Source organism: Methyloprofundus sedimenti (genome assembly GCF_002072955.1).
In the GTDB taxonomy this organism is placed as follows: domain Bacteria; phylum Pseudomonadota; class Gammaproteobacteria; order Methylococcales; family Methylomonadaceae; genus Methyloprofundus; species Methyloprofundus sedimenti.
Window position 1 is genome coordinate 1,594,457 of the sequence record NZ_LPUF01000001.1, and the last position, 461,373, is coordinate 2,055,829.

General features: G+C 40.8%; 406 protein-coding genes, 3 tRNA genes, 1 other RNA gene, 6 pseudogenes and 1 CRISPR repeat array (1 of these 417 running past the window's edge). Of the genes and pseudogenes, 270 read left to right on the forward strand and 146 right to left on the reverse strand.

Annotation, left to right across the window (positions count from 1 at the left end):
• The 3 genes from mch to AU255_RS07045 form a co-directional block, all read left to right on the forward strand.
• Positions 1 to 196: the end of a methenyltetrahydromethanopterin cyclohydrolase gene (gene mch, locus AU255_RS07035; RefSeq protein ID WP_080522211.1), read on the forward strand. Its footprint begins 788 nt before the window's first position; only the last 196 of its 984 coding nucleotides appear in the window; its start codon lies off the left edge, out of view; the stop codon is at positions 194 to 196.
• 178 nt (positions 197 to 374) lie between these two features.
• Positions 375 to 2,471 carry an elongation factor G gene (fusA, locus tag AU255_RS07040; RefSeq protein ID WP_080522212.1) on the forward strand — a complete coding sequence of 699 codons (2,097 nt, stop codon included), beginning with the start codon at positions 375 to 377 and terminating at the stop codon, positions 2,469 to 2,471.
• Between the two features lie 482 nt (positions 2,472 to 2,953).
• Complete coding sequence (locus AU255_RS07045) at positions 2,954 to 3,160, forward strand: hypothetical protein (RefSeq protein WP_080522213.1); 207 nt, start codon at positions 2,954 to 2,956, stop codon at positions 3,158 to 3,160.
• 197 nt (positions 3,161 to 3,357) lie between these two features.
• On the opposite strand, the gene AU255_RS07050 is transcribed toward AU255_RS07045, so the two are convergent.
• The gene (locus AU255_RS07050; RefSeq protein WP_080522214.1) at positions 3,358 to 5,250 is read right to left on the reverse strand and encodes an ATP-binding cassette domain-containing protein; all 1,893 of its coding nucleotides are present in this window, start codon (positions 5,248 to 5,250) and stop codon (positions 3,358 to 3,360) included.
• A 7-nt stretch (positions 5,251 to 5,257) separates the two neighbouring features.
• On the opposite strand from AU255_RS07050, the gene AU255_RS20060 reads away from it, so the two are divergent.
• Positions 5,258 to 5,434, forward strand: a complete 177-nt coding sequence (locus tag AU255_RS20060) for a hypothetical protein (protein ID WP_158083075.1) — start codon at positions 5,258 to 5,260, stop codon at positions 5,432 to 5,434.
• Positions 5,435 to 5,546: 112 nt separating this feature from the next.
• On the opposite strand, the gene AU255_RS07055 is transcribed toward AU255_RS20060, so the two are convergent.
• Positions 5,547 to 6,068, reverse strand: coding sequence for a YcxB family protein (locus AU255_RS07055; RefSeq protein ID WP_080522215.1), 522 nt, complete (start codon positions 6,066 to 6,068; stop codon positions 5,547 to 5,549).
• 468 nt (positions 6,069 to 6,536) lie between these two features.
• On the opposite strand from AU255_RS07055, the gene AU255_RS07065 reads away from it, so the two are divergent.
• Genes AU255_RS07065 through AU255_RS07075 form a run of 3 tightly spaced genes read left to right on the forward strand, consistent with a single transcriptional unit; the run spans position 6,537 to position 7,748 of the window.
• On the forward strand, positions 6,537 to 6,722 hold the full coding sequence (locus AU255_RS07065) for a hypothetical protein (RefSeq protein ID WP_143735877.1): 186 nt from the start codon (positions 6,537 to 6,539) through the stop codon (positions 6,720 to 6,722).
• Between the two features lie 52 nt (positions 6,723 to 6,774).
• Positions 6,775 to 6,990: a hypothetical protein gene (locus AU255_RS07070; protein WP_080522218.1), complete on the forward strand. Its 216-nt coding sequence runs from the start codon at positions 6,775 to 6,777 to the stop codon at positions 6,988 to 6,990.
• Positions 6,990 to 7,748: an IS1634 family transposase gene (locus tag AU255_RS07075; protein WP_080522219.1), complete on the forward strand. Its 759-nt coding sequence runs from the start codon at positions 6,990 to 6,992 to the stop codon at positions 7,746 to 7,748. Before AU255_RS07070 ends, AU255_RS07075 begins: the two co-directional genes overlap by 1 nt.
• 654 nt (positions 7,749 to 8,402) lie before the next feature.
• On the opposite strand, the gene AU255_RS21340 is transcribed toward AU255_RS07075, so the two are convergent.
• Positions 8,403 to 8,819: a tyrosine-type recombinase/integrase gene (locus AU255_RS21340; RefSeq protein WP_408606488.1), complete on the reverse strand. Its 417-nt coding sequence runs from the start codon at positions 8,817 to 8,819 to the stop codon at positions 8,403 to 8,405.
• Between the two features lie 170 nt (positions 8,820 to 8,989).
• Between AU255_RS21340 and AU255_RS07090 the strand changes: the two genes are divergently transcribed.
• Positions 8,990 to 11,140 carry a PAS domain S-box protein gene (locus tag AU255_RS07090; protein ID WP_080522221.1) on the forward strand — a complete coding sequence of 717 codons (2,151 nt, stop codon included), beginning with the start codon at positions 8,990 to 8,992 and terminating at the stop codon, positions 11,138 to 11,140.
• A gap of 30 nt (positions 11,141 to 11,170) precedes the next feature.
• Here AU255_RS07090 and AU255_RS20715 read toward each other — a convergent pair.
• From AU255_RS20715 to AU255_RS19730, 17 genes and pseudogenes are all read right to left on the reverse strand, one after another.
• Positions 11,171 to 11,959: pseudogene (locus tag AU255_RS20715) on the reverse strand (IS1595 family transposase); the annotation flags it as partial.
• A 94-nt stretch (positions 11,960 to 12,053) separates the two neighbouring features.
• Entirely contained in the window at positions 12,054 to 13,328 is a 1,275-nt protein-coding gene (locus AU255_RS07105) for an HD-GYP domain-containing protein (protein WP_080522224.1), read from the reverse strand.
• Positions 13,329 to 13,771: 443 nt separating this feature from the next.
• Positions 13,772 to 14,152 carry an SEC-C metal-binding domain-containing protein gene (locus AU255_RS20720; protein ID WP_233144575.1) on the reverse strand — a complete coding sequence of 127 codons (381 nt, stop codon included), beginning with the start codon at positions 14,150 to 14,152 and terminating at the stop codon, positions 13,772 to 13,774.
• Positions 14,153 to 14,306: 154 nt separating this feature from the next.
• Positions 14,307 to 15,278: an IS1595 family transposase gene (locus AU255_RS07115; protein WP_080521899.1), complete on the reverse strand. Its 972-nt coding sequence runs from the start codon at positions 15,276 to 15,278 to the stop codon at positions 14,307 to 14,309.
• 244 nt (positions 15,279 to 15,522) lie between these two features.
• Positions 15,523 to 16,893, reverse strand: coding sequence for a DNA repair protein RadA (gene radA / locus AU255_RS07120; protein ID WP_080522225.1), 1,371 nt, complete (start codon positions 16,891 to 16,893; stop codon positions 15,523 to 15,525).
• A 167-nt stretch (positions 16,894 to 17,060) separates the two neighbouring features.
• Positions 17,061 to 17,432: a PilZ domain-containing protein gene (locus AU255_RS07125; RefSeq protein WP_080522226.1), complete on the reverse strand. Its 372-nt coding sequence runs from the start codon at positions 17,430 to 17,432 to the stop codon at positions 17,061 to 17,063.
• 196 nt (positions 17,433 to 17,628) lie between these two features.
• The gene (locus AU255_RS07130; RefSeq protein WP_080522227.1) at positions 17,629 to 18,060 is read right to left on the reverse strand and encodes an FHA domain-containing protein; all 432 of its coding nucleotides are present in this window, start codon (positions 18,058 to 18,060) and stop codon (positions 17,629 to 17,631) included.
• Between the two features lie 109 nt (positions 18,061 to 18,169).
• Positions 18,170 to 19,441: an HlyC/CorC family transporter gene (locus tag AU255_RS07135; protein WP_080522228.1), complete on the reverse strand. Its 1,272-nt coding sequence runs from the start codon at positions 19,439 to 19,441 to the stop codon at positions 18,170 to 18,172.
• Between the two features lie 692 nt (positions 19,442 to 20,133).
• Complete coding sequence (locus tag AU255_RS07140; RefSeq protein WP_143735878.1) at positions 20,134 to 20,835, reverse strand: GlcG/HbpS family heme-binding protein; 702 nt, start codon at positions 20,833 to 20,835, stop codon at positions 20,134 to 20,136.
• A 219-nt stretch (positions 20,836 to 21,054) separates the two neighbouring features.
• On the reverse strand, positions 21,055 to 24,168 hold the full coding sequence (locus tag AU255_RS07145; RefSeq protein WP_080522229.1) for an efflux RND transporter permease subunit: 3,114 nt from the start codon (positions 24,166 to 24,168) through the stop codon (positions 21,055 to 21,057).
• Position 24,169: 1 nt separating this feature from the next.
• Entirely contained in the window at positions 24,170 to 25,537 is a 1,368-nt protein-coding gene (locus AU255_RS07150; RefSeq protein WP_080522230.1) for an efflux RND transporter periplasmic adaptor subunit, read from the reverse strand.
• Positions 25,538 to 25,885: 348 nt separating this feature from the next.
• Positions 25,886 to 26,530, reverse strand: a complete 645-nt coding sequence (locus AU255_RS07155; protein WP_332889035.1) for an alpha/beta hydrolase — start codon at positions 26,528 to 26,530, stop codon at positions 25,886 to 25,888.
• 36 nt (positions 26,531 to 26,566) lie between these two features.
• Positions 26,567 to 27,385 (reverse strand): DUF1289 domain-containing protein, encoded by an 819-nt coding sequence (locus AU255_RS07160; RefSeq protein WP_080522232.1) that lies wholly within the window; start codon positions 27,383 to 27,385, stop codon positions 26,567 to 26,569.
• A gap of 410 nt (positions 27,386 to 27,795) precedes the next feature.
• Positions 27,796 to 28,104 carry a transposase gene (locus AU255_RS07165; RefSeq protein ID WP_143735879.1) on the reverse strand — a complete coding sequence of 103 codons (309 nt, stop codon included), beginning with the start codon at positions 28,102 to 28,104 and terminating at the stop codon, positions 27,796 to 27,798.
• Between the two features lie 323 nt (positions 28,105 to 28,427).
• Entirely contained in the window at positions 28,428 to 28,586 is a 159-nt protein-coding gene (locus AU255_RS19720) for an IS110 family transposase (RefSeq protein ID WP_143735880.1), read from the reverse strand.
• 488 nt (positions 28,587 to 29,074) lie between these two features.
• Positions 29,075 to 29,671 (reverse strand): tyrosine-type recombinase/integrase, encoded by a 597-nt coding sequence (locus AU255_RS19725; RefSeq protein ID WP_143735881.1) that lies wholly within the window; start codon positions 29,669 to 29,671, stop codon positions 29,075 to 29,077.
• 22 nt (positions 29,672 to 29,693) lie between these two features.
• The gene (locus AU255_RS19730) at positions 29,694 to 30,506 is read right to left on the reverse strand and encodes a site-specific integrase (RefSeq protein ID WP_143735882.1); all 813 of its coding nucleotides are present in this window, start codon (positions 30,504 to 30,506) and stop codon (positions 29,694 to 29,696) included.
• A gap of 110 nt (positions 30,507 to 30,616) precedes the next feature.
• Here AU255_RS19730 and AU255_RS07180 point away from each other — a divergent pair, with 110 nt between their 5' ends.
• From AU255_RS07180 to AU255_RS07190, 3 genes are all read left to right on the forward strand, one after another.
• On the forward strand, positions 30,617 to 31,414 hold the full coding sequence (locus AU255_RS07180; RefSeq protein ID WP_080522235.1) for a hypothetical protein: 798 nt from the start codon (positions 30,617 to 30,619) through the stop codon (positions 31,412 to 31,414).
• A gap of 91 nt (positions 31,415 to 31,505) precedes the next feature.
• A complete protein-coding gene (locus AU255_RS07185; RefSeq protein ID WP_080522236.1) occupies positions 31,506 to 32,369 on the forward strand; it encodes a hypothetical protein in 864 nt (287 codons plus the stop codon).
• A gap of 316 nt (positions 32,370 to 32,685) precedes the next feature.
• Positions 32,686 to 33,312, forward strand: a complete 627-nt coding sequence (locus AU255_RS07190) for a hypothetical protein (protein ID WP_143735883.1) — start codon at positions 32,686 to 32,688, stop codon at positions 33,310 to 33,312.
• A 407-nt stretch (positions 33,313 to 33,719) separates the two neighbouring features.
• On the opposite strand, the gene AU255_RS07195 is transcribed toward AU255_RS07190, so the two are convergent.
• Positions 33,720 to 34,715, reverse strand: coding sequence for an IS30 family transposase (locus AU255_RS07195; protein WP_143735847.1), 996 nt, complete (start codon positions 34,713 to 34,715; stop codon positions 33,720 to 33,722).
• 65 nt (positions 34,716 to 34,780) lie between these two features.
• On the opposite strand from AU255_RS07195, the gene AU255_RS07200 reads away from it, so the two are divergent.
• The 4 genes from AU255_RS07200 (at position 34,781) to AU255_RS07215 (ending at position 36,986) form a co-directional block, all read left to right on the forward strand.
• Positions 34,781 to 35,233, forward strand: a complete 453-nt coding sequence (locus AU255_RS07200) for an inorganic diphosphatase (RefSeq protein WP_198942558.1) — start codon at positions 34,781 to 34,783, stop codon at positions 35,231 to 35,233.
• Between the two features lie 336 nt (positions 35,234 to 35,569).
• Entirely contained in the window at positions 35,570 to 35,887 is a 318-nt protein-coding gene (locus tag AU255_RS19735) for a hypothetical protein (protein WP_143735884.1), read from the forward strand.
• Between the two features lie 194 nt (positions 35,888 to 36,081).
• On the forward strand, positions 36,082 to 36,315 hold the full coding sequence (locus AU255_RS07210) for an REP-associated tyrosine transposase (protein WP_198942559.1): 234 nt from the start codon (positions 36,082 to 36,084) through the stop codon (positions 36,313 to 36,315).
• Between the two features lie 119 nt (positions 36,316 to 36,434).
• Complete coding sequence (locus tag AU255_RS07215) at positions 36,435 to 36,986, forward strand: REP-associated tyrosine transposase (RefSeq protein WP_080522239.1); 552 nt, start codon at positions 36,435 to 36,437, stop codon at positions 36,984 to 36,986.
• A 179-nt stretch (positions 36,987 to 37,165) separates the two neighbouring features.
• Here the strand turns inward: AU255_RS07215 and AU255_RS07220 are convergent, their stop codons facing one another.
• Complete coding sequence (locus tag AU255_RS07220; RefSeq protein ID WP_080522240.1) at positions 37,166 to 38,755, reverse strand: ABC-F family ATPase; 1,590 nt, start codon at positions 38,753 to 38,755, stop codon at positions 37,166 to 37,168.
• A 377-nt stretch (positions 38,756 to 39,132) separates the two neighbouring features.
• Between AU255_RS07220 and AU255_RS07225 the strand changes: the two genes are divergently transcribed.
• From AU255_RS07225 to dapB, 6 genes are all read left to right on the forward strand, one after another.
• The gene (locus AU255_RS07225) at positions 39,133 to 39,522 is read left to right on the forward strand and encodes a lipocalin family protein (protein ID WP_080522241.1); all 390 of its coding nucleotides are present in this window, start codon (positions 39,133 to 39,135) and stop codon (positions 39,520 to 39,522) included.
• A gap of 699 nt (positions 39,523 to 40,221) precedes the next feature.
• The gene (hrcA, locus tag AU255_RS07230; protein WP_080522242.1) at positions 40,222 to 41,262 is read left to right on the forward strand and encodes a heat-inducible transcriptional repressor HrcA; all 1,041 of its coding nucleotides are present in this window, start codon (positions 40,222 to 40,224) and stop codon (positions 41,260 to 41,262) included.
• A 73-nt stretch (positions 41,263 to 41,335) separates the two neighbouring features.
• On the forward strand, positions 41,336 to 41,938 hold the full coding sequence (gene grpE / locus AU255_RS07235; RefSeq protein ID WP_080522243.1) for a nucleotide exchange factor GrpE: 603 nt from the start codon (positions 41,336 to 41,338) through the stop codon (positions 41,936 to 41,938).
• 93 nt (positions 41,939 to 42,031) lie between these two features.
• Positions 42,032 to 43,960 (forward strand): molecular chaperone DnaK, encoded by a 1,929-nt coding sequence (gene dnaK, locus AU255_RS07240; RefSeq protein WP_080522244.1) that lies wholly within the window; start codon positions 42,032 to 42,034, stop codon positions 43,958 to 43,960.
• Positions 43,961 to 44,227: 267 nt separating this feature from the next.
• Positions 44,228 to 45,370, forward strand: coding sequence for a molecular chaperone DnaJ (dnaJ, locus tag AU255_RS07245; protein WP_080522245.1), 1,143 nt, complete (start codon positions 44,228 to 44,230; stop codon positions 45,368 to 45,370).
• Between the two features lie 5 nt (positions 45,371 to 45,375).
• Positions 45,376 to 46,185: a 4-hydroxy-tetrahydrodipicolinate reductase gene (dapB, locus tag AU255_RS07250; RefSeq protein ID WP_080522246.1), complete on the forward strand. Its 810-nt coding sequence runs from the start codon at positions 45,376 to 45,378 to the stop codon at positions 46,183 to 46,185.
• A 275-nt stretch (positions 46,186 to 46,460) separates the two neighbouring features.
• Here the strand turns inward: dapB and cobT are convergent, their stop codons facing one another.
• The 4 genes from cobT to AU255_RS07270 all read right to left on the reverse strand — a co-directional run bounded on the left by cobT (position 46,461) and on the right by AU255_RS07270 (position 49,151).
• Positions 46,461 to 47,525, reverse strand: coding sequence for a nicotinate-nucleotide--dimethylbenzimidazole phosphoribosyltransferase (gene cobT, locus AU255_RS07255; RefSeq protein ID WP_080522247.1), 1,065 nt, complete (start codon positions 47,523 to 47,525; stop codon positions 46,461 to 46,463).
• A gap of 2 nt (positions 47,526 to 47,527) precedes the next feature.
• Positions 47,528 to 48,052: a bifunctional adenosylcobinamide kinase/adenosylcobinamide-phosphate guanylyltransferase gene (cobU, locus tag AU255_RS07260; protein WP_080522248.1), complete on the reverse strand. Its 525-nt coding sequence runs from the start codon at positions 48,050 to 48,052 to the stop codon at positions 47,528 to 47,530.
• Between the two features lie 3 nt (positions 48,053 to 48,055).
• A complete protein-coding gene (locus AU255_RS07265; RefSeq protein WP_080522249.1) occupies positions 48,056 to 48,499 on the reverse strand; it encodes a universal stress protein in 444 nt (147 codons plus the stop codon).
• 124 nt (positions 48,500 to 48,623) lie between these two features.
• Complete coding sequence (locus AU255_RS07270) at positions 48,624 to 49,151, reverse strand: hypothetical protein (protein WP_143735885.1); 528 nt, start codon at positions 49,149 to 49,151, stop codon at positions 48,624 to 48,626.
• Between the two features lie 161 nt (positions 49,152 to 49,312).
• Between AU255_RS07270 and AU255_RS07275 the strand changes: the two genes are divergently transcribed.
• From AU255_RS07275 to AU255_RS07295, 5 genes are all read left to right on the forward strand, one after another.
• Positions 49,313 to 50,254 (forward strand): CsgG/HfaB family protein, encoded by a 942-nt coding sequence (locus AU255_RS07275; RefSeq protein WP_080522251.1) that lies wholly within the window; start codon positions 49,313 to 49,315, stop codon positions 50,252 to 50,254.
• Between the two features lie 107 nt (positions 50,255 to 50,361).
• Positions 50,362 to 51,888 (forward strand): COG3014 family protein, encoded by a 1,527-nt coding sequence (locus tag AU255_RS07280; RefSeq protein WP_080522252.1) that lies wholly within the window; start codon positions 50,362 to 50,364, stop codon positions 51,886 to 51,888.
• A gap of 54 nt (positions 51,889 to 51,942) precedes the next feature.
• Positions 51,943 to 52,404, forward strand: coding sequence for a DUF1425 domain-containing protein (locus AU255_RS07285; RefSeq protein WP_080522253.1), 462 nt, complete (start codon positions 51,943 to 51,945; stop codon positions 52,402 to 52,404).
• Between the two features lie 51 nt (positions 52,405 to 52,455).
• Entirely contained in the window at positions 52,456 to 53,070 is a 615-nt protein-coding gene (lpoB, locus tag AU255_RS07290) for a penicillin-binding protein activator LpoB (RefSeq protein WP_158083077.1), read from the forward strand.
• 156 nt (positions 53,071 to 53,226) lie between these two features.
• Positions 53,227 to 53,949 (forward strand): DUF445 domain-containing protein, encoded by a 723-nt coding sequence (locus AU255_RS07295; RefSeq protein WP_080522255.1) that lies wholly within the window; start codon positions 53,227 to 53,229, stop codon positions 53,947 to 53,949.
• Between the two features lie 49 nt (positions 53,950 to 53,998).
• Here the strand turns inward: AU255_RS07295 and AU255_RS07300 are convergent, their stop codons facing one another.
• Positions 53,999 to 55,459, reverse strand: coding sequence for a M48 family metalloprotease (locus AU255_RS07300; protein ID WP_080522256.1), 1,461 nt, complete (start codon positions 55,457 to 55,459; stop codon positions 53,999 to 54,001).
• A 132-nt stretch (positions 55,460 to 55,591) separates the two neighbouring features.
• On the opposite strand from AU255_RS07300, the gene tusD reads away from it, so the two are divergent.
• The gene (gene tusD, locus AU255_RS07305; RefSeq protein WP_080522257.1) at positions 55,592 to 55,981 is read left to right on the forward strand and encodes a sulfurtransferase complex subunit TusD; all 390 of its coding nucleotides are present in this window, start codon (positions 55,592 to 55,594) and stop codon (positions 55,979 to 55,981) included.
• 84 nt (positions 55,982 to 56,065) lie between these two features.
• Here tusD and purF read toward each other — a convergent pair whose 3' ends face one another.
• From purF to AU255_RS07355, 10 genes are all read right to left on the reverse strand, one after another.
• On the reverse strand, positions 56,066 to 57,574 hold the full coding sequence (gene purF, locus AU255_RS07310; RefSeq protein ID WP_080522258.1) for an amidophosphoribosyltransferase: 1,509 nt from the start codon (positions 57,572 to 57,574) through the stop codon (positions 56,066 to 56,068).
• 23 nt (positions 57,575 to 57,597) lie between these two features.
• A complete protein-coding gene (locus tag AU255_RS07315; RefSeq protein ID WP_198942560.1) occupies positions 57,598 to 58,089 on the reverse strand; it encodes a CvpA family protein in 492 nt (163 codons plus the stop codon).
• Between the two features lie 8 nt (positions 58,090 to 58,097).
• Positions 58,098 to 58,598 carry an SPOR domain-containing protein gene (locus tag AU255_RS07320; protein WP_080522260.1) on the reverse strand — a complete coding sequence of 167 codons (501 nt, stop codon included), beginning with the start codon at positions 58,596 to 58,598 and terminating at the stop codon, positions 58,098 to 58,100.
• 1 nt (position 58,599) lies between these two features.
• On the reverse strand, positions 58,600 to 59,883 hold the full coding sequence (gene folC / locus AU255_RS07325; RefSeq protein ID WP_080522261.1) for a bifunctional tetrahydrofolate synthase/dihydrofolate synthase: 1,284 nt from the start codon (positions 59,881 to 59,883) through the stop codon (positions 58,600 to 58,602).
• Positions 59,884 to 60,010: 127 nt separating this feature from the next.
• Positions 60,011 to 60,877: an acetyl-CoA carboxylase, carboxyltransferase subunit beta gene (gene accD / locus AU255_RS07330; protein ID WP_080522262.1), complete on the reverse strand. Its 867-nt coding sequence runs from the start codon at positions 60,875 to 60,877 to the stop codon at positions 60,011 to 60,013.
• Positions 60,878 to 60,890: 13 nt separating this feature from the next.
• Positions 60,891 to 61,700 carry a tryptophan synthase subunit alpha gene (trpA, locus tag AU255_RS07335; RefSeq protein WP_080522263.1) on the reverse strand — a complete coding sequence of 270 codons (810 nt, stop codon included), beginning with the start codon at positions 61,698 to 61,700 and terminating at the stop codon, positions 60,891 to 60,893.
• On the reverse strand, positions 61,697 to 62,881 hold the full coding sequence (gene trpB, locus AU255_RS07340; RefSeq protein WP_080522264.1) for a tryptophan synthase subunit beta: 1,185 nt from the start codon (positions 62,879 to 62,881) through the stop codon (positions 61,697 to 61,699). The genes trpA and trpB overlap by 4 nt, the downstream gene beginning before the upstream one ends.
• 10 nt (positions 62,882 to 62,891) lie before the next feature.
• Positions 62,892 to 63,524 carry a phosphoribosylanthranilate isomerase gene (locus AU255_RS07345; protein ID WP_080522265.1) on the reverse strand — a complete coding sequence of 211 codons (633 nt, stop codon included), beginning with the start codon at positions 63,522 to 63,524 and terminating at the stop codon, positions 62,892 to 62,894.
• 235 nt (positions 63,525 to 63,759) lie between these two features.
• The gene (locus tag AU255_RS07350) at positions 63,760 to 64,509 is read right to left on the reverse strand and encodes a DUF2231 domain-containing protein (protein WP_080522266.1); all 750 of its coding nucleotides are present in this window, start codon (positions 64,507 to 64,509) and stop codon (positions 63,760 to 63,762) included.
• Between the two features lie 67 nt (positions 64,510 to 64,576).
• On the reverse strand, positions 64,577 to 65,083 hold the full coding sequence (locus AU255_RS07355) for a CinA family protein (protein ID WP_080522267.1): 507 nt from the start codon (positions 65,081 to 65,083) through the stop codon (positions 64,577 to 64,579).
• Between the two features lie 195 nt (positions 65,084 to 65,278).
• Here AU255_RS07355 and AU255_RS07360 point away from each other — a divergent pair, with 195 nt between their 5' ends.
• Complete coding sequence (locus AU255_RS07360; protein ID WP_080522268.1) at positions 65,279 to 66,466, forward strand: O-succinylhomoserine sulfhydrylase; 1,188 nt, start codon at positions 65,279 to 65,281, stop codon at positions 66,464 to 66,466.
• A 155-nt stretch (positions 66,467 to 66,621) separates the two neighbouring features.
• Here AU255_RS07360 and AU255_RS07365 read toward each other — a convergent pair whose 3' ends face one another.
• Positions 66,622 to 68,256, reverse strand: a complete 1,635-nt coding sequence (locus tag AU255_RS07365; protein WP_080522269.1) for an alpha-D-glucose phosphate-specific phosphoglucomutase — start codon at positions 68,254 to 68,256, stop codon at positions 66,622 to 66,624.
• A gap of 54 nt (positions 68,257 to 68,310) precedes the next feature.
• On the opposite strand from AU255_RS07365, the gene AU255_RS07370 reads away from it, so the two are divergent.
• Together AU255_RS07370 and AU255_RS07375 are read left to right on the forward strand one after the other, a co-directional pair.
• Complete coding sequence (locus AU255_RS07370) at positions 68,311 to 68,850, forward strand: L,D-transpeptidase family protein (protein ID WP_080522270.1); 540 nt, start codon at positions 68,311 to 68,313, stop codon at positions 68,848 to 68,850.
• 133 nt (positions 68,851 to 68,983) lie between these two features.
• On the forward strand, positions 68,984 to 69,262 hold the full coding sequence (locus AU255_RS07375; RefSeq protein WP_080522271.1) for an Lpp/OprI family alanine-zipper lipoprotein: 279 nt from the start codon (positions 68,984 to 68,986) through the stop codon (positions 69,260 to 69,262).
• 112 nt (positions 69,263 to 69,374) lie between these two features.
• Here the strand turns inward: AU255_RS07375 and AU255_RS07380 are convergent, their stop codons facing one another.
• A complete protein-coding gene (locus tag AU255_RS07380; RefSeq protein ID WP_080522272.1) occupies positions 69,375 to 70,355 on the reverse strand; it encodes a L,D-transpeptidase family protein in 981 nt (326 codons plus the stop codon).
• Positions 70,355 to 71,263 carry a recombination-associated protein RdgC gene (rdgC, locus tag AU255_RS07385; protein ID WP_080522273.1) on the reverse strand — a complete coding sequence of 303 codons (909 nt, stop codon included), beginning with the start codon at positions 71,261 to 71,263 and terminating at the stop codon, positions 70,355 to 70,357. Before rdgC ends, AU255_RS07380 begins: the two co-directional genes overlap by 1 nt.
• A 199-nt stretch (positions 71,264 to 71,462) precedes the next feature.
• On the opposite strand from rdgC, the gene AU255_RS07390 reads away from it, so the two are divergent.
• From AU255_RS07390 to AU255_RS07400, 3 genes are all read left to right on the forward strand, one after another.
• The gene (locus AU255_RS07390; RefSeq protein ID WP_080522274.1) at positions 71,463 to 71,987 is read left to right on the forward strand and encodes a DNA-deoxyinosine glycosylase; all 525 of its coding nucleotides are present in this window, start codon (positions 71,463 to 71,465) and stop codon (positions 71,985 to 71,987) included.
• Between the two features lie 85 nt (positions 71,988 to 72,072).
• Positions 72,073 to 72,660 carry a formyltransferase family protein gene (locus AU255_RS07395; RefSeq protein WP_080522275.1) on the forward strand — a complete coding sequence of 196 codons (588 nt, stop codon included), beginning with the start codon at positions 72,073 to 72,075 and terminating at the stop codon, positions 72,658 to 72,660.
• Positions 72,661 to 72,665: 5 nt separating this feature from the next.
• The gene (locus tag AU255_RS07400; RefSeq protein ID WP_080522276.1) at positions 72,666 to 73,031 is read left to right on the forward strand and encodes a hypothetical protein; all 366 of its coding nucleotides are present in this window, start codon (positions 72,666 to 72,668) and stop codon (positions 73,029 to 73,031) included.
• 151 nt (positions 73,032 to 73,182) lie between these two features.
• Here the strand turns inward: AU255_RS07400 and AU255_RS07405 are convergent, their stop codons facing one another.
• The 6 genes from AU255_RS07405 to AU255_RS07430 all read right to left on the reverse strand — a co-directional run bounded on the left by AU255_RS07405 (position 73,183) and on the right by AU255_RS07430 (position 78,324).
• Entirely contained in the window at positions 73,183 to 73,374 is a 192-nt protein-coding gene (locus AU255_RS07405) for a hypothetical protein (RefSeq protein ID WP_080522277.1), read from the reverse strand.
• A 465-nt stretch (positions 73,375 to 73,839) separates the two neighbouring features.
• Positions 73,840 to 75,138, reverse strand: coding sequence for a dicarboxylate/amino acid:cation symporter (locus tag AU255_RS07410; RefSeq protein WP_080522278.1), 1,299 nt, complete (start codon positions 75,136 to 75,138; stop codon positions 73,840 to 73,842).
• Between the two features lie 30 nt (positions 75,139 to 75,168).
• Positions 75,169 to 75,897 carry a (5-formylfuran-3-yl)methyl phosphate synthase gene (locus AU255_RS07415; protein WP_233144576.1) on the reverse strand — a complete coding sequence of 243 codons (729 nt, stop codon included), beginning with the start codon at positions 75,895 to 75,897 and terminating at the stop codon, positions 75,169 to 75,171.
• Positions 75,849 to 76,406, reverse strand: coding sequence for a DUF447 domain-containing protein (locus tag AU255_RS07420; protein ID WP_080522280.1), 558 nt, complete (start codon positions 76,404 to 76,406; stop codon positions 75,849 to 75,851). Before AU255_RS07420 ends, AU255_RS07415 begins: the two co-directional genes overlap by 49 nt.
• Entirely contained in the window at positions 76,403 to 77,791 is a 1,389-nt protein-coding gene (locus AU255_RS07425; RefSeq protein ID WP_080522281.1) for a DUF6513 domain-containing protein, read from the reverse strand. Before AU255_RS07425 ends, AU255_RS07420 begins: the two co-directional genes overlap by 4 nt.
• On the reverse strand, positions 77,788 to 78,324 hold the full coding sequence (locus AU255_RS07430) for a flavoprotein (protein WP_080522282.1): 537 nt from the start codon (positions 78,322 to 78,324) through the stop codon (positions 77,788 to 77,790). The genes AU255_RS07425 and AU255_RS07430 overlap by 4 nt, the downstream gene beginning before the upstream one ends.
• Before the next feature lie 185 nt (positions 78,325 to 78,509).
• On the opposite strand from AU255_RS07430, the gene folP reads away from it, so the two are divergent.
• From folP to lpxK, 13 genes are all read left to right on the forward strand, one after another.
• Positions 78,510 to 79,331 (forward strand): dihydropteroate synthase, encoded by an 822-nt coding sequence (gene folP, locus AU255_RS07435; RefSeq protein ID WP_080522283.1) that lies wholly within the window; start codon positions 78,510 to 78,512, stop codon positions 79,329 to 79,331.
• 75 nt (positions 79,332 to 79,406) lie between these two features.
• Complete coding sequence (sdhC, locus tag AU255_RS07440) at positions 79,407 to 79,793, forward strand: succinate dehydrogenase, cytochrome b556 subunit (protein WP_080522284.1); 387 nt, start codon at positions 79,407 to 79,409, stop codon at positions 79,791 to 79,793.
• A 2-nt stretch (positions 79,794 to 79,795) separates the two neighbouring features.
• Entirely contained in the window at positions 79,796 to 80,179 is a 384-nt protein-coding gene (gene sdhD / locus AU255_RS07445) for a succinate dehydrogenase, hydrophobic membrane anchor protein (RefSeq protein ID WP_080522285.1), read from the forward strand.
• A gap of 6 nt (positions 80,180 to 80,185) precedes the next feature.
• Positions 80,186 to 81,970, forward strand: a complete 1,785-nt coding sequence (gene sdhA, locus AU255_RS07450) for a succinate dehydrogenase flavoprotein subunit (protein WP_080522286.1) — start codon at positions 80,186 to 80,188, stop codon at positions 81,968 to 81,970.
• Positions 81,970 to 82,755, forward strand: coding sequence for a succinate dehydrogenase iron-sulfur subunit (locus AU255_RS07455; protein ID WP_080522287.1), 786 nt, complete (start codon positions 81,970 to 81,972; stop codon positions 82,753 to 82,755). The genes sdhA and AU255_RS07455 overlap by 1 nt, the downstream gene beginning before the upstream one ends.
• 7 nt (positions 82,756 to 82,762) lie before the next feature.
• A complete protein-coding gene (locus AU255_RS07460) occupies positions 82,763 to 83,005 on the forward strand; it encodes an FAD assembly factor SdhE (RefSeq protein WP_080522288.1) in 243 nt (80 codons plus the stop codon).
• Positions 82,971 to 83,396, forward strand: a complete 426-nt coding sequence (locus AU255_RS07465) for a protein YgfX (protein ID WP_143735886.1) — start codon at positions 82,971 to 82,973, stop codon at positions 83,394 to 83,396. The genes AU255_RS07460 and AU255_RS07465 overlap by 35 nt, the downstream gene beginning before the upstream one ends.
• A gap of 224 nt (positions 83,397 to 83,620) precedes the next feature.
• Positions 83,621 to 84,553: a 50S ribosomal protein L3 N(5)-glutamine methyltransferase gene (gene prmB, locus AU255_RS07470; protein ID WP_080522290.1), complete on the forward strand. Its 933-nt coding sequence runs from the start codon at positions 83,621 to 83,623 to the stop codon at positions 84,551 to 84,553.
• A 2-nt stretch (positions 84,554 to 84,555) separates the two neighbouring features.
• Entirely contained in the window at positions 84,556 to 85,644 is a 1,089-nt protein-coding gene (gene aroC, locus AU255_RS07475) for a chorismate synthase (protein WP_080522291.1), read from the forward strand.
• A 66-nt stretch (positions 85,645 to 85,710) separates the two neighbouring features.
• The gene (locus tag AU255_RS07480; RefSeq protein WP_080522292.1) at positions 85,711 to 86,871 is read left to right on the forward strand and encodes an MFS transporter; all 1,161 of its coding nucleotides are present in this window, start codon (positions 85,711 to 85,713) and stop codon (positions 86,869 to 86,871) included.
• A 24-nt stretch (positions 86,872 to 86,895) separates the two neighbouring features.
• Positions 86,896 to 87,513: a MotA/TolQ/ExbB proton channel family protein gene (locus AU255_RS07485; protein ID WP_198942561.1), complete on the forward strand. Its 618-nt coding sequence runs from the start codon at positions 86,896 to 86,898 to the stop codon at positions 87,511 to 87,513.
• Positions 87,510 to 87,920, forward strand: coding sequence for an ExbD/TolR family protein (locus AU255_RS07490; protein ID WP_080522293.1), 411 nt, complete (start codon positions 87,510 to 87,512; stop codon positions 87,918 to 87,920). The genes AU255_RS07485 and AU255_RS07490 overlap by 4 nt, the downstream gene beginning before the upstream one ends.
• A gap of 1 nt (position 87,921) precedes the next feature.
• Positions 87,922 to 88,911 (forward strand): tetraacyldisaccharide 4'-kinase, encoded by a 990-nt coding sequence (lpxK, locus tag AU255_RS07495; protein ID WP_080522294.1) that lies wholly within the window; start codon positions 87,922 to 87,924, stop codon positions 88,909 to 88,911.
• A 39-nt stretch (positions 88,912 to 88,950) separates the two neighbouring features.
• On the opposite strand, the gene AU255_RS07500 is transcribed toward lpxK, so the two are convergent.
• Positions 88,951 to 89,244 (reverse strand): DsrH/TusB family sulfur metabolism protein, encoded by a 294-nt coding sequence (locus AU255_RS07500; RefSeq protein WP_080522295.1) that lies wholly within the window; start codon positions 89,242 to 89,244, stop codon positions 88,951 to 88,953.
• Between the two features lie 187 nt (positions 89,245 to 89,431).
• On the opposite strand from AU255_RS07500, the gene ubiA reads away from it, so the two are divergent.
• Positions 89,432 to 90,304 (forward strand): 4-hydroxybenzoate octaprenyltransferase, encoded by an 873-nt coding sequence (ubiA, locus tag AU255_RS07505; protein ID WP_080522296.1) that lies wholly within the window; start codon positions 89,432 to 89,434, stop codon positions 90,302 to 90,304.
• 171 nt (positions 90,305 to 90,475) lie between these two features.
• On the opposite strand, the gene AU255_RS07510 is transcribed toward ubiA, so the two are convergent.
• The 7 genes from AU255_RS07510 to AU255_RS07545 form a co-directional block, all read right to left on the reverse strand.
• A complete protein-coding gene (locus AU255_RS07510) occupies positions 90,476 to 91,300 on the reverse strand; it encodes a hypothetical protein (protein ID WP_080522297.1) in 825 nt (274 codons plus the stop codon).
• Positions 91,301 to 91,580: 280 nt separating this feature from the next.
• Entirely contained in the window at positions 91,581 to 93,263 is a 1,683-nt protein-coding gene (locus AU255_RS07520; RefSeq protein WP_080522299.1) for a metallophosphoesterase family protein, read from the reverse strand.
• 309 nt (positions 93,264 to 93,572) lie between these two features.
• Positions 93,573 to 95,306 carry a GMC oxidoreductase gene (locus tag AU255_RS07525; RefSeq protein ID WP_080522300.1) on the reverse strand — a complete coding sequence of 578 codons (1,734 nt, stop codon included), beginning with the start codon at positions 95,304 to 95,306 and terminating at the stop codon, positions 93,573 to 93,575.
• A gap of 236 nt (positions 95,307 to 95,542) precedes the next feature.
• Entirely contained in the window at positions 95,543 to 97,093 is a 1,551-nt protein-coding gene (locus tag AU255_RS07530; protein WP_080522301.1) for a patatin-like phospholipase family protein, read from the reverse strand.
• A gap of 40 nt (positions 97,094 to 97,133) precedes the next feature.
• Positions 97,134 to 98,006 carry an acetoacetate decarboxylase family protein gene (locus AU255_RS07535; protein WP_080522302.1) on the reverse strand — a complete coding sequence of 291 codons (873 nt, stop codon included), beginning with the start codon at positions 98,004 to 98,006 and terminating at the stop codon, positions 97,134 to 97,136.
• 25 nt (positions 98,007 to 98,031) lie between these two features.
• On the reverse strand, positions 98,032 to 99,090 hold the full coding sequence (locus tag AU255_RS07540; protein WP_080522303.1) for an alpha/beta hydrolase family protein: 1,059 nt from the start codon (positions 99,088 to 99,090) through the stop codon (positions 98,032 to 98,034).
• 406 nt (positions 99,091 to 99,496) lie between these two features.
• Positions 99,497 to 101,164, reverse strand: a complete 1,668-nt coding sequence (locus tag AU255_RS07545; protein ID WP_080522304.1) for an alkaline phosphatase D family protein — start codon at positions 101,162 to 101,164, stop codon at positions 99,497 to 99,499.
• A gap of 359 nt (positions 101,165 to 101,523) precedes the next feature.
• Between AU255_RS07545 and AU255_RS07550 the strand changes: the two genes are divergently transcribed.
• A complete protein-coding gene (locus AU255_RS07550; protein WP_080522305.1) occupies positions 101,524 to 102,594 on the forward strand; it encodes a helix-turn-helix transcriptional regulator in 1,071 nt (356 codons plus the stop codon).
• Between the two features lie 180 nt (positions 102,595 to 102,774).
• Here AU255_RS07550 and AU255_RS07555 read toward each other — a convergent pair whose 3' ends face one another.
• Entirely contained in the window at positions 102,775 to 103,248 is a 474-nt protein-coding gene (locus AU255_RS07555) for a hydrogenase maturation protease (protein WP_080522306.1), read from the reverse strand.
• 182 nt (positions 103,249 to 103,430) lie between these two features.
• Between AU255_RS07555 and ssrA the strand changes: the two genes are divergently transcribed.
• Positions 103,431 to 103,808, forward strand: a transfer-messenger RNA (tmRNA) gene (gene ssrA / locus AU255_RS07560).
• Positions 103,809 to 104,373: 565 nt separating this feature from the next.
• Here ssrA and AU255_RS07565 read toward each other — a convergent pair.
• The 4 genes and pseudogenes from AU255_RS07565 to AU255_RS19740 all read right to left on the reverse strand — a co-directional run bounded on the left by AU255_RS07565 (position 104,374) and on the right by AU255_RS19740 (position 112,161).
• Entirely contained in the window at positions 104,374 to 107,160 is a 2,787-nt protein-coding gene (locus tag AU255_RS07565; protein WP_080522307.1) for a hypothetical protein, read from the reverse strand.
• Between the two features lie 7 nt (positions 107,161 to 107,167).
• A pseudogene (locus AU255_RS07570) lies at positions 107,168 to 108,162 on the reverse strand (IS30 family transposase).
• Positions 108,163 to 108,278: 116 nt separating this feature from the next.
• Positions 108,279 to 111,872 carry a hypothetical protein gene (locus AU255_RS07575; RefSeq protein WP_080522309.1) on the reverse strand — a complete coding sequence of 1,198 codons (3,594 nt, stop codon included), beginning with the start codon at positions 111,870 to 111,872 and terminating at the stop codon, positions 108,279 to 108,281.
• A 121-nt stretch (positions 111,873 to 111,993) separates the two neighbouring features.
• Entirely contained in the window at positions 111,994 to 112,161 is a 168-nt protein-coding gene (locus AU255_RS19740) for an ester cyclase (RefSeq protein WP_143735887.1), read from the reverse strand.
• A gap of 34 nt (positions 112,162 to 112,195) precedes the next feature.
• On the opposite strand from AU255_RS19740, the gene AU255_RS20070 reads away from it, so the two are divergent.
• Both AU255_RS20070 and AU255_RS07580 read left to right on the forward strand, forming a co-directional pair.
• On the forward strand, positions 112,196 to 112,348 hold the full coding sequence (locus AU255_RS20070; protein ID WP_233144577.1) for a hypothetical protein: 153 nt from the start codon (positions 112,196 to 112,198) through the stop codon (positions 112,346 to 112,348).
• 18 nt (positions 112,349 to 112,366) lie between these two features.
• On the forward strand, positions 112,367 to 112,546 hold the full coding sequence (locus tag AU255_RS07580; RefSeq protein ID WP_080522310.1) for a hypothetical protein: 180 nt from the start codon (positions 112,367 to 112,369) through the stop codon (positions 112,544 to 112,546).
• Between the two features lie 136 nt (positions 112,547 to 112,682).
• Here AU255_RS07580 and AU255_RS07585 read toward each other — a convergent pair whose 3' ends face one another.
• Positions 112,683 to 112,913: a hypothetical protein gene (locus tag AU255_RS07585; protein WP_080522311.1), complete on the reverse strand. Its 231-nt coding sequence runs from the start codon at positions 112,911 to 112,913 to the stop codon at positions 112,683 to 112,685.
• Between the two features lie 436 nt (positions 112,914 to 113,349).
• Between AU255_RS07585 and AU255_RS07590 the strand changes: the two genes are divergently transcribed.
• From AU255_RS07590 to AU255_RS20315, 11 genes are all read left to right on the forward strand, one after another.
• Positions 113,350 to 113,595: a hypothetical protein gene (locus AU255_RS07590; RefSeq protein WP_080522312.1), complete on the forward strand. Its 246-nt coding sequence runs from the start codon at positions 113,350 to 113,352 to the stop codon at positions 113,593 to 113,595.
• A 58-nt stretch (positions 113,596 to 113,653) separates the two neighbouring features.
• A complete protein-coding gene (locus tag AU255_RS07595; RefSeq protein WP_080522313.1) occupies positions 113,654 to 114,034 on the forward strand; it encodes a hypothetical protein in 381 nt (126 codons plus the stop codon).
• Positions 114,035 to 114,153: 119 nt separating this feature from the next.
• On the forward strand, positions 114,154 to 114,705 hold the full coding sequence (locus tag AU255_RS07600; RefSeq protein ID WP_080522314.1) for a TrmH family RNA methyltransferase: 552 nt from the start codon (positions 114,154 to 114,156) through the stop codon (positions 114,703 to 114,705).
• 673 nt (positions 114,706 to 115,378) lie between these two features.
• Positions 115,379 to 115,660: a carbonic anhydrase gene (locus AU255_RS07605; protein ID WP_198942562.1), complete on the forward strand. Its 282-nt coding sequence runs from the start codon at positions 115,379 to 115,381 to the stop codon at positions 115,658 to 115,660.
• Between the two features lie 77 nt (positions 115,661 to 115,737).
• Complete coding sequence (gene tnpA, locus AU255_RS07610) at positions 115,738 to 116,070, forward strand: IS66 family insertion sequence element accessory protein TnpA (RefSeq protein WP_080522315.1); 333 nt, start codon at positions 115,738 to 115,740, stop codon at positions 116,068 to 116,070.
• Positions 116,067 to 116,423, forward strand: coding sequence for an IS66 family insertion sequence element accessory protein TnpB (gene tnpB / locus AU255_RS07615; RefSeq protein WP_080521668.1), 357 nt, complete (start codon positions 116,067 to 116,069; stop codon positions 116,421 to 116,423). The genes tnpA (AU255_RS07610) and tnpB overlap by 4 nt, the downstream gene beginning before the upstream one ends.
• Positions 116,424 to 116,510: 87 nt before the next feature.
• The gene (gene tnpC, locus AU255_RS07620; protein WP_080522316.1) at positions 116,511 to 118,064 is read left to right on the forward strand and encodes an IS66 family transposase; all 1,554 of its coding nucleotides are present in this window, start codon (positions 116,511 to 116,513) and stop codon (positions 118,062 to 118,064) included.
• Positions 118,065 to 118,118: 54 nt separating this feature from the next.
• On the forward strand, positions 118,119 to 118,487 hold the full coding sequence (locus AU255_RS07625) for a carbonic anhydrase (RefSeq protein ID WP_198942563.1): 369 nt from the start codon (positions 118,119 to 118,121) through the stop codon (positions 118,485 to 118,487).
• A 64-nt stretch (positions 118,488 to 118,551) separates the two neighbouring features.
• Positions 118,552 to 118,800 carry an FmdB family zinc ribbon protein gene (locus tag AU255_RS07630; protein WP_080522317.1) on the forward strand — a complete coding sequence of 83 codons (249 nt, stop codon included), beginning with the start codon at positions 118,552 to 118,554 and terminating at the stop codon, positions 118,798 to 118,800.
• 58 nt (positions 118,801 to 118,858) lie between these two features.
• Positions 118,859 to 120,238 carry a sigma 54-interacting transcriptional regulator gene (locus AU255_RS07635; RefSeq protein WP_198942564.1) on the forward strand — a complete coding sequence of 460 codons (1,380 nt, stop codon included), beginning with the start codon at positions 118,859 to 118,861 and terminating at the stop codon, positions 120,236 to 120,238.
• Between the two features lie 32 nt (positions 120,239 to 120,270).
• Entirely contained in the window at positions 120,271 to 120,444 is a 174-nt protein-coding gene (locus AU255_RS20315; RefSeq protein ID WP_198942565.1) for a helix-turn-helix domain-containing protein, read from the forward strand.
• A gap of 642 nt (positions 120,445 to 121,086) precedes the next feature.
• Here AU255_RS20315 and AU255_RS20075 read toward each other — a convergent pair.
• On the reverse strand, positions 121,087 to 121,227 hold the full coding sequence (locus AU255_RS20075) for a hypothetical protein (protein WP_158083079.1): 141 nt from the start codon (positions 121,225 to 121,227) through the stop codon (positions 121,087 to 121,089).
• Positions 121,228 to 121,378: 151 nt separating this feature from the next.
• Here AU255_RS20075 and AU255_RS07645 point away from each other — a divergent pair, with 151 nt between their 5' ends.
• Positions 121,379 to 126,214: a multicopper oxidase family protein gene (locus AU255_RS07645; RefSeq protein WP_080522318.1), complete on the forward strand. Its 4,836-nt coding sequence runs from the start codon at positions 121,379 to 121,381 to the stop codon at positions 126,212 to 126,214.
• A 359-nt stretch (positions 126,215 to 126,573) separates the two neighbouring features.
• On the opposite strand, the gene AU255_RS07650 is transcribed toward AU255_RS07645, so the two are convergent.
• Positions 126,574 to 127,320: a Mut7-C RNAse domain-containing protein gene (locus AU255_RS07650; protein WP_080522319.1), complete on the reverse strand. Its 747-nt coding sequence runs from the start codon at positions 127,318 to 127,320 to the stop codon at positions 126,574 to 126,576.
• Between the two features lie 300 nt (positions 127,321 to 127,620).
• Between AU255_RS07650 and AU255_RS07655 the strand changes: the two genes are divergently transcribed.
• Positions 127,621 to 128,427: a TIGR01458 family HAD-type hydrolase gene (locus AU255_RS07655; protein ID WP_080522320.1), complete on the forward strand. Its 807-nt coding sequence runs from the start codon at positions 127,621 to 127,623 to the stop codon at positions 128,425 to 128,427.
• A 323-nt stretch (positions 128,428 to 128,750) separates the two neighbouring features.
• On the opposite strand, the gene AU255_RS07660 is transcribed toward AU255_RS07655, so the two are convergent.
• Both AU255_RS07660 and AU255_RS07665 read right to left on the reverse strand, forming a co-directional pair.
• The gene (locus tag AU255_RS07660; protein ID WP_080522321.1) at positions 128,751 to 129,347 is read right to left on the reverse strand and encodes a flavodoxin family protein; all 597 of its coding nucleotides are present in this window, start codon (positions 129,345 to 129,347) and stop codon (positions 128,751 to 128,753) included.
• Positions 129,344 to 129,541, reverse strand: a complete 198-nt coding sequence (locus tag AU255_RS07665) for a hypothetical protein (RefSeq protein WP_080522322.1) — start codon at positions 129,539 to 129,541, stop codon at positions 129,344 to 129,346. The genes AU255_RS07660 and AU255_RS07665 overlap by 4 nt, the downstream gene beginning before the upstream one ends.
• Positions 129,542 to 130,388: 847 nt before the next feature.
• Between AU255_RS07665 and AU255_RS07675 the strand changes: the two genes are divergently transcribed.
• Positions 130,389 to 130,922 (forward strand): hypothetical protein, encoded by a 534-nt coding sequence (locus tag AU255_RS07675; RefSeq protein WP_143735888.1) that lies wholly within the window; start codon positions 130,389 to 130,391, stop codon positions 130,920 to 130,922.
• Positions 130,923 to 131,416: 494 nt separating this feature from the next.
• On the opposite strand, the gene AU255_RS07680 is transcribed toward AU255_RS07675, so the two are convergent.
• Entirely contained in the window at positions 131,417 to 131,836 is a 420-nt protein-coding gene (locus tag AU255_RS07680; protein WP_080522325.1) for a hypothetical protein, read from the reverse strand.
• A gap of 135 nt (positions 131,837 to 131,971) precedes the next feature.
• On the opposite strand from AU255_RS07680, the gene AU255_RS07685 reads away from it, so the two are divergent.
• From AU255_RS07685 to AU255_RS07695, 3 genes are all read left to right on the forward strand, one after another.
• Positions 131,972 to 133,711 (forward strand): GTPase, encoded by a 1,740-nt coding sequence (locus AU255_RS07685; RefSeq protein ID WP_080522326.1) that lies wholly within the window; start codon positions 131,972 to 131,974, stop codon positions 133,709 to 133,711.
• The gene (locus AU255_RS07690; RefSeq protein WP_080522327.1) at positions 133,692 to 135,305 is read left to right on the forward strand and encodes a GTPase; all 1,614 of its coding nucleotides are present in this window, start codon (positions 133,692 to 133,694) and stop codon (positions 135,303 to 135,305) included. Before AU255_RS07685 ends, AU255_RS07690 begins: the two co-directional genes overlap by 20 nt.
• A gap of 61 nt (positions 135,306 to 135,366) precedes the next feature.
• The gene (locus tag AU255_RS07695; protein ID WP_080522328.1) at positions 135,367 to 136,788 is read left to right on the forward strand and encodes a multicopper oxidase family protein; all 1,422 of its coding nucleotides are present in this window, start codon (positions 135,367 to 135,369) and stop codon (positions 136,786 to 136,788) included.
• Between the two features lie 201 nt (positions 136,789 to 136,989).
• Here AU255_RS07695 and AU255_RS07700 read toward each other — a convergent pair whose 3' ends face one another.
• Positions 136,990 to 138,000 (reverse strand): tryptophan--tRNA ligase, encoded by a 1,011-nt coding sequence (locus AU255_RS07700; protein ID WP_080522329.1) that lies wholly within the window; start codon positions 137,998 to 138,000, stop codon positions 136,990 to 136,992.
• 232 nt (positions 138,001 to 138,232) lie between these two features.
• Between AU255_RS07700 and AU255_RS07705 the strand changes: the two genes are divergently transcribed.
• Positions 138,233 to 138,532: a PilZ domain-containing protein gene (locus AU255_RS07705; RefSeq protein ID WP_080522330.1), complete on the forward strand. Its 300-nt coding sequence runs from the start codon at positions 138,233 to 138,235 to the stop codon at positions 138,530 to 138,532.
• A 7-nt stretch (positions 138,533 to 138,539) separates the two neighbouring features.
• Complete coding sequence (locus AU255_RS07710; protein ID WP_080522331.1) at positions 138,540 to 138,983, forward strand: DUF1249 domain-containing protein; 444 nt, start codon at positions 138,540 to 138,542, stop codon at positions 138,981 to 138,983.
• A gap of 32 nt (positions 138,984 to 139,015) precedes the next feature.
• Here the strand turns inward: AU255_RS07710 and AU255_RS07715 are convergent, their stop codons facing one another.
• The 4 genes from AU255_RS07715 to AU255_RS07730 all read right to left on the reverse strand — a co-directional run bounded on the left by AU255_RS07715 (position 139,016) and on the right by AU255_RS07730 (position 142,752).
• Positions 139,016 to 139,297, reverse strand: a complete 282-nt coding sequence (locus AU255_RS07715) for an acylphosphatase (protein WP_080522332.1) — start codon at positions 139,295 to 139,297, stop codon at positions 139,016 to 139,018.
• Positions 139,288 to 141,483: a bifunctional 23S rRNA (guanine(2069)-N(7))-methyltransferase RlmK/23S rRNA (guanine(2445)-N(2))-methyltransferase RlmL gene (rlmKL, locus tag AU255_RS07720; protein WP_080523301.1), complete on the reverse strand. Its 2,196-nt coding sequence runs from the start codon at positions 141,481 to 141,483 to the stop codon at positions 139,288 to 139,290. Before rlmKL ends, AU255_RS07715 begins: the two co-directional genes overlap by 10 nt.
• A gap of 167 nt (positions 141,484 to 141,650) precedes the next feature.
• A complete protein-coding gene (locus AU255_RS07725; RefSeq protein ID WP_080522333.1) occupies positions 141,651 to 142,130 on the reverse strand; it encodes an FKBP-type peptidyl-prolyl cis-trans isomerase in 480 nt (159 codons plus the stop codon).
• A gap of 34 nt (positions 142,131 to 142,164) precedes the next feature.
• Positions 142,165 to 142,752 (reverse strand): transglycosylase SLT domain-containing protein, encoded by a 588-nt coding sequence (locus tag AU255_RS07730; protein WP_233144578.1) that lies wholly within the window; start codon positions 142,750 to 142,752, stop codon positions 142,165 to 142,167.
• Positions 142,753 to 142,958: 206 nt separating this feature from the next.
• Between AU255_RS07730 and AU255_RS07735 the strand changes: the two genes are divergently transcribed.
• A complete protein-coding gene (locus AU255_RS07735) occupies positions 142,959 to 143,585 on the forward strand; it encodes a PilZ domain-containing protein (RefSeq protein ID WP_080522335.1) in 627 nt (208 codons plus the stop codon).
• Positions 143,586 to 143,601: 16 nt separating this feature from the next.
• Here AU255_RS07735 and AU255_RS07740 read toward each other — a convergent pair whose 3' ends face one another.
• The 12 genes from AU255_RS07740 to AU255_RS07795 form a co-directional block, all read right to left on the reverse strand.
• Positions 143,602 to 144,597, reverse strand: coding sequence for a glycosyl transferase family protein (locus AU255_RS07740; RefSeq protein WP_080522336.1), 996 nt, complete (start codon positions 144,595 to 144,597; stop codon positions 143,602 to 143,604).
• Positions 144,598 to 144,602: 5 nt separating this feature from the next.
• Positions 144,603 to 145,145, reverse strand: coding sequence for a response regulator transcription factor (locus AU255_RS07745; protein WP_080522337.1), 543 nt, complete (start codon positions 145,143 to 145,145; stop codon positions 144,603 to 144,605).
• 14 nt (positions 145,146 to 145,159) lie between these two features.
• A complete protein-coding gene (locus AU255_RS07750) occupies positions 145,160 to 146,428 on the reverse strand; it encodes an ATP-binding protein (protein WP_233144579.1) in 1,269 nt (422 codons plus the stop codon).
• An 83-nt stretch (positions 146,429 to 146,511) separates the two neighbouring features.
• Entirely contained in the window at positions 146,512 to 148,062 is a 1,551-nt protein-coding gene (ubiB, locus tag AU255_RS07755; RefSeq protein ID WP_080522339.1) for a ubiquinone biosynthesis regulatory protein kinase UbiB, read from the reverse strand.
• Positions 148,063 to 148,071: 9 nt separating this feature from the next.
• Entirely contained in the window at positions 148,072 to 148,692 is a 621-nt protein-coding gene (locus AU255_RS07760) for a ubiquinone biosynthesis accessory factor UbiJ (protein WP_080522340.1), read from the reverse strand.
• A 113-nt stretch (positions 148,693 to 148,805) separates the two neighbouring features.
• Positions 148,806 to 149,555, reverse strand: coding sequence for a bifunctional demethylmenaquinone methyltransferase/2-methoxy-6-polyprenyl-1,4-benzoquinol methylase UbiE (gene ubiE, locus AU255_RS07765; protein ID WP_080522341.1), 750 nt, complete (start codon positions 149,553 to 149,555; stop codon positions 148,806 to 148,808).
• 111 nt (positions 149,556 to 149,666) lie between these two features.
• Positions 149,667 to 150,056 (reverse strand): gamma-butyrobetaine hydroxylase-like domain-containing protein, encoded by a 390-nt coding sequence (locus AU255_RS07770; RefSeq protein WP_080522342.1) that lies wholly within the window; start codon positions 150,054 to 150,056, stop codon positions 149,667 to 149,669.
• A 2-nt stretch (positions 150,057 to 150,058) separates the two neighbouring features.
• Complete coding sequence (gene hslU / locus AU255_RS07775) at positions 150,059 to 151,381, reverse strand: ATP-dependent protease ATPase subunit HslU (RefSeq protein WP_080522343.1); 1,323 nt, start codon at positions 151,379 to 151,381, stop codon at positions 150,059 to 150,061.
• An 8-nt stretch (positions 151,382 to 151,389) separates the two neighbouring features.
• Complete coding sequence (gene hslV, locus AU255_RS07780) at positions 151,390 to 151,938, reverse strand: ATP-dependent protease subunit HslV (protein ID WP_080522344.1); 549 nt, start codon at positions 151,936 to 151,938, stop codon at positions 151,390 to 151,392.
• A gap of 226 nt (positions 151,939 to 152,164) precedes the next feature.
• Positions 152,165 to 152,962 carry a cytochrome C assembly family protein gene (locus AU255_RS07785; protein WP_080522345.1) on the reverse strand — a complete coding sequence of 266 codons (798 nt, stop codon included), beginning with the start codon at positions 152,960 to 152,962 and terminating at the stop codon, positions 152,165 to 152,167.
• A 35-nt stretch (positions 152,963 to 152,997) separates the two neighbouring features.
• Positions 152,998 to 153,435 (reverse strand): D-aminoacyl-tRNA deacylase, encoded by a 438-nt coding sequence (gene dtd, locus AU255_RS07790; protein ID WP_080522346.1) that lies wholly within the window; start codon positions 153,433 to 153,435, stop codon positions 152,998 to 153,000.
• Positions 153,436 to 153,456: 21 nt separating this feature from the next.
• Positions 153,457 to 154,392 carry a ZIP family metal transporter gene (locus AU255_RS07795; protein WP_080522347.1) on the reverse strand — a complete coding sequence of 312 codons (936 nt, stop codon included), beginning with the start codon at positions 154,390 to 154,392 and terminating at the stop codon, positions 153,457 to 153,459.
• Positions 154,393 to 154,517: 125 nt separating this feature from the next.
• Here AU255_RS07795 and AU255_RS07800 point away from each other — a divergent pair, with 125 nt between their 5' ends.
• From AU255_RS07800 to AU255_RS07815, 4 genes are all read left to right on the forward strand, one after another.
• Complete coding sequence (locus tag AU255_RS07800) at positions 154,518 to 155,351, forward strand: thermonuclease family protein (protein WP_080522348.1); 834 nt, start codon at positions 154,518 to 154,520, stop codon at positions 155,349 to 155,351.
• Positions 155,352 to 155,538: 187 nt separating this feature from the next.
• Positions 155,539 to 155,970, forward strand: coding sequence for a GFA family protein (locus AU255_RS07805; protein WP_080522349.1), 432 nt, complete (start codon positions 155,539 to 155,541; stop codon positions 155,968 to 155,970).
• A gap of 39 nt (positions 155,971 to 156,009) precedes the next feature.
• On the forward strand, positions 156,010 to 157,347 hold the full coding sequence (locus AU255_RS07810) for an alanine/glycine:cation symporter family protein (protein ID WP_080522350.1): 1,338 nt from the start codon (positions 156,010 to 156,012) through the stop codon (positions 157,345 to 157,347).
• A gap of 145 nt (positions 157,348 to 157,492) precedes the next feature.
• Positions 157,493 to 158,548 (forward strand): IS1182 family transposase, encoded by a 1,056-nt coding sequence (locus AU255_RS07815; protein WP_233144580.1) that lies wholly within the window; start codon positions 157,493 to 157,495, stop codon positions 158,546 to 158,548.
• Positions 158,549 to 158,552: 4 nt separating this feature from the next.
• Here AU255_RS07815 and AU255_RS07820 read toward each other — a convergent pair whose 3' ends face one another.
• Positions 158,553 to 159,431 carry an IS982 family transposase gene (locus tag AU255_RS07820; protein WP_080521034.1) on the reverse strand — a complete coding sequence of 293 codons (879 nt, stop codon included), beginning with the start codon at positions 159,429 to 159,431 and terminating at the stop codon, positions 158,553 to 158,555.
• A 157-nt stretch (positions 159,432 to 159,588) separates the two neighbouring features.
• On the opposite strand from AU255_RS07820, the gene AU255_RS07825 reads away from it, so the two are divergent.
• The 6 genes from AU255_RS07825 to dnaE all read left to right on the forward strand — a co-directional run bounded on the left by AU255_RS07825 (position 159,589) and on the right by dnaE (position 166,598).
• Positions 159,589 to 159,972, forward strand: coding sequence for a transposase (locus AU255_RS07825; RefSeq protein ID WP_233144581.1), 384 nt, complete (start codon positions 159,589 to 159,591; stop codon positions 159,970 to 159,972).
• Positions 159,973 to 160,511: 539 nt separating this feature from the next.
• Positions 160,512 to 161,009: an OmpH family outer membrane protein gene (locus AU255_RS07830; RefSeq protein ID WP_080522352.1), complete on the forward strand. Its 498-nt coding sequence runs from the start codon at positions 160,512 to 160,514 to the stop codon at positions 161,007 to 161,009.
• A 206-nt stretch (positions 161,010 to 161,215) separates the two neighbouring features.
• The gene (gene fabZ, locus AU255_RS07835) at positions 161,216 to 161,671 is read left to right on the forward strand and encodes a 3-hydroxyacyl-ACP dehydratase FabZ (RefSeq protein ID WP_080522353.1); all 456 of its coding nucleotides are present in this window, start codon (positions 161,216 to 161,218) and stop codon (positions 161,669 to 161,671) included.
• The gene (gene lpxA / locus AU255_RS07840; protein ID WP_080522354.1) at positions 161,664 to 162,434 is read left to right on the forward strand and encodes an acyl-ACP--UDP-N-acetylglucosamine O-acyltransferase; all 771 of its coding nucleotides are present in this window, start codon (positions 161,664 to 161,666) and stop codon (positions 162,432 to 162,434) included. The genes fabZ and lpxA overlap by 8 nt, the downstream gene beginning before the upstream one ends.
• 12 nt (positions 162,435 to 162,446) lie before the next feature.
• Positions 162,447 to 163,019, forward strand: coding sequence for a ribonuclease HII (gene rnhB / locus AU255_RS07845; RefSeq protein WP_233144582.1), 573 nt, complete (start codon positions 162,447 to 162,449; stop codon positions 163,017 to 163,019).
• 81 nt (positions 163,020 to 163,100) lie between these two features.
• The gene (gene dnaE / locus AU255_RS07850) at positions 163,101 to 166,598 is read left to right on the forward strand and encodes a DNA polymerase III subunit alpha (protein ID WP_080522356.1); all 3,498 of its coding nucleotides are present in this window, start codon (positions 163,101 to 163,103) and stop codon (positions 166,596 to 166,598) included.
• 91 nt (positions 166,599 to 166,689) lie between these two features.
• Here dnaE and AU255_RS07855 read toward each other — a convergent pair whose 3' ends face one another.
• Positions 166,690 to 168,774, reverse strand: a complete 2,085-nt coding sequence (locus AU255_RS07855; protein ID WP_080522357.1) for a cation:proton antiporter — start codon at positions 168,772 to 168,774, stop codon at positions 166,690 to 166,692.
• A gap of 516 nt (positions 168,775 to 169,290) precedes the next feature.
• On the opposite strand from AU255_RS07855, the gene AU255_RS07860 reads away from it, so the two are divergent.
• From AU255_RS07860 to AU255_RS07905, 10 genes are all read left to right on the forward strand, one after another.
• Positions 169,291 to 170,730: a sensor histidine kinase gene (locus AU255_RS07860; protein WP_080522358.1), complete on the forward strand. Its 1,440-nt coding sequence runs from the start codon at positions 169,291 to 169,293 to the stop codon at positions 170,728 to 170,730.
• Complete coding sequence (locus tag AU255_RS07865) at positions 170,727 to 172,103, forward strand: sigma-54-dependent transcriptional regulator (protein WP_080522359.1); 1,377 nt, start codon at positions 170,727 to 170,729, stop codon at positions 172,101 to 172,103. The genes AU255_RS07860 and AU255_RS07865 overlap by 4 nt, the downstream gene beginning before the upstream one ends.
• A 203-nt stretch (positions 172,104 to 172,306) precedes the next feature.
• Entirely contained in the window at positions 172,307 to 172,735 is a 429-nt protein-coding gene (gene tnpA, locus AU255_RS07870; RefSeq protein ID WP_080522360.1) for an IS200/IS605 family transposase, read from the forward strand.
• 104 nt (positions 172,736 to 172,839) lie between these two features.
• On the forward strand, positions 172,840 to 174,192 hold the full coding sequence (locus tag AU255_RS07875) for a magnesium transporter (RefSeq protein WP_080522361.1): 1,353 nt from the start codon (positions 172,840 to 172,842) through the stop codon (positions 174,190 to 174,192).
• A 417-nt stretch (positions 174,193 to 174,609) separates the two neighbouring features.
• Entirely contained in the window at positions 174,610 to 175,971 is a 1,362-nt protein-coding gene (locus AU255_RS07880; protein ID WP_080523302.1) for an NfeD family protein, read from the forward strand.
• Between the two features lie 11 nt (positions 175,972 to 175,982).
• A complete protein-coding gene (locus AU255_RS07885) occupies positions 175,983 to 176,714 on the forward strand; it encodes a slipin family protein (RefSeq protein ID WP_080522362.1) in 732 nt (243 codons plus the stop codon).
• 533 nt (positions 176,715 to 177,247) lie between these two features.
• Positions 177,248 to 178,501 carry a paraquat-inducible protein A gene (locus AU255_RS07890; RefSeq protein WP_080522363.1) on the forward strand — a complete coding sequence of 418 codons (1,254 nt, stop codon included), beginning with the start codon at positions 177,248 to 177,250 and terminating at the stop codon, positions 178,499 to 178,501.
• The gene (locus AU255_RS07895) at positions 178,494 to 180,071 is read left to right on the forward strand and encodes a PqiB family protein (protein ID WP_080522364.1); all 1,578 of its coding nucleotides are present in this window, start codon (positions 178,494 to 178,496) and stop codon (positions 180,069 to 180,071) included. The genes AU255_RS07890 and AU255_RS07895 overlap by 8 nt, the downstream gene beginning before the upstream one ends.
• Complete coding sequence (locus AU255_RS07900) at positions 180,064 to 180,672, forward strand: PqiC family protein (RefSeq protein WP_080522365.1); 609 nt, start codon at positions 180,064 to 180,066, stop codon at positions 180,670 to 180,672. Before AU255_RS07895 ends, AU255_RS07900 begins: the two co-directional genes overlap by 8 nt.
• Before the next feature lie 132 nt (positions 180,673 to 180,804).
• Positions 180,805 to 181,320 (forward strand): hypothetical protein, encoded by a 516-nt coding sequence (locus AU255_RS07905; protein WP_080522366.1) that lies wholly within the window; start codon positions 180,805 to 180,807, stop codon positions 181,318 to 181,320.
• Positions 181,321 to 181,740: 420 nt separating this feature from the next.
• On the opposite strand, the gene AU255_RS07910 is transcribed toward AU255_RS07905, so the two are convergent.
• Positions 181,741 to 182,643, reverse strand: a complete 903-nt coding sequence (locus AU255_RS07910; RefSeq protein ID WP_080522367.1) for an NAD(P)-dependent methylenetetrahydromethanopterin dehydrogenase — start codon at positions 182,641 to 182,643, stop codon at positions 181,741 to 181,743.
• 43 nt (positions 182,644 to 182,686) lie between these two features.
• Entirely contained in the window at positions 182,687 to 183,595 is a 909-nt protein-coding gene (locus AU255_RS07915; protein WP_080522368.1) for an NAD(P)-dependent methylenetetrahydromethanopterin dehydrogenase, read from the reverse strand.
• A 143-nt stretch (positions 183,596 to 183,738) separates the two neighbouring features.
• On the opposite strand from AU255_RS07915, the gene AU255_RS07920 reads away from it, so the two are divergent.
• The 7 genes from AU255_RS07920 to AU255_RS07950 all read left to right on the forward strand — a co-directional run bounded on the left by AU255_RS07920 (position 183,739) and on the right by AU255_RS07950 (position 192,781).
• Positions 183,739 to 184,746, forward strand: coding sequence for an isocitrate/isopropylmalate dehydrogenase family protein (locus AU255_RS07920; protein WP_080522369.1), 1,008 nt, complete (start codon positions 183,739 to 183,741; stop codon positions 184,744 to 184,746).
• 93 nt (positions 184,747 to 184,839) lie between these two features.
• Positions 184,840 to 185,877: a glutathione synthetase gene (locus AU255_RS07925; protein ID WP_080522370.1), complete on the forward strand. Its 1,038-nt coding sequence runs from the start codon at positions 184,840 to 184,842 to the stop codon at positions 185,875 to 185,877.
• On the forward strand, positions 185,870 to 187,867 hold the full coding sequence (locus tag AU255_RS07930) for a flavohemoglobin expression-modulating QEGLA motif protein (RefSeq protein WP_080522371.1): 1,998 nt from the start codon (positions 185,870 to 185,872) through the stop codon (positions 187,865 to 187,867). Before AU255_RS07925 ends, AU255_RS07930 begins: the two co-directional genes overlap by 8 nt.
• Positions 187,868 to 187,885: 18 nt before the next feature.
• Positions 187,886 to 188,491, forward strand: a complete 606-nt coding sequence (locus AU255_RS07935; RefSeq protein ID WP_080522372.1) for a 5-formyltetrahydrofolate cyclo-ligase — start codon at positions 187,886 to 187,888, stop codon at positions 188,489 to 188,491.
• A 587-nt stretch (positions 188,492 to 189,078) separates the two neighbouring features.
• Positions 189,079 to 190,476 carry a glutamate decarboxylase gene (locus AU255_RS07940; protein WP_080522373.1) on the forward strand — a complete coding sequence of 466 codons (1,398 nt, stop codon included), beginning with the start codon at positions 189,079 to 189,081 and terminating at the stop codon, positions 190,474 to 190,476.
• A 6-nt stretch (positions 190,477 to 190,482) separates the two neighbouring features.
• Positions 190,483 to 191,361, forward strand: coding sequence for a hypothetical protein (locus AU255_RS07945; RefSeq protein ID WP_080522374.1), 879 nt, complete (start codon positions 190,483 to 190,485; stop codon positions 191,359 to 191,361).
• A 133-nt stretch (positions 191,362 to 191,494) separates the two neighbouring features.
• Positions 191,495 to 192,781: an alginate export family protein gene (locus AU255_RS07950; protein WP_143735890.1), complete on the forward strand. Its 1,287-nt coding sequence runs from the start codon at positions 191,495 to 191,497 to the stop codon at positions 192,779 to 192,781.
• 670 nt (positions 192,782 to 193,451) lie between these two features.
• On the opposite strand, the gene AU255_RS07955 is transcribed toward AU255_RS07950, so the two are convergent.
• The gene (locus tag AU255_RS07955; protein ID WP_080522376.1) at positions 193,452 to 194,678 is read right to left on the reverse strand and encodes an NAD-binding protein; all 1,227 of its coding nucleotides are present in this window, start codon (positions 194,676 to 194,678) and stop codon (positions 193,452 to 193,454) included.
• Positions 194,679 to 195,271: 593 nt separating this feature from the next.
• Positions 195,272 to 195,661: a hypothetical protein gene (locus tag AU255_RS07960; protein WP_198942568.1), complete on the reverse strand. Its 390-nt coding sequence runs from the start codon at positions 195,659 to 195,661 to the stop codon at positions 195,272 to 195,274.
• Between the two features lie 238 nt (positions 195,662 to 195,899).
• Here AU255_RS07960 and AU255_RS07965 point away from each other — a divergent pair, with 238 nt between their 5' ends.
• The 3 genes from AU255_RS07965 (at position 195,900) to AU255_RS07975 (ending at position 197,951) form a co-directional block, all read left to right on the forward strand.
• Entirely contained in the window at positions 195,900 to 196,106 is a 207-nt protein-coding gene (locus AU255_RS07965) for a MarC family protein (RefSeq protein ID WP_080522377.1), read from the forward strand.
• Between the two features lie 73 nt (positions 196,107 to 196,179).
• Positions 196,180 to 197,430: an ISL3 family transposase gene (locus AU255_RS07970; protein ID WP_080522378.1), complete on the forward strand. Its 1,251-nt coding sequence runs from the start codon at positions 196,180 to 196,182 to the stop codon at positions 197,428 to 197,430.
• Between the two features lie 11 nt (positions 197,431 to 197,441).
• A complete protein-coding gene (locus AU255_RS07975) occupies positions 197,442 to 197,951 on the forward strand; it encodes a MarC family protein (protein ID WP_233144583.1) in 510 nt (169 codons plus the stop codon).
• Between the two features lie 240 nt (positions 197,952 to 198,191).
• On the opposite strand, the gene AU255_RS07980 is transcribed toward AU255_RS07975, so the two are convergent.
• The 4 genes from AU255_RS07980 to AU255_RS07995 form a co-directional block, all read right to left on the reverse strand.
• Positions 198,192 to 201,068, reverse strand: coding sequence for a cation-transporting P-type ATPase (locus AU255_RS07980; RefSeq protein WP_080522380.1), 2,877 nt, complete (start codon positions 201,066 to 201,068; stop codon positions 198,192 to 198,194).
• A 197-nt stretch (positions 201,069 to 201,265) separates the two neighbouring features.
• Complete coding sequence (locus AU255_RS07985) at positions 201,266 to 202,936, reverse strand: cation:proton antiporter (RefSeq protein ID WP_080522381.1); 1,671 nt, start codon at positions 202,934 to 202,936, stop codon at positions 201,266 to 201,268.
• A 333-nt stretch (positions 202,937 to 203,269) separates the two neighbouring features.
• On the reverse strand, positions 203,270 to 203,911 hold the full coding sequence (locus tag AU255_RS20725; RefSeq protein WP_080522382.1) for a carbonic anhydrase family protein: 642 nt from the start codon (positions 203,909 to 203,911) through the stop codon (positions 203,270 to 203,272).
• A gap of 18 nt (positions 203,912 to 203,929) precedes the next feature.
• Positions 203,930 to 205,471: a SulP family inorganic anion transporter gene (locus AU255_RS07995; RefSeq protein ID WP_080522383.1), complete on the reverse strand. Its 1,542-nt coding sequence runs from the start codon at positions 205,469 to 205,471 to the stop codon at positions 203,930 to 203,932.
• A 153-nt stretch (positions 205,472 to 205,624) separates the two neighbouring features.
• On the opposite strand from AU255_RS07995, the gene AU255_RS08000 reads away from it, so the two are divergent.
• From AU255_RS08000 to ltrA (AU255_RS08015), 4 genes are all read left to right on the forward strand, one after another.
• Positions 205,625 to 206,335, forward strand: coding sequence for a TetR/AcrR family transcriptional regulator (locus AU255_RS08000; protein WP_233144584.1), 711 nt, complete (start codon positions 205,625 to 205,627; stop codon positions 206,333 to 206,335).
• Positions 206,336 to 207,104: 769 nt separating this feature from the next.
• Complete coding sequence (locus AU255_RS08005; protein WP_080522385.1) at positions 207,105 to 208,880, forward strand: SIR2 family protein; 1,776 nt, start codon at positions 207,105 to 207,107, stop codon at positions 208,878 to 208,880.
• Entirely contained in the window at positions 208,877 to 210,340 is a 1,464-nt protein-coding gene (locus tag AU255_RS08010; protein ID WP_198942569.1) for an argonaute/piwi family protein, read from the forward strand. The genes AU255_RS08005 and AU255_RS08010 overlap by 4 nt, the downstream gene beginning before the upstream one ends.
• 774 nt (positions 210,341 to 211,114) lie before the next feature.
• Entirely contained in the window at positions 211,115 to 212,428 is a 1,314-nt protein-coding gene (gene ltrA / locus AU255_RS08015; protein ID WP_080522386.1) for a group II intron reverse transcriptase/maturase, read from the forward strand.
• Positions 212,429 to 212,803: 375 nt separating this feature from the next.
• On the opposite strand, the gene AU255_RS08020 is transcribed toward ltrA (AU255_RS08015), so the two are convergent.
• Both AU255_RS08020 and AU255_RS08025 read right to left on the reverse strand, forming a co-directional pair.
• Positions 212,804 to 213,880 (reverse strand): IS91 family transposase, encoded by a 1,077-nt coding sequence (locus AU255_RS08020; RefSeq protein ID WP_080522387.1) that lies wholly within the window; start codon positions 213,878 to 213,880, stop codon positions 212,804 to 212,806.
• A pseudogene (locus AU255_RS08025) lies at positions 213,877 to 214,784 on the reverse strand (tyrosine-type recombinase/integrase). Before AU255_RS08025 ends, AU255_RS08020 begins: the two are co-directional and overlap by 4 nt.
• A 339-nt stretch (positions 214,785 to 215,123) precedes the next feature.
• Here AU255_RS08025 and AU255_RS08030 point away from each other — a divergent pair.
• The 4 genes from AU255_RS08030 to AU255_RS08050 all read left to right on the forward strand — a co-directional run bounded on the left by AU255_RS08030 (position 215,124) and on the right by AU255_RS08050 (position 217,922).
• Complete coding sequence (locus tag AU255_RS08030) at positions 215,124 to 215,783, forward strand: transposase (protein WP_198942626.1); 660 nt, start codon at positions 215,124 to 215,126, stop codon at positions 215,781 to 215,783.
• Between the two features lie 395 nt (positions 215,784 to 216,178).
• The gene (locus AU255_RS08040) at positions 216,179 to 216,451 is read left to right on the forward strand and encodes a BrnT family toxin (protein WP_080522389.1); all 273 of its coding nucleotides are present in this window, start codon (positions 216,179 to 216,181) and stop codon (positions 216,449 to 216,451) included.
• A 2-nt stretch (positions 216,452 to 216,453) separates the two neighbouring features.
• Positions 216,454 to 216,735 carry an antitoxin gene (locus tag AU255_RS08045; protein WP_080522390.1) on the forward strand — a complete coding sequence of 94 codons (282 nt, stop codon included), beginning with the start codon at positions 216,454 to 216,456 and terminating at the stop codon, positions 216,733 to 216,735.
• Positions 216,736 to 216,950: 215 nt separating this feature from the next.
• Complete coding sequence (locus AU255_RS08050) at positions 216,951 to 217,922, forward strand: IS1595 family transposase (RefSeq protein ID WP_080522391.1); 972 nt, start codon at positions 216,951 to 216,953, stop codon at positions 217,920 to 217,922.
• 234 nt (positions 217,923 to 218,156) lie between these two features.
• On the opposite strand, the pseudogene AU255_RS21545 reads toward AU255_RS08050, so the two are convergent.
• Positions 218,157 to 218,300 (reverse strand): annotated as a pseudogene (locus AU255_RS21545) (IS91 family transposase); the annotation flags it as partial.
• Positions 218,301 to 218,374: 74 nt separating this feature from the next.
• On the opposite strand from AU255_RS21545, the gene AU255_RS21345 reads away from it, so the two are divergent.
• The 3 genes from AU255_RS21345 (at position 218,375) to AU255_RS08065 (ending at position 223,338) form a co-directional block, all read left to right on the forward strand.
• Positions 218,375 to 218,713 carry a transposase gene (locus tag AU255_RS21345; protein WP_080522392.1) on the forward strand — a complete coding sequence of 113 codons (339 nt, stop codon included), beginning with the start codon at positions 218,375 to 218,377 and terminating at the stop codon, positions 218,711 to 218,713.
• Positions 218,714 to 219,216: 503 nt separating this feature from the next.
• Complete coding sequence (locus AU255_RS08060) at positions 219,217 to 219,657, forward strand: winged helix-turn-helix domain-containing protein (RefSeq protein ID WP_080522393.1); 441 nt, start codon at positions 219,217 to 219,219, stop codon at positions 219,655 to 219,657.
• Positions 219,658 to 220,047: 390 nt separating this feature from the next.
• Positions 220,048 to 223,338 carry a hypothetical protein gene (locus AU255_RS08065; RefSeq protein ID WP_080522394.1) on the forward strand — a complete coding sequence of 1,097 codons (3,291 nt, stop codon included), beginning with the start codon at positions 220,048 to 220,050 and terminating at the stop codon, positions 223,336 to 223,338.
• Here AU255_RS08065 and ylqF read toward each other — a convergent pair whose 3' ends face one another.
• From ylqF to gshA, 3 genes are all read right to left on the reverse strand, one after another.
• Entirely contained in the window at positions 223,339 to 224,259 is a 921-nt protein-coding gene (gene ylqF, locus AU255_RS08070; RefSeq protein ID WP_080522395.1) for a ribosome biogenesis GTPase YlqF, read from the reverse strand.
• 224 nt (positions 224,260 to 224,483) lie between these two features.
• Positions 224,484 to 225,218 (reverse strand): phosphoadenylyl-sulfate reductase, encoded by a 735-nt coding sequence (locus AU255_RS08075; RefSeq protein ID WP_269844806.1) that lies wholly within the window; start codon positions 225,216 to 225,218, stop codon positions 224,484 to 224,486.
• A gap of 24 nt (positions 225,219 to 225,242) precedes the next feature.
• Positions 225,243 to 226,814: a glutamate--cysteine ligase gene (gshA, locus tag AU255_RS08080; RefSeq protein ID WP_080522397.1), complete on the reverse strand. Its 1,572-nt coding sequence runs from the start codon at positions 226,812 to 226,814 to the stop codon at positions 225,243 to 225,245.
• Between the two features lie 139 nt (positions 226,815 to 226,953).
• On the opposite strand from gshA, the gene recQ reads away from it, so the two are divergent.
• Positions 226,954 to 229,098: a DNA helicase RecQ gene (gene recQ / locus AU255_RS08085; RefSeq protein ID WP_080522398.1), complete on the forward strand. Its 2,145-nt coding sequence runs from the start codon at positions 226,954 to 226,956 to the stop codon at positions 229,096 to 229,098.
• A gap of 126 nt (positions 229,099 to 229,224) precedes the next feature.
• On the opposite strand, the gene AU255_RS08090 is transcribed toward recQ, so the two are convergent.
• Both AU255_RS08090 and AU255_RS08095 read right to left on the reverse strand, forming a co-directional pair.
• A complete protein-coding gene (locus AU255_RS08090) occupies positions 229,225 to 230,256 on the reverse strand; it encodes a Fic family protein (RefSeq protein ID WP_198942570.1) in 1,032 nt (343 codons plus the stop codon).
• A gap of 234 nt (positions 230,257 to 230,490) precedes the next feature.
• The gene (locus AU255_RS08095; protein WP_080522400.1) at positions 230,491 to 230,889 is read right to left on the reverse strand and encodes a DUF6444 domain-containing protein; all 399 of its coding nucleotides are present in this window, start codon (positions 230,887 to 230,889) and stop codon (positions 230,491 to 230,493) included.
• Between the two features lie 291 nt (positions 230,890 to 231,180).
• On the opposite strand from AU255_RS08095, the gene AU255_RS20735 reads away from it, so the two are divergent.
• Positions 231,181 to 231,438, forward strand: coding sequence for a DUF2934 domain-containing protein (locus tag AU255_RS20735; protein ID WP_233144587.1), 258 nt, complete (start codon positions 231,181 to 231,183; stop codon positions 231,436 to 231,438).
• Between the two features lie 265 nt (positions 231,439 to 231,703).
• Here AU255_RS20735 and AU255_RS08105 read toward each other — a convergent pair whose 3' ends face one another.
• From AU255_RS08105 to AU255_RS21070, 6 genes are all read right to left on the reverse strand, one after another.
• Complete coding sequence (locus tag AU255_RS08105) at positions 231,704 to 232,207, reverse strand: DUF1269 domain-containing protein (protein ID WP_080522401.1); 504 nt, start codon at positions 232,205 to 232,207, stop codon at positions 231,704 to 231,706.
• Between the two features lie 108 nt (positions 232,208 to 232,315).
• Positions 232,316 to 233,101 carry a class II glutamine amidotransferase gene (locus tag AU255_RS08110; RefSeq protein WP_080522402.1) on the reverse strand — a complete coding sequence of 262 codons (786 nt, stop codon included), beginning with the start codon at positions 233,099 to 233,101 and terminating at the stop codon, positions 232,316 to 232,318.
• 53 nt (positions 233,102 to 233,154) lie between these two features.
• Positions 233,155 to 233,697, reverse strand: a complete 543-nt coding sequence (locus AU255_RS08115; protein WP_080522403.1) for a Spy/CpxP family protein refolding chaperone — start codon at positions 233,695 to 233,697, stop codon at positions 233,155 to 233,157.
• 192 nt (positions 233,698 to 233,889) lie between these two features.
• Complete coding sequence (locus AU255_RS08120) at positions 233,890 to 234,825, reverse strand: SufB/SufD family protein (protein ID WP_158083080.1); 936 nt, start codon at positions 234,823 to 234,825, stop codon at positions 233,890 to 233,892.
• Positions 234,812 to 235,534, reverse strand: a complete 723-nt coding sequence (locus AU255_RS08125; protein WP_080522405.1) for an ATP-binding cassette domain-containing protein — start codon at positions 235,532 to 235,534, stop codon at positions 234,812 to 234,814. Before AU255_RS08125 ends, AU255_RS08120 begins: the two co-directional genes overlap by 14 nt.
• Before the next feature lie 764 nt (positions 235,535 to 236,298).
• Positions 236,299 to 236,433, reverse strand: coding sequence for a hypothetical protein (locus AU255_RS21070; RefSeq protein ID WP_269844775.1), 135 nt, complete (start codon positions 236,431 to 236,433; stop codon positions 236,299 to 236,301).
• Positions 236,434 to 236,863: 430 nt separating this feature from the next.
• Between AU255_RS21070 and nifJ the strand changes: the two genes are divergently transcribed.
• From nifJ to AU255_RS08160, 6 genes are all read left to right on the forward strand, one after another.
• Positions 236,864 to 240,490 carry a pyruvate:ferredoxin (flavodoxin) oxidoreductase gene (gene nifJ, locus AU255_RS08135; protein WP_080522407.1) on the forward strand — a complete coding sequence of 1,209 codons (3,627 nt, stop codon included), beginning with the start codon at positions 236,864 to 236,866 and terminating at the stop codon, positions 240,488 to 240,490.
• Between the two features lies 1 nt (position 240,491).
• On the forward strand, positions 240,492 to 241,505 hold the full coding sequence (locus AU255_RS08140; RefSeq protein WP_080522408.1) for a dihydroorotate dehydrogenase-like protein: 1,014 nt from the start codon (positions 240,492 to 240,494) through the stop codon (positions 241,503 to 241,505).
• Positions 241,506 to 241,650: 145 nt separating this feature from the next.
• A complete protein-coding gene (locus AU255_RS08145) occupies positions 241,651 to 241,908 on the forward strand; it encodes a YkoF family thiamine/hydroxymethylpyrimidine-binding protein (RefSeq protein WP_080522409.1) in 258 nt (85 codons plus the stop codon).
• Positions 241,909 to 242,020: 112 nt separating this feature from the next.
• Positions 242,021 to 242,476, forward strand: coding sequence for a ferritin family protein (locus tag AU255_RS08150; RefSeq protein WP_080522410.1), 456 nt, complete (start codon positions 242,021 to 242,023; stop codon positions 242,474 to 242,476).
• A gap of 261 nt (positions 242,477 to 242,737) precedes the next feature.
• Positions 242,738 to 243,196 carry a ferritin-like domain-containing protein gene (locus AU255_RS08155; protein ID WP_080522411.1) on the forward strand — a complete coding sequence of 153 codons (459 nt, stop codon included), beginning with the start codon at positions 242,738 to 242,740 and terminating at the stop codon, positions 243,194 to 243,196.
• Positions 243,197 to 243,226: 30 nt separating this feature from the next.
• Positions 243,227 to 244,156 (forward strand): MBL fold metallo-hydrolase, encoded by a 930-nt coding sequence (locus AU255_RS08160; RefSeq protein ID WP_080522412.1) that lies wholly within the window; start codon positions 243,227 to 243,229, stop codon positions 244,154 to 244,156.
• 229 nt (positions 244,157 to 244,385) lie between these two features.
• Here AU255_RS08160 and AU255_RS21350 read toward each other — a convergent pair whose 3' ends face one another.
• From AU255_RS21350 to AU255_RS08185, 5 genes are all read right to left on the reverse strand, one after another.
• The gene (locus tag AU255_RS21350) at positions 244,386 to 244,583 is read right to left on the reverse strand and encodes a FeoA domain-containing protein (protein ID WP_080522413.1); all 198 of its coding nucleotides are present in this window, start codon (positions 244,581 to 244,583) and stop codon (positions 244,386 to 244,388) included.
• Between the two features lie 52 nt (positions 244,584 to 244,635).
• A complete protein-coding gene (locus tag AU255_RS08170; RefSeq protein WP_080522414.1) occupies positions 244,636 to 245,508 on the reverse strand; it encodes a damage-control phosphatase ARMT1 family protein in 873 nt (290 codons plus the stop codon).
• A 168-nt stretch (positions 245,509 to 245,676) separates the two neighbouring features.
• On the reverse strand, positions 245,677 to 246,312 hold the full coding sequence (locus AU255_RS08175) for a class I SAM-dependent methyltransferase (protein ID WP_080522415.1): 636 nt from the start codon (positions 246,310 to 246,312) through the stop codon (positions 245,677 to 245,679).
• 57 nt (positions 246,313 to 246,369) lie between these two features.
• A complete protein-coding gene (locus AU255_RS08180) occupies positions 246,370 to 247,137 on the reverse strand; it encodes a metal ABC transporter permease (RefSeq protein ID WP_080522416.1) in 768 nt (255 codons plus the stop codon).
• Between the two features lie 5 nt (positions 247,138 to 247,142).
• The gene (locus AU255_RS08185) at positions 247,143 to 247,841 is read right to left on the reverse strand and encodes a metal ABC transporter ATP-binding protein (RefSeq protein WP_080522417.1); all 699 of its coding nucleotides are present in this window, start codon (positions 247,839 to 247,841) and stop codon (positions 247,143 to 247,145) included.
• 235 nt (positions 247,842 to 248,076) lie between these two features.
• Here AU255_RS08185 and ahcY point away from each other — a divergent pair, with 235 nt between their 5' ends.
• The 9 genes from ahcY (at position 248,077) to AU255_RS08225 (ending at position 257,376) form a co-directional block, all read left to right on the forward strand.
• Positions 248,077 to 249,342, forward strand: a complete 1,266-nt coding sequence (gene ahcY, locus AU255_RS08190) for an adenosylhomocysteinase (protein ID WP_080522418.1) — start codon at positions 248,077 to 248,079, stop codon at positions 249,340 to 249,342.
• Positions 249,343 to 249,387: 45 nt separating this feature from the next.
• Entirely contained in the window at positions 249,388 to 249,750 is a 363-nt protein-coding gene (locus tag AU255_RS08195; protein ID WP_080522419.1) for a NifB/NifX family molybdenum-iron cluster-binding protein, read from the forward strand.
• Positions 249,751 to 249,803: 53 nt separating this feature from the next.
• Positions 249,804 to 250,751 (forward strand): radical SAM protein, encoded by a 948-nt coding sequence (locus tag AU255_RS08200; RefSeq protein ID WP_080522420.1) that lies wholly within the window; start codon positions 249,804 to 249,806, stop codon positions 250,749 to 250,751.
• A 185-nt stretch (positions 250,752 to 250,936) separates the two neighbouring features.
• Positions 250,937 to 251,314, forward strand: coding sequence for a DsrE family protein (locus AU255_RS08205; RefSeq protein ID WP_080522421.1), 378 nt, complete (start codon positions 250,937 to 250,939; stop codon positions 251,312 to 251,314).
• Between the two features lie 309 nt (positions 251,315 to 251,623).
• Positions 251,624 to 254,155 (forward strand): Fe(2+) transporter permease subunit FeoB, encoded by a 2,532-nt coding sequence (gene feoB / locus AU255_RS08210; protein WP_080522422.1) that lies wholly within the window; start codon positions 251,624 to 251,626, stop codon positions 254,153 to 254,155.
• Between the two features lie 52 nt (positions 254,156 to 254,207).
• Positions 254,208 to 256,178: a heavy metal translocating P-type ATPase gene (locus AU255_RS08215; RefSeq protein ID WP_080522423.1), complete on the forward strand. Its 1,971-nt coding sequence runs from the start codon at positions 254,208 to 254,210 to the stop codon at positions 256,176 to 256,178.
• A gap of 329 nt (positions 256,179 to 256,507) precedes the next feature.
• Entirely contained in the window at positions 256,508 to 256,741 is a 234-nt protein-coding gene (locus AU255_RS21355; protein WP_158083081.1) for a hypothetical protein, read from the forward strand.
• Complete coding sequence (locus AU255_RS21360) at positions 256,707 to 257,039, forward strand: DUF4010 domain-containing protein (protein ID WP_158083082.1); 333 nt, start codon at positions 256,707 to 256,709, stop codon at positions 257,037 to 257,039. The genes AU255_RS21355 and AU255_RS21360 overlap by 35 nt, the downstream gene beginning before the upstream one ends.
• Positions 257,017 to 257,376: a hypothetical protein gene (locus AU255_RS08225; RefSeq protein WP_080522425.1), complete on the forward strand. Its 360-nt coding sequence runs from the start codon at positions 257,017 to 257,019 to the stop codon at positions 257,374 to 257,376. The genes AU255_RS21360 and AU255_RS08225 overlap by 23 nt, the downstream gene beginning before the upstream one ends.
• A gap of 23 nt (positions 257,377 to 257,399) precedes the next feature.
• Here AU255_RS08225 and AU255_RS08230 read toward each other — a convergent pair whose 3' ends face one another.
• Positions 257,400 to 260,486, reverse strand: a complete 3,087-nt coding sequence (locus tag AU255_RS08230; protein ID WP_080522426.1) for an efflux RND transporter permease subunit — start codon at positions 260,484 to 260,486, stop codon at positions 257,400 to 257,402.
• A complete protein-coding gene (locus tag AU255_RS08235) occupies positions 260,483 to 261,583 on the reverse strand; it encodes an efflux RND transporter periplasmic adaptor subunit (RefSeq protein ID WP_080522427.1) in 1,101 nt (366 codons plus the stop codon). Before AU255_RS08235 ends, AU255_RS08230 begins: the two co-directional genes overlap by 4 nt.
• A gap of 150 nt (positions 261,584 to 261,733) precedes the next feature.
• On the opposite strand from AU255_RS08235, the gene AU255_RS08240 reads away from it, so the two are divergent.
• From AU255_RS08240 to AU255_RS08290, 10 genes are all read left to right on the forward strand, one after another.
• Positions 261,734 to 262,516 carry a M90 family metallopeptidase gene (locus AU255_RS08240; protein ID WP_080522428.1) on the forward strand — a complete coding sequence of 261 codons (783 nt, stop codon included), beginning with the start codon at positions 261,734 to 261,736 and terminating at the stop codon, positions 262,514 to 262,516.
• Positions 262,517 to 262,863: 347 nt separating this feature from the next.
• Positions 262,864 to 263,667, forward strand: coding sequence for a hypothetical protein (locus tag AU255_RS08245; protein WP_080522429.1), 804 nt, complete (start codon positions 262,864 to 262,866; stop codon positions 263,665 to 263,667).
• Between the two features lie 676 nt (positions 263,668 to 264,343).
• Positions 264,344 to 264,733 carry a septal ring lytic transglycosylase RlpA family protein gene (locus AU255_RS08250; protein ID WP_080522430.1) on the forward strand — a complete coding sequence of 130 codons (390 nt, stop codon included), beginning with the start codon at positions 264,344 to 264,346 and terminating at the stop codon, positions 264,731 to 264,733.
• A gap of 582 nt (positions 264,734 to 265,315) precedes the next feature.
• Positions 265,316 to 265,885, forward strand: a complete 570-nt coding sequence (locus tag AU255_RS08255; RefSeq protein ID WP_080522431.1) for a bacteriohemerythrin — start codon at positions 265,316 to 265,318, stop codon at positions 265,883 to 265,885.
• A 664-nt stretch (positions 265,886 to 266,549) separates the two neighbouring features.
• The gene (locus AU255_RS08260; RefSeq protein ID WP_080522432.1) at positions 266,550 to 266,945 is read left to right on the forward strand and encodes a septal ring lytic transglycosylase RlpA family protein; all 396 of its coding nucleotides are present in this window, start codon (positions 266,550 to 266,552) and stop codon (positions 266,943 to 266,945) included.
• 431 nt (positions 266,946 to 267,376) lie between these two features.
• Positions 267,377 to 269,338, forward strand: a complete 1,962-nt coding sequence (locus AU255_RS08265) for a glycoside hydrolase family 5 protein (protein WP_080522433.1) — start codon at positions 267,377 to 267,379, stop codon at positions 269,336 to 269,338.
• A 1,636-nt stretch (positions 269,339 to 270,974) separates the two neighbouring features.
• The gene (locus AU255_RS08275) at positions 270,975 to 273,137 is read left to right on the forward strand and encodes an HAD-IIB family hydrolase (RefSeq protein WP_080522435.1); all 2,163 of its coding nucleotides are present in this window, start codon (positions 270,975 to 270,977) and stop codon (positions 273,135 to 273,137) included.
• On the forward strand, positions 273,130 to 273,993 hold the full coding sequence (locus AU255_RS08280; protein ID WP_080522436.1) for an HAD-IIB family hydrolase: 864 nt from the start codon (positions 273,130 to 273,132) through the stop codon (positions 273,991 to 273,993). The genes AU255_RS08275 and AU255_RS08280 overlap by 8 nt, the downstream gene beginning before the upstream one ends.
• Entirely contained in the window at positions 273,983 to 274,861 is an 879-nt protein-coding gene (locus tag AU255_RS08285) for a carbohydrate kinase family protein (protein WP_080522437.1), read from the forward strand. The genes AU255_RS08280 and AU255_RS08285 overlap by 11 nt, the downstream gene beginning before the upstream one ends.
• Positions 274,862 to 275,103: 242 nt before the next feature.
• Positions 275,104 to 277,059, forward strand: a complete 1,956-nt coding sequence (locus tag AU255_RS08290) for an alpha-amylase family glycosyl hydrolase (protein WP_080522438.1) — start codon at positions 275,104 to 275,106, stop codon at positions 277,057 to 277,059.
• Positions 277,060 to 277,523: 464 nt separating this feature from the next.
• On the opposite strand, the gene AU255_RS08295 is transcribed toward AU255_RS08290, so the two are convergent.
• Positions 277,524 to 278,639: a DUF2202 domain-containing protein gene (locus AU255_RS08295; RefSeq protein WP_080522439.1), complete on the reverse strand. Its 1,116-nt coding sequence runs from the start codon at positions 278,637 to 278,639 to the stop codon at positions 277,524 to 277,526.
• 283 nt (positions 278,640 to 278,922) lie between these two features.
• Here AU255_RS08295 and AU255_RS08300 point away from each other — a divergent pair, with 283 nt between their 5' ends.
• Positions 278,923 to 280,101, forward strand: a complete 1,179-nt coding sequence (locus tag AU255_RS08300) for an LBF_2804 family protein (RefSeq protein WP_080522440.1) — start codon at positions 278,923 to 278,925, stop codon at positions 280,099 to 280,101.
• A 248-nt stretch (positions 280,102 to 280,349) separates the two neighbouring features.
• Here AU255_RS08300 and AU255_RS08305 read toward each other — a convergent pair whose 3' ends face one another.
• A complete protein-coding gene (locus tag AU255_RS08305; protein WP_080522441.1) occupies positions 280,350 to 281,288 on the reverse strand; it encodes a LysR family transcriptional regulator in 939 nt (312 codons plus the stop codon).
• Positions 281,289 to 281,395: 107 nt separating this feature from the next.
• Here AU255_RS08305 and AU255_RS08310 point away from each other — a divergent pair, with 107 nt between their 5' ends.
• Both AU255_RS08310 and oadA read left to right on the forward strand, forming a co-directional pair.
• Positions 281,396 to 282,814 (forward strand): acetyl-CoA carboxylase biotin carboxylase subunit, encoded by a 1,419-nt coding sequence (locus AU255_RS08310; protein ID WP_080522442.1) that lies wholly within the window; start codon positions 281,396 to 281,398, stop codon positions 282,812 to 282,814.
• Positions 282,815 to 282,822: 8 nt separating this feature from the next.
• Positions 282,823 to 284,643, forward strand: a complete 1,821-nt coding sequence (gene oadA, locus AU255_RS08315) for a sodium-extruding oxaloacetate decarboxylase subunit alpha (protein ID WP_198942571.1) — start codon at positions 282,823 to 282,825, stop codon at positions 284,641 to 284,643.
• Positions 284,644 to 284,998: 355 nt separating this feature from the next.
• Here oadA and AU255_RS08320 read toward each other — a convergent pair whose 3' ends face one another.
• The 4 genes from AU255_RS08320 to AU255_RS08335 form a co-directional block, all read right to left on the reverse strand.
• Complete coding sequence (locus AU255_RS08320) at positions 284,999 to 286,153, reverse strand: primosomal protein N' (replication factor Y) - superfamily II helicase (protein WP_080522443.1); 1,155 nt, start codon at positions 286,151 to 286,153, stop codon at positions 284,999 to 285,001.
• A gap of 304 nt (positions 286,154 to 286,457) precedes the next feature.
• Positions 286,458 to 287,558 carry an SPFH domain-containing protein gene (locus AU255_RS08325; protein WP_080522444.1) on the reverse strand — a complete coding sequence of 367 codons (1,101 nt, stop codon included), beginning with the start codon at positions 287,556 to 287,558 and terminating at the stop codon, positions 286,458 to 286,460.
• Positions 287,559 to 287,579: 21 nt separating this feature from the next.
• On the reverse strand, positions 287,580 to 288,746 hold the full coding sequence (locus tag AU255_RS08330) for a toxic anion resistance protein (RefSeq protein ID WP_080522445.1): 1,167 nt from the start codon (positions 288,744 to 288,746) through the stop codon (positions 287,580 to 287,582).
• A gap of 38 nt (positions 288,747 to 288,784) precedes the next feature.
• Entirely contained in the window at positions 288,785 to 289,648 is an 864-nt protein-coding gene (locus AU255_RS08335; protein WP_080523306.1) for a 5-bromo-4-chloroindolyl phosphate hydrolysis family protein, read from the reverse strand.
• A gap of 1,013 nt (positions 289,649 to 290,661) precedes the next feature.
• Between AU255_RS08335 and AU255_RS08340 the strand changes: the two genes are divergently transcribed.
• From AU255_RS08340 to AU255_RS08365, 6 genes are all read left to right on the forward strand, one after another.
• The gene (locus tag AU255_RS08340; RefSeq protein WP_080522446.1) at positions 290,662 to 291,141 is read left to right on the forward strand and encodes a formate dehydrogenase subunit gamma; all 480 of its coding nucleotides are present in this window, start codon (positions 290,662 to 290,664) and stop codon (positions 291,139 to 291,141) included.
• Positions 291,138 to 292,688, forward strand: a complete 1,551-nt coding sequence (locus tag AU255_RS08345; protein ID WP_080522447.1) for a formate dehydrogenase beta subunit — start codon at positions 291,138 to 291,140, stop codon at positions 292,686 to 292,688. The genes AU255_RS08340 and AU255_RS08345 overlap by 4 nt, the downstream gene beginning before the upstream one ends.
• Before the next feature lie 23 nt (positions 292,689 to 292,711).
• Positions 292,712 to 295,567 carry a formate dehydrogenase subunit alpha gene (fdhF, locus tag AU255_RS08350; protein WP_080522448.1) on the forward strand — a complete coding sequence of 952 codons (2,856 nt, stop codon included), beginning with the start codon at positions 292,712 to 292,714 and terminating at the stop codon, positions 295,565 to 295,567.
• 6 nt (positions 295,568 to 295,573) lie between these two features.
• Positions 295,574 to 296,413: a formate dehydrogenase accessory sulfurtransferase FdhD gene (fdhD, locus tag AU255_RS08355; RefSeq protein ID WP_080522449.1), complete on the forward strand. Its 840-nt coding sequence runs from the start codon at positions 295,574 to 295,576 to the stop codon at positions 296,411 to 296,413.
• A gap of 2 nt (positions 296,414 to 296,415) precedes the next feature.
• A complete protein-coding gene (locus AU255_RS08360) occupies positions 296,416 to 296,634 on the forward strand; it encodes a formate dehydrogenase subunit delta (RefSeq protein WP_080522450.1) in 219 nt (72 codons plus the stop codon).
• A gap of 144 nt (positions 296,635 to 296,778) precedes the next feature.
• Positions 296,779 to 297,681, forward strand: coding sequence for a helix-turn-helix transcriptional regulator (locus AU255_RS08365; protein ID WP_233144589.1), 903 nt, complete (start codon positions 296,779 to 296,781; stop codon positions 297,679 to 297,681).
• A 237-nt stretch (positions 297,682 to 297,918) separates the two neighbouring features.
• Here the strand turns inward: AU255_RS08365 and ligA are convergent, their stop codons facing one another.
• Positions 297,919 to 299,940 (reverse strand): NAD-dependent DNA ligase LigA, encoded by a 2,022-nt coding sequence (ligA, locus tag AU255_RS08375; protein WP_080522453.1) that lies wholly within the window; start codon positions 299,938 to 299,940, stop codon positions 297,919 to 297,921.
• Positions 299,941 to 300,016: 76 nt separating this feature from the next.
• Between ligA and AU255_RS08380 the strand changes: the two genes are divergently transcribed.
• From AU255_RS08380 to AU255_RS08415, 8 genes are all read left to right on the forward strand, one after another.
• Positions 300,017 to 301,150, forward strand: a complete 1,134-nt coding sequence (locus tag AU255_RS08380; RefSeq protein ID WP_233144590.1) for a sensor domain-containing diguanylate cyclase — start codon at positions 300,017 to 300,019, stop codon at positions 301,148 to 301,150.
• Positions 301,151 to 301,363: 213 nt separating this feature from the next.
• The gene (locus AU255_RS08385) at positions 301,364 to 302,716 is read left to right on the forward strand and encodes a V-type ATP synthase subunit B (protein WP_080522454.1); all 1,353 of its coding nucleotides are present in this window, start codon (positions 301,364 to 301,366) and stop codon (positions 302,714 to 302,716) included.
• Entirely contained in the window at positions 302,709 to 303,311 is a 603-nt protein-coding gene (locus AU255_RS08390; RefSeq protein ID WP_080522455.1) for a V-type ATP synthase subunit D, read from the forward strand. The genes AU255_RS08385 and AU255_RS08390 overlap by 8 nt, the downstream gene beginning before the upstream one ends.
• On the forward strand, positions 303,312 to 305,111 hold the full coding sequence (locus AU255_RS08395; RefSeq protein ID WP_080522456.1) for a V-type ATP synthase subunit I: 1,800 nt from the start codon (positions 303,312 to 303,314) through the stop codon (positions 305,109 to 305,111).
• Positions 305,111 to 305,566, forward strand: a complete 456-nt coding sequence (locus AU255_RS08400) for an ATP synthase subunit C (RefSeq protein ID WP_080522457.1) — start codon at positions 305,111 to 305,113, stop codon at positions 305,564 to 305,566. The genes AU255_RS08395 and AU255_RS08400 overlap by 1 nt, the downstream gene beginning before the upstream one ends.
• 12 nt (positions 305,567 to 305,578) lie before the next feature.
• A complete protein-coding gene (locus tag AU255_RS08405) occupies positions 305,579 to 306,268 on the forward strand; it encodes a hypothetical protein (protein ID WP_080522458.1) in 690 nt (229 codons plus the stop codon).
• Entirely contained in the window at positions 306,265 to 306,948 is a 684-nt protein-coding gene (locus tag AU255_RS08410; RefSeq protein ID WP_080522459.1) for a DUF2764 family protein, read from the forward strand. Before AU255_RS08405 ends, AU255_RS08410 begins: the two co-directional genes overlap by 4 nt.
• A 24-nt stretch (positions 306,949 to 306,972) precedes the next feature.
• Positions 306,973 to 308,793 carry a V-type ATP synthase subunit A gene (locus AU255_RS08415; RefSeq protein ID WP_080522460.1) on the forward strand — a complete coding sequence of 607 codons (1,821 nt, stop codon included), beginning with the start codon at positions 306,973 to 306,975 and terminating at the stop codon, positions 308,791 to 308,793.
• 93 nt (positions 308,794 to 308,886) lie between these two features.
• On the opposite strand, the gene AU255_RS08420 is transcribed toward AU255_RS08415, so the two are convergent.
• Entirely contained in the window at positions 308,887 to 309,867 is a 981-nt protein-coding gene (locus tag AU255_RS08420) for an integron integrase (protein ID WP_080522461.1), read from the reverse strand.
• A gap of 479 nt (positions 309,868 to 310,346) precedes the next feature.
• Here AU255_RS08420 and AU255_RS08425 point away from each other — a divergent pair, with 479 nt between their 5' ends.
• The 13 genes from AU255_RS08425 (at position 310,347) to AU255_RS08480 (ending at position 318,207) form a co-directional block, all read left to right on the forward strand.
• Positions 310,347 to 310,646: a hypothetical protein gene (locus AU255_RS08425; protein WP_080522462.1), complete on the forward strand. Its 300-nt coding sequence runs from the start codon at positions 310,347 to 310,349 to the stop codon at positions 310,644 to 310,646.
• Between the two features lie 176 nt (positions 310,647 to 310,822).
• On the forward strand, positions 310,823 to 311,110 hold the full coding sequence (locus tag AU255_RS08430; RefSeq protein WP_080522463.1) for a hypothetical protein: 288 nt from the start codon (positions 310,823 to 310,825) through the stop codon (positions 311,108 to 311,110).
• Positions 311,111 to 311,515: 405 nt separating this feature from the next.
• On the forward strand, positions 311,516 to 312,496 hold the full coding sequence (gene ltrA, locus AU255_RS08435) for a group II intron reverse transcriptase/maturase (RefSeq protein ID WP_198942572.1): 981 nt from the start codon (positions 311,516 to 311,518) through the stop codon (positions 312,494 to 312,496).
• Complete coding sequence (locus AU255_RS21365) at positions 312,448 to 312,783, forward strand: group II intron maturase-specific domain-containing protein (RefSeq protein ID WP_198942525.1); 336 nt, start codon at positions 312,448 to 312,450, stop codon at positions 312,781 to 312,783. The genes ltrA (AU255_RS08435) and AU255_RS21365 overlap by 49 nt, the downstream gene beginning before the upstream one ends.
• Before the next feature lie 135 nt (positions 312,784 to 312,918).
• The gene (locus tag AU255_RS08440) at positions 312,919 to 313,308 is read left to right on the forward strand and encodes a type II toxin-antitoxin system VapC family toxin (protein WP_080522464.1); all 390 of its coding nucleotides are present in this window, start codon (positions 312,919 to 312,921) and stop codon (positions 313,306 to 313,308) included.
• Positions 313,309 to 313,313: 5 nt separating this feature from the next.
• The gene (locus tag AU255_RS08445) at positions 313,314 to 313,532 is read left to right on the forward strand and encodes a type II toxin-antitoxin system Phd/YefM family antitoxin (RefSeq protein ID WP_080522465.1); all 219 of its coding nucleotides are present in this window, start codon (positions 313,314 to 313,316) and stop codon (positions 313,530 to 313,532) included.
• Between the two features lie 135 nt (positions 313,533 to 313,667).
• On the forward strand, positions 313,668 to 314,402 hold the full coding sequence (locus AU255_RS08450) for a hypothetical protein (RefSeq protein WP_080522466.1): 735 nt from the start codon (positions 313,668 to 313,670) through the stop codon (positions 314,400 to 314,402).
• Between the two features lie 344 nt (positions 314,403 to 314,746).
• The gene (locus AU255_RS08455) at positions 314,747 to 315,100 is read left to right on the forward strand and encodes a 6-pyruvoyl trahydropterin synthase family protein (RefSeq protein WP_080522467.1); all 354 of its coding nucleotides are present in this window, start codon (positions 314,747 to 314,749) and stop codon (positions 315,098 to 315,100) included.
• Between the two features lie 25 nt (positions 315,101 to 315,125).
• Positions 315,126 to 316,220, forward strand: a complete 1,095-nt coding sequence (locus AU255_RS08460) for an AI-2E family transporter (protein ID WP_080522468.1) — start codon at positions 315,126 to 315,128, stop codon at positions 316,218 to 316,220.
• An 11-nt stretch (positions 316,221 to 316,231) separates the two neighbouring features.
• Positions 316,232 to 317,023, forward strand: a complete 792-nt coding sequence (gene mazG / locus AU255_RS08465) for a nucleoside triphosphate pyrophosphohydrolase (protein WP_080523308.1) — start codon at positions 316,232 to 316,234, stop codon at positions 317,021 to 317,023.
• 100 nt (positions 317,024 to 317,123) lie between these two features.
• A complete protein-coding gene (gene ppnP, locus AU255_RS08470) occupies positions 317,124 to 317,438 on the forward strand; it encodes a pyrimidine/purine nucleoside phosphorylase (protein ID WP_080522469.1) in 315 nt (104 codons plus the stop codon).
• Positions 317,439 to 317,442: 4 nt separating this feature from the next.
• Positions 317,443 to 317,661 (forward strand): SlyX family protein, encoded by a 219-nt coding sequence (locus AU255_RS08475; RefSeq protein ID WP_080522470.1) that lies wholly within the window; start codon positions 317,443 to 317,445, stop codon positions 317,659 to 317,661.
• 81 nt (positions 317,662 to 317,742) lie between these two features.
• The gene (locus tag AU255_RS08480) at positions 317,743 to 318,207 is read left to right on the forward strand and encodes a YehS family protein (RefSeq protein WP_080522471.1); all 465 of its coding nucleotides are present in this window, start codon (positions 317,743 to 317,745) and stop codon (positions 318,205 to 318,207) included.
• A 256-nt stretch (positions 318,208 to 318,463) separates the two neighbouring features.
• On the opposite strand, the gene AU255_RS08485 is transcribed toward AU255_RS08480, so the two are convergent.
• Entirely contained in the window at positions 318,464 to 319,372 is a 909-nt protein-coding gene (locus tag AU255_RS08485) for a sulfotransferase domain-containing protein (RefSeq protein WP_080522472.1), read from the reverse strand.
• A gap of 340 nt (positions 319,373 to 319,712) precedes the next feature.
• Between AU255_RS08485 and AU255_RS08490 the strand changes: the two genes are divergently transcribed.
• The 3 genes and pseudogenes from AU255_RS08490 (at position 319,713) to thpR (ending at position 321,394) form a co-directional block, all read left to right on the forward strand.
• Entirely contained in the window at positions 319,713 to 320,255 is a 543-nt protein-coding gene (locus tag AU255_RS08490) for a YaeQ family protein (protein ID WP_080522473.1), read from the forward strand.
• A 184-nt stretch (positions 320,256 to 320,439) separates the two neighbouring features.
• A pseudogene (arfB, locus tag AU255_RS08495) lies at positions 320,440 to 320,772 on the forward strand (alternative ribosome rescue aminoacyl-tRNA hydrolase ArfB); the annotation flags it as partial.
• Between the two features lie 121 nt (positions 320,773 to 320,893).
• Entirely contained in the window at positions 320,894 to 321,394 is a 501-nt protein-coding gene (gene thpR / locus AU255_RS08500; RefSeq protein ID WP_080522474.1) for an RNA 2',3'-cyclic phosphodiesterase, read from the forward strand.
• 6 nt (positions 321,395 to 321,400) lie between these two features.
• Here thpR and AU255_RS08505 read toward each other — a convergent pair whose 3' ends face one another.
• Both AU255_RS08505 and AU255_RS08510 read right to left on the reverse strand, forming a co-directional pair.
• Entirely contained in the window at positions 321,401 to 322,423 is a 1,023-nt protein-coding gene (locus AU255_RS08505; RefSeq protein ID WP_080522475.1) for an NAD(P)/FAD-dependent oxidoreductase, read from the reverse strand.
• Positions 322,424 to 322,441: 18 nt separating this feature from the next.
• Positions 322,442 to 322,612: a rubredoxin gene (locus AU255_RS08510; RefSeq protein WP_080522476.1), complete on the reverse strand. Its 171-nt coding sequence runs from the start codon at positions 322,610 to 322,612 to the stop codon at positions 322,442 to 322,444.
• Between the two features lie 271 nt (positions 322,613 to 322,883).
• Here AU255_RS08510 and AU255_RS08515 point away from each other — a divergent pair, with 271 nt between their 5' ends.
• Entirely contained in the window at positions 322,884 to 323,894 is a 1,011-nt protein-coding gene (locus tag AU255_RS08515) for a zinc-binding alcohol dehydrogenase family protein (protein ID WP_080522477.1), read from the forward strand.
• A 247-nt stretch (positions 323,895 to 324,141) separates the two neighbouring features.
• On the forward strand, positions 324,142 to 324,516 hold the full coding sequence (locus tag AU255_RS08520; protein WP_080522478.1) for a group I truncated hemoglobin: 375 nt from the start codon (positions 324,142 to 324,144) through the stop codon (positions 324,514 to 324,516).
• Between the two features lie 434 nt (positions 324,517 to 324,950).
• Here the strand turns inward: AU255_RS08520 and AU255_RS08525 are convergent, their stop codons facing one another.
• Positions 324,951 to 326,192 (reverse strand): YihY/virulence factor BrkB family protein, encoded by a 1,242-nt coding sequence (locus AU255_RS08525; RefSeq protein WP_080522479.1) that lies wholly within the window; start codon positions 326,190 to 326,192, stop codon positions 324,951 to 324,953.
• Positions 326,193 to 326,793: 601 nt separating this feature from the next.
• A complete protein-coding gene (locus AU255_RS08535) occupies positions 326,794 to 327,018 on the reverse strand; it encodes a YgaP family membrane protein (RefSeq protein WP_080522481.1) in 225 nt (74 codons plus the stop codon).
• Between the two features lie 341 nt (positions 327,019 to 327,359).
• Here AU255_RS08535 and uvrD point away from each other — a divergent pair, with 341 nt between their 5' ends.
• From uvrD to AU255_RS08590, 11 genes are all read left to right on the forward strand, one after another.
• Positions 327,360 to 329,525 carry a DNA helicase II gene (gene uvrD / locus AU255_RS08540; RefSeq protein ID WP_080522482.1) on the forward strand — a complete coding sequence of 722 codons (2,166 nt, stop codon included), beginning with the start codon at positions 327,360 to 327,362 and terminating at the stop codon, positions 329,523 to 329,525.
• A gap of 306 nt (positions 329,526 to 329,831) precedes the next feature.
• Positions 329,832 to 331,184 carry a Na(+)-translocating NADH-quinone reductase subunit A gene (locus AU255_RS08545; protein ID WP_080523309.1) on the forward strand — a complete coding sequence of 451 codons (1,353 nt, stop codon included), beginning with the start codon at positions 329,832 to 329,834 and terminating at the stop codon, positions 331,182 to 331,184.
• Positions 331,184 to 332,386, forward strand: coding sequence for an NADH:ubiquinone reductase (Na(+)-transporting) subunit B (locus AU255_RS08550; RefSeq protein WP_080522483.1), 1,203 nt, complete (start codon positions 331,184 to 331,186; stop codon positions 332,384 to 332,386). Before AU255_RS08545 ends, AU255_RS08550 begins: the two co-directional genes overlap by 1 nt.
• Positions 332,379 to 333,254, forward strand: a complete 876-nt coding sequence (locus tag AU255_RS08555; protein WP_080522484.1) for a Na(+)-translocating NADH-quinone reductase subunit C — start codon at positions 332,379 to 332,381, stop codon at positions 333,252 to 333,254. The genes AU255_RS08550 and AU255_RS08555 overlap by 8 nt, the downstream gene beginning before the upstream one ends.
• Positions 333,255 to 333,263: 9 nt before the next feature.
• Positions 333,264 to 333,944 carry an NADH:ubiquinone reductase (Na(+)-transporting) subunit D gene (locus AU255_RS08560; RefSeq protein ID WP_080522485.1) on the forward strand — a complete coding sequence of 227 codons (681 nt, stop codon included), beginning with the start codon at positions 333,264 to 333,266 and terminating at the stop codon, positions 333,942 to 333,944.
• Positions 333,944 to 334,552 (forward strand): NADH:ubiquinone reductase (Na(+)-transporting) subunit E, encoded by a 609-nt coding sequence (nqrE, locus tag AU255_RS08565; RefSeq protein WP_080522486.1) that lies wholly within the window; start codon positions 333,944 to 333,946, stop codon positions 334,550 to 334,552. The genes AU255_RS08560 and nqrE overlap by 1 nt, the downstream gene beginning before the upstream one ends.
• A gap of 12 nt (positions 334,553 to 334,564) precedes the next feature.
• Positions 334,565 to 335,785 (forward strand): NADH:ubiquinone reductase (Na(+)-transporting) subunit F, encoded by a 1,221-nt coding sequence (nqrF, locus tag AU255_RS08570; protein WP_080522487.1) that lies wholly within the window; start codon positions 334,565 to 334,567, stop codon positions 335,783 to 335,785.
• Between the two features lie 199 nt (positions 335,786 to 335,984).
• A complete protein-coding gene (locus AU255_RS08575; RefSeq protein ID WP_143735892.1) occupies positions 335,985 to 337,031 on the forward strand; it encodes an FAD:protein FMN transferase in 1,047 nt (348 codons plus the stop codon).
• On the forward strand, positions 337,028 to 337,210 hold the full coding sequence (gene nqrM / locus AU255_RS08580) for a (Na+)-NQR maturation NqrM (RefSeq protein WP_080522489.1): 183 nt from the start codon (positions 337,028 to 337,030) through the stop codon (positions 337,208 to 337,210). Before AU255_RS08575 ends, nqrM begins: the two co-directional genes overlap by 4 nt.
• Positions 337,211 to 337,277: 67 nt before the next feature.
• Positions 337,278 to 337,673: a CBS domain-containing protein gene (locus tag AU255_RS08585; RefSeq protein ID WP_080522490.1), complete on the forward strand. Its 396-nt coding sequence runs from the start codon at positions 337,278 to 337,280 to the stop codon at positions 337,671 to 337,673.
• Between the two features lie 141 nt (positions 337,674 to 337,814).
• Complete coding sequence (locus tag AU255_RS08590) at positions 337,815 to 338,288, forward strand: discoidin domain-containing protein (RefSeq protein WP_080522491.1); 474 nt, start codon at positions 337,815 to 337,817, stop codon at positions 338,286 to 338,288.
• A gap of 312 nt (positions 338,289 to 338,600) precedes the next feature.
• On the opposite strand, the gene epmB is transcribed toward AU255_RS08590, so the two are convergent.
• Entirely contained in the window at positions 338,601 to 339,584 is a 984-nt protein-coding gene (epmB, locus tag AU255_RS08595) for an EF-P beta-lysylation protein EpmB (protein WP_080522492.1), read from the reverse strand.
• An 87-nt stretch (positions 339,585 to 339,671) separates the two neighbouring features.
• Here epmB and efp point away from each other — a divergent pair, with 87 nt between their 5' ends.
• The 5 genes from efp to AU255_RS08620 all read left to right on the forward strand — a co-directional run bounded on the left by efp (position 339,672) and on the right by AU255_RS08620 (position 345,468).
• On the forward strand, positions 339,672 to 340,241 hold the full coding sequence (efp, locus tag AU255_RS08600) for an elongation factor P (protein WP_080522493.1): 570 nt from the start codon (positions 339,672 to 339,674) through the stop codon (positions 340,239 to 340,241).
• A 78-nt stretch (positions 340,242 to 340,319) separates the two neighbouring features.
• Positions 340,320 to 341,297, forward strand: a complete 978-nt coding sequence (epmA, locus tag AU255_RS08605) for an EF-P lysine aminoacylase EpmA (protein ID WP_080522494.1) — start codon at positions 340,320 to 340,322, stop codon at positions 341,295 to 341,297.
• Positions 341,298 to 341,347: 50 nt separating this feature from the next.
• The gene (gene bamA / locus AU255_RS08610) at positions 341,348 to 343,714 is read left to right on the forward strand and encodes an outer membrane protein assembly factor BamA (RefSeq protein WP_080523310.1); all 2,367 of its coding nucleotides are present in this window, start codon (positions 341,348 to 341,350) and stop codon (positions 343,712 to 343,714) included.
• 140 nt (positions 343,715 to 343,854) lie between these two features.
• Positions 343,855 to 344,544: an SDR family oxidoreductase gene (locus tag AU255_RS08615; protein WP_080522495.1), complete on the forward strand. Its 690-nt coding sequence runs from the start codon at positions 343,855 to 343,857 to the stop codon at positions 344,542 to 344,544.
• An 18-nt stretch (positions 344,545 to 344,562) separates the two neighbouring features.
• Positions 344,563 to 345,468: a bile acid:sodium symporter family protein gene (locus AU255_RS08620; RefSeq protein WP_080522496.1), complete on the forward strand. Its 906-nt coding sequence runs from the start codon at positions 344,563 to 344,565 to the stop codon at positions 345,466 to 345,468.
• A gap of 23 nt (positions 345,469 to 345,491) precedes the next feature.
• Here the strand turns inward: AU255_RS08620 and AU255_RS08625 are convergent, their stop codons facing one another.
• A complete protein-coding gene (locus AU255_RS08625) occupies positions 345,492 to 345,716 on the reverse strand; it encodes a transposase (protein ID WP_198942573.1) in 225 nt (74 codons plus the stop codon).
• 449 nt (positions 345,717 to 346,165) lie between these two features.
• On the opposite strand from AU255_RS08625, the gene AU255_RS08630 reads away from it, so the two are divergent.
• The 19 genes from AU255_RS08630 to tnpA (AU255_RS08715) all read left to right on the forward strand — a co-directional run bounded on the left by AU255_RS08630 (position 346,166) and on the right by tnpA (AU255_RS08715) (position 368,211).
• Positions 346,166 to 346,603, forward strand: a complete 438-nt coding sequence (locus AU255_RS08630; protein WP_080522497.1) for a low molecular weight protein-tyrosine-phosphatase — start codon at positions 346,166 to 346,168, stop codon at positions 346,601 to 346,603.
• A 260-nt stretch (positions 346,604 to 346,863) separates the two neighbouring features.
• Positions 346,864 to 348,039, forward strand: coding sequence for a polysaccharide biosynthesis/export family protein (locus AU255_RS08635; RefSeq protein WP_080522498.1), 1,176 nt, complete (start codon positions 346,864 to 346,866; stop codon positions 348,037 to 348,039).
• A gap of 358 nt (positions 348,040 to 348,397) precedes the next feature.
• Complete coding sequence (locus tag AU255_RS21075) at positions 348,398 to 350,623, forward strand: polysaccharide biosynthesis tyrosine autokinase (RefSeq protein WP_269844776.1); 2,226 nt, start codon at positions 348,398 to 348,400, stop codon at positions 350,621 to 350,623.
• A gap of 658 nt (positions 350,624 to 351,281) precedes the next feature.
• Positions 351,282 to 351,404 carry a hypothetical protein gene (locus AU255_RS21080; protein WP_269844777.1) on the forward strand — a complete coding sequence of 41 codons (123 nt, stop codon included), beginning with the start codon at positions 351,282 to 351,284 and terminating at the stop codon, positions 351,402 to 351,404.
• A gap of 1,366 nt (positions 351,405 to 352,770) precedes the next feature.
• Positions 352,771 to 354,135 (forward strand): UDP-glucose dehydrogenase family protein, encoded by a 1,365-nt coding sequence (locus AU255_RS08645; RefSeq protein ID WP_080522500.1) that lies wholly within the window; start codon positions 352,771 to 352,773, stop codon positions 354,133 to 354,135.
• Entirely contained in the window at positions 354,132 to 355,190 is a 1,059-nt protein-coding gene (locus tag AU255_RS08650) for an NAD-dependent epimerase (protein WP_080522501.1), read from the forward strand. Before AU255_RS08645 ends, AU255_RS08650 begins: the two co-directional genes overlap by 4 nt.
• A 383-nt stretch (positions 355,191 to 355,573) precedes the next feature.
• On the forward strand, positions 355,574 to 356,926 hold the full coding sequence (locus AU255_RS08655; RefSeq protein ID WP_080522502.1) for an oligosaccharide flippase family protein: 1,353 nt from the start codon (positions 355,574 to 355,576) through the stop codon (positions 356,924 to 356,926).
• Positions 356,889 to 358,106, forward strand: coding sequence for a polysaccharide pyruvyl transferase family protein (locus AU255_RS08660; RefSeq protein ID WP_158083085.1), 1,218 nt, complete (start codon positions 356,889 to 356,891; stop codon positions 358,104 to 358,106). The genes AU255_RS08655 and AU255_RS08660 overlap by 38 nt, the downstream gene beginning before the upstream one ends.
• 419 nt (positions 358,107 to 358,525) lie before the next feature.
• Positions 358,526 to 359,218 carry a transposase gene (locus AU255_RS08665; protein WP_080522504.1) on the forward strand — a complete coding sequence of 231 codons (693 nt, stop codon included), beginning with the start codon at positions 358,526 to 358,528 and terminating at the stop codon, positions 359,216 to 359,218.
• Positions 359,219 to 359,547: 329 nt separating this feature from the next.
• Complete coding sequence (locus AU255_RS08670; protein WP_143735894.1) at positions 359,548 to 359,895, forward strand: hypothetical protein; 348 nt, start codon at positions 359,548 to 359,550, stop codon at positions 359,893 to 359,895.
• A gap of 204 nt (positions 359,896 to 360,099) precedes the next feature.
• Positions 360,100 to 361,380: an O-antigen ligase family protein gene (locus AU255_RS08675; protein ID WP_080522506.1), complete on the forward strand. Its 1,281-nt coding sequence runs from the start codon at positions 360,100 to 360,102 to the stop codon at positions 361,378 to 361,380.
• Positions 361,373 to 362,320, forward strand: coding sequence for a glycosyltransferase family 2 protein (locus tag AU255_RS08680; RefSeq protein ID WP_080522507.1), 948 nt, complete (start codon positions 361,373 to 361,375; stop codon positions 362,318 to 362,320). Before AU255_RS08675 ends, AU255_RS08680 begins: the two co-directional genes overlap by 8 nt.
• Entirely contained in the window at positions 362,317 to 362,880 is a 564-nt protein-coding gene (locus AU255_RS08685) for a serine O-acetyltransferase (RefSeq protein WP_080522508.1), read from the forward strand. Before AU255_RS08680 ends, AU255_RS08685 begins: the two co-directional genes overlap by 4 nt.
• Positions 362,855 to 363,754 (forward strand): sulfotransferase family protein, encoded by a 900-nt coding sequence (locus AU255_RS08690; RefSeq protein ID WP_080522509.1) that lies wholly within the window; start codon positions 362,855 to 362,857, stop codon positions 363,752 to 363,754. Before AU255_RS08685 ends, AU255_RS08690 begins: the two co-directional genes overlap by 26 nt.
• Positions 363,747 to 364,217, forward strand: coding sequence for an acyltransferase (locus AU255_RS08695; protein ID WP_080522510.1), 471 nt, complete (start codon positions 363,747 to 363,749; stop codon positions 364,215 to 364,217). Before AU255_RS08690 ends, AU255_RS08695 begins: the two co-directional genes overlap by 8 nt.
• Positions 364,210 to 365,328 (forward strand): glycosyltransferase family 4 protein, encoded by a 1,119-nt coding sequence (locus AU255_RS08700; RefSeq protein WP_080522511.1) that lies wholly within the window; start codon positions 364,210 to 364,212, stop codon positions 365,326 to 365,328. Before AU255_RS08695 ends, AU255_RS08700 begins: the two co-directional genes overlap by 8 nt.
• The gene (locus AU255_RS08705; RefSeq protein WP_080522512.1) at positions 365,325 to 366,722 is read left to right on the forward strand and encodes a glycoside hydrolase family 20 zincin-like fold domain-containing protein; all 1,398 of its coding nucleotides are present in this window, start codon (positions 365,325 to 365,327) and stop codon (positions 366,720 to 366,722) included. The genes AU255_RS08700 and AU255_RS08705 overlap by 4 nt, the downstream gene beginning before the upstream one ends.
• Positions 366,712 to 367,806 carry a DUF1972 domain-containing protein gene (locus AU255_RS08710; protein WP_080522513.1) on the forward strand — a complete coding sequence of 365 codons (1,095 nt, stop codon included), beginning with the start codon at positions 366,712 to 366,714 and terminating at the stop codon, positions 367,804 to 367,806. Before AU255_RS08705 ends, AU255_RS08710 begins: the two co-directional genes overlap by 11 nt.
• Positions 367,807 to 368,001: 195 nt before the next feature.
• Entirely contained in the window at positions 368,002 to 368,211 is a 210-nt protein-coding gene (gene tnpA / locus AU255_RS08715; protein WP_080522514.1) for an IS66 family insertion sequence element accessory protein TnpA, read from the forward strand.
• A 119-nt stretch (positions 368,212 to 368,330) separates the two neighbouring features.
• Here the strand turns inward: tnpA (AU255_RS08715) and wecA are convergent, their stop codons facing one another.
• Positions 368,331 to 369,368 carry a UDP-N-acetylglucosamine--undecaprenyl-phosphate N-acetylglucosaminephosphotransferase gene (gene wecA, locus AU255_RS08720; protein WP_080522515.1) on the reverse strand — a complete coding sequence of 346 codons (1,038 nt, stop codon included), beginning with the start codon at positions 369,366 to 369,368 and terminating at the stop codon, positions 368,331 to 368,333.
• A gap of 1,823 nt (positions 369,369 to 371,191) precedes the next feature.
• Between wecA and AU255_RS08725 the strand changes: the two genes are divergently transcribed.
• Positions 371,192 to 371,656, forward strand: coding sequence for a hypothetical protein (locus tag AU255_RS08725; RefSeq protein WP_233144593.1), 465 nt, complete (start codon positions 371,192 to 371,194; stop codon positions 371,654 to 371,656).
• Between the two features lie 425 nt (positions 371,657 to 372,081).
• Here AU255_RS08725 and AU255_RS08730 read toward each other — a convergent pair.
• The 3 genes from AU255_RS08730 to AU255_RS08740 form a co-directional block, all read right to left on the reverse strand.
• Positions 372,082 to 372,157, reverse strand: a tRNA-Arg gene (locus AU255_RS08730).
• Positions 372,158 to 372,260: 103 nt separating this feature from the next.
• Positions 372,261 to 373,928 carry an energy-dependent translational throttle protein EttA gene (gene ettA / locus AU255_RS08735; RefSeq protein ID WP_080522517.1) on the reverse strand — a complete coding sequence of 556 codons (1,668 nt, stop codon included), beginning with the start codon at positions 373,926 to 373,928 and terminating at the stop codon, positions 372,261 to 372,263.
• A gap of 45 nt (positions 373,929 to 373,973) precedes the next feature.
• Positions 373,974 to 374,492 (reverse strand): cytochrome P460 family protein, encoded by a 519-nt coding sequence (locus AU255_RS08740; RefSeq protein WP_080522518.1) that lies wholly within the window; start codon positions 374,490 to 374,492, stop codon positions 373,974 to 373,976.
• A gap of 425 nt (positions 374,493 to 374,917) precedes the next feature.
• Between AU255_RS08740 and AU255_RS08745 the strand changes: the two genes are divergently transcribed.
• The 7 genes from AU255_RS08745 to AU255_RS08775 all read left to right on the forward strand — a co-directional run bounded on the left by AU255_RS08745 (position 374,918) and on the right by AU255_RS08775 (position 384,649).
• Positions 374,918 to 375,457, forward strand: a complete 540-nt coding sequence (locus AU255_RS08745; protein WP_233144594.1) for an RNA polymerase sigma factor — start codon at positions 374,918 to 374,920, stop codon at positions 375,455 to 375,457.
• 83 nt (positions 375,458 to 375,540) lie between these two features.
• Positions 375,541 to 376,566 (forward strand): FecR family protein, encoded by a 1,026-nt coding sequence (locus AU255_RS08750; RefSeq protein WP_080522520.1) that lies wholly within the window; start codon positions 375,541 to 375,543, stop codon positions 376,564 to 376,566.
• Between the two features lie 69 nt (positions 376,567 to 376,635).
• On the forward strand, positions 376,636 to 379,104 hold the full coding sequence (locus tag AU255_RS08755) for a TonB-dependent siderophore receptor (protein ID WP_080522521.1): 2,469 nt from the start codon (positions 376,636 to 376,638) through the stop codon (positions 379,102 to 379,104).
• A gap of 35 nt (positions 379,105 to 379,139) precedes the next feature.
• Positions 379,140 to 379,979: a DJ-1/PfpI family protein gene (locus AU255_RS08760; RefSeq protein WP_080522522.1), complete on the forward strand. Its 840-nt coding sequence runs from the start codon at positions 379,140 to 379,142 to the stop codon at positions 379,977 to 379,979.
• Between the two features lie 120 nt (positions 379,980 to 380,099).
• Positions 380,100 to 381,104: a hypothetical protein gene (locus AU255_RS08765; protein ID WP_080522523.1), complete on the forward strand. Its 1,005-nt coding sequence runs from the start codon at positions 380,100 to 380,102 to the stop codon at positions 381,102 to 381,104.
• Positions 381,105 to 381,240: 136 nt separating this feature from the next.
• Positions 381,241 to 382,413, forward strand: coding sequence for a hypothetical protein (locus tag AU255_RS08770; protein ID WP_080522524.1), 1,173 nt, complete (start codon positions 381,241 to 381,243; stop codon positions 382,411 to 382,413).
• 28 nt (positions 382,414 to 382,441) lie between these two features.
• Positions 382,442 to 384,649: a TonB-dependent siderophore receptor gene (locus AU255_RS08775; protein ID WP_158083087.1), complete on the forward strand. Its 2,208-nt coding sequence runs from the start codon at positions 382,442 to 382,444 to the stop codon at positions 384,647 to 384,649.
• Between the two features lie 15 nt (positions 384,650 to 384,664).
• Here AU255_RS08775 and AU255_RS08780 read toward each other — a convergent pair whose 3' ends face one another.
• The gene (locus AU255_RS08780; protein ID WP_143735895.1) at positions 384,665 to 385,306 is read right to left on the reverse strand and encodes a class II aldolase/adducin family protein; all 642 of its coding nucleotides are present in this window, start codon (positions 385,304 to 385,306) and stop codon (positions 384,665 to 384,667) included.
• Positions 385,307 to 385,415: 109 nt separating this feature from the next.
• Here AU255_RS08780 and nrdR point away from each other — a divergent pair, with 109 nt between their 5' ends.
• The 9 genes from nrdR to AU255_RS08825 all read left to right on the forward strand — a co-directional run bounded on the left by nrdR (position 385,416) and on the right by AU255_RS08825 (position 394,749).
• Positions 385,416 to 385,880 carry a transcriptional regulator NrdR gene (nrdR, locus tag AU255_RS08785; protein WP_080522526.1) on the forward strand — a complete coding sequence of 155 codons (465 nt, stop codon included), beginning with the start codon at positions 385,416 to 385,418 and terminating at the stop codon, positions 385,878 to 385,880.
• Positions 385,873 to 386,988: a bifunctional diaminohydroxyphosphoribosylaminopyrimidine deaminase/5-amino-6-(5-phosphoribosylamino)uracil reductase RibD gene (ribD, locus tag AU255_RS08790; RefSeq protein WP_080522527.1), complete on the forward strand. Its 1,116-nt coding sequence runs from the start codon at positions 385,873 to 385,875 to the stop codon at positions 386,986 to 386,988. Before nrdR ends, ribD begins: the two co-directional genes overlap by 8 nt.
• 1 nt (position 386,989) lies before the next feature.
• Positions 386,990 to 387,643: a riboflavin synthase gene (locus AU255_RS08795; protein ID WP_080522528.1), complete on the forward strand. Its 654-nt coding sequence runs from the start codon at positions 386,990 to 386,992 to the stop codon at positions 387,641 to 387,643.
• Between the two features lie 4 nt (positions 387,644 to 387,647).
• Positions 387,648 to 388,760 carry a bifunctional 3,4-dihydroxy-2-butanone-4-phosphate synthase/GTP cyclohydrolase II gene (gene ribBA / locus AU255_RS08800; RefSeq protein WP_080522529.1) on the forward strand — a complete coding sequence of 371 codons (1,113 nt, stop codon included), beginning with the start codon at positions 387,648 to 387,650 and terminating at the stop codon, positions 388,758 to 388,760.
• Between the two features lie 63 nt (positions 388,761 to 388,823).
• Positions 388,824 to 389,300 (forward strand): 6,7-dimethyl-8-ribityllumazine synthase, encoded by a 477-nt coding sequence (ribH, locus tag AU255_RS08805; RefSeq protein WP_080522530.1) that lies wholly within the window; start codon positions 388,824 to 388,826, stop codon positions 389,298 to 389,300.
• A complete protein-coding gene (nusB, locus tag AU255_RS08810) occupies positions 389,300 to 389,743 on the forward strand; it encodes a transcription antitermination factor NusB (protein ID WP_080522531.1) in 444 nt (147 codons plus the stop codon). The genes ribH and nusB overlap by 1 nt, the downstream gene beginning before the upstream one ends.
• A 15-nt stretch (positions 389,744 to 389,758) precedes the next feature.
• A complete protein-coding gene (locus tag AU255_RS08815) occupies positions 389,759 to 391,237 on the forward strand; it encodes a phosphomannomutase (protein ID WP_080522532.1) in 1,479 nt (492 codons plus the stop codon).
• 177 nt (positions 391,238 to 391,414) lie between these two features.
• Positions 391,415 to 394,204 carry a DNA translocase FtsK gene (locus tag AU255_RS21085; RefSeq protein WP_198942574.1) on the forward strand — a complete coding sequence of 930 codons (2,790 nt, stop codon included), beginning with the start codon at positions 391,415 to 391,417 and terminating at the stop codon, positions 394,202 to 394,204.
• 38 nt (positions 394,205 to 394,242) lie between these two features.
• On the forward strand, positions 394,243 to 394,749 hold the full coding sequence (locus tag AU255_RS08825; RefSeq protein WP_080522533.1) for a hypothetical protein: 507 nt from the start codon (positions 394,243 to 394,245) through the stop codon (positions 394,747 to 394,749).
• A gap of 85 nt (positions 394,750 to 394,834) precedes the next feature.
• On the opposite strand, the gene AU255_RS08830 is transcribed toward AU255_RS08825, so the two are convergent.
• Complete coding sequence (locus AU255_RS08830; RefSeq protein ID WP_080522534.1) at positions 394,835 to 396,337, reverse strand: Ni/Fe hydrogenase subunit alpha; 1,503 nt, start codon at positions 396,335 to 396,337, stop codon at positions 394,835 to 394,837.
• Between the two features lie 776 nt (positions 396,338 to 397,113).
• Here AU255_RS08830 and trhO point away from each other — a divergent pair.
• The 4 genes from trhO (at position 397,114) to AU255_RS08850 (ending at position 400,988) form a co-directional block, all read left to right on the forward strand.
• Complete coding sequence (trhO, locus tag AU255_RS08835; RefSeq protein WP_080522535.1) at positions 397,114 to 398,115, forward strand: oxygen-dependent tRNA uridine(34) hydroxylase TrhO; 1,002 nt, start codon at positions 397,114 to 397,116, stop codon at positions 398,113 to 398,115.
• A 217-nt stretch (positions 398,116 to 398,332) separates the two neighbouring features.
• Entirely contained in the window at positions 398,333 to 398,941 is a 609-nt protein-coding gene (locus AU255_RS08840) for a DUF2780 domain-containing protein (RefSeq protein ID WP_080522536.1), read from the forward strand.
• Positions 398,942 to 399,339: 398 nt separating this feature from the next.
• Positions 399,340 to 400,053, forward strand: a complete 714-nt coding sequence (locus AU255_RS08845; protein ID WP_080522537.1) for a TVP38/TMEM64 family protein — start codon at positions 399,340 to 399,342, stop codon at positions 400,051 to 400,053.
• Positions 400,054 to 400,664: 611 nt separating this feature from the next.
• Positions 400,665 to 400,988, forward strand: a complete 324-nt coding sequence (locus tag AU255_RS08850; RefSeq protein WP_080523313.1) for a DMT family transporter — start codon at positions 400,665 to 400,667, stop codon at positions 400,986 to 400,988.
• A 232-nt stretch (positions 400,989 to 401,220) separates the two neighbouring features.
• On the opposite strand, the gene cyoE is transcribed toward AU255_RS08850, so the two are convergent.
• Positions 401,221 to 402,111: a heme o synthase gene (gene cyoE, locus AU255_RS08855; RefSeq protein ID WP_080522538.1), complete on the reverse strand. Its 891-nt coding sequence runs from the start codon at positions 402,109 to 402,111 to the stop codon at positions 401,221 to 401,223.
• 87 nt (positions 402,112 to 402,198) lie between these two features.
• On the opposite strand from cyoE, the gene AU255_RS08860 reads away from it, so the two are divergent.
• From AU255_RS08860 to AU255_RS20325, 8 genes are all read left to right on the forward strand, one after another.
• Positions 402,199 to 403,545, forward strand: a complete 1,347-nt coding sequence (locus AU255_RS08860) for a M16 family metallopeptidase (protein ID WP_080522539.1) — start codon at positions 402,199 to 402,201, stop codon at positions 403,543 to 403,545.
• On the forward strand, positions 403,535 to 404,839 hold the full coding sequence (locus tag AU255_RS08865) for a M16 family metallopeptidase (RefSeq protein ID WP_080522540.1): 1,305 nt from the start codon (positions 403,535 to 403,537) through the stop codon (positions 404,837 to 404,839). The genes AU255_RS08860 and AU255_RS08865 overlap by 11 nt, the downstream gene beginning before the upstream one ends.
• 5 nt (positions 404,840 to 404,844) lie before the next feature.
• On the forward strand, positions 404,845 to 405,402 hold the full coding sequence (gene rsmD / locus AU255_RS08870) for a 16S rRNA (guanine(966)-N(2))-methyltransferase RsmD (RefSeq protein ID WP_080522541.1): 558 nt from the start codon (positions 404,845 to 404,847) through the stop codon (positions 405,400 to 405,402).
• A gap of 220 nt (positions 405,403 to 405,622) precedes the next feature.
• Positions 405,623 to 406,114, forward strand: a complete 492-nt coding sequence (coaD, locus tag AU255_RS08875) for a pantetheine-phosphate adenylyltransferase (RefSeq protein ID WP_080522542.1) — start codon at positions 405,623 to 405,625, stop codon at positions 406,112 to 406,114.
• A gap of 8 nt (positions 406,115 to 406,122) precedes the next feature.
• Positions 406,123 to 406,368, forward strand: a complete 246-nt coding sequence (locus AU255_RS08880) for a YfhL family 4Fe-4S dicluster ferredoxin (protein ID WP_080522543.1) — start codon at positions 406,123 to 406,125, stop codon at positions 406,366 to 406,368.
• A 129-nt stretch (positions 406,369 to 406,497) separates the two neighbouring features.
• Entirely contained in the window at positions 406,498 to 408,393 is a 1,896-nt protein-coding gene (locus AU255_RS08885) for an ATP-binding cassette domain-containing protein (RefSeq protein WP_080522544.1), read from the forward strand.
• A gap of 70 nt (positions 408,394 to 408,463) precedes the next feature.
• A tRNA-Ser gene (locus AU255_RS08890) sits at positions 408,464 to 408,551 on the forward strand.
• Positions 408,552 to 409,006: 455 nt separating this feature from the next.
• The gene (locus tag AU255_RS20325) at positions 409,007 to 409,159 is read left to right on the forward strand and encodes a hypothetical protein (protein ID WP_198942575.1); all 153 of its coding nucleotides are present in this window, start codon (positions 409,007 to 409,009) and stop codon (positions 409,157 to 409,159) included.
• A 134-nt stretch (positions 409,160 to 409,293) separates the two neighbouring features.
• Here the strand turns inward: AU255_RS20325 and AU255_RS08895 are convergent, their stop codons facing one another.
• The 7 genes from AU255_RS08895 to AU255_RS08925 all read right to left on the reverse strand — a co-directional run bounded on the left by AU255_RS08895 (position 409,294) and on the right by AU255_RS08925 (position 416,760).
• Positions 409,294 to 409,734 carry a VOC family protein gene (locus AU255_RS08895; protein WP_080522545.1) on the reverse strand — a complete coding sequence of 147 codons (441 nt, stop codon included), beginning with the start codon at positions 409,732 to 409,734 and terminating at the stop codon, positions 409,294 to 409,296.
• Positions 409,735 to 409,791: 57 nt separating this feature from the next.
• A complete protein-coding gene (locus AU255_RS08900) occupies positions 409,792 to 410,352 on the reverse strand; it encodes a chorismate--pyruvate lyase family protein (RefSeq protein ID WP_080522546.1) in 561 nt (186 codons plus the stop codon).
• A gap of 5 nt (positions 410,353 to 410,357) precedes the next feature.
• Entirely contained in the window at positions 410,358 to 412,448 is a 2,091-nt protein-coding gene (recG, locus tag AU255_RS08905; RefSeq protein WP_080522547.1) for an ATP-dependent DNA helicase RecG, read from the reverse strand.
• 153 nt (positions 412,449 to 412,601) lie between these two features.
• Complete coding sequence (locus tag AU255_RS08910; protein WP_080522548.1) at positions 412,602 to 413,000, reverse strand: RidA family protein; 399 nt, start codon at positions 412,998 to 413,000, stop codon at positions 412,602 to 412,604.
• Between the two features lie 8 nt (positions 413,001 to 413,008).
• Positions 413,009 to 415,153 carry a RelA/SpoT family protein gene (locus tag AU255_RS08915; RefSeq protein ID WP_198942576.1) on the reverse strand — a complete coding sequence of 715 codons (2,145 nt, stop codon included), beginning with the start codon at positions 415,151 to 415,153 and terminating at the stop codon, positions 413,009 to 413,011.
• A gap of 27 nt (positions 415,154 to 415,180) precedes the next feature.
• Positions 415,181 to 415,426, reverse strand: a complete 246-nt coding sequence (gene rpoZ / locus AU255_RS08920) for a DNA-directed RNA polymerase subunit omega (protein WP_080522550.1) — start codon at positions 415,424 to 415,426, stop codon at positions 415,181 to 415,183.
• A gap of 161 nt (positions 415,427 to 415,587) precedes the next feature.
• The gene (locus AU255_RS08925) at positions 415,588 to 416,760 is read right to left on the reverse strand and encodes a phosphoglycerate kinase (protein ID WP_080522551.1); all 1,173 of its coding nucleotides are present in this window, start codon (positions 416,758 to 416,760) and stop codon (positions 415,588 to 415,590) included.
• Between the two features lie 188 nt (positions 416,761 to 416,948).
• Between AU255_RS08925 and AU255_RS08930 the strand changes: the two genes are divergently transcribed.
• The 3 genes from AU255_RS08930 (at position 416,949) to AU255_RS08945 (ending at position 421,059) form a co-directional block, all read left to right on the forward strand.
• Complete coding sequence (locus AU255_RS08930; protein WP_080522552.1) at positions 416,949 to 417,428, forward strand: flavin reductase family protein; 480 nt, start codon at positions 416,949 to 416,951, stop codon at positions 417,426 to 417,428.
• A 695-nt stretch (positions 417,429 to 418,123) separates the two neighbouring features.
• Complete coding sequence (locus tag AU255_RS08940; protein ID WP_080522554.1) at positions 418,124 to 419,746, forward strand: multicopper oxidase family protein; 1,623 nt, start codon at positions 418,124 to 418,126, stop codon at positions 419,744 to 419,746.
• 269 nt (positions 419,747 to 420,015) lie between these two features.
• Positions 420,016 to 421,059 (forward strand): urease accessory protein UreH domain-containing protein, encoded by a 1,044-nt coding sequence (locus tag AU255_RS08945; protein WP_080522555.1) that lies wholly within the window; start codon positions 420,016 to 420,018, stop codon positions 421,057 to 421,059.
• Between the two features lie 63 nt (positions 421,060 to 421,122).
• Here AU255_RS08945 and AU255_RS08950 read toward each other — a convergent pair whose 3' ends face one another.
• The gene (locus AU255_RS08950) at positions 421,123 to 421,512 is read right to left on the reverse strand and encodes a VanZ family protein (protein WP_080522556.1); all 390 of its coding nucleotides are present in this window, start codon (positions 421,510 to 421,512) and stop codon (positions 421,123 to 421,125) included.
• A gap of 31 nt (positions 421,513 to 421,543) precedes the next feature.
• Here AU255_RS08950 and AU255_RS08955 point away from each other — a divergent pair, with 31 nt between their 5' ends.
• The 16 genes from AU255_RS08955 to AU255_RS09035 all read left to right on the forward strand — a co-directional run bounded on the left by AU255_RS08955 (position 421,544) and on the right by AU255_RS09035 (position 439,824).
• Positions 421,544 to 422,341, forward strand: coding sequence for a ferritin-like domain-containing protein (locus AU255_RS08955; RefSeq protein WP_080522557.1), 798 nt, complete (start codon positions 421,544 to 421,546; stop codon positions 422,339 to 422,341).
• 163 nt (positions 422,342 to 422,504) lie between these two features.
• A complete protein-coding gene (locus AU255_RS08960; RefSeq protein WP_080522558.1) occupies positions 422,505 to 423,683 on the forward strand; it encodes an NnrS family protein in 1,179 nt (392 codons plus the stop codon).
• A gap of 128 nt (positions 423,684 to 423,811) precedes the next feature.
• Entirely contained in the window at positions 423,812 to 424,903 is a 1,092-nt protein-coding gene (gene ychF, locus AU255_RS08965; RefSeq protein ID WP_080522559.1) for a redox-regulated ATPase YchF, read from the forward strand.
• Positions 424,904 to 424,985: 82 nt separating this feature from the next.
• Positions 424,986 to 425,062 (forward strand) — tRNA-Met (locus AU255_RS08970).
• A gap of 224 nt (positions 425,063 to 425,286) precedes the next feature.
• Positions 425,287 to 425,574 (forward strand): hypothetical protein, encoded by a 288-nt coding sequence (locus tag AU255_RS08975; protein ID WP_080522560.1) that lies wholly within the window; start codon positions 425,287 to 425,289, stop codon positions 425,572 to 425,574.
• A gap of 657 nt (positions 425,575 to 426,231) precedes the next feature.
• Positions 426,232 to 428,643 carry a type I restriction-modification system subunit M gene (locus AU255_RS08980; RefSeq protein WP_080522561.1) on the forward strand — a complete coding sequence of 804 codons (2,412 nt, stop codon included), beginning with the start codon at positions 426,232 to 426,234 and terminating at the stop codon, positions 428,641 to 428,643.
• Positions 428,640 to 429,530, forward strand: a complete 891-nt coding sequence (locus AU255_RS20765) for a PDDEXK nuclease domain-containing protein (RefSeq protein WP_233144595.1) — start codon at positions 428,640 to 428,642, stop codon at positions 429,528 to 429,530. Before AU255_RS08980 ends, AU255_RS20765 begins: the two co-directional genes overlap by 4 nt.
• Positions 429,527 to 430,930 carry a restriction endonuclease subunit S gene (locus AU255_RS08995; RefSeq protein WP_080522562.1) on the forward strand — a complete coding sequence of 468 codons (1,404 nt, stop codon included), beginning with the start codon at positions 429,527 to 429,529 and terminating at the stop codon, positions 430,928 to 430,930. The genes AU255_RS20765 and AU255_RS08995 overlap by 4 nt, the downstream gene beginning before the upstream one ends.
• Before the next feature lie 141 nt (positions 430,931 to 431,071).
• Positions 431,072 to 431,200 carry a hypothetical protein gene (locus AU255_RS21090; protein ID WP_269844781.1) on the forward strand — a complete coding sequence of 43 codons (129 nt, stop codon included), beginning with the start codon at positions 431,072 to 431,074 and terminating at the stop codon, positions 431,198 to 431,200.
• Positions 431,197 to 432,228, forward strand: a complete 1,032-nt coding sequence (locus AU255_RS09000) for a PDDEXK nuclease domain-containing protein (protein ID WP_080522563.1) — start codon at positions 431,197 to 431,199, stop codon at positions 432,226 to 432,228. The genes AU255_RS21090 and AU255_RS09000 overlap by 4 nt, the downstream gene beginning before the upstream one ends.
• A 113-nt stretch (positions 432,229 to 432,341) precedes the next feature.
• Positions 432,342 to 432,860 (forward strand): REP-associated tyrosine transposase, encoded by a 519-nt coding sequence (locus AU255_RS09005; RefSeq protein ID WP_080522564.1) that lies wholly within the window; start codon positions 432,342 to 432,344, stop codon positions 432,858 to 432,860.
• 107 nt (positions 432,861 to 432,967) lie between these two features.
• The gene (locus AU255_RS09010) at positions 432,968 to 436,210 is read left to right on the forward strand and encodes a type I restriction endonuclease subunit R (RefSeq protein ID WP_080522565.1); all 3,243 of its coding nucleotides are present in this window, start codon (positions 432,968 to 432,970) and stop codon (positions 436,208 to 436,210) included.
• Positions 436,211 to 436,556: 346 nt separating this feature from the next.
• Positions 436,557 to 437,216, forward strand: coding sequence for a beta-class carbonic anhydrase (locus tag AU255_RS09015; RefSeq protein WP_080522566.1), 660 nt, complete (start codon positions 436,557 to 436,559; stop codon positions 437,214 to 437,216).
• A gap of 415 nt (positions 437,217 to 437,631) precedes the next feature.
• Positions 437,632 to 438,606: a CobW family GTP-binding protein gene (locus AU255_RS09025; protein ID WP_233144596.1), complete on the forward strand. Its 975-nt coding sequence runs from the start codon at positions 437,632 to 437,634 to the stop codon at positions 438,604 to 438,606.
• 155 nt (positions 438,607 to 438,761) lie between these two features.
• Positions 438,762 to 439,094 (forward strand): putative signal transducing protein, encoded by a 333-nt coding sequence (locus AU255_RS09030; protein ID WP_080522567.1) that lies wholly within the window; start codon positions 438,762 to 438,764, stop codon positions 439,092 to 439,094.
• Positions 439,095 to 439,218: 124 nt separating this feature from the next.
• The gene (locus tag AU255_RS09035; protein WP_080522568.1) at positions 439,219 to 439,824 is read left to right on the forward strand and encodes a MarC family protein; all 606 of its coding nucleotides are present in this window, start codon (positions 439,219 to 439,221) and stop codon (positions 439,822 to 439,824) included.
• Between the two features lie 840 nt (positions 439,825 to 440,664).
• Here AU255_RS09035 and AU255_RS09040 read toward each other — a convergent pair.
• The 3 genes and pseudogenes from AU255_RS09040 to AU255_RS09050 all read right to left on the reverse strand — a co-directional run bounded on the left by AU255_RS09040 (position 440,665) and on the right by AU255_RS09050 (position 444,745).
• A complete protein-coding gene (locus tag AU255_RS09040) occupies positions 440,665 to 441,924 on the reverse strand; it encodes a DUF4056 domain-containing protein (RefSeq protein WP_158083088.1) in 1,260 nt (419 codons plus the stop codon).
• Positions 441,925 to 442,238: 314 nt separating this feature from the next.
• The gene (locus AU255_RS09045) at positions 442,239 to 442,964 is read right to left on the reverse strand and encodes a peroxiredoxin (protein WP_233144597.1); all 726 of its coding nucleotides are present in this window, start codon (positions 442,962 to 442,964) and stop codon (positions 442,239 to 442,241) included.
• A 639-nt stretch (positions 442,965 to 443,603) separates the two neighbouring features.
• Positions 443,604 to 444,745: pseudogene (locus tag AU255_RS09050) on the reverse strand (IS3 family transposase).
• Positions 444,746 to 445,686: 941 nt separating this feature from the next.
• Between AU255_RS09050 and AU255_RS09060 the strand changes: the two are divergent.
• The 13 genes from AU255_RS09060 to cas6 all read left to right on the forward strand — a co-directional run bounded on the left by AU255_RS09060 (position 445,687) and on the right by cas6 (position 460,369).
• The gene (locus AU255_RS09060; RefSeq protein WP_233144598.1) at positions 445,687 to 446,895 is read left to right on the forward strand and encodes a YcjF family protein; all 1,209 of its coding nucleotides are present in this window, start codon (positions 445,687 to 445,689) and stop codon (positions 446,893 to 446,895) included.
• Positions 446,896 to 446,897: 2 nt separating this feature from the next.
• Positions 446,898 to 448,436: a GTPase family protein gene (locus tag AU255_RS09065; RefSeq protein WP_158083089.1), complete on the forward strand. Its 1,539-nt coding sequence runs from the start codon at positions 446,898 to 446,900 to the stop codon at positions 448,434 to 448,436.
• Between the two features lie 288 nt (positions 448,437 to 448,724).
• Entirely contained in the window at positions 448,725 to 449,384 is a 660-nt protein-coding gene (locus AU255_RS09070) for a DUF4433 domain-containing protein (protein WP_080522572.1), read from the forward strand.
• Positions 449,385 to 449,393: 9 nt separating this feature from the next.
• The gene (locus AU255_RS09075; RefSeq protein ID WP_080522573.1) at positions 449,394 to 450,077 is read left to right on the forward strand and encodes a macro domain-containing protein; all 684 of its coding nucleotides are present in this window, start codon (positions 449,394 to 449,396) and stop codon (positions 450,075 to 450,077) included.
• 14 nt (positions 450,078 to 450,091) lie between these two features.
• Positions 450,092 to 451,216: a CRISPR-associated ring nuclease Csm6 gene (gene csm6 / locus AU255_RS09080; RefSeq protein WP_158083090.1), complete on the forward strand. Its 1,125-nt coding sequence runs from the start codon at positions 450,092 to 450,094 to the stop codon at positions 451,214 to 451,216.
• A 22-nt stretch (positions 451,217 to 451,238) separates the two neighbouring features.
• Positions 451,239 to 452,438 (forward strand): TIGR02221 family CRISPR-associated protein, encoded by a 1,200-nt coding sequence (gene csx2 / locus AU255_RS09085; RefSeq protein ID WP_080522575.1) that lies wholly within the window; start codon positions 451,239 to 451,241, stop codon positions 452,436 to 452,438.
• A gap of 11 nt (positions 452,439 to 452,449) precedes the next feature.
• Positions 452,450 to 453,631: a type III-B CRISPR module RAMP protein Cmr1 gene (cmr1, locus tag AU255_RS09090; RefSeq protein ID WP_080522576.1), complete on the forward strand. Its 1,182-nt coding sequence runs from the start codon at positions 452,450 to 452,452 to the stop codon at positions 453,629 to 453,631.
• Entirely contained in the window at positions 453,628 to 455,583 is a 1,956-nt protein-coding gene (gene cas10 / locus AU255_RS09095) for a type III-B CRISPR-associated protein Cas10/Cmr2 (protein WP_080522577.1), read from the forward strand. The genes cmr1 and cas10 overlap by 4 nt, the downstream gene beginning before the upstream one ends.
• Positions 455,576 to 456,841, forward strand: a complete 1,266-nt coding sequence (locus tag AU255_RS09100; RefSeq protein WP_080522578.1) for a type III-B CRISPR module-associated Cmr3 family protein — start codon at positions 455,576 to 455,578, stop codon at positions 456,839 to 456,841. Before cas10 ends, AU255_RS09100 begins: the two co-directional genes overlap by 8 nt.
• Positions 456,842 to 456,996: 155 nt before the next feature.
• Positions 456,997 to 457,872, forward strand: a complete 876-nt coding sequence (gene cmr4, locus AU255_RS09105; protein WP_080522579.1) for a type III-B CRISPR module RAMP protein Cmr4 — start codon at positions 456,997 to 456,999, stop codon at positions 457,870 to 457,872.
• 2 nt (positions 457,873 to 457,874) lie between these two features.
• Positions 457,875 to 458,261: a type III-B CRISPR module-associated protein Cmr5 gene (cmr5, locus tag AU255_RS09110; protein WP_080522580.1), complete on the forward strand. Its 387-nt coding sequence runs from the start codon at positions 457,875 to 457,877 to the stop codon at positions 458,259 to 458,261.
• Positions 458,258 to 459,439, forward strand: coding sequence for a type III-B CRISPR module RAMP protein Cmr6 (gene cmr6 / locus AU255_RS09115; RefSeq protein WP_080522581.1), 1,182 nt, complete (start codon positions 458,258 to 458,260; stop codon positions 459,437 to 459,439). Before cmr5 ends, cmr6 begins: the two co-directional genes overlap by 4 nt.
• 9 nt (positions 459,440 to 459,448) lie before the next feature.
• Complete coding sequence (cas6, locus tag AU255_RS09120; RefSeq protein WP_080522582.1) at positions 459,449 to 460,369, forward strand: CRISPR system precrRNA processing endoribonuclease RAMP protein Cas6; 921 nt, start codon at positions 459,449 to 459,451, stop codon at positions 460,367 to 460,369.
• Positions 460,370 to 460,465: 96 nt separating this feature from the next.
• A CRISPR array of direct repeats spans positions 460,466 to 460,848; the repeat unit is 36 nt; unit sequence GTTAGAAAGTAGCCCTGTTTACGAAGGGATTAAGAC.
• Positions 460,849 to 461,373: the final 525 nt, after the last annotated feature.

Here is a 461,373-nt window from a genome sequence, read left to right on the forward strand (position 1 = left end):
GCTACCTAGCTCTACTTCTAAAGATTATGGTAAACCTTTTGCTCAGGTATTTAAAGATGCAAAATATGATTTTTTCAAAATTGATGGCATGCTATTTAGCCCTGCAAGCGTGATTGTTACGGCAGTGGAGTCGGGCAATAGCTTTCGTGCGGGAAAATTAGATAATGACTTATTAAATCAATCTTTTGGTGCATAAAATTTAATTAGCGATTGCCCTGTATTTTTACCTGTAATTTAGGGTAAAATAGGCGGCTTTTCAATAGTGGGCTTGGTAGTGTCAGGTATAGCTGATTTATTACTGATTTTTAGCTCCAAATAATTGGTAAAACATCAATTATAGAATGGTTTTATACCTAACCTTTTAGAGTACAACAATGACAGATTTATCTCTTTATAGAAATATCGGTATTTTCGCGCATGTTGATGCGGGAAAAACGACAACTACGGAACGCATCCTAAAGCTTACAGGTAAAATTCATAAGCTTGGCGAAGTACATGACGGTGCAGCAACAACAGATTTCATGGAACAAGAGCAAGAGCGTGGAATAACTATCCAGTCAGCAGCAACATCTTGTTTCTGGAATGGTCATCGCTTTAATATTATTGATACTCCGGGACACGTTGACTTTACAATTGAAGTTTACCGTTCTTTAAAAGTGCTAGACGGTGGTATTGGTGTATTCTGTGGTTCGGGTGGAGTTGAGCCTCAATCAGAAACTAACTGGCGTTATGCGAATGATTCAGAAGTTGCTCGAGTTATTTTTGTTAATAAACTTGACCGTTTAGGTGCTGATTTTTACCGCGTTGTAAAACAAGTTGAAGATGTACTTGGTGCAAACCCATTAGTCATGATTTTACCCATCGGTACTGAAGATAATTTTGTTGGTTGTGTTGATTTATTAACAGAAAAAGCATGGGTGTGGGATAACTCAGGTGATCCAATGAATTACGAAATTCAAGACATTCCTGCTGATATGGTGGATGATGTCGCTGAATGGCGTGAGAAACTAATCGAAACGGCATTAGAGCAAGATGATGAAGCGATGGAGAAATACCTGGATGGCGAAATGCCAAGCCTGGAAACAATTCAAGCATGTATCCGTAAAGGTACCATTAGCCTGGCTTTCTTCCCAACGTATTGTGGTTCTGCTTTTAAAAACAAAGGTGTGCAATTAGTATTGAATGCGGTTGTTGATTACCTGCCTTGCCCAACTGAAGTTCAACCACAACCTGAAGTGGATTTAGAGGGTGTGCCTACTGGTCAATTTGCGCTTGTTGATGTGAATAAACCTTTGCGTGCCTTGGCTTTCAAAATTATGGATGACCGTTTCGGAGCTTTAACGTTTATCCGGATTTATTCGGGTAAACTGAATAAAGGGGATACGCTGTTAAATACCTTTACAGGTAAAACAGAACGTATTGGTCGTATGGTAGAAATGCATGCTAACGATCGTATTGAAATTGATTATGCGCAAGCGGGTGATATCATCGCGGTTGTCGGCATGAAAAACGTACAGACAGGTCATACTCTGTGTGATCCTAAATTCCCGGCAACATTAGAGCCTATGGTATTCCCTGATCCTGTTATCTCGCTTGCTGTTGCACCTAAAGATAAAGCCGGTTCTGAAAAAATGGGTATAGCGATTGGTAAAATGGTCGCTGAAGATCCTTCCTTCCGAGTTGAAACAGATGAAGAAAGTGGTGAAGTAATTCTTAGAGGAATGGGTGAGTTACACTTAGATATTAAAGTTGATATTCTAAAACGTACTTACGGCATTGATGTAGAAGTCGGCAAACCACAGGTGGCTTATCGTGAAACCATTACCCAAACGGTTGAAGATAGCTATACACACAAAAAACAATCAGGTGGTTCTGGTCAATTTGGTAAAATTGATTATAGAATTGAACCAGGTGAACCAGGTTCAGGTTTCGTATTTGAGTCTGCTGTAACCGGTGGTAACGTGCCTAGAGAATTCTGGCCAGCGGTTGAAAAAGGCTTTAAAAGCATGATTGATCAAGGTGTTTTAGCCGGTTTTCCTTGTTTAGACTTTAAAGTAACTTTATTGGATGGTGGCTTTCACGCGGTCGATTCATCAGCAATTGCATTTGAAATTGCTGCGAAATCTGCGTTTCGTCAATCGATTCCTAAAGCGGGTCCTCAGTTAATTGAACCCATTATGAAAGTTGATACCTTTACTCCAGACTCTCATGTTGGTGATGTTATTGGTGATTTAAATCGCCGTCGTGGTATGATCAAATCACAAGATGCCGGTGTTACGGGTGTACGTATTAAATCAGATGTGCCTTTAAGTGAAATGTTTGGTTATATTGGTGATTTACGCACAATGACATCAGGCCGTGGACAATTCTCTATGGAATTTTCACATTACCTGCCATGCCCTAAAAACGTTGCTGAGGAAGTTATTAAAGAAGTTCAAGAACGTAATAAAGCTAAAGCAGCAAAAAAATAAGTAATCATGTCGAGCTTGCTTGTCTAGCTCGATTATATAGCTTTTGAGGAAAGCCGCCTGCTGTTAAGCAGGTGGCTTTTTTTATTTCTGGCACATGGTAAAAGGTTGAAGTGGCCTCTAAACTGGCTCTGAAATGTTTTATACAATGAAAAAAATGACGATTTAGGCATTGTTTCTTTTATTTTTCACTACAAGCTTTTAACCTGAGTATTCAGGAAAGCAAAAGTCTAATAAAATAAGATGAAATAGCTTACGCCTGTTTTATTTATCTAAGAATCAAAATAATAAATAATTCAGAGCATAGGGACGATAAATACCAGAATTAAAATGAATACTCCTTACTGACTGAGGAAAGGCAGATAAGCTTCATTATTAAAGGTATAATATATTAAATAGCTAAATTACTTGGTTATTTTTTATGCAGACATTTTATATGCCCTAGGTCTGCAAAACTGTAATAAAGAGGGCGTGGAGATATTAAAATGAAAAAGCTTATCGCTGGTTTAGCATTAATGTTAATAAGTTCTGTTACATTTGCTGAAACATTTGAATGTACTGGATATTTTAATGGCGCTCCGGTAGGTCCTGCTATCAAGGTAGAAGCTTCAAAGACAGCCGTTGCTGAAACAAAAGCACATGATCGTATGAGAAAAGATGGAATTAAATTAGATTATGTAAAGTGTAAATAATCAAAGCCTGTCACTATAGAGCAATTATTTCTAATATACATTAGAAGCAATTGCTCTTTGAGTCTGTTTTCAAAAGTGCAGAATCAAATCTTGAATTATCATCCAGAAATTGTTCAGGTTTTTTCGAGACAGTAAAAATTTATGTCTAATCGCCACTTTTCTGGTAATGCCAACTAGATGGACTTCGAATTCCAGCTTTAATCCTCACTTGCCTCAAGCTGTTCACTAATCTCTATCCATTCTATCTCGGTTTCTTCCAAAGCTGAGTCGACCAGTGCTTTCTCTTGTAGAACTTGTTTTAAGCGCGATTTATTAGCTTCATCATACAGACTGGTATCGGTTAATTGATTCTCCAGGTCTTTTTGTTGTTGATGATATTTTTCCAATGCTTTATCAGCTTTTTTTAATGCATCATACAGAGGTTTTAATGTTTTACGTCGTTCAGCATCTAATTTACGTTGTTCTTTTTTATTAATGCTGGATGTGTTCGAAGTGTCTCCAGAGTTATTATTGCTCAGGAGTTTTTGTTCGTTTAGCCATAAGCGGTAATCGTCTAGATCACCATCAAAAGCCGAGGCTGTGCCATTTGCAACCAAATATAGCTGATCGGTAACCGAGCGCAGCATATGCCTGTCATGCGAGACGATAATAATTGCACCCTGGTAATCTTGCAGGGCGACGCTCAGTGCGTGACGCATTTCTAGATCTAGGTGGTTAGTCGGTTCATCCAGCAATAATAGATTAGGATTTTGATAGACCAGTAGCGCAAGCACTAAACGCGCCTTTTCTCCGCCTGAAAAGGGAGCGATTGGGTCAAATATTTTATCATCCTTAAAATTAAATCCGCCAAGGAAATTTCTTAATTGCTTTTCTGTTGCTTTAGGGTTAATTTTCTGTAAATGCCAGAGAGGACTTTCTTCCAGATTGAGTTGTTCTAATTGATGCTGGGCGAAATAGCCCAATTTCAAGGTGTCAGCAAACTGAATTTCTCCGGTGTTTATATCGAGTTCATTAGCTAATACTTTAATTAAGGTAGATTTACCTGCACCGTTTGGCCCTAATAAACCAATCCGGTCACCCGGGGAAATAAATAAATTAATATTATTTAATATGTTCGTTTCGCCATAGCCTATACCAATATTTTCCAGCTTAATCATAGGATTGGGTAGTTTTCCTGGTGGTGGAAAGCTGAAATGAAAAGGCGAATCTACATGTGCCTGAGCAATTAACTCCATGCGTTGTAAAGATTTTATACGACTTTGTGCCTGTTTTGCCTTGGTGGCCTGAGCGCGGAATCGAGTTATAAAGCTCTGGATATGAGTAATTTCACGTTGCTGTTTTTCAAAAGAGGATTGTTGTAGGGCTAACTTTTCAGCACGTATTTTTTCAAAGGCTGAGTAGTTTCCTGTGTAAATGACACCTACTTGATTTTCTATATGCACAATATGGTCTGTAATGCTGTCCAGAAATTCACGATCATGGGAAATTAGCAATAATGTACCGGGATATTTACACAACCAGTCCTGTAACCAGATAACAGCATCCAGGTCTAAATGGTTAGTTGGTTCATCGAGTAATAGTACATCTGATCGACACATCAGGGCCTGAGCCAGATTCAAACGCATACGCCAGCCACCGGAAAAGGTGCTGACGCTAAGTTGTTCCTGAGGTTGTTTAAAGCCTAAACCATTCATTAACCGGGCTGCTCTTGCAGTTGCTGTATAGCCACCGATGACGTCCATTTTAGAAAATAATTCAGCTTGCTTTAAGCCGTTATTGTCTTGTTCAGCTTTATTAATGGCTTGTTGTATTCTGCGCAATTCCTGGTCACCATCGATAATATATTCGATTGCGGCTTGTGCTACTGCGGGTGTTTCCTGAGCAACATGAGCAACTTCTAACTGAGGAGGCATGGTAAAATCCCCGGCATCAAGGTGCAATTCATTACGTAGTAGCGCAAACAAGCTGGATTTTCCGACACCATTTGCGCCGGTAATACCGACTTTCTGTCCTTTGTGTAATGTAAACGAGGTATTGGCTAATAACACGCGTGTGCCACGGCGTAAGGATATATTTTTAAAATTGAGCATAAACAGTATGGTAAAGACAAAGAAACAACATAGCCCTGTATTTAAGCCGCAAGACCGTTACTATATTAATCAACAAGGTTGGTGGTTTTTTACGATTGAGATGATCAGTGGTCCATTTAGCAGTAAACCAGACTGTGTTGATGCATGCAGGTATTACATACAAAAGCGTGAGGGTGTGTTGTAAAAGTTTAATAAAAATTAGGTATCTGGAGTTTCCTGATAGGAAAGGTGAGCAATAAGCCAGGAGGCCTTGTTATAAAGTGAGGCCTCCGATTTCCTATATATTAATGCGTGTTTTATCCGTAGAGGTCGATCATTTTTTTCACTTGTTTGGTGAATGCCTTTATATCTCCAGATGAAACCTTTTCTATCGGAATAACCAGTGCTGCGCCGTTTTCCAGTACGATATGAACATAATCACGGATATGTTCGATACGCAGGATAGTTTTCCAGGGCATTTTATTTTTACCACTGGGAGACTTTTCGGCTAAGGCTGTAGGGTCAATTCTTAAAGTATAATGGCCAAACATGGCCTTTTTTTCTTCTTCGGTATAGCTTTTTAGTATTTGTTTACGAAAACTCAAAATAATAATTTGTGGGATAACAATAGCCCAGCAAACAGAAATAGTAACAATATACAAAGCGGTACGAAAATCATCATAATAATTCCAAAGAAACAGACCAAAAAGTGCTAATATCCCCGGGAAAACCAGACGGTTTCTTTTTAACTTTTTTTGTAAATCTTCTGATTGATCAATCTGTAATTCATTGTAATGAACTAAATCTCTATCACCGAATTCATATTCAATTTCAAGCATTGCCTGGCCCTTTATGTCTTATGTGCAAAATCTTGCAGTTTATTATTATTTTCAAGGCGGTATTATAACCTTTAGTTAAAATGCTTATGGAAGTTTTTAACTTAGTTGAATGCTGGAAAAAATATAGCAGATCACGTAACCCATCTTCGCAGCTGCCACCAATATAAGTCATTGATTTATCGTTCGCGCTTTATTTCCACCAAAAAAACACCTTTAAAATCAAAGATTGTTTTTTGAAAGCCTTTTGTAGTGCCATTTTAGTTTCGTCACCCTATTGCATTTCTCTGGTTTTTTCGACGATGCTAACCGTATGTATATTCGACGAACCAAAACAAAAACCTGGAAGACGGTAACGCTTATTATACGTATCGTATTGTTGAGTCAGTCCGCATAGGCCATCAGGTCAAGCAGCGCACCTTACTTAATATCGGTGCGGACTTTACTATTGAGCAAGAACATTGGCCCTTGTTGACTGCCAGAATAGAACAGTTACAACAAGGCTCGGTTTCTCGTCAAGAGGAATTGTTTGATTTGGCTGATGACTTAAATCAACGTCTGGAAGCAACAGCTCAACGTTATAGCACCCTGATCACGGCAAAACTGTCTAAAACCGCTCACTTCGAAAAAAACAACGCGGGACTATCATTGTATTGACATTCATCATGTTGAAGCCATTAATGCTCGCAGCATCGGTGCAGAAACCTTGGTGTTGCACGCTGCACAGCAATTGCAACTTGATGAAAAGCTCTCAGCTCTCGGCTTTAATAAACGGGATATTGCAGCAGCATTGGGGAGCATTATAGGTTGTGCGGTTTTACCCGGCAGTGAATTGTACACACATGACTGGCTGCAAAACAGGACAGGATTGGGCGAGTTGCTGGATCATGATTATGGCAGCACCAGCCTGCCACTTTGGAATTGATGCTGGACGGGCTCCGAGACAAAGATCCATTCAATCAAACAAAACCCGTAGTCATCATGGATGCCGGTATTGCCAGTGCCGACAATATTGCCTGGCTCATCAAGCAAGACTATCATTATCTTGTCGTCAGTCGAGAGCGACACGTCAAAGATCCTAGAGAACAAGGCTCTCCGGTAACGTTCAGAGAGACTCAGGACAATCGTGTCATTGTTTATCGTGAAGTCGATACGGAAACAAAGGAAACCCGACTCTATTGTCACTCGGACCTCAAATCAAAAAAAGAACAAGGCATCCGTAACCGCTTCGATGTTCGCCTGGAAGAGGCGCTGACAAAGCTGCACGAAGGCTTGAACAAAAAAGGCACTATTAAGAAATACGATAAAATACTGGAACGTATTGGCCGGTTACGCGAAAAACATAGTCGCGTTGCCGCAGATTACATCATTGACGTGACCGCTGACGACACAAAAAGCAAAGCCACCCGCATAGACTGGAAACGTAAAGCAGAAAGCGACCAAAAAGATAAGCACTGTGGTGTCTACTGCCTAAGAACAAATATTCCTGACTGGTCGGAAGAGCAGCTCTGGACAACGTATACCCTGCTGACCGAAATTGAAGCCACCTTTAAAAGTCTGAAAACCGAACTGGGTTTGCGACCTGTCTACCATCAAAAAGAAGACCGAGTCACCGGTCACTTATTCATCACCTTATTGGCTTACCATCTTGTGCATACACTGCGCCACCAACTCAGATTGTAGGGAATTCACTTAAGCTGGGACAGCATTCTCACTATTATGTCAACTCAACAGCGTCTAATCATCACCTTGCCTACAGACAGCGGTACCCTCATTCATCTGCGAACCACAAGCAAGGCGGAAGCCAGGCAAAAACAAATATACACTGCTTTGAACATTAACCCCGACCCAATAGGAAAATATAAAACAATCGTTGATATGAAATCTGTAGTGCCAACTGAGACCGATTAAAAAATTTAACTCATTGAAACAATGGGGAATTTACAGTATAGGTGACTAAGATGGGGTAAGAGGGTTATATGCTTTTAATGGCGATGGAAAGAGTAATTTGAGTTGATCTAGTGTAGAAGAGGGACATAAAAAACTGTGCCAGCCTCTCTGAAAATAATGTGATAAAAAACAGGTCGTTTTGGTTTAATTTGAGAATATTGTAATGAGTCTGTGGAGCTAGCCTAATATATACTTCGCGCGGCCATGCGAAGTATAACTAATCGGCTGTCATCGACCCCTATGTGTAGAACTCAACTATGTTAAGTTGCAACCGCAAATTGCGGTCCGCCCCCTATCCCGAAAGGCATTAGGCCTGCTGTGCCTACACATAGTTCACTATATAGTTACAAGGCTTGAAGAAACTGCATTAGTGCATCATCAAGTGGATTATAGAGGACATCTTTGCACCGGGTTCCTGAAGCCTTGGCAATGCCTTCTCTTCATTGCCAAGTCAGCCTCGACGTACCGATACTTAGTGGTCATGCTCTCGTGTCCCAACCACAATGCAATGACACTAAAATCTACTCCTGACTTTAGGAGATGCATTACTGTGGTATGACTAATCATGTGTGGCGATATGCTTCGTTTGGATAGGCCACTGTGCACCTTAGCTGCTCTGACCACCGCAATTTTTAAACGCTGTGTAACGTTAAAAAGTGACCTCATTTGTGAGAAGCAATATTTCTTTATGTTACCAACAAATATTACTTGCAATACGGGGCGGACCATATGTGACCCAATTTGTTCTACGATGGTATGGCGAAGCGGTACGTACGCAGGGCGAACGCGGGCCGCCACAGGCATGGAGATGCCACGCAATTTTTCGCTGCGGAGAGCGGACGGACCCCGTCGCAGCTTTCCCGAAAAATAGTGGCGCGCTGAATCTGTAACTTTGGTTGCATGGAAAATATTGAATAATATCCCATAATTTCACGAACTAAGGGTAAAATTAAGCGAACGATAAGGATTAAATTATGAGATCAGAAGATAATAAAAAAATATTGTTAGTTGAAGATAGTGATGACGACTATTTAGCTATTTGTTTAACTCTTAAGGACTTTCGATATGAAATTATCAGATTTTCGATGGCAGAAGATGCCTTGGGTTACCTTATCAGTGACCAGGTTAGCCTAATCATTGCGGATTTCAACTTACCAGGTATGAGTGGTTTTGAATTCCTGCAACATCCGATACATAAAAAAATATCAGTACCAACTGTTTTAATGGCAAGGAATGGCAATGAATTATTAGCCGTTAAAGCAATTAGGGCGGGTATTGATGAGTATGTGATAAAGGATGTAGCTAACCATTATTTAGAGTCGTTACCATTATTGATAGAGCGGGCAATTAAACATTTTCACTTACAACTAAAAATAAAATCTGAACAACAAAAGAATGCTTTACAAGCTCTAATTATTGAAAATATGAAGGAAGGCATTTGTATTACCAATCAAGATAATGAAATTATTAATATAAACACCGCATTTACAGAAATCACAGGGTATGCTTTGCAGGATATTCAGGGAAAAAACCCTTCTGTACTATCTTCATATATCCATGATAGTTCGTTTTATAAAGAGATGTGGGATGAACTAAAAAACAATGGCTATTGGGCAGGGAAAGTTATTAATCGTAATAAAAGCGGAGCAACCTATACTGAATGGCTGACAATTATATGCATTTATAATGGACAAAAGGTAATTGAATATTATATTGGCATTTTTTCCCTAAGCCACTCTGAGTTAGAACTTCAACGCTTTCAGGTTACATTAGACCAAACCCTTGACTGTATTTTTATGTTTGACTCCGAAAGCCTGAAGTTTTTTTATGTAAATCAAGGCGCCATTGATCAGTTAGGATTTAGTAGAGATGAGCTGCTTGAGTATACTCCCCTGAATATAAAGCCTGATTTTAATAGGGAAAATTTTTTGATGCTAGTCTCTCCTTTGTTGGATGGTACAAAAAAGGCGCTTACTTTTCAAACAGTACACCAGCATAAAGATGGCAGTCTGATTCCGGTGGAAATATTGCTTCAGCTGGTGTCAACTAAAGGTGAGCGTGGACGTTTTGTTGCTATAGTCAGGGATATCACTGAACGCAAGCATACTGAAGATGAATTACTAAAATACCGAGAGCACCTTGAACAGCTAGTGGAACAGCGTACAGCTGAGATAAAACGTATCAATCACAGCCTCGAATTAGAGTTAGACACACGTAAAAAGACTGAAAAGCAACTACGTTTAGCCGCTGAGATTATCAAAAGCGCCAATGAAGGTATCGTGGTTACCGACCCTAAGGGAATAATTGTCTCGGTTAATCCTGCATTTACAAAAATAACGGGGTATTCCTTAGAGGAAGCTATTGGTAATAATCCTAAAGTTTTAAAATCTAATAAGCATGATAAGACGTATTATCGTAATTTTTGGCACAGCCTTGTGGAAAAAGGCCATTGGAAAGGTGTTTTTTGGAACTGTCGTAAAAACGGAGAGCTTTACCCGCAATTAACCTCTATATCTGCCATCAAAGACGCCAAAGATAACCTTGAGCATTATGTAGCAGTAACTCAGGATGTAACAGATTATCAGCGAAACAAAGATGAAATTAAATATAAGGCTTATCATGATCCTTTAACAGACCTTCCAAACCGCTCACTGTTTCTGGATCGTCTGAGTCATGCTATAGAAAGAGCGAGCCGAAAGAAAAACAAGATGGCTATTTTATTTCTTGACCTTGATGATTTTAAACAGGCTAACGATACCTTTGGCCACGAAGCAGGCGATAGTGTGCTGCAGACTGTCGCTACGCGGCTTTTAGGTATGATGCGCAAAGAGGATACCGTAAGCCGTTTAGGGGGAGATGAATTTCTTATTTTGGTAGAAAATATTAATCTCACGTCCGATATAAACGTTGTTGCTGAAAAAATAATTACGTCAATTCAATCACCTCTTCCTTTTAAAGGGAATGATATTTATATTGGTGCAAGTATGGGTATTGCTATCTATCCTCTTGATGCACAAGACTCCGAAGCACTTATTAAAAAAGCGGATTTTGCTATGTATTATGCCAAAAACAAAGGGAAAAATAATTTCAAATTTTATCAAGAAGTTCCGCATGGAGTTGATTAAAAGGAGGTGTACGATTAGCGCCTCCACCTACTATATATTGTGGTGCTGCCAGTCAAATCCATGAGCTATTTCTGCTCCAATAATGGGTTCTGTAACAATTGCTTGCTCAAGCAGTCTCTGGAAAAACAATCCCCGACTACATGATTCCCGACGGTTAAACCGAAATGTAAATTCTTCCAAATAAGACTGCAGATGTTCAGATCGCACTGCCCCTTGGTGTGTACCGAGAATCCACCGCTTGAGCAAACTTGCTATTCGGTGAACACCTGGCATAACTACGTGTGCGGGATCTTCGCCAGCAGAAAGAAACTTCTCTTGGTGTACATAACCATTATGTTACAACTCATTATAGCCGTTCCAGCCATCAGTTTGTACAACAGAACCTGGAGAAATTACATCACAGACAAACGGGACCAACTCATCTCCTGATGCATGCGATATATGACGCATCCGAATTCGGCCAAACCCCATAGGCTCTTTGATTTCAACAGCTATTACAACAATTGCTTTATCAGATCCACGCCCTCTTTTCCCGCCATGATGGATACCACCAGCAAGACTTTCATCGATCTCAACAATACCAGAGAGCTGTTCCCGTTCGATCCTCACCATAGAAATACGAAACCGGTGAAGCATATTCCAAGCGGTAAGATAGCTTGTACCTAATGTTCGTTGCAGTGTTTTAGCTGATAAACCATTTTTTGCTGTTGTCATATGCCAAGCAGCCTCAAACCAAGTTTTAAGGGGTGTTCGTGTTTTATCAAAAATTGCAACTCGAGTGACAGATGTTTGATGACGACATTTCTGACATACCCCCCTATGTCAACATACCTGTCGCCTGTAAAATTTATATTTTAGGAGACAGAAATGGCATCATATAAGTCTGTTTCTTGAATGACTTTGTCTTAATTTATTAGGCAGTAGCTAAGCTGCTGCTTACAATTCCCATTTTATATAATAGGTTAAGGTCAATGTCATAGTCTCCGGGTCTTAGTATGCGTTTTATCGCGTAAGGCTGGCCGTTAGCATCCAAGTCTAATTTGGCTAGATCAACTAAACGTGGCTTAACGCGCTTCTTATTTTCATCTAATAGCATGGTGATCTTAGGTTTTAGTTTTTTAACGGGATTGGTTTCGATGATGACGGCAACTTCTCCATTACTAAGCTCTACAATATTTCCTGGCGGATAAATCCCCAAGCTTTCTATAAACTTAAGGACTAAACTCGAGTCTAGTTGATCGCCACTTGCTTGGTACAATATTTTGATGGATTCTAAGTGAGTTATACCTTTTTTGTATACGCGGTCGCTGCTGAGCGCGTCGTAAATATCAGCAATGGTGACAATACGGGTATATGGTGCGATTTGTTCAGCTGTTAAGCCTCTTGGGTAGCCTTTGCCGTCCATGCGCTCATGGTGGCCGTAGCAAGCATCAATTGCGCTTCCTGGCATGCCGTGACTTGATATAAGTAATTTCCAGCCGCGAGTTGGGTGTGATTGCATTATTGCTAGTTCTTCAGGTTCAAAGCGTCCAGGTTTATTGAGAATTTCTAAAGGGATTTGCATTTTTCCCATATCATGCATCATGCCGCATAAACCTAGTTCCTCGAGCTCAGGTGTCGAAAGGCCAAGTTGCCTTCCAAGGGCAATGGAATAGATGCAGACATTCATGCTGTGCTGCGAAGTGTACTCATCTTTATTTTTTAATTGTGTTAACCACATTAACGCATCAGGTGAGTTGATGATGCTGTTTACACATTCCGAGACAGCTGTTTTGGCAATCGCTACATTAAGTGCTTTACCTAGAGAGGCATTCTCCATAAAGCTTTTTACCAAACTGCTAGTTTTACTATAAACTAATTCTGAATAGGAAAATTCTTGCTCAAAGCTGGTTTTACTGGCGGGAGCTTTGCGATCCTCTAACCAGCCTTTAGAGTAGGGGGTGTTTCTCGCCGCAAGGCGTATAGATTTGTTTTGTTTTGCAAGATCAATAAATACATAGTCGCATTGATTTCGAACTTCTTGTATGTCAGATAGGGTTTTTAATTCAAACCCTTGAAATAAAAAATTAGTTTCTAACCAAGAGCGGTCAAGTCTTGAGACATACATACCAACTTCTAGTTCTTTGACAGAAATTTTAGTTTCTTCTATGGAAGAATTTAAAAAAGCATTGTTGTTATCATTGATCATGAGAAAGTTTTATCCGAGAATATAGCTGTTGAATTATCGCCAAAATGTATTTTTTATAGCAAGTTCGATTTTAAGTAGTTACTTACTCAAGTTTTGGAGTTCAAAATAGCATAATAGTTCATGGCTCACCATGATTTAAAACCTCTTTCTTGAGGGTAAAATGGTCTAATTGCAGTGCTTGCACAAAGAAATATTGGGTTCTTCGACAGCATCCATAATCTGATCAACATATCAACCCAGTTGCTGTTTTATGCCAGCCAGCCCATTGTTGTAATGGTCAAGTAAAACAGGACACATTCTTAAACCTATTTCTGGTGGTGGGTTAAATCTGTGATTCGTGCCAATATTAGGCTAATGAAGTAATTTCATATTTCTACGTTAAAAAGTTGACCCCCTGGAAAAAAGGGCCGTCAACAGCACTTCTTTTTATAAATCCCCAACTACTACTGCAAGCAACATTTCTTATACTTCTTCCCGCTCCCACAGATACAGGGATCATTACGTCCCACTTTCACTAAAGACCTAACCGCTGATTCCAAATAATCCGGCTCTACGGAACCAAGCAGATATTTTAGTCTTTCAGTCATTTCAGGCGCAAACCGATTATAGTTCGGCTTTGGTGTGTCTCGCTTATTTCGCAACCCTAAAGCAATTTCTACATCTTCTAAGTCACCAGGAATACCTATATTCACACGGTCTCGATTAAATGCGTCTCGGATAGGCTCTATCGCTTCTGTTGCTTCCAACTCAATTAATGCACAAATAACCAATCCTGCTACCGAACATAAGGGATGTTCAGATCTTTGATTTATGAGGCTAATCAATGCGGTCGGAATCCAATACCGATTCCAGTAGCAAGCTAACTCATTAATATTACACAACCCTCGGCTGATTAGAGCGTTTACGTTCCCCCACTTCGGTATAAGCTATTTGCTTTTAGTAACTGGGAGAGCCGTTTTTCTAGTGCTTTACTAAAGGCTATGTCACCGTTAAGTATTGAAAATCACCCAGAGCAGAATGTAACAATTGCTCAGGGGTTAGATTGTGGTTCCGATCCATAATTCTGCACCAAGCCAAATAATTAGGTAAATACTTGGTGGCTACACCATGAAAGCGGTCTAGCCATGATTTAAAACGGTGGTGGTATGCATTGACATTTTGTATATGATAGGCCCCTTTAGTCACCCGCTGCCCTTGACTCATGTTAACGATTTCATGAGATACTTTTTCAGCTTTACAAAATGCACCATAAGTTGGATTGCCATCACTCACAAGGAGGGCATCCTGGTCTAGTATTGGCTTTAAATGCGTATCAAGAACAATTTTGCTTATTGGGCCATTACCTGTCACAAAATCTACGGTTTGTTTTGAGCGATCACGAGCAATTAAAATGCAAATTTGCTCATCAGAAATCCCTCGCTTAGTCGCACAGCCCCCTCGTTTCCTTGGTTGACGATTGAGATGGCGTTCTCCTTTATGTGACTCAAGTAAGTAGGTTTCATCAGCTTCTGTAATGCCATGAAGAGCACTGGGACGATCCTGCTGAATCCAGCTTAAAAAACGGTGCCGCCATCGAAAGGTTGTATTTCGATGCACATTAATTTCTTTAGCTGCCTGCCGGACAGTCAATGATTCTGCGATAGCTCCTAAGTAATCAAGCCACTTTGACTTGAGGCGTAGATGAGCAAGAGGCGTTCCTGTCAAAGCATTAAATGTCTTTTTGCAGGCTTTACAGCGGTAGCGCTGAAGGCCATCTTTTATTCCATGCCTGTGGCTTTCGGTATGGGAGCAATGAGGGCATTTACCTTTGCTATCAAATATTGTTTCAATTAAATCAAAAACCTTAGGTTCGTCCTCTAGTTGATCCAGTGCTTTCGTTAGAACAGTGCGTTGATGGTGGTCAAGTTGATTTATTTCGGAAATGAACTCTAAAAACTCTGGGGCTTTCATAACTATCTCCTTAATTTACATGGGCTTTATTTACTTATACGCTCTTGTTATATGAAATTCCATACTTTACGGTGACATAGCCTTACTAAAAGGGTCATTCTCGATTGAAATTGCTTGTTTCAATGGCTGCTATTGGCTGTAAGCAGCCATTCAATAATAAATCTCTCACTGACCATATCTTATTAATACATTACTTAATTAATACAATTCCTGGCGACTTGAGCTCAAAGTATTTTGATTGAAATTAGCTTATATCAGAAAGAGCAGTTAATGCTTCGGATAGACTACTGACAGGAAAGATCTGTAAGCCAGCAATGGCTTTCTTGGGTGCGTTGGCTTTGGGGATAATAGCCTTTTTAAAACCATGTTTTGCTGCATCATTTAGACGAGCATAACCATTGGCTACGGGTCTTATTTCACCATTTAAGCCCAGTTCACCAAAGAAAAAACTATCGTGTGGCACGACGGTATTTTTTAGGCTGGAAACAATGCTGATAAGGATAGCAAGGTCAGAACTGGTTTCGGTGACTTTGATGCCTCCTACCACATTGGCATAGATTTCATCGCTGGCGGTGAATATGCCTCCATGCCGGGTTAATATTGCCAGCAGCATGGCCAGACGATTTTGATCAAAGCCCACGGCCAATCGGCGTGGATTTCCATACTGACATTCGGTTACTAATGCCTGTATTTCAACTAATAAAGGACGTGTACCTTCCCATAAAACAGTAACAACACTTCCGGGTGATGGTTTTTCTGTCCGATTCAGAAACATCGCGGAAGGGTTCTTGACTTCTTTTAGGCCGGCGCTATCCATAGCAAAAAAACCCAGTTCACCGACACTGCCAAAACGATTCTTATCGGCCCTGAGTACTCTAAATCGGGCATCATCCGTTGAGGCAAGAATAAGCTGGGTGTCGACGATATGACTTAATGTCATAGGACCAGCTAATGATTGATCTTTAGTGACATGACCCACCATAAAAACCGAGACACCATTTCTTTTGGCGTATTGAGTTAAATAACTTGCAGATTCTTTAACCTGGGAAACCGAGCCTGGTGTTGATTCAGAGCTTTGCGTGTGCATTACCTGAATGGAATCGATAACAAGAACTCTGGGTTTTATTTCATCAAGCGTATTGCAAATGTTTTGCACTGAAGTTTCAGTCAGCATCTTGATTTTGTTTAATGGCAGATTAAGGCGTATGGCGCGTTCCGCAATTTGCTGTAAAGATTCTTCGCCTGATACATACAAGACACTGACCTCTTGAGCAGCAAGATTGGCGATAACTTGCAATAATAATGTGCTTTTTCCAGCCCCTGGTGTACCGCCTATAAGTACCATGCTGCCGCATACTATGCCACCGCCTAATACTCGGTCAAACTCTGAAATGCCGGTAGCAAGTCGCTCTGTTTGTGCTAAAGTCACTTCAGACAGCAATTGCACTGTACTTTTTGTGCCGCTATAACCCAGGTACTGTGAGCTTGGAGTGTTATTGCCCAAGTGTACTTCCTTAATCGTGTTCCAAGCTTTGCAAGCAGTGCATTGGCCTGACCAGCGAGGCGAATCAGCACCACAATCTGAGCATACAAATGCAGTTGTTTTTTTTGCCATAAGACTTTGTTGTGTTGTTATTGAGAAATCTAATCAGTGTTGGCTGAGTTGGTTGCGCAGTGCTTTAGTTCGCCGGTATTGCACTATCAGCGGCAATAACTATACTCTACAGCCTTTGGAAGATGGCGCTATTGGGAAAACAGGTGGGGGGAGAGAACAATTAAAACTTAGCAACAATGTATAAGCGCTATAAGTTCTCTATCTAGTAATGCGCTGTTAGCCTGGTTAAGTTCAATAAAATGACTTAACGCTGAAATATCATCTAAATCAATATGCTCACATTTAAAGCTGACTTCATTATCTACAGCATGGCTAATAGATAAGTTCATTACAATCGGCGTTGTATCAGGTAATTGCAATGTCAGTGTATAGAGTGACTCCAGGCTATGTTGCTCCCATGTATCTTTAAAGCCTAGTATACAACCATGCAGAGAAATATCGATAAGTTCACATGGATACTCAATATCGCCATAATTGAATAGAGCTAAAGCGCAGTCAAAAAGAGTGTGAAATTGTAGTAGATCCTTATCTGGCTTCATGTCATAACAGTCCGTGAAAATTGCATGAGAATATGGTTAATAAAAATGAGGTCGCCATTTTTTAGTAAAATGGATTTATCCGCTAGTGCTGTATTATTAATTTTGATGTTCTCATTAGGTTCCAGAATTGAGGCGAAGTAGCCTTCTTTTCTATGGACAATGATAATAATTCCTACACCCTTATGGCCTATGTGGGTTATATTTTTTTAAGTTGTACTATACGGCCAATATGTTTACCTGCCATTATTTGAAGACTTGCTTCGGGTTGACCGGGCAGGTTTTGATGTTGCTGGTTTTTGGTGCGCTGCTTAAAAATAGCTTGAGAGGCAGGGGGAGTTGTTTCAGTAGGGTTATAGACAATACGATGTTTGCCTATTGTAATGATGTCATCATTTTTTAAATGATGACTCCTACGCCGTTCGCCATTGATGATCAGAGGAAAGTCTGCATTTAACTGTTTAATAATGCTTTCAGTGGTATGCAGAGTAACAGCAGCATGTGCGGGTGCAAAAGCCAGACTATCAATGTACAAATCATTACTTTCATCACGACCTATACTTACAACGCCTGATTTAAATACTGCGGTATGTACAGGATTATCATTAAAAAAAATGCTAAATATTGCCATTGTATTAGAGAATATCTGTGCTTGTTTAGTTTTTCTAAGTATAGACAAGTTTTGGCAATGTTGTTAAAAACATATTACTAAAGTAAAGCTCTATGCTAACTAAGCAAATTTAATTGCTTGAAACTCCTTGATTTATTTTTTTAGGTAAAAACTTGACTTGAGTAATCGCATGCTTATTGCGCGAAATAATTTCTAATTGCAGATCATGCATCATAAGACTGGTCCCTGCCTGGGGGATTGTTTCAAGAAACTCAATAATTAAGCCATTAATGGTTTTAGGGCCTTCGGTAGGGAGGTTCCAGTGGGTAATACGGTTGAGTTCTCTCACCGTTACGCTGCCATCAACAAGATAACTTCCATTTTCATATTTTTTAATGTCGGCTTCTTCAGTCATGATTTCGCCGACAATTCCCTGTAGTAGATCATCCATGCTGACAAGTCCCTGCACATCACCGTATTCATCCACAACTAAGCCAATGCGCATTCTGTCAACTTTAAAGCTTTGTATCTGTTTGTGTAGTGGGGTTGTTTCCGGGATAAAAATGGGTGTAATCAGGTTATTGGTTATATCCTGTTTATTGAAATTTTCAGTATTAAAAAGCTGCGTGAGAATGGTTCTTAGATGTAAGAATCCGATGACTCGGTCTATACTTTCCTTATAAATCGGTATGCGAGTATGTGGACATTTTTTAAGATGCAGGACTATATCTTCAATCGGATCCTCTATATTAATACCAATAATTTCATTACGTGGTGTCATAATATCTTCGACTGTTGCACTTTCCAGATCAATGATACCAAGTAATATATTTTTATATCTATCCGGCATAATCGAATCAGTCTCTAAAACGATACTTTTAAGCTCATCCTTATTAAGTGTTGGATGAGTATGCTCGCTGGCTCTCACGCCGAAAATACGCAATAAACCATTGGCAATAAGATTGACAAACCAAACGATGGGATAAAACAATTTTAATAACGGGGTATAAATCCAGGATGCAGGAAACGCCAGTATTTCGGGTTTAAGTGCTGCTAGGGTCTTTGGTGCGACTTCAGAAAATATCAATACCACAAGGGTTAGAATACCAGCAGCTAAAGCAATACCTTCATCGCCCATAAGGCGCATACCAATAATCGTAGCCAGAGAAGAAGCCAGAATATTGACGAAGTTATTGCCTAACAGGATTAGGCCAAGAAGACGGTCAGGCCGTTTTAATAAACGCTGAGCTTTTTTTGCACTTCTATGTCCTTGCTTTACCAAGTGCTGCAAACGATAACGATTAAGGGTCATTAACGCTGTTTCAGAGCCTGAGAAAAAGGCGGACATTAAAAGTAATACTGCCAGTACACCAAAAAGTATACTAAGGGGAATGTCGTTCAAAAGATAAGCATTGAGTTAGTTAAGTTAGGTATAGTTTCTATAGATGCAAAAATATTGTCAAGTATCACTTAATAAAAATGGGTGATAGCAACTAAGCGATATTATAGTTTACCTTAGATAATTTATCTAAGTGTATGATATAAATATATTATATTTATATGTGTCTATGTTGGCAATTCAATTTCCCACAAAAAATAAATGCATTAGGGACTTGTTCTCGGGGAGCCGATATTGAATACACAAGTAAGTTAAAAATTAAATTTATAGGACATAAAAATAAAATCTGGTGAAAAGATGCGCTCATTTTGCCAAACAAAAGCCAAGTAGTCCAAGGTACTTTGATGTGTTAAAGCACCTCGGACTATTTAAAACAACTTCCTGATTACGTATAATTTTCAGCCTATCACTAACCACTTTGTAGCCCGTTATGGCGCTAGCGGAATACGGGATATTTATGATACATATTCCCCGCATTCCGTAAACTTCATGCGGGCTACATTGGATGTATACGCATTTTTTAAGGATAGCTGACGCTTGTAGGAAATCAGAAACAGCTTTAGCTTGTTTACCCCGCCTATTATTCTAACGGGTGATAATCCTGCCTAGGCTTCAAGTTCACCGGCAACGTCATATTCAGGGGGTCCTCCTAGCCAGATGATTCACCTCGCATAAAGGGAAGATTATCATCTCCATTACTTTGGAGGTAAGATTAGCAACTCTAATACTTGTCTAACGGGCGGTAATCCTGCCTGGGCTTCAAGTTCACCAGCAACACCACATTCGGGGTGTTCCCAGCCCGGTGACCCACCGCCTATAAAAGTAAGGTTATCATCACCATCCTGACTTGGGCCTGCAGGAACATAGTCAAGCTGAGCCAGATGGCGTACTTTCCATGCAATAACGTGGTCTTCACAGGATGAACTGCCGCTGACCCCTAGGGCACCAATTAATTTACCACTGGAATCATATAAACCTAGTCCTCCGCCAAATTGTATAAGGCCACCATGTACTTTCCCCAGCATGGGATCAGCAGGCGTTCCAAAATCTTCTGCTGGTCCCATATAAGCAACCGCAGTATCGACTGGAGACGCATTTGATACATGCCAAAGACTTCCGCCTGGTTGTGTCGCTTCATATAAGTTTGCAGTAGACAATGCAAATTTGGGTAGAGTTAGGGAATTTGCAGTATAGGCTTTTGCTGCGGCTATGTTTCTACTATCTGGCCATTGATCCCCTCTATGATCACCGGTAAACACGACTGCACAAACCTTGCCGTCACGGTTAACTACATTTCCCCACATGTTAAAGCCAAAGCCGCCATTATCCTCGGCCTGGACTGTACTTAACAAGCTTTTTACCACATTATGTATGATGGTCTTGCTGGCTCGGGACATATATCAATCACTGGTTCTGCTGAAACTGACCTAACTGCGAGGATTAAGCTGCTAGCTAACATTGTTTTTTTTATTTTTAAGTTCATCGCGCACCTTTATTATTGTTTTTATTGGAAATTAATCTTACTTGTTTCAGAGCTTGAATGTCAAGTATATTGAATATTTTCAATAGGTTAGGTTATTATTTGCTAATGTGTAGCGCTGAACCGATACTTTTGGCTAGGGCAGCAACGTAAGAGGCGTATTTTTGTTATCCATCTGTACTATCCCCAAGTCTTCCAGAATCGTATATAAACACGGCACCACAAAAAGCACCAACAGAGTAGAACTGAGAATGCCAAACACAATACTGGTTGCCAGTGGAATTAAAATCTGAGCCTGTGGGCTTTGCTCAAATAATAACGGTGTTAAACCGACTATGGTGGTTAAGGAGGTTAATATTACCGCCCTGAATCGTTCACTACTGGCTTTTGCCGCTGCCTGATGAGGGCTCATACCTTCACCAATATGTTGTTTAACAAACTCAACTAACAGTATAGAGTCATTGACCACAATACCGGCTAAAGAGACAAAACCCAATAAAGAAGGCATGGTGATATCCAGCCCCATCCATAAATGTCCGAAGATAACACCGATAAAAGCCAGCGGAATATTGGCCATCACTAAAATGGGTTCCGAATAAGAACGAAACTGCAGGCTCAATAGGGCAAAAATACCGATCAGTCCCATTATCATGCTGTTACGCATGGAAATTCGAGTGAGCGGACCTTCTTTAATTTCTCCTTCAAAATGCATGCTGATATCAGGATATTGTTGTTTAAATTCAATCAAAAATGTCTTTTGCAAATCCTGAAAAATCGCTTGGGTATTATTCACTGTTGCATCTATATCGCCAAAAATAGTCACTGTGCGTTGTGCATTAATACGCTGGATACGAGAATAATCACGAGTTGACATGATCTCGGCAACATTAACAAGTGGAATGATTTTTCCCGATACAGGGTGAATAACAGGGAAATAATCAAAGTCAGCTAATTCATCCTTGGATGCATTATCCAGCTTCACAATGACCTCATAGGTATCCAGATCAATCGAGGTCTCCAGAACTTCTATACCTTGATAAGCAGCACGTAATTGCGCAGCTATTTCCTGTGCAGTTAGACCCAATGCAAAAGCACCGGGCCTTAACTTTAACGTAAATTCAGGTTTTCCCGGACGCAAATCATCCATCAGGTTGCTAACACCCGGGTAACCGGCTATCCAGTTCTGTAACTGATGGGAGGCTTGTGCAAGCCTGTCTAGATTATCACCCTGTAAACGTATGTAAATAGCCCGTCCTGCGGGACTAATAATGGGTTCTTTAATCGCAATATTTAAGGCTTCAGGTATGGCTCCAAGATTTTTGCGCCATTGTTCGGCAATTTGAATAACTGACAGTTTGCGTTGCTCAGCAGTTAACAAATCTACGCTGACCGTGGCCAAATGCGCGCCGCCTTCAAAGGCATCTTCATTTTTACCATAATGTACGGTCATGCCTTTTATCAAGGGTACGTGATAGTTTTGTTGGTAGTTTTTATTAACTGCTTGAATGCTGCTGGTGATTTTGTTTATGGTGTGTTGCGTTTGTGCCAGTGAACTACCTACGGGCATCAGTACTCGTGCTTGTAATAAATCGCCTTCGATATTGGGAAAGGCAGAAAATTTAACGATCCCCGAGACTAATAAACTGACAGACAAGATAAAAACACCGACGACTGAGCCCATGAATAAATAGCGGTAGATAATCAGTTTTTTTACCCAGCCATAGACCTTTAGATGAAATTTTTCAAAAGACAGGCTAAATCGCTGACGAACTTTTGAGATGGGTTGTGCAGTGCTGTTTTGTAATGAGTGTTGTAAATGATGCGGCAATATCAAGAAAGCTTCAATCAACGAAATTGTAATGACTGAAATTAATACTGCAGGAATGGTGAACAGTAGTTGGCCTATATTGCCATGCAGGAATAATAAACCGGTAAAAATACACAGTGTGGTGACATACGAGGATATAACACCGTTTTTTACTGCCATGGTGCCATCAATAGCAGCTTGTGTCGGTGTTTTACCCAAGGTTATATGTTTGCCTATGCTTTCGCTAATGACAATCGCATCATCCATCAGAATACCCAGGGCAAGGAGCAGAGCGACCATCGACAGCATATTCACGCTAATGCCCCACTGGGCCAGGATAAACGCACTGGCCAGGAAAGACACAGGCAGCCCCATGACGACCCAAAAAGCATAGCGTGAGCCAAAAAACAGCCACATCACGCCGAATACCAGTAGTAAACCCTGCCAGGCATTGGTAACCAGCAAGGAGATTCGGTCAGTTACGATACTGGTAAAATCCTGTGTCAGATTAAACTGGACTTGCTCAGGAAGTCGTTGTTGTTCATCAGCTATAAATTGATTCACTGTTTCCAGTACGCGTAAACTATCATCTTGAGAGTTTTTACGTATTTTTAAAAATGCCGTGGGCATATTGTTATAGGTCGCTTTATCTTCAGCTTTTTCAAAGCTATCAATAATCGTGGCAATATCTCCCAGGCGTACTTCATTGCCATGCTTGCCTTTGATAATAACGAGTTCGTTCAACTCTTCAACTGAGCGACGCTCATCATTGAAGCGAATTTGATAATCACGCTTGGCGGTCTGAATTTCACCTGTGGGTAAGTCCAGGTTTTGCTGTGCGATAATAGCGGCAACGGATTGCAGACTTATCCCATAAAGACGTAATTTATCTTGTGCAAGCTGTATTTGAAATTGACGTTTTGAAAAACCTTCGATACTGATTAATGGAATCCCCGGCACTCTTAACATACGTTCCTTGATATTTTCTGCCAGGTCCTTTAATTCGGTTTTAGGAATATTGGCACTCAGTGCAATAGTCACTACATCTTGAGTGCGGCCTAGTTCTTTTATAATGGGTTCTTCACTGTCATCGGGGAAGTTTTCCACTTCATCGATTGCACTTCTAATATCATTATTAAATTGTACAAAATCGCCACTTTCCTGCATTTTAATGGTGGCTATTCCCATAGATTGACGTGCTTCGCAACGTAGCTCATCAATAAAGCTGGTGCCATCAATAGCCTCTTCTATTGGTTTACATATTTTTTGCTCTATTTCTCGAGGGGTTGCTCCGGGGTAAAGAACTTTAACTTCAATTTCGTAATTTTTTATCTCTGGAAAGGTTTCGCGTTTAAGTGCGGGTAGAGTAAATAAACCAATAATAATAAGCAGACTCATTAATAAATTGGCTGCAGTGGGGTGCAGGATAAAGTAACGAATCATGCTATTGCTCCTTTACCCAGTTTGCAATTGATTGTTGTAAAACGGTGTTTACGCTGGCTTTAACTTGCATACCTGGAATGGCCGGAAATACATCTGAGACAATCAGGCTTTCTCCAGCTTGCAAGCCATTTGCTAATAACACCATTTCACCTTGTATCTGACTGTCTTTTACTGTGCGACGTTGTAATTGGTTTTGCTGGTTGACAATGTAAATTTCATTTTCATGCAATGCGTCGCGAGGAATGACAAAGAAAGTCCTGGCTTTACCTTGTAGCAAGACTTCTGTGAACATGCCTTGCATTAAGGGTGGCTTGAAGCCCGGGATTAGATGTTGATAGGGATCATCTACGCTGACGATAATACCCAGTGTGCGTGTTTCTGGATCAAGTTGACTACTAATACGTTCAATATTGGCTGGCCAATAGGGGGAATCCTTGCTGGCCAGGCGAACTTTTGCGCTGAGACCTAATTGATTGAAGATGTCTGGTGATAATACCGATGTAAAGGCTTCTTTAAGTAAGGGAGCTTGCCCCTGAAAATCGTTGGCCAGCATTCTGACATGTTGCATAGCAAATTGGGCGTTAATCAGCATTTTATCGGTGGTTTGTGCTGTATAGAGTAAGGTGCCTTTATTGATATATTGATTTTCATCCACCGCCAGTTCTGAAATACGTGCATTAAAAGGAAGTTTGATGATGGTGCGGTCAAGATTGCGCTGATGAGTGCTGACTAAGGCTTCAGAGTTAGCCAGGTTTGCTTGTGCACTGGCTAATTGTTCCGGTAAGGTTTTTAGTTGATTATTAAGCTTTTGCACTTCCTGTTGTAATTGTAAAACATTCACTTGCTGATTATCGTAGCTGGATCTGGAAATAGATTGTTTTTTTAATAAAGACTGCATGCGCGATAATTCTACATTAGCCAGTTTTAGCTTTTTCTGCACCAAAGTAAGATCGGCAAGCAGGTTGCTTTTCTGCAGTTCAATCTCTCTAAGCTTTGCCTGATTGCTGGCGATGGTGGCTTGTGTTTGTTGTAAGGCTGATTGGTAATCTTCTGTTTCGATACGCATGATCACCGTGTCTTTCATCAGGATCGAACCATTGCGTAATTGTGGATGTATATAGGTTATTTTTCCTGATACTTCAGCCTTGGATTCGAGCAGGATATCCGGTTCAACAGTACCGAAACCAATGATTGCAGGTCTGACTTGGTAAGGTCTGACCTCTATAATATTAACCGGCGTTATTAACCCAGCGCCAGATTCATGTACCATTTCGGGTTGTAACTTGACAATGGCAACAGCAATAAATATGCAAGTGAATAGTGCGATAGGAAAAAAACGACGTAGGGTAAGATCTTTGAAAAACGACATATAAGCTGTGTCCTTTTTAAGTATATGGCGTGACGCGTCCAGGGGATATGCATCAAATCATATTTAATGTAAGTGCAACGCGTCTGCGTTGGGCAGGCCGGTTGGCGCCTAAGATGAAATATTATTTTACTTTATTACGTACAAGGCTCAGCCATTATGAAAAAAACCGACTGCGTCATTCCGGCAGTCTCTTATCGGGAATCTATTGCTTAGGCCTATAGATTCCTGCTAACAACATACAGGATGACTAGCGTACTTTAATATGACTGAGAGTTATGGGTAATCAGGTTATCTTATGCCAGCTCCTGAGCCGACATTACCACCTGGTGAGTGGATACGAGAGTACACTTAAAAAACACGATTAATAAAATGCGAAATATCGGTAATTTCTTCCAGACATAGCGAATGTTGCATCGAATATTCATGCCAGCTTATTGGATAGTCCATAGACTTCAAACGCTTAAAAGACTCTTTGGCTATTTGGGGGTATACCACTGGATCCATCGTGCCATGTGCCATAAAAATGGGTGTTTCATTATTGCTCGGCGAGCGTTCGGTTATAAGTTGCTCAGTGGTCGGCAGATAGGTTGACAAAGCCATAATACCTGCCAGTTTTTGGGGAAAGCGCAGGCCTGTGTGCAAGGCAATGACACCGCCTTGAGAAAAGCCGGCTAGCAAGATATTTTCAGCTTTAATGCCCTTATCAATTTCGCCTTGAATGACGTCAACCAGCAATGCTGAAGATTGATAAATATCCTCTACAGCCACTTTACGGTCCAGGGACGCTTCGAGAATGTCATACCATGAGCGCATTTTCATGCCGCCGTTAATAGTGACAGCCTGAACAGGGGCGTTCGGAAAAATAAAATTAATGTTTTCTGGTTTATCAATGCGCAGTTCTGGCACAATGCTTTCGAAGTCATGCCCATCAGCACCCAGGCCGTGTAACCAGATGATGGAGTAGAGCGGGGTAGAAGTAGCTGGTATTTTCACACAAGTGAGAGTTGTAGTCATAGTCGTTATCGGTAGTTAAACAGGTTTTTTAGTCAGTAGTATTTTGCGTCTTTGCGCACGATTTAAAATAGCTTGTTTTTCAGGTTCTTTACAGTATGCCCACTGCGTTATTTCATCCATTAAGCGAAAACAGCCTACGCACATATCTTCATTATTTAAGCTGCATTCGCGGATACAGGGAGATTCAATGACAGCTGTATGGTAGCTATTGAGCAAATTGTTGATTTGTTCCAGGGACGGAGTTATGTCTGTGTAGTTAACCGGTATTGTGTAAATTTCAGCATTCAGAACCAAACGTAAAGAAGGGTAAGAACTGACGCCTAATCGTCGCGAAAAGTGTCTGTGTTCAGTGAGTTTTATATCTATATCCAGGCTGAGTAAATCGTGGCTAAACTGACTGATGTTCAACGGTAACTCAGATGCACAAGCGATAAGAATCTCATTTAGTGAAGGGTTTTTGGCATCCTGATAATAAGCGCGTTGAATTACCTGGCGCATGGGGTTAGCAAATTCTGCAGATTGGTTTGTCGCTGCAAGGATCGCTCGACAGGCAGGGTAGGTGGATCGGTAAGGTATGTTTTTTGTCCAGAAATCAAAATTAAATCGTACCTTAGGAACGGTTAATTCTATTTGCCGCCAGGCCTGTTGAATCATCACCTGTGTATCAAGAGGCATGGGTATTTTACTATCAGCTGCCAGACCGCCGAGAATGGCTGTGAAAGTAAGTTCAGCAGGCAATTGTTTTTGTAATGCGCTCAAGGATTGCTCAAAAGCATAGCACCAGCTGCACATGGGATCATATATATAATAGAGTGTATTATCTTCAAGCTGCATTTTGATGAATGTGTCTTTGATGTGCAAGTAGTAGGTTCAGTGGTGCTAAATTGAGATTATAACCCTAAATTAGCTCTATGTAGCCTGTAATAACCAGCGATAAGTGTCAAATTTATTGGCTGATTCTTAAATAAAACCTGAACATCCCTCTGGAATTTGCAAGTTATTTTTCAAAATCAACTCATAAATTTGACGCAATTAACCGCCTCTCTACAAATCAGAAAAAATATAAAACAGAATACTGATATATCTCTAATTATTATTTAGGCAATCATACTTTGCCGTCATTATCATACACGTCAGCATAAGTGAACACTTCTCATTAGCTGTTAAGCCGCCTTTTCATATATACTCGCAAGTTCAATGTAATCTCGGTCATGATGTAACATAGACCAGTCACCACGGTGTTATCAGTGGCTCTGGAGCTTCGCGGAAGAGCCACTGATAACTCGTGATATATGCCGCCCCAATGCTCGAATAGCCTTGTTGTGCGTCTTTCCTTCGGAGCGTTTTTTATCATAGTAAGCGCGAGACTCAGGCACGTAAGCCATGTGACGACAAACAGCGGTCATCATCGCTTTACGAGCCCGGGTATTGACGTGTTTAGGTGATTTAGTTCCTTGGTAGGCCCCTGATTGATTGTCCAGAGGAGCCATGCCGATATAGATTGAAAAGCTACTCTGTTTGTAGGTCGAGCTGTATAAGGTTTTGCAAGGCAACCTTATCGTTGCTCAGCTGACGTCGTTGCCTGGTTAGACGTTTTAGCCTATGGTTGACTGCGTGCACAGGCAAGCACCGCTTGCAGAACACCTTTAGCGAGGGGTAAATGATCCTGAAGCTGAAACAACTCCAGAATTTTATGCGCATCAATCGAATCGGATTTTGCGGGTGCGGGAAAGATTTCTTTAAAGCGAGCAAGTTTGAGGTTATTGACGTTGTCAAGCTGATATCCGTGCCTCTGGACCTGGCTATCCAACGGGCGAGCGCAACCATTGTAGCCTTCAATCGCGACATCTACGGGTAGATGACATAGGTGTTCTTGCTACTCAATACGGCTGAAAAAATGTTTAAATACTGCAGGAGTATGGGTAATTGAGAATTCGTCCAGAATCCCGCCTTCAGAAAGGCCAATAGCCACATAATGCTCGCGACTACCGATATCAACTGCGACTTGTAAGTGTGGTGAATTGTGAATGTTCATGACGGTCTCCATAGGTTAACAATAACAGTGGATAAAAAACCGTCCTGTGTTTCGTCTACTTAGTAGAACCACAAATAACTTCAATAAAAGTCACATGAGATCACTCGGCACCATCCCAATAAAGACATCCTGGACGGGCGCAAGTGGCGGGGCGGCATTTCAAGTTCGAGCCGTTACCCTAAAGTACGGCGGACCCCATGAGCCACATCCCCACCAAATTCAGTTTTACACCCCTGGCAAGATGCCCGCCACTTGCTTTGAAGAGAATTTCAGGTTGCAGAATAATCGAAAAAAATATTCGGTTTGCACTTGTAGATATAAATATATAGATAACTTTTCCTATAAACACTATATCTATTACTTACTAGTCATTTCTCTCCATAATTCTATAGTAGACCCCGTGCGCTTCTACGCATTAGCCGCGAAATCGGGCTGTGGAAAATCGATAAACACGTCATCAGTATTGCGTCAATTATTGACTAATGCTGTTATTTATCGAAATCAAGAGGACTTTTCGCCTGCTTGATTGTCTGGCTTTGTACAGTATGCGTATAAATCATCGTGGTTTTTAAATCGCTATGTCCTAGAAGTTCCTGTATTGTTCGTATATCGTAATTCGCTTGTAGCAGATGACTGGCAAAAGAATGTCTAAAGGTATGCGCGGAAGCTCGTTTGGTTATATGCGCATTAGCAACCGCTTTTTTTATGGCTTTTTGCACGACTGTTTCATGCAAATGATAGCGCATCAGTTGTTTGCTTTCTTGAACCTTGGTTAGTGAAGTGGCCGGGAAAAACCATTGCCATATTAACTCTTTCGCTGCATTTTTAAATTTCCTGCTCAAACTGTTCGGCAAAAAAACACCATCATAATTTGACTGCATATCTTTTTCGTACAAGGCAATAACCGAGTTCAACTGCTGCCGTAATTCATCCACAAGTGTTTCCGGAATAGGCACAGTTCGGTCTTTTTTTCCTTTGCCATCATGAACTGTCAAAATGCCGGCATCGAAATTAAAACATTGTACCCGTAGACTCAAACACTCACTCAATCTTAATCCGCACCCATATAACAGTTTAGCGATCAAGTGTACCGGGTGATCAAGATGATCAAAATGAGATCAATTTCTTCACGCGATAACACCACTGGAATATAGGTTGTTCTTTTTGCCCGGGCAACACCTTTGATTTCACCAAACTCTTTTTTAAAACATTTCGGAAAAGGAACAGCAATGCATTAAATGCCTGATTCTGGCTGGAAGCAGAAACCTTTTTTTCAACCGCAAGATAACTCAGGAAATCAACCACATCTTTTTGCGTCAGTTGCTGATAAGCTTTGCTTTTGGTAAAAGCTTGAAAATGTCTTATCCAGGACTGGTAAGCTTTTAGGGTTTTGGGTGAATAATGCCTCAGTTTGATTTCAGTCTGTAATTGGTTGAAAACAAAAACCCAACTCTGCCCGGTTTGTTGATAAGAAGGAGCATTATTTTTTCTGTTGTCTGTATGGTTATGATGAGGCGGTTCAGCAATAGGGTACGCAGCAGGCGAATGATTCCTGATTGAAGTGGAGGAGTGATTAGAATCACTCCGGGGAAGAGGGTAGGCAGTTTTTGTATCAGTATGATCAGAATTTTGAGGTGTTTCGGTACGGATATTGGCATGATTAACGAGCTTCATCCGATAAAAGAGCTGGATAGCTTGTTGAGCTTGTTGACATTGCTGTTCAGACTGCCGTTTTTCCCTTAATTTTTGCAAAAAAAGTGGTAAGCTGTTTTTATTATCAGGGCTATGCTCATATTTATGACAAAAATCCCAATAATAGCGTAGCCATTTTTTATAGTAACCTTGTTCCGGTTTTGGTACAGCTTCTTGAATTAATAAATCACAGAAATAGTGGTTAATATGTTCTGGAATAGTGAACATGGGAAGATATACTGAAACTGTTTTTTGATAGAAAAAGATGGATATACTGCCTAGAGATAGTAGCTTTCAGTAATGTGCTTGTCAAATAAGTAAAGTCTAGTGTATAAGTTATGCAGAAACTAGATAATAACTTGTTATGCATCAAAGGAGAGATCGTGGGAGTAACTGCACCTTACAGAAGAACTGCTAGAATCTTTACCGATAATACATACTCTGATTCAGGTAAGTGGATGTATGTTCTACATGGAAATTATGCGGACTCCCCCGAAAATTTTGTACGCGCTTTCCTATTAATTCAAAAAGATGTTTTAGAACTTTTCGACTATATCGAGCCGTCAGATGCAAATCTGGCTACCCACTCTCACCGAATTCATGAACTTCTGCTGAGAACATGCGTAGAGGTAGAGGCTAATTGTACTGCCATACTAAGAGAAAACGGATACACAAGAAGCGGCGATTGGAATATGGGTGATTATAAGAAAATCGAACAAAGTCATTATCTATCACAGTACGAAGTTAAAGTACCTAATTGGCTTGGCTCAGCTGGTGTAAGGAATCCATTTTCTTCTTGGGCTTCTTCAGGCTCCCTGGGCTGGTACACAGCTTATAACCACACAAAGCACGACCGACATCTAAATTTCAACCAAGCAAATTTTGAAAACTTAATTGATGCCGTTGCAGGGCTTTCGGCTCTTTTGGCCTCGCAATTTCTTGATAATGACTTTTCACCGGCAGGCATGGGGCTATCTGTAAATCCGGGAGGCCCAAATGATGGTTTCGAACCGAGTATTGGAGGGTTCTTTCGGCTCAAATATCCCACCAATGTCCCTGACTCTGAGAAGTATGATTTTGGCCATTCCGACATTGATTTTAACAATGACATATTCCAGAGCTTCAACTACACGTAGAATGCATAACAAGGCGCTGCTGTCGGACAAATTTTCCGCTGCGCTCCAAATTTGCCGCAGAGCGCGGCGTTAGGCACATTAAGAGTTGAGCATGGAAGATACCCACGAATTGCTAGAAAAAATGGAAAAAGCGCGAAAAGAGAGGCTTGCGGAGCACAAGCAACACCTGTCCTCTGAAGAATACCAGAATGCTTTAAACCTACTGAGTGTCGTTACCTCGGATTTTATAAAGGGTATGAAGGCGTGCTCGATGTATTGTAGTCGCGGCGCTGAATTCAGAGATAACTCACTCTCCTTGAACCACATCGATGACTATTTCATGTCGGCAATCATGATCATGATGATGTTAAAGGAAGGGGGAATTAATCCAGCAAAGCGAGAAATTAGATACTTGATTGATTCTAGTATGCGTTACCTCTATGTGGACCAACAACTTTGGCGTGGCAGAATTGAAGAAAAGTTAATGTACTTTGATAAAAAAGTTGATAAATCAAATATTAAGTACATCAACGATATCGACCTACACATGATAAAGTCACCAGACTTGAAGTCAGAATTCAGCTCTGAATATAAATCAACATATTACAAAGCCTGTGAGTATGTTCACGCATCTACAAAGCAAATAGAAGAGCGCTTTTCTTTGTATGAGCAAGGTATCACTATCGGACTTGACCGAGCTGAACAACTTCAAGAAGTCGCTGAGTTATTGAGTGAAGTATATTCATCTCTTCTGGTGTTTACTTTTCATGCCGCTGGCGTAAGTACAGTAGGGGATTTAATGGTTGATACCCTTTCTCCTCAGGATAGTTGGGTCTACAACGGAAACAAATATCTCGCGGAAATTGATAGGCATTTCGATTACAAGCACGAAAGACAGGAGTTCCTCGCCGAAATAGAGGAAACCCGTGTATATAGAGCATGGCCTAACAAGGCATTGCAGCGGACAAGCCGCTGAATGCGGCGTTGGGCGTAAAAGATATGACCAGAAAAACCAGAGAGAAGCTTCCAAGCACGGTTGCATGCGGAAATAAGGTCTGTACGCGAAGCAACTTGAGCTTCATGTTGTATCAGTGTTCATATCCTGCTGATAACGTTGAAGACGAGCATATTCATTGGTATGCCTATCCAAGAATCGCAGGGCACGCTATTCAATGCACATGCGGGCATTACACTATCTTTTATAATCCGGCGGAACAGTCTCCGCCAAAGCGACGCGTCTAAGCTTTAACGTTGAGCAAAGTCATGAAGCAATCATGATCAAAAATAAAATAATGAACGAAGATATTCAAAATTTAGGGAAATTTATTCAGATTTATAAGAACTTGAAACAAAACGAAGATTTGTATTTGAGTTTGGAAGACTATCAAGTTTCTAATTATTCGTCATACTTTTTTGAGTCGTTTTTGGAATTAAACGAAAATTTAGAAAAAGTCGTAAATTTAACAAATTTAACCGAAAAGAAACTTGAGAAATACAGGCAGCTTAACGGCCAAATATTTCGGCGGTTAAAGCTAGATTATCCGCAACTGTATAGTATTGGTGGTAATATTTCTGAAATATTCCATTTTTCATATGAGGCGGCTGAAAACGCAATAAGCAATTATCTGGCTCAATTCTCTGGAAAACCAAGGCCATTTTTCGCTTGTGGATTCTCCTTTTTTGACATTTATGTTCCTGATCATAGCTTCATTAGTTTCATGCTGGAAGATCAGCTAATTGAACTCGATAATTTTTCATTTGCAAGTAACCGTATTAGCCTAAATACCATTGAACTTAATGAAAAATTTAATCTTACTGGACAAGAGTATGAAATCTATGAAAAAGCATATTCAGCTTGTTTAGATGTTTTGCATAATAGACTCGGCCTTAAAGGTAGTATTAACTGCTATATTGATTGACAAGCCCAACAAGTCGGTCAAAGGGACGCACCGCCCGTTGGCGGTTTTGAAGTTTAGTTTTTCATCAAGGTTCGGTGGCTTCGCTTAAGCCCGCAGAGGCGGCGCGCCCCTTACCGTAACGTTATACATAGATGAGGCTCTTGTGGAATTATCAAAAGTAGTACCTTGGGGAAGGTCATTAAACGAATACAGTGAAATGTTCTTGTTATCGGAAAATGATCTTAACGGAAAGGTCCTTGGCTGTGGCGATGGACCTGCCTGTTTCAACGCTCAAGTATCACGAAACGGAGGGAATGTCATTTCTGCTGATCCCATATACCAATTCAGCACAGGTGAAATCCGTTCAAGAATTGACGAGGTTTATTCCCAAATAATGGAGTAAATGTCAAAAAACAAGGATCGCGAATTCAAGCAATTAATGCAACACCCTGTGATTTATTTATATCAACCCCCGTTATTTGGCAAAATACTTCCCATGGAGTTCTGTAATTTAACCCTTTTCTTGGACGATGATTAAGTGCTGTAATGGCACTATCAACCTCATCTTGAGTTACCTTATCCAAAGGTTCTTTTTTAGGGAAGTATTGCCTTAATAAGCCATTGTGGTTTTCATTTAAACCTCGTTGCCACGAATGATACGGTTTGGCAAAATAAGTGCCGCAGTCAAGTGTTTTTGCAATGGCTTCATGCCCACAAAACTCACGTCCATTATCAAAGGTAATCGTGTGAACCCAACGTTTAAAAGGCTCAAGAGCATTGATAATCGCCTCTTTCGTTAATTCAGATTCTTTACGCTCAATTGAGATGGCGAAGTTGAGCTTTGAGACCCGTTCAGTCAGCGTCACCAATACGCCTTTATGTCCTTTACCGATAACAGTATCTGCTTCCCAATCACCTAAACGCGTTTTATCATCAACCACTTGTGGTCGCTCATCAATATCAACACGGCTGGGTATCGTTCCGCGATAATCATTTTTTCCATATCGCTTACGATAAGGTTTGGCTTGATGCCTCAAATAAGTATACAAATCGCCACCGGCTGCTTTGTTAGCTAAAATATAACGGTAAATAGTCTCATGACTGACGGAGTCCTTACCTTGTTGTTTTAAGCGTCCTGAAATACAGTCAGGGCTCCATTTCTCTTTGATTAAAGGCGTTATTATCTGTTGTAACTCAGCCGTCATCTTGATGTTTTTGGGCTTATCAATATGGCGTTGTTTAGCTATTCTCTCAGCTTGCTTGTAACGATAACCACACTGACCTGTATTACGCGTAATTTCACGTCCAATAGTCGATTTATGACGCCCCAATGTGATGGCTATTTGATTCTTAGAAACGCCTTGTTTTAGTTGCGTATAAATGTAAAATCTTTCCTCTTGGGTTAGATGGTTAAACGTGTTCATTGAGCACCTCTTTTTAGTTTCAGGTTTTAGTCGACGGAAACTATACCATCTAACCCTTTAAAGAGGTGTTGCAGTTATTATATGAATTCGGGGATGATTATGTTTGGAAAAACATCAGAAGTGTTGAAGAGCTTGGAAAGGTTAGATTAGATGCCATGAAGCTATTTTTGGCTGACTATGAAGATGGCAAAAAATCAGGGAAGTACATCAATGCGTCATTGCCGGTCTTGCCATTTCAGGATACTGAATTTGATTTGGCCTTGTGTTCTCATTATTTATTTTTATATAGCGAATATGTAAGCCAAGAGCAGCATATCCTATCTATGAAAGAATTGTGTCGTGTGGCTAAAGAAGTGCGTGTCTATCCGCTGCTCTCTATTAGTACCAATACCAAATCAAAACATCTCGAACCTGTCATTTCAAAATTAACTGAAATGGGGATCTGCATTTCGTTAGTTCCGGTCGATTATGAGTTCCAAAAAGGTGCTACTAAAATGTTGGTGGCAAAATATGTATAACACAGCGCTCAAAGGTACGCTCCTAACGTCGCGCCCCTTAGCTCGGCGTTGGGCATCACGAAACGCATTTTGCACATGACAACACTTCCGAATCTCATCGCTTATCTTACCCCGGTTGCAGAGCACTATCTCACGCTTCTACGGGTTCATCCGTCCAAGCGCTACAACTATGCAACGCGCGGTTACTTCGATCTACCCGTCATTGAAGTGGACCAGCACGGCCCAAAATGCAAGCGAGGGGAGTCGTGGCTTTACTTCGCTGTTCCAGCAAACGCTGGCCTTACAGCATTAGCGCCTCAAGAGCGCTTATATGTCGGAGCTCAGACGCAGGACCGGATGTTCCGAGGTGACGGACTCAGAAATAACTACCACCATGCAGAAATGCGTGCTGGGAACGGGAGTGATAACCCTGCTTCTTTTTTGGCTTCCGGCCAGCAAATTACTATCTTCCGTGCTCCTGCTTATCAGATACAGGCACTGATATCTGAAACTCCGGCACTTGGCCTATTGCGAGTTCTGGCTGAACAACCCAGAACTCCAAAGAAGCACCTTGGGTGGTGGTATGAGCAGTACGTGCTGCACTCAGAACCCAGGCAGTGGCGCTGGAACACAGCAGCGGCCGATAAGTCTTTCGCAAAGCTGTTTAGGTCATGACACCGGCGGCGCCCAACAAGTCATTCCAGCCGACCGCTTTCCGCTACGCTCCAAGCGTCGGCTGAATTCTACGTTAGCCATGTAGGGTGGGCAGGTTTTTTTGCCCACCTTGTTTATCGGCCAATGGTGGGTTAATGGTGAGCAAACGGTAAAGCTGTTTGCCCACCCTACGTTGAATATGGGAGGACGTTGTTATGTCGAATTATCGCCGCGTGGATACACGGGGGGCTTGTTATTTCTTTACTGTGGTGACATTTCGACGACGGAATATTTTAACCGTTGAGGATTCTCGCGTCTGGTTACGCAATGCGCTAGGCAATACACGAAAACGCTATTCATTTACAATTGATGCTTGGGTATTGTTGCCCGATCATCTTCATTGCATTTGGACGTTGCCGGAAAATGATAACGATTTTTCGGTACGCTGAAGCCATGTAGGGTGGGCAGGTTTTTTTGCCCACCTTGTTTATCGGCCAATGGTGGGTTAATGGTGAGCAAACGGTAAAGCTGTTTGCCCACCCTACGTTGAATATGGGAGGACGTTGTTATGTCGAATTATCGCCGCGTGGATACACGGGGGGCTTGTTATTTCTTTACTGTGGTGACATTTCGACGACGGAATATTTTAACCGATGATGATTCTCGCGTCTGGTTACGCAATGCGCTAGGCAATACACGAAAACGCTATCCATTTACAATTGACGCCTGGGTATTGTTGCCCGATCATCTTCATTGTATTTGGACCTTGCCGGAAAATGATAACGATTTTTCGGTACGCTGGAATGGTATCAAAAGACGATTTACAAAGTCTGCAAAGGATAGCTTACATAAACCTGAATGGCTTAATGCCTCAAAGCAAAAACATCGGGAAGGTACCATTTGGCAAAGACGTTTTTGGGAGCATCAAATCCGTGATGATAACGATTACCAGCGACATATGAATTATATTCATTACAATCCGGTTAAGCACGGTCTGGTAAAAGCTGTGAGTGAATGGCCATATTCGACATTTCATCGCTATGTCAATCGAGGAATATACCCGGCTAATTGGGGTGGCAACAATTTAATTCAAGACGATGATATGGATTATGGTGAGTAGGGTGGGCAGGTTTTTTGCCCATCGTGTTTATCGACCAATGGTGGGCAAACGGTAAAGCTGTTTGCCCACCCTACGAATTGTAGCGTATTTGCTGGAGATTAAACTTTAGTGTATTTCAAAAGTGACACGGCGCATGAATACAGACATTGATTCACCCTGCATTCTATTCAGGAGGATTATTATCCAGCATTCTGACTCGCCAGGTAATCTTCATAGCTGCCACGAAAATCAACAATCCCTGCCGGTGTTAATTCCAGTATACGAGTCGCCAGACTGGAGACAAATTCTCGGTCATGACTGACAAAAATCAAGGTGCCCGGGTAATTTTCCAACGCCAGATTGAGTGCTTCAATGGATTCCATATCCAGGTGATTGGTGGGCTCGTCCAGTAACAGAATATTATTGCGGCGCAGCATCAGTTTACCAAAAATCATACGGCCTTTTTCACCGCCTGATAAGACACTCACCTTTTTAGAGATATCATCCTGGGTAAATAATAAGCGCCCCAGGGTGCCTCGTATGACCTGATCATCATCACTCGGTTGTCGCCATTGCTCCATCCAGTCGAATAACTGTTTGTCTTGTGCAAAGTCTGCAGCGTGATCCTGTGCGCAGTAGCCTATATCTGAATTTTCAGACCATTTGACCTTGCCGGCTGTGGGTTCTGTTTCTCCTGCCAGGCATTTTAATAGTGTGCTTTTGCCTATTCCGTTCGGGCCGATAATGGCAATACGTTCTCCAACTTCTACCATTAAATTAAAATGACTAAATAATTCCTGATCATAACTTTTCGTCAGACCTTCTACTTCCAGCGCAAGCCTGTGTAGCTTTTTATCTTGATCAAAGCGAATAAACGGGTTTTTGCGGCTGGAGGGCTTTATTTCGGTCAGGTCAATTTTTTCCAGTTGTTTTGCCCGGGATGTCGCTTGTTTGGATTTTGACGCATTGGCTGAAAATCGACTGACAAAAGCTTTGAGTTCAGTAATTTTTGCCTGTTTTCTGGCATTATCTGCGTGTAACTGGTCTGTGACCATCGTTGATGCAGTCATATAATCATCATAAGAACCTGGATAGAGGCGAATCTCACCATAATCCAGATCAGCCATATGGCTACAGACGCTGTTTAAGAAATGACGATCATGCGAGATAATGATCATTGTGCAATTACGCTCATTTAAGACGCTTTCTAGCCAGCGAATGGCGTTGATATCCAGGTTATTAGTCGGCTCATCGAGCAGCATAATATCGGGTTCAGAGAATAGCACTTGCGCTAATAATACACGTAATTTCCAGCCAGGCGCTACGGCACTCATAAGCCCATAGTGTTGATCTTGCGCAATTCCCACGCCGGCCAATAATTCGCTGGCGCGCGCTTCAGCCGTATAGCCATCCATTTCGGAAAATTCAAATTCCAGCTCAGCTGCACGCATGCCATCCGCTTCTGTCATCTCCGGGTTAGCGTATATGGCATCACGTTCTGACTTTACTTTCCATAGCTCCTCGTGGCCCATAATAACGGTATCCACTACGGCGTATTGCTCATAAGCAAACTGGTCTTGCTTCAATTTACCGATACGTTCATGAGGGTCTTTGGAGAGATTTCCAGATGTGGCTTCCAGGTCACCCCCCAGAATTTTCATAAAGGTTGATTTGCCACAACCATTGGCACCAATTAGTCCATAACGATGTCCGTTACCAAATTTAACAGATACGTTTTCAAAAAGTGGCTTGGCGCCAAATTGCATTGTGATGTTTGCTGTTGTAAGCATGATAATATTCTAGGGAGTAAAGTAACAACGACAAACTCATAAGCCTGAAGGGACAGGTAGGTATGCCGTTTATGTATGTAATATCTTTAAAAAGAGCCGTATTCTACGCGATTTCGATGTCTAAATGTGAGTAAATCAGAAAATTCTGCGACTTGAGTTTGAGCCTCAGATAAAACGGGCTATAGGTTAAATAAGTTAACGTTGCAAGTGTTGTGGGTGCAGCGGTTAGGTGCTTGAGTTTGATATTAAGGGCTTATTTGACAACATCAAGATGACAGAGACGAGTTAAACCGAACCTGCCGTGTTTAAAATTAATGACACTTTGTACTAACGGACGCGTACAATGAAGTACTTGTATTATAAATAAAGAGGAAAAGATGAAAATATTAAATTTTATAGTTATTTTATTAAGCTTATCAACATTTGCAGGCGTTGTTAATGCCGCTATTCCTCTTGAATCAGATAATCAAATTCTAGGAAGCTGGAAACTCGACACGACCAAACAGTCCGCTACCAGCAGTGAACTCATTGAACGTGAAGATACCTGGACATTTAAAAATGGCACTGTGACAATTACTAATATCCCTCGTGATGGCGGCTATTATGATCAATCACCCGTCAAATATGTTATCGAGGATGGTAAATTAAAAGTTTCGGTACTTGGCAGGGCTGGTAAATTTGAAATATTTTCACTGGAAGAAAGAGGCGAAAATAATATGGTATTAAAAGCTAAATATGGAAATATTTATCAGTTCACTAAAAAGTAAGTCGTTCTATTACTTCAATATTGTTAGCGCGCAAGCCAAATCGTAGCCTGAATTAGCTAGTATCGCGGAGCGGTATAACTGGTATAACTGCCATCCAGCTGTTGACAATTCGGTCTTTGCGTTGTGTGAAGAGAGTAAGTGGGCAAAAGCAAAAGTGCAAAAAACTCCCGGTAAGCTACCCAACAGGGAATAGCGGTTACTGGGAGCCAATACGAAATCAGAAGTAAACGCCAGCCAAAACGATCACTTAAACGCAAGTGAAACTTTATAAAGCGGGGGTAACAAAGAGATAATGCATCCGCGACCTCCGAAACTCCTATTCTCATCATAATTTGTTATTGTATTGAAGGCAGGTAGACTGAGAAAAAGGGGATTATCTTAGACAATGAATAGTTGCTGCAGCTGTTGCGAAAAATAGCTATGCGCTTATGGTCTTTAAAATCAAAGCAGTGATCAACAGTTGACAGTAAACAGGCATTGATTCTGACGATGCTGCAAAATTATTGAAATTTCACCAGGATGTCGATGTTCACATTTTAGTCGATATATTTCAGCAAAAAGCAGGTTGTTCACTAATTCTTGATGCCTCTTATTCCGGGTATACGACTTAACAACATTGCTTCTTCGGCAATAAACTGTTATTTTTCTATTCTGTCACTCGCACGACTACAGTGCTAGTAATTACTATTTGAGGCAGATGTGGCATTTACTCCTGAACTAAACGAACGCTCGCAACAATTATTAAAAACTCTGGTAGAGCGCTATATCCATGATGGTCAACCTGTCGGTTCGCGTGCTTTAGCAAAAGATTCTGATTTAAAACTAAGTCCTGCCACCATCCGCAATGTGATGGCTGACCTTGAGGATCTGGGTTTGATTCATTCGCCGCATACTTCGGCTGGACGAGTGCCAACGGTGAGTGGCTATCGTTTTTTTGTGGATACTTTATTATCCGTTAAACCCTTGCAAGACCAAGAGCTTGATTTACTGCATGATGGTTTCAGCAACCAGGAAAATGAAGATGTGGTCGGCATGGCATCTAAATTATTATCCGAAACATCGCATATGGCCGGCGTGGTCACATTACCGCGTAAAGACCTGGTCTGTTTGCGGCATATAGAATTTTTACCTTTATCCAACACGCGCGTGCTTGTTATTTTTGTGACTAACGAGCATGAAGTGCATAACCGGATAATTCATACCTCAAAAAAGTTTTCTGTTACAGAATTGCAGCAAGCTGCAAATTACCTTATTTCTTTATATACGGGGCGCAGTCTTGCCGCAGTTCGTGAAGCTGTAGTTAAAGAGTTACAGCAAGATCAGAAACGCGTCAATCAAAGTATGCTGGATGCCATTAATATGGCGCAGCTGGCTTTCAGCAATGATGAGAAGAAAGAGGATTATATTCTATCCGGAGAAACCAATTTGATGGGTTTTTCTGAGTTGTCAGATATGGATCGCTTAAAAGGATTGTTTGATGCTTTTAGCCAGAAGCGTGGCATTATTCATTTACTAGATAAATGTCTGGAAGCCGATGGTGTACAAATCTATATAGGCGAAGAGTCAGGTTATCAGGCTTTTGATCGCTGTAGTCTGGTTACATCTTCCTATTCAATCAATAATGAAGTCGTTGGCGTGTTAGGTGTCATAGGGCCAACGCGGATGGCTTATGAGAAAATTATTCCTTATGTCGATGTCACGGCAAAATTATTGGGTGCTGCCTTGAAAACCAAGTCTTGAATAGTGAGTAAGTATCCCCATGATAAAAGAATCTTTTTACAATGAGTTAATAATATTTTCTGGAGTACGATAAATGAGTAAAGATCAACCATCCCCGGAGTCTCAAGCAGCTAGCGATTTGATTGAAGGCCTTGCTGAACTTGATAATGAGGAAACTGCAGAGGCAGTTGAAGTACCAGAGTCCGAAGATGCAGAACTTTCTGTAGAAGAGTTAAAAAAACAATTGGCAAAAGCTGAAAAAAAAGCCGCTGATAACTGGGATAAAGTCTTGCGAGTTCAGGCGGAAATGGAGAACCTGAAAAGACGCACACAAAAAGACCTGGATAGCGCACATAAATATGGCCTGGAAAAATTTGCCAAGGAATTGCTCAGTGTGATTGATTCACTGGAATTAGGTATACAAGCTGCGACTAGTGATGTGCCTGAAGTTGTCAAATTAAGAGAAGGCAGTGAATTAACCGTTAAACAGTTTGAAGCAGTATTTGCTAAATTTAATATTGAAGCAATTGACCCTATCGGCCAGCCGTTTAACCCGGAATTCCATCAGGCAATGACTATGGTGCCAACGGCGGATGCAGAGCCAAATACTGTCATTAATGTATTTCAAAAAGGTTACGTTTTGAATGGCCGCTTAATACGCCCTGCAATGGTAGTGGTTGCCCAGGCTATCGCATAAAATAATTCATTTTGAAAAGTAGGCTTGAAATAAAAATTAACAACCACATATCAGATTTAACTTTTAAATATATAAACCTTTTTGGAGCATTCAATGGCTAAAATGATTGGAATTGATTTAGGAACGACTAACTCTTGTGTTGCCGTTCTGGAAAATGGTAAAGCGCGTGTTATCGAAAACAGCGAAGGCGCACGTACTACACCTTCTATTATTGCATTTACTAAAGATGACGAAGTCCTGGTAGGTCAATCGGCTAAACGTCAGGCTGTAACTAACCCTGAAAATACTTTATTTGCGATTAAGCGTCTTATCGGGCGTCGCTTTAAAGATGATGTGGTACAAAAAGACATCAAAATGGTGCCTTATAAAATCATTGAAGCAGAAAATGGTGATGCCTGGGTGGAATGTCATGGTAAAAAAATGGCTGCACCTGAAGTTTCATCTCGTGTATTGATGAAATTAAAAAAAGATGCGGAAGCATTTTTAGGTGAAACAGTTACAGAAGCGGTTATTACAGTTCCTGCCTACTTTAATGATTCACAGCGTCAGGCAACTAAAGATGCCGGTCGTGTTGCTGGACTTGATGTTAAACGTATTATCAATGAGCCAACTGCGGCGGCTTTGGCATTTGGTATGGACCAGGTGCCAGGTGATTCTACAATTGCAGTGTATGACTTAGGTGGAGGTACTTTTGATATTTCCATTATTGAAATTGCAGAAGTGGAAGGTGAGCACCAGTTCGAAGTACTAGCCACTAACGGTGATACTTTCCTCGGTGGTGAAGATTTCGATTTACGTATTATTGATTATCTGGCTGCAGAATTTAAAAAAGATAATGGCATTGATCTACACAATGATCCATTAGCGTTACAGCGCTTAAAAGAGGCAGCAGAAAAAGCGAAAATTGAACTTTCTTCAGCAGAACAAACTGATGTCAATTTACCTTATGTGACTGCTGATGCCACAGGACCTAAGCATTTAAATGTTAAATTAACACGTGCTAAATTAGAATCTTTAGTGAGTGATTTGATCGATCGCACTAAAGGTCCTTGTGAAATGGCATTAAAAGATGCAGGCTTATCAGCTAAACAGATTAATCACGTTATTCTGGTCGGTGGTCAATCACGTATGCCGAAAGTGCAGGCTATGGTACAAAGCATCTTCGGCAAAGAGCCGCGTAAAGATGTTAATCCTGATGAAGCGGTTGCCTTAGGTGCAGCGATTCAGGCAGGTGTATTAGGTGGTGATGTTAAAGACGTTTTATTATTAGATGTTACGCCTCTGTCTCTGGGTATTGAGACTATGGGCGGTGTAATGACTAAGCTTATCGAAAAAAATACGACGATTCCAACTAACGCATCACAGGTATTTTCAACAGCTGATGATAATCAAACAGCGGTTACGGTACATGTATTACAAGGTGAGCGTGAAGTAGCATCGGGCAATAAATCATTGGGACGTTTTGATCTGGCTGATATTCCACCTGCACGTCGTGGCATACCGCAGATTGAAGTAACATTTGATATTGATGCCAATGGTATCTTGAATGTTTCTGCAAAAGATAAAGCAACGGGCAAAGAACAGTCGATTATCATTAAAGCGTCGAGTGGTTTATCGGATGATGAAGTTGAACGCATGATTAAAGATGCCGAAGCTCATGCAGAAGAAGATAAAAAAGTTACTGCATTGGTTTCTGCACGTAACACTGCGGAAAGCATGATTAATGCGACTGAAAAATCGATTGAAGAGCTCGGTGAGCAAGTCACTGCTGAAGAGAAAACTGCGATTGAAGCTGCCATTACGGAACTTAAAGAAGCGATCAAAGGCAACGATAAAGACGCTATCGAAGCGAAAACTACTGCATTAACTGAATTATCAGGAAAATTGGCTGAGCGTGCGTATGCACAGCATGCAGGCTCTGAAGAGTCTGCTGCTGATGCTGGCGAGCAATCTGCAGCAGATGTTGACGATAGTGTTGTTGATGCAGAGTTTGAAGAAGTAAAAGACGACGATAAAAAATAAGTTTTTTACATCGATGTTTTAATAATGAAAACGCCTCGTCACGGGAAGAATCTGTGCCGGGGCGTTGTTGTAAGTATATAAATGCTAGCTTTGTGGTTTGGCTTTATTTTTAAGAGAAAAATATATTATCGACGATAATTATTATTTCTTAATATCTTGAGGCATATTTTCTGCACTTCGCTTGAAAGTCCTGTAAGGCACAAAGCTTATTTAAATAGAATTTTAACAGGGGTTAAGCCCTGGCAATGTTAGGGTGTGGACTGAACAATGGCAAAAGAAGATTTTTATAAACTACTGGGTGTGGGTAAAAACGCAAGTGATGCGGAAATAAAGAAGAGTTATCGCAAGATGGCTATGAAGTATCATCCGGATAGAAATAAAGAAAAGCCAGAAGAATCTGAGAAAAATTTTAAACAGATTAAAGAAGCATATGAAATTTTATCCGACCCACAGAAGCGTTCAGCGTATGACCAGTTCGGTCATGCAGGCGTGGATAATTCTATGGGCGGTGGTCGTGGCGGTTTTAGTGGTGGTGCTGAAGGCTTTGGCGATATATTTGGTGATGTTTTTGGCGATATTTTCGGCGGTGGTGGCGGCCGTCAGCGCAGTAATGTGCAGCGTGGTGCGGATTTACGTTATAACCTGGAACTGACTCTGGAAGAAGCTGTCGCAGGTACTGAAGCTAAAATCAGAGTACCTGTACTGACTACTTGTAGCGAATGCAACGGCTCAGGTGCCAAGAAAGGTTCTAGTCCGGTAACTTGTTCAACCTGTCAGGGCCATGGGCAAGTCAGAATGCAACAAGGCTTCTTCTCAGTACAGCAAGCGTGTCCTACTTGTCATGGCAGTGGCCAGCAAATCAAAGACCCTTGCCATCAATGTCATGGACAGGGGCGAGTACAGGAAAACAAAACCTTATCTGTAAAGGTTCCAGAAGGTGTTGATACCGGAGATCGTATTCGTCTGAGTGGCGAAGGTGAAGCTGGTGCAAATGGTGGCCCATCAGGAGATCTATATGTACAGGTGCAAGTAAAAGATCACCCAATTTTTACTCGTGAGGGAGCGAATTTATATTGCGAAGTTCCAATTAGTTTTCCTGTTGCCTGTTTAGGCGGTGAACTTGAAGTACCTACCTTAAGCGGTAAGGTTAAATTAAAAGTCCCTGCCGAAACACAAACAGGAAAATTATTCAGATTACGAGGTAAAGGTGTTAAGCCAGTACGTGGTGGGTCAGTCGGTGATTTGATGTGTCGTGTGCAAATTGAAACACCGGTACGATTGACCAAAGAGCAGAAGGTTTTGGTCGAGCAATTTCGTGAGACATTATCCACCGGGGGCAAGCACCATAGCCCACAAGAGCATACCTGGATCGATGGTGTAAAAAGCTTTTTTGATAAATTAACAGGATAATACCTATGATCAGAGTCGCAGTTGTCGGCGCTTCGGGGCGTATGGGCTTATGTTTGATTAAAGCTGCAGAGTTAGCCAAAAAAACTACCTTAAGTGTAGCCATAGCGCGTAGTGGAAGCAAATCCTGTGGTAAAGATGCGGGTAACTTGGCTGGTATTGGAAAGCTTGATGTTAGCATTAATGATGATCTGGCCGGTGTGCTGGATCAGTTTGATGTACTCATTGATTTCACACGTCCAGAGCCATCTATGCAATATATAGAGCTGTGTCGCCAGGCCGGGAAAAAGATAGTAATTGGCACAACGGGTTTTACCGATGCGCAAAAAATGCAGATCGCTGCGGCAGCTAAAGATATCGCTATTGTTCTTGCACCCAATATGAGCGTAGGGGTTAATCTTTCACTAAAATTGTTGGAGATGACTGCGAAGGTAATGGGAGACTATACCGATATCGAGGTCATTGAGGCTCATCACCGACATAAGGTTGATGCCCCGTCAGGCACCGCTTTACGTATGGGAGAAGTGGTTGCTGAGGCGTTAGGACGCGATCTAAAGGATTGTGCTGTTTACGGGCGCGAAGGTGATACCGGTGAACGTGATCGTAAAACTATCGGTTTTTCCACTATTCGCGCTGGCGATATCGTTGGTGAACATACTGTTATGTTTGCCGATGAAGGCGAGCGTGTGGAAATTACTCATAAAGCGACTAGCAGAATGACATTTGCCAATGGCGCGGTTCGTGCCGCAGTCTGGCTGGAAGCGCAAAAAAATGGGCTTTATGATATGCAGGATGTTTTAGGCTTGAAGAACCTCTAGTCATACTTTGCGTGAGTTTGAACTGCCACTTTCTGGTATCTGGCTTTTTTGCCGATAGAGGGGCATTGTTGTGAAAACAGCGACATGGCCTGTTTTGCACATGTTTTAGTGCCATGCTCTTGAGCAAAAGCAGCGCTCTATTTGCCCGTACTAGTAAAACTGCGCGTAGTATAAAAAAGTGAGTAATATCTCACTTTGAAAAAATCAAACGGTCAGTTTTTCAAAAACTGGCCGTCAAAGAATAAAAAAAAGGGTATCAATTGATAGGAGCTATGTTAAAGCGATTTAGTTTGCTTGCTATTACTGTCTGAGACCTGTGCCTGAGCAAATGTTGCCATTTGCTTATGTAAAGCACAGGCTGAACGTAATAAGGGAATCGCAACCGCTGCTCCGCTTGCTTCACCCAGGCGCATATTAAGATTTAACAGTGCTTTGGCTTGTAACGCTTGTAGAATTAATTGGTGACCTTGTTCTTGCGATTTGTGTGCAAATATTAGCCAGGGTTTTATATCAGCATTAATGCGTGTGGCGATTAAAGCAGCAACACTGCAGATAAAGCCATCCACCAGAATAGGTGTGCGTTGTTGCGCCGCTGCCAGATAAGCGCCCGTTAAGGCAGCTATTTCAAAGCCGCCGAAATGTTGCAGGACAGAGAGCGGCAAGTCACCTGCACTGGCATGCTTATTTAAGGCTTGCTGTATGATTTTAACCTTGTGTCGTATACCTGAGTGGTCTAATCCTGTACCTGCCCCCGTCAAGTGCTGGGCATTTATATTCAGTAATCTGCAGGCGATTGCTGTAGCACTACTGGTATTGGCAATACCCATATCTCCAGCAATAAACAGATCACTATTATCAGCAAGTGCTCTAGTTACTGCATCTTTTCCAGCCTGTAAAGCCAGCAATAATTGTTTTTCAGTCATTGCGGGCTGAGTCAAGAAGTTAGCTGTGCCTAAGGCTATTTTTTGATGAATAATATTTAACTCAGTCAATGAACTGGCAACCCCGACATCGACTATTTCAAGATGTGCCTGGTGTTGTTTTGCCAGTACACTGATAGCAGCGCCGCCATGGACAAAGTTTTTTACCATTTCAGCGGTAACTGCCTGAGGAAATGCAGAAACACCTGCATTGGCGATACCATGGTCAGCAGCAAAAATACTGATCCATACTTTATCGACACTAGGCATATTAGTTGCCTGTAGCGCCGCAAGCCGTATCGCCAGGTCTTCCAGATCACCCAGGGAGCCAGCGGGCTTAGTCAGTTGCTCCTGTCGCTTTATTGCCGTTAGTTTATAGCGTTGATCTGGCTGTGGAATAGGGTGTTGCAACCAGTCCATTGCTAATGCTTTAACGCAAGGGGTAATCCAGCTGTTACTAAAGTAACATGCGAGCAAATCTTTGCCAGTTGTTGATGCAGTTTGCCTGCTTCATCAACAAAGCGACGTGTCATTGCATCCACTGAAACAACTCCCAAACCGACTTCATTGCTGACAAAAGCAATATCTGTGTGTAAATCGGGTACTATTTCCAGCAGGGCTTGTTTTTGCTGGAGAAAAATGTCTTCCTGATATTCTCCCCGGGTATTAAAGAGAATATTGCTTAACCATAAGGTTAAGCAGTCCACTATCAGGTAATTATTGGTACTCGCATATTGCGCTAATACATCTGCGATAAGAATAGGTTCTTCAATGGTTTCCCAGTATCTAGGTCGCTCAGCCTGATGTTTGCTAATACGCTCTAGCATTTCATCGTCACCTGCTGACCCTGTTGCAATGTATATAACTTGTTTATTACTCGTTTGAGCGAGTTGTTCGGCATAATTACTTTTGCCCGAGCGTGCACCACCTAAAATTAGATGCTTCATGATTTAATCATCCTTTAAACGTACTGCCAGAACATCGCATTTTGCATGATGTAGAACCCCGTTAGCCGTCGAACCTAATAATAAAGCCAAACCATGGCGACCATGCGAGCCGACTACAATCAGGTCTGCATGCTGTTCCTCGGCAGTAGCCACGATTTCCAGTTTGGCACTGCCCATTTCCAGAAACTGTCTGTCTTCAGGAATAGACAGTTGTTTACCCAGTTCTGCCAATCGTTTCGTTGCTGCATTAATCAATTGTTCATTTAAATCAATATCAAAAGGAATAACCGGTCCGTAGGCAGCATCAGTGATGGGCAAGTTATCGACTATATGTATCACACTCAGCTTTGCGTGATATTTTGCCGCTAAATAACGTGCTTTTTGAGCCACGACTTGACCATGTTCAGAAAAATCTGCAGCTAATAAAATATGTTGATAGTTATGCATTCTAGCCTCCCTAAGTAATTCAATAATTCTAATTTAACATCTTTTGCAACAGAGTGTATACGCAGTCTAGAATTTTATGTCTGGTTTTTTTAAGTGTATATTAATATCTAATATTACCAATGACTTAAGATGCAGGGCTAATGGGAAATAAGATCCCCATGATTTGAGAGGCGCTAAATACGTATAAGAAAGCGATACCTAAAGCAAAAGAAAATGATTTGTTTAAGGCATGACGGATGATATGGGCTGTTACTAACCAGTTCCATATCATAAGTGCTAGCATTGTTAAAATAGCAAGCATATTACTAGGATCCTGATTCAGTATTGCAAGTATAGGTATCGCAAAAGTACTTATAATCGCATCAGTACCGAGCAAAGTGCTCGTAGTTTGTACAAAGCGTTGTAGTTTATTTGCAATACTTAGTATCAAAGCTGCAAAACTGAATGTAATGATAAGTTCTGTAGCAACCTGGAACAAAGCACTTAAACTATCGGAAGATAACAGTATAAGTAGATAGCTGATAAGTGCATAGGCGATAGTAGACAGACGCAAAAGTTGTTTTGAATGAGGTATTTCATGTGGCCCTTTTTTGAATAAACAGACATTGAAAAGTAGTTTTAGATATGCGTACATAGTTTTTAGAAAGCCCATTTCAAGGGAAAAAGAGGATAAGCGGAATTATATTAATTTGAAACTATTATACTGCCTTTAGAGTCAAGGGCCTGTTTAAGCGAAAAGTTATTTTGCACATTCAGTAAAGGCTCATTATATGCAGTATAATTTGCCAGAAACACATAAGGAGAAATGAATATATGCAAAAATTTTTTGTGTTACTGCTAGCCTCTTTTTTTATAGAAGTATCCTTCGCCGTTCCAGTAAAACAGCCTACAATGGCGGTACTGCCATTTCAACTTAGTCAGGTGATTGGAACAACTCACATAGGTGAGGTAGCTATAACACGGACACTGGCTGAACGAGAATTTTCTAATCAGCTAATTCAGTTTCTGGCAAAGTCCAGAAAGTTTAATATGTTGAGTCGTACCCAGATCGACAAAGTCATGGCTGAAAACCGCTTGACTGAATCATCCTGGGCAGCGCCTGGGCAAATAGAAATAATGGGTAAACTTCTGGTCGCAGACTATTTAGTCACTGGTGTTATTAACCGGCTGGAAACCAGTGCTGTGAGTCAGAATATCGCTATCACTGGAGAAACATTACCGAGGCTGGTAACAACATTCAAAAGTCAATTTCAGGTTATTCAAAGCAGCACAGGGAAAATTGTATTAGCGGATCAAGTCATTAGTAAAATAAAATTTGATGAAGTGCGCAGGGAAATTCCATCAGCAGAAAGACGCTACTGGACTGAAGCTGATTATAAAGATCTGTTATTTACCCAAGCTGCAACAGAAGTTGGAAATGTAATTCTTGCCGGGATATATCCGATAAAGATTATTGAAGTATCAAGCACTGGTGTTATTTTAAATAGAGGTAAAGGGGTGGGGCTTGAAGTAGGCAAACAATGTAAGGTGGTCCATCAAAGAGAATCCTTAATTGATGTTGATACCGGCGAGTCATTGGGAGGGTATGAAGAGCAGGTTGGTAGCATAGAAGTGACTTCGGTCGAAGAGAAGTTCAGTAAGGCAAAAATAATTTCTGGAACAGGGCGCATCCTGTATGGAGATATTTGTAGGCTATTGAATACCGGGATTAGAGAAACTGTCCCTGACTATCCCAGAGTGACTCCTGGGTGGTAAGGGCAACGTATTGCTAGATTGTATGCTTCGATGGAAGGCAGGGAGTGGCAGTATCTAATGGATTTTTTGATTTTATATCACTCAATAAGCTGTAAACTCTAGCAAATATGGATCCGCGATTTTATAAGCAGCATGTGTGCGTATTGCTCCTGATTTTTATCAGTACTTTGACTGCAGGTTGCTCTTCAATCTTTGATGCCAGAAAACAGAAACAACCCTATATCAATACTTATTATTCAGGGAATGTAGCACTTGCAGCTAAGGACTTTACTAAAAAAAGTGAGGCTAGATCCGGTACCGGTGATGAATTAATGTGGTCGCTTGAAGCAGGAACCGCAAATTACACTGCTGGTGAATACCAGACCAGCATACGCGAGTTCGAACAATGTGAAGCGCTGATTCAGGGTTTTGACCGGCGGGCCGTCATCAATGCCAGAGCAGCCGGTTCAGAAATTGGTTCTGCCCTGACTAATCCAAATGCTCTACCTTTTCAAGGCATGTATCTGGACAGAGTCATGCTGAATGTCTATAAAGCACTGAATTATTTTGTACTGAATAACCCTGCCGATGCACAAGTTGAATTACGTAGAATGCGTGAAGCGCAAAAGCAAGTGGTCAAAAAATTTGCTGATGAAATTCGTAACAGCCAGAAAGAAATAGAGGCACAAGTACAAAAAAACCAGCAACAAAGCCGGTCTTTGGGTAATCAAAATACTCATATAGCTTTTAGTACCTTAGTAAAAAATCCCGCTGTTAATGAGGCCTACACCAGCTCAGCCAACAAAGCTAATAAACTCTATGGGAATCTATCCAATCCCTTTGTAAGTTATTTTTCAGCTTTAGGTTATTTAATTGAAAATAATTATGGCGAAGCGCTAGTAGATGTGCGTAATCTGTATAGAATGAACCCGGACAATCAATTGATTCAAAGAGATTATGTAAGTATTGCAAAACGAATAGGCAGTGAAATACCCATACAGCTGGCAAATATAGAGCCTTATGCATACCCGCTTAATAGTAAAATAGTATATTTTATTTTATTTAATGGCAGCGCTCCTGCGCTAAAACAGGAAAAATTTCAAATAATTCTACCCTATGTAGGTTATACCGGAATAGCATTTCCCAGATACGAGTATTTTCCGGTTTTATTACCGGGACTGGATATTGATTACACTTATAATAAACAACAGCAAACTTTGAGAACAGAACAGGTTGCGGATTTCGATGCCATCATGTCTCAGGAATACCATGATAAACTGCCATCGATGATTACCAGACTGGTTGTTTCAACCCTGACCAAAGAGCTGGCTAGTTATGCAATTGTCCATGCTACAAAGCATTCTGATAGCAATTATGGCAGGAACAACAATGCCGAGATTCTCGCCTATATACTGACAGGGATCTATAAGTTCACGTTTAATACCGCTGATACCAGAGGCTGGGAAACCTTGCCCAAGGAAGTGCAGGTAGCCCATGTGCCTATGCCGGATGATGGTGTATTAAAAATCAGCCCGACAGGCTCGACAGGGCTGGTTAAAGAGATAGCATTAAAACAAGATACTAATATCGCGATCGTCTATATTCGAGCCTTATCTGCAAATAAACTGATTTATAAGTTGATTGAATTACAATAAGTTTTCTAAGCTTATAAAAATGCATTTTATATGCCCTTTAGGATCTGACTAAATATGATAAAAATTTATATTATTACGCTAAGTTGTCTATTGCTTTTTGGTTGCCAGGCGACAGTCAATACAGTCGAAAATGAACAAAAAAGTATGCAGGTTGAAGCAGTAGATACCACCAAAGTGTCAACCGATACATTTCTTAAAAACCGTCTGGAAATCGTTGGTGTTGATAAAAGAGAGCTGGACGGCGGATTATTCAAAGTACAGGTTACTGCGCGGAATGTCAGAACCGGATTTTGGGCGCAGTTGGTATCCTGGTTTATGGGAGATAGCCCCTATCAGATTGCCTATCGTTTCACATGGCTGGATATTAATGGAATGCAGGTTGATACTGCTACCAGCACCTGGATTCCAATCATGGTGATACCTGGTGATACGGTCAGGTTAAATGCAGTTTCTCCAAACCCCAGATGTAGGGATTTTACTTTGAGCATTAGAGAAAATGAAGCAGCAAGAAGTTAGGGTCGGCGCCTTAAATTGAAAAATATGGCTTGTAAGAATATAGGAATAATAATGAATAAAAAAATAATTTCACTGATTGGCGTTATCGGTACAGCGTTTTTTTTGACAGCCTGTGGTACTTCACCAGCTCGCATAGATGCGACCGGTAATGAAGGTTTGGTGACAGTCGATGAAGTTGATTTTAAGGACTGGCAAATTGCTGCTGAAAAAGGCATTAATTCTTTACTGGAATCGGGTGTGCTAAATCGATCAGACGGACGTAAAACTATATTGATGATCAGCACTGTAAAAAATGCCACAACACAGCATATCAATACTCGAATTCTTACTGATAAAATCAGACAGGCATTGTTACGTTCCGGAAAAGTGCTCACCACTACTGCTGTCGGTGGTAATGGTCCTGATGATGCGGCCAGCAAACAGGTACGCAGACTGGAAGAAGATGATATGTTTAATCAGTCGACAGTACAGAAACGTGGTACGGCGATAGCTCCCGATATGAGTCTTTCAGGTGAGATTGTACAGCAGACCAGTTCACTAGGTAGAATGCGCGAATCCTACTTTTTCTTTCATATGGCTCTAACCGACCTGACTACAGGTTTGGCTGTCTGGGAAGATAATGTGGAAATTGCAAAGCAAGGCAAGCGGCCATTGCTGGGCTGGTAACTGAAGGAGCAGACATATCAAATAATTATACACGCCGGCAGGACTCATAAACGCTGGGCAATGACTTTTCACTACAAAACATGAATATTTCTCATAATAGAGATTTCTTCATTTATAGACGAGAATGACGACTTTTTTTATAAATTCAAACAATCAATGAAGAAAATATTTAATAAAAGCTTTATCACTAATTTTCTTGCGGCAGTTATTATTGCTGCAGGGTATTTTTCACCTGTCTATGCTGATCTCATTAAAGCTATTGGTTTTTTTGCCTTGTCGGGTGCCCTGACAAACTGGATAGCGATTCATATGTTATTTGAAAAAGTACCTTTTTTATATGGCTCAGGGATTATTCCCAATCGCTTTGAGGAGTTTAAAGGGTCTATTAAGCATTTGATGATGTGCCAGTTTTTTACTGTGGAAAATATTGAGCATTTTATTGAAACTGAAGAGCAGGAAGGCGAGAAGGTATTGAATCTTGAGCCTTTATTGGCGGCTGTTGATTACGATCGCATTTTTGAGAGTTTAATTACTTCGATTATGGAATCTTCATTTGGAGCGATGTTACAAATGATGGGCGGTGAAGAAGCATTAATTCCATTAAAAGAGCCATTTACGGCTAAAATGCAAGTAACTTTAACAGAGATGGTTGAGTCAGATAAATTTAAGGCCGCTTTAAAACAGGGCCTAAATGCACATCAAATTGGTGAAGATATTATTAGTAAAATTGAAACTGTGATTGATAAACGCCTGGCTGAATTAACTCCGCAGACAGTTAAAGAAATGGTACAGCAAATTATCCACGAACACCTAGGCTGGTTAGTCGTCTGGGGTGGTTTGTTTGGTGGTATTATGGGCGCAGCTTTTTATTTTGTTTAGACTTTTGATGCTTTGTACTGCATTCAGTTGTAAGCAAAAAAATCATAAACTATTCCTGCAGTTGTTTAAGTGCCAGTATTTGTGCGGTAAAGAAACTTAAACGATCTTCTAATATTGATGACAGATAAAAATTGAGCCCTTTATCTTTTTGGGCTAATTTTATTTGCATGATGGCTGCATCTGTTTGACCTATGGCATACAAGTATTCAGCCATATAACGATGCAAATTGACATTTTCGCCCAGGTCGCCATAGGCTCTGGCAAGCAACAGGTAGTAGTTGGGATAATTTTGATAACGGTAATCAATTAATCTTAGGTGTTGCAGCGCAAGCTTGGGTTGCCTGGATCTTAATAAAATTGAAATGTATTCAAACTGATATTCTGCATTGTCCGGGTACTGTTGTTGCAGTTGTAGGTAGCGTTTTTTTGCGCTTTCGAAATCTTGTTGATTAACGGCTACCTGAGCTAAAGCCGTTAAGTATTCTCTTTGTTTGGGGTAACGCTGGTTAAGGCTCGAAAAAATTGCTTCTGCTTCGGCAAACCGTTGTTTTTTTATAAAAGTGAGTCCTAATCCATATTGTATGGCAGCACGCTGTTCTGCAGTGCCTTGATCTAATTTACTTTGAAAATAACGCACTAAATCATCCTGATTTGTATTTTCTGAGTCTATGCGTAGTTTTGCCTTTATCAGGCGATAGTTTTGTGAATCCGGGGTTTGGCGATAAGGGTATTTTTCCGCTCGACCTCGAGTGTCAGATATACGTGATGAGGTAATAGGGTGAGTTCTTAAGAATTCAGGGGCACCCTCACCGTAATAGCGGCTAGCATATTGCAGTTTTTCAAAAAAAGCAGGCATGCTGCGCGGATCAAAACCAGAGCGTTCTAAGGTCTTTATGCCGATTCTATCTGCTTCTTGCTCATTATCACGAGTAAAGTCAATTTGCATTTGTATACTTCCAGCCTGTATGGCTGATAATGCTCCAATACCTACTTCAGGAGCTTGCGTTGCAACAACAATAGCTGCAATCATGGCTGCGGCGGCTGGTAATGACATGCGGCTACTTGCTTCATAAGATCGGTAGATATGGCGTTGGGTGACGTGAGCAATCTCATGAGCCATAACTGAAGCGAGTTCGCTTTCTGAATCGCTATTTAAAATAAGTCCTGAATTGACGCCTATATAACCGCCTGGCCCCGCAAATGCATTGATATCATCGGATAAAACTACAAAAAAATAGAATTCTTGTGTAGGGTTGTCACTATTAGAAACCAGCGTTTGGCCAAGCGTTTGAATATAGTGTTGCACATCTGGATCAAGACTAATATCCAATTGTGAGCGTATATTGCGAAAGAAAGACTCACCTAGTATTTTTTCCTGGGCAGGGGAAATCAGAGTGCCCGTTGAATCTCCCATGTCGGGTAGTTGTAGCTCATCAGCCGTGCTGGCAGTGCTTAAAAATAAATTGAGAGTAAGCAAAGCAAAAAGCAATGGATATTTATTTAGCTTCATCAAGTGATAGACTCATTTTCTCATTTTAGGATAGGATTTTTTGAGATTACTATATTTAAGTGTAATCGTCATTATTGTGTATGATATTGTACTCAATGTTAATTTATCTTTCTTGATTCAAAGCGATTAATAATGAAATACACCATCCAGATCAACTCTAGTCCCTACCAGTCTAATAGCACTGAAACTGCATATCAATTTATTAAAAGTACTTTAGACATGGGGCATGAAGTGTTACGCGTGTTTTTTTATCAGGAGGGGGCGTATCATGCGTTTCGCTTTGCAACTCCGCCCGATGATGAAGTGCAGATAGTTAGTCGCTGGAGTGCATTGGCACGTGACTATGATATAGATCTAGTCGTGTGTATTTCTGCTGCACAACGGCGCGGTTTGTTAGCAAGTAATGAGGCTAAACGTCAAGGAAAAGTAGATAATGATGTTGCTGATGGCTTCCGTATTGCTGGTCTGGGGCTGTGGGTTGAAGCAATACTGGAAGCTGACAGGTTTATTGAATTTGGTTAAAGATCAGGCAGAGTTGAATTTATTTCATTATGGTGGGCTTAAAGTTAAAGTAGCGGACTTCGGTCCGCTCAGAAATGCTATACATTATTTAGAGTTATGCATATCTATACTGGCAGTCTGTATTAGCTGGTCAGCCTGGGCCGCATCATTACGCAGAACTTCTATGTTGTGTAGATAGTCATCATCAATATCACCTGTAATATAATGATGATCAAAGCAGGAGGTATCAAAATGTTTAATGTCAGTATTCCCTTTGCGCACCGAGTCGATTAAGTCTTGCAAATCCTGATAGATCATCTTGTCAGCACCAATGGCGGCACAGACTTCTTCATCAGTACGGTTGTGGGCAATAAGTTCATTGGCTGCAGGCATGTCAATACCATACACATTGGGATAACGTACAGCAGGCGCAGCAGAAGCAAAATAAACTTTTTTAGCACCTGCATCCCTTGCCATCATGATGATTTGTTCTGATGTGGTACCGCGTACAATCGAATCATCAACTAATAAAACATTTTTACCTTCAAATTCCAGGCCGATTGCATTCAGTTTCTGACGCACTGATTTCTTGCGCATTTGTTGCCCAGGCATAATAAAAGTTCGGCCTATGTAGCGATTTTTTATAAATCCCTCACGGTATTTAACGCCGAGTGTATGTGCCATTTCCATGGCTGAAGTACGACTGGTATCAGGAATCGGGATAACTACATCAATGTCATGATCAGGCCATTCTTTGATAATTTTCTTTGCTAATTTGTCGCCCATACGTAAACGCGCTTTGTAGACTGAGACATTATCAATGATTGAATCAGGGCGGGCAAAATAAACGTATTCAAAAATACACGGGCAATGGTCAATAATCTCAGAACATTGTTGCGTATGCAGTTTTCCGGATTGTTCAATAAATACGGCTTCCCCGGGTGCTATATCACGGATAAGTTCAAACCCCAAGGCATCAAGAGCAACACTTTCCGAGGCTATCATATATTCGGAGCCCAGTTCAGTCTTGCGTTCGCCAAAGATGATAGGACGGATGCCGTGTGGATCTCTGAAACCTATAATACCAATACGTGGAATCATTATGACAACAGCATATGCACCTTTACAGCGCCGATGTACACCTTCAACGGCTTTAAAAATATCATTTTTATTGAGTTCTAATTTACCCAGTTGCTGCAATTCGTGAGCAAAGATATTTAATAGCACTTCAGAATCAGAATTGGTATTCAGATGACGTTGATCTTGAATGAATAGCTCTTTTTTTAATTGCTTTGTGTTAGTCAGGTTACCATTGTGAGCCAGAGTAATTCCAAAAGGTGAATTGACATAAAAGGGTTGAGCCTCGGATGAGCTGGAGCAGCCAGCCGTTGGATAACGCACATGAGCTATGCCCATATTGCCTTTTAGCTTGACCATTTGTTCTGCAGTAAAGACATCACGAGTTAAGCCATTATCTTTGCGTAAATGTAAGCGTCCGTTTTCACATGTCACAATTCCTGCCGCATCTTGCCCTCTGTGCTGTAGCACAGTTAATGCATCATAGAGATCTTGATTTACATTTTGATGGGAAACAATCCCCGCAATACCACACATGTTTTTTCCTGGTTTTATATAAGTTATTGAAAATTTAAATAGTCTGCAATACCTTCAGGTATATGTGTTTTTAACCAGACTGCTAATAGTTGAAAATGCGGTAGCAGTTGTGATTTTTGCCACCATGAACTTTCAGGAACAGGAGTTAAGCCAGCTAACATGACCAACAGAATAATGATTATACCCCCTCGAGCTATACCAAAAATCAGACCCGCTAAGCGGTCAGTTCCAGTTAGTCCGGTATTTTTAATTAAGGCACCGAGTAATTTATTGATAATTGCGCCGACAATTAAAGTTAATATAAACAGCAATATAAAAGCTGTCGCAATTCTTGCATTAGCGTGGGTTATAGTGCTTTCAAAAAAAGTGGCAAAGGGGAGACAAAAATTAAAGCCCACCCAGGCGGCTACGCCCCATATAACCAGAGCAAATGCCTCTCTAATCAAGCCTCTGAAAAGACCTATTATTAGTGAAATACTGATTAAGCCAATAATGGCATAGTCTATCCAGATCATTATTATCTCTATTCAGAAATCAGTAGAGTTTTTACTTTATACTGTACTTCGAGTTGCTGCTGGGTTTTTAATGCAACTTTTTCATCTAATTCCGGACCAACACGTAGTCGATATAAGGTACCTTGATCAGTGGTCACTGAATCTACGTAGGCGGTAAACTTACTTTTACGCAATTTATCCCGAAACTCAATAGCATTTTGTTCCTGACTGAAGCTCCCTACTTGAATGATCCAGCTTTTAAGACCGGTATTTTCGGCTGATTGATTAATGCTTTCGGCCTGCAGATTAACTTGGGCAGGTATAGGTTTTGACAAGACTTGATCCGTTGTTTTGGGGATATTGTCCAGTAAAGGCTGAAAATCTTCTTTAGGTTCCTGAGGTAATGCAAGCTCATTCATGTATAAGTCAACATCTGATACCGGGTCATCAAATATCATGGGAACAAAAATGGCCGCGAGGGCAGTGATAACAATCGCTCCTACAATTCTTTGCTTTAATATAACGTTCATACTATTGTCCTCGTGGCTTGCTAAAATGTGTTAAATATTCAGAGACCAGAAAAAAAGAGCCAAAAATTAATATAATACCATGATCAGATTGTGCCTTATCTTTGGCTGCTGAGTAAGCGGCCAGGAAGTCTTTAAATCCAAAGCTTACCTGATCAATATTACATTGTTGGAAAGCATCTTTCAGCTCAGTTTCTTTAATGGTCCTTGGGTTGTTTAACGGTGAAATATACCAGTGTTTGATAAATGGTTGCATAAGACTAATAACTCCCGTTATATCTTTATCATTCATCATGGTGAAAATGGCATGTACCGGGGTTTTCTGAAACTCGCTCTGTAAATGATCGGTTAAAGTCTGAGCTGCTTGAGGATTATGGCTGACATCTAATAAAACCGGGGGATCAGACTTAATGAGTTGAAATCGTCCCGGTAGATTAACGCTGCTGAGCCCTTGTTTGATCGCTTCTTCGCTGACAGATAGTTTAGCCTGCAAATTCTCAATGGCAGTCAAAACAGAGGAAGCATTTCTATATTGATGTTCGCCTTTTAAATGAGGTGCAGGTAAATTGTTTAAATGTTTATTACCGTACTGCCAGTTCCAGCTGGTCCCATTTTTGTGATAAGTAAATTCATGCCCAAGGCGTAATAGCTTCGCATTAATATTCAGAGCATAGTCAATTAAGGAGTTGGGTGGGTCCAGGTCACCTATAATAGCCGCTATATTAGTGCGAAACACACCTGCTTTTTCATAAGCAATCTCTTCGCGAGTCTCGCCTAACCAGGAGGTATGATCTATGGATATGGTAGTGACGATAGCGGCATCGGAATCAATAATATTGACAGCGTCAAGACGGCCACCCAGACCTACTTCTAATAATTGTATATCAAGATTTGAACGGGAAAATATATCTAAAGCAGCCAAAGTTCCAAATTCAAAATAGCTCAGCGAAATATTTTCTCTCACCGCCTCTATGCGCTCAAAAGCAGCACAGATTAGTTCATCACTAACAGCGACAGCATTAATTTTAATACGCTCGTTATAATCAATAATATGAGGAGAGGTGTAGGCACCCACTCTTAAGCCCTGAGCAAGATAAATCGCTTCCAGAAAAGCGATGCTGGAACCTTTGCCGTTAGTGCCCGCGACTGTGATGGTGGCAGGCTTTTTAAGCGCAGAAATATTCAGGGCATTAAAAACCTGGGTTACTCTGTCCAAGCCTAGATCAATACTACGTGGATGCAGGTTTTCTTGCCAGCTTAGCCAACCTTTCAGGGTATCAAAATGCATAATAAAAAATGATTATCAAGCAGAGTAGTTTTATGCCTTCCACACTAAGAGTACATCATAATTAGCATATATCTTTACACCAAGACCAGTGTTGTAAGGTATTAAAATAGAATGTGTGAAAATCGTATTAAGTAGCAGCGTTTGCGGTAAGAATTGTTAAAATAGAGCTGATTTTCTTACGCATTTCACGACGGTCAATAATCATATCAATAGCGCCATGCTCTTGTAAAAACTCACTGCGCTGAAAACCTTCAGGTAATTTTTCACGTACCGTTTGCTCAATGACTCGTGGCCCGGCAAAACCGATGAGCGCCTCGGGTTCAGCAACGTTTATATCACCTAGCATTGCCAAACTGGCTGATACACCACCCATCGTGGGGTCGGTCATAAAAGAGATGTAAGGGATGCCTGCAGTAGACAGTTTTGTCAGTGCTGCACTGGTTTTAGCCATTTGAAATAAGGAGAATAATGACTCTTGCATACGGGCACCGCCACTGGCCGTAAAGACAATAAAGGGCGCCCCCGTCTCCAGGCTTTTATTCACACCGCGCACGAATTTTTCTCCTACAACAGATCCCATTGAGCCACCCATAAAGCCAAAATCAAAAGCAGCCACAACGACAGTTTTACCTTCCAGAGTTCCACTCATGACTACCAGCGCATCATTTTCTTTAGTCTTTTTCTGCGCCTGGGTAATGCGGTCTTTGTACTTTTTACTGTCTTTAAATTTTAAGGGATCCAAAGGCTTCAAGTATGCAGCAATTTCTTCACGATCCTCTGTATCAAGAAATAGATCTAAACGTCGTCTTGCTCCAATGCGCATATGGTGATCACATTTAGGGCAAACATTAAAGTTCTTTTCCAGTTCACTATTATACAAAATTGCATTACAGGAAGGGCATTTGTTCCATAAACCTTCGGGGACTGCAATCTTCTTGCTGTCATTTTCTTTTTTTATAATAGTAGAAGGGACTAATTTTTCAAACCAGCTCATGTGTGCTCCTTTTTTAATCTTGATTATCCATGGCAAGACGCATGGATTTTAATAACTCGATAATTTCTTGTCTAGCGACTTCAGGGGCAGATAAGTTCGCCTCAATTTTACTAATTAATGCACTACCGACAACGACAGCATCACCAAGCCCCGCAATAACTTTAGCAGTCTCGGCATCTTTTATTCCAAAGCCAATGCCTACAGGCAACTGCGTGTTTGCGCGAATATCGATTAATTTTCTTTGTACGTCTGAGGTGTCCAGGTGGCCAGCACCAGTAATCCCTTTTACAGAGACATAATACAGAAAGCCGCTACCGACTAAATTCATTTTTTTAATTCTGTCAGTGCTGCTATTCGGGGCCAGCAGAAAAATCTGGTCAATATTATGTGAATTCAGCAAAGCAGCACATTCGTGTGCTTCTTCAGGGGGTAAATCAACAGTCAAAACGCCATCTACGCCTGCATTTTTAGCTGCTTGCGCAAAAGCCTCATAACCCATTGCTTCGACAGGGTTTGCATAACCCATCAAAACAACTGGAGTGGATTGATTGCTGGTTCTGAATTCGCTAACTATCTCAAGCGTACGGCGTAAACTCATTTCATGTTCTAAAGCACGCTCGCTGGCACGCTGAATAACCGGGCCATCAGCCATAGGGTCAGAAAAAGGTACGCCCAATTCGATAATGTCTGCACCTGCTTCAGCCATGGCATGCATCATGGGGACGGTGAATTCTGGATTAGGATCGCCTGCAGTAATAAAAGGAATCAGCGCTTTGTGTCCCGATTTTTTAAATTCGGCAAATTTAGTCGCTAAACGGCTCATATCTGAACCCCTTCATGATTTGCAATGGTCTGCATATCTTTGTCACCACGACCGGATAAATTCACAATTAAAATTTCATCTGATTGCATCGTCGGTGCTAATTTCATCGTGTAAGCCAAGGCATGACTAGATTCCAATGCAGGAATAATTCCTTCCATGCGTGTCAATGCATAAAAACCTTCTAAAGCTTCTTTGTCAGTGATACTGACATATTGTGCGCGGCCTATATCTTTTAACCAGGAGTGCTCAGGGCCTACTCCCGGATAATCTAAGCCTGCAGAAATAGAATGTGTTTCAATGATTTCGCCGTCATCATCTTCCATTAAATAAGTGCGGTTGCCGTGTAAAATTCCGGGACGACCGGCACATAATGGCGCAGAATGACGACCGGTTTCAATACCATCACCCGCGGCTTCCACACCAATCATTTTGACATCAGCATCATCAATAAAAGGATAAAATAAGCCAATTGCGTTAGAGCCGCCACCGATACAGGCAATCAGTGTGTTAGGTAATTTTCCTGTTTGTGCCAGGCATTGTTGTTTTGCTTCACGGCCGATAATGGACTGGAAGTCTCTCACCATCGCCGGGTAAGGTGCTGGGCCTGCGGCAGTACCAATAATATAAAAGGTATTGTCAACATTGGTAACCCAGTCTCTGATGGCTTCATTAAGTGCATCTTTTAGTGTTTTTGAGCCTGATTCTACCGCGACGACTTTAGCACCCAGCAATTCCATGCGGTAGACATTTTGTATTTGTCTAGCTACGTCGACCGCACCCATGTAGACCACGCATTCTAAACCTAAGCGCGCGCAAACAGTGGCAGTTGCAACACCGTGTTGACCAGCACCAGTTTCAGCAATAATACGCGTTTTACCCATACGCTTAGCCAATAGAATTTGGCCAATGGTATTGTTGATTTTATGTGCACCGGTGTGATTTAAATCTTCACGTTTAAGATATATTTGTGCGCCACCTAATTCACGACTCCAGCGTTCTGCGTGATATAGCGGCGAAGGCCGTCCTACATAATGTTGAAAATCCTTATCCAGTTCAGCCAGGAAATCAGCATCGACCATGTACTTTTTGTAGGCATCATTGAGTTCTTCTACCGCAGGAATTAATGTTTCTGCGATAAATAAACCGCCATAAGGACCAAAATGTCCCCGTTCATCCGGCATATTGTATGAATTAGTTGTTTCTGTCACTTAGGCAAACCTCAGTTAAAAATGCTGCTATTTTATTATTATCTTTTATACCCTTTGCCGTTTCTACTCCACTACTCACATCCAAAGCATAGGGTTTAACGTGTGTGATTGCATCGCGTACATTGTGTGCACTTAATCCACCTGCAAGAATAATAGGTAAATTACAGTGCTCAGGGATTAAATCCCAGTCAAATTGTTCCCCTGTGCCCCCTTTTGCCTTGGTATGATAGGCATCGAGCAATAAGCCTCGGGCATCATGGAACTCAGTTGTTAAAGCGAGTATGTCTACATCAGGGCGCATTCTGAGGGCTTTTATATAAGGCTTGGCGTACCGACGGCACTCTTGAGCTGACTCATCACCATGAAATTGCAATACATCAATCGATACCTGCCCGATGACCTCTCTAATCTGTATTTCAGATGCATCAACAAAAAGTGCGACCACCGTAGTAAAGGCAGGCAATGCAGCAATAATTTCCTGAGCTCTAGCAATACTGACATTCCGGGGACTCGCTGCATAAAATACCAGGCCTATCGCGTCTGCACCTGCATAGGCAGCATAAGCTGCCTGATCAGCAGAAGTAAAACCGCAAATTTTGACCCGTGTTCGTTTCATTCTGTGTATAAAATCATTAAGCAATAAAGCCGACTAGAATACCATATTGAAGGACTCTCTTGAAGAGGAGAAATGGCTAGTTAGATAGATTTAAATATGTTCCTAAAAAACCGCCAATGATCAAAAGATAGACAGTGTTGGGTTAGCAAGTAATTCGTGTTATTACAACTCATTGATAATGACCATCATGCATTAGTATTCATAACGTCTCAATAAAGAACGGTACTTGAAAAATTTAGTGGCTGTGCGGCTGACCACCATCATGACTGTGAGTATGTACTGTGATTTCTTGTGCTGGTTCCTCCGGGGTGTTCATCTCAGAAGTGTGAACATGAGCTGCAGAGTCATGAGTAAGTTCATGCCGTGGATTTTGCTCCCCAACTATATTTTGCTGCAAAACAGGAGCAACTGCTACACCGTGCTTATATACCATTAAGCCACCTAAATCAGCGCCCAGAGCCATGAGTATGACGAGTAGTGCTGATAAAAAAAAGTACCCGTAGGTTTTTGTGTATAGAAAGCTTTCAGCCGCAAAATAACGGCGTAGCGATAACAGCAACGCTAACACGGCTACACTTATGCCAAAGGCTTGATGACGAAGCATAATGGCATGTGTGGCATCATTGTGAGGTGCAGAGTAGGCAGCTTGAAATCCGGCCGCCACAGTAAATATTGCTGATAATGTGCCAATATAGAGTACAGGTGTGGCCAATTTTCGCCATGCAGGTTGCGAAAATAACCCCCCAAGTGTGTCAGTAAAGAAAAAAACTGTAAATAAGGCGATAGGAAAGTGCACCAGCAAAGGATGGATATTATCCATAGCGTTAAAGCCGGGCATAATAGCCGCAAATATTTCTGCTGGGCTTTTAGTTGTAAGGGACTCTATAAAGCTTAAAAAAGCTTCCAGACCTTTTACTAGGTTTAACCCATCATGGCTGCCGCCACCGTGTATTTGTGGCAATACATCAAATATTAAATCTATCATTTTTTCTCGTATTTATTGTGACATGAATTATTGAGAAAGGGGGGTTTAATGTAAGCATTATATACGGTTATGCTGATTTAATTGCACTTAATTCAGCAGGGATTAAATTCAGCGCTGTATAGACAGCCTGCTGGCGAATTTCTTGTCGATTACCGATAAAATACTCTAAAGTGACATGTGCCAGTTGAGTTCTTTTTTGCCAGGCAATATAAACAGTACCCACTGGTTTTTCGGTGGTACCGCCTGTAGGACCTGCAACCCCCGTAATTGCAATAGCATAGTCTGCCAGGCTGTTTTGTAGTGCGCCCTGGGTCATCTGCCTGGCCACTTCCGCACTGACTGCACCAAATCGTTCAATAGTTTCAGCTTGAACCTGAAGCATATCTGTTTTAGCTGCATTGCTATAAGTAATAAATCCACGATCATACCAGGCTGAACTGCCAGATATATCAGTAATGCATTGTCCTAGCCAGCCACCGGTGCAGGATTCGGCAGTTACTAAACGCATATGGGTGGTGTTTAAAAAGTGTCCAAGATTTTTAGCTGCCAGAGTAAGGTTTAGGTGTGAGCTCATAAGTACATTGTTTGCTATTAATATTTAAGCTAAGGTCAATACTTTGTTAAAATCAAATTACAATTATAACGCTACATTGCAAATGCCAGTAATACAGCTCTGAAAACAATTACAGTTTGCGGCCTTAGTCCGCTTCTATCATTGGATAATTACTTATAACTGCTTAGTATTCAAGGTATTTAAAAAAATAAACACATGACAGATTTAGATTGGAACGACTATTCAATAGAAACGCAGGCTATTAGAGCAGGGCAAACGCGTAGCCATGAAGGTGAGCATAGTATGCCCATTTATATGACTTCAAGCTACGTTTTTAACAGCGCAGAAGAGGCCGCGTTACGCTTTACTGGCCAGCAGCCAGGGAATATATATTCCCGCTTTACTAACCCGACAGTGAATACCTTTCAGGTGCGTCTGGCGCTGATGGAGCAAGGTGATCGTTGTCTTGCCTTTGCTTCAGGCATGGCGGCTATTATGGCGATAGGTATGAGTCTACTTAAAGCGGGCGATCATGTCGTTTGTTCACGCAGTGTTTTTGGTAATACAGTACTGACTTTTCAGAACTATTTTGCCAAATTTGGTATTGAGACCAGTTTTGTTGAATTATCTAATCTGGATGCCTGGGAAACGGCCATACGCCCTAATACCCAATTTCTGTTTGTGGAAACACCATCAAACCCTTTAATGGAACTGGTTGATGTTCGTGCCTTGGCAGATATTGCCCATAATAAAGATTGCCTATTAGTGGTTGATAATGTTTTTTGTACACCGATTATGCAAAAACCCTTAACCTTAGGTGCAGATATAGTCGTACATTCAGCTACTAAATATTTAGACGGACAGGGCCGTTGTGTGGGTGGTGCAGTGATTGCCAGTGAGGAAATTATTGAAAAATACATTTATCCTTATTTACGCACTGGCGGAGCTACTATGAGTGCGTTTAATGCCTGGATCTTCCTGTCTGGACTAGAAACTCTAGCTGTTAGAATGAAAGCGCATTGTGATAGTGCACTTGAATTAGCGAAATGGTTAGAACAACAGCCCGCTGTAGATAAAGTGCATTACCCCGGTCTTGAATCTCACGCTCAGCATGAACTGGCCAAACAACAGCAAAGTCATTTTGGCGCAGTCGTCAGTTTTGAGTTAAAAGGTGGAAAAGATCAGGCATGGAAATTGATAGATGCGACACAGATGCTATCGATTACAGCGAATTTAGGCGATGTGAAGTCTACGATCACGCATCCAGCAAGTACCACTCATGGCCGTTTAGCACCAGAAGTGCGATTACAGGCAGGTATCAAAGAGAGTTTAGTGCGAATTTCCGTAGGTCTGGAAAATGTAGAAGATATAAAGCTGGATTTGTCGCGTGGTTTGAATCTGTAGCCTTTATCAATGTGAACGGTCTTTGCAAAAAAAGTAAGCATCAAGTACCAGCACTCTCAAAACATTTTTAGATAAATACTGCCTGCCTGTGTGTGGGAGGGTTTTTAGCTGTATTTAATCATGGCTAAATTCCGCTCCCCAGACAAGTTTTTGTATTAAGTAATGACAGTAGGCTCGGTGCGTCCTGTACGTTTTTTAACTTGGCAAAACTGTTCAGCAAGCTGAATCAATTCAGCAAGTGCATCTTGTGGGTCCTGATCGTGTTTACTGGCATCAGCTTCATATTTTTCCAGATAAATACGTAGAGTCGCACCGACAGTACCTGTACCGGATAAGCGGAAAATAATACGCGATCCGTCTGCAAAGCCGATGCGTATTCCTTGATGCTTACTGATGCTATTGTCTACCGGATCTGTATAACTGAATTCATCGGCATATTGCACGCTGTAGGATCCAAATGATTTTCCTGCCAGGGGTTTTATTTGCTCGCGTAAATGATCCATAATGCCGTTAGCGATATCACTTTCTACTGCTTCATAATCATGACGACAATAGATGTCACGACCAAACTTTTGCCAGTGTTCGGTGACTATCTGACTAACAGGCTGCGCTTTTTTAGCCAGAATATTCAGCCAGAACAAAACAGCCCATAAGCCATCTTTTTCACGTACATGACTGGAACCGGTGCCAAAACTTTCTTCTCCACACAAAGTGATTTTATTGGCATCAAGTAGATTACCAAAAAATTTCCAGCCTGTGGGCGTTTCAAAACAAGGCAGGTTCATTGCTTTAGCTACACGGTCAACTGCCTGACTGGTGGGCATGGAGCGCGCAACACCGCTAATGCCTGATGCATAACCGGGTACCAGATGGGCATTGGCAGCGATAATGGCGAGACTATCACTAGGGGTAACAAAAATATTATTGCCTAAAATCATGTTTCGATCGCCATCTCCATCGGAGGCTGCTGCAAAATCGGGCGCTTCCGGGCTAAACATCAGTTCAGCAAGTTCTTTTGCATGAGCCAGATTTGGATCGGGGTGATGGCCGCCAAAATCTTCTAATGGTGTGGCATTGATCACAGAGCCTGTTGGTGCGCCCAATATGCCTTCTAATATTCGGGTGGCATAAGGACCTGTTATAGCGTGCATCGCATCGAAGCGCAGGCTTAATTTACCTGAGCTGATTACTTGTTTAAGTAAGTCAAAATCAAATAAAGAGGACATTAATTCTGCATAGTCATCGACCGGGTCAAAAATGCGGATCTTGAGTTGGTCTATTGTTTGTTCGCCGACGGTATCAAGGTTAACATCAGGAATGTCAGCAATTTTATAAGTCGTTATACTTTTACTATAGTCATAAAAAGCATCGGTATAATTTTCTGGGGCTGGTCCGCCATTGCTGATATTATATTTGATGCCAAAATCTTCATCAGGTCCGCCTGGATTATGGCTTGCGGAAAGAATTAAACCGCCTAGTGCCTGATATTTTCTAATTAAGTGCGAGGCAGCAGGAGTGGATAGAAGACCACCTTGCCCTATGATAAAATCAGTAAAGCCATTTGCAGCTGCAATTTTAATGATAATTTGAGTCGCTTCACGATTAAAATAGCGCCCGTCGCCACCGATAACGAGCGTTTTATTATCACTTTCTTCTAATGAGGAAAAAATAGACTGGACAAAGTTTGCCAGATAATGCGTTTGCTGGAATACTTTGACTTTTTTTCTTAAACCTGAAGTGCCTGGTTTTTGATCAGAATAAGCATGAGTTTGAGCTGTTTCTATTTGCATAATAAATAAACCTGTACGATGGATTTTAGCCTAAGATTTTAACATTATACTTATATGAGATATTTCATTTTTTTATTCCTGTTTTTCTTTGCCTGCTTTAGTATTGCAGAAGAAACTACCTGGTTACTGATCGATACACAGAAAAAAGTCATTGAGGTTAAACAAGGTTGGCGGACTTTAGCAAGCTTTACCGGAATCTCTATAGGACGGGCAGGAGCAAAACTTAAGCAAAAGATAGGAGATAATATAACTCCTTTGGGGACTTATGAAATTGCTTATATTAAAGATAATAGTCACTTTAGTCGGTTTTTTGGACTCAATTACCCATCAATGGCAGATGCTGAGTCAGCAATTATGGACAAACGAATTTCTGATCTAGAATTTCAAGAAATTAAGCTGGCGCATAGTAATAATATGTTGCCACCCCAAGATACGGCATTGGGAGGATATATCGGGATTCATGGAATAGGTCAGGGAAATAAAAACATTCATGGTGTTTTTGACTGGACTCAGGGTTGTGTCGCATTATCTAATCAACAAATTGATCAGCTGGCAATATGGATTTATCAAGGGATGCGCGTGCAAATTAAATAATTTGGCAATCTTTTTAAGATTGCGATAGAATCAGCTCTATACAAATTAAAGATTTTTATTTTGTCGGCCTAAGCTTAGAGTTTATGTTCAGTAACAGTTAGGTTTTTTTTATTTTTTATAAGGAATAATACAAATGATTAAATTATTAAAAGTTTCTGCAATAGTTTTAGCTGCAAGTTTTGCTGTGGGTTGTGCAAGCACTGGCGATTTGAAAAAATTACAAGCAGATGTAAATGATCTTAAAGCGCAGACAGCTCAAACTTCATCTAAAGCTGATCAAGCAGCAAGAGATGCAAGCGCAGCAGCAGCAAATGCAGCAGCAGCAAATGCAGCTGCTAATCGTGCCGCAGATTCTGCAGCTGAAACAAACCATAAATTAGATCGTATGCTTAACAAAGCAATGATGAAGTAATTGAAAGATTTATAAGGTTATAAATTTATCAGTAAAAAGCCCGCTAACTTTTTAAGTTAGCGGGCTTTTTTTGTGCGATTAAAAGCCCTGAACTGATTAATGCAGGGTTTGTTCAATTCAGATCAATAACTTCTTCACTTGTTGATAAGCTAGTTTGCTCATATATCTTTATTGGTAGGCCTTTTCTGTCTGTCAGAGCGTTTCTTAAAGCAGCACCGTCTAGAACTGGCAACACACCGTTATTGGCACGTTCAATCAAATCCAGAGCAATATCCAATAAATTATCGGATTCATGGTTTTCCAGTGGTGGATGAACTTCTATATATAAATTGTTTCCGCCCCAACCTACTTTAACCGCCTGGTTAACAATAGTGACAGGCTCTCCGACTTTAATAACAGGGAAGAGTGTATTCATGTCTTCAGGATACATACGAATACAGCCATGGCTAACCCGCAGGCCAACACCATAGGGTTTGTTAGTGCTATGGATAAGGTAGCCGGGAATACCGAGGCGCATGGCAAATAAACCTAATGGGTTATTGGGGCCTGCTGGAACAACGTCAGGCAAAGGATCACCTTTAGCCGCATGTTCTTTTTTTATTGACTCTGGCGGGGTCCAGGTGGGATTTTCTTTTTTTTCAACAATCCTGGTCTGCCCTAAAGGCGTTTCCCAGTCTTGTCGTCCTATGCTGACAGGATGAGTAATGACAAAAGCAGGGCCATAATTTTGCGGCTTAGGAAAGTAGTAAAGTCTAAATTCAGGTAAATTTAGCACCAGGCCTGAACGAGGTGCATCAGGCAACAGGCGTTCACTTTGGAGCTGAATTTTCGCGCCTGCTTTGGGCATCCAACGATCAACATCAGGGTTTAATCGGATAATTTCATTCTGACCCAAATCAAAGCGGCGCGCAATATCTAATAAATCCTCATCCTTGCTGGCTAAAGTTTGTTTATTTTTGCCCTCGGCAAACTCTTGAACCAGACTATCTTTTGGATTCTCGGGTAACAAAAAAGAAATGGCTTGCGCACTATGACTAGCTAGGAGAAATGTACCGGCTAGCAAAGCACGGATGGTGTAGTGTAATGAAGTCATTAGTTAATATTTTCGCCCCCAAAAAGCTCTACTAAGCGTGGCAAGAATGAACTCAGTTCTTGCGACATGATCGTAAAATCTACATCAAATTGCTCTTCAGCTGAGTCAGTCTCAGTGTCTGCAACTTGATCCTGAATTAGATCTAAAAATTTCAGACGTTTAATGGATAGATTTTCGTCGACAATAAATGACAAACGGTCAGACCAGCTAATTGCCAGTTTAATCACTTGTTTGCCGGTATCTAAATGATTTTTGACTTCTGGCGCAGCCAGATCCTGGCGTTTACAACGGATGATACCGCCTGCTTCTTCAGGAGCACGTAATTCGCATTCATCTTCAATTAAGACATCGGCAGGTGTTTCATTTTGCAATAACCACTGCGTCATGGTACTCACAGGTTTTTCTTTAGTGCTGACGGGCACCAAAGGCAAAGAGCCCAGGTTTTTACGTAAAAAACTGATCAACTCTTCGGCTTTTTTTGCGGATGCAGCATCAACAATTAACCAGCCGCCTTTAGGGTCAATATAGGCAAAGGTCTTTTTGGAAAATGAAAAAGCGCGAGGCAATAGCTCAAATATAATTTGGTCTTTTAGTTCTGAACGTTCTTTTTTTGATAATTTACGGGCTTCCTGATCTTCTTTTTCAGTAATTCTCTCTGCTGTCATTTCGTTAACAACAGTGGTGGGAAGTACTTTCTCTTCTTTAGTCGCGCATAACATCATAAAGCCATTAGCCTGATGAATAAGTTGTTCTGATCCGCGACCTAAAGGGGATGTCCAACCATAGCTGAATGTTTCACTAGGTGAGCAGGGTTTAAAGCGTAAACTTTGCAGTTTTTCTTCTAGTTCTGTAGGCGTTAAAGTAAAGGCTTCAGTTAAACGGTAAATAGCAAGATTTTTAAACCACATAGTTCAGATATTTTTTAAGATAAATTTAGAGTTAGATTTGAGTGTGTTGTGAATACTACTGCTGGATTTTTTGACTAGATAAGAAAAATCCTTTGTTCGCACAACTTTAGAACAGGTCAAGCATTATCGCAAAAATCAGTAAATATATCGATCATTAATATGCTATCGTCTCATTCTTTAGTGATCAGCTGGTTTTTTAATGAAACAACAAACAGGTTTTAATTTATTGGGAAATAATCAGGCACGTATTTTAATACTTGGTAGTATGCCGAGTGTGGTTTCTTTGCAGAAACAACAGTATTATGCTCATCCTAGAAATGCATTCTGGCGCATTATGGCTGCTTTGTTTAATGAAGATGAGCCAATAGTCTATCACCAGGCCGAACAGCTTTTAGAGGTAGAGGGAATTGCTGTCTGGGATGTGTTAAAATCTTGTACAAGACAAGGCAGCCTGGATTCTGCAATTGATAAAAATTCATTAGAAATAAATGATTTTGCCTCTTTATTTAAGCAATTCACACGTATTAAATATGTATTTTTTAATGGCGGGATGGCTGAATCATTATATAAAAAACATGTCTATCAGGCTTTAGCAATTGAATTCAGGTCATATAGCTATACTAAATTACCCTCAACCAGTCCCGCTTATGCAGCAATGCCTTATAAAGATAAATTAGCAGCATGGGCTGAATTGAAAACTATATCCAGGGTTAAAGCAAGCTGATTTGTACTGATAGCTGATTATAAAATCCTCTTTAAGCAAATGAGCGGAATCTGATAATAATGAAACAAAGACTAATGAGTATCTAATGAAAATAAGCTTTTTAGCTTCACATGGTGGCAGTTCTGCAAGGCAAATAATTGCTGCAATTAAAGCACACAGTTTGGCGGGTTTCGAAATTGGTATTTTAATCACTAACAATAAGACCACGGCTATTTATCCATGGTGTCTGGAAAATGGGTTAAAGGTTATTCATGTTAGTGGTGAGACTCACCCAGGCAATGAAGACTTGGCGATAAAGCAGGCTTTGATTGATGCAGGGACTGATATTGTAGTGTTGTCAGGATATATGAAAAAAATTGGTAGTGAAACCCTGGCTGCGTTTAATAATAAAATTTTAAATATTCATCCTTCATTATTACCTAAGTATGGTGGACATAAAATGTATGGAGACTATGTGCATGCTGCAGTCTTATCAGCTGGAGAAAAGGTGAGTGGAGCATCTGTGCAAGTTATTAACGCAGATTACGATGCTGGCCCTGTATTATTGCAAAAGCAAGTACCGGTTTTGGCTGGTGATACAATCGCTAGCTTAGGCGAGAGAGTGCGTTCTGTAGAAGGTGAGTTATATTTGAATGCACTGAAAAAGTGGCAAGCTAATGATTTTAAAGTTTGAGTCGTATGCAAAAAAAAACAAGAGCGGTTGTGCAGAATACAGAGTCGATTATTAGTCTGGGAAAGAGTAAACGCCTGGCGGCTATACGCAAGTCTCAGGAAATACCTCCTGAAAATTTGTCACATCAGCTCAAGCCTTGTGCTAATAAAAGAGAAGAGCATATAAGCCTGGCCAGGAAGCTTATTACGCAAAAAATAGCAAAAATTAAATCGACTTTACCTTTAGGTAAGCAAAACAAATTATTTGATTTACGTTATGGATCAGAGCAGAAACTTAATCAATTGGGTTTGCAGCAGCTTTATACTCTATTGAGCATTTCCCAGGAATTGGCTAAGGAAATTAGAGAGGTAAAATACCTGGAAATAAACTGAGAAGTGGAGATAGATTGCGCTGTAATAATTAGCGTTGTATTGTGCGATGTTTAGCTGGAGGAAAACTACCTTAACGTGGAAGTTAAGGTAGTTACTTTCATTAAAATGGAGTATATAAATATTCCATTTTTTAAACCAACCTTAAAAAGGTTTATTCAACCAAAATATTTTGTGTAGCTAATCTTTTTGCATTCGCTGACTCAAATGCTTGTTGAGTAGATTCAGTTGAAGGACCTAGTGTTAAATGCTCAGTTTCTCTACCTTTTAGGATGAAAACACCAATGATAGCAATTAAAATGATTCCGCCTATGTATAATGTTGAGTTATCTTTTTGTTCAGCCATTTGACTTTCCTCTATTGTTATTTTTATAAAAAAAACTGCGCTTTGCACAGGTAAGGCAGATCAGTAATATTATTTGCCTTGCGTATGTCGGGAGCAAGTTACTCGAAATCGACGGTGTATTTTTATCATGATTGATTGTGTCGTGTCAAAACAATTAATTAGTTAAGGTAATTATTTAATTAAAATAAAATATATCCTATTGATTGTAAAGAGATATGGTTTTTTTATGTCGGAAATATTTTTTTTATACGCCGCTTGTTCAGAAGTAGCTAATATAGGGGGATTAGAAACAAATAAAGTAGGAAAATCAGACATAATTTTTCGTGTTTAAGTAAGGCATAATGAGCATTGTCACGAAAAACACAAAAAGAGTTCAGGCATAAATTTTAAAATCTATCTCGCAGCGTGCGCAGTATTATTAAGCTTTGTAATAGCGATTACCTGCCCGGTAGCAGAACATTTATTTTATGATGACTTATGCGGTAAATGCAGTTCAGGAATAATACCCGACTCAGGATCATTAAAAACAGCATCATCAATCGTATTTTCACCTCTTGCTACGATGCAGGTGACAGTCGCATCCCCAGTGATATTAATAACAGTTCTTAGCATATCTAATAAGCGATCTACGCCTAATATTAAGCCTATACCTTCAACAGGCAGGCCTACTTGATTAAACACCATGGCAAGCATAATAAGACCAACGCCTGGTACGCCTGCGGTGCCGATTGATGCCAGTATGGACATGCCTATAATAGTGATGTACTGGCTTAAGCCCAGATCTATCTGGTATACATTAGCAATAAATACCGTGGCAACACCTTGCATAATGGCTGTGCCATCCATATTAATGGTCGCACCCAAGGGTACAGTAAAAGCGGCAGTGGTATTATTGACTCCGATACGTTTTTCTAATACGTGAAGAGTCACTGGAATGGTCGCATTAGAACTTGCCGTGCTAAAGGCAAATATTTGGGCAGGGCGCATTTTTTTGTAAAACGCGACTGGATTGAGTTTGGCAAACAAGGTGAGTAATATCGAAAATGTCCCCAATGCATGTAGCAATAAGCATAGAATAACTACGGAAAAATAGCCTATCATAGGCACAATCAAAGCAAATCCTTGTTCGGAAAATGTTTTTGCCATCAAGCAAAAGACCCCGACCGGCGCGACGTCCATTACCAAGGTAACCACTTGCATCATTACTTCGTTTAATTTCTCAGCAGTTTTTGCCAGTTGCTTACCTATATCGCCAGTCATAAGCATGGCGATAGCAAATAGAATGACAAAAAAGATAATTTGTAGCATATTGCCCTGAGCAAATGCTGCAATTGGGTTGCTGGGGATAATATTTATAAAGACATCAGTAATTGGCGGAGAAACGTTGGCAACGAACTCAGTCGCGTGATGTTGCTGAGCAAAATCTTTCCCGGGGGCTAAGGCTATGGCAATGGTTAAAGCGAGAGATACTGCAAGTCCAGTGGTAAATACATAGAGCAGAAAAGACTTTAGGCCTATGCGCCCCAGTGCATTAATATCGCCAATCCCGCAGACGCCACATATGAGTGAGAAGGTAACCAGAGGCACGACCAGCATTTTTAGGGAATTGATAAAAGCTGAGCCAATCACGTGAAATAAACCATTCACAAAATAGGTCTGGATGATCGGCTGCTCGGGAGTAAAAATATTTATTAGACTGCCCAGTATCAGCCCTAAGCCCATAGCGATTAAGATTTTATTAGTCAGTGATATTTTTTTGCTCATGATTTTTAAGTAGCTGGGCTGCCTTCCTGTTTAGACTAAAAGGGCTTTAATTCTCATTAATGCTGCCGAATCAAGTTCTGCAGTGCGTTGCTGTTGTTCGCATAATGCGCCTCTAAAGCCCAGATAATCAGCTTGAAGTGGAAGCAAAGCAGGAATGTCGTCTGCACGTAAGGAGCCAGCCAGGCCGCAGAGTAATTGATGGTGTTGTGCAGTTTGTACAAAATGTTGCAGGGTCGCCAGGGGCATTACCTTACTAAGCGAGCCATTGGTTTTATCCATGGTGTCTAGCATAATGCCCGTAAAACCAGCCTTGGAAAATTGTTCTATGCTGCTCAAATCGGGCTGTTGATCAGCAAATAACACAGCGATTAGCTGTATGGCACCTGATGTTAGTGTTGCTAGTTTTGTAATCACTGCACTCCAGTCCTGATCAGGAAAAAAGCCAATTTTAATATAGTCTACGCCGGTATTGGCCATCTCCTGGACGGCATTAAAAATGACATCTGCCTGCATCGGCAAATCGCCTACTGTAGCACTAACAGGTCTGACGTTAGCTAGATGAGTAACGATAGCCTGTACCTGATGTGCTGGTAATGCCCCCAGAGCTCCTAAAGCAGGTTGTTTCAGGTCGATAATGTCTACATCAAAATGTAGCGCAATAAACGCTTCTTCCAGACTATTGACGCTTGCCAGCATACGATTCATACGCGTTATTTCTCTCTTAGTTTTTGTTCTATCGCTTGTGTGATCCATGACCATGCTTCTCTTTCTCTAGAGCCAGCCGTTTTATTAAAGCCGATATGTAAATACTCCAATTCAGTATGAATTTTTGCCGGGGATAAGCGATTGACGCGGGTTAATAGAATTGCAGCTTCCAGTACAGAAAATTGAGCACGGTTGTAGCCCTTAAAAGCTGCATGATTAACTTGATGTACTGCCTGGCAAAATAATTTTGGGCGTACCGGATCGTCATCGATATGACTTAATTTCACTTCGCAATGGGCTAATGTATTCGCTAAATAATGGCCGTCGATTTTTTTTGCTTTTTTTACAGGCCAATCAATTCGACCAGTAACACAGCCTGCAAAAATTCTGACATCATCAGTATAATTAATGACCGCTGTTTTTGTTGCCAGGATATTATCTAGTGTGACAGAGGGACGAAAGGGGAGAATAATAAATTCATCACCTGCGACATGAATACCCATAGGAGCAATATGCATTTCACCCTTATTATTTAGCGTAGTTACGATAGTTTCTTGAATCATGTTTTTTTAAAAGTTGTTCCTGCGGGCTTAAACGTGTGCAGGTCGACCGTTGGTTCACTGGTTTTTGCTGCACAGCCCCAGTTTAAGGCCTGGTCTTGATTAAAGCGTTTACCCAATTGCCAGGCGGTTTCAGCGCGTGCAAGTTCTACACCGAGATAAAATGCATGTCCTGCATCTCCTTCGACCTGTAATTTTGGATATAAATCAAACGGATCAATGGCGCTATATAAGCCATCGCGATTATAAATATGTACACCTTCCTGGCTAATTTGAATACGATAACTCGGATCTTTTACTTGCTCGGCAAATTCCTTGATTTCCGCAAGCTGATAAGGAAAGGGTGAGGTTTCATGCAAGGCCATTAAATCGGCATTAATATGCTTGGGCAGGGTATTATTTTCTTTGGCTGCATACATAATGCGCCGGGCCATGTCTGCTTCTTTAATTGCCCTGCTTGCATGCTGGCTAACTTCGGTAGCGAGGATATGCCTGATATTGAGTTCAGAACAAATACCCATTAATATCGCATTCATGCCGGCAGTATCCGCATGCGTAAGTTCGGTAATATTTCCCACTCCCAGCATCATTTCTATATCCGGGTGTTTTTGTCGGACAGCATGGTAACGTACCACTGATTCGGTAAAACCAAAATGGATTGGATCAAGAATTGGATCAACGATAAAGGCTTTATTTTTGGCTTGCAATACTGCAATCGCTTTATCCAGCGAAATGATATCAGTATGTCGCTCTGGAATAATAATGGGAATGGCATCTACTTCATCAGCCACCCATAAAGTGCTTTCATGCAAACTGAGCATGTAATCAGCGCCCGCTTTTGCACCGCGCAATAGATCCTCTGTTGCTAAAGAGTCGATACTGACCTGAAATCCCTCTTGCTTTAAGGTCTGGATAATATCCTCCATATGCGCAAAAGGCGTATCCGGCAAGCAGCCTATATCAATAATATTCGCGCCATTGCTTTGGTAATAATAAGCGCGTTGCACCACTTCATCGACAGGAAGATTAGGCGCATCGACTATTTCTGCAAAAATTTTCACAGCATAGTGACTTAAATCAATATGTAATGCCTGTTTGCCAAAATAAAGCGGTAAATCTTTTAATTCGTCAGGGCCACGTTCAACGGGAATCGATAAGGTCTTGGAAAGTGCTTCTATATCCCCCCGACAACGCCCCGGAATGATAATCCGGTCAGCGTTAAAAGTATCTTTTAAACGCCGGGCAATCATGTCAGCGGTCATTAATGCAGCGACTTTAACGCCGATTTGGTGAACATTGTAAGTAAACTCAGGTTGCATCTTTTGTAAAATCTGCTGCAACTGTTTTTCCGCGAGCTTGCCTGTCAAAAATAAAATATGTTCACTCATGATAAAGATGCCAGGCGTTGCTGCATGGCGAGTTGGAGCTCAGCTACACTTTCAACCACGGTGGTGTACTCAAAGCTGCGTAAAGCCTCTGTTGCATCCAGGTCAATTTTCCTGGGATAAACCATCACCTCGCCACCGGGCGCCGTGGTTTTCATTTCGGGGGCAATATCGCAAGGATAAACAATATTGGGTATGCGACATTTACCCGCCTGAGAATATAAATTAGTGACCAGCGAATCGGCAATACCCAGGACGCATTTAGCGACAGTATTCGAAGTTGTCGGAGCAACAATCAGTGTATGATAATAGCCTTTATAAAATAAGCCTACGGGTGGAGAGGAAGCAGCCTTATCACGGTAGATATGCACTTTATCGCGTAAATCATTAATATGGATACCGTACATTTTTAATACTTCTTCACCGGCCTGACTCAGATATAAATCGACATTTTCTAAAGTGAGCATATAGTCTATGCACTCTTCAATATAATGTCCCGAGCCGGTAACAGCCCATGCAATGCGCGGTGAAGTCATATGATTTATCTATTATTTCGCTTTTTAATAAGCAGTAGCAGGGCGAAATTAGTCTGCATATACCGCAAAAATTTGTGGAGTAGCGGCAGAAGGCCATCCTGTGATCGTGGGTTATATTATATACTTTGCGATGCTTTCTTGGCAGATTTCTTGGTAATAGTACATGTTCTGGAGCGAATCCTCTTATGTTCAATAATATAACTCATCCTCTGATTATGGGGATTCTTAATGTCACCCCCGATAGTTTTTCTGATGGAGGAAAATATACCGGTATTGATAGTGCGTTGGCACATGCACAGCGCATGATTTCTGCAGGAGCGGACATTATCGATATAGGTGGTGAGTCAACTCGGCCAGGCGCAGAGCCGGTATTGACAGAGGAGCAAATTTTACGCGTTATTCCGGTTATCAAGGCAATACGCAAAGATTTGTCGGCTACGCTGCCCATCAGTATAGATACCACCTTAAGTAGAGTCGCAGAGGCAGCACTTGATGCCGGCGCGACGATCATTAATGATATTTCAGCAGGCGAACAGGATGCAGAAATTCTATCTTTGGCAGCAAAACGAAAAGTGCCGATTATTCTGATGCATATCAAAGGCCAGCCGGAAAATATGCAAAATGCACCTTTTTATCAGGATGTTGTCCGTGAAGTTTTAAGCGCTTTACAGGAACGTGTCGATGCCGCTTTGGCAGCAGGTGTTGCAAAACAGCAGATTGCCATAGATCCCGGTATAGGTTTTGGCAAACGCAGGCAGGACAATCTGGAATTACTCGCCCATTTAGATAAATTTGTCGCTACAGGCTATCCCGTTTTATTGGGTACCAGTCGAAAACGATTTATGGGCAGCTTGTGTGCAGTCAGAGACCCCGCCGAATTAGTTTGCGCAACGGCAGTAACAACAGCTTTGGGTGTACAACAAGGTGTACAAATGTTTCGCGTACATGATGTAAAAGAAAATAAACAGGCGGCAGATGTGGCATGGGCAATTAAACAGGCACGATAAATATTAATTGTCATTGGAATAATCGTTAACGAGCCTGTATTATTAGGCTTTATTTCTAAGTCGAGTGTTGGTGCTATGGAACAGAGAAAAAGACCACTTTCTCCTCATTTACAAGTGTATAGATTACCCTTAACTGCGGTGGTATCGATTACGCATAGAATGACGGGGGTTTTGTTAGCCGCAGGATTGATGTTATTTGTACTTAGCCTGGCAGTTATTCAGTGCGGTGCCAGTAGTTTTGAGTCTATGCAATCTTTGATACACCAGCCATTGATGGGCATTGCTGTCTGGATGATGATCTATGCCTTGTTTTTTCATTTATGCCATGGTGTTCGCCATTTATTCTGGGATGCCGGTGAAGGCTATGAAAAGCCTTTAATGAATTACTATATTTTATTAGAAATGTTTGCCTCCATTGCGCTGACATTTATTAGTTTCTTATTCGTTCAGTTAGGAAGTTAAATATGGAATATCGCACTCCTTTAGCGAAAGCGCGTGGCCTGGGTTCTGCAAAAACGGGTACTACACACTGGTGGATGCAGAGAATAACAGCCGTTGCTTTAATCCCCTTGGCATTCTGGCTGATTTTATTTATTAATCAACTGTTTAATGCCTCTTATGATGACATAAAGCAGTGGCTTATCAGCCCGGTTAATTTCACTTTATTGCTCGCCTGGGCATTTACCGGATTTTATCATGCGGCATTGGGATTACAGGTTGTTATTGAAGATTACGTCAATCCTGATTGGCTGAAAATTGTCCTGGTCTGGATGATTAAATTGACTTTTGCTGGGATGGCTATTGCATCGCTAGTGTTTGTTATACGCATTGCTATTTCGGCAGGATAATTACACATGAAAGATAAATACAAGATTATTGAGCATGAATATGATGTCGTGGTTGTTGGTGCAGGTGGTGCCGGATTGCGGGCAACTTTTGGAATGGCTGAAAAAGGCTTAAAGACAGCCTGCATTAGTAAAGTGTTTCCAACCCGTAGTCATACCGTTGCAGCACAAGGCGGTATCAGTGCTGCGCTGGGTAATAACGGTGAAGATGACTGGCGCTGGCATATGTATGATACGGTTAAAGGTTCTGACTGGTTAGGTGATCAGGATGCCATTGAATATATGTGCCGTGAAGCAATCCCGGCAGTTTTAGAGCTAGAACATTATGGGGTACCGTTCTCGCGTAACGAAGATGGCAAAATTTATCAACGCGCTTTTGGTGGCATGACCACCCATTTTGGCGAAGGCACAGCGCAACGGACTTGCGCCGCAGCGGATGTCACTGGTCATGCTATTTTGCATACGCTTTATCAGCAGTCATTGAAACATGAAGCCGAGTTTTTTGTCGAATACATTGTTATCGATTTAATCATGGAAGAGGGTGCTTGTCGTGGAGTCCTGGCTTGGTGCCTGGATGACGGTTCCATGCATGTGTTTAAAGCTCATACTGTGGTTATAGCGACTGGCGGATATGGACGTTGTTTCTTTTCCTGTACTTCTGCACATACGGTCACCGGTGATGGTAGCGCAATGGTATTACGTGCAGGACTGCCTTTGCAGGATATGGAATTTATTCAATTTCATCCAACTGGAATTTATGGCGCAGGGTGCTTGATTTCCGAAGGGGTGCGCGGGGAAGGTGGTTATTTAACCAACTCCAAAGGCGAGCGTTTTATGGAAGAGTATGCGCCGCATGCAAAAGATTTAGCCTCACGTGATGTGGTCAGTCGGGCTATCACCATGGAAGTTAATGCGGGGCGTGGTATTGGAGAACATCAGGATCATGCTTATTTACATGTTGAGCATCTGGATCCTGAAGTTATTAATGAACGTTTACCAGGTATTTCTGAATTAGCCCGGATTTTTGCTGGAGTCGATGTTACCAAGGAACCTATCCCTGTTATTCCTACGGTGCATTACAATATGGGCGGTATTCCAACTAATTATAAAGCTGAAGTCGTGACCTTAAAAGATGGCAATCCTGATACGGTTGTCCCGGGCTTGATGGCCATTGGCGAGGCCGCCTGTGTTTCAGTGCATGGTGCTAACCGTTTAGGGTCTAATTCCTTATTGGATCTGGTGGTTTTTGGTCGTGCGGCAGCGATTCGTTGTGCTGAATTGATTAAACCGGGAACTGCGCATAAACCCTTAGCAGAGGGCGCTTATGATAAAGCCCTGGCACGTTTTGACCGCCTGCGTTTTGCTGAAGGGTGCTTAAAAACCGCCGAGATACGTATGAATATGCAAAAAACCATGCAATCGCATGCCGCTGTATTTAGATCTGGAGATACTCTGGCGCAAGGCGAGCAAAAAATTGCTGACATTCGCGCTTCTTTTGCTGATGTCAATACCACCGATCACTCCCTGATCTGGAATACCGATTTAGTCGAAACGCTGGAACTGGAAAATCTTCTGGATTTGTCACTGGTCACTATTGCCGCTGCATCCAATCGCACCGAAAGTCGTGGTGGACATGCACGAGATGATTTTCCGGACAGAGATGATGAAAACTGGTTAAAACATTCGCTGTTATGGATTGAAGATAATAAAGTCAAGATTGATTATCGTCCTGTACATATGTATACCTTAACCGATGAAGTTGAAATGATCCCACCCAAAAAGAGGGTTTACTAATGGTTGAATTTACGCTGCCAAAAAATTCAGTTGTCCAAAAAGGCAAATTTTTTTCTGCACCGGAAGGTGCAACACGCATTAAACGAGTTGAGGTGTATCGCTGGGATCCTGATACCGATGAAAATCCGCGCATAGATTGCTACGATATTGATCTGGATCAATGTGGTGAAATGGTGCTGGATTTAATTCTTAAAATAAAAGATGAAATCGATAGTAGTCTGGCTTTTAGACGTTCCTGTCGTGAGGGCGTGTGTGGTTCATGCTCAATGAATATCAATGGCAAAAATTCCCTGGCATGTATTAAAGCGATTTCTGATTATAAGGGGACAATTAAAATCTTTCCATTACCGCATCTGGACGTGGTTAAGGATCTGGTTGCAGATATGACCCATTTTTATGCGCAATATGCCTCCATTAAACCGTGGATAGAAACACAAACGCCACCTCCGGCCGATAGTGAACGCTTGCAGAGTGTTGAAGAACGCAAACAGTTAGATGGCTTATATGAGTGTGTGTTGTGTGCCTGCTGCTCAACCAGTTGTCCTAGCTATTGGTGGAATAGTGAGAAATACCTTGGCCCTGCTGTTTTGTTACAGGCTTCTCGCTGGTTAAATGATAGTCGTGATGAGAATACCGGTGAGCGTTTAGATGATTTGCAAGATCCATTTAAATTGTATCGCTGTCACACCATTATGAATTGTACTGATACCTGTCCGAAAGGTTTGAATCCGGCAAAAGCGATTGCTGATATCAAAAAAATGCTGCTGGTAAGGCAGGAAGGTTAATGGCTTAATGCAAGATTTGAAACGCCTGCGCTGGCAGTGCCGGCGCGGAGTGAAAGAGCTGGATGCTGTACTCTGCGCTTATTTGGACAGTTATTATGTAGCGTCAAGTCCAAGCGATCAGCATTTATTTAGCGAATTATTAGCATTAGAAGATGATCTGTTAATTGCCTGTTTTTTTGCTAAAAATTTCCCTGAAAAAGAAGAGTTAAAACCGCTTGTTGAGAAAATCCGAAGTACCTTTGTGGGTTGAAGTAAAACAATCCCGTTACTTACTGGCTTTTATTATTGTTGTACATGTTCTGGTGACGCTTAGTTGCTTATTACTGCCTGTAACGATTGCTTCAAAAATGTTATTAAGCTTTTTGCCTGTTTGCAGTCTATACTTTTACTTAAAACGGTATACACAAGGGTTTTATACTTTCACGTTAAGACATACTGAGGAATTTTCCTGGGAACTGGTCGAACACAATGACTACTCCTATCTGCGCATTTTAAAATCCAGCGTACTCACTTCATTTATTATTATTCTGCAGGTTGAGATAGATAAAAAACACCGGAGTTTACTGATTTGTCGCGATGCCGTATCGGCCGAGACATACCGACAGCTTTTCGTGGCATTAAAAATCATGACACTGGAATAACTGAGATATTGTCTGTTGCTGAATATTATTCTGACAAGTTAGTAGCCAAAAAAAATTAACATTTTTCTCACAGAGAACACAATGTTTTTTTATGTAACCTTTGTCTTCTCAGTGCTTGTGTCGAAATTTCTTTATATTTTTTTGTTACAATAATTTTGAACGACTATTTATCACCTGAAATAGTTTAAAATTATCTAAACAATTTTCTTTTTACAATTTTTGTTATGCAACAAACATCGTTAGAAACGATTCAGACCCTGGTGTCAGTAAGGGATTATATCCGCTGGGCTGCCAGCCGTTTTGCGGAAGCAAAGCTATTTCATGGACATGGCACAGCAACAGCTCTGGATGATGCCGCCGCTTTGATTTTTCATAGCTTGCATCTTCCGTATGACTTATCCGAAAGCTATTTTAGTGCTCGCTTGACAGTAGATGAACGACATAAAATTGTTGATCTTGTTAATCGCCGTATCAAGACTCGTATTCCATCGGCTTATTTAATGCATGAAGCTATTTTTGCCGGTTTACCTTTTTATGTAGATGAGCGCGTTTTAGTGCCCAGGTCGCCCATAGCTGAATTAATTCGTGAGCAGTTTGCGCCCTGGGTTGATGCTGATCAGGTGCAGCATGTTCTGGATTTATGTACCGGTAGCGCCTGCATTGCGATTGCCTGTGCCTATGCTTTTCCTGATGCGCATGTTGATGCAGTGGATTTGTCGGAAGATGCTCTGGAAGTGGCGAAAATCAATGTCGCTAAACATCAAGTAGAAGAACAGTTAACACTGTATCATTCAGACTTGTTTGCTGCATTACCCGTACGTAAATATGATTTAATTGTATCCAATCCGCCTTATGTAGCTATAAACGAATGGGAACAGCTCCCTGCCGAGTTTCATGCCGAACCTGAAATGGGTTTTACCGGTGGAGAGACAGGGCTGGATCTGGTCATTAAAATATTAGTGGATGCGGCAGATTTTCTCAGTGCTCAAGGGGTTTTAATTGTAGAAGTAGGCAGTAGTGCAGAGACATTGCAAACAAAATTTCCTGCCGTGCCATTTTTGTGGCTGAATTTTGAGCAGGGCGGTGATGGGGTATTTTTACTGAGTGCAGAGCAAGTGTTTGCATTTAATCAATTATTTAGAGAGGCATTAGGCTAAGTATGTCAGGTAATAGCATAGGAAAATTATTTACAGTCACGACTTTTGGTGAAAGTCATGGTATTGCATTAGGTGCAACCGTTGATGGCTGTCCGCCGGGGCTAGAGATATCAGAAGCAGATTTGCAGGGCGACCTGGATCGGCGTAAACCTGGCACCTCAAGACATACCACACAACGCCGTGAAGCCGACCAGGTAGAAATTCTATCGGGTGTCTTTGAAGGTAAAACAACAGGCACACCGATTGGCTTGCTGATTAAAAATACCGATCAGCGTTCAAAAGATTATGCCAATATCGCTGAAACCTATCGACCAGGCCATGCGGATTATGTTTACGACCATAAGTATGGTTTTAGAGATTATCGTGGTGGCGGTCGTTCTTCAGCTAGAGAAACGGCAATGCGCGTTGCTGCGGGCGGTATTGCCAAAAAATATTTAAAGCAACAGTATGGTATCGAGATTCGCGGTTATTTATCTCAATTAGGCCCGATTAAAGTCGAAACTATTGATTGGGCAGCAATGGATAATAGCGAGTTTTTTTGTCCTGATGCGAGTAAGGAAGCAGAATTAGTGGCTTATATGGATGCCTTGCGTAAACAGGGTAATTCAATTGGTGCAAAGGTCAATGTCATGGCAAGTAATGTACCGCCAGGATTGGGTGAGCCTATTTTTGATAGACTCGATGCCGAATTAGCGCGTGCTTTAATGAGCATTAATGCGGTTAAGGGCGTGGAAATTGGCGATGGTTTTGACTGTGTCAACAGTAAAGGGACTGATTTTAGAGATGAAATGACCCCTGAGGGTTTTTTAAGTAATCATGCCGGAGGTATTTTAGGTGGTATTTCCAGTGGCCAGGATATTGTCGCGAGCATTGCTTTAAAACCGACTTCTAGTCTGCATTTGCCCGGGCGCAGTATCAACCGGCAAGGCGAGGCAATTGAAGTAGTCACTAAAGGTCGTCATGATCCTTGTGTGGGTATTCGTGCCACGCCGATAGCCGAGGCGATGATGGCGATCGTGCTAATGGATCATATGTTGCGTCATAGAGCACAAAATTATGATGTGCAGTCGACTTTGCCGGTGTTGCGATAAAATAATAAAGATTGAAGAGTGTGTGATGACTGACAAGGATCAATAAATCTAACATGGAATCATCTATTGCAATCTAAAACCCCTTATTGGCGCTTATCAGGTTTTTATTTTTTTTATTTTGCAACGCTGGGAGGTTTTTTACCTTTTTGGAGTTTGTATCTTAAAGAGTGCAGTTTTAGTGCGGCTGAAATTGGTGAATTAACCGCATGCATGGTGGGTACCAAAATCATTGCACCTAATCTTTGGGGCTGGATTGCGGATCAAACCGGAAAAAGTTTACGCGTTATTCGCATTGCCTCTTTTTTTGCAATGGTTTTATTTGCCGGTTTTTTATATAAGCAATCTTTTCAGTGGTTTGCCTTCGTTACTGTCAGTTTTAGTTTTTTCTGGAATGCGGCATTACCACAGTTTGAAGCAGCTACACTGCATCACTTAAAAGCAGAACAGCATCGCTATAGCCATATTCGCCTATGGGGGTCGATAGGGTTTATAGTGACGGTTTCGGGGGTAGGTTATTTACTGGATTTATATTCAATTAAATTATTGCCTTATTTAATTGTTTTACTGTTAGCCAGTATCTGGTTAATTTCCTTGCTGACACCCGAGGTGTCAACTGCTAAAGCAAGTCAGGCGGCAGTGAGAATTTGGCAAATTGTTAAACAGCCAGAAATTATTGCTTTTTTGCTGGTATATATGTTGTTACAAGCTGCGCATGGCCCGTATTATGTCTTTTTTTCGATATATTTAAAGCAACTTGGCTATTCATCTAGCATGATTGGTATGCTTTGGTCTCTTGGCGCTGGGGCTGAGATTATTGTGTTTATTTTTATGCGCCAGTTATTAAAGTTTGTTTCTTTACGTCGAATTTTGTTAGTTAGTGCTTTGTTATCGATTTTAAGATGGTTGATGATCGCGTGGTATGCGGATAATCTATACATTTTACTCAGTGCACAGGTCTTGCATGCGGCTACTTTTGGCACAGCACATGTTGCGGCCATTCATCTAGTGCAAAGTTATTTTGGCCAGCATCATCAAGGTAAAGGACAAGCGCTTTATAGCAGCTGCAGTTTTGGTTTGGGCGGTATGTTAGGCGGCTTGTATAGTGGCTATGCCTGGGATATTTATGACGGGCATTTGGTGTACAGTTTTGCAGCAATTTTAAGTGCTTTAGCGTATATTATTGCAGTTATCTGGGTAGGTAAGGGCAAAGCGTTTTGTCATCAATAAAAACAAATAATATAGGTAAAATTAGTGTTTGAGTTAATTCAAAGTGGGGGCTTATTAATGATCCCCATACTTTTTTGTTCAGTTATGGCAATGGGTATTGTGGGTGAACGTCTCTGGACTTTGCGTAAAAAGAAAATTCTACCGCCGGAAATGGTGTCCCAGGTCTGGAATCTGGCGAAAGCCAGAAAGCTGGATGCCAAGACTTTAAAACATTTAAAGGATAGTTCTCCGTTAGGCAGAATTTTGGCGGCCGGACTGATGAGTCGAAGCCTTGGACGCGATGTAATGAAAGAATCTATCGCTGAATCCGGCAGACAAGTCGCACATAAACTGGAGCGATTTTTAAATACCCTCGGTACCATTGCCACGATTACACCATTACTTGGTTTGCTGGGTACAGTGGTTGGAATGATTAAAGTATTTGCCGCGATTGTCAGTCACGGAGTCGGTGATCCGGCAGTCTTGGCGGGAGGTATTTCCGAAGCATTGATTACCACAGCCGCAGGTCTGGTTGTAGCGATTCCCTGTGTTATTTTTCACCGTTATTTTGATGGCCTGGTAGATGCCTATGTTCTTAATATGGAAGAAGAATCTATAAAATTAATTGAAGTAATTCACGGTACACATGAAGAATTAGAATGAACTTTCGCAATAAAAAATCTAAAGCCCCGGATATTTCTATGACACCCATGATTGATGTGGTGTTTTTGTTGCTCATTTTTTTTATGGTCACAACAACTTTTAGCAGGGAATCTATTATAAAAGTCATGTTGCCAGAAGCGGATGGGCAACAAGCCGAAAAGCAGAACCAGGCATTGATGTTGACGATTGACAAATTAGGTCAGTATTTTATTGATGATAAAGCATTGAGTGACAATAGTCTGGATACATTAGCCAGGGAATTAACGGCGAGTAAAAACAATAAAAATATTCCTTTAATTATTAGTGCGGATGCTGGTGCACCCGTGCAGTCAGCAATTTCAGTTCTGGATATTGCATCAACGGCAGGTTTTTCCAGCATCACTTTTGCAACGCAGAAACGAGAATAATATGCAACAATTAATCGCTAAGTTTGTCGATGAAGTCTGGTATAAAGATCATTTTATTGGTACCTGGCTTATGCCTTTGTCATTTATCTTCAGAGATGTAACAAGGTTTAGACGCTGGCTGTATAAAAAAGGTTATAAGTCGGTAGACAAATTGCCTGTACCTGTGATTGTTGTCGGCAATATAACCGTGGGTGGTACCGGAAAAACGCCAGTGGTTATTTATCTGGTTGAACAGTTAATAGCTGCTGGGTATACCCCGGCAGTGATTAGCCGTGGTTATGGCGGGCAATCTGCAACCTGGCCGGCCAGAGTAAATGTAGATAGTGATGCAGCAATAATTGGTGATGAGCCTTTACTGATTGCTCAGCAGACCGGATGTCCTGTTGCAGTTGGACCAGTAAGGGCGGATTCCGCCAGACTGTTACTGGAAAATGCCAGTATAGATGTGATCATTTCAGATGATGGCCTGCAGCATTATGCTTTGTATCGCGATATTGAGATTGTCGTGATTGATGGAGTGCGCCGCTTTGGCAATAATTTTTGCTTGCCTTCAGGGCCTTTACGCGAGCCACAAGAGCGTATACAAGAAGTTGATTTTGTTATTTGTAACGGAGGCGAAGCAGAAGAGAATGAAATTCTGATGCAACTGGAGGGGGGGGATGCGGTTAATATGCAAACCCAGGAACATAAACCTTTAGCAGAATTTAGAGATATGCAGTGTCATGCCTTAGCCGGTATTGGTAATCCACAAAGCTTTTTTGATTTACTGGAAAAACAGGGCGTAGTGTGCCAGGCGCATCCCTTTCCAGACCATTATGCATTTACCGAGAAAGATATTCTATTTAATGCAGCGGAGGCGGTTCTGATGACCGAAAAAGATGCGGTCAAGTGTCGCTCCTTTTCATCCGCACAGCACTGGTATGTTCCTGTAAAAGCGACGGTGGAGGGCAGCTTTATGGAAAAGCTTATTGCTTTATTAAAAACAAAATAAGTCTGTAACTTTCATTCTCATCAAGCGTTGAATGCTGATTTAGTTGCACGATAAAAAAACTATATTTTGTGCGAGATATTCTTGATACTCGTCAGCACTGTCAATAATTGCCACGCCACGAATAAGCTCACCGTTTGAGATATTGCGTATTGCTAAATCAGCTTTACTGACGCAAAGATTAAGATGAGCAAATGTCTTGCTGGTCAGCGCCGCCTTGATATTATCTTGTTTAGCAGCGTAGACAGCATTATCTTTTAAGATAAGCGTGTCGCCTGAGTGCATTTGTTCTAAAAAGGAAAGTTGGATGGGGAATTTATCGATAATATGTAACATAAGTTTACCTGCCTAGTATTTTTATAGAAAATTTACATTAAATAGTTAATGTAAATATATAAAATATAAAGATATTAATAATATTAGTACATTTTTATTGACTTTCCAAATAGATTACTTAAATTTAATGTAATATATTAAGTTGACATTGGTAAGTTGTTGAATTTATTTAAATAGAGTTGTTGTTGTGAATAAAGAAAAAATTTTGGATAGGGCTCAACAGTATTGGATACTAGCGCGATTTAATAAGCCAATTGGAATATTAATCTTATTGTGGCCTGCTTTATGGGCGCTCTGGATAGCGAGTTCAGGGCTACCGAATATTCTGGTATTGGCAGTGATTTGTCTTGGTGTGGTATTAATGCGTGCCGCAGGGTGCGTTATTAATGACTACGCGGACAGAGATTTTGATCCGCATGTGGAACGTACAAAATTAAGGCCTATGGCATCCGGGGACGTTAAACCAAAAGAGGCTTTGGCTTTGTTTGGTATATTATGTGTAAGTGCCTTCGGATTAGTCTTATTGCTCAATCAATACACCATCATGCTATCTTTTGGCGGTGCTTTTCTGGCAGCTAGCTATCCGTTTATGAAACGCTATACGCAGTTACCCCAGGCTTATCTGGGTATTGCATTCGGCTGGGCCGTGCCTATGTCATTTGCCGCACAAAGTAATGAAATTCCTGCTGTCGCCTGGTTGTTGTATCTGGCAACTGCCTTGTGGGCTATGGTCTATGACACGATGTATGCAATGGTTGATAAAGAAGATGATTTAAAAATAGGCGTTAAATCAACAGCGATTTTATTTGGCGATAAAGAACGCGAAATCATGGCCATACTGCAAATAATAATAATGCTTTTGTTGATTCAAATAGGGCGTATGCAGGATTTATCCTGGATTTATTATGTAACCCTGTTATGCGCAAGTGGTTTTTTTATCTATCAGCAAAAACTGATTTTTCATCGTAAAAAAGCTGATTGTTTTAAAGCATTTTTAAATAGTAATTTGTTTGGTTTAACGATTTTTGTCGGCCTGGTATTGGAATTTTCTTTTAATTAATAGTGAGCTTGATGTATTTCATTACTTTTAATTTAAGGTGCGAGTAATTTCTGGTGCAATAGGCATGATGCGAGCCATGCACAGATCCGCACCTACAGTACTTCAGGAAGGCGGGAGCCGAGAAGGGCGCGGCTCCCCGTAAAGATTTGGTCTGTATTGTGCTCCTTCTTACTACCCCCGTTTTGCCGCTTGAATATGCATCCAGTCACGATTCTCGGTACGCCCCAGACTTAGCCAGCCCTCCTGCTCCCATAATGCCCACCATGCATCTAAATCCGGATGAGCCAGACTTGCTTTTTGACTGTCCCAGTGTAATTTATTTCTTGATGGAAACCAGTCGATAGAAATCCCCCAGGCATGAGTTGACCAGGCTGAAACACTGCCGCGTTTTTTACGACAATTCATACTGCCGCCATAACGATCCAGGCCAAATTGTTTAATTCCATTAATGCCATATGTGTCATAGGTATTTTGCAGAATACCAGCGAGACTATCAGCCAGTTTCTTATGTATGGTAATTTTGTTTGTGGTGGTCCTAAGATCCCAATCCAGACGAAGGTTCCAGGGGCAGGGCACTTGAACCAAAGGAATTTCACAAGGTTTACCATAAAATTCGTTAAGGGAATTAATATTTTCTAAAGGAAAGTTATGCGGATTAATTCGTCTAGGATTAATATCACCAAAGCCACGTGGAATCGATCCCGTAGCAAGTAGAGCAGAAAGTTGTTTAACGGCACTTGCAGTTGTAGGCCCATTGAAGCCATCAATCTTCCCGGCGTCTATATTGTTTTCATGACAAAGTAATTGTAAATAAGCAATAGCCTGTCTTTTGTCTGACCAGTTTTGCCAGTCATCAGGAAGACTGGAGCTTCTTTGAGCTAAAGCTTTTTCAATTGCTGTGTTGGTTTGCGTCCCTCGCTTGCCATCTATAGCGCCAGTATAAAGGCGAGTATCAAATAGTTTTTTCTGGATCAGACGGATATCACTGGTTTTCATTTTTTTCTCCCAAACAAAATTTCTATGATATAGAGATCAATACTGCATAAGTATACCGACCCCATTTTTAAGCTCTGTCTCACCTGATTTTCAGCAATGAATACGATCAAAGTTGGCTTCGGATAACAAAAAAGAAAATATAAATTTCTTATCCATTTATCAGCCCCTTGTTTTCCCCCCGGTTCCAGTATGAACATCCATAAAGAGCGAGTAAATCTGATTAGATGAATGGGGTTGTGGGAGGTTATATTGCGATACCTAAACTAATGCAAAAAACAGATTAAATTTTCGGCTCAGCCTTGCCACTTTGGTCCATCTTGTCTTTGAAATCACTCCAGTGAACTATGTCTTCAACAAAATAATCAAACGCGCGTTCTGGCTCAGTTACCTTTTTACTTTTATTTTCTAAATCCAGAATATATAAACTACGCAATACACCCTGGCGTCTATATCCCTGATCTTTTCTGGGCAGTATCTGATCTCGCCAGGTACCGAAATTTATATAAGTACTCGGGTGTTTGCCACCAATATCGGGCTGTTCCTGTAAAGGAATATGGGTATGACCTTCTCCGTGTATCTGGAATCCATAATGCAGGTATTCAGGTAAAAAAGCGGGAAATTTACGCATTTCCCGCAAATTTACACCTTTATTATGATGTCGGTCGATAAGGGCAAGAAATTTCATTAACCAGGCAATAGCGGTAATTTCCAGGCCATAACCAATTTTTTGTAGCAAGACAAGCATTTTCTTGACTATTCTAAAGCCAATACGCCGGATAACAGGGGAGGTCTGATAAGTAAAATCCCAGCTCAGCCATTCGATAATACAACGATAAAGTGTATCTTCAATGATATGTATGGCATTTTTCTGTTTTAGACGTGTTGTTTCAAGCACCTGATTGCTTTGTGCTTGTTTGTTTTCACCGCGCATTCGATCTGCTTCGACAAGAATTCTTGTTAACGCTGTATAGGTAGGACGATATAAATCCAGCTCATCCAGAATACAATTTAATCGTTTATTTTTATAGCCTTCTTTTTCTAACTGATCTTTTACTTTGTAGATAAAAGTTGATAGCACACCTGCTGCTACTGAATCGCCAAAACAGGGCAGAAAAAAAGGCGAGTAGTGTAATTTTTTCCACTTCTCAATGCTCCAGCCATCCGCAACTGACCAGCCCGTTGAATCCTTTTTTGGGTCAACCTCTCGACTATTCGCTTTATCTCGCCATTGACCATGCGTGGTAAAAAAACGGAATCCGGTATCACCATAATAAAAAGGTAAATACGGCGCAACGCTTCTATCATCAAACATTGTTTCATTGCCGTACATACGCCCGATAGCCTGACGTTCTTGCAGCGAGATGTCCTGTATTTTTATGCCTAATCCCTGTTCATAAAAATAGCTTAATGCTTTTTGATCACAGAACAATTCCTTGTCATGATTACCGATAGTAATGACAATTTTTACTTTATCCTTAACGATTCCTGCTACATCTCTTTCCAAGCGGTCTGCTAAGCTTGACAGTGATGCAAAAAAATCCCTATGCTTATTTTCGACGATGTCTTTAATGATTAGATTAACAACGTCAGAGAATTCCTGTTCACGGTCACGCTCCCATGGATAAATGCCTTTCTCTGCCCATCGACCGCTACGGATCATGTCTACGATATCACCATCCAGAACAAACAAAACCTCATTGATATAATAGGTTTTACAGCGCTCTACCAGTGAATCATAAAAGCTATCCCAGATAAATTTGCCCAGATTCTGAAAGCCGACAGTTCCATCCGTTAAATGAATATCACTGACACAAACGCAAAGACGGTTTCCACGTTTATTGTCTTTATGTGTTTCAGCAATTAATTCCATATACTGATTTTCGACCGCTGCATAGCCTGCAAACTGAACCACTTTCAGCCATGCAGATTTCAGACTATGTGAATTGCTTGTGTCAGTATTCATACCTTTTTGCCTCTTTATATAATCCTGTAAAAGCCAGTTACTTTCAGTTTCTAGTGCTAGTTCCTGATTCTACTGTACTTAAAAAATACCCACTGAAGCTTATGAAAAACCAGGATTTTTTTAGACACTTTAAACCTGAGAATATCAGTTAAACACTAGCCATAAAAGCAGATGGTTGCATATAAAATTTATTACTTACTTTCCATTTCCTGATGTCTTTTGCCCGGATTTCCACAAATTCAATGTTTAGCTTATGTTTCCAGGTTCAATCCAGTTTATTACACTATAAATCCCAGCCCTGTTAATTTTCTAGGATAATTTACCTCCCGTATCAGGACTTATACCTGTAATCCCCTCTGCCACACGCTCGGATAATGCAGATATTGTGGCGACTGGATTCGCACCGACAGCAGTGGGTAACAATGCCCCATCAGCAACATATAAGCCTGTATAGCCAAAGACCTGACCGAAGGTTTCAACATTGGCACTGGTTACTCCATTTTCAGGGCTGTCAGCTAACCGACATCCTCCCAGAGAATGTACGGTAATATTGCTTTTCATAGGCCATAGCCAGTTGGGAAGCGGAATAAACACCTTGCCGCCGGTCCATTCCTTAAAGCGTTTACCTACATCCAGAATTGCCTGATACAAGGACATGCTATCTTTATAAGGCCAATCAATATTAATAAAGCCCTTATCACCCAGTTTTATCGTACCGTTACTTTTATCTAAGCCCATACATAACAAGACAACGCTGTTAAACGACGCATCTCCCTTTAATAGTTCATTAAAGGCATAGCCTATAGGCCCTGTAGTGATGCCCTGTAAAAAACGGGCTGTAAAAAGTTTAGCTGTTCTAACAAAAGCATTGAAATGAGATAAACCAGGTTTGATGCCTTCAACATACCATGCAGCAAAATTGGGGTAACTTGCATCTTCCAGTACAAAAGCACGCTCTTTATCGAAATTCTTAAATAAATTGTAATCAGTTTTCTGAGTGATAACCGGGCCATAATTTGGGTCGGCAGGCTTTTCTCCTTCAATAACAAATGATAAGAAATCACCATTTCCCGAGAAATGTTTACCCAGGTTGTCATTAATATCAGGCAATGTTTTGTAGATATCCCGACAACGCATTAATAGCTCATTAGATCCTAGTGTACCTGCTGAAACGACAACTCTCTGTGTAATTGCACTGCATTCAGTCTTGGCATTATTCAGGTCTAACCAGAAAACTTTATAGCCATAATCCCCTGTTGCAGCCGGATCCTCGGCGCCTTGTTCATTTAAGGGCACAATTTTTTCTGCCAGCACCTCTGTTTGTATTTGCGCCTTATGCTCATTTTCAGCAACAAACAAATAATTTAAATCGACTGTATTTTTTGAATGCGTATTGCAGCCAACATCGCATTCAGCACAATAAACACAGGAGGTTTGTATTGCACCATATCTATTTTTTTCCTGAACGCCAATATCTAATGGCTTCTCAAAGTCATTGCCAAAGAACACATTGATATCGACTAATTCAGAATCATGACCATCATGTTTGGCAAAATCATTAAATAACTCAGTGCGAATAATTTGTCGACGCGGATCATCATTTTGTGGAATAGGTCTTGCCCCCAGCACTGATTTAGCTGCCTGGTAATAAGGTTGTAAGACTTCCTTTTTGCAGGTTTCTGGCCAGTTTTCGTCAAATACTGCATCGGGCGGCTGCAAAAACACATTGGCATATATCAGCGAGCCACCACCCAAACCTGCACAAACTAACGCATCAATATGATCAAACAGACGTATATCAAACATACCATGGCTATCAGTACTGCCGATATTTTTAGGTCTATTACGTCCTTCACGCACAATATTCCAGAAATTATTGGCCATATCATGTGGTTTACGCGGAAACGACCCCATGGGATAGCGCTTGCCACGCTCCAGTAACATCACTTTACCGGGCCATTTTTTTGCTAAACGACAGGTATTAATGGAACCGCCAAAACCGCTACCGATAACAATCGCTTCATAATCATATTTTATTGCCATAGAATTTTCCTCAATGGTTTAATTAAATTTTTTATATATTTCCATTTAGAACATGGGAATGTCTTACATATGTCATACAGCGGCATGAAACCTGGTATTTCCCGCTAGCTATACAGGCAAAAGTGCATGGAAACCAGAAAGTATTTTAATGCCAAATTGCACGCGCGGTCCTTTAGCCCCGATTGATAATGTTGCTATCGCGGCTAAAGGCCGCGCGTACAAAAAATTATTGCGTCTTATCCTGCATGCTTAACATAGCTATCCCAAAGTTCACCCATAAAAAACTTTCCAAATGTACCGATAGTTTTTAGCTTATCCGTACTTGAACTGGTGTGTAACACTTCTATCGTTGAGACCAGTTTTAACAAGTCGGTAACGCCCAGAGTTAAAATTCCGGCACCAACAACCGGCCCAGATTTATCGACACCTTTATGTAATTGAGTATACAAAGTAGTTGTACCAGGCCATAAGTCAATAATTGACTCGTCACGTACTTTTTTCTTGCCTGCCAGATAATAAGACTCGCCTTGATGTTCGAAGCCCAGTTCATAAACCATCAATTTAAGTTTAGGGTCTTCTGTTGGATAAAATAGATTAAAAACACCTGTACTCGCTGCTATTCCCATCCCCATGGGTGGAAAATCAACTGTTCCCGTTAACTTTGCAGAATGATCACGCTGCGCTACAAATTTATCAATATCATCAATATCAACTTGAGCATGCATTGCCAATTCAGTCCCTGCCTGTTTCCCGAGATTACTCCCTTTCTCCGGGTCAGTTGCATCTAATGAAAAGCCACCTGCCATTGTTTCCTTAAATTGAATGCCTGGATTTAGTTCTGTCATTTTGGTCACATAGGGTTCAAAAGGAACCCCCTCCGGTTTCATGTTATTAAAGTAAGCTCTCGCGTCAGACCGCCCCATTTCGATCAGAGTTGCATGAGATATTTCACCCAGATACAGTGCTGAATCCAAAGGTAATGGATGTTCTGGCTTGATTAAGTGGAGAGTAATGGGTTGTTGATGTCCGTAAACCTGTTCTCCTTGCATAATTCTGCTGTTAATGTGTTTAATTTGTTCTAACTCTTTTTGTAAGGCGCCATTTGCACTCATTTCCAGCATTTGCACATAGATGTTAAGCGCTCCGCCTCGATATCTTGGGACATTACCCATAATCCAGATCAACCAGAGCTCGTTAGCGCCTCTTTTGACGGCTTCCATTAAATTCGCATCTTGAATAAACCCCGAATCCAGATAAGCGATATCATTGATGATAACGGGTGGTAAGGTACCGGGAAGCGACATGCCTGCAATTAAGAAATCTTCAGTCATATCCTGATGTTCGATCACCTCATTCATTTTAGTACTGAAATTACACACATTGAAGGTTCCCTGAACCCCTTCTGCGGCACGAATCTTTTCAAAATTAATACCCAAATGAGGGTAAACCTGCTCGCGGAACCCTTGTGAACTACTTGCACCTTTAAAATCTTTGACTTTGAGGATATCTTTAAGCGGCATAAAAGAAATAGTATTTAACATATCTAAAGTTCGCCATCGTTCACAGATGTCATCTATAGGCACGCCGGAAAGTAACATCGCCAGATTCAGTGACCCGCCAGACGTACCATCCATATGTTGGAACTTAAGATCGTGTTTAAATATTTCCTGTAGTGCCCCCGCTGCATAAGATAGGCGCAATCCGCCTCCGGGCAGAATTAATGCTCTTTTAGGTAAATTATGATTACCTGCCGCTGCACCTTGCGGTATATGAGTTAGATTAGTCATAAAAGTTAATTCTCTCGCTATTACTATAGACCCTCAGTTTTTATTTTTCTGGAATAGGCGCTGTCGGTGGACTAAGCCACTCCTCACTTAAACCAAGATTGATAACCGATTCCAGGCCTTCAGGTAGGGTATCCGGTAACTGTTCATAATCCAGAAACCAGCTTTCTATATGATCATCCAGTGTGCCATTAATCGAAGGCAGGAACATTGTGGCAATAGCCTCGCCAATTTCCAGTTCTTTCATCGCCTGTAATCTTGGATGATCGCCAATGACGAAACGTGCTTTGGCTTTTTTAAATAAATGCACACCAAATTTAGTATCTAATAAAATATCCGATTTCATTAGCATACCGCGAAAAGAACAATAATTAGAGGCCCTGGTTTTTACAGGTATGCAGGTTTTTTTAGGCTTTTCAATTTCAACATAAGTCACCAACTTGCCATCCAGATCATATTGGCTGCTTACTTTATTGTCCTCTATTTCAAAATTCAAATGACCTTGATGTTTTGGCATACCCCATATTCCCTTGCCACCTTTAACTGATATTTCAGAGGAAACTGGCAAATCCACAACGTATTGACCTGTTTTAAAGAAATTCATAAATATAGCAGGTAATAATCTGGGTGCTGGTTTTGCCCCATGAGTACACGCTATCGCAATACTGTATTCGATATACTTACCGATAGTCGTTTCTTTATAGTCAATCACGGTAATAACCAGTAAAGCTTTTTTCCATAGACGAAATGGATGGATACCTGCGGGAAGAAACTGCTTTGCTTTCTCCGGATTTATTGGAAAAATAGCCATCAATGCAGGTGAATTACTGGTATTGACGGGAAGCTTAAAGGGAATCCCGTCCACTAATGAATAACGACCGGTATATTGCTTTATACGCTGGGGAATGCAAAACATATTATTACCTCTTGAGCAGTGTTTATTAAGTGTTAGTTTTTTCCAGTTCTTGAATAATTAAAGGAAAGGTATCTTGTGCCGCATTTTTACCCATAAACACATCAAGGTGCCCGTAATCAGGCAGGATGTGAAGTGTATGGTAATTTTGACGCAGAGCAGAAAAGTACTCATAAGTGTTTAGCTGACTTTGAGGCAGAAAACATAAATTGTTTGCACCGGTAAAAAAAGCGAATCGTGCGTCTGTTTTAGGCGTTGCCTGGACAAAATCATCTGGTAATTCTTTAAATCCCTGAACAGAAACCAGATTTCCAACGTTGATGCAGCGGGTAATTTGTTCAAAAAAGCATAAAGGAACGGCAGCAAATTCCTCCTTCAACCATTCATGGGTTTCCTCATTCAAATTTTCATGACTCCACAGCGCTGGAAAGCCGCTGCCATAAGTAAAGCTGACTTGCTTACAAACGGCATTATTGCATTCATGATGGGTCAGATTGACTAACAAGGTTATTATTTTTGCAATCAACGTAGGCGCCTGTACACCCCAGTGAGGATTGAGATACTGGCTCATGACTTTAACTAAGGGTAATAAATAGGTGAGTTTAAAGAGTGACCATTTAGACACCACAGGATGTAGTGATACGGCATTACTTACAATGGTTGTGACTTCTGGAATTAATCCGGCCATTGCGGACATGGTAAAACTGGTTGAGCCCTGGCAATGGATAATCGCCTTGATCTCACTGACGCCTGTTTCTGCAATAACCGTTTTTACCGCCTGAGGATGATCATATAAGGCTGCCTGATCCAGCGTCCATAAGTTCGGCGCAAAATCGATGCTTGCCCTCCAGTTTTCCAGCCAGACATCATAGCCCTGTGCTATTAATGCATCGACAATCGTCACCTCTACTGGTGCCCGAAAAATATTGGCACGTACGCCAGCACCATGAACTAAAAGCACAGGACATTTACTGGGCGGCTTTTCTCCTTGAACATTAATCAGGTTTAATGCCATCCCATCCCCTGCAGTAAAAGGAATGACTCTTTCAGTATATTTGTGTTTAAAAGCGGGGACTTCGGCTACCATTTTTGACTCCTTATAGCTTAGGAATATGCATAAAATAAATTTTTCATGTTATGAGCGCAGGGGGCTTGAATACACTTGCAGACCGGCCGTCCGCGCTCTCAAAAAAAACAGCTTACTCAAGTTATTTGCGGCACATCTCCTGATTGGAAAAACTTTCAAAAAAAAAGACTAAGAGCGTTAGCAAATCAGCGACAAAAGGTTTAAGAGGATAAGAATACACCATTTACCCTAAAAACAAATGACCCATATGGGTCAAAATAATGCCCTTTTTACTTATCTATCCAATAACGTTAGGTAACGACGTCTACAAAAAGAGTTAAACAAATGTAACCGTTCACTTTCTGAGACGTTTTCCCCCAGGCTCCACAGGGAAGAGGGGGAAAGTTAAAATAGATTATTCTTTTCCTTACCATTCTGCCAATTTGAGTTTAGTTTCAATTTTTTTAATTTTACCGCTCTGCATCTCTTCCTTAATAAGGTTTCCTTCCTTGTCAAATGCTCGAACAGTGAGCCGCTGTTTATTTCGATCTATATCAAGCCGGCAAAAATTATCTTCTTGTGTGAAATTATCCGCTTTGTAATCCATTTTGACACCATTCGCCAGGTCAAAGGTATCCTGTTGATTTTCCAGAGTTGAGTCATGAACATAGTTGGATGGGTCGCCATCTGCAAAAGGGAATGGCCAGTAAAAGGCTGAAGAAGTGATAGAAAATGCCCTTAGATTATTAGCCTCTTCAGTACCGGAAAAAATGATTTGCGCAACATTCGAGCAATGAATATCGCCAGATAAAAAAATAACATTTTGAATATTATTTTCTACAATATAATCCAGCAGAACTTTTTTTGTCGTAGGGTAGGCAGGCCAGGAATCACTCTCTTCTTTATTGCATTTACTTGACTTTTCTCTGGCATCAATTGGGTTAGGAGCAAACACACTAGAAGTAACCAGAAATTTTGGCGTATTCCCACGCTGGTTTTGTTGATTAAGTAGCCATTCCAGCATGCGTGATAATTGATTTGGCTCACCACCCAGTGCAGGCCTACCCAGCATATGATTTTCACTTAGATCCTTATTTTCAGTATTCAGATATCGTTGTGTCCGGGTATCCAGCACAAAATACGGGTAACCTCCACATTCAAAGGTGTAATATAAACGTGTACCAAACGTTCTTGGTCCGTGGCACCATTGATAGCTCATATAAGCATTCATGGCCAACACGAATAATTGACGTTTTGATCCATTCACAAAGCGATCTTGAGTCCAGTTATCCTCAATCTCATGATCATCCAGAATCATATATTGAGGTACAATACGTAGCAGCTCACGCATATTTAATGAACTAAATGCGCTTTGGTAACGTTCTTGAAATTCCTCAAAGGTATCAGCGCGACCCACAGGAACCGATCGATTTAACTTATCCGCATATATTTGATCACCGACCATCAGCACAAATCTGGGTGCTGGTTCCTTTTTACTTGGTTTAGAGACTTGTCTGGCAATGGGCCCAAAAATGCGATCGGCATGTTTAGTTCGCCAGAGTATGCCAGGAAACCGGCAAGAACCTAGAATAAAACTATATTGATCAATCAGCTTGTTGGCATCAGGAAATGTCTGGAATTCTGCAATGGAACGGACACCCTCCAGTTGCTGATCATCTAACAGAATATCTCGCCAGACTTTTGCATCAGGTAATCGAGAGACAAGTTCCTGATCATTTATCATGAAGTCATCGGGAAATGGATCATCAATTGTTAAAGTAGCGACCCTTACGGTATATTTTGTATCAGCTTGTAAAGGTTGAAAATCAGTAGCTGAGTCTATACCAGACTCTTTACCTAGTAGAAATGTACCGGTACGATCATACTCTCGATGCAGTCTAAAATAATAAATAGGAGAATCCGTAACGGTTTTACCATTAATAGCAATGATGGTAATAATACCAAGAGTTCGCCGCGATGCAGACAGATCAGTCTTTTCATCTTCCGGATCACCAGCCCTGATCCAGATTCGACAACAATCATCGGCGGTATGCCCAACAATAGGACCTAATCCCGGAATACGTAAACTACTCATAATCTACTCCTGATAAATTAAAGTTGCTGGATTATGTTTATAATACTGCTTAAAAAAATTAACCCAATCTACACATTTTTGATGCTTTCCTTGAGACTTACTAACAGGCTACCAGGCCAGAAATTACTTCCTTAGAGGCAAACTATACCTTTTTGAAACGGGACTTTATTCTTTTTCATCCTGATTCTGTTTTTTAGTTGATACAGCAATTATAGCCCGTCTCTGGAAATTTGCTGTGAATTGCAGGTCATCATGTTTAGCCAGGTAGGTTGATTTATCTATCTGACTCTTTGGCTATGTATCAGTGTCGTGATATAAAGATAAAAGCTATTAAAATATAATAATAAAGGCTGAATTAAATGGTTCAACTAGCTGATGCGATAGACCTGAATTCAATATTGGCTAACGCTCCAGGGAATCCACTGATCTGGAACTACTTTCTTACAGAATTGACCCGGCAATTGAATTGTAGCTCCGGTGTTCTACTGGTTACTGATCTCATTAAACGAGAAAATACGCATTTTCTTTTCAGTGTTAATATCCCGCCAGCGTATCAGAAGAAATATGAAAATGACTTAAACAGACTGGATTGCTTTAATTATCTTATTAGCAAAAGCCCAAAAAAGATTTTTTTTAATCAAACACTGAACAACAACCATTACCAGGAAATCAGCGGACACTTCAAACTGCCAGCCAATCAGAAATACCGGTTCGGTGTATCGATCCCCTGCAATCATAATCATGCCCTCAGCCTGATATTAAATCGTAAAAATGCGTTTAGTGATGAAGAACAGCAATATATTAACAGGACTTTGCAATCCACTATCCCTGCTTTAGAAAAAGCATTGCACGGTGAGCAGCGATATAAAATAAACAGTCAAATTCTACCTTACATGGGCGACCATTTTGACGGGTATATTATTATTGACCGATATTTAAATATTCTATTTTCAGACCCTGTTTACACTTCCATTATCGGCAAACTGGCTTGCGTCAACATTTCTGGTGACCGGTTTGGTATGACTCCTCCGGCTATTGAGCAGCAGTTATTAACATTAATTGACAATAATCAGGGCACAGATTCGATTCACAACCAATGCCATGTCTGTCAGATTTCACTGATCCCCATTTCAAGTTTAGAAAACCTGTACAAATGGGAATGTTTTAAAGATAGCTTTATTCTTGTATTTACGCATTCTAAAGATAAAAATCCTGCGCTGAATCGCCTGTCAGAAATTTATCAACTCTCTCGATGTGAAGCCCTTTGTGCTCTGCATTTTATGAAAACGCCCTCTATTCCTGACGTAGCGACGAGTACTCACCGCTCCCAGGAAACGGTAAGAAATCATATTAAACATGCCATGAAAAAAATGGATGTACATAATCAGGCGGAATTGATGAAGAAATTAATTACCCTGTCAGCTTTATAAGCTAAAAGAAGTACGCATCAATTACTTAGGATCGTGCACCAAATAAGGTATGCATCTTAAAATGGGGCGCAGGTCTTTAGTCTGCATTGTAAAAGGCGGACTAAAGATCCGCGCCCCATTGTGTCGAAGTTACTTCATGCGCGTTCCTTAAAGCTGCTTTGGGATCACAGGCGGGCTCGTCTACTTTGTGCAATCCAGCCAATACGCCAGTTCCGGTTTATCCAATAACAGTTGGACAAAGTTTTTTGCTGCAACTAAATTTGCACATGCCTGCTCACTCAAATCAGTACCCAATTCAAAATTCAAGCCCTGAATACTTAATAAAAAGCTGGGGGGAGGCTGTTTATGCACAACCCGCTGATAAACCGATAATACCGAAGAGGGACTCATTGCATGAGTGGTATAGCTTTTGTCCTGTTCGGGAGCAAGTTGCATAAATGAAAAAGCCTGCTCACATGCGACTGAGGCATCAACAAATAACACCAATTGGCGAGCTTCCAGATCAAGGGCATGTTCAATCTGTAATTGAAAATCAGTTATGACCTCAAGCCCCTCAAAGAAGCTATTTTGTTCAATATATTCAATTAGTAACGGTCCTAAAGCATCATCACCACGACTTAGGTTACCATAGCCAAAAACTAACACATTTGTCATTATTCAAATAAATCCCATTATTGGATTAAAAATTAGCGCATAACTACATTTAGCACACTCTGTTCAATAAATATATCACAGCAATACTGGCTATTTTCCTGGTGCTAAGGGGCTAACAACTTCCCGCCTTAAAAATATAATATATATTCAACATTAAAATCTATTATAATATCAATTCCAAAGGGGACGACCAGGTTTCGACGTGGGTAGCAAAACCTTAGGGGCATGTCGAGGACAGTACACCTCGTAAAATCTACTGAACTTAAAGTATTCGCAAATGACGAAAACTACTCAATGGCTTTAGCTGCTTAAACACAGCACCATTCTCCTGACTATCTGTGCTTATGCGGGTAGGTTCTTCGGAACACTCAGGAGTCACTCTACATAAGATCGCGTTAAGAACTTTGTTCGGAGTTCAAACACGCTAAATCCAATCGAAATCGCTAAAAGTATCTTGGTCCGACGGGTAGCTTCTAGCTAAATCAAAAGCGCGGAATAAACATGTAGATCCAAAGGCGGAGTGCTTGCGGACGGGGGTTCGATTCCCCCCGTCTCCACCAAGATTACGTTTTATAAAACTTTAAAAATACCCGAAAAACCCTGTTAATGCTAGGTTATCGGGTTTTTTTATGCCTGTAGCATCCTACAAGGTTGCATAAAATATTACCTGATTACGTACAACTTACAGCCATTTTAAAATAAATTTTAAAATATCAGTATATTAAGCGTCTCGTCATTTTCGCAGTCTACCCAGTCAAGCTTGGGCACAAGCTTTATCGAGAATCTTTGCTTAGCCCACAAGATTCCTGCTGAAAGCATCACTGCCATTAAGTCAAGGAATAAATCTATATTAAACAAAAGGTTACCCTGTGGGTTGGGTTAGCTTATCTAGCGAAGCGTAGATATCGTAACCCAACAATGCCTCGTTTGGAGCCTACCTTTTTATTGCTTTGTGCTGTAAGCAGGTATTTATTTCTACTCCATGCCAGTTAGTTTGTACTTTTGCTTGCTTGGTGCAACGACTTTCTGACTTAGTTAGTCCCTGACAACCATACTCCTTACTTTGTAGGCTCTTTAGCTGTTCTTTAATCTCCTTAACTGTCGACTGCCTCGCTTTCTTTTTTTCTAAAAATCTAAAATTCCCCTACTTAGTTCTAAATCATCGACTACGCCATAGTTTGGTCCCAGCTGAGTAGTCCATGCAACTGTTTTTGCCCCCCCCCAATAGGGAGGAGGTGGTTTGCCCATGTGTGTAATTGGAATCTGAATTTCAATGGTTGGGATCGATCCGGTCAATAAACCAGAAAGTCCTTTGGGCCTGCCGTTAACATTTACAGCTGCCGCTGCTTTGCCAGCGAATCGAGTCTGGGCTGCAATTGCATTATTAGCACTATCCGTTGTCTGTTGGGTAAACATAATAGCATCTGCAGTCAGCTGGCGTGGCCCCCGCATTGTCATTTTTCGTGCGTGTCCAGCGCTTGCGTAAAATGCTTTGGCTTCGATTGCTACGAATTGGCCTGCTTTTAATCCGAGCGCATTGTCTTCAGTGGCCTGGCAAAGCATATCGATGATCCGGAAGACTTTTCTACCTTTTGCAGTCTTAATTGTAAGATCAACATAAATCTGCTCGCCCAGGAACTTTAAACCGGCGGCATTTAGGGTCTGTTCCAAAACGGCTTTCTCTCCATAATTTCCCATTCGTTTCATAAAACGCCAAAACTCACTGGCTTGTAGTTTTCGGATCTCATCGGCATCCAAGATTGCCTGAAATTTGAAGTTATTTTTTTGACCTAATCCGTGTTTCAAAGCATATTCAATATCAGCGGGTAACACCGCTGAAGCAGAAGTTACTGGACCTCCACTAAGTGGAATACCATTAACTAAACTCTGATATTGATTAAGGAACTGAATATTGTTGGCAGTTGGTGGTAAACGGGTAGATATATCGTCAACGATGCTGTTGGTAGATGATGCATGGGAACGAGGTTGTACATCATCAAATAATTCTTCGAAGTCTTTCTTGCGCATAGTTTCGCGCTGACGTTCAATGTCTTCCACAATCATATCCGTCTCTTTATCTCGATACTTAGTGGGCTTTGGTTTACCTTGTAACTCAGGCCTAAGAGCTTCTGATCTTTGAGTTTGTCGTTGCTCGATGGTGGTTTGTCTATTTTTAATTTTTAGCCTTTCGATTTCTTCTTTTGCTGATCGAGCGCTAATACTTGATTCTTCTAACGAGTCAATCTTTGGATGGGGTTTTGAAATGATGCCTTTGTCAGACTCTAGCGTTAGTCTTTTGGTGTTGTCCAGACCTGGTTTGTTAATAGACTTTGCTTTACTAGCTTGCTCCAGCACTTCTCTTGCCATTTTACCTGTACTATCGATATTTTGTTGCACGGGTTTCCAGATTAATTTTGCCAACTTAGAAACCGGTATGATCGATATACACTCAAGTGCCAAAAAAAACGAAGTCAGGTTACGTTTGTCATTGACTTCGACTACCTTTAAAAACGGATCGATCTCCGTGAATCGTGACTGAGATGTTGTTTTTTGGTAATTAATACGTGCTTCAACAGCACGATGTAAAGCAGTGCCAACACCTGCGGTGCTGATCATTCCGAGGAAAATTGGAGACAAAGCAAAACCTAGCGGTAGTGCTAATAGTGTAATGAGCCCAATGATTAGTAGTGCGAATTCAATCCAGTCTATCCAGCCGGTTTTTGATTGAAAGCGAGAAGATATTTCCTTAACGGCCCCAAGTAGTGGATCATTTTCGTTAAGAAAATAGGGCAGGCCAGCAGATTCGAAAACGGGTTTGTATTTAAACCAATCGATGGTGTTTGTCTCGCTTTTAATAAACTCATCTGAAAATCGTTTATTTGATTTTTTTAGATCGGCGTGCAACCGCAATATCACTTTCATTATTCGGAAATGTCGGTTGACGACATTAGTCATGCGGACACTGTTTGCTAAGAAGTAGCCTTTATCTGACCAGGAAAAATAACTGTCATATTCCAAAGGCTCATAGTGTCTTAGTAAGAAGATGATTGGATGCTTAGATATCAGCCGTTGTCGTAACTTTGAAATATTGTCTTTAACGCCTAGAACTTTGGTGAGTCCCTCTCTCCTATCGCGAAATGGTGATAAGCCATAGAAAGTCCATTCCTTTAACCAACCGCCAACGCCTTCCCACTTAGGGCGTTTTGTATTGATCACTTTTCCGACATTGCTTCGTCCACCGATGGTGTCTCCAGAACCTTGAACTATGGTTCGGTCATAAGTATCTGGTAACACATATTGTTCTACCTCTGCTTGAGTATCAGGAGTTGGACCAGTATCAAAGAATAGGGGCTTGCCACTGCTGGTTTTATTTCCGGACATGATGTTGTTAGCCAATAACGACTTAAGCTCGACTGTAAGAGGAAGCGGTATGCCCTGGGCGACCACCAACATTTGCGCGATGTAAGCTGCCAATTCTGTAGTGTCGCTTGGGTTCTGGTAATTCGCACGAATGGAACTAACAATTCCACTGCGGCGCGAGTAGATTGTATTGCCGAGCAATTTGGCATCGACTTTCAATTGTGATTCGAAGAGCGAAAGATCATGCTCGTAGGCTTTTTTGAAGTCGTCGTAACTTACCCAGCCATAAGCCGGCGCACGTTGTTCTGTGATAGCGGTGTATTCCGGGTGAACGCCTGGAGAGTGAATTCGAAGATCTCTATCTTGCAGCTTTTGTCTATGCTCTTTTAGCAGCATCGGATTAGCGTGGATATAGCGGAGCCGTTGAATTACCACATCGAGGCTTAGATCTTGATAGCCAGGGTCGCTCAGCATCAATCCATTATCTTCGACTAACGAAGAGTGCGCAAAATCTAGAATGGGCGAATCCACAATATTGGCTCCTTCACTCATCGCGAATTCAAGCAATTAATGCAACACCCTGTGATTTATTTATATCAACCCCCGTTATTTGGCAAATACTTCCCATGGAGTTCTGTAATTTAACCCTTTTCTTGGACGATGATTAAGTGCTGTAATGGCACTATCAACCTCATCTTGAGTTACCTTATCCAAAGGTTCTTTTTTAGGGAAGTATTGCCTTAATAAGCCATTGTGGTTTTCATTTAAACCTCGTTGCCACGAATGATACGGTTTGGCAAAATAAGTGCCGCAGTCAAGTGTTTTTGCAATGGCTTCATGCCCACAAAACTCACGTCCATTATCAAAGGTAATCGTGTGAACCCAACGTTTAAAAGGCTCAAGAGCATTGATAATCGCCTCTTTCGTTAATTCAGATTCTTTACGCTCAATTGAGATGGCGAAGTTGAGCTTTGAGACCCGTTCAGTCAGCGTCACCAATACGCCTTTATGTCCTTTACCGATAACAGTATCTGCTTCCCAATCACCTAAACGCGTTTTATCATCAACCACTTGTGGTCGCTCATCAATATCAACACGGCTGGGTATCGTTCCGCGATAATCATTTTTTCCATATCGCTTACGATAAGGTTTGGCTTGATGCCTCAAATAAGTATACAAATCGCCACCGGCTGCTTTGTTAGCTAAAATATAACGGTAAATAGTCTCATGACTGACGGAGTCCTTACCTTGTTGTTTTAAGCGTCCTGAAATACAGTCAGGGCTCCATTTCTCTTTGATTAAAGGCGTTATTATCTGTTGTAACTCAGCCGTCATCTTGATGTTTTTGGGCTTATCAATATGGCGTTGTTTAGCTATTCTCTCAGCTTGCTTGTAACGATAACCACACTGACCTGTATTACGCGTAATTTCACGTCCAATAGTCGATTTATGACGCCCCAATGTGATGGCTATTTGATTCTTAGAAACGCCTTGTTTTAGTTGCGTATAAATGTAAAATCTTTCCTCTTGGGTTAGATGGTTAAACGTGTTCATTGAGCACCTCTTTTTAGTTTCAGGTTTTAGTCGACGGAAACTATACCATCTAACCCTTTAAAGAGGTGTTGCAGTTATTATATGAATTCGGGCATGTCAAAATCACATGCATTTGATTATTCGCTGTCTTGCGTATCGACCTCTACCGATACATTGTCTGTTCCGCTAAGTTCGATGCGACGATCAATATCTGGATCCGAATAATCTCCAGACTGTATCTTGGCGACCCGACGTATAACCTCGACTTCTCCGAGATTTCGTTCTGAAATTGCTTTCTCAACATCTACGCTTCGATGTGCCAATTTAAAATCTTCGAGTAGTGGATGAGAGCCCGGTAATGCTTCAATAAACAATTCTCCTGTCGGTACTACAACGTCTTCACCTTGTCGGTGGGCAATTCGTAAGCTTTCAACCATCCAGTGTTGTAGCTCTTTTTTATCGTCGTCATTCAGCTCTTCATTGGTCCAGGCACAATGTGCGATATCTAATATTTCATTAGCGCTCAGGATCTCGCCTTCTGGGTCGGGATCATAAACATTAAACTCTGAATCCAGAAAATCCTGCATCATGTAATCTGTCAACGCATTACTTTCCTTGAGAGCAAAGAGGGCATAGTTACCTTTAAATCCCAAAATCTTATTTAGGTCAGCTACTTCATGTAGTAAACGTTTTTCTCCGAGTTTCGCTCCAGGCATCTTCAAAAAGCCTTTGACATTATTGTATCCAAGTTTGCTAGGCAGGCTTGCCGATACCATCCTATCGGAAAATGCTGAAGTGGAAGACACGAATTTCGCCTTAGCCGCAGGGATTGGCCATTGAATCTCCAGATCATAAAGCCGCATATATCGTTGATCTGGAACCTCGGCATGCCAGATCGCTTGCATATAATAAAGAATATTTTGCTTGATGTGGGCCTTTAACTGATCAATAGCAATTCTTCGATTGTAACTTTCCTTTACACCGGAAACGTAGGCTGAAGTTGCACGCTCAAGAGAAGACTTGGCATTACGCACACTGGCGTCAGCATTCGCTAAATCAGCTTCAAACCATTCTAAAGCTTGTCGCGCGGCATCGTATTCTGGATCGGTTAATGGATCGCTTTCCTTATCCTTTTTTCCAAAAAGCGCATCACGCGCCTGGGTGCCTGGGCTTAAGAAATGCCAAACGTCTCGTAGACGAGTGCCAACTGTATTTCTCTCCTCATCTGCTTCTTCCTCGGAGAGCTCGTTTGATGCTTGCTTTAAAAAGCCGTCAATACGCATACGCCCTAGTTCGCGATTTTGATAATGAATTTCAAAATCCCGCTTGTAGGATTCCAAAATATCAATTTGAGCTAGCCACTGTCGTTTGAAAACTTGGAGACTTATCTCGTTGCCAGTGAATGACACAGACAACATTTCCAATGTCACGAGGTGTTTCTCATCCAGTAAAACATCACGTAGGATCCAGGCATGTCGTAACAACCATGCTTCATTAATTTCGTGAGGAGCAGGTACATCAAAAGCAACCATAACTACCGGTTCTACATTGTGCAATCTTTCTTTAACATGGAAACGTTGCTGTAATTCGTAAAACAAGTAGGTGACTGTGAGTTCGTTATTTGGATTCTTGATTTCAATTTCACTACCATGCTCCATGTCCTCGGTAGTTGCTGCTGTGAGTTTAACGGTTCGCTCATCTTTATATTCTTGAACGGAATGTTTAACAGCTTCTCGTAACTCCGTTTTCTTACGCGATGATTCAGATCCTTGGTCAGTTGAAAAATCTCCTGAGGCCTCAAAATTATTGTAATCAACTTTGGTGCCAAATTTTCCAACCATTTTTGAATCTACTTTCCTGTTTATTTCGCCGGTAATTTTTGACGTATCCTTGCGATCACGAGTATCGGCAAAGCTGGATAGCACTTTATTTAAGGATTTATCCTCAGTTTTAATATTATGCTTAACACTAATTTTACGAATTTCTCCGGGTGACAACGGTATGGTGCTCACCAGTTCCCCTGCTTGGAATCCCTGAGGTTCCCAAAACTGTCTATAAGTAGAAATTATTCCAAAGTTATAGGAGTTAGGTAAAAACACATCAAACTTGTATGGTTCCGCCAAATATCGTTGAAGCTCTGTAATGAGCCTGTGGACTCGTCCTATTCCAGCATTACCTTGCTGACTGATATAAGATTTTGCGGTGGTTTTCGCCCAGTCAATTTTATGTAAATTCGCTAAGGTTTGACTGGGTTCCCATTCTTCCGGCCACCATTTTTCAGCAAAAAACAATTCTGAAAATCGACTGTAATTTGGTTCTCCATTACGTCGTGGATGGTCTTGGTTAACCCTTAAATCGACATACCATAGAAACCTCAAATAATCGACATCTTCTGGTTTTAATCGATCTTGTACTGATTTAATTTCGGGGCACCATGCGGATAAATAATCCGGTATTTCCAGGTCGGCGGACAAATCATTCGCAACATGATGGAGCGTGTCGAACAGTTCTTCAAGTTCATCGATCTCAGTAAGATCAATATATGTTTCAATTTCTGGATCCAATGCCAGAATTTCTAGATACAGTTCCGTCAATTCTTTGACTGCTTCCTTATCGAGCACTGAATCCCATATATTTTTCCAGGCTATCTGCAGCGAGTTGTAATCATAGATAGCAGTAGTATCAGCAGGTCCGTTGGAAAACTCTTTGTCTCTTAAGCTGTTATTGATAGACTCGATATCAGGCCGTTTCCCCAAAGCAATATCGTAGGCTCTGCTGATCAACTCAGATAGTTTATTGTCGATGGTCTGTTCTGCCCCAGGCCCAGCTGGCTGCTCTAAGGCTGAAACCGCTGTTCGGGTTTCCTCATTTGGGGAAAATTCTGATTGTCGTTTCCTAACAAAACAATCAACTAGTAGCGTCTGAATTCTCTGTCTGGATGGTGGTTTATTTGGAAATAGAATATTTCTTGCTTCATCAGGGGACATAGCTTCGCCGGGAAACTTCGGCATTTCCCCCGTAACATCTTGTCGAACAATAATGCCTCTGCGATCTTTTGAGACTTTTGCGAGTTGATCCAGTCCCTGATCAACAACTTTCTCTTGTTTTTCTTCTGGCTTATTGTCGTTTAACCAATGCTCTGAAGAGGAGGCCGGATTTTTCGATACTCTCTTTAGTAATAATTTTTTAATGTTACTTTTGATTTCGACTCGTTTAGAGCGTTTTGCCTCTCTTCGATCCGCGGTAGTTTTGCTGACTTCCGCAAGAGTCGATTCGCGTTCCGAATATCTTCGTTCTACATCGCTGGAGAAACGTCTAAATCGTCGAATATTTAAGGGTGCCTTACTATCAGTTTGAATATCTGACTCTAGGTTATTTTCTTTGCCCTTTATATCGCCTTGGAGAGGGTCTATATCGGCGCCACCAAGTGATGTGATAACCGTAAACACCTCATCGCGTTTGATTTTCGCAACCTGAATAGGGTCGCTTACGTGGATTAGTTCGCCTGTTTTTGGTTCTGCGATGAGCAATACAATTCGACGTACTTTTGTATCTAAATCAACTTCGAACTCAACCATTCCGATGTTTGAAGTCTTCTTCATCCTAATCATCGGTGCGTCACGGAGTTTCGTTTCAGCGCGTATGTCTGTCGCGTTTCCTAGTGAAACAAGAAGTCCTTGATTAGGCTTGCCGTCTTTTCCTTGTACAATTACTTTAAAAAACATAGTCATTTTCTAATTCTCCTGATTTTAGAGTTGCCAACGTAGCATGACTAGTTTTGTTCAGCACATTCATTGAACGGCTTAGGTGAGAAGTATCCAAATTACCTGACTGTATCTTTCCGGATATTAACTAACCGATCGATGCTGATTGGTCATGCGCATACCAACGTTCTGCAATTTTGCCATTACTAATGCGAAATATCCAGACTTCTTGCATTTCGATAGACTGGTTTTGTGCAGCAACTTTACTTTGTATTGTTTCATAGACACCGATTAAATCCTGCCGCCTACAACACATCAGCAACCTTAGGGTCAGGTCTTTGATATATGAAATGAATTGTGTTATGTTATCAGCTAAAGAAAAAAATACACCGGAATGGCCGGATAAGGGTGGGGTGTTATCAAATTTTAGAGAGCACAAAGCCGAAGCTGTTAAAGCCTATAAACACTTTGGTAGTCAGAGGCGTGGACAGGCATCGCCTTGAGAGGCTTTTAGAAATCAGGTGTTTTTAGGTAACCAGCATTTTGTTGAATCTATGCAGTGTTTGTTAAATGCAGAGCAGGGCTTAAGTGAAATTCCAGGGGCTCAACGAAGGGGTATTGTCAAGCCACTGTCTGAATATGCTGAAAAATATATTCGCAATGAGGCTATTGCAAATGCTTATGCCATCGGGGGGGTATAGTATGAAATAAATTGGCGATTATTTTGGTCTGCATTATTCCACGATTAGTGGAATTATTAATAATCATAGTTCAAAGACCTGACCCCTTCTTATATAGCCGGGTTTATATTTTGTTTCGTGCGCTAACCCCTAATACTTACACATGACTTTCAGCCAATGTCTGAACAATTGCACAGCGCGCTTGTTTTTCTATAGGTACATCGGTTTCAAGCCACCCCCCTTGGGATTCTATTTTAGAGGCTAAAAACTCTTCAATATCCGGGTGGCCTGCTTGAATCATTGCGTCAATATAAAATCCTTCCAGGTTAATAAGATAATCTTCACCGCCTACGTGAACTTCAATTTCTATCACTTTATATTTTTGCATTTTGGTTATCCTCTCTGTTTTAATTATCGCTGATCATACTACTCTACTTTTTATTTTTTGAGTATTCTATATACAGACACAATGCCCATCTTCAGCTGATCTACAATAGCCAGCCTGGTTAAGTGCTGCTCTTTTAATTTATGAACTTGTGTCGCCTATTCTTTAGTCGTAGGACTTACGCCCTTTAAATTTACCTTTAGTTTTGGCTTTTCCCGCCGTGCTGCTGGTATCAATCGGCTGTTTAATGGCTTTTAATTCAGGGGGCAAGGGGGCAACCTGCTCACATCTTTTCTGAGTTTATCTTTCGTACTGATTTATGTATTTGACGCATTACTCAAATAAGCTACCCGCAATGAACTCAAGCCATTTATACTAGGCATTAACCCGTTTAGATCAAAATTTGGCGCTAAAGTCAGTCATATAAAGGACACAATACATGTTTGAATTAAAAGTAAAAAAAGCATCAGCTTCGAAAATTTCTAGTGAAGATTTAGATAATCTAATTGCTGATTTTATTGACACCATTGAAACTAGCTTATCTGAGGATTCACGCATTAAGGGTAATAAAAACCGCATTGTGATAGAAACGTCAATGACTGAAAAAGAAATTAATGACTGCGTGAAACCCGTACTACACTATTTTAGTGATGACATTCAACTCCACTCACTTACACAGCGCTAATTTTTTATTAAAATATAGGCGTTAGCGTTTTCCGAATTTTTTTCACATAGGATCTTTGATGCGATACTTTATTATACTGATGTTTGTCTGTTCGACAGTTCAAGCCAAGGCTTACAAGTGCGAGGTGAATGGAAAAACAATCTATCAGCAAATACCTTGCGCCGGTGCGGGGAAAGAGATTGAGCTGAATGATAACTTTAGTCAGGCTGACTATAATGCGGCACAAAAAAGGATTAGCGATCATCAGGCGCAGATATCTGCGCAGCAAAAGATCGATGATGATGCGGCAGAAAAGCTACGCAAAGAGGCAATTGATTATTATACGCTGAGAACAAGGCAGTCGGTGGCGATTTCTGAACAACGACAAGCTGATGAGTTACGCCGTCAATCTGCTGCGATTGCTGAGCAGAACAGGATTTTATTGTTGCGGGCTAAGTGATAGTGGGATGCTGAAGTATCAAAGGGGACAGGTTTTTTTTTGTTTTGATAGAGTAAGCTTAGTCAATCAATCCTATGGTAGCAGTAGCAAACTATGGCAAGACAAAGGGGTCAAGAGATATGACCCCTAAATATGCTAAACATATCCCACATGAAAAAAATAAGGTCAGTATCGGTTTAATCAACCCCAAAAGTCCGGATAATGTTCACGCGGTGATGCGTGCTGCCGGCAATTTTCGCGTCGATAGCGTTTTTTATACCGGTTCGCGTTATCCACGGGCGCTCAGGCTTAATCCTAATGCGCCGGAAATGAGCCGTAAGGTGAGTGAGAATACTCTACTCATTCAGGCCCAGAGCCTGTTGGAAGTCGTGGCTGAAGGCATGAAGATTGTCTGTGTTGAGTTTGCCGAGAACGCGATGTCCTTGCCGGGGTATGAGCACCCGCACGATGTTTTTTATATCTTCGGGCCGGAAGATGGCACTATTGATCAGGAGATTATTGACCGGGCAGAAGCAGTGGTTTATGTGCCGACGGTTGGCTGCATGAATTTATCAGCTTCGGTAAATGTGCTGCTTTATGATCGTTTGGTTAAGTCGGCAGAAAGATATGACAGCAAGGAACTGATTCTCGCCAGCCGCGATACTAATAATACAGTCAAGGTTCGAGGTTAGGTCTTGTATTTATGAAATGAGTTATGTTATCAGCCAAAGAAAAATTAAGTGTGGCAAGATGGCTAGATCACTAAGGATTGAATTTTCTAAAGCGTTATAACTGGTCACTTCTGTAAATGCTTATGCCAGTGGGGAGTATTATGAAACAAATTGAAGATTATTTTGGTCTGCATTATTCCACGATTAGTGAAATTATTAATAATCATATCTGATTACGTATAACTTTCAGTCTATAGCTAAAATTCTCTGTAGCCCGTTATGGAGCTAGCGGAATACAGCATATTCATGACACCTATTCCCCGCATTCCGTGAGGGGTAGGGATAGGAAATCTGAAAAAATATAAAGAAAATTCTCTAACCTCTTTGATTTTAAAAACTTGAACATCAAGCTATAGGATTTTTTAAGGAAATTTTATTTCCTAGTAAGAACCTTTATTTCTCAGTAAAAATATTTCACTTAATTCTATTTATCCAATTGATTTTAAAGCAATAAAATTAATTTTAGTTATGTTTCTCGAAAATATAAGTGTCCGCGTATAAATCAATTATTTTTGTAAGCTATTGAAATATAAATGAATTTACTGGTGGCATGTGAATTGCTGAAGACATAGTGTGGTGGCGACATCATTTTAAGGTTTAAGTTTTTTACTTCACTATTGAGGATAATAAGATTATGACTACATTAAAAGGTAAGTTAGATAAACGGACTGCAGAGTATGATTATTGGGCGCAACGTCGCCGTTATGGCGCTGAAGGACATAATAACGCCGGTTTGTGGGTTCTTGCTTGTATGGATGAGCGTTTACCAGTAGACGAGGCACTGGGCATTCATGTAGATACGCCTGTCGGAGGTGGAGATGCGCATTGTTTTCGTAATGCGGGTGGAATTGTAACGGACGATGCGATACGCTCTGCCATGTTGACATGTAATTTTTTTGGAACTAAAGAAATGTAAGCGTCAATTAAACCACACATTCTAAACCCCTATAAAAAAGGGCACACTAATACCTCCATTTAACTTCAGAGGTATTTATGAGCCCATCTCAAAATAAAGCGGCTATGCAAGAGCATATACCACAATGGCAAGCCAGTCGTTTAACTCAGGCTGAGTATTGCAAGGTCCATGATATCAAGCCGCATATCTTCAGTTATTACAAAAAGAAATTCGGTTCGGCCAGCTCGTCAGTGCAACAAACCAGCCAACTGGTTCCGGTAAAATTTGTTGCCGAAGACAATTTAAGTGGCCCAAGGCTATCGTCGGTTATCAAAGTCACTCATACCAATGGCTTTAGCCTGGAAATACAGGCCAATACGGAACTCAGTATTTTAAAACCGTTATTGGAGTTGGTGAGGTCCATCTCATGATAAACGGTCTTGCTGTTAATCAGGTGTATCTGGCGACAGGTGTTACGGATATGCGTAAGTCCATTAATGGCTTGTCGCTGATCGTTTCAGAGCAGTTGGGCCATGATCCCTTTACCGGGAGTGTTTTTGTCTTTTGTAATCGCTCTCGCGATAAACTAAAACTACTCTATTGGGAATGTAATGGCTTCTGGCTTTATTATCGCCGCCTGGATAAGGGGACGTTCCAGTGGCCAAGCGAATTGAACGAGCAGGCTGTGTCACTAACCTCACGTGAATTACACTGGTTACTGGATGGTTTATCCTATCACCAAGTGCAAGCGCACACGGCTGTTTCTGGTCTAAAAAACAACTGATCAAGCGACTCTATTCTGCATAAAAAGAATCAATAAAACAGCAAGTTAAACCTTATTTATCAGCCTTTTAGTGGTATAATAATCACCATGAACTCACTTCCTGAGACACTGCCAGATGAGACGAATGCACTGCAAAAAATGGTGCTGGACTATCAGTCGACAGTAGATCAATTACAGGAAAAACTGACGTGGTATGAGGAGCAGTTTCGTTTGTTTCAACACCAGCGCTTTGGAGCATCCAGTGAAAAGTGTCCTGACCAAATGGAGTTGTTTAATGAAGCGGAATCGATTCTTGACGCCTTAAAGCAAGAGGAGACTGATCTTGAAGAAACGGTTAGCTATCAACGCAAAAAGCCAGGTCGTAAACCGCTCTCCAGACATCTTCCGCGAGAAGTCGTTCGCTATGAATTACCTGAAGCAGAACGTGTGTGTGACTGTGGTCATGCCTTGCATGAGGCTGGCGAAGACACGTCAGAGCAGTTAGAAATCATTCCTGCTCAAATCAAGCTGATTGAGCATGTGCAGGTAAAGTATGCCTGTCGTGCCTGCGAAAATGGCATTATTAATGCGCCTAAACCGGCACAGCCCATTCCACGCAGTTTTGCTTCGGCCAGCTTACTAGCCTACATTATTGTAGCCAAGTTTATGGATAGCTTGCCACTCTATCGCCAGGAAACGATTTTCAAGCGCTTAAGTATCGACCTTTCGCGTGCAACGTTATCAATCTGGGTATTGAAGTCCGCTGAATTGCTTGCCCCCTTTTATGATCGACTGCATGAATTACTGATCCTGCAGAAAATTCTCCAGGCTGATGAAACAACTTTGAATGTTATTCAGGATGGACGAGAGACGAAATCAAAATCCTATATGTGGCTCTATCAAAGTGGTGGTCATGAAGCTGAATGCCCAATTGTTTTGTATGAGTATCAGGCAACCCGGGCGGGTGCACATGCGGCGAGCTTTTTACAGGGCTTTTCAGGCCACTTGCAAGTGGATGGCTATGCCGGCTATCACGCCCTTGCATCAGATGACTGTCTCCTCGTCGGTTGTATGGCGCATGCGCGTCGTAAATTCGATGAAGCACTGAAAGCACTTCCCAAAGCGAGCCGCAAAAATAAAATGGGCATGGCTCAAACGGCATTACGCAAGTTCACTCGTCTTTATGCGTTTGAGAAACAATTTAAAGATCTGACAATAGAGCAGCGTTATTTGTTACGTCAGGAAAAATGTAAACCTTTGCTGGATGACTTAAAGCAGTGGTGCGATGACCATGTTACCAGGACAGCAAAAGACAGCACGATAGGTAAAGCCATTCGTTACACCCTTAACCAGTGGAGTAGCCTGATTCGCTATATTGATGACGGAAATATACACATTGATAATAATGCAGCTGAACGTCGTATCAAACCGTTTGTGATTGGGCGTAAAAACTGGTTGTTTAATCAAACACCTCGTGGAGCAAATGCCAGTGCACTGCTATACAGCCTGGTGCAAACAGCGGTTGCCAATAATCTGGAGCCTTTTGATTATCTGAAGTATTTACTTACTGAGCTACCCAAGCTTGGTAGGCATTATGAACCAGAGGCGTTAGATCAGTTTCTACCCTGGAACTTGATTGAAAAAGTTAAGCCTTTAAAGTAAGTGGAGTAGCTTGTCTAGGTGGTAAGAATCGACGGTTACAAAGAAATTGTAATTGTGCAGCATACTCAGTGCGGCATGCTGTCAGCGAATGCTCAGGACCTTGAAAAAATGTTTAATGACAAAGGCATAGAAACAGACGATATGGTACTTGATCCAACATTGCCTGAACAAAAACTTGGAAAAGGTTCATTTGCAAAGTGGATCGGAATGATGGACGATGTCGATGTAACTTGTATGAAAACGATTGATGTTTTTAAGAATCATCCACTTATACCTAAGGATATTATTATCAGTGGCTGGGTTTGGGAGGTTGAAACTCGACGATTGAGAGCGCCTACACTTGATCCTGAAAAAAGGTTAAGAACCGATGCGTCTTCTACTGCGTTTGGGGTGAACACTAAACAACCTGCGCGTTGGGGTTAAAGGGCCATACATGACTGGAGAGTGATAAAACATTCTCCAGTTTTATTATAGTTGAGGGTAAAATATGCCAACTTATGATTATAGATGCACTCAATGCAAGGTGCAGTTTGAAGCAAATCATCGAATGAATGATATTCGTCCTACCTGTCCAACTTGCGGCGGGGCATGTGAGAAACTCATTCTATCGCCCCCCGCTGCGCATGGTTATAAAGCGCTCGGTCGTGAACAGGCGATGCACTCGCTACAACCGAAAGCATCGAATAATGGGCATCAACATGGCCCCAGTTGCGGTTGTAAGTCATCGTCATCATGACATTCTGTGCCAAGCAATACATAAAGTTGAATTTTCATAGACAAGGTCTTTGATGCTCATGAAAAATAAATTATTGTCTCGCTTAACTCCAACTTCATTCCTTCAGGCTTTTGTAATTCAAAGTATGAAGTTATGGCGCAAGAAAAATTCAGAGCAAGAGAGCAATGACAAATATATCCAACATCTTGGCTTGTTGGCGAGCAGTTCTTTAGAAAAAATTGTCAGGGAGAAATTAGAGTATGAAAAGACATTAACGCATGACCAATATGCCGATGTTATCATCGAAATTAAGAATCAAATTGGTGGCGGATTTTCCAGGGTCTCCAGCGATGTAGGTACTATCCGCGTTGAAAATACACGTTGTCCGTTTGGTGAGATGGTAAAAGGAACGCCTGAGCTGTGTCAAATGACATCTTCGGTTTTTGGTGGTATTGCCGCGCGAAATTTCGGGTACGCAAAAGTCGAATTAACAAAACGGATTGCTACTGGGGATAGATATTGCGACATCAGTATTCATTTGGATAAGGCGCTGAGTCAGGCGATATCTGGGGATGAATACCACAACCAGGAAAGCTCGATCATTTCTAAATTGAATTCTAGCGAAACTATTGTGCAGGTAACAGAGGGGATAGAGAAAAATTGGTATCAGTGTGGAACGATTGAATCTGATCCTCAGCAAAATTCGCAAAATATCATTATTGGGCAATCGCAAGCGATGCGAGAAGTTTTTAATTCAATACAGATCGTTGCTCCGACCATGGTTAATGTATTGATAGGTGGTGAGACAGGGGTTGGTAAAGAGCTTATTGCTCGAGCGATACACGCCGCAAGCGGACGTAACCCGGAAAGGTTTATTGCTGTAAATTGTGCTGCTATAGCTGAGACTTTGATTGAAAGTGCTTTATTTGGCCATGAAAAAGGTGCGTTCACTGGCGCTTATAATGTGCATAAGGGATTTTTCGAGAGAGCTTGTACTGGTACGCTGTTTTTAGATGAAATAGACAGTTTGAGTTTGTCGGGGCAAGCAAAATTGCTACGTATACTTCAAGAAGGTGAATTTGAAAGAGTGGGTGGCAGACAGGCGATCAAGGCGGATGTCAGGGTTATCGTTGCCGCTAATCAATCAATTAAAGACATGGTGTTAGCCGGTGATTTTCGAAAAGATCTTTTTTATCGGTTAAACGTTGTTCCTATTCAGATCCCACCTTTGCGCGATCGGCGTGAAGACATTGGGACTTTAACTGATTTTTTTCTAAAGCAGTTATCGAATAAATATCAAAAGCCTGGAAAAACTCTTGGTGAAAAGGCATGGCACAAAGTGATGATCTATGATTGGCCCGGGGCAATATCCGGGAATTGGAAAGCGTCTTGGAACATGCATTTCTGTTCGCACAGGGAGCTATTATTGAGAATGTTTCTGTCGATTGTACTGATTTAGATTTAGGTCATATTGACACGGGAAGTCTTAATATGACAAAGAAGAAAGTTGCTTGTGAAGTTGAAGTTCAGATGCTTCATGATGCATTAAAGAGATTTTCTGGAAATGTGAGTGCAACCGCAAAAGAATTTGGAATGACTCCACGAGCGGTGCACCAGAAACTGAAAAAACATCATATCGAAGCGGCCATTTATAGAAACAAATAGAAAACCAGTCCGCTTATAACATCGCGACAGTTGTATCAAAGCAGTCAGAGGCATTGATTTTATTGTTTTTGTTAGAGTAAGCTTATTTTAAGTGGCCTTGACAAGGCAATATCATGGCTTGATTAGTGCGCTTAAACCTTCCGGGAATTCTTCAGCATATTGTTCAACGAGGAAATAGTCGACAAGTCAGCTTATTTTCTGAACAAGATTAACCCCTTTATTTATCCAGGCTTAAAGAATATAGTCAAAAGTATAATGTTGCAGTGCATAGCTATTTCTTAATGATTCATCATGTTTATTCACTGGCAATCCCAAGAGAGAATGATGTGAGAGAAGATGTAAATCAACGCTGGTTGATAGTGACAATTATTTTTAGTGGTCAGTCGATATATTGAGTAGAATCCAGCCCAGCACAGATGGTAAAACACCTCGTTGAGTATCTCTGGTCAAGCTATCAATCCAATGCGTAGGGCAGGTCAGTTGAGTTTCTAACTACTCATACTTGTTACCTATCATTAGGTCTTTCTGATAAAGAAAGACAAGATATGTATAAGAACCTGTCTGCATCAAAACTTTCAGCTAATACGATAAAAGAAATATGCGATGCAACAAATAAAGCCCGGGTGTTAGGGTGTGACAGGTTTAAACAGCAAATAGAAGATCAAACTGGGCGGTGTTCGCCATCTCAGGTACGGGGTGGCGATAAAAAATCTGAAAAATATAAAGAAAATCAATTACACTGACCTTTTTGATGAATTCAGGCAATAACAATGTTAAATTCATTATAATATTTTTTTAGCCAAATTCTTGAAGTCTGAAATCGACAACTTCCCAAGGTATTCATTCATTTAAAAAACAATATGTTGCCATTCATTTATTTTTAGATTAACGAAAATCAGTGGCTGATAAGCCTTACTAAAAGAGGTATAAAGCAATGAACAAAATTTTTGCCCCAACAAAACTTTATTTGCGCATATTTGCATCAGTCACTTTGGCAGGAATGAGCGGTTTAGCAACTGCTGATGTTTCGAAAAAGCCACCCCTTGATAAGCAAGCTAACGTGATTGGTTCGCCTGTTTCAACACTTGTACCAAAATCAGTTGCTGCCGGCTCAGACCCCGCTAATGAAAAGACGAGTAATGAGCAACGAGAACTATTTACTCCGCTATCATTCAGAAGCAAGCACGATAAGGACAGTAAATATCCTGATCGAGAAGCACACAAGACATCAAAAAAATCATTTAATTTTGTTCTAGGTGGGTTGTTTCCCAACGATATAATTCTCTCTAGCAGTTTGAAACTAAAAGGAAACAGAATCACTAGTTCGAATGGCCCAAGAAAGCTGGAGGCGAATCTACGCATCACTACTGACCCTGTGGAAATTCCTGGAATTAATAATTTCATTCAGGATTGGCTGTTCCCACAGTTAAACTCTGTAGATACAGATCCAAAAGGGACTAAGACGTCGTGGGTGCAAATGTATTCCACTGTCAAGAATCAATGGACAGGGACTCCCAGAAACAATTCGATGAGCGATCTTGTTCAGATTGGCTACATGGGGCCAGGCGCTGATCAGTTGGCAACTAACGATACATACTGGAATGCAAATGGAACCTCCTCGGATGATCTATTTGCAGATATCCAGATGGCTGAAAATTACAATATAGAGTCACTATGGGGACTATATGATCCTGAGAATATTCTTCTCCATTCAGACTTCGATGAGCACGCCCTGCGTCAGAATATAGACAACCTGCTAGACCCTAAGGCAACCCCCAACCCGGATTTATGGTACCCCAGCATTCTCTATACTTTCCAGCATGCTAACATCAAAAACCGGGGAAACCTGACTGCTCCTGTACTGATTATCCAACCCGGTGATGATGTTATTTTAAATTTTTCCAATGATATTAAAATCGGAACTCTAAGCCAGAAAGAACTTGAACTCTCCACACTAATCGCCAATAACACATATGGCAACAGTGCCAGTGAAGGCCTGGCAGGAAGCACGTCAACCAACTTTCATTTGCACGGTTCACATACAAACCCGACAGCTTTTGGAGACAATGTGGTGGCGCGATATACCTCTGGCCAGTCATGGACAACAAATATCGAAATCCCAATCGATCATGGTGTTGGTTCCTACTGGTATCACTCCCACTATCACCCTGCAGTCAATCAACAAGTTTATGGTGGCTTGTCAGGGTTTATGCAGATCGGAGATCCTCTGGCAAAAATTTCGGCTCTTGCAAGTACGCCAAGAAACCTTGCCATTCTAAAACTTTCCCAGATTGACAGTAAGAATGGTGGTGAAGACCTTCAGCTAACGGGCTACGATAATATTGGCACTGGGGTTAATAGACTGACAATGGTGACTGTTAACGGGCAATTCCAGCCTGAAGCTGATGCAGGAAAAGGCGGTTGGCAATCACTGACCCTCAGTAATCAAACCAATAATGCACAATATCAGATTATACTGATTCACACAGACAAGTCTGGAAACAGGGAAACGCTAAAACTTTTCCAGTATGGCGAGGATGGTCATCAATTCCCTCAGATTCTTGAAGTAACAGGTGTGCTGGGTCAGAACTCCCAGAATTTTGGTTCTGGTGAGTCTGCTCCACCAACAGCCTATGCACAAACTCAAAATGCACTTGTCCTACCCCCTGGTAAAAGGGTCGATATTCTAGTCTATCTTCCAGAAGGTACTACTGAACTGGCATCAATATACTCATTTAAACACCCAATAACCAATGAGGAGTACTTTGTTCGCAATGCAGGTCGCTACCCCGAATTAAGTAACGCAAATACCACTGCTAGCGGAGGTAATACATCAATGAACCCTGCTGGACTCACTGGTTTTGGAGCACTGGCAACTTTTGTCGTTGACCAGCATGTTGAGATGCTATCTCCAACAGAACAAGCTGAAGACATTCAGGCGTTCAATGCAACAATCAAGATTCAGGATATTCAGCCTACCACAGTTGCCGAGGATTATAATCCCAATGCAGTACCTCGGATTGATCTCTTTGCTACGTCAAACGGACAAGAAACCTGGACTCCGATCCGGTCACGCAGTTTCAGCTTCTCACGTACTCTGGTAGGGCCTGAGAGTGAATGGGACGCACCCACTCAGGCTCAAATCAATGACTATGAAGAGCAGAACCCGGGGAATGATTTCACACGCTATCAAGTGCTACCCATTGCTCTAAATGGTAACCAATTTTCAAACTTTCCAACCTGGCTTGGGTATGCAGGCCCCTGGCTGATCAATGACCATGTCTTTCCTCAGGGAAACCTTACTATTGCTCAACTGGGAACCATCGAAGAATGGGACCTGAAGAACTGGAGCGTAAGCAGAATAAATGCTCTTAATTCGACCATAACACCAAGTCAATATATCGGCCATCCTTTTCATATTCATATTAATGACTTTCAGGTAAAAAATTCAGATACTGAACGTAATGGCACAGGGAGCCTGCAAGACGTTACGATGCTCAACTCATCTGGGTACGATTTCTATAACACAGCCCTGAAGAAAAGAGATACCCTGCCTCCCCTCGAAGGTAACTTCGAGTCGATTCCTGTTGCTATTGATCCTGATACTGTTGCTGGCCTCGGCACCTGGGGAGCTAATACCCAAACGATCCGGATGGTATTTCAGGACTATGTCGGCACCTATGTATTTCATTGCCATATACTTCCCCATGAAGATGCGGGCATGATGCAGGTACTCACTGTCATTGAGAATACGAAGTCCAGCTGGTTAGCGCCTGCCGAAGGCTTCACAGTCAGCAGTAACCACCACAATAATATCCAGCATTTTACAATATTTCAGGCTCAAAGTTTTAAAGCCTATAAAGTAGGAATCAAAACAAAATCCAAAGCCATCCAGCTTAAGAGGCTTGATGTAGGCAATATCAACTCCGATTTTACTCAGGATCTGCTAATCAGCTCGTCTGGTGATGGCATCGTTAGAGTAGTCGATGGTGAATCAATACTAAAATCAAAAAAAGTTAAGAACCATGAACAGCCCTTTAGCAAAGTAATAGCAAAGATTCTTCCCTATAAAGCGAGCTCACTTGCTCCCTATGCCTTCGCAGAAGATTTCACGGGTGACAATCAGAGAGATATCGTCACAGCAGGCTTTGCTAATGGCGGCAAGAACGAAGAAATTGACCTGACAGACTTTACTATTACTGGTTGGCTTGGCAGCAAAGAAGGGAAGCAATGGACCGTTTCTACCTTCAATTCAACGCCATACAACGCAAATAACAACGGCACACTTCCTATCTCTGGTATGGTGAATCATAACGGCTCTCTATCAGTTCAAAACAGTGGTGACGCCTTTACCCATCAGGAAAATCCAGATACTGAACCTCAACCGGTTCACGACCTCGCTCCAGTTGAAGGGCTGAAATCTTCCCAGTTCAGTATTACAATTGGCGACTTCAATCTTGATAATTTCAATGACTACGCCCTTGTTTATGCTACAAATAGTGGCTTGAGAATCACCATCCTTGATGGTGCCGCCGCGTCTCTTTTGTACTCCACAGGTCAATCAGAAGGTGGCTTCTTCCCTAATGAGTCGATTCTTGCCGATGCGCTGGTTATCGACCCAAGCCTGGAAGGGCTCAGTTCGATCAGCCTGAATTCAGGCTTCAACAGTTTTTATCAATCCGCAATTGAGAATCTTATTGCGACTGTTGTCACGAAAACTGGAAAAATTCAGCAACTAACCTTCCAGCTTGATGCCGGGCATTTCATAGCCACATCCGAACCCAATAACCCTGAAGGGTTCAGCTTCTCATCCACGCATCAAAGCCATGGCAGATTAACCACCTTCCTTCACGACGACAAGGTCATCAATCTGATCAATCCAAGTTCCACACCATTACACCTTTCAGATATTGCCCTGATACCGACCAGTACGAAAGCCTCTACACCAGGCTTTTCCTCCGTGTTTGGCAATGGGGTACTCGTGGTGAATAACCGAATGCTTTTAGCTCAGGGTAATGCCGCTAATGGCAACGCCAGCACATCCTTAAACCTCTTCGATACAGCCCAGCAACTCGTCATTGACCTTAATGGGATGAATATAGTCGATGCAGATGATATCACTGGCTACAATCATTCGTCCTTCAACGAAGAAGACATTCAGCAACGCAATAACATGGCTAATCTTACCTATGCCACTTATTTCGGCAGACTTCCCAACCCCGGCGGAGCCGCTGCAGCTGCAGCCTCACTCAGTTCGGTAAACTCAATACAAGACTATGTCGACGATTTTCTATCCAGCTCTGTAGCTGAAGCTCTGGTCATTCAGCATTTTGGAAGCAGCCTGGAATCAGCGGATGTAGCTACAATCGTTGATACCACCTATAGGACGCTCTATGCACGGCGTGCAACCGGGCAGGATATCAAGTTCTGGCAAAACAAGTTAAATGCTCATGACCTTTCCAAAACCTTCTTGCCAATGGCGATCCTGCAAAGCACCGCTGGAAAAGATATCTTTAGGCTAGAATTTATATCTTCGGCCTCTCAGTTCAGCAATGCTCAGTGGGATAGCGATGCTGTCCTACTAGGCTCTTTTGGTCAGGGATTCGTCGAGCAAGGCACACGATTCATGCAGCTCAACAATCAAATATTCGGTACGCGGGCTAAAGGATTTTCCAGCAGAAAAAAGGCCCAGAAGCGCTTTGATAAATTTTCCAGTTTCACTGTGAAACTTCTGGCTGGAACTAATGTATCCGAAACTGGTTTTTTCTAATGCCTATAAAACTTTCTGAGTAGAGCCGGATTCTCACCGGCTCTACTCGAAGTTTCCGAGGTCAATAAAGTCAAAATCAATAAGAGCAGATGTTTTAGGGCGTGAGACGTCTGATTCAACCTAGAAACCTCAGTTGAGTACGGATTTATCCACAAAACCGTGAGGCAGAGTATAGGAGCCTGTTTGCACAATAGATTCTAGCTTATACGATAAATGAAATACGCGACGCAACTAAAAAACCTGAATGTCTGGATGTAATAGGAAATCTGAAAAAGATAAAGACAATCAATGACACCGATCCCTTTGATTGGTGACTTTGATTGTCGGCCAATGGGGAGCTCTGAATCTATTTTTTACAGTCATCCGCTAATTTGCATAAATTCATCTATTAATTGTTTTGCACGCTTATAATGACTGCCTTGCCAATAAATTTGTTTGCAACCAGAACAGACGAGAAAATTGTCGTAGTGCATTTTTGTCAACGGTTTCAGGTGCTCCTTGATTTGTTGTTTCTCGATGTTCTCCAATATACCGTTGCAATGCATGCAGCGAGTGAAAGGTGTTATCAAGCGATATAAATCAAATCGTTTCAAAACCTCTTTGACCTGAAGTTTAGGGGTTACCTCACGGACAAAATATCCGTGAGTTATTATCTTACGTTGTAATAACCTACGATCACGTGTTAAGACGATCCTGTTCTTCTCACTCGATATTGTTGCAACTGTGGCATCATCATAAGCATTGCTGTACAGGCAATCAAACCCTAATAATCTTAGATAGCGAGTTAGTCGCCCAAGATTAGCATCTATGACAAATTTTGGTAAACGTAAGGGTTTTGGACGGAGTCGCAATATCGGTGTTATATCAAAACTTTCAAATTTGGGGTACACACTGATACGGTCACCATCTTTTACGGTATAGGCAAAATTTACCGAAATACCGTTTACCAAAATCAATTCTACTTCGGTGTGCGGAACACCGAAAGATTCGATTATGTCCTTTATCGAAGCCTTCCGAAAAAAGACATGAACGATCTCAACCTTTCGTAATGCGGGTGTAATAAAATCATTCAACTCCTCATAGAAACGTAATCGAATCTGTGTCATAAATTTATTTACCTATTCTTCTTTTTTTCCTACACTGTGTCTCAGCCAGTGTATCAAGTTAATCAATTTAGTCTGAATGAAAAAATGGTGACTACGAGTACTGCCAGATTGCACAAATGAAGTTAAAAAAATTAATAGCCACATATAAAATAAAATGAATTCACATCCATATATTTAATTTTCGGTTTTGGCTGATTAAGGCAAGTTGTAGATGGCGTGTGTCAGGCAATAATTATTTTGGCTATTAACAGAGAAATAGAATTTTCATTCCTTAACCTATTTATTTGGAGCATTACTCATATGAATAACCTAAGCCATATTAAAGGTATATTATTCGATCTTGACGGTGTGCTTTATGTTGGATCAAAAAGAATTGACGGTGCATTAGAAGCAATTAATAGTGTAAGAAACTCTGCCATAAAATGCCGCTTTATTACCAATACCAGCACTCTTTCAAGAGCGTCCATACAACAAAAGCTGGGGAAGCTGGGTTTTAATATCAAGCTTGAAGAGATTATCAGTGCTCCGCAAGCAGCTAAAATCTATTTGCAGAAAGTTACTAACCCGATTTGCTATTTGTTGTTAGCAGATGATGTTAAGCACGATTTTAGTACTTTCAAACAATCTGCCAAGCACGCTGATTTCGTTATTATTGGTGATATTGGTGATACCTGGACCTATAAAATGTTAAATGATATTTTTAATTTATTGGTCAATGGCGCTGAACTGATTGCCATTCATAAAAATCGTTTCTGGCAAACAGAACATGGACTGCAAATGGATATCGGTGCCTTTATTGCTGCTCTGGAATATGCCAGTGGCAAAAGTGCAGTAATAATCGGCAAACCTTCTTTTGATTTTTTTCAAATGGCTCTTAATGACATGTCACTTTCAGCAAATGAAGTTGCTATTATCGGGGATGATATTGATTCAGATATCGGCGGTGGGCAGCTCGCAGGTTTAAAAGGGATACTGGTAAAGACAGGCAAATATAGAAAAGAGTATGCTGCTAACTCCGAAGTAGTACCTGACCTTGTCCTTGATTCTATTGCAGATTTGGTAAACCTGTCTCCTTTTGTTGAAACAGCTTGTGATAGTAATAGCTAAAGTAATTTAGAGTCTTAAATCATACGGCTTTTATCGCTTGCCGAATTGCTTGGTCATGGGAGACTTTTATTGCCAATTAAGCACTTTATGTCATTGATTTAATAAATTTCTATGGCCAGTTGCTGGATGGCAAGAGATCATAAAATCTGATATTTTGGGTATTATAAAATCTAGTCCCAACGGTCAGTCAAAATTATCTTTTATAGAAAAATAACATCGCAATTTCACGAAGTGCCGTGTAGCAAAATGTCCGCGTTTAGTGTGCTTTTTAGACTACCTTATTTGTGTGAGTTCATTGTCATAGCTGATATTTGATGGTTTTATCACACCAGTTTTACAGCCAATATCTTGATTTTTTTCTGCACTGCATCGCTTAACGTTGGGTGAGATTCTTTGGAAATAGAACCTGTAAACAGTGTGCCAACAGTTTCTGCCCCAATAGTTCGCGCAGTCATTTTAAGTTGCTTAAGGGTTCCATACATCAGACGTCCTATAAATCCAGGAGCTGCGCATGAGGAAATAATAACAGCTTTTTTCTGTTGTACATTTGATTTTCTAGATTGAGGATAATTCTTATCCCATGGCCAATAGGCATAAACAGTTAGCCGCTCCATAAAGCGTTTAAAGATGGCAGTGACTGAACCAAAGTTTGTGGGTGAGGCGAGAATAAAGCCATCAGCCAGTTCTATTTTATTAATTAATTCTTCCATCCCGTCATGTTGCACACATTTACCTGGCAAATTACCTGTCTGTTGAGTACACTCTCGGCAATTAAGGCAAAATTCAATTGGATACTCACGAAGCAGGATAACCTCGACTTCTGCACCCGCTGATTTTACACAGCGTACCATGGCCTCAACAGCTTTATCAGTTATACCGTCATCTCGATATGAACCATTAATTGCGAGTATCTTATTCATGATGTTTCTTCATTAAGAAGGCGTTTCCTGGCGACTATAAATTCAGCTTTACCTTTACCTGGATGCCAAAATTGATCAATATCAAAACCAGCATCTACTATACAATCCCTCAATTGGTCTTTAGTAAAAAACTTAATCATTGGTATTAATCCAAGGAATTTTCCGATCGGTGTGATAATTTTTAACCACTTCATCGTATCTCCCAGGCACACCGTGCTACTGATGAATATACCGCCTGGCAAGTGTAAGAAATTCATTGGTTATATTTGGATTCCACAATATTTTTCTGAATAGTATCAAAAGGCTGTGTAGCCGAGCAAGAACTATTATTACAGTGGGTGAAAGTCTTGCTCTGGCAATAGCAAAGAGAGTAGCAATGGGGGCAGGGCAATTTACCTATTCCTATACAAATAATAGTAAATTTTAGTTTATCGGCTATATTTTCATAAAAAGTCAACGCTAATTTTACAATGCAACAATTGATTCAGCGCATCTGGTGGATAATGTCGGCCTGGCTTAGGCAGTTCAGTTAGCCGGTTTTTCAGGTAAATATAAGCCTTAAGTTTTCGTAATTGCTGATTGCACCTGGTTATACAGGACTGCCATCGCTTTTTCTCCAAGTACAAAAAATGCATTTAAGTTCTCTGATTCATAGAAAAATATATCTATCTATAGTTTTTATGGTTCTTATTTATCTTATAAATAGTTGGGGTATATATTTTTTGGTCCACACGAGTTGAGAGATTGCTATTTTAGTTTTACACTAATAACAGGCGTCGTAATTCAGACGTTGGTTGGCAGCTTAAAGCTTTAATTTTAACTAATTCTGCCAAATGTAATAGCTGGATCGACTCATTGCAGACATTGAGTGATTTTAAATTTCAATCGACGCTCTAACACCTTGATAACATTATATGGGTAGCGCCAGTTTTTTATTTCATCACCTTTATTTGCTTTCTTTGATGGCACAATACGCTTCTCTATTGCGCCCTACATACTGTCAAAATACATAATGGAAAATTAATACGAGGCTTTGCTACCGTGAACAAGACCGATCACACCCAGACAGGACCTAACCAGGCGACGCACGTTGCCATAGCGATCATTATGGTTGTGGTTGCTATGACAGCCTCAGCGATCCTTGCCATGTTAGGCTTAATTCCTTTTGAGACGCTCATTTTTGTATCCGGTACCGTAGGAGGGGCAGTTAATAGTTTTCGGCGTATTCAAATCATAAGCACAGCCAAAAGTGAAACCGAGGATGCAATGACAAAGCGACTGGTTACCATCCAAATCTATTTATCTCCTTTCGTAGGAGGGGTTTTTGCTTTTGTTTTATATTTGATTTTTATGGCTGGTTTTGTTCAGGGATCGCTATTTCCGATCTTTGCATCGGGAGAAGAGGGTTTCACAACCTTCAGTGATTTTGCCAAGCTATCCATTCCTGATGAGAATGTAGATGTTGCCAAAGCCATCGTCTGGTCTTTTATCGCCGGTTTTTCTGAGGGATTAGTGCCCAATTTCATAAGTAAAATCGCCAAAGAGGCAGATCAAAATAATCAATCAGATAACTAACTTTAGGTATGTATTGCAGAAAATAATTATGCCAGTGGTGACACAGATCCGGCTGATGATAACAATAATCGATTTGTCACTCTATAGGGTGCACGCCGATTTTGACTATCAAAAGTGAAGCGTCTGCACTAATCCGAACATACAATTTAAAAGGTTTCTTGTATGTCGGCTATCAGGCTAGTTATAAATGCCGCAAAAAAACCAAGAGCGGAGTATATTTCATATGGGGTGAAAAGTTTCCCGGAGAAAGGGTTTAACACGATGCCTAAAATACCAATAACAATTAATATAGTGTCAGCATAAGCCGGAAATTGTAAACAAGAGTATGCCTGCCATCCCCGGTAGAACATGCCTCAGATAATCCGTAAAATAAGTTATGATGCGTGTGCAAAATTTACAGGGGGGTAAAAATCCTGGTTCTTTCTGCTAATGTTAAATGAATTTTGAAAGCAGGATTATACCAGCAGGCTAAAGCCTGCTCCCCAAATCAAGTATTAAAGTTTGTATATGACGCTATTTGCACTATCTCTGGGATCGCGTTTCTGCCTTATATTCTGCTCTTCACGCTCTTTTGTATATTTGGCAATCATTTCGTCCCAGTTTGCATATTGTTGATATTCCTCAAAACCTTCCGCCTTACGTTGTGCAAAAATTTCTTTACCCACTTCAATCATTTCATCAGGCGATTTACCACCGACTATATCCAAGAATTCTTCATTATTTCTGTAAGTCGTGCGTGCCGCCCAAAAAGATAATTCAAAGGCTATTCTTTTTTCCTGGGGTAAACGTCCTTTTATCATTTTGACTGATCTTAAGGCTGTTTTAAAATTACGTCCGTTTATTTCGCTGCCACTGCTACAACCAGTAGATAATAAAATGCTGAAAGAAATAACGATAATATAAAGTATGCGCATAAAAGAATCCTCGGGTAAGTATTTTTTTTTATTATAAATATTTGACTATAATACATAGTTCGTCTGAGTTCACCCTGAAAAGGTAAACGTAAACATAGTAAATTACTATGTAATTATATACATAAGCCAATATCAATGCTGGAATTTATTACAAATTTAAAACAGCGCTACCAGATAATTCAATCGGGGTTAGCCGAGGAAAGCAGGCAATGGTCAAGCTTTCAGACTAGTATTGAGCAATTAATCTTAATTGAATCTTTTTTACATAAGGAGCAGTTAATTGAACACGGGAGATTGCCAATAAATATTGCCATCATTGGCCCAACTCAGTCAGGCAAAAGTACAGTTGTTAATTTATTGCTCAATCAAAATGCTGCAGGAGTTAGTCCACTGGCTGGCTATACAGTACATCCCCAAGGTTTTGCGGTGGATTTGCAAACGGATGATTTAGCATATATTGCGCAATATTTTTCAGGTTTTCAGGAAGTTCAGCAACTGTCTTTGAATGCTGAAAAATATACTTGTTATTCACTTAATCATGTTAGTGCAAGTCATTTAAGTGCCTGTATGCTCTGGGATACACCTGATTTTGATTCGATCGATGCGCAAAGCTATCGGGAAGGTGTATTAAAATCATTAGCGCTTGCGGATGTTCTGGTGTTGGTGGTGAGTAAAGAGAAATATGCTGATCAGTCTGTCTGGGATGCGATGGCTTTAATTGAGCCTCTGAATCAACCCGTGCTGGTAGTGATTAATAAACTGATAGCAGACTCTCAGTCTCTTGTCGTAGATTCCTTTAAAGAGCGATGGCAGCAAATTCGCCAGGATAAAGTACCCGATATCTTGCCTGTTTTATTTAGCAAAGGCCTGGTGCCGCAGGATCGTCAGGCTGAATTAATCAGTCTATTGCGACGCAGCATGCATAAAGTGAAGCGCAAAAAACACGAGACTGCGGCGACAAATTTCATCAAACAACACTGGCAATCCTGGTTGGCACCGGTCAGATCTGAGCAGGAAGCACAAACGACCTGGCAGATATTGATTGACCAGGCTGTTAAGCAAGCTATTGTCGAGTATCAACGGGATTATCTGAATCACCCGCATCATTACGATACTTTCCAGAATGCTATGGCAAAATTGCTTACACTCCTGGAAGTCCCTGGGCTGGCAAATGTAATAGCACAAAGCAGAAAAATATTAGCCTGGCCTTTAAGAAAGATTTTTTCCCTAGGCAAGCATAAATATGACCGGGCTTATCCAAAAACGCAAGAAACAGCTGTTTTACAGCAAATTGCAGAGCGTGTGTTCCTGCAATTAGGTGATAAGGTGTTAGACCAGATTGATCAGACACAAGACCATAATAAATGGTGGAAAGCAATAAACAGCCAGCTAAGGCAAGAAAAAATAGTTATTTTAAAACACTTTGAATACAACACAGAGGCTTACCACCAGGGCTTTAAACAGGAAATCGAAAATACGGCACAAGGTTTATTTCATAAACTGGAAGAACATCCTGCGTTGTTAAACGGTTTACGCGCAACCCGCATATCTGCTGACGCAGCCATGTTAGCGCTGGCCGTGCAGGCGGGTGGAATCGGCTTGCATGATTTATTGATTGCTCCGGCAATGCTATCGGTCACTTCATATTTAGCTGAAAGTGCCATAGGCAGTTATTTGCAACGTGCTGAAACTGAATTAAAGCAGCATCAATTGAATGCTGTACAGCACCAGCTATTTACTTTAATTTTGCACAAGGAATTAGCGAACTTACCAGAAAAAATGATGCATAACACTTATTTTAATATCTCTCCAAATCAGCTTGCTGAAGCAGAGGCACAATTGGAACAAAAACGCCATGGATTACGAATACTCTGATTTAGTCGTTCAGGCTAAGCTCTGGGCACAAGAAGTCGTTGATAGTGCATGGGCTTCAGAGTCAGCACTTAAGGGACTGCTGGGCTATGATGCAAGAACACCTGACAGCTTATTTACCGATGTGACTTCCAGGCCGTTAATTGTTGCTTTTCTGGGGGGGACCGGGGTGGGTAAGAGTACCTTGTTAAACCGTCTGGCTGGTAAGCAAATTGCACTCACTGGAGTCGTCAGACCGACTTCTAAGGAAGTCACATTGTTTCATCATCGTAGTGTGAAAATTTCACATTTACCCAGCCTTTTACCGCTAGACAAAATTAAAATTGCCGAGCACTCAGAAGAAAAAAATAAGCATATTATCTGGGTGGACATGCCGGATTTTGACAGTACAGAGCAAAGCAATCAGCAATTAGTTTTAGAATGGTTGCCGCATATTGATGTATTAATTTATGTGGTGAGTCCTGAACGTTATCGTGATAGCAAAGCCTGGCAGATTTTAAAAGCTGAAGGTGGCAGGCATGCCTGGATTTTTATTTTAAATCAATCCGATCGAGGTCAGGCAGAACAGTATCAAGACTTTATCAAACAATTGGCCAAAGCAGGGTTTAACAATCCTCTGGTTTATCAAACGTGCTGTGCGCTTGATATGGCAGCCGGTCAGTTAGATGAATTTGATACTTTACAGACAAGCTTACAAAACCTGGCAACAGAAAATACCATTAAACAGCTGGAGCTAAGAGGTCAACAGGTACGTAAAGCTGAATTAAGTAAAGTATTGCAGTCCTCTATCGCGCTTTTAGGTCCTGCAACAGTCACTGAGGAATTAATTCTCTTCTGGAAAAAACAAGGACTTGATTTGCAAAGACTTTTAGTTGAAGCAACTGTTTTACCTCAACAGCAAATGGCAACATATTATGCTTTACATAGCGGAGATTTGGCACACAAACAAACAGAGCCTTATTTACATCAGCGTTTATGGGATAAATGGGCACAAACACGCTTTGATGATGCTCTGGATGCCTTGATTTTACAAGCAGATCAATTGGCAATACCGGTTTTACCAATCAAAAAACTGTTGTTACCTATTCGCGCCAATGCTGAGAAAATTGTTGAAGAAAAAACTTTGTTATCAGTGCGCAAAGCTTTGATTAAACCAGGAAATGTATTACAGCGTGCAATCATAAAAATAGCGCAATTTGCAGAAATTATATTACCTATTGCTGCTATGGGTTGGGTAGGCTATCAGGTATTTATTGAATTTTATGAAAGCAGTTTAGAACAAGTGCCTCACTATGTAGGCACAAATTTCGCAATAAACAGCATAATGTTAATTGCTATTTCCTGGTTATTTCCCTATTTTTTACAAAAGAAATTGCAGCCCTCGATAGAAAAAGCCGCGTTAAAAGGCTTGAGTCGTGGCTTTTTAACCGCGCTACAAACTTTGGAATTAGAGGTGCTGGAAGCGATTAATAGCAATGCACAGGTTCAGGAGACGTTACGTCTGAAAGCTGAAGACATTATCAAAGGGTGTCATCGGGGTAGCGGCAGGGCAATTGAAATACCTGAAAATAGTTCTTTGGAAAGGATGTTGTTATGACGAACAGCCGCTATGATTTTCAGGATATGAGTCATTTTACAGCCCAATTCTTAATTAACCCATGAACTATACTTTTTCTTATTACTTGCTACTTACACTTGTTGTTCTAAGTTGTCCTGTGCAGCTTTATTCTGCAGAACTCTCTATAACCGATACTCACAATATTACTGAAATATTAGAAAATGAGTTCAAGGGGGCATATCCTGAAAAAATTCTTCCAACTGGAGAGTTAAGAGAATTCGAATTGGTGGCAAAGCAGGGTACTTGGTCTATCGTGCCACCCTACACTACATCAGTTTGGACTTATAACGGAACCATTCCTGGCCCTGTTATTCGAATTAAGCTAGGTGATACACTAAAGTTGACGTTAAAAAATGAATTATCTCAACCCACAACAATTCACTGGCATGGTGTCCGCGTTCCTAATGCGATGGATGGTGTGCCCGGAGTAACCCAGCCACCGATCCAGCCAGGAGATAGCTTTACCTATCAATTTACTCCGAAAGATGCGGGTACTTTCTGGTTTCATCCGCATATTAATGCGGCAGAGCAAATTGAACGCGGTTTACATGGAGTTTTAATCGTGGAAGACCCAAGTGAACCAGTCTATTCACAAGATCTAGTCTGGGTTCTGGATGACTGGTTGTTTACAAACGGTGGGGAAATTTATTCTAAATTTGTGACCAGGCATGACCTGGCTCACGATGGGCGCTGGGGAAACCTGTTAACGGTCAATGGCAAGTATCAACCCACGGTTAAGGTTAAAGCGGGAGAAAGAATCCGTATCAGAATGATTAATGTTGCTAATGGTCGGGTTTTTAAGCCTGTATTTGAGCAATTATCACCTGCTGTGATTGCAGTAGACGGCATGTTAGCTAAAGCTCCATTTGCATTGCAACAATTTTTTGTTGCACCAGGAAATCGAGTGGATCTTGATATTATTATCCCCCAAACGGCTGCCGGAAAAACCTTTGTTCTGCAAGATGCCTTTACACGAAACAATATCGATTTAGCTTTTATCCAGGTAGCGTCTGCAGAACCCATTGCAACACCTTCCTTTAAATCACCTCAGGCGCAACATTTTCCCCTGTGGTCCGATGCACTAAAAATACCAGTTGAGCATGAGTTTACCCTGGATGCTAGACGTGGCGGCGTATATGGAATATCCTGGATGATAGATGATAAAGTCTGGCTGGAAGGTAAGGCTTATGAACTGCAATCGGGTAAATTTACTCGATTACGAATTAACAATAAATCATCACGCTTACACCCTATGCATCTGCATGGACAATTTTTTAAAGTTATTGCAAAAAATAGGCAAAAAGTAGAGGAAAATTTCTGGCGAGATACTGTCCTGGTTGGTCCTAAAGAATCAGTTGATATTGGTATTGTACCTATGGATAAAGGCTTGTGGGCTAATCATTGCCATATACTAGAGCATGCAGAATCGGGCATGATGAGTACTATTATGGTTAAGGAGTAAGGCTGTAGTTACTGTTGAATAATTTGCAATGCGCGACGTGCTACGATCCGGGAAAGCAGGTTATCAGTCAGCTTAAAAAAAATAGTAAAAATCCTGATTCAGTTTCTAAATATGAAAATACTGGCTTTAAGTCGTTGATTAGTTGATATCAACGGTTTAAAGCCATGTTCTACTGACGGGTTTATTTAATATAAATTTACGTTATACGATTTTTTGAATGCCCACGGCTTTACGTAATTCCAGTAAAAATGGAGCGCTAATCGCACGTGCTTTTACGGCTCCTTCCTGGAGCTGTTGTTCAATATGTGCTGGTTCTTGCATCAGTGCTTCATAGCGTTCTCGCGCAGGTGTTATTTCGCTATTAATTTTTTCAAATAAGATTTTCTTCATTTCTCCCCAGGCGATACCTTCTGCATATTGTTGACGAATATCAGTAACTTCTTGCTCGGAGGCAAATGCCTGGTAGGTACTAAATAGAGTGCAATCTGTAGGATCTTTGGCTACGCCAGGTTCTAGAGAGTTGGTTTTAATTTTATTAATCAGTTTTTTTAGTTTCTTTTCCGGAACAAATAAGGGGATGGTGTTGTTATAACTTTTGCTCATTTTACGCCCATCTAATCCGGATAAAATAGAGGCATTGTCATCAATAATAGCTTCAGGCAGGACAAAATGTTCACCGTAAATGTGATTAAAGCGTGAAGCGATATCGCGTGCCATCTCAATATGTTGAATTTGATCTTTACCAACGGGGACTTTATGGGCATTAAAAATAAGAATATCGGCAGCCATCAGAATAGGGTAGCTGAATAAGCCCATAGTAATACCCTTATCAGGGTCGGTATTCTCTGTTGCTTCATTTTCAGCAACTACCCCTTTGTATGCGTGAGCACGGTTCATTAAGCCTTTTGCTGTCACACAGCTTAGCATCCAGGTGAGCTCCATTATTTCAGGAACATCTGATTGACGGTAAAATGTGGCATTTTTAGTATCCAGGCCTAAAGCCAGCCATGTAGCAGCAATTTCTAAACTGGAGTGGCGTACTTTTTCTGGTTCGGAACATTTAATTAAGGCATGGTAGTCGGCCAAAAAATAAAATGGACTCGCATTAGCATCTTTGCTTGCTTTAATAGCAGGGCGAATCGCACCGACATAATTACCTAAATGAGGAGTACCTGTAGTAGTGATACCGGTGAGTATTGTCGATTTATTCATGCTGATTTATTCTCGTGTTAATTAATTATGTGATTGCAGTGATCTTTCGTAATACAACTTTGATGAAATCAAGGCAAACACTGCTTATTTTTTATTACTCGCTATTTTACGATATTCTTGCCACTAAGAAACCTAGTAATGTATATAATGATAGTTTATTTCGCTGTGTGCTGAACATAAGTATTTCTATTTCGAATATTGGCAATACTTGTAAGAAAATTTCGGAGTTACTATGTTAAATCAAACAGAATCCAGGCAATTTAATCGTTTGGATTTGCCGTGCGTTATAAGTTATAAGTTTCCTGACTCAGAACCGTCTTATGACGGTGAATGTATAAATATTAGCGGAGCCGGAATTTTGTTTATGGGCAAGCATATGCTGAAAAATGGCATGGCATTAGAATTGACGATTGCAACTAAAAATGAATTAACAAAACCCTTAAGGGCTTATGTAGAAGTGATTCGCAGCAAGGAAGTCGGACCAGAGCAATATGAAGTTGCAACGGAAATAAAGGGCATTAGGGAATATTAATTAGATTATGGCTAAAGTTTCTTTGCTTAATAAATCATTTTGTTTGCAAAATATTTGTGAAACTAATTACCGTAAACTGTTTTCTCTGATCCCTAATCTAAAAAGTATTGACGCTTCAGCACAGGGATTTTCTGATGGTAAACCTATGTTACATATGAAAATTCTTGAGCAATCACCTTATACAAAAACTATTCAATTAAGTTATTTTTTTGAAAATGATGCAGAGGCTTTATTAGAACCGGCAGTCAAAATTCGACTCTATTTTGATGTTTGTATTGCCGAAGTATTACGCGACTATAAGCGTGTAGAAGTGAGCAATGCTATCGGTGATATCAGTCTTAGTACCGATATTATGAATTATAAGTGGCGACTGAATTACTTTTTAGAAAAGTGGTTAGACCATTGCCTTAAAGCTGATTATACCTTTGTAAGTGATAATATCGCAGCATAGAACGCTATGACAAAAAAGTAATGTCAGCTTTTCTAGTGCTTAATAATTATAAAGCTTGTGTGGTCTACTGAACCGGTGAATGGCTCAACGATTACTTCAGTGACTTTTGCTGCTAGTGGGCCTTTGTGACACCATTGGATAAATTTTTGCAGCGCTTTTTTTTCCCCCGTGGCAATAATTTCTACATCACCAGCAGGCGTATTTTTTACCGCTCCTTTTACGGCTAACTGGCTAGCTTTTTTCTGGGTGGAGGCTCTGAAGAAAACGCCTTGCACACGACCTTTTACCGTGATTTTGTAGTGTTCTATTGGCATTTTATTTCCCAGCAATAATGAATTTTAGGTGTTCTGGAAAAATCTTCGGGTATAGTTTGTGCGCTAATATTTTGTATTTGTAGGTGTGCTAGTGATTGCGTATCCAGTTTAAAGCGACGAAAATTTGTCGAGAAATAGAGTATTCCGTCAGCGCTTAATAACTTTGCTGTATGGTTTATTAATTCAACATGATCTTCCTGAATACTTAAATTATCTTCCATGCGTTTGGAGTTAGAAAAAGTGGGTGGATCAAGAAAGATTAAATCATAAGTCTGTGCCAGCTGAGACTTATTTGCCTCGGTTTTTAGCCATTCAATACAATCAGCACGAATAAATCGATTTTTACTTTGATTGGTATTTAAAGTCATATTACGTTGTGCCCAATCTAAATAGGTTTTAGACATATCAACTGTAGTTGTTGAGATGGCACCGCCGATAGCGGCATGAACGGATGCGGTACCGGTATATGCAAAAAGATTCAAGAAATGTTTATTTTTTGCCTGTTGCTGGATTTTTAGACGTAGAGGCCGGTGATCAAGAAAAAGCCCGGTATCTAAATAGTCTTCGAAATTGACATAAAAAGTAGCGCCATGTTCTTCAATAGTTTCAAAAGCACCGAGATTAGCCAGTTTCTCATATTGATCTATGCCTTTTTGCTTGCTGCGTGTTTTTAAATAAATGTGTTCTTTAGGTATGGCAAATATTCTGGCGATTTCATTCACAGCAGTACTTAAGCGGAGCATGGCTTTTTCTTGTGAAATTGTTTTAGGTGCCTGGTATTCCTGAACATTGAGCCATGTTTTATCTCCCTGATAAACATCAATGGCGATTGCATATTCAGGTAAGTCAGCATCATAAACGCGATAGCAGTTAATACCTTCGCGATTAATCCATTTGGATATTTTTTTGATGTTTTTTTGCAATCGATTGGCAAACATTTCAGCATTTGGATCGGCTATTGTATCCTCTGCCTTAACTTGTTCTATACGTTCCTGTTGGGATTTTGCCTTAGGTGTGAAAAAGTTTTGTTCCTCAATTGCAAGGCGTAGTAATTTACATTCTAAAGGGCCATTAAACAGAGTAATTGGCTTTTGTGAACGAATCCCCAGGCGAAATCCAAGCTCAGGATCACTAATGATCATGGCCGCCTGCCAGTGGGTAAATTGTTTTTTTATTACTTCGCCAAAGGTGCGATACAGTTGCGCCGTTTCTTCTGTATTACCTAAGCGTTCACCATAAGGGGGATTACATACGACTAATCCTTGTTGCCAGCTTTCGGCAGCGCTTGCTTCACTTATGTCACGTCGCTCTACATGAATCTTGTTTTGTAATCCGGCATTTTCTATATGCAATAAAGCAGCATTAATTGCACGTCGGCTCTGATCAAATCCGACGATTGTCGGTATGTTCTCCAGGCCAGATAGCTTACGCTGTTGCGCTTCATCTACCAGAGATTGCCATAGTACGGCATTATGTTTTTTCCAATGTAAAAATCCAAATTGTTTATGTTGTAGTCCCGGTGCATAATCGCCGGCAATCATCGCCGCTTCAAGTAGTAAAGTCCCCGAACCGCACATAGGGTCGATTAAGCTGCCACCTTGCTGGGCGATATCCAGCCATTTACTACGGTAGAGAATGGCTGCAGCGAGGTTTTCTTTTATGGGGGCAGTAATACTGATATCACGATAGCCACGACGGTGCAGGCTTTCCCCCGAGAGGTCTAAACTAAGTGTTGCCTGTTCATTTTGTAGATATACATTAATACGAATATCAGGCTGTGTGGTATTGATATCCGGGCGTTTATTAAATTTCTTGCGCATCTGATCGACCACAGCATCTTTTACTTTTATAGCACCAAAGTGGGTGTTGTTGATTGCTTTCGAGCCTTTGGCATTAAATGAAACAGCAAAACTGTTATCAGGCGTCATATGTTCAAACCAGTTTATTTTATAGATACCATCATATAAATCTTCCTGGCTAGTGACCGTAAAAGTATCAAGTGTTAACAACACTCGATTAGCAATTCTAGACCATAGACAGACACGATAAGCTGTTTCCAGCGGGCCTTCAAAATAAGCACCTGCTAGAGCAGCTTTAACATTTTCAGCACCCAGTTGTTTTAATTCGGTAACCAGGATGTCTTCCATGGCTTTAGGCGTGGTGGCAAAAAAATTAAAATTGCTCATATTATTTTGGAATGGTGTCATGGGAATTGCGAGATATTTATAGATAACATCTCTTATAGGGATGTTATCTATCTTGATGAGGAGTGCAATAGCTTTTTAGCTATTGCCGTTATTATTAACAGAAAAAGCGAAAGCTTTTTACTCCTTTTGGGTTGTTCATCTACTTATTATTGAATACTTAATAACTCGACATCAAAAATCAGTGTTTCATTGGGACCAATAGCTGCACCAGCACCTTTTGCACCATAGCCTAAATCAGGGTGAATAAAAAAACGGTATTTAGCGCCAATAGGCATTAATTGTACGCCTTCAGTCCAGCCTGCAATAACACGGTTTAAAGGGAAGGTCGCTGGTGCATTACGACTATATGAGCTGTCAAATTCTTTGCCATCCAGTGTAGTGCCTTGATAATGGACCGTTACATTTGAACTGGCTGTTGGTTTATTACCTTCGCCAGCTTTCAGTATCATATATTGCAAGCCACTTGCAGTGGTGATGACTCCTTCTTTGCCGGCATTTTCGGCTAAAAATGCTTCGCCGGTCTGTTTGTTATTGTCTGCAAGTTCAGGGTCTGGTTTGGTAAACATAAAATAACCTATAAATAAAATAATGGATACAACGAGAATAACGAGTTGGGTTTTACCCATGAGTAACTCCTTAAGAAAACTAAACTCTTCTATTTTACCAAAAAAACCAGCCGGAATTTTCTAATTCTGCTTTACAGGCGTTTAATTGTTGATTATAGGTGCGTGCTTGCTTTGCCACTTTTTTAGAAACCTTGAGTAACCAGGGCTTTTTCAAATAGGATTTGCGCTTATAACCGGTATGTCCTTCATGGTATGCCAGGTATTGCTTAGCTGTATCCCATTTTGAAATGCCCAATTGCTTATAGCTAACAGCGCAATACCAACCGACAAAATCACTTGCATCTTCAAACACATCGCGGTCAGCAGACCAGCTTCCTGCATCATCTAAATACCAGTCCCAGGTGCTATCCTGAGCTTGAGGATAACCATAAGCTGAGCTATCTCTAAACCAGGGGATAAAACCAAGAATCCAGGGTCTGGGTGGCTGTGCATCGGCAATAAAACGGGATTCCTGATGAATAATAGCCATTTGTACATGAATAGGCACCCCCCATTTGTCATAGGTACTTTGTGTATAATCAAACCAGTTATCTTTTTCGCGGAAAATTTCACAGACGTTTTGCGTATTTTTGGGTTGCGAGGCGGTACACGCACTTAAAATTAATAAAAGTATTAGTAGCACGGTTGATTTAATATAGTGCCTGAGCGTCTTGTTGAAATTTAGCATGGATTGACGTATGACATATCTACAATAGAATAAGATTTTAGTAACTAGATACATTTTAGTTTAATATAAGCTATCTTTTTAGGATAGATTTCGTTTATTTATACTTGTGCGAATGATAATTAATCATAGATTAATATGATTCTATGCAGTAGCCAACTAATATGATTAATTTGATTAATTCCAGACAATATTTTCGGAAAAATATTTCGCTTTCAGGTTTGCTGTTTATTGGTAATCATGAGCATGAAATGCAGGTACAAAATCTGTCAATTTCCGGGGGGCTTGTAGCTATTAATACTGTCGCTAACCTAGTTGATGAGAAAGATGTTTTTTTGTTAATTAAACAATCCAGCATTGTGGATTTTTACATAGAAAGTTTAAATTTAGTCGGCGAAGCTGAGATAGTCCGTGTCGATATGGAAGGTGAGAGGATCTTAATCGGCCTGGAGTTTAAGGAAATATCTTATGATCCACAAAGTCTACTGTATAAAAGAAAGGCTTACCGCAAGAGCATGGCAGCTCCAGGACAAGTACTAATAGCGGAGAAATTTTACGATTTTATGACCCGAAATGTATCCGTTGATGGAATTTTGATTTATATTGATGAGCATGTGGATCTGCAGGTGGATATGATCGTCGAATTTAAATTTGAAAAATTACATTTATATGGTGAAGGTTGTGTTGTCTGGTTCCAGTACGATGAAAAGGAAGGCACCTTATTAGGTATGGAATATCTGCATATGGAAAAGTCTGAGATAAAAGGCATTCCTCGATTTTATCGTCCATAAAATATAAAAAAATTTCTTAATACCGGTTTTTATCTCTTTTGTGCCAATATTCAGTTGCCAGGTGTTGTGCTATCTCTTGTGAATCTGCTTTGCCCATTAACTTTAAAGCGACAGCCGTTGTGCCGATAATACTTGCTTCAGCAAACTCGTCATTAATTTCACCGCGCCATACCTGAATAAGTTGCTTGGGGTCAAGAGCCTCGGGTTTAACATGGCGTCTGGGAAATAAAGCAGGCCATATCTCTTCGGATAATACGCCGTTATGCACACTTTGAGCTAAACATTGCATGTCGGGGTTACGTTCAGTTTCACCGCCTTCTCCTTTGATTACCGTCATATGTGCCTGTTGTAATAGTAATGCCGCTTCTTGATGCACAGGACGATAGCCAGGATGAAATATACCCTGGATGCTGTAAGAGGCATTAAAAGGGTTTATGAGACGGACTAAGGTGTGGACTGGAGAGCGTAAACCCATTAATGAACGTAAGTGGATCATTCTGTCGAGCGCGGGACAAAGTTGTTCCAGGGATAAATATGCAAAATTTTGAGTTTGTAACTGTTGTTCAGCGACTTCCAATGAGTCTGCTTTAGCTAAAGAAAATTGTGTTAGCATATCCTGTACAAAAAGACGGTTCCCTGAATGTGATGCTGAACCATGTATCAGTACTTTGATATCATTTTCCGCTAATAAGAGGCTTGACAGCATAAACCAGGGTAAATGCCGCCGTTTTCCGGCATAGGCTGACCAATCTAACTCTGCAGTGTTATTGGCAATACCAGGCAAGGTTTCACGCACGGCTAGCACAAACCCAGCGAGTTCTTCAGGTGTCTCTTCTTTGACCCGCATTAGCATTAAGAATGCGCCTAGCTGTATTTCTTCAACTTCGCCTGCCAATATCATGCGCATAGCCTGATAGGCCTCCTCTTGCGTCAAGGGGCGAGAGCCTTTTTTCCCTTTACCTAAGATACGAATAAATTCGGCAAAAGGGTGTTCTGTATTATTACTTGTCATCTGAGTTACTCTTTTACCGGACGTTTATCTAATTTTCTTTGTAAAGTTCGACGATGCATATTCAGTGCTCTAGCAGCTGCAGAAATATTACCATCGTGCTCCATTAATACTTTTTGCAGGTGTTCCCATTCTAGACGTTTTACTGAAAGTGGGTTTTCACTGATTGCCACGGAACTGTCAGCTGCATTATTATGCAATGCATTCATGATTTCATTAGGGTTGGCTGGCTTAGTTAAATAATGTTTTGCACCTAATTTAATTGCTTCAACTGCAGTGGCAATGCTGGCAAATCCAGTCAGCATAACAATTTGCGTATTGTCGTCAAGTGAAATTAATTTTTGTACTAACTCCAGCCCTGATTCATGTCCTATGCGTAAATCAATCACAGCATACTCAGGTTCTATTTGTTCAGCCAGGGCGAGGCCATTTTTAACATCATGAGCTACCGAAACCGAAAATCCTCTTTTTTCTAATGCAGATTTGAGGACTGAACAATAGGTTAAATCATCATCTACTAACAATAATTGCACTTGATTTTGTTTAGTCATAATCCTTAGACGAGTTAATTGAGGGGAACAAGCGGTAAGATAATATCAACACATGCACCTCCTGTAGGTGCGTTGCTGATTTCTATTGTACCGCCCAATCGTTTAATTATTGAAAAGGTAAGAAATAACCCGACCCCTAATCCTTGATTACTCTCATTAATCGGGACCTTGCCTATTTTATCAATAAGTTTATTTGAAATGCCCGGGCCATAGTCGCGTATGCGTATGCCGACAAAATTTTCCACTGTACAAGGATTGATACTAAAGTCGATACCTTTATCAAGCGAACTTACTTCAGCGGCATTGTTCAAGATATTGATCATAGAGTGGGTCAAAGTAAGCTCTGCTAGAATGGCTTGAGTTAAAGGTGCCTTTGGGTTTATCAGTAAATTTAATTTTACCCCGGGTTGCTGACTGCGCCACTGCATTAATACTTCATCCAGATAATCGCTGAGCTTTTTAATATGCCCGGATTCTGCTCTTAGTTCACCCGCAGAAGCAGACATGACTGATAGCGCTTGTTTACATCTATTTATCTGGTCTTGCATGATTTGCATTTTTTCATGCAATTCAGTATGCACCTCTGGACTATATTCGTCTTTTAGTTCATGCGCAATGATGGCCATTGTTCCGAGTGGAGTGCCCATATCATGTGCTGCACTTGCAGCCAGAGTTCCTAACGCTATAATGCGTTCATCTTGCAGTGTTTTTTCACGAGCTTCTGCCAATCTTCGTTCTCCGGCTTTAATGGTATTAGAAAGCTCTACTGAGAAAAAAGCGACTAATCCGGCACTGCATACAAAGCCAAACCACATACCAAAAATGTGAAAATTTAAGAATTCTTCATCCTGCATATTATGCATGCTTGCAGACATATTCGCCATATCCATATCCATAAGCATTAAGTGCGGTTCAACTGCTGTCAGATTTGCGTGGTAGGGAATCAAAAATGTATAAAGGCTTGTTGTTAGTATCACCATATACCAGGTATATGCATGTGGCAAAACGATAGCCGTTAGAATAACGGGTAGTAGGAAAATCCAGGTAAACGGATTTGTTGCACCTCCCGTTAGATAGAGTAGTGAAGCAATAGCCAGTACATCGATAGCTAATTGTGAGAAAATTTCCATTTCTGTCACAGGCGTATCTGTTTTTAAACGCAACCATGTGTATAAATTGACAGTACCAATCGCTAAAATAGTTAGCCATAAAGCTTCTTGATGCAGAGGTATTTTTAATATATCAATAGAAATTAACAACAGCAGCGATTCGCCACCTATCATTAGATTTCTTAGGATAAACAGCCACTGCAAGTTTTCTCTTGCTGAAATTTCCTTTTGTGGGATGAAGTTGACTAACATGTGATTTATTGGAAGAAAATCGCTGCACTTATTATTGTTGCACTGGCTATTAATGCGTAAATCGTACTTTTATGATTATTTTGCATTTGCACACGCATTCTTTCTAATTGTTGATTATGTATTTTAGCGCGTTGACTAGTATGTGCAGCATCATCTAATACTTGAAAAAGCAATGAAGGAATCTCAGGGAATTGTTCTGCTATTTCAGGAAACTTTTGCATGGCTTGTTTGATTTTTGCTTTAGGGCTCAAGCGTTCTTTAAACCATGATTCTAGAAAGGGTTTTGCGGTTTGCCATAAGTCCAGTTCAGGATATAGCTGTCGTCCCAATCCCTCGATATTCAACAATGTTTTTTGCAATAAGACCAATTGCGGTTGAACTTCCATATCAAAGCGGCGTGCTGTTTGAAATAAACGCAGTAATAACAGGCCAAAGGAAATATCTTTCAGTGGCTTATCAAAAATGGGTTCACAGACACTACGAATGGCCGACTCAAATTCTTCAACCCGTGTCTCAGGGGGAACCCAGCCTGAAGCTAAATGCATCTCGGCTACACGACGATAATCATGATTGAAAAATGCGAGAAAATTTTCCGCTAAATAGCGTTGGTCCGATTCAGATAAAGTACCGACGATGCCAAAATCAACAGCAATATATTTACCCGGAGGGTCTACAAATATATTACCTGGATGCATATCGGCATGAAAAAAATTATCTCTAAAGACCTGGGTGAAAAATATTTCTACGCCACGCTCGGCAAGTAATTTAAAGTCAGCATTTACAGCACGTAATTCCTTTATGTTACCCACTGGGATGCCATAAATACGCTCCATGACTAATACTTTTTTGCGGGTAAACTCCCAGTGAATTTCAGGGATATAAATAGCATCGGAGTTTTCAAAATTACGCCGTAATTTTGTGGCATTTCCAGCTTCTCTGACCAAATCTAATTCATCGAGTAGCGTTTTTTCAAATTCAGCGACAATTTCCTTGGCATGGAGACGCTTTGCATCTTCCCAAAATTTTTCAGCAAAATAAGCAAGCTCATATAATAAGCCTATATCAGAATGTATCCACTTTTCTACGTCCGGTCGCAATACTTTGACAACCACCTGTTCACCGCTGTGTAAAACAGCTGCATGGACCTGGGCAACAGAAGCAGACGCTAAGGGACTGGGTGAAAATTCAGCAAAGGCTTGATCGATAGACATGCCAAGCTGCTGCTCTATAACTTCTCGGGCTTGCTGGTCTGAAAAGGGGGGAACTTTATCTTGAAGCATAACGAGTTCATCGGCAATATCATCAGGTAAAATATCCTTACGGGTGGATAGAGCCTGGCCAAATTTAACGTAAATAGGCCCTAAGTCTTCCAGGGTGCGGCGAATGCGAACCCCGCGTTGTTCAAAATTATTTTTCCGCCAGAAATTGGGTGAAAAAATAGCCAGAAAGCGTAAAGGCCTGAATAAATGTGTTTTGAGAATCAGGTCATCGAGTCCGTGAGTAACCAGTACCCAGTTGATGTGTAAAATTCGTAATATGAGTTTGGGGTGCTTCACGTTATCTTCCTAAGACTGCTGAGCTTTTAATTGAGTATCTAAACGCTTAATCCGAGCTTCAAGCCGGTCAAAATCTTCTTTAAGTTGGTCGACTTGCCGGGTGAATAAATTAATTTCAGGTGCAGGGGGAAGGTCTTGTGTTTCGTCCTGTAAAAATTCGCTAATATTAAGTTGAAGAGTTTTGAGGTTTTCCTGATGCCATAGGCTGGCGCTACGCATGAATCGGCCTAGCTTATGAGCAATGACATCACCCGTGTAATGCGAGAGTTGTTCTTCTAAATCAATATCTAGTTGTTCAAAGAGGTGCTGAAATTTGTGGCCAACGTTTAAATCGCCAGTTATCGACACTTCACCTGAAAAAAAGGAACGTGCAGGGGTAGAACTTAGCCCCATTAAACCCAGGGCAGGTAAGGAACCCGTTAGGGTGGTATCTATAGTTCCTTCATAATAATCCATAATCTGGATGTTTTCGCCATTCGGGCAAAGGTATAGTGTTTCATCAAAAGGCTGAATCGTAACAGCAATGATCTTACCTGTGAGTGGCTTTAAAAAAATAGCAATATCTTCATCCAGACTAAGGTATTTATTTAGAGCGGTTTCAAAAGCGCTCGTAAGCAGAGGTTTGATCATCGTTATTATTGTTGATTAGGAAAAGAATGGGGTGAGCAAGCCATTTCTGTCCACCCTATAAGGAGGGGCACCACAAGGCGGATAAAAAAAACACGACTCAACCGTGAAGTGAGTTAAAACTTATAACCTCTATGTACAGCAACAATACCTTGCGACATATTGAAATATTCGCAGCGTTCCAGACCGGCTTCCTGCATCATTTCTTTTAATTTATCCTGCTTGGGGTGCATGCGTATTGATTCAGCTAAATAACGGTAGCTGTTTTCATCTTTGGCAACGAATTTACCAATTTTTGGTAATAATTTAAATGAATAAAAATCATAGACTTTTTCAGTGATTTTATCGGTCGGGTGAGAGAATTCCAGAACTATTACACGGCCGCCTGGCTTTAATACGCGATACATAGAGCGTAATGCCGCATCTTTATCGGTTACGTTGCGTAAACCAAAAGCGATACACACGCAATCAAAGCTATTATCTTCAAAGGGAAGACACTCTGCATTGACCTGAGCATAAGTTATATTTTCAATTAGCCCCCGGTCAATTAGTCGATCACGCCCTGTGCGTAACATTTCAGAATTAATGTCTGCTAAAACAATTTTGCCACTTTTCCCAACGCGTTTGGAAAAAAGTGTCGTTAAGTCACCTGTTCCACCGGCTAAATCCAGTACCTGTTCGCCTTCGCGTACATTGCTTAATTGCACGGCAACACGCTTCCAGATACGGTGTATGCCGAGTGACATTAAGTCATTCATTATGTCGTATTGACTGGCAACAGAGTCAAAAACTCCGCGCACCAGGTTAACTTTATCTTTTGTTTCGACTTGTTTAAAACCAAAATGAGTGGTGTTATCAGTTGTCATGTTGTGTCTTTAGTTAAAGGGCAGACTTGATTGCTGCCAGTGATCTCTGAAAAGGAGAGGCATTTAGCCTTCTCTCCTTAATAGTATATAGTTGAAACTGAGGTAATCGGTTTAATTTTGTTTTGCTTCTGTACGCTGATGTCCTGCAGCCGCTAATTCATTTAAATACCCAGGCCAAAGCTCATCATATTCATTACCGAGTTTATACAGCAACTCCCAGGTATAAATACCGGTACTATGCCCATCACTAAAATCAGGTGAAATTCCATAATTACCAATCGGTCTTATTGCATTAATCGCGACAGATTCTTTACCTGTTTGTAAAATTTCTTGTCCTGGCGCGTGTCCTAATGCTTCAGCAGAAGGGGTAAAAACCCGCAGGTACTCGCAAGGCAGATGAAAAGTTTTGCCATTGGCGAAACTTACTTCAAGAATACGGGATATTTTGTGTAATTTGATTTCCGTTGGATAAGTATCAATTGATTCTGCTTGAATACGCATAATTATAGTATATAACGACTTAAATCTTCATCCTGAACAAACTCAGAAAGATATTGATTTACATAATCCGCATCGATAACAATATTTTTATCGACTAAATCAGGCGCATCAAAGGAAACAGTTTCTAATAAACGTTCTAGTATAGTATGTAAACGTCTGGCACCAATATTTTCAGTTTTCTCATTTACTTCCCAGCCCAGTTCAGCAATGCGTTGAATACCCTCATCAGTAAAGCTAAGATTGACTCCTTCTGTTGCCAGTAAGGCTTGATATTGCTCGGTTAAAGAGGCATCTGGTTCTGTGAGAATACGAATAAAATCATCACTTGTTAGAGCGTCTAATTCAACTCGAATTGGGAATCGTCCTTGTAATTCAGGAATTAAATCAGATGGTTTGGATATATGAAAAGCACCAGAAGCAATAAATAAAATATGATCAGTTTTAATCATGCCGTACTTTGTACTAACAGTGCTGCCTTCAACTAAAGGTAATAAATCCCTTTGTACGCCTTCACGTGAGATATCACCACCGCCACCACTATCCGAACGTTTACATACTTTGTCAATTTCATCCAGAAAGACTATGCCTTGTTGCTCTACTGCAGAAACAGCAGCTAATTTAATTTCGTCTTCATTCACTAATTTAGCAGCATGCTCCTCTGTTAATAACTTAAGGGCATCTTTGACAGGTAGTTTACGGTCTTTGGTTTTATGGCTGCCAAGGTTCTGGAACATACCTTGCAACTGATTGGTCATTTCTTCCATTCCAGGAGGTGCCATGATTTCAACGCCGATACGTGAGGCCTGTACTTCTATTTCAATTTCTTTGGCATCAAAATCACCTTCACGTAATTTCTTACGCATTTTTTGCCGGGTACTCTCTTCAGTCTCAGAGAGCATTCCGCTATCAGCACGGGGTAATAAAATATCCAGAACCTCATCTTCAGCCGCATCCATGGCACGATGTTGTACTGATTTCATTTCTGTTTCGCGTGTCATTTTATAGGCGGTTTCAACTAAATCTCGTATGATAGACTCGACATCGCGACCGACATAACCCACTTCTGTAAATTTTGTTGCTTCAATTTTAATGAAAGGTGCATTTGCAAGACGTGCCAATCTGCGTGCTATTTCTGTTTTACCTACCCCGGTAGGGCCAATCATTAGAATATTCTTAGGCGTGATTTCATCGCGCATCGTGCCTTCGACCTGGGCACGTCGCCAGCGATTGCGTAATGCAATAGCAACTGAACGTTTAGCACTGGCCTGACCGATAATATGTTTATCTAATTCGTGTGCAATTTCTTTGGGAGTCATCTGTGTCATTTGTTTTTTTAATCCTTTGGCTCGGCGTCTAGCTCTTCAATACGTAAATTGTGGTTAGTATAAATACATATATCAGCCGCAATATTGAGCGATTTCTCGACAATTTCTCGTGCGCTTAAATCAGAATTCTCCAGTAACGCTCGCGCAGCGGATTGCGCGAAAGGACCGCCAGAACCAATGGCTATTAAATCATATTCAGGCTCAATAACATCACCATTACCCGAGATGATTAAGGAGGTTTTACTGTCTGCTATTGAGAGTAGGGCTTCTAATTTACGTAAAGCGCGTTCAGTACGCCAGTCTTTAGCCATTTCAACGGCTGCACGAGTAAGATTGCCATGATGCTTTTCCAGTTTTCCTTCAAAATGCTCAAACAGCGTGAAGGCATCGGCGGTTGCACCCGCAAATCCGGCAATTACTTTGTCATGGTATAAACGACGCACTTTACGTGCATTACCTTTCATAACAGTATTACCTAATGTAACCTGGCCATCACCACCGATAACAACTTTATCACCACGGCGCACAGAAAGAATTGTTGTACCTCTAAAATCCACTTTTTATTACCCATAATAGTACCTGAATCTGGATTGAAGTCCTGTATTCAGGTAGAAAATAAATCTTAAGATTTTACATGCTTACACAGTGTCTTGATAGCCTTTAAATTAGAAATCGTTTTAATAGTATGCCTAAAGATGGCTAATCAAAGTTAAAAACAATTGATCATACACTGACAGCAATATGTTTAGACGTCTATTATGTATTCTCTGGTAATGTGGAAATTTAAACTTTATTAAGAATAAGTTCCAACACTAGTTTACTACCAAAGTAGGCTAACAATAGACATGTAAAACCGTATAAAGTCCAGCGTATTGCCGTCTTGCCTCGCCAGCCATAACGTTTTCTACCGAGTAATAAGCAACTAAAAATTATCCAGGCAATTATGGATAAAATAGTCTTATGCGCCAGATGCTGTGCAAATAAGTCTTCTATAAAAATAAACCCACTGAGTAAAGAAAAGCTTAAAAACAACAACCCCGTGCTGATCATTTGAAATAACAAAGACTCCATCGCCTGCAAAGGTGGAAAGGCAAGCATTAATCGTCCAGGGTTATGACTCTTAAGCTGTTTGTTTTGTAGGGCCAGTAATAGTGCCTGGAAGGCCGCTATAGTGAGTAAACTAAAAGCAATAATTGAACTGAGAATATGTACATTCATTGCCAGTGAAAAATCTTGCGTTATTTTTACTGAACTGGGATAAAGCACATCAAGTGCCAGCATAAGTGCTGCGATAGGAAAAAGTGCTATGCCTAGTTTTTCAACAGGTTTAGACAAAGATGCAAACAATAGTAAAAAAGCGATGATTAGTGAAATAATGGCAGCGGTATGAAAAAAGCTAAAATCAATTCCCTGATTATGCCAGGCACTGAGCGAAAGTGATAAAAGATGTGCAATAGAAGCAAGCCAGGCAAACGTTAGAGCCAGTTTTTTATGTTGGTTCTCTTTAATATCGATTATTAGAGTAATGCTACTGGCAAAGTATAAGCAAAATGCTAAACCTTCAAGTAAGAATAAGTTCATATGGGGAGTATCTTTGAATATAAAGGGCTATGATTTTAAACTTTAAGCGTAAAGGTAACAGGGCCATCATTAGTCAGTGACACTTGCATATCTGCACCAAATTTTCCCGTTTGTATATGCGGGTAATTACCTTGTGCATAGCTAACAAGATAATGAAATAATTGCTTACCTTTTTCGGGGGAGGCTGCCGGTGTAAAGCTAGGGCGATTACCTGAATCAGTATCAGCAGCCAGAGTAAACTGAGGCACTAACAATAACTCTCCCTGAATGCTTTGCAAGCTCAGATTCATCCGCTGTTCTGCGTCAGGAAAAATGCGATAGTTCATAATGCGTTCAAACATTCGCTGCGCAGATTTCTCAGAATCCAGTTTTTCTATAGCGACTAATGCCAAAATACCGCGATCAATTTTAGCCACAAGCTGATTTTCAATGCTGACCTGGGCCTGAGTAACACGTTGAATTATAGAAATCATTTTTTAAAAAGTGAATGTATTTCAACCCAGCAGGTTTTCTAAAGCCATCATAATAATAAAACCAATCATCAGAGCAAACGTTGCATAGCGAGAGCGTCCATTTGAGTGAGATTCAGGAATGATCTCTTCCGAGATTACAAATATCATTGCGCCAGCCGCAAAGCCCATGGCAAAGGGTAGTACGGAAGAAAAAGTCGCGACCATCGTGATCCCTAATAGACCACCAACGGGCTCAACCAGACCTGTTAGCGTAGCAATACCGACGGCTTTCCATTTGTTATAGCCTAAAGCAACTAAAGGCAAGGCGACGGCAAGACCTTCGGGGATGTTTTGTAATGCGATAGCGATAGCTAGAACAATACCATTATTCAGATCACCTGTGCCAAAGCTAACACCAACAGACATTCCTTCGGGAAAATTATGAATAGTGATGGCGAATATAAATAGCCAGATTTTTTGTAAAGATTCAGCGTGCTCATTCAGGTCATCCTTAAAATGAATATGCGGTAATTTTTTATCGGCTAAATGCAGAAATAATGCGCCAAATGACATGCCAGCGGCAACGAACCAAAGTCCTTTACCAGGCCATAACTGGTTTCCATATTCAATACCCGGAACTAATAAAGAGAAAGCTGCCGCCGCAAGCATTACACCTGCAGCACCACCGAGTAAGCCATTATAGACGCTCGTTGAAACTTGTTTAAAAAGAGCGGCCGGTAAGGCGCCTACACCAGTAGCCAGACCAGCCAAGACGCTGGCCAAAAAGCCAATCATGGCAACTTTACCAAAAAACAGGTATAAACTACCAAAAACAAGAATTTGAGAGACTAAAAAAAGTGCGGCTAGAGTAAGCCAACGCTCATTTTTAGGCATCGCTTGTAATTTTTGATAATACGAATTTGAGTTCAGTTGTGACTTACATTTATCAAAAATATTAGTTAAATCTAGCGCGCTCATTACTTCCTCTGGGTATCTTAATGTGATTGAATATTAATCCATAAAGTATAACATCAACAATAACTTTCAAATCTATTTAACATGCCTGACCAGGTGCGTTCACTTACTGTTCAAAATATCAGAAAATGAAAAACAAATGCAATTATTGGAATATATATCTTGTGCTATTGTTATTTACCCGGTTTAGTTATGCAACTGATATCTTCAAATGGACTGACCCGCAAGGCCAGATCCATTATTCAGATAAAAAGCATAGCAATGCAATAGAATATAAGCCTGTTCAGGATTTTAGTTTTTATAATGTTCAAAAAGTCTATGATGGCGATACCGTACTACTAAGTGATGGACGCAAAATACGCTTGTTAGGTATTAATACACCGGAAATAGAACATGCAGATCAAGCTGAGCAAGCTGGAGGTGAGGTAGCACGGCAATGGTTAACGCAACAATTATTGAATACCCGGGTCAGACTGGAATTTGATTCTGAAAAACGTGACAAATATAAACGCCATTTAGCACATATTTTTACCGAACAAGGATTACATCTCAATCGTGAACTCGTACGATTAGGCTATGCAAGTACTAGCATCTATCCTCCAAATTTAAAATATGTTGCTGAATTACTTGCTGCGCAACAAGTGGCAGAAACAGGGCGTCTTGGTATCTGGCAGTACTCTGACTATGCCCCAAAATTTACCAGTGAATTAAGTAACAAAAACAAGCAGGGTTGGCAGCGAATAATCGGGCGTGTCTTGAGGATTAAAAGTACGTCGAAAAGCCGCTATTTAAAATTAAACGATAATTTTGATGTACGTATCAAAAAAGAGCATTTACAGTATTTCGACACTTTATCCTTATTAAAGGGAAAAAAAATTGAAGTCAGGGGCTGGGTCAATAAATATAAAAATGGTTTTTCTGTGTTAGTGAGACATCCCAGTGCTCTTAAAATATTATTTTAAGAGCATGGAACAATACACTGCTCTTGCCAAAGGCTACGGCCATTGCCAGCGAGCTGTGCCTTGTCTTTCACGCTCAGATTTTCCACAAAATCCGTGCACAACTGTGGTTTCTAGGTTTAACCCTTTTTGTAATTATGTAATAGTAAGGTGAAAATTCAAGGGTATTACTCATCTGGAGAAACAGTTTATGTCAGAGAAATATTTCGCAACAGGGCAGTGTTTATGTGGAAAAATTAGTTATACTATTTTTGCTCCTCCACGAGTCATGAGTCAGTGCCACTGTGATGACTGTCGAAAAGCGACAGGAACAGGGCATGCATCAAATGCTTTTTTTAAACAACAGGATGTGCAGATCATTGGTGAGCCTCGGAGTTATGACTCAGTCGCTGATAGTGGTTCGATAGTAACCCGCTATTTTTGCCCCGTGTGTGGCAGTCTTCTTTTTGGCGCCTTAGGAGGAATCAAAAATGTGCTGGCAGTAGCTGTTGGTTCATTAGATGATAGCTCATGGTTTAAGCCCAGCGTCATTGTGTATAACAAACGTAAACCACATTGGGATTTTATGGATCCAGATATTCCAACATATGCAGAAATGCCACCGTCTGTTGTCAAGAAGTGAACTACAGACTATTACCCCTAATTCAAGTGAGTAAGTAAAATGCGCCAGCTAGAAAGTGTCTTAAATGAAATCAGCTCTTATATCTGGGGGCCTGTCATGTTGACACTGCTATTAGGTATAGGAATTTTTTTAACTATTGGCTTAAAATTTTTTACTTTTCGCAAAGTGACCGCTGCGATGAGCATGCTCTGGCGTGGTCGAAAGTCTGATAAAGAAGGCGATATTACTCCGTTTCAGGCTCTGATGACCGCATTATCAGCAACCATAGGCACTGGTAATATCGCAGGGGTTGCCACGGCAATAGCATTAGGTGGTCCTGGTGCCGTATTCTGGATGTGGCTCACAGCATTATTTGGCATGGCTACTAAATATGCTGAAGCAGTATTGGCGGTTAAATATCGTGAAATAGATGATCAGGGCCAGCATGTTGGAGGTCCCATGTATTATATTAAAAATGGCCTTAAAGCAAAATGGAAATGGCTTGCAACTGCCTTTGCTTTTTTTGGTGCATTTGCCGCGTTTGGCATTGGAAATATGGTACAGGCTAACTCAGTGGCTGATGCAGTTGAAACCTTGTTTCATATCCCGACTCTATACACTGCTATTGCTTTAACTTTGCTTAGTGCCGTTGTTATTCTTGGCGGTATTCACCGGATTGCAGAGGTTGCCTCTGGTCTGGTTCCCTTTATGGCAATTAGCTATATAATTTGTGCTCTATGGGTGATTTTTACGCATTACCAGGAGATTCCACAAGCCCTAAGTTTAATTGTTCAAAGTGCATTTACTGAAACTGCTGCTGTAGGAGGGTTTACCGGTGCAGCCGTTTGGGCGGCTATTCGTTTTGGGGTTGCACGGGGTATTTTCTCTAATGAGGCAGGCTTGGGGAGTGCGCCAATTGCCCATGCTGCTGCTAAAACAAATGATCCCATACAGCAAGGTATGATAGCCATGTTAGGTACTTTTATAGACACTATTTTAGTCTGTACGATGACTGCATTAGTAATAATTCTCAGTGGAGCCTGGTCTAGCGGTGAAAATGGTGCTGCTTTATCGACCTTGGCATTTGAAACCAGCTTGCCTGGCGTTGGGAGTTATGTCGTCGTTCTGGGGCTAGTCGTATTTGCATTTACGACAATTTTAGGCTGGAGTTATTATGGTGAACGTTGTGCGGAATACTTATTTGGTACAAAAGTTATCTGGCCCTACCGTCTGTTATGGTTAATTGTCATTCCTGTAGGTGCCATGAGCAAGCTTACGCTAGTCTGGCTGTTTGCTGATATCATGAATGGCATGATGGCGATTCCAAACCTGATTGCTCTGGCTTTATTAAGCCCCGTCATATTTAGAATGACGACCAGTTATCAGCACGCCGAATAAACATAATGTAATTCCTCTTAGGAACGAATATTTTTTAACTTCGACATTTGATAAGGAGTGCAATAACTTTAGAGACTGTGAAAGTATTCACTTACTTTAATGCGATATAATATTAGAATCATTAAATAGATCTAAAACTGAAATAATGACTACTCGTCGCTACCAATCCAGCCTCAATCGTCAGCAAGAAATGTTACTGCCTTCGCGTGTTGAGGATTATGTCAGTCAAAATAATACTGTGCGTGCGATTGACGCTTATGTCAATACATTAGATGTTAAGGAACTAGGATTTCAGCACACCGAAACTATTATCACTTCAGGACAACCGCCTTTTAATCCTGCTGCTTTATTAAAACTCTATTTATATGGTTATTTGCAGGGGATTCGCAGCAGTCGCAAATTGGAAAGTGAGACTCGACGTAATTTGGAGGTGATGTGGCTAGTTGAAGGATTGTTACCCACATACAAAACGATTGCCGATTTTCGCAAAAGCAATAGTACGGCATTGAAAGCGGCTAATCGTGACTTTTTGTTGCTATGTAAAGAACTGTCCTTATTTGGTGGAGAGACAGTCGCGGTGGATGGGAGTTTTTTTAAAGGCGACGTCAGTAAGCAAGGTATTTACACCGAGGATAAGCTTAAAAAACAGCTTGAGGCATTGGAAAAGAAAATCACCCAATATCAAGATGAACTAGATAAACAGGATACTGCCGATAATAAATTAGATCAAGACTCGTTAAATGAAGATAACAACTTGGTTGAAAAGCTGGCGATAATCAAACAGAAAAAGGCAGAAAAAGAAGCGTTGCAGCAACAGTTAAAAGACCGTGGTGAAAAGCAAATTTCTACAGTTGATGAAGATGCGCGGCTTTTGACCAAACGCGGAGAAACGGTGGCGGGCTATAACGTTCAAATCGCTGTTGATAACAAACACCGTTTGATTGTTGCCGAGGACGTGGTGCAAGACGGTAATGACATGCAGCAGCTTGCGCCGATGCTGGAAAAGGCTCAGAGCATTTTGCAATCAGAAAATCTTGATGGCCTGGGGGACTCAGGTTATTTCAATGGAAGCCAAATAAAAGCCTGTGAAGATCAAAATATCACGGTTTATGTCCCTGTCCCTGATAAGTCTAGGCGCATGGCTGAAAAAGGACGATTAACCCGTGAACAATTTGAATATGATAACCTGAGTTCGGGATAAGACGTCATAACAAAGGTAATAAATCTTCTCTACGTAAGTTGAGTGCAGGCTTTTTTTCCTGGTAAGAATAAGCAACTAAACAAGCAACAATATTGATCATATAATTCGTAAGCGAACGATGTCTAGAGTGCTCAAGCTGAAAAATATTTTTAAGTTGATCATTGATAGTTTCAATAATGCTACGCTTTCTCAATAAAAGTGCATCAAAAGCAGCTATGACTCGTGGTTTCATATTTTTCTTGAGAGTTGTGATTAACTCAACATCATCGGTTGCTAAAAGTTCAGTGAGTTTTTTAGAAATATATCCTCTATCGCCAAAAAGCTTTCCAATCAGATTTTTAGCCAATTTTGGTACGGGTTTACGGTCATCAACATTCCCTTTCGTGATTGAAAAAGAAAGTATTTCCCCTCGATCATCCACAATAATGTGTAATTTAAACCCATAGAACCAGCCCGTAGAAGACTTGCCTCGTTGGGCCACATCTTTGAAAGTTTTATGGCGCGGAATACGAATATTTTTACAAACGCAAAGGGGTGTTGAATCAACAAATGCAATACCTTCACTTCGGCCACAACGTGTTTGCATAAAAGCCGTTAAAGGACCGATAATATCGGGCAATAATTCAATGAAACGGTTATAACTCGGCACCTTTGGGAAAGCTTTAGATAAGTTTTTGGGCAAGTAGCGTAAATAAAACCATTTAAATGTGTCATACCCTGACTGATGATAGTAAACAATCAAAGTAATTATTTCACTGGGGCTAATGCAACGCTTTTTCCGTCTTTTCTTTTCACCGTTTTCTATTTGGGTTTTCTCCCAGTGGGGTAAAAAGGTTTTACAAAAATCATCTACATCACAAAATAATCGGGTTAAACTTAGCATTGGGCAGTCTTAGAAAAAATAAATTCTTGGTTGTTTCTATTTTTTCAGATTTTCAAAAGACTGCCCACCTTTTCTTATCCCGAACTCAGGTTATGATACTGAGCAAGATTGCTATGTTTGCCCTCAAGATGAAAAACTGACTCGACGAGGCAAGCCTTTGCAAAAAGGTGGCAAAAACTATATTCGTTACAAAAGCGATGCCGCTGTTTGTGCGGAATGTCCTTTGCAAAAAAAATGTCTGAGTGAAAAAGCAAAATCAAAACAAATAGAACGTTGGGAGCATGAAGAAGTCGTTGACCACCACAAGCAACGTATGGCAAAAAATCCCAATAAAATGCGTCAGCGAGCGGCATTAGCTGAACACCCTTTTGGTACATTAAAACACCGAGCAGGCATAAATCACTTTTTGATGCGTGGATTAGAAAAATGCGGTGGTGAATTTGGTTTAATGGTCTTAGGTTATAACTTTGTCCGCGTAATAAACCTGCTCGGCGTCGATTTTCTAAGGGATTATTGCGTCCAACGACAAAAAATAAATTAAAAAACAGCCAATATGCTTAAAAATAGTGGGAAAAAGGACTTTTTTCTAAGAAAAAACGTCATTTTTAGAAATATATACTTTAAAAGCTTGCAAAACAGGCCCTGTTTTAAAAAAATGGGGATTTAGTGATGAATACTTTCATAGCCTCTTTAGCTATTGCAGTGTATGACGAAAAAAGCTAAAGCGTTTTTACGCCTGCTCAAGTTATTAACGTCTTATTCCTTAGGCACTTTAAAGTTCTGTTTGCCTGTTTATCAATATTGCGTAGCCTTTTAGGAGTAATGGCGTTATCAGGTCCAAGATAAAGGCGGTGAAGATGACCACTGAAAAAACGTTCTTATCCAGAGCGCCTATTATTAGCCCGCCCATAATGGCTGGCAAACCAATTTTGCGCATAACTACAGCGGGCAAAAAGAAGGGCGTTACTTAAAAGCTTTAAATTTGATTAAATTAGTCGCTAAAGGCTCTCATTTTTTTATAGATACAGTATAATGAATGACTGAGTTTAGCTTTTTTAAATAGTGATATGGAGAATGTTAATGTTAAAAAGATTAGCTGTTTTAGTGGGATTGCTTATGTTAAGTCAATTGGCTCAGGCAGAAATTAAGATAGGAGTTGTTAATATACCCTTGTTAATGGCAAATGCTCCCCAAGCGGCTGAAGCCAAGGAGCGTCTGGAAAAAGAGTTTTCGCCTAAAGACAAGCAGTTAGTTGCACAGCAAAAAAAGATCAAAAGTCTGGAAGAAAAATTGGCCCGAGATGGCATGACGATGTCGGAAACCAAAAAAAGGGATTTGGAACGTGAAATAATTGCCATCCGTAGAGATGCACAACGTGCTCAGCAAGAATTTAAAGAAGATTTTAGTATTCGCCGCAACGAAGAGTTAGGTAAAATGCAGAATAGAATTATTGAAGCTGTTAAAGCATTAGCCGAAGAAGGCGATTATGATCTACTTTTAACTGAAGGCGTGATTCATGCCAGTGCTAAAGTAGATGTTACAGATAAAGTACAAGATAAACTTTCTAAAATGCCTTAGTGTAGTTGTCAAGTTTCTAAATCAGAATGCAGCCCCACCTTGAGAGTGGGGTGCTTTCTTTAGCTCAAGAGAAAATTAGAAAACATAACTTTAATTTCATGTTTTGCAATTCTATTTATAGAAAATATGAGTAACTTTGTTGTTATCACCATCAATACAAAGATATGTTTAAAGTGTTAATTCGTTAAGTTGAAAAGGTTGTTAAATTGGAAACATTACTTGATATCAAGAAAATTCAAGCATTTTTACCCCATAGGTATCCATTTTTATTGATTGATAAAGTCGTAGAATGTGAACCTGGGGTCAGGTTATTAGGGGTCAAGAACGTTACTTATAATGAACCTATCTTTCAGGGACATTTTCCACATATGGCAATTTTTCCGGGTGTATTAATTCTTGAGGCATTAGCTCAGGCAACTGGGTTATTGGCATCTGAGACTTCTCCAGACGAGTTAGGTCATGGTATGACCTACTTCCTGACAGGGATAGATAAAGCAAAATTCAAACGCCCTGTAGTACCGGGTGATCAAATGATGCTGGAAGCAGTGTTTGAAAGAAGTAAGCGTAATATATGGTCGTTTAACTGTACTGCAACAGTAGATGGTGAATTTGTTGCTAGTGCTAATATTCGTTGTGCAGCAGTTGGTGATAAGTTTGATTGATGCAAAAGCAATAGTTGATATTAAGGCCGAAATTGCAGAAGATGTCCAGATAGGACCTTTTTCTGTTATTGGCGCTGATGTCACTATTGGTTCGGGGACGGTTATTGGCCCACATGTTGTAATGAAAGGCCCGGTGACGATAGGTAAAGATAACCATATTTATCAATTTACCTCGATTGGTGAAGATCCTCAGGATAAAAAATACGCAGATGAAAAAACCAGCCTGGTTATAGGTGATAGAAATGTTATCCGCGAATTTGCTACCTTGCATAGAGGTACCTTGCAAGACCATGCTGAAACTCGTATAGGCGATGATAATCTCTTTATGGCTTATACCCACGTCGCTCATGATTGTGTGATTGGTAATAATGTCATTATGGCAAATGGTGCATCTCTAGCTGGACATGTGCATCTATGTGATAACTCCATATTAGGTGGTTTTACTTTAGTACATCAATTCACTCAAATCGGTACTTTTAGTTTCTCGGCTATGGGCAGTGCCATTACCCAGGATGTTCCGCCTTATGTCATGGTTGGTGGTCGCCCTACGCGACCGCACGGAATTAATTCAGTAGGCATGGAACGTTCAGGTAGCAGTCCTGAAGCAACTCGTTTAATACGTAAAGCTTATAAAATCTTATATAAAAACAACCTTCGTCTGGAAGACGCAATCGAAGAAATGGAAGATTTGGCAGGTGAGTGTGATGAAATTTCCAACATGGTCAGTTTCTTGCGTAATGTCACTCGTGGTATCTTACGCTGAAAGTTGATTTCTTTGTATTCGCAGCAAAAAATCATAGCCGGAGTTGATGAAGTAGGTCGCGGCTGCATTGTTGGTCCCGTCATAGCGGCCGCAGTTATTTTAGACCCAAAACGTCCCATTACTGGATTGACCGATTCAAAAAAAATATCTGCAAAGAAACGAGACGTGTTAGCTGATACCATAAAGCGACAATGTATCGCCTGGTCAATAGGTAGAGCGGAAGCCAGCGAAATAGATCAAGTTAATATCCTGCATGCTTCATTATTAGCAATGCAACGCGCTGTCAAGGGGTTATCAGTGCAACCCGACTGGTTAAAAATTGACGGAAATCAATATCCAGATATTGACTGTCCAGGAGAAACTATTATTCAGGGCGATTTATTAATTGCTGAAATATCTGCAGCGTCAATTATTGCAAAAGTCTATCGAGATAATGAAATGTCAGTCTTAGATGCACTTTACCCGGGCTATGAATTTGTCCGGCATAAAGGTTATCCAACAAAATTCCATAAAGAGAAATTAATTAAGCTGGGAGTAAGCGAGCAACACCGATGCTCTTTTACTCCTGTAAGACAAATGCTATAGTCGAGGTCTTCACTATAGCAGCATAAGCGTTATTCCCCGTGCAGTATAATAATTCACCTCACCTATCTAAATTGCAAGTTTATGCAGCCTGAATTTGTCCATTTACGTGTACATTCCGAGTATTCTCTGGTTGATGGTATTGTCAAAATCAAGCCGCTTATAAATCAGTTAGCAGGCTCTGACATGCCTGCGGTTGCCATTACTGACCATTCTAATCTGTTTGCTCTGGTTAAGTTCTATCGTGCTGCACTTGCTAAAGGTATCAAACCGATAGCAGGCGCAGATGTTAATGTTTTTAACCCAGATGCTGCATCCGAGCCTTTTCGCCTGACGCTATTAGTTAAAAACAACGCAGGCTATGTTACTTTAACTGAACTCATATCTAGAGCGTATCAGGAAGGCCAGCATTTAGGTATTCCTATGCTGCAACGTGAGTGGCTGGAACAAAACCACAATGGCTTAATTGCTTTATCAGGTGCCATGGAGGGTGATATTGGCCAGGCTTTGTTAGCCGATGATCAGCAGCAAGCAAAGAAAATTGCACAATATTGGAATCAACTATTTCCCCAATGTTTTTACATAGAATTACAACGCATAGGCAAGAAACATGAAGAGCGTTATCTTGCCAGTGTGGTTGCTTTAGCCACAGAGCTAGATTTACCCGTCGTAGCAACTAATAATGTACGTTTTTTAAAAACTGAAAATTTTGGTGCGCATGAGGTGCGGGTGTGCATTAATCAGGGACGAGTAATTGATGATAAGCGTCGTCCGAAAGACTATACAGAACAGCAATATTTGCGTAGCACTGCCGAAATGCAGGCGCTATTTGCCGATATTCCCGAAGCATTAGCTAATACTGTAGAAATAGCTAAACGATGTAATATTCAATTAACTTTAGGAAAAAACTTTTTACCTGATTTTCCGGTGCCTGAGGGCATGTCTCTGGATGAGTTTTTTATTGCTGAATCTGAGAAAGGTTTAGATGCCCGATTAGAAAAATATCCTGCTGTTGGCCAGGGCACTGCGGAAGAAAACCGTAAAATTTATGATCAGCGCTTAAAAATGGAACTGGATATCATTGTACAAATGGGTTTTCCAGGCTATTTTATGATTGTTGCTGATTTTATACAGTGGGCAAAAGATAATGCTATTCCTGTTGGACCTGGGCGTGGTTCGGGAGCGGGATCATTAGTTGCCTATGTACTTAATATCACTGATTTAGACCCGATTGAATTTGATTTACTATTCGAGCGTTTTTTAAACCCTGAGCGGGTGTCCATGCCGGATTTCGATGTCGATTTCTGTATGGATAGACGCGACGAAGTGATTGAATATGTTGCCCAACATTATGGACGGGATAAAGTATCGCAAATTATTACCTACGGGTCGATGGCGGCTAAAGCAGCTATTCGTGATGTTGGGCGGGTGTTAGGCCATCCTTATGGTTTTGTCGACAGATTGTCAAAACTGGTGCCCTTTGAAATTGGCATAACGCTATCAAAAGCTTTAAAGGATGTCGCTGAGTTTCAGGAACTATATGTTAACGACGCTGATGTAAAAAGCCTGATGGATATGGCGCTTTCATTAGAAGGTACTGTTAGAAATGCCGGTAAACATGCCGGTGGAGTGGTTATAGCGCCAACTAAATTAACAGATTTTTCAGCTTTATATTGTGAGCAAGGCGGTGGTAATTTAGTCACTCAATTTGATAAAGATGATGTTGAGGCTGTCGGTTTAGTGAAGTTTGATTTTTTAGGCCTAAGAACTTTAACTATTATCGATTGGGCTCTGCAAACGATTAATAAGAGTCAGGCAGAGGCTAATCAACCGCTGGTAGATATTACCCAAATTCCACGGGATGATACTGCATCTTATGAGCTGTTAAAAAACGCGGAAACTACAGCCGTGTTTCAGCTTGAATCTCGCGGCATGAAAGAGCTGATTAAAAAACTTAAACCCGATTGCTTTGACGATATTATTGCCCTGGTTGCCTTATACCGCCCCGGACCATTAGAATCAGGCATGGTTGATGACTATATCAATGTAAAGCATGGAACAAAGGCGGAATATGCGCATCCTAGTCTGATACCCGTTTTAGAGCCAACTAATGGCGTCATTTTGTATCAAGAGCAAGTGATGCAAATTGCCCGTGAAATGGGTGGCTATACCTTAGGCGGTGCTGATTTATTACGCCGAGCCATGGGTAAGAAAAAAGTAGAAGAAATGGCCCAGCAGCGCGCTATTTTTACGGAAGGCGCAATTGCCAATGGTATAGATGAAAAAATAGCGACTTATGTATTCGATTTAATGGAGAAATTTGCCGGCTATGGTTTTAATAAGTCGCACTCAGCCGCGTATGCTCTGGTAGCCTATCAAACTGCCTGGTTAAAAGCCCACTATCCAGCTGCATTTATGGCTGCAGTACTGTCTTCAGATATGGATAATACCGACAAAATTGTTATCCTGATTGCAGAATGCCAGGAAATGAAATTAGCGGTATGTCCACCAAATATCAATGTTTCTAATTATCGCTTTACCGTTAATGCAGCCGGTGAAATCGTCTATGGAATCGGAGCCATTAAAGGCGTTGGTGAAGCGGCAATAGAAGATCTGTTACGTGAAAGAGAGGCCAATGGTCCTTTTACAGGCTTATATAATCTATGTAAACGCGTTGATTTGCGTAAAGTTAACCGGCGTGTTTTTGAAGCTCTGATACGTGGTGGTGCCTTTGATATTTTTAATGATAATCGTGCCAGTCATATGGTGGAATTGCCAACAGCTATAAAAGTTGCCGAACATCATGTCAAAATGGCTGAAGTGGGGCAAAATGATTTATTTGGTCTGGCTGTAAATGCTGAAAGTCGGGATGATGAAATTAAGGATTATGCTAACAATGTAGCTACCTGGCCAGAAAAAGAACGTCTGGCATTTGAAAAATTAGCGCTAGGCTTGTTTTTAACAGGCCACCCGATAGATCAATACTGGCCTGAGTTACAAAATATCGTGCATGGCAGTATCGCCAAAGTCATGGCAAATGTTGAAAATAGCAGAGGTAAAATTGATGTTCGGTTGGCAGGATTATTAATTGGCATCAGAACCCGCTTAGACCGAAAAGGACGCAACATGGGCTTCGCGACCTTAGATGATAAAAGTGCGCGAGTCGATGTAGCCATCTATAGTGAAACTTTTGAGCTATATAAAGATTTATTATCCACAGATGAAGTGCTGGTGGTTGAAGGCTCAGCGCGTATAGATGGATATTCGGGCATGTTAAGTGTTACAGCTGAAAAATTATATAGCATGGATCAGGCCAGAGAAAGCTTTGCCCGGTGTTTAATGCTGGATTGGGACAGTGTTATAACAGCAGGAAAAACGCCGGGGTTTATACAAAGCATGCAGGAAACCCTGCAGCCTTTTTGCGGCGGGCAATGTATGCTTATCATTAACTATCAATCGGCCACGGCCAAAGCAAGTGTGCAATTAGGTGATGACTGGCGCGTACATCCTACTGATGAATTGATGACACGCTTGCAACGCCTACTTCAACAAGATGATACTGTCAGTATCAAATATCGTTAAGGCTAATTTATACGCGTCATTGATGAAGAGCATCAGCTTGTTAGTTTAAATTTCTCACTCAAATGACTGTATGAGTTTCGTCTGCTTGAAGTTAAGTAGGTTCATGATCCATTTCCTTCTTGAGTAATAAGTATAATTTACTGGAAATAATTTCATGTTCATGTAAATCTTTTAAGGTATCCATCTGGCTAATGCCTAACAAGGCTTTAGCTGATTGTTCATTCATGTCATCGACAATATCTTTGTTAGACTGGATTTCATTCGCCATTTGTTGCACGGTTTTATCTTTTAAGTATTGATATATATTCTCGACATTTTGAAAGGCTTTAGGATCATCGAAGATTTCTATTAAGGGCGAGTTTTTTATTAAAGCTAACTCATCGATAACTTTGTTAATCAGCTTATATTGGGTTCGATAATAAAGGTAATGTTCTTGCGTTTCACTTAATTTCGTAGATGACAATGATAACCGCTGGAACATTTGCATACATTTACCCATCCAGGTATTAAAATAGGTATTAAGTGATCCTAAGTGCGGTCGATCCTGTTCAACCCGTTCCGTTTGTGTTTCTAAAATCAATAAGTTTCTTTTGTAGATGCTCTCATTGATTTCATCTCGCCTAAAAATTTCTTTTAATTCGATTTTCTGTAGAGCCAGGGTATAAATTCGTAACATATTTTCAACAACATGGCTTGAATCTTCGGTTTTATCAACGCACTGTTTACAAACTTGCTGGTATAAATTCTGGTATTCAGAGGTAAAGGTTTTGTACTGTAATTCACTAATATTCTGATTTTCGAAAAGCTCTTTGCTTCTGGCATTTAAACTTTGGTATATGAGTGCCTTACTTTTAAAATAACTCATTTGTTCGTGGGGTAAAAGTGTATCTATATTTAGCCAGCGTATTACTTTGCCGATCGTAGTTGCTTTAACCAGCAGGGTGAAATAAATGCTTCCGATGGTGATAGCAGTGATGAATTCTTTGATTGAAAAATCATAATTCCAGTTTGGAAGACTTAGGTCATCAGGTATGAGCATGACCATAATAACAGCGATAGCGCCTCGCAAACTGCCCCAGGAGAGCAAATGCTGCCAGTTTAAAGGAATACTTTCCTCAGACGTTATTTGGTTGATCACGCCAATTGAACAGTAAATTGACACTGCTCTGGCGATAACGACCACTAAAATCATTATTAATATGGGCAGGATGGCAACGTTTATAGAGATGGAAAGACTGGTAAACAATAACCCCATTAGAATGAAAACCAGAGAGTTGGCGAGAAAAGCAAAATAACCCCAGAATTTTTCCATATATTCTTCCACACCTACGGACATTTTATAACGACCGTAATTACCCATGACAATGGAGGAAACCAGCGTGGCTATAATAGAAGAAAATTGAATATGGTGACCGTCTATGACTAATTTTTCAGAAATTAGCTCCGCTAACAAGAAGGTGAAATGTGCAACCAGTAAAGTCAGCGTAATTTCAAGATGTTCATGGCCTTTTACCCATTGAATGAGTTTAGAAAACAAGAAACCCATAAATAAACCAAACAGTCCACCGCCTACGATCATGGTACAAAATGAAAAAAGACCTTCTAAAACAGTTGTTGTGCCATGAAAACCGTGGAGCATAATTTCCAGGAATACCAGAAAAATAGCAAAAGCAGTTCCGTCGTTAAACAGACTTTCACCTTCAAATATCAAGGTTAAACGTCGTGGTGCTCCGTATTCCTTAAATAGTGACAACACGGCAACAGGGTCAGTTGCAGAAATAATGGCACCAAAGAGTAGAGTGACTAACAGCGGAATATCAAAACCCATTAGCTGAAATGCCCAGCGCCCGGCAAATCCGATAAAAAAAGTTGAAATGAGTAAGCCCACAATCGCCAACATACTGATGGCAAATTTATTCTCTTTAATATTGCGACTTTTGATGTTGTAAGCTGATTCAAAAATAAGGATTGGTAGAAAAACAAAAAACAATAGTTCTGGTGTTAGCTGAAAGCTGGTGACAAATGAAAGTGCGTTGATTTCAGAAAGCGGTACCAACAATGAACCACCTATAACTAACAAAACTGTGTAGGGAATACGTGTTTTCAGAGAGAGGATATTAATTCCCAGAGAAAACAACATCAGAGTAAAAACGGATAAATAAACGTCGAGTGTCATATATTTCCTTGTTGTCTTTTTTTCTAGAATCTATTTTAATATTCTGAGCTGGTACAAACAAAAAATTATACCAACAAAGCCGCATATCCTTCTATATAAAGCTTACACCATGATAAGGTATTTTTAAAACGGTCTTTGAAATACATTACTAAGCATTATATTTTAGGTGTGGTTGATATAAACCGCTGAGTTTGGTTGATATCAGCCATTTAATATGGTTAATAGACATTCTGAATAAGTTATACATAGAGCGACTTATTAGGTAACAGTAGCTTTATCCTCTAAAAAAATAAGGATATGAACAACTTGGTATAGAATTAGCTGTAAATTGTAATATTAAGTTGATATGCGGTCATAATACAATACTATTTTCTTACAGGAGCAGGGACTGGAATCCCCATACCTTATTATCAGAATATTGAATTTATGATGCATTAACCTAAAATCTTTCAATGACGGTATCAGCTGTACCTTATCTTTTGCCTGCATTTGATTTTCCACTATTCTCATTAACCCATGCATAAATTAATCTATCGACCTTTTCTTATTATAGGTCTGGTTTTCAGCTTGTTGATTGTTGCTGAACTAGGTGCTTTAAGCGGTATGACCTGGAGAAATCAGCAACGTATTGATACCATAAAAAAAGACATTACACAGGGCAATCAACTGCAGCAATGGATTTTCGAATTACTCAAGCACCAATGGGAAGAGCCGATACCTCCTTCTCCTGCTATAGGGAAAACTTCAAAAAATAAAGCTGATCTACACAAAGAAATTATAGACTTTATTGAAAACCAATATCCTGCGAAAAAAAATACCAGTGAATCACTGAAAATATTACAAAAATTGCTGAAAAGTGTTGAACAAGGTTATCAGCAAGATCAAATTAAGGCATTACAATTATCGCGCGAGGTGTTGTTGCTGCAAATGCAGGAAGAAGAAAAACTATTAGATGAGGTATATCTCGATAGTCAATTAGAGTTGAAACTGGCTATTTTAATTCCTTCCGGTGTTTTTTTAATTCTTTTAGGTTCTGGGTTCTTGTTCTTTAATCGTCATGTTATGGCTCCTATCAATGCACTGGATAAATTATTATCTAATCTGATTAAGGGAGAAAAGCAACCCATCGAAGATATCCCAAACGATTCAGTGATGCGGCCATTGTTTACAAACTATAATCGTTTAATTACTCGTTTATCAGAGTTAGAACAAGAGCATCTGTCATATACATATTCGCTGGAAAAAGAAGTGCGAAATGCAACCCATACTTTACTTGAGCAAAGCCATAGTCTTGCACGTACAGAGCGTCTTGCTGCTGTGGGTGAACTGGCTGCCAGTGCTGCCCATGAATTACGTAATCCGCTGGCAGGCATTCAGGTAGCATTGGAAAATATGCTTCAAGACTGTCATGACGAAGATATGAGTGAGCGCCTACAAATGGTTCATGCAGAAATAAATCGATTAACTGGTCGGCTCAATGACTTATTGGCGTTTTCCAGACAAACACCTGAAAAGGCAAAGAATATCGATTTATATGTATTAATCAATGAACTGATGACCCTGGTGAATTATCAGGTAACAGAAAATATTTCCTTGCATTATCAGGTTGAAGCAAATACCAGAGCTTTTTTACCAGAAAATGAATTGCGTCAGGCACTGCTAAATTTATTACTGAATGCGATACAATCCATAGGAATTCAAGTGGGTAGCGTTAACCTACAAGTAAAACATCAAGCCAATATGCTAATTATTAAAATAAGTGATACCGGTGCCGCTTTTCCAGATGCATTATTGGAACAGGGTATCAGGCCTTTTGCCAGTTATAAAGAAAAAGGCACCGGCTTAGGTTTGCCTATGGTACAGCGATTTGCCAAGTCTTATGGAGGCAAGCTGGAATTAAAAAATGATAAACAGGGTTACGCGTGTGCGTCCCTGATATTGCCGGAAAGCCAATGAGAGATAGCCTATTAATCATCGAAGATGAAACCTTGTTGGGAAATGAATTAGCCCGGTACTTTCGTAAACAAAAATGGGAAACGACTCTGGTTTGCTCTTTAACTGAAGCAAGAAAATGCCTAGTGGAGGAAGGAATAGACCCTCTAGTTGTATTGTCAGATATGAATCTACCTGACGGAAATGCATTGGATTTTCTGGAACAACTCAAAGAGACTACAAACAGTACAGAATGGTTGTTTTTAACAGGCTATGGTTCGGTTACCGATTCAGTCAGAGCGGTACGCCTGGGTGCTTATGATTTCATAGAAAAACCCTGTGAGTTAAAGCGACTGAATATGTTGGTTGAAGGTGCTGCAAGAAGTGCCAGGGCCCAACGTCGGCTAGAAATCCAGGCACAGGAACAAAATGACAAATATTCCATTCGCATGCTGGTTGGTAAAAGCAAGGCTATTTGTTTATTGCGTGAAATGATTATGCAAGTCTCTCAAGTCCCGTTTTCCAGCTTGATTATTACTGGTGAAACAGGGACAGGGAAAGGCTTAATTACTAATATATTGCACTATTCAGGTTCACGTGCCAAAGGGCCTTTAATCGAGATTAATTGTGCTGCATTGCCTCGCGAATTATTGGAATCTGAATTATTCGGTTATGAAGCGGGCGCATTTACTGGCGCAAAAAAACGTCATCGTGGATTGTTTGAACAGGCTCACACGGGTACTTTGTTTCTGGATGAAATCGGCGAAATGGATTTAGAGTTGCAGGGAAAATTACTTAAAGCCGTTGAAGAACTGCGCATTCGTCGCTTGGGTGGGGAACATGAAATTGACGTTGATGTGCAAATTATCGCAGCAACGAACAAGGACTTACATTATGAGGTCAGTATAGGTGCATTTAGGCAGGACCTGTACCATCGTCTGAATGTGATCAGTTTGCATGTACCACCGTTAAGAGAGCGCATGGATGATTTGCGAGAGTTGCTGCTACTTTTTATAGCTGAAAACAATGCGAAGTCCAATAAGAATATCAGAGTGATTCCTGAAAGTGTTGCAAAAAAGTTGGCAAGTTATCACTGGCCAGGCAATATTCGTGAGTTGCGTAACATTATTGAACGTTGTGTATTGCTGGCGACTGGGGATATATTCCCAGAGCAATGGTTACAGTTACCCAATCGCTCAAGCAAACCTACTGCTGCAACAGAAAATGGTATATTTCTCCCTCTTGATGGCACATTAACACTGTTAGATATGGAAAAGTATATTATTCAGAAAGTGCTGGCCCGAAGCGATAATAATGTCACTGCCGCTGCTAGAATGCTAGGGACTTCAAGGGAAACGCTCCGTTATCGTGTGCAAAAATATCACTTGAACGTGTAGTTTAAATCCACTTTTATGTGAATAAGGCAGAGTATTTACAAAATTATTGTCCCCTCTACTCACATGATCATTAAACAAATTAATTTCTAATGAGTAAACCCCCAGCTCTGCTGGGGGACTAGTAAAGTTTGACAATTACGGGAATCATCGTGAGTCTCCCTATCTGTGAACCGCCTAAAGTTCAATAGATAAGGAAACAAACGATGAATACAGCAGATAGTTTAAATCATACAAAATGGGAATGTAAGTATCATATAGTTTGGATACCCAAATATAGAAAGAAGAGTCTCTACAAGGATTTGAGGAAATATATTGGTACTACTCTAAAAGATTTAGCACTCCAAAAAGAATGTAAAATTGAAGAAGGGCATTTAATGCCAGATCATGTTCATATTTTAATCTCGATTCCTCCCAAATATTCAGTGTCACAGGTTGTTGGATTTATTAAAGGGAAAAGTGCTATATCGATTGCTCGAACCTATATGGGGAGAAGAAAGAATTTTACAGGGCAGAGTTTTTGGGCAAGAGGTTACTATGTTTCCACAGTGGGCAGAGATGAGGAAACGGTGAGAAATTATATTAAGCATCAAGAAGATGAGGATAAGCGAATAGACCAACTCGATTTATTTTAAGACACTGCCACCTTTAGGTGGTAAATGAATTAACCCGCTTCGAGCGGTTCACGATTACAAGCCTCCGGCTGTGCCGGAGGTATTTGACTAATAGAAACGATAATATGCTGACTACTGAAGATAACTTAAAAAAACATCAAATTCATGGCATAGAGAAAGGTACAGAGCCACCATCGCAAATTGCCAAACAATTAAATCAGCAATATGAAACAGATATCGGTGTTTTTTTTGCCGAGGTAGCGAAACTGCCTTTAGAGATCTTGTGCAAAGTACTCTTTGAACTACCTAGTCATGTTTTTGAAGAAACCTTGTCACGTATCCCTCATAAAAAAATGGCGACTGCCTTATCATATCTAACCAGTGATGATTTGACCGATTTCTTACAGCGCGTCAAACAGTATGATCAAAATTACGCTAAAAGTACTTATCATTTACTCGCACCCGATGAGCAGGCTGAGGTCGCCCATCTTTCCCAATTTCCTGCGGATCAGGCAGGTGCGTATATGCAAATGGAAATGTTATCAGCAGAATTGACTGATACTCTTGCACATGTGAAACAACAGGTTCGCGCTTTTAGAAGGGAAGAACCCAATAGCCCTATTTATAAATTATTTGTTGTAGATGCAGAGCAGCACTTGGTGGCGACTCTACATTTTACTGATCTGTTACTGTTTGATGAAAGAAATACCATGCAAGAAATTATTGCCCAGGCGGTAATCCATCATCATAAACCATTGAGTGTCCATAACTCGACTCCAATTGAAAAAGTCATCCATTTATTCGAAGAATATGAACTAAGTGTTATTGCTGTCATCAATGATGAAGAGCAACTGCAAGGTCGTATTGTGTTCGAAGATATTTATGATTTAATTCGTATGCAAGAACAAAGTCAGGCTCTGAAAATGGCGGGTGCCGATAAAGATGCTGAAGAAGAAAGTTTAGAATCCGCGCGTAAAGCAAGATTACACTGGTTGTTTATTAATCTGGCGGCACTGCTCTGTGCAGTTTTCGTTGTGAATGTTTATAAAGAAACGATAGAACAGATAGTGGCTCTTGCAGTACTCATGCCAATTGTTGCAGCACTAGGAGGAAATGTGGGAAATCAGGCGGTAACGGTAACAGTTAGAAAGATCGCCTTAGGACAGATTGATTGGCAGAATGCATTCCCGGTTATTAAACGGGAAATTATTATGAGTAGTATTAATGGATTGATCATGGGAGCTATAGTTTCGAGTATAACCTTCATATGGTTTCATCAGGCATTATTAGGTCTGGTTATCGCTATGGCGATTATCATAAATTTAGCAGTAGCAGGTTTAATGGGTTCTATGATACCCCTATTAATTAAAAAATTTGGTGGTGATCCTGCGATTGCATCGCCGTTATTACTCACGACAGCAACAGATGCAATTGGTTTTTTTGTATTTTTAGGTCTGGCTGAATTGATCTTGATTTAAAGGTTATTTTTTGGGTTTTTGAGTTAGATACTGTGCAACTTTAGGATTGATCTACATTGGCTACTGCAGTCTTCACTGGATTGCAACAGGCCGAGGGGCACTGAAATTTTCACTTATTCCTTGTCGTTTTTTGTCTTGTATCTTTCGTTATAATATTTTGGGCCATTAGCGCTGTATGATGAGGCAGTTAAAACCGAGGTAAAAATGCTGGAATTACTTTCCAGAGTCGAATCCACCTTATTTAAAACAATTTTTTAAGAAAGTGCGTAGTGGCCTACGTCCTGTTTTGAGAGCAAATATTTGATTGTACGGTCAACACGCTTATATCAAACGTGCCTGATTTTTATTGATTGCCACCTACTTTGTTCAGGAGTACACTGAAAAACCTACAAAAATAATGGATAAAACATTATGTTTATGGCATGGGGTATTCGAATTATTTTGCTGATTTTGTTAACTGTCATGAGCACTGCTTATGCAGGAAATGAAGATAATCAACCCTTCAAATCATCTTTAGTTATAGAACTGGAAATTAATGATGTTATAGGCCCTGCTACAGCAGATTATATAGTCCGTAATCTACAAAAAGCGGTTGACCGCCAGGCCATGGCAGTCCTTATTCTGATGGACACACCGGGTGGTTTGGATATTTCCATGCGCCAGATTATCAAACACATCATTGCTTCCCCCATTCCTGTTATCAGTTATGTAGCGCCCAGTGGTGCACGCGCTGCCAGTGCCGGGACTTATATACTCTATGCCAGTGATATTGCTGCAATGGCTCCGGCAACCAATGTGGGTGCGGCAACGCCTGTGCAAATCGGTGGTTTTGGCGGTTTTAGCGAAGACAAAAGTTCTCCTGATAAGAGCAAGGACTCCCCCGGGCCACTTAACGACCCAATGACTCATAAAATGGTTAATGATGCTTCAGCATATATTCGCGGTCTGGCAGAGATGCATGGTAGAAACGCAGAATGGGCAGAAAAGGCGGTACGCGAAGCGGCCAGCCTTTCTGCTGTTGAAGCATTAAAGCTGAATGTGATCGATATTATTGCCCCCAGTGTAAGTGATTTATTTCAGCAGTTACAAGGAAGGAAAGTTAATGTTTCCGGTAAAGAACTGATATTAAATACCGGGAATGTTGAAATACAAAGTATCAAGCCTGACTGGCGCAGTCAGTTTTTAGCGGTCATTACTAACCCTAGCATGGCCTATATTTTATTGATGGTTGGTATTTATGGTTTGGTATTGGAGTTCTCTCATCCAGGCAGCCTCGTTCCCGGTACAGTTGGTGGAATTTGCTTGCTGTTAGCTTTATATGCATTGCAGCTATTGCCAGTGAATTATACCGGTATGGGGCTGATTTTGTTTGGCATAGCTCTGATGATAGTGGAAGCTTTTATGCCCAGTTTCGGCATACTCGGGTTGGGAGGAGTAGTCGCCTTTGTGATTGGCTCGGTGATATTAATGGATACTGAGATGCCCGGATTCGGGATAGATGCGGGGCTGATTGCCGGCTTTGCTTTGAGTAGTGCAGCTTTTTTCATTATCGCACTTGGTTTATTATTAAAATCAAGACACAATCCAGTTGTCAGTGGTAAAGAACAGTTGCTGGATAGCACCGGCGTAGTGGTGGATGATTTTACGGGGAAAGGGATGATTCATATTCATGGTGAAACCTGGCAGGCTACATGTGACCAGTCCTTGCATAAAAATGAAAAAGTGAGAGTGACAGCGATTACGGGTCTGCATTTACAGGTTGTGCCCATTAAAAAATAGGAGAATATGTGATGTTTTTAAATTTTGGTTTCATTTCCATCAGTATTTTATTGTTATTGTTGATTAGTGCATTCAGGATTCTCAGAGAATATGAACGTGGTGTTATTTTTATGCTGGGCCGTTTTTATAAAGTAAAAGGCCCGGGGCTCATTATTGTTATCCCTTTGATTCAACAAATGGTGCGGGTTGATTTACGTACTGTGGTGATGGACGTACCGACTCAGGATGTTATTTCACGTGATAATGTTTCAATTAAAGTCAATGCCGTCGTCTATTTTCGCGTTATAGATCCAGAAAAAGCGATTATACAAGTGGAAAACTTTTATGACGCCACCAGTCAATTGGCACAGACTACCTTACGTTCGGTATTGGGGCAACATGAACTGGATGAAATGTTGGCTGAACGTGAGCGCCTGAATATTGATATTCAGACCAGTCTGGATGAGCAAACCGACGCATGGGGGATTAAAGTAGCGAATGTTGAAATTAAACATGTGGACCTGGATGAGCGTATGGTCAAAGCAATTGCTAAACAAGCAGAAGCTGAGCGAACCCGACGCGCTAAAGTCATTCATGCCGAAGGAGAACTGCAGGCTGCTGAAAAGTTGATGCAAGCAGCAAAAGTACTGGCAGAACAACCTGGAGCAATTCAATTAAGATACATGCAAACATTGACTGATATTGCAGGTGACAAATCTTCCACTATCGTATTCCCAGTGGATTTATTAAAAGGATTTAAGTAGTACCTGAATCCTGCAAGTTCAGGGTTGAAATAAAATTAGTTTAGACGATTAAAGAATCAGTCATCCAAATTATTTAGCTTTTTTGTCAATTAAGGCGGCTTCTTGGATTCGGCCCTAAAATAAATAGCGCGCTTGCATAATAAAAGGGGCGTACTTGTATTCAGGTCAATAAAATACGCTGCCAAATAGTATGGTCTTAAATAAGAAATTTTTTTTGAACTGATAAGCCTGGCAATTTTTTAGCCGACCTTAACTCTACTATCCCACTTTTCATAGTCAATTATTTCTGGTTTCCTTTGGTACAAGCTTTGTTGCTATTCAACTGACTCATTTGCGCTCTATAATATAGGTGAGAAAAGTGCAAGGTAATAAAGTCGCATGGACTAAGAATTGATCAGTCCTGAATTTACCTAAGTCCATTTGGCCTTTTGCTTTTTCGATCCCTATTTTACAAATGGCTATTTTCTTTATTGTTATGTTTCTTATCATATATTTCGGTAAAATAAGCTTTCATTAACACTGTGTAATATTTTATGACTCAATTTGTTCCTGTCACTACTTGTCACGATTGTGGTTTATTACAAAAAATAAGTCATATGCCTGAAGATGGGACAGTTACATGTTGCCGTTGTGATGCAACATTACGCAAACGTCAGCGTATTAAACCCGCTAAAAGTATTGAGCATACTCTGGCGTTGGTTATAACAGCGCTGATATTGTTGGTCATCTCCAATGTGTTTCCAATTCTTCAAATACAGGCTGAAGGGCATGAGATGGCAGCGACCTTGTTTGGCTGTGTAAAATACCTGTTTACTCATAAGATGCAGTTTCTTGCCGGGCTGGTCTTTTTAACGACTATCGGTGCGCCGCTGATACAACTGACGGGGTTATTGTATATTCTACTGCCGGTTAATTTTGGCCGAATCTCACCCTATGCACCTCAGGTATACCGTTTAGTACGTATTATTACTTCATGGAGCATGTTAGAAGTGCTGATGCTGGGTATTCTGGTTTCCGTGGTTAAGTTGTCTGCATTGGCTACTGTGGTTCCTAGTATCGCCTTGTGGACTTTCGGTTTGTTGATGTTTTTGATTGCCGCTATTTTGAATGATCTGGATACAGAAATGCTATGGGAACAAATTACTCCCAAGACACAAGCGGTTGAGGAGCAAAAATCTAAGCCAGGGACTCAATTAACCAACTGTCATAATTGTAATTTATTATGTGCAGTCATTGCAGGGCATGAGTCTTTCTGCCCCCGTTGCAAAACTGCGTTGCACTTCAGAAAACCGAACAGTTTAACGCGCTGTACGGCGTTAGCGATTGCTGCCTCAGTTTTATATATTCCTGCTAATTTATTACCGGTGATGGTGGTTCGCAGCATGGGGCAAACTGAGGGTGATACGATCATCAGTGGGGTTATTTATCTGGCAAAAACAGGAGATATGCCACTTGCTATTATTCTGTTTATCGCCAGTATCTGTGTTCCCACTGTTAAATTACTGATTTTATTTCTGTTATTGATAACAGTCTACTTTAAATCACCATGGCGGCTCAGGGAAAGAACCCGTTTGTATCGCTTGACTGAAGGTATTGGTCGCTGGTCTATGGTGGATATTTTTGTCGATACATTAATGGCTGCTTTAATTCAAATTCAGGGTTTAATGGTGATAGAAGTGGGTGTTGGAGCTGTTGCCTTTGGTGCAGTGGTGGTATTAACTATGCTAGCCGCAAAGGCTTTTGATCCTCGATTAATATGGGATAACATGGAGAGAGTAAATGAGTGAGTCGATGCAGGGTGAGGCTATGAATAATTTACCAGAAAGTAATATTCAGCCCCGGTCAACATTTTCTATCGTCTGGCTGGTGCCTATTGTCGCTATTTTGACTGGTGCCTGGATAGGCTATAAAGCCTGGTCTGAGATAGGGCCTGAAATTACCATTTATTTTGATACAGCAGACGGATTGGAAGCAGGTAAAACTAAAATCAAATATAAAAATGTTGAAATTGGTCAAGTACAAAGCATTCATGTAAATCACTTTCATGAGAATGTGATAGTGAAGGCTGAAATGAGTAAAGATATAAAATCCTATCTTACTGATAAAACCCAATTTTGGGTCGTCCGCGCACGTATAAATGCCAGTGGTGCATCAGGTCTGGATACCTTGTTATCAGGAGCATATATCGGTATTGAACCCAGTTCGGAAGGTAAAAGCAGTCGTGTATTTACTGGTTTAGAAGTGCCGCCTGTGATCACAGGGAACAAACCAGGTAAGCACTTTATTTTACATACCAAAAATTTGGGCTCTTTAGAAAGGGATGTACCGGTTTATTATCGAAAATTTAATGTCGGTCGAGTTGAAGATGTAAAGCTTGATGAAGATGGTGAATCTGTCACAGTACGTATATTTGTTAATGCTCCGTTTGACAAATGGGTTAATTCCAGTACTAAGTTCTGGAATGCCAGTGGCGTTGATTTTAATATGACTGCTGATGGAATTAATGTGAATACTGAATCTTTGGTTTCTATTATGATAGGGGGGATTTCCTTTGAGTCTAGCGACTTAAGTAATGATGTCACTCCAGCAAAAGATAGCAGTGAATTTAAGTTATTTGCAAATCGTTCTGATTCTTTACAAAAAAATTACACAATTGGCATAAAATATGTACTTAATTTCTCTGAGTCAGTACGTGGGTTGGCAGTGGGAGCACCAGTTGATTTTAGAGGAATACAGATAGGAGAAGTGACAGATATTCATCTGTCATTTGACACTAAAAAGAATAAAATGACCGTTCCGGTCACTATCTCACTTGATTATCAGAGAATTGTCGTGAATGGAACGATAAGTGATGCAAACGAGTTATATGTATCACATGAAAGTCGTACCAATTATTTTATAAAGCAGGGCCTTAGAGCACAATTGCAAACGGGAAACCTTATTACCGGACAGTTATTTGTTGCACTGGATTTTTTTCCCGATGCTGCGCCCTTTGTGATGGACTGGAATGCTGAAATTCCTGAATTTCCTTCAATACCGGGAACATTAGGTGAGCTAAAAATTCAAATAGCCAGCATTCTGAAAAAAGTTGATGCCATGATGACTCAGGTCAACCAATTCAGTTATAAGCTAAACCATAAATTAGAACCTGAACTTTCAGGTACTTTACAGGAAACTAAAAGCACTCTGGTGACTATTCAAGAGACTCTGGGAAATGATTCACCTGTACAGCAGGATTTACAGAGCGCACTTAGAGAATTTACCAAAGCAGCACGATCTATCAAGGATCTGGCTGATTATCTTGAAAGACATCCAGAATCATTAATTCAAGGCAAAAAAGAGACTAATCATGAATAACCAGACTATTTTATCTGCATCGCTCATTTCATTAACTTTGTTCTTTGCAGGCTGTGGAAGTTCGCCGAATGCCAAATTATATATACTAGATGCAATGCATAGGGATAATTCACTAACGGCAACGACTCTGGAAGGTCGCAGTGTTGCTATTAAGGTAGGACCTGTTTCTATTGCAGACTCGCTGGATCAATCGCAGATTGTTACGCGAACAGGACCGAATATGCTGGTTGCGGATGAATTTAATCGCTGGGGTGGTGATTTTCGGAGTGATATTCAACGAGTTATTGGAGAAAATATTTCTGTATTATTGCCTACGGACCAGGTTTTTTTAAGTCAGGAAATAGTCTTATTACCAGTTGATTTTCAAGTGCTGGTTAATATTCGCGAATTTGATGGCGCACTTGGTGGTGTTGTGACACTGAATGCTGACTGGACAGTTGCTGCTAAGGGCGAAGACAAAACCGTGATAACAAAAAAAACATTTTTTCAGGAAAATACTGATGGTGCAGACTACCAAGCCTATGTCGCTGCACAAAGCCGGTTGCTGAAAAAACTGAGCCAGGAAATTACTGATGAGATTAGGAATCAGTTGCTTAAGTAAGGTAAGATTTTTTAGGTGTGAGTATTTAGATATATTAATCTAAATGCGTGTAAAGAGTCCGATTACGTGCGTTCATGCGAATGAAAGCGTGCTCAGTATTGGTCAATTATTATGATTTTTAAGGAGTAAAAAATGAGTGTTTTATCCAATAAATTGTCGACAATAGACAAGGTTATTTATGTAACATTAGTCCTGCTTGCTTTATTAGGTATGGCAATTACTAATTTTTCCCCTGCTGACGCCCATTTCTATTGGCTGAGCATGACTTTTGTTTTTGCTCTTGGAGCCATTGTGACGGGATGGCAAAGGGCGCGTGATAGGCAAACAAAAACAAAGTTAGTAGCAACGCAACTGCTGCACTGGGGCAGTACTTTTATTGCAGTGATGGTAGTTTATGCCTTTTTACACTCGGGTCAGGTGCAGAATGAAACAGTTGCGCTAATGATTCTGTTGATTCTATCGCTGTCTACTTTTCTGGATGGAATTCATGTCGGTTGGCAATTTTATGCGCTGGGTATTTTACTCGCTATTTCAACAGTCATTATTTCTTATTTAGACGAATATATATGGATCATTGCCATAATAGCTCTGGCTTTTATTACTTTAACCTTTGTCTGGAATAAGTATATAGGACATAGTAAGTCTTAAAGAGGTTATGAGAACAAGAAAGGGTCAAAGCACAAGTCGGCACTCTGTATAGAAATTATAAACAACCACCACTGAGGACACAGAGTTTTTTATTGTTTATACGCAGTATCCTCTGTAATTAAAAAAGGTTAAATTTTATGTTCAGTTGCCTGGCGCATAGGTGAGGGTTGTGGGTAATCAGGAAATTTTCTGTTTTTTGGCACTATATAATGTAATGGTTCTATTAACTGAGTGGTCATCTGGCGATTGGGTTTTAGAACAGGTTGTGTAACTTAGGGGAAAAACTATCCCTCAGCGCGGGCTTTAGGCAGTGATTACCTCGCAGGATATTAAGATGGTGTGAGAGAGGTTGAAGCGAAGCGGACAAAAGCCCGCTCTATAATTGCTGCTACTGCGCGAGAAGCTGGTGGAAGCAGAGTTCTATGAATCTAATATTTCCTTGGCTTTTTTAAAAGCTTCGATAAAATCTAAATAAACTGGCTTATCACCTGTTAGCATTGAGCTAAGGAGGGCATGTTGAACTTTGTATTTAACATTACCGACTGCTAATGGGCCTACTGCGACAGCGCTTTCTGTACTCGCTAACGGGGTACCAAAATCATTGACATTTACGCCTGCTATTCCTGAAGGCGGAACGGCATTAACATCACCGACAACTTTGAGTTGTGTAGCGTGGCCTAATACCTCTGCACTTAGAATCTGGATACCTGCTTTGGCAGTACAAAAAATTAAGTCGGCATCTTCGATTAGTTTTATTTTATCTTCATCAAAGGTTGCAATGGTGCCTGATAAATTACATTTAAAGCGACGGTTATATTCTTCAGCCAGACTTTGTGCTACATCTTTGGAAAAATGGTCAACCAACTTAGTTTCTGCTCCAGCCAATGATGTAATTACACCAGTTGCAATGCCCACCGGGCCGGTACCACCGAAAACCAATGCTTTACAGTCTTTTAACTGTTTATTAAATTTCGTTTTTAGTTCTTTTTCAACACAAGCGACTAAAGCGGCTGCTGTTGTAAATGCACCACTAGGGTCAGCTAAAACAGACACTTCAAATGGCGGAACCATGGATTTTTTAGCGCTAACTAACATGTCAATTGCAACGCCAATATCTCTCCCGCCAATAAAAATAGCGGTTTGTTTAACGCCTTTAGGTCCGCGCGAGAAAATGACATCCTGAGTCATTCGATGCATGCTGTCAGGTTTGACATTGGCATAAGACATCAGTACATCAAAGTCGCAGTCAAGTGCCATATTGACATCAAAAGGGCTGTTATTGGGCATTGGATCAAACATGTGTAATATGCTTCTTTTAGCCATAAGGTTTCCTTAGTAGTTGGTCGGTATTCACGGAATGCACAGATTATTTAGCCGCTATTATATAGTCGCGAGCCATTGTAAAGGCGTGTTCAAAATGTAAGAAAACGGGCTTATCGACTTCAGTCATTTTCTTTAAAAGTCTGCTTTGAACCTGGTATTTTACATTGCCGATTGCTAATGCACCTATACCCACTGCACCGCTGTTAGAACCGGTAATTGTTTTACCGTTATCAAAAGCATCTAATCCTGCAACACCAGATGGTGGGACAGCATTTACGTCTGCGGCAACTTTTAACTGCACTGCTGAGGCAAGGAGTTCAGCGCTTAATAATTCAACACCTGCTGCGCCCGTAGCAAAAATCACATCTGCAGTTTTAATATAGCCTGCTTTATCGGCGTCAGAAGCTGCGGTAATGTTAATTTTACCCGCACCAAATTCCTGGTTACATATATCTGCTATGTGTTGTGTTTTTTCTAGTTCACGACCTATAATTCTTACATTTGCTCCAGCTTGAGCCGCTAAGACGGCAACGACTTGACCAACAGGTCCGGTTCCACCTATGGCCAATACATTCTTACCTGTCAGGTTGGTAGCAAAATTTGTTTTTAATTTATCTTCGACTACTGCAACCATGGCCGCTGCGGTTGTAAATGCACCGCTTGGATCTGCAAAGACTGATACTTCAAAGGGTGAAAACATGGATTTTTTTGCGCTTTTAAGCATGCCCATTGCTTGTTGTGTATCACGGCCTCCAATAAAAATTCCGGTGTTTTTTAGGCCTTTAGGGCTACGAGAAAAAATTGTATCTTGAACTAAACCACATACTTCATTCGGTTCTACATTTGTATAAGGTATGGCTGCCAGCCAGCCAGCATCAACTGCCATATTGACATCAAATGGACTTAGGTTTTTAGCGGTGGTGAACATATGTAAGATAAAGGGTTTATTCATGACACTCTCTTAAAATCGTGTTTCAATATCAAAATTCAACATATAAGTATAAAATAAAAACGAGCTAATCACATTGAAATTTTTAAATTCAAATAAAAGTGTGTATTATTTTCGTTAATTTTAAATTTAAAGGATATATCTGAATGCATAATGTAACCTTAATCAAAGGGGATGGCATAGGTCCATCTATTATGGATGTGGCAGTAAAAATAATTGATGCTAGCGGTGTCAAAATTAATTGGGAAGAAGCAGATGCTGGAATGGCTGCTTATGATAAATATGGAACGGCTATTCCTGATCAGACTTTAATCTCTATTGACAAAAACAGAGTAGCCTTTAAAGGCCCGTTAACCACGCCTGTGGGTAAGGGTTTTAGAAGTATTAATGTCGCTTTACGTCAAAAATATGATTTATACGCTAATATTCGTCCGGCAAGATCATGGAAAGGGGCGCAAAGTAAGTTTGAAGATATTGATATTATTGTTATTAGAGAAAATACCGAAGGTCTTTATATGGGGCTGGAACATTACTTAACCAAAGAGAAAGATGTTGCCGAAAGCCTTGCTGTTATAACACGTAAAGGCTCAGAGCGTATTGTTGATTATGCGTTTAAATATGCGCGTGACAATGGCCGTAAAAAAGTGACCTTATGTCATAAGGCGAATATTCTTAAATATACTTCGGGTTTGTTTTTAGATGTAGGTCGTGAAGTTGCAGCGCGTTATCCTGAAATTGAATTTGATGAAAAAATTATCGATGCTACCTGTATGCATTTAGTCATGGATCCGCACCAATTTGATGTCATAGTGACCACGAATATGTTTGGCGATATATTATCGGATTTAACGGCAGGTCTGGTCGGTGGCTTAGGCCTGATTCCAGGTGCTAATATAGGTGAAGATACAGCATTGTTTGAAGCAGTGCACGGTAGTGCGCCGGATATAGCGGGGAAAAATCTAGCCAATCCAGCAGCTGTTATCATGGCTGGTGTGATGATGCTGCAGTATCTGGGCGAAAGAGACGCAGCTAACCGCATTCAGGCTGCACTGGAAAAAGTAGTTAACGCTGGTGACAATGTAACTCCTGACTTAAACCCCAGTTCTAGAGCCGGTACCATAGAAATGGGTGAGGCGATAATTGCAGAGTTATAATGCACAAAATTAAAACTATATGGTAGCAAACAGAATGGGTTGCATAAGAATATGCAGCCCATTTTTTATTGAAGTATTTTTGAGATTAACTGAATGAATATTCTTTTTTTGATGTACCCGTGGGAGAGAGTTGACCCGGAAACTGATTCCACAATTCGTATGATTCATGAATGTGTCTCACGTGGACATACTGTTGCATTAGCGACAGTACATAATCTGACGATGCGCGAATCCACAGCGATGGCTTTTTGTAATGTTTTTATTAGAGAGAGCGTGGTTCCCTCAAAAATTACTACATTCTATAAAAATACTCGTTTTCGTAAGGTTAAACTGCCATTAGGCGGCTTTGATGCGATTATTATGCGCTCTAATCCGCCACTTAATGTCACGGCATTGAACTTTTTAGATTCTGTACGTGACGATGTGTTTATTATGAATGATATCGATGGTTTAAGGATTGCAAATAATAAATTGTATACCTCTTCATTTGATGATCCTGAAAATAAGTATATTCCGAAAACTTATGTGTCTAAAACACCTGACTATCTTGAGTCAGTATTGCGTGATTCAGCAACCGATAAGATGATCATGAAACCCCTTGATGGTTACGGAGGACATGGTGTTATTATGGTTGAGAAAAAGGCACAGGCAAGTTTTCGTTCACTTCTGGACTTTTATATTAATACCACTAAAGAAGGGAATTACGTTATTCTTCAAGAGTATGTCGAAGGTGCAGAACTGGGTGATGTGCGTATTCTAATGCTCAATGGCCAGGTGCTTGGTGCCATGAAACGCATTCCTGCTGTGGGTGATGTGCGTTCTAATGTCCATGCAGGAGGCAGTGTAGTTAAGCATGTGTTAACAAAAACAGAAAAAGATCTTTGTGATCTGATTGGTCCTAAGTTGGTGCGGGATGGCTTGTACTTTGTTGGTATTGATGTGATCGGTGGGAAATTAATTGAAGTCAATGTCTTAAGTCCCGGCGGAATTATGCGTATTAATAAGCTGAATCGCGTTAAATTACAGACTAAAGTTATTGATTTTGTCGAGCTTGTGGTGAAGACTAAAAACAGTAGACAGTATGTTCAAGCCCGTAAAACTGAATTTTCAACGGCGATTGATAATGTATAAACTAACGGAAGCGGCTTGTCTTAAAGCCATAAAAAAAGGCGAATTGTTTCATGCGCAGGTTGATGATGCGTTTGAAATCAAGATTGAAGATTATGGCTTCTTTGTATGTACTGCAATTCATAATGGTCATAATCTAAGAGATGATCTAGCCGAAAAGTGCAGGCTTGTTTCAGATGAGAGACTGTATGAAGAAGATCCTTATACCGGCGACATGATTGCTTCTATGCCGATTACTTTAATTGGCCTGGATTCCCGTTATGAATATGATCTGAATCGTCCACCTGAAACGTGTGTTTATGATGAAGCCTGGGGTAAACAGATCTGGACTAAGCCACTTACTAAACAGCAACACCAAACGAGCTTGGATAAGCATGCGCTGTTTTATCGCTTGTTAGGTGCGATTATCAAGAAAGTGGAAGCTTTGCATGGTAATTGCCTGGTCTATGATCTGCATTCTTATAACTATGTAAGAATGCAGACAGAACAAACGCCGCCGACCTTTAATATTGGTACAGAACAACTGGATAGTGAACGTTGGGAGCGTGTAATTACGCATTGGAATAAAACTTTAGCAGTGATCGATTTGCCGAATATCCAGACGCGTTCGGCAATAAATGAGGTTTTTTTCGGTAGGGGCTATTTAGCAACTTTCGTTAAGCAAAAATTTAAAAAGACACTGGTTTTACCGACTGAAGTGAAAAAAGTGTTTATGGATGAGTTATCAGGCGAAGTTTATCCATTGGTGCTTGATAGTTTAAAAGAAGCATTAAAAGAGATAATTTTGTCTAATGCTTTGTATTTTTCCAAGCAGCATAAACCCAAAGTACGCAGTAATAAAACCAAATTACTGTCATCCCAAATTGATCCAGCGGTTTTGAAACTGGATAAAAAACTGTACCAACTCGCAACAGGAATTGAAACCTTAAGTTATATTAATCCTAAGAATTTGGTGAGTGAAAAGAAGCAGTTTTTTGCTAAAAATTATAATTACACACCTGCGTTTACTTATCGACAGTTGGAAATTGATCCTTTTGAGTTTAGGGAAAAACTATACCGTTTACCTCAAGATGATATTGCTGATATTTCTATTCAGCAGATGTATCGGGATGTGATTGACTCATATGCGACCAAAATTGATTTATTAACCACCATTGGTACAGATAAATTTATGTATAACTCTTTACGCTACTACGGTGAGCCGAGCGAAGAAGATATACAGATGGCAAATTTCCTGTTATTTGCCAAGCCTTATGAAGAAACCCTAGAGCGTAATATAGATGCTAAAGCGGCAAAGCAGCATTTTTTAGAGGCGTTGAAAGTATACAATATTCAGTGTAAAGTTGAGATAACCGATAAGATTATCGCTTCGGCGATGGTAGATAACGCTAAAAAAATTATTTTCATCAACAAGTCGACGAAAATGAACCATGTAGAGATCGATGCTTTGATTCATCATGAGTTAGGTGTACACATGGTCACGACGTTTAACTCCGATTTGCAGCAGCTTAAAATCTTTAAGGTGGGTTTGCCAGGTAACACTCATACACAGGAAGGTTTGGCTATTTTATCCGAGTATATGACCGGCAATATGAATTTGCCTCGCCTGAAAACTCTCGCTCTACGCGTAATCGCAGTAAATATGATGGTAAAAAAGCATGATTTCAGTCATACCTTTAATACTTTAGTCAATGAATATGGCAGTAATGTGGATGATGCGTTTCGTTTAACGGCTCGTGTTTATCGTGGCGGTGGATTTACCAAAGATTTCTTGTATTTAAGGGGAGTTAAAGATGCGCTTAAAGCTTATGAGCAGGGTTCATTAGAGGGGCTTTATGTGGGTAAAACAGGTTTTGCTTATCTAAAAATAATCAATGAAATGATGGCGCGCGGTATGGTGGACAAGCCAACTTATTTACCCATGTATTTGCAGAAAAATATGCATATTAAAGCGAACCCCATATTAGATTATGTAATGCATTCTGCTGAATAAAAATCGTCAATTCTTCCAATGTGTGAGAGACCTGCTAAAACTGTACAACGTCGCCTGGCTTATGTTGCCCGTAATGCACAACAGGACAAAGAGCGATTAAGTCGGGTAATATCTGATAAAGTACTTGCATTAAACGAGTATCAACAGGCAAAGACTGTCTTATGGTATTTACATTGCCGCTCTGAAGTACATACCTATAATACAGTCCTAACCGAGTTGTTAAACCGGGATAAACAAATTGTTATTCCCTATTGTACAAAAGATACGCAGGGAAATAATCAACTAGGCTTATGGCATTTAGAAGATATATCCGAGTTGAGTGCAGGCACCTGGGGCATATTAGAACCGCCAAAGGAGCGCTGGGGAGAACCCGGAAAAGAAATCGCAATTGAGCAAATAGATGTAGCTATTGTGCCGGGTGTCGCATTTGATGCGCAGGGCGGCCGACTAGGCAATGGGGCAGGGTATTATGATCGTTTGTTTGCATGTCTGGCAGCAAAAAGTAAATTAATTGGTATTTGTTTTGATAGTCAGATTTTCGAGCAAATCCTAATGCAGGAATATGATGTTTATATGCATACTGTGATTACTGAAACTCACATTTATAAGTGTGGAGACCGGTAAATATCAGGCTCGAATTAGCTCTGAATATTCTTCCAGCACATTTTCATTGTCTGTGTTCCCCGATTGGTATGAGGAAAGATGTCACCCATTGATCTTTATCGTACCCGTTTCATCCGTCTGACTATTATTTTCCAGATGTGGTATTTCAGTATGATTACCCTAACCACATTGGGTTAGAGTGATATTGTCCCCGCAACCATATTAGCAAGAGCTTTTGTTGTACTGGAAGCTCATTATGGGGCAATTTTTTATTGCGGTATTGATTGCCAATCTGATAGGCAGGCGTATAGCTCAAGAAAATCCAAACTAAGCTGAAGTTTCCCAATGATTGAAATACTAACTATATGCTAAGTGTTATGCGATTATTCATTGGCGTTGGGTGTAATGGGACATAAAACTGAGATATGATATAGAACATTTGCAGGTCGACCTGGACAAACATTACTCCAACACAAAAGATAGTTCACTTGTTATCGGGGCGCCAAATAACTTAAGCCCCTGGATTTGCTGTGTAAGATGTCATCTGAAAAATCAAGTATGCCTGTGCCGGGCATGCAATAATTTAATTCATATTAGGAATAAAACCCATGCATGAACAAAAAGTTAAAGACCTATCGGCTGAAGAATCGGTATTAACACCAACCTATGCTTCCAGAGAAATGACAGGAAGCATTCCTAAGCATACTATCCCGGAACAAAGTACTGCACCGGAAACAGTTTACAACCTGATTCATGATGAATTGATCATGGACGGTAATTCACGGCAAAATCTGGCGACTTTCGTAACTACCTGGATGGAACCAGAAGCGATGAAACTGATGTCGGAATGCTTCGACAAAAATATGATTGACAAGGATGAATATCCGCAAACGGCTGAAATCGAAAGCCGCTGTATCAATATGTTAGCTAATTTGTGGAATTCGCCGGATTATGAAACGGCAACCGGCACCTCTACAATAGGTTCCAGCGAAGCAGCAATGCTGGGCGGCATGGCGATGAAATGGAATTGGCGGGAGAAAATGAAAAAAGCGGGCAAATCCACTGACAAGCCTAATATAGTCATGGGTGCCAATACGCAAATCTGCTGGCATAAATTCTGTAAATACTGGGATATTGAAGCACGCGAAGTTAAAGCTGAAGGTAATCGCTTTACCCTTAATGCTGAAGAAGCCTTAAAACTGGTCGATGAAAATACTATCGGTGTCGTTGTCATTATGGGTAGCACTATGGATGGCAAGTATGAACCGGTCAAAGAGGTGGCTGAAGCGCTGGATCGTTATCAGCAACAAACCGGGATTGATATTCCGATCCATGTGGATGGTGCGAGCGGGGGATTTATTGCCCCGTTTATTCAGCCTGATCTGGAATGGGACTTTCGTGTGCCACGTGTCGTTTCGATCAATGCGTCCGGACACAAATACGGTCTTGTTTATCCGGGTGTCGGCTGGGCATTATGGCGCGATAAAAAGCACTTGCCTGAAGATTTAGTCTTTCATGTTACTTATCTGGGCGGTGATATGATTGATTTTTCAATCAATTTTTCACGGCCAGGCAATCAGGTAGTTGCTCAATATTATAACTTCCTGCGATTAGGTATGGATGGATATCAGCGTATCCAACAGGCTTGTCAGGATGTCGCACTGTATTTGTCCGGCGAAATTGCCAAGCTGGGTCCATTTGAATTGATTACTAATGGCAGTGATATTCCGGTATTTTGCTGGAAATTAAAAGATGATTTTGCGGATTCCTCCAATTTTACGCTGTTTGATATGGCTGATAAATTACGTGAGCGAGGCTGGTTAGTGCCTGCGTATCCGATGCCACCAAACCGTCAGGATCTTGTCGTGCAACGGGTCGTTGTGAAAGAAGGTTTTAGCCATGATATGGCTGATATGCTGCTGCAAGATATGCGTCGTGCTTTGGCTTGGTTTGAATCTCAACCTGGATTTATCGCTAAAAAAGAAGGTAGTCATTTCCATCATTAAGAGCTTATGACAGATTCTCTTGTAAATCTTAGTTTTTCCGGCCTGGGTTATGTAACAAAAGCCGTTCATTTACTGGAAGGGGGAAGACAAAAAATCGTTACTTCGCGACGCCATCGCAAAGGACGTGGTGCATTACTTGTTACGCCTGAGGGTGTCCATGCGGTATCTCCTGGGTTTAAATATCCCTGGTTGCATATCTGGGCGCCGGCACGCTTAACATGGTGGGTTGCCGTGCTATTTATTATCGGGTCGGCCTTATTTAGTGTGGGAGGCTATGCGATTACCTTCCCGCAAGATATTCCTACATCACTGACAACGGGATTGACTGTAGACTGGGTATTTTTTATCGGTTCACTTTTTTTTACCTCAGCTGCCTTTTGTCAGTTGCTGGAGTCGGTAAATGCTGGGGATAGTGAGGGCTTATATGCAGAGCAAAAGCTTCCGGATAGTTTTCAGTGGGTGGCCTGGCATCCACAACGCATTGGTTATATGGCGAGTCTAGTGCAATTGATTGGTACGGTGATGTTTAATTTTAATACCGGCAATGCCCTTATTAACGATTTGAATTGGATACAGCAGGATATTTTGATCTGGACGCCGAATATGATAGGTTGTATCTGTTTTTTGATTGCGAGTCGTTTGGCTTTTATGGAAATCTGTCATGGTTATTGGGGGTGGCAGCCAGGAAATATTGAATGGTGGATTACCGTGCTAAATTTATTAGGTTCGGTGGGATTTATGATTTCTGCCTTATATAGCTTGGCAGTACCTGCTGGTGATACTTCGTCTACTTTTAGCTGGTTGTCCGCATTTTTTACTTTTCAGGGAGGCGTGTGTTTTTTTATTGGCAGTTATTTATTGCTTCCAGAAATGTTTTCTGAATAGGGTCTTATTTATTAGGGTGTCTGCAGGGCGCGCTTTTAGCACGTCAGGATTTACCGGGTACGCTAAAGGCGTGCCGAAGCTTCGCCCTGCAAACTCAGCGAAACTTTGTTTTAAAATTGGCATATGCTCTCTTTTGGTTGTTAGTTCCTGCGTTTTTGCTGACTATGAGATAGTAAAAGGAAAATATGGCAAACTGGCAGCCATTTTAAATATCAATACAGCGGCATTTGCAGAAGCAAATCCTTGGTTTGGGAAAGCTCAGGACAATATCGGGGATACAGCAAATTTCTGGTGGGAATTTTCTACTGAAGCTGGGCTTAAAGCTTCAGTTAATTTTTTTGGAGATACTGAATTATATGGTGCATATAGTTTTATCTATGCCCAGACTGTAGGGCATGATGCATCAGGGTTAAGTTTTGGATATGATAATCCTGGGTTTGGATATACCGAAAAAGCCTATGCCGGCTGGCGTTCAGGTACGCTTTTCCCTACTCTGGGTAAGAATGCTATCGATATTTCTGGTGGTCGACAGAACTATCAAATTGGTAGCGGTTTCTTAATCTATACTGGTGCAACTAATGGCGGCATAGAAGGTGCCTATTGGATCGGTCCGCGTACAGCATTCAAAGAAACGGTGATAGGCCGTATTAATTCAGGCCCGACTAAAATTGAGGTATTTCATCTTGTATTTGACGCAGCTAAGGAATTTAACGAAGCCGGTAGTACCAATGGCGTTAACCTGGAATTTACGCTGACTAGCAAAAATACTTTCGGCTTTACTTATTTACATATCTATAATACCGATAATAAAATTATTGACGGGCTTGATGTCTTCGATGGCAGAGTCGATATTACACCGCTACCGTTTTGGCCCCAGTTCACATTAAATGCTGAGTATGCCTTTGAACAAAAGGGTAGTGAATTTCAGTCTAATGGTGGATTTGCCAAAATCAGTTACGAATTTAAAAATACGCGCTGGACACCTACTGTGAGTTTTCGTTTTGCAGGCTTACAGGGCGATAATCCAGATACTGTCCGGGATGAAGGGTTTACGCCTTTAACCTACGGCATGAGTGAGTGGGGAACCTGGTTTCAAGGGGAAATTATTGGTGAATATGTGCTGGCAAATAGTAATTTATTCAGTTATTTAGTTAGCTTAAGTGCTAAACCGACTAAAACACTGGGCATGCATTTATTTTATTATCATTTCAATATTGATCAGTCAGAGTCTTTAGCTGACAATGTAACAGCACATAATTTTGCCGATGAAGTGGATTTGATAGCTGACTGGCAAGTACTTGATAGTTTATCGCTCAGTGCTGTACTAGCTATGGCAATACCGGGAGAGGCTGCAAGACAATATACAGGTGGTGGACAGACCTGGTTTCATTCTATGCTGTATGCGTCATGGAGTTTATAGGTAAAACTAAGCAAAGATTATGGCTGTGGACTGTGGCTTTCGTCCACTAAAGTGGCTAAAGCTACTGTTCGTTCAGTTTATAATATCTGAAATATCATTATAATTAAGGAAGAAAACTTGAGTATCTTTTAAAGTCTTGACCAACAAAGTCTGAAAAAATTTAACTGCTGATTCTATCAACCTTACGTTGTTTGATATGGCTGATAAATTACGTGAGCGCGGTCGGTTAGGAACATGCACGAAATAATATGAGCAACTTGTAGGATGGGCAAAGGTCTTTTGCGTGCCCATCTTTATATAGTAGCTTGATGGGCACGCTATTGCTTTGCCCATCCTACAGATTTTCATGTAATGGAAATATAAGTTTTTCCGGCACGGCTTATGGGAGGGCAGCTAGCTCTAATATTGAATGATGGATTAGCGTATTGAATTTACCGGGTTCGGTGAGATTTATAATGTCTACCTTGTACAATGTAGCATTGCCATCAGGAAAAAATTCTACCTATGGCATTGCACCCCAGGCTTTATAAATATTGCACTTCCAAAATATTCATATTAAACCCCGTGTAGCCCGGATTAGCTTTTTGTCCATCGCTAGAGAATTTAACCTGACCTGACCTTGATGCTCATTAAAATTGAGTAAGCGAAACTTTATCCATTAGAGGCTATTTTAGTCTTTGTCAGAAACCAATTTAGCTTGCCCCATTAAACGCTGCATAATCGTAGAACTGTCGACTTTCTCACCGGTTAAAGCCATGGTCAACAGTTCACTTCCGAGCACTTGTGGTGCAATCACAAAAGAAGGATGCACCTTCCGAATTCGGTTCATATTTTTTACATCGTTGACCGCTGCAACGGTTTTTACAGGCTTATCAAGCTCTTTAGCTGCCAGAATAACAAAGGCATTTTCAGAATCATCATTCAATAAAGCTAGAATTGCTTTTGCTTCCTCGCCCCCAGCTATTTTAAGTGTGTTGATATCACTACCGTCTCCAACGACTACATCAATATCAGAAAATTTAGGGTCTTTCGATTCCTCAGATGAAAGCATGATAACGGTAACTTTCTCTCCGCGATCAGTCAGCTCACGATAGGTGTTACTAGCGAGCGCGGAAAAGCCGACGATAATGTAATGATTATTACGTTCCATAATTATATTTCTTTTGCCCGTTACTTTCTCTAAGTGATTTAAAAATGCCGGAATCAAGGTGGCTCCTAAGGAAACAGAGACGACTGTAATTCCCAGAGTAATAACCGAAATCAAAAAAACACGCGCTTCCATTGTAATCGGTGTTATATCACCATAACCAACGGATGTTATGGTCACCACGATAAAGTATAACGCGGTGGTTAAATCCGTGATCGGCGGGACAAATTGATCACCAAGATAATAAGCCCCCAAAACAGCATAGCCATTTAAAACTATTACTGATGCCAAGGCGAACAGAGTACCGAGTCTAACATTGTGCCGGTCAAAACGATGATAGGCTGGTAACAGCAGCATTAAAATAATACCATCAAAGATAATCCGCCACCAGTGTATTGACTTTGCTAAGATAGTTAACTGCAATGCCAAACCAAAAAAGATCACTAGAACACACGTTGCCCATGCAAGCCGTGAACGCAGGAATAAACCTAGCGACATAATCAGTAATAAAGCGCCAATAGCAGATTGAGAGATTCCCAGAATATTTGGATCAACTAAATCCCCAAGTTCATTTGCAAACTGCGTTCCTACAACATCCCATCCCAGCGTAGCTTTCATCACTGGAGCCAAATACATCAAGCCGGCCAAAGCTGAGGCGAGAGCAAGTGGAACCTGAGGAAACCAGCTAAAGGAAACTAGCCATTTTTTTTCCAGCAGAAATAGTGATTGGAGTTTACTTAGCTTGAGCATAAAAAATTTGTCATATTACGCAATAACACGGTTTATAAAATAGATTTAAGGCTGCGCGCTTAAGACTGGAGACCTTGATAGAACTAGTTTGCTTAGCAACTAGTTATAATAACAAATTACAACTATACAACGATAACAAACCGGCATTACACTTAATATTATCCGAACTCAAGGATCGCTACTTGCTTAAATCCGGCTATTATTGCATTTATGCTTTCAATAACGTCAGCGCATAGCAATAATGATGATGACCATCATTAAGAAGTCATCGTGCTTCTTGCAGCTGTTATTTTGGTTCTGAAGAAACAAAAATAGTAATTATTAATTGAGCAGATTTACACTCAGCATAGTTAAAACAGGACAATTTTTTATAATAATTCGGAGTAAATAAACAAGTTGTTTACTCCGAATTATTAATACTTTGACAGCTGCTAAAGCACGCCCTGGCATTTAGCAGACAAATTTATGCTTTAAGATATGCATAAATTAACATGAGCAAGCTGTTTTTTGAGGGAACGTTAACAGGCCGTCTCAACTGTGTAGACAGGCTGTCTGAGATCCCAGGGTGAAAAAATTATTGTAATGCATATTTCTTAGTAATAACCGTAGCCTCTCCATCCCCCCCAGGCATTCCAGTTCATCGCTGCATCCTGGTTCATCTCGGCGGTGCGTTGCTGGATGGTTAATTTTTCATATTCTCCAAAATTTTCTTCCTTGCCCATGTACAGGCATTTGCAGAATTCGGCATCGGCATAAGCATAATAAACAGTACCATTTTTGATATGGGTGATTATCGTTCTCTGTTGCATTGATTTAATGTGCGCTAGCTTTGCGGGTGTATCTGCATATTTAACTATAAATCCAGCCGCTGCCAGCTTGTTTTCAGCACTTGTTGCATCACTTTTTTCAATCATTGTGCAACCGCTTAGAGCGATTCCAACGATCAGAGTCATTCCAGTTGTTTTTACCAAAAAATTTTTCATATTTTAATCTCCTTATTAACGGTTTAGGATATAGAGTTGTAATTAACCCTAGAAAAATATAGCCTAACTTATTCAATATAGCAATAACTTTGAGGCAGTTTAAGTTTGTTTAACAATGATTACAGGCCATTGGCTATAATATTCTGATATTGGAATAATATAGCAGGACGCGTCATAAAGACTGATTTACAATAATATCCTAAGTGAAAAGGAATACACAATATGAGTGTCAGCGATAATGCTTGAATATACAAATTATATACAAATCTTTATCGGTTTATTAGCCGTGCTGGATCCCTTGGCGGCAGTACCTATCGTCGTCGCACTGGCCCCAGAAATTAAACAACAGGAACTCAAGAGATTAGTACATACCGTCATTTTTTCAGTGTTTACTATCCTGATATTTGGGCTTTTCCCGACTTCGCGGGGTAGTCACTATATGTAGTATATTGCTATTTGATTATTTAGGTGCAGGCTGGGTATGATAGCCATCTTTTTAGACGGCAAACTTTAAATAAATGAACCCGATATTGTTACAAATTCCTTTGGATTTACCCGATGTGCAAATAGAGGCATTTGATACTGAGTCTAAAAAAGGAATTATTATTAAAGTCCAAAGTACATGCAAAGGCACAACTTGTCGGCAATGCCATCAGCCTATCGATAAGTTTTATGGCTATGGCAAAGAAATTACGTTACGCCATTTACCGATCTTTGAACAGTCCGTCTGGATTAAGATCAAACCGAAGCGTTACCAATGCCCTTATTGTGATCAAGGCCCGACAACCACTCAGCGCTGTAGTTGGTATGATCAAAAAAGCCCACATACTAAAGCCTATGAACAGTGGATATTGCGCGACCTAATCAATAGCACAATAACCGACATCAGTATCAAACGTGGCATTAATGAAGCGGCTGTTGAAGGCATTATTAATCGTTATATTCGTCAAGAAGTGGATTGGGAGACAATAAAAAGCCTGCCATTACTTGGACTTGATGAGATTGCGTTAAAAAAAGGACATAAAGATTTTGTTGTTATCATTTCAGGGATCAATGAAGGCGGAGAAAAATGCATTTTGGCCGTATTGCCAAATCGCAAAAAGGAAACAGTAAAAATATTTCTACAAAGCATTCCCGTGGAAATTAAAAGAACAATACAACGTGCCTGCGTTGATATGTATGACGGCTACAGTAATGCAGTGTATGAGGAACTTCATGGCGTTGAGGTTGTGGTTGATCGATTCCATGTGACCAAAAGCTATCGAGCCTGTGCAGACAACGCAAGAATAAAAGAGATGAAAACACTGAAAAAGACGCTTTCTAGTGAGGATTATGCCCAACTGAAAGGCGTGATGTGGTTATTCCGAAAATCACTCTGGGACTTGAATGAAGAGCAACAAATTAAATTAATACAGCTCTTTAATTATGCGCCAGAGCTTAAGCAAATTTATATTTATCGGGAAGCATTGACGGGTATTTTTAACCGACCTTTAAGTAAAAGTCAGGCAGAAGCTGAGCTAAATTCATGGGTCGAGCAGGTTAGAAATCTGAAGTTGGACTGTTTCAACTCATTTATAGTGACCTTACAAAACTGGCAGCATGAAATCACTAATTATTTTCTTCGCCGTGAAACCAGTGGTTTTGTAGAGGGACTGAATAACAAAATTAAGGTGATCAAAAGACGTTGCTATGGCATTTATGATATAGGGCGTTTATTTCAGCATATTTGGCTTGATGTCGAAGGCCGACGTTTATTCGGATATGCTTAACACTATATGTTGTGGTCACCCCGCGAAATCGGGAAGAGCCGATATTTGCTTTGTTTATGGGCCAATACATGCTGACTTACTTTAGTATAAGCATTAATTCATTTCGGGTTTCTGGTGGCATTTTACTGATGATGATGGCTATTGATATGCTACACGGAAAAGTCAGTGAAACACTACAAACCGAACAGGAAATGCAAGAAGGTGAGACTAAAGAATCTATCGCAATCGTACCTTTATCAATACCGTTATTAGCTGGTCCGGGAGCCATTAGTTACATCATATTGTATGCTTTTAGAGGAGCTGGTTTGCATCATTATCTGATGATGGTGCTGATAATTGTTCTGGTAGTGATGATTTTATGGGGGGTGTTAGCGTGTATACCCTGGCTTAACAGGCATATCAGCCGTACAGGCATCAATGTATTTACCCGTTTAATGGGCTTGATTATTGCTGCTCTGGCGATTGAATTTATTGCTAATGGTTTAAAGGGTTTATTCCCGGTGTTGGCGGCCGGGATATAGATATACTTCGTACGGTCGCGGATACGGTTGTATAACGAGTTGATTTTAGTCGAGAGCAAGGCGCTGAAACAGGTGCATAGTAACAAGCTACGCAACTGTTTCAGCACAACGCAGCTATCGGCTAAAATCGGCCGCTAGAAAACCGTAAATGTGACCGCACGAAGTATAATCTAAGAAAATAAGCGGTCGGACATTCCATTTATAAAGGGCAAAAAGCACTTCAAATTTGGGGCGCGGGTTTTAATCCGCTTTCCCGAGTTTACGTATCACCCACTTTTCAAGTTCTACCAGCGGTAATACCGAAAAGGCAATCAGGGTAATCAACAACCAATGACCCAAATTTATTGGCACTGTACCAAATAAACGCTGCATTACCTGCAGATAAGTAAAAGCAAACTGAAAGATTAACAGCAACACGATAGCTAACAAAGCATAGCGATTGCCAAATATACCTTCAAAATTAAAAATACCCCCCTCAATATTTCGTGAGTTGAATAAATAAAAAATCTCAAACATCACCAAAGTATTTACTGCCACGGTGCGTGCGTGTTCTATAGTTTCCCCATGAAGCCGCTCCCATAAAAACAAGCCAAAAGTACCTGTTACGATTATCAAAGAAACAAACACAATACGCCAGATTAGCCGCCCCGTTAATAATGGCTCTTTAGCATTACGTGGCGGCCGTAGCATAACATTAGCTTCTGGCGGCTCAAAAGCCAGCGTCAAGGCAAGTGTTACTGCAGTAATCATATTCACCCAAAGAATCTGCACTGGCGTTATCGGTAACATTCTACCCATCATAATAGCCGCCATAATCACTAACGCCTCGCCACCATTAGTGGGCAGAATAAATAAAATCGCTTTTTTCAGATTATCGTAAACAGTGCGCCCTTCCATTACTGCATGAGCCAAGGAAGCAAAATTATCATCGGCTAAGACCATTTCCGCTGCTTCCTTAGCAGCTTCTGTTCCTTTTTGCCCCATTGCCGTTCCGACATCAGCTCGCTTTAAGGCCGGTGCATCATTGACGCCATCACCTGTCATTGCGACAATATCGCCATTCGCCTGCATTGCTTTAACCAGGCGTAATTTATGCTCTGGACTGGAGCGGGCAAAAATATTAATTTTACTGACAGCTTGCTGTAATTCTTTATCCGATAAGGTTTCAATTTCATGCCCTGATAACACATCCTCACCTTGGGTACACAGCCCCAATTGCGTACCAATAGCGGCTGCCGTATCGGCATGATCACCGGTAATCATTTTGACTGCGATACCTGCCGCCTGGCATTGCTGCACGGCCAGAATTGCCTCGCCTCGAGGTGGATCGATCATGCCGACGATGCCCAATAAAGTCAATCCGGTTTCCAGGTCAGCAAAGGTTAAGTTACGCTGTTGATTTGCGTCCGCTTTCATCGCGATAGCTAATAGTCGCTGGCCTTTTTGTGCCATCAACTGCATTTGCTCTAACCAATAATGACGATTCAGTAAGCTATCTTCGCTACCGTTACGCTGTTTAGTACACATTTCAAGTAACCTTTCCGGTGCACCTTTAATATAAGTAAATCCATGTCCGCTATGGTCGTGATGTAAGGTCGCCATAAAACGATGTTCCGATTCAAAGGGAATGACATCTGTGCGCGGCCACTTTTCCTGTTCCAGATGAATCTCCAGGCCCGCTTTCAGCACCATTGCTAATAAAGCGCCTTCGGTAGGATCGCCATGTAACAACCAGTTGCCGTGCTTTTCGTGCAGAGATGCATCGTTACATAGCAACGCAGCACGCGCTAATTCACCCAGAACCGGATACTCATCGGGAGTAATATCCTGTTGTTCAAGCTGAAAATTTCCGTGCGGGTTATAACCGATACCATCAACGCTATACAGACTATCAGCAGTCAACACTGAAGTTACTGTCATTTCGTTACAGGTCAGCGTACCGGTTTTATCAGAACAAATCACTGTTACCGAACCTAAAGTCTCCACTGCTGGCAAACGTCGGATAATGGCATGACGCTTGGCCATACGCTGTACGCCAATCGCCAAGGTAATCGACATTATGGCTGGCAAACCTTCAGGGATTGCTGCTATAGCCAGGCCCACGGCGGCCATAAACATTTCAGTAAAATCGTAGCCGCGGTAATAGTGACCAAAGAAAAATGTTGCTGTTGCCAATATCAATATAGAACTTGTCAGCCAGAGACCAAACTGAGCGACTTGTTTAAGCAGCGGCGTGACTAGTGTTTCTACCTTAGATACCAACGCGCTAATCAGGCCGATTTCAGTATCAATGCCGGTTGCAATAACCAGACCTGTTGCCTGGCCACTGCTGACTAAAGTGCCTGAATACGCCATCGATAAGCGATCACCCAGCTCTGAGTTTTGTGCGACTGGGTCGATCTGCTTTTCCACGGGCAATGATTCACCGGTTAATACCGCTTCCTGCACACGAAAATTTTTACATTTGAATAAACGTAAATCAGCCGGTACTTTATCACCGGATTGTAGGGCTACAATATCTCCAGGCACCAACTGTTCGGCAGCAACAGCAATCTGCTTGCCATCACGCAATACCGAAGTCTGTGGCGACAGCATATTGCGAATCGCTTGCAATGCGTCTTCCGCTTTCCCTTCCTGAATAAAACCAATCAGCGCATTAATAATCACCACGCCAAAAATCACCCCACTATCGACCAGATGACCCAGCACCAAGGTTACTATCGCAGTAAACAGCAATACATAAATAAACAGGTTATGAAACTGACTGAGAAAACGCAAAAAAGCGCTGCGGGGTTTTATTTCCGGTAATTGGTTAAGTCCGTATTGCCGTTGACGCTCATTAACCTCTATCTGCTTAAGACCATGAATAGACGCCTGCAATTTATCCAACACCTGTTCAACACTTAAGCTGTGCCAGGCAGTTTTATCTGCTGATATCTGCGTTTCTGGTTGTGACCCTTGCTGCCTTTGTAAAATATGCCAGGTGATCCATGCAGAAGTAATGCCGAGAAATATCGCTATCAATATAACAAGCCATGGCCAAACGAAGGGTAGAGAAAGCCATTGATAAAACGTGACCGAAAGATTATTTATGTCAGTAAGCCATTGCCCTATCATAAATCAATATCCTGAATTAAAAAAACAAAGAGAAATCAGCTTTCTGGACAGCAAACCTGAATATTTCAATAAAAATCTTTCGATTCATAATTGATTACCTGCACTTTACGGACATACCGATTCTATAATACAGTCGCAATTTAGTACAAGGTTGTTGAAAATAAGAAATTGATCTTTGCACAGGAAGAGGGCAATCGTTAAATATTCGTCACTGATGTTTGTTTATTACTCATTTCCATGATTTGTGCAGCAGCGCCTTTACCTGCATCTTCATAAGGGATTAAAACCAGATCTGCACCGGCCTGTTCTAATTTATCTGCAATTGCATGATTATGTGCCGTAACTGCAATTTTTCCTTGAAAATCCTGGTTGTTCAAACCTTGCAATAAAGATAAACTCACATGAGGGTCATCTGCCGTGCTAATCACCCACTTTACATGAGCTAAAGATAATGTACTGATAAATTCGGGGTCTTCAGCATCGCCATAATAAACCGGATTCCCTGAGCGGTGTCCCTTATGCACTAGATCAGGATTAAAATCTATACAATGCAGCCGATAATGATTGGCGCTTAGAATATCAGCAATACCTGTACCAAACCGTCCTAGTCCAATCAAAATAACATTTGCCCGGTTATCGAATGCATCGATATCTTCCTGCAGTTCTCTGTAGGCAATTTTGCGCTCAAAAATCCCCATCCAGGGTGCTAATTTTTCATATAACTGGTGCGAATAAATAATCATATAAGTGGAGATACTGATCGTGACTACCCCGACCAGAGTAATGACGCTCAGTATTTGCGGGGTAATATGTCCTAACTTAACACCTAATGCGCCAAGAATTAATGAGAACTCACTGATTTGTGCCACAGCTAGTCCTGCCAGAAACCCTGTGCGTTTTCGATAACCTAAATAACCCATGATCACCATCACGATTAAGGGATTACCCAGCAAAACAAACACTGAAAAAATGAGCGCCGGTGTTAATTGTTGCCCGATTATCGATAAATCCATCTGTGCGCCCAGATCGATAAAGAAAAACAATAACAGAAAATCACGCAAGCCCACCATTCTGGCAGCTATCAGATTTTTATAGGGTGAAGAAGCGATCGAAACTCCTGCCAGAAAAGCACCGACCTCTTTGCTAAAACCTAACATAACACCAATGGTTGCCAGCGATACTGCCCAGGCTATCGCAAACAGCAATAACAACTCTTGCGATTTTACCAGCACGCGTAAGACATGGGGTAATACATAGCGCATTAACAGCATAATCGCTAATATCAGCCCAGTGCCATTCACCAGGACTTTTAAGGCTTCATTTTGCAATGACTCGAAATCGCCGCCTTGACCAAAAGCCGTCAGGCCGATCATCACCAGCACCACAACAATATCTTGAACAATCAAAAATCCAAGAGCTATACGCCCATGCAAAGCATTGACTTCGCGTTTATCCGATAAGAGCTTTACAATGATAATGGTGCTGGAAAAGGTTAAAGCCACGGCGACATAAACGGCACCAACTGGGCTTATACCTAAGGCAAGCGCAATCAAATAACCAAATACCGAGGTAAAAAACACCTGCCCTAAGCCAGTTGCCAGTGCTACTGGTCCCATGGTGCGGATAATATGCATATCCAGTTTTAGACCCACAACAAAAAGCAATAAAGCAATTCCCAGTTTCGCTAATAGGTCAACCTGATCATTAGCACTGACTAACTCTAAACCCGATGGACCAACAAAGATACCTAACGCAATGAAGGAGACAATCAATGGTTGTTTTAAGCGCAAACCAATCGCACCGAAAAGCGCGGCTAAAAATAATAAAGCCGCTATTTCGGTAAAAATATCACTAAAAACAAATTTCATATGCCAATCCTATGCCTTAATATTAATATTTTATTTTTGGTCCGTGAGTGAACAAAAAAAGCGCCATAATGCCTAATGGGTGGAGTTAGCCAAGCGTCTAGAAAAAACAAAAGTCACAAAAATAGGAAGTCGCTTTTTTATCAACCTTAAAAATTTTTAAAATACTCTTCAGAAAATGACAGTCATTCCTGCATGTTCATATCAGGAAGCTATAGTGTATGCTTGTAATCCTGAACTAAAATACAGGGAATGTCGATGTTAAAATAAATCCGTATTGATGTTTTTATCAAAATGATAAAAGGACAAAAATAACCTGACAAATGACAATAAAATCTAGTTAATGATTAACACATCATCATAAAAACTGACTTCGCCCGTAGTGATATTATGATTGCCGCCAATAATTCCGCATTCACCGTTTTCAATCATTTCCTTTAAAATTGGACTGCGTTCCATAATGGCATGTACCGTTCGTTTAACATTAATGGTAGATACTTTTTCGACAAATTCTTCGTTGCCTGAATTTCGATTCTCAGTGACCGTTTTTTCATCATAAACAGCGGGCTGTAGCTTACTCAACAAAGCTGTCAGGTTACCCATTTCTACGTGGTCACAAGCGCCTTTTACAGCACCGCATTTTGTATGTCCTAACACCACGATTATTTTAGAGCCGGCAACTTTACAGGCAAACTCCATACTACCTAAAATGTCTTCATTAATAATATTGCCCGCAATGCGCACACTAAATATATCGCCTAAACCCTGATCAAAAATCAGCTCTGCGGAGGTACGGGAATCTATACAACTTAAAATCACTGCAAATGGGTGCTGTCCATCGGAGGTTTCGTTGGCCTGTTGCAATAAGTTGCGATTTATTTTTAGGTTGTTGATAAAGCGCTTATTGCCATCTTTTAATAATTCCAAGGCCATTGTCGGCGTGATGGCGGCTTGCATTTCCTGCGTTAATGTTTTCATATTTATTTCCTAAGGGTCTTATGCCGTAACTGGCTCAATAAAGTCGATTTTTTCAACCGTAATATTTTTGGTCTTAGCATTGCTTTCATAGTTTTTTATGATTTCCAGTACATCAAAATCAATAGACTTATTATTTGAAAAATCAATAATAACTTTTGAATTACCCGGTATTTTATTTAATGCCTGTAATATGCTTGCCTTATTAAAAAACGAAACCTCTTCTGCCAAAACAAAGTGGTGCACCTTTTGTCCCTGTTCTGAGCTAATAATATCTTTCATATAATAGGAATTGTGATAACTATGGTATAGGGTATTAAAAATGCCAAAAAACATACCGATAGAAATACCCATTAATAAGTCAGTGGCCAGAATGCCAATTACCGTTGATATAAATGGCAAAAATTGCTGCCAACCTAATTGGTACATTTGTTTAAAAAGGGCTGGTTTAGCTAACTTATAACCGACAATAAGCAAAATAGCCGCCAGACTTGCGAGCGGAATCATATTCAATAAATCAGCGATAGTCATCGCGCTGATTAATAAAAAAATCCCATGAAGTATGGCAGATAGCTTAGTTTTACCACCAAAGGCAATATTGGCAGAACTGCGCACAATTACCTGAGTAACAGGTAAACCACCCAATAATCCGGAAACAATATTTCCCAGGCCTTGAGCTTTTAGTTCCCTGTTAGTGGGTGTGACTCTCTTATCAGGGTCGAGTTTATCGGTAGCTTCTACACACAATAATGTTTCCAGGCTAGCAATAATCGCCATAACAAATGCAACTTCCCATACTTTTAGCTGGTTGATGGCAGAAAAATCTGGCAAGGTAAACTGGTTTAGAAAACCGCTAAAACTATCAGGAACAGGAAGTTTAACCACCTGATCTGCACCCAGACTAAAATTTATCACGCCGCTTTGAAACAGCATATTCATCATAATGCCTAGCAGAACAACTACAATCGGTCCCTGTATCAATTGAAACAGCTTATGTTTTTTGATTAACACAGTATCCCAAAAAATAAGAATGATCAGTGACAGCACTGAAATCAAAACGGCTCCATCAGTGAACACCTCAAATGCGTTGGTAATAGACGAAAAAGTATTTTCGCCATCCAGCTGAAAAAATTCTAAGTCCCCTTCGGTATCTTTGTCATAGCCCAATGCATGGGGAATTTGTTTTAAAATAATTAACAGCCCGATCCCCGTCAACATGCCTTTAATTACAGAATAAGGAAAGAAATAGGCAATAAAACCGGCTTTTGCAAACCCCAGAATCAATTGTATGACGCCAGCCAGGACAACAGCCAATAAAAAAGCAGACCAGGATCCCAAAGATCCGATAGCGGTCAAAACAATCACAGCAAGCCCTGCGGCGGGGCCACTCACTCCCAGTGTCGATCCACTTGCTATACCGACTACGATACCGCCGACGATACCCGCGATAATGCCTGAAAATAAAGGGGCTCCAGATGCCAAGGCAATACCAAGACACAGAGGAAGTGCCACAAAAAACACAACAATACTGGCAGGCAAATCGTTTTTAATTTCTTTAAACATTTGTACTTCTCCAAATAGTTGGTTTAAACTTAAGATAGTATTACTACTTTGAATGAATAGTAATACTATCATTTAGGCTTGTAAAGCTTTGAATTTATATTTATAACAATAATTTTCAGCACAGCTTTGTTCTTAAGGCATTAAATAAATAAATTGTTTAAAAACACAGCTCAATTAGGTGGCGTGATGGAAGTACAATTACACATTAAAATGAATGATAAATTATTTCTCAGAAACCCGGAGAAATCGGCACTGGGAAGAAAGATTATTCTGCACAGTATTCAATTAATTCATAAAAATGGTTTTGAACACTTTACCTTTAAAAAACTGGCAAACGAGATGGCCTCAACCGAGGCGGGTATTTACCGGTATTTTGAAAATAAACACAAGTTGCTGATATACCTGACCGCCTGGTATTGGAGTTGGCTTGAGTACCAGGTCAGCTTTTATACCCAAAATATTGAAGATCCAGCAGTCAAGCTAAAAATGGTGATTAAGCTACTCGCCAGTAAAGTAGAAGACGATGTAAGAACTGGTCATATTAATGAAAGTAGTTTACATCAAATCATTATTACCGAAGGATCCAAAACCTATCTGACCAGAAACGTATCCGAAGATAACAAGGATCAGTTATTCAAGCCCTATAAAGATCTGTGTGCCGTTATTGGTCATATGATTTTAGAATGTAATGCTAATTACAAATACCCAAAATCATTAGCCTCTACAATCATTGAAATAGCACATTTGCAGAATTTCTTTATGCATAACCTGCCTTCATTGACAGATTTTGGCGCTCATAAAGATGAACTAGAAATTATTTCATTTCTGGAAGATTTAGTGTTTTCCAGTATCCATAAGGCTTAGAGCCGCTATTGAATGTGGAACTTAATGATCTCAACAACACTTAGATGCTTGTGTATTTATTGTTCTGGCAATAATACTCTCTAGTTAAGCAGGATGATAGTTGATTGAGCCAAAAGCGAGATCGGAGGAAGCAATACCAACAAATTTCGGGCTGACCGGCAGGGTTGGCATAAGGCGATGATCCAGACAAGGATGAGGTTTTGCACCGGAATGTTAAAAAGATTTCCTTGCGGAACGGAAATGTCTGTTCAGGTCACGAATTGCGATTCGTGATTCAGAGCCTGTCCCCGGTTTCTCCCAAGCAGGCTTTTCCCGGGAGTTGTAGTTGACATAGGCATTAAAAAGAATTACTTTAGCAGTTAATGTTCATAATTAATTGAATAATATCGATTTTCAGGGGGAATTTCACTGGATAAAAGGGATAGCAGGCAAATGTGCCTGATTTGTCGGTGAATACCGTGGTATATCAGGGCGTATGTGCTCGTTGATAATATAGTTACCCGCGCCACTCTGCTGAAGCTCCGTGGCGCGGGTAACGCCGAGTTGAGGTGAAACCCCTCAAACGATGTTGCCATCGTCACCCTACGCAAGCTCCGGGAGCCGATAACAAATCGTTCGAGGCGACCAGTTTGCCCGATAATACATCCCGCCAGGCTGATTATAGGGCAAACTGGCACCTCAACTCGGCGTTATACGGAGCCGCACGAATGAGCATTTTCAACCCATAGCGGTCATTAAGAACCTATATTGGTAAAGGGAATATCTACATATGGATTATTCTGAATTTCTAAGAATTTTTGAAGTTAGAGCCTCAAATTTAAATTGGTTTTTAGGTGCTGGTTGCTCTATTGCGGCAGGAATTCCGTCTGCCTATGACATCATTTGGGACTGTAAAAGTCGCCTTTATTGTTCGGAAAATGGCGTACCACGTTCTAGTGTGTCAGATATAAGTAACCCAGCCATTCAACAGGTAATACAAGATTATTTAGAGACTAAAGATATATTTCCCAAATCTGAAGCTGATGGTGATGATTATACTTACTATTTTGAGAAAGCTATTTCTTCCCCTTCTGATAGACAGGCTTATATTCAGGAACTAATGAAGAATTCTTCACCATCCTATGGCCATTTAGTTTTAGCTTCATTAGCAAAAATATCGAAAGCTCCGATAGTATGGACAACAAACTTTGACAAATTATACGAAAACTCCATTTTCAAAGTATATGGCACGTCTAATGACCTTGTTGTCGCTGACTTAGGAGAGCCAGAAAAAGCGGCAAAAGCCATAGATGCGCGAACCGCACCTCTTTTAGTAAAGTTGCATGGTGACTTTCATTCAGAGCGCCTTAAAAATACAGAGAAAGAGCTACAAAGCCAGGATGAAAGAATGCGCACTGCATTATCAAAAGCATGTATGACATATGGTTTGTGCATAATTGGTTACAGTGGGCGAGACAATTCTATAATGGATGTACTAATTCATGCAGCTGAAGACAAGAATAATTTTCCTCATGGAATTTTCTGGTTCAATAAGGCAGGAGTTGAGCCACTGGATAATGTAACAAGGTTAATACGAACTGCATTGTCAAATGGCATAGATGCTCACATCATTGAAATAAATAACTTTGACGAAACACTCGATCAAATAAGGCGTTATATAGGGCCATTCCCTGGCGAAGTGGAAAATATACTTAAATCCAAAGAAAGTCGATTAACTGAAAGTCCTATTCGGGGTGAAGCTAGAATAGCTCCTTACCTAAGAATTAATGCGGTAGTAGTAAACACATACCCTACTACCTGCAAACTAGTAGATAGTGATTTGAATGGTGGGTATAAGCTAATACAAGAAGAAATCAAAAACACTGATGCCAACATAGTGGCAAGAAGAATAAAGAAAGGAATGATTGTTTTTGGGCAGGATCAAGAAATTAAGAAAGCATTTAAACAACATAACGTTAAAAGAATTCAGGTTTACGGAATAGACCAAGGAAGGCTGGCTTACCCGAGTGAAGAAAGTAAGTTGGTCTTTGATGCGTTTTGCAAAGCGTTATCTCGACACACTAATTTAATTTTAGAGGAGCGCAGGGATGATAAATACCTAATAGCTGATAAATCTAAGATCAATATTGCAATATTCAACACTTTGGTTTCATCGGCTGTGTCAGATACAGAAGGAGTTGTGCCAAAAACAAACATTAAGTGGGTTGAAGCATGCAAAGTAAAACTTGATTACAAGTTCAATAGATATTGGATTGTCTTGGAACCGCGAACACTTCTTTATATTGATGAAGCCAGCACTGAAGAAGAAATTACAAAAGCAAAAAGCTTTGTTAAAGAAAAAACGGCTCCGAGATGGACTCACGGCTCGAATATTCCTACAGGATACAATCAAGTTATGGGCAGTATTTTAGCGGGTTGGATATCAATAATTAGAGGAGGGACTAATTCAAGTTCTATTTCTCTTCCTGTTTTAGGGATTAATGACAATATTGATCCAGTATTTGAAGTTTCTTTTAATACAGTTATTAGTGGAAAAGTAAGATGAACAATGTAATTCCTACCAAAGTAGAACATCATCATTTTCCAGGGCATATAGTATTCAAAGAGCCTTTGCTTTCATTCAGTTGTAACGATCCACGCGCAGTTAGTGAACACCCTTTAATGGGGTTAAGTCAGTTCGGTCCATTTAGCGCCAGTCAATTAGCTGCTATACCTAATCCGATCAAGGTGGCTCTAGTATCACCTTTTGGCAGAACAAATGAGCTAAAAAAATTCATTAATGAATTAAATACTGCACATTCACCAAAGGAAAGAAAGGACTACCTTATAGACTACTCAGGTTTCTCAAACATATACAAAACAACTTTAGTAAGCGTAGATGAGCACGCGTGCCTTGAGTTACCTCAGGTATTAGATAAGGAGATATACGAAAGTGAAACCCCTCATTTAGTCTTGGCCGATGCGATAACTCGTACACTGCAATCTCTCCGCAATCTCCAACATGAATTCACAATTGTTTTACTATTGATACCGAACAGATGGAAAAGAGCATTTAAAGTTAAAAATGAACTTGAAGATTTTGATCTTCACCATTATTTAAAGGCCATATCGGCTTCTATGAATATGCCCCTTCAGATAACAAATGATGATGATTCAGGTGCACTTAGATATTTTTGCAGATGCAGTGTTATGTGGAGAGCGTCCATTGCCATTTATACCAAAGCTGGTGGAATTCCTTGGGTTTTGGCGAACAGACCTGAAGATACCGCTTATATTGGTCTAAGATACGCCTTGCATAATAATCCCAATGGAAAATCAAAGTTTGCAATATGTTGCAGTCAAGTTTTTGATGCTAGTGGAGCAGGATTAGAATTTATTGCATATGAAGCTGAAGATGTAAGAATATTTGGTGACAACCCATTCTTAAATCGGAGTCAGATGCTAAGTGTGATTTCTCGAAGCATAGAGATTTATCAGAGGAAGCATTTTGGGAAAAAACCAAAGCATGTAATCATCCATAAAAATACTGAGTTTAAGCCTGAGGAAATAGATGGCTGCTTTGACGCGCTTACAGCTGTTGATGAAGTTGATCTTATTCATATCAAACAAGATACGCCCTGGTCTGCAATTCACTTAAATAATTATAGAGGAAAAATATCCCTCGATGGATACCCATGTAAAAGGGGGACATCTTTACAGTTAGGAGGGCACAACTCACTACTTTGGATTCATGGAGCCTCTTCAAGCCTTTCAAATAACAAAAAACAGCTACTCAAAGGTGGAAAAGGGATCCCTAGCCCTGTTGAGCTAGTTAGATATGCGGGCCATGGTTCAATGGATGAAATTGCAAAATCTATCCTTGCATTGAGCAAAATGGATTGGAACAATGACGGCCCATATGTGCAACTTCCAGTTACTCTGAGTTATGCACATATAATGGCCCAGATAGTAGCTAGAATGCCTAAGCTCGAAAGCAGACCTTACCCAATAAGATTTTTTATGTAGCTATGAAGACCATACTTGGGCATCCCAGCTAAAATAGATAGATGTCCGCTTCTGGCCAAATGCAGTTATTAGGATATATGTTCAAGTACCGTATAACGAACAAGGTTAGATTGTGGTGTGACTGGCATGATAGTCAGCTAGCTGGTGGAAATCCGGCCTTTGCCCTGTGAGAAGGGAAAAAGTAGGCGAAAGCAAGGGTGTCCAAAGAAACTCCCGGTAGCTACCCAACAGGGAAACACGGTTATTGGGAGCCAATGCGGAATCTGAAGGAAGCTCTAGCCAAATCGATCACCTAAACGAAAGTGAACCTTCGTAAGGCGGCAACAAGGGGATAAGGTGCCCGCGACCACCGAAGTCCAATATTCTCACCGTAACGTGTTGTTGTATTGAAGGTAGGTAGATCGAGAGATAGTTGACTATCTTACCCAGTGAAGAGCCGTCGGCTTTGGGTCGGAGTAACTGCGACTCCTTAAGCCCTAAGCGCTACAGTAATGTAGACGTTATGAACCGAGGGTTTTCAGATGAAGCCATAGTAATCGTAAAGTTTGGTGCCGATGAATTCATGGTGACATGAAGGAGGGTAAAACATCAAATCAGCAACAGGACGTTGGAGGTGAAGGGCGGAACACGTAAGCGGCCATGGCCGTTGATTATAAACTGATGGACTGAGATCAGCCTAACAGGAACAACCCTCTATTCGCGTCGTAAACAGTGAACGAATCGGTTGTGCGAGATTGAAGAAAGCCCATTGCAAAAGAAAGAAAAAAAAGTGAAATGAACGAACACGACCTATTAATAGAGGAACCCAGACTTTTCGACCAGTTATGCTCAACCTTATACTTGGGCGTCGCTTTTAAACAGGTAAAGAAAAACAAAGGTAAACCCGGCATAGACGGAATAACCATTGCAGACTTTGAAACTCGTTTAGACGAAGAGCTAAGTCAGTTGCAAGAGGAACTCGCAAACTGGACTTATCAACCCTCGCCAGTCCGTCGAGTAGAAATAGCCAAGCCGGGAGGCAAAGGTGTACGACTACTCGGCATACCGACGGTACGGGATCGAGTGGTACAAACAATATTAAAGCTACTGCTGGAACCGGTCTTTGATCCGCATTTTTCACCGCACAGCTATGGATTTCGCCCAGGGCGAAGCCAGCACGAAGCGGTACAAGCGGCACAACAGATAGTGAACAGTGGCAAGCCCTACGTGGTGGATATAGATCTATCCAAGTTTTTTGATAGAATCCATCACGACAGGCTGATAGCCCGAATGGGCGAGAAAATATCCGACAAACGGATACTTCGCCTAGTCGGAAACATGTTGCGTAGCGGCGTCATGATCAATGGCATCGTCAACCCCAGCAAGGAAGGCGCAATGCAAGGGGGCTCACTCAGTCCCTTGCTGAGCAATATCGTTCTGGATGAACTGGATCAGGAATTGGAAAAACGTGGACTGGAATTTTGCAGGTACGCGGACGACTGTAATATCTTCGTAAAATCGCAAAAAGCGGCAGATCGAGTGATGGAAAAAGTCAGCCAATTCATCGAAAAGAAGCTGAAACTGAAAGTGAATCAGGAGAAAAGCCAGGTGGCTAAATCCGATGCGGTAAAGTTTTTAGGTTTTACCGTGGTTAAGGGGACAATTGCCATTGCGCATAAAGCCCTGCAAACAGCCATGAGTAAAATCGAAGCACTGACACCGCGAGGTACACATCAGACTCTGGATACATCACTGGACGAGATCAATCAATGGTATGTGGGCTGGTCAAATTACTACAGTTTGACTTACTACCCCTCACAATTGAATAAAATCGAAGCCCATATCAGGCGACGACTACGATCACGAATAGTCGATCAACAAAAGAGAAAACAGCATCTATATCGAAAACTGGTCAAACGGGGCGTACCACGAAAACAAGCATCAAAAGCCGTCTTTTCAAACAACAAACGGTGGCAACTCTCCAATACGCGAGCAGTGACGAGGGCTTATCCGAACAGTTGGTTTATAAATCTGAAAGGGCAGGAAATACGATCCGACCGAAAGTTAGAGCATTGGTTTGAAGTTTCTCAATGGATACGTCTTGCGTGAGGAGCCGTGTACGGACCCGTACGCACGGTTCTGTGGGCAGACGGGAGCTGCGGCTCCCTCTGACCCGATATCGCGAAGCGAGCCACAATCTGAACCGTTTGTTGGACAAGCCCGATGTCTATACCTGAATGATGTTTAAAAAAGACGCTATGAAAATAGCTTTTTGTGGATCAGCCCGATTGATTAATCTGACCTCTGTTTTTGCCACTTAACTGAACTTTAAAGGTTCCCCCATTACAGTCAATGCTCAAAGTTCAAGGGCCGGTGGCAGTTTTATTCCTTAATCCCGATTTTAACTCAAACGACTCTCTCAGAGCTTGGTCTGCTATCTAGCTGGAGTGTGTGAATTTACATAACCGTTTGTGGTTCCAACATTTAAGTCGGAACAGGCTGAGACATCATTTCCACTCGCGGTATTCGCCTGAGTCCAACGGTCATTATTCCGCCACAGCACTTGCAAGTTAATTGCGGCCGTGGTTTCAACGTGCGCAATATCTTTGCAGGATCAAACTTTAACAAGAGGTGAATGAGTTTAATCAGACGCTTGCTATTGGGGTGTAAAAAACCAAAGCTCCGTGCACGACGAAAGCCTTTAGGTAAAACATGCTGTAATATCCGCCATAAGAAATTAGCCCCTGAAACCGTTTTGGTTTGATAACGTTTGGTTTTGCTGTCCTGATAACGATACGTCACTTTGTCATCTTCGCAGGATAAAATATCCTTTTCACGAATGACACCGCGATACAAATACCGCCCCAGATAAATCAAAGCCTTATCGCCAGCTCCGACAAACTTGCAATCGACGACCCATTTTTCCGGAATAGCCGTGGGGAATGGCAACTTTTCTTCGTTCATACGCGTCAGCATCTTAGCGCGAAATACTTTTGCCAGTGCTTTATGATGAAACAGGTATTTACCCTGTTTAGTGCGCCAGAGCTTATTGGTTTTGTCTATGATGGCCGCGGGCATCACCACATGAATATGTGGGTGGTAATTTAACTCGCGTGAGTGTGTATGCAAGACAGCAATAGCACCTGCATTACCCTGCAATTGTTTATCATTTTTGCTGAAACTCTGTAAGGTCGCCCAGGCACAGTCAAACATCATGCTGTAAAGTAAACGCGGATGCTGTCTAGCCAGCGGTCTTAACTGAGCAGGCAAGGTAAAGGTATTCATAAAATAATCGGCAGGCACCTGTCTTTGTACTTGCCGTTCAATCCATTGCTGACTCTCATGATGCTGACAATGGGGGCAGTTGCGATGTCCGCAGGAGTGTGGCACAAAGGTTTGATACTCACAGTCTGAACAGTTGACCTGCATCACAGGGCTCAACTGTGTACGGCAGCATTTCATAGCGTGTAATGCACTGACCTGATTGGGGCGTAAACGGTGTTGATACTCGCTTAAAAAGTCGGACTGGAATTGGTCAATCACTGAGGCCAGGGTTATCATGAGATATTCCCCCAGCTCATGGCGATACCATTGATTAACTGATTAATGCACTGCTCCGCATTTTCATCTGTTATATCGGTCAAATGCGTATAGCGAGCCGTCGTCACTAAACTGGTATGGCCTAAAATCCGCTGTAGTTCAATTAAATCAACCCCGGCTTCTAGCAGGTGAGTGGCATAACTATGGCGTAGCGAGTGACAGGAAATCTTTTTTTTAGTCCCATGTCCTGTGTCACCAGACTGATCGTCTTCTGAACACCGCCACGATCCAGAGGGGATTCAGCAAGTTGTGCCCCTTTTAGGCCCCGTGTGCGATTGGGGAACATAAGAGTCGGATGTCGATGCAATGCCCAGAATTGGCGTAACACCTGTAAGGTGTTGAAGGGCAAAGGTACAAGACGATCCTTATTGCCTTTTGCATTGCGAATATGTACACGCATTCGAGTGGCATCAATATCACCCACTTCCAGGCTTAAGCCCTCTCCCAGACGCAAACCCATACTGTAAATCGTAAAATAGAACACGCGGTAGCTTAATTTACGTGTCGCCCTAAACAATTGCTGCGCCTCCTCCACTGTGACAATATCAGGGATACGCGTACAGCGTGGCGGTTTAATCATCGGAATATCAACCCACGGTTTATGAAGTACATGGGTATAGAAAAACTTTAATCCATAGAGATCTAATTTTACTGCACTCCAGGATAGGCGGTTTAAAAGTGCATGGAAATAATCTAATAGCTGATCTTGCGATAAATTATCCAGATGTCCCTGAAAATGCTCGCCGATACGCCGGATAGCACGTGAATAGGCATCAATGGTTTTGGGTTGCAAACCCTGAAGTGCTAGATGCTTACAGTGTTGAGAATAATAGTGGTTGAATTTAGCTTCGATAGATGGTGTCATAACAGCGTAACCTCATTGTTAGTTTAATGAGCTTACAAATTACCCTGTTATGAGAATAAGAGGAAATGAGGTGATACTTTGCGTTGGGAGCAGAGCTTGGTTTTTCTCCGCGATAGCGGCTTCGTCCAACAAGGCGCTGCACTCGGATAAATTACTGAGAAAAGGAGTGAGAAAAGGGGTCAGAGCCCTTAAAGATACTTAAAGACAAGTGAAGTTTAGTAAATAACTGGGGTCAGATACAAATTAAATGTTATACTGATCTTTAAATAATTTATAATCGGTATCATATTATGGCGCGTCTCCTAAGAATATCACTCCGCTGGAGTTCCGGTTCACTTAATTCAGCGAGGTAATAATAGGCATACCTGTTTTGCTGCAATGGAAGATTATAGTGCTTACATAAGTTGGCTAAAAGAGTATTCAATAAAGTATGCAGTGGATATTCACGCCTGGGTATTGGTGACAAATCATGTCCATCTGCTTTGTACACCACAACGTGATGGGGCGGTGAGCTCAATGATGCAATCAGTTGGTCGTAGGTATGTGCAGTATTTCAATGATCAGTATCAGCGAAGCGGTACGCTCTGGGAAGGACGCTATAAATCGTGTTTGGTTCAGGCAGAGAAGTATTTGATAGAGGTATATCGGTATATCGAAATGAATCCAGTAAGGGCAAAGATGGTGGAAGATCCAAGTAAATATGTTTGGTCAAGTTACCAGGTTAACGCACTGGGTAAGGAGTCCGATTTATGTACACCTCATCCTGAGTATTTGAGGTTAGGGAGTACAAAGAGTGAGCGCATGGAAAATTACCGTGCTTTGTTTGCTTACCATTTGGAAGGCGATATATTGAATGAAATTAGGTTGGGTCTCAACAAGGGCATGGCTATTGGGCATGATCGTTTCAAGGAGGAGATTGAGAAGTTGACTGGTAGAAGACTGAAGCCCCAAAAAGTAGGGCGACCTATCGGGTGGCGTAAGAAAATGAAGGGTATTTAATTTGTATCTGACCCCAGTTATTCCCAGTTATTCCATTCCAGTTATTCCAGACCCCAGTTATTCAGTTATTCTGACCCCAGTTATTGCCAGTTATTTGAAATCAAAAACAAAGTTACCCCATCATCCTCTGATCACAAAGGCTATCCTGAAAGAAGCAGGCAAAGAAGCAGGGGTCAGGTCTTTAACCAATGGGTCAGACTTCGATTGATATGCGTAGAATTTCGCTAGCTAGGCGCTCCACCTGACCGCAGGAAGCGCAGTTCGTTTTTGAAGGTTAGTTTTTTATCAAAGTTCATCACGCTGCTGGAGTTCATCGTTTATCCTCCCGCGTCAGGTGAGCTTGTCGTTATATTTTAGCGGAGTACAATAGGCAGACATTATGTTATAGTTGCTCTATGAAAAGTTATAATTGGAATCGAGAGAAGAATGAAATTCTGAAAGTAGAGCGAGGAATATCATTCGAAGAAATCGTCTTTCATATTGGAAATGGCGATGAGCTAGATGTATACTCACATCCAAATTATTCACGTTATCCAAATCAAATGATTTCCGTTGTAATGGTCAAAGATTATGTTTATCTGGTTCCCTATGTAGAATCAGAAAATGAAATATTTTTAAAAACAATCATACCTAGCCGTAAGGCAACGAAAAAATATATCGGAGAATAATTATGGTTGAATACAAGTTAGATGAAGAGGAGCAAGAAATTCTAAACGCATTTGAGTCTGGAAAGCTTAAATCTGTTCCAAATGTAAAAGATGAAATAGAAAAGCATAGGCAAATTGCAGCAGCTACATTTAAAAAAGATAAAAGGATTAATATTCGTATTGCTAATCGTGATCTTTCTGAGCTTCAAAAGTTAGCTTTGGCTGAGGGAATTCCTTATCAAACATTTATAACCAGTATTTTGCATAAATTTGCAGATGGTAAATACATAGAGAAACAGCATTAATACGTGTGCTTTTCAGAAAAAATATAACGAACAAGGTTAGATTGTGATCGCGAAGCGAACCACAATCTGAACCGTTTGTTGGACAAGCCCGGCACAGATAGTAAAAAGTCGTTTAAATCCGCTCTATGAAAATGGCTATGTCACCGTAAAGTATGGAATTTCATATAACAAGAGCGTATAAGTAAATAAAGCCCATGTAAATTAAGGAGATAGTTATGAAAGCCCCAGAGTTTTTAGAGTTCATTTCCGAAATAAATCAACTTGACCACCATCAACGCACTGTTCTAACGAAAGCACTGGATCAACTAGAGGACGAACCTAAGGTTTTTGATTTAATTGAAACAATATTTGATAGCAAAGGTAAATGCCCTCATTGCTCCCATACCGAAAGCCACAGGCATGGAATAAAAGATGGCCTTCAGCGCTACCGCTGTAAAGCCTGCAAAAAGACATTTAATGCTTTGACAGGAACGCCTCTTGCTCATCTACGCCTCAAGTCAAAGTGGCTTGATTACTTAGGAGCTATCGCAGAATCATTGACTGTCCGGCAGGCAGCTAAAGAAATTAATGTGCATCGAAATACAACCTTTCGATGGCGGCACCGTTTTTTAAGCTGGATTCAGCAGGATCGTCCCAGTGCTCTTCATGGCATTACAGAAGCTGATGAAACCTACTTACTTGAGTCACATAAAGGAGAACGCCATCTCAATCGTCAACCAAGGAAACGAGGGGGCTGTGCGACTAAGCGAGGGATTTCTGATGAGCAAATGTGCATTTTAATTGCTCGTGATCGCTCAAAACAAACCGTAGATTTTGTGACAGGTAATGGCCCAATAAGCAAAATTGTTCTTGATACGCATTTAAAGCCAATACTAGACCAGGATGCCCTCCTTGTGAGTGATGGCAATCCAACTTATGGTGCATTTTGTAAAGCTGAAAAAGTATCTCATGAAATCGTTAACATGAGTCAAGGGCAGCGGGTGACTAAAGGGGCCTATCATATACAAAATGTCAATGCATACCACCACCGTTTTAAATCATGGCTAGACCGCTTTCATGGTGTAGCCACCAAGTATTTACCTAATTATTTGGCTTGGTGCAGAATTATGGATCGGAACCACAATCTAACCCCTGAGCAATTGTTACATTCTGCTCTGGGTGATTTTCAATACTTAACGGTGACATAGCCATGAAAATAGCTTTTTGTTAATCAGCCCGATGGATTCATCGAACCGATGTTTTTACTTGTTTAACTAAACTTTGAGCGTTGTCCATTACAGCCAACGCTCAACAACAAGTATCGGAGCGATTTTTAGTCTTAATCTCCGATTTTTGACCAAGTAATCCCCTCAGCATCTAATTTGCTGCTAGTCTGGGTGAAGGTGGGTGAATTTACATAATATCAGTCATCGACTCTGTCGTTAAGTCGGCACTGGCTGAAACGTAATTTCCACTCTCGGAATTCGCCTACGACTCACAATCATTGCACCACCACAGCACTTACAAGTGACTTGTGGTCGTGGTTTCATTGTGCGCAATATCTTCGTCGGGTCAAACTTTAGCAGGGTATTATAACTGGGGTCAGATACAAATTAAATGTTATACTGATCTTTAAATAATTTATAATCGGTATCATATAATGGCGCGTCTCCCAAGAATATCACCCGCTGGAGTTCCGGTTCACATAATTCAGCGAGGTAATAATAGGCATACCTGTTTTGCTGCGATGGAAGATTATAGTGCTTACATAAGTTGGCTAAAAGAGTATTCAATAAAGTATGCAGTGGATATTCACGCATGGGTATTGATGACAAATCATGTCCATCTGCTTTGTACACCACAACGAGATGGGGCGGTGAGCTCAGTGATGCAATCAGTTGGTCGTCGGTATGTGCAATATTTCAATTATCAGTATCAGCGAAGCGGTACGCTCTGGGAAGGGCGCTATAAATCGTGTTTGGTTCAAGCAGAGGAATAAAAGGGGTCAGAGCCCTTAAAGATACTTAAAGACAAGTGAAGTTTAGGGTTTGGCTCAAGTTGCTTATTCTAATCCTTAACTAGCACCACCCGCCATTGGCAAAAATATTTTGAGCAGTTATCCAAGACGATTCATTAGAGACCCGTAATAGCAAAGCTTTGGCAATATCTTCGGGTTCAGCAATGAAGTAAAAAAGAATAAAAAAGTAGTAAAAAAGGCTCAGGTCTTTGATCTATGATTACCTATAGTGAATTTAATGTGCATCGACTAATCCTGATAAACGCTTAACTTATTGCAAATTTACATTAACCATTTTGTAGTGGTCAGGTAAAATAAGCTGTACACAAAATAACCTAAAAATAAAATAAGTGTGCTTCAAATAACCGGGAAAATCAGCTGCATGGTAATGAGTCCAGAAATGTGTTGACACATTAAACGAAGGAAGTGCATTTATATCTGAATGGTTTATACTATTTTTTTACCTTTATATTATTTATCTCATTATGAAAAAACCAACTATCATCACCAAAAAACCAGCGTCTAAAGCCGAACAACCCGCTAAAGTCGTTGCAACTAAAACATCACCTGAAAAGCCGATTGAAACCGTAGCGGCTAAAGCATCAACTGAAAAGCTTGCTAAAAGCACAGTAGTAACCAAGACAGCACCTAAAAAAAAGCCAGTCTCGGCTAAAAAGGCTCAAGTCGTGGCTCCCAAGGCCATTGCTGAGATCCCGGTAAAGACCATTCCTGAACGCATCGGGCTGACAGCAGGCAGCATTTGGCATTATCTGGAAAAAAATGGCGCAACCTCTGTTGCAAAATTGCTTAGGGAGCTTGAGGAAGAAGAAAAAATTATTCAGCGCAGTATTGGCTGGTTAGCTCAGGAAGGCAAAATAACTATCGACACGACTAACAGGATTGAGATGATCACATTGAAAGATTAGCGATTATGACATACTTCGCACGGCCACGGTTGCGGTTTTCTGGCGACCGATTTTTGCCGATAGTTGCGTTGCTGAACCGTTGCATAGCTTGCTATGCGCCTATTTCAGTGCCTTGCTCTCGACCAAAATCAACTCGCTATAAAACCCGTCACCGCGCGAAGTATAGTTTAATACTCCGCCATATGCGGAGTATTAAACCGTCTTTTCATCTAAACACAACAAGCTACGGGGAATTACACCCGTAGTGATTTCAGGTGATATTTTACCTGAATCATGTATGCTCAAATGCTATTTTTCCTGCTGATCAGTTACTAATTCTATGAGTAGTTCATACTCATTTTGTTGATCGAAAAACCGTGACTAAGATCGTATATTTGGGAGTACAGTGATTTGGACTTACAAAATAAATCTGATAATGCATCATTTCAATTTCCAGGCATTGCAGTTGCTATTCTCGCATTAGGCTTGATTCTGATACCTGATACGCCTTTCAAGGCATCACGCCCGTCTTCAGCATCCGGTGGACAAAAAGCAAGTTCTGAAGATGTACGTTCGCGTATGTGGCAGGACCCGTTTGCTGCCGTTGCACTACACCGTAATCAATATCAACCAAAGCCACCCACTAATGCTGTTAAGGAAAATGACTCTGATTTTGCGTATTATAACGATGGAATAGCTCAGCGTATTTGTAATACAGTGGGAGGTGGTAATAAGCAAAAACAAGCAGATGCCCATTCTTTTGACGAGTTACGCTGTCAGATACAGAGAGATACTGCTATCAATGCTGCTAATGATATACCGGAGATACAGGTGCTTACCATTATGGTCCCGGGTGGTACTTATGCCGAAGATAGTGAAAGGCGGTTACGCAGTCGCTATGCTGTCATTTCGGGCCTGGCAAATTCTGGCTATATTCCTGAAGATGCAGAGCATATAGGATACCTGGATTTTTCGCGTGAGTGTTATAAAGCTTTCGAAGATAAGAAGACAGATATTAAAATTTGTGACTGGCCCGCCTATATTCCTTACGAATGGTTTACAGTAAATTCCCCAGATGAAAATGAGGAAAACAATAAAAACCTGGCTTCTAAGCAACATACATTAGCCAGCAGAGTTCTGGTTCTTTGGCTAGATAATGACGTCCTCTCACGTAATAAGCCCTTGCACATGCTCAATCGCTTGCATAATTCAATAACGCCAGGGCACTCTGAAAAAAAATTTGGCAAAGCCAGTCCCATCAGGATTACTTTCGATGTTCTTGGTCCGGCCGGATCAGGTACATTGGCACAAATGTATAGCGAAACGATCAATCTAGATTCTAATATAGATGAAGAATACCCTTACCTTGCACATAGTACCATTTTCTCATCACAGGCTACACTGGATACGGACACTACCATAAGCAATGCAAAAAAAGCCTCTCACTCCGGGAAACCAGATACTCAGCAAGAAGACAATATTACAAGGTTAAAAGAAAAAATTGTTAGAACCATAAATACTGATAATCAGCTTGCTGATACATTGGTATGTGAGCTGACTCTTCGAGGTATAATTCCGTTTAAAATAAATGATAAGAATAACAGGAAAAGCATTACCAAGCATTGCGCTGGGGCCGTATTTGGTCTTCTTGATAAACAGCCTCGCCAGCACCATATTGCGCTTATTGGCGAGTGGGACACCTCGTATTCACGTAATTTAAAGCAGTCATTCATGCAAACAATTGCGAACATTGGAAATACGTCAATTAAGGATACACAAGAATGGGTGCACAGTTTTAACTACCTGCGTGGCATAGATGGAGTGCATGCCGGAAACCTTTCCCCTGATGTCAGCAGCAAAAACACAAAATCCAAAGATTCAAGTAAAGATGATTCAGGTGAGCAGTTGCGTCGTCCTGTGGGTCCGAACCAGTTTGATTATCTGCGGCGTCTTGCCGGTCGCATAAGCGATTTAAATATCCGCCTGTCAAAAGCACAGCAAGGGAGTGTCCAGGCTATAGGTATACTTGGAAGTGATGTATATGACAAGTTGCTGATACTCCAGGTATTGCGCAAACAGTTTCCAGGTATTTTATTTTTTACTACGGACCTTGATGCCCGGTTATTACATCCAGCGGAAAAAGACTGGGCACGTAATGTAGTTGTGGCATCATCATTCGGGCTGGAGTTACATGAAGACCTGCAAAAGGGCGCACCGCCCTTTAGAGATAACTACCAGACTGCATTATATTTCACAACAACGCTGGCGATGAAAGATATACATGATATCAGTTCCCTCGGTAACACGTTTTCACCTAGAATGTTTGAAATTGGTCAAAATGGTGCAGTTGATCTTAGTCCGGTTGAGGGCAAAGGAATACACCCTAACCGTAAAGATTTAAAGTTTGAATCAGAATTTGGATGGGAGATCATTACATCGATTGTACTTTTGATGTGTTTTTTACTCTATCAGTGTGGTTCAAGGACAAGAAAAGCCCTTTTAATAATCATATCGTTGGCTGTCTGCTTATTCGCTGTATACTATTTCCGGTTTGCAAGTTTTCTATCAGAAGATAAATTTAATGGAGAACCTTTCTCGTTTACTAGTGGTACCAGTGTTTGGCCAGCTTGCCTGATAAGGTTTTTAGCGATACTAGCTTCCTTGACCTTCATATGGATGTCGATAATAAAGTTAAGAGAAAATTGCGCGGAAATCTCGAAAAAGTTTTGTATCGCCCCTGATGAAAAAGGCAGTAGCGTTTATGAAGAAATTGAGATCAATCCGTATGATTATAGGGTTACTACTACTCACGACTCCAGGTTTATTAGCAACACATTAAATAATGAGGCAAGAGACTTTGTAGATTTATGGGGAAAGGGTCTATGTAAAAATGCTGCAATTAAATTTGAGCAACTCTGGTCAAATTATGTGACATTAAATAGTTTTAGGTGCCGGACTGTCAGAGTAGTTTTTATGCTTGCTCTTTATGCGGGCTGCGCCATTCTTATTTTTCCTTCTTTCGACATGCCCAATATGCCATTCCGAGGGGAGGTTAGTTTTATCACCAATCAACGTGTCCTTATGGCAGCCGTTGTTTCATATTTATGTTTAATCTTCCTGATTGTCGATGTTACACGCCTGAATGATCGTTTTGTCAGCTTATTAGTTAAATGTGACGTGAAATGGTCTGAAAGTGTTATCAAATCATGCAGTCAGCACCATGGAATACCGGGATATATGGCAAAAGAAAAAATCCTTCTGGACTTAATTGTCAAGCGAGCAGAGGTTGTTGACGGATTAATTTTTTACCCCTTTTTCATTCTTTTTTTGATGATCATTTCGCGTAGCCATTATTTTGATAATTGGCAATTTACCCAGCTGCTTATGGTTATTATGGGTGTGACGGCATTAATTGCGATTGCAAGCGCAATAAGATTTAGACGAGCTGCACAGAAAATACGCGGTAGTATTCTGCATAAACTACAGAATTATTATTGCCAGACTTTAGCAAAGGAATCACGTGCCAATAATGGCAAGGCAGCTGGATTATCTGCGCGCATAAAACTGCTGATAGATGAAGTAAATGGCATCCAGGCAGGTCCCTTTGTTCCATTGGCACAACACCCTGTTATTCGTGCTATTGCAATGCCTTTTGGCGGTGTTGGCGGGCTTTACCTTATTGATTATTTGACGACGATGTAACTAGCGTTCGCTTTTCCAGTTCTTCTTGCGTTTCTCTTTTTGCGCTACTTTTTGCGAGCGGATAAGCGTTAATTCGGCCAGCTCTTTGTGCATCATTTCAGGTGTTTCCAGAGTCATTCTGCCTAATGTTCCATCCCTGATTTCAGCGAGCAGAATTTTTGCGACTTTATCCATCTCAATATGTCCGCCTGAGCGTAAACATCCACGTTTTTTACCAATTATCTGTAATAGTTCATAATCGGATTCAGGCAGTGTTTCGAGTTGATAGCGTTGTTTTAATGACTCAGGATAGTGATGTAGCAAAAATTCACCGGCAAAAGATGCAACATCATCGTGTTTTAATGCCGTATCTTTGATAGCTCCGGTTGTTGCAAGGCGATAACCGGTATTTAGGTTTTCCAGATTGGGCCATAGCATTCCAGGCGTATCACAGAGAATAATGCCATTGCGTAAATCAATGCGTTGCTGGCGTTTGGTGACGGCAGGTTCATTACCTGTTTTGGCTATGGTGCGCCCTGCCAGGGCATTGATCAACGTAGATTTGCCGACATTAGGAATGCCCATAATAAGCACGTGAATTACTTTGCTGGCAGCGGCTTTATGGGGTATTAATTTGCGACATAATTCAATCACTGTATCGACTTTATCTGTTTGTACAGCGGTTAGGGAAAGGGTTTTAACGCCGTCTTCCTGTTCCAGAAAATCCTGCCACTGCTGCGTTCTGACCGGGTCAGCTAAATCTGCCTTGTTGAGAATTTTAATACAGGGTTTATCACCACGTAGTGCTGATAGTAATGGGTTTGCACTGCTAAAAGGCAGGCGGGCATCGAGTATTTCGATAATTAAATCAATATCAGGCAGGCTTTCTTTTATTTCCTTGCCTGCTTTGTGCATATGCCCGGGGAACCATTGGATTTTCATCTGGAATTTTTAATATTAGGTGAGTGCGGTGAGAGATGGCATAAGAGCAGGTAGTGTTATTTGTTTAGACCATGAAGAATTTAAAGGTATGACGGGCTTTATAATCATGTGTTTTTTTGCGTAGTGTCATAACACATATTTTTGACACTTTATTTTTTCTTCAGTTTCTTCATGTCCTTCTTGAAAAAAAATCAAGTGCAATAGCTAAAATTATTACACTCCTGTTATTTAGCAATATGCAGACCACATTCTTTTTTTGTTGCTTCTTCCCACCACCAACGTCCAGCGCGCTCGTGCTGGTTTGGTAGTACCGGGCGTGTACAGGGTTCACAACCGATACTGATATAACCTTGTTGATGTAGCGCATTAAACGGTACTTGATAGGCTTCTATATAATCCCATATCTGCGCTGAACTCTGGTTGACCAGGGGGTTATATTTAATCAGTGGGTGACAGTTTGTTGCAAAAGCAGGATCGATTTGAATTTCCGGAATGTTTTGCCTTGTATCTGCGCTCTGGTCTTTGCGTTGTCCGGTAATCCAGGCATCAACTTCTGCCAGTTTGCGTTTTAATGGCTCAACTTTACGTATGCCACAACACTCTTCATGGCCGTCTTCATAAAAACTAAACAGGCCTTTTTGTTTAACCAATGCCTCTAATGAATGATAGTCAGGTGTCAGTACTTCAATATCAATATTGTAATGCTTTCTGACTTGTTCAATAAATTGATAGGTTTCTGGATGTAATCGTCCTGTATCCAGAGAAAATATTTGTATATCCTTGCGAATTTTCAAGGCCATGTCGATAAGCACGACATCTTCAGCACCGCTAAATGAAATGGCAACTTTCGCGTGGTTTTCCAGCGCATGTCTTAGCACTTTACGTGGATTTTTATCCTGTAATTCGGTTTGAATTGATACGATGTTATTCATGATTGTTGAGTTTTTTGTCGCTTTTATGTGCAGGGCAAGGGTGTGGATAATTTAACTTTGACTGAAATATTTCTCTAAGAAATCATCCAAAGACAAGCTGTCTTGCGCTTCAATTTCACTTTGTTTTTTATGTGACTCGGTAGCCATTTGAGTGAATTTCAAGCTATCAGCAGCGTTGAGTGTCTGGGTTCTGAAATTTTGCGCATGTTGCTGAGAGAGATGGTCTGCCAGACGAGCAAAAGGCAGTTGTTCGCTACGCATTTTGGCTAGAATTCGTGCTGAGGGTGTCAGTTCAGGATTGTCAATTAGCTCACGCTGTGTTGCAAGTGCCTGACTATAAACGTTATCCGTTTCATTTGCATCTAAAATCTCGCAAATGGGCTGCATGCCATCGAGTATATCGTATGCCCAATCCTGTAAACGCACAGACTGATGCTTGTGAATAAGTTTTACGTCTGGTCTACGCCCTTCATGAGCAACTTTTAGCTGGTTGGCATTATGGATGCTAAAGTCTTCAGCATTTATGTTTGGACTATCTTGAACCAAACAACTGAGTAATAGTGCTTCAATAAAACGTGCACGGTTTACGTCAACGCCTATGGGGTTAAATAGATCCAGGTCCAGAGAACGGATTTCTACATATTGCACACCACGACGCTTAAGAGCTAGCGTTGGTTTTTCACAGGGTTTTATGATTTGTTTAGGGCGTACGGTACTGTAATACTCGTTTTCAATTTGCAGAATATTGCTGTTTAACTGCTGGTATTCACCATTTACTTTTATACCTATGCCTTCATACTCCGGATAAGGGGTATTAATCGCATGGGATAAACTGTCTACATAGCCATTTAATGAGTTGTAGTCGATATCCAATCCGGCCTGGTTATTACTCTTATAGCCTATATCGCTCATGCGTAAAGAAGTGGCATAAGGATGATACAGTGTGCCATTATCAAATTCTTCAAATTGCGTCATTAACTCTGGACGGCTTTTAAAGAAGCTTTTACATATCGCAGGGGAGGCACCAAATAAGTACAGAATTAACCAGCCTTGACGCTGGAAGTTTCTGATTAAGTCAAAATATGCGGATGATTGAAATTCACCAAGCGTTTGCTTCGAGCCTTCGAGTTTATGCAAAACAGGCCATAAAGCTTCAGGCACAGAGTAGTTGAAATGTATTCCAGCTATAGACTGCATAGTGCGTCCATAGCGGTGCCATAGCCCTTTGCGGTAAATATGCTTCATTTTACCTATATTGGAATGACCGTATTTGGCTATAGGTATGCTTTCATCACCATTTATGCCACAGGGCATACTGGTTGCTAATAAAAATTCATCCTCGAGATTGTCATACACAAACTGATGAATAGTGTGCATAAAGTGTATGGTTTCATCAATATCTGCAAAGGGAGGCGTAATAAATTCTAATAAAGCTTCAGAATAATCGGTGGTAATGTGTGGATGCGTCAGTGCTGCACCTAGTTGGTACGGATGTTCAGTTTGTGCAATAAAGCCTTGTTTGGATAGGCGCAGGCTTTCTTTTTCCAGGCCTTTCAGTCCATGTTTTAACAGGGATTGTTGATTATTTTTTATTAGTAGGTGTAAACGATTCGTGCTACTCATGCTCAATATGCAAAAAATCCTGATAGATGCGGGAACGCTTAATTTATAATATGAGTATTATATAACTGTTTTAACAGAGCGTTCGGAATAAGTTTTCGAAGTTATTGCATACGCTCCGCTAAGTTCCAAGGATAACAACGTGAATCAATCTGATGATAAAGGGAACCAGGCTCAATCTGTTTTACAGACGGTGTTTGGCTATGAGCATTTTCGCGGAGATCAGGCTGAGATTGTTGCACTATTAATTGCCGGGCAAAGCGCTGTTGTGCTAATGCCAACGGGTGGCGGAAAATCCTTGTGTTACCAGATCCCTGCGATAGTCCGGGAAGGTGTGGGTATTGTTATTTCGCCTTTAATCGCCTTAATGCAGGATCAGGTCAATGCTTTACATCAACTAGGTGTTAAAGCCGCATTTTTAAATTCCACCTTAAGCTATCAACAAGCTCAAACGACTGAGCAGCAATTATTGCGTGGAGAGCTGGATCTGCTTTATGTTGCCCCCGAGAGGTTAACGTCAGAAAGGACTCTGCAGTTATTTAAGCGTTTGAATATTGCTTTATTTGCCATTGACGAAGCGCATTGTGTTTCTCAATGGGGGCATGATTTCCGTAGTGATTATCTACAGTTATCTTTATTAGCAGAGCGATTTCCTGATATTCCCCGAATAGCCCTGACGGCAACAGCTGATCAGCGTACTCGTGAAGAAATTATTACTCGATTGGCATTAAGCCAGGCAAAGCTATTTATTGGTGGCTTTGATCGCCCGAATATCCGCTATAGTATTGTGCAAAAGCAAAATGCACGACAACAATTATTAAACTTTATTCAGGCAGACCATCAGGGTGATGCCGGGATTGTGTATTGTTTGTCGCGTAAAAAAGTTGAGGCAACTGCAGAGTGGCTGCAGAGTAAGGGAGTTGATGCTTATCCCTATCATGCCGGACTATCACATGAGCTGCGTAATAAACATCAACATCAATTTTTAATGAACGAAGGGGTGGTCATTGTCGCTACCGTTGCTTTTGGTATGGGTATAGACAAACCCAATGTACGTTTTGTGGCGCATCTGGATTTACCCAAAAGCATCGAAGGTTATTATCAGGAAACCGGACGGGCAGGGCGGGATGGCGAGCCAGCTAATGCATGGATGACTTATGGCTTGCAGGATGTTATTACGCTACGTCAAATGTTACAAGGATCTGATGCCGATGAAATGCATAAACGGGTTGAACTGCATAAACTGGATGCCATGCTGGGTTTATGTGAACAGGTGTCATGTCGACGCGAAGTCCTGTTAAATTATTTTGGTGAAATGGATACTCGACCCTGTGGTAATTGTGATACCTGCCTTGAACCTGTAGAAACCTGGGATGGTACGGTTGCGGCTCAGCAAGCTTTATCCTGTATTTATCGTACCGAACAGCGCTTTGGGGTGAATTATTTACTGGATATTTTATTAGGCAAAGATGTTGAGCGTATCAAGAGTTTTGGACATGATAAACAAAGTACTTTCGGAATAGGCAAAGATCTGGACGAAAGCCAGTGGCGTTCAGTCTTCAGGCAACTGGTGGTTAAAGGTCTGGTAGATGTTGACTTTGAAGCGTATGGTGCATTAAAACTCAATAGCACTTGTCGGCCAATATTGCGTGGCGAAACACAAATCAGGCTGCGTAAGGATTTAGCTAAACCAAAGAGTAAAAAAGCCAAAGTGACTCGGGGGGATTTTGCTCTTCATAGAGATAATGTCCTATGGGATGCTTTACGTGCAAAACGCCGCGAGCTGGCCGATGATCAGGATGTGCCACCGTATATTATTTTTAGTGATGCCAGCCTGACTGATATGGTAGAAAGAGTTCCCTTAAATCATCAACAATTTGCGCAAATTTCGGGTGTAGGAGCGAAAAAACTGGAATTGTATGCGGATGAATTTCTAAGCATCATTAGAGATATTCACCAAACACAAGATCAAAACTCAGAACTATCTGAAACAGTAGATGAGTCTGTTGCTTTATTTAAAGTTGGGTTTTCTGTTGAAAAAATAGCACTACAGCGAGGTTTAACAGACACAACCATATACGGTCATCTTGCTCAGGGTATTGCACAGGGCGTTATAGAATTAACCGATGTGATTGAATTAAGTGACCAGGAAATTAACACTATTCAGGATGAAATCCTGAGTCTGCCAGCGGAACAAAATAATGCCTTAAAACCCGTGTATGAAGCTTTAGATGCAGCGTATAACTATGGCGTTATTCGCTGTGTGCGGGCTGCCATGGAAATTTAATGAGGTAAATTTACTATATAGTAAAGCTTGTTTTAATGCATACAAACGACAAGCCTTTTGATCGTGTGGTGAAGTGCAGATACCTGTTTAAAATGCAAGGTTGATTACCGAAAATATTCTTAATACCTAATAAGTGCATAAGGCTTCAGCTATTAAATTTTTTGTTGCCACATATGATTGCTGACAAAATAGTGTAAAAGGTTTTAAAAGTGCATCATTCGGCCAAACGCCTGTTGTGTTGCTCAGTTGACCTATCTGTACCTGATAATCTGCTAGACACTCAATATATTCACGGCGTTGCGATATTTCTATTACCAGCGGCGGCAAGCTTGCTTTAAGTAAAATAATATTGGCCAATAAACGAGCGATACGGCCATTTCCATCCCAAAATGGATGAATGTGTACAATCGCCATATGTACTTTGGCGTAATAGTAAGCTGCATTATTGATTGTGACAGTAGCAATATCTACCGTGTTAATCATCTCAATGACTTCATTCATTAATGCATCAACATGCAATGGATGGGCATATTCAATAAATACTTGTTTTGCTTGAGATGTAACAGCATACGTACCATTTGGCTCTACTTTCCAGGCACCTATCGGCTTATAGATATCCAGTGCTATTTCTGTTTGTACTGCCTTATGTAATTCATAGATAAGTGTTTTGCATAGTGGTTTTTGTAAGCTCTGATAGAGTATATCAATCGCTTTAGCATGTCCAAATACCTCCAGGTGCTCTTTAAGTGGCTTTCCTGAAATGGTTAATCCCAGGCCAAGTATTGCATGAGTATCACCAAGAGTTAATGTGTTGCCTTCTAATGCCGTGGAACTATGTGTCCATAAATCACGAATCTGTGCTAATACAGCAGAACGTTTATGTTTAGCTACCGAATCTAAAAAAGTGCGCTCAGTATTAGTTGAGTCCGTGGCATATTGCTTGGTAAAGCTTGTATCCGAAAGACAGAGATAACGAGTGCCGCGCTTTTGTCCCGTTCGCTGTAATATGCCTGTGTCTACCCATTGATGCAACCAGCGTCGCAAAGTTCTTTCTGGTATAGAGTGTGCCATTAATACTGAAATTTCAGGCAAACTTAATGCTAGCTGGGATTGTTTTAACTGGCCAAATACGGCCATTTTTTTTGCTTGATTAGACATAAGACATAAATACTGTGATTAATACAGCCATATTTTATTATAAATGGCCGTATTAATAAGACAAGTTAAAAGGGGAGTATGGATGTCTTAAAGAGAATGAATGATATATAAACGTAGGGTATCAGGGCAATCACTTCCAAATTTTCTGAATTCGCAATTCGGGGCCTGAGCTTTTTTTTCTGACCCTTTTTTGTGCTTTTTTTGAACTTTTTCATTAATTAATCGTTGTGCTCGCTACTCTGTCTCGACTCTTGAAATATTAATATCGAATACCTGGCATGTTTCAAAGCAATCTTCCGTGTGTTGCCCTTTTGGTAAGGAACGGCGATCAATAGTAATAATCTCGATTTCGTCAGAATCATCAATTTTTTGTACTGTTGTGCCTACATGCGATTTTTGTCTGCTAGAATGTTTATCTGATTGTTTGCGATTGCTTTTTTTCCTGTTAGGATCACTTGCAGGTGGTTTACTGCTATTTTTGCTATTCAGTGTCACTCGATTGAGTAATACCGTAATTAAAAATAGAATCACTTCCAATACTGATTTTAACGCAGGTGATATATCACGCTCAGTTTCAAGCAACTGCTTGGCATGGCTGATTGCGGAATCAACATCGATGAAATCTATTTTCAAGTGGTAACCTGTTTTGCCTTAGGGCCTGGCTCATTATCTCAAGGGAATCTAAATCCTGAATTTTCTTTGCTGTAAGCGGTTATAAGGGGAATAAGATCATAGGTATTTAAGGGGGGGAATCTTTTGATGCCTATAGCGATAGAAGCATTAAAAAGTAAATTTATCGACTAGTGATCAAGTCACTAAAATTTACAAAATCAGGCTAAAATCCTGTCAAGAAATTTTTTAATTATTTACGCTGAGTAGTAACGAAAATGTAACACTTTTTTGTCTCGTTAGGAGTTCAACACTATGTTAAGTGCACTGGCAAAACCGTTAAACCGGGATCAATGGATCTCTGAAGCAGCCTACTTCCTGGCAAAAGCAAGAGACTTTGAGTCTGGCAAGGCACTTAATGATTGGCTGGAAGCTGAAATTGCCTATTGTGACATGCTGATAAGTGCTTATATAGCAGCTCTGGATGAAGATAATCAACCAATAACCATTTGTAGTTTACAGCCAGTTAGCAACCTTATTAGGTATAGAGAAATCGGACGAGATAACATCTAAAGTTGAACTAGTAAAAGCTATTCAGAATACTACAAAACATCGTCCCTGTTTTCAGAGTGAGGACAATAACCATTGTCAAGAACTGGAATGTCAGTGGACAAGTGAATGTCGAAAATTAACCGCTTCATGGTATTTTGAATAAAGCAATGGATCCCTATTTATTGAATTCATATTTAATTGTTCTTCCTGCTAGTCATTGCGATTTGTTCTTTTGTTCAAATCGCAATGACAGTGAAATAAGTAAATTGAAAATTAAATAATTAATTTAATATGCAGGAGGAAGGAGCGGTTCGATACCCTCAAATTCGGCGCTCGGATGATGCTTGACAATGATTTTACTAATATCATCGATTTGCTCCTTAGAAATATCGACCATAACTAATAACTCTCCATTTTCAATAGCTTCTTCGTATTTCTTGACTTTTGAATTTCCTACCTGAAGGCCTGCCAATCCGCTCATCATGGCGCCGATCGTCCCTCCAAAGACTAAAACTCCCAGCACCGGAGCTCCAGCAATAGCAAATCCTGCAAAACGTAAGCCGACAAGACCTGCCAGCAAGCCGGTTGTCGCTCCTAAGGCTGCCCCCCGTTCTACAGCAGGTATAAAGTCAGTCTTTTGAAATTCGGTCGCTTCCGGCAAATCTTCCAGGGGTGTATCCCTTTTTGCCAAGATATGCAGATGATAATCTTCTATCCCTAATGTATGTAGTTCATCAACAATTTTATGAGTAACTTCGATATTTGGTACTAAAAAGTAAATTCTTCTCATGACATGCTCCTATGTAAAATTTTAACTAAACTAAAAACGTTAATACTGTTAAGTTTACTCTTCTGAAAATTAAATTTGTATAATCTAAAAAGATTATATTGTTTCTTATCATTTTCTTTGATCTATCAATTGTCCCTTTGATATGCAAATTAATTCATTAACTAAAAACGGCTGCCAGGCTTCTTCCGTTAGTGGTACGCTGGCGCATAAAATAAGCTGTTGATCAACAGCGATACCTGGTTGGAGTTGAACTCCCGGTGCAACAATATCAGTTTGAAATTCTTTACAATGCCTGGATAACCTCCATAAGCCTGGCTCCCTTGCATCATTAGAATAGCTGCGACAACCGGCAAAAGCATAGACTCGGCTATCCACAGCATAAAGGAAGTTGCACGGGCCTAATTTCGCAAGCTCACATCCAAATGCATGAATAACATCCATGATAGCCGAGTTGCTTCTTATTGCTGTCATTATACGTTCAAGTAAAACACAGAATGCCCACTCAGCATCGGTACTTCCTATAGGCTGAAAGTGCTCTGTTTTTTTAAACAAATCAAAGATGTCAGGCGTATCACCGTTGAACATAAACAAGTGATTCTGCCCCTGCCATTCACGACTAAAAGGGTGAGTGTTTGCTAAGCTGATGTCACCCACTGTACAGTGCCTGACATGAGAGAGAATTGTATTGCCATTAATGCCTTCCTGAGCCATAAACCGGGCTAAAAATGACTCATGGGCACTTACTGGTTCGCGATAAATATACGCGTCATTGCCATCCATATTTGCTAAGCCCCAGCCATCCTGATTTAGGCCTGTGGCATGCCGCACAAATTGCGCCAAAGATAATTTGAGATGACATGGGTATTTAGCGCTTAAGGCAAATAATTCACACATAACAGACAACAATTATGTCAGGCATTTTAAATCAGCAGGTAATCCCATCATTTTCAATCGTTCATTTTTTCTTCAACGGGTAATTTTATCGCTTGTAGCTTTTTTCTTTGTTCTGCTGTTAATGTAGCATCTATATTTTTACGTACTATTATCTCTGCTTCAACAAGCGCATCAAAATCATCTGTATGTGCTCTTCCTGCTTTACGAATTGAATCGACAGTTGCCCCGGGGTTGCGTAATTCCTTGAGTGCTTTCGTCATACTTTTACGAGGGCTATCTAATAATTCTTTACGAGCTTTTTTGTGATTCATCTGAATGCGCATGATCTTACCCAGCTGCTCATCAGTGAGATTCAAAACTTCGGCCTGTTCAAGTACTATAGCACTATAACTTTTCGCCTTTTCTTTCATACCTTTTTGTTTCATTTCTTTTTTTTCCTTTTTAGCCTCTCTTTTCTGTTGTCTTTTCTCCATTTTCTGCTGCTTTGTCTCTTGCTCTGTATTTGTATAGGGTTTGTATTCAGCACTGGCGATGCTACAGCCAAAGAATAGCAAACTAAAAAGAATACTCGTCATTTGTGATTTTGTTATTTTCATTTTATTTCTCCAATCTAGAGTGGTGATTTAGTGCAGTCTTCCATAAAAAATGTTTCTCAGGAGACCAAAATGAACACTCAGGAATATCACCTTATTCCCGATGTTCTTTACCAATGCATTCATCAGGTTTTATTAAAACCATTTAATCATATATAAAGGGCAACGCCCATATACAAGTTTTTAAATTTCACATTAGCGTAATATCCCTAGAACAATTAAATCAGTCGCCTGCTCAGGGCTAAGACCATGCACTATCAAAGTTTCCAATTGCTTATTTTCGATAGTCCCGATCGCGGCTTCATGAGTGATTTTTGCCAGTGGGTGAGAGACCTTGACGACAGGTATCGATTGTCCTTCCGCTTTATCTTTAATGATTTCCAGACAATCCATATGGCCTCTTGCACCTTCTGCACAGCCTTCGGTAATTCCGGTTATCACTGCTTTTGCTTCACCTTCCAGTGCAACGCGGCTTTTAATCACACTATGCGAAAACCGGCCAATAAGGCTAACCTTCTCACTTATTTTTATTTCATCTTTTGCATGTCCGAAAACACGCGATGTTAGCTCAACAACAGCATGTTCTTCCGCTTCTACTGAATAATCCAGGTAAAGTTTGCCTACATGACCTTTTGTTAAGGAAAAATCAGAGAAATAGGTTCCATGCTTAGCAACCTTTATCTTGGCTGAAGACAAGACTTTAATTCCTCCCGACTGGCTATGAAAATGACTATCCGTAAAAGATAATGATGCGCCTTCGCTAATCTCAATCGTTTTGTCCATGATGTGTTTGGCAGTATCGACTGTCGTAAATAAACCGTGCGAGATAAAACTGACATTGGCATAAGGCTCCAGGATAATATGAACTCTGAAATTTTGCCTACCGATTTGCTGCATCATGCTAAAACACAGATGTACGGGGTTGGTCACCTGCGTGTAACTTGTCACGGTAATTTCGGCAATCGTCAAATCCGGATGCTGTTCAACTTCAATTTTGATACCTGGAATGGTCTGTTTGCTCAACAAAACCTGACCGTCAACAGCAATATGAGCGGTGTTTTGGTCATCCAGTAGTTTGCTATTTTCTCCAGCTGAATTTAACAGCAAGCGAAATTTATCAAATATTGACATGATTACACTCCCGACCATCACAGATAATACAGCTTCTGGATTTGTAGCTGTGAATAACCTTTTCAGGAGTACCCGTTAAAATAACTTTACCGCCACACAGCAGTGAAGCCTTGTCTGCGACTGAGGCAATCTCTTCGCGATGACTGATTAATAGAACAGTAGATCCCTGCAATTGAATTTGCTTTATAACTGAAATAATATTTTTAATCGTCAGCAGATCAATGCCGGAAACTGGTTCATCCAAAATACATAGGCGAGGCCGTAAAGCTAGCATAGAAGCCAGTTCAATGCGTTTTCTTTCCCCACCGCTCATGGTTTTATCCAGCATTCTGTCAAGATAGTCATCGGCACTCAGTCCAACGCTTAGCAAACATTGCGTCAATTCTGCCTGTTTGTTCAGACTTAAATAGTTGCGCACCGAGATACCTTCAAAATAGGCGGGTTCTTGCCAAACCATGGAAATACCAAGATTCGCGCGTTTCTGTAAAGAGTACTGATCAATTTTCTGTTGTGCAAAAAATATCTCACCGTAATTGATATGATAACCTTCACAACCCATAATCAACCGTGCCAAGGTACTTTTACCGGTGCCATTAGTGCCGATGAGAGCATGAATTTCAGCTTCTTGAATATTCAGATCAAGATTATCCAGAACAGTTTTGTTGTCAGCGGTAAAGGTTACGTGGCGTATCTCGAGTAATGGCATCATAGAATCTTTAGCCTTGAATGGGTAAGGGCGAAAATAAAATAGTTACATGCTTTAATTTCACTGGGTTCGCTTGCAGGGATTAATGTCCCCAGGGTTTTTCATAATAATGCACTCCATCATAAGACCACTCACAACTGAAAACAACACAATATTAAATACAAAAATAAAGGTGTAGAGAATACCAAAACAGTGCACCATAAGGGCCGTATGGGAATTTTTATTGCCCGGTTATAAAGTAATGAGACGAGAAGAGATGTTTGCATACCTTTGGCTTATAGCTCTTCTGGAGCAGAGGGTACCAGATAAATATGGAACCCACAGAAATGGTGCCAGCCGCAATGGCAAAAATAAAGCCAAAAGCTGGTAGCTACGTGTATAAAATCATTACAAAATAATCCAGACTTTCAATACTATAAATCGGCACAATTAAGCGTACACCAATATGTAAGTACCCATGCATAATTATTTGAACTAAAATTACGAGAGTCAAAATTCATCATTTTCGATAAAAATTCTATTTTTTTCAAAAAGGTTAAATCAATTTTGCGTGAGTACTTAGTATCAGGTCTGCCAATAGGCCCCCGTAGCCAAGACTACTTTTTAGTTTTTTGGCCAGACTTGACTTCCCCGAAGACATGCAATACTCCTGTCGTGATGAAAGTGATTATCAAGGCAAACAGAAAACTCAGTAGGTTTCTGTAGATGGCAAAATGTCTAACGAGCATGATCGCTTCAACTGGTAGATGTACAATACCAACCGTAACCTATGCCATCACCACTGCAGTTACGCCGACCAGACTTATACCGCTACTGTGTAGTTCTCCACCGAGTAGATAGCATACTACTGGCTGACCAACTGCAATGTTGCCTATGCCTGCTCCTTTAAAGGCATCTATCATTGAGTACCGTCCGAAAGAACCATCCTCGAACAGCCTGGGTATGAAGGGAATGATAAGACTGGTTACAAATAGTGCTCCTAGCATTTCAGGCAATAAGAATAAAGAAACTGGAACTTGCTTGGCAGGCAGATTTTAGCAATCGTTGTTTCCGGGAAAATAAGTTCGTTTGCTTTTTTAATTTCATATCTATCATTATTAATTCTAGACACTACTCACTCACTTCCTAGCTTAACATACATAAAATCTGTTTGATAAAAGCAAAAGAATACAAGCACTTTACATTACGTAGCTTTGATATTCTGGTAGGTAATTTATATTAGAACACCCAAAATGAACAAAAAAAACAAAGACAGCAATTATGAATAAATTCGAGTATAAAGGATCATAGCAGGCTCAAATTTTTTTAAAAAAGCTCTTTGAGGATCCAAATATGTCAAAACAATTAATGTTAACAATAGATGGTAATCAGGCAGCTGCTATCGTCGCCCATAAACTTAACGAAGTTATCGCCATTTATCCGATTACCCCCGCATCCCCAATGGGTGAAGCTGCTGATGAATGGTCATCACGTGGTCAAACAAATCTCTGGGGAACGGTACCGGAAATCATTGAAATGCAATCTGAAGCAGGTGCAGCAGGGGCCATACATGGTGCGTTACAGGCTGGCGCACTGGCTACCACCTTTACTGCTTCACAAGGTTTGCTGTTAATGCTGCCCAACATGTACAAAATTGCTGGCGAATTAACACCAACAGTATTTCATATTGCATCGCGGTCTTTGGCCTGTCAGGCCTTATCGATTTTTGGTGATCACAGTGATATGATGGCCGCAAGAATGACTGGCTTTGCCATGGTTTCTTCCAACTCACCGCAGGAGGTGATGGATCTCGCATTAATTGCTACTGCAGCCAGTCTGGAAGGGCGCTTACCGATATTGCATTTTTTTGATGGTTTCAGAACTTCTCATGAAATTGCAAAAATCAAAACTTTTGATAACGATGTCTATCGGGTTATGATCGATAATGAGTGGGTAAAAGCGCACCATAGTCGTGGTTTATCACCTGAACATCCTGTTTTACGTGGCAGTTCACAAAATCCAGATGTTTATTTTCAGGCGCGTGAATCAGTCAATTCATATTACGCTAACATGCCTGCCTTAATGCAGAACACCATGGATCGTTTTGCCAGACTGACGGGTCGGCACTATCATTTATTTGATTACATTGGTGCTCCTAGCGCCGAACGGGTCATCATTTTGATGGGTTCAGGTGCTGAAACAGTCGAAGAAACGGTCGAATATCTGGTTAGACAAGGTGAATCTATTGGTGCAGTAAAGGTCAGGTTGTACCGACCTTTTTCGACAGAAGCATTGATCGCAGCCCTTCCATCCAGTTGCACCAGCATTGCTGTATTGGATCGCACTAAAGAGCCAGGTGCAGATGGCGAACCTTTATATAAAGATGTAGTGACTGCTATTGCCCAATATTTTTGTTCGTCAGACTGTAAATTTGCCAATATGCCACGGATGATAGGGGGACGTTATGGTCTGTCATCCAAAGAATTTACACCCGCAATGGTCAAAGCAGTTTTTGATCACCTCAACCAAGCTAAGCAGAAAAATCCCTTCACGATTGGTATTTATGATGATATCAGCCATCATAGCCTGGACTGGGATGAAGATTTTCGTACTGATGTACACAATAACACTATTCAAGCGGTATTTTTTGGGTTAGGTAGTGATGGTACAGTTAGCGCCAATAAGAACAGTATCAAGATCATTGGTGAAAACACAGACTTGCATGCACAAGGCTATTTTGTTTATGACTCAAAAAAATCGGGCGCTGTTACCATTTCTCACTTGCGATTTGGCTCTGCACCAATTCATTCCACTTATCTTATTGCTGACAATGATGCCAATTTTGTCGCCTGTCACCAACCCGTATTTCTCGAACGTTATGATATGCTTGATCTGGCTACAGAAGGCGCTGTATTTCTGCTGAATTCCCCTGCTGATTGTGAAACAGTTTGGGACACTTTACCCAAAAAAATGCAGCAACAAATCATTGATAAACAGATCAAGTTTTATTGTATCGATGCCTATGCGGTTGCAGAAAAAACTGGGATGGGCAAACGTATTAATACCATTATGCAAACCTGCTTTTTTGCAATTTCAGGTATATTGTCCAAGGATGAAGCTATTCTAGCCATCAAACAAGCGGTTGAAAAAACCTATGGCAGAAAAAATAAACGTATGGTAAAGCTGAATTTTCAGGCCATTGATGAAACTTTAGCCTGTTTACACAACATTGAAATTCCACTACAGGTATCCAGTGACATTGAACTGCTTTCTCCCGTTCCTGAATCTGCACCAGAATTTGTTCGCAAAGTCACAGCAGAAATCATAGCCGGTCATGGAAATACGCTTCCGGTCAGTTTATTTCCAGCAGATGGTTCTTATCCTTTAGGTACCAGTGCTTACGAAAAACGTAATCTGGCACTTGAAATTCCGGTTTGGGAAACTGATCTATGTACTCAATGTGGCAAATGCGTGATGGTCTGCCCGCATGCCGTTATCCGTAGTAAAATTTTCCCGGCAAACGAAATGGCAGATGCGCCACAAACATTTAAACATACGCCTATGCTGGGCAAGGATTTCCCGGAAGGCATGGAAATAAGTTATCAGGTTGCACCTGAGGACTGTACTGGCTGTGCATTGTGTGTAGATATTTGTCCAATCCGCGATAAATCAAATGCCAGTCGCAAAGCACTCAATATGTTTCAGCAGCCACCACTGAAACAGCAAGAAATGAAAAACTGGGATTATTTCCTGTCACTACCAGAGTATGATCGTCGTCTGCTCAAGTCGACAACCATCAAAGGCTCAATGGTGATGCAACCATTGTTTGAATTTTCAGGGGCTTGTGCTGGTTGTGGTGAAACGCCCTACCTGAAACTGGCTAGCCAGTTATTTGGTGATCGTATGGTGGTGGCGAATGCCACCGGTTGTTCCTCCATTTATGGCGGTAATCTGCCAACGACCCCCTGGACCAAAAATAGTGAAGGTCGAGGGCCAGCCTGGAATAATTCGTTATTTGAAGATAATGCCGAATTTGGTTTGGGCATTCGAGTCGCTATTGATAAACATTCAGAACAGGCATTTGAATTATTACAACAGCTCAAACCATACATAGATAAGGAATTGATTGAAGCAATTATCAATGCTGACCAATCTGGTGAAACCGGTCTTTATGAACAGCGACAACGCGTTGCCAGCTTACGCCAACAATTGCAGACTATTGATACGCCTATTGGCGCTCAGCTGTCACAACTAGCTGAAGATCTTTGCAAAAAAAGCGTGTGGATCGTAGGTGGTGATGGTTGGGCTTATGATATTGGTTATGGTGGCCTGGATCATGTACTGGCCAGTGGCCGCAATGTCAATATTCTGGTACTGGATACTGAAGTCTATTCTAATACCGGGGGCCAGACATCCAAAGCCACCCCACGTGGTGCCGTTGCAAAATTCTCTGCTAGCGGAAAACCAACAGCCAAAAAAGATCTTGCCCTACTCGCCATGGATTATGAAAACGTTTATGTCGCTCACGTTGCCTACGCAGGCAAAGACACCCAGACACTACGCGCTTTTCTGGAAGCTGAAGCACATAGCGGCCCATCATTGATTATTGCCTACTCACCGTGTATCGCTCACGGCATAGATTTATCCAATAATCACCAGCAACAACAACTGGCAGTTAAAAGTGGTCATTGGCCTCTGTTCCGTTATGATCCCAATCGTATTAAACAGGGCAAAAATCCGATGCATCTTGATTCAGCTCCACCCTCCATTCCATACCAGGACTTTATCCGTACAGAAGCACGCTTTGATATGCTCTGGCAGACTCACCCTGAAGATGCTGAAAAATTTCTGGCTCAGGCACAACGTGATGTTAATCATCGTTATCACTATTATCATCAACTAGCTGAACTGGACTGGTCTGACAGTACCAGTGTTGCAGCCGTCAAGGCCTTATACAAACATGCCATTGAGGAGGTTTAACATGATGGACTTAAGCACGCACTATCTTGGTTTAAAACTTATTAATCCACTGGTTCCTTCTGCTTCGCCTTTAAGCAAAGATTTGAACGCAGCCAGACAACTGGAAGATGCCGGCGCTTCCGCCTTGGTCATGCACTCATTATTTGAAGAACGTATTGAGTCTGAAGCCAGGCGAAATGACCGATTTTTTCACCAACAGGCTATTGGTCATGCCGAAGCAGACAGCTTCCACCCGCTTCATTTTGACTATGACAGCTATCAGGATCGTTATCTGGAAAAATTACATCAGCTAAAAGAGCAACTTGGTATTCCAGTTATCGCAAGTCTCAATGGTACTACGCCAGGAGGTTGGATTGAATATGGAAAGTCTATACAGCAGGCTGGTGCAGATGCACTTGAGCTTAACGTCTATAACATTGCTGCTGATATTGAATTGAATGCTCAGGCTATTGAAGACCAGTATCTAAATGTATTAATTGAATTGCGTCGCCATGTTTCCATCCCCATTACCATGAAACTGTCATCCCAGTTCAGCTCTCCACTACATTTTATTCGCAAACTGGAACAAGCAGGCGCTACTGGTGTTGCGTTGTTTAATCGTTTTTACCAACCCGATATAGATCTGGAAACCTTGCTGATCACTCCTAAAATACACTTGTCCACATCATCTGAAACATTATTACGCATTCGCTGGGTTGCCTTGCTTTATGGTCGGGTGAATCTGTCCATTGCTGTTACGGGAGGGTTTCATACCGTTGAAGATATCATTAAAGCCCTGCTTGCCGGTGCCGATGTCACTCATCTATGTAGCGTATTGCTGGAAAAAGGTCCGCAACATCTTAAGCAATTGCTAGAAGAACTAAACACTTGGCTTGAACAGCATGAATATGAATCCATACAGCAGCTAAAAGGTAGCCTCAGCCAGCAACATGCCATTAACCCTGCTGATTATGAACGAGCAAATTACATTGAAGTACTGGATAGTTATACCTCATCCAGCGGTGTATTAAGATAAACGCTTAGTCACTCGGCGCTAACAAAAATAATCCAGCCACAGGCTGGCATGATATTTTTATTGTGATGAATTGCCTTAGCCGCCGAAAAAATTGGAAGCATATTCCATCTTCCATAGAGAAAATTTATTTTAATAGAGGTTTTTTATGATGATCCAGGCAGAAGTTAGTCTTTATCCTCTAAAAGAGTTGGATATTGCCACAGACATTAATGATTTTCTCAATCAGCTAAAGAGCACAGGTCTTGATGTGGAATTTGGACGAATGAGTTCAATCGTATCAGGAGAACTTCCACAGGTGTTTGATGGATTGAAGGAGGCTTTTCAAAAAATTGCTGACAAAAAGCAGTCTGTATTGATCATTAAGGTTTCAAATGCCTGCCCATTGCCTAAACAAAAAAGATAACTCAACATTACCCGTCTCCAGCAAGAGAGGGAACTATCAAGCGAAATTAACGCGTCAAAAAGGTAAAATATGTCAATCAAATTTAACAAATACAACCAAGCTGAGAATAGCCATGAGATTTGAACAGGTTCGCGATATCCTGGGTCATGCCAGAGAATTTCATAAATATTTAGGTGAGTTTTATCAAAATCTTGTCGAACAGGAAGAAGCTGCAAGAATCAAGATGTTGCTCGAGTACTTAGGCAGGCATGAAAAGTTTCTTGAACAGGGAATTGCGAGCTTTGAGGAAAATGCCTCAGAACAAGTCCTTGATACCTGGTTTCAATTTACTCAAGATAAAGCAACACTTAAGCTTCCCAATGGTAATAATATAAAGTCTAATATGTCTGTGGAAGATGTGATTCGTATGGGATTAGAGCTAGATAATTGTTTAATCAAGCTGTATAAAGATGCGGCTGAAGAATCAGAAGTGCCTGAAGTAAAAGAGGTGTTTAATAATCTCTTGAAAATGGAACAAGAGGAAGAGCACCATCTCGTGAGGGCGGCTTTGGATTCAAGGGATATATAGGTAAAATTAGCTTTAACCTATTGCGTTATTGCTGGAGCTGCTTGATGAACGTTAATTGCGCATACACACAGGGGGAACTGGAATCTGAAACAAGTCTATCTAAGCAAACTGCTGGGTTTCAAGAAAGAACAGGTGTTCAAGCTTTGCACTACTTTAACGCTTATTGTTTCAACACAGCACTTCCTTCGGCAACACTCAGATCCTGGACAATCACGCTGCATTTGCTCTATAGCAGAATAAATTTAGGAGAATAAAATAAAAATGACCTTGCAACAAGTATTAACTGAAGCACTGGAAGATGAATATAAAGCCTGCGCCATGTACCGAAAAGTAATTGACAAATTCGGACCGGTTCGCCCTTTTGTTAACATCATGGAAGCCGAGGAACGACATATTGCTGCGCTAATACCTTTGTTTGAACAATATGACATCCCGATTCCTGAAGACATCTGGAGTTCGCGCCTTCAGGCTCCTGATACTTTGCGGGAAGCCTGTCAGGCCGGAGTGGATGCAGAAATCGAGAACATGGCCATGTATCAGCGACTGCTTGCAGCCACTCAGGAAGTGGATGTGTCTCGTGTGCTGTCCAATCTCCAGGCTGCATCAAAAGATAATCATTTACCGGCATTTGAAAGATGCCTGGAACGTGGTGAAGGCTATGGTCAAACAGAGCATCGTGGAAAAAATGCACGGGCAAGAAAAGGTCGGCATGGTAAATAACATAAAGTGGGTTATGCCAGGTGTAAGGTGATGCCTATCGAAATTATTGGGGCAGAATCGCTCGGTGTTCGCGGTCTATGTTGTCTGGTTACGACAAAGACGCATCGAGTCGTCATTGATCCAGGCGTTGCTCTTGGATATTTTCGTCATGGGTTATTACCCCATCCCTGCCAAATCGTAATTGGAGCGCGGGTACGCCGGCGTATTATTGAGGCACTGAGTCAGGCCACGGATGTTATCTTCAGTCACATGCATGGTGACCATGTGCCGCTGATACATGCCAATCCTTATCAGCTTTCGATTCAACATCTGCCGGCTGAATTTCAAAACTTATCCTGCTGGAGCTTATCACCCAAAAACTTGTCGTCACCAAGAATGCAACAGCGCTACTATGATCTTAAAAACCTGTTAGGGGATAATTTACAAACTGCGGAAAACAGTAGCCAGGCGCTCTTATCTTTTTCTCAGCCAGTTCCGCATGGTATAAAAAACAGCCCATTTGGCAGTGTGATGATGAGCCGGATTGATATGGGCAATAAAATATTTGTCCATGCCTCTGACATCCAGCTTCTTGATGAGGAAACCATTCATTATATTATCGAGTGGCAGCCTGGTATAGTATTCGTTGCAGGGCCACCGCTATACTTGTCAGTGCTGACAGAATATCAACGCCATCTCGCGTGGAATAATGCATTGCATCTGTGTAAAAATATTGATGTCGTTATTCTTGATCATCATCTGATGCGCAGTGAAAGTGGCCTGGATTGGTTGGACGCACTATCGAAACAATCAGGAAAGAGGATTTATTGTGCAGCGGATTTTATGAACAGACCCCGCTGGCTACTTGAAGCGCGCAGATCTCAGTTATACCAGAAAATCCCAGTTCCAACAGGCTGGCATGATGAATTCGCTGCACATCGAGCAGATCCTGAAGAATATTTTGATGCTACACTGTTATGATCCGTCAACCCCCGGAATATCTAATTTAATCAGAAAATCCAGGTTAATTTCTATTTTTCTATTTCCTTTAGGATGAAGGGATCGAGTCTTGTCTTTTGTCCCTGGATAGAGGTGAAGCTTTCACGAATGTCCTTTTGGTTCGGCAACCATCCTTTGAGCTGCGAATAGAAGATTGCCTGTGCCGAAAACCCTATTTCCGGAAAATTGCAGTCATTTCAAGACTGATCCATCATCGATGCGTCAACACTTTCCAGAACAAAGGCATCGTCACCATCTCACAATCCAGGACATTGACTTCCTCATTTTGTAGGGCAAAATACTGCCCTTGATCAATAGAGACCTGCAAAGTTTTTCCAAAGAGCGCAAGCCAAATGACTCTGAGCCTGGAGCCTGATAATATACCTATTTGAACAAGTCGCCGGGCTATTTTTTTATCCTAGGTCAGGGTCGTATGATGCTTTTGCTACCAGCTTGCAAGATTAGGAGAATACTCCTGTGTTGGACGAGTTCATTTCTTGCTGTTTCAACACCGTACCTCCCTCGGTAATTCCGAGATCTCGGGCAATCACGTTGCATTTAGCCTGCAGCAGAAAGAATATTGGAGCTGAACTATCGCTTAGACTTTCATAGTTTGCCTGACCTTTGGCGATAATTAGATCAGCCTGTGCAAAGCGTTTGCGGAAAACGTCTGAACATTGATCCAGCAAAGTACCTGGAGCATTTGAACCATTATCGATAATCTCTGCTACCTGATCGATACCGGCGGCAACTGCATCTTCATAGGTTGCATCGTTTATAATCGGGCCGGCCTTGACCACATAGCTTACAGGAAGATCAAGGCTTTCGATCAGTACCCGGTCAAACACCGTTTCACCTGCATTGTCTGCTAAATAGAATACAGATTTGCTTAGAGCTAAAGTACGACGTAATGGGACTAAATCGTTAATAGCAAATGCTTGCGTCAAAACACGCTTCAATGTTGCATCCAGATCATAGCTCTCGCTAACCCCAAGATCTATAATATTGCCTGCAATAGCAATACGAACGGCCATTTCAAGAGGGTCTGATGCTACGCTGACCTTTTTCTTCAGCTCAGGATAGAGTGCTAGTGCCTGTTGGGTGGCTTGGTCCTTATCATCTCTATAGGGATCAATATTGTTAGTTAGCTGCTGAACTTGTTGGTGGATTTTGTAGGCCAATTGCGGGGGAGTGGAGTTGGACGGAAAAGCACTCAGCTCTTCCATCGTCTTAAGCAATATACTGTGTTGCTGATTTTCAGAAGCACCAGCGCGACGGGCGGCACTCAATGCCTGTCTCAGTAAACAAGGGTAACAATCGAGATAGGTTTTCATACTAAATAATTAATTTTGGTTTATAAAAAATATCATTCTGACAATATATTTAACATTTTTACCACAGATGGCACTGAGTTTTATATCGTAAATACTCTGTACTCTCAGTGTTTGCTGTGGTTACTCTTTTTGGAAAGAGTTTACTTTTTGTTAAAATACAATGAATGACTACTTAGATGCCTTATTGATCTTAAACCCTTTTATAACCACAAAAGACCCTGTTCCAAAACCATCCTCAATGCGTTGCGTATCTTTTCCTGGGAAAATGGTTTGCTTAGTCTCAAAATTCCCAAATCCGGACTCTTTTAAACAGGCTAAAACTTCCTGTGTTGAGAAGAATTCGGCAATATTATAAAAATGGCTTTTAACTTTATTAGCTCTATATACTTGTCCTAATTCACTGTCTTTATCAATAAACCCGATAAGAATGAAACCGTCTTTTTTTAACACACGGAATGCTTCCTGAAAAGATTTTTTAAGATCATCAACAAAGCATATCGTGGTCACCATTAACACAAAATCAAAAGTACTGTTCTGGATGGGTAGGTCCTCAGCGATACCCGATAGAACCTGTATTCCCAATTTCCTCGCTTTATCTGCCATTTTAGGTGAAGGTTCAACGCCGATTTTAATTCCCAAAGGATCAGCGAATTTACCTGAACCAACACCGACCTCCAGACCATAAGCGTTAGCAGGGACAAAGCACTTTAACGCGAGTAGTTCTGCTGCATATTTGTCTGTGTGTTTTTCAAACCAGTCATCGTATATTTCACTAAAGTCTTCAAACGGTGTAATTTTTGCCATATGTTTGCTCAGAAAAGTTACGTTAAAAATAATATTTAACACGTTTTGCCTAAGCAATCAGTGTTTCTGTTTAAAAACCGAAATCAGGAATAAAAGTGCACTGGCAATAATAATCAAGGGTCCAGCGGGTATATCTAAAATAGCATAAGCGACAACGCCCAGAATACAGGCAAGACTGCCTGTAATTGTGCTGATAACTGTATATTGAGATAAATTACTACTGATATTTTTTGCAGTGCATGCGGGGATTGCCAATAATGCTGCGGTCATCAATCCGCCAACGATGCGCACTCCTAAGGCCACTGTCACGGCGATACAAAGCAAATATAAAGCATTATAAAGCTTAAGATTAACTCCGCTAGTTTGCGCTAAATCACTGGAGATACTGGCCAATACCATACTGGAGTATATCTTTTTGACGGTGAAAAATAGTATTATTGAAATAATAACAGTGATTAGCACAGTAGCCTGGGTTATCTGTGACACATCACCCAGTAAAGCGATATCAATTTCTTCTTTTGGCAGAAACAGAAAAGCAGTCGCTAGCGAGGCAGAAAAAACCACGGCCGTTAGCGCCTCAAGGTGTAATCGGGTTTTCTGTTCTAGCAGCCATATAATCAATACACCAAAAGCCAGAAACAGAGTTGCCCCGACTGAAACATCAAAATCATACAGTAGTGCCAGAGCAACTCCTGGCAGGGTCAGATGACCAAGCGCACCTCCCATTAAAGCCATCCGTTTAGACAGCATCAGAGAACCTAAATAACCTGCAATGGCTCCAATTGTTCCACTCATAATCAAGGCAAGCAAAATTTTTGTTGTCATATCCTTTACCTGTGCTGGTGCTTGTAAAACTTAATACCGGTACCGTATAGCGTTTTCAATTGTTCGGGTGTCAGTACCTCATCCGGTTTCCCCATACACGTTTGTTGTTTGTTCAAACAGATTACCTGAGTTGCATATTCCCAGACAATATTCAAATCATGCGTGACCAGTAAAATAGTCAAGTTCTGATTTTGCCAGAATTTATGCAACAGGCTGTAAATGGTTTCTTCACCGCCGATGTCTATGCCTGAAGTCGGCTCGTCCAGAATTAAGACCTCCGGGTTATCCAGCAATGCCCAGCCAATCAGCATACGTTGAAACTGCCCGGTTGAAAGCTCGTTGAATTGATGGCTTAAAAGGCTCTCATTTAGCCCGACTTCAGCAATCATCGACTTGATAACATTTGAATCCGACGTTTTAAAGGCATAGAACTCTTCAATACTTAAGGGGGGAAGGTTTTGTCGTTGCAGGAACTCTTGTGGTGGCAGGTAACTGATTTTCTGAGCATTCCATGAGACTGAACCCTGATAGGGCAGTAAGTTCTGTAATGCTCTGAGTAAAGTGGTCTTTCCAGCGCCATTCGGTCCAAGAAATATCAGAATATCCTTTTTCTTAACAGTAAAGGAAAGATCATTGATAATCTGTTCGCCTTCATACGCTACTTGAAGCTTACTAACTGTTAATACGGTATTTTCATTAAGCATTTATCCTCCTAAATCATGTTCAATGATACATTATGCGCAAGCGTTTTTTATTCTCTATCATATTGACAATCGAGTTATTAATGACTCAATAAAAAATGATCATTCTACTAAAGGGATTAACAAATAACTTGCAATTATTTAGAGTTTTATAATATTCTAAAACTTAATCATAACGAATCCCAAGGGAGATTGATATGAAAAATCCAATAGTAGCCCAACAAGCCGTGTTTTTGCAATGAACAGGGTAATCTGTGATATAAAAGATCACTCACTCGCAGATGCGGGACGGAATCGGATAGACTGGGCACTGACAGAAATGCCGGTATTGCGGTCTTTACAAGAACAGTTCACCCGCGAGCAACCCCTGGCTGGTGCACGTATCAGTGGCTGTCTGCATATAACAACAGAAACTGCTAATTTGGTTCGCACCTTAAAAGCAGGGGGTGCCGAACTGCTGCTATGTGCCAGCAATCCGCTTAGTACGCAAGATGATGTTGCCGCCGCTTTGGTTGAACATTATGGAATTTCTGTTTTCGCCGTTCGGGGAGAGGACAACAGACTTTATTATCGGCACATTGCCGCAGCTCTGGATCATCGTCCTCAATTAACAATGGATGATGGTGCTGACCTGGTCAGTGAATTGCATAAAAACCGTCGTGATTTATTGTCTGATGTCATCGGGGGAACTGAAGAAACCACGACCGGAGTGATTCGCTTACGCGCTATGGCGGCTGATAATGCGCTTACATTTCCGGTTGTAGCCGTTAACGATGCAATGACCAAACATTTGTTTGATAACCGTTATGGCACAGGTCAAAGTACTCTGGATGGTATTATTCGGGCCACCAATATTCTCCTGGCTGGAAAAACCTTTACGGTCGTCGGTTACGGTTGGTGCGGGCGGGGAATAGCAATGCGGGCTAAAGGCCACGGCGCCCATGTAATTGTTACCGAAGTAAATCCGCTTAAAGCATTGGAAGCTACAATGGATGGATTTCGAGTGATGCCTTTGTTGGAGGCGGCTGTCTGTTCGGATTTTATCGTATCAGCAACCGGTGATAAGCATGTAATTGACCGTTCCCATTTTCAAGTTATGAAAGACGGCTGTGTTATTGCTAATTCCGGTCATTTTAATGTTGAGATTAATATTCCTGCATTACAGGATTTAGCTGCAAAGACATCCCGACCACGTCGATTTATCGAAGAATATCAGTTAGCAGATGGCCGCAGGATTCGTTTATTGGCAGAAGGCAGGCTGGTTAATCTTGCTGCCGCTGAGGGGCACCCGGCTACAGTCATGGATATGAGTTTCGCCAATCAGGTATTAAGTATTGTGCATTTATGGAACAATGGAAAAAAAATGGAAAACAAGGTTCATCCGGTTCCAGGCAGTATTGATGACAAAGTGGCCATTATGAAACTTGCCGCCATGGGGATTAGCATTGATACCTTGACTCAGGAACAGCAAGCCTATCTGAGTTCATGGCAAGAAGGTACTTAGTCACGTCACACTAAATAGTGTAGATTTATTCAGGAGTTTAATCTAATGAAAATTGCAGTAGCAAGCCAAAATCGCAGAGACATTACAGATCATACGGGACGATGCAGAAAATTCTGGGTCTATGAAATTGAATCCGCAATGATTGTAAGTAAGGAATTATTAGAATTACCTAAAGAACAATCCTTTCATGAAAGCTCACCTCACGATCCATCTGCATTAGACGATGTGCAGGTTTTAATAGCGGGTGGTTTGGGTACAGGTCTGTTACGTCGACTTGAAAACAAAAATATTGAAGCGTTAATTACTACAGAAATTAGCCCCGATAAGGCTGTTGAGGATTACCTGAAGGGAACTCTGGTCACCCTGCCGGCTGAGCCTCATGAACATGGTCATCAGCATGGCAAATAAATAGATGTAATATCAGGTTAAAGTGACTTTACAACTGAACAAGGGGTGAAAATATGATTGTTTTCGGGCCTGTGCCTTCAAGACGTCTCGGTCGTAGTTTAGGCATCAATAACATTCCGCCTAAACACTGTTCTTATTCCTGTATTTATTGTCAGGTGGGGCCGACAAAAGCAACGGAAATAGAGTCTCGTGTCTTTTATCAACCGGAATATATTTTCAATGAAGTCAAGACTAGCGTAATGAATCTTCTGGAACAGAATGAGACGATTGATTATTTGACTTTTGTACCTGATGGAGAGCCGACCCTTGATAATAATCTGGGAAAAACAATCGAACTGTTACGTGATCTGGACATTAAAATCGCCATTATCACCAATAGTTCACTTATCTGGCGCAAGAAGGTTCGGGAAACTTTGCAATTAGCCGATTGGGTTTCGCTCAAAGTAGATAGTGTGAATGAATCATTATGGCGACAAATTAATCAGCCCGATAAAAACTTGAGATTGCAGGAAATAATGTCAGAAATGTTATCTTTTGCTAAGGATTTTGACGGATTTCTGGCAACTGAAACCATGTTGCTCGAAGGAAAAAATACCGGTGATGCACATATTGCCAGCTTAGTGGAATTTTTACAGCAACTGGCACCGGATAAAGCCTATCTGGCTATTCCTACACGTCCGACAGCAGAACAAGGCATTTATGCCCCTGATGCAGATAGACTCAATCATATTTATCAAACAGTAAAACAGGGCATTTCTGAAGTTGAACTACTGACTGGCTATGAAGGCAATGCATTTGCTTCCAGTGGAAACCCAGTAGAAGATATACTGGCTATTACTGCAGTTCATCCGATGCGGAAAGAGGCAGTGCAGACCTTACTGAATAAGACAGAAACACAATGGAATATTGTTCGGGACCTGATTGAGCAAAACGAACTTCGGGAAATAGAATATAACGGAAACACCTTTTACCTTAGGGCGTATGCACGAAAAGGTAAGTAACATATTTGCTAATTATTTTCACTTTCCACTGTTCACTTGGTTAAAAACACGAAAGATAACAAATGGAAGGAAAAAGCAGACTAAAAAGCTTATTTTCAGAAAAGAGGGTATCGAAATTGCTGAATTCATATAGGTTTATGTCGAAAGTTTATAAATATTAATTGGCTATTAGAAGGAGATCAACTATGACAGAAATGGCAAAAGGGCTTTATATTGATGTATCAAGTAGTGATATATTCCAAATTAGACGGGCTTTTGTAGTAGGCACTATGGTGAGGAATAATCATAAACTTCCAGTAACCGTTGACCTAAGTTTGGGAGCGGTACGTTTTGTTAATAAGGCATTACCATTAGCTGCTGAGCACATAAAGATATACGACAAGACTCTTCATGATTACATAACTAGCTTTATGAAGGCAGGTGGATTGATCGTTGTCTGCTCAGTTAGCCTAGAAGGTGAAGGGTTAACGAGTGATGATCTGCTTGAAGGAGTCATGGTAGCTGACCATGATTCAATTATTGCATTGATGCTGGAACAGGAAATCAAGATACTTTCGTTTTAATAATAGGCCAGGATTAAGAAAAAAAGATCCAAAATATGGAATGGAGGAGGCTGGGTATATACCTGTTTCCAGCTTTTTTTAATTAGTCATCAGAACAGTTAATTTATTTTTAAGATTTGATAATTGTCAATTACGAAAATTAATCACTTCCTGATAAAGCTGTCGAGGATTATCTACAAGGAACTCTGCTTACCCAACCAGCTGAGCTTCATGAGCACGGGTATAAACATGCTGAAAAATAATGGCTGATTTTATCGCTGGATCCGGTATGCTTAAATACTAAAAACAGTAAGACAATGGAGATTTTTAATGAGGATTAGTTTAAACGGCATGCATGTCGGCGATACCGGGCGTGTTGTAGGGTTTGACACAAGCTTTCTGCCTTACCGGCAAAAGATACTGGCGATGGGACTAACACCGGGAACAGAGTTTACTGTTATTCGTATTGCTCCTTTAGGAGACCCCATTGAGATTCGGGTGCGTGGAACCGACCTTAGTTTGCGCCAAAATGAAGTCGCTGCAATAAAAATTGAACGTCTGAAGCCCCAGTCTCCAAGCCAGAAAACTGATCTCTTTAAAGAAGCAATGACTGTTGCCGTAATTGGCAACCCCAATTGTGGTAAAACGACGCTTTTTAATGGTCTGACTGGTTCCAGACAACATGTCGGGAACTGGGCAGGCGTCACAGTAGAACAGAAAACCGGACAGTATCGCTATGACAATAAAGTGATTACGGTCGTCGATTTACCTGGTATATACAGTCTTGATGTCAATGAGCACTCAACTTCACTGGATGAAAAAGTTGCGCGAGATTTTATACTTTCGCAACAAGCTGACTTGATTATCAATATTATTGATACCACCCACCTTGAGCATAATCTATACCTCACCATGCAGTTGCTGGAAATGCATATTCCTATGGTGGTTGTACTAAATAATATGGATGATGCAACAGGTCGGGATATCAAGATAGACAGTGACGAGATAGCTCGGCAACTAATGTGCCCTCTAGTCTCTCTGGTAGCAACACAAGCAAAAGATTTAAATTCACTGAAATCGACAATCAATCAATTGGTGAAAACAAAGGAACCGTCATCAACTCCGTTTAAATACCCAGAAGAAATTGTAGCAGCCATTAATCAGCTAACGCCTATAGTTGAAAAGCAATTAAATAATAAATCAATTAACCCGCAATGGATAGCTGTTAAATTGCTGGAAAAGGATAGTTTTGCCATGAGTCTGGTGGATAAAACATTACAAGATATAGCTCATGAATGTTATCAGACTATCGAAGCCAAGACAGGGGAGGAGGCTGATATTTTAATCGTAGATAGTCGCTACAGCTTTATTAATACATTGACCCGGGATTCACTGACACAAAAATCTGAAGCAGGGAAGAAATTATCCGATAGCATTGATAAGGTTATCTTGAATCGTTTTCTGAGTATTCCTATCTTCTTCGGCGTTATGTATTTAATGTTTACCTTTACCATCAAATTGGGCAGGGCTTTTAAACCTTTCTTTAATGAGTTTGCACAGGCTATTTTTATTGATGGAACGGGCTATTTACTCGGCTTGATTAACAGTCCGCAATGGTTGATTACTTTGCTTGCGGGTGGCGTGGGTAATGGTATTCGTGAAGTTCTGGCCTTTGTCCCGATTCTGGGGTTTTTATACTTATTTATTTCAGTTCTGGAGGAATCTGGTTACATGGCTCGCGCTACTTTTGCCATGGATCGTTTTATGCGAGTACTGGGATTACCCGGTAAAGCTTTTGTACCCTTAATACTCGGTTTTGGTTGTAATGTTCCAGCGATGATGGCAACACGTACGTTAGAGCGTCCACGTGATCGTCTATTAACTATTCTGTTAAATTCATTTATGACCTGTGGTGCACGATTGGCAGTATTTACATTATTTGCCGCTGCATTTTTTCCAGAAAACGGTGGGCTGGTGGTTTTTAGTCTTTATATGATTGGTGTAGGCGCTGCATTTTTAACTGCAATGCTGTTAAAACACACTTTTCTCAAAGAAGAGTTTTCGCTAGTGGTTATGGAAATCCCCAGCTACCATATTCCAAAATTGAAAAATGTATGGCTCAATACCTGGACACGCGTGAAATTTTTTATTATCCGGGTAGGAAAAATCATCATTACGATGGTGTTAATTCTTCATATCCTTAGTAGTCTGGGAACGGATGGCTCGTTTAAAGAACACAATATTGAAAACTCTGTATTAAGCGCAGCCGGACGCATGGTTACACCCTTATTAAAACCGATGGGTATTGATCAGGAAAACTGGCCAGCAACCGTGGCTGTTTTTACCGGTGTTCTGCATAAAGTAGTGGTTATCAGCACCTTGAAGACTATTTATGCGGAAGCTGATCACACCGGGCAACAAACAGAAAAAAACTTTGCATTCTGGACAGCGATTAAACATTCTTTTATGACCATTCCCATAGGACTTAACAAGATGCTGGGCATTAATGCCGCAGCAAAAAACGATCAATTCACAAGCCCATTTTTCAGTGCCCTGCAGGATAATTTTCATGGACAAATAGGTGCCTACGCCTATTTATTATTTGTGTTACTTTATTTCCCCTGTATTGCCACCACTTCGACAGCCTATAAAGAATCCAGCTTTGGCTGGACTGTTTTTATGTCAACCTGGGCAACGGGAATAGCCTATCTGACAGCCACGTTATTTTATCAGCTAGCAACCTATAACCAGCACCCAGGTGTAACAATCAGTTGGCTAATCGCTTCCTGCCTTATCCTGATATCAATCATGTTGGGGTTTCGGTATTGGGGTAGGCGCAAGCAAATCAGTGTAGTGCATTGAAAAATCAATCTTACAATCAAAAATAGAGCAGTTAAAAACGAAAGGTAATATTATGCAAAAAAAAGACTATAAAGCTTATTTTGACAAAATCGATGCTGAACTACTGAAAATCAGCCCGCATAAGGACATCATGCTATTGCGCGTTATTGCCTCTATTATTCCGGTAGTCTGTTTTGGCCTGGATGCGCTTTACGATATGCCTGTGCTCTACTGGTTAGGCATGCCATTTTATCTATTTTGTCTGGGGATATATCTGGAAAGCTTTTTAAAAGCAGCGTTGTTAATGCATAAAGTCTCCGCTGAACTATTAATTGTGTTGGTTATGATCGTCACATTGATAGACGGCGAACCATTAAGTGGTGCAATGGTGGCCTGGTTTATCGGGTTGGGCTTATATATTTCATTTTCCATTATCAGAAAAAATCGGGAAAAAATAGAAAATCTGATACAGGAAGGTAAAAAAACAGCCATGGTCATAATGGGCGATGAAATTAAAGAAATACCCATTTGCGAAGTACAAAAAAATGACCTTATTATTGTGCCAAAAGGCTCTATGATAGCGGTCGACGGTAAAATAACCGAGGGCGAGTCATCCATTGATGAGTCTTTTGTTACCGGCGAACCCTTTCCGGTCTTTAAAAGGGCAGGGAGTCTAGTGACATCCGGAACCTTAAATCTAACGGCTCCTCTGCAAGTTAGTGCAGAAAAAAACGGTGATGATTCGTTTATGGCGGTCATTGCACAGGAAATTGAAGCCAGCTTGTCAAAAAAATCAGACATGCAAAAGCGTGCTGATACTACGGTACAGATTCTCTTATTGTCCGTCACAGCCTATGCCTTCCTGTTATTGTTTGTAACGGGGAGTTTGCATTTAATGGCGACAGCTTTAGCCGTCATGTGTCCATGTGCATGGGCATTAGCCACACCGACTGCATTTGCCGCCAATATTGGCCGGCTGGCAGGTTCTAATATTCTCGCGCGAGGCGGTGAACCGCTAGAAAATATGCAGGATATTAAAACATTAATTCTGGATAAGACCGGTACTGTCACTCTGGCAGAACCTGAGGTCAGTGAAGTCATTGAAATTAATATGCAGCAGCAGGAACTACTGGAGCTGGTTGCCTCAGTTGAATCCCGTTTTGATCATCCAATATCTCGCTCGATTATTACATATGCCAAGACTCAAGGTGTAACTCATTTCCGTTCTGTCGAACAGGCAGAAGACCTTCCCGGACGTGGCATCAAAGCAGTCATTGAAAATCAGGATATTTTGATCGGTAGTGCTGAAACTCTGCTAAATCAGGGCGTTGTACTCCCTGAAATTGATTACAATGGCCGCGCAATCTGGGTTGCGGTTGGCGGCGACGTGAAAGGTATTATTGTTATTCGCGATATTATGCTAGCTGAAATGCAAAATCTGGCTGATACCATCCATTCCTTTGGAATTGAAAAAGTCATACTTGCTACGGGTGATAATGAAGAGCAGGAAGCTAAACGTGTCGCTGAATATATCAATGCTGACGCATATTATTTTAATAGCACGCCTGAAGATAAAACTGCGCTGGTTAAAAAATATCAGGCTTATGGAAAAGTTGCTATGGTCGGTGATGGTGTCAATGATGCACCCGCTCTGGCGGCTGCGAATGTAGGTATTGCTATCGGCGGACATAAGAATGTTAATCTTGCAATTACGTCATCAGATATTGTCATACTGGGTAATGATGCAAAAGACTTAATAAAAATACTGCAACTCAGCCAAAAAATGGGCGGGATAATTCAACAAAATTATGCCTGGGCTATGGGGTTTAATATAGTTGGCCTTGCACTGGCTACATTCGGATTTCTTAACCCTGTACTTGCCGCTATTCTTCACCACTTCAGTTCAGTTTTTGTGGTGACTAATGCAGGCCGCTTATACTTCACCCACATAGAGAATTCATTTGCCCAGCCCTTATTCAGAAAAATGGATAATTGGTCCATTCATAAATTAAACCAGTCGGCTACTAAGGAAAAAACATCATAGCAATTAAGTTATCACCGGCATTGCCGGTGGTAACTTAATTCTGTCGGGTGGTATTTTAGCGCAGCTACCCGACAAACAGTTAGCACCATCAATGCCTGTTACTTATTTTAATATCTGGCTGGTAGTCCTTGTGATATCAGGTTTTTCATATATGAGTTTATGCTTCGCGCAAACTTATTTTTTTCAAAACGAAAGGGTTTTTACTGACCGGATTGCCCGGCGGTCTTTATCCCAGTACCCCGTAACCTCAGTGTTTATGCGCCGTGCCTGGCTAATGAAAAATGAACGCAGCAATGTTTCTTCGGCTTTGATTATGATGCATTCTCAGCTTGCTGGTTATTATTTTCATACTGGATAGCTCGGCAGGAAAAATTTTACGAGTACCCTTTTCAGTTGTAATGGTTGTTTCCTGTCTGGTTGTTATGGGGTTACTACGTTTGGATAATAATGGTGTAGTTATTCAATCAACGAATACAAGCGGACCCCCTGTGGAACTTTCGACCGCTATCCTGTTTGCTTTTATGTTTTGTGTTATTTGCTTTTATTACCCAATATGTTATTGAAGTTTTGTTGATAATGGGCTTTAATTTTCAATCCATCATAGTTGGTTTTACAGATATTGCCCCGTTTATACTCTCGCTGCTATCAGGAAAGTTTTCAGTTACTGATCGTGCCATTGTTTCTGCAATTAATATCGCCAGTGGGTGCAATAATTTGTTAAAGGTAAGCCTATGCGGCTATATTTGCACGCAATCGCTCTGTCTTTTACTTTGTATAATGCTCAATATAAACTTTATAACCCAAGCCCATAAAATAATCTCACTGGAGAAGTCATATCATGTCACAACCACGCAACAATAATTTACTCTTAAAAACTTTAGTCATGGGAGGGTTTATAGCCGCCCTGGTATACTTTTTTCATCCGGGCGTTGGTTCCTTTAGCCTGATTATCAATGGCGAACCTGTCGCAGATCCCTTAATCCGCTTTGCTGCCATTCCGACATTACTGATTGCCATGCTTTTTACCGGTATTCTTATGTTTTTAGCATTTTTGGGCGTCGGCATGTTTATGTTTATAGCCGCATTAGCCTTCATTATGCTGGGTGTTTTTATGGTTGCCCCTTATTTCTGGCCAGTGCTAGTGATTATTTTTCTGGTCATTGTATTAATGTCTATAGGCAATACTAAAGACAGTTAATGTTATAGCGGTTATTTTCCATCTTAAGTACCTTCCTTGAATTCCTGAGTGTCGATCTGCACCGCATGTATGGGGTCAAGCTGGCGGTCGCGTGCCAGTAACAGATAAAAAGCCGGTACAATAAATAAAGTAAACAATGTACCCACACCCAGACCAGTGGCAATCACCAGGCCAATATCAAAACGGCTGGCGGCACCTGGTCCTGACGCGATCAATAACGGGACCATTGCAACAATCATTGATACTGTGGTCATGAGAATCGGCCTTAGACGAATCTTGGCAGCTTGCTCAATCGCTTCATGTTTCGATAAACTTTCCCTGATCTGTAGTTGATTGGCGAACTCCACAATTAGAATCCCGTTTTTCGCAACGAGTCCGATGAGGGTAATCAAGCCCACCTGAGTGTATATATTAATTGACGCAACTCCGAGCATGATAAAAGCCAGAGCACTGGCAATGGACAGTGGCACAGATATCAGAATAATCAATGGATCGCGCCAACTTTCAAATTGCGCTGCAAGCATCAGATAAATGATCAACAGGGACATGAAAAACGTGATGATGAGTGTCGTTCCTTGTTGTGCATACTGACGCGAGCTACCGGTATAGTCATAGCTGTAACCGCGCGGAAAGATCTCATCCGCCTGTTGTTCCAGATATGACATGGCATCTCCCAACGTCACACCAGGTGCCATCATACCCGACATTGTCAGGCTGTTAAGCTGTTGAAACTGAGTTCTTTTGCTTGGTTCAACCGAATTTTCGATGTGCACCAGCGATGATAAAGGCACCTGACCCCCGGATGCGGTGTGCAGATAATACGTATCAAACTTGCTGGTGTCGAGACGCGACAGGTCAGCTACTTGGGGAATTACTTTATAACTACGTCCTTGCAGACTGAACCGGTTTACATATTGTCCGCCTAATAAAGTTGCCAGATTGCTGCCTATTTCCTCCATTGTAAGCCCCAGATCTGCGGCCCGGTCGCGGTCTATCACTAAAGTCGCTTTGGGCCGATCAAAATTGACTTCTTTCATTAGAAAACTAAACTGGCCACTTTGCATAGCTTTAGCGAGTAATAGGTCCGCTACCTGATCGAGCTGGGTATAGTTAGCATCGGTTATGATCACAAACTGTAAAGGCAAACCGCCGCCCGATCCGGGTAAACTGGGGCGTGGTATTACTGCGGTCTTAAAACCGGCAACCTTATTTACCTTGGCCTGAAGTTCTGGTTGAATCTCCATTTGCGAACGAGTACGCTGGAAAGTTGAAGGCATTTTAAAACCGCCGAATACGGTACTGTTATCACCACCAAAACCCAGCAACCAAAAACTTTCTTTATACTCGGGAATAGTCTTGAACTGTTCCAGCAATTCCTTGGAGTAGATTTCGTCATACTTCAGTGTCGCTGTTTGCGGTCCACTCGCCATGAAAAAAAGAATGCTTTGATCCTCTACCGGCGCCAGTTCCTTCTGCGAAAGAGTAAACATAAAATAAATACTGATCATGACCAGAATAGCAAAGCCGAGAATCAGCCCCGGAAATTCAAGAACGGTATGCAATAGCCGCCGATATTTCTCAGATAATTCGTTAAAGAGATGTTCAATATACTGTTCAAATTTCCCGCTATTGCCTTTATCTTTCAGTACAAAAGCGCTGAGCATAGGTGCTAAGGTCAGGGCTACGATACTGGAAATAATCACCGCTCCCACTAGTGAAAAAGCAAATTCAGTAAACAAAGTTCCAACCAGGCCGCCCATAAATCCGATAGGAATATATACGGCAACCAGAGCAACAGTCGTTGCAATAACGGGTGTCACTAGTTCACGCGTCCCGATGATAGCTGCTTGAAATCTGGAAGTGCCCAGTTCGATATGCCGATGCACATTTTCAACGACGATAATCGCATCATCAACCACCAGTCCGATACCCAGCACCATTGCCAGCATAGTCAGCAAGTTGATGGAAAATCCCATTAACAACATCAGGAAAGTACCACCGATCAGTGATAAGGGGACAGTCACAGAGGGCACCAGAGCGGCTCTAAAAGAACCTAGTGATAAATAAATAATCAACAATACAATGATGACCGCCTCAATCAAAGTACGAAAGACTTCATCAATCGAATCCTGAATAAACTGACTGGCATCGTAAGGCAATAAAACATGCAGTTCTTCTGGCAAGTCCTTTTCGATTTCGACTAATTCTTTGCGCACTAACTGTGCGACTGTCAACGGATTAGCGCCAGGAGCCTGTTCAATCCCCATAAAAATGGCAATTTTGCCTTGATACCAGTTAAGTGAGTCATAATCTTCACTGCCCAGTTCTACCTCAGCTATATCGTCCAACCGAATCAAAGTACCATTACGTTTGCCGACCACGAGCGACTTGAATTCCTGTACAGTATGTAAGTTAGTTGTTGCACTTAAATCAACCTGTACAAATTTACCTTTGGTTTGACCAGCACCGGAAAGATAGTTATTGTCACCGATGACATCGCTCACGTCTTGAGCTGTTACATTCAGGGCAGCCATGCGCTCAGGGTCCAGCCAGAGGCGCATGGCAAAGGTTTTGTTGCCTAGTAACTGAGCCCTGCCGACACCCGGTACTGCCTGGATTTTAGGTTGCACCACACGCAGCATATAATCACTGATTTGCGACGGTTTCATGCTATCGCTATATAAAGCCAGGTACATAAGTGCGGTACTATCACCGGTCTGTGACGTGATGACTGGATCATCTGCTTCAGCGGGCAAGACATTACGCTGGCTCGCCACCTTGGCCTGAATTTCTGCGACTGCGGCATTGGGATCATAATTGAGGTTCATATGTGCCTCAATAGTCGAACTGCCTTGTCGGCTACTGGAAGATAAATAATCGATACCATCAGCTTCAGAGATAGCCTGTTGCAACGGTGTGGTAATAAAGCCCTTGATTAATTCACTGTCGGCACCGGGATAGTAGGTGGTCACCGTCACTACGGTATTTTCAGTTTGTGGGTATTGACGCAAATCCAGTGCAGTGATAGAGCGCAGACCGACTACCAGAATCAGCAGGCTAATAACGCTGGCGAGTACTGGACGTTGTATAAAAATATCGGTAAATTTCACTGTAGCACTTCCTCTGTTCGCTCACCGGGTGCCTGCTTTGCATCTATGACGACTGGCATGCCGTTGCGCAGTTTAATTTGCCCGGCACTGACCACCCTTTCGCCAGGGCTTAAACCTTTAACAATTTCAACCAGGCCGTTTTGAGTAATGCCGGTCTCCACCTGACGGCTTTGCACAGTTAATCCCTGCTCTCCGGCTTCAATGACAAAGACAAAATCGCCATAGGGATTATAGGCGATGGCGGTATCAGGCAAGGTTAATACCAGCCTGCTTTGGTCTGCTAGCACCTGTACTTCAGCAAACATGCCTGGACGTAAGAGACGCTCAGTATTGGCAAGGGTTGCGCGTATCTGAACCGAGCGGGTACGCACATCGATTAACGGACTTATGGTCGTAATTTGACCTTTAAAATATTGCTTTGAATAAGCCTGCACATTTAACTTAACTTCTTGCCCAAGGCTCAGATCTTTAAGATGGCGAGTGGATATCTCAAAATCGACATAAATGGGTGCCACCTGCTGTAGTGTAACAATTGCCGATCCAGGTGTCAGAAACTCACCTAAATTAACTTTGCGAATGCCCAGTTCACCGGAAAAAGGGGCGCGGATCTGCTTTTTCTCAATAAGGGCCTTTTTTGTCTGGACAGCTGCATTCGCTGAATCGAGTAATGCCTGGTTTTGATCATAATCAGATCTGGATACAAAATTTTTGTCTATCAGTTTTTTGCTCCGGTCAAACTGGAATTCCGCTTGTCTTTGTTCTGCCAGAAACCCTTTCAATTCAGCTAAGTCGGTCTCGGAATCCAGCTCAACCAGTAATTGCCCCTTTTTAACATTCTGACCTGAATTAAAATGAATGGCCTTAACCATGCCGACTATTTCATTACTGACAGTAACACCTGATACAGCGACCAGATCACCCACTGCCTTCAAAGTGGATTGCCATTCAAGCTGCTTCACCTCGCTCACCGCGACGACAGCAGGTTGGGGGGCTTGAAGCCGACTCAGCGACTCCTGTTGCTGATGAAATTTCAAAGCAAAAAGTCCGCCAAAAATCACGATGGATAAGATTAAGATAATAATGAATCGTTTAATCATAGTAGAGATTTAGTAATAGTTGCTCTGAAAACGGGGAAGTTGAAGGCTGAAATAAAAGACTCGAAAGATGTTATTTATAACATCTTTTAAATCCAGTACAGATTAGTTTATTTATACTAGGAACTTAATTAAAGTAATCATAATATTATAATGAATATTTTTAAACGCGCGCGTGTCATTTACATTCTACATCGTTATGCTATTCACCATGAGCTGTGGGAGATAGCCATTAATAAACTAGGGCTATTGCAGGGTTTAAGTGCGGTTAAAAAAGCCCATTTGCGTGAGTTGAGTACACTCTTTTTATATGAAAAAAACATCTATGGTGTGCAGGGTTTTCAACTCACCGACGAAATGCGTGTCATTATTGCTGCTCAGGCATGTCTGCCTATTCTTGGTTTAGGCATACAGTTATTTAGTGCCTGGAGTAATGTCGTTGTTTATCCCGGTGCATTTCAAGTCAGTCGAGACGAACGAGATGAATTTGGTATTGTGCATCATGAGCAGCACCTCTTAAGCGGTGAATCATGGCTAAGAGGTCCGGTAATTTTTTCATGGCAGGACATCGAGATGGATATGCAGCGCTGGCAGCAGGGACATAATGTCGTTGTACATGAGATAGCCCATAAGCTTGATTCATTGAATGGCAGCGCTAACGGCATGCCGCCGCTACATTTTTCTATGCACCCGGAACAGTGGGCGGCTACTTTTAGCGAGGCCTATCAGCTATTTACCCAGCGCCTTGAGCATCATCAGCGAGTTTGCATTAACCCTTATGCTGCGACTAACCCAGCCGAGTTTTTTGCGGTGTTCAGTGAATATTTCTTTTGTGCGCCTGATATTTTAAAAACACACTTTGCTGATGTTTATCATCTGCTCCAGTTGTATTACCGGCAAGACCCGCTGCATCGTATGAGCACATTAAAAAATTAAGTAACGCTCCTTTCCAGACAACATACTTATGAAATATAACTCTTGGCATGTGCCTAACGGTTTAAACCCCTTTGCTGTGTTGTGACCCTCTATTGCCCATACATTTTAATTTTATGCAAAATAATTGTATGAATTAATCTTGAATTATGTTAGCGTGTAATTTGGTTTCTAATTTCCTGCTTTAACGTCCCATCTCCAGAGCTGGATTTAAGTGTGACGCCAGTGGTTTTCTACACTGCGTGTCAACTGAGTATGTACCCCAGAGCCACGTCAACTAGCTCGGATGAAATCTGGGCAAAATGAAGCCGTAGTTGCCTTAACTCGTTTAACTAGCAAGAGGTCTTGAAATGAAAACAATAATACTTATTTTAACAGCCAGTATGCTGGCTGTTATTCCTTTCGTTGGCTTTGCGGCTGTGTCGTCTGACTTGGAAGTTGCTGCCATCGTTGATATTGCGCCTACGGAGCCCGATCCTGAAGAGCTAAAGATAATGGCCCCTCCTGCATCTCAGCAAACAAGCCGTTTATTGGGGTACGTTGAGCTAACGCCAGGCGGCCCATTCCCTCCCGGATACTATGGATTTAACCAATGTATCAGCCAGATAGCATTCGCTGATACTAATAGCGATCAGTACTTCGAAGCGGTATTACAACTATCTTTTAATCCTGGTCAAAACTGTCCTGATAAAATTTGTTTTGTCTTGGATTATGACAAGCTTCCAGCAATGTCGTCAGGATGGACATTCAATGTTGGTGATGATAGCACCAATAATGGTTGGGGCGGTGCCAGTCCTGGTCTTTCAAGTAGCCAAGCAGAATTACAAATCCTCAACCAGGAATTATCAGCTTATAGTATTGCATTCGGCCCTGGACAAGTGGATCTGTTAGCAAATGAAAGCCTGCGTTTATCACAAGGCTCCTTTAAAATTTGTGTGGGTGATAATTCGGCGGAATGGGGTAACCCAGCGGGCAGTCTCACCACCTATCCAAACTCTCAGTCACTCTTCCAGTTACCCGATGATGCGCCTGTATCATCCAGACCGGCAGGAAACGGCAATTACGATATTTTTGCGGGTTTTAACCGCGTCATTTCTGGCCCTGGTGGCAGGTTAGGTGCTGGTTTAGCAAGAGTAATGATTACGGGCTATTAAGTGTAATTTGGCATGGAAGTCAGCAAGCTGTTGAAAGTCAAGCCATTAACTCGTTCCCAAGCTCAGCGTCACAGAACGCTGAGCTTGGGAGATAGGATTGCTGTATTATTTTGCCCCCAATAGAAAAAATTAAAGTGAATAGCGCGAAGATACCTAGGCTGCTCCTCACTAATGTTCAGGTCTTGAGTGTTGGCTCCGACCATTACTATGGACTTTTAGCTCAGCTGCCCTCTGTCATTTATTTACAATCATGCTCGTATCGCACGTTAAACAGATCTCCCCCAGAAATGAGAGCGAACTGTCTCTACATTGACTTGTCATTTACCGTATCTCGCGAACCAATGGGTTTTGTTATATCGTGCTAACCCCCCCCTTAATTCATGGTCTTTGTGACATTCTTGACCATAGTCTCGTAGCTCATTTGCAGGCCATCTGAAGCTGTTCAAAATCATTTTGTGTATTCAGGCTTCCTTTTACAAACCATCGCGAGTTTGCAATTGCCCTGGGCCGGTAGTTATAATCATTCATTAACAAATGAATGGAGTCGGTTCTGCTGCAGAGGACTTTCACTCCATTAGTTCACGCCCATACCGGGCGTACACACGCGCATCAATTTGGCCACCGAAAAGCCGGCGGTAAGATATGCTTATCGTTATGTGACTGAAAAAATATTTTAATGAAGAATTATATTATAAGGCCACTTGTTTTCCTGGCTTCGATTACGATTATTGGCTGTAGTAGTGTTCGTCCTGAAAGTGGCAGTGAGTGGATTGGTTACACTCAGTCAGGGAGAGCTTCGTTCTATGCAGATAAACATCAGTTCAAAAAGACTGCCAACGGTGAACTGTATAATCATGATTTAAAAACGGCAGCGCACAAAAAAATTCCTTTTGGCACCAAAGTAAAAGTGACAAATGTCAATAATGGTAAAAGCGTCGTTGTTAAAATAAATGATCGTGGGCCTTTTGTTAAAGGACGCATTGTGGATCTTTCCAAATCTGCTTTCAATAGTATTGGTAATACATCATCAGGTTTAATCAGTGTTCAAATTGAAGTTGTTAAGTAACACCATATGCGAATAAGCTGACATTGTGGAGCGACGACTGGCCTGGACGTCAGGCCATTGCTCTGTGGGAAGGGTAGATGTCGGCAAGGTCAAGGGTATCCAAAGAAAGTCTTTTAAGAGACATGCATGGGGCAAGTCGCACGCCGTCATCGGCAATTAATCTAGCGGGTTGACGTTCCCCGTTTGGGGAATTACTCATTCATCCCAGTAGTACTGAGGATGAATGATGAGTAATGATGCATTGTAGGTTCCGCGAAGGTAAGTTTCAGGCCGCAGAACAAGTGAATCTGTATGAGCATCGTTAACCAACTGAGAATGTTGACCCTCTGACTTGACGGGGAAACCTGCCAGAATTTGCACCCCATTGAGGCGGTGAGTCTGATAAGATTGAGAATACGCGGATTTCATCAGAGCCAGAGGGATTAGACAACCTCATTCAATGGATATAAGGGCAACAGCATCTAACGCATACATAGCCTTTCTTTCATGTAACAGAAGGTGATATTTATTGTGTCTACTGAGGCTGTATGCTAGCATCTCAATTATTCATTCGTTCGCTTAATTAATTAAAAGGTGCTTAGAATGCTTGTTTGGTCGGATAAATTTGAAACAAAGATTAATATAGTAGATACCCAGCATAAAAACCTGGTCTCTTTACTCAATGAATTATTTGAAAACATAGATTCAGGTGAGATTAGTGAAGCCAAACTGGATAACATCTTGAAGCAGTTACTAGAATATGCAAATAAACACTTTGTCGACGAAGAAATGTTAATGCTGGAGAATAATCTAGACATGAGGCACCGCTCTATTCATCGTATGGAACACCATTCTTTTATATATGACACGCAGCATATGCGATCATATACCAAGCCCGATGAAAGTATTAGCGAAATAGCCGGAAAACTGGCTGAATTTATTACCAACTGGCTAACCTTCCATATACTTGGCATGGATCAGACAATGGCTAGTCAAATAGCCGCGATTCAACACGGCATGACTCCAGAGCAAGCTTATGAAAGTCAGAAGACATCGCATCAAGATGCCGCAACTACTCATCTGTTGTTGGAATCTGTGATCCTGATGTGGCGAAAAACAACCGAGCGATGCTATGAATTGGAAGAAAAATTAGCAGAATGTTCAAAAAGCTGATACCGCCACAACTTGTAATTTTCTATAGAAAACTGGTTGACGAGTTAAGTAATCAAAGGATTAGCCTACGAGTTGTTTAATCACCTATCAGGTTGCCCTCAGATAAGCGTTATGCTCAAATAATTGTCATGATCTGTTGTTTGCTCGAATCTATGCTGATATAGCGGCTAAGTCGCCTGGACATTTACTGTCATTTATTTACAATCATGCTCGTATCGAATGTTAAACAGATCTCCCCAGAAATGAGAGCGAACTGTCACTACACTGATTTGTCATTTACCGTATCTCGCGAACCAATGGGTTTTTGTTATATCTCGCGCTAACCTTCCCCTTAATACAGGGTCTTTGTGACATTCTTATCCAGAAGCTCGCAGCATATGAGCTGCTTCCCTGTAGTTCACCAGCAGGCCATCTGAAGCTGTTTAAGAACATGCATGATAATTTTGTGCGCTCAGGCTTCCTTTTCACAACCTATCGTGAGTTTGCAATTTCCCTGGACAAGTAGTTATAATCATCCAAAATAATGAATGAAGTCGGTTTTGCTGCAGAGGACTTTCACTCCATTGGTTCACGCTCATGCCGGGTGAACACACGCGCATCAATTAGGCCGCCGAAAAGCAGGCGACAATTGATGCTTATCGTTATGTGATTGCAAATATATTTTATGAAGAATAAAATTATAGGTTTTTTTGTTTTCCTGGTTTTGATTACGAATGTTGATTGTCGTAGTAGTAGTGTTAAGCCTAAAAGTGGTGCTAAGCAAGTTGCTTACACTGAGTCAGGAAGAACCTCGTTCTATGCAGATAATCTTCAGTTCAAAAAGACTGCCAGCGGCGACCTGTACAATCATGATTTAAAAACGGCGGCGCACAAAAACATTCCTTTTGGCACCAAAGTAAAAGTGACAAACGTCAAGAATGGTAAAAGCGTCGTAGTTACAATAAATGATCGTGGGCCTTTTGTTAAAGGTCGCATTGTGGATCTTTCCAAATCTGCTTTCAATAGTATCAGTAATACTTCTTCAGGTTTAATTAGCGTTCAAATTGAGGTTGTTAGTTAACACCATATGCGAACAAGCTTAGATTGTGGTGCGCTGGCACAGGGAGCCAGCCAGCTAGTTGTTAAAGTCCAGTCATTGCCCTGTGAGAAGGGAAAATGTAGATGAAGGGAAGGGTGTTCAAAGAAAGTCACGATTGCTACTCAACAGTTAAACACCGTTATTGAGAGATAAAGTGGGATCTGAAGGAAGCCCTGGCCATATTAATCGAGATTGTCAGCAATGGTTATTCCAATGGTACTTTGATAACTAAATCGAAAAAGTTAAAAGGCTAGACACCCTTTTTTTTGTTGGGTTTCAGCGGATAGTGGTTATTTTAGCCATAGCATTTATCCTCGGATTATCAGGAATTGAACTAAGTTAACGATGGGCCTGGCCAGAGTTAATTCACGAGCTGGCCATTATGTCATCCCGAAGCGGGCAAGGAGAAACAAATGCGATTTGTTCATACAGCGGCACTGATTTTATTTTTATGTTCTATGTCGATACATGCGCATCAGGTAAATAACGGCACCATTGTCGATCATAATGGACAGGCTATACAACTGCGCGGCGTCAATTGGTTTGGATTTGAAACACAAGATCATGTGGTGCATGGTTTATGGGCCCGCAACTGGCGTGATATGGTGGCGCAGATCAAAGCACAGGGTTTCAATGCCGTACGAATCCCGGTTTGCCCGGGCACACTGCAGGGGCAAGGTAATCTGAACATCAATTACGGATTGAACCCGGATTTGCAAAACATGGATTCTCGACAAGTTCTAGACACGGTACTCAATCACCTGGATGCTGAAGGTCTATATATTCTGCTGGATCATCACCGCCCGGACTGTAATGCCATTTCAGAATTGTGGTACACCTCGAGCTATAGTGAGCAAGCATGGATAAACGATTTGGTCTGGATGGCTGAACGCTACAAAACACTTCCTTATTTTATCGGAATCGACCTGAAAAACGAACCGCACGGTTCCGCCACATGGGGTACGGGGAATTCCGCCACTGACTGGAACAGCGCCTCGGAACGTGCAGCTGCCGCGATATTGGCGGAAGCACCAGACATATTGATTTTCGTTGAAGGAATTGAAACCAATCCTGATTGTACGGGAATGGTCAATCACTGGTGGGGCGGAAATCTGGAGCCGCTTAATTGCTACCCGCTTAATATTCCAGAAGATAAGCTGGTTCTGAGTCCCCATGTATATGGACCGGATGTATTCAATCAACCTTATTTCAATGCTGCGGAGTTTCCCGATAATATGCCCGCAATCTGGGACCAGCATTTCGGACAGTTTATCGACCAGGGTTATGCGGTTATTATTGGCGAATTTGGCGGTCAATACGGGCATGGCGGTGACACCAGAGATCCTGACTGGCAAAACACCCTGGTTGATTATTTACTGGCTAAAGACGTCAACAGCGGTTTTTACTGGTCGTGGAATCCAAACAGCGGGGATACCGGCGGGATACTGCAAGATGACTGGAACACCGTGTGGCAGGATAAGGTCGATTTGCTCAATCGCTTATGGGGCGGTAAGGCCATATCGCCAGTATGCTCTGACGGCGAGGATAACGACGGCGATGGCCTGGTGGATTTTCCGGAGGATCCCGGTTGTTCATCGAGCACCGATAGCACCGAAACCGATCCTGCATCGGCAGCCTGTGCAGACAGCATTGATAATGATGGGGATGGACTAGTCGATTATCCGGACGATTCCGGTTGTAGTTCAGTCATTGATGATGACGAAGCAGATATGCCGAATTCTGGCGATGATCTGATTGTTTCTTTAGTGCCGGTATCCGAATGGGAAACCGGTTATTGTTCGGATGTCCACATTAGCAACCCCGGCAACTCAGCCGTCAACTGGCGTATCGTGCTTGAAGTTGAAGGCTCAATTTACAACTTATGGAATGCTGTGTATAGCCAAACAGGTCAAACGCTAATAGCTGAGGGACTGGACTGGAACAACCTGGTGCAACCCGGTCAAAAGGTCACTTTCGGTTTTTGTGCGGAATTTTCGCAAACGCCTCCTCCACAGCCCTCTATTTGCAACGATGGTCTGGATAACGACGGCGATGGCCTGGTGGATTTTCCGCATGATCCCGGTTGCCTGTCAGCCGATGACAGCAGCGAACTGGATGAGAATGCCCAATTGACAACCGAGGTGATCATCACCAGCGAGTGGGCAAGCGGTTACTGCGCCGACGTTATTGTCAGCAATAGTTCTTCAGCTGATATTGATTGGGACATTAGTTTCTCCATTGAAGGCGTCATCAATAATCTCTGGAATGCAAATTATTCGCAAAACGGTGCAACTGTTAGCGCTGAGGGACTCTCATGGAATAATTTCCTGCTTGCCAACAGCAATATAAGCTTTGGGTTTTGTGCGAACAAATAAGTTTTCGTATAGTGAAAATCTGTTTGTGCAGGGGAGAATTAGCTGCCGTTATCAATAAGCCGGATAAATCAAGTTGTAGAAGTAAACTGACGTTAGCCAACGTTTTTATAACCAAAAACAACCAGACAAGCTGGTTATTTTGATGCTAGATTTCAAAAAGTTAATATAAGTAATTATCGAATGATAATCGGGTTGCTAATGTTGATTATGCCAACAGCCATTTACCTGGCTACATACCCCTTATCTCACAGGCTTAAGCCACGTTTACGTCAGTTGTATCGAATCGTCGGAGGAATTATTGTGTTTGCTGGTAGCGCATCGTCCTTCTATTTCGCATTTTATACTGGAGATCAAGGCGGTATAGCGGCATTCTATTTTCAAATAGTCGTAATTTTGGCCTATGTATTGTTTTCCGTTGTGTTAGTAACCGCAAACTGGTTAGTGTAGAAACTGTAACTGAGAAGGTATGGAGGCTAACCAACATGTCCAGTTGGACTTTAGTTTCTGTGGTTGAAGCAAAGAGAAGAAAAGGAGAAAATCCTTTTATATCAAGGTTCATTGAATTTGGTTATTTTACCATTAAAGAGGCTTCTGGCCCTGAGATATCCTATCAAACTGATTTAAAATTCGACTAGAAAATAAAAGCTGGACTACTGCCAAACTTTTATAATTTGTCACTCAATACAAACGCAGAATGCAGCTGCTTAATTTTTTGTTAGACTTTTAAAATAATATTGGCATATATCTTTTACATAGCTGGATTTTTAATTCAGTTTATTGTATTTTTATTGGATAAAAATAGCAGTGTAAAAAGATAATTTAATAATGCTTCCTGATTACCCACAAGCTTCAGCTATCCTTAAAAAATACGTATAAATCCAATGTATCCCGTATGAAGTTTACGAAGTGCGGGGGATAGGTGTCATGAATATCCCGTATTCCGCTAGCTCCATAATGGGCTACAAAGAATTTTAGTTATAGGCTGAAAATTATACGTAATCAGATAATGCTTTTCAAAGAAGGAAAAGCCTTTCAACAGAAGTTTTCTATAAAAAATATTTTAAAAACCAAAATATACCTAAACATATTGTTTATGGTGAAAACATATTTTTAGAAAACACCCGACTAAATGCTGGTTTATCTCAATTATCAGCAAAAGATGATTTCTCTAAAAATCTTAGTTTTTTCTGGGAATCTGACTCTTTAGCAGATGTAGAAATTATTATGGCTATAGAAAAATAATTCAATATCAAAATACAAAACTCAGAAGCTGAAAAAACTTATACATTACGTGATATAGTTAATTTAGTTTGGGTAAAACTTGAAAATCAAGCCTGATAATCTCATACAAATACAATGGTTTTCATGAATTTTCCAGAGGTTCAGCCCTCTGTTTTTTTATATTCATAATTTAGCTATCAGCCACTTGTTTGTTGAGTGTTATAGCCAGAGCTGCTTAAAATCTCTCTATCTGGAACATCCGGGTATTCTGCGTTTACCGGAAAAGGTGTATGCAATGTTCATTCGACTACAGTTAGCAAGGAAAAATTTTACAAATTGCATAAGAAACTTTCAAAGGTATTCAAAAAAATTTATATCCAATTTATTTTCAACAAACTAATGAGCGAATACGATTATGAACGAATCAAAAGGTAATTTGTATATTGCATTACTCAGCATTCACGGTTTAATTCGGGGTTCTAACCTTGAACTAGGACGAGATGCTGATACAGGAGGGCAAATCTTGTATGTTGTCGAGCTTGCTAAAGCATTAGCTTCCCAGCCTGAAGTGGGTAAAGTTGATTTAATCACTCGTCGAGTAGTTGACAGCAATGTAGATGAAGATTATGCCCAGGCTATTGAAATTATCTCAGATAAGCTCCGCATTGTGCGTATAGAAGCAGGGCCTGAAGAATATATCTTTAAAGAGCAGTTATGGGATTATATGGATGTTTTTGTAGATAATGTCGCAACGATGTTCAATCAAAGCAACAGACTGCCTGATATTATTCACAGTCATTATGCGGATGCTGGTTATGTTGGGGCGCGTTTAACTAGCTTACTTGGAGTTCCTTTGATACATACAGGTCATTCTTTAGGCAGAGTTAAACGTCATAGTTTATTGGCAAGCGGTCTTTCCAGTGCCGATACCGAGGCGAGTTATAACATAGCGAGAAGAATAGAGGCCGAAGAGCTGGCTTTAGCAACAGCAGAGCGAGTGATTACCAGTACGCATCAGGAAATTGAGGAGCAGTACGAACTTTATGATTACTATCAGCCGAATCAAATGCGGGTTATTCCACCAGGAACTGACTTAACCAAATTTATGCCGCCTAAGGGTAATGAGCTTGAATCCCCTTTATTTGACAAGATGACCTATCATTTAAAAAATGCCAATAAACCTATTATTTTGGCTCTTTCAAGACCAGATAAACGCAAAAACATTGCAGCTTTGATTGATGCGTATGGACAGTCGCCACGTCTGCAAGAAATTGCTAATCTATTAATTGTTGCAGGTAATCGTGATGATATTGATGATTTGGAAGATGGTGCACAAGAAGTTTTTCATGAGTTATTAGTTGCCATTGACCGTTATGATATTTATGGCAAAGTTTCGATGCCAAAACATCACCGTCGCGAACAAGTCGCTCTGTTTTATCGTATTGCCGCCAATTTGGGCGGAGTCTTTGTTAATCCAGCTTTAACCGAACCTTTTGGTTTGACGCTGATTGAGGCGGCAGCCTCTGGACTGCCCATTGTAGCCACTGAAGACGGTGGTCCTAAAGATATTATTGGCAATTGTCAGAATGGTTTTTTAATTAACCCATTAGAGCCTGAAACCATTAGTGACGCACTATTAAGACTTTTGTGCGACAAAAAGCTTTGGCAAAAATTCAGTGAGCAAGGCATCAAAGGAGTGCGTGAGCATTATTCATGGCAGGCACATGCAAAACGCTATCTGGAATTGGTGCAACCGATTGTTGAACGTTCAGAACAACTGGTAAGGGAGCCAGTAAAAAGTCGCACCGCTCTATATAGCGACCGTGCAATTGTCAGTGATTTAGACCAGAACTTATTAGGCGATACCGAGGCGTTACAAGAATTGATCAGTCTCTTGCGCAAGCATCGTAAAAGTACCAAATTTGCGATCGCAACCGGGCGTAGACTTGATTCTGCATTAAAGATAATGAAACAATATAAGATTCCAGAACCTGATATTTTAATCACCAGTGGTGGCGCTGAAATTAATTACGCGCCAAAACTAGCCCCTGATATTGCCTGGGAAAAACATATCGATTATCACTGGGCAGCGCATAAAATCAGAAAAATACTAGATAATTATCCAGGCTTGGAAAAACAGCCTAAAACTGAACAAAGCCGATTTAAACTGAGTTATTACATTAATACCGAGAGCGTAGATATTGAAGAAATTAAAAGCCTGCTGCATCAAGAAGAGCAGAGTGTTCACGTGCAAGTAGCATTTGAACAATATCTGGATGTTTTGCCATTACGTGCATCTAAAGGACAGGCTTTGCGTTATATTGCAGATCGATGGCAAATTCCTTTAGAGCGAATTTTTGTGGCAGGCGGCTCTGGTGCAGATGAAGATATGATGCGTGGCAATACATTAGCGGCTGTTGTAGCTAACCGCCATTATGAGGAATTATCGCAATTACTGGAGTTGGAACGCATTTATTTTGCTCAGAAAAAATTTGCTGCAGGAATTCTGGAAGCACTCGATTATTATGATTTTTTTAATCAATGCAAAGACCCAAAGGAAGTAAATCTCAATGAATGATTTTAAATTACTACTCTGTACTGATATGGACAGAACCATTATTCCTAACGGTCTACAGCCAGAATCATCTGATGCAAGAAAACGCTTTGCTGATTTTTGCCAGCTTCCTGAAGTTACATTAGCCTATGTAACGGGACGACATCTGGCATTAGTTGAAAAGGCAATAAAAAATTATTCCTTACCTAAGCCTGATTTTGTCATTAGCGATGTAGGTACTAAAATTTATCAGCTTAAAAATAAATGCTGGACCGACATGCCTGTTTGGAGTGAGGAAATAGCTAAAGACTGGAATGGCAAAAATCATGCACAACTCAAGCAGCTGTTTAGCCACATAAAAAAATTAAATATCCAGGAAGTCAGCAAACAGAATACTTATAAATTAAGTTATTACCTGCCTTTGCAAGTTGATCAAAATGCAATAATCGCTGAAATGCAACTGCTCCTTGAAAAAGAAAACGTTAAGGCAAGCCTGATATGGAGCATAGACGAACCTAAAGGCGTGGGCTTGCTAGATGTGTTACCCCAAAATGCAACTAAACTTCATGCGATTGATTTTTTATATAAACTATTGGGCTATCGCATTGATGAAGTTATTTTTGCAGGCGATAGCGGCAATGATTTACCTGTGCTTAGCAGCCCCATTCCCTCAATATTAGTCGCTAATGCGACAGACGACATAAAACAAACTGCTATCAAGCTGGTCATACAAAATAATTGTATAGACAGCCTATATATTGCCAATAGCAAAGCATTAAATATGAATGGCAATTATGCGGCTGGCGTATTAGAAGGAGTGTGGCATTTTGCCCCCGAAATTCGTAACAAACTGCAAAAAGGAGTCGATAATGGCGAATGATGACGCAAAGGTTGTTATTTTTGGTGAGGTGTTATTTGACTGTTTTCCTACAGGTGAAAAGGTTTTAGGTGGTGCGCCTTTTAATGTCGCATGGCATTTACAAGCTTTAGGTAACAGCCCGCGTTTTATTTCCTCGATTGGTGAGGATAATTTAGGTCAAAAAATCCTTAGCGCGATGGAGGAATGGGGAATGGATACTGGCCTTGTTCAACGCGACCCTGAACATCCTACAGGACAAGTGCAAATCTCTATTATCGAAGGCGAGCCGCAGTACACCATTAGCCCTGATTGCGCCTATGATTTTATTGACGAAAAAGCCATCAGCAACCTGAATGCAGGCGGTATTTTATATCATGGCAGTTTAGGTTTGCGTAATGCTGTTTCACGCCAGGCCTTTATGCAGCTTATGCTGCAAAATCCACAGTTATCGGTATTTTTAGATGTAAATTTACGCGCACCCTGGTGGCAAAAAGAGGATGTTTATACATGGATGAAACATGCGCGCTGGGTGAAATTAAATCAAGATGAGCTTCGGCTTTTAGGATTTTCTGACCCGGATATCAGACAGGCAATGACAAATTTACAGGCACAATTTCAAATTGAGCAATTAATTGTCACCCGGGGCGAGCAGGGTGCATTGCTTGGTACTAATGATGGCATGTTTCATACAATTAAGCCGGCGGTGGTCAGTGATGTCGTTGATACCGTAGGCGCAGGCGATGCCTTCACTGCCATATTTATTCATGGACTTCTTGCTTCATGGCCGGTTGTCGATATCCTCGACATTGCTCAAAGATTTGCCGGTAAAATCATCATGCAACGTGGAGCAACGCCTGCTGATATTGAGTTTTATCAAGATTTTGTTTAAGCATAAAGAGTCTTAAAGTTGCGAACAAACTGTCCACGCATTTAAAAACTAAATTATTCTCCCTCAGAGATTATGAAATAATTGCTCAAGATACCATTGTCCACGAAAGACACGAAAAAATAACGTCATAAACGATTTAATTTAAAAATTAATTGTTTGTGCTTTGCGTGGACAAATAAAATTGTCACAGCCTCCCAGTAGCCCACTATTTATATCTTTTGCGAAAAAAGACAGGAAGAAATATGTACGAACAAGTTTCACATACCCTTTTAAACACAATTTTAAACCACATAAAACCAGAAATATCCAAGCAGGATTTACGTCATTTTTACACTCGCCTGGGGGCGAATTTTTATGCGATTCATTCGCTGTTGCAAAGGCTTTATGGTGATCGTCCTGATTTTGAACAGCAAGCCTTACGTCTGGTAGAAACCATGGCGCGACAGTATATCAATCGCCCGGAAAGACTTCGCGAGCTGGATCTTGATAGAGAACGTGACTATAACTGGTTTTTGTCTCAAAAATGGGTAGGCATGGCCTTATATAGCAATGGTTTTGCCGGTGATCTTAACGGTATTAAACAGCATTTAAGTTATTTCCAGGAGTTAGGTATTAATCTAGTGCATATTATGCCAGTGATGCGTTGTCCTGAAGGTAATAGTGATGGCGGCTACGCGGTCAGTGATTTTAGAGAAATAGACGAACGCGCGGGCAGTCTTGACGATTTACACGACTTATCTGAGGAAATGGCTAAAAGAGATATTTTGCTCGTTCTTGATGTTGTGGTTAATCACACTTCAAATGAACATGAATGGGCGCAAAAAGCACAAGCGGGCGATAAAAAATATCAGGATTATTTCTATACGTTTAAAAATCGTAATGTTCCCGATATGTTTGAAGAAACTTTGCCCGAGATTTTCCCGGAAAATGCACCTGGAAATTTTACCTGGGATGAAACCATGCAACGCTGGGTAATGACTGTTTTTAACAATTATCAATGGGATTTAAACTACAGTAATCCTGAAGTTTTTATAGAGATGCTGGATATTGTGCTGTACTGGGCAAATCGCGGCGCGGATATTTTACGACTGGATGCGGTGGCGTTTTTATGGAAAAAAATAGGCAGTACCTGCCAGAATGAGCGTGAAGCACATTTGATTTTGCAATTAATGAAAGATTGCTGTCAAGTGACTGCGCCAGGAGTGGTTTTTATTGCTGAAGCGATAGTTGCACCGGTGGAAGTGATTAAATATTTTGGTGAAGATGCGGTCATTGCCAAAGAATGTGAAATTGCCTATAACGCTACCTTCATGGCGTTATTATGGGATGCCGTTGCGACCAAAAACAGTCTGCTTTTGAATTTAGGTATTAAAAATTTACCTGTCAAACTTGAGCGCGCAACATGGCTTAATTATATTCGTTGCCATGATGATATAGGCCTGGGATTTGATGATAGAGATATTGCATCAGCAGGTTATGAGCCCCGTAATCACCGGAAATTTTTAATTGATTATTACACCGGAAATTTTGATCACTCTCATGCTCGAGGCTTACCTTTCGGTCAAAATATTAAAACAGGTGATGCGCGTATTTCCGGCTCACTAGCCTCATTAGTTGGATTACAATATGCGCTGGAAATAGCTGATCCAAAAGCAATAGCCGATGCCGTACAAATTATTTTATTACTACATGGGATGATTCTCTCTTTTGGTGGCATTCCATTACTTTATTATGGTGATGAGATCGGTACCTTAAACGACGATACTTATCACCACGAGCCTTCTAAAGCGGATGACTCGCGATGGATTCACAGGCCTACTATAGACTGGAATAAAGCCGCCCTTAGAAATTCACCAAACACTGTAGAATATGAAATTTTTACGGCATTAAAACGCATGATTGCGGTTCGTAAGGAAATTGAAGTTTTTGCCGACTTTAATAACCGGGAGTTGATCGAAGTTGAAAATCCGCATTTATTTGTTTTTGGACGCTACCATCCAAATAAACCGACTGAACGCGTTTTAATTACCGCTAATTTTAGCAACAAGCCGCAACAACTTAATTTGGAAAATCTTGATAGCTGGACAGTTTCTCAACAAGGGAGATTGAATGATTTATACAGTGGTCAACAGCCTGATATTTTTAACAATACCCTGGTGATTCCGGCATTTAGCTTTTATTGGTTAAGTGAAACCTGATTCCTGTCAAGACTACATGATCATAAACGGGTTTAGTAAAAGTATCAGGGAGCGGGTGTGTTGTGTAAAACCAGGCTTAAACATCAAGTAAGCCAAAGAATTTCAATTTTGTCCACCGGTTGAATGAAGGGGTGATAAGAATTAATCCTCTTGCATGAAGAGGGTTGATACCACGATAAAACATTTTTTATATGTTTGGCCGCAGAGGAAATGATTTTGCCGATTTTACCTATTTCGGGTACTTAAACCTGGAAACCGCCAAAATCTCCTGCACCATATTAATTTTGCTTATAAGGCAGGTTAACGTGAGCTGGAAAGCCAGTTATCCTTAACACTCAGTTGCTCGCTTTATGCTGATCTTTTATTAGACAAAAAAGCCCCAATAATCATTGAGGCTTTTTATTTCATTAAGGTAAATGTTAAGCGAGCCCTACCTATAGATAACCAGGCTCGGAACGGCTGAATTAAGGAATAATTGAAAAAACCAGTGGCGATTGTTTATATACAAGACTATCATCTTCCAGGCGATAGCCGATATAAATAGTGTATGTTCCTGGCATTGCATCTAACGTCCCGTTAAAAACAGGGATAGTTTGCTCACTTTGTAATACATAGCCAGTCTCTGCAGCAGGCAGGTCTGCTACTTGACCATTCCAGTCTTTCCATTGATCTGTATCGCGTACAAACCAGTTAGATGGACCATCAGTTGTGCCATAATTAGCCAGTAGGACCCAATCAACTGTTTGTCCAATATCTATAACATCAGCTTTCACCTGATAGCTAATATTCACTATCTGGCTTGATGGAATTGAACTTCCATTCTGTAAGATTTGCTCGTCAGCTTTTAAATTTGAGATAAAGCAGGCGCTGCTTGCACTTTCCTCTGTTCCATTCACTCTTATGGCATTCCCTATTTGCATTTTAGTATTTGCGGTATTCAATATACTGTCAACGGTCTGTTGATCTAACACCTGCGAGGTGTAAGATCCGTCGAGCATAATAATTTGCCTGGTGAATGCACGTAAGTGATTATATGAGGCATCCCGAAGTTGAGTGTACATATTGATTAGCTCAGGGATATCTGTATCCTCAATCGCTGCATCTAAATCTTTAATATCCACTTCTTCGATTAATGCGCCCACATTATAGGCTGCCAAATCAGACTCAGCCCCTTGTTCCAGTAATTGATCATAGAGCGCCTGTAATGATAAATCAGTAAACTCTCCCTCGTTTGTTTTAGCCGGGTCCTCTATCTCATAAGCATCTAAAAACAATTTCACCTGATCCATATGCTTCTGTTCCGACTGCGAGATATTGTTAAATACAGTCGCCGATGTGTTTTCAAAAAAAACTTGATAAACATCGCGGGCTAATTTTTCTTCCTCACGCATAAACTTCAGGACATCAATTTCAGGTTGCGCTAAAGAGCGTATTTGAATTTGGTTAACATCTAGCTGACAAATGCTATCTCCCATCATCTTATTTGGCATAAGTCCATTAGCATTATTTGTGGCCCAGGCTGAAAAACTGATGGGCATGACAAGAGCTATTGTTACTAATTTTATATTTAACTTGTTCATAATTGATTCCCTTATTTATTAAGTACATTATAACTTTAGACTATTATAATATAATTATCAATATAAACACACACATTTTCTGGTTAAGTATTGAGGTGTACGGAAGCGCAACAAAGATTGGACCAGTGAAGTCATATTTGGCTCCATTGCCAGCCGAATCGATAGGTCACATAACAGCAAACGCGAATATCTATTCTTAACTTTGTGATTGATTGAATAGCTCTTTTATTCAGGCTACACTGAAACTCATGTCAATAATATTCTTTTTTGTGAGAGTGAGATGATGTCTAATAGCAAAGAAAGTAAAAGTACTTATATGCGTGAACAACCAGCAGGTTTTTTAGAAAGGGTGGGGGTAGATTATTATCGCCATCTGGCTAAAGATGCAGGCATTGATAAAATGTCGGCGCTTACCATTGATGAACTGCCGCCTGATGACACTTTGCGTTCAATTGCTGAAAACATGACATTGCTCGCGGCTATTATTGCATTTTCTGTGGGCGCTTTGACCACGGTTGTTTCGGTCTGGATTGAATGGACGTTCGCAGGGCAGTTAGATCAGTATACCTACTATGCCTTATATGGGGGTGTTGTGCTACTTATGCTCGGTGTTGAATTATTGGTATTATTCTGGCTGGGATTAAAAACGGTTCACGGACTTGCCTGTCTGACCGGGCATCACAGGGCCAGTGATGATCCTTTTTTGCCCGGTGATGATGCGGTACCCAATATCCTGGCTCGTGCTGCATTGGAAGTCCCTGATCCTGTTATTCATTATCTGGGCATAGATCCATTAAAATATATTTCCAAATCAAAGCTGTTGTTGGTCGGTTTACTTTATAAAGCCAAAGTGATTTTATCCAGCGCAGCGGTTAAGTTCGTTCTGGTGCGTATGCTGGGTAAGGGGGCTTTACGTATCGGATTTATCTGGGTTTCTGTCCCTATAACCGGAATTTGGGATGCCTTTACCTTATATAAAGTAACACGCGAGGCCAGATTGCGATTATTTGGTAATCGTTTAGCACACTATTTAGCCAAAGAAATCATGACACCTGAACTTATCAATAAACTCAGTCATAAAACCAAAGAAGGTGCCGTCAGGGCGGTAGCGAATATGGTGGTGCTGGCACAAAATTATCATCCTAATATGTTGGTATTATTGGTTAAATTATCCGAGACGCTTGAAATTCGTGAAGACAGTAATTATGACGATTGGGACGAATTTTTGCTTTTATTAGACGAAGTATCCGTTGAAGAGAAGTATTTTTTACTGGATTTGTTAAGTATTGCTGCAGCATTTGACGGTCACTTATCGCGGCTGGAAAAGCACTATTTACCAGAAGCATTTGGTGAATTAACCGGGGTGTATATGCAACGTATAGACACACTTAAGGAACTGTTATTGACAGGTCAGTTACATGCCGCAAAGGCGCTTTGTAAACTGGATTTTCAGCCAGGTTAGTCATATACATAATAGAGTACTCTGCTAAAGCCTAATATACAAAAAAGGGATGCGCAGTCAGTAACGTGAACAATTTTTTTGTGGCAGTGCAGACTCCCCGTCTGCGCGCTTAGGATGATAAAATTATTTTATACATATTGCTCAGCGGAATAGACGATATCAGCCGCGTAGATTGGGGTTTTTGCAAGTCAACACTTACTGAATAAGCTCAGCCAACGCGCTAACAGGATACCTGACGTGCCTGGAGTTTATTGTGCAACAAAATGCGTTTCCAGAAACCGGTTGCACAAGTTGTCCACGGTTTCCTTTTGGTAAAGAATAAAATCAATAAACGCTATCGCTGCAGGTGATAACTGTTTTGTTTCATGGTGAACCACATACCAGCAGCGCATCAGTGGGAAATCTTGCACATCGAGTTCTACCAGACATTTTGTTGCAAGTTCTAAAGCAACGCTGTGTCGAGAAAGTACCGATATTCCCAGGTCAGCTATCACTGCTTGTTTAATAGTTTCACTGCTGCCGAGTATCATGCTGGGTGTTAACTTAATATTCTGGGATAGCAGAAAATTCTCAAAACCTTTACGTGTGCCTGAGCCATTTTCACGCATAATAAATGTATGTTTTGCCAGTTCACTACAGGGTATATTGCGTTGCAATGCCAGGGGGTGAGATGGGTTGGCAATTATAACGATAGGGTTTTCAGTAATTGGGTAACGTTTTAAGCGCATGTTTTCCGGAACCATTCCCATAATCACCAGATCAACCTCATTTTTCTTTAATAACTGAATGGTCTGGCTGCGGTTGGCAACCTCTAAATGCAGACTGACTTTTGGGTGCAGTTTATGAAATGCACCTAAAAGATGTGGTGTAAAATATTTGGCACTGGTCACGGCGGCAAGGAGAAATTCACCTTCTAATTGGCCTTTCATGGCGCTCAGCTTCATATCCATATGATCAATTCGAGAAAATATATCATTGCAGAAATGATTGAGTTCCCGACCGGCGGAGGTAAGAAAAATTTTCTTGCCTATTTTTTCGAATAAAGAGAGCCCCAGATTATTTTCCAGTTGTTTGATTTGAATGCTGACTGCTGGCTGGGTCAGGTTTAGTTTATTAGCTGCCGCAGAGTGATTGAGTAACTCGGCGACTTGTTGAAATATTTTTAATTGGTGAAGAGTCGCACGCATAGCAAGTAACCATAAATAAAACTTATACTATATATTATCTAAATTAATTATCATTAATATCTGATTTAAAATATTATACAATTATGCAAAATAACCGAGGAGAATGTGTGTTAACCAAGATATTGATAGCCAATCGCGGCGAAATTGCTGTACGCATTATCAGAGCCTGTCGAGAACTCGGTATTCGTTCAGTTGCAGCCTATTCAGAAGCAGATCGTTTTGCCTTGCATGTAAAAAAAGCGGATGAAGCTTATTGCATAGGTTCAGACCCGCTTTCGGGTTATCTTAATCCGCAGCAACTGGTAAATCTTGCCAAATCTGTCGGCTGTGATGGCTTGCATCCGGGGTATGGATTTTTATCAGAAAACCCTTTACTGGCGGAGATTTGTGCGCAGCAAGGCATTACATTTGTTGGCCCTAATGGCGCCGTCATTCGTAAAATGGGGGATAAAACCGCTGCCAGAAAAAGCATGATTGACGCTAATATACCTGTTACACCGGGGAGTGATGGTAATTTGTCAGGATTGGATGATGCGGTCAACAAAGCCAGTGAGATTGGCTATCCAGTCATGTTGAAAGCCACATCTGGAGGCGGAGGGCGGGGTATTCGACGCTGTGATAATGAAACAGAATTGCGCCAGAATTATGATCGGGTGATTTCAGAAGCCACTAAGGCTTTTGGTAGCGCAGATGTCTTTATGGAAAAATGTATCGTTAACCCGAAACATATAGAAGTGCAGATATTAGCAGATAGTCTAGGCAATGCCGTTCACCTTTATGAACGTGACTGCTCTATTCAGCGACGTAACCAGAAATTAATAGAAATAGCGCCGTCGCCTCAACTTTCACAAGAACAACGTGAAACTATTGGAGAACTGGCAGTTAGGGCGGCCAAAGCAGTTAATTACCAGAATGCGGGGACAGTTGAATTTCTGCTGGACAGTGATGGCAGCTTCTATTTTATGGAAATGAATACCCGGGTACAGGTTGAGCACACCATCACTGAAGAAATCACCGGTATTGATATTGTGCAGGAACAGTTGCGCATTGCCTCGGGTTTGCCCTTAAGTGTCAAACAGGAAGAGATACAAATTAAAGGTTTTGCACTGCAATTCCGGATTAATGCGGAAGACCCGCAGAACGATTTTCTCCCCAGTTTTGGTCGCATAAGCCGTTATTACGCACCCGGGGGGCCCGGAGTTCGTACCGACACCTCAATCTACACTGGCTACCAGTTACCGCCTTATTATGATTCACTTTGCGCTAAACTCGTGGTGTGGGCGAAGGACTGGCCTGGTGTCATTGCGCGTGGACAAAGAGCTCTGGATGATATGCGCTTGTTCGGCATTAAAACCACGATTCCTTATTATCAGCAAATTTTAAAATCGGAAGATTTTAAAAGTGCGGATTTTGATACTTCTTTTGTAGACATGCATCCAGAGCTTACCCATTATTCACTGAAACGAGATCCAGAAGAGTTGGCCACTGTTATTGCCGCAGCTATCGCAATTCATTCAGGTTTTTAGGAAAACACATGAACACAAAAAATATCCAGAAAAAGAACCCCGTTTTTTTCACCGATGTGGCTTTACGCGATGGCCATCAATCATTATTAGCCACTCGATTGCGTACCGAAGATATGCTGCCTATCTGCGACAAACTGGATCGTGCGGGTTATTGGTCACTGGAAGTCTGGGGCGGAGCTACCTTTGATTCCTGTGTGCGCTTTTTAAAGGAAGACCCATGGCAGCGTTTACGTCAGTTACGTCAGGCTTTGCCCAATACGCGTTTGCAAATGTTGCTCCGCGGTCAGAATCTATTGGGTTATCGTCATTACGCGGATGATGTTGTTGAAGCGTTTATTGCCAAAAGTGCTGAAAATGGTATAGATGTATTTCGACTTTTTGATGCCCTGAACGATGAACGCAATCTGATCACTGCCGTTAAGGCTGTCAAAAGCAACCAGAAGCATGCTCAGGGTACGCTGTGTTATACAGTGAGTCCGGTACATGCGCTGGACAGTTTTATAGATCTGGCATTAAAGCTGGAAGATATGGGCTGTGATAGTATTGCGATCAAAGATATGGCGGGCTTACTGACGCCTGCGGCGACAGAACATTTGGTCAGCAAATTAAAATCACGCACTGACTTACCTTTGTTTCTGCATAGCCACGCAACATCAGGCATGGCTGAGATGTGCCAGTTAAAGGCTGTTGAAGCGGGATGCGAACATATTGATACTGCCATATCCAGTTTTGCCGGTGGTACCAGTCATCCGCCCACAGAAACGATGGCTGTTGCTTTGCGCGATGCCGGTTATCAGGTAGATCTTGATTTACCCTTGTTAAAAGAGATCGCTGATTATTTTAAAGAAATACGCAAAAAATATCACCAGTATGAAAGTGCTTATTCGGGAGTTGATACGGGTGTGCTGCTTAATCAGGTTCCTGGAGGCATGATGTCCAATCTGGCGAATCAGTTAAAAGAGCAGGGCGCATTGGATCGCATCAGCGAAGTATTTGAGGAAATTCCTCGCGTGCGTAAGGATCTCGGATATCCGCCATTAGTCACGCCAACCTCTCAAATTGTTGGTTCTCAGGCGGTGCTTAACGTACTGACAGGGGCACGCTATAAAACCATTTCAAATGAAGTCAAACGCTATCTGCAAGGCGGATATGGCCGTGCGCCAGGTAAAGTAGATGCAAGTCTTCGAGCACAGGCGATAGGCAATGAAATGGTTCTTGATGGCCGACCGGCAGATTTATTAAGAAATGAAATGCCCAAGTTGCGAGCAGATGCAGAAGCCTTTGCTAAAACAGAGGAAGATGTGTTGATTTATGCCATGTTCCCGGATATTGGTCAATTATTTTTAGAGCAGCGCGAGCAGGGCACATTAAAGCCTGAGGTCTTAATTGCACCTGAGCAGTTAGCCGCAAAACCGGGTGCTGCATTAGCCACAGAGTTTAATATAAGTTTGCATGGAGAAACCTATAATATTCAATTAACGGGCGCCGGACCCCATGAACAGCATCAACGTCATTTATATTTAACCGTGGATGGTATTCCGGAAGAAGTGCTACTGGAACCGTTGAATGAATATACTGCACAAAATGAGTCGGGACGACCTGTCAGCAGAGGTCCGGGAGATATCAGTACATCAATGCCGGGTAATGTGGTCGAGGTGTTGGTAAAAGTAGGCGATAAAGTCGCTATTGGCAATCCGGTATTTGTGATTGAAGCCATGAAAATGGAGACAGAAATCAAAGCCCAAGTCGCTGGTAGCGTCTCTGCTGTGCATATTCAAAAAGGTGACCGGGTAACGCCGGGAGAGGCTCTGATACAAATTAAAATTTGATAACATCAAGCGGGGGCAGACAGTTTTTGAAATATGTGAAATATAACTCGTTACATCGTTCTCACGCTCTGCGTGGGGAATATAGGGTGCGCGGACACTCAGCGTCACGGAACGCAGAGCATTCGGGTATGAATTCCAACGCAGAGCGTGGGAACTAGGGGAAATTTAAAATTAAAGAGGTCAGGCAGCTTGAAAAATGTGAAATTCAACTCGTTAACTCGTTCCCATGCTCTGGTTCACTGCCATTAAGTTAAGAATGTGATAATAGGATGTGCTGACGACAGGAAGCGCATCAGGCCTCGAAAGATGCGCTTCGTGCCTCAGTACATCCTACATCTTGTGATCCACAGAAACTTCAATAAGCATAATAATCAGTATACTCAAGCTGATCCAGTGCACCAGACTGTTGCAGAAAAGTTATACCGCCGGCTATAAGTATCAGTCCGGCAATCACCGCAAATGCAATCTTCCAGTAACTATAGGGGCGCTCGCCTTGCACTTCTCCAGTCCGGCCATTCACGACAAAGCGATAAGTTTGATCACGATATAAAAAAGCCGCAGACCAGATAGGTAGCAGGCAATGTTTATAGGTCATATGTCGGTGCTGAGTATTAAGCTGATAGATACGCTGGTGATCACCGCCGATATCGTAAGCGATATCCCGGTGAATAATGTCATCCATGACTTGCCTGGCATAATCAAAACCTTCATCCAGTTCAACTTGATATACCTCGCTTTGAAAGCCACTGATATATTTTTCTTCGTAGGGAACCAGGTTTTCAAGGTCCCAGGGTTGCAAATGGTCTAGAATTTGTCGTGGTAATGACTGGCTCGCACCGATCAGAACATCATCAAAGAATCGCGAAACCCGTCCACTAACATTTGTCCAACGTATCCTGGGTACGCGTTTTACCGTTGAAACCTGACGTCCGTTTTGTACATAGCTTACCCTCTGGTTAACATAATAGGTATCACCTCTGGCACCCGTATAAGTGCTTTCTGTATCACTATCATAAGTCCAGTAAGGTAAATATATGCCTGTGAGTTTGCTGTCGCTCCGGGCATATTGTTTGACTTTGTTGGGGGCAAACCATAGTCCCTGTATCCAGTGCCGGAATTTATCCCGGGCATCGACTTCACTAATGACAAAGGGGAGTAAGGATTTAGGTGTTATCAGTTTGTTTTTTTGCGGGCTGTTAACGATATCACTGCCACAAAAAGGGCATTGCCCGGCATGGAGATTGGCTGCAAACTTGAAACTTGCACCACAGGAGTCACAATGCGCCTGTTTCGATGTAGTAGTGGGTTGCGTATTGGCAAGTGCTTGTAGAGCGCTGTGTAAATCGTATTCTTTGATGCTCTCCTGTTTATCGACAATAGTATTTTCTTGTCCACAGTATTCACATGTCTGGTGTTGAGTGCCCGGCTGATATTTAAGCATCGCGCCACATTGGGAGCAGGGGAACTGATTGTGTAAATGTGGTGATTGTATTTTTTTATTAGTTTTCACGTTATTTGCAAGCGAGCTGTGATTTAGGTCTGTGAAAAGTAGAAGGAGAGAAGCCTGTATGTGTTTGTGTACATTGTGGAGTGGACTACGGTCCGCAATTTGACAATAGTCATCCCTTAGGAACATGAACGAAATAATATGAGACAACTTGTAGGATGGGCAAAGGCCTTTTTCGTGCCCATCTTTATATAGTACAGTAGCTTGATGGGCACGCTATTGCTTTGCCCATCCTACAGATTTTTAACTTGTTAAGTTATTTCATGTACGTTCCTTAGAGGCCTGTAGCTGTCTGTGCATTTATTTCTCACTCAGCATTTCCAGTGGGCAGGGGTGGTGGCATTATTGGAAAATACGGTGACAACTCCGCAATTTTTCCTGCTTTGGTCCATTCCACCAGGCTTTTATTCCAGATCAACGTGTCTCGTGTTAGTGTCGATGCTTTGATTTTAGCCGTTACATCTGCAAGATTGAAAGGCCCCGATTGCTGGCCGTTTAGCGCAATAAAATATTGAGTATGTTGTGGAATGGGAGGCGGTGTGGCTGAGCCTCGTTCAGTAAAGGATTGGCCCATTTTATTAGCCATAGCAAAACCGATTCCCATACCTATTCCTTCAGAAGCGCCGCCGGATGGATTTTCAGCTGCAGCTTGCATTGCTTCAGCCGCCTGAAATTCACTGTAATCTTTTAAATTGCCAATCACGCCCATACTGGTACGCTTATCCAGCGCTTTTTCAACGGCAGGTGGTAAGGAAATATTTTCAACTAATAGCTTGGTGATCTCCAGGCCATATTCCATAAATTCCGGCGCAATGCGGGTTGTGAGATACTCACTTAAATCATCATAATTAGCTGCTAAATCCAGAACCGGGATACTGGATTCTCCTAGAATACTGGCAAAGCGGGAGAGAATCAGATTACGTAACTGGTCACTGATATCTGCAGTGGAGAAATGTCCGTTAGTGCCGGTAATTTCTTTAATAAACGTAAGCGGATCATTGATTCTGACGCAATAGCTGCCAAAAGCACGTAGTCTGACAGCGCCAAACTCTTTATCGCGTAACATGATCGGGTTTTTAGTGCCCCACTTTAAATCCACAAAGCGGCGCATATTGAAGAAATAGACTTCTGCTTTAAACGGACTTTGAAAGCCATGCGGCCAGTGTTCCAGCGTAGTCAGAATTGGCATGTTGCTGGTCTTTAGTTCATACAGCCCAGGTTCAAAAAAATCAGCGGCTTTTCCTTCATTCACTAAAATAGCGACCTGGGATTCACGAACAGTTAATTTCGCCCCGTATTTAATTTCATTGCCATAGCGTTCAAAGCGGTAGACCATGGTATTGCTCGACTTATCCAGCCATTCAATAACATCAACAAATTCGCCAAACAGTTTATCAAATAGTCCCATTTTTCTCTCCGACTGTGTCGTTTAAACGGATTGGCTTGCTTCAGTTTTGGTAACTCTGCTTGCCGCGGAAGACAGTGTTTTGTGTAATTCTGCTTCACACTCCTGCAGTTGTATAACCGCATCAGCACGCATTTTTTTACCTTCATCGGCAATCTGCAAGCTTTCATTAATGGTTTCAATCAAGGTGTTATTTGCTTTTTTAACGGATTCAAGATCAAAAACACCGCGCTCTAATTCCTTACGAGTCTCAGCATTGGCTTGTTTAAGGTTTTGTGCATTTGCTTCCAGTAAATCATTGGTCAGGTCTGTTGCCGCTTGTAAGGTTCCTGCCGCATCGGATGAACGATAGATGGCTACTGCCGTTGCTAATTGTTGGCGCCAAAGTGGAATGGTATTGACAATCGTAGAGTTAATCTTGTTTACCAGCCCTTTGTCATTGTCCTGAACCAGGCGAATGCCCGGTAAGCTTTGCATGGCGACCTGACGGGTTAGACGCAAGTCATGCACACGTCGTTCCAGATCGTCTCTTGAGGCGCGTAAATCTCTTAATTCCTGAGCTTCAATAATGGCTTCCGAGCTTTCTGCAGCCAAAGCTTTCGCGGGGATAACCTGCTCATCCAGTTGCTTTAATTTTTCATCACCTGCGGAGATATAAAGATCAAGGTTATGAAAATATTCCAGATTAGCCTCGTACAGTCTGTCGAGCATGGTAATGTCAGTTAATAATGTAGTTTTATGCGTGTCCAGTTTGTTGGTAATGGTGTCTATCTGTTTGCGTACGTCTTCATATTTTTGCAAAAATTTGGCAACGGGTTTAGTTTTACCCAGTAGTTTGGCAAAAAAACCTGCTTTTTTGTTAGGATCTAAAGCATCAACATCAAAGCCACGTAAAGTGGAAACCATTTCATTTAAGTCTCCTCCTGCTGAGCCCATATCCTTATTTTTGACTCCTTCCAACATTTTGTCCGAGATAGTGGTTAGCTCTTCCTGGGCTTTGCTACCAAAATAAATAATGGATTTGCTGTCGCTAATATCTATTTCAGCCAGTTTACTTTCAATGAGCGCCTTGCTGTCCTTGTCAGATTGCTCATAAGTCAAAATATCCTTGCCTACGCCAGGCACAATCTCATTAAAAACTGTACTGCCTGGAATAGTAAGATCATCTGTTGCCGTAGTTTGTTCGCTCATGGGACTTGCCTGTTATTGTTTGTTGTGAGAAACGAGGGTTAAATAACCCCTTCATGTTTTAGCTGGGCAGCTAAAACTTCGATTTGTACATCAAGGTCGAGTACATCATCTTCTAATAACTTGTGTTTCTGTTCAATAAAAACAGATTCTATCGTTTGTAGTACATTTTCAAAATTTTTACTTAACTGCTCGGATTGATGCTTTCTTTGCATGTCTGCATAGCCTTCAGTCACTTTTAATGCGCCATCAAGATAGATATTCAGAAATTTTCTCGCTCTTCTGATATCGCCAGGACTTTCTTCAAGCATGCCGATAATGTCCCGAGCGTGATCGCAAATGATGCGGATGCGTTTATTAAAGTTAAGGTTGTTAATTTGCTTATTGGCCTGTTCAATACCGTAAATTTGCGCTTCTGCTTCATCAATCGTTGCTGATATTTCATCAGCTGTATAGCCATGCGAGCCTGCAATCATTTTTTCCTGACGCGGGTCAAGTCCATATAATAAAATCATGCCTGCCAAAGCGCCAAGGCCAAAAGCAATGGCTACAAAAAAGGAATTACCTGCTCCGATAAAAGCGATGACTGTCGTTGTCGCTGCAACAATGCCAGCGGCAAAGGTTTTTAGTGGCCATTTAGGCGCCCGGGTGATTTTTTTTTGCTGATATTCGACTTCCGCGGCAATTCCTTTACGCAACAGGCTGGCTGCTAATAGATAGCCGGCACAGCCACTTATATTGGTAATAATGCGTATAAAGTCACCATATACAAAGGACAGTATAGCGGCCGGTATCAGCGCCAGAGGGAGTATATAGAGTAATAATCCGCGACTGCTGTGTAGCAAACCCTGGATATTTTTTCTCTGATACGGTTTGGGCTTTCTTAGTTGCTCTGTTTTATTCATGACGGCTGTTTGATTATGGGTACGATTAGCTCTATTTTTGTTGATAATTTGAATGACTGCCAAAAGGAGTGACCTTATATAAGGATTGGCAAGTGGCAAGACTAACAGTGGTTATAAGTAACAATAGGCCAATAATAGAACGTAATGGTTTAGACATAGATCAATAATATCCTGTTTTACATTTTCCAGAGATAAAGAATTAAGCCATATAATTGATCTGGCGGTCAAATAATTAGTTGTTAATAGTAAAAGGTTAGTGGTGCTAACACTATTTATTGAACAATTGAGAAGCATATTGAATGACCATTGGGTGATATGTTGTTTGCAAAAAGCTCTAACATAATCCGGAAACGAGATAATCCAGTCCTCGTGTTTTTGCAAGCCTCGCAGCAGCAGATCTTTGCAACTTCGCAAGGTGGCAACAAGAGGAATAAAATCACGCAAGCCCAATGTTCTCACCGTAACGTGTTGTTGTATAGAAGGTAAGTGGATCAGGAGGTAGTTGACTATCTTGCCCTGTGAAGAGACGCATGCCGGATTTTCAGAGCACTTGAATCCAGTCTAATAAAATCAAAAGCTTACTGACTTTTTAAGGTAATAAGATGAGACTTAAATGCGTAGGTAGGTGCTGAGCTTGCGAAGCCCAACAGGATATTTCGCCGAATTTAATGGGCTTCGTGCCTCATGCCAACCTATATTAGACTTACAGGGTGTCCAGTTATTTTCTGTGAGATCAGGTTGTCTGATTTTTGGTTGGAGTAACTACAACTCTTTTAACTCTTAGTGCTGTAGTCATGCAGGCGTTATGAATCGAGGTATGCAGATAAAGCTATACTATTTGTAAGGTTTGATGCCGTTGAATTCATGGTGACAGGAAGGAGGATAAAACTTCGAATCAGCAACAGGAAATAGAGTCAGTCAGGATGATTTGCTTCCTTTGCTTTATTGCATATATATGTTTATTTATGTTTAAATATGTATTTAATTAAGTAGATAATAATCGTGGTGTAATTATGCATGGATATGATAGTTATAAACAAGAGATTGATGATATTTTAAAGTCTCACGAATCAATGCCAGGAAATTTGTTGCCTATTCTGCATGCTATTCAGGATTCTCTAGGCTATATCCCAGGTGACTCAGTACCTGTTATTGCCCTAGCTTTAAATCAGTCGAATGCTGAAATTCACGGGGTGATCAGCTTTTACCACTATTTTCGCCAAACACCCCCCGGCAAAAATACTATTCGACTGTGCCGTGCTGAATCCTGTCAGGCCATGAATGGCAAAGCGCTGGAAAAATATGCACAAAAACAACTTGAAATTGACTGGCATGAAACTACTAGCGATGGTCAGTTTTCTTTAGAGCCGTTTTATTGCTTAGGTAACTGCGCTTGTTCTCCCGCCTTGTCGGTTAATAATGAAGTCTATGGCCGTGTGACTCCTCAACGATTTGATGAAGTAATTGCCAGTTACAGAGAGGCAGCAGAATGATTCGAGTATTTATTTCCCGCGATTCCACGGCCTTGTCATTAGGTGCTAATCTGGTGGCGGATAACCTGCAAAAAGTAGTTGCTGATAAAGGTTTGGATATTGAGCTTGTGCGCAATGGCTCACGCGGACTTTTTTGGCTGGAGCCCTTGATTGAAGTAGAAACTGCTTCGGGACGTGTTGCCTATGGGCCTGTGCAGACCAGTGATATTCCCTCTTTAATAGATAACGGTATGCTGCAGGGTAAAGACCACCCGTTGTATCTTGGCGATATAGAAGCTCTGCCTTATTTTAAAGATCAACATCGTTTAACTTTCGCGCGTGTCGGTAAAACTAACCCCGTTTCGCTTGATGATTATGTGGCACATGATGGCTATATAGGTTTGAACAATGCCTTGAGTTTAACGCCTGAAGATATTGTTAAACAAGTAACCGATTCCGGTTTACGCGGCCGAGGTGGTGCGGCATTTCCTACCGGTATTAAATGGAATACCGTACTTAATGCGCCTGGGGAACAAAAATATATTGTTTGTAATGCGGACGAAGGTGATTCGGGTACATTTTCCGACAGAATGATTATGGAAGGTGATCCGTTTGTATTAATCGAAGGTATGACTATTGCCGGTTTGGCAGTAGGTGCAACGCGCGGTTATATCTATTTGCGTATTGAATATCCGCATGCCTATGTAGCTTTAAATGAAGCCATTCAATCCGCTTATGAAAGGGGTTATTTGGGTGATGATATTTTAGGCAGTGGCAAAGCGTTTCATCTGGAAGTGCGCCGCGGTGCGGGGGCGTATATTTGCGGCGAAGAGACGTCATTGCTGGAAAGTCTGGAAGGCAAGCGCGGGTTAGTGCGCTTTAAGCCACCATTACCAGCGATTATTGGCTTATTTGGTAAACCAACGGTGGTTAACAATGTTATCTCTTTAGCTTCGGTTCCAATTATTTTAGATAAAGGTGGTGATTATTATCGTGATTACGGCATGGGCCGTTCACGCGGTACTTTACCTATACAGTTAGCTGGAAATATCAAATATGGCGGCTTATTTGAAGTCGCTTTTGGTATAACTTTACGTGAAATACTGTATGACTATGGCGGTGGTTCGGCGAGCGGCCGGCCTATCAGAGCCGTGCAAGTAGGCGGGCCATTAGGCGCTTATATGCCTGAGTCGCAATTTGACACACCTCTGGATTATGAGTCGTTTAGTGCGATTGAGGCCGTATTAGGGCATGGCGGTATTGTCGTTCATGACGATAGTGTAGATATGGCCGAAATGGCACGCTACGCGATGGAGTTTTGCGTCGAAGAATCCTGCGGGAAATGTACGCCCTGCCGTATTGGCTCAGTCCGAGGGGTTGAAGTAATAGATCGCATTGTGAAAGGTATACAAAAAGATAAAAATACCACTTTGCTGCGTGATTTGTGCGACACCATGATAGCAGGCTCACTTTGCGCAATGGGTGGCATGACGCCTTATCCGGTCTTAAGTGCGTTAAATTATTTTCCTGAAGATTTTGGCATTAACGTAGATGCAGATGCAGCCTGATGCGATAAAACTGGAGTGTTATTATGACCTTAAATAAAGAAATAGATTACGGCACACCGGCTAGCCTTGCTGATAAGCAAGTGACTCTGGAAGTTGATGGCCACAAGGTAACGGTCGCAGAAGGGACTTCGGTGATGCGTGCTGCCACAGAAGCGGGCGTGAATATCCCTAAACTCTGTGCGACAGATAGTCTCGATCCTTTCGGTTCATGCCGCATGTGTCTGGTGCAAATTGAAGGCGCGCGCGGTTATCCAGCCTCTTGTACCACACCTGTTTATGAGGGTATGAAAGTCTGTACGCAAAACGACAAACTGGCGGATATTCGCCGTGGTATTGCAGAATTATATATCTCCGATCATCCATTGGATTGTTTAACCTGTTCGGCAAATGGTAACTGCGAATTGCAAGATACTGTGGGCGAAGTGGGTTTACGTGAAGTGCGTTACGGTTATGAAGGTGAAAATCATCTTGATGCTGCTAAAGATACGAGCAACCCTTATTTTAGTTTCGATCCGGCAAAATGTATCGTTTGTTCACGCTGTGTACGTGCATGCGAAGAAACGCAAGGTACCTTTGCGCTAACAATCGATGGTCGGGGTTTTGATTCCAAAATTTCAGCCGGACAAAACCAGAGTTTTCTTGAATCGGAATGTGTATCTTGCGGTGCCTGTGTGCAAGCCTGTCCGACTGCTACCTTGATGGAAAATTCGATCATTGAAAAAGGTCAACCGGAACACAGTGTTATTACTACCTGCGCTTATTGTGGTGTCGGATGTTCTTTCCGTGCTGATATGAAAGGTGAAGAAGTTATTCGTATGGTGCCGGATAAAAACGGTCATGCTAATCATGGTCATTCCTGTGTTAAAGGTCGCTTTGCTTTTGGTTATGCGACTCATAAAGACCGCATTACACAACCGATGATTCGGGAACACATTACCGATCCGTGGCAGGAAGTGAGCTGGGAAGAAGCAATTCAGTTTGCCGCTGACAAACTCAAAGGCTTGCAAGCAAAATACGGTCAGGATTCTATTGGCGGGATTACTTCATCACGCTGTACCAATGAAGAAACCTATTTGATGCAAAAACTCATCCGCGCAGGTTTTGGTAATAATAATGTCGACACTTGTGCTCGAGTTTGTCATTCTCCGACTGGCTATGGTTTAAAAAGCACCTTTGGTGAATCATCAGGTACACAAAATTTTGATTCGGTACTAAAAGCCGATGTTATTTTAGTCATGGGCGCTAATCCAACGGATGGTCATCCCGTTTTTGGCTCTATGATGAAACGTCGTTTACGTGAAGGCGCTAAGCTGATTGTCATAGATCCGCGTAATATTGATCTGGTTAAAACTCCGCATGTTAAAGCCGATTACCATTTGAAATTACGCCCGGGTACTAATGTCGCTGTCGTCACAGCGATGGCGCATGTTATCGTGACTGAAGGTTTAGCCGATGAGGCGTTTATTGGCGAGCGTTGCGATACAGAATCGTTTGCTAAATGGCAAACTTTTGTTGCCAAAGCTGAAAATTCCCCCGAAGCGGTCGCAGAACTTACTGGGGTTAATGCTGAAACACTTCGCGCAGCTGCACGTATATATGCAACGGGCGGTAATGCAGCTATCTATTATGGTTTAGGCGTTACCGAGCATAGTCAAGGCTCGACCACAGTCATTGGAATTGCAAACTTAGCGATGGCAACCGGTAATATTGGCCGTGAAGGAGTGGGCGTTAATCCATTACGCGGACAAAACAACGTACAGGGTTCTTGTGATATGGGGTCGTTTCCGCATGAGTTTGTTGGTTACCGTCATGTGTCTGATCAGGAAACTCGCGCTTTATTTGAGGCGGCCTGGGGCGTAAAGCTACAGTCTGAGCCTGGATTACGTATCCCTAATATGTTTTCCGCGGCTATTGATGGTAGTTTTAAAGGTTTATATATTCAAGGTGAAGATATTGCTCAATCTGATCCGGATATTAATCATGTGCATCATGCCTTACGCCAAATGGAATGCATTATCATTCAGGATTTATTTTTAAACGAAACGGCTAAATTTGCTCATGTATTTTTGCCGGGATCTTCCTTTTTAGAAAAAAATGGTACCTTTACGAATGCCGAACGACGTATTTCACCCGTCAGAAAAGTGATGACACCGTTTGCAGTTAAAGAAGACTGGGAAGTGACGCAGGATTTATCCAATGCTTTGGGTTATCCTATGAATTACCAGCATCCATCAGAAATTATGGATGAGATTGCACAATTAACACCACAGTTTGCCCATGTTTCTTACGCTAAGATAGACGCTGAAGGTAGCATTCAATGGCCGTGTAATGACAGTGCGCCCAATGGCACGCCGACCATGCACGCTGATGAATTTGTGCGCGGCAAAGGCAAGTTCATGCTGACTGAATATATCCCAACTGAAGAGCGCACTAGCAGAAAATATCCACTGATATTAACCACCGGCCGCATTTTGTCGCAATACAATGTTGGGGCGCAAACGCGACGCACTGAAAATGTTATTTGGCATGAAGAAGATCGCCTAGAGATTCATCCGCATGATGCAGAGCTTCGTGGCATTGCTGACCATGACTGGGTAGGCATCAAAAGTCGTTCTGGTGAAACTGTACTACGCGCTTTAATTAGTGAACGTATGCAACCGGGCGTTGTTTATACCACCTTTCATTTTCCACATTCCGGGGCTAATGTCATTACGACTGATAATTCAGACTGGGCAACCAACTGTCCTGAATACAAAGTGACCGCTGTGCATGTGGCCAAAGTCAGCCAGCCTTCTGAGTGGCAAAAAAGCTATCGTGCTTTTAGTGAAACACAAGAGTCTTTATTGGAAAATCGTATTTCACTTAACGAACACGAGTAGATATTAATGGATCCTGTGGTGACCGAGTTAGGTTGGGCCAGTTATCGACAAGGTACCGTGGATAGCTGGCGGGGTGAAAGTCATATCCGTCTGGAAGACTATGTCGCAGAAGAAGTGCCTATTGCTCTGGTTTATAACACCAGACCGCATGTCGTTATGTTGGCAACACCGTTAAATCTAGAAGATTTTGCTTTGGGATTTAGTCTGACGGAGGAAATCGTTTTAGACTCAGCTGAACTTATGTCTATACGCGTGGTACAAAGAGCAAAAGGCATAGAAGTGAGAATGCGTATTCCACCACATCGTTTTGCCCTGATTGAAAATAAAAGCCGCAATATGACCGGGCGCACAGGTTGCGGGTTATGTGGGACAACTACCTTAGATCAGGCGATACGCAAACCGCATCCTGTGGGTAAGGGCTTTAGTCTGGATGCTGACACAATGATGGCAGCACTTGCAGAAATGCAACAACAGCAATCTTTGCATCAACTTACAGGTGCGGTTCACGCGGCGGCCTGGTTAATACCTAATGCCGGTATTAAGATGATTCGTGAAGATATTGGTCGTCATAATGCTCTGGACAAGCTGATAGGAACCCTGTCTCGAACAAACTGTCAATTTAACTCGGGCTGTTTGCTGGTGACTAGTCGCGCTAGCTATGAAATGGTACAAAAAGCGGCAACTGTCGGCATTACTATTATGGCGGCAATTTCAGCACCTACTGCGCTGGCGATTAAATTAGCCGATGAGTGTGGTTTAACCTTAATTGGCTTTGCGCGTAACAACAAGCATATTATCTATACGCATCCCCATCGTATTCAACATTATCAAAGTATGGTTTCCTAAAAATGGATATACAAAATCTAGTCAAAATGGCCAATAATATCGGCTTTTTTTTTAAATCTGAGCCTGACCATACATTAGCAGTCGCAAGTGTTGAACAGCATTTAAAAAATTTCTGGGATCCGCGTATGCGTGTCGAAATTATTAACTATGCACAACAAGGTGGCATGGAATTAATAGATATTGTCGATGAAGCGGTGCACAAATTAGCGCAACAGAAATAGACGTATCTCGACATAAATTCATGACAGTTGTTGCCGCTATATAAATCATTAATTTGGCTGAAACACGACAAAAAAAGCGCATTGCTTTCATTCCCTTATAAATTGTCTGATAATATTCAGTACAATTCATAAGGAGATACTGTTTTGCAAGAATTAATGACGGTTCAAGAAGTCGCTGATTATTTACGCATAAAAGAACGAAAAGTCTATGATTTACTGGCGCAGAAGCTCATTCCCTGTACGCGTGTAACCGGAAAATGGCTGTTTCCTCGCTTTCAAATTGATCGCTGGCTGGAGAAAAACAGCGAAATACAACATCAAACTCTTGCGCATCAAGCGTCTTCGCCTCCCTTATTATTAGTCGGTAGTCATGATTTACTTTTAGAATGGGCTTTGCGCGAGTGTCATTTTCCGTTTGCAATTCAAACCACTGGCAGTTCAGAAGGCTTGGCTGACTTTATCAATGAGCAAGCCATGCTTTGTGGTTTACATCTTTTGGACCCTGAAAGTGAGCAATACAATATACCGATTATTCAGCAAAAACTGGATAATCAGCCCGTCGTATTAATTGCATGGGCTCGTCGCCAACAAGGCCTTTTGGTGGCTGCTGGCAATCCCTTAGGGATACAAAAAATCAGTGATTTACGTGACAAAAAAGTCAAGCTGATTGATCGTCAAGCGGGGGCTGGTAGTTATATTTTATTGGAAACCTTGCTGCAGCGTGATGGTATCAGTAAAGAAACCTTAACATTCTTAACTCAGCCCGCTTATAGTCATACTGATATCGGTGACGCTATTGCTCACGGTAAGGCGGACGCTGGTATCGCTATTGAAGCAGTGGCCAGACAGTTTCAACTCGATTTTATTCCCTTGGTTTATGAGCAATTTGATTTACTGATCCATCATCGTCATTATTTTGATACGCCTTTCCAGTCACTGCTAAACTTCACCAAAGATAAACGCTTTCAGGAAAAAGCACAAGAACTTGCAGGTTACGATATTTCTTCGTTAGGGGCGGTACGTTATAATTGCCAGTCATCCAGGTAGAATCAGGAATAGCATGAATCTTTTTTGTGGCTTTCAGGAATATATGTATTGCTTAGCTACCACTGATAAACTGATGGCTGTACTATATAAAGACGGGCACGAAAAAGACCTTTGCCCATCCTACAAGTTGCTCATATTATTTCGTGCATGTTCCTTAGTGATTCAATTTACAGGTAATGTCTCAGCCCTTATTGAGCCTGGTTGGCTAATATTTAAAAAGCGTTGACTCTATATTTATTAAGAGTGATTTTCATAAGATTTTAGCAGGCTTAGCAAATCCGTTTCCTGCAAAATTGGAATTTCCAATTCCTGCGCCTTGGTTAACTTAGATCCTGCTGCTGCGCCTGCAACGACATAATCCGTTTTTTTGGAAACACTGCCTGACACTTTTGCACCCAGAGATTGTAAAGCCTGCTTTGCTTCATTTCGATCCATTTGAGTCAAGGTGCCTGTTAACACAAAGGTTTTACCTGCAAGAGGTACGTTTTGTTGCGCTTTAGCAGGTATTTCAGGCCAATGAATACCTGCGGCTAAAAGTGCCTGAATAACTTCCTGATTGTGTCTTTGGCGAAAAAACGTGACGATATGTTTTGCTACAATCTCACCAACATCATCAACTCGCTCCAGATCTTCTATAGATGCTTTTTGGATAGCATCCAGCGTTAGAAAATGTTCAGCCAGGTTTTTTGCGGTGGCATCACCTACTTCTCGAATGCCAAGTGCCAGTATAAATTTAGCCAGGGTAGTTTTTTTGCATTGCTCTATTGCATTCAGCAGATTTTCTACTTTTTTGGCTGCCATACGTTCAAGTGGCATAAGTTGTTCGGCTTTGAGGGTAAATAAATCTGCCGGATTATTAATCAGCTGCTCATCTACCAGTTGTTCGACTACTTTCACACCCAGGCCATCTATATTCATGGCTTTACGCGATGCAAAATATTTTATCGCTTCCTTACGTTGAGCCGCACAATATAGGCCGCCTGTACAGCGGGCTATTGCTTCACCTTCTATGCGTTCAATTTCCGAATCACAAACGGGACAGGTGACAGGAAATATAATTTCTTTTTGTACCCCGGAGCCGGGGATTGCTTTTACAATTTGCGGAATAACATCCGCAGCACGTCTGATAATCACAGTATTACCGATTTTTAGTTTCAGACGCTCTATTTCATCAGCATTATGTAAACTGGCGCGACTGACAGTTACACCACCAACAAATACCGGTTCTAAAATAGCTACCGGGGTAATTGCTCCGGTTCTACCCACTTGAAATTCAACATCAAGTAATTGCGACTGTTCTTCCTGAGCGGGAAACTTATGTGCTGTAGCCCAGCGAGGGGCGCGAGCAACAAAGCCAAGTTGTTCTTGCAAGGCAATAGCATCGACTTTATAAACAATCCCATCTATTTCATAAGGGAGAGTCGCACGTTTTTCTAGCAGTTGATGATAGGCGGAAATACATCCTTTTGCGCCATTTTGTAATGTTACTTCAGCGGTTAACGGTAAGCCCCAGGCTTTTAATTGCAGCAAACGTTGATAATGGCTCTCAGCCAAATTACCACCTTCCATAATGCCTATACCGTAACTGTAGAAAGCAAGCGGCCTGTGTGCGGTGACATTAGAATCCAGCTGGCGCAGGCTCCCTGCTGCAGCATTGCGTGGATTTACAAACCCTTTGGTATCAGAGTCTCTTGCCTGCTGGTTAAAAGCATGGAAGTCCTTAATTGGCATAATGACTTCGCCACGCACTTCAAGCCGCTCTGGGATATCGCTACCTTGTAGTGTATGCGGAATATTTTTTATGGTTTTGACATTATAGGTAACATCTTCGCCTATACTTCCATCACCTCGTGTCGCTGCTCGAACCAGTTTGCCCTGTTGGTACAAAAGGCTGATCGCCAGGCCATCTAATTTAGGTTCTACGCAAAAAGTTAGTTCATGGGTATTTTTTAAGCGATTTTGAATACGCTCAATAAATTCATCAAGTTCCTGCTCGGAATATACATTACCTAAAGATAGCATGGCCATTTCATGCTTTACCTTGCTAAAGGAGCTTAATACCGGGCCGCCTACCGTTAGACTGGGGGAATCCGTGGCTGCATATTGGGGATATTGTTCCTCTAGTTCACGTAAGGATCGAATTTGTCTATCATATTCCGCATCAGTAATAGTGGGTGTATCCAGGGTGTAATATGCGTAGTTATGTGCTTGAATTTGCTGGCGTAGCGTGGCTATTTTAGAAGCGATGGATTCTGTCATGTGATGAATGGTTACGTTTTAATTCACAAACTGATAACATAGTAACATTGGTATTTTTACAAGCTGAGAAAAAATTTTGAAAGATGATTTCTTAACGGATTTAATGGTTTTACAAAGCCACTTAGACGCTATGCTTGAACGTATGCAGTCTAATAGTATCACGTTGAAACGCTTTCAGACGTTTGAAATAGAATTACTGAACCTTAATTCTTTAGCTGAAATGCTAGATTATATTCTAAATTCCCAGGATTTTTTTAAACTTGATTATATTGGTTTTTGCATTGTTGATGCAAAGAAGGAGATAAGGTCATTCCTGGTAAATAATGACTATGATTTAGAAAGCAAACCACGGTTAATTTTCATGGAAAATCATCAGGTCATGAACCTGGCTTTTGGTTCTTTACTTAGCTCATATATAGGCGCTTATAAAACAGAAAAATGTGCTGATTTTTTTCTGCAGGATGAAAAAAAATTAGCAAGTGTTACAGTTATTCCTCTGGTTAGAAAAGGGAAATTTATTGGTGCATTGTCCATGGGAAGTTTTGATCCTGAGCGGTTTGTAGATGGCATGAGTACTGATTTTATTGAACATATGACTTACGTTCTGGGAGTATGTTTAGAAAATCATTTGAATTATGAAGTGATGAAATCCAGTAGTTTGGTTGATACCTTGACCGGGGTGAATAATCGCCGTTTTCTTGAGCAACGCTTAGGTGAAGAGATTGACAGGGCTCAAAGAAATAATGAGGCTTTAACCTGTTTCTTTCTAGATATTGATTTCTTTAAAAAAATAAATGATGACTTTGGCCACCAGGCTGGTGATCAAGTGTTGGTTTCTGTTGCAGCAGTTATTCGTGAGCAGTTACGTAATAGCGATGTTTTAGCGCGCTATGGTGGTGACGAATTTATTGCTTTACTTGGGAATATTGAAGAATCAATGGCAATTGATATTGCGGAAAGAATAAGAGGTGAAATTAAAGACTTAGTCGTGGATTTCCAGGAGGCTTCCATTAAGACGACGATTTCAATCGGTAGTGTGACTTATAAACCTTCTATAGGACGTAAGCATTTAACAGCTGAAAAAATAGGTGAAGACCTAATTAAAAAAGCGGATAAAGCATTATATTTAGCAAAAAATCAAGGAAGAGATAAAGTTGTTTCATCTGGTGTTACTTCTGATTATTTAGCATTAGCTAACTTATTTAAATAGCATAATCAGTATAACAATAAATTAGCTGAGTAATATTCTAGAGTGGTGTGCTGAATATTCTGAGAATTATTATAAGTGCATTCTTGCATCCTGATATTATAACCCCGGTATCTTGCAAAAATTGTTCTTGATAACTCATGTTGAGCGCTGTGGGTTTTTGATTCACAGGTAAATGATTTCAATTACTAGCTTTTAATTTTTTCGGAGTTTTATATGATTCGACAAATGGTCAGGCATCATAATATCCTTTCCATCGTTGGCAATATTATTACTGTCAGTGTTTCGAGTAAGGAAGAAAGCACTGATGCGGTAACGCGGTTTGGTGATTTAGCTATAGTCGAGGATGAGTTATTTACTTCGATCGCTCAAGTTATAAAAATCGATCGCGACGAAATTGCTTTACAGGTTTTTTTTGGTACGCAAGGGGTTTCTAATGCCGCCTCGATTCGTTTTTTAGGGACAGCCATGAAGGTCACTTATTCGGCAGATATTTTGGGCCGAATATTTAATAGTATGGGAGAGCCAATGGATGGCGGATCCAGACTGGAACATGACCCAAAAGTAGCGATTGATGGGCCCTCTGTCAACCCAGTAAAGCGCATTCTTGCCTCTAAAATGATTCGTACTAATGTACCGATGATTGATGTTTTCAATTGTCTGGTCGAGAGTCAAAAAATTCCTATTTTTTCCGTTTCAGGAGAACCTTACAATGCCTTTTTAGCGCGTATTGGTATTCAGGCCGATGCCGATATTGTGGTGTTTGCGGGATTAGGTCTGATCTTTGATGATTTTCATTATTTTCAGGCGCAGTTTGAAGATGCGGGTGTATTTGCGCGTACGGTGATGTTTTGTAATCTCGCCTCAGATCCGATTGTAGAGCGTTTGCTGGTGCTGGATATGGCATTGGCTGTGGCCGAGCGTTTTGCCGTCGAAGAAGGTAAACGGGTATTGGTTTTAGCGACCGATATGACGGCTTATGCAGATGCTATGAAAGAGGTGGGTATTTCCATGGAACGGGTTCCAGCCAACCGTGGTTATATGGGCGATTTATACTCGCAATTGGCGCGTCGCTATGAAAAAGCCTGTGATTACGATGGCGCTGGTTCGGTCACTATTTTATCAGTGACTACCATGCCAGGTGATGATGTAACGCATCCAGTGCCTGATAACACAGGTTATATTACCGAAGGACAGTTTTATTTGCATGATCATATGCTTGATCCTTTTGGCTCATTATCACGTTTAAAACAGCATGTGATTGGCAGCAGTACCCGAGAGGATCATTCGCAAATTATGAATACCATGATCCGTTTTTATTCAGGCGCGGTGGAAGCGGAACAAAAACAAGCCATGGCATTTGATTTATCGGTGTTTGATGAAAAACAAATCAAATTTGGCGGCTTATTTAGAGAGCGATTTATGCGCCTGGATGTGTCTATCGCCCTGGAAGAAGCTCTGGATTTATGTTGGCAAACACTGGCGGAGTGTTTTGATGAAACTGAATTGTTAATGAAGCAAGTCTTCATCGATAAATACTTTCCCAAGATAAAAAATTCTAATGGCTAGGTTAGCGTACAGTAAGGCATCTTTAAGTAAATTAGGCACAAAACTGAAGCGTTATAAGAAGTTTTTGCCTTCTTTGGATTTAAAGCGTCAACAATTAGCGGCTGAACGTAAGAAGGCGCAGGTACGATTGCAGCAGACAGAATTGGATATAGAACAATGTTATAAACAAACAGCTGCCATGTTGCCGATGATGGCGGATAAAAGCATTCCTGTGGCAGATCTGGTTAAATTAACACAAGTTGAAATAGGCGAAGAGAATGTGGTCGGTGTGCATGTCCCGGTATTGGATAAAATGACTGTTGATATACGGCCGTACTCACTCTTTACTGAACCGCATTGGGTAGATCAGCTAGTCGTTCAGTTGAAGCTTATGATGGAATTAAAAATACGTCAGAAAATTGATGCTCAACGTGTTGAAATTTTAGGCCTGGCACTTAAAAAAGTGACTCAGCGGGTTAATTTATTCGATAAGGTATTGATACCGCAAGCCCAGCAGGATATCCGTAAAATTCGTATATATCTTTCGGATATGGATACAGCTGGCGTTGTGCGCGCTAAAAGTACCAAACAAAAACGTCTTAGAGAGGCTGGTTAAATGGCTATTGTATCGCTTAATAAAGTAACTCTCTGTGGGCTAATCGCTGATAAATCGCTTGTTTTAGATAAGCTGCAAAGTTTGGGTGCAACGCATCTTATTCCCCTGGCGGGCAAGGTAAGCAAGTCTGATAATGTGCCTGCGCACAATATTGAAGATGCGCTGACTGCGTTAAAGTATTTGCAGCAATGCCCCAAAAAGCGTCATCAAGTGACACAGCCTGAAGGTTTTGAATTCAAAACTGTCGTGCAGGAGGTTGTGTTGCTGAAAAATACTTTGCTTGATTTATTAGACCAGCACGAATTTTTACAGCAACGCATTAAAGAAGTTTCCTTATGGGGAGATTTTTCCTTTGCTGAAGACGGGCAATTGCAGGGTTATAAACTTTGGTTTTATATTGTACCGAAGCGCTTAATGAAAGTTGTCCGTCAGGTTGATATGATTTGGCAAATGGTTAATCAAACCAATACGGATGCTTATGTCGTTGTTATAGCGAAAGATGAACCAGCAAGTAAAGCGATGCCGGTGCCTAGAACGCATGTCGGCAGTTTATCTTTATCTCAATTACGTAAAGATCTGGATGATACTGAACTAGCGATTGAAGATGCTTATGCCAAACGTGAATACTTAACGCGTTGGATGTCGTTAATTATGTTAAATTTGGCGGCCTATGAGAATCAGTCGGCTTTAGATGGCGCGCATTTACTTACTCGAGACGAGCCTGATGTTTTTGTTGTACAGTCATGGGTTGCTGTAGAAGATATACCGCGAATTGAAAAGTTTTCCAATGAACATCGCCTGGCGTTGTTAATTGAAGACCCGGATGGCGTGGAACAGCCACCGACCTTATTAAAAAATACCACAACGTTTGCCGGCGGTGAAGAAGTAGTGAAATTCTATCAAACGCCAAATTATTATAGTTGGGATCCTTCCATTGTGGTGTTTTTTTCCTTTGCCTTGTTTTTTGCCATGATCCTGTCCGATGCAGGTTATGCTGCATTGTTTATGAGCATTTTAGCGTTTAAATGGCAGCGCATGGGACGCACAACTCAGGGTATGCGTTTCAGGATGTTACTGTTTTTTACCTTAGTCACTTCTGCCATTTGGGGAATAATGGTCGGTAGTTACTTTGGCTTTGCGCCCGCTCCAGAGCAATTGGCCGCGAAGTTACATGTTCTGGATATGAATGATTTTGACGCCATGATGCGTATTTCTATTTTCGTCGGTGTGGTGCATATTGCTTTGGCAAACCTGGTGCATGCCTATCAGCTTAAACATAAAACAAGGCGGTTTGCAGCTTTAGGCTGGGCTTTTTTTGTCGTCGGTGGGTTTGTATATTGGCTGGCGCAATCCAGTGAAAGCAATATTTTAGAGCAAACGGCTTATGGGCTGTTATCTGTTGCGGCTTTTTGTTTATTATTATTCAGTGGTGAACGTAAAATTCAGAAACCGTTGGATATAGTGTTACGTTTATTTGATGGGATTAAAAATTTAACCAGTATTACCAAAATATTTGGTGATGTTTTGAGTTATATGCGTTTATTTGCCTTAGGACTGGCAAGTGCGTCTTTAGCTATTACATTTAATCAGCTAGCTGAGCAGGTTTATCATGCGGTGCCGGGTATGGGTTTATTATTCAGTATTCTTATTTTGCTCATTGGGCATACGCTGAATATTATGTTGGGCATTATGAGTGGCGTAGTGCATGGTTTGCGCCTGAACTTTATTGAGTTTTATAACTGGAGTGTCTCTGATGAGGGCTATCCGTTTAAAGCATTTTCTAAAAAAGAGGGTTATTAATGACTGATTTTATTGTTGTTTTAGGTTGGATAGGCTTGTATGCACCAATGGCTTTAGGTGCTATAGGGAGTATTATTGGCTGTGCGACAGCCGGACAGGCCGCTATTGGCGCAATGTTAGATACGGACAGCGGTTATGGTCGTTATGTGGGTGTCTCTGCCATGCCTTCGTCGCAGGTTATTTACGGTATTGTCGTCATGTTTACCTTAAACAGACCAGTAACAGCAGACGTGTCTCCGGGTTTATTTGCCATTGGTGTGCTCGCTGGAATAGCCTTAATGGCGAGTGCTATTTATCAAGGTCAATGTTGCGCATCGGCGATTCATGCGACTAAATCCAAGCCAGAAATTTTTGGTTTATCGATTGCTCCTGCGGCGATTGTTGAAGGTTTTGCGGTTTTTGCCTTTATCTTTGCGCTAGTCATTAGCGCCAATATTCCTCAGGCTGTAGCATAAGGATAATCAGGTATGAGTGAGCAAAATACAAAAGTCACCTCGTCGGGTGTAGAAAGTTTAATTGAACGTTTACGTGAACAAGGCGTTTCTGCGGGACAAGAACGGGCGGAAAGTATTGTTATCGATGCGCAGAAGCGGGCGGAATGGATTATTGAAGAAGCTGAGTTAGAGGCGCAACAAATAATCGATAAGGCTAAACAACAAAGTGATGCCTTACGTGCCGCAGGTGAGGATGCATTAAAACTTGCTACTAGAGATTCTTTGTTAAAGTTACGAGACACATTATTGGGTAGTTTTAGCAAAGAAGTGAAACGTGTCGTCGGGCAAAAAATGGAGCAAGATGCTTTTTTGGAGCGCTTGATCTTACAGTTGGCCGGTAAAGTACGCGAGCAACTGGACCTGGAATCTAAAGAGAATATCAGTATTTTCCTGCCAAATAATCCGGTCGGAGTTGATGAATTGAAGAATAATCCTGAAGAGCTGAAGGTCGGAACTCTAACGCATTATACTGCGTCTATTGCAGCGGATATGTTGCGTAAAGGTGTATCGATACAGGTTTCTGACGATGTTAGCAAAGGCTTGTCAGTGCGGCTGGAAGATGATGATATGGTGGTTGATTTTACCGAAGAAACAATTTCAGACTTATTGCTGGAGCATTTGCAGCCTAGATTTAGAACGCTCTTGCAAGGTATTGTAAAGTGAAACAAAAAACGGCTTATACGATGCTAATGGCAAGTTTGCCGCCGCATCCTATGTCTTTGTGGGATTTTAAGCGTAAGCCAGTGACCCGTTTGCGCCTGGAGCGCCAGTTAAAATTATTAACTGAACAGGATAGCCAGCAATTAGCCGCCATAGAAAGTATTTTGCACTGGGCAAAAATACAACAAGCGAACAGTGATGCCGAGATTGCTATTGAAGCAGATCGTGTTATCCAATCTATTCATAACCCCTTGTTGCATGAGGCTATTATCTGGCGCCTGGAGTTACGTATTATTGTAACGGCGATCAGAAGACGCAAATTAAATCACCCCCCGCCTGAAAAACATGAGCCCTGGGGTTATGGTCAGGTTCTGCCGTTGATTCGCAATAACTGGCAGTTAGATGATTTTGGTTTAAGTCATCGCTTTCCGTGGGTAGCAAAAGCTCAGACATTGTTTGCAGCAGATCAAAGTGTTGAGCTGGAAAAGCTGTTGTTAAATTTGAGTTGGCAGCATTATGCACGCATAGGTCAAGCCCATTATTTTGATTTTGAGGCCGTTGTACTTTATGTATTGCGCTGGGATATAGTCAACAGATGGACCCAGTGTAATGAGCAGGCGGCAATGCTTGAATTTGAAGCATTAGTAAATCGCGGCTTAGGTGATTTTTTACAAACAGCCTAATTGATTAGAGGTTTTGAGAGTTAAATGAATAACACAACTAACGCAAGTGCAAGGGTTGTATCTGTCCAGGATAGCCTGGTATCGATAGAAACATTAGCTGGAAGTAAACAGCCTTTAACCAAGAATGAAGTCGTGTATATCTTACCGACACGCAGTGAAGCGAAATATCAGGAACGATTAAAAGCCGAAATTTTGCGTATTAATGGTTCAGTAGCCGATGCGCAGGTTTATGAAAGTACGGCCGGCGTTGCTGTCGGTGATTTGGTTGAGCAAAGTGGAGAAATGCTGTCTGTAGAACTCGGCCCGGGCTTATTAGGTCAGGTGTATGATGGGCTGCAAAATCCGCTGGATAAACTGGCGAGTGAGTTTGGCTATTTCTTGCCCAGAGGCGTTGAGTCTCCGGCTTTGGATACTAATACCAAATGGGCCTTTACGCCAATTGTACAAACGGGAGCCGTATTACGTGCCAGTTCAGTGATTGGGACAGTGCCGGAGAGAGGCTATACGCATAAAATAATGGTGCCTTTTGATATCCAGGAAGAAGTCGTTATTACCTGGATTCAGGAAGGCAACGTAACGGTTGATGAGCCTGTAGCAAAAATCAAACTGGCATCAGGTAAAGAACGATCGCTGACATTAAAGCAGCGCTGGCCAGTACGTAAAGCACTTCCTAAAAATCTGTTAAAACAGAATATTGCCGTACGTAAATATCCACAAGAGCCGTTAGTCACGCATTTGCGCCTTATTGACAGCTTTTTTCCCATTGCAAAAGGTGGAATGGGGTGTATCCCTGGACCTTTTGGTGCGGGAAAAACTGTTTTACAGAATTTAATTTCGCGTAACTCGGATGTCGATATCGTTATTGTTGTTGCCTGCGGCGAGCGTGCCGGAGAAGTGGTGGAAACCATTACCGAATTCCCTAAGCTCAAAGATGCCAAGGGCGATACGCTAATGGATAGAACCATTATTATTTGTAATACCTCATCTATGCCCGTTGCTGCACGAGAAGCATCCATTTATACCGGCATAACCCTGGGCGAATATTATCGTCAAATGGGTTTGAATGTTTTACTGATTGCTGATTCAACCTCACGCTGGGCGCAGGCGATGCGTGAAACGTCGGGGCGACTGGAAGAGATACCCGGCGAAGAAGCCTTTCCTGCCTATTTGGATTCCTCTATCAAAGGTATTTATGAGCGTGCTGGCGTGATCCGAACCGCCGATCTAAGTGAAGGTACTTTAACGATGATTGGTACCGTTTCGCCAGCGGGCGGAAACTTTGAAGAACCAGTGACACAATCAACCTTAGGAACAGTAAAGACCTTTTTAGGTCTGAGTGCGGCGCGTGCTTATAAGCGTTTTTATCCTGCAGTGGATCCGCTGTTGTCCTGGTCGCGCTATTTAGAGCAATTACAACCCTGGTTTACGGAAAATTTGTCGCAAACCTGGATAGGTAATGTGCAGCAATTATTAAAGCTGCTGCGCAAAGGCGATGAAATCTCTCAAATGATTCAGGTAACGGGCGAAGAAGGTGTTTCCACTGAGGATTTTGTTATTCATCAACAGGCTCTGTTTCTGGATATGGTCTATCTGCAGCAAGATGCTTTTGATCCTGTCGATTTAGCCGTTCCCTTGCAAAGGCAGCAAGAGAGTTTAAATACGATTGTCAAGTTAGTAGATACTGACTACCATTTTACTGACAAAGATGCTGCGCGCGATTATTTCACCAAACTGACGGGCTTATTTAAAAATCTGAATTATTCACCCAGTAATTCTAATGAGTATAAAGACTATAGTGAAAAAGTAGAGGCATTAAGAATTTCTGTTATGCATGATAAGGCTTAAAGCAACACAAAATGTGATAACTTGAAGCCGGCTTTGTTATTAAAGTTGGCTGCTTGTTCTATAAACGCGTACTTTAACTTACAGATTATTGCGCTACAAATCATCTAGTGGACTCACTACACCTTCTCCGCCTTGCTGTAACACATGCGTATACATCATCGTCGTCTCTAAATCCTTGTGTCCAAGCAAAGATTGAATCGTCCGAATATCTGTACCGCGTTGTAACAAATGAGTCGCAAAGCTATGCCGAAAAGTATGCGCACTCACTTTCTTGGCAATGCCGGTTTTGCGCACCGCTTGTTTAATCGCCTTATTCACTGCGGATTGATCAATATGATGTCGTCGAGTAACGCCGCTACGCGGATCGACAGATAAATTACGACTGGGAAAGACATACTGCCACAGCCACTCTTTTTCTGCATGAGGATATTTTCGCGCCAATGCATACGGCAGATAAACAGCGCCCAAACCTGTCGCTAAATCCTGTTCATGAATCGCCTTAACCCGCTCCAGATGATTACACAATAACGGCGCTAAATTTTCTGAAAACGGTGTGACCCGATCCTGCATTCCTTTACCATTGCGCACCGTTATTTGTTTAAAACCATAATCAATATCCTGTACGCGCAAACGAACCGCCTCGGTAATGCGTAAACCACTGCCATACAATAATTTCACTACTAATTCAGCGGTGCCTTCCAGCAAAGCCAGTACTTGCTTAACTTCTTCACGGGTCAAGACAACAGGAATGCGTTTTTCTTTACCTGTCCGTGCAGCTTCCACACCGTCTAAAGGGCACTCAAGTACCCGCTTGTACAAGAAAACCAGGGCATTAAAGGCCTGATTCTGTGTGGATGCCGCCACATTAGCCTGAACAGCTAAATGCGTTAAAAAATCCTCGACCTTCTTTTCAGGCGCAACCAATAAAGCAGCCCGCTCCTGTAAATGATGGAAGCGGATATAGCGTGTAATCCAGTCGCAATAGGCGCGCTCTGTATGAATAGAGTAATGCAGACGCTGCAGAGTATCTCGGGTTTCCTCCAGCAGGCTTTTTCCAGGATTCATAGTTGACATAGATATTAAAAAGACTTATGTTGACAGTTAATTTCCAGATTTATCGGATAATATCAATTATCAAGGCAACATGACAGGATAAATTGGATAGCAGGTAAATATGCCTGATTTTTCGGTCAATACTTAAAAGAAACAGGGCAAAAGGTCAGGATATTAATATCCTGTCAAATATGCCTGATTTGTCGGTGAGTACTGTAGAATATCAGGGCTAATGTGCCTGATAATAATATCGTTACCCGCGCCACTCTGCTGAAGCTCCGTGGCGCGGGTAACGCCGAGTTGAGGTGAAACCCCTCAAACGATGTTGCCATCGTCACCCTACGCAAGCTCCGGGAGCCGATAACAAATCGTTCGAGGCGACCAGTTTGCCCGATAATACATCCCGCCAGGCTGATTATAGGGCAAACTGGCACCTCAACTCGGCGTTAGGAGATCGTTCCTCCCAGATCTCCTAGCATTTCAAACCAATAGGGAGATAAATGGAAAACGATATGAAAATGAGATTAGCTACTATTTTTGCAACCGCAGCGTTTGCCACATTTTTCATGGCTGCGGGTGCCCAGGCTGCGGAGTGTGAAGTCAACAAATCTATCTTTGCAGACGACAAATGCACCTGCCCGCAGGGCACCGCAGCGAAGCAGGTTAGTGCAGGGTATCGACAATGCCAACCAACGGATTGTCCTGTCGACAAATCGATCTTTGCGGGCAATAAATGCGTTTGCCCGAAGGGAACCTCAGCGAAGCAGGTGAGTGCAGGGTATCGCCAGTGTAAGAAATAAGCTTGTAGCCGGGTAGGGTGCGCATCGCGCATCATCAACGCTAACGAGCGCATCCAGCCGACTGCTAAAAAGTACCGCTTGCTTCGCTCGCAGCACTTTTAGCGGCGGCTGATGCATACGTTATGAGTCAAAAGTCGTTTAGGTTCCGTGCCTACTGAAAGTGGAAAGTTCAGTGATTGTATGCTGTAAAGCAGGGCGTTAAACTGGCAGCACCAGGCATCATCGTAAAAGTATTAGCAAAGTTTCGTATCAGCCGCAGTAAAAGCAAAGCAATAATATTAAAGGACGGTGTATTAATGATTTTCAGTATTTGGTCCGCAGCTCATAACAAATTGCTCAATGATCGCCTGCGGTTGGACGCGCAAAATGCCGCGCGCCCATTAGCAAGGCGTGTGTGTCGGGCATGGCACAGAACTAGAGAGGTGCAAGTCCTCTTGCCAGGTATTCGTGAAGCCGAAGGCTAGCGAAAGGACAAGGTTAATATCGTGAGGTATTGGCTGAAGGAAGTACAACGCAAAGTTGCGGGGTGACGAACAGGAACTGGATATAAGGTGTGACGTATTCGAGACCAGTGGGCACGTGACCATGAAGTCTTCCATTCACGCAAGGGATACGTTTTATAAATCCAGCATCTACGCAACGAAAGCTCTGTGCCTTACCCCGAGAGATCTGTTATATGTGCAAGGAAAGCACTGAAATCAAAGCAATTTGATTTGATCGTATAACAGAAGTCAGCAGAAGACATAGTAGGTGGTTCCTTCCTTGTACCACTGAAGGTCAGAACATTATTGGAGAATGAATAAGATGAAGTATTACGCCGTTTTCACAGACCAGTGGACGCAATCTTTCAATTAGAAAGGCAAACCGTAATGGGAAAAGCTTATACTCATAGCTCCAGCGAAGAACTATCATTGATGGCGCAAGTATTAGAAAGAAACAATCTACTGCAAGCGCTAAAACAAGTTGTCCGTAACAAAGGTGTTGCTGGTGTTGATGGAATGACAGTAGAAGAACTGCCTGACTATCTTACACAGCACTGGCCAGACATCAAAGCCAGACTGGAGACAGGAATATACAGTCCACAGCCTGTACTGCGAATAGAAATTCCCAAAGCAAACGGCAAGAAGCGAAAATTGGGTATCCCGACGGTCATAGACCGAATGATACAACAAGCCATCGCCCAAATTCTTAGCCAGCGATGGGAGCCGCAATTCCATCCCAACAGCTATGGGTTTCGTCCACTGCGGAGTGCCCAACAAGCGGTATGCACTGCACAAAGCGAAATAAACAATGGCAAGCAATGGGTGGTTGATCTTGATCTTGAATCCTTCTTTGACCGTGTGAATCATGATAGACTCATGAATACATTAAAGAGCGAGATCAAAGACAAAACACTGTTGCGATTGATCAATAGCTACCTCAAAGCAGGCATTGAAATTAATGGACAGTATGAGAAAACAACAGAAGGCGTTCCACAAGGAAGCCCGTTATCTCCATTACTAGCCAATATAGTGCTGAATGAGTTAGATTGGGAGCTGGAAAAGCGAGGCCACATCTTTGTTCGCTATGCCGATGATTGTCAAATCTATGTAAGCAGTCAGCGAGCAGGTGAACGGGTAAAACAGAGTATAACGTACTTTATAGAACATACCTTAAGACTCAAGGTCAATGAAAGCAAAAGTGCGGTAGATCGCCCATGGAAACGAAAGTTTCTGGGTTTTACCTTTAGCCCACGCCGAGGACATAAATTGAAAGTCTCCGAAGCAGCATTGGAGAAGCTCAAATATACGGTGAGAGGGCTATGTCGTCGAACACGAGGAAAATCACAAATCAAATTATTGCGGAGCTAAGAAAGTCCCTGCTTGGTTGGAAAGCATATTTTGGTATAGCCGAAGTAAAGAGTCCGCTACGTGATATAGATAAATGGATAAGACGGAAGTTACGGTGTTATTTATACAAACAGTGGGGTAGGTCAGGCTACCGAAAGCTCAGGAAACTAGGTGTCAAACGGCAATTGGCTTGGAACACAGCTAAATCAGCGCATGGCCCTTGGCGATTGAGTAATAGTCCAGCTTTGACTTACGGCTTGTCGAATAAATACTTTACAAACTTGGGGCTACCTTCATTGGTAGCATGATATGAAACGTAATAATGAACCGCCATGGTACGTGATCCGTATGCCTGGTGGTGTGGGAGGAGAGGTGCTGTGAAGCATCTCCCTATCCCGATTAGCCTCTTGTAAAAAATTGTAGCTGTTGTACAATTGTCAGTTATGAACATTGTCACAGATACAAATCTATTTTTAGCAGTGGCTCTTAATGAGCCAGAGAAAACAAGAATTATTCAGCTTACCTCGAATAGGAACGCAGTAGCACCAGAGATATTGCCATATGAAATTGGTAATGCACTTTCTGCAATGATTAAACGGAAACAAATCACTCATGATGAAGCGTTTTCAACATTTGAAGTAGCAAGTAAAATTCCTGTGCGGTTAGTTCCAATTGATATTGTTAAAGCACTAGAGCTAGCATTAGAATTCAATATCTATGCGTATGATGCTTACTTTTTGCAGTGTGCAAAATCACTATCACATCCATTGTTCACGTTAGATAAAAGAATGAAACAAGTTGCCATTGATCTTAATATTGAAGTTTTGGAGTAATTGAAATGCAAGTATTTACCTATTCTGAGGCACGTCAAAACCTTTCTAAATTATTAGTTCTTGCTCAAACTGAAGAGGTCGAAATTCGCAGGAAAGATGGCTCTATATTTTCACTTGTATCAAAGGGAAAGCCGTCAAAGTCACCTTTTGATGTGCCTGGGATAAACACAAAAGCAACTACGCAAAATATTTTAAGTGCTGTTGAAGAATCAAGAAAAGGCTAACAAAAAGTTCCAGTTGACCGTTGGCAGCGCAGTTTTTTTCAAAAAGTCATTGTATATCAAAGCCCTGCGTGTTAACAGAACTCATCGAATATCTGCCAACGGCCACTGAACTTGGCGTTATGAGAACTAAATTAAATGATAGATTCTGAATATTTCTACGACCGGAAATTTAAGTTGCTACTTGAAGATTCAGTTTTCTTATTGAAAATGGCTATAGAAACTTCCGTTGAAGGTTATTCTCCGAAAGAATGGTCTTTAGTGCGTTCATCTATATATAGTTCATCACTATTGTTGGAGTCTGCTGCAAATTGTTGCATCAGCACTCTCAGTCTTTCTAGTAAGTATCTTAAGGATATAGATAAGCTCCCTGTACTTAGTAAATTTGAGTATTACTTACAACAAGTCAATTCAGAAATGAAGTTTGATCGAGGTTGCCTACCCGTACAACAGGCTAGCGAATTGATTAACACAAGAAACTTAATTGTTCATCCTAAACCTTATAAAAACAAATGGGTAAAAAAAGATGAGAATACTAAGTCAGTTGACCTCGGTGAAACAGCAATATTAAAACTACCAAAAAGTTTTTTTGTCTTAAAAAATACTCATGGTCTAGTTGCCTTAAAAGCAGCAATGTCATTCTTAAATTATTTCTTTATAGATCTTTGCAAATATACTGATAATCAAGTTCGTAACATACTTGTCAGCGACATTGAGTACCCACCACCATCTAATGTTAGTTTTGCCCACAATCCAGATTGGATCTGGCTTAATGATGAGTGGGGTGTAGATGTGGATTTTTTAATTGATGTAAAAATGGTTAAAGATGCAAATAAACGTTTCCGAGAACATTTAAGATCTCAAGAAAAGTAAAAAACACTGGGGTCAGGTCTTTAACAAAACAAAGGGTCAGGTCTTTAATCTATGATTATCTCTTTAAATAATCATAGATTAAAGACCTGACCCTTTGTTTTCTTGAATGACTAGTTTTTTGAGCATGTCTGACGGTTGTCGGAAATCAGCATGAATTTTAAAAGGAGATAAAGGCAGCTTAATTCGGGTAGGGATTCTGTACTTTTGCTATTCCTCTGCGGAACATTATTTTGTTATGAGAAATAAGGCTATAAATCATGCTAAAATATCGAAAAATTTGAATCCGGTTCAATTTTGTGAATCGGATTTTTTGTATTTAGCTTTAGGTAAGGTAGCAGAGCCGCGTGTATACAATTTCCAAACAATTTAATTTTAGTGCAAGTCATATTATTGAAGGTCTACCTGAGCAGCACCCTTGTAGTCGCTTGCACGGACATAATTATGTTGTAGAACTGGTTTTAGCCGCAGAAGAACTTAATGCAACGGGTTTTGTGGTTGATTACAATGATCTTGCTGTGTTTAAAACTATGATTGATGAGACACTGGATCATCGTCATCTGAATGATGTATTGACAGGCCCAACGACTGCCGAAAGTATTGCTAAATATCTTTATGACCATGCCAAACACATATGGCATGAAGTCATTTCAGTCAGTGTGAGCGAAACACCGAAAACAAATGCCACGTATCGACCTTGACATCTAATTATAATAATAAGTCACCATGCAGCGTAATGATAATTCCAATCTACAGTTTTTAAAAGACAGCATAAAGCGAATTTTCCCTAACTCTCAGGCTATCGCTTTAGCTATTATTTTAATTGCTGGCTTCTTGTTAATTACGTCCTTGTCAGATGTATTAATGCCGGTTTTTATTGCTATTGTTTTAGCTTATCTATTAGAGGGCGTGGTAAAAATACTGGAGCATAAACTAAAGCGTTTGCCTGCAGTATTGATTGTATTTGCCGGGTTTATGGGCGCTTTTTGTTATTTTCTATTTGGGCTAATGCCGAAGTTATATCAGCAGCTTAAACAATTGCTACAGCATACGCCGGAGATAATAAAGAGCTCACAGGCAGAAATTTTAAAACTTCCAGAAGCTTACCCGCAATTTATCTCAGCCGATAAACTCAGTGAGCTTATGTTTGCCATACAGCAGGAAGCATTGAATTATGGTCAGAATTTATTAAGTCTTTCAGCTTCATCTGTCGTGGGCATTATCAGTGCCTTGGTTTATCTTATTCTGGTTCCCGTGTTAATCTTTTTTTGTTTGAAAGATAAAGCGGTTTTATTAAACTGGTTTGCTAAATTTATGCCCAGAGACAGATTGTTATCACTTAATGTCTGGGCAGAAGTCGACATGCAGTTAGGTAATTATATACGCGGCAAATTTGTTGAAGTGATTATTCTAGGCTTTGCCAGTTATTTGACATTTTCTGCTTTAGGTTTGAATTATGCAGTATTGCTTTCTGTCTTTATGGGGCTGTCAGTTATTATTCCCTATGTGGGGGCAACTCTGGTAACGTTTCCAGTGCTAGGTGTGGCCTTTTTTCAATGGGGTTTTGGTGGTGATGAGTTTACGTATATTGTCATCGCTTATTCGGTCATTCAGGCAATTGATGGTGTTGTCTTAGTACCGTTACTTTTTTCTGAGGCTGTCAATTTACATCCTGTGGCAATTATCGTTGCCATCTTGTTTTTTGGTGGTTTATGGGGCTTTTGGGGAGTGTTTTTTGCCATTCCTTTGGCCACTTTGGTTAAAGCAGTGACATCAGCCTGGCCGCGTCTGGATGATAAAATGCTTACTTTTGATATGTAATGCCTGCCGTCATGAAAAATACTCTACGATTATTGCAGGTAATGCAGAAATTAAGAGATCCAGAGTCCGGTTGTTCATGGGACAGGAGGCAGGATTTTAGCAGTCTTATTCCTTATACTCTGGAAGAGGCTTATGAAGTTGTCGATGCGATTGAGCGCGATGATATGCAAGACCTAAAATCTGAATTGGGCGATTTGCTGTTTCAAGTGGTCTTTCATGCGCAACTCGCAGAAGAGCAGGGTTTATTTGATTTTGAGCAAGTCGCAGAGGGTGTTGCAGATAAATTAATTCGCAGGCATCCACATGTTTTTTCTGATGTTGTTTATGCCAGTGAAACAGAGCAACACCAAGCCTGGGAATTATTGAAAGCATCTGAAAGAGCAGAAAAAGAAGCCGAAAATCATACCATTCTATCCGGTGTTGCAAAAAATCTACCTGCATTGGTACAGTGTAAGAAAATCCAGGATAGAGCTGCCAATCATGGCTTTGACTGGAATGAAGTAGAACCTGTTTTTGACAAAGTATTAGAAGAATTAGAGGAAGTCAAAGAAGCCTGGAATTCTGGAGATCAACAACATATAGAAGAAGAGATTGGTGATTTGCTGTTAATCGCTGTCAATCTTGCCCGGCATATGCAGGTCGAACCTGAACAGGCCTTAAAAAAGAGTACCCAAAAATTTATCAGACGTTTTGAATACATAGAAAACAAAGTTCTTCGATCCGGGCGTGAAGTTAAGCAATGTGAATTAAATGAATTAGATCGCTTATGGAATGAAGCTAAAATATCATTGAAGAAATTATAATTTAAAAATTAGGCTGTAGAGTTGGCTTCAGTCTGCTCTATCCAGATTTATATTAATACCGGGTTTTCCTGGAGAGAAAGTTAAGAGAGAATGACACAAAATGACAACATTTGATAATGTAACAGTCGTTAAAAAAGCGAATATATATTTTGATGGACAAGTAAGCAGTCGTACTATTCAGTTTGCTGATGGCACAGAAAAAACACTCGGGTTTATGCTGCCTGGCGAATACACTTTTGGTACTTGCGCAAAAGAAATCATGGAAATCATGGCAGGTGAACTTGACGTTTTATTACCTGGCAGTGAACAGTGGCAAAGTATCAAAGCAGGTGAATCATTTGCAGTGCCAGCTGATTCAAAATTTGATATCAAAATCAAAACTCCCACAGATTATTGTTGTTCTTATATAAAGTAATGCCATGACTGAGCAGCGCATAATTTCTATAGAAACAAAAATTGCTTATCAGGAAGATACTATCACGCAGCTTAATGAAGTGGTGTGCAAGCAACAAACTCAAATTGATACGCTGGAGCGCCTTACGCAATATTTAATCGGTCGAGTGCGAGATATGTCGGAGGCTTCAGGGCAATCTGCCGGAGCATTTTCGGCTGCTGATGAACGACCACCGCATTATTAAACCGTAATAAAAGATATTATCTATATAGAGTGCTATTAGCAATTCATCACTCGTTTTTCTGGAACCTTAAATAAATTAACTATGACTAATAACGATGTTTTGCGTCGCATCCGCTATACTTTTGACTTTGATGATACAAAAATGATGGCTATATTTGCCTTGGCAGATCATCAGGTTTCGCGAGAACAAATTAGCGACTGGCTTAAAAAAGATGATGATCCGGCTTATCAGGAATGTGATGATACTAATATGGCTATTTTTCTAAATGGATTAATTATTGATAGACGTGGAAAAAAAGAGGGCCCGCAAGTTGAGCCGGAAAAATCTTTAACTAACAATATCATTTTTAGAAAATTAAAAATCGCCTTAGATCTAAAAGATGAAGATATCATGGCGATAATGGGACTGGTTGATTTTCGTTTAAGTAAGCATGAATTAAGCGCTTTTTTCCGTAAGCCAGCACACAAAAATTATCGTGAATGTAAAAATCAGATATTACGCAATTTTCTAAACGGGATGCAGTTAAAATATAGAAAAGAGACCTGAAACAGGGAGGGCTAATTTCAGGTATACATATACATATACTTAGCGAGGCCACATCCGTGGCCGCGCGAAGTATAGTTGTTCAAACGATTTAAAAAAATCATATAGAAATTTTAACAGAGCACGAGAGTTACGCGATAAAAAACTCAGTATCTACTGTGGTAAAAATGTAAATATTCTTATGCTTACTTGATTTGTTTTTGTCCAATGTACGACAGTGAACACCAGCGATTATTAGACATCCTTTAGGGTTTCGCTGCTAAACCATTTTGCCTGAGGCAAGCCATCTGGCGCACTCGTTGCCCAGTTCTTTTGCGGCATATTGTTCGTACTTTAACGATTCTTCCTTTTGCAGAATATCACGCCAGCGACCATTGGTACCTTTATGAATAAATGTCTGGGCTCCACCGTCCCAAAAAGCACCGCCCAGAGGTACGCTTTTAGTGGCATTTTGTTTCATATAATCGAAACTGCAGTGCAATAGTATTGATTCCCATTTTTCCTCATCCACAGGTATTTCAAGAAATTCAGCTATGCGACGAATCTCCCCGGGCATATCCATTTTAAGATTAGCGTAGTGCACGAAACAGACATTCGGAAGATTTCTGATAGCCCACCATGAACGCACGTTTTCCCAGAAAGGCCACCAGGGATAGCCATTGTTATCCAGCCAGTCATGATAATACTGCGTTATAGACGTGTGCGGTTTTTCAATTGCAGGGCCAATTCTTCCGGGAGTATCGTTTAGAGCCTGATACCAGGCATCGTTGGCAGTTGCATGATGGTTATACAGACTCCAAAGAATATCGCGACCGTCTCTACCAATGTAAATGTATTTTGCCTTTGTTGAAAAAACCAGTGCATCCACAGGTAAGTGCGTTTTGACAAATCGACGTTGCGTCTGTGCTTCAATAACAGACAGTTTTACTTCTTTCGGCGGTACCCGGAGGTCAATCCAGGGTGACATTTCTGCTACTTCTAGGTTATCGGCTCCATTGAACAGCAATTGAGCAATGATTTGCTGCATCCATGTCGTTCCTGATTTGGCGTAAGTTGCGATAATAATATCGTTGTCTCGAAACTTAAAATCATTCCATATTGTGGAGTCAAAATGGTGGTTTTGAAACTCCCGGGTTTTTCTGGGAGTAGGGGGTTTGGACTTAGTCATAAAAATACCTGCTTTGCCGCGTCGAATGCCTAAAATTATAATATTACTATTAACCGGCTTTAATATACAAATGTATATCTTATACGGATTGTCTCGTTAAAACAGTGACTACATTATTTCGATAAGTTGGCTATCATTTTAACACGGGACAAATTGAAAACTGTAGGGCGTGGCTTTAGCCCGCCTTTAGAACAGGTGATTGGCATTGGCGGGCTAAAGCCACGCCCTACCAATATATAATGTCCCGTCTTAAGTTCATAGCCGGTAAGTTGAGAAGAAATCCTTATTTGTCACTCTAAATGTTCTACAATGAATCTTACAACTCAAATGACATCTGCTTATGGCTATTAGCTCAACAATCAATAAAGTGACTCTTAATATTGCCAATATGGACCGGAATTATTATCAGCATCATGAATTAACTGTAGCGCAACATCCTTCTGAAACTGACTTTCGTTTTATGATACGTTTAATAGCGTTTATGGTGAATGCCAGTGAAAGGCTTAGCTTTACAAAAGGACTGAACAGTGACGATGAGCCTGATCTGTGGCAAAAAACACTTACCGGTGACATTGAGTTATGGATTGATTTGGGGCAGCCTGATGAAAAGAGAATTCGTAAAGCCTGCGGACGTGCTCAGCAAGTGATTATTTATACCTACCATGAACGCAAGGCAAAAGTCTGGTGGGAACAGCAACAAGAAAAGTTACAGCGATTTAACAATCTTAAAGTCTTGCATATCAATGCTGAAGATGTGGACATGTTGATAAAGCGTAGTATGCAATTGCAATGTAATATTCAGGACGGTGAGCTCTATCTGAATGATGATGACTCAAATTTTATCATTAGCATGGATACGCTTTATTCGTCGAATACCGATTGAGTAAATACTTCGCGCGACCACATATGCGCTTCGCTAACGCCCAATTATAGCCGATAGCTGCGTTGCTGATAATTTATGAAGATTGATAAACAGGAATGAGGTCGTGATAGAAATTTCTCAGAATATCTCCATTGCAGAAAATGAGCTAGAGTTTACGGCTATCCGTGCTTAAGGATCAGGAGGGCAAAATGTTAATAAAGTATCGTCGGCGATTCATCTACGCTTTGATATCAAGGCCTCTTCATTATCCGAGTTTTACAAGCAACGGCTATTAGCATTGCGGGACAAGCGCATTACTAAAACGGGTGTGATTATCATCAAGGCACAGAAATATCGTACTCAGGAAAAAAACCGCGAGGATGCTATTGAGCGACTGGCGGAGATAATTAAACAAGTCACAGTTATGCAGAAAGTCAGACGAGCAACGAAACCAGGTCGTGCTGCAAAGCAAAGGCGGCTGGATAGTAAAGCTCTGCGCAGTAGAACAAAGGCATTGCGCAGTAATGTTGTTGAGTAATACTGCACATAGAGTCAGTATAATTAGCGTTAATGGTTATTTATAACAAGCAACAGGACTCTTATTTGTTATACAAAGCTAAAAAATCGCTTATGTCGGGTTGCAGATCAGTGAGGACAATTTGAAAAGATTATTTTTTGCTTTATGGCCTGATGAACAGACTAGAAAACAGCTTGAAACCTTTAATCAATCTGTTAAATCGCAGGGCTTAAAGAAGGTAAAAGCCGCTAATTTACATGTCACTTTACTTTTTCTGGGGAACACAGATGCTGCAACTGAATTGATGCTTAAGCAAATGGCAGAAAGTATTTGTGTTGAGCCATTTGTATTAACGTTTGAGCGACTGGAATTTTGGCGTAAACCCAGGATTTTATGTTTAACAACGCAACAATATGATCCGCAGTTGGGCATATTAGTTGATGCTATAAAGAGCATGGCTGAGCAGTGTGGTATTCAGACGGAAGAAAGGCGTTATCAGCCGCATATCACTCTGGCGCGAAAAGCGCATGGACTAATTGATATGCAAATACGGCCTATACAATGGCGTTCAGATTCATTTTGTTTGATTGAATCCTGTAGTACAGCTGATGGTGTCCATTATCAGGTGTTGCAACGCTGGTAGTGTCTTTTAGAAAATATAAGGATGTTCTGCAGTAAACCCATGTACCTTGGCCTTGGGATTAAAAACCGGTGGTGACCAGGGTTCAGTTATATCCCCGTTTAAATAGGTAGCTAACCATAATGCCTGACTTCGAATCGGCATAATAAACGCATATATTTTTTCATTGGGTAATTGGGCAACATCGCCAAGCGCATAGATATTTTCATCATTAGTTTGCAGGAAATTATTTACTTGAATGCCTCGACTGGTTTCTAAACCAGCATCCTGCGCTAGCTCGGTTCTTGGTTTAAAACCACAGGAAACAATGACTGCATCATAAGCCTTGTTTTCAGTGGTATCTTTAATTAATACGCTTACTTTGTCTCCTTGATGCTCAAAGCCCTGTACTGCTTGATCTAATAGTATATTTACACCGCATGATTGAAAATGTTTTAATAAATTCCCTGAGTCTTCAGCGACGAGTTGGCGTTCCATTAATCTATCCATAGCATGAAATATGGTAACTTGATCCCCCGCAGCATTTAAATCAGATGCGAGCTCACAACCAATTAAACCACCCCCGATAATAGCCCAGCCGGGTGACTTGTTGTGTTCTCTAAGCGATTGGCGAAATTTACGTAATAATTTTAAATCAGCAAGGCTATTAAATACGTAAAACTGTTTACGATAAGCCAGGAAAGGAGGTGGGATAAAGGCAGCAGAGCCCTGTGCCAGAATCAATTTATCATATTCCAGCGTATCTAGATCATCCGTGCCGCTAATGCTAAGCATTCGGTGTTTGCAATCAATTGCAGTGACCTCGATACCACTGATAATATGAATGCCATTTTGCTCCAGTTGAGCAAATGTTTTCATAATAATGCTTTGTTCAATGTCCTTTTTGCTAAATCCATGCGAAAGAATCGGGCGTGAATAGTAACCATCAGTATCCTTAGTCAAAACTATAATTTCAGCATCCGGGTTCAAAGTATGCATTTTTTCGGCAAAAGTGATTCCGGCAATGCCTGAGCCAATGATTACTATACGCATGATCGCTCCTTTAAGGGTTTATGGCATTAATACAAATTTACTTTTTTCGGCTCCGCATTCGGGGCAAACCCAGTATTCAGGGATATCTTTCCACAAAGTACCCGGTTCAATACCGCTGTCAGGATCTCCTTGCGCTTCATCATAAATGTGGTCACAAACAGAGCATTGATATTTTTTGAAATCAGACATAGTTTTTTCCTGAAATGAAAATAATTTAATAACTTTATAAACCAAGCAGTTTTGACTTTAACAGCATTTCACTTATAGCTCAAATGAAAAAAATTGAGCAGTGCAAAGCGGCTCATTACCTTACTTTTTAATACATAATTAAACAATACTATATGCATTTATTTAAAGAAAATGCCAGTGAGTAGTGTCATAGTTTTAAAAACAGGACACTTCTATTTTCTTGATTTTAGGATATAGTGAATATTCATTTATACGGCTTTAAGGGGGAAATATGAAAGCGATAGCGTACAAAATTAATAGCGATAATAAATCAGGGGGGGTTGTCGAAGTTGAGCAACAGACAGCAAAAGCCAAAGGCCACGATTTACTGGTAAAGATAGAGGCTATTGCTGTTAACCCGGTAGATTACAAAGTACGGCTTGGTATTTCGAATTCTAAAGACCAGCCACGAATTTTAGGCTGGGATGCTGCAGGTATCGTCGAATCAGTGGGGGAAAATGTCAGTCTATTTAAACCTGGAGAGCGTGTGTTTTATGCTGGTGATATTACGCGTAGCGGTAGCAATGCCTCCCATCAATTGATAGATGAGCGCATAGTCGGGCGTATGCCAGAGTCACTGGATTTTGCGGCGGCTGCCGCTTTACCTCTAACCAGTATTACAGCCTGGGAAGCCTTGTTTGATCGTCTGAAAATAAATGCACAAACCGATAAGGGTAAACACATCCTGATAATCGGAGGCGCTGGTGGTGTGGGCTCTATTGCGATTCAACTGGCTAAACAAGTTGCCAGGTTAAATGTGATTGCTACCGCTTCCAGGGAAGAAAGTCGTCAGTGGTGTCTCTCGCTCGGAGCCGATAAAGTCATAAACCATCATCAAGATATGCTGGAACAATATAAACACAAGGGGTTTGTTGCACCTGATTATATTCTTTGCCTTAATAATACAGATTCTCATATGCAGTCTATGATGGAATTAATAGCGCCTCAGGGAATGATTTGTAGTGTAGTGGAAACAAGGCAAAGTCATGATCTTGATAAATTAAAAACTAAAAGCGCGGGTTTTGTCTGGGAGTTCATGTTTACCCGTTCTATGTATAAAACGGCTGATATGATTAAACAGCACCAGATGTTGAATGAAATTGCACGCTTAGTTGATACGGGGATGCTTAAAACGACCTTGAAGGAAATCTATGGGCAGTTATCCGTAGAAAACTTAATGGCCGTACATAAAAAACTTGAGAGTGGTTCGAGTATCGGGAAAATAGTATTGCTTAAATTATGATGCAGGAACCCCGTCTGAGTCAGGAATGACTGACAGAATTTGCATGAAATAGAAGTACAAATTAATGACTGTACCAGTATTTATTTAAGTTTTAAAAATCAAGATATCTATGTCCCTTAGCTTTATCAGTGATTTTAAAGATGACTCCAATTGCATAGTCAGGACATACTTGTTACTATTCATTTGCAGTAATTAACCATAATAATAATTTATATAAACTATGACAAATAATAATGAGGAACCATTAATGACTGAAGAAGCGAGTCTATATGATCAAATTGGCGGTGAAGCAGCGGTTGATGCCGCTGTTGAGTTATTTTACCGTAAAGTGTTAGGAGATTATCGCATCAATCGTTTTTTTAATAAAACTAATATGGAAGAGCAGATTGCCAAACAGAAAGCTTTTTTTACCATGGCATTTGGCGGACCTAATAATTACACGGGTGCCGACATGCGTACGGTACATGCGCATTTAGTTAAAATGGGTCTGGATAATTCGCATTTTGATGCCGTAATGGAGCACTTGGGTGCTAGTATGACAGAGCTGGGTGTACCTGATAATCTGATTGCACAGGCAGCTGCAATAGCAGAAAGCACACGCAAGGATGTGTTAGGTAAATAATGTACTTTATGCCTTCCTAAAGCAAATTAGGAAGGCATCGTTTTGTGTATAAGAATACTCATCGTTAAAGTTTTTATCTGCATCAAACTGTCTTGTAAAATACACATTTTTAATGCTTGATTTACCAATATTCTAAAAACTGATTTGCCATTAAATTTACGGCGGAATCATTGAATACAGCTAATGGCTGTCATATCCTCAATAAGGCAATAGCTCTGGAATTTTCTGTGGTCCATTACCTGAATCACAATCCGGCAAAGTGTTGATGCATCAATTAGTAGACTGGCTGTTTAAATGTGCCCCTCGTCCTATTCGTTTGTTTTTAAAAGGCATCTGATTAATTATTTTTTTCTGAAATATTATTTTAGGTCTACAGGCTATTTTGGCCATGATAAATCCAGTCAGGTTCTACATGTTATTTTAAGAGGAAGTGTTTAATACGATACTTGATTAAACAAAGCGGTATAGGATTCCCCATTATTTTTTAAGGCTTCTGAAATGGCATCATCGCTGAGTAAATTTATAGCACATGCTGGTTGATAGCTGTCTGTTGGCTTATCAGAAGTGTCTAATTTTGATAACAGATGACATTCGATCAGCTCATCAATGATAGGCTGAATTAGAGAAATGGGTAGTTGTAATTGAATGCTCAGATCTTCAACAGAATAAGGTGTTGCGTTCACTTGTTTGAAACGGTCCATAATCAAATGCATAATTTGCTGAGCTAGCGTCACTCTGGAAACGAAACTCAGGTTTTTTATATGCTGATTAAATTGATAAAAGGCTAAATTTTGATGAAAAAAGGATAATTCTGATCCAGTCAGCACAATTATCCAGGTAATCTGTAGCCATACCAGAAATAAGGGTAGGGCGGCAAAGCTACCGTAAATGGCATTATAACTGGTTACCCCTATTTGTAATGAGACATATAAAGATTGCACTATATAGTAGATAGTGCCTGAAATAATACCGGCAAATAACCCTGAGCGGTAACTCACCGTGGTATTAGGCATAAAAATAAACACGAAGCTAAATAAGCCCCATAAAATGAGTATCGGTAAATAGCTGAGTAGTTTTAGTGCGATGATTGTGCCTGGCAGAGCTATGGCATTAATAAGTGAAGCTAACTGGGTTTGTACGTAGATACTGATACTGCTTGCCGCAATTATTAATAAAGGAGCTAATAACATCACTGAGAGGTAATCATTCAGCTTTCGCCCCGGTGCTCTTGGTTTTCCTACTTTCCAGATATAATTAAAAGACTCCTCGATATTGCTAATGACTTTTAGCACTGTCCAAAAAAGAATGGCTACTCCAAACCCGGCGACTACACCTCCTTTAGTTGAGTCTAGGAGGTTTCTTGCCATGTCAAATAATTGCCCGATAAGCTCGTTTTGTTCAGGTACTTGCTCTAACAGGCGTTGTTGTAATAATTGTTCAAAGCCAAAACCTTTGGCTATGCCAAAAAGCATAGCGATAACGGGAACGACCGACAAGAGTGAATATAGCGTTAATGCCGAAGCCCTTAAAGATCCATTATCTTTAATAAAAGCGTGTGCAGAGAGAGTGACTATTTTTAACAAACGTACAAGATACGCTTTGAATTGTGGTTCTTCTGTTTCGGTCTTTTGTTGCCACAGACCTTCACGAAAATAATCCATTATTTGCTGTTGCATAGTAAGTCGCCTTGAGAGAAGAATAGCCCAGAAAAATGTTATATATAACCAGCTAATAAAAGAAATACCTGATTACGTACAACTTACAGCCATATTAAAAGATTTTAAATATCAGTATGTTAATAGTCGCGTCATTCCCGAAGTCTTTACCGGGAATTTTTGCTTACCCCATGAGATTCCCGCTAAAAGCATGCAGGAATGACGAATATAGCTGAGAGTTATGGGTAATCAGGAAGAAATATGTTAATAAATTAATAATTATTTTAGTTTAATTTGCTGATAATGCGACCAAATATGCTTATATAATTGAATGATTCATGCGATCTTTCAAATGCATGGAAATGTAGATAAAATAAATTTTGCTCTTAGGCGCGCATGCAGCCAGCCTGCTCAACACAGACGGGCTGTGTGTTACCAAAAAAGATACGCATGCCAAAATTTGATTCTGGTGGAAATTTGGGCGAGGGAGTTTAAAAACGATTTAGACTTGCCTGGACGAATTGAAATAGATGCGAATGATTCTACAAAATTAGTCGATAAAGCTATTTTTTGTGATTAAGTTGGGCGCGTCACTTGCGTTACTTTGCCCAACTTGTATTAATTATTCTGATTCTGATTCCACAGTTGATTTTTCAAGACCTGAATAAACAGGGCAAAATCCAGTATAGCCAGTAGCGACTAGAATCAGACCGATGAGTAGTAAAGGCACAGAGGCTAGGAAGATCGAGATAAACAACAATGCAGAGCCTGCATAGATGCGCATCTGTTTCTCTTTGGTGCCGACGTTAATTTGAAATTTAATCATGCGTTTAAAATCAAAGTTCATGGTTTTTACCTATTTTATTCTAGTTATTATAGAGAAGACTAAAAAGTCAATGTTTAAGCTGAACAAATATACAGGCCTAATAAAAATGTGCAAGCACAGGATGAAAAAAATCAGTAATACTTATGCATTATAAAAGTGATTTCTCTGTTCAGGTATAATATAACGTTTTTTTATTGACTGATTAAGAGTCATTAATTAGATATCTTTAAGTCAACCGCATTACCTGGCTTTAATCTGTTGGTATCGATGTTTTCAGCATGGCTGTAAAAGATCATACCCTGGGCAGGGCTAATAAGGAAGGTGGTTTAAATGACTATCAAGCAAGTCAAATAGGTTAAATAATGGAAGTAGCGGCAATTATTGATTCTTTAAATGATGCGCAGCGTGAAGCAGTGTCGGCACCGTCCAGGTCAATGCTGGTTTTGGCAGGTGCAGGCAGTGGCAAAACGCGTGTATTAGTGCATCGGATTGCCTGGCTGATTAAAATCGAGCATATCTCGCCACTCAACATCTTGGCCGTTACCTTTACCAATAAAGCTGCAAAAGAAATGCGTGGTCGCGTAGAAGACTTGTTAAATATTTCTGCACGGTCCATGTGGATTGGAACCTTTCATGGCCTGGCACATCGTTTATTACGTCAACATAATAAAGAAGCGAAGTTGCCTGATACTTTTCAGGTTATAGACTCAGATGACCAGTTACGTTTGATCAAGCGCTTGATGAAGGCTATGAATGTCGATGATAATCGCTGGCCACCGAAGCAGGTAGTCTGGTACATCAATGCTCAAAAAGATGAAGGTATTCGTGCTAAACATATTCAAGAGAGTAGTGATGTATACCAGCAGCAATTATTGCTGATTTATCGTGGTTATGAAGACTTATGTGCTCGCTCTGGTCTGGTGGATTTTGCCGAGTTGCTTTTGAAAGCACATGAAACACTACGTGATAATGCCGAATTACTGGAATTTTATCGAGCGCGCTTTAAATATGTGCATGTCGATGAATTTCAGGATACTAATACTGTTCAATATGCCTGGTTGCGTTTATTAACCGAAGGACAGGACAATCTTTTTGTCGTGGGCGACGATGACCAGTCGATTTACGGCTGGCGTGGGGCAAAAATTGAAAATATGTTTAATTTTCAAAAGCATTACCCCAATCATAAACTTATCCGTCTGGAGCAAAATTACCGCTCGACAGGCAATATTCTTAAAGCTTCTAATGCTCTGATTGCCTGTAATGATGGGCGTATGGGAAAAGAACTTAGAACCGATGATGGCGACGGTGATTTAATCTCCTTGTACTCTGCTTTCAATGAACAGGATGAAGCTTACTTTGTTGTAGAGCGTATTCGGAAATGGGTCGCCGAAGGCAATTTACGTTCAGATGTTGCTATTTTATATCGATCTAACGCGCAATCACGTCAGTTTGAAGAAAAGCTAATGGCCACAGGGACGCCTTATCGAGTTTACGGTGGTTTGCGCTTCTTTGACCGCATGGAAATTAAAAATGCCCTGGCCTACCTGTTTCTAATGATGCACAAAGATAATGACTCTGCCTTTGAGCGCATTATTAATACACCTACGCGTGGCGTTGGTACTAAAACACTGGATGATATACGCAGGCTGGCCAGAGAGAAGCAAATCAGCTTGTGGCTGGCAATGCTGGAATTAATGAAAGCGGGGCATTTTACGCCGCGCGCTGAAAATGCCTTAAAAGGCTTTGTACTGCTTATTAATAACTTGAGTAAACAGTCGGGGGAGCTGGAATTATATGAGCAGGTAAAAAATGTTATCGAGAAAAGTGGTTTAATTGAATTTCATAAAAAAGAGAAAGGTGATAAGGGTGAAGCGCGAGTCGAAAACCTGGAAGAATTAGTTAATGCCGCGCGCCAGTTTGATTATGATGAAGACAATGAAGAGAACTTTTCAGAGCTGGATTTATTTCTGGCGCATGCTGCTCTGGAATCTGGTGATGCACAGGCTGATGATTTTGAAGACTGTGTGCAATTAATGACTTTGCACTCGGCAAAGGGGCTTGAGTTTCCTATCGTTTTTATGGTGGGGCTGGAAGAGGGTCTATTTCCTTCGCGGCAATCAGTGGATGATATTGGCCGCCTGGAAGAAGAGCGGCGCCTATGTTATGTCGGTATGACGCGAGCGATGAAAATGCTTTATATTTCTTATGCTGAATCCAGACGCTTATATGGCAAGGAAAATTATCCCCGTCCATCGCGTTTTTTAAAAGAAATTCCCTCAGAATTGCTACAGGAAATTCGTTTACGTGCCAATGTGAGTAAGCCGGTTGCAACTAATAAGCAAACTAAAATGACCATCGGCACCAGTGGGCGCTATCAATTAGGTCAACGCGTAAGGCATGTTAAATTTGGTGAAGGGGTCGTTCTGCAAGTTGAGGGTGAAGGTGCTCAAGAACGAGTACAGATAAATTTTGCTAATGCTGGTATGAAGTGGTTAATGTTGTCTTATGCCAAGTTAGAAATTCTTTAAGTAAAGCAGAGGCATACCTTGCACCTGTTGTCAGTTTTTATTTGGGGTATTATTTTTTTTAACTGTTTATCTATTATCGATTTATTTGCCAGGACTCCTATCTAAAAGCTGAAATAGCAGCATTAATAATCTGTGAAATTATTTTTTTGATTTTTTGTCCTGTTTTGCATGAGAACTCTCATTGAGAATGAGTGTGGTTTATGGAATAATAACGAAGTTTTACGTATTGAAGTGCCTCTTGTTTTCGTCCGCCTAGAGAATTAAGAGGGTGAATCTCAACTTGTCTGGGAAACAGGCTTAATGACTATGCAATTTACTATAAAAGAAAGTTTGGATCTTCCGATTACCGGAGCGGCCAAACAAACCATTGAAGAGGGTAATCAGATTTCATCTGTCGCCATCTTGGGAATGGATTATGTGGGTATGAAGCCCAAAATGCTGGTCGCTGAAGGTGATAAGGTAAAATTAGGTCAGGCTCTATTTGAAGATAAAAAGAATCCTGGCGTTATTTTTACAGCACCTGGTGCGGGTACAGTTAAAGCAATTCATCGTGGTGAAAGACGTGTATTGCAATCCGTTGTAATTGAATTAAAAGGTAAGCAGGAAGAGTCATTTCAGGCATATTCTGCCAAAGAACTCTCTAGTTTGACGACTGAACAAATCACCGAAAATCTGGTTGCCTCAGGCCTTTGGACGATGTTTAGAACGCGTCCTTATGGCAAAGTACCTACGCTGGACAGCACGCCGCGTTCAATTTTCGTTACCGCAATTGATACACGCCCTTTAGCAGCTGATCCTGCGGTTATTATTCATGATCGCAGTGAAGATTTTACTAATGGTTTAGCCGTTGTTGCGCAATTAACACAAGGCAAAACCTATCTATGTAAAGCTAAGGGTGCTGATATCCCGGTAGGTGATAATGCAGCGCTGGAAATTGCTGAGTTTTCTGGAGGTCACCCTGCTGGATTGCCGAGTACACATATTCATTTAATTGACCCGGTCAGCATCAATAAAACAGTATGGCATATAGATTATCAAGCTGTTATGGCGATAGGCGCATTATTTACTAGCGGTAAATTAAATGTGCAACGTGTTGTAGCTTTATCAGGTCCGGCCGTTAAAGAACCACGTTTAGTAAGAACTCGTGTTGGTGCAAATACTGATGATTTGGTACAAGATCAGTTAAATGATGGCGAAAACCGTGTTATTTCGGGCTCGGTTTTATATGGGCATGAAGCAACGGCCTGGGCCGCATTTTTAGGCGCTTATAGCAATCAGGTTTCTGCGTTGCGTGAAGGTCGCGAACGTGAATTGTTTGGCTGGATTGTTGCGGGTAAAAATAAGTATTCAGCATTGAATGTTTACACATCAAGCCGTGATCGTGCTTCAGGGCGTTTATTTCCTTTAACCACAGATAAAAATGGTTCAAATAGAGCAATTGTTCCTGTGGGTATCTTTGAGTCTGTTACCCCTTTAGATATTTTACCTACGCCTTTGTTAAAAGCGATGGTGGTCGGGGATACTGATCAGGCGCAATTATTAGGATGCCTGGAGTTAGATGAAGAGGATATGTCTTTGTACACATTCGTTGATCCAGGCAAGCATGATTTTGCGCCTGTATTACGTGCAAACTTAACTAAAATTGAGAAGGAAGGCTAATGTCTGCTAGAGATTTTTTAGATAGTATTGAGCCGATCTTTATAAAAGGCGGCAAGCTGGAAAGGTATTACGGTCTGTATGAGATGGTTGATACTTTTATCTACACCCCCTCAGATGTAACCCGTGGAACTACGCATGTTCGTGACGGTAATGACCTGAAACGCACTATGACTTTTGTGGTTATTGCAACTTTCTTCTGTATTCTAATGGCAATGTATAACTCTGGTTATCAGGCTAATTTAGCAATAGAAGCGATGGGGTTAACTGAAGCGCAAAGCTGGCGTAGTATTCCAATGGCTATTTTCGGGTATAGCCCGATGAATCCCATTTCAAACTTAGTCCATGGCGCATTATTTTTCTTGCCTATTTATATCGTGACACTCGCTGTCGGCGGTGTATGGGAAGTTTTATTTGCAACAGTGCGTGGACATGAAGTTAATGAAGGGTTTTTAGTCTCTTCTATGCTATACACCTTGATTCTGCCGCCTGATATGCCTTTATGGCAGGTTGCGTTAGGCATTTCTTTCGGTATTGTGATCGGTAAAGAGGTATTTGGTGGTACAGGTAAAAACTTTCTAAATCCGGCATTAACAGGTCGTGCTTTCCTGTTCTTTGCTTATCCTGCTGCTATTTCAGGCGATTCAGTCTGGGTTGGTGTTGATGGATATACCGCAGCAACGCCTCTAGGCCTGGCTGCGCAAGGTGGTCTTGATGCCGTTCATGGAGCCGGTTATGGCTGGTTTCAGACATTTATGGGTTTTATGCCAGGGTCACTCGGTGAAACATCCACTTTAGCTATTTTGATTGGTGCGGCATTCCTGCTTTACACGCGTATTGCATCCTACCGTATTATGGGCGGTGTCTTAGCGGGAATGGTGGCGACTTCATTAATGTTTAATATTATTGGTAGCGATACTAACCCGATGTTTGCCATGCCTTTTTACTGGCATCTTACTTTAGGTGGCTTTGCTTTTGGTATGGTGTATATGGCAACTGATCCAGTGTCTGCGGCTATGACAAATAAGGGTCGCTGGATATTTGGTGCGTTAATTGGTGTCATGGTTATATTAGTGCGAGTCGTAAATCCTGCCTTCCCGGAAGGTATGATGCTGTCGATTTTATTCGCTAATATGTTTGCACCTGTAATTGATTACTTTGTCGTTCAGGCAAATATTAAGAGAAGGATGAAACGTCATGCCTAACGAAAATATTATGTGTAAGTATTTGGGCCCACTTTGCGAAAAGCTTGATAAATGTGAGCACTATCAAAAATTTGCCAGATATAGAGATAAAGTCTTATCTTTAAATAATGATAGCCTGGAAAAAACTATTGCAGTTGCCTTATCGCTGTGTTTTGTTTGTGCGATTTTAGTTTCATTGGCAGCGGTTGCTTTAAAGCCACTGCAAATTGAAAACAAAGCGATGGATATGAAGAAAAATATTCTTGATGTCGCGGGCTTGTTGGAAGAGGGTACAGATATACATACCGCTTTTGCACAGCAAATTGAAGCTAAATTAGTGGATGTGGCTACCGGTGATTATGTCGATGGTGATGTGGAAGCTTACGATCAACGTAAAGCGGCAAAAGATCCTGAGCTAAGCGTTGTTTTAAGTAAAGGCCAGGACATTGCCAGTATCAAAAAACGTGCAAAAATTGCTAAAGTTTATTTAGTGAAACAGGATGATGTGATTAAATCAATCATCTTACCTGTGCATGGTTATGGTTTATGGTCAACTATGTATGGTTTCCTGGCGCTTGATGCGGATGGTCAAACGGTACAAAGCATTAACTTTTATGATCAAGCTGAAACACCGGGTTTAGGGGGTGAAGTAGTTAATCCTAACTGGCGTGCATTATGGGCAGGCAAGAAAGTCTATGATGAATCAGGTCAGGTAGCTCTAGGCCTGGTTAAAGGTGTAGTTGATTCTACTAAGCCAGGTGCTGAATATAAAGTAGATGGTTTGGCGGGTGCGACATTGACAAGTGTCGGCGTTACCAATCTTGTTAAGTACTGGATGAGCCAAGAAGGTTTTGCGGCTTATCTGGATAAAGTAAGAACTAAAGGTTAGGGGGTTAAAATGAGTGCCGTTATGAATAACGAAACAAAAAAAGTATTGACTGATCCACTGGTCAATAATAACCCGATTACTTTACAAGTATTGGGTATCTGCTCTGCTTTGGCGGTGACATCACAAATGTCTACCTCATTGATTATGGCAGTTGCGCTAACATCGGTTACTGCATGCTCTAGTGCGGCGATCAGTTCTATTAGAAACCATATCCCAAGTAGTATTCGTATCATTGTGCAAATGACGATTATCGCTTCATTGGTTATCGTGGTTGATCAAGTGTTAAAAGCCTTTGCTTATGACATTAGCAAACAATTGTCGGTATTTGTTGGTTTGATTATTACTAACTGTATCGTTATGGGGCGCGCCGAAGCTTATGCCATGAAGAACCCGCCTATGGCGAGTTTTTTTGATGGTATAGGTAATGGAATGGGTTACAGCCTGATTTTAGTGATTGTTGCTTTTTTCAGGGAATTATTTGGTTCAGGTAAATTACTGGGTATAGATGTTTTTACCTTAACTAAAGATGGTGGCTGGTATGATCCTAACGGTTTAATGCTTTTACCACCTAGTGCGTTTTTTATTATTGGCCTTATTATCTGGGCTTTCCGTCAATGGAAGCCTGAACAAAATGAAACAGCTGATTTTAAAATTATGTCTATCTCTCATGGTGAAGGAGGACATCACTAATGGAAGCTTATATAAGTTTATTTATTAAAGCGGTTTTCGTAGAAAACCTGGCATTAGCTTTTTTCCTGGGTATGTGTACCTTCCTTGCTGTGTCGAAGAAAATTTCGACAGCAATGGGTTTAGGTATAGCTGTATTGGTTGTGCAACTAATTACAGTGCCTGTGAATAACATTATTTATCACACTTTACTAAAAGAAGACGCATTAGCATGGATGGGCATCACGGGTGTTGATCTTAGCTTTTTAGCTCTATTAAGCTGTATTGGTATGATTGCGGCACTAGTACAAATCCTGGAAATGATTTTAGATAAATTTTTTCCTGCTTTGTATCATGCACTAGGCGTATTTTTACCATTAATCACTGTAAACTGTGCGATTTTAGGTGGTAGTTTGTTCATGATTGAACGTGACTATGACTTTGCACAAAGTGTTGTTTACGGCGTTGGTAGTGGTTTCGGTTGGGCATTGGCTATTACAGTAATAGCCGGTGTGCGCGAAAAACTTAAATACAGTGATATTCCTAAAGGCCTTGAAGGTCTTGGAATTACATTTATTACCGCAGGTCTGATGTCCTTGGGCTTCATGGCTTTCTCTGGAATCCAACTTTAGGAAGGTATCGTAATGCTAGAGATTGCATTAGGAATTATTATTTTCACGTTTATCGTGATTGCGCTGGTATTTGTTATTATCGGTGCAAAAAGTCAATTAGTTGCCTCTGGGGATGTTGAAATTCTTATCAATGATGAGAAAAAGATTCATGTTCCAGTGGGTGGTAAATTATTAACAGCATTAGCCAATCATGGCTTATTTGTACCTTCAGCCTGTGGTGGTGGTGGTACGTGTGCACAATGTAAAGTAAAAATCCATTCAGGTGGTGGTGAAATATTGCCTACTGAATTAGGACATATTACAAAACGCGAAGCAGCAGAAGGTGAGCGTTTATCTTGCCAGGTTGCCGTTAAGCATGACATGAACATTGAAGTCGAAGACAGTGTTTTCGGCGTAAAAAAATGGGAATGTACCGTTAAATCTAACCACAATGTGGCAACATTTATTAAAGAGCTAGTCCTGGTTCTACCTGAAGGAGAAGAAATCAACTATCAGGCAGGTGGTTATATACAGATTGAATGTCCACCACATATTGCGAAATACTCTGATTTTGATATAGAAGAGCAGTTTCGTGAGGACTGGGATAAATTCAACTTATGGCGCTATACCTCTAACGTAAAAGAAGATGCTTTACGTGCCTACTCAATGGCTTCTTATCCAGAAGAAAAAGAAATCATGTTGAATGTGCGTATTGCAACACCACCGCCAGGTGCACCTGACTCAGTACCACCAGGTATTATGTCATCATATATTTTTGACCTGAAACCAGGTGATAAGTGTATTATCTCCGGTCCTTATGGTGAATTCTACGCGAAAAAGACTGATGCTGAAATGGTCTTTATCGGTGGTGGTGCGGGTATGGCACCTATGCGTTCACATATCTTTGATCAATTACGTCGCTTGAAATCAAAACGTAAAATGTCATTCTGGTATGGTGCACGTAGTAAGCGTGAAATGTTCTATGTGGAAGATTTCGATATGCTGGACCGTGAGAATGATAACTTTGAATGGCATGTGGCTTTGTCTGATGCGCTTCCTGATGATAACTGGGAAGGCTATACAGGTTTTATCCATAATGTCTTGTTTGAAGAATTTATTAAAAACCATCCCGCACCGGAAGATTGTGAGTACTACATGTGTGGGCCTCCAATCATGAACTCATCAGTGATTAATATGTTGATTGAAAATGGCGTAGAGCCAGAAAATATCATGTTAGATGACTTTGGTGGTTAAATGTGTTGTAGAGGTGGGTACTGCCCACCTTTTATAGTCTTGTCATTAGTCGGTATCTTATTCAATTACAAGTGTGTAGGTTGTGGTTTTAGTGCGCAAATCTTAAAAGTGGACTAATGCCACAACCTATTATTATTTAAGATATGTTGAAGAGTTACTGATTAGTTAAATAAATTAATAGCAACTCCAGAAAATTAAAATGCAAAAAATTATCTCTAAACGTGGGTTAAGCCTGACCTTTATTCTCGTTCTTGTGTTATCAGGTTGTGCTAATAATAATAATGTCGAGAAATACCCTTTTAACTTTACGGGACCCACCATGGGCACCAGCTTCACAATTAAAGCCAGTCAGTTACCCGATAGTGTTAAGGTAAATAGACTAGAGAAACTTATCCAGAAACGTCTGGATGAGATTAATCAGCGTATGTCTACTTATATTAGCAATTCAGAAGTTTCTTTTATTAATAGTTCTAGAAATGCTGGTGCCACATTTATATCTCCTGAATTATTTAAAGTTTTAACTCAAGCTGAGGAAATTAGTAGTTTATCAGATGGAGCCTTTGATATTACAGTAGGTCCGCTGGTTAATTTATGGGGTTTTGGTCCTGACCAAATGGATAATCAGGCCCCAACAGCTGAAGAAATTCAACAAGCACTAAGGAATGTAGGATATAAAAATTTATTCTTACATCCACGCATAAAAACACTTAGTAAAACATTGCCAGATGTTGCTATTGATTTGTCTGCATTGGCAAAAGGCTATGCGGTTGATGAGGTTGCAAAAGTATTAGATGGGCAAGGTATCACTGATTATATGGTCGAAATCGGTGGTGAGCTGTACTTGAAAGGGACAAATTTGCAGGGAGAAAACTGGCGTATTGCCATAGAAAAACCTAATGCAGAAAAACGAGAATTGCAAATGATACTTGCCATTACCGATATAGCCATGGCAACATCGGGTGATTACCGTAATTATTTTGAAAAAGATGGTAAGCGTTTTTCGCATACTATAGATCCCAAAACAGGCTATCCAGTGACACATAAATTGGCTTCTGTGACAGTTTTAAGCGATACTTCTATGAAGGCTGATGCCTGGGCTACGGCTTTAATGGTATTAGGGCCAGATCAAGGATATATCATAGCTGAGCAGCAAAATCTGGCAGTGCTGTTTATTGTCAAAACAGAGCAAGGTTTTGAAGAACGCGCTACACCTTTATTTTCTGAACAAACAAAGTTAGAGCAATGATTTATTTTTTAGTGACATTTGCATTTATGTTAATAGTCATTGTGGTGATGGCTATAGGCGTTATTTTTGGCCGCAATGCAATCAAAGGCTCATGTGGCGGTATGGGTGCCGGAAATTGTATTTGTGTCGAGAAGTGTGATAAAAGAAAGAAAATAGAAGCTGAGGCTGACTCCGGTTAATATCGGCTAAAAAGGATTGAGACGGCAATAGATTTATTTTATTAAAAATAATAATAAGGAGAAGACTATGTTGGCAAAAATTACTGTTGCAGACTATATGACCACGCGGTTAATTAAATTAACTAAAGAAATGACAGGCATTGATGCAATAAAAAAAATACTGGATCATAAAATTACCGGTGCACCTGTGTTTAATGAACATGGCAAATTAATCGGCATGTTTTCTGAAAAAGATGCACTGAAAATGGTTTTAGAAGTCGCTTATAATCAAAGTAGTGCTGGTAATGTGACTGAATATATGACTAAAGATGTTGTTAAAGTCGAAGCTGAAATGAGTATTGTTGATTTGGCAGAAAAATTTCAGAATACTTCGGTTAGAAGTTTTCCTGTGTACCGCGATCAGGATTTGGTAGGTATTATTAGCCGTACGGATGTACTACGAGCATTAGCGACAACGGCTTAAAAACAATCATACAGGATATGCCGCGTACCATTAGGTAAATGTCTAAAAATGGTATGCGATGCTTACCCTGCAATAGATATGACAAGATGGCGGGTTTTTAGCCCGTTTTAATTTTTTCCAAATTACTTAGGGCTGGTCTTCATGCGTAAACGAATTATCACTACAGATAAAAATAAAATAGCAACTCCTGATGATGCCTGGCTTGACCTTGAGGAAATTGCAGAAGTAGAAATTAGTTCTGAAGATATCGCCTATCCGATTGAGTTTGCTTTGTTGCCTAATCAGTCTTCAGGGTGGCGTGCTGCTGAGCCCGGAACACAAATTATCAGGCTCATGTTTAGCAATCCGCAAAAACTGACTCGCATCTGGTTAAGTTTTGCCGAATCCAGTACCGAGCGTACTCAGGAATTCAAGATACGCTACTCGTCGGATAACGGAGAATCCTTTCAGGAAATCGTACGCCAGCAATGGAATTTTAGTCCAACTGGCGCAACCAGCGAAACTGAAGACTATAGCGTAGAGCTTGCTGCAGTTACCCTATTGGAATTAAGCATTATTCCGGATATTAATAGTGATAAAGCTTTTGCCTCATTGGCTAAATTACGCCTGGCCTGAAATCAGAAAAGACCTGTTGTATTGGTACACACATAATTTTTTCTGATTACCCATAACTCTCAGCTATATTCGTCATTCCTGCACGCTTTCAGCAGGAATCTCGTGGGTAAGCAAAGATTCCCGATAAAGCTTGTGCCTACGCTTGGCTGGGTAGACTGCGCGAATGACGAGACGCTTAATATACTGATATTTTAAAATTTATTTTTAAATGGCTGTAAGTTGTAGGTAAACAGGTAATTTTTTATTTAAAGAGGAGTGCAATAGCATAGCTATTGCACTTACTAGAAAAAAGCCGAAACTTTTTTACGCCTGCTACACTATCAAGGTTTTCGCTGCTTCTCCTGCTTGCTCTTTAACCAGCTTAGGCACTAAATACCCTGGTAATACATGTTGTAATGCTTGATGTATTTTTAACGCCTTGGTTTGAGTTATTTCAAAATGCGCAGTCCCTTTCGCCTTATCTAATAAATGTAAATAGTAAGGCAAGATCCCGGCTGCAAAAAGCTGTTCACTTAAGGATTGCAAAATTTGCGTATTATCATTAATACCTTTTAATAACACCGATTGATTCAATAAAGTAATATTTGGCTGCTTTAATGCACGACATGCTGTTATTACTTGCACACTCAGCTCATTAGCATGATTGCAATGCGTGACTATAATAATGGGGATGGGTGAATTTTTGAGTATCGATATTAGTTCAGATGTAATGCGTGCCGGCAGAACGATAGGTAGCCGAGTATGAATGCGTATGCGTTTAAGATGTGCTATACGCGATAATTTCTGCATTAAATCATTTAGTCTTTGGTCACTTAAAAGCAAGGGATCTCCTCCGCTCAAAATAACCTCATGAATATCAGGATTATCCTGAATATAGCCTAGTGCGGTGGCTTCCTTATGTTTATTTAATTGCACTTCAGCATAAGGAAAATTGCGTCTGAAACAAAAGCGGCAATTAATTGCACAGCCTCCAGTTGTAATGAATAAAACACGTCCCTGATATTTATGAATAATGCAGTTTTCGGTTAATGCGGATAAGTCACCGACAGGATCATTTTGAAACTCCGCTGGATTACTGAGTTCATCAGCTATAGGCAAAACCTGCATAAGTAAAGGGTCATCAAGCTTACCTTTTTGCATGCAATTTGCATAACTTAAAGGCACGCGCATAGCGAAATCATGCCTGGACAGATGAGAGAACGCTTGAGAATCAATATCTAGATACAGAAGTAAGTCCTCTGGTTTGCTAAAGGCTGAAGCTAATTCTTGTTGCCAGGTGGATATGTGAGCCGTCATAGATTTAAATAAGCATTATTCTGCAGGAATCAATAGATGCGAGGTATAATAACAAACATTTAAGCATACAAATATATAGAGATATAAATGGCGACTTATAGTACAAGTGAGTTTAAAGGTGGATTAAAGTTAATGATGGATGGAGATCCCTGTTCCATTATCGAGAATGAGATTGTTAAGCCTGGAAAAGGACAAGCCTTTAACCGCGTAAAATTAAGAAACTTAAAAACAGGACGTGTCATTGAGCGCACATTCAAATCGGGTGAGTCTCTTGAAGGGGCGGATGTTATCGATTTAGATATGCAATATTTGTACAATGATGGTGAGTTTTTCCATTTTATGAATCCGGATTCTTTTGAGCAATATCAGGCGGATGAGACTGCGGTTGCCGATACAAAATTATGGTTAAAAGATCAGGCCATGTGTATCCTGACTTTATGGAATAATGCACCGATTAGTGTGACACCACCCAATTTTGTGGAACTGGAAATAACAGAAACTGACCCTGGTTTAAAAGGTGATACCTCGGGTGGCGGTGGTAAGCCAGCAACACTGGAAACAGGGGCTGTAGTGCGAGTGCCCTTATTTGTGCAGATTGGTGAGTTGATTAAAGTTGATACGCGTACTGGCGAATATGTCTCACGAGCAAAAGCTTAAAGTATCAACAATACGAGTGTCTGGTCTTGACGTGAAGACAATAGATAAAGCTATTGCACTTCAAAGGGTGATCAGATAATGATAACTACCTGGCAACCCAGTTGTTCATTAGAGCTTATCCGTTTACGGGCCAAATTATTACACGAGATCAGAAGTTTTTTTTATGCTGAAAATGTTCTCGAAGTTGAGACACCGATCCTTTGCCAGGCGATTGGAACTGACCCGTATTTAGATTTTTTTTCAACCAGTCAGTTGTCAGCAAATCAGCCTGTTTTATATCTGCAAACATCGCCTGAATTTGCCATGAAGCGTTTGTTAGCAGCACAGACAGGGTCTATTTATCAGATTACAAAAGCCTTCAGAAAAGCCGAGTCAGGGCGGTTGCACAACCCTGAGTTCAGCATGCTGGAGTGGTACAGGGTAGGCTATAATTTATCAGGATTGATGGATGATGTAGAGCTGTTATTGAGCCGGTTTTTAGCTGCTGAACGTTTTTCAGATCCGGCAGAACGCATAAGTTACGCTGATGTGTTTCTGCAATATACGGGTTTAAATGCGCTAGTGTTTGATTTAAGTGCATATAGCTGCGTCGCTGAAAAACTGGGTTTCCCGGAGGCAAAACAGCTATGTGCAGATGATCATCCTACCTGGCTGGATTTTTTATTTAGTCATAGTGTGCAGCAACATTTAGGTAAAACAGGATTGTGTATGGTCTATGATTATCCGGCGTGTCTACCTTCATTGGCACGATTGAACCTTGATAATCCACTCACAGTAGCACGGGTGGAAGTCTTTATAGACGGGATAGAACTCGCCAATGGCTATTATGAATTAACGGATTTAGCGCAACAAAGCAGCCGCTTTGATCAGGAAATTTTGCTCCGGGATAAAAATGGCGCAGCAAAAGTACACAAGGACGAACGCTTTTTAGCGGCTCTGCAAAGTGGCCTGCCGCATTGTTCTGGTATCGCCATGGGTTTAGATCGATTATTAATGATAATAAGTCAAAAAAATCATATCGACGAGGTTTTAGCATTTCCTATAGAAAATGCTTAGTGAGCCAGATTTTTGTTTTTTACGGATTTTCTTCTGCCATAAACTTTTACATGAAATTTAAATTTTTCCTCCCTATATGTTTGCTGTTATTGTCACTTTCTTCAATCGTACACGGTGAAGAGCAAGGCTTCATCGTACAGGATATTCGTGTAACAGGCCTGCAACGGATATCAGTCGGAACAGTATTTAATTACCTGCCGGTCAATATAGGCGAAAAACTGCTGAATAAAAATATTGCTCCCGCGATTCGAGCTTTATTTAAAACAGGTTTTTTTCGCGATATTTCCATGCGTCAGGAAGGCGGTGTACTCGTGATAGAGGTGGTGGAACGTCCTTCCATAGCGGAAATCAAGATAGAAGGGAATGATGATCTGAAAACGGATGATTTGTTAACGGCGTTAACCAGCATTGGGTTGGCTAAAGGGACGGTATTCAATCGACAAATTCTGGATAAGGTAGAACAGGAATTAAGGCGTCAATATTTTAGTCATGGTAAATACAGCTTAAAAATTGATACTAAAGTAATACCTCTGGAAAGAAACAGAGTCAGTATTAATATTAACATTTCAGAAGGTGCCGTTGCTAAAATTAAATCTATAGATATTATCGGTAATAAGGCTTTTACTGAAAAGGATTTATTAAAGAATTTTGAATTAAGCACTACCGGCATACTTTCTTTTTATACTAAAGATGATCAATATTCCAAGCAAAAATTATCTGCTGATTTAGAACGTTTGCGTTCTTATTATCTGGATCGTGGTTATATTAATTTTACTATCAAGTCTACCCAGGTTTCGATTACCTCCGATAAAAAAGATATTTATGTGGTAGTCAATGTAGAAGAAGGTGACATATTTACCTTAGGCAGTGTCAAGCTAAGCGGTAATTTAGTAGTGCCTCCTGAGGAACTTATTGCGTTGTTACAGGTAGGGCCGACAGAGGTTTTTTCGCGTAAAAATGCAACACTAACGTCTAAAGCCATTTCTGATCGTTTGGGTGAAGAAGGTTATGCTTTTGCCAATGTGAATATGGTCCCTGATATTCATAATGATACCAAAACAGTCGATATGACATTTTTTATTGATCCTGCCGATCGGGCCTATGTCAGACGAATTAGTATGCATGGAAACCTCAAAACGCGGGATGCGGTGTTGCGCAGAGAAATGCGGCAAATGGAAGGCGCCTGGGCATCTTCAGTTAAAATTGAACGCTCTAAAGCGCGATTGAGCCGCCTGGGATATTTTGACAATGTGGGTATAGAAACGCCTAAAGTTCCTGGCACACGTGACCAGCTGGATTTAAACTTTTCAGTGACTGAAAAGTCCTCGGGTAATTTAATGGCCGGTATCGGTTATTCGCAAACTCAGGGTATTATCTACAATGCCAGTGTTACTCAGGATAATATCTTTGGTTCGGGTAAACGAGTCAGTCTCAACTTTAATAAAAGTGATGTTTCGACTCTCTACAGCTTGGGCTTTACCAACCCCTATTTTACGCGAGATGGGGTAAGCCTTGGTTATAATTTCTTGTACAAGAAAACCGATGGAGCAGCTGCCAATATTTCAAACTATCTAACCGATATCATTAGTGGTGGGGTCAATTTTGGTTTTCCAATTAATGAAAATCAACGCATTAATTTAGGTATAGATATTAAGCATACGACAATAAAAGAAGGGGATTTTGCACCACCTGAATTACCACTGTGGATAGAGCAAAATGGATCTAGTTTTTTAACCTTCCCAATTACTCTTGGGTGGGTCCGGGATACGCTGGATAAACCGATTTTTCCAACTGAAGGGAGTCAGCAACGACTTTCCGGTTTAGTGACTATTCCGGGTAGTGATTTGACCTATTATAAAGTCAGTGCAAAAGATCAGCATTATTTTAGTATCGCAAAAGATCTAGTGATAAAGGTTATGGGATCATTTGCTTATGGTAATGGTTATGGTGATACCGAGAGTTTACCATTTTTTGACAACTATTTTGGCGGTGGTGTGAATTCAGTAAGGGGTTGGCGCGATAATACCCTGGGTCCTCAAGATCACTGTAATCCACCTGTCACTGATAATCCTTGTGGTACAGGTGAGGCACGGCCATACGGTGGTAATATTAAAATCATAGGTAATACCGAGCTTATTTTTCCTATTCCATTTATGTCAGATGTCGAGTCGGTGCGTTTAATGGCATTCTTTGATATAGGATCAATTCAAGGACCTTATACCCAGCAGAACGCTAATGGTGATTTAGAGACAGTTACCCCGGGTTTTTCTTTTTCTGACTTCAGGTATTCAACCGGGCTAGCGGCTAAATGGTTATCACCTTTTGGTGCTTTACAGGTCAGCTATGCAATACCTCTGAATGATCAGGAAGGCGATCAGATACAGGCCTTCCAATTCAGCTTTGGTTCGCAGTTCTAGGAATAGCTGCATACTATCCTTTTGTAGCCAGTGGAAGACGGGGTCAACGTAGCATTTGATTCCCGTATTCCGTAAACTTCATGCGGGCTACGTCAGATTATTAATACAGATTCCTCAGCAAAGACACGAGAACAACACTTATGAAAACAGTCTTGATTACCGGTGCAAATCGTGGCTTGGGTCTGGAATTTTCCCGACAATATGCGCAAGCTGGCTGGCAGGTCATTGCCTGCTGTCGCAATCCTGAAAAAGCAACAGCACTGGCGCAAATGGCAAGCCATGATAATGGTATTCGTATAGTCCAGTTAGATGTGCAGAACCATCAGCAAATTGAGGCTCTTGCGACAGAGCTAAAAGGCACAGCTATAGATGTATTGATATCCAATGCAGGTATTTATGGTGATCGTCATGGTTTTGGGGCTATAGATTATCAGCATTGGCACACGGTAATGCAAGTGAATGTATTTGCCGCTGTAAAACTGGCGGAAGTATTTGCCTGCAATCTGGCCTTAAGCGAGCAGGGTGTTTTTGTTGCTTTAAGCAGCTTAATGGGCAGCATCACGGATAATACCAGCGGCGGAAGTTACCTCTATCGATCTAGCAAAGCTGCATTAAATGCGGCAATGAAAAGCCTTGCATTTGATTTTCGTCAGCAGGGAACCGGAGTCATCATCTTTCATCCGGGCTGGGTCAGAACAGATATGGGCGGACCGAATGGTTTGATAGACGTAGATGAAAGTATTGCGGGTATGCGCGAACAGGTTGAAAAATTCAGCATCTCACAAACAGGATGTTTTATTAATTATAAGGGTGCGGCAATGCTCTGGTAAGCTTGACCTGCAAAAGAAATGAACAATAAATTGATTGCTTTATTCCCCATCGCTGCATTGCTATTCTCTTCTATAGCCTATTTATACCCCGCAATATTTGTTGCTGCCAAAGGGGCGATTATTCCCTTATTAGCTTTAGTGATGCTATTTATGGGCATGACTTTAAACTGGCGGCATTTTGCAGAGGCGCTTAAACAGCCACTGGTTATATTGTTGACCTTAGGCATTCAATTTGTATTTATGCCACTGTTCGCTTATTTGTTGGCTCATGCTTTACAATTATCGGCAGCACAAACCATAGGTCTGGTTTTGGTAGGCTGTAGTGCGGGCGGAACAGCCTCAAATGTGATTTGTTATTTAGCCAAAGCAAATGTCGCCTTATCCATATTAATGACCATGGCATCCACTTTGTGTGCGGTATTGGCCATGCCTTTATTGAGTTATGTTTACCTGAATCAGAGTGTTGAGGTTCCCGTTGTCAGCATGATGCGCAGCATTTTATTTATCGTATTACTACCCGTGTTAACAGGCACTGCGATTAATTCATCGTATGCGCATTTGATCAGCAAGGTGCAGGGCAGTTTTCCGGTTTTTTCCAGTATGGCCATAGTGCTTATTATCGCGATAATCGTTGCACTTAATCAGCAAAATATATCCAGTCTTGCGTTGCCAGTCATTGCCGCAGTTGTTTCGCATAATCTATTAGGTATGACGGCAGGTTACTTTATTCCAAGATTGTTAAAATATGATATTGCTATCTGTCGTACAGTTAGTATAGAAGTCGGCATGCAAAACTCAGGTTTAAGTGTTGCCCTGGCCATGCAATATTTTTCTGCTGCAGCGGCATTGCCAGGTGCAATATTTAGTATATGGCATAATGTTTCCGGCTCGTTAATAGCGTTATACTGGCGACGCGAAAAATAATATGTTTGCTTACTCGTATTTTTCTATATATTGCCCGGATTTTGCGTCCTGTGCAGAGAAAATCCCGCCTTGATTAACGCCCATCTTGTTTTGTAATCGGCATCGCCCGGTGGCAATGTCCAAATGCAATGTAAATGCTCAGGGAGAATAACCATCGCATCGATTTTAAATGGTGATGGTCTTTTACCTTGCGCAGGGTTTGTCGCAGCAAGTCGATATTGTTCGTTAACAGATTTTTTCAGTGGCATTAGCTACGGTTTACGCTGAATAATAACTACTTCTTTTGTTATTGCGCTACCGTATTCAGCCATTTGATTTATGTCTCTATAGTTTCGATCGATGCGGTTTGTGCCACACCGCATCCTACGGGCTGATAATTCATAGACCGGCGAGTCTGGCATTGGCTGATCGTATTTTAAGTTAGAAGATGGTGTATGCAGTGTAACTGCCGATGTACAGAAGTAATGCAAAAATTGTGGAATGGGTGTTCGTTTGATAGAATGATTTCATTATTTGGGTAAAGATGAGGCAACTTGATAGATCTCATTCCCACATTCCATATTACTGACATTAAAACAATGACATAGGATGAACTGACGATAGGAAGCGCATCACGTCGCGAAAGATGCGCTTCCTAGCGTCAGCACATCCTACATTCAGGTGTTTTTTAACTTAATATTAATCAGAGACACACAGCTTGTTTGAAAATATACTCGTCGTCTGTATCGGTAATATATGCCGAAGTCCAATGGCTGAAGCACTTTTAAAAGATGCATTGAAAAACCAGGATAAAAAATACACTATTAGCTCGGCAGGAATTGGGGCGTTGGTCGGTCATAAGCCAGATAATATCGCCTGCGAACTTATGTTAGAGAAAGGCCTGGATATATCGGATTATCGGGCGACACAATTAAATCAGGATATGATTCATAAAGCTGATCTTATTCTGGTCATGGAGTCTGTGCATAAAGAGCAAATTGAACTTAAACAACCCAGCGCAAAAGGTAAAGTATTCAGATTAGGGCATTGGGGCAGTTTTGACATAGCAGACCCTTACCGACAAGAGCGTAAAGTATTTGAAAAGGCTGTGCGGCTAATCGAAAAAGGTGTTAAAGACTGGGTGAATAAAATTTAAAGCTAGTGTGCTTAAGGCGGAGCGCATAGATAGATCTTGTTCTCACGCGCCAGTGCTGGTAAGTTAAGCGATATATTATTACACACAAAACGTTACAGCGTAGGTTGGGTTAGATTTTTTTGCGGAGCAATAAAAAAGTAACCCAACATCTTAGGGGCTTCATAAGTTGTTGAGTTACGTTATCTGCGCTTCGCTAAATAATTTAACCTACAATACAATTCATGCAATGATTTATATTAATAACAAATACGTTAAAAAATATGCAAATTAAAAATATAATATTGATGTTTCTTGCTCAAGGGTTGGTGGCTTGTTCAGTTGTGCCTGGTATGCATATGAGTCCATTTTCGGACGAATCCAGCATTGAAATGCCAACTAAAGAAAAAAATGCAGCGATTTTAAAAGAACTTAATATTCAGACGATAACTGCCCAAACCATTATTGATTTAGAAAAAAATTTCAATAACTATAGTTTAGGGCCGAATAATGTTGCAAATCTTTATTTTGACTGGCGTATAGGTTCAAAAGCGACCAAAGGATCACAACTCACACAAAAACCCCGGCAGTACCGTGTTGGGCCCCGAGATATTTTAACCATCACGGTATGGGATCACCCTGAGCTCACTATACCTGCAGGATCATTTCGTTCTGCAGAAGCAGCAGGAAATGTGGTTGGTGAAGATGGAAATTTTTACTATCCTTATGTGGGTGTCGTAAAAGCGGCGGGTAAGACAGTAGAAGAAATTCGCACAGAATTATCTGCCAAACTTTCGAAATATATAGAACGCGTACAACTTGATGTACGCGTAACAACCTATCGTAGTCAACGCGCTTATATAGTTGGTGAGGTTAAACAGCCAGGCATACAATTGGTCAGGGATATTCCCTTAACCGTACTGGAAGCAATTAACAATGCGGGAGGGGTGACATCAGAAGCAGATCAACGCAGTATTACGCTGAGTCGGGATGACAAAACTTACAATATCAATTTATTAGCACTGTATGAAGGTGGAGATATCAGACAAAATGTGACACTTCAGCATGGGGATGTTCTGAGTGTGCCAGATAGGCAATTTAATAAGATATTTGTATTGGGTGATACCGGGATTGGAGGACTAGGTTCTCAAAGGTCGCGCAGTGTCTATATGAACAAAGGTAGAATGACTCTGACCGAGGCAATTAGTGAGGCAGGTGGACCAACACAAGATGCATCTGATCCAGCGAGAATTTTCATATTTAGAACGGATCTTGGGGAGCCAAAAATTTATCACCTGGATGCAAAATCGCCTGATGCCTTATTATTAGGTGAGCGTTTTCCACTTCAACCGCGAGACATAATTTTTATTGATCGTGCTGAAGGCATACGCTGGAATCAAATTATCAATCAGATCGAACCAACTGTGGCTTTAGTTAGAAGTATTCAAGGTGTTTTTTAATTAAACTTTTTATATTATAGATTCAGGCACCAGTCAGTGTCGTATATTCGCCTGATTACCCTTAAATCTCAGCTATGCTGCGTCATTCCTGCATGTTTCTAGCAGGAATCTAACAGGTTAAGCATGGATTCCCGATATAAGACTTCAGGAATGACGATGTTTTTAACATACTGATATTTAAAACTTTATTGCACTGTGGCTGAGAGTTACGGGTAATTAGGTATATTTATGTGATTTTGATAGACTGTAAATGATAATATCAGTCACTCATCCAGTAAATTTCTGGATTTTTTAAGTATAAATATGCAGCACGCACGCTCAGAATTTAGCCCAATACATGCCAAATAACTTGTCAAATATGGAACATACTACCGGGAACTATCCGCTTCAGGATGAAGATGAAATTGATTTAAGAGAATTAATTGGCACTTTGCTTGAAAATAAATGGTTAATTATTTTAATTACCATCATAGCCTTTGTCATAGGCATAGTAAAAGTGACATTAGAGACGCCAATATACCAGGCAGATGCAATGTTACAGGTTGAGTCTTCTCAGTCAATGATGATAGATCCCTTTGCTGAAGGGATGGGGATAGGTGGTAATACCCCGGTACAGGCAGAAATGGAGATCATCAAATCCAGAATGATCATGGGGGCAACTGTAACAAGCCTCAATCTGGAAATCGTAGCCGAGGCTAAATATTTTCCGGTAATTGGTGCAGCAATGGCCAGGCGATTTGAAGCTGGCAATAAAGATATGCTTGCCGCTCCATGGCTGGGTTTTTCTGATTATGCCTGGGGAGGGGAGATAATTCAAGTTGATACTCTGGATATGCCTGCGAGCTGGATAGATATACCAATCACTTTGATTGCCGGTAAAAATGGACAATTCAAACTATTTGATATGGACGAGCAATTTGTTACCGATGGCGAGGTCGGGAAACCGGTTAGCATAACAGTTGATGGAGGAGACACAGCATTGCGTATTTTTGTGTCGATACTTAAGGCCAGGCCAGGAACACATTTTATTGTGTTAAAGCAATCACAGGTGAGTGCAATGGAGGACCTTATAGAGAGTTTTTCGGTAGCTGAAAAGGGGCGTGATATTGGAATTCTGAGCTTTACCATGTTGTCAGCATCACCTTCCAGGGCAATGCAAACACTGAATGAAGTTGCCAATATTTACGTGCGCATGAATGTTGAAAAAAAATCAGCAGAAGCACAAAAGACGCTAGAGTTTCTGGAGAAACAGCTGCCAACTATTAAAAGTCAATTAGAGGTGGCGACAGATGAATTAAATGAATATCGGCTAAAAAAGGGATCTGTCAACCTGGGTATTGAAACTCAAAGTATTTTAGGTGGCATTGTTGAGAAAAATACTCAGGTAACATTATTGGAGCAAAAAAAGGACGAGTTACGCCAAAGCTTTACATCGCTTCATCCCGCTATTATCTCTATCGACAGACAAATTAACAGGTTGCAAAAACAGATAATACAGCATAATAAAAAAGTGACACAACTACCTGAAACTCAGCAGGTTATATTAGAATTGTCCAGAGATGTGCAAGTTAATGCAGAATTGTACTCGACAATGCTTAATAATCTGCAAGCGATAAAAGTAGCTAAATCGGGTACAGTTGGCGATGTAAGAGTCATAGATTATGCCGTGATGCCAACTTTACCAATCAAACCTAAAAAAAGCTTAATTGTCGCAGTAGCCACTATTTTAGGATTAATTATGGCTATTGCTCTGGTGTTTATTCGTAAAGCCATGCACCATGGTATAGAAGACCCGGATATAATTGAAAAACAGCTTAATGTACCTGTTTATGCGACTATTCTGCACAGTGAAAAACAACTCCAGTTAAATAAGCAACTTAATAAAAATAAGACATATATCGGCCCACCTGTCGTGCTAGTGTTAGAAAGTGAAGACGATATGGCGATAGAAAGTTTGCGTAGCCTTCGTACCACACTACATTTCGCATTTCTGGAAGCAAAAAATAATATCATCATGATTACCGGGCCCAGCCCCGGAGTAGGCAAGTCCTTTGTTTCAACCAATTTGGCTATTGTCTTGGCCAGAGCTGGAAAAAAAGTATTATTAATTGATGCGGATTTACGCAGGGGCCTGATCAATAAAGCACTGGGAGTCAGTCGTGAAAATGGCTTATCAGAGCTTATTTCAAATGTCATTAAGCCGTCTGAAGCGATTCATACCATAGACAGTGCTAATATAGACTTTATCCCTACTGGCGCAATTCCCCCCAATCCTTCAGAGTTATTATTACATGAGCATTTTGGAATACTGCTTGAAGATCTTGGCAAGAAATATGACCATATTATTATTGATTCGCCTCCCATATTAGCGGTTACCGATGCGTGTATTATTGGGCGTATGGCCAGCGCAACCCTGATGGTTATTAGATCAGGTCAACACCCGTTAAGAGAATTACAGCAAAGTGTAAAACGATTAAAGCAAAATGATGTCAATATAAAAGGTTGTGTTTTTAATGATGTTCATTTGGTAGCATCTGGATATGGATATGGTAAATATTTTTATCAATATGATTATCAGAAATAGGTGTTATATAGTCAGGCATCGTTCCTAGGCTCTGCGTCACAGCTATTAAGTTATGAACCAACACAGCTTACAAAATGTAGGATGGGCAAAGCGCAGCGTGCCCATCACAATCGTTATGATGGGCACGGGATAAAGCTCCTTTGCCCATCCTACATTGAACAATGGGCTTAATTTAATGGCAGTCGCTTTGGGTGGAAATGTAGTTTGTGATGCTCTAGGTTACTGAGTCACAGCTATTAAGTTAAGAACCAACACAGCTACAAAATTGTAGGATGGGCAAAGCGAAGCGTGCCCATCACAATCGTTATGATGGGCACGGGATAAAGCTCCTTTGCCCATCCTACATTGAACAATGGGCTTAATTTAATGGCAGTCGCTCTGGGTGGAAATGTAGTTTGTGATGCTCTAGGTTACTGAGTCACAGCTATTAAGTTAAGAACCAACACAGCTTACAAAATGTAGGATGGGCAAAGCGCAGCGTGCCCATCATGATCGCTATGATGGGCACGGGATAAAGCTCCTTTGCCCATCCTACATTGAACAATGGGCTCAATTTAATGGCAGTAACGCTTTGGGTGGTAATGTAGTTTGTGACCTTCTGCGTCACAGAGCACTGAGTGTTTCCGCATGAATTCCTAATTAACCCAGGTGCTAAACAATGAGATTACAACAATACGAAATTGACAGTACCACCTCAACTGCAAAGAGTATTTTTGGTCAGGGTTCAAAAGTTATTTTATTTGGCAGCAGAGTTCATGATGAATTAAAAGGAGAGATATAGATTTATATATTCAGCCTGCAAAACAAGGTGCTTTAAATAAGAAAAAATAGATTTTCTAGTTGCTTTAAAAGCTAAAATAGGAGATCAAGAAATTGATGTTATCCTGGCTAAAGACAGCTCAAGATTGATAGAGCAAGAGGCCATAAAAAAAGGCTTAGAATTAGAATGAATTCTTACAGAGAACAATCATTTAAAGAGCAAGTATATGAGTGTCACAAGCATACCTGATTACCCACAATTCTCAGCTATACTTTGTCATTCCTGCATGCTTTTAGCAGGAATCTCGTAAGTTAAGCATAGATTCCCGATAAAAAACTTCGGGAATGACGAAGTCGGTTTTTTTATAAAAAACTGATATTAAGGTTTTTTTTCATAATGGCTGAGCCTTGTACGTAATCAAGAATAACTTTTATTGATATTTTAAACAGACTTGAAGAGCTAGACATTATTAAAAAAATGAATGGCTAAAACTAAGAGAAATAAGAAATGAGATTGCCCATGAATATTCATTGAATACAGAAGAACTGGTAGCAAGCATCTCTAATGTTTACAATACCTGTAATTTTTTTAATAAATATTTTCGATGCGGTCTATATATTTTGCAAAGCAAAGTTTATCTTTTTAATGTCAACATAGGAATATTGCAATTAATTTAAATAAGCACATGAAAGTAGGGCGTGGCTTTAGCCCGCTTTAAACGCCTTTTTAGCATATCGGCGGGCTAAAGCCACGCCCTACTTGCCTATTTTTAATCTATTGTTAAGGCAGCTGACTAAGTATATTTTTTCGTGGAGTGCAATAGCTTTGGCTATTGCTGTCTCGGAAGTAGCTAAAGCTATCACACTTCGGGCTTTATGTTTCAACTTAAGTGGTTTCCTACCTGCACTTTGCGTCATTGCCAATAAGTTAAGGCAACAGATGTAGGATGTGCTGAGACAGGAAGCGCGGCAAACGTAACCCAGCCTACGGTATATAGTTGCTGATTACCCATAACTCTCAGCCACAGTGAAATAAGGATTTAAATATCAGAATGTTAAAGACGCCGTCATTCCCGAAGTCTTATATCGGGAATCTATGTTTAACCTACTAGATTCCTGCTAGAAACATGCAGGAATGACAAAGTATAGCTGATAGTTATGGGTAATCAGGTAATAGTTTGTATATATAGGTTATGTTCCGTAACTTAAAGCCAGAGAATCAATTGGTAAAGTATTAAAGCGGGGTGAACTGGTCATTTATGAATCCACTGTTTATCCTGGTGCTCTAAAGCAAAAGTACTCGTTGGCTATGCCCCGACGCATGATATTTATCAAGGAATGCAAGAATCAATAGAATGGTACATAACAAATAATGGAAAAATAAACTAATGAGAATTGCGGTTATTGGCTCTGGCTATGTTGGTTTGGTTAGTGGCACTTGCTTTGCTCAAATGGGCAATAAAGTCACCTGTGTAGATGTAGATGAACAAAAAATCACCTCTCTCAAACAAGGCATTATTCCCATCTACGAACCTGGCTTAGAGCAAATGGTGGTCGATAATCAAAAAAAAGGTTCTTTGCTGTTTAGTACTGATATAGAGCAGGCTATTTTAAATGCACAAGTTGTATTTGTTGCGGTCGGTACTCCAATGTCAGATGATGGATCAGCCGATTTACAATATGTTTTAGCGGTGGCTAAAAGTATTGGTCAATATATGCTGGGTGATATGATTATCGTCGATAAATCAACGGTCCCTGTTGGAACAGCGGATAAGGTAAAAATAACCATCCAGGCAGAGCTAGATAAACGAATTAAACATACCGTTGATGAAAAATTAAAAGCGACACTTCAGCAATTAAACTTTGATGTGGTGAGTAACCCTGAGTTTTTAAAGGAAGGCGCGGCACTAGATGATTTTATGAAGCCTGACCGGGTCATTATTGGCGCTGAAAGTGAACGGGCAGTGCAAGTTATGCGTAACCTGTATGCCCCGTTTATGAAAAGTCATGATCGATTCATAAAAATGGATCTGCGATCGGCCGAAATGACTAAATATGCGGCTAATGCGATGCTGGCAACAAAAATCAGCTTTATGAATGAAATATCCAATATCTGTGAAAGAGTGGGTGCTGATGTAAATAAAGTAAGAGATGGCATTGGATCAGATACTCGCATCGGATATAGCTTTATTTACCCGGGGTGTGGGTATGGTGGCAGTTGCTTTCCTAAAGATGTACAAGCCCTGGTAAAAACGGCAAAAGACTTTGACTATGTCCCGCGAATTCTGGATGCAGTTGAAGCTGTAAATTATGCTCAAAAATCGGTTATTGCAAACAAGATCATTAAACGTTTTGGAGAAAATCTTGACGGGAAAACGTTTGCTGTTTGGGGACTGGCATTTAAACCCGAAACGGATGATATGCGTGAAGCAAGCTCAACGACAATTATCAATGAACTGACAAGTAAAGGTGCAAAAATTGTCGCTTATGACCCTAAAGCACAGCATGAAGCAAAAACGTTTTATTTAAAAGGTAATAAAAATGTTACATACGCTGCAGCAAAATATGCAGCATTACCCCAGGCAGATGCGTTAATTTTAATTACTGAATGGCAGGAATTCAGAAGTCCGGATTTTGATGAAATCAAGAAACTATTGAAAGCCCCTGTTTTTTTTGATGGACGCAACCAGTTTGAAAAACAGCGCATGCAAGACATGGGATTTGAATATTTTCAAATTGGAGTAAAAGATTGAAAATTCTGGTGACAGGGAGTGCCGGCTTTATCGGTTTTCATTTGGCAAAAAAATTACTTGAACAAGGCTATGAAGTCGTTGGCCTGGACAATATTAATAACTATTATGATGTAAACCTTAAATATGGGCGATTAAAAGAACTCGGCATACATAAAGAAAATATTGTTAAACATGAATGGTCACCATCTGAGGCTTTTGCAAAACATAAGTTTATAAAACTTGATTTGGCAGACCAATCCCAAATGGAACAGGTCTTTAAAAATGAATGTTTTGATGCTGTGTGTCATCTTGCAGCACAAGCAGGCGTGCGTTACTCGATTGAAAACCCTCATGTTTATATTGAAAGCAATATAAAAGGATTTTTAAATATACTGGAAGGCTGTCGCCAAAATAATATTAAAAACCTGTCTTATGCCTCAAGTTCATCAGTATACGGGTTAAATAAATCTCAACCCTTTAAAGCCTCTGATCATACTGAGCACCCTGTCAGTTTGTATGCAGCAACAAAAAAGTCTAATGAGATGATGGCGCATGCCTATAGCCATCTATATGGCATACAGACTACGGGACTGCGATTTTTTACCGTATATGGTCCTTGGGGGAGGCCGGATATGGCCCCCATGCTTTTTACAGAGGCGATACTTGCTGGCAAACCCATCAAAGTATTTAATTATGGCAATATGAGCAGAGATTTTACCTATATTGATGATATAGTAGACGGACTCGTCCGGGTAATTAATTCGCCTGCCGATAAGAATGCTGAATGGGATGCTGAAAAACCAACACCAGAAAGTTCATTGTCAAATTTTAAAATTTATAATATAGGGCATAATGCGCCCGTTCAATTAATGGGCTTTATTAAAGAAATAGAAGCGGCGTTAGGACAAAAAGCACAAAAAGAAATGTTACCTATGCAAAAAGGTGATGTGCAATCAACGTATGCAGACACAAGCGATTTGATAACTCGGTTTAATTACCTACCAGATACAAAATTAGCGCATGGGATAAAAGAATTTATTGTATGGTATAAACGGTTTTATAATAAGGAAGATTAGACATAACAATTAAATACTTAGGAATGAGTATTTATTAACTTCGACACAATGGGGCGCGGATCTTTAGTCCGCCTTTTACACTGCAAGCTAAAGACCTGCGCCCCATTTTAAGATGCATACCTTATTTCGTGCACACTTCTTAGCGCGTGTTTTAAAAGTGCCGGCATGGTGAAAGTATCGAGAATTCAGCCCTTTTTAATCAAGAAAATCCATTGAAAACTCATGGGATAGCCTGATTTATTGAATATGACGGGCTTGAAATAGCTTGATTTTTATGTCACTAAAATCAAGCTGGCTGCCCCTTGATTGCTAGAATTTTATCCAGTTAAGAATAAAGAAAGTATAATTAAATTTATATTACCCATACAATTATTTAAAAAAACATGCTAAAGAAAGTTATTTTTATGTCAATATCTACAGGAGCTAGATTATTAAGCGGGGTAATTCTTTTTATTGCATTAGCAAGAATTCTTAGCATAGAAGATTTCGGAAGATTAACTTATTGCTTTAGTTTAGCTTCAATTATGACATTGCTAGTGGATTATGGATTCACTAATAAATTATTAATCGACATAGGACGTAGCCACCATAAAGTTAAATATATAATGGGGAAGGTTTTAATGACAAAATTATTCCTTTTTACAATTCTTTTGTTAATATTTTTTTCACTAAATAGATTTGGTTTTATTGATCCTTTAAATAAGTTAATAATTACCCCTCTTATTATAGCAACCTTATTGGTATCATTTGGTGATTTCATGAATGTGGCTTTTCGTGGCATTGGTCATTACCATGAAGAAACAAAAATAGTTACTATTGCTTCAGTCATTCACTTTATATTAATTTTTAGTGTCGCATATACAACTGAAGATTCAGTTATGATTGCAACCTCATTTATTGTATCAAGATTGTTTTATCTACTACTCTGCATTAAAAGATATAATAAAATAATAGGTGGATTTACTTTTCCTAAAAGAAAAAAAATTAAGATTTTACAAAAAAATATCGTATATAATTTTACATATGCAATGGATTCGTGGCTAGTTAATTCTATGGCCCATTTAGATAAAATTATAATAAATTATTTTTTAGGCGTTTCTGAGGTAGGGATCTACCAAGCAGGAATGAATGTAGTAAGAGGGTTAGAGCAATTAGGACCTGTATTGGCAAATGTCTACCTACCAGTATTAGCAAAATATAACTCAACTTCATTTGAATTTAGTGTAATAGCACGAAAATTACACATACAATTATTATTAACTGGATTTTCATTTTTTTGTATAATTTTTTTAGGGAAATCTACAATTCCAAGTATAATATATGGAGTTAAGTTTTCAGGTCTTTCAGACATATTTCCATATTTTGGTTTATTCTTGTTTCTTCGTTATGTAGCTATATCACAAGGAGTGCTACTCACAGCAAGTTATCTTCAAAACATGCGTGTTTTAGGGTTGTTCATTAGCATACTTATTATTTTGATATTGCCACCATATTTACTTAATTTATATGGAATTACAGGGATGATTTTCACTCAAATAATAATTGTCACAATACTCTCATTATATTATTTATATGTATTGAAAAATAAAGAAGTTCCTTGTGGAATAAGTTATAATAGCATTGTGATTATTTTATTAGTTATACTTTTATTATTAGTTAATTCTGATATTTACAATACAGATTTTATAAGGAATGGTTATGAGAATAGTATTAACAGGTGGATGGGGATATGGTAATCTTGGTGATGATGCAATTTTGAACTCAACTATAACTATTATAAAGGCGGCATATCCACACTGTATAATAGATGTTCTTACTTACAATATTGCTGATTCTAAGATACATGAAACAAAAACAGTACACTTACATAAATCTGTGCATTCCTACGTTGACTTAGGGTCTAGCGAACTTACCTATAAAAAATTAGGTATAACATATTCATTTAATCGAAAATTGTATCTTCTAGCCAAGCGAACGTTAGTTGAATCACAATTTTGGTGTAATATTAAAAATTTTAAACGCCTTAGCACGCCAGCATTAGATGTTATTAAAGGGGCTGATCTATTAGTTGTGGCAGGAGGAGGCTATTTTAATGAAAAATGGATGAGTAATGTAATATCCCATTTGGTTGAAATGACAATAGCTATTGAATTAAAAATTCCTTTTTTAGTGACAGGCCCTACAATAGGCACATTTGCAGATAAAAAATTAAACAAGTTAATAATGAATATATTTAGAGAGGCAAAATATATTTATGTTAGAGATTCATTTTCACTAGAACAATTTAAAATTGAAAATATAAAATCAAAAATAATCCCTGATATAGTTTTATCAAAATGGAATAAACCCATAAATGAAACCATAAAATCTGAGGATATAACTATTGGTCTTATTATTACAAATAAAGATAAAAACTTTCTAGAAAGATTATCTCAATCTTTAAGTAAATATTCTTACTCTTGTCAAAGAAATTGCTCCATAAACATAATTATGAGTCGTTTATGGAAATCAGACTTCCTAACAAGTCTATATGTCCAGAAAAAACTAGAGACATTAGGAATAACTACTAAACTAGTTATTCCTGGATCTTTTCATACTTTAGAAAAAGAATTATCTGAATGCAGCCTCGTTATAAGTGAAAACTTACATGGTTTAATACTTGCCACAAGAAATGGAGTACCTATTATAGCCATTAATGATTATTCGGTTGGATCTCCTAATTATAAAAAATTCATTTCATTTTCACTGCAAGTAGACTCAAAAGAGTATGTAATTAATAATGAAACTAGTGTGACTGATATTTATTTTAAAATAAATTCAGCATACGAAAATACAAATAATTTTATTAAAAAATCCAACAAACTATGTATTAGTGTAAAAAACAAATCCGAACAGTTTTTAGCTATGCCAATATAATGAAAAAAGAATATACGAATTATATTGTGGTGTTACTTATATATTAAATCTTTATTTTTAGGAAAAAATTACTAGCTACTTTATAGAGTTAAAAACTATTACTACCTTAGTATTTTTATCCTACATTATACTATTAGGCAGCAGCTTTATTTTTTGGCTCTTCTCGACTTCGCGGGGTAGTCACTATATGAAGTATATTGCTATTTGATTATTTAGGTGCAGGCTGGGTATGATAGCCATAATTTAAGACGGCAAACTTTATTGAAGGCATTATTAATCGTTATATTCGTCAAGAAATGGACTGGGAGACAATACAAAGCCTGCCATTACTTGGACTTGATGAGATTGCGTTAAATAAAGGACATAAAGATTTTGTTGTTATCATTTAAGGGATCACTGAAGGCGGAGAAAAATGCATTTTGGCCGTATTGCCAAATCGCAAAAAGGAAACAGTGAAAATATTTCTACAAAGCATCCCCGTGGAAATTAAAAGAACAATACAACGTGCCTGTGTTGAAATGTATGACGGCTACAGTAATGCAGTGTATGAGGGACTTCCTGGCGTTGAGATTGTGGTTGATCGATGCCATGTGACCAAAAGCTATCGCGCCTGTGCAGAGAAAGCAAGAATAAAAGAGATGAAAATACTGAACAAGGCGCTTTCTAGCGAAGAGTACGCCCAACTGAAAGGCGTGATGTGGTTATTCCGAAAATCACTCTGGGACTTGAATGAAGAGCAACAAATTAAATTAGTACAGCTTTTTAATTATGCGCCAGAGCTTAAGCAAATTTATATTTATCGGGAAGCATTGACGGGTATTTTTAACCGACCTTTAAGTAAAAGTCAGGCAGAAGCTGAGCTAAATTCATGGGTCGAGCAGGTTAGAAATCTGAAGTTGGACTGTTTCAACTCATTTATAGTGACCTTACAAAACTGGCAGCATGAAATCACTAATTATTTTCTTCGCCGTGAAACCAGTGGTTTTGTAGAAGGACTGAATAACAAAATTAAGGTGATCAAAAGACGTTGTTATGGCATTTATGATATAGGGCGTTTATTTCAGCATATTTGGCTTGGTGTCGAAGGTCGACGTTTATTCGGATATGCTTAACACTATATGTTGTGGTCGCCCCGCGAAATCGGGAAGAGCCAAAAAAGAGAAAGGTTGGGGGGGAAGAGGTCATTTGTATATGGAACTTGATATGTATTATAAACAGGTTAAGCGCATTTCCTAACACACCTCTTTTTAAATACTAATAATCAATGACTTACATAAAGGTGGTAAAATTTAAAAATTCAGTAAAATCAGGGGTTACAGAGAATTGTATAAAAATAATACAACTATGTAACTCATTGATTTATATTAACCCCCGATACTTATTTTTAAGGAGATGGGTTAAGTGTTATTTGGATATTTTTCCAGAAGAACAGATTCTGATAATGTCTTTTGATGACTTGAAAAACAATCAAGAGCTTTTTTTAAAACGTTTGTTTGATTTTCTGGATATTGAAGCGGTTACGATTAATGACAAGCAAAAGAAAAATGCAGCATCTATTCAAAAATATTCATTTCTGAATACTATAATCAAGTGTTTAAAATTAAATGTAATTATATCAACCATCATTCCAAAATCGTTAATACAATCAACAAAAAGTGTTTTAACAAACACAGAACCTATACCTAAAATGAGTAGCGCTGATAAAGAAATATTATTACCATACTTTAAAAGCGACTTAGAGAAACTACAGGTCTTGATTGATGCTGATATATCTAGTTGGTATAAGTAACGTGTGTTCAATGCGATTAGGTTATAGCATTCCATATTTTGTTAATTCTATGGTCATTTTGGATTATGTAGCCTCACTGTATGAGCTACAAAATAATATAAAGCAGCAAAGGTCTGTTGATGATTAACAAAAAATATATGATAGTATCAATTATACTTTTAAACCATAAAGGTGCGGAAGATACTATTGGTGGAGGATTACCTTTTGTTTAAACCATTGGTTTTGTTTAAAATTAGTTTATTTTTCTTAATTTTATGGCCAACCTATATTGCAATGAAATTTGGATCATTACCCGCACTTAGTCCAGATCGGCTAATGCAAATGGCTTTAATTTTAGTTTTTATCTTATATTTTGTATTCAAAACAAAAAAAATAAATCGACTTAAAAATTATAAGAGTATAGTTTTTATAATATTTTATTATTCTTTATGGAATTTGTGTGCATCGATATTTGGCTCTGAAAATATTGCAGCATCTATTTCATCTTTAACGAATTGGTTTATACTCGGACCTTTTTTACTTTTTTTTACTTTTGCATTTATTACTAAAGAAAAAGAAATAAATAATCTAATTTCTACAATCATATTAATAATGTTTATTGTAAATATAATCGGGCTTATCGAAGTGTGTAAAGGTGAACTATTATTTAAAAATTTTTTGATAACAGAAAATGAATATACATTAGGTGCGATGACGGAAAATACCAGAAACGGCATTTATAGAATACGATCAGTCTTTTCTAACCCTTTAGTCTATGCACAGTTTTTGTTGGCTGTTATTCCATTACAGTTTTATAACTACAAACAAAAAAATAGCCTTATAATAAAATCACTGCTATTCATGGACATAGGATTATCAGTTTTTTTATTATATAAGACAGGTTCTCGTGCAGGGCTAGCACTAGCAATAATGATGCCTTGCTTGAAATACTACATAGCGATGTATAAAAAAAGATGGTTCAAACTCGTATCAATTCCAATTGTTATATTTTTTACAGTTATTATTATCATAGGAGTATATAATTATACACAAGAAAATATAGCAACTGTAAACAATCTACATACAATGAATGTTCATGGGCAGATTGATGATGAAACATTAAGTACTTTAGCGCGAGTATTACAGTTTCAACTTGGATTTGAATCAGTTAAGTTACATCCTATTTCCGGAATTGGTTTTGGTGAGGAAATGAAAGCTGTTGAACCATTACATAGTATAGACAACTATTATTTAACTCTTGTGTTGTCAACCGGGATTGTAGGGTTAATGTTTTTTATGACGGTTGTCTTTCGAGTAATAAATCGTGCTATAAAAAATATTAAAATTTATAAAGATGAAATGACTGTTTATCTACTAGTTTCATTTATACTTTTATTAGTTTATTATTTTATTTTATCAATACCTAAGGCAAATAGTTTATTATTTTTGATTGCTAGTTTGATATATATTAAATCACAACTATTAAGAAAGGCACATCATGAATAAGAAAGTATCTATAATTCTCTTAAACTATAATGGTTTTGAAGATAGTATCGACTGTTTTCAAAGCCTACAGCAAATAAGTTATGAGAACTATGACATTGTCATCGTGGATAATGCCTCACCTGATGTATCCATGGATAGACTTCATGCATATATGCAAGTGAATGAAATAGAGCATATTTTCTTTGAAAAACCCGAAAGTGCTATGCTCGGTATCCTCCCAAGCGTGCAAGTAACTTTGATACAAAGTGGACAGAATAACGGTTATGGTCATGGAAACAATATTGGCATAAAATATGCTTTAAATAATGGCGCTGACTACGTTTTGGTGCTTAACAACGACACTGTAGTGGAACCGGACTTTTTAGAACCGATGGTGCAGATGTGTGAAAATGACAAAAGTATTGGCATAGCGTCCGGAAAGATCTATTTTTATGACCGCCCTGACACTATCTGGTTTAATGGTGGAAAGTTTACTCATTGCACTGCAAAGGCAAAACATTTTCATTTCAATGAAAAAGACGTAGGACAAATTCCACAAGAACCTATAACCTTTATAAGTGGGTGTATGTGGCTAATCCCTAAAAAAGTCTTTAATGATGTTGGTTTTATTAATGAAGACTACTTTATGTATGTGGAAGATTTGGAGTTCTGTCGACGTGTTATAAGACAAGGGTATACTTTAAAAATAGCAGACAAGAGTCATATCCTCCATAAAGTTGGTAGTAGTAGTGGACACTGGAGTGTATTTTTTGCATATTGGATGTCGAGAAATAAGATAAAATTTATAAAAGATTTTGAAGTAACTACATGCTCTTTTATAGCTTATATCTATCATATTTTTTACACTTCAATTTGGTGGCTTTTACACAAAAGGTTTGACCTGTTTAAAGCTCATTTAAGAGGCATATATTCTGTATTTATTAGTGAGGAGAATAAATGATGACATTATTAAGAGAGGACCTGAATATCTTCAAGCTAGTAAAAGGAAAAGGCATTTCAAAATACTTTTACTTTCCAGAGATACGGATGATATTTATTTTTAGATTGAGTCAATATTGTTATAAATACAAAATATTAAGACCTTTAGCTTATATTTTTACAAATCTAAATGATTTCCTTCACGGTATATGGATTGGACCGAGGATTGAAGTTGGAAAAGGTTTATCTTTTGCTCACTCGAGAGGTTTAGTTGTAAATCCAACTGCAAAGATAGGTGACTATTGTTCTATTTTACAGCGTGTCACTATCGGTGGTCCAAATGTGACGATTGGAAATTATGTTGAGATATTAGCTGGGGCACAGATCATCAGCAATAAAAGAGGTAAAGGTTCTCTGGTAATTGGAGATGAAGCCGTAATTGCTGCCGGTGCAGTTGTGACCAAAGATGTTCCAGCTAATGCTATTGTTGCAGGAGTGCCAGCAACAATAGTAGGTTATAGAAATAAAGGCGACAACTGGGTGAGTTATTTAAACAATGAAAAGGGTATTCATGCTTCCTAATTTCATTATAGTCGGTGCGCCTAAAGCAGGAACAACATCGCTTTACCACTATCTTTCCGAGCATCCGCAGGTCTTTATGAGTGAACCTAAAGAAGTTAACTTTTTTTCTAAAGATGAGATCGAAGAGCAAGGCTTATATTATCAGGACTTTAAAGCTAAAGATTTAGATAGTTATGAAAAGTTATTTGATAAAGGAATAGATAAAAAGGCAGTTGGCGAAGGAAGTGTCTCTTATCTATTCTACCCTGAAACACCGGCTAAAATAAAAGCTCTTTTGCCAGCTGTTAAGATCATTATGTTGTTAAGAGATCCGGTTGCGCGAGGATACTCGCATTACCTTATGGACTACAGACTTGGTCTGGTTGACGTGCCATACAAGGAGATCGTTCTTAAAACGAGTACTCATAAAAATGCGCATCTGTACTATCAACAATATGTTGAATTGGGGCTATATTATGAACAGGTTAAGCGTTATTTGGAGTTATTTGGTAAAGAGCAGGTTAAGATATATTTTCAAGAAGACCTGCGCCAAGATACACAAAAAATCATTTTCGACCTGTACGAATTTTTAGAGATCGATCCATCGAACATTCCAAATATAGAACGGGAGCATAACGCTTTTTCCATGCCAAAAAGCAATGTAGTCCATAAATTGTATACATCGTATTTCATTCGTACACTCTTGTCTGTTGTTTTTCCGGAAGCTCTAAAAGAGAAGATAAAAAATGAACTTTTCGAGAGAAAAAAGAAACCTGCACTCGAAGAAAATTTGAGAGAACAATTACTGGACATTTACCGACAGGACATACAAAATCTGGAAAGTTTTCTTAACAAAGACCTGTCTGTATGGTATGAGGAAATAACTAATGCGTGAACAGGCAAAAACAAATTACGGATTAAAACGTTTTATTAGAAAGTTAGTGTTAAATGTTGATCAAGCGGGTATGCTGCTGGGATCAATGCGGGTAAAATTTGTAAAATTTTCTGGAGTGAACTTTGTTGACTCTGGCAGCGTATTTATAGGTGAATCTGTCACCTTTGATGATATCTACCCTGAGTATATTACTATTGGCAAAAGAGCTAGAATCACAACAGGCACAAAAATTCTTACACATTTTTTGGATGTAAAAAAACCTCCTTACAGCTTTTATGCTGGAAAAATTATTATAGGGGATAATGTTTTCATAGGTGCAAACAGTTTGATAGTAAAAGAGTGTACTATTGGAAATAATGTTGTTTTTGCTGCCGGGTCTGTCATAACAAAAGACATTCCTGATAATTGGATAGTTGGTGGTGTATCTGCAAAAAAAATTGGAGAACGGACTGTTGATGAGTAAACGTATTTCAATATTTGACCATGTTGGTAAAAAAGCAGGAATGGACTACTACTCTAGTTCTTTGGCAAAAGGTTTTGTTAACCAAGACTGTGACGTTTCAGTATATAGTAATTTTGTAGGCATAGAGCCTTCTATTATTGATTATGTGCCTGTGTTTGAAGGGCATACTTTAGGGGGTAGTGTAAAAAAACTGTTCAAATTTATAAGAGCCACCTTGCAAGCATCTCATGATGCCCGAAAAAAGAAAGCAGACCTTGTTGTGTTACACCTTTTTTCAGCAGTTCCTGTCATGGTACCGTTGATCTTGATACCAAAACTTTTTGGATTGAAAACAGCAGTTATTTCACATGACGTTTCAAGCTTTACGGACAGAGACAGCAGTATAGTGCAAAATCTTATTTATAATGTTTTAACAGATAACATCATAGTGCATAACCAATTTTCATATGAGACACTTTTAAAGAGTATAGCTATTAAGGATCCGAAGAAAGTTGTGATTATTAAACATGGCGGTTATTTGGACCATATAGGTGAACGACCACAGAGAGAAACGGTAAGAAAAGAACTTGGTTTGGAACCAGCAGGGAAATATATGCTTTTCTTCGGGCAGATAAAAGATGCAAAAGGTTTAGATGTATTGCTGGATGCAATGTGTAAAATACCTGATGATATAAAACTCATCATTGCTGGTAAACCGTGGCGAGGAGACTTTACAAGATATGGGCAGCAAATTGAATCACTTGGATTAACAAATAGAATTGTAAAAATGATACGTTTTATTGAAGATGATGAGAGGGAGAAGCTCTTTTTTTCTTCGGATGTCAATATTTTGCCGTACCGTGTCATTTTTCAAAGTGGCGTGTTGCTGATGGCTATGAGTCATGGGCTTCCTGTCATTGCTTCAGACCTTCCTGCCAATAAAGAGATAATTACGCATAAAGAAAATGGTATGTTATTTGAAAGTGGAGATGCAGATGATCTTGCAAGACAGATAAAGACCTTTTTCGAAACGGGACATTTAGCCGGAGATATAGGAAAAAAAGCATTGGAAACCATAGAAAAGGACTATAGTTGGGGTAAGATAGCTACACAGTATTTGCGTTTACTATGATAGGGCTAAAATATGTCTTGGCAGTGTTTGTAGTATTCTTTACTTTGTATACGACTGCCTGTGCAAAGTCTGCAGATGTGTTGCACCCAAAGCCCAAATTTATCGAGAATAACAGTATGAAAGTACAGGTCGGTCAAGCGATTGTACTAGACAGTAGTAAGGAATTTTTCAACAAATATAAAGAATCTGTAAATTCATTAACACACACAGCCGCAAAGTATGGTGAAAAGACTCAAAACCTTTTTAAAGTTACAGTATTAAAAACGGAACAGTTTCCTCATCTTAATGAAATGCAGAGAGTATATTTAAATAAACCAGAAGCATATTTACTCGAAGTAAAAACAAACTCCGTTGTGATATCCGCTAAAACAGATAGAGGGCTCTTAAATGGCTTAAGTACTTTAGAAGCATTAACAGAAGAACAGCAAGGTAGTCTTTCGTTGGGGAAAACTATAGATTACCCGGATCTCAAGATGAGAGTATTGCACATATCTATGTGGCCATGCACACTTGAGGACTTTAAAGAAACGATTAGGCTAGCCAGACTTGAACATTTCAATACTCTAATATGGTTAAACCATTTTGGTGTTGAGTTAAACTCTTTAAGACATTTAAAAATCAATAATATAAATCCTTGGACTATTGAACAATTCAAAGAGATGGTTGCCTATGTTAAACAAAATGGACTGGAGATCATACCCGAATTAAAACTTTTGTCACACCAGGACAAGTTTATAGGGGAATATTACTCTCAGTATATGTTTAATAAAGCGACGTACGATCCACGTAAGAAAGCGTTATATAAAGAGGTAGTTTTCCCTGACATTGATGAACTTCTTCTATTGACCGGTGCTACAAAGTTTCATATTGGGCATGATGAAGTTGCCGGTTGGAGTGAGTGGCATTATAGAACAAAGGTTTTGAACAAAGGGGAGCAGCAGTTACCGCCGGAGTTGTTTTTTGAAGATATACTTACTTTACATGCGTATTTGAAACAAAAAGATATAGAAACATGGATGTGGAGTGATATGTTTTACACTAAAGAGGAATTCCCTTCAATGAAAAAAGCTGGTGCCAATTTGAATGGTATGAATGGTTACGCCGAATTGCGCAGTAAAATACCAAAAGATATTGTTTTGAATGTTTGGCATTATAGAGGAAAACAAGATGCTTTTCCTACAGCAAAAGTATTGGCCAATGATGGTTATAAAGTACTTGGGGCAACATGGAAATTTGAAGATACCACAGTGAATTACGCCAGATATATATCGGGATTACCTCAAAATGCAGAAGGGATGATAGCCACAACTTGGTATGGACTTAGTGGTGAAAAAAAGATAGAAGTGCAAGATATTATTAAATTTTCAGGGAAGACTTTTTGGAATGCAAAATAAAAAAGTAGCAATAATAGGCACAGTAGGCTTACCGGCAAAATACGGCGGTTTTGAGACACTGGCAGAGCACCTGACAAAACATCTCGCAGATGATTATAAGATGACCGTCTACTGCAGCTTACCTAGTTATGACGGAGAGCTTGAGACACATAACGGCGCTGCGCTTAAATATATCAACCTGAAAGCCAACGGCATACAGAGCATACCCTATGACATCCTCTCGATATTTCATGCCAACCGAACAGTTGACATCTTACTGATCCTCGGTGTATCAGGCTGCATTGTATTGCCGTTCGTCAAATTGTTCAGTAGAAAGAAGCTGGTTATCAACATCGACGGGCTGGAGTGGAAACGCCACAAGTGGAACAGGTACGCCAAGTGGTTTTTGAAGTTTTCGGAGAAGCTGGCTGTCAAATACGCCGACGTTGTCATCGCAGACAACAAGGTCATCCAGGACTATGTCAAGGACGAATACGACAAAGAAAGCGAGCTGATTGCTTACGGAGCTGACCATGTCAAGAAGCTGCATATTGAACAAGAGGTAATGCGAGATTACCCATTTTTGACAGAACAGTACGCCTTTACTGTTTGTCGAATAGAACCAGAGAACAATATTCATATGATCATAGCAGCAGTCGCTGAAATAGATGAACTTCCTTTAGTGGTCATAGGTAACTGGGAAGCTAGTCAATATGGTCAAGACCTTAAAAAGAAGTATGCAGATCATAATAATATTTTGCTGATTAATGCCATCTATGACCAAGCTGTACTAAACCAGATACGTTCAAATTGTACACTTTACCTTCATGGGCATAGTGCAGGAGGGACGAACCCCTCTCTCGTTGAGGCCATGCATTTGGGATTGCCAATCTTTGCCTATGATGTTGCCTACAACAGAGAGACTACGGAGCATCAGGCAAAATATTTTGCTTCATCGGCAGAGCTTATTAATCTCCTTGCGCATCTCAATGAAATATCATTGCCGGATTTAGGAAAAATGATGTTTGAGATCTCAGAAAAACGTTATCGATGGGATATTATTGCCAAGCAGTATGCCAAGCTGTTGGCGCCGATTGAAAACTGACCATCTGGAGCTTCAATACTGCTGCTTTATTGGTATTGGGTATTGGCTGCACATCATTGGCAAAGTACCTTGGTGGTTAGCGATCCGTCGCATATACGTAAGCGTCAATTAAACGTAAGCGTCAATTAAACCACACATTCTAAACCCCTATAAAAAAGGGCACACTAATACCTCCATTTAACTTCAGAGGTATTTATGAGCCCATCTCAAAATAAAGCGGCTATGCAAGAGCATATACCACAATGGCAAGCCAGTCGTTTAACTCAGGCTGAGTATTGCAAGGCCCATGATATCAAACCGTATATTTTTAGCCTCGTTTGGGGGGCTATGTTGGGTTACGTTTTTATTGCTTTGCAATTAAAATCTAACTCTAACTCTAACTCAACCTACACTGTAATACATTGATTATATTCAATAATCTCTTAACTTAATAGCAGTGACGAAGAAGGCGCATAGGTTGTGATTGATGCGCTTCGCTTCGCACTTTAGTCTATTCTATGCAAGGTTATTTAATTGTGTGAAGATTAGTTAGCATGTATTTTCTTAAGCATTTTCATCATTTTCCAGGCGTGACTCATTCCCAGATAATAGAGAAAAAAGAGGCCTAAGAATAAGTAAAACATTAGCCATTCCGGTAGTTCAAATAGCTTTTCTCCTATGATGCCAAAGGCCGCTAGACTGAGGGAAGCGAAGAATATTATGTTTAGCGTTTGATGATGCGTGTATCCAGCAAGCGGTAATATATGATGAAAGTGTTCTCTATCCGGGGCAAATGGGGAATTACCTTTGCGCATGCGACGCAGCATAATGGCAATAGCGTCCAGAAGCGGAAAGCCAATAATCCATAAGACAGTAACAGGTGAAATAATTCTATTTTCGCCTTGTGATATTAAAATTATTAAGTAACAGATTGTAAATCCCAGCAGCATGCTACCGGCGTCTCCAAGAAAGATAGCTGCCTTTTTACGGCCGAAGGCACGCATATTAAAGAATAAAAAGGCGGTAAGTGCAGGTATGAATAGTGAGCATATACCTGTAACCTGAGGCATTGCGTTTGCTAGCATTAATAGCAGACTCATTGTTATTAATGATATCCCCCCTGTGGAACCATCAATACCATCAGTCATATTGAATGCATTGATGCCGCCCACGACAGCAAAAATCGTTACTAAAGGTGAGAAATAGCCTAATTGTATGTCGCCAAAACCAAATAAATTACCCAGGTTTGTTATTTCTACTCCTCCCCAGAAAATCATTATTAGTGTGGCAACTACTTCAATAATTAAGCGAATCTTATAATTTAGGTGTTTGAAATCATCGATTACTCCACAAGCAACAATTAAAGTTGCAGAAACGATGTACCAGTAATTATTTATTGGCAGCCAGTAAAATAATATTAGCACACATAGATATATGCTAATTCCTCCGGTTAAGGGGATCTCGCCTGAGTGCTTTTTTCTGCTGCATGGCTTATCGGTTAAGCCCTTTTTTTGGGCTATAGGTGAGATAAACAGCACAATCAATAAAGTTATAAAAAAAGAATTAATTCCTAATATGTCCATTGTATATATTCCTGATAAATTGTGATTTACGTTGCAGTAAGTATCTCGTGTTGCTAATAATTTAGAATACGTTGGTGTTTGTGGCTTTGGTACATTAATTTTTTAGATATTAGAGTTGTGAAGTTTTGTTTTTAGGGTGAAAAAATCCATGATTTAATACTTTTTTGGTAAGATTATTTAAATGTATTTTAATTTCTATCTTAAATTGCCAAAGTTTTTTTGTAAGTCACGTTAGCTTATCTAGCCAGGGCATGGTTGATTTTTAGGGTTCAGAACAAGCATTGCCCACATATTTTATCAGTTCACAGTGGTTTATTTTTATCACTTCAGGCGAAAGCTGGGCTTACCTGAAGAAATATGTCAATGAACTCACACCGCATTTTTTTAGTTGGGATTTGCCTATGCAATTTTATCTAGTTGCATAGCTGAGTTGATTAATTAGTTTTTAATATAACATAGGACGATGAAGAATTAATACGATTTTTTTTTTAAGGAATATTACATAATGTGATTGTTTATATAATCAAGGTTTATGTTGTTTTTTTAAAAAATACTATGAAATTTAAGTTATTAAGTCATGAAGTTATAAGTGTTAAGCACTGTAACTTACAAACTTGAAATATAAATATTCATCAAGATATGACGGTGTAATTGACTCTGTTGTCCAGACTCAGGAGCTTTTATATTCTGGACTTATGAAATGATGCTTACAATCAGGACCTCGAAGTATTCTCTTGTACCCTAAAGAAAGTAAACACTGGCGATGAAAATAATGGGACAAAGGAAAACTGGATATTAAATATTTCAGCTATGCGCTTGAGGCGAGATAGTTATCTAGCCTGATATTCTAGTGCTCCGTATCGGTGTATGCAATAACATACCTGATTACCCACAATTCTCAGCTATGCTTCGTCATTCCTGCATGTTTCTAGCAGGAATCTAGTAGGTTAAGCATAGATTCCCGATATAAGACTTCGGGAATGACGACGGCTTTAACATACTGATATTTAAATTTTTATTTCACTGTGGCTGAGAGTTATGGGTAATCAGCATAACATAAGATATAGTATCAACTTTAAAGAACGTGGTTTTACTAGGTCCTGGTATATCTGTTTGTCTGTCACGTAAGCAACTCCACTCACATGTCATTTAGGGAGTGCGATCTTCGTTACTGATTTCAGGTAGTTGTGTCTTTAGGTGAAACTATGCAATTATTTTAATCTGATTCTTACGGTCTTGCGGCGTTATCTATAACTAATTTGACCTCCCTGTTTTGTTTTCCAGAGTGTTATATTTTTAAATATTTCAATAACATAAATGATAAATTTTTAAAATCCCTCAATTTTTATGTTGTTTTGTTGTGTAGTGGCAGGATATATGTTACAAGAAAGGTGAGTTTAATTGAAGTTTATTTCCTTCGAGATATCCTCTTAAAATTACCTGGAATAGGGGTGATATTTAATAGCTTACTCCAGTAAATACAAGCACAGATTGTTGTATTGTTGGACGATTCAGAGACGAATAAATTTGAGATATACCAAAACTTGATTCCTTATTTTGATTTATTTCAATTTTACCGGCTACTTAACTAATCCATTGATTCTTTGTTATCAAAGAGCTAAGGAGTGTGCACGAAATAAGGTATGCATCTTAAAATGGGGCGCAGGTCTTTAGCCTGCATTGTAAAAAGGCGGACTAAAGACCTGCGCCCCATTGTGTCGAAGTTACTTTATGCGTGTTCCTAAGTAATAAAGTCAATGGTCTTTTTTCATCGAGGAGAAAAAATCATGTTTACACAATATAAGATCAGCAAGTGCTTAACAATGAGTTTTTGTTTCACAGCAATGTTGTTTTTGAGTCAACCTATCCTGGCATTAGACTGGGCATGTACGCATGGGCATAGTGGTAATATTGAATATGTGAACAGAGTCGAAACTCTGGACAGAGTTCATATTGGCTGGGGGTTGCAATTTGATCAAAAGTCCGGACTTGTCAATTGGATACACTTTGCCCCTCCATCATCTTTTGGTCAAAAAACACGTTATGTAGCGTTACAATTTTCGACTGGAAGTGTGGATGCATTTATTGATAATGTTGATATCTATGACTTAGGCGTTAAAGTAAAACAGTTTACAAATTTGGGTTGGAGCGGACCGCAACAGATTCAAATACTGGATTTAGGAGAAGAGATGACTTTCACAGCATTAGGTATTTCAGTCGAAGTGAAAGCAGGGGTAGAATCTATGAGTCATGAATTTACATTTAATGGAGCATGTGCTTCTAAATAACTATTAAGATAATAATGTGCGAATTCAAGCTATAAATGCAATGCCATGTGATCTATTCAAAATCACCCTGACATTTCACAAAATACTTTCCCCGGAGTCAGACAACCTGATCTCACGGAAAATAAATTGATACCTTGTAAGCCAAATGTAGGTTGGTGCTGAGGCACGAAGCCCAACAAATTCGGCGAAATATCCTGTTGGGCTTCGCTAGCTCAGCACCAACCTACGCATTTAAGTCTCACCTTTTTATCTTGAAAAGTCAGAGCCTATGTTGGGTTACGTTTTTATTGTTTTGCAACAAAAATCTAACCCAATCTACAATACTTAATGGCAGTGTGCTATAAGCATAGGATGACGAATATAGCTGAGAGTTGTGGGTAATCAGGTAGACCTTTGGAATTTATCGGGATAGTTAGGTAGTAAAATGGCGTCCCCGCCCGGACTCGAACCAGGAGCTATCCCTTAGGAGGGGACTGCATTATCCAGTTATGCAACAGGGACAAGCTGGTTATTATAACAATAAATTCTCTGCTTACTGTGGAAAAATCATAAAAAAATTACAGACAGAGCAGGGCAGACCAAAGTCCGCCCTGCTGTTTAGGCTTTAAAGACTGATTTTTTTGTATTTAAGACGGTGAGGCGTGTCAGCATCTGTGCCAAGGCGCTTATGGCGATCAGCTTCATAATCCTCGTAGTTGCCCTCAAACCAGACGACTTGACTGTCACCTTCAAAAGCCAGCATATGTGTAGCGATTCTATCCAGAAACCAGCGATCATGCGAAATAACGACAGCACAACCTGGAAAGGCCAGCAATGCTTCTTCCAGGGCACGTAAGGTTTCTACATCCAGGTCGTTGGTCGGTTCATCAAGTAATAATACATTGCCGCCACTACGCAGTAGTTTGGCTAAATGCACACGGTTACGCTCACCACCCGATAAATCACCGATACGTTTTTGTTGATCACCGCCTTTGAAATTAAAACGGCCACAATATGAACGAGAGGGTGTTTCGTAAGTACCTACGGTAATTAGATCTAGTCCATCTGAGATTTCTTCCCAGACAGTCTTGTTATCATCCAGGTCATCACGAGACTGATCAACATGGGATAATTGAACTGTTGAACCCAGTTTTATTGTTCCTGAATCAGGCTGTTCTACTCCCGACATCATGCGGAACAGGGTCGTTTTACCTGCACCGTTAGGGCCGATAATGCCGACGATACCGCCAGGAGGCAGTTTAAAACATAAATCATTGACTAATAATCTGTCGCCGAAGCCTTTACTGACGTGTTCTACATCAATCACTACGTCACCTAAACGCGGGCCAGGTGGAATAAAGATTTCCTGGGTTTCGTTACGTGTTTGTGCTTCTTGTGAGGACATTTCATCAAAACGCGCTAAACGGGCTTTGCTTTTGGCGTGACGGCCTTTGGCATTAGAACGTACCCATTCCAATTCGGCTTTCATTGCTTTCTGGCGTGAGGTTTCCTGTTTTTCTTCTTGCGCTAAACGATTTTGTTTTTGCTCTAACCAGGAGGAGTAGTTTCCTTCCCATGGAATACCCTGGCCACGGTCTAGCTCTAAAATCCAGCCTGCCACATTATCCAGGAAGTATCTATCATGAGTGACGGCAACCACTGTACCAGGGTAGCTGTGTAAGAAACGTTCTAGCCACGCAACTGATTCTGCGTCAAGATGGTTGGTTGGCTCATCCAATAACAGCATATCGGGTTTAGACAGCAATAAGCGACACAGCGCGACACGACGTTTTTCACCGCCTGAAAGTTTTGTTACGTCCGCATCCCAGGGAGGCAGGCGCAAGGCATCTGCCGCAATTTCTAATTCCCGGTCTAGTTCCCAGGCATTGGCAGTTTCAATTTTTTCCTGTAATTCAGCTTGCTCGGTTAGTAAGGCATCAAAATCAGCATCGGGATCGGCGAATGCATTATTAATTGCATTATAGCGATTCAGGACAACTTGAATTTCACCCAACCCTTCTTCGACATTGCCGCGTACATCTTTATCTGGATCGAGTTGGGGTTCTTGTGAAAGGTAGCCGATATTAATTCCTTTCATAGGAATTGCTTCGCCTTCTATCTCTTTATCAATTCCGGCCATAATCCGGAGCAGGGTTGATTTACCCGAACCGTTTAAGCCGAGTACACCAATTTTCGCACCCGGAAAAAAAGATAGGGAAATGTTTTTTAGGATATGTTTTTTAGGTGGGACAATCTTGCCCACCCGATTCATAGAGAAAATATATTGAGCCATTACAGTTTATCGTTATGTGAATTGATAGACGCTATTATAAGTTGTTTAAGGCATTTTTGCAGGTTGAGTAAAAACAAAACCTGTGCTTTCTGCTGCTTTATGACATTCAAAGCAAGGTTGTTGTGCGTCCTCTTTATCTTTGCCATGCGGGCTTAATTCCAGTCCTTTCCAACGGGCGAAGCCCCAGCCTCCTGTGCTTGCATATTTTTTAGTATCCCTGACCATAATTTCAGCATGTACAAAATCCCCTGGTACTGTCGCAGCTTGCCATGTCGGGAGTGTTTCATTCTTCCAGACAAGCTTGGCTAAAATAGTGCCATCAGGCCATTGTTTTTTTTCAGTATTGCTGCGGGCTGCTTTGATGGCAATTGAGTTACCTAAAATAACTCGCTGAGTATTATTGTCGTTGCGGATCGAAGTGCCGATTACACGCCAATTCGTTAAGCCTGTCGGATATTTAATGCCATTGGGTGTGGGTTCTACGTTTTGGGCTGAACTGAGTGTTGGTAGTAATATTAAAGCGGAGAGGGCGGTTAAACGGATTAGATGATGGTGAATTTTCATAGTGTTTGACTGATTAATAATGAGTTTGTGAGCAAGCCTTTTTACCACAAAGTGCCTGGAGAGTGTCAATTTTATACTAATGGTAATGACGGAAAAAACCAGTACTAGTTTCTGTTGACATATGTTAAAAATCAAATACTTATATTTTTTTGATTTTTTGATAATATCATCAAATTCAATAAATCTTATATAAAACTAATAATTAAATGTCAATAGAGCCTAAGAGTGGTTGGTGTTTTTAATTTGTTATAGAAGGCGTTATATAACGCTTTCTGATGATATTAAATAACATAGTTTAAATAGACGCATGCCAAAGATTTATTCATAACAAATAGAAATATAAAGTAAAAAAAGATGTAGGCTGAAATTTTGCATAGTTCATCTCTTGCCTATTAATACCGCTTGTCGGGTTTTTAAATTACATCTTGCATCAACCACTTTTAAAAATGGATGAATTATCCACTCTAGCTGCCTCGCACTTGATCGAGCAGTATCATAATGAATTGAAAATTTATTTAATTCAACATAATCACAGTCCAGATACTGCGGAAGATATTTTACAGGATGCCTTTATTCGTTTAGTGCAAGCAAAGCCCGGTGGTGAAATTAAAAACCCTCGTGCTTTTCTTTATAAAATAGTGAGTAATTTAGCGATTGATTATCATCGTAGCCATAAACGACGCCAAAATCGACATGCCGATGAATCTGAATTAGTTGAACTTACTGATCAAACCCCTTCCTTAGAGCATCAGATCTATACTCAAGAACAGCTTACTTTTCTAAAGCGGGCCATCTCTGAGTTACCGCCTAAATGTCGGCAGGTCTTTATTCTGCATAAGTTTAGATTCTATCCTTATTCTAAAATTATGCAGGAATTGAATATTTCTGAAAGTACGGTGTTAAAGCATATGGTTAAAGCCATGCAGCATTGCCGTAAACGCATGTCCGAGCTTGATCTGGATTAAGGACATCTATTGTCATAACTAGGTGAGTAGATACTTATCTATGGCTATGTCGTCTTATATAAAAAATTAATGAGCTTTGTGATATGAAGCAATCTATACAAGAAAATGATGTAAACGCTCAGGCTGCCTTGTGGCAGGCTAAGTTAAGTTCCGATCTTTTAACAGCTGAACAACAGCAGGAATTTGAAGATTGGCTTGGGCAAAGTAAAGCACATTCTCAGGCATGGCAAGAAGTACATGCATTTTGGCAACAGCTTGATACGTTAAGTGAAGCAGATATACGCTTTTTAGAGGATTTTCCAGCAAGCTCAGAAGAGGAAGGCCTTGTTGAAAAAAATGCTTTTCAGCCAATTCATGCACAAATCAAAAAGTCGGCCTTTATCAAGCAATTTCAGCCAATATTCAAACCCATGCTGGGTATGGCTGCTTCATTATTACTGATGTTTTCTTTGTTATATAGCTTAATGCCTGCCTATTTTGCTGATTATCGGACGGCTCCCGGAAGTTTACGCACACTGGCTTTAATGGATGGTTCACAGATCATCATGAATAGCGATACCTCGCTTTCAATCAATTACACGGATAATTTACGGCAGATTACTTTATATCAGGGCGAGGCATATTTTAATGTAGCGGCCGATAGTGCACGTCCTTTTGATGTTAAAACACAGGCTGCTAGTGTGCGTGCTTTAGGCACTGAATTTGATATAAAAAGTAGAAATGAGCAAGTTGCTGTGACGGTATTTGAACATGCTGTCCGAGTGTCTTTAAACAATGGAAATGCTGAGGAGACTTTAGCAACAGGACAGCAAATTATTTTTACAGAAAGCTCTTTTTCCAAACCGCATGACGTGTCTTTATCAGCGGTTAAATCATGGCTTAAACAGCGTCTTGTTTTTCAGGATAAGCCTTTAAGTGAAGTGGTTGCGGAGTTAAATCATTATCGCGCCGGCACGATTATTATTTTGGATAGCAAGCTTAAAGCCTTGTTTGTGACGGGTGTTTTTGATACGGACGATACCAATATGGCACTGAGTACTATTGAGCAAAGCCTACCTGTCACAATCTATAAAGTGACTGACAAACTGGTGTTCATCTCTGCTAAGTAAAAAAATTTAGATTCAGAGTAGATACTTTTGTTAGACGCTGTCGTCTTATAGAAAACAGACATTTTATAAATGGGAAATTTATTAAAAGGAGCTGGGCAATTGGCGATATTACTATCGCTACTTGTTTCTGCCTTTGTACAAGCTGAACAAGCCATGCAATTTAATATACCAGCACAAAATTTATCCTCTGCTCTATTGCAATTCTCGGAAGAGAGCGGGGTGAAAATATTCTTTAAATCAGAGATTACTCAGCAAAAGACGAGCAAAGCACTCGTTGGCAGATATACGCCTACGCAAGCATTAGCACAATTACTAGAAAATACCGGCATAAAGTATCGTTATACAGACACGCAGTCGCTGACATTATTCGTCGATAACAATGCATTGATCAGCTCATATACGCCAGAATTATTAGCTTTAGAGCCTGCCATGCGGGTTTATGGAAAAGTTATTGATATTCACAAACCCAGTGATTGGAATGCTAGCCATATTACGGGAGATATCTGGAATGGCTACCATGTTTTTAGCACGAGTACAGCAACACGCACAGAGACACCGTTAATGGAATTGGCGCAGTCCGTTCAGGTTATCACGCGTGCTTTGCTAGAGGATCAGCAGAATGTTACGGTCACGGAAAGTTTGCGTAATGCCAGTGGGGTGGTGCCGCGTACACCCGGTATTACACCTAATTTTGAGCCAACTTTGATTCGTGGTTTTTCTGCTATGCAGATGATTGATGGTTTTTATCAGAACCTTAATACCGGAGATCAGGATAGTTTGGTGAATATTCAGCAAATTGACGTGATCAAAGGTTCAAATGCCACGCTTTATAGCGGTGGTGGTGGAGCGCCATCAGGTGGGGTGATTAATTTGCTGTCAAAATTACCTGAACAAGTGGCTTCTTATGAGTTTGGCCTAAAAGGTGGGAATTATGCTTTTGTGCAACCTTATGTAGATGTCAATCAGCCGATTAATGACACGTTTTTATTTCGTTTTACGGGTGAGTATAGCAATAGTAATAGTCAAATAGGTGTGTTGGAAACCGAGCGCTATAACCTGAATCCTGCATTACTTTTTACCAATAATAAGACTACCTCACTGATCATTCAGGGAAAGTATTCAACCTGGAAACAACAGGATTACCAAGGGCTACCGGCAACGGGAACTGTGGCGGGTGACTTCAGAATTAACCCGACGCTATACATAGGTCCGAGTAATATAGCAGACAGTGTGTCCGAGTTTGCTGCGGTGTGGGCAACATTTAATCACGATTTTAATGATAACTGGGCGATCACTGCCAAAGCGCGGTATGCGCATTCCGAGCATGACACTCTCACGCAAGGGATTATGGGTGAAGGTTTCGGATTTGGCGCAGATAAACCATTAAGTACTGAGGATTTGGCAATCCTGGGCTACCCTGAGTCAGCGCATACCTGGGGACTGATTAATGATGAGTTGTATCAGGCATCAGATGAGATGAGTTTTCAATTGTTTGCGACTACTCAGTTTGATTTTGGGCAGACGCGTAATACGGTGGTTATAGGGGGGGATTTTAGTCAGTACGATGAATCTGCTTATTTGGCGTTTGATAGCCCGCCTATAGGCCTGGTGGACTTAACGCAGCCAGCCTTTTTACCCTACCAATATCCTGGTACGCGAGAAAATATGCAGTTTACGACCAATAGTACCTATGGTGGTTATTTGCAATGGCAGGGCTCCGTCTATGAATGTCTACATCTGTTAGCTGGATTTCGTGCCGGTACTGTGGGCAGTGATTATAAAAATACTACAACGGGTTTTGAATTTAGTTCCAATGCGAGATCTACACGGATATTGCCAAGTATTGGTGCCGTGCTTGATGTGGGTGATGAGTATGCTTTTTTTGTGAATTATAGTGAAGGTATGCGTGCACAAAGTGGTGTGAACTTTGTTTCAACACCTGAACCTGAATTGTCCAATCAACTTGAATTTGGATTGAAATTTGATATTGCAGAGCAATTAACAGGGCAATTGGCATTTTTTCAGATTAATAAGAAAAATATTGCAGTGACTGATTTTAGTGATTCTCAACTGCGAGCAATGACAGCAGGTCAGCAACGTTCACGAGGCATAGACAGTAATATGAGCTGGCAAGCAAGTGATGGGCTGAGATTGCTTGCCACCTATGCGTATACCGATGTGCGATTTACAGACAACCTAATTGTGGCACAGGGAAATCATGTACCGGGAGTGCCGCAACATGCAGGGCGCTTGTGGATGAATTATGCATTTCAAAATAGCTTACTGGATGGTTTCAATCTTGGCGGGGGTGTTTATGCTCAGTCCAGCGTCTATTTAGAAAATGAAAATGCATTTAAAACGCCCGCCTTTTATAGCGTAGATGCAGCGATGGCTTATACCCGGGAAAACTACAGGGTGGGGGTTTCCATTAAGAATTTAACCGATGCAAATGAATACCAGCGCCTTAATTATTTTGGTACCAGAGTTACACCTGCACAGGGTATTCAAGTGTTTTTTTCAGGTTCAGTCAGGTTTTAGAAAATTCAACTTTATTAAAAATACAAGGAATTGTTATGGATCGTCGTCAATTTACTCAACTTATGATTGCAGCCGTGAGTCTGGCTCCTTTTACCAGCGTGGCACAAGCTGTGGCAAGTTTTGAACAACGCAAAAGTCTGGCGGAAGCCGCTTCAATTAAAGCGCACAAGGATTTTATGGCGGTAGACGGCATTAAAATGATGGGCAATGAAAAAATTGCCATGCTGTTATACCCCGGATTTTATGCAGCTGATTTAGTCAATCCTCAGTTTATTTTTAGCACGATGATGGGGGCGACCCTCTACCTGGTTTCACCGACAGAGGACTTAACGCCTGTTGAGGCCAGTGGTTTATCTATTGTACCTACTCATAAGCAAAGCGAATGCCCTGCTGATCTGGATATTTTATTTATCCCAGGTGGCGCTTTGGGGACATTAAAGGCCATGCAAAATGAGAAATTTATTGCTTTTATCAAGACGAAAGCAGCAAACGCAAAATATATTACCAGTGTTTGTACGGGGAGCTTGTTACTTGCCAAAGCAGGGTTGTTGAAAGGTAAAAAAGCCACATCACATTGGTCTACGTTGGATGTATTGGCAAAATTTGGGACGACAGCCATTAAAAAGCGAGTGGTTTGGGATGGCAATATTGTAACTGGCGGGGGGGTAACAGCGGGTATTGATTTCGGCCTGGAAATTCTGGCTGCTTTACGTGGCAAGCAGTATGCGGAAGCGATTCAACTACAAGCTGAATATGATCCGGCACCTCCTTTTAACTCGGGTTCTCCAGAAAAAGCCACTCCTTTTATCAGAGATGTAGTAAGGGATATGTTTGCTCCATTGATTGTGGGTATGGAGCATGAGTTAGATAGTTAGTCATCAGATCAAGGAGGATTGATATGTCATAAATAACCGGAAGCAGCAGAATACTCAGTTTATCGTTTAATTTTTTACTCGATATAACCCTTAACAAACCTTATTTTAAGGAATAATTATATGCAAATAAAAAAATATTTAACACAATTTTTAATCCTATGCGGACTTGTTCTTAGTACATGTGTTTCAGCGGGCTCTGTTACAAAAGGCGCTTTTGTGCTGAATTTTGATGAAGCTAGTCTATTCAATCTTGATGTACAGGTGAAGAATGTCAATTGGTTTGATAGTGCTGCGAGCGCGGAAAAAACACCACAAGAAATGCGGGATACGGCTCCTTCTGAATCCGTACCTGATAGTTTTACTTTTGCCGTGTTTGGTTCTTCAATCCCAACACCTCCTTTGGGGTTGGAAGAGCGCGCGCCACAACCATCGACCTTTCAATATGAAGGCGATCCAACAACCGGGATAGGTAGAATTGGGCTCGCCGGGTTTCATATTATTTCGACCCTTGCTGGCGGAGTATCTATGGGTGATTATGCCTTAAGTTATGATGCCAGCCGTATTGGTAATAATGCGGGTGGTTCAGGCTGGTTTATAACCAATTATCATGCTTTTCGCCTTGAGTCATTTGATTTAACCAATGTAGAAGTCACGCTGATAGATGAGGAAAATTTTAGCTTATCAGGAGATGTTGTGATTGCCAGTGAATTGGCTTTGCTGCTCAGTGCGGAAGAGGGGACTGATGTCGGTGATTTTACCTTTACCACCGTTGCCGATAGCGATCCAAGCCTTGATGCAAGCATAGCCAGCTATTCTTTTGCAACGCAAATATTAACACTGCCTATGATTATGTCTGATGGAGGTCATTATACAGGGACTTTCACTGTTTCTATATTGCAGGATAAGCGCGTTGCTCTCGATCTAACAAGTATTGCTATTAGCGCGTCAATGACTGAAACGCACGCTATGTTTGATATAAACACAGGCGTATTAAGCATGCCTGAAGTAGTGCTGCTGGATATTGGCGAAGCATCGGGGGATAAAATAGAAGCTACCATGAAATTAGAAGCGGGGTACTTTCCAGCGCGTTTTATTTTGCTGAACACTAGCCCAATTGCCGAATAATTCTGTTTTTTCTTATATAAGCTTACATGCAATACGGCTTATGGAGGCAGGTGGCAGGGCGCGGGAGTGTTAATTCTTCCAGTCTTGCCAGTGTGCAGTTTTTGATATTCTTTTATCCTCTTATTGGAGTTTCTTTATGTTAAATCTAGCTAACAAACAGCATTTCTATTTAGCAAAAGTGCTTGTTGTTATTTGCAGTGGCTGGCTAATCAGCGGTTCGGTGTATGCGCTTGACGTGAGCAGTGGGCAGTTTATTCAAACGATATACCCGGAAGCACTTGAAGCCAGCAGCACTTTTACCGTCAATGATTTTTTTGACGATACTGCTTTGTCCACCAGATTAAGAAATGATCTTATTCAGGATATTGTATTAGGGCCTGCGCCTTTAAATACCAATACCTTTATGTATAACATTCATGGTACAGATTTTGTCGCAGGACACCCTGATAGAGTCCCCGGAATAAACTCATTTCCCAGTCAGTTTCAATTTGAGGCCGACAATGTCTTGAATCATGCAAGTATGGGGCGGTTGGGCTTGGGAGGGGTTATGCGTTTCGATTTGCCTCCGCGACCTGATGGCACGCCTCGATATTTTATGTTAGGTGACTGGACTATAGAATATAACACGTCGCGTACGCAGGATTATAATTTTGACGGTGATATTAATAAGCCCATTCATCCAGCGGATTATCAGGTTTCTGGGTGGTTTTTGCGAAATCATATCGATTTTCCCACGATCGTTTTTGACGTTGTCAATCAGACGACTTTTAGCAATTCTGACTCATTTTATTTATCAGGTGAATTGGCATGGTCTCATGAAATGACTCGCGCATTTTTTCCAGAAACAGAGCTGTATCGAAACGTGTCGAAATTTGTCCTCTGTGCTCAAGATGATAATGCTTTAGCGGAACAAGATATCGAACAAATTCCGTGTGTCTTTCCAAGTATTAGCTTAAATGGCAAGTCAGGAAACGTTAATATTTCAGTGCCAGAGACAATTAATATTGCAGTAGATCTGGGGGTTGCTTCGACTGAGCAATATTCAAATGCAGACTATTTTGCGGCTTTTGTTTATCAAAATACGCTTTATTGGCTGAACTCTGATTTTCAATGGACAGTACATCAGGCAGCGGCTTATCAGGGTCCATTAATTGATTTTAGACATATTGATTTGCCCAGTCCTGCTCAAGTTATTGGTTCTTTGCCATCAGGTACCGCTATACCTTTTTATTTTGGCGTTGACGCCACTCAAAATGGTCAGTTCGATGCACCTTATCGTTATGTTAGTGCGACACTGCAGGTAAATTAACATTCTAACTATTATGTCGCTAAGGACAGTGAATATTTCTATACCAAGGGAATGGATGAGGGTCTTGTGTGTGATTTGTGGTTTATGCTATCACCCTGTTAAGGCGGAACCAGCGTCCGACGTAATAGATTCAAATCCGCCTTTAGCCGAGCAGAATGTCGATACCAGCAGAGTTGTTCTTGATGCAATGTTAATTGAGGAGAGTAACAATGATTCAATGAGTTATACCGTTTTTGATGCAAAATCTGCGACTAAAACAGATACGCCTATCATGGAGATCCCTCAGTCCATTCAGGTGATACCTGGCTCTGTTTTAAAAGATCAAGATCAACAAACTCTCTCGGGCGCAATTGAAAATGTATCATCAGTTGTTGCTCCGAAAACAACGGAGTTGCTTACCAGTGAATTTTTGGTCAGAGGCTTTAAATCACAATTTTATACCGATAGTTTGCCGACCTATGGTTCGGCAAACGCTGCAGACCCTCTTTCACTGGTCAATGTAGAGCGTATTGAAGTGGTGAAGGGGCCAACATCTACCTTATTCGGTGGCGGGTTGGGTGCGCCTGTTGGCGGGCTGGTAAATGTGGTTTCTAAACAACCTATGCCTGAGGCGCAGTATGTTTTTTCATTCAGAGGCGGAAGTTTTACAACGCTTAACCCCTCATTTGATTTAAATCAGCCTTTAACTGATGACGATACCGTGTTATTTCGTTTGACCGGTGAATATGAATATTCTGAGAGTTATATCGATGCGCTTGAAAATCAAAACTACGCATTTTTCCCAACTATTGCATTTAATTTTTCGCCGGATACTCATCTGATTGTTCGCGGGCAGTATAGTCATGTAGAGTTTCTCGAATATTCCGGCTTACGTGCTGAAGGAACTATTGCTGATGCACCTTATACTATTCCACCTTATCGGTTTTCAGGTGCGACTGATACACCTAAATCGACGGTAGATAATTTTATGTTGACAGCGGAATTTGTACATCGATTTTCGAGGTATCTGGAAGGCTCAATTCAAGCGCGTTATTATGAAAATAACTTTGCAGAATACAGCTCATTTACGCATCAGTTAATTATTGATGGCGTGGGCGATTTTGGCAAACCAGGCCCCTCTTATCTACCTTTTTATTCTGGTGTGCTACCTGCTTCGGTGAATGAGTTTGTTATTAATCCAAACCTTATAATTGACTTTGAAACTGAATTTCTGACTGATATGACTCATAAGATTTTGTTCGGCCTTGAATATGACACTACCCTGGCTAAAGCGCAGTTGGGTGTTTATTATGATGAACTCGATGATATCTGGCTGGATGTTGCAGATCGTTATGATGATATTACTTACCTGGAGATTGAAGGGGGCAATATTTCACAATCACAAAATGATCACTATGAAACCCTCGGAGTTTATCTTCAGGATCAAATGGATATTACCCAACGTTTGCATTTTTTGACTTCATTGCGCTGGACCAGTGTCACGGTCGATGAAATCGGTGCAAAGACCACAAACTCAAGTGTCACACCACGCGTTGGTGCAGTTTTTGATATTACTGATAAGCTTTCTTTTTTTGCGGGTTATGGCGAAGGATTTAGAGCCGTTACTGCATTGTTTGGTGAAACGCCTGAACCTGAAGAATCCAGTCAAATTGAAGGCGGCTTTAAGTTTGACTTTTATGAGATGGGCCTCAGTGGGTCGGTTGCGGGTTATCAGCTTATCCGTAAGAATGTTGCTGTACCTGATCCCAATGGTGCGTTTAGCTCAATTCAAGCGGGTGAGCAAACCTCCTACGGAGCCGAGTTGGATTTTTTATGGGAACCCTTTGATTCATTATCTATCTTAGGTAATTATGCTTATACCAATGCTAAATTGACCCAGCACTCTAGCCCCGAACTGTTAATAGGTGATTTCTTGCCGCGCGTTCCCGAACACAGTGGACGTATTGCAGTGCATTATCGTTTTATGGGTGGAGTTCTGGAAGGGTTGGGAGTTGGGATGGGGTTAACTGGGATGTCTAAACGATATATTAGTTTACCTAATGAATATGCCGTTGATGGTTTTTATCGTATTGATGCGCAGGCTTCTTACCCACTTACTGAATATTTGGATTTGACGGTCAATATTCAGAATCTTACCAATAGCCAATACTACGAACCCTTTCTGTTTTTACAGGATGCAGTAGTTGCCCCGGGGCCACCTATTTCTGCTTACGCTACGTTAACAGCTTATTTTTGAAGGGGTTATCATTGTTCAAAGGTTGTAAGCATGGGTTTTAGCATTCGCTAAAGTCGTTATTATCGTACATGCTGCCTGTGGGAAACTCTGACCAAAAGCAAGAACGCCATCTTCATGTCCTAATAGGGTGAATAGAGCCCGTTGTTTTAATGCTTCTGAATGAAATAATTCACCAATTGCAAGCGCCATTTCTGGCGTACCATAAGTAACATCTAATGCGGTGTGCGCTAGTTTTAAGGCTTTAGTTGCATGCCATATTTCTGGACTATGGGCATGAATAACGCACTGTATCGTTTGATCTTGTTGATAGACACTGGCATGACTTAGGGCTTCAGAAGAGGGTTTGCAAGGGCCAGATGAATACAGGTGATTGCTGTTTATATCTGCTTTTTCTACTAAACAATAGTGCACTTCTGTTAACTCTGCCAACCCGCCCGTCTGGGTACCGCTAATAATAAATTGTTCGCCTTTGAAACGCTGACTAATATTGCCATAGCCATAGCCCATATATCGATCAGTCTGCTGGCCAATCAATTGTAATTGATAAAGTAGTGTGCGCCAGGTATTGATTGTTGCAATATTCCAGTCGGAATGTGCCGTTGTGACCTCATGATGTAAGCGATATTTAATAACGCCTTCGGTTTCTTGTATACGCATTAGATGGATGAATTGCTAATTAACTCAGCTTTAAGTGCTAATTTATTGTAAAATTAGCTGTTTACGGTGATGCCACATTCTCATTATTTATAGCACAGTATGATATTTTATGCGTTGTCCATTCTGTAGTGCACAAGATACCCGGGTGATTGATTCTCGTTTGGCGAATGAAGGCGATCAAGTGCGCCGTCGACGTGAATGTGTGGCGTGTAAGGAACGGTTTACAACTTATGAAGTGACTGAGTTTAATTTGCCCAGAATAGTTAAACGTGATGGCTTGCGTGAACCTTTTGATGAAAACAAGTTACGTGCAGGCATTTTACGTGCTTTGGAAAAAAGGCCTGTGAGTAGTGATCAGATTGAAGCTGCTGTTACACGTATTAAGAAAGCACTAATGGCTAGCGGAGATAGAGAGGTCGCAGCACTGGAAATAGGCGAGCAAGTGATGAAAGAATTAAGTGCTTTAGATCATGTTGCTTTTGTGCGTTTTGCATCGGTGTATCGTAGTTTTCAGGATGTTAGTGAATTTACCGATATGATTGCTGATTTACAAAGCAAGCAAAATCATGCGTGATCAATCCACAAAGCAAGATTGTGTCTTTATGGCTCGCGCGTTGTTGCTGGCCAGAAAAGGGTGTTATACGACCAAGCCCAATCCGCGTGTTGGTTGTGTTTTAGTAAAAAATAATGAAATTATTGCTGAAGGCTGGCATATGCGCGCAGGGCAGGGGCATGCTGAGGTAGAAGCTTTAAAGCATACCCAGAATGCTCGAGGTGCAACGGTTTATGTCACCCTGGAGCCTTGCTTTCATTATGGAAGAACGCCGCCTTGTGCTGATGCTTTGATTAAGGCCGGTGTGGCGCGAGTTGTTGTTGCTATGCAAGACCCGAATCCTCTCGTTGCTGGAAAAGGGCTGGCATTACTTGAACAGGCCGGCATAAGGGTCTGCAGTGGCGTGCTGGAAGCTGAGGCTAAACAGCTGAATAAGGGCTTTATTAACCGTATGCTATATGGCAAACCTTACGTTACCAGTAAATTAGCAATGAGTCTGGATGGACGCACGGCAATGGCTTCGGGTGAAAGTAAGTGGATTACGTCTCCTGAAGCAAGGCAAGATGTACAAAAACTTCGTGCCGCAAGTGGCGCTGTGCTAACGGGTATTGATACGGTTCTAGCCGATGATCCAGGCATGAATGTGCGTCTGGACAATATTGATGTAGTACAACCGGTACGGGTTATTCTGGACTCTTCGCTAAGAACCCCTGTTGCAGCAAAACTATTAGCTTTAGAGGGGCGCAGCATTATTTTAACCTGTTCTGAAGACCAGCAGAAAATAGAAACCTTAGAACAAGCAGGGGCTGAAGTTTATCATTTAGCGTCTGATGCAAAGGGCCAGCTGGATTTACAGGAAGTATTAGTTTTTTTGGCCGAACAACAGATTAATGATGTGTTGCTTGAGGCCGGTAGTGTTCTTAATGGTGCCATGATGCAGCAGGGCTTAATAGATGAATGCATTTTCTATATGGCACCCAGTATTTTAGGTGCCAGCGGGCGCGGTTTATTTGCTATGCCTGAGGTGTCAGTTATGGCGGATAAAATACAATTACAGTTTGTTGATATGCGTAAAATTGGTCTGGATTTACGCCTTCACTTTAACGTACAAAATCAGGTGCATAAATAATATGTTTACAGGCATTATCTTGGCCATAGGTAAAATAACCCGAATAGAGCAAAAAGCAGGCGATGTGCGTTTAGCTGTAGATACCGGTAAGTTGTCCCTGGCCGATACCCATTTGGGCGATAGCATTGCGGTCAACGGGATTTGTCTGACAGCGGTAGAATTAAGCGAACATGGTTTTGTTGCAGATGTTTCAAATGAAACACTGGCGCGAACAAATTTAAAACAAGCTTCAATTGGCACACCGGTTAATCTGGAACTGGCATTAACGCCGCAAACTCGGATGGGTGGGCATATTGTTAGCGGACATATCGATGGTCTCGCTGTTTTACTGGAAAAGAAACCAGATGGTCGATCTATACGATTTAAGTTTAGAGCGCCAAATGAGCTAGCAAAGTATATTGCAGAAAAAGGGTCTATTTGTATTAACGGTATCAGTTTGACGGTGAATACTGTTGACGGTGCAGTATTTAGTGTCAATATCGTGCCGCATACTTTACAAGAAACCAGCTTAGGATTTGCCGAGGTAAATGATAAAGTTAATATTGAAGTAGATCTTTTGGCGCGTTATATGGAACGCCTGATGAAAGGTGAGGCCGCTGCAAATTGCGCCTCTGGTGTAACAGAAAATTTATTAAAAGAGAGTGGGTTTATTTAATTAGATGAATACAACTGAGGAAATTATTGAAGATATACGCCAGGGAAAAATGGTTATCATTATGGATGATGAAGACCGTGAAAATGAAGGTGATTTAGTGATGGCAGCAGATTATGTCCGTCCTGAAGATATTAATTTTATGGCGCGTTTTGGGCGCGGTCTGATTTGTTTGACTTTAACGGGTGAGCGCTGCCAGCAATTACGTTTACCTTTGATGGTGAGTGATAATAATGCGGCTTTCTCGACTAATTTTACGGTTTCCATAGAAGCCTCTGAAGGCGTTACTACTGGTATATCAGCTTCTGATAGAGCAAAAACGATACGTACTGCAGTAGCAAAAGGTGCAAAACCGGAGGATATTGTTCAGCCAGGTCATATTTTTCCTATTCGCGCGCGGGATGGCGGTGTTTTGAACCGTGCCGGACATACCGAAGCCGGCTGTGATTTAGCGCGTCTGGCAGGTGCAGAACCAGCCGGTGTCATTGTGGAGATTTTAAATGATGATGGTTCGATGGCCAGACGGCCTGATCTGGAGGTCTTTGCCAAAGAACATGATTTAAAAATTGGTACTATTGCCGACCTGATTCATTATCGTACCGAAAATGAAAGTACTCTGGAACGTATTAGTGAGTGTGCTTTACCGACTGAATATGGTAATTTCCGTCTAATCGCTTTTCAGGACCGTAATGACAATAAAATACACCTTGCTGTCGTTATGGGTGATGTGAGTAATGATGAGCCGGTTTTAGTGCGTGTACATGCACGTAATTTACTGGATGATATTTTTTCATCGACACGCAGTGATTGTCAGATGCCTGTACGTGAAGCGATGAAGCTCATTGCTGGAGAGGGCCGTGGTGTTTTAGTGGTCATTCGCCAGGATGAAAATAATAAGGCATTAGCTGAACTGGTTCATCAATATCAGATGCAGGATAATGGCGTGGTTATTCCTGCGGTAGCAGAAAAATCGGATGCCTGGCGCACTACGGGGACAGGATCGCAAATTCTTGCCGATCTGGGTGTGCATAAGATTAAAGTTTTAGGCCCGCATAAAACCTATTTTGGTTTATCAGGGTTTAACTTAGAATTAGTTGAAACATCTGAAACATCTGAATAAGCTGGATGGGCAAACGCTTTTGCGTGCCCATCTTTAATAGTTTACAAATTAGAGAGAAAAAATATGTCAGCAGTTAAAATATTAGAGGGTAATTTTACAGCACAAGGCGGTAAATATTGTGTTGTTGCTTCCCGTTTCAATAGCTTTATCGTCGAGCAATTAGAAAATGGTGCCATTGATGCACTAGTGCGTCATGGGGTTGATAAAAATGATATTACCCTGGTAAAAGCACCGGGAGCATTTGAGTTGCCGATGGTGGTTCAACGCCTTGCAGCGTCTAAGAAATATGATGCAATTATAGCCGTGGGTGCAGTGATACGTGGCGCTACACCGCACTTTGAATATGTTTCAAATGAATGTGTAAAAGGCATTGCTCAGGTGTCTATGCAATATGATATTCCTGTGAGTTTTGGTGTGTTAACAGTGGATAGTATAGAACAAGCGATTGAGCGTGCAGGGACTAAAGCGGGCAATAATGGTGCTTCTGCTGCATTATCGGCTATTGAAATGGTTAGTTTATTCAAGAATTTGGAAGCTTAATGAGTTCAGCAAAGACGAAAGCCAGGCAGTGTGCCGTACAAGCTTTGTATCAATGGCAAATGACCGGGCAAAATTTAAGCGCTATTGAAGGACAATTCCAGGAAGATCAACGTTTAAAAAATGCGCAAAAAAGCTATTTTTCTGATTTGTTTCATGGTGTACCAAAGTATTTAGACAGGATTGATGCTTCCATGGCTGATTTCGTTGATCGCGAAGTTGAGAAGATTGATCCTGTTGAGCGTGCCATATTAAGAATCGGGGTTTATGAATTATTGCTCAAACCCGAGACGCCTTACCGTGTGGTTATCAATGAAGGGGTGGAGTTAGCTAAATCTTTTGGTGCTGATGGTAGTCACCGTTATGTTAATGGCGTATTAGACAAAGTTGCGCAAGTTGAACGTAAGCTGGAAATTGAAGCTAAAAAGAAAAAAAATAGCATGTAGAGCCCGCTCAACAGTATGTCAGATATTTGGGAACAAGGAAAAATGAAAAATAAGGTTAAGTTTGGTACTAGCGGCATTCGCGGCCTGGTCAGCGATATGACCGATAAAGTATGTTATGCCTATACCTTGTCTTTTTTAGATTATCTGCAATCGATAGATGCAATTAAGGAAGGTTATACTGTTGGTATAGGCGGTGATTTGCGTAGTAGCACCCCGCGTATTATGAATGCAGTTGCTGCTGCTGTGATTGATGCCGGCTATCAGCCGGTAAATTGTGGATTGCTACCTACTCCAGCCTTGGCTCTATATGGAATTAGCCAGGGTATCCCTACGATTATGGTGACAGGTAGTCATATACCTGATGATCGCAATGGTATCAAATTTAACAAGCCTGATGGTGAAGTGCTTAAACAGGATGAGCAGGGCATTTTAGCGCAGGAGCCGGTGCTCAATGAAGTTTTGTTTGCCGATGAAAGCTTATATAAAGATGATTACTTGCCGACTGTTAATAAGACAGCAGAGCAGCAGTATGTAGCACGTTATGTCGATTTTTTTCCTGAGCAAGCTTTGGCAGGTTTAAAAATTGGTGTGTACCAGCACTCTTCGGTCGCACGTGATCTATTGGTGAGCATTTTATCGAGTTTAGGTGCAGAAGTGCTGCCATTAGGTCGCTCTGATCATTTTATATCAGTCGACACTGAAGCAATACGTGCTGAAGATGTCTTGCTGGCGAAACAATGGACCGAACAATACAATTTAGATTGTATTGTGTCAACAGATGGTGATGCAGACAGGCCTTTGGTCAGTGATGAATTTGGCGAATGGTTACGTGGTGATATTGCCGGACTATTAGTGGCACGCTTTTTACAGATAGATGCTGTGGTAACCCCGGTTAGTAGTAACAGTGCGGTAGAAAAATGCGCTGATTTTGCCCAGGTAGTGCGTACCAGGATAGGGTCACCCTATGTGATTTCCGCAATGCAAGCGATTGTAAATGCGCAGAAAGTAGCGGGATATGAAGCAAATGGGGGCTTTTTATTAAATACCCCGGTATTTTTAGAAGATAAGCAACTCTCCGCTTTGCCAACCCGGGATGCCGTTATCGTGCCATTGTGTATTTTACTGGCAGCGAAACAGGAAAAGGGCTCGATTGCAAACTTACTCAAGACCTTACCGGAACGTTATACTTATAGTGACAGAATCACAGACTTTCCTACTGAATTAAGTCAATCAGTTTTAGCGAAAATTCAAACCGCTGACCTGAATCAGGATGCTGCGGTTTTTGCACGCTTATTTGCAGGTCAACTTGAGGCAGCGGCAGGCTTTGATTTTACCGATGGCGTTCGCGTTAGCCTGGCTAATGATGAAATTGTACATCTGCGCGGTTCAGGTAATGCACCTGAATTACGTTGTTACACAGAGGCTGGCACTTATAGCCGGGCAAAAGAATTAAATAAATTATGTATCCGGCTTATGCATAGCTGGAAAGATTAATATCCTTTTTAAGGCATAACATCTGATTTTGATTTAAATACGTGGTGGACAGTGAATAGAAGAAAACCAATTAAAAAAAATTATTTTGCTATATTCCCTAGATTCTCTGGCCGTTGGTTAGTGTGGTCCGGGCTTGCTATCCTCGTAGCAGCTGTTTTTATCTGGATTTTTCAGCTTATGAGTAATAGCAGTGAGACTGAAAGTACTGCAATCGCCAGTGAAGATGTAGTCGCTTTGTTAGCTATGCTGATCATTCCTCTGGCTGTCATTTTTGCTGTGCTGACAGCTGTTGAAAAGATCACCGGTCTTTCGATTCTTGCAGGCGTTGAGTGGGTTGGAGAAAAGACGCTAAAACTATTTGATTGGTGTATTCGCACTGTTAAACAATGGCTGGGTGTAGAAATTAAAAATACCAACCGCCGTGTTCCTGTCCATACGCTTAGACGTAAATACCCGCAAAAAACAGGCAATACACAGGATGTCAGAACTGCTCTACTTGATCCCGATACTGACATGTACCCAGATGATGCAAGTGAGCCTGTTATTGCAGATTCTCAAGTACCCCTAAACGAACAAAGAGCAGCGGATTTGGATTTTTCTTCTGCAGAAACGGACATTGAAACGGTGGTTGTCGATGGTTTGATAACTGATGGTGCAGAGGCTGCTGTTATTGCACCAGAAAGTCTACGCTCTGAAGCTGGTGTGAATTTAGATTCAAATCCAACAGCAGTGGATAATAATCTGCAATCATTTGAGGATCTGGACAATACATTTAATGACCTTGAATTGGAATTAAAAACTTTTTTTCCTGATACTGAAGATTGGATTGATAATAAATCGGACGAACACATTAGTGATTTGGATACAGGCGAGGCTGAAAAGGTTTTTAGTGAACTGAATTCCAATGAAGAGCTAAAAAATGACATTTCTGCTACTGATACTTTGCACAGTGAGCCTGTTTATAAAACCAGGGAAATGGATGCATCTGAGGACGAAATGATCAATTTTGTCGACCCTGGCCAGTCGGCTGCAGAAGCAGTCAATAAAGTTGAGCCAGATGCTCGTTTTCAGGAGCCGCAATACCCGTTAGAAACGGAAACATTTAAAGCTGATTCCCTGGCGAATGATGATGATTTTATTAACAGAGCGATACAGGCAGCTAAAAATGAAGTGTTGCATTCAAAAAACCATAGTGCATCCGATACGCGGTTAACAACTGAATCTGATTTAAATTCAGGCACACAGGCATTGAACAAAGAACCAGCCAACTTACCCAGGGAACCTGATTTTATGATCAAGGCACTGCAAGCGGCTAAAGATAAGGAAACGGGTTCAGCTGCGGATATGCAAACAAATGAAGGATTAAAGAACGTTGAAAATCCGGGTTCTTACTCCTCATTGCTTAACCGGGCTGAAAAAACGACGGCAAATATTCTTTCCTCGTTTTCGCAAAGATTTTCCAAATCATTCAGTTTGCATCAAAAGACAGAATACCAACTGCCCTCCATAGAACTTTTGCAACGACACGAGCAATCTGTACATGCCTATACTACTGATGAGCTGGATATCATGTCGCGCAGTGTTGAGCGCGTGCTGAATGATTATAAAGTCAGTGCAGAAGTAGTTGGAGCTTATCCTGGACCTATTATTACCCGTTTTGAATTATCTTTGGCGCCAGGCGTTAAAGTCAGCCGTGTCAATGGACTAGCGAAAGACCTGGCACGTGCGATGCTGGTTACCAGTGTCCGTGTGGTAGAAATTATTGAAGGTACCCCATACATCGGCCTTGAAATTCCTAATCAGGAACGAGAACTGGTTTCTTTTCGTGAAATTATTAGTTCTGATCAGTTTCAGCAGGCTAAATCACCTATTACTCTTGCTCTAGGTAAAGATGTTTCTGGTCAGACGGTGGTTGCTAATTTGGCAAAAATGCCACATTTACTGGTTGCTGGAACGACGGGCTCAGGTAAGTCGGTTGCTATTAACACTATGATTCTTAGTATGCTATATAAGGCGACTCCTGATCAGGTGCGTATGATTATGGTGGATCCAAAAATGTTGGAGTTGTCTATTTATGAAGGTATTCCACATTTATTGACTCCGGTCGTTACCGATATGAAAGAAGCGCAAAATGCCTTGCGTTGGGCTGTCGCTGAAATGGAGCGGCGCTATAAACTAATGTCGAAAGTAGGGGTTAGAAATCTTGCCGGTTTTAATCAAATGATAAAAGATGCAGAGGCGAGAGGTGAAACAATTCGTGATCCATTGTTCGAGTTAATTGTCCCTTTAGAGGAAGGCGAAACATTTCCTGTGTTAACAACTTTACCTAGCATTGTCATTATTATCGATGAATTGGCCGATATGATGATGATCGTAGGTAAAAAAGTAGAGGAGTTAATTGCTCGTTTAGCACAAAAAGCACGTGCTGCAGGAATTCATTTAATACTGGCAACTCAGCGACCGTCTGTCGATGTATTAACGGGGCTTATAAAAGCCAATATACCTACACGTATTTCTTTTCAGGTTTCCTCGCGTATTGATTCGCGTACCATTTTAGATCAAGGTGGAGCTGAAGCATTACTGGGTAACGGCGATATGCTGTATTTACCTTCGGGCACCAGTGTACCAACGCGCTCCCATGGTGCTTTTGTTGATGATCATGAAGTTCATGCTGTGGTTGATTATTTGAAATCTCTTGGGAAAGCAAACTATTTATCTGAAATTACCCGGGAAGAACCTGCTGAAAATACGACTACTTTAGAAAGTGTTCAAGATGAAACCGATGAATTGTATGATGATGCAGTCAGTTTTGTTCTGGAAACCGGCAGGGCATCTATTTCAAGTGTGCAGCGACGCTTTAAAGTGGGCTATAATCGTGCAGCGAGAATGATTGATCAAATGGAAGACGAAAACATTGTTAGTGAACCGGAAGGGAATGGCTCCAGGCGAGTCCTTGATAGAGAATAGCGCCTCTACTTCTGAATATTAAATTTATTTTATAACTTATGTTAAAAGATTACTTACAATTATGCTGGCTGAGTGGCTACCCGGAAGATTTACCTTCAGATCGGAAATTTTTATTTTCTAATTTAGGCGCATATTTGCTACTGGGCTTATTTATTCAAGCAAATATCAGTGATCCTATAGAGGCTTTTGTACAAATATTTATTGAAGTTATTATCACTATTATTTTTATGGCTGGGTTGTTGCTAAATGATCGTAGCACCTATAATTTTGAGCGGTTTTTGACTGCAATCCTTGTTTGTGAAAATTTTGTTTACACCTTGGGATTACCTATACTGTTCTGGTATATTCTGGCCAAAGGCAGTGACTATGCAAATTATCCTATTTATTTTGGAATTGCTTTAATTGTGTGGTCTGTTGCGATTATAGCTCATTTGCTAAAGGGCCTTTTTAATCTGAACTGGAAGGTAAGTGCTAGTTTATCAATGTTATATTTTGTCTTGACCTACTTTGGTTCGTTTGGCATATTATTGTTGACGGGGCTGTAAAAACGGAATTAGCCTGCAATACAACCGCATCCGTAAGTGCACGAAGTATATTGCCAGGCTATAAATCCCGTTTTAATAAGTTATTCTATTCTGTTAGTTTTACAATTTCACCATTACTTTGTTTCATTATCTTATCGATAAGCACTCCTTCGGCGTCTACTAACTCAACCTGTAAGGGCATTTTGCCAACCGCATGGGTTGCACAAGATAAGCAAGGGTCATAAGCGCGAATTGCAACTTCAAGGTTATTTAATAAGGGTTTAGTTAATTCCTCCCCGGAAAGATATTCAGCGGCCACTTGACGTACTGATTCATTCATTCCCATATTATTACTGGTGGTAGAAACAATCAGGTTTGCTTTAGTAACAATATCATTTTCATCAATTTGATAGTCATGGAATAAAGTACCTCTTGGCGCCTCAATAACACCAATGCCATGATAGCGTTTTTCACCTTGAGCCACTAAATCTTTACTCATAATATCGGGATCATTGAGCAGGGTTTTAATGCTTTCGGCACAATGTAGTACTTCAATTAATCTTGCCCAGTGGAAAGCGAGTGTGCTGTGGACCATAGCAGCGTCTCCGGCGTGCTGCTTAAAAGCGACACGTTGTTTTTCTGCAAGAGGAGTATCGATATAATCACAATTATTTACTCTGGCTAAAGGTCCAACACGATACCAGCCATCTTCTTTGCCTAATGCCGTCAAATAAGGAAATTTCATATAAGTCCAAGAGCGGACTTCTTCATGGATAATATCGTTGTAGTGACAGTAATCGAAATGATCAAGTATCGTCTTGCCCTGTGTATCTTTGGCGCGGATACCGCCATGATAGAGTTCTAAAGCGCCATCGGCTTTAGTGAGTCCTAAATAGTTAGTGCTGATGGTCGCAAAATCATCATAATATGGTAAGTTTGAGCAATGTACTTTTTTAATCAGTGCGACAGAACCGGCAGACCATTCAATCATTTGATCAACATCTGCTAGTAAATAGTCTCGCTCCTCCTTAGTAAGAGATTTATTCATGCCGCCAGGAATTGCTCCTGTGCCATGTATACGTTTACCTGACACCATACGTATAACTTCCTGACCGAACTTGCGCAATTTGACGCCTTGTAAGCCAATGTCAGGATAGTCATTTAAAACGGCAATAATATTACGTTTACTAATGTCACTTTCAAAACCGAATAACAAATCAGGGCTGGAGAGGTGAAAAAAGTGCAATGCATGTGATTGCAGAACCTGACCAAAATGTAATAAGCGTCTAAGTTTATCTGCAGCAACAGGTAAATTTTCAGGATCTATGCCTACTAATTGGTCAATTGCCTTTGCTGCAGCTAAATGATGACTGACAGGACAGATGCCGCATAGCCGCTGTACTAAAACGGGTAACTCCCAGTAGGGGCGGCCTTGAATAAATTTTTCAAAACCCCGAAATTCAACGATATGTAAGCGGGCTTGCTGCACCTTATTATTTTCATCTAATAATAAGGTTACTTTACCGTGACCTTCTACACGAGAGACTGGATCAACGACTACGCGCTTGAGTTTTTCTGGATTTTTAGCGGTTTCTAAATTTTCATACATAAGTTTATGCGCCTTAAGCAAGTGTATTAGTTAATGATTGTATATCAGGAAATTGTACATACAAGTTTTATTGTTTATTTTTTCAGACGTTCTCTACATTCAGGTATTTATCAAATTTACATAGTTAGACTGAATTTTAAAAATACTCGAGTAACGCACAATAAATAGAACACTGCCTGGTTCCTGTGTTCTGCGTTTCTGCCATTAAGTTATGCCTATTGTTCAAAGTAGGATGGGCAAAGGAGCTTTATCCCGTGCCCATCATAGCGATGGTGATGGGCACGCTACGCTTTGCCCATCCTACATTTATTATAGCTGTGTTGGTTCTTAACTTAATGGCAGTGACGCAGAACGTGGGTACGAGATTTGGTTAGTATATTTTTTGCGGGTTACCTTAAATCTATTATCCTAGAAACCTCAATTGAGCACGGATTTTGTGGAAAATCTGAGTGTGAAAGACAAGGCACAGCTCGCAGGCAATGGCCGTAGCCCTTGGCAAGAGCTGTAACGCAGTATTTCGTGCTCAGATTTATCCACACAGCCGTGAAGCGGAATATAGTCACCCAACAGGTGACCAGCATTTACGAGCATTATATTTTATATTCATTCACTTATAATGCTTTATAGCGGTCAACTGCGGTTTCTAGGATTATCAACGGAAGAAAATTAGTGTTATAACAGAGTAAGAGTTTATAAAATTAGTGAAGGTATTGTAAAATAAGTGGTTTATTTATTATTGCTCTGGATTTACGTTCCGGTTCGCATACAGGTGTCATATGTCAAATATTGTAGTATCCGCATTATATAAGTTCGCCACGCTTGAAGATTTCAAAGAGCTCAGAAGTCCTTTATTGCAACTGATGGAAGACCATCAGGTAAAGGGCACTTTGTTGCTTGCTAAAGAGGGGATTAACGGGACCATTGCCGGTGACCGAAAGGGTATCGATAGTATAATCGCCTGGTTACGATCTGATCCTCGTCTTGCTGATATTCAAAGCAAGGAATCTTATGAACAGGAAATGCCGTTTTATCGTAGTAAGGTTAAATTAAAGAAAGAAATTGTGACTATGGGCGTTGACAGCATAGATCCGCAGAAAATTGTCGGTACTTACGTCAAACCGCAAGACTGGAACGCACTTATTTCTGATCCTGAAGTATTACTGATCGATACGCGTAACGACTACGAAGTTCAAATAGGCGGATTTAAAAATGCTATTAACCCGGCAACAGATAGCTTTCGTGAGTTTCCTGAATATGTCAAACAGCACCTGGACCCAAAAAAGCACAAAAAAGTAGCCATGTATTGTACCGGTGGCATTCGTTGTGAAAAATCTACCGCTTATCTGAAACAGCAGGGGTTCGGTGACGTGTTTCATTTGCAAGGTGGCGTATTGAAATACCTGGAGGAAATTCCTGTAGAACAATCACTTTGGCAAGGTGAATGTTTTGTTTTTGACAACCGGGTAGCGGTAAATCACGACTTGGAAAAAGGTCAGTATGACCAATGCTATGCTTGTCGATACCCTATAACAGAGGAAGAAAAAAATAGTGAACACTATCAAAAAGGTGTCAGCTGTCCTCATTGTTACGATAAGGTCAATGAACAGCAAAGGAGTCGATTTGCTGAACGGGAAAAACAGGTTCAGCTAGCTAAACAACGTGGCGAAGAACATATTGGTTCCTCGGCAAGTCATATTTCGTCAAAGCGTCGCGCATTGAAGTACCAGGAAAAAGATCAACAAAGACAGAAGGTACTACTTCGCGATGCAGCTAAATAGTCTGTTGCAAGATTTGCAGGAATAAACGCGATTTAACTTTATTTGCCGAAAATACAGTTGTGGGGTTATATTCTAGATATGTTTTTTTAAATTTACACTTTGTTATGCGATACTAATCAATCTGGAGTTCTTCGTTTACTTGATGCTTGATATTACTTCGCGCTGTCAAGACAGTGCGAAGTATAATTATAAATAACTTTATTTAAAGGGAAAAGAAATGCAAACCGTACACATTGTAAAATCATATTCACCGCTTTTATTGGCTGTTTCACTAGGCTTTTCAGCGCCTGTATTCGCAGAGGGTTTAAGCCTGGATTCACTAAGTAATGGTCTGACAAGCATACAAGATACTGCCGAAACAGCTCAACAAGCGGTAGAGACAGGCAAGCAAATGACTACACTGGGAACAGCTGCCGCAGTATTACCGTCGGATGCGGGGTTAACAGAAACATTAGTCAGTAAATTGGGGATTTCATCAGCTCAGGCGCAAGGCGGGGCAGGGGCAATTTTTAAAGCAGCTAAAGGTCAGCTGGATGCAGGGCAATTTGCACAGATCAGTGCCGTAGTTCCTGAAATGGATAGTTTGTTAAGTGCTGCACCTAAGACATCCGGTTCCTCTTCCAGCCTGATTAATGGTGCTTCATCACTGATAGGGGATAATGTTAGTAGTTATGGCAATTTTGATGCTTTGGCGTCTTCGTTTATTGATTTAGACCTTTCACCTGATATGGTTGATAAGTTTGTACCTGTTGTAGTCGATTATGTTAAACAACGCGGTGGCGCGATGACAGGTGATATATTGCAATCAGCTTTATTTGAAAATTAAAAGTCCCATATAGACTTCAGGGGCGTAGTCTGGATGCAGGGTACGTAGCGCAAACCAGCGTAGCGATTAAAATATTGCGAGTTGCGTGAAAGGTATGCGATACGTTCCCTGTTTGAGATGAAAAAAATTATTCGTTACCTGATTGAAAAAAACTACCTGATTACCCATAACTCTCAGCTATATTCGTCATTCCTGCATGCTTTTAGCAGGAATCTCGTGGGGTAAGCAAAGATTCCCGATAAAAGACTTCGGGAATGACGAGACTATTAATATACTGATATTTAAATTTTTTTTAATATGGCTGTGAGTTGTACGTAAGCAGGAAACACTATTCGCATTAGCAAGATATCCGTATACCAAAACGGTATTTTTCTGCACTTTTATTAAAAAATTACTTTATGATTTCTTTGCATAATCACACTTATTCAACACGACGTATTTTTACCTCTATTGTTGTTATTATCAGTGTTATCTTTATTGGCTATTGGCTGGAAAATCATATTGCACTTATTGAGGCAGGCCTAAAAGAATTAGGACCCTGGGCCAGTGTAGGATTTATTGCATTATTTATTGTATTAACACCCTTCTTTTTCTCTGTCGATGTTTTATGTGTCATCGCGGGTACTTTATTTACGCTGAGTGATGCGATAGTTTATGTCATGATTGCAACTATGCTGGCATCAGCTGTCATTTTTTATCTAGGGCGCTATGTCGTCAGAGAAAAAGCACAAAAGTTATTACAGCAACATCCCAAACTCAATATGTTAAATCAGATAATCGATGAGAATGGTTTTAAAGTAATATTTTTGCTGCGTCTATTACCCATCCCATTTGCTCTGCTTAGTTATGTTTTTTCTATTAGTCGTATCCGGTTTTTACCTTACTGGATAGCAACAACCGGCTTGTTTATTTATAATACGGCACTGGTTTATTTTGGTTACCTAGCGGGACATTTTTCTGATCAGTTAGTTAAAGGGGCTAGCTACGAGGGACCTCATAATGTGCTACTTTTCGGGGGAGTTTTTGCTTGTGCCTTAGTCATTTTTATTATTTCAAAAGTAGCTAAACACCAACTTTCACAAATGCAACCTGATGCTGAACAAATACTTTAAAACGTGTAATAGGTTGACTTGTAAAGTATTTCAGCTAGGGCGCAAAACACTAAAGAATATTTAATCGGTCTGGTTACAAGATTAAAGGATTATTAACCTTGATCTTTTCCTGCTGTTTATAACTTTCAGAACAAATCGCTCTTTTTGTCGAATAATGCAAATGCATAAACTAACCCGTGCAATTGATTTTTGTGATTGAAAAGAGATCGACTATTATATTTTCCATACTTAACGGTAACATAGTGTTATTTCTTGGGTGTATTTTGACAACGACAAAGTAACAGGAGTCTATGTCATCGTTTATAGTAGTACGGTGAAACCATTGCCGAGCTTCGGAGGGTATAGTGAAGGAGTACGTACAGACCTCGTCGCAGCTTTCGCGAAAAATATTGATGTGCTTATCTTGCTTTTATCCACAAAACCGTGAAGCGGAATAGAGTCAGCCAACAGGTAACAAGCATTTACGATCATTATATTTTATACTCAGTTACTTATAGTGTTTTATAGCGGTCAACTGCGGTTTCTAGGACAACACAATTAAAGGGCTAAGGCTTGTAGACTTTGATAACAGACGAAATTAACATAATAGAGTAATGATCTTGACTCAACAGATGCTAGCTTACTTATATCTTGCTATTGCAATAGTGGCCGAAGTTTCTGCCACGTGTGCATTAAAAGCATCTGCGGAGTTTACACGGATTATTCCCAGTTTGATCGTGATTGTTGGCTATGGCGTATCATTTTATTTGATGGCACTAGTACTAGAAACAATGCCTGTGGGCATTACCTATGCTATTTGGGCAGGTTTGGGTATTATTTTAGTGGCTATTGTGGGTGCTGTCGTTTACAAGGAAATTCCTGATTTTCCGGTGATTATGGGTATGGCTTTGATTATAGCCGGCGTGGTCGTCATCCATGTCTTTGAAAAACACTGATGATGTAACGCAATAGATTTAGCTATCGAATGGCACCAGTACGGTAGTTCCGACTAGCATAGCGTAATCGGACGCATGCTATTCACCGCAGCCCGTCTAAATATTTATAGCGTCTCCCCAGTTCGGCAAATAAATACCCTGAGCAATGTATTGATGAAAAGTAGAATAAGGCCAATCGATAACATGTCTTACCAATCCATGCTTCAACGGATTCACATGCATGTAGTCGATATCAGTTAATTGTAAATTTGTAATAATGGTCAATTAACAATAATGCAAAAATCAGCATCAAATAAACGATGGAATAGCCAAAGGTTTGCATGGCGGTTTTATCTGATTTTGTGTGCATCATTTTGATTGCAAAATAAATAAATCCTAAGCTCAGTAAAGAACCTGGAATCAAATAAATCAAACCACTCATCCCGGTTAAATAGGGGAGCAGGGTGACGATAAACAATAAAATAGTATACAGCAGGATATGTAAACGGGTAAATTCTGTGCCATGCGTTACCGGTAGCATGGGAATATTAACTTTTGCATATTCATCACGCCTGGCGATTGCCAGCGCCCAGAAATGCGGTGGTGTCCAGACAAAAATTAATAAGAATAGCAAGAGAGCGTAGGGGTGAACTTCTCCGGTCATTGCGCACCAGCCAAGTAATGGAGGGGCTGCACCTGCTGCGCCACCTATGACAATATTTTGCGGCGTCATGCGCTTTAAATATACTGTATAAATAACTGCATAACCTATCAGTGATAAAAAAGTAAGCACAGCGGTGAGCGTGTTAACCAGTAAAACCAATATCAACATCGCTGCAATACCTAACACGCCAGCAAAGACCAGTACATTGGTTGAACTAAGATCGCCCTGAGGCAATGGACGGTTCTTGGTGCGTGCCATTTGTGCATCTGCTTTTTGATCGATAAAATGGTTGATGGCTGCAGCCGATGCAGACGCCAAACCGATACCCAGTGTTGCATATATAAACAGCGCAATTGGCGGCATGCCTGGAACGGCAAGCAGCATGCCCACATTGGCAGTAAAAACCAGTAATGCAACCACTTTGGGTTTGCATAACTCAAGATAGTTTTTCCAGGTGATAGTTGTTTTTTCGTTTGTCATGCTTAGTTTATTTGTTTAAGTCATATCTGAGATAGAATACGTGGTTTACGGGTATTTTATGCTCTATTGTTCGGGAGAAGTTAATAAATGATAGTCCGTCTGTTTATATTGTTATTTTATTCATTTAGTGTACATGCCGCTGAAGTTCAAGAGCATGTATTAACTAATGGACTAAAGGTTTTAGTTAAAGAAGAACATCGTTCCCCAGTGGTCGTGTCGCAAATCTGGTACAAAGTAGGTTCTAGCTATGAGCCATCAGGTATCACTGGCATTTCTCATATGCTTGAGCACATGATGTTTAAAGGTACGGATAACTACCCTGCTGGAAAATTTTCTGAAATTATTGCAGAAAACGGGGGCCGGGAAAATGCTTTTACTGGGCGTGATTATACCGCATATTTTCAAACGCTGGAAAAGTCTCGTTTAGCGATAAGCTTTGAGTTAGAAGCCGATCGTATGCGCAACTTACATTTATTAGCTGAAGAGCTGGATAAAGAGTTGCAAGTTGTGATGGAAGAACGACGCATGCGTACCGAAGATAACCCGCGTGCCAAGCTGCAAGAGTATTTAATGGCGATGGCTTACTCCAGTTCACCTTACAAAAATCCAGTGATCGGCTGGCCCAGCGACATAGAAAATTATCAAATAGCTGATTTACAGCAGTGGTATCAGCACTGGTATGCGCCAAATAATGCCACCTTGGTTGTTGCCGGTGATGTGCAGGCTGAAGAGGTTTTTAAATTAGCAGAGCACTATTTTGGAGCTATTCCAGGTGAGAAAATAAAACCCTTAAAACCGCAATTTGAAATCGAGCAAGTGGGGGTTCGACGTATGACGGTTAAATTACCGGCTGAAGTTCCTTATATACTTATGGCTTATAAAGTTCCCAGTTTAATGACAGTGGATCAGGAATGGGAAGCCTATGCTTTAGATGTCCTGGCTGCCGTACTGGATGGTGGTGACAGTTCGCGTTTGCCGGCCAGATTGCAGCGTGGTCAACAAATCGCCAGTTCAGTTGGTGTGGGTTATGACTTTGGGGCGCGTTTGGAAGAGTTATTCATGATTGAAGCAACCCCGGTAAAAGGTAAAACGCTGCTTGATTTGGAAATTGCATTAAAGACGGAAATACGCGAGTTACAAAGAGAAACAATTAGTGCCAGTGAATTAGCAAAGGTTAAAGCTCAAGTGATGGCAAACTCGGTTTATGAACAGGATTCACTGTTTTATCAGGCAATGAAATTGGGCATGGCTGAAACCGTAGGTCTGGGATGGCAGAAATCAGAACAATATAGAGAAAAAATTAATCAGGTGACTGCTGAGCAAGTGCGTCTGGTGGCGGATAAATATCTGCTGGAGTCACAATTAAGTATCGCTTACCTAGAGCCGCAGTCTATGCGGGCAAATACAACAGCGGGAGTTAATCATGCGCATTAAATTATTATTAGTCACCCTGTTATTTAGTTTAGCTAGTGTACCTGCATGCGCTTTTCAAACAATTAAACATTGGCAAACAAGCCAGGGCGGGCAAGTCTATTTTGTTGCCAGTCCTGGTTTGCCTATGGTGGATATGCGTTTAGTTTTTGATGCGGGTAGTGCGCGTGATGGAACGCATCATGGTATTGCGTCGTTAACTAATAGTTTGCTAGCAACTGGTGCAGGACAATGGAATGCCGATCAAATTGCACAGCGATTTGATGCTGTCGGAGCAGAATATACTTCTGCAGCCGATCAGGATACTGGCTGGGTTAGTTTGCGCAGCTTAACCCAGGCTGATTTACTAGAGCAGGCTTTGAGCACTTTTGAGAAAATCATTAGCCAGCCTCGATTCGAGCAAGACCAGTTCCAGCGCATCAAACAGCAGACACTGATTGGACTTCAACAACAACAAGAAAAGCCTGGCTTTATTGCTGAAAAAACGTTCTATAAGGCTATCTATGGCGAACATCCGTATGCACACCTGGTCGATGGTGAGATAGAGACACTAAAGGAAGTACAGTTATCTGATATTCAACAATTTTATCAACAGTATTATGTGAGGAATAATGCTGTTTTAGCCATTGTGGGTGATTTAACAGAGCAACAGGCGCAGCAAATGGCTGAAACCTTATTTAAACAGTTAAAACAGGGTGAAAAAGCAAAACCATTGCCAAACGCGAGCTTACCTGAAAAAGCCAGCAAAGAGCATATCAATTTCCCATCAACACAAACGCATGTTCTTGCCGGTCTGCCAGTATTACGCAGAAAAGATGTTGATTATTTTCCCTTATATGTTGGTAATCATATTCTAGGCGGAAGCGGTTTAGTTTCTCTACTGTTTGATGAAATCAGGGAAAAACGCGGGCTGGCTTATAGTGCCTATAGTTATCTTATGCCTTTAGAAGAACCCGGGCCTTTTACCATGGGCTTGCAAACGCAAAACAAACAAAGCACCATGGCGATTGAGCTAATGCAAAAAACTCTGGCTGATTTTATTCATCTAGGGCCGACACAGGAACAATTGATAGCGGCGCAGAAAAACCTGACGGGCGGTTTCGTCTTGCGTTTTGATAGTAACAAGAAACTATTAGATTATGTTGCAATGATTGCTTTTTATCAGTTGCCATTAGATTACCTGGATAGTTTTCAGGATAAAGTTTCACAAGTCACTGTCGATGACATTAAAGCCGCCTTTCAGCGCAGGGTAAATACTGATTTATTGCAAATCATTAGTGTTGGCGGTGAAGAGTAAAGCAAGTGAGTAATAAAGTCAGAATAATTGGCGGAGAATGGCGGGGGCGTAACCTGTCTTTTCCTGATGTACAAGGTCTGCGCCCTACGCCGGCAAGAGTTCGGGAAACAGTGTTTAACTGGTTACAATATGATGTTGTTGTCAGCCGGTGCCTGGATTTATATGCAGGCAGTGGTGCATTAGGTATGGAAGCGGCATCACGTGGGGCAAAGTCTGTTGTTCAGGTAGAGAATGATGCGCAAGTGTGTCGGCAATTGAAGCAGAACACCGAATTAGTTGCGACCAGCAAGGTTAAAATTGTTCAACAGGATGTTTTTCGCTATTTGGCAGGCAGCGCTGAAAAATTTGATCTGGTCTTTTTAGACCCCCCGTTTGCTAAAGGCTATGCTGTGCAAGCGGCAAACTGGTTAGAAGATAAGTTATGGCTGACAAGTCAGGCCAAAATCTATATTGAAGTAGAAAGCCAACTAAAATTAACCGGGCTACCTGAAAACTGGACAATGTTAAAACATAAAACAGCAGGTGAGGTTGCTTATTATTTATTCGAGCGCCTGGACGAATAAGTTTTTACTGGCCGAAAGTAGGGCGTGGCTTTAGCCCGCCTATAGCACACAACTAATGTAACCTGCCCCCGCATATGTTAAATATAGTCATTGAAGCAAAACTGTCCCAGGCTTAAAAACTCCAGATAAAATAAATAAACTCATTGATAAATAGCAAGGTATAATGGTCAGCTAAGAAAAATTCTGTACATTATCAATGTACTCGGTTTAGAAAAAGATAATGAATGTAACAGCAATATATCCCGGGACATTTGATCCTGTCACTAATGGTCATTTAGATATTATTTCCCGTGCGGCAAAGTTATATCATAAAGTTATTGTTGCGGTTGCTGTTAACAGTAATAAAGCGCCATTGTTTGATATAGAACAACGCGTTGCTTTATTAGAGCAGGTCACTACTGAATTTACAAATGTCGATATTATCGGCTTTGATAATTTACTGGTTGATTGCGCAAAACAACAGGGTGCTAATGTTGTACTCCGTGGTTTAAGAGCGATTTCAGACTTTGAATACGAGTTTCAGTTAGCCGGGATGAATCGCCGTTTATCACCTGAATTAGAAACCATGTTTCTAACGCCAGCTGAACAATACGGGTTTATTTCGTCGAGTATGATTAAGGAGATTGCAAGATTAGGTGGAAATATCACCGAATTTGTACCCGATAATGTACTACAGCATTTAATAGAAAAGTTTAATAGAAAAGTTGAATAGAGGAAAGCATGTCACTACTTATTGATGATGAATGTATAAATTGCGATGTTTGTGAACCAGAGTGCCCGAACGGTGCTATCTCTCAAGGAGAAGATATCTATATAATCGATCCTGAGCTATGCACTGAGTGTGTCGGACATCATGATGTACCGCAATGTATTGAAGTCTGTCCGGTAGATTGTATTGATAAAGATCCCGCTAAAGTTGAAGATCAAGATTCACTTTATCAAAAGTATCTAAAACTGACAGCCTGATAAATTTTTAGTATTACCCGGACTAAAAAAGAGGAGCAATAGCTCCTCTTTTTTTTGCAGTGAGTCACCAGGATATTGATCCGTTAACAAGCTGCAACCCACAATTGAATATAGAGTAAACAAAACAACATGGCATTAATACGCTTAAAAAAAGTTTCCATTGCATTTGGCACACACGCACTGCTTAAGCAGGCCGAATTTCAACTGGAAGAGGGCGAACGGGTGGGGCTTCTAGGCCGTAATGGAGAAGGGAAATCTACTCTAATGAAAATTATCATGCGGCAAATTCATGCAGATGAAGGTGATGTCTGGTACAAACCCGAATTGCGTATAGCAGTACTAGAACAAATGCCACATTTGCCGGATGAAGAAACTATCTATGATGTTGTTGCAGGTGGATTAGGCGAAGTAGGGAAATGGATTAAACGTTATCACGAACTGACTTTGATGACTGACTTTACTGATGCAGTCATGAAAGAAATGGGTGATTTACAGCATAAGCTTGATGTGCATAATGGCTGGCAAATTCAGCAGCGGGTAGAAAATATTCTAACTCGATTAAATCTCCCCTCAGACACTAAGGTAAAAGGTTTGTCTGGTGGATGGAAGCGTCGTGTGTCATTAGCTAAAGCATTGGTCATAGATCCTGAAGTATTATTACTGGACGAACCAACTAACCATCTTGATTTAGAAAGTATCATGTGGCTGGAAGAACAATTGCTTAGTTTTAAAGGGGCTATATTATTTGTCACTCATGACCGGTCATTTCTGCAAAAATTAGCAACTCGCATTATTGATCTTGACAGAGGCCAGCTGGTTTCATGGCCGGGGGATTATGCTGATTATCTGGTTAAAAAAGCCGCCTCATTAGAAGAAGAGGCTACACAAAATGCACTGTTTGATAAAAAACTTGCTGAAGAAGAAGTCTGGGTACGTCAGGGTATTAAGGCGCGTAGAACACGTAATGAAGGTCGCGTCAGAGCCTTGTTGGCGTTACGCAGAGAGCGCTCTCAACGACGTAATTTACAGGGCACCAGTAAACTCTCAATGGAAAGCGGTGAATCTTCAGGTAAGAAAGTTATCGAAATGAAAAACGTCAGCTTTACCTACCCTGAAAAGGCGATTGTCAAAAACTTTTCCACCATCGTTCAGCGAGGTGACAAAATAGGTTTAATCGGTCCTAATGGGGCAGGTAAAACCAGCTTCCTAAAGCTATTGTTGAAAGATCTGGAACCTGATAGCGGCTCTGTTGAACAAGGTACAAAATTGCAGGTTGCCTATTTTGATCAGCTAAGAGAAGAGCTAAACCCTGAAATCAGCGTTGCTGATTCGATCGCAGAGGGTAATGATCATGTCCTGATTAATGGCGAGCCTCGGCATGTTATGTCCTATCTGGGTGATTTTCTATTTGCACCCGCACGTGCGCGCTCTCCGGTGAAAACCTTGTCTGGAGGTGAAAAAAACCGCTTATTATTAGCGAAATTATTTACCAAAACTGCCAATCTGATCATTATGGATGAACCTACCAATGATTTAGATATGGAAACGCTGGAGTTGCTGGAAGAGCGCCTGGTTGAATATACCGGTACTTTGCTGATTGTGAGTCATGATCGGGTATTTTTGGATAATGTAGTTACCAGCGTCATCGTTTTTGAAGGTGAGGGTGTGGTCAATGAGTTTGTTGGCGGTTACTCGGACTGGTTAGCGTATAGCCAGGCACATGCAAAAGAGCAGGGGAAAAGTAATAAAAAAATAGCCAAAACTGAAAATCATCAGACAGTTGGCACGTCTGCTAAAAAGAAAAAATTAAGTTATAAAGATCAACAAGAGCTCGCTGAACTTCCCGCCAGCATAGAAGCTTTGGAAAGCAAACAGACAGAGATTAGTGGACAAATGGCTGCTCCTGAATTTTATCAACAGGATGAGACAAAAATCAAAATAGTGCTGGATGAGTTAGCAAAAATTGATGCCGATTTAGTGAAAGCCTATGCACGCTGGGATGAACTAGAGGCCTTGACAGAATAAATTATTGCAATAAATGTTATGTTGAATTAAAATAATCGGCTGTTCAACGCATGTTGGTCAGTCTAAACACGGAGAGCTGGCCGAGCGGCCGAAGGCGCACGCCTGGAAAGTGTGTATACGGCAACGTATCAAGGGTTCGAATCCCTTGCTCTCCGCCACTTTACTTGTTGATATATAAGTCAATTATTTGCTGAGTTCAATAGCATAATTGCATAGTGCAAACGGTCTTTGTTACACAAGGACGTTATCGTGGCTAAACCCCCATATCTTTTAAGACGAAATAATACTTTTTAATTTCGTTTACTCTTAATTTACCTCTCTAATCACATTCTCAATGAGTTTTTAGCCGTGTCTGGCTTTTACTAAGCCATTACGAAAGACAAGAAACTGAAATCTATATAATGAAGAGAAAGTCAGCCTTAGCTTAAAACACCAGTATTGACCATATCTTTTTCCAATGTATAGCTATAGAGTAACAAGGCTGTAGTTAATTCTCATATTGTTTCCTTTAATGAAACAAACTAATAATAAATTACTATATTGTCATTTTCTTATGTCGCTGTATAGTATGTATCAAATACTTAATATTTTTAGCGATAAAAGGAAGCAAACAATGACAGACTTACAACAAGATATTTTAGTAGGCCTATTATTCATTACTGGCATTTTTGGTTTTATTTCAGGTGCGTTTGTCGCATCGGCTTCTATTTTTGCAGCTTCAGCTATTTTTAGTAATATCCACCTTACTGGACGTTTGCAGAATTAAGTAAGTTAATAGATTTTTTTATGTAGTATCCTCTTGGAAGTACCTATAAACAAGATTTCTCCTCGTGATCTTGTTTATCTTTATAACGCTTGTTACTCCGGTAACAAGCGTTTTTTTTGCCTGGAGATTATGTATTACCAGACGCCGGTATTTTCCATAGAGACCCAGGGTTCAGCTGGTTTTAGAGGTTTATCTTTTTGCAATAATTCGATTGAGATTAGATCTGGGGAGCGGATAAAGGCCATGTGACCATCACGTGGTGGCCGATTGATAGTCACTCCGCTATCTAGTAATTTCTGGCAGGTAGCGTAAATATCATCCACTTCAAAAGCCAGATGACCAAAGTTGCGTCCACCGGTGTAAACTTCGGTATCCCAGTTATAAGTTAACTCGACTAAAGGCGCTGCTGTATTTTTTGCCAGCGCAGTATCAGCTGGAGCATTTAAATACACTAATGTATAGCGACCTGCAGCATCATCAAATCGATGTGATTCTTGCAAGCCGAGTTGCTGGCAGTAAAAATGCAGTGAAGCTTCCAGGTTTTGTACTCTGACCATGGTATGTAAATATCGCATTAGTATTCCTTATGTTAGGGTGAATAGTAAGTTTAATCAGCGAGCTAAGCAATGCCTTTAATGATTCAAAATTTCAGGTAAAAAAAACTCACTGACTAATAATGGGTGATGATGGATGGCATATATGGTTCTACGGCCCCACAGGGGCTGATTGACCTGGATTTTTTGCTGTATGATTTTATTCCAATGCTTGTTTTGAACCTCGGTTATTTCCAGTGCCAGGCGTTCCAGCCCGGGATAGGAAAAAATAACTTCGCCCAAAGGTCGGTTGCCTAGATGCGACAGGTTTTGATGCGCACTTTTGATAGTTCGTTTGGGTATAATGGTGCGTGCAAGAACTAAGGGGATATCGTCGGCATAAAGCAGTACTTCACGAGTTAGATTATATTTCCCCGGGGGACTTTTAAGCAACTTGCTTTCTGAGATAAAGGCTCTTTGCCATTGGTTGTTAAGTACTTCTACACGAACCTGTGGACCATAATAATCCCGGAGCCGCTGCGTGATAGATCCTGCCTCATAAATCCAGGAAGCGGCGTTATCAGGTATGTTTAAGCGACTTTTTAAGCGATTGCAAAACCAGACGGGTTCTTTGCGATATAAGCTACTTTTATTGCTCAATGTTGTTAAACCTCAGCATATTTAGTTGTTGTGCCTAACCAGCGTTCAATCAGGAGGGGGATATTTTCGGGATAGTCTTGCTGGATTATATGCACTGCCTCTGAAACCTGGTCCAGTAGCTCAGTATCACGTTCCAGATTGGCTATTTTAAACTGCATTTGTCCTGTTTGCCGCGTGCCCATCATCTCTCCAGGACCGCGTAATTCTAAGTCTTTTTCGGCAATAATAAAACCGTCACTGGTTTCGCGTAAGATATTGAGTCGTTGACCGGCTGTTCTTGAGAGTGGCGATTGATACATCAATAGACAGAAACTATTATCACTTCCCCGGCCAACACGGCCGCGTAACTGATGTAGCTGAGACAGTCCTAAACGTTCGGGATTTTCAATAATCATTAGACCTGCATTGGGAACATCAACTCCGACTTCAATAACGGTTGTGGCAACCAGTAAATCCAGTTGGTGTTGTTTGAAGGCTTGCATAACAAGATCTTTGTCAGCGGATTTCAAGCGCCCGTGTACCAGGCCAATGCGTACATCGGGCAATATTTCTGCTAACATTGACGCGGTTTTTTCTGCTGCTTCACATTGCAAGACTTCGGATTCTTCAATCAAGGTACAAACCCAGTAAACCTGTTTGCCTTGTTGCACCCAGTTGCTAATTTTGGCAACCACTTCAGCGCGACGTTCTGAAGAAATCGCGCGGGTCACGACTGGAATTCTACCCGGTGGCAGTTCATCTATAATAGAAATATCAAGATCGGCATAATTGAGCATTGCCAGAGTTCTTGGAATAGGTGTAGCGGTCATTATTAATTGGTGAGGCTTGGTATTTTTATGTTGGCCTTTATCTCTGAGTGCCATCCGTTGATTGACACCGAAGCGGTGTTGTTCATCAATAATAACCAGTCCTAATCGGGCAAATGTTACCGCATCCTGAAATAGAGCGTGGGTACCTATAATAATACCCGCATTACCATCAGCTATGGCTGCTAATGCCTGCTGACGTTTTTTACCTTTTAGCTGACCCGTTAAAAAGATAATCTTTGTATCAAATTCTTTGAACCACAGATTAAAATTGCGCAGGTGCTGTTCTGCGAGGAGTTCAGTCGGCGCCATAATGGCAACCTGATATTGACTGCTTAGAGCGAGCAAGGCTGCATATGCTGAAACAACCGTTTTTCCTGAGCCCACATCACCCTGAATTAAACGTAACATGGGGGAATTATTAGCACAATCAGCGGCTATTTCTTTAATCACTCGCTGCTGCGCTCTGGTTAGGCTAAAGCTTAGGTTAATGAGAAATTGTTGTGTTTGTTTTTGGCTGCACTTTAAAACAGGTGCTTGCCAGTGTTTATCAAATAATTTACTTTGTAATTGACTTAATTGGTGGGCAATAAATTCTTCAAAAGCAAGACGTTTTAAAGCAGGATTCGGGCTGTTTTGTAAAGCATAAACCGAGATGCCCGGAGCAGGAGTGTGTAGGGTATTTAACGCGGTATTCAGGCTTGGGTATTGAAACTTTGTTAATACAGCTGCGGGTAATAGATCGGGAAGTGAATCCGGGTTGTTATTATAGAGAGCTAATGCCTGCTGCACTGCTTTTCTGATACTTGTCTGGCGTAGTCCTTCCGTCAGCGGGTAGATCGCTGTTAATGCATCACTGGTTATGCAATCATTTATTTGCTGGATAACTTTATATTCAGGATGAATCATTTCATAACCAGAGTAACCCTCTTTTATTTCACCAAAGCAACTGATTAATGTTCCTGAACTCAGGCTATTGTGTTGTGTTGCACTAAAATGAAAAAAACGCAGGCTTAGATAGCCGGTTTCATCACTTATCTGGCAGATTAAAGTGCGCCGACCACGATTTAAAATGCTAGTGGAAACGACCCTGGCGCAAATTAAGGCAATGTTGCCAGGTATGAGTTCATTTATTGTTTGAACACGGGTGCGATCTTCGTAACGCAATGGCAGGTGGAAAATTAAATCACGCAGTTGGCGGATATCTAATTTTTCTAAGCGGCCTACTGCTTGCCTGCCAATGCCATTTAATGAGGTGACAGCTTGATTAAGAATGGCCTGTGAGTCCATGGCGAGAGATTAATAAGTGGGTGATGATTAATCTGGCTAATCAATTTCAACAAGCAGACTGGTGGCTAAAGTCTGGCTGTTTGCAATGCAGCACAGTATAAACTCACCAATTACTTGTGTAATATTTTAAAAATTTCTGGATATTAGAAGCACTTAATAATATTCAGGTGGTTTTAATTCCATAATGGCATCCATTTCAACGCCGACACCTTTTGGTAAGGCCGCGACGCCAACTACAGCACGGGCAGGGTAAGGTTGAGTAAAATATTCGCCCATTATTTCATTTACAATCGGGAAATGAGATAAATCTGTAAGGAAAACATTTAACTTAACAATATCCTGTAATTCACCGCCTGCTGCCTCAGCTACCGCTCTCAAGTTATCAAATACGCGTTTGATATGCATGCTGATATCACCTGCTGCAATTTCCATGGTATCTGGATCTAGTGGAATTTGTCCTGATAGATAGACAGTCGTTTCTACTTTTATGGCTTGTGAATAAGTGCCAATTGCTTGTGGTGCAGATTCAGTATGAATGCTCTCTTTTTGCATGAATATTTTTAGCCTCTTGTGCGGGTGATTTTTAAAACAATAAATAACTTTTTAAGCTGACGCATTATATTTGCTAAATGTACTCTGTCTTTAACTGTTAAGGTTATCAAATCTACAGAAACTCGCCCGTCCTGATCAGTAATAATGACATTTTCTATGTTGGAGCCCATCTTGGAAATTGTTGAAGCAATGGTCGCCAGGGTTCCCGGCTGATTTAACAGCTCCAGACGTATTTCTGTTGGATATTCGCCAGATGCATCATCGCTCCACTCGACTTCTAGCCAGTTGGTTGATTTTTTCCGTTCGTTAGTACTGTTTCGGCATTCATGATGATGTATTACAATCCCTTTTCCCGGGTTGAAATAGCCTACGATTGGATCTCCTGGAATAGGTCTGCAACATTTTGCAATAGTCACAACCATGCCTTCCGAGCCTTTGATAGTGAGCGGGGTCTCTTTGCGTGTTTCAGTGTCATCCAGTTTTATGACGGCACTTATATCTGTCTGATTGAGTTGTTTGGCAATTAAAAAAGGCATCTTATTGCCTAAACCAATCTCTTCATACAGCTGATCAATACTCTCAAGTTTGACTGCTAACAATAATTGCTGTTGCATTAACTGAGAAATATCCACTAAAGATTTACCCATATCTTTAAGTTCTTTTTCCAGTAAACGTCGGCCCAGGCTGATCGCTTCCTGTTGTTTAAAATGCTTGAGATAAGAACGTATACCAGTACGCGCTTTATTAGTTACAACATAATTTAACCAAAGTGGGTTCGGTCTTGCCCAGGAAGCAGTAATAACTTCTATAGTAACTCCATTTTCCAGTTTCGTTTGTAAGGGTACCAGGTGTTTATCAATGCGGGCTGAAACACAGGAGTTGCCTATATCTGTATGCACCGCGTAGGCAAAATCGACCACACTGGAATTCCGGGGGAGTTTAATAATGTTGCCTTGAGGAGTAAAAACAAAAATTTCCTGAGGGAATAGATCAATCTTTAAATTGTCGATAAATTCTAATGAATTACCCGCTGTTTTTTGAATCTCAAGTAAATCACGTACCCATTCGTTGGCACGGGTTTTAGATTTAGAATGCTCTTCGTCATCAGATTTATAAAGCCAGTGAGCCGCAATACCTGACTCAGACATACGATGCATTTGATGGGTACGGATTTGAATTTCAATCGGAACACCATACGGGCCAATTAAAATAGTATGTAAGGACTGATATCCATTTGCTTTGGGTAATGCGATATAGTCTTTAAATTTTCCCGGAATAGGTTTAAAAAGGTTATGCACAATGCCTAAGACTCGGTAACAGGTATCCACATCATCGCAATGAATTCTAAACGCATAGACATCAAAAATATCCGAGAAAGATAGATTTTTGGTCAGCATTTTTTTATAAATACTGTATAAATACTTTTCTCTGCCGTGTATTTCGCAAGAAATATGCAATTGCTGTAAGCGTGTGTTTAAGGAATGAATAATTGTTTCAACAATTTCTTTACGATTGCCACGCGCTTTTTTTACTGCATTTTTTAATATCCGGTAACGCATTGGATACATGGCTTGAAAGCACAATGATTCCAGTTGGTGACGGATCCTGTTCATGCCTAAACGATTGGCAATAGGTGTGTAAATATCAAGTGTTTCTTTAGCGATGCGGCGTTTTTTATCCGGACGCATGACACCTAAAGTCTTCATATTGTGTAAACGGTCACCTAACTTGACCATGATGACACGCATATCTTTTGTCATCGCCAGGCACATTTTACGCACATTTTCTGCTTGTGCTTCGGCTTGGGTTTTACAGTTTAGCTGAGTCAGTTTGGTGACGCCGTCAACTAATTCGGCAACATCATCACCAAATAAGTTAAGGATGTCTTCTTTAGTAACATCGGTATCTTCAATAAGGTCATGAAGAATTGCAGCCATAATGCCATGCACATCCATACGCATTTCTGCGAGAGAAATAGCGACGGCAAGAGGGTGGCAGATATAGGCTTCACCACTTTTTCGAAATTGTCCAGTATGATGTTTAGCGCCAAATTGATAAGCCTGGCATACCAGGTCAATATGCACTGGATCCAGATATTGACCTAGTATGCCATTGAGTTGCTCATACAGACGTTGCTCAGGGCTTGCAGTCATAGCTGTAGGTTCCTGAGCGCTCATATTTTAGTTGAATGTACTTAGTGCGGAGTCTGTAGGCTCTCCAACTTGATGTAACATGTCGATATTTTGTTTGGTTACATGTCCTTCAGCAATTTCACGTAAGGCAACCACGGTATCTTTATCTTTTCCGCGAGTAACAAACTCATCGGCCCCTTTTTCTAATTGGCGCGCTCTTTGAGATGCTAGTAATACTAGTTCAAAGCGGTTTTCAACATTATCTAGACAATCTTCGATGGTAACTCGTGCCATTTTTATTAAACCTTTTGTGGATATTCAAAATTGAAATAACAGATCATTATATGAGACTTTTAAGTTCTTATAAAACTTTCCTTAGAAATAGAGAGCATTAGGAATGATTTTGGAGCTACTTAAAGTTATACTTATTCCTGATCTGTAATCGACTGAAACTCTTAGTTTTTTGCTTCTAATGCCGCGATAGCTGGAAGTTCTTTGCCTTCTAAAAACTCTAAAAAAGCACCGCCACCTGTAGAAGTGTATGATACTTTGTCTTTAATAGCATATTTATCGATTGCAGCCAGGGTATCGCCACCACCGGCTATGGAAAATGCGTCGCTATCAGCAATTGCAAAAGCTAAGGTTTTTGTTCCTTCAGCAAACTGATCAATTTCAAAAACGCCGACTGGGCCATTCCAGACTATAGTTTTTGCTGACTTTAGGATAGCTGCATATTGTTTAGCTGTTTCAGGGCCAATATCTAGCACCATGTCATCATCAGCAATATCGCTTACTTTTTTGATAGTCGCAACAGCCGTATCAGAGAATTCTTTGGCACAAACCACATCTACGGGCACTGGGATTTCAGAATTATTAGCCTTTGCTGCTGCCATTAATGCTTTTGCATCTGCAATTAAATCAGCTTCATAAAGTGATTTTCCGACTGAGTAGCCAGCTGCTGCGATAAATGTGTTGGCAATACCGCCACCAACAATCAACTGATCAACTTTTTCTGACAAGGTTTTTAGCACCGTCAGTTTAGTAGACACTTTGGATCCGCCTACAATGGCAACAACAGGACTTGCCGGATTATTTAAGGATTTACCAAGGGCCTCTAATTCGGCTGATAATAATGGTCCAGCGCAGGCAATTTTGGCATGCTCAATAACGCTGTGAGTTGATGCTTGTGCTCTATGCGCAGTACCAAAGGCATCCATTACAAAAATGTCGCATAAAGCCGCCATTTTTTTGCCTAACTCAGGACTATTTGCACTTTCACCGACATTAAAACGGACGTTTTCACATAAAACAACTTCACCTGGCTTAATGTTTATGCCATCGATCCAGTCCTTTTCGAGACGAACGGGTTTGCCGAGTAGGTCTGCCAAGCAGTCCGCTACCGGTTTTAAAGAAGCAGCCGGGTCAAACTGGCCTTCCGTTGGGCGACCTAAATGCGACATTAGCATAACAGCAGCGCCAGAATCTAAGGCAAGCTGGATCGCTGGCAGGCTTGCACGAATGCGAATATCACTAGTAATCTTGCCATCTTTAACAGGTACGTTAAGGTCCTGGCGGATTAAAATGCGTTTACCATTTAAATCTAAATCAGCCATTTTTTTTACTGGCATGTTGTCTCCGAGAGTAAAGTGTGAATAAAGAGCGCGCTAGATTTATAACAAGGAATAAATTCAGCGCTAAATAGAAAATATTATACCTTAAGTCTGTCTTGTGATTAAATTAACCCTGCATATTCAGTCTAGGCTGAATGTAAAAAATAATTTTCATATTGAGACAGTAAAAATAATTGAGGTAAGTAATGGCTATTGATAATCAGGAATTTAAAAATACTCTTAAGCTTTGGGCAAGTGGTGTATCAGTAGTTACAACATTTTCTGAAGCAGGAGCGTTAGGAATGACTGCGACTTCATTTGCTAGTGTATCCATGGATCCGCCACAAATTTTGGTTTGTCTGCATGAAGTTACGGATACAGGTTCTGCAATTCTGGAAAATAAGAAATTTGCAGTTAATATTTTAACATCAGCACAGGAACAAATATCAAATCAGTTTGCTGGCGGAATGAGCATGGATGAACGCTTCAAAAATGTGATCTGGCATAAAGGCAAATTAGGCCTGCCGGTTTTTGATGAATCTCTTGCAACTCTAGAGTGCACTGTGGTTCAGCAGTTTAAGGCGGGAACACACTGGATTGTTGTCGGTGAAATTCAATCTAACCAGTGCAATACTGGTGAGCCATTGTTGTACTTTAATTCAGCTTATCAAAGGGTTGCAAGTTAGTTTATGAGGTTTTTTTATTTTCTGTTAAAAGATTGATCTTTGTAACCAGGCAGGTTTTTCCTTAATTTCAGATTTTCATAAATTATTTCTTGTAGTACTTCTGCTGCATATCAATTGGTTTTTGTTGTAAATATATCCAGTTTGTACTTTAGTAATTCAGCAAAATCCATGTGTTATTCACTTGTCATGATCATGGATGGTTAAGCAAATGACAGATCAAACAAATCTGTTAAAAAAGTGTCCTGGATGGGAGGTATGCAGAAAATTGATATCTTCCTGAGTACTAAGAGCGGTAATGCTATGCTGGAGCTTCTGAAAATTACCTGTACAGAAGGCTCAGTAAGAGCAAAATACTTTCTTATCCGGCTCTCGCCACTCCCTGACTGGCATATCGAATTCGGCAGAAAATTCATTAGCGAGTCTATTATCCTGAAGTAAAGCAAAAAGTCAGCGAATTAATTTTAATCATTTGAAATCGCCTTATGCATCGGGATTGTTGGGAATATCATAGATTTTGGTGTTGCCGACAGTTATTATTTTATACAACAATAAAATGAATTCTTACTCATCCTTCATCATTAACGATTTGCAGTCTTTACTTACTTGGTATTGTAAAATTACTCTCGAAATAACTTTACAATACTAAGTAAGTAAATTATAAAAGACTAATATTATTTGTTAATCAGGAGTACTTTATGAAAAATAACGTCAATATTCAGCGTCGTAAACTTTTAAAATTTGCTGGTGCTGGAGCAGTCGCAACTGCTGCATTTTCTACATTTCCTGGTTTTCTAAATGCTAAGACGATGAGGGTAGGTAGCCGGCCTTCGCTTGATTTCAATCCCGATATAGAAATTCGCCTCACGGGAGAAGTTAAATATGTCTCTATTTTTAAAGGTCCAACTACTCGTGTCTGGAAAGTGACTGGTGAAGTACTAAAAGGTGATAAAACGGCTATAACGAATGACAAAGAGAGCTATTTGGCACCCACTATTCGTTTACATAAAGGTCAGAAAGTTCGTATATATCTGAAGAATGAATTACCTTCCGCAACAATATTACATTGGCATGGTTTACATGTGCCAGCCAAAATGGATGGTAACCCGATGTATGCTATTGATAATGGTGAAACCTTTGTGTATGAATTTGAAATACTCAATAGAGCGGGAACTTATTGGTATCATGCGCATACTCACAATTTAACTGCCAAACATGTCTATTCAGGGCTTGCTGGCTTTTTTATTGTTAGTGATGATGAAGAGCAGGCGCTTAAATTGCCGCGTGGTGAATTTGATGTCCCTTTGGTTATTCAAGATCGTAATTTTGATCAGCAAAACCAGCTGAAATATGATGGCGGCATGATGCAACGCATGCATGGGTTTTTAGGGGAACAGATTCTGGTTAATGGCCGACCTGAGTTCAAACTTCCTGTAGAAACGCGTGCTTACCGTATGCGTTTATTAAATGGCTCTAACTCACGCATTTATAAATTAGCCTGGGATGATGGTACGCCTATTAAAGTCATTGCCACAGATGGCGGGCTTTTAGAACGTGCAGAAACGCTCCCTTATTTAACACTTGCACCCGCAGAACGAAGAGAAATATGGGTTGACTTTAGTGGCAAGGAAATCGGCACTGAGTTAACTTTGCGTAGCCTGGAATTTTCTTCTGGTGGTATGGGTATGATGGGGGGAATGGGCGGCGGTATGCGTGGTGGCCGTGGTGGCGGCATGATGGGTGGCATGGGAGGAGGGCAATCTCATGCTGGAGAGGAGTTTACAGTGCTTAAAGTTCGTGTAACCAAAAAATCTTCCAGTAATGACGTCTTGCCAAAACGATTAAGTAAAATACCAGCGCTAAGTGTTGCTGATGCTGAAAATCCTCACTCACCTCGTCGTATAACACTGTCGATGCGCCATATGTCTGCATTGCTCAATGGACGTTCTTATAAAATGAATGATATCAGGCAAGACGAGGTAGTTCCTGTTAATACCGTGCAGCTAATGGAATTTGATAATGGTTTTCATGGTATGGGCGGTATGGGGATGATGGGCATGAGTATGCCTCATCCTATGCATTTACATGGTGAGCAATTCCAGGTGCTTAAGCGTGAAGTTAGGTCTAAATCTGGAAAAGGATACACTTCAGTTTCTGAAGGCTTTTTGGATAAAGGCTGGAAAGATACAGTGTTAGTGATGCCGGGAGAAAAAGTCACAATATTGAAACCATTTAACGACTATACCGGTCTGTTTATGTATCACTGCCATAATCTGGAACATGAAGATATGGGCATGATGCGTGATTTACTGGTTAAATAGAAAAGTTTAGTACGAGCGTTTTTTTGCCGCAATGGGTAGCTTAAGCATTCACTGCACTGCGGTTTCTAGGTTAAAACGTGAACCAATTAATCTCCAGGAACAATGAAAATGTAATATTATTGAAACACATAGCTAGCACAATAAATAGAATGGATATTGATTTAATTCAATATTTTTTCGGTTTTAAGTCGATTGCATGATGTAAGAATCAGGACAGGTAGCAAGCTATATTTGGATTATGCGCAATAGATATAGGAAAAGGAAATAGTATGCAAACAAGCAAACAAATTGTTATTGAAGGGATGATGTGTGGTGGTTGTGAGACCATTATTGAGGATGCAGTTTCTGCAATGGACGGTGTTATTGATGTAAAAGCTGATTACGCTAGTGGTAAATGCACGGTAAGTTTTGAAGACAATAAAACTAGCCTTGAGCGTATTTATAAAGTTATTGAAGATAAAGGTTATCAGATTGGTTTAATCCCGTCTGGTAAAGGGAAATTATTTACCAGAATCAGTGTTTCGATACTCGCATTAATCGGTATCGTTTTGTTAATGGTTTTTTCGCGCAAATTATGGCATCAATTTAGTGTGCCTGATATAAGCTCACAGCTAAGCTACGGTATGATTTTCGTAGTTGGTTTAATTACCGGGTTACATTGTATTGGCATGTGCGGTAGTTTTGTCATCGGTTATACCGTTAAAGATGCCGAGCATGGACGTTCTGCTTATTTGTCGCATATATTGTATGGCGTAGGCAAGACACTTTCTTATGCCATGTTTGGGGCTATATTTGGCTTTATTGGTTCGGTTGTCAGTATTACCCCGTTTATCAGTGGTGTGAGTATTTTATTAGCGGGAATATTTTTAATTATTTTCGGCCTTAATACGCTTAATTTATTTACAGTATTAAAACGGGTAAGGATTAAGCAGCCCGAAGCGATGGCGCGTTATGCAAACAAGAAAAGGAGAAGTTCACGCAGCCCATTTTTTATAGGCTTTTTCTCTGGCTTTCTGTTAGGTTGTGGTCCATTGCAAGCGATGTATATTATGGCTGCAGGTAACGGCGACCCGGTGGCAGGGGCGAAGTTTTTAGCGGCATTTGGTTTAGGTACCTTGCCAGCCTTACTTACCTTTGGTATGGCCACTCGATGGCTTTCAGGCGCAATGACCCACCGAATTACACAAATTTCCGGTGTCATTTTGCTCGTTATGGGCGGTATGATGTTGAACAAAGGCTTAATGAAAACTAAGTCTGGTTATGATTTTAAATCCATTAGCACCCCCTTGATTCAACAACTTAATCAGAAATAGGATGTGCTGAGGCACGAAGCGCATCATTTGTGGCTATGCGTCACATCCTATGTCTAAGACATGTCAAGTTTCACAACTTTTGTTGTCACACAGCAAGCGATACCAATAGTATCCGCAGAGTAATATGAAGGCACCCATTGAATCGGCCAGCCAATCATTAACATCACTCATTCTTCCTGGCACAAATGACTGATGCCATTCATCAAGCATCCCATATACACTGCAAAATATCAGACTGGATATAAGCAATAGAGGCAAGGATGATATGACATGTCGAAAAGCACGCAGCACAAAAGCAGCCATAACAAAATAAGCTCCTGCATGAATCACTTTATCCTGATGCTGAAATAACAGCGGTGCTGGTAGCGTCGACTGGTCTGAGAGCCAGTAAATCAAAACACAATAGAGTATAAGCTGTGCGTAAACTAATGCTTTGCTATAATATCCGGACATAATTAAGGTCTGTGTGGAATTTCCTGTGTAAATGAATAATGTTTTTGATTTTGCCGAAGCCTGTCTACATCGTGCAGATATTGATGAAAAGTTACAATTAACGGCAAAAGCTTGGCAATTATATCAACAAGGCGGTTTACAGTTTGATTCTTTATTTGAAGTGCAAGGGATAGAAAATGTTTGCTTTCCTGATAAGCCTGAACTGCTTGCGCCTCGGTATATGGTAAGGCGTAAATTGGGCACTCTGGAAGGCGTACAAGCCTTTTATCATGCTCTGGCACATATTGAATTTATTGCCATTTATCTTGCTTGGGATATACTCTATCGTTTTCGAGGTTTGCCGGAAAAATTTTATCAGGATTGGTTAAGGGTCGCGCAAGAAGAAGCGGTACATTTTAATTTGATCCGTGGCCATTTGCACAAACTAGGGATTGAATACGGTGATTTACCTGCACATCAGGGGTTGTGGGAGCATGCACAAGACACAGCACATGATTTACTGGCGCGATTAACAATTATCCCTCGATGTATGGAAGCAAGAGGGCTAGACGTAACGCCAGGAATGATAGAGAAAATCAGGCAAGTGAAAGATGAAGCCGGGATCAAAATATTACAACGCATTCTGGAAGATGAGCAGCAGCATGTGCTATTTGGCTCAGAATGGTTTTACCAGCAGTGTCATGAGCAACAGCTGGACCCCGAAGAAACTTTTAAAACTTTGCTTTTAAAATATTTTAATAATAACAAACCAAAAGGCCCGTTTAATATCGAGATGCGCTTAAAAGCGGGTTTTACTGCAAATGAATTAACCTGGTTAGACGCGCAGTAAAAAAACAGCGGCTTGCGTTTGTTATTCACCATTTGCAGGGGAAAAGCAAAGCTTTAACTATTTTTACATGGCGAGGCTAATTTTTTAACCTCCAGAATAACCAGATACTTATGTAGGTTGTATCCTGCATTTCCCGTACATAAATGCTGAGCAGTGATCAATTATGAATCATATCAAGCCCTTTAATATTCCTTTTTTCGCATTAGGATTTAGAACTTTTTTTGCCTTGTCAGGCTTATCTGCTTTAGTCCTGATGGTTTTGTGGCGTTCTTTATATGATGGTAGTTTAGTTGTAGATAATTATTTTTTTTCCAATAGTTATTGGCATGCACATGAAATGCTTTTGGGTTATACCGTAGCTGTTATTTCCGGCTTTTTATTAACGGCTGTAAAAAACTGGACCGGGCAAGAAACGCCTACAGGTGCCAGTTTGGCAAGCCTGGCTTTATTATGGGTTTATGGCAGGATTTTACCTTTTTATTCAGGATTACTCGCCGATGAATTTATCGCGCTGATTGACTTCCTGTTTTTACCGGTATTGGCATTTTGTTTGCTCAAGCCAATCATGGCTGCACGATATTTGCGAGGTTATGTTTTTATCGCGCTGTTGCTGTTAATGAGTTTTGGTAATGCGCTAATTCATATGGAAGTATTAGGGTGGGTGGAACAAAGCGCTTGGATAGGTTTTCAAATAGTCATTGCCCTGATTATCGTAATGATCTTGGTGATAGCCGGTCGTGTTTTTCCATTTTTTACCGAAAAAGGACTGCCTGGCACATTGACGATACGCAACCCGCTGTATGATGCCTTATCTATCGGTTCGGCACTACTCGTTTTTGCATTAACAATTATGCAGGTTTCAGGTTATCTTTTAGCGATTGCTGCAAGCCTGGCTGTCGTCATAAATATATTAAGAGTGAAGGACTGGTATGAATTCAGGATCTGGTATGTCCCTTTATTATGGGTGCTTTATGTCGGCTATGCCTGGATCATAGTGGGCTTTTTCATGACCGCGTTGGGCGCTATTGGACTTATTCAGCCCACTCTGGCACTACACGCTTTTACCATCGGGGGAATAGGCGTCATCACTTTAGGTATGATGGCGCGTGTTGCATTAGGTCATACAGGACGAATATTAAAAGCATCACAAGCGATGGCGATAGCCTTTGCACTGATTAATTTGGCAGCATTAGTCAGAGTGTTGATCCCGCTGTTATTACCTAATTGGTATGCCGATATTATTTATGCATCGAGCTTATTGTGGCTGACCGCTTTTGCTTTGTTTGCATTTGTTTATGCACCGATTTTAACAACAGCAAGAATCGATGGCAAGGAAGGTTGATTCTCGCTCCCCCAGCTTGTTCGTATGATCTGCGTTGGAACGCAAAGCGTTTCGCCTGTCTATTATATACTTCACTCAATGGCATAAAGCCTGAGAGCAAATCTTAACTTTAATAATCAAGAGAAAATATGGCACTTTATTGTGGAATTGTTGGTTTACCCAATGTCGGTAAATCAACTTTATTTAATGCACTTACCAATGCAGAAATTGCAGCTGAAAACTACCCGTTTTGTACAATTGATCCAAACGTAGGCGTAGTTCCTGTGCCGGATGTACGCATGGATGCCCTGGCAGAAATCGTAAAGCCCGAGCGTACTTTACCTACAACAATCGAGTTTGTCGATATTGCTGGTTTAGTGGCAGGGGCCTCACAAGGCGAAGGTCTGGGAAATAAATTTCTAGGTAATATTCGTGAAACAGATGCGATCGTTCATGTAGTACGTTGCTTTGAAGATGAAAATGTCATTCATGTCGCTGGAAAAGTTGACCCGATTGGCGATATAGAGGTTATCAATACAGAATTGGCTTTAGCAGACATAGCAAGTGTCGAAAGAGCCTTATTAAAAACCAGCAAGGCGGCAAGAACAGGTAACAAAGAAGAGCTTGTTAAAAAAGAACTGTATGAAAAAATAATAAAGCATTTAGACGAAGGTGGGCAGGTACGTTCTTTGGGCTTATCGAAAGATGAACTGGCGATTATCAAAGAATTATTTTTACTCACGGTAAAGCCAGCGATGTATGTCGCTAATGTACAGGATGACGGCTTTGAAAATAATCCTTTATTAGACGCAGTGCATGCCTTTGCAGAAAAAGAAGGCTCAATGGTCGTCTCTGTCTGCGCTGCGATAGAAGCCGATATTATCCAGCTTGAGGAAGATGAAAAACAAGAATTTATGGATGATCTTGGTCTTGAAGAGCCTGGCTTAAATCGTGTGATACGAGCAGCATACAAATTACTGGATTTAGCAACATATTTTACCGCAGGTGTTAAAGAAGTAAGAGCCTGGACTATACCTGTTGGCGCATCTGCTCCAAAAGCTGCAAGTGTTATTCATACTGATTTTGAAAAAGGTTTTATCCGCGCGGAAATTATCTCCTACGAAAATTTTGTCAAATACAAAGGCGAACAGGGCGCAAAAGACGCTGGCAAGTGGCGCTTAGAAGGTAAAGACTATATTGTTCAGGATGGCGATGTTGTGCACTTCCGCTTTAACGTATAATTTATAATTGACGAGTAGATAAAGAGCGGATATAATTTCCGCTCTTTATCTGAGTTTGGTTATCAATAGCTCACCTAAATATGGCGATATAGCTCAGTTGGTTAGAGCACGGGATTCATAACCCCGGGGTCGGTGGTTCAAATCCACCTATCGCCACCACCTTAACTCACCGTTAGTTAAGGTGTTTTCAACTAAATGTCATCGGTTGAATGATTTTTACTTTTGTTGCAGTACGCACTTACACCTTTTTTGAGATGCGTACTATTTGCTTTACACTGTAAAAAGGTCATAGCAATGGCATATTCGCACATTACCATCCGGTAAATACCGCGTAGAAATACGCAAAAATCACAATCCAATCTAAAAAAACCTTTGCTGATAAATTGCAGGCTGAACTATGGGCGGCTGATTTTGAAAGCAAGATAGAAACAATCCTAAGCATCAAACCTAAGAAACTTAAAAACTTATCCCCTGCTAAGGTTGAAGAGCTGGGCGGTATTGCGTTATTTCAAAAGCTAGGCGTAGATGTAGACTTCCTGACCTATAAAGCATTGGCTAATGAATATATGAACCAATGGTGGGAAAAGATGAAAATACATTCAGGCGCGTTGAATTCTGGCTTAATGTATTCGATAACAAGCTTGCCAAAAGCATCAAAGCAAGCCATATAGAAAGCATATTAGAGCAATACGCTAACGGATCTGTAAATGGTTGCGGTTCGGATAAGGTAAAGTCTAATAATACACCGCTGCGCATGAAGTCCGTTTTATCAAGCCTATTCATCTATGCCATTGATAAAAAATACCTAGAAAAAATCCCACCGAGAAAGTACGCATTAAAGCGCAAAATAATCAGATTGATCGCTTCTTAAATGATGAGGAACGCGAACGCCTGCTAAAAGCCTGCATGGAATCCACTTGGGATAAATTTTAATTTTGCTTGCGATCACTACCGGCATGGTGAAAATATGGAAAAATCAGTTTTTCTCATCATGAAAACCCAGTGAAAACTTCTGCAACAACCTTATTTATCGAATATGACGAACTTGGGATGGCCTGATTTTTATTGCACTAGAATTTACAATACGCACTTACAAAGCTTATACAGATTACAAACAGCGCCATAGCGACTACAATAAAGTAAAAACAATAATGGATAGCAAGCGTATGGAACACGATCAGCACAACTTAGTGCCAACTTTAAAGCCGACATTTCTGGTCAACAGCCATAGCATCGTTAATTTCTCCAAACTGGCGCCATGCTAAGCATAAACACGACAAGCCAGCCGCTTACGAATTTAAATTATCTCCACGCAATATAGATAGCCTATGACTCAAGCCCCAAACAATCTAGCGGCCTTTATTTGGTCTCTAGCCGACTTACTACGCGGTGACTTCAAGCAAAGCCAATATGGCAGAGTCATCCTACCGTTTACATTATTACGCCGCCTTGAAGGTGTGTTAGAAGAAAGCAAACAGGCGGTATTAGATCAGCATGAGAAAATACAGGCAATGAATTTGCCTGAAGAGGCTCAGGAAAAGATGTTGTTACGTGCAACAAATAACTTATCCTTCTTCAATATTTCCAAGATGGATTTATCTAAGCTAGGTGAAGCAGGCATTAAAGATAATCTGGAATCCTATATCCAAGGCTTTTCAAAAGATGCCCGTGAGATATTTGAATACTTTAACTTTGCCGAATTTATCGGTCAGTTGAATGATGCTGACTTACTCTACAAAATAGTACAAAAAGTCAGACAAACCGATTTAAGCCCCAAAGCAATTTCAAATCATGATATGGGCCTGGTGTTTGAAGAATTGATCAGACGCTTTGCTGAAGGCTCAAATGAAACCGCTGGCGAACACTTTACTCCCAGAGACATTATTAGACTAACAACCTCACTCGTCTTTATGGAAGACGATGATGCCTTAACTAAAGCAGGGATTATTCGTACCATTTATGACCCTACTGCAGGTACGGGTGGATTCTTATCAGCAGGTATGGAATATGTGCATGAGTTAAACCCGCAAGCCGTGATGCGTGCATTTGGTCAAGAACTCAACCCCGAAAGTTACGCTATCTGTAAAGCGGATATGCTGATTAAAGGGCAGGACGTTAGCAATATTAAACTCGGCAACACCTTATCTAATGATCAACTTTATGCCGATAAATTTGATTATATGCTTTCTAATCCTCCCTTTGGGGTGGACTGGAAAAAGATTGAACAAGCTATTAAAGATGAAAATAGCTTAAAAGGCTTTGATGGCCGCTTTGGTCCAGGCTTACCCAGAGTATCAGACGGCTCCTTATTATTCCTGTTACATCTGATTAGTAAACTGCGGGGCGCAGATCAAGGCGGTGCGCGTATCGGGATTATCCTTAACGGATCGCCTTTATTTACTGGTGGCGCAGGCTCAGGTGAATCCGAAATCCGTCGTTATATCCTTGAAGCCGATCTACTAGAAGCCATTGTCGCCTTGCCGACAGATATGTTTTACAACACAGGTATTGCCACTTATGTCTGGGTGCTATCCAATAAAAAAGCCGAACAGCGCAAAGGTAAAGTTCAGTTAATTAATGGGGTGAACCTATGCGGTAAAATGCGTAAATCTTTAGGTTCTAAACGTAATGTTATGGACGAAAGCGACATTGCCACTATTACGCGTAGCTTTGGTGCTTTTGAAGTCGTCGATGCGCGTGAATTAGACAAGCCTAGCGAACAAAAAAGCAATCGCGGTCGTCAATCAGCCAACCCAAAAACTGAAGCACCTAAAACCTTCTCCAGCAAAATTTTCAACAGCCATGAGTTTGGCTATCGCCGTATCACGATTGAGCGGCCTTTAAGAGAATCTTTTCAATTCAGTGATGAACGCATTGCCGAACTCCGCTTTGCACCCAAACCGTTAAAGGCCGCGATGCAATGGCTTTATGCGGAATACGGTACTCACTGGTCTGACAAGGTGAATGATTCTGGAAGAATCAGCGAGGGTGCTCTGGGGTACAACAAAAATTGTGCGAACTATGGCGATTTAAGCGAACATGAAGAAGCCTGCCGCAAACGCATTAAAAGCCACTTTAGCGAGCTGAAAGAAAAACAGATCAAAGACCTGCTGGATAACAAACTCTGGCTAACGCAAAAACAACTCCTGTTAAAAGCCAAACAACTGCAAGATACCATCGGTACCGCCCAATACGATGACATGAACCGCTATGAAGAAATCCTAAAAGCCGCCTGCAAAGCCCAATCGGTGAGTTTAGACGCCAAAGAGAAAAAACAAATCACCGATGCCGTCAGCTGGAAAAACCCAGAGGCTGAAAAAGTCATTAAAAAAATACATCGCCGCTCTTTGGCATCCATGCCACCGCGGCATACCGTTCATCCTGAACATAAAGCCGATCCGCTTTATGGTTTATTTGAAGTCAACGGCCAAATCATCGAATACAAGGCCGATGGTGATTTACGCGATAATGAAAACGTCGCCCTTGATCCTAGCCAAACGGTCAACGCCATTAACGAAGCCTACTTTAAAAAAGAAGTGCAACCGCATGTGCCTGATGCCTGGATAGATGCCAGTAAAAAAGATGCTAAAGATCAGGAAATCGGCATAGTCGGTTATGAAATCCCTTTTAACCGTCATTTCTACCAATATCAACCACCGCGCGATCTAGTTGATATTGATGCTGATTTAGATAAAGTCAGCGCTGAAATTATGGAATTGTTGCGCGAGGTGCATTCGTGATAAATCAATGTAGGATGGGCAAAGGGCTCTATCCGTGCCCATCAATTCAGCGCACTGCCGATGATGGGCACGTCGTTCCTCCTTTGCCCATCCTACACGGTATTGTTTTTTTGTTGTTTTACCGTGCTCCGATAAGCAAAGAAGCGGATCAGCCCACCATTGGTATTTTACTGTGTAAAAACAAAGACCGCCTGGTGGCAGAATATGCTTTAAGTGATATACAAAAGCCTATTGGTGTTTCGGAATATCAGTTAACGCAATCACTGCCTAAAGACCTGCTACGTAGGATGGGCAAAGTGTTCTATCCGTGCCCATCAATTCAGCGCGATATTGTTGATGGGCACGTCGTTCCTCCTTTGCCCATCCTACACGGTATTGTTTTTTTGTTGTTTTACCATGCTCCGGTAAGCAAAGAAGCGGATCAGCCGACGATTGGTATTTTATTGTGTAAAAATAAAGATAGATTGGTCGCTGAATATGCTTTGAGTGAAATACAAAAGTCTCTTGGTGTTTCGGAATATCAGTTAACGCAATCACTGCCTAAAGACCTGCTACGTAGGATGGGCAAAGGGCTTTATCCGTGCCCATCAATTCAGCGCGACATGGTTGATGGGCACGTCGTTCCTCCTTTGCCCATCCTACACGGTATTGTTTTTTTGTTGTTTTACCGTGCTCCGATAAGCAAAGAAGTGGAGCAGCCGACGATTGGTATTTTACTGTGTAAAAATAAAGATAGATTGGTCGCTGAATATGCTTTGAGTGATATACAAAAGCCGATTGGTGTTTCGGAATATCACAGCACGCAATCACTGCCTAAAGACCTGCTACGTAGGATGGGCAAAGGGCTTTATCCGTGCCCATCAATTCAGTGGGGCGGTGCGTTATGAAATATCAGGCCTATGAAAAATATAAGGATTCTGGGGTTGAGTGGTTGGGGGAAATCCCTGAACATTGGGGTACTAGCAAATTACGTTACATGTTCTCATTTGATAAGGGTTTAACTATTACAAAGGAAAACTTGTTAGATGAAGGAGTGCCTTGTGTAAATTACGGTGAAGTTCATTCAAAATATGGCTTTGAAGTAGACCCAGTTATTAACCCTCTTAAATGTGTAAGTGAGCAATATTTAAGCTCATCTCAAAGCTCCTTATTATTTTTAGGTGATTTTGTTTTTGCAGATACTTCGGAAGATATTGATGGCTCTGGTAACTTTACACAGCTAACTAGTAATAAAGCTGTATTTGCTGGTTATCATACAATTATTGTTCGCCCAAAGAATAAGAAAAGCAGTCGATTTTATGCTTATCTTTTTGATTCTCAGGAATTTAGAACTCATATAAGGCATTCTGTTAAAGGTGTTAAAGTTTTTAGTGTGACTCAGGCTATTTTACGGAGAGGTAATATTTGGTTGCCTGCTTTGGAAGAACAACAAAAAATAGCCAATTTCCTCGACCACGAAACCGCAAAAATCGATACCCTGATCGATAAACAACAACAGCTGATTAAACTGCTAAAAGAAAAACGGCAGGCAGTGATTAGCCATGCCGTAACCAAAGGATTAAATCCCAATGCCCCCATGCGCGATTCAGGTGTTGAGTGGTTGGGTGAAGTGCCTGAGCATTGGGGAGTGAGTAGTATAAATTATGTTCTCAATGCTATTGGAGATGTGGATCATTATATGCCGCAATCTGTTGAAAAAGGCATACCTTATGTAATGACTGGTGATTTAAAGGAGTTAGTTAGCAGTATAAATTTTGAAGACTGCAAACAGGTAAGCCATAAAGATTATTTGAAGCTCTCCAGTAAAATTAGAAGTTCTAAAGGTGATGTAATTATGGCTCGATATGCAACAATTGGAACCGCATCGTACATTGATGTAGATGATGATTTTTTGGTTTCTTACTCTTGTGTAACGATTAAACCTAATCTTTCAAAAGTTATTGGTTTATATCTTTTTTATTACTTCAAATCTGATGCTTTTTTACAAGGAATTCAAAATCAAATAAACACGAACACTCAGGGAAATGTTGGTGTTAATGATTTGAAAAAAGTAAAAGTAGCGTTACCAACTTTGGCTGAACAATCAATAATTATTGAGTATTTGCAATCAAAAATAAGTAAATTAAATAGTATATCTGATAGGTCTCAAGCGGCTATTGGCTTAATGCAGGAACGCCGCACAGCCCTAATCTCCGCAGCCGTCACAGGAAAAATTGATGTTCGCCATCATGCCTCACTCCCTGCGGGCAGCGCCGATACCTTAATGGGTGAAAGTAATGATCAGTAAGTATTGGCGCTGTCCAAATCGGCTATCCCTACCGATTTGTGATGTAAGAAACCGGGTCGCTCCTGCGCATCCATGCGCTCGCGATATTAGTGCCTCCCTACACGGCACACGCTTGAAATAAAGAAAAATGGAAGCCAGCGTATGAATCAACCAGTAGGATGGGCAAAGGGGCTTTATCCCGTGCCCATCAATATTCAATATCATAAAAGATGGGCACGCTATCGCTTTGCCCATCCTACAGAACTGTGTTTTATGGAGGCTGTTTTATGAACCAGCCGTTGAGCAATAGCGAATTATTTGTTGAGGTAAAAGAGCTTATTCAAGCCGCTAAACAACAAGCAGCGGTGGCGGTGAATGCTGAGCTGACTTTATTGTATTGGCAGGTGGGTAAACGGATTGCCGATGAGGTGTTAAAAGGCGAGCGAGCAGAATATGGTAAGCAAGTTATTGCTCATTTAGCCAAAGATTTAACTGTTAGTTTTGGTAAAGGTTGGTCGAAACGTAATTTAGCGCAAATGGTTAAATTTAATGAGGCTTTTCCTGATTTTCAGATTGTGCAGACACTGTCTGCACAATTAAGCTGGAGTCATTTTAATTGTTTAATGCCTATTTCTGATTCAATAAAACGTGATTTCTATATCACTATGACAGGCCAAGAACGCTGGTCTACCCGTACTTTAAGCGAGCGTATTGATTCTCAGCTGTTTGAACGCACCGCCATTTCAAAAAAGCCGGATCAAACGATCAGCCAGGAATTACAGTTATTACGCGATTCGGGACAGGTTAATCAAAACCTGATTTTAAAAGATCCTTATGTGTTGGATTTCTTAGGCTTAAACGATAGCTACTTAGAAAAAGACCTGGAAGATGCCATATTACGTGAGCTGGAGCAGTTTTTATTGGAATTAGGCTCAGGCTTTACTTTTATTGCACGGCAAAAACGGTTACAGATTGATGAGGATGATTTTTATATCGACTTATTATTTTACAACCGCAAGTTAAAGCGCCTGGTTGCCATTGATTTAAAAGTCGGACGTTTTAAAGCGGAATATAAAGGCCAGATGGAGTTGTATTTGCGCTGGTTAGCTAAACACGAACAGGAAGCGGATGAAAATCCACCGCTGGGCATTATTTTGTGTGCAGGTAAAAAACACGAACAAATCGAACTACTGGAAATGGATAAAAGTGGCATTCATGTTGCCGAGTATTTAACCGTGCTGCCCCCGAGAGCCGAATTAGAGCTGAAATTACATGAAGCGGTTATTAATGCTAAACTCAGACTTGATAATAAAAGATAAGGTAGGATGGGCAAAGGGGCTTTATCCCGTGCCCATCACAAGTTATTCGGGATCATGCAATATCAATGATGGGCACGTCGTACCTCCTTTGCCCATCCTACAAAGAGATAAGTATGGAATATCGGCGTTTTTATCAATCTGGGGCGCGGTATTTTTTTACGGTGGTAACGGCGAAGCGTGAACCTTTATTAATTGAAAATATTGACAGGCTACGTTCTGCTTTTCGTTTATGTTTGTTGCGTTATCCATTTGAGATTGAGGCGATTGTGGTGTTGCCTGATCATTTACATACAATATGGCGATTACCAGAAGGTGATGCGGACTTTTCTAAACGATGGATGGTGATTAAACGTAAATTTTCTTCAGGATTACCATCGACTGCGGTAAGTCAATCTAAAGTTAAGAAACGTGAAAAAGGTATTTGGCAGCGCCGCTTTTGGGAACATTGTATTCGGAATGAGGATGATTGGCGGCGGCATGTGGATTATATTCATTTTAATCCCGTTAAACATGGTTATGTGGATAAACCTGGCGATTGGTTATATAGCTCATTTCAGAAAGCTGTTGATCAAGGTTGGTATGATCCAGACGTGTTAATAAAAGATGATTTTTATGGTATTGGGCATGAGTGATGATGAGCACGTCGTCTCTCCTTTGCACATCCTACATTAAATCTCGCGTAGATGGGCAAAGGGCTTTATCCCATGCCCATCAAATGTAATAAATAGGAATGATATGAATGGATAACAAATCAAAAGAAAGTGCATTTCAAAACGATATGATTAATCAGCTAGTCGCTAATGGCTGGCTAATAGGCAAACCCGAAAACTACAATCGCAAACTGGCTTTATATGAAGAAGATGTCTTAGGGTTTGTTAAAGATACCCAGGATGCTCAATGGCAAAAATTCTGCGCACTTTATCCCAACAATCCTGAACAAAAGTTTTTAGAACGGGTAGCTACTCAGCTGAATAAAGCTGATCCTAATGCCGCCAATAAAGAAATGCGTACTTTTGGCACTTTGGGCGTGTTGCGTCATGAGCTGCGTGATCGTGGTACACGCTTTAGTTTATGTCAGTTTAAGCCTGAGCATGATTTAAATCCTGATACTTTAGCACGTTATCAACAGAACCGTTGCCGTGTGGTGCCTGAGTTGGTTTATAGCCCTTGGGCAACTGAAGAGCATTTAGCACAAACTGGTGCTAAAGCCAAAGCCTGGCGGATTGATTTGGTGCTGTTTGTTAATGGTTTGCCGATTGCCACCTTGGAATTAAAGTCTGAGTTTAAACAAGCGGTACAAAATGCGATCAAGCAATATAAAACCACGCGTTTTGCTATTGATCCTGCGACTAAAAAATCAGAGCCGTTATTAAGCTTTAAACGCGGTGCCTTGGTGCATTTTGCGGTCAGTCAATATGAAGTGTATATGGCAACCCGACTGGAGGGCGAAGACACTTACTTTTTACCGTTTAATAAAGGCACTAAAGAGGGTGCTGCCGGTAATGATGTGCCTGAGAATGTTGATCAATACGCCACCGATTATTTATGGAATGAGGTATTACTGCCCGATAACCTGTTAAAGATTCTCGCTCGCTTTGTGCATTTACAGATTGAAGAAAAAGAAGATTGGGAAGGCCGCAAGACTAAAAAAGAAACCTTAATTTTCCCCCGTTATCATCAATGGGATGTAGTGAATAAATTAGTCGATGCTGCTAGAACTGAAGGGCCAGGGCATAAATACCTGATTCAGCACAGTGCGGGTTCGGGGAAATCTAATTCCATTGCCTGGGTGGCGCATCAGTTGTCGTCCTTACATAATGTCAGTGGCAATAAACAGTTTGATTCTATTATTATTGTCACCGATAGAAATGTATTAGATGCCCAACTACAGGAAACTATTTCTCAATTTACCAGTGTTGAGGGTGTAGTCGGTCGAATCAATAATCAAGAGGGTGATGGTTCAAAATCTGAAAAATTGGCCAGTGCCTTAGAAAATTCACAGCCGATTATTATTGTTACCATTCAGACTTTTCCTTATGTTTTAAAAGCCATAGAAAACAGCGTTAGCTTAAAAGAACGCAATTATGTGGTGATTGCTGATGAGGCGCATTCATCGCAAACAGGTTCTACCGCACGGCAGTTAAAAGAAGTGTTGATGGTGGATAGCACTGATGAAGAGTTAAGCACGGAAGATATATTAGATGCGGCAGTGGCTTCACGTAAAGCTTCCGCCAATCTCAGTTATTTAGCCTTTACCGCCACCCCTAAAACAAAAACGCTGGAATTGTTTGGTCGTTTACCTAATCCCGATGAAGCGCCGTCTAAAAGAAATAAGCCCGAAGCCTATCATATCTACAGCATGCGTCAGGCCATAGAAGAGGGCTTTATTCTGGATGTATTAAAAAATTACACCAATTATAAAGTGGCTTATAACCTGGCTATGAAGATTCAAGGCTCTGACCAGGAGGTGGAAAGTAAAAAAGCCAAAGTTAAACTGAATCAATGGGTGCGTTTGCATGATTATAATATCTCGCAAAAAGTACAGGTGATTGTTGAGCACTTTAAAGACAATGTGATGGGTTTATTAGGTGGTCAAGCCAAAGCCATGGTAGTGACTAGTTCGCGCAAAGAAGCGGTGCGTTATAAATTATGTTTTGATAAATACATTACTGAAAAAAGCTATCAAAAGATTCATGCTATGGTGGCTTTTTCTGGTGAAGTAGAGTTTAACGAAAAAGACCCGAATGCTGCTGGTTTAATTGGTGAGAAATATACCGAATATAATATGAACCCACATCTTAAAGGCCGAGATATGCGTAAAGCCTTTGATTCGGATGATTATCAAGTGATGCTGGTAGCGAATAAGTTTCAAACAGGGTTTGATCAGCCTAAATTGTGCGCCATGTATGTGGATAAAAAACTGGGTGGTGTGGAATGTGTGCAAACCTTATCACGCTTAAACCGGACTTATCCTGGTAAAGCTGAAACCGGCACCTTTATACTGGATTTCTTTAATGATCCTGATGATATTCTTGAGGCGTTTCAGCCCTATTATCAAACAGCCGAACTGGATGATGTTTCTGACCCGGATTTGATCTTTGATTTATTCGATAAGCTAAGAGCAGCAGGTATTTTTCAATGGCAAGAAGTGGAACAATTCTGCAATGCCTTTTTACAAAAGAGCAAAAGCAATGCTGCCATTGCCAATATTTGTAAACCTGCAGTAGAGCGCTGGCAAAAGCGTTATAAGTCCGCTGTTGATGCCTACAAGCAAGCCAAGGAGATGTTCGATCGCACCAAGAAAACAGATGATGCGGTACTGATAGCCAATGCAGAAAATAGCTTTAAAGCATGTAAGCAGGAAAAAGATGCCTTAGAGATCTTTAAAAAGGATTTAGGTACCTTTGTGCGCTTTTATGAGTTTATGTCACAAATTGTTGATTACAACGATAAGGGTTTAGAACAGCTCAGTCTTTATGCCAGAAACCTACGGCCCATGTTGCGTGAAGCATTGATCGAGGAAGATGATATTGATTTGAATAGCGTGGAGTTAAGTCATTATCGATTATCCAAAATCCGTCAGCAGGATATTCAGTTAAAAGAAGATGCGGGCGAGTATTTAAACCCTGGGGACAGTCTAGGTTCAGCAAAAGCTAAAGATAAAAAAGAAGAGTTTTTGTCACAGATTATCAGCCGCTTAAATGAGTTATTTATTACCGATGAGCTGACTGATAATGATTTGGTTAATTATGCCTATACGGTTAGGGATAAGCTGAGTGAGAATGCTTTGGTGATGAGCCAAATTGCAAACAATACACCCGAGCAAGCCATGTTGGGTGATTTCCCTAAAGCGATTGATGATGCGGTGATGGATAGTAATGACGCGCATCAAAATCAGATGATGCAGTTGTTGTCTGATCCAGCTAAAGCGGCTGGGTTTGCTAGGGTGGTGTTTGATTTGTTGGTGCAAAACGGTAAGTAAATTAACCTTTAAGGAATAGATATGGATATTGTGGAATTAATTAAACAATTACCGAAAAACACTAGATATAAACAGTTGTTTCAAGGATTATTTAATCCTGAATCCTATAGTGAGTTAATAGTATTGTGTTTATAAACTTATAGTTTATATTTTATAAACTATAAGTTTATATAAGCTGTATTATAATGTAATAACTTTGCAGAGATTGTAAATGTAGAGTATGTATAGAGGCTTTCTAAGTTATTAGAAATAAAAGAAAAATATGCCTTTGCACGATTAGAAGTGCTACGAGACCCGCAGGAAGGATGTTGCTGCTGGTTAATTAATTTCAATTTGAGGATAATTCATGGCTAATGTAAACACAGATAAACTGCTAGAAAACAACAAACTTTATGCAAACGGTGAGCAAGTACATAATTCTTCCCATCCTGGTAAGCAACCGATCAATCCAGCCAGACATGTGGCTGTTGTTGCCTGTATGGATGCTCGGCTTGATGTTGAGGACTTGCTAGGTTTGCAAACTGGAGACGCACATATCATCCGTAATGCCGGTGGTGTTGTTACTGATGATGCAATTCGTTGCCTGATTATCTCGCACCACCTGCTTAACACTAATGAAATCATCTTAATTCATCACACCCGCTGTGGTATGTTGGCTTTTAGTGATGACCTGCTCAAAGCCGGGCTAGAAGGCGATCCAGCGGCTGAAAGGTTGCTGGGAAAGGCGACGGGACGAGATTTTACCAGTTGTCATCACAGCGCTTCGACACCTGCCCAGTTTCATGCCTTTCGTGGTCCACTAGAAGCGCTTGATTCAGCGCCTGATGAGGCTCAAATCGAACGCCTTAGCTGGGACGTCAGACGTTCGATATCCAGAATCATGACGCACCCATGGATTCCAACTGAAGGACCTGATGCTTCGACAGTACGAGGGTTCATCTATGATGTTGATACAGGAAAACTTCAGGAAGTGAGCTATCCGGGACCGATGGGTACTTTCGGCTAATAAGCTGCTTAAGCACTAAACACCTGAACAACCGAATGAGGATGTTCAGGGAGGCAAGGGGGAGCGTATATATTTGTTCTCCCGTTGTCTCTGCCCGGAGTCATTTTAATTTACAAGAAAGAGCTTTAGTTATGGCCCTCCATTTGTCCGGCTTGTGGCTGTTTATTAGTTCGCTTAGGTATTTCTCAGCAAAAAGCGGTTTCCTATCTTTATAATAAAAAACAATACTGGTTCTGTTGTGATGGATGCCTCGAACTGTTCAAATCTGGACCTGAACAAAATTACTGCCTGAGACATCAGCATTAGTTGTTTGTCCCGTTTGTCTGGCTGTATTTAAACAAAATCAGGAATATTACATCAAACGCCTGGCTTGGCAAACAGACTATGCCAGAATCTTTGGCGAACAGGAGGAGTATTGCAGCCATTCATAACGAATATCCCGACCAATCTGGTTATGGGTTTTCTTGGCGTGGGTAAAACCACCGCTATTTTAGATTTATTCAAGCAAAAACCCAAAAATGAAAACTGGGCAGTATTGGTGAATGAATTTGGCAAAATAGGGATTGATGGTGCTATTTATTCATCGGCAGGTATTACTGTTAAAGAAGTCGCAGGTGGCTGCTTATGCTGTGCAGTGGGATTGCCATTTCAAGTCAGCCTCAATCGCCTATTAAAAGAAGTTAAACCTGACCGACTACTGATTGAACCCACAGGTTTGGGTCATCCTAAAAAAGTGTTGGATATGCTGTTGGCAGGATCGTTTAAAGAGGTTCTGGAGCTACGCGCGAGTCTGTGTCTCGTCGATCCAGAAAAATTAAAAGACAGTCGTAATACAACACACGAAACCTTTCTCGATCAAATCGCTTTATCCGATGTATTAGTCGCGAATAAAATGGACCTGGCGGATAGTTATGCGACTAGCTTATTTCAGCAGTGGGCAAACAATAGTCACCCTCAAAAGGCCTTGATTGCACAAACTCAGCAAGGGCAGCTGGATGTTGCCTGGCTAGATATAAGCAGAAACCCACAAAGACAAGCAGCATTTCCTGATGCCCATAAAAATACTAAATTTTATCCAGTTGATAATGCTGATAATCCGCTAAGCCATAAGGTAGGCGGCTATCAAAGTATTGGTCATGTTTTCCCCGCACAAAGTTGTTTTAATTATAAGCAGTTAAACGACTTTTTAAGTCAGCTCAAAGTCGAAAGGATAAAAGGCATTTTAAAAACCAATAAGGGCTGGTTTATTATTAATGGTAATGATGGCAATATTAAATTTACCCCAACTTCATCTTCAGACTATAGTCGAATAGAAATCATAACTAGTCAAAATCATTTGCAGGGTGTCTTTACTGCACTCAATCAAATCACCTCTAACGCCAAAGCTTAAGTTATAGTTTGTATGATTAGGTGATCACAGTTAAAGCATGTTAACTCGTTTAAAATTATTGGCTTTCAGGATTATTGTTGATATGGAGCGGGAGTTAGAGTGTATGATAACTAGTCCGAGACAATAATTTGTTATGAGAGTTCTCACCGAGTGAAATGAAAATAGTTTATCGAGCCGGAGACATTACAGAGGCAGAAATAGTCAAAGGCATGTTACTTGCAAATGATATTGATGCACATGTAAGTGGGTATTATCTGCAAGGTGGCATTGGGGAATTAGCACCCATAGATTTGGCTAAAGTTCATGTGCATAATGATGACTTCGAGAAAGCAAGGGAAATAATACGAGAGTATGAAGGAAATCAATCAGAACACACTAGCAGGCAAAATGGATCTGAAAATTCGCAGTCAACTCCCGCATACAAATTCCTGGTTACTATTATTGTTGCTATCGCGATATCAATATTGAGTTTTTGGATTGGAATATGAAACCAATTCATATAGCAATCACATGCAGTTGGGTGCATTACTGCTCGCTTCGCCCACAGCCATGTGCCGCTGATGTGAGGCGTTATCTTTGTAGGGATATCAATATTTCCAATTGGGATAAATAATGGAATTGCTAAAAGCGTCTTCAATCCTTTTCGTATTGCTAAATCCTTTTCTGATCAGTATATACCTCATCAGTTTGATTAGGGATCTATCACTCAGAGAGTTTATTAAGGTAATGATCCGGGCCCACGTTATAAGCGGGATTGTCTTTGTTATCTTCGCGATCACGGGAGAAGGGGTTTTTGAAAATATCTTTAACGTGCGGTTTGGTGCTTTTTTGATATTTGGTGGCATTATTTTTTTATGGATTGGAATTCAATCAATATTTTCTGGACAAGTTGTCTTAATAGACACGCACGGTGATCCTGAGCATATAGCCGGTTCGATAGCAATGCCGTTTATGATTGCCCCGGGAACAATAAGCGCAAGCGTGCTTATTGGCTCCTCTTTATCTGCTTCGAGAGCGGCTATGGCTATTGTTATTGCAATATCTTTTTCTTTAATGTCGATAATTGTTTTCAAATTGATACATGATCCGCTGAAAATACGACATGAGCGCTTGTTAAATCGCTATGTTGAGGTTGTTGGTAGAGTTGTCGCATTGTTTACTGGCACCTATGCAATTGAGATGATTGCCCGAGGTATCGCATTACTGTGGCCCAATTAATATAACAAACAAGGTTAGATTGTGATCGTGAAGCGAACCACAATCTGAACCTTTATTGGACAAGCCCGGCACGATAGCAGGAAGTCTGTAATTAGAATCTATGAAAATAGCTTTTTGTTGATCAGTCCGATTGATAAACCACGTTTCTGTTTTTACCACTTAACTGAACTTTAAGGTTGTCCATTGCAGTCCAGCCCAAAAACTTAAAAACTTATCCCTCGCTAAAATTGAAGAGCTGGGCGTTATTGTTTTATTTCATAAGCTAAACTAGGCACTAAGTCTATTTGTGCATTTTTATTAAAAATGATGCTTGATGATAAAGATTTTCCTGATTATCCACAACTCTCAACTATACTTCGTCTTTCCTGCATGTTTCTAGCAGGAATCTAGTAGGTTAAGCATAGATTCCCGATATAAGACTTCGGGAATGACGGCGTCTTTAATATACTGATATATAAATATTTATTTTATTGTGGCTGAGAGTTATGGGTAATCAGCAAGATTTTTATCGCTTATTACAGCACGGGCTATTACTTGCTGATAAAGTAAGACTTAAGTTATTAGCGGATAATATTTTTAGGGATGAATTCGGGAATTATTAAAACTGTCATCAGAATTATTCCCACTGCAACCGGCTTATTTAACGGCAATATCTATTTTAAGTCTGGTTCTCTCTCTTCGAACTGCAGCCCTTAGGACGTTTTTTACCTGATTACCCAGAAAAATATGACAAAATTGATAGACTGGCAGAGCATATCGTATTATTACTGCTAGAAAAATCAATCACTGTTGACTAAAGAGTGATTGATGGGTAAAGAACATCCCAAAGAAAATTCTCACTCAAGGTTCAGGTTGGCCGGCTTTTGATCCTAGCACTTCCACCACCTCGCTTCGGATAGTTTCGGCAAGGCGTGAAAAATCGGCTTGCGTAACGGTTCTCTGGTCTGTTGCGAGCAGTGGGAACCCGTTCTTTATAAGCTCATTGTCAACGTCGATCTCTATCGTAGCCAGTTCGTCAAAGCGTGTTCCTGAGATAGCGGAAGGCAGGAGGAGGTCCAGTCTGGGTTTAGCGGTAACACAGGCGTCCAGTGTTACGCCTGCCATCGAGATGAGCCAGGGCTTAATCTGTTTCTCTGACAGGAAGTGACGCCGTAAAGTAATTTGCCAATCTGGTAATGGTCGCTGCGAGTCCCACCAGATTCCATCCACCCTATCTATTGCCTCAATGCCGTCTTCCCTGGAAACGGCCTGCAATCGATTGAGGACACGCTTTATCCAGTTATCCATACTTCGATTATACGTGTAGTCATCGGATGCCTGCATGCTGGTGATGATGGCACCGGCAATCTTGACTCCAAGCAAATTTGAATAAAGGTCTTCTGGCGAAAAGGATGATAATTTCTCGGGCCAGGCATCCATTGATGCGAAACCATACCAGGTGACAATTTCGTGCCAGATCGACAGTTGAAATGCAACCCATTGACCGATACGTGCGGCCAATTGGAGGCGCCCGTGTTCATCAAGAATTTCTTCGGCAACAGGATGAAAAACAACGCGAATTTTACCACCTTGATCAGGCATATTGGAAACTCCGCCTACATCCATATTGCGGCCCGCTTCAGCGGCAAGAAATATTGTCATGTCGGCATTGTCGCGTACGTGCGCGATATCGATGAAGCCACCACGGCACGTATAGACAAGACCGTTGTTCTCATCGTCGACCCAGCCGCGATTGTCGGAAAGATCAAGTGAGACTAGCCCATTATCGAATTTGTGCGGCCCTAGGTCTTCAGAGGCTCGTATATTATCCAGCTTGAATCCTGCTAACGGCATCTCACCGAGCTTGACCTTCAGCTTGTTTCCGAATGCGCAACACGGTCGCAATCCCTTAGGCGCAGGGAGGTTTGGTATATCTTTGGAATCGAAGTCATTCGAGGTTCCTCCACCTTCGAAATCGTTTAAGGTCAAAGCGATTGTGTAATCCGTGATTAGAACTTCTGCGGGTGCTTGCCAGACTGGAAATCTTGCACATCCAGTGAGTCCTGCTGCAAGATAAATGATAATGGGCAGGGCTCTATGGAAATAAATCGGGCGTTTCACAAGTATTGCGAAACGGAAAGCTTGGAGAGTGAGGTTTAAATATAATGTTTTAGGCGACTTGATAACCAACTCCCTCTTGGATAATTATTTTTTCAAAACTGCTTCTAACTTTTTGTACACTAACTGGATGACGGTTGTGCCTCAACTACTGAGATATAAATCCATTCCTTTTCATAGCGACTGTGCCTGGCCTTGTTAAGGATGGCTAGTTTTATTACATGGAATTTGGCAGCAGAGATATCCGTTAATTACAATGCAGACCTCAGAGCCTCTGCTGCCAATGCTCAATATCGATATAAATCTAGTTTAATTAGCTACTTTTTCGGCGCCTTTGCAAAACGCAGGTAAGGCAATTCAATATTGATCTCGCCGAACCTCTCCTTCGCCTGCTCATCGTTCAGGCCCAATCCCACGATCACGTCTTGCCCAGGCACCCAGTTAGCGGGCGTTGCAATAGGTGCACCGTCAGTGATCTGAATAGCATCCAGCGCACGCAAAATCTCTGCGAAGTTACGACCCACAGACATCGGATAAGACATGGTAAGACGGACCTTTTTGTCTGGTCCGATAATGAAGACGGTTCGCACTGTCGCGCTGTCAGCTGGTGTCCGGCCATCAGTCAAATAGGCATCGGCTGGCAACATCTCGTAAAGTTTGGAGACAAGCAGTGAAGTGTCGTCGATGATCGGGAAATCGGCAGGAGTGCCAGCAAATGCATCAATGTCACGTTTCCATTTTTTATGCTCTTCAACGTTATCCACAGATACGCCCATCACTTTGGTGTTGCGCTTGGAAAATTCAGGGGCAAGCTGAGCAACGGCGCTGAATTCTGTCGTACACACTGGCGTAAAATCCTTCGGGTGCGAAAAAAGAATGGCATAACTGTCACCGATCCAGTCGTGGAGTGTAAGCATACCGGCAGTGGAGTTCACCGTGAAATTTGGAGCGATATCGTTGATCCGAATAGTCATGAAAGTAATCCTCAGTTGCTGTTTAGTTAAATTACAAAGGTATAAAGTCAAAGTACCTTCCAACGCCATAAATATTATGCCTTATCTAGGCATACCAAACGCTTCATATTACCGGGAGAGAAAAGCCGTGCGACGAAAGGCGGGGTGATTTTTTCTGTCCGAGTGCATGTGATTGTGTGTCCGGCATTGACATGATCTTATGAGATGCAAGTCCTCTGTACATTATCCAAAAGAATATTTTATATGATAACCTTAATAAGTACTAGCCGATGGCAATGGTGGCCGGGTGACTGATTATCTGAAAGAAGCCTAAGTGCAAATCGGCGAACCTATGAACAAGAACAGCATAGTAAGGCCGAACCGCAGGACGAGTCAGCACAACATGATAAAGCCTATTTAGATCACTATGGGATGGTAAATGCTGTGGTTGAACAGGGAAAGATTATGTTCTTATCCGGGGAAATCTGTCTGCCTAAGTTACTGAGGAGCGTGCATGAAATAGTTAAAAATCTGTAGGATGGGCAAAGCAATAGCGTGCCCATCAAGCTACTGATGGCTTTACTATATAAAGATGGGCACGAAAAAGACCTTTGCCCATCCTACCAGTTGCTTATATTATTTCGTGCATGTTTCTTAGCGGCAGCGGAACAGAGACTGCGAAGGCGCGAGTGTAGTGGTCAAGTAAATTCGTACATAACGATCGGTTTTTTAAGCGGCTTCTTTTTCCGCTTGGGTTGGGGTTAAATAGTTGTTATAACTGTGTACACGGAAACTATTGTAATACTTGATGTATTGCATAATATATTTCTCTGCTTGTTCATAAGATGAATAAAAAGTCTTAGGCATCCATTCAGATTTAAAGCTTCTAAAACAGCGTTCCATAGGTGCATTATCCCAACAGTTACCACGTCGACTCATGCTTTGCGTTATCTCATATTCCGACAATTGCTGCTGGAATACCTTACTGGTGTAATGGCACCCCTGATCAGAATGAAACATCAAGTTCTTGGGCTCTCCTCTAGCCGCATAAGCTAATTTTAACGCTCGTGTAGTTAATACTGAGTCAGGACTAGTTGAGCAAGCCCACCCCACGATACGGCGCGCATTTAAATCAATCACCAATGCTAAATATATCCAGCCTGTACCCGACCAAATATAGGTGACATCACCACACCAAACTTGATTAGCCAGTTCGGTAGAAAATTCACGGTTTAAGTGGTTATCCGCTATGTTTGATGGCTTTTCAGCCACCTTGTAACGATGTGCGCCTGGCTGTTTACTTGTCAGCTCCGCTTCTTGCATTAAACTCCGTGTTTTGAAGCGTCCAACAGATTCACCTTGCTGTTTTAATTGAGCAGAAAGGGTACGACTCCCCGCTGAACTGCGGCTCGCTTCATGTAACGCAATAACCTTGGATTTTAACCTGTCTCGCTCAGGATCTGCCTTGTTTGCATGCTTACGGTGGTAGTTGTAACTACTACGACTCATCTCAAATGTTTGCAATAATTCGCATTGTTTGTATTGCTCTCTTAACTCATCAATTAGCATTAAAATTGATACACGTCCGATATTAAGAGAGCTGAAGCCTTTTTTAAAATTTCTTTTTCCCTTGTTAATTTCTTTATTTGGGCTTCCAGGTCTTGAATCTTTTGCTGATCAGAAGTAATCGCTCGGCTTCCTTTTGGCGTAACACCATGACGCTCTTCTTTTAATTGAGTGACTCAACTGCGCATTGCTGTAGTACCAACGCCCATAGCTTCGCAAGCATCATTTATGGAATATGCCTGATCTAATACCAGACTGGCCGCTTCATGTTTAAATTCTGTTGTATAACTTTTTCGTTTACTCATTGGTCTGCATCTTTGATTAAGGGGTTATTATAAACTCCTATCGTTTAGTACAGGATTATTAGACCACTACAGAGTTAACAGGGCAGAAGTCAGCCGAGAACGAGAACTCAAACGTTTATCGAGGAATTGAATACCAGACGCGTCATGAATCCATCATCTATCGATTTTGCATGGGTGGAATATATCGAATACGAGTATAGCCGACGCATGGAAAAAAGTAAGATCTCATAAGGAAGCGCCTGGTGTTGATAAGATTCGCATTGAGTAATTCTCAAAATGCGGACGGCCGGAATGTAAAATCATCAAAAATCAGGCAGAAACTGGGCCACCTGTACGTTAAGTTGAGATTCCCAAGGAGTATGAGGGAATAAGCCTTCTGGGTATTCCTTGTGCGTTAGACCGGGTATCATTGCAATCCATTGCGAAAGTACTTGACCACTACAGGTTATATACCAGGTTGAATGGGTAAATTTCTAACTACAATAACATTCCCTTCAGGACATAGGTGTGTATAGCTCATTCGTAGCCCCTGTGAATTGTTTGTTAGTTGTTGTGTTACGCTTGTATCCTGACTTAGGAACGAGAATTCAATAATGCCCGAGTCTGACTTGCCTTTTGACTCCACAGCCGCGCTAGAAAACCAGTTGCGTAGCCTGCTATGCGCCTGCTTTCCTAACACACCTGTGAAGCCAAAATTCTGCGCCATACTTTCGGGTATTATTAAACCCTCGTTCCTTAGTTTAACACAGTGTATTGTTTCCTGTTACTTTCAGAGGTTATGCACTTAATTAGATGAATCTAAGCTATACTCAAGATGAAAAAGTTTTTGGGCTTGAAACTGAATTGGTTTTTTGTGCCAAAGAAAACAAGGAAGATAGTCCGTTTTACTTAGTGTTGGTTCTCGATCAATAAAAAACATTCAATCAAATTTTCTTAATCTTATGAGTTGGTCAATTAAAAATCGTTTTTTTGAAAACTGGTCGAACCAGATTTTATCTCCTAAAGTTTCTAGCGCTAACCTGAATGAAGAAGTGGAGAAGGTTTGTCAAAATTTACCTGTTCCGGTTATTTGGTTACTAGGCAAAACTCAAAGCGGGAAAAGTTCCATCATTCAGGCATTAACAGATGCGACGCAAGCCGAGATAGGCGAAGGTTTTCGTCCTTGTACGCGAACAGCAAGAGTTTATGACTTTCCTAGTGCTGATACTGCGTTTGTACGTTTTTTGGATACTAGAGGGCTCGGCGAGTCTGAATATGACCCAAAGGAAGATTTGGCCTGGTGTCAGGAGAAGTCTCATGTGCTGATGGTGGTCATTAAGGCAATGGACCACCAGCTAGATTCAATTTTAGCTGCAGTACACGCTATATATTCAGCAAATCCAGAGTGGACGATACTGGTTGTGCAGTCCTGTTTACATGAAGGCTACACGAGTAAAACAATGGATCATATTCAGCCTTACCCTTTTTCAGGCAACACATTATCTAGCAAGTTGCCTCCCGATCTTGTTAGATCCTTGCGTGCACAACGGGAGCAATTTAAAGGTATAAATGCACGGTTTGTTGCTCTGGATTTAACACAAATAGAGGATGGTTTTACTCCGCAATATTATGGTTTGGAGGCCCTCTGGTCTGAAATTGAAAACGCTTTGCCTTTAGGTTTAAGGCAAATGCTAATGAAAAATCAAGAGCATTCAGACTTACTTAATGATGTTTATGTTACAGAAGCTCACCCACATATTATTGGCTATTCAATTTCTGCGGGGCTAGTTGCGGTAACGCCGATACCTGTAGTCAGTGTCCCCCTTGTTATTGCAGTGCAAAGTAAGCTTTTTCATAGTATTTCATCAATTTACGGCCTACCATTAAGCAAGCGGAGTGTTTCAGAGGTATTAAGCGCAGTGGGTATTGGAGGCTTGGGAGTCGGGTTGGGTGTACGAGAGTTAGCTAAATTAATTCCAGGGTGGGGGTCAGCCATTGCAGGACTTTCCACAGCGGCAATGACTTATGCATTAGGTATGACATTATGTTTTTACTATGCAAAAACGAAACAGGGTGAAGCTTTTACCTCGGAATCATTGAAAAATGTATATGAGGATCAGTTCCAACGTGGTCGAGAGTTATTAAAAGCTCGCTTTAAGCAGGAAAGTTGATGATGAACCGGACTCTTTGGCTACGAGTAGCTATTTTTCTATTACCTTGCTTACCCTTTTTGGCCTTAATGATCGCTGGCGGCTGGGTACTTTGGCAGGAGCAATTGATTCTAATATGGGCGGGTGTCCTGCTTTCGTGTAGTGGAATCGCCTGGATATTGACACAACGATTAAATCAGCACGAAAGTACGAATTTTTTTGTTCGTCCCATTAATCCAGAAACCCCATTTTCTCAGCGTGATCAAGAAGCATGGAATGCAGTTGAAGCGCTATCGGATCAGATAAAAAAAGAATCCATACAAAATTTAGAGCAAGTCGATACCTGGCTTCAATTGGGGCAGAGAGCATTAGCAGTCGTAGCTCAGCATTACCGGCCTAAATCAAAAAAGCCTGAACTGGAAATTCCTGCAACGCAATTATTAAGTATTATTGAAAAGGTCAGTCATGATATACACAAATTACTCAATGAAAATATTCCATTTAGCCATCAGATTACTTTAGCAGATGGACTTAACATACAGGCCTGGATAGAACGGTTAAGTGGTGCAAATACAGTTTTGCGTCTAAGCCGCATGGCTTTGAATCCATTGTCAGGTGTATTAAGCGAAGCAAAAAACTATGCTCAAGGTAAGGCATCAAATTTGACACAGTCATATTTGAAGAACTGGCTATTAGACACATATATTAAAAAAGTTGGCTACTATGCCATCCTGCTTTACAGCGGGCGTATGGCAGTCAACACTAATAAATTTGAGTCTTTATCATCCAAATCTCAGCATGATAAGAACCAGGCAATTAAGCAAAAGGGTGCTTTAGAGAAAGAGCCGTTACGTATTTTAATCGCTGGACAAACGAACGCAGGAAAATCAACACTTATCAACACACTGTTTGATAAACCCTGTGCGGCAGCGGATGTAGTGTCTTGTACTTCAGAGATTACTCCGTACCAACTGGAGCAAGGAGGAGAATTGTCGGGGCTTATTTTTGATACCCCGGGTTATGGAGAACAAACAAATTGGCTAAAAAATAATCGCGAAGAGCTGGATAAAACTGATTTAGTGTTATTAGTGTGTCAGGCTAATAATGCAGCTCGAATTGCAGACCGGAATTTTATTCAAGAATTTCAAGAGCATTTTGAAACTCAGGTAAAGAGAAAATTACCTCCAGTTATATTAGTGGTGACACATATTGATCAACTGCGACCATCAAGAGAATGGAAGCCTCCCTATAACATTTTGGAACCGAACTGTACAAAATCTAGAAATATACGGGCTGCGGTAGATGCAATCCAGCAAGATCTGTCGTTACCTGCAAGTACAATTATGGTGCCTGTTAGCCTGGGTTCTAATGATGGGTTAGGGGTTTATAATGTAGACTCATTACTGCAAGCGATAGGGCAGCAAATGAGTGAAGCTAACCGTGCCCGGTTATTACGATGCATAAGTGATACACAATCTCACGAAAATTTATCTCAGCTGTGGAAACAGGTCGCAAATTCAGGTCTGTGGATTTGGCGTAAGATAGATCATGGTTCAGCTTAGTGCTTAATAATCTTGCGTAGTTAGTAACATGCACATAATAACGTCGGCAACCATATCTCACTCCTGGCTGGAGCAGCAACATCATTCCACTGCCTAAGGTGTTCATCAAATATAATGTGCATGCTCTCATCAATGCCTTCTAAATTTTAAAGCAATACTCAAGATAATCGAACAAAAACTGCCATGACAAATTTGTCATAACTCCTTTCTCAATCCAAGTTCGATGTAATAGCCCCAACAGCTTAATTCATTCCGAATTAAGCGAATGATTTTTATCAAGGGGCAGTTATGTTAGCAATGCGATTAACTTCTGTAGCGACAGAAAGAGCCACTACAGGCAATACGCAAAATCATGAGGGTATTGAACTGCTAAATCATTATGGTATAAGCTATTTATATCATATTACGCATATCAATAACCTGCCTAGTATTTTAGCGTCAGGCCTTTTAAGTCATAGTTTAGCGCATCAACAGTGTGATCTGACTGATATATCTGACTTAGAAGTCAATGCGCGACGTACCTTGAAAGATCCTATTTTTAGACGTCACTTGCATGAGTATGTGCCCACTTATTTTACACCACGCAACCCCATGAGCTATCTGCGCAGAGAGCTAGCGAATGAGTTAGTTATTTTAAAGCTTAATCGTGAGTTATTGCTACAAGCAGATAGCCTATTTACTGATGGTAATGCTGCGTGTTGCCAAACGCATTTTTTTAATAACCTAAATGCTTTAGATCAGTTGGATTGGGATTGTTTAAACAGTCGTTATTGGAACGATTATATAGGTGGTAAACGCAAACGATGTGCTGAGATGCTCATTCCAAACAGTATTAAAACACAAAATATTATGCAAATTGCTGTTAATGGTTCAAGCACCTTAAGAACTGCGCTACAATCGACAGGCAAAAGTATTTCGGTGGTTTTACAACCAGAGCTTTTTTTCTAAGGAAAGAATATGGAAATTATCAAAGGAAATATCTTTACCAGTTCATGCCACACGCGCGTCAACACGATTAATTGTGTTGGTGTCATGGGTGCAGGAATCGCACTGGAATTCAAATTACGTTACCCCGATATGTTCGCTAAATATGCTCAGTTATGCGAACAAAAGCAGATTGATATAGGCAAATTATGGCTTTATAAAAATACTGCAAATTGGGTGCTTAATTTCCCTACCAAACGACATTGGAAATACCCTAGTAAATTAGACTATTTAGAGCGTGGGCTGGATAAATTTGTCCAAACCTATCAAGAACGAGGCATAAAATCAATCGCCTTTCCTTTACTTGGAGCAGCCAAAGGCGGACTGCCAGAAGATAAAGTTTTAATGCTTATGGAAGAGTATTTAAAAAATTGCACTATCCCTATTGAAGTTTATCAATATGATCCGACAGCCACAGATGACTTATTTATTCAATTTCGGCAGCGTGTTTTAGAAAGCTCAGATACTGAGCTCATGCAACAAAGTGGCTTGCGTAAACAAGCGATTAATAAATTATCCGAGGCTTTAATCGACCAACGCATATGCACCATTAGTCAGCTTTCAACAGTACCCGGAATTGGTGCGGTAACACTAGAAAAAGCCTTTGCGTTGATGCGAACTCCCGTTTCAATACAACAACACAGTCTCTTTGAATGAAACTAGGAATAACTATGCAACCTCACGAATATAATAAACGCATCTTAATAGCAGTCAGTGGCTTATCACCGCAAATCCTTACGGAAACCTTGTATGGACTCGCAGTTAATAGCAGTGAGCCGTATATTCCAACAGAAATTCATTTAATTACCACTTTAGAAGGGGCGGGCCGTGCAACGTTAAATTTATTGCATAAAGACAGCGGTAAGTTTCATGCTTTATGCCGAGAATATCAATTACCTGATATTCAATTTACAGAACAAAACATCCATATTATTCAGGATGCGCAAGGTAATGAGCTGGATGACATACGTACACCAGAACAGAATGCGGCTGCCGCTGATTTTATTACCAATACTATTAAAGAACTCACCAGCGATGAGGATTCTGCTGTACATGTTTCTATAGCAGGCGGGCGTAAAACGATGGGCTATTATTTGGGCTATGCCTTATCACTATTTGGCCGTACACAGGACCGCTTATCTCATGTGTTAGTCTCTGAAGGCTATGAAGGGCATAAAGACTTTTATTACCCAACCCTGGAAAGTAAAGTGATTCATACCTGGGATAACCGTCCTTTAGACACCTCAAAAGCAGAAATTTCATTAGCAGAAATTCCCTTTATTCGCATGCGTCAGGATATTCCGGAGAAGTTACTGCAAGGCAAGGCAGGCTTTTTAGATACGATTACTTTGGCACGTAAGGCAGAATTAGAGCCAGAACTTATTATTGATAAAAAAAATAAACGCGTATCAGCCAGTGGGGAAGTGATCACCTTGCCAGATATACAGCTTGCGTTTTATTGCTGGTTATTAGAAAACACAGTAGTAAAACAAACAACCTTAGAGAAGCCAAGAACCAATAAACCACGTGAAGACTACGTTAAGCCCTTTATTAAGGCTTACGAAGAAATAGCGGGAAAAGCGAAAGATACGGATAAAACAGTGGCCGCCTTATCAGACGGTATGAAAAGTGGCTTTTTCTCAGATAAAGTCAATAGCATCAATGCCGCCTTAATCAGAAATTTAGGTGCACGCTTAGCAAAACCTTATTTGATTAATAAAACCAAGACACGATTAACTGGAGAATATTTTACTGAAATAGCGGCTGAGCAATTGAAACTTGCAATCATCAAATAATAACAATAGATAAGGAATCAGAATGACACATACACTCATTAGTTTTTTAGGCAAAGCACGTAAAGATGAAGGGGGGCAGTACCGGACGGCAACGTATGATTTTAATGGCGAGAAAAAAACCAAACAGTTTTTTGGTTTAGGCTTATTAGAAGTTATTCAACCACAACAACTGATTATTCTAGGTACTTCCGGCAGTATGTGGGATGTCTTTTATGAAGCTTTTGCAGACTCAGAACAACAGGAAGCGCACTGGATAGCTTTGAGTGACTCAGCGGAAGCTGATCAAGTTACGCAACAACAATTAGATGCATGTTCCATAGATTTATCAGAAAAGTTAGGCTTAAAGTGCTTATTGAAGCTCATTCCTTATGGTGTGAATGAACAAGAACAATCCACGATTCTTAAAATCATGGCCGCTGATATTGCCTATCAAGATCAAGTATCTTTAGATTTAACGCATGGGTTACGGCATTTACCCATGCTGGGCTTATTAAGCGCGATGTATTTACAAACGGCAAAACAGGTACACATTGAAGGCATTTATTACGGAGCCTTGGAGCTCACCGAAAATCAAATAACACCAGTTATGAAACTAGACGGCTTATTGAAAATAGCTGACTGGATCAGTGCTTTACATGGCTTTGATAAAACCGGCGATATTGCGCCTTTTAGTGATTTATTAAAACAGGAAGGTATGGATGCAGAAACGGCTAATTTACTCAAGATTGCAGCGTTTCATGAAAGCACATTAAGTATTACTAATGCTCGTGGACCATTGAAAGCCTTTTCTAAAAAGACATCAGGGGAGCTTCCTGGTATAGCGAGTTTATTTACGGATAGTTTAAATGAACGCATTAGCTGGAAAAATCAAAGCAGTATTTATTTACGCCAACGTGAAAAATCGATTTTTTATTTACAGCAAGGGGATTATGTTAGGGCAGCGGCATTAGGCTATGAAGCGGTTATTACCCAATATCTCAAGAAAAATAATCCAAGTGCTGATGTGGAGAATTATGAAGTAAGAGATGAGGTGCGTAAAACCATTGAAACTCAGCTATCGAAGTCAGAGCTTGTTGACTATAAATTGTTACGCAATATTCGCAATTCATTAGCCCATGCTAACCGCCCAAATAAGGAAGAAATCCAGACAATACTCAGCGATGAATCATTACTGCAAAAAAAATTAACAGAGCTATTTTCTCAATTGCTCCCAGAAAAATAGGATTTTAGTGTATGCAAAAAATACAAGCAGATTATGAAATTGTTACACCGATGTTTATCGGCGGTGGCGATAAGCAGGAAGAGCCTGAAATAAGGCCGCCTTCAATTAAAGGTGCATTACGCTTTTGGTGGCGAGCGCTACAATGGGGTGAATGCCTGAAAAATGCAGGCAATAATGCCGAGCAAGCATTGCATGAATTACATAAACAAGAAGCGGTATTGTTTGGTGCGGCTTTTAAGGATAACAAATATGGACAAGGGAAGGTGTTACTAAAGGTAAAAAAATTCCCTTCAAAAACAGCAAATATACTTAACTTAAGTTCAGGTCAACAGTATTTACTAGGTCAGGGCTTATATCATTTTAGGGATGGCTTATTACAACAAGCATTGGCTAGTCAGCAGCATTTTAGTGTGATTCTAAAGCTTGATAATAATATTGATGCACAGCCTATTATAGATGCCTTAATGCTTTTTGGTTTGTTAGGAGGCTTAGGCAGCAGGGCAAGAAAGGGCTGGGGATCAGTAGCGATTCAATCACTAACACTGACAGATAAAGAGAATAATAGCCAAAAGATAGCGATACCCGACAATAAAGACAGTTATAAAAAAACAATCAATACTATATTAACGAGCCTTCCTTCGTCATTACCACCTTTTACTGCATTTTCTGGTCACACGCGGATTGATTTATCTGCTACAACATCTAAATTACCCGAAAGCTTACTGACTGAAATGGGTGAGCAGATGCAAATGTATCGGAGCTATGGCAGAAATGGTGGAAGCGGGCATAAAGTGAATGGTAAGGATGCAGAACAAAATTTTAAAGAAGATCATGACCTGATACTTAGTTTTGCTCAAGGTCAGCGTGTATCAGAACCACCCAGACGAGCTGTATTTGGTTTACCGCATAACTATTTCTATTCAAATGGTACTAAAGTTGATGTTGATGCAGAAGCAGAACAAGGTAAAACGAGCCGTCGCGCATCGCCTTTAATGATCCATATTCATCAGTTTCCATCGGGCGAAAGCATTGCTGTGCAGAGTTTATTGAAAGCAGATTTTTTACCTGAAGGCAGGCGAATTCAACTGAAAGATATAAAAGGAAAAAAAACACAAATGCTTAAATGTGATGTGGATTGGACTGTGATCACTGATTATTTGGAACGATTTCAACAAGGAGAGCGAATTATATGAATGACCAAGAACAATTCTTCCATTTCACCTTAGGACCCGTTCAAGGTTTCGTTGCACAAGCACGTCGTACCCGTGATTTTTGGGCGGGATCTTTTTTACTGTCCTGGTTATCAGCGGTAGCCATGCAAGCCGTGATCAAACAACAAGGCGAAATTATTTTCCCTAAAGTCAGTGATAACTACTTAAACTGGCTAGAACACGAGGGAAAGCAGGATACAGAACCACAACAAGGCTGTGTGCCTAATCGCTTTAAAGGCGGGTTAGCGAAAGTCCCGCATGATTTTAACCCTGATTTAGTCACAGCAAGCATTCAACAGGCGTGGCAAGCAATAGCCGAACAAGTTTGGCAGCAGGATTTAAGTCATTGCGCGCAAGAAACGCGTGACATCTGGGATAGACAAATAGAGCACTTCTGGGAAATCAGCTGGGCTTTATCTGAGGATAAAAATGAAAGTAACTTACTTGATCGTCGCAAAAACTGGCGCAATTACTTACCTCCTGAAGAAGCGGGCGTCAAATGTATGATGATGGATGGCTGGCAAGAGCTATCAGGCATTGCCACACCCAATGCCAAAGGCTTAGACATATTTTGGCAAGCGGTGCGCGAAAAAGGGGGTTCAGCAATAAAAACCGACTTACGCGCACATGAATACTTATCCGCAATCGCCTTTGTTAAACGCCGTTTTGCCCATTGTTTTGCTGATTTAAAAACACAGATGCCTGGTGGTTGGACTTTACATGGCTGGGCAGTGAAATCTTCGATCCCATCAGTGGCGTATATGGCAGCAGCGCCCTGGTTAGCGCAAGTTTTAACCCATGCGCCTGAAGATAAAATTAAAACTTTTCATGATGTAGCCAAAAAACTCACGCAAAGTTATGGTGAATACCCAACCCGTTTAGATTGTATTGAAGCGGCTTTAGATCGACGTGATGGAATAACGCTGTTCTGGAATACCAAAAGTCTGGATGGCAATGTATTTTTTGAAGCCGCTTTAGACAATAAAAATATTTACCCCGATCAACAACAAGCGCAAGTGGTTAAGAAGGCGTTAAAAGCATTGCGCGAATCTGTGTCAGATCAAACCCTGGAACCCGTCAGTCCATTCTATGCTGTATTAATGATGGACGGTGACTCACTCGGTTCGCATATGAGTGACCCTGATAAACAAACCAAAATCAGTGATGGTCTGGAAGAATTTACCACTGGAGTGCAAGCGATAGTTGAGAATCACAGTGGTTTTTTAATTTATGCCGGCGGTGATGATGTTTTAGCTTTATTGCCTTTGGAGTACGCCTTGAACTGTGCGAATGAACTACGAACGCATTATTTAGAATGCTTTAGCGCCTACCCTGATATTAATACCACCTTATCTGGAGCGATAGAATACGCGCATATAAAAATGCCGCTAGGTAAGGTATTAGGCGATGCGCATCATTTACTCGATGAAATAGCCAAAGACCAAACGGGGCGTGATGCGATTGCGGTTAGAGTCTGGAAACCAGGGGGGCAGCATTTACAATGGGCGATGCCCTGGCAATATGCCTTAAATGCACAAGGCCAAGTGATTATTGATCAACTCGCTAAAGCATTTCAGCAGGACCAACAAGAAACCGCTTTTTCCAATAGCTTCTTTTTTCATGCAGAAGAACGTTTTGCCAGTTTACAAAATCAAAATAAACAAGGTGAAAAGAGTTTAAGTGAGGAATTTCCTAAAGATGTCATGATTCAACTGATTGCTGCTGAATATCTTAACTCAGGTGTGCATCAGGGAGGGAAAATACCTTTAACGCATGCTATGACTCGAGTAACGCCCTTGTTAGAGCAATGCTTTAGCGTAAAACGTACACCTCCAGATAACCAAAGAGGCAATAAAGAAAGTTTTAAGCAACTGAACATCAAAGCACTGCAATTTATACACTTTCTAGCGCAAAAAGGAGTTGAACATGGCTAAAGGTAAAGGTAAAAAACAGCAAGGCACTAAAATAAATTACAAACAACAGCAGCGTCAGAAAGCAAAAAATGAACAACAACAAATGACATTAAAGACTGGAGTTCAAGCCTGTGCAGATGGCGAAATTAACCTGCACATTCATGCGATTGATACCTGGTTCTTCCGTGAGTCACGCCCGCATGATGCGGCAGGCGCAAGTGAGTTAAGCAGTTTATTTCCACCGCCTATTCGTACTTTAGCCGGTGCCTTACGTACCTATATGGGTGATGCAATGGGCATTGACTGGAAAACACTGCAATGCCCAAATAATACTTTTGACTTTGAAAAAAGCTTAGGTAATGCCGAGCACTTGGGCGAGCTAGAGTTAAATGGCCCTTACATCGTTTATCAAGGTCAACGCCTGTATCCCGCTCCGCTGTATCTAATGCACAAAGAAGAGCAATGCCAACGGCTAATGATTGGTCAGCCCGTGCGTTGTGATCTAGGTACGGTACGACTACCTGAAATGCCCAAAGGATATCAGGGCTATAAAACCCTGGAACAACACTGGCTGACTGCATCGGGCATGCGGCTATGTCTTGATGGGAGTGTCCTGCATGCCAAAGACATTATCAAAGCGGAACAACTGTTTGGCCATGAAGCACGTTTAGGGATTGCCCGCGATAACGCTACGCGTAAGGTGGTTGAAGGACAGCTCTATCAAACCCGGCACCTGCGCTTAAAAGACGATGTTCATATAGAACTGAATATTAAAAACCTAGAAGCAGGCCTACTAGACAGCGTAACTCAAACGCAGAAAAGAGCCACCTTAAGATTAGGAGGGGAAGGGCGCATGGCAAGCTTAAGTGTGAGTGCTGAAGCGGAAGCCTTACCTTATATAAAACCCAGGAAAACCGACACGCTATTAATCCAGTTTATAACACCCGCTGATTTTAACGGCAATATGTTCCCGGAAAACTTCAACGAAATTAAGCAAAATGGCCAAACCGTTTGGCAGGGTGAAATCAATGGCATTGGCTTACAAATAGAAGCCGCTGTGATTGGTAAAGCCCATCGTGAAGGCGGCTGGGATATGCAAAAACATCAGCCGCGACCGGTAAAAAGTTATACCCCAGCAGGGACAGCCTGGTTTTGTCGGCTTGATAATCCAGATGACTATCAACAGGTACACGATACATTACAAGGTCACTGTATAGGTGCAGACAGCGCCTACGGACGGGGACAGATTTTAATTGGCCAATGGCAAGATACGGATTGATAAGTGTCTGCTGAAAAGGACGCTAGAGCGTCGAACATGCATTCCCACGCCGGAGCGTGGGAACGATAAAAAATTATAGTTCCTCACGCTCCAGCGTGGAAACTCATACGTGAACGCTCCAGCGTTCCGAACTCAATAAAAATAAGGAAGTATAAATGACAACAAAAAATGCATTAATAGGTCTTTGGGCAGAAACCAGCATTCACGCAGGTGCGGGAAGCTCGGTAGATGGCATTGATTTACCCATACAACGCGAAGGCCATAGTCAATGGCCCTGTGTTTTTGGCTCATCAGTAAAAGGCGCATTACGCACCAAAGCAGAAGATAAGCTAGGCAAAGACAATACCAGTATTACTTATGTCTTTGGCCCGGACAGTAGCAGTGACAAGGCCTCAGAACATGCCGGGGCTTTATTGGTCAGTGATGCGCGTTTATTGCTACTGCCGGTACGCTCACTCACCAGTCATTATAAATGGGTCACTTGCCCCGCCATATTGCAACGATTATTACGCGATGCCGAACGGCTTAATATCAGCCTAAAGTTTACAGTACCTGATGTAAAGGAGAGTGGTATTGCCATTACTTCCGCAACTGAAGCGACTGACTTGTTTTTAGAAGAATACCGCTTTACCACTAACACAGCAGATTTGACTGATTTAATAACCGTATTGGCTAAAATCACGGGTATTCAAAGTGAAGAACTCAGCGATCAATTAGTTATCGTCAGCAATGACCAATTCAGCTATCTTGCCAAATATGCCACCCCGGTTACGCCGCATATCGCCATTGATAATGAGAAAAAAGTCGTAGAAAAAGGCGCCCTTTGGTATGAAGAAACCTTAGCACCTGAAACCATCCTGTATTTTGCCCTGAGTGCGCATAAATCACGCGGTGATGATATGCCTGCTGAAGCGATTTTAAACTGCATTACCCAAGGACTGTTTGCTGAATCGCCTTATTTACAACTCGGCGGCAATGAAACGGTCGGCATGGGCTGGTGTAAAGTTACAGTATTAGCAAGTGAGGCCTAATCATGGAATTCACCATACAACAACAGCGGGCAAAAAAAGCTCTTAATGCCGTACAAGCATTGCGAGTAACGCTAAATATTGAAAAACAAAAGGAGTTTATTAGTTACGCTAATAGTTTGCCTGCGATGATACACATGAATGGCTTAGGCCAGGCAATGGCTTTTTATAAGATGAAAGGTAAAGAGCCTGGTGCTTATGCTGAGCTATATAATTTGGTATCTGACTGGCTCTGCCGAACAGGCCAACCCTATCAAGGAAAGCAAGACGTACTCACTGGCATTACCCAATGTGATATGCATCAATATCAACTCGCGCAAGCCGAAACCTTAGTGTTTATGAGCTGGGTGAAGAAATTTGCCAAAGCCTTTTTAGCGGAGGAGGGCCAATGATCACCCCTTTGTATAAAGAATTTCAAGCAAAGCCCAGTAAACCAGAAGGTGCACATACTGGCCTATGGTTTGATCGGTTTTTTAATCAATATGCAACTGATTGGACATTGGATAGTAGTGCAAAGGATAGTTGTGCAAAAAAGGCCTGGATTAAAAAAGTCGTGGGTCTTACAGGTGATACTAAAAAATTAGAGACCTTTAATCATCGCCAAATTGCTCTCGTCGCGCAGTTAAAAGGTGCAAGCCAACGCTACACCAGTGATTGGCATTTTGTCACCGGTATGGGCAATAGTCATCCGGTGGAAAATGGTTTTAGCTGGCATCCCACCTTAGCCGTGCCTTTTTTAACGGGCGCATCAGTTAAAGGTTTGGTGCGTGCCTGGGTGGAAATGAATGATGAAGGGTTAAGCGAAGAGCTCAAAGCAGCGCGTTTAAAAAGCTGGTTTGGTACAGAAAAGAAAGGTGATGTAGCCGAACAAGCCGGCGACTTTGTGTTTTTCGATGCCTTGCCCGATGCGCCACCGCAATTAGCCTGCGATATTATGACCCCGCATATGGGTAAATGGTATAGCGATGGCGATCAAGCGCGTTTGAGCGATAGTACAACCATTCCGGCTGACTGGCATGAGCCCGTGCCGGTACCTTTTTTAGTGGTTAAAAAAACCAGCTTAGTGTTTCATATCGCCCCCCGAAAAAAAGACCCTCAAGCTGAATTAGAGCAAGTCTTTTATGCCTTAAATCAAGCCCTGGAATGGTTAGGGGCAGGGGCTAAAACAGCGGCGGGTTATGGCTATATGAGTGAAGATACGCGTTATAGCGAAGACCTAAAAACCAAACTAGCCGAGCAACAAGCAAGGCAAGAAAAAGAACAGGCACTCAAAGCCAAATTAGCGGATCTATCACCCTTGGCGCAAGACTACTTTAGGCAAGCTGATGAGGGCGACTGGCAGAATAATAAAGATAAATTTCTACAGGCAGGCTTAATTGAAGGCTGGCTAGATACCTTGGAAGAAAATCTGGATGCAACTATTTTAGCGGATATGATTCAGCTGTTAGACCTGCATATCAGAGGATTATTACAAGACCCGGATAAAGTGAAAGGTAAGCCTGGCAAAGAAAAGCCAGTTTATAAAGAGAGACAACGCAAGATAGCGCACCGTATCAATGACTTACGTTAATGAAATTAAATGCTTGAATTAAACGTACACCGTTATCAATTTAATGGCGAGCTCAAAGCGCCTTTACAATTAAATGCCTATTCAGGCTCTATGCTGCGCGGTGCCTTTGGCAATGCGTTGCGTAAGCTGGCCTGTGTGACCAACATGGCACAATGCAAACAGTGCTTGCTGTATCGGCAATGTGTCTATCCGCAGCTGTTTGAGCCGCCGGTGCCTTTGCATACAGAGCTACAACAATTTAGCGCGATTCCCAGCCCTTTTATTATAGAGCCGCCACCCATCGGTGAAAGCTCTTTAGCGAAGGGTGGAAACCTGCAATTTAATATGGTGCTGATTGGCCAGGCTAACCAGCAATTAGCCTTTATTATTGAGGCATGGAAACGCGCTTTTCAGCAAGGGCTGGGAAAGCAGCATGCACAATTGAATTTGCGTATGGTTTATTATCAAGCAGCTGAGAACAGTCAAACACTGATCTATCAAGCGCAACAGCCACAGTTACAAGCCATTCCTGCTAATAAGGAACAGCATTTAATGCAGACAGACAGCATAACCTTGTCTTTTGTAACGCCCTTACGCATTCAACAAAAAGGGAAAATTTTATCTGAACACATGAGCGCAAAAGACTTTTTAATGGCATTGGTGCGACGCTATTATTTATTACAGGAATTTTACGGCATAGACTATCAAGCCCCTCAGTTCTCGGAGCTCGCCATAAAAGCGGCAGGTATCGCCTGTCATGTGAAGTTTCAGTGGTATGAATGGCAGCGTTATTCATCACGGCAAAAACAAGCCATGAAATTTGGGGGGGTACTCGGTGAATTACAGTTACAAGGTGATTTAAGCGAGTTTTTATCTGTTTTATACTGGGGGCAATGGCTGCACGTGGGCAATAAAACCAGCTTTGGTATGGGGCAGTACAAAATAGCTTAAATTAATAGCGAACTTTGTCGTATAATAAGCGCTCGATTAAAGTGTATTTAAGAGAAAAATAAGCAAAAAGTCGCCTTTTTTATGTTCAAGAAATCAGTTAGAAAGTAGCCCTGTTTACGAAGGGATTAAGACGACAAATATGTGCCGAGCATGATCCGGTCAATTCGTTAGAAAGTAGCCCTGTTTACGAAGGGATTAAGACATAACCATCATTGTTAGTCGCACAGACTCTTGAGTTAGAAAGTTGCCCTGTTTACGAAGGGATTAAGACGTCATGTGCTTTGGTGCTGCCCGGTTTCACTCGTTAGAAAGTAGCCCTGTTTACGAAGGGATTAAGACGCCTCTAACAACATTTCTTGCTGCAAACTTGCGAGTTAGAAAGTAGCCCTGTTTACGAAGGGATTAAGACATATAACATTATCCCCTTTTAACTCGAAACTTAAGTTAGAAAGTAGCCCTGTTTACGAAGGGATTAAGACAAAGTGATACCAGTCATTATCGCAGCGATACCGGTTAGAAAGTAGCCCTGTTTAGAAGGGATTAAATAAATATTTAGTTAAATTCTCCGCTGCAACCGTTTCATTTCAATTGCTTATACGACAAATGTGTCATCGCTGATGTTGGTTATCCAAAGGGTTCTAATATTCGGGGCTTTTAATTCAGGCACAATAAGCCGCTGCTACTGACCTTCTTAACGCGACACAATACTGTCGCAGGCGACGCCTTCTCTTGCTCACAAATAAATGCGCAGCTTATTCGTCTTGTTTCCCAAAGAACACGGCGGCCTTTTATAGTCCTGGACACAGCAGTTGACTGAAGCAATTCATTACCTGATTAGCCATAACTCTCAGCTATATTCGTTATCCTGTGCTGATAGCAGGAATCTTATGCGGTAAGCAAAAATGCCCGACAACAGACTGCGGGAATGACGAGATGCTTAACATGCTGATATTGTAAATTTTATTTTAATAGGGCTGTGAGTTGTACGTAATCAGGGTTCTTAA

Coding starts and splice junctions, on each gene's coding strand:
- fusA (WP_080522212.1), top strand. CDS start 375: ATGACAGATTTATCTCTTTATAGAAATATCGGTATTTTCGCGCATGTT.
- AU255_RS07045 (WP_080522213.1), top strand. CDS start 2,954: ATGAAAAAGCTTATCGCTGGTTTAGCATTAATGTTAATAAGTTCTGTT.
- AU255_RS07050 (WP_080522214.1), bottom strand. CDS start 5,250: ATGCTCAATTTTAAAAATATATCCTTACGCCGTGGCACACGCGTGTTA.
- AU255_RS20060 (WP_158083075.1), top strand. CDS start 5,258: ATGGTAAAGACAAAGAAACAACATAGCCCTGTATTTAAGCCGCAAGAC.
- AU255_RS07055 (WP_080522215.1), bottom strand. CDS start 6,068: ATGCTTGAAATTGAATATGAATTCGGTGATAGAGATTTAGTTCATTAC.
- AU255_RS07075 (WP_080522219.1), top strand. CDS start 6,990: ATGCTGGACGGGCTCCGAGACAAAGATCCATTCAATCAAACAAAACCC.
- AU255_RS21340 (WP_408606488.1), bottom strand. CDS start 8,819: ATGCCTGTGGCGGCCCGCGTTCGCCCTGCGTACGTACCGCTTCGCCAT.
- AU255_RS07090 (WP_080522221.1), top strand. CDS start 8,990: ATGAGATCAGAAGATAATAAAAAAATATTGTTAGTTGAAGATAGTGAT.
- AU255_RS07105 (WP_080522224.1), bottom strand. CDS start 13,328: ATGATCAATGATAACAACAATGCTTTTTTAAATTCTTCCATAGAAGAA.
- AU255_RS07115 (WP_080521899.1), bottom strand. CDS start 15,278: ATGAAAGCCCCAGAGTTTTTAGAGTTCATTTCCGAAATAAATCAACTT.
- radA (WP_080522225.1), bottom strand. CDS start 16,893: ATGGCAAAAAAAACAACTGCATTTGTATGCTCAGATTGTGGTGCTGAT.
- AU255_RS07125 (WP_080522226.1), bottom strand. CDS start 17,432: ATGAAGCCAGATAAGGATCTACTACAATTTCACACTCTTTTTGACTGC.
- AU255_RS07130 (WP_080522227.1), bottom strand. CDS start 18,060: ATGGCAATATTTAGCATTTTTTTTAATGATAATCCTGTACATACCGCA.
- AU255_RS07140 (WP_143735878.1), bottom strand. CDS start 20,835: ATGTCCCGAGCCAGCAAGACCATCATACATAATGTGGTAAAAAGCTTG.
- AU255_RS07145 (WP_080522229.1), bottom strand. CDS start 24,168: ATGATTCGTTACTTTATCCTGCACCCCACTGCAGCCAATTTATTAATG.
- AU255_RS07150 (WP_080522230.1), bottom strand. CDS start 25,537: ATGTCGTTTTTCAAAGATCTTACCCTACGTCGTTTTTTTCCTATCGCA.
- AU255_RS07160 (WP_080522232.1), bottom strand. CDS start 27,385: ATGCAGCTTGAAGATAATACACTCTATTATATATATGATCCCATGTGC.
- AU255_RS19720 (WP_143735880.1), bottom strand. CDS start 28,586: ATGAACATTCACAATTCACCACACTTACAAGTCGCAGTTGATATCGGT.
- AU255_RS19730 (WP_143735882.1), bottom strand. CDS start 30,506: ATGTTCACTATTCCAGAACATATTAACCACTATTTCTGTGATTTATTA.
- AU255_RS07180 (WP_080522235.1), top strand. CDS start 30,617: ATGCAGAAACTAGATAATAACTTGTTATGCATCAAAGGAGAGATCGTG.
- AU255_RS07185 (WP_080522236.1), top strand. CDS start 31,506: ATGGAAGATACCCACGAATTGCTAGAAAAAATGGAAAAAGCGCGAAAA.
- AU255_RS07190 (WP_143735883.1), top strand. CDS start 32,686: ATGAACGAAGATATTCAAAATTTAGGGAAATTTATTCAGATTTATAAG.
- AU255_RS07195 (WP_143735847.1), bottom strand. CDS start 34,715: ATGAACACGTTTAACCATCTAACCCAAGAGGAAAGATTTTACATTTAT.
- AU255_RS19735 (WP_143735884.1), top strand. CDS start 35,570: ATGTTCCGAGGTGACGGACTCAGAAATAACTACCACCATGCAGAAATG.
- AU255_RS07210 (WP_198942559.1), top strand. CDS start 36,082: ATGTCGAATTATCGCCGCGTGGATACACGGGGGGCTTGTTATTTCTTT.
- AU255_RS07215 (WP_080522239.1), top strand. CDS start 36,435: ATGTCGAATTATCGCCGCGTGGATACACGGGGGGCTTGTTATTTCTTT.
- AU255_RS07220 (WP_080522240.1), bottom strand. CDS start 38,755: ATGCTTACAACAGCAAACATCACAATGCAATTTGGCGCCAAGCCACTT.
- AU255_RS07225 (WP_080522241.1), top strand. CDS start 39,133: ATGAAAATATTAAATTTTATAGTTATTTTATTAAGCTTATCAACATTT.
- grpE (WP_080522243.1), top strand. CDS start 41,336: ATGAGTAAAGATCAACCATCCCCGGAGTCTCAAGCAGCTAGCGATTTG.
- dnaK (WP_080522244.1), top strand. CDS start 42,032: ATGGCTAAAATGATTGGAATTGATTTAGGAACGACTAACTCTTGTGTT.
- dnaJ (WP_080522245.1), top strand. CDS start 44,228: ATGGCAAAAGAAGATTTTTATAAACTACTGGGTGTGGGTAAAAACGCA.
- dapB (WP_080522246.1), top strand. CDS start 45,376: ATGATCAGAGTCGCAGTTGTCGGCGCTTCGGGGCGTATGGGCTTATGT.
- cobT (WP_080522247.1), bottom strand. CDS start 47,525: ATGGACTGGTTGCAACACCCTATTCCACAGCCAGATCAACGCTATAAA.
- cobU (WP_080522248.1), bottom strand. CDS start 48,052: ATGAAGCATCTAATTTTAGGTGGTGCACGCTCGGGCAAAAGTAATTAT.
- AU255_RS07265 (WP_080522249.1), bottom strand. CDS start 48,499: ATGCATAACTATCAACATATTTTATTAGCTGCAGATTTTTCTGAACAT.
- AU255_RS07270 (WP_143735885.1), bottom strand. CDS start 49,151: ATGGGCTTTCTAAAAACTATGTACGCATATCTAAAACTACTTTTCAAT.
- AU255_RS07275 (WP_080522251.1), top strand. CDS start 49,313: ATGCAAAAATTTTTTGTGTTACTGCTAGCCTCTTTTTTTATAGAAGTA.
- AU255_RS07280 (WP_080522252.1), top strand. CDS start 50,362: ATGGATCCGCGATTTTATAAGCAGCATGTGTGCGTATTGCTCCTGATT.
- AU255_RS07285 (WP_080522253.1), top strand. CDS start 51,943: ATGATAAAAATTTATATTATTACGCTAAGTTGTCTATTGCTTTTTGGT.
- lpoB (WP_158083077.1), top strand. CDS start 52,456: ATGAATAAAAAAATAATTTCACTGATTGGCGTTATCGGTACAGCGTTT.
- AU255_RS07295 (WP_080522255.1), top strand. CDS start 53,227: ATGAAGAAAATATTTAATAAAAGCTTTATCACTAATTTTCTTGCGGCA.
- AU255_RS07300 (WP_080522256.1), bottom strand. CDS start 55,459: ATGAAGCTAAATAAATATCCATTGCTTTTTGCTTTGCTTACTCTCAAT.
- tusD (WP_080522257.1), top strand. CDS start 55,592: ATGAAATACACCATCCAGATCAACTCTAGTCCCTACCAGTCTAATAGC.
- purF (WP_080522258.1), bottom strand. CDS start 57,574: ATGTGTGGTATTGCGGGGATTGTTTCCCATCAAAATGTAAATCAAGAT.
- AU255_RS07315 (WP_198942560.1), bottom strand. CDS start 58,089: ATGATCTGGATAGACTATGCCATTATTGGCTTAATCAGTATTTCACTA.
- AU255_RS07320 (WP_080522260.1), bottom strand. CDS start 58,598: ATGAACGTTATATTAAAGCAAAGAATTGTAGGAGCGATTGTTATCACT.
- folC (WP_080522261.1), bottom strand. CDS start 59,883: ATGCATTTTGATACCCTGAAAGGTTGGCTAAGCTGGCAAGAAAACCTG.
- accD (WP_080522262.1), bottom strand. CDS start 60,877: ATGAGCTGGTTTGAAAAATTAGTCCCTTCTACTATTATAAAAAAAGAA.
- trpA (WP_080522263.1), bottom strand. CDS start 61,700: ATGAGCCGTTTAGCGACTAAATTTGCCGAATTTAAAAAATCGGGACAC.
- trpB (WP_080522264.1), bottom strand. CDS start 62,881: ATGCCGGATGAACGGGGACATTTTGGTCCTTATGGCGGTTTATTTATC.
- AU255_RS07345 (WP_080522265.1), bottom strand. CDS start 63,524: ATGAAACGAACACGGGTCAAAATTTGCGGTTTTACTTCTGCTGATCAG.
- AU255_RS07350 (WP_080522266.1), bottom strand. CDS start 64,509: ATGATAGATTTAATATTTGATGTATTGCCACAAATACACGGTGGCGGC.
- AU255_RS07355 (WP_080522267.1), bottom strand. CDS start 65,083: ATGAGCTCACACCTAAACCTTACTCTGGCAGCTAAAAATCTTGGACAC.
- AU255_RS07360 (WP_080522268.1), top strand. CDS start 65,279: ATGACAGATTTAGATTGGAACGACTATTCAATAGAAACGCAGGCTATT.
- AU255_RS07365 (WP_080522269.1), bottom strand. CDS start 68,256: ATGCAAATAGAAACAGCTCAAACTCATGCTTATTCTGATCAAAAACCA.
- AU255_RS07370 (WP_080522270.1), top strand. CDS start 68,311: ATGAGATATTTCATTTTTTTATTCCTGTTTTTCTTTGCCTGCTTTAGT.
- AU255_RS07375 (WP_080522271.1), top strand. CDS start 68,984: ATGATTAAATTATTAAAAGTTTCTGCAATAGTTTTAGCTGCAAGTTTT.
- AU255_RS07380 (WP_080522272.1), bottom strand. CDS start 70,355: ATGACTTCATTACACTACACCATCCGTGCTTTGCTAGCCGGTACATTT.
- rdgC (WP_080522273.1), bottom strand. CDS start 71,263: ATGTGGTTTAAAAATCTTGCTATTTACCGTTTAACTGAAGCCTTTACT.
- AU255_RS07390 (WP_080522274.1), top strand. CDS start 71,463: ATGAAACAACAAACAGGTTTTAATTTATTGGGAAATAATCAGGCACGT.
- AU255_RS07395 (WP_080522275.1), top strand. CDS start 72,073: ATGAAAATAAGCTTTTTAGCTTCACATGGTGGCAGTTCTGCAAGGCAA.
- AU255_RS07400 (WP_080522276.1), top strand. CDS start 72,666: ATGCAAAAAAAAACAAGAGCGGTTGTGCAGAATACAGAGTCGATTATT.
- AU255_RS07405 (WP_080522277.1), bottom strand. CDS start 73,374: ATGGCTGAACAAAAAGATAACTCAACATTATACATAGGCGGAATCATT.
- AU255_RS07410 (WP_080522278.1), bottom strand. CDS start 75,138: ATGAGCAAAAAAATATCACTGACTAATAAAATCTTAATCGCTATGGGC.
- AU255_RS07415 (WP_233144576.1), bottom strand. CDS start 75,897: ATGGTCATGGATCACACAAGCGATAGAACAAAAACTAAGAGAGAAATA.
- AU255_RS07420 (WP_080522280.1), bottom strand. CDS start 76,406: ATGATTCAAGAAACTATCGTAACTACGCTAAATAATAAGGGTGAAATG.
- AU255_RS07425 (WP_080522281.1), bottom strand. CDS start 77,791: ATGAGTGAACATATTTTATTTTTGACAGGCAAGCTCGCGGAAAAACAG.
- AU255_RS07430 (WP_080522282.1), bottom strand. CDS start 78,324: ATGACTTCACCGCGCATTGCATGGGCTGTTACCGGCTCGGGACATTAT.
- folP (WP_080522283.1), top strand. CDS start 78,510: ATGTTCAATAATATAACTCATCCTCTGATTATGGGGATTCTTAATGTC.
- sdhC (WP_080522284.1), top strand. CDS start 79,407: ATGGAACAGAGAAAAAGACCACTTTCTCCTCATTTACAAGTGTATAGA.
- sdhD (WP_080522285.1), top strand. CDS start 79,796: ATGGAATATCGCACTCCTTTAGCGAAAGCGCGTGGCCTGGGTTCTGCA.
- sdhA (WP_080522286.1), top strand. CDS start 80,186: ATGAAAGATAAATACAAGATTATTGAGCATGAATATGATGTCGTGGTT.
- AU255_RS07455 (WP_080522287.1), top strand. CDS start 81,970: ATGGTTGAATTTACGCTGCCAAAAAATTCAGTTGTCCAAAAAGGCAAA.
- AU255_RS07460 (WP_080522288.1), top strand. CDS start 82,763: ATGCAAGATTTGAAACGCCTGCGCTGGCAGTGCCGGCGCGGAGTGAAA.
- prmB (WP_080522290.1), top strand. CDS start 83,621: ATGCAACAAACATCGTTAGAAACGATTCAGACCCTGGTGTCAGTAAGG.
- aroC (WP_080522291.1), top strand. CDS start 84,556: ATGTCAGGTAATAGCATAGGAAAATTATTTACAGTCACGACTTTTGGT.
- AU255_RS07490 (WP_080522293.1), top strand. CDS start 87,510: ATGAACTTTCGCAATAAAAAATCTAAAGCCCCGGATATTTCTATGACA.
- lpxK (WP_080522294.1), top strand. CDS start 87,922: ATGCAACAATTAATCGCTAAGTTTGTCGATGAAGTCTGGTATAAAGAT.
- AU255_RS07500 (WP_080522295.1), bottom strand. CDS start 89,244: ATGTTACATATTATCGATAAATTCCCCATCCAACTTTCCTTTTTAGAA.
- AU255_RS07510 (WP_080522297.1), bottom strand. CDS start 91,300: ATGAAAACCAGTGATATCCGTCTGATCCAGAAAAAACTATTTGATACT.
- AU255_RS07520 (WP_080522299.1), bottom strand. CDS start 93,263: ATGAATACTGACACAAGCAATTCACATAGTCTGAAATCTGCATGGCTG.
- AU255_RS07525 (WP_080522300.1), bottom strand. CDS start 95,306: ATGGCAATAAAATATGATTATGAAGCGATTGTTATCGGTAGCGGTTTT.
- AU255_RS07530 (WP_080522301.1), bottom strand. CDS start 97,093: ATGACTAATCTAACTCATATACCGCAAGGTGCAGCGGCAGGTAATCAT.
- AU255_RS07535 (WP_080522302.1), bottom strand. CDS start 98,006: ATGTTTTGCATTCCCCAGCGTATAAAGCAATATACCGGTCGTTATTCA.
- AU255_RS07540 (WP_080522303.1), bottom strand. CDS start 99,090: ATGGTAGCCGAAGTCCCCGCTTTTAAACACAAATATACTGAAAGAGTC.
- AU255_RS07545 (WP_080522304.1), bottom strand. CDS start 101,164: ATGAGTAGTTTACGTATTCCGGGATTAGGTCCTATTGTTGGGCATACC.
- AU255_RS07550 (WP_080522305.1), top strand. CDS start 101,524: ATGGTTCAACTAGCTGATGCGATAGACCTGAATTCAATATTGGCTAAC.
- AU255_RS07555 (WP_080522306.1), bottom strand. CDS start 103,248: ATGACAAATGTGTTAGTTTTTGGCTATGGTAACCTAAGTCGTGGTGAT.
- AU255_RS07565 (WP_080522307.1), bottom strand. CDS start 107,160: ATGAGTGAAGGAGCCAATATTGTGGATTCGCCCATTCTAGATTTTGCG.
- AU255_RS07575 (WP_080522309.1), bottom strand. CDS start 111,872: ATGACTATGTTTTTTAAAGTAATTGTACAAGGAAAAGACGGCAAGCCT.
- AU255_RS19740 (WP_143735887.1), bottom strand. CDS start 112,161: ATGTGTTGTAGGCGGCAGGATTTAATCGGTGTCTATGAAACAATACAA.
- AU255_RS20070 (WP_233144577.1), top strand. CDS start 112,196: ATGAATTGTGTTATGTTATCAGCTAAAGAAAAAAATACACCGGAATGG.
- AU255_RS07585 (WP_080522311.1), bottom strand. CDS start 112,913: ATGCAAAAATATAAAGTGATAGAAATTGAAGTTCACGTAGGCGGTGAA.
- AU255_RS07590 (WP_080522312.1), top strand. CDS start 113,350: ATGTTTGAATTAAAAGTAAAAAAAGCATCAGCTTCGAAAATTTCTAGT.
- AU255_RS07595 (WP_080522313.1), top strand. CDS start 113,654: ATGCGATACTTTATTATACTGATGTTTGTCTGTTCGACAGTTCAAGCC.
- AU255_RS07600 (WP_080522314.1), top strand. CDS start 114,154: ATGACCCCTAAATATGCTAAACATATCCCACATGAAAAAAATAAGGTC.
- AU255_RS07605 (WP_198942562.1), top strand. CDS start 115,379: ATGACTACATTAAAAGGTAAGTTAGATAAACGGACTGCAGAGTATGAT.
- tnpA (WP_080522315.1), top strand. CDS start 115,738: ATGAGCCCATCTCAAAATAAAGCGGCTATGCAAGAGCATATACCACAA.
- tnpB (WP_080521668.1), top strand. CDS start 116,067: ATGATAAACGGTCTTGCTGTTAATCAGGTGTATCTGGCGACAGGTGTT.
- tnpC (WP_080522316.1), top strand. CDS start 116,511: ATGAACTCACTTCCTGAGACACTGCCAGATGAGACGAATGCACTGCAA.
- AU255_RS07630 (WP_080522317.1), top strand. CDS start 118,552: ATGCCAACTTATGATTATAGATGCACTCAATGCAAGGTGCAGTTTGAA.
- AU255_RS07635 (WP_198942564.1), top strand. CDS start 118,859: ATGAAAAATAAATTATTGTCTCGCTTAACTCCAACTTCATTCCTTCAG.
- AU255_RS20315 (WP_198942565.1), top strand. CDS start 120,271: ATGACAAAGAAGAAAGTTGCTTGTGAAGTTGAAGTTCAGATGCTTCAT.
- AU255_RS20075 (WP_158083079.1), bottom strand. CDS start 121,227: ATGAATTTAACATTGTTATTGCCTGAATTCATCAAAAAGGTCAGTGTA.
- AU255_RS07645 (WP_080522318.1), top strand. CDS start 121,379: ATGAACAAAATTTTTGCCCCAACAAAACTTTATTTGCGCATATTTGCA.
- AU255_RS07650 (WP_080522319.1), bottom strand. CDS start 127,320: ATGACACAGATTCGATTACGTTTCTATGAGGAGTTGAATGATTTTATT.
- AU255_RS07655 (WP_080522320.1), top strand. CDS start 127,621: ATGAATAACCTAAGCCATATTAAAGGTATATTATTCGATCTTGACGGT.
- AU255_RS07660 (WP_080522321.1), bottom strand. CDS start 129,347: ATGAATAAGATACTCGCAATTAATGGTTCATATCGAGATGACGGTATA.
- AU255_RS07665 (WP_080522322.1), bottom strand. CDS start 129,541: ATGAAGTGGTTAAAAATTATCACACCGATCGGAAAATTCCTTGGATTA.
- AU255_RS07680 (WP_080522325.1), bottom strand. CDS start 131,836: ATGCGCATACTTTATATTATCGTTATTTCTTTCAGCATTTTATTATCT.
- AU255_RS07685 (WP_080522326.1), top strand. CDS start 131,972: ATGCTGGAATTTATTACAAATTTAAAACAGCGCTACCAGATAATTCAA.
- AU255_RS07690 (WP_080522327.1), top strand. CDS start 133,692: ATGGATTACGAATACTCTGATTTAGTCGTTCAGGCTAAGCTCTGGGCA.
- AU255_RS07695 (WP_080522328.1), top strand. CDS start 135,367: ATGAACTATACTTTTTCTTATTACTTGCTACTTACACTTGTTGTTCTA.
- AU255_RS07700 (WP_080522329.1), bottom strand. CDS start 138,000: ATGAATAAATCGACAATACTCACCGGTATCACTACTACAGGTACTCCT.
- AU255_RS07705 (WP_080522330.1), top strand. CDS start 138,233: ATGTTAAATCAAACAGAATCCAGGCAATTTAATCGTTTGGATTTGCCG.
- AU255_RS07710 (WP_080522331.1), top strand. CDS start 138,540: ATGGCTAAAGTTTCTTTGCTTAATAAATCATTTTGTTTGCAAAATATT.
- AU255_RS07715 (WP_080522332.1), bottom strand. CDS start 139,297: ATGCCAATAGAACACTACAAAATCACGGTAAAAGGTCGTGTGCAAGGC.
- rlmKL (WP_080523301.1), bottom strand. CDS start 141,483: ATGAGCAATTTTAATTTTTTTGCCACCACGCCTAAAGCCATGGAAGAC.
- AU255_RS07725 (WP_080522333.1), bottom strand. CDS start 142,130: ATGGGTAAAACCCAACTCGTTATTCTCGTTGTATCCATTATTTTATTT.
- AU255_RS07735 (WP_080522335.1), top strand. CDS start 142,959: ATGATTAATTTGATTAATTCCAGACAATATTTTCGGAAAAATATTTCG.
- AU255_RS07740 (WP_080522336.1), bottom strand. CDS start 144,597: ATGACAAGTAATAATACAGAACACCCTTTTGCCGAATTTATTCGTATC.
- AU255_RS07745 (WP_080522337.1), bottom strand. CDS start 145,145: ATGACTAAACAAAATCAAGTGCAATTATTGTTAGTAGATGATGATTTA.
- AU255_RS07750 (WP_233144579.1), bottom strand. CDS start 146,428: ATGATAGGTGGCGAATCGCTGCTGTTGTTAATTTCTATTGATATATTA.
- AU255_RS07760 (WP_080522340.1), bottom strand. CDS start 148,692: ATGATCAAACCTCTGCTTACGAGCGCTTTTGAAACCGCTCTAAATAAA.
- ubiE (WP_080522341.1), bottom strand. CDS start 149,555: ATGACAACTGATAACACCACTCATTTTGGTTTTAAACAAGTCGAAACA.
- AU255_RS07770 (WP_080522342.1), bottom strand. CDS start 150,056: ATGCGTATTCAAGCAGAATCAATTGATACTTATCCAACGGAAATCAAA.
- hslU (WP_080522343.1), bottom strand. CDS start 151,381: ATGACACAGATGACTCCCAAAGAAATTGCACACGAATTAGATAAACAT.
- AU255_RS07785 (WP_080522345.1), bottom strand. CDS start 152,962: ATGAACTTATTCTTACTTGAAGGTTTAGCATTTTGCTTATACTTTGCC.
- dtd (WP_080522346.1), bottom strand. CDS start 153,435: ATGATTTCTATAATTCAACGTGTTACTCAGGCCCAGGTCAGCATTGAA.
- AU255_RS07795 (WP_080522347.1), bottom strand. CDS start 154,392: ATGAGCGCGCTAGATTTAACTAATATTTTTGATAAATGTAAGTCACAA.
- AU255_RS07800 (WP_080522348.1), top strand. CDS start 154,518: ATGAAAAACAAATGCAATTATTGGAATATATATCTTGTGCTATTGTTA.
- AU255_RS07805 (WP_080522349.1), top strand. CDS start 155,539: ATGTCAGAGAAATATTTCGCAACAGGGCAGTGTTTATGTGGAAAAATT.
- AU255_RS07810 (WP_080522350.1), top strand. CDS start 156,010: ATGCGCCAGCTAGAAAGTGTCTTAAATGAAATCAGCTCTTATATCTGG.
- AU255_RS07815 (WP_233144580.1), top strand. CDS start 157,493: ATGACTACTCGTCGCTACCAATCCAGCCTCAATCGTCAGCAAGAAATG.
- AU255_RS07820 (WP_080521034.1), bottom strand. CDS start 159,431: ATGCTAAGTTTAACCCGATTATTTTGTGATGTAGATGATTTTTGTAAA.
- AU255_RS07830 (WP_080522352.1), top strand. CDS start 160,512: ATGTTAAAAAGATTAGCTGTTTTAGTGGGATTGCTTATGTTAAGTCAA.
- dnaE (WP_080522356.1), top strand. CDS start 163,101: ATGCAGCCTGAATTTGTCCATTTACGTGTACATTCCGAGTATTCTCTG.
- AU255_RS07855 (WP_080522357.1), bottom strand. CDS start 168,774: ATGACACTCGACGTTTATTTATCCGTTTTTACTCTGATGTTGTTTTCT.
- AU255_RS07860 (WP_080522358.1), top strand. CDS start 169,291: ATGCATAAATTAATCTATCGACCTTTTCTTATTATAGGTCTGGTTTTC.
- AU255_RS07865 (WP_080522359.1), top strand. CDS start 170,727: ATGAGAGATAGCCTATTAATCATCGAAGATGAAACCTTGTTGGGAAAT.
- tnpA (WP_080522360.1), top strand. CDS start 172,307: ATGAATACAGCAGATAGTTTAAATCATACAAAATGGGAATGTAAGTAT.
- AU255_RS07875 (WP_080522361.1), top strand. CDS start 172,840: ATGCTGACTACTGAAGATAACTTAAAAAAACATCAAATTCATGGCATA.
- AU255_RS07880 (WP_080523302.1), top strand. CDS start 174,610: ATGGCATGGGGTATTCGAATTATTTTGCTGATTTTGTTAACTGTCATG.
- AU255_RS07885 (WP_080522362.1), top strand. CDS start 175,983: ATGTTTTTAAATTTTGGTTTCATTTCCATCAGTATTTTATTGTTATTG.
- AU255_RS07890 (WP_080522363.1), top strand. CDS start 177,248: ATGACTCAATTTGTTCCTGTCACTACTTGTCACGATTGTGGTTTATTA.
- AU255_RS07895 (WP_080522364.1), top strand. CDS start 178,494: ATGAGTGAGTCGATGCAGGGTGAGGCTATGAATAATTTACCAGAAAGT.
- AU255_RS07900 (WP_080522365.1), top strand. CDS start 180,064: ATGAATAACCAGACTATTTTATCTGCATCGCTCATTTCATTAACTTTG.
- AU255_RS07905 (WP_080522366.1), top strand. CDS start 180,805: ATGAGTGTTTTATCCAATAAATTGTCGACAATAGACAAGGTTATTTAT.
- AU255_RS07910 (WP_080522367.1), bottom strand. CDS start 182,643: ATGGCTAAAAGAAGCATATTACACATGTTTGATCCAATGCCCAATAAC.
- AU255_RS07915 (WP_080522368.1), bottom strand. CDS start 183,595: ATGAATAAACCCTTTATCTTACATATGTTCACCACCGCTAAAAACCTA.
- AU255_RS07920 (WP_080522369.1), top strand. CDS start 183,739: ATGCATAATGTAACCTTAATCAAAGGGGATGGCATAGGTCCATCTATT.
- AU255_RS07925 (WP_080522370.1), top strand. CDS start 184,840: ATGAATATTCTTTTTTTGATGTACCCGTGGGAGAGAGTTGACCCGGAA.
- AU255_RS07930 (WP_080522371.1), top strand. CDS start 185,870: ATGTATAAACTAACGGAAGCGGCTTGTCTTAAAGCCATAAAAAAAGGC.
- AU255_RS07935 (WP_080522372.1), top strand. CDS start 187,886: ATGTGTGAGAGACCTGCTAAAACTGTACAACGTCGCCTGGCTTATGTT.
- AU255_RS07940 (WP_080522373.1), top strand. CDS start 189,079: ATGCATGAACAAAAAGTTAAAGACCTATCGGCTGAAGAATCGGTATTA.
- AU255_RS07945 (WP_080522374.1), top strand. CDS start 190,483: ATGACAGATTCTCTTGTAAATCTTAGTTTTTCCGGCCTGGGTTATGTA.
- AU255_RS07955 (WP_080522376.1), bottom strand. CDS start 194,678: ATGCTCAAGCTAAGTAAACTCCAATCACTATTTCTGCTGGAAAAAAAA.
- AU255_RS07960 (WP_198942568.1), bottom strand. CDS start 195,661: ATGAAAAATTTTTTGGTAAAAACAACTGGAATGACTCTGATCGTTGGA.
- AU255_RS07965 (WP_080522377.1), top strand. CDS start 195,900: ATGCTTGAATATACAAATTATATACAAATCTTTATCGGTTTATTAGCC.
- AU255_RS07970 (WP_080522378.1), top strand. CDS start 196,180: ATGAACCCGATATTGTTACAAATTCCTTTGGATTTACCCGATGTGCAA.
- AU255_RS07980 (WP_080522380.1), bottom strand. CDS start 201,068: ATGATAGGGCAATGGCTTACTGACATAAATAATCTTTCGGTCACGTTT.
- AU255_RS07985 (WP_080522381.1), bottom strand. CDS start 202,936: ATGAAATTTGTTTTTAGTGATATTTTTACCGAAATAGCGGCTTTATTA.
- AU255_RS20725 (WP_080522382.1), bottom strand. CDS start 203,911: ATGAAAACATTAACGCAGGAAATGCAAGCCGCCATCACGCCGACAATG.
- AU255_RS07995 (WP_080522383.1), bottom strand. CDS start 205,471: ATGTTTAAAGAAATTAAAAACGATTTGCCTGCCAGTATTGTTGTGTTT.
- AU255_RS08005 (WP_080522385.1), top strand. CDS start 207,105: ATGGATTATTCTGAATTTCTAAGAATTTTTGAAGTTAGAGCCTCAAAT.
- AU255_RS08010 (WP_198942569.1), top strand. CDS start 208,877: ATGAACAATGTAATTCCTACCAAAGTAGAACATCATCATTTTCCAGGG.
- ltrA (WP_080522386.1), top strand. CDS start 211,115: ATGAACGAACACGACCTATTAATAGAGGAACCCAGACTTTTCGACCAG.
- AU255_RS08020 (WP_080522387.1), bottom strand. CDS start 213,880: ATGATAACCCTGGCCTCAGTGATTGACCAATTCCAGTCCGACTTTTTA.
- AU255_RS08040 (WP_080522389.1), top strand. CDS start 216,179: ATGAAAAGTTATAATTGGAATCGAGAGAAGAATGAAATTCTGAAAGTA.
- AU255_RS08045 (WP_080522390.1), top strand. CDS start 216,454: ATGGTTGAATACAAGTTAGATGAAGAGGAGCAAGAAATTCTAAACGCA.
- AU255_RS08050 (WP_080522391.1), top strand. CDS start 216,951: ATGAAAGCCCCAGAGTTTTTAGAGTTCATTTCCGAAATAAATCAACTT.
- AU255_RS21345 (WP_080522392.1), top strand. CDS start 218,375: ATGGCGCGTCTCCCAAGAATATCACCCGCTGGAGTTCCGGTTCACATA.
- AU255_RS08060 (WP_080522393.1), top strand. CDS start 219,217: ATGAAAAAACCAACTATCATCACCAAAAAACCAGCGTCTAAAGCCGAA.
- ylqF (WP_080522395.1), bottom strand. CDS start 224,259: ATGAAAATCCAATGGTTCCCCGGGCATATGCACAAAGCAGGCAAGGAA.
- gshA (WP_080522397.1), bottom strand. CDS start 226,814: ATGAGTAGCACGAATCGTTTACACCTACTAATAAAAAATAATCAACAA.
- AU255_RS08090 (WP_198942570.1), bottom strand. CDS start 230,256: ATGTCTAATCAAGCAAAAAAAATGGCCGTATTTGGCCAGTTAAAACAA.
- AU255_RS20735 (WP_233144587.1), top strand. CDS start 231,181: ATGTTAAGTGCACTGGCAAAACCGTTAAACCGGGATCAATGGATCTCT.
- AU255_RS08105 (WP_080522401.1), bottom strand. CDS start 232,207: ATGAGAAGAATTTACTTTTTAGTACCAAATATCGAAGTTACTCATAAA.
- AU255_RS08110 (WP_080522402.1), bottom strand. CDS start 233,101: ATGTGTGAATTATTTGCCTTAAGCGCTAAATACCCATGTCATCTCAAA.
- AU255_RS08115 (WP_080522403.1), bottom strand. CDS start 233,697: ATGAAAATAACAAAATCACAAATGACGAGTATTCTTTTTAGTTTGCTA.
- AU255_RS08120 (WP_158083080.1), bottom strand. CDS start 234,825: ATGTCAATATTTGATAAATTTCGCTTGCTGTTAAATTCAGCTGGAGAA.
- AU255_RS08125 (WP_080522405.1), bottom strand. CDS start 235,534: ATGATGCCATTACTCGAGATACGCCACGTAACCTTTACCGCTGACAAC.
- AU255_RS21070 (WP_269844775.1), bottom strand. CDS start 236,433: ATGATAGATGCCTTTAAAGGAGCAGGCATAGGCAACATTGCAGTTGGT.
- nifJ (WP_080522407.1), top strand. CDS start 236,864: ATGTCAAAACAATTAATGTTAACAATAGATGGTAATCAGGCAGCTGCT.
- AU255_RS08140 (WP_080522408.1), top strand. CDS start 240,492: ATGATGGACTTAAGCACGCACTATCTTGGTTTAAAACTTATTAATCCA.
- AU255_RS08145 (WP_080522409.1), top strand. CDS start 241,651: ATGATGATCCAGGCAGAAGTTAGTCTTTATCCTCTAAAAGAGTTGGAT.
- AU255_RS08150 (WP_080522410.1), top strand. CDS start 242,021: ATGAGATTTGAACAGGTTCGCGATATCCTGGGTCATGCCAGAGAATTT.
- AU255_RS08155 (WP_080522411.1), top strand. CDS start 242,738: ATGACCTTGCAACAAGTATTAACTGAAGCACTGGAAGATGAATATAAA.
- AU255_RS08160 (WP_080522412.1), top strand. CDS start 243,227: ATGCCTATCGAAATTATTGGGGCAGAATCGCTCGGTGTTCGCGGTCTA.
- AU255_RS08170 (WP_080522414.1), bottom strand. CDS start 245,508: ATGAAAACCTATCTCGATTGTTACCCTTGTTTACTGAGACAGGCATTG.
- AU255_RS08175 (WP_080522415.1), bottom strand. CDS start 246,312: ATGGCAAAAATTACACCGTTTGAAGACTTTAGTGAAATATACGATGAC.
- AU255_RS08180 (WP_080522416.1), bottom strand. CDS start 247,137: ATGACAACAAAAATTTTGCTTGCCTTGATTATGAGTGGAACAATTGGA.
- AU255_RS08185 (WP_080522417.1), bottom strand. CDS start 247,841: ATGCTTAATGAAAATACCGTATTAACAGTTAGTAAGCTTCAAGTAGCG.
- ahcY (WP_080522418.1), top strand. CDS start 248,077: ATGAACAGGGTAATCTGTGATATAAAAGATCACTCACTCGCAGATGCG.
- AU255_RS08195 (WP_080522419.1), top strand. CDS start 249,388: ATGAAAATTGCAGTAGCAAGCCAAAATCGCAGAGACATTACAGATCAT.
- AU255_RS08200 (WP_080522420.1), top strand. CDS start 249,804: ATGATTGTTTTCGGGCCTGTGCCTTCAAGACGTCTCGGTCGTAGTTTA.
- AU255_RS08205 (WP_080522421.1), top strand. CDS start 250,937: ATGACAGAAATGGCAAAAGGGCTTTATATTGATGTATCAAGTAGTGAT.
- feoB (WP_080522422.1), top strand. CDS start 251,624: ATGAGGATTAGTTTAAACGGCATGCATGTCGGCGATACCGGGCGTGTT.
- AU255_RS08215 (WP_080522423.1), top strand. CDS start 254,208: ATGCAAAAAAAAGACTATAAAGCTTATTTTGACAAAATCGATGCTGAA.
- AU255_RS08225 (WP_080522425.1), top strand. CDS start 257,017: ATGTCACAACCACGCAACAATAATTTACTCTTAAAAACTTTAGTCATG.
- AU255_RS08235 (WP_080522427.1), bottom strand. CDS start 261,583: ATGATTAAACGATTCATTATTATCTTAATCTTATCCATCGTGATTTTT.
- AU255_RS08240 (WP_080522428.1), top strand. CDS start 261,734: ATGAATATTTTTAAACGCGCGCGTGTCATTTACATTCTACATCGTTAT.
- AU255_RS08245 (WP_080522429.1), top strand. CDS start 262,864: ATGAAAACAATAATACTTATTTTAACAGCCAGTATGCTGGCTGTTATT.
- AU255_RS08250 (WP_080522430.1), top strand. CDS start 264,344: ATGAAGAATTATATTATAAGGCCACTTGTTTTCCTGGCTTCGATTACG.
- AU255_RS08255 (WP_080522431.1), top strand. CDS start 265,316: ATGCTTGTTTGGTCGGATAAATTTGAAACAAAGATTAATATAGTAGAT.
- AU255_RS08260 (WP_080522432.1), top strand. CDS start 266,550: ATGAAGAATAAAATTATAGGTTTTTTTGTTTTCCTGGTTTTGATTACG.
- AU255_RS08265 (WP_080522433.1), top strand. CDS start 267,377: ATGCGATTTGTTCATACAGCGGCACTGATTTTATTTTTATGTTCTATG.
- AU255_RS08275 (WP_080522435.1), top strand. CDS start 270,975: ATGAACGAATCAAAAGGTAATTTGTATATTGCATTACTCAGCATTCAC.
- AU255_RS08280 (WP_080522436.1), top strand. CDS start 273,130: ATGAATGATTTTAAATTACTACTCTGTACTGATATGGACAGAACCATT.
- AU255_RS08285 (WP_080522437.1), top strand. CDS start 273,983: ATGGCGAATGATGACGCAAAGGTTGTTATTTTTGGTGAGGTGTTATTT.
- AU255_RS08290 (WP_080522438.1), top strand. CDS start 275,104: ATGTACGAACAAGTTTCACATACCCTTTTAAACACAATTTTAAACCAC.
- AU255_RS08295 (WP_080522439.1), bottom strand. CDS start 278,639: ATGAACAAGTTAAATATAAAATTAGTAACAATAGCTCTTGTCATGCCC.
- AU255_RS08300 (WP_080522440.1), top strand. CDS start 278,923: ATGTCTAATAGCAAAGAAAGTAAAAGTACTTATATGCGTGAACAACCA.
- AU255_RS08305 (WP_080522441.1), bottom strand. CDS start 281,288: ATGCGTGCGACTCTTCACCAATTAAAAATATTTCAACAAGTCGCCGAG.
- oadA (WP_198942571.1), top strand. CDS start 282,823: ATGAACACAAAAAATATCCAGAAAAAGAACCCCGTTTTTTTCACCGAT.
- AU255_RS08325 (WP_080522444.1), bottom strand. CDS start 287,558: ATGGGACTATTTGATAAACTGTTTGGCGAATTTGTTGATGTTATTGAA.
- AU255_RS08330 (WP_080522445.1), bottom strand. CDS start 288,746: ATGAGCGAACAAACTACGGCAACAGATGATCTTACTATTCCAGGCAGT.
- AU255_RS08335 (WP_080523306.1), bottom strand. CDS start 289,648: ATGAATAAAACAGAGCAACTAAGAAAGCCCAAACCGTATCAGAGAAAA.
- AU255_RS08340 (WP_080522446.1), top strand. CDS start 290,662: ATGCATGGATATGATAGTTATAAACAAGAGATTGATGATATTTTAAAG.
- AU255_RS08345 (WP_080522447.1), top strand. CDS start 291,138: ATGATTCGAGTATTTATTTCCCGCGATTCCACGGCCTTGTCATTAGGT.
- fdhF (WP_080522448.1), top strand. CDS start 292,712: ATGACCTTAAATAAAGAAATAGATTACGGCACACCGGCTAGCCTTGCT.
- fdhD (WP_080522449.1), top strand. CDS start 295,574: ATGGATCCTGTGGTGACCGAGTTAGGTTGGGCCAGTTATCGACAAGGT.
- AU255_RS08360 (WP_080522450.1), top strand. CDS start 296,416: ATGGATATACAAAATCTAGTCAAAATGGCCAATAATATCGGCTTTTTT.
- ligA (WP_080522453.1), bottom strand. CDS start 299,940: ATGACAGAATCCATCGCTTCTAAAATAGCCACGCTACGCCAGCAAATT.
- AU255_RS08385 (WP_080522454.1), top strand. CDS start 301,364: ATGATTCGACAAATGGTCAGGCATCATAATATCCTTTCCATCGTTGGC.
- AU255_RS08390 (WP_080522455.1), top strand. CDS start 302,709: ATGGCTAGGTTAGCGTACAGTAAGGCATCTTTAAGTAAATTAGGCACA.
- AU255_RS08395 (WP_080522456.1), top strand. CDS start 303,312: ATGGCTATTGTATCGCTTAATAAAGTAACTCTCTGTGGGCTAATCGCT.
- AU255_RS08400 (WP_080522457.1), top strand. CDS start 305,111: ATGACTGATTTTATTGTTGTTTTAGGTTGGATAGGCTTGTATGCACCA.
- AU255_RS08405 (WP_080522458.1), top strand. CDS start 305,579: ATGAGTGAGCAAAATACAAAAGTCACCTCGTCGGGTGTAGAAAGTTTA.
- AU255_RS08415 (WP_080522460.1), top strand. CDS start 306,973: ATGAATAACACAACTAACGCAAGTGCAAGGGTTGTATCTGTCCAGGAT.
- AU255_RS08420 (WP_080522461.1), bottom strand. CDS start 309,867: ATGTCAACTATGAATCCTGGAAAAAGCCTGCTGGAGGAAACCCGAGAT.
- AU255_RS08425 (WP_080522462.1), top strand. CDS start 310,347: ATGGAAAACGATATGAAAATGAGATTAGCTACTATTTTTGCAACCGCA.
- ltrA (WP_198942572.1), top strand. CDS start 311,516: ATGGGAAAAGCTTATACTCATAGCTCCAGCGAAGAACTATCATTGATG.
- AU255_RS21365 (WP_198942525.1), top strand. CDS start 312,448: ATGTCGTCGAACACGAGGAAAATCACAAATCAAATTATTGCGGAGCTA.
- AU255_RS08440 (WP_080522464.1), top strand. CDS start 312,919: ATGAACATTGTCACAGATACAAATCTATTTTTAGCAGTGGCTCTTAAT.
- AU255_RS08445 (WP_080522465.1), top strand. CDS start 313,314: ATGCAAGTATTTACCTATTCTGAGGCACGTCAAAACCTTTCTAAATTA.
- AU255_RS08450 (WP_080522466.1), top strand. CDS start 313,668: ATGATAGATTCTGAATATTTCTACGACCGGAAATTTAAGTTGCTACTT.
- AU255_RS08460 (WP_080522468.1), top strand. CDS start 315,126: ATGCAGCGTAATGATAATTCCAATCTACAGTTTTTAAAAGACAGCATA.
- mazG (WP_080523308.1), top strand. CDS start 316,232: ATGAAAAATACTCTACGATTATTGCAGGTAATGCAGAAATTAAGAGAT.
- ppnP (WP_080522469.1), top strand. CDS start 317,124: ATGACAACATTTGATAATGTAACAGTCGTTAAAAAAGCGAATATATAT.
- AU255_RS08475 (WP_080522470.1), top strand. CDS start 317,443: ATGACTGAGCAGCGCATAATTTCTATAGAAACAAAAATTGCTTATCAG.
- AU255_RS08480 (WP_080522471.1), top strand. CDS start 317,743: ATGACTAATAACGATGTTTTGCGTCGCATCCGCTATACTTTTGACTTT.
- AU255_RS08485 (WP_080522472.1), bottom strand. CDS start 319,372: ATGACTAAGTCCAAACCCCCTACTCCCAGAAAAACCCGGGAGTTTCAA.
- AU255_RS08490 (WP_080522473.1), top strand. CDS start 319,713: ATGGCTATTAGCTCAACAATCAATAAAGTGACTCTTAATATTGCCAAT.
- AU255_RS08505 (WP_080522475.1), bottom strand. CDS start 322,423: ATGCGTATAGTAATCATTGGCTCAGGCATTGCCGGAATCACTTTTGCC.
- AU255_RS08510 (WP_080522476.1), bottom strand. CDS start 322,612: ATGTCTGATTTCAAAAAATATCAATGCTCTGTTTGTGACCACATTTAT.
- AU255_RS08515 (WP_080522477.1), top strand. CDS start 322,884: ATGAAAGCGATAGCGTACAAAATTAATAGCGATAATAAATCAGGGGGG.
- AU255_RS08520 (WP_080522478.1), top strand. CDS start 324,142: ATGACTGAAGAAGCGAGTCTATATGATCAAATTGGCGGTGAAGCAGCG.
- AU255_RS08525 (WP_080522479.1), bottom strand. CDS start 326,192: ATGCAACAGCAAATAATGGATTATTTTCGTGAAGGTCTGTGGCAACAA.
- AU255_RS08535 (WP_080522481.1), bottom strand. CDS start 327,018: ATGAACTTTGATTTTAAACGCATGATTAAATTTCAAATTAACGTCGGC.
- uvrD (WP_080522482.1), top strand. CDS start 327,360: ATGGAAGTAGCGGCAATTATTGATTCTTTAAATGATGCGCAGCGTGAA.
- AU255_RS08545 (WP_080523309.1), top strand. CDS start 329,832: ATGCAATTTACTATAAAAGAAAGTTTGGATCTTCCGATTACCGGAGCG.
- AU255_RS08550 (WP_080522483.1), top strand. CDS start 331,184: ATGTCTGCTAGAGATTTTTTAGATAGTATTGAGCCGATCTTTATAAAA.
- AU255_RS08555 (WP_080522484.1), top strand. CDS start 332,379: ATGCCTAACGAAAATATTATGTGTAAGTATTTGGGCCCACTTTGCGAA.
- AU255_RS08560 (WP_080522485.1), top strand. CDS start 333,264: ATGAGTGCCGTTATGAATAACGAAACAAAAAAAGTATTGACTGATCCA.
- nqrE (WP_080522486.1), top strand. CDS start 333,944: ATGGAAGCTTATATAAGTTTATTTATTAAAGCGGTTTTCGTAGAAAAC.
- nqrF (WP_080522487.1), top strand. CDS start 334,565: ATGCTAGAGATTGCATTAGGAATTATTATTTTCACGTTTATCGTGATT.
- AU255_RS08575 (WP_143735892.1), top strand. CDS start 335,985: ATGCAAAAAATTATCTCTAAACGTGGGTTAAGCCTGACCTTTATTCTC.
- nqrM (WP_080522489.1), top strand. CDS start 337,028: ATGATTTATTTTTTAGTGACATTTGCATTTATGTTAATAGTCATTGTG.
- AU255_RS08585 (WP_080522490.1), top strand. CDS start 337,278: ATGTTGGCAAAAATTACTGTTGCAGACTATATGACCACGCGGTTAATT.
- AU255_RS08590 (WP_080522491.1), top strand. CDS start 337,815: ATGCGTAAACGAATTATCACTACAGATAAAAATAAAATAGCAACTCCT.
- epmB (WP_080522492.1), bottom strand. CDS start 339,584: ATGACGGCTCACATATCCACCTGGCAACAAGAATTAGCTTCAGCCTTT.
- efp (WP_080522493.1), top strand. CDS start 339,672: ATGGCGACTTATAGTACAAGTGAGTTTAAAGGTGGATTAAAGTTAATG.
- epmA (WP_080522494.1), top strand. CDS start 340,320: ATGATAACTACCTGGCAACCCAGTTGTTCATTAGAGCTTATCCGTTTA.
- bamA (WP_080523310.1), top strand. CDS start 341,348: ATGAAATTTAAATTTTTCCTCCCTATATGTTTGCTGTTATTGTCACTT.
- AU255_RS08615 (WP_080522495.1), top strand. CDS start 343,855: ATGAAAACAGTCTTGATTACCGGTGCAAATCGTGGCTTGGGTCTGGAA.
- AU255_RS08620 (WP_080522496.1), top strand. CDS start 344,563: ATGAACAATAAATTGATTGCTTTATTCCCCATCGCTGCATTGCTATTC.
- AU255_RS08625 (WP_198942573.1), bottom strand. CDS start 345,716: ATGCCACTGAAAAAATCTGTTAACGAACAATATCGACTTGCTGCGACA.
- AU255_RS08635 (WP_080522498.1), top strand. CDS start 346,864: ATGCAAATTAAAAATATAATATTGATGTTTCTTGCTCAAGGGTTGGTG.
- AU255_RS21075 (WP_269844776.1), top strand. CDS start 348,398: ATGGAACATACTACCGGGAACTATCCGCTTCAGGATGAAGATGAAATT.
- AU255_RS21080 (WP_269844777.1), top strand. CDS start 351,282: ATGAGATTACAACAATACGAAATTGACAGTACCACCTCAACTGCAAAG.
- AU255_RS08645 (WP_080522500.1), top strand. CDS start 352,771: ATGAGAATTGCGGTTATTGGCTCTGGCTATGTTGGTTTGGTTAGTGGC.
- AU255_RS08655 (WP_080522502.1), top strand. CDS start 355,574: ATGCTAAAGAAAGTTATTTTTATGTCAATATCTACAGGAGCTAGATTA.
- AU255_RS08660 (WP_158083085.1), top strand. CDS start 356,889: ATGAGAATAGTATTAACAGGTGGATGGGGATATGGTAATCTTGGTGAT.
- AU255_RS08670 (WP_143735894.1), top strand. CDS start 359,548: ATGTCTTTTGATGACTTGAAAAACAATCAAGAGCTTTTTTTAAAACGT.
- AU255_RS08680 (WP_080522507.1), top strand. CDS start 361,373: ATGAATAAGAAAGTATCTATAATTCTCTTAAACTATAATGGTTTTGAA.
- AU255_RS08685 (WP_080522508.1), top strand. CDS start 362,317: ATGATGACATTATTAAGAGAGGACCTGAATATCTTCAAGCTAGTAAAA.
- AU255_RS08690 (WP_080522509.1), top strand. CDS start 362,855: ATGAAAAGGGTATTCATGCTTCCTAATTTCATTATAGTCGGTGCGCCT.
- AU255_RS08695 (WP_080522510.1), top strand. CDS start 363,747: ATGCGTGAACAGGCAAAAACAAATTACGGATTAAAACGTTTTATTAGA.
- AU255_RS08700 (WP_080522511.1), top strand. CDS start 364,210: ATGAGTAAACGTATTTCAATATTTGACCATGTTGGTAAAAAAGCAGGA.
- AU255_RS08705 (WP_080522512.1), top strand. CDS start 365,325: ATGATAGGGCTAAAATATGTCTTGGCAGTGTTTGTAGTATTCTTTACT.
- AU255_RS08710 (WP_080522513.1), top strand. CDS start 366,712: ATGCAAAATAAAAAAGTAGCAATAATAGGCACAGTAGGCTTACCGGCA.
- tnpA (WP_080522514.1), top strand. CDS start 368,002: ATGAGCCCATCTCAAAATAAAGCGGCTATGCAAGAGCATATACCACAA.
- wecA (WP_080522515.1), bottom strand. CDS start 369,368: ATGGACATATTAGGAATTAATTCTTTTTTTATAACTTTATTGATTGTG.
- AU255_RS08725 (WP_233144593.1), top strand. CDS start 371,192: ATGAGTTTTTGTTTCACAGCAATGTTGTTTTTGAGTCAACCTATCCTG.
- ettA (WP_080522517.1), bottom strand. CDS start 373,928: ATGGCTCAATATATTTTCTCTATGAATCGGGTGGGCAAGATTGTCCCA.
- AU255_RS08740 (WP_080522518.1), bottom strand. CDS start 374,492: ATGAAAATTCACCATCATCTAATCCGTTTAACCGCCCTCTCCGCTTTA.
- AU255_RS08750 (WP_080522520.1), top strand. CDS start 375,541: ATGAAGCAATCTATACAAGAAAATGATGTAAACGCTCAGGCTGCCTTG.
- AU255_RS08755 (WP_080522521.1), top strand. CDS start 376,636: ATGGGAAATTTATTAAAAGGAGCTGGGCAATTGGCGATATTACTATCG.
- AU255_RS08760 (WP_080522522.1), top strand. CDS start 379,140: ATGGATCGTCGTCAATTTACTCAACTTATGATTGCAGCCGTGAGTCTG.
- AU255_RS08765 (WP_080522523.1), top strand. CDS start 380,100: ATGCAAATAAAAAAATATTTAACACAATTTTTAATCCTATGCGGACTT.
- AU255_RS08770 (WP_080522524.1), top strand. CDS start 381,241: ATGTTAAATCTAGCTAACAAACAGCATTTCTATTTAGCAAAAGTGCTT.
- AU255_RS08780 (WP_143735895.1), bottom strand. CDS start 385,306: ATGCGTATACAAGAAACCGAAGGCGTTATTAAATATCGCTTACATCAT.
- nrdR (WP_080522526.1), top strand. CDS start 385,416: ATGCGTTGTCCATTCTGTAGTGCACAAGATACCCGGGTGATTGATTCT.
- ribD (WP_080522527.1), top strand. CDS start 385,873: ATGCGTGATCAATCCACAAAGCAAGATTGTGTCTTTATGGCTCGCGCG.
- AU255_RS08795 (WP_080522528.1), top strand. CDS start 386,990: ATGTTTACAGGCATTATCTTGGCCATAGGTAAAATAACCCGAATAGAG.
- ribBA (WP_080522529.1), top strand. CDS start 387,648: ATGAATACAACTGAGGAAATTATTGAAGATATACGCCAGGGAAAAATG.
- ribH (WP_080522530.1), top strand. CDS start 388,824: ATGTCAGCAGTTAAAATATTAGAGGGTAATTTTACAGCACAAGGCGGT.
- nusB (WP_080522531.1), top strand. CDS start 389,300: ATGAGTTCAGCAAAGACGAAAGCCAGGCAGTGTGCCGTACAAGCTTTG.
- AU255_RS08815 (WP_080522532.1), top strand. CDS start 389,759: ATGTCAGATATTTGGGAACAAGGAAAAATGAAAAATAAGGTTAAGTTT.
- AU255_RS21085 (WP_198942574.1), top strand. CDS start 391,415: ATGAGTAATAGCAGTGAGACTGAAAGTACTGCAATCGCCAGTGAAGAT.
- AU255_RS08825 (WP_080522533.1), top strand. CDS start 394,243: ATGTTAAAAGATTACTTACAATTATGCTGGCTGAGTGGCTACCCGGAA.
- AU255_RS08830 (WP_080522534.1), bottom strand. CDS start 396,337: ATGTATGAAAATTTAGAAACCGCTAAAAATCCAGAAAAACTCAAGCGC.
- trhO (WP_080522535.1), top strand. CDS start 397,114: ATGTCAAATATTGTAGTATCCGCATTATATAAGTTCGCCACGCTTGAA.
- AU255_RS08840 (WP_080522536.1), top strand. CDS start 398,333: ATGCAAACCGTACACATTGTAAAATCATATTCACCGCTTTTATTGGCT.
- AU255_RS08845 (WP_080522537.1), top strand. CDS start 399,340: ATGATTTCTTTGCATAATCACACTTATTCAACACGACGTATTTTTACC.
- AU255_RS08850 (WP_080523313.1), top strand. CDS start 400,665: ATGCTAGCTTACTTATATCTTGCTATTGCAATAGTGGCCGAAGTTTCT.
- cyoE (WP_080522538.1), bottom strand. CDS start 402,111: ATGACAAACGAAAAAACAACTATCACCTGGAAAAACTATCTTGAGTTA.
- AU255_RS08860 (WP_080522539.1), top strand. CDS start 402,199: ATGATAGTCCGTCTGTTTATATTGTTATTTTATTCATTTAGTGTACAT.
- AU255_RS08865 (WP_080522540.1), top strand. CDS start 403,535: ATGCGCATTAAATTATTATTAGTCACCCTGTTATTTAGTTTAGCTAGT.
- coaD (WP_080522542.1), top strand. CDS start 405,623: ATGAATGTAACAGCAATATATCCCGGGACATTTGATCCTGTCACTAAT.
- AU255_RS08880 (WP_080522543.1), top strand. CDS start 406,123: ATGTCACTACTTATTGATGATGAATGTATAAATTGCGATGTTTGTGAA.
- AU255_RS08885 (WP_080522544.1), top strand. CDS start 406,498: ATGGCATTAATACGCTTAAAAAAAGTTTCCATTGCATTTGGCACACAC.
- AU255_RS20325 (WP_198942575.1), top strand. CDS start 409,007: ATGACAGACTTACAACAAGATATTTTAGTAGGCCTATTATTCATTACT.
- AU255_RS08895 (WP_080522545.1), bottom strand. CDS start 409,734: ATGCGATATTTACATACCATGGTCAGAGTACAAAACCTGGAAGCTTCA.
- recG (WP_080522547.1), bottom strand. CDS start 412,448: ATGGACTCACAGGCCATTCTTAATCAAGCTGTCACCTCATTAAATGGC.
- AU255_RS08910 (WP_080522548.1), bottom strand. CDS start 413,000: ATGCAAAAAGAGAGCATTCATACTGAATCTGCACCACAAGCAATTGGC.
- AU255_RS08915 (WP_198942576.1), bottom strand. CDS start 415,153: ATGACTGCAAGCCCTGAGCAACGTCTGTATGAGCAACTCAATGGCATA.
- rpoZ (WP_080522550.1), bottom strand. CDS start 415,426: ATGGCACGAGTTACCATCGAAGATTGTCTAGATAATGTTGAAAACCGC.
- AU255_RS08925 (WP_080522551.1), bottom strand. CDS start 416,760: ATGCCAGTAAAAAAAATGGCTGATTTAGATTTAAATGGTAAACGCATT.
- AU255_RS08930 (WP_080522552.1), top strand. CDS start 416,949: ATGGCTATTGATAATCAGGAATTTAAAAATACTCTTAAGCTTTGGGCA.
- AU255_RS08940 (WP_080522554.1), top strand. CDS start 418,124: ATGAAAAATAACGTCAATATTCAGCGTCGTAAACTTTTAAAATTTGCT.
- AU255_RS08945 (WP_080522555.1), top strand. CDS start 420,016: ATGCAAACAAGCAAACAAATTGTTATTGAAGGGATGATGTGTGGTGGT.
- AU255_RS08950 (WP_080522556.1), bottom strand. CDS start 421,512: ATGTCCGGATATTATAGCAAAGCATTAGTTTACGCACAGCTTATACTC.
- AU255_RS08955 (WP_080522557.1), top strand. CDS start 421,544: ATGAATAATGTTTTTGATTTTGCCGAAGCCTGTCTACATCGTGCAGAT.
- AU255_RS08960 (WP_080522558.1), top strand. CDS start 422,505: ATGAATCATATCAAGCCCTTTAATATTCCTTTTTTCGCATTAGGATTT.
- ychF (WP_080522559.1), top strand. CDS start 423,812: ATGGCACTTTATTGTGGAATTGTTGGTTTACCCAATGTCGGTAAATCA.
- AU255_RS08980 (WP_080522561.1), top strand. CDS start 426,232: ATGACTCAAGCCCCAAACAATCTAGCGGCCTTTATTTGGTCTCTAGCC.
- AU255_RS08995 (WP_080522562.1), top strand. CDS start 429,527: ATGAAATATCAGGCCTATGAAAAATATAAGGATTCTGGGGTTGAGTGG.
- AU255_RS21090 (WP_269844781.1), top strand. CDS start 431,072: ATGAATCAACCAGTAGGATGGGCAAAGGGGCTTTATCCCGTGCCCATC.
- AU255_RS09000 (WP_080522563.1), top strand. CDS start 431,197: ATGAACCAGCCGTTGAGCAATAGCGAATTATTTGTTGAGGTAAAAGAG.
- AU255_RS09005 (WP_080522564.1), top strand. CDS start 432,342: ATGGAATATCGGCGTTTTTATCAATCTGGGGCGCGGTATTTTTTTACG.
- AU255_RS09010 (WP_080522565.1), top strand. CDS start 432,968: ATGGATAACAAATCAAAAGAAAGTGCATTTCAAAACGATATGATTAAT.
- AU255_RS09015 (WP_080522566.1), top strand. CDS start 436,557: ATGGCTAATGTAAACACAGATAAACTGCTAGAAAACAACAAACTTTAT.
- AU255_RS09030 (WP_080522567.1), top strand. CDS start 438,762: ATGAAAATAGTTTATCGAGCCGGAGACATTACAGAGGCAGAAATAGTC.
- AU255_RS09035 (WP_080522568.1), top strand. CDS start 439,219: ATGGAATTGCTAAAAGCGTCTTCAATCCTTTTCGTATTGCTAAATCCT.
- AU255_RS09045 (WP_233144597.1), bottom strand. CDS start 442,964: ATGGCGTTGGAAGGTACTTTGACTTTATACCTTTGTAATTTAACTAAA.
- AU255_RS09060 (WP_233144598.1), top strand. CDS start 445,687: ATGAGTTGGTCAATTAAAAATCGTTTTTTTGAAAACTGGTCGAACCAG.
- AU255_RS09065 (WP_158083089.1), top strand. CDS start 446,898: ATGAACCGGACTCTTTGGCTACGAGTAGCTATTTTTCTATTACCTTGC.
- AU255_RS09070 (WP_080522572.1), top strand. CDS start 448,725: ATGTTAGCAATGCGATTAACTTCTGTAGCGACAGAAAGAGCCACTACA.
- AU255_RS09075 (WP_080522573.1), top strand. CDS start 449,394: ATGGAAATTATCAAAGGAAATATCTTTACCAGTTCATGCCACACGCGC.
- csm6 (WP_158083090.1), top strand. CDS start 450,092: ATGCAACCTCACGAATATAATAAACGCATCTTAATAGCAGTCAGTGGC.
- csx2 (WP_080522575.1), top strand. CDS start 451,239: ATGACACATACACTCATTAGTTTTTTAGGCAAAGCACGTAAAGATGAA.
- cmr1 (WP_080522576.1), top strand. CDS start 452,450: ATGCAAAAAATACAAGCAGATTATGAAATTGTTACACCGATGTTTATC.
- cas10 (WP_080522577.1), top strand. CDS start 453,628: ATGAATGACCAAGAACAATTCTTCCATTTCACCTTAGGACCCGTTCAA.
- AU255_RS09100 (WP_080522578.1), top strand. CDS start 455,576: ATGGCTAAAGGTAAAGGTAAAAAACAGCAAGGCACTAAAATAAATTAC.
- cmr4 (WP_080522579.1), top strand. CDS start 456,997: ATGACAACAAAAAATGCATTAATAGGTCTTTGGGCAGAAACCAGCATT.
- cmr5 (WP_080522580.1), top strand. CDS start 457,875: ATGGAATTCACCATACAACAACAGCGGGCAAAAAAAGCTCTTAATGCC.
- cmr6 (WP_080522581.1), top strand. CDS start 458,258: ATGATCACCCCTTTGTATAAAGAATTTCAAGCAAAGCCCAGTAAACCA.
- cas6 (WP_080522582.1), top strand. CDS start 459,449: ATGCTTGAATTAAACGTACACCGTTATCAATTTAATGGCGAGCTCAAA.